General features: G+C 43.2%; 459 protein-coding genes, 1 tRNA gene, 1 other RNA gene, 19 pseudogenes, 1 riboswitch and 7 other annotated features (2 of these 488 running past the window's edge). Of the genes and pseudogenes, 373 read left to right on the top strand and 107 right to left on the bottom strand.

All coding sequences use genetic code 11. From position 1 onward, the window contains the following. Nucleotides 1-805, top strand: partial view of an extracellular solute-binding protein gene (locus P3L57_RS14840; RefSeq protein ID WP_069487042.1) — the 3' portion only. The gene continues 686 nt to the left of window position 1, outside the view; the window shows 805 of its 1491 coding nt (coding positions 687-1491); its start codon lies beyond the left edge, outside the window; the stop codon is at nt 803-805. Between the two features lie 39 nt (nt 806-844). Here the strand turns inward: P3L57_RS14840 and P3L57_RS14835 are convergent, their stop codons facing one another. Then, the gene (locus tag P3L57_RS14835) at nt 845-3160 is read right to left on the bottom strand and encodes a helix-turn-helix domain-containing protein (RefSeq protein WP_083244516.1); all 2316 of its coding nucleotides are present in this window, start codon (nt 3158-3160) and stop codon (nt 845-847) included. A 207-nt stretch (nt 3161-3367) separates the two neighbouring features. Between P3L57_RS14835 and rmgP the strand changes: the two genes are divergently transcribed. The 6 genes from rmgP (at nt 3368) to P3L57_RS14805 (ending at nt 8200) form a co-directional block, all read left to right on the top strand. Then, on the top strand, nt 3368-4333 hold the full coding sequence (gene rmgP, locus P3L57_RS14830) for a polygalacturonan/rhamnogalacturonan ABC transporter permease (RefSeq protein WP_069487043.1): 966 nt from the start codon (nt 3368-3370) through the stop codon (nt 4331-4333). Between the two features lie 7 nt (nt 4334-4340). Next, nucleotides 4341-5462, top strand: coding sequence for a glycoside hydrolase family 88/105 protein (locus tag P3L57_RS14825; RefSeq protein WP_139127446.1), 1122 nt, complete (start codon nt 4341-4343; stop codon nt 5460-5462). Then, a complete protein-coding gene (locus P3L57_RS14820) occupies nt 5459-5962 on the top strand; it encodes a lipoprotein YteS (RefSeq protein WP_082687877.1) in 504 nt (167 codons plus the stop codon). The genes P3L57_RS14825 and P3L57_RS14820 overlap by 4 nt, the downstream gene beginning before the upstream one ends. Nucleotides 5963-5974: 12 nt before the next feature. Next, nucleotides 5975-7264: a Gfo/Idh/MocA family protein gene (locus tag P3L57_RS14815; RefSeq protein WP_059291811.1), complete on the top strand. Its 1290-nt coding sequence runs from the start codon at nt 5975-5977 to the stop codon at nt 7262-7264. Nucleotides 7265-7285: 21 nt separating this feature from the next. Continuing rightward, entirely contained in the window at nt 7286-7954 is a 669-nt protein-coding gene (locus P3L57_RS14810) for a YesL family protein (RefSeq protein WP_069487045.1), read from the top strand. A gap of 63 nt (nt 7955-8017) precedes the next feature. Next, nucleotides 8018-8200, top strand: a complete 183-nt coding sequence (locus P3L57_RS14805) for a sporulation protein Cse60 (RefSeq protein WP_003325003.1) — start codon at nt 8018-8020, stop codon at nt 8198-8200. 43 nt (nt 8201-8243) lie between these two features. Here P3L57_RS14805 and opuD read toward each other — a convergent pair whose 3' ends face one another. Continuing rightward, nucleotides 8244-9776 carry a glycine betaine transporter OpuD gene (gene opuD / locus P3L57_RS14800; protein WP_069487046.1) on the bottom strand — a complete coding sequence of 511 codons (1533 nt, stop codon included), beginning with the start codon at nt 9774-9776 and terminating at the stop codon, nt 8244-8246. 193 nt (nt 9777-9969) lie between these two features. Then, nucleotides 9970-11232: a BaiN/RdsA family NAD(P)/FAD-dependent oxidoreductase gene (locus P3L57_RS14795; protein ID WP_069487402.1), complete on the bottom strand. Its 1263-nt coding sequence runs from the start codon at nt 11230-11232 to the stop codon at nt 9970-9972. Between the two features lie 204 nt (nt 11233-11436). Here P3L57_RS14795 and murJ point away from each other — a divergent pair, with 204 nt between their 5' ends. Together murJ and P3L57_RS14785 are read left to right on the top strand one after the other, a co-directional pair. Continuing rightward, on the top strand, nt 11437-13074 hold the full coding sequence (murJ, locus tag P3L57_RS14790) for a lipid II flippase MurJ (protein WP_024122540.1): 1638 nt from the start codon (nt 11437-11439) through the stop codon (nt 13072-13074). A gap of 65 nt (nt 13075-13139) precedes the next feature. Beyond that, the gene (locus P3L57_RS14785) at nt 13140-13859 is read left to right on the top strand and encodes a pseudouridine synthase (protein WP_069487047.1); all 720 of its coding nucleotides are present in this window, start codon (nt 13140-13142) and stop codon (nt 13857-13859) included. A 125-nt stretch (nt 13860-13984) separates the two neighbouring features. Here the strand turns inward: P3L57_RS14785 and P3L57_RS14780 are convergent, their stop codons facing one another. Next, entirely contained in the window at nt 13985-14206 is a 222-nt protein-coding gene (locus P3L57_RS14780; RefSeq protein WP_003152337.1) for a DeoR family transcriptional regulator, read from the bottom strand. A 287-nt stretch (nt 14207-14493) separates the two neighbouring features. Here P3L57_RS14780 and P3L57_RS14775 point away from each other — a divergent pair, with 287 nt between their 5' ends. Then, the gene (locus P3L57_RS14775) at nt 14494-15204 is read left to right on the top strand and encodes an ABC transporter ATP-binding protein (protein WP_095532967.1); all 711 of its coding nucleotides are present in this window, start codon (nt 14494-14496) and stop codon (nt 15202-15204) included. After that, nucleotides 15201-16358 carry an ABC transporter permease gene (locus P3L57_RS14770; RefSeq protein WP_069487048.1) on the top strand — a complete coding sequence of 386 codons (1158 nt, stop codon included), beginning with the start codon at nt 15201-15203 and terminating at the stop codon, nt 16356-16358. The genes P3L57_RS14775 and P3L57_RS14770 overlap by 4 nt, the downstream gene beginning before the upstream one ends. A 34-nt stretch (nt 16359-16392) precedes the next feature. Here P3L57_RS14770 and P3L57_RS14765 read toward each other — a convergent pair whose 3' ends face one another. Continuing rightward, nucleotides 16393-17691: an NCS2 family permease gene (locus P3L57_RS14765; RefSeq protein WP_069487049.1), complete on the bottom strand. Its 1299-nt coding sequence runs from the start codon at nt 17689-17691 to the stop codon at nt 16393-16395. Between the two features lie 96 nt (nt 17692-17787). On the opposite strand from P3L57_RS14765, the gene pepV reads away from it, so the two are divergent. Then, on the top strand, nt 17788-19179 hold the full coding sequence (gene pepV, locus P3L57_RS14760) for a dipeptidase PepV (RefSeq protein ID WP_069487050.1): 1392 nt from the start codon (nt 17788-17790) through the stop codon (nt 19177-19179). A gap of 32 nt (nt 19180-19211) precedes the next feature. Here pepV and cysK read toward each other — a convergent pair whose 3' ends face one another. Then, nucleotides 19212-20147, bottom strand: coding sequence for a cysteine synthase A (gene cysK, locus P3L57_RS14755; RefSeq protein WP_029441392.1), 936 nt, complete (start codon nt 20145-20147; stop codon nt 19212-19214). Between the two features lie 148 nt (nt 20148-20295). Between cysK and thpR the strand changes: the two genes are divergently transcribed. The 5 genes and pseudogenes from thpR (at nt 20296) to P3L57_RS14730 (ending at nt 25923) form a co-directional block, all read left to right on the top strand. Next, nucleotides 20296-20847 carry an RNA 2',3'-cyclic phosphodiesterase gene (gene thpR / locus P3L57_RS14750; RefSeq protein WP_059291818.1) on the top strand — a complete coding sequence of 184 codons (552 nt, stop codon included), beginning with the start codon at nt 20296-20298 and terminating at the stop codon, nt 20845-20847. Between the two features lie 23 nt (nt 20848-20870). Next, nucleotides 20871-21785 carry a hypothetical protein gene (locus P3L57_RS14745; protein ID WP_069487051.1) on the top strand — a complete coding sequence of 305 codons (915 nt, stop codon included), beginning with the start codon at nt 20871-20873 and terminating at the stop codon, nt 21783-21785. A gap of 48 nt (nt 21786-21833) precedes the next feature. Then, nucleotides 21834-22763 (top strand): YegS/Rv2252/BmrU family lipid kinase, encoded by a 930-nt coding sequence (locus P3L57_RS14740; protein WP_059352182.1) that lies wholly within the window; start codon nt 21834-21836, stop codon nt 22761-22763. Nucleotides 22764-22788: 25 nt separating this feature from the next. Further along, a pseudogene (gene pulA / locus P3L57_RS14735) lies at nt 22789-24944 on the top strand (type I pullulanase). A gap of 181 nt (nt 24945-25125) precedes the next feature. Beyond that, the gene (locus P3L57_RS14730; protein ID WP_044156691.1) at nt 25126-25923 is read left to right on the top strand and encodes a phosphotransferase family protein; all 798 of its coding nucleotides are present in this window, start codon (nt 25126-25128) and stop codon (nt 25921-25923) included. On the opposite strand, the gene P3L57_RS14725 is transcribed toward P3L57_RS14730, so the two are convergent. Beyond that, nucleotides 25924-26202 carry a YtzH-like family protein gene (locus P3L57_RS14725; protein WP_024122528.1) on the bottom strand — a complete coding sequence of 93 codons (279 nt, stop codon included), beginning with the start codon at nt 26200-26202 and terminating at the stop codon, nt 25924-25926. 196 nt (nt 26203-26398) lie between these two features. Between P3L57_RS14725 and trmB the strand changes: the two genes are divergently transcribed. From trmB to P3L57_RS14710, 3 genes are all read left to right on the top strand, one after another. Then, on the top strand, nt 26399-27040 hold the full coding sequence (gene trmB / locus P3L57_RS14720; RefSeq protein ID WP_044153822.1) for a tRNA (guanosine(46)-N7)-methyltransferase TrmB: 642 nt from the start codon (nt 26399-26401) through the stop codon (nt 27038-27040). A 70-nt stretch (nt 27041-27110) separates the two neighbouring features. Further along, on the top strand, nt 27111-27956 hold the full coding sequence (locus P3L57_RS14715; protein WP_059291822.1) for a YtnP family quorum-quenching lactonase: 846 nt from the start codon (nt 27111-27113) through the stop codon (nt 27954-27956). An 82-nt stretch (nt 27957-28038) separates the two neighbouring features. Beyond that, on the top strand, nt 28039-29739 hold the full coding sequence (locus tag P3L57_RS14710) for an NAD-dependent malic enzyme (protein WP_044153824.1): 1701 nt from the start codon (nt 28039-28041) through the stop codon (nt 29737-29739). A gap of 54 nt (nt 29740-29793) precedes the next feature. Here P3L57_RS14710 and P3L57_RS14705 read toward each other — a convergent pair whose 3' ends face one another. Beyond that, the gene (locus P3L57_RS14705) at nt 29794-30111 is read right to left on the bottom strand and encodes a PepSY domain-containing protein (RefSeq protein ID WP_010331516.1); all 318 of its coding nucleotides are present in this window, start codon (nt 30109-30111) and stop codon (nt 29794-29796) included. A 157-nt stretch (nt 30112-30268) separates the two neighbouring features. Between P3L57_RS14705 and P3L57_RS14700 the strand changes: the two genes are divergently transcribed. Beyond that, entirely contained in the window at nt 30269-31342 is a 1074-nt protein-coding gene (locus tag P3L57_RS14700; RefSeq protein ID WP_069487053.1) for a M42 family metallopeptidase, read from the top strand. Between the two features lie 58 nt (nt 31343-31400). On the opposite strand, the gene P3L57_RS14695 is transcribed toward P3L57_RS14700, so the two are convergent. Further along, nucleotides 31401-31847, bottom strand: a complete 447-nt coding sequence (locus P3L57_RS14695) for a YtoQ family protein (protein ID WP_024122523.1) — start codon at nt 31845-31847, stop codon at nt 31401-31403. Nucleotides 31848-31924: 77 nt separating this feature from the next. On the opposite strand from P3L57_RS14695, the gene P3L57_RS14690 reads away from it, so the two are divergent. From P3L57_RS14690 to motS, 13 genes are all read left to right on the top strand, one after another. After that, on the top strand, nt 31925-32041 hold the full coding sequence (locus P3L57_RS14690; protein WP_125825412.1) for a hypothetical protein: 117 nt from the start codon (nt 31925-31927) through the stop codon (nt 32039-32041). Nucleotides 32042-32080: 39 nt separating this feature from the next. Continuing rightward, nucleotides 32081-32404: a thioredoxin family protein gene (locus P3L57_RS14685; protein WP_010331513.1), complete on the top strand. Its 324-nt coding sequence runs from the start codon at nt 32081-32083 to the stop codon at nt 32402-32404. A 15-nt stretch (nt 32405-32419) separates the two neighbouring features. Next, nucleotides 32420-33229, top strand: a complete 810-nt coding sequence (locus tag P3L57_RS14680) for a DUF1444 domain-containing protein (RefSeq protein ID WP_024122522.1) — start codon at nt 32420-32422, stop codon at nt 33227-33229. A gap of 16 nt (nt 33230-33245) precedes the next feature. Then, nucleotides 33246-33851, top strand: a complete 606-nt coding sequence (gene ytpR / locus P3L57_RS14675; RefSeq protein WP_044153826.1) for a YtpR family tRNA-binding protein — start codon at nt 33246-33248, stop codon at nt 33849-33851. Between the two features lie 160 nt (nt 33852-34011). Next, a complete protein-coding gene (locus P3L57_RS14670) occupies nt 34012-36885 on the top strand; it encodes a DNA translocase FtsK (RefSeq protein ID WP_069487054.1) in 2874 nt (957 codons plus the stop codon). A gap of 246 nt (nt 36886-37131) precedes the next feature. Continuing rightward, nucleotides 37132-38430, top strand: coding sequence for a UDP-N-acetylmuramate--L-alanine ligase (murC, locus tag P3L57_RS14665; RefSeq protein ID WP_024122519.1), 1299 nt, complete (start codon nt 37132-37134; stop codon nt 38428-38430). Between the two features lie 162 nt (nt 38431-38592). Then, nucleotides 38593-39012: a DUF948 domain-containing protein gene (locus P3L57_RS14660; protein WP_024122518.1), complete on the top strand. Its 420-nt coding sequence runs from the start codon at nt 38593-38595 to the stop codon at nt 39010-39012. A 30-nt stretch (nt 39013-39042) separates the two neighbouring features. After that, nucleotides 39043-39498 (top strand): YtxH domain-containing protein, encoded by a 456-nt coding sequence (locus P3L57_RS14655; RefSeq protein ID WP_044153829.1) that lies wholly within the window; start codon nt 39043-39045, stop codon nt 39496-39498. 24 nt (nt 39499-39522) lie between these two features. Further along, nucleotides 39523-39849, top strand: a complete 327-nt coding sequence (gene ytxJ, locus P3L57_RS14650; RefSeq protein ID WP_069487055.1) for a bacillithiol system redox-active protein YtxJ — start codon at nt 39523-39525, stop codon at nt 39847-39849. Between the two features lie 234 nt (nt 39850-40083). Continuing rightward, nucleotides 40084-41160: a bifunctional 3-deoxy-7-phosphoheptulonate synthase/chorismate mutase gene (locus tag P3L57_RS14645; RefSeq protein ID WP_024122514.1), complete on the top strand. Its 1077-nt coding sequence runs from the start codon at nt 40084-40086 to the stop codon at nt 41158-41160. A gap of 283 nt (nt 41161-41443) precedes the next feature. Further along, complete coding sequence (gene ccpA / locus P3L57_RS14640) at nt 41444-42448, top strand: catabolite control protein A (RefSeq protein ID WP_024122513.1); 1005 nt, start codon at nt 41444-41446, stop codon at nt 42446-42448. 69 nt (nt 42449-42517) lie between these two features. Next, nucleotides 42518-43336, top strand: a complete 819-nt coding sequence (gene motP, locus P3L57_RS14635; RefSeq protein ID WP_044153831.1) for a flagellar motor protein MotP — start codon at nt 42518-42520, stop codon at nt 43334-43336. Beyond that, nucleotides 43326-44054 (top strand): flagellar motor protein MotS, encoded by a 729-nt coding sequence (gene motS, locus P3L57_RS14630; protein ID WP_069487056.1) that lies wholly within the window; start codon nt 43326-43328, stop codon nt 44052-44054. The genes motP and motS overlap by 11 nt, the downstream gene beginning before the upstream one ends. Nucleotides 44055-44065: 11 nt before the next feature. Here motS and P3L57_RS14625 read toward each other — a convergent pair whose 3' ends face one another. The 3 genes from P3L57_RS14625 to acuA are packed head-to-tail and all read right to left on the bottom strand — an operon-like array spanning nt 44066 to nt 46532. Continuing rightward, nucleotides 44066-45232: an acetoin utilization protein AcuC gene (locus P3L57_RS14625; protein WP_059335601.1), complete on the bottom strand. Its 1167-nt coding sequence runs from the start codon at nt 45230-45232 to the stop codon at nt 44066-44068. After that, entirely contained in the window at nt 45229-45873 is a 645-nt protein-coding gene (locus P3L57_RS14620) for an acetoin utilization AcuB family protein (protein ID WP_069487058.1), read from the bottom strand. Before P3L57_RS14620 ends, P3L57_RS14625 begins: the two co-directional genes overlap by 4 nt. Before the next feature lie 26 nt (nt 45874-45899). Then, a complete protein-coding gene (gene acuA / locus P3L57_RS14615; protein ID WP_069487059.1) occupies nt 45900-46532 on the bottom strand; it encodes an acetoin utilization protein acetyltransferase AcuA in 633 nt (210 codons plus the stop codon). Nucleotides 46533-46692: 160 nt separating this feature from the next. Between acuA and acsA the strand changes: the two genes are divergently transcribed. The 3 genes from acsA to sr7p all read left to right on the top strand — a co-directional run bounded on the left by acsA (nt 46693) and on the right by sr7p (nt 50288). Next, the gene (acsA, locus tag P3L57_RS14610; RefSeq protein WP_059291831.1) at nt 46693-48414 is read left to right on the top strand and encodes an acetate--CoA ligase; all 1722 of its coding nucleotides are present in this window, start codon (nt 46693-46695) and stop codon (nt 48412-48414) included. A 54-nt stretch (nt 48415-48468) separates the two neighbouring features. Continuing rightward, nucleotides 48469-48711 (top strand) — a binding site (T-box leader). Between the two features lie 48 nt (nt 48712-48759). After that, nucleotides 48760-50028 (top strand): tyrosine--tRNA ligase, encoded by a 1269-nt coding sequence (gene tyrS / locus P3L57_RS14605; RefSeq protein WP_069487060.1) that lies wholly within the window; start codon nt 48760-48762, stop codon nt 50026-50028. A gap of 131 nt (nt 50029-50159) precedes the next feature. Continuing rightward, nucleotides 50160-50288 (top strand): small protein SR7P, encoded by a 129-nt coding sequence (gene sr7p, locus P3L57_RS14600; RefSeq protein ID WP_024122505.1) that lies wholly within the window; start codon nt 50160-50162, stop codon nt 50286-50288. Between the two features lie 118 nt (nt 50289-50406). Here the strand turns inward: sr7p and P3L57_RS14595 are convergent. Together P3L57_RS14595 and P3L57_RS14590 are read right to left on the bottom strand one after the other, a co-directional pair. Next, a pseudogene (locus P3L57_RS14595) lies at nt 50407-51552 on the bottom strand (tyrosine-type recombinase/integrase). A gap of 83 nt (nt 51553-51635) precedes the next feature. Beyond that, the gene (locus tag P3L57_RS14590) at nt 51636-52181 is read right to left on the bottom strand and encodes a hypothetical protein (RefSeq protein WP_139127441.1); all 546 of its coding nucleotides are present in this window, start codon (nt 52179-52181) and stop codon (nt 51636-51638) included. 25 nt (nt 52182-52206) lie between these two features. On the opposite strand from P3L57_RS14590, the gene P3L57_RS14585 reads away from it, so the two are divergent. From P3L57_RS14585 to P3L57_RS14555, 7 genes and pseudogenes are all read left to right on the top strand, one after another. Beyond that, complete coding sequence (locus tag P3L57_RS14585; protein WP_232460774.1) at nt 52207-52434, top strand: hypothetical protein; 228 nt, start codon at nt 52207-52209, stop codon at nt 52432-52434. Continuing rightward, nucleotides 52434-52607, top strand: coding sequence for an XkdX family protein (locus P3L57_RS14580; RefSeq protein WP_082687874.1), 174 nt, complete (start codon nt 52434-52436; stop codon nt 52605-52607). The genes P3L57_RS14585 and P3L57_RS14580 overlap by 1 nt, the downstream gene beginning before the upstream one ends. A gap of 51 nt (nt 52608-52658) precedes the next feature. Further along, entirely contained in the window at nt 52659-52871 is a 213-nt protein-coding gene (locus tag P3L57_RS14575) for a BhlA/UviB family holin-like peptide (protein WP_031600555.1), read from the top strand. A gap of 14 nt (nt 52872-52885) precedes the next feature. Further along, complete coding sequence (locus P3L57_RS14570) at nt 52886-53149, top strand: phage holin (protein ID WP_059291834.1); 264 nt, start codon at nt 52886-52888, stop codon at nt 53147-53149. Nucleotides 53150-53204: 55 nt separating this feature from the next. Continuing rightward, nucleotides 53205-54149: pseudogene (locus tag P3L57_RS14565) on the top strand (N-acetylmuramoyl-L-alanine amidase). A gap of 205 nt (nt 54150-54354) precedes the next feature. Beyond that, entirely contained in the window at nt 54355-54855 is a 501-nt protein-coding gene (locus P3L57_RS14560; RefSeq protein ID WP_059291836.1) for a hypothetical protein, read from the top strand. Between the two features lie 71 nt (nt 54856-54926). Further along, on the top strand, nt 54927-55661 hold the full coding sequence (locus P3L57_RS14555) for a DUF6060 domain-containing protein (RefSeq protein WP_059291837.1): 735 nt from the start codon (nt 54927-54929) through the stop codon (nt 55659-55661). Nucleotides 55662-55741: 80 nt separating this feature from the next. On the opposite strand, the gene P3L57_RS14550 is transcribed toward P3L57_RS14555, so the two are convergent. The 4 genes from P3L57_RS14550 to P3L57_RS14535 all read right to left on the bottom strand — a co-directional run bounded on the left by P3L57_RS14550 (nt 55742) and on the right by P3L57_RS14535 (nt 58957). Beyond that, nucleotides 55742-55930: a hypothetical protein gene (locus tag P3L57_RS14550; RefSeq protein WP_059291838.1), complete on the bottom strand. Its 189-nt coding sequence runs from the start codon at nt 55928-55930 to the stop codon at nt 55742-55744. Nucleotides 55931-55979: 49 nt separating this feature from the next. After that, on the bottom strand, nt 55980-56525 hold the full coding sequence (locus P3L57_RS14545) for a hypothetical protein (RefSeq protein WP_069487061.1): 546 nt from the start codon (nt 56523-56525) through the stop codon (nt 55980-55982). Between the two features lie 191 nt (nt 56526-56716). Next, complete coding sequence (locus tag P3L57_RS14540) at nt 56717-57178, bottom strand: SMI1/KNR4 family protein (RefSeq protein WP_059291840.1); 462 nt, start codon at nt 57176-57178, stop codon at nt 56717-56719. A 15-nt stretch (nt 57179-57193) separates the two neighbouring features. Then, a complete protein-coding gene (locus P3L57_RS14535; protein ID WP_069487062.1) occupies nt 57194-58957 on the bottom strand; it encodes a T7SS effector LXG polymorphic toxin in 1764 nt (587 codons plus the stop codon). 347 nt (nt 58958-59304) lie between these two features. Between P3L57_RS14535 and P3L57_RS14530 the strand changes: the two are divergent. Then, nucleotides 59305-60419: pseudogene (locus tag P3L57_RS14530) on the top strand (response regulator aspartate phosphatase). Beyond that, complete coding sequence (locus P3L57_RS14525) at nt 60416-60568, top strand: PhrK family phosphatase-inhibitory pheromone (protein WP_014479495.1); 153 nt, start codon at nt 60416-60418, stop codon at nt 60566-60568. Before P3L57_RS14530 ends, P3L57_RS14525 begins: the two are co-directional and overlap by 4 nt. 618 nt (nt 60569-61186) lie before the next feature. Here the strand turns inward: P3L57_RS14525 and rpsD are convergent. Further along, nucleotides 61187-61789, bottom strand: a complete 603-nt coding sequence (rpsD, locus tag P3L57_RS14520) for a 30S ribosomal protein S4 (protein ID WP_024122504.1) — start codon at nt 61787-61789, stop codon at nt 61187-61189. Nucleotides 61790-62083: 294 nt separating this feature from the next. Here rpsD and P3L57_RS14515 point away from each other — a divergent pair, with 294 nt between their 5' ends. Next, the gene (locus tag P3L57_RS14515; protein ID WP_264798080.1) at nt 62084-63826 is read left to right on the top strand and encodes a diguanylate cyclase domain-containing protein; all 1743 of its coding nucleotides are present in this window, start codon (nt 62084-62086) and stop codon (nt 63824-63826) included. A gap of 45 nt (nt 63827-63871) precedes the next feature. Here the strand turns inward: P3L57_RS14515 and P3L57_RS14510 are convergent, their stop codons facing one another. Then, entirely contained in the window at nt 63872-64360 is a 489-nt protein-coding gene (locus P3L57_RS14510; RefSeq protein ID WP_059293414.1) for a GAF domain-containing protein, read from the bottom strand. 129 nt (nt 64361-64489) lie between these two features. Here P3L57_RS14510 and refZ point away from each other — a divergent pair, with 129 nt between their 5' ends. Beyond that, complete coding sequence (gene refZ / locus P3L57_RS14505; protein WP_010335311.1) at nt 64490-65125, top strand: transcriptional regulator RefZ; 636 nt, start codon at nt 64490-64492, stop codon at nt 65123-65125. Here the strand turns inward: refZ and hisJ are convergent. After that, complete coding sequence (gene hisJ / locus P3L57_RS14500; RefSeq protein ID WP_069487064.1) at nt 65109-65915, bottom strand: histidinol-phosphatase HisJ; 807 nt, start codon at nt 65913-65915, stop codon at nt 65109-65111. The two genes, refZ and hisJ, sit on opposite strands and share 17 nt — an antisense overlap. A 196-nt stretch (nt 65916-66111) precedes the next feature. Between hisJ and ezrA the strand changes: the two genes are divergently transcribed. Beyond that, a complete protein-coding gene (gene ezrA / locus P3L57_RS14495) occupies nt 66112-67800 on the top strand; it encodes a septation ring formation regulator EzrA (RefSeq protein WP_059335591.1) in 1689 nt (562 codons plus the stop codon). 89 nt (nt 67801-67889) lie between these two features. Here ezrA and brnQ read toward each other — a convergent pair whose 3' ends face one another. Beyond that, nucleotides 67890-69230: a branched-chain amino acid transport system II carrier protein gene (gene brnQ, locus P3L57_RS14490; protein ID WP_024122500.1), complete on the bottom strand. Its 1341-nt coding sequence runs from the start codon at nt 69228-69230 to the stop codon at nt 67890-67892. 195 nt (nt 69231-69425) lie between these two features. Between brnQ and P3L57_RS14485 the strand changes: the two genes are divergently transcribed. The 5 genes from P3L57_RS14485 to P3L57_RS14465 all read left to right on the top strand — a co-directional run bounded on the left by P3L57_RS14485 (nt 69426) and on the right by P3L57_RS14465 (nt 75480). After that, nucleotides 69426-70571, top strand: coding sequence for a cysteine desulfurase family protein (locus P3L57_RS14485; RefSeq protein WP_059293417.1), 1146 nt, complete (start codon nt 69426-69428; stop codon nt 70569-70571). 3 nt (nt 70572-70574) lie between these two features. Then, entirely contained in the window at nt 70575-71780 is a 1206-nt protein-coding gene (thiI, locus tag P3L57_RS14480; RefSeq protein WP_059335589.1) for a tRNA uracil 4-sulfurtransferase ThiI, read from the top strand. A gap of 92 nt (nt 71781-71872) precedes the next feature. Next, a complete protein-coding gene (sspA, locus tag P3L57_RS14475; protein ID WP_014114778.1) occupies nt 71873-72082 on the top strand; it encodes an alpha type acid-soluble spore protein SspA in 210 nt (69 codons plus the stop codon). 178 nt (nt 72083-72260) lie between these two features. After that, nucleotides 72261-73850 (top strand): acyl-CoA synthetase MbcS, encoded by a 1590-nt coding sequence (mbcS, locus tag P3L57_RS14470; protein ID WP_044153847.1) that lies wholly within the window; start codon nt 72261-72263, stop codon nt 73848-73850. A gap of 19 nt (nt 73851-73869) precedes the next feature. After that, the gene (locus P3L57_RS14465; protein ID WP_069487065.1) at nt 73870-75480 is read left to right on the top strand and encodes an amidohydrolase; all 1611 of its coding nucleotides are present in this window, start codon (nt 73870-73872) and stop codon (nt 75478-75480) included. Nucleotides 75481-75497: 17 nt separating this feature from the next. Here the strand turns inward: P3L57_RS14465 and P3L57_RS14460 are convergent, their stop codons facing one another. Next, the gene (locus P3L57_RS14460; protein WP_069487066.1) at nt 75498-76301 is read right to left on the bottom strand and encodes an NAD kinase; all 804 of its coding nucleotides are present in this window, start codon (nt 76299-76301) and stop codon (nt 75498-75500) included. A 183-nt stretch (nt 76302-76484) separates the two neighbouring features. Here P3L57_RS14460 and sppA point away from each other — a divergent pair, with 183 nt between their 5' ends. From sppA to P3L57_RS14390, 14 genes are all read left to right on the top strand, one after another. Further along, on the top strand, nt 76485-77492 hold the full coding sequence (gene sppA, locus P3L57_RS14455; protein ID WP_059293420.1) for a signal peptide peptidase SppA: 1008 nt from the start codon (nt 76485-76487) through the stop codon (nt 77490-77492). Between the two features lie 12 nt (nt 77493-77504). Next, nucleotides 77505-77999, top strand: coding sequence for an RDD family protein (locus P3L57_RS14450; RefSeq protein ID WP_044153850.1), 495 nt, complete (start codon nt 77505-77507; stop codon nt 77997-77999). Nucleotides 78000-78074: 75 nt separating this feature from the next. Beyond that, entirely contained in the window at nt 78075-78755 is a 681-nt protein-coding gene (locus tag P3L57_RS14445; RefSeq protein WP_059293422.1) for a DUF2953 domain-containing protein, read from the top strand. 13 nt (nt 78756-78768) lie between these two features. Further along, nucleotides 78769-79230, top strand: coding sequence for a GerW family sporulation protein (gene ytfJ, locus P3L57_RS14440; RefSeq protein WP_044153853.1), 462 nt, complete (start codon nt 78769-78771; stop codon nt 79228-79230). Between the two features lie 109 nt (nt 79231-79339). Then, on the top strand, nt 79340-79843 hold the full coding sequence (gene tpx / locus P3L57_RS14435) for a thiol peroxidase (RefSeq protein ID WP_059293423.1): 504 nt from the start codon (nt 79340-79342) through the stop codon (nt 79841-79843). Nucleotides 79844-79904: 61 nt separating this feature from the next. Further along, entirely contained in the window at nt 79905-80891 is a 987-nt protein-coding gene (locus P3L57_RS14430) for a class I SAM-dependent methyltransferase (protein ID WP_069487067.1), read from the top strand. A 346-nt stretch (nt 80892-81237) separates the two neighbouring features. Further along, a complete protein-coding gene (locus P3L57_RS14425) occupies nt 81238-82425 on the top strand; it encodes an acetate kinase (protein ID WP_024122488.1) in 1188 nt (395 codons plus the stop codon). Between the two features lie 79 nt (nt 82426-82504). After that, nucleotides 82505-83017, top strand: a complete 513-nt coding sequence (locus tag P3L57_RS14420) for a MogA/MoaB family molybdenum cofactor biosynthesis protein (protein ID WP_069487068.1) — start codon at nt 82505-82507, stop codon at nt 83015-83017. Between the two features lie 168 nt (nt 83018-83185). Further along, on the top strand, nt 83186-84397 hold the full coding sequence (locus P3L57_RS14415; protein ID WP_024122485.1) for an argininosuccinate synthase: 1212 nt from the start codon (nt 83186-83188) through the stop codon (nt 84395-84397). Then, entirely contained in the window at nt 84394-85779 is a 1386-nt protein-coding gene (gene argH, locus P3L57_RS14410; RefSeq protein ID WP_059293426.1) for an argininosuccinate lyase, read from the top strand. The genes P3L57_RS14415 and argH overlap by 4 nt, the downstream gene beginning before the upstream one ends. Before the next feature lie 64 nt (nt 85780-85843). Then, complete coding sequence (locus P3L57_RS14405) at nt 85844-85975, top strand: hypothetical protein (protein WP_010335290.1); 132 nt, start codon at nt 85844-85846, stop codon at nt 85973-85975. Nucleotides 85976-86103: 128 nt separating this feature from the next. After that, nucleotides 86104-86871, top strand: a complete 768-nt coding sequence (locus P3L57_RS14400) for an SDR family oxidoreductase (protein ID WP_044153857.1) — start codon at nt 86104-86106, stop codon at nt 86869-86871. A 62-nt stretch (nt 86872-86933) separates the two neighbouring features. Continuing rightward, nucleotides 86934-87617: a metal-dependent hydrolase gene (locus tag P3L57_RS14395; RefSeq protein ID WP_044156693.1), complete on the top strand. Its 684-nt coding sequence runs from the start codon at nt 86934-86936 to the stop codon at nt 87615-87617. A gap of 117 nt (nt 87618-87734) precedes the next feature. Further along, nucleotides 87735-89054 carry a CBS domain-containing protein gene (locus tag P3L57_RS14390; RefSeq protein WP_044153858.1) on the top strand — a complete coding sequence of 440 codons (1320 nt, stop codon included), beginning with the start codon at nt 87735-87737 and terminating at the stop codon, nt 89052-89054. Between the two features lie 19 nt (nt 89055-89073). On the opposite strand, the gene P3L57_RS14385 is transcribed toward P3L57_RS14390, so the two are convergent. Continuing rightward, nucleotides 89074-89376 carry a YtpI family protein gene (locus tag P3L57_RS14385; protein ID WP_024122467.1) on the bottom strand — a complete coding sequence of 101 codons (303 nt, stop codon included), beginning with the start codon at nt 89374-89376 and terminating at the stop codon, nt 89074-89076. Nucleotides 89377-89506: 130 nt separating this feature from the next. On the opposite strand from P3L57_RS14385, the gene nrnA reads away from it, so the two are divergent. Then, nucleotides 89507-90448, top strand: coding sequence for a bifunctional oligoribonuclease/PAP phosphatase NrnA (gene nrnA, locus P3L57_RS14380; protein ID WP_024122466.1), 942 nt, complete (start codon nt 89507-89509; stop codon nt 90446-90448). A gap of 17 nt (nt 90449-90465) precedes the next feature. On the opposite strand, the gene P3L57_RS14375 is transcribed toward nrnA, so the two are convergent. The 3 genes from P3L57_RS14375 to ytrH form a co-directional block, all read right to left on the bottom strand. Continuing rightward, nucleotides 90466-90657, bottom strand: a complete 192-nt coding sequence (locus tag P3L57_RS14375) for a YtzJ family protein (protein ID WP_010335284.1) — start codon at nt 90655-90657, stop codon at nt 90466-90468. 100 nt (nt 90658-90757) lie between these two features. Continuing rightward, a complete protein-coding gene (gene ytrI, locus P3L57_RS14370) occupies nt 90758-91261 on the bottom strand; it encodes a sporulation membrane protein YtrI (protein WP_024122465.1) in 504 nt (167 codons plus the stop codon). Continuing rightward, entirely contained in the window at nt 91258-91599 is a 342-nt protein-coding gene (ytrH, locus tag P3L57_RS14365; protein ID WP_024122464.1) for a sporulation membrane protein YtrH, read from the bottom strand. The genes ytrI and ytrH overlap by 4 nt, the downstream gene beginning before the upstream one ends. A 140-nt stretch (nt 91600-91739) precedes the next feature. Between ytrH and dnaE the strand changes: the two genes are divergently transcribed. The 7 genes from dnaE to P3L57_RS14330 all read left to right on the top strand — a co-directional run bounded on the left by dnaE (nt 91740) and on the right by P3L57_RS14330 (nt 102051). Further along, complete coding sequence (gene dnaE, locus P3L57_RS14360) at nt 91740-95087, top strand: DNA polymerase III subunit alpha (RefSeq protein WP_277617446.1); 3348 nt, start codon at nt 91740-91742, stop codon at nt 95085-95087. A gap of 136 nt (nt 95088-95223) precedes the next feature. Beyond that, a complete protein-coding gene (gene ystJ / locus P3L57_RS14355; protein WP_044153862.1) occupies nt 95224-96456 on the top strand; it encodes an NADP-dependent malic enzyme in 1233 nt (410 codons plus the stop codon). Between the two features lie 334 nt (nt 96457-96790). After that, on the top strand, nt 96791-97663 hold the full coding sequence (gene accD, locus P3L57_RS14350) for an acetyl-CoA carboxylase, carboxyltransferase subunit beta (RefSeq protein ID WP_044153863.1): 873 nt from the start codon (nt 96791-96793) through the stop codon (nt 97661-97663). After that, entirely contained in the window at nt 97648-98625 is a 978-nt protein-coding gene (gene accA, locus P3L57_RS14345) for an acetyl-CoA carboxylase carboxyl transferase subunit alpha (protein ID WP_024122460.1), read from the top strand. The genes accD and accA overlap by 16 nt, the downstream gene beginning before the upstream one ends. A 185-nt stretch (nt 98626-98810) precedes the next feature. Continuing rightward, entirely contained in the window at nt 98811-99770 is a 960-nt protein-coding gene (gene pfkA, locus P3L57_RS14340) for a 6-phosphofructokinase (RefSeq protein ID WP_044153864.1), read from the top strand. A 43-nt stretch (nt 99771-99813) separates the two neighbouring features. Further along, complete coding sequence (pyk, locus tag P3L57_RS14335; protein ID WP_044153869.1) at nt 99814-101571, top strand: pyruvate kinase; 1758 nt, start codon at nt 99814-99816, stop codon at nt 101569-101571. Between the two features lie 96 nt (nt 101572-101667). Beyond that, nucleotides 101668-102051: an FxsA family protein gene (locus P3L57_RS14330; RefSeq protein ID WP_024122457.1), complete on the top strand. Its 384-nt coding sequence runs from the start codon at nt 101668-101670 to the stop codon at nt 102049-102051. A 30-nt stretch (nt 102052-102081) separates the two neighbouring features. Here P3L57_RS14330 and ytvI read toward each other — a convergent pair whose 3' ends face one another. Beyond that, entirely contained in the window at nt 102082-103197 is a 1116-nt protein-coding gene (gene ytvI, locus P3L57_RS14325) for a sporulation integral membrane protein YtvI (RefSeq protein ID WP_069487071.1), read from the bottom strand. A 95-nt stretch (nt 103198-103292) separates the two neighbouring features. Here ytvI and P3L57_RS14320 point away from each other — a divergent pair, with 95 nt between their 5' ends. The 10 genes and pseudogenes from P3L57_RS14320 to coaE all read left to right on the top strand — a co-directional run bounded on the left by P3L57_RS14320 (nt 103293) and on the right by coaE (nt 115453). Further along, complete coding sequence (locus P3L57_RS14320; RefSeq protein WP_044153881.1) at nt 103293-103757, top strand: DUF441 domain-containing protein; 465 nt, start codon at nt 103293-103295, stop codon at nt 103755-103757. A 331-nt stretch (nt 103758-104088) separates the two neighbouring features. Beyond that, nucleotides 104089-105207 (top strand): citrate synthase, encoded by a 1119-nt coding sequence (gene citZ, locus P3L57_RS14315; RefSeq protein WP_010335272.1) that lies wholly within the window; start codon nt 104089-104091, stop codon nt 105205-105207. A 160-nt stretch (nt 105208-105367) separates the two neighbouring features. Further along, nucleotides 105368-106639 carry an NADP-dependent isocitrate dehydrogenase gene (gene icd / locus P3L57_RS14310; protein WP_024122455.1) on the top strand — a complete coding sequence of 424 codons (1272 nt, stop codon included), beginning with the start codon at nt 105368-105370 and terminating at the stop codon, nt 106637-106639. Between the two features lie 43 nt (nt 106640-106682). After that, nucleotides 106683-107621 carry a malate dehydrogenase gene (gene mdh, locus P3L57_RS14305; protein ID WP_010335270.1) on the top strand — a complete coding sequence of 313 codons (939 nt, stop codon included), beginning with the start codon at nt 106683-106685 and terminating at the stop codon, nt 107619-107621. 226 nt (nt 107622-107847) lie between these two features. Further along, entirely contained in the window at nt 107848-108570 is a 723-nt protein-coding gene (phoP, locus tag P3L57_RS14300; protein ID WP_010335269.1) for a two-component system response regulator PhoP, read from the top strand. Beyond that, nucleotides 108563-110302, top strand: coding sequence for a two-component system histidine kinase PnpS (pnpS, locus tag P3L57_RS14295; RefSeq protein ID WP_044153891.1), 1740 nt, complete (start codon nt 108563-108565; stop codon nt 110300-110302). The genes phoP and pnpS overlap by 8 nt, the downstream gene beginning before the upstream one ends. A gap of 243 nt (nt 110303-110545) precedes the next feature. Further along, nucleotides 110546-113188 carry a DNA polymerase I gene (gene polA, locus P3L57_RS14290; RefSeq protein ID WP_069487072.1) on the top strand — a complete coding sequence of 881 codons (2643 nt, stop codon included), beginning with the start codon at nt 110546-110548 and terminating at the stop codon, nt 113186-113188. A 24-nt stretch (nt 113189-113212) separates the two neighbouring features. Further along, nucleotides 113213-114040: a DNA-formamidopyrimidine glycosylase gene (mutM, locus tag P3L57_RS14285; RefSeq protein ID WP_059352206.1), complete on the top strand. Its 828-nt coding sequence runs from the start codon at nt 113213-113215 to the stop codon at nt 114038-114040. Between the two features lie 153 nt (nt 114041-114193). After that, a pseudogene (gene ytaF, locus P3L57_RS14280) lies at nt 114194-114844 on the top strand (sporulation membrane protein YtaF); the annotation flags it as partial. 15 nt (nt 114845-114859) lie between these two features. Beyond that, the gene (gene coaE, locus P3L57_RS14275; RefSeq protein WP_059293434.1) at nt 114860-115453 is read left to right on the top strand and encodes a dephospho-CoA kinase; all 594 of its coding nucleotides are present in this window, start codon (nt 114860-114862) and stop codon (nt 115451-115453) included. Nucleotides 115454-115488: 35 nt separating this feature from the next. On the opposite strand, the gene P3L57_RS14270 is transcribed toward coaE, so the two are convergent. Both P3L57_RS14270 and P3L57_RS14265 read right to left on the bottom strand, forming a co-directional pair. After that, the gene (locus tag P3L57_RS14270) at nt 115489-116331 is read right to left on the bottom strand and encodes an aldo/keto reductase (RefSeq protein WP_059293435.1); all 843 of its coding nucleotides are present in this window, start codon (nt 116329-116331) and stop codon (nt 115489-115491) included. A gap of 23 nt (nt 116332-116354) precedes the next feature. Then, the gene (locus P3L57_RS14265; protein WP_059293436.1) at nt 116355-117545 is read right to left on the bottom strand and encodes an MFS transporter; all 1191 of its coding nucleotides are present in this window, start codon (nt 117543-117545) and stop codon (nt 116355-116357) included. Nucleotides 117546-117728: 183 nt separating this feature from the next. Between P3L57_RS14265 and P3L57_RS14260 the strand changes: the two genes are divergently transcribed. The 9 genes from P3L57_RS14260 to thrS all read left to right on the top strand — a co-directional run bounded on the left by P3L57_RS14260 (nt 117729) and on the right by thrS (nt 127112). Then, nucleotides 117729-118109, top strand: a complete 381-nt coding sequence (locus P3L57_RS14260) for a winged helix-turn-helix transcriptional regulator (protein ID WP_044153912.1) — start codon at nt 117729-117731, stop codon at nt 118107-118109. Nucleotides 118110-118315: 206 nt separating this feature from the next. Then, nucleotides 118316-119338, top strand: a complete 1023-nt coding sequence (locus tag P3L57_RS14255) for a glyceraldehyde-3-phosphate dehydrogenase (RefSeq protein ID WP_059293437.1) — start codon at nt 118316-118318, stop codon at nt 119336-119338. A 237-nt stretch (nt 119339-119575) separates the two neighbouring features. Then, nucleotides 119576-119956, top strand: coding sequence for an adenosylmethionine decarboxylase (gene speD / locus P3L57_RS14250; protein ID WP_003223584.1), 381 nt, complete (start codon nt 119576-119578; stop codon nt 119954-119956). A 273-nt stretch (nt 119957-120229) separates the two neighbouring features. Then, entirely contained in the window at nt 120230-120688 is a 459-nt protein-coding gene (nrdR, locus tag P3L57_RS14245) for a transcriptional regulator NrdR (protein WP_010335260.1), read from the top strand. Nucleotides 120689-120801: 113 nt separating this feature from the next. Continuing rightward, entirely contained in the window at nt 120802-122223 is a 1422-nt protein-coding gene (gene dnaB, locus P3L57_RS14240; protein ID WP_059293438.1) for a replicative helicase loading/DNA remodeling protein DnaB, read from the top strand. A 27-nt stretch (nt 122224-122250) separates the two neighbouring features. Beyond that, nucleotides 122251-123183, top strand: a complete 933-nt coding sequence (dnaI, locus tag P3L57_RS14235; RefSeq protein ID WP_044153922.1) for a primosomal protein DnaI — start codon at nt 122251-122253, stop codon at nt 123181-123183. Between the two features lie 36 nt (nt 123184-123219). Beyond that, nucleotides 123220-123861, top strand: coding sequence for a TVP38/TMEM64 family protein (locus P3L57_RS14230; protein ID WP_044153927.1), 642 nt, complete (start codon nt 123220-123222; stop codon nt 123859-123861). Nucleotides 123862-123939: 78 nt separating this feature from the next. Continuing rightward, on the top strand, nt 123940-124785 hold the full coding sequence (ytxC, locus tag P3L57_RS14225) for a putative sporulation protein YtxC (protein ID WP_069487074.1): 846 nt from the start codon (nt 123940-123942) through the stop codon (nt 124783-124785). 395 nt (nt 124786-125180) lie between these two features. Continuing rightward, nucleotides 125181-127112 (top strand): threonine--tRNA ligase, encoded by a 1932-nt coding sequence (thrS, locus tag P3L57_RS14220; protein WP_044153931.1) that lies wholly within the window; start codon nt 125181-125183, stop codon nt 127110-127112. 40 nt (nt 127113-127152) lie between these two features. Here the strand turns inward: thrS and P3L57_RS14215 are convergent, their stop codons facing one another. Further along, complete coding sequence (locus tag P3L57_RS14215; protein WP_069487076.1) at nt 127153-127938, bottom strand: HAD family hydrolase; 786 nt, start codon at nt 127936-127938, stop codon at nt 127153-127155. A 173-nt stretch (nt 127939-128111) separates the two neighbouring features. Between P3L57_RS14215 and lytS the strand changes: the two genes are divergently transcribed. From lytS to lrgB, 4 genes are all read left to right on the top strand, one after another. Beyond that, nucleotides 128112-129893, top strand: coding sequence for a two-component system sensor histidine kinase LytS (gene lytS, locus P3L57_RS14210; protein ID WP_059352212.1), 1782 nt, complete (start codon nt 128112-128114; stop codon nt 129891-129893). Then, nucleotides 129871-130596 (top strand): LytR/AlgR family response regulator transcription factor, encoded by a 726-nt coding sequence (locus P3L57_RS14205; protein WP_044153936.1) that lies wholly within the window; start codon nt 129871-129873, stop codon nt 130594-130596. Before lytS ends, P3L57_RS14205 begins: the two co-directional genes overlap by 23 nt. 134 nt (nt 130597-130730) lie before the next feature. Further along, nucleotides 130731-131171 (top strand): antiholin-like murein hydrolase modulator LrgA, encoded by a 441-nt coding sequence (gene lrgA, locus P3L57_RS14200; RefSeq protein WP_059352213.1) that lies wholly within the window; start codon nt 130731-130733, stop codon nt 131169-131171. Nucleotides 131172-131192: 21 nt separating this feature from the next. Further along, nucleotides 131193-131888 carry an antiholin-like protein LrgB gene (gene lrgB, locus P3L57_RS14195; RefSeq protein WP_059352214.1) on the top strand — a complete coding sequence of 232 codons (696 nt, stop codon included), beginning with the start codon at nt 131193-131195 and terminating at the stop codon, nt 131886-131888. Between the two features lie 30 nt (nt 131889-131918). Here lrgB and P3L57_RS14190 read toward each other — a convergent pair whose 3' ends face one another. Beyond that, complete coding sequence (locus P3L57_RS14190; protein ID WP_069487077.1) at nt 131919-132575, bottom strand: hypothetical protein; 657 nt, start codon at nt 132573-132575, stop codon at nt 131919-131921. Nucleotides 132576-132793: 218 nt separating this feature from the next. Next, the gene (locus P3L57_RS14185) at nt 132794-133138 is read right to left on the bottom strand and encodes a hypothetical protein (RefSeq protein WP_069487078.1); all 345 of its coding nucleotides are present in this window, start codon (nt 133136-133138) and stop codon (nt 132794-132796) included. A 167-nt stretch (nt 133139-133305) separates the two neighbouring features. Further along, nucleotides 133306-133436: a sequence feature (ribosomal protein L20 leader region), on the top strand. A 57-nt stretch (nt 133437-133493) separates the two neighbouring features. On the opposite strand from P3L57_RS14185, the gene infC reads away from it, so the two are divergent. From infC to P3L57_RS14165, 4 genes are read left to right on the top strand one after another with little or no spacing between them, the layout of a single operon-like run. Then, a complete protein-coding gene (gene infC, locus P3L57_RS14180) occupies nt 133494-134015 on the top strand; it encodes a translation initiation factor IF-3 (RefSeq protein WP_071543361.1) in 522 nt (173 codons plus the stop codon). Between the two features lie 12 nt (nt 134016-134027). Further along, complete coding sequence (rpmI, locus tag P3L57_RS14175; RefSeq protein ID WP_003222418.1) at nt 134028-134228, top strand: 50S ribosomal protein L35; 201 nt, start codon at nt 134028-134030, stop codon at nt 134226-134228. Between the two features lie 31 nt (nt 134229-134259). Then, nucleotides 134260-134619: a 50S ribosomal protein L20 gene (rplT, locus tag P3L57_RS14170; protein WP_003222420.1), complete on the top strand. Its 360-nt coding sequence runs from the start codon at nt 134260-134262 to the stop codon at nt 134617-134619. Nucleotides 134620-134672: 53 nt separating this feature from the next. Continuing rightward, nucleotides 134673-134942: a DUF1294 domain-containing protein gene (locus P3L57_RS14165; RefSeq protein WP_059293445.1), complete on the top strand. Its 270-nt coding sequence runs from the start codon at nt 134673-134675 to the stop codon at nt 134940-134942. A gap of 16 nt (nt 134943-134958) precedes the next feature. Here the strand turns inward: P3L57_RS14165 and ysdB are convergent, their stop codons facing one another. Continuing rightward, entirely contained in the window at nt 134959-135351 is a 393-nt protein-coding gene (ysdB, locus tag P3L57_RS14160) for a sigma W pathway protein YsdB (protein WP_024122432.1), read from the bottom strand. Between the two features lie 187 nt (nt 135352-135538). On the opposite strand from ysdB, the gene P3L57_RS14155 reads away from it, so the two are divergent. From P3L57_RS14155 to P3L57_RS14080, 16 genes are all read left to right on the top strand, one after another. Further along, entirely contained in the window at nt 135539-136624 is a 1086-nt protein-coding gene (locus P3L57_RS14155; RefSeq protein ID WP_024122431.1) for a M42 family metallopeptidase, read from the top strand. A gap of 197 nt (nt 136625-136821) precedes the next feature. Next, nucleotides 136822-137793 (top strand): arabinan endo-1,5-alpha-L-arabinosidase AbnA, encoded by a 972-nt coding sequence (gene abnA / locus P3L57_RS14150; RefSeq protein ID WP_059335570.1) that lies wholly within the window; start codon nt 136822-136824, stop codon nt 137791-137793. 180 nt (nt 137794-137973) lie between these two features. Then, nucleotides 137974-139464 (top strand): L-arabinose isomerase, encoded by a 1491-nt coding sequence (gene araA, locus P3L57_RS14145; protein WP_069487080.1) that lies wholly within the window; start codon nt 137974-137976, stop codon nt 139462-139464. A gap of 15 nt (nt 139465-139479) precedes the next feature. Continuing rightward, nucleotides 139480-141165, top strand: coding sequence for a ribulokinase (gene araB / locus P3L57_RS14140; RefSeq protein ID WP_069487081.1), 1686 nt, complete (start codon nt 139480-139482; stop codon nt 141163-141165). 12 nt (nt 141166-141177) lie between these two features. Further along, a complete protein-coding gene (gene araD / locus P3L57_RS14135) occupies nt 141178-141867 on the top strand; it encodes an L-ribulose-5-phosphate 4-epimerase (RefSeq protein WP_059293449.1) in 690 nt (229 codons plus the stop codon). Further along, on the top strand, nt 141845-142663 hold the full coding sequence (locus P3L57_RS14130; protein WP_083244517.1) for a sugar-phosphatase AraL: 819 nt from the start codon (nt 141845-141847) through the stop codon (nt 142661-142663). The genes araD and P3L57_RS14130 overlap by 23 nt, the downstream gene beginning before the upstream one ends. Continuing rightward, on the top strand, nt 142660-143844 hold the full coding sequence (egsA, locus tag P3L57_RS14125) for a sn-glycerol-1-phosphate dehydrogenase (RefSeq protein WP_069487083.1): 1185 nt from the start codon (nt 142660-142662) through the stop codon (nt 143842-143844). Before P3L57_RS14130 ends, egsA begins: the two co-directional genes overlap by 4 nt. A 30-nt stretch (nt 143845-143874) precedes the next feature. Continuing rightward, a complete protein-coding gene (gene araN / locus P3L57_RS14120; RefSeq protein ID WP_069487084.1) occupies nt 143875-145176 on the top strand; it encodes an arabinooligosaccharides ABC transporter substrate-binding protein AraN in 1302 nt (433 codons plus the stop codon). Nucleotides 145177-145211: 35 nt separating this feature from the next. Continuing rightward, nucleotides 145212-146153, top strand: a complete 942-nt coding sequence (gene araP, locus P3L57_RS14115; RefSeq protein ID WP_010335239.1) for an arabinooligosaccharides ABC transporter permease AraP — start codon at nt 145212-145214, stop codon at nt 146151-146153. Then, nucleotides 146154-146999 carry an arabinooligosaccharides ABC transporter permease AraQ gene (gene araQ / locus P3L57_RS14110; RefSeq protein WP_044153972.1) on the top strand — a complete coding sequence of 282 codons (846 nt, stop codon included), beginning with the start codon at nt 146154-146156 and terminating at the stop codon, nt 146997-146999. Between the two features lie 18 nt (nt 147000-147017). After that, nucleotides 147018-148520 carry an alpha-L-arabinofuranosidase AbfA gene (gene abfA / locus P3L57_RS14105; RefSeq protein WP_059352225.1) on the top strand — a complete coding sequence of 501 codons (1503 nt, stop codon included), beginning with the start codon at nt 147018-147020 and terminating at the stop codon, nt 148518-148520. 150 nt (nt 148521-148670) lie between these two features. After that, nucleotides 148671-148997, top strand: coding sequence for a PadR family transcriptional regulator (locus P3L57_RS14100; protein ID WP_044153976.1), 327 nt, complete (start codon nt 148671-148673; stop codon nt 148995-148997). After that, entirely contained in the window at nt 148994-149548 is a 555-nt protein-coding gene (locus P3L57_RS14095; protein ID WP_059335565.1) for an HAAS signaling domain-containing protein, read from the top strand. The genes P3L57_RS14100 and P3L57_RS14095 overlap by 4 nt, the downstream gene beginning before the upstream one ends. Next, on the top strand, nt 149545-150438 hold the full coding sequence (locus tag P3L57_RS14090; RefSeq protein WP_059352227.1) for a DUF4097 family beta strand repeat-containing protein: 894 nt from the start codon (nt 149545-149547) through the stop codon (nt 150436-150438). Before P3L57_RS14095 ends, P3L57_RS14090 begins: the two co-directional genes overlap by 4 nt. Nucleotides 150439-150549: 111 nt before the next feature. Further along, a complete protein-coding gene (gene cstA / locus P3L57_RS14085) occupies nt 150550-152346 on the top strand; it encodes a carbon starvation protein CstA (RefSeq protein WP_044153985.1) in 1797 nt (598 codons plus the stop codon). 33 nt (nt 152347-152379) lie between these two features. Then, nucleotides 152380-152763 (top strand): VOC family protein, encoded by a 384-nt coding sequence (locus P3L57_RS14080; RefSeq protein WP_044153993.1) that lies wholly within the window; start codon nt 152380-152382, stop codon nt 152761-152763. Nucleotides 152764-152800: 37 nt separating this feature from the next. Here P3L57_RS14080 and P3L57_RS14075 read toward each other — a convergent pair whose 3' ends face one another. The 4 genes from P3L57_RS14075 to sspI all read right to left on the bottom strand — a co-directional run bounded on the left by P3L57_RS14075 (nt 152801) and on the right by sspI (nt 157039). Continuing rightward, the gene (locus P3L57_RS14075; protein ID WP_044153995.1) at nt 152801-154135 is read right to left on the bottom strand and encodes a (Fe-S)-binding protein; all 1335 of its coding nucleotides are present in this window, start codon (nt 154133-154135) and stop codon (nt 152801-152803) included. Then, nucleotides 154132-155544 (bottom strand): glycolate oxidase subunit GlcD, encoded by a 1413-nt coding sequence (glcD, locus tag P3L57_RS14070; RefSeq protein ID WP_059293457.1) that lies wholly within the window; start codon nt 155542-155544, stop codon nt 154132-154134. The genes P3L57_RS14075 and glcD overlap by 4 nt, the downstream gene beginning before the upstream one ends. A 103-nt stretch (nt 155545-155647) precedes the next feature. After that, nucleotides 155648-156754: a CdaR family transcriptional regulator gene (locus P3L57_RS14065; RefSeq protein WP_059293458.1), complete on the bottom strand. Its 1107-nt coding sequence runs from the start codon at nt 156752-156754 to the stop codon at nt 155648-155650. 69 nt (nt 156755-156823) lie between these two features. Continuing rightward, nucleotides 156824-157039, bottom strand: coding sequence for a small acid-soluble spore protein SspI (gene sspI / locus P3L57_RS14060; protein ID WP_010335228.1), 216 nt, complete (start codon nt 157037-157039; stop codon nt 156824-156826). 120 nt (nt 157040-157159) lie between these two features. Between sspI and P3L57_RS14055 the strand changes: the two genes are divergently transcribed. Then, on the top strand, nt 157160-157906 hold the full coding sequence (locus P3L57_RS14055; RefSeq protein ID WP_069487085.1) for a TrmH family RNA methyltransferase: 747 nt from the start codon (nt 157160-157162) through the stop codon (nt 157904-157906). A gap of 24 nt (nt 157907-157930) precedes the next feature. On the opposite strand, the gene P3L57_RS14050 is transcribed toward P3L57_RS14055, so the two are convergent. Next, on the bottom strand, nt 157931-158179 hold the full coding sequence (locus tag P3L57_RS14050) for a hypothetical protein (RefSeq protein ID WP_081638352.1): 249 nt from the start codon (nt 158177-158179) through the stop codon (nt 157931-157933). 83 nt (nt 158180-158262) lie between these two features. On the opposite strand from P3L57_RS14050, the gene pheS reads away from it, so the two are divergent. Next, nucleotides 158263-159297 carry a phenylalanine--tRNA ligase subunit alpha gene (gene pheS, locus P3L57_RS14045; RefSeq protein ID WP_059335559.1) on the top strand — a complete coding sequence of 345 codons (1035 nt, stop codon included), beginning with the start codon at nt 158263-158265 and terminating at the stop codon, nt 159295-159297. A 15-nt stretch (nt 159298-159312) separates the two neighbouring features. Continuing rightward, nucleotides 159313-161727: a phenylalanine--tRNA ligase subunit beta gene (gene pheT / locus P3L57_RS14040; RefSeq protein WP_202657557.1), complete on the top strand. Its 2415-nt coding sequence runs from the start codon at nt 159313-159315 to the stop codon at nt 161725-161727. A 36-nt stretch (nt 161728-161763) separates the two neighbouring features. On the opposite strand, the gene rnhC is transcribed toward pheT, so the two are convergent. Next, entirely contained in the window at nt 161764-162705 is a 942-nt protein-coding gene (rnhC, locus tag P3L57_RS14035) for a ribonuclease HIII (protein ID WP_069487087.1), read from the bottom strand. A gap of 133 nt (nt 162706-162838) precedes the next feature. Between rnhC and zapA the strand changes: the two genes are divergently transcribed. From zapA to P3L57_RS13965, 14 genes are all read left to right on the top strand, one after another. Further along, entirely contained in the window at nt 162839-163096 is a 258-nt protein-coding gene (gene zapA, locus P3L57_RS14030; RefSeq protein WP_024122410.1) for a cell division protein ZapA, read from the top strand. A 6-nt stretch (nt 163097-163102) separates the two neighbouring features. Next, the gene (locus tag P3L57_RS14025) at nt 163103-163636 is read left to right on the top strand and encodes a CvpA family protein (protein WP_024122409.1); all 534 of its coding nucleotides are present in this window, start codon (nt 163103-163105) and stop codon (nt 163634-163636) included. 72 nt (nt 163637-163708) lie between these two features. Continuing rightward, the gene (polX, locus tag P3L57_RS14020; RefSeq protein ID WP_069487088.1) at nt 163709-165421 is read left to right on the top strand and encodes a DNA polymerase/3'-5' exonuclease PolX; all 1713 of its coding nucleotides are present in this window, start codon (nt 163709-163711) and stop codon (nt 165419-165421) included. A 20-nt stretch (nt 165422-165441) separates the two neighbouring features. Continuing rightward, nucleotides 165442-167799 carry an endonuclease MutS2 gene (locus P3L57_RS14015; protein ID WP_044154012.1) on the top strand — a complete coding sequence of 786 codons (2358 nt, stop codon included), beginning with the start codon at nt 165442-165444 and terminating at the stop codon, nt 167797-167799. A gap of 14 nt (nt 167800-167813) precedes the next feature. Further along, nucleotides 167814-168218, top strand: coding sequence for a DUF350 domain-containing protein (locus tag P3L57_RS14010; RefSeq protein WP_010335217.1), 405 nt, complete (start codon nt 167814-167816; stop codon nt 168216-168218). Between the two features lie 186 nt (nt 168219-168404). Further along, on the top strand, nt 168405-170087 hold the full coding sequence (locus tag P3L57_RS14005) for an AMP-binding protein (RefSeq protein WP_059335554.1): 1683 nt from the start codon (nt 168405-168407) through the stop codon (nt 170085-170087). Nucleotides 170088-170204: 117 nt separating this feature from the next. Beyond that, a complete protein-coding gene (gene fadR / locus P3L57_RS14000) occupies nt 170205-170789 on the top strand; it encodes a fatty acid metabolism transcriptional regulator FadR (protein ID WP_014477593.1) in 585 nt (194 codons plus the stop codon). 14 nt (nt 170790-170803) lie between these two features. Beyond that, nucleotides 170804-171580, top strand: coding sequence for an enoyl-CoA hydratase (locus P3L57_RS13995; RefSeq protein WP_044154016.1), 777 nt, complete (start codon nt 170804-170806; stop codon nt 171578-171580). Nucleotides 171581-171594: 14 nt separating this feature from the next. Then, entirely contained in the window at nt 171595-172368 is a 774-nt protein-coding gene (gene etfB / locus P3L57_RS13990) for an electron transfer flavoprotein subunit beta (protein ID WP_024122404.1), read from the top strand. 35 nt (nt 172369-172403) lie between these two features. Continuing rightward, complete coding sequence (locus P3L57_RS13985; RefSeq protein ID WP_069487089.1) at nt 172404-173381, top strand: electron transfer flavoprotein subunit alpha/FixB family protein; 978 nt, start codon at nt 172404-172406, stop codon at nt 173379-173381. Nucleotides 173382-173585: 204 nt separating this feature from the next. Next, nucleotides 173586-175073, top strand: a complete 1488-nt coding sequence (locus tag P3L57_RS13980; protein WP_069487090.1) for an alpha-N-arabinofuranosidase — start codon at nt 173586-173588, stop codon at nt 175071-175073. A 305-nt stretch (nt 175074-175378) separates the two neighbouring features. Continuing rightward, nucleotides 175379-175693, top strand: coding sequence for a thioredoxin (gene trxA / locus P3L57_RS13975; RefSeq protein WP_003222500.1), 315 nt, complete (start codon nt 175379-175381; stop codon nt 175691-175693). Between the two features lie 135 nt (nt 175694-175828). Beyond that, nucleotides 175829-177601 (top strand): excinuclease ABC subunit UvrC, encoded by a 1773-nt coding sequence (uvrC, locus tag P3L57_RS13970; protein WP_024122401.1) that lies wholly within the window; start codon nt 175829-175831, stop codon nt 177599-177601. Between the two features lie 64 nt (nt 177602-177665). Next, a riboswitch (Lysine riboswitch) is annotated at nt 177666-177845 on the top strand. A gap of 125 nt (nt 177846-177970) precedes the next feature. Further along, nucleotides 177971-179200 carry an aspartate kinase gene (locus P3L57_RS13965; protein WP_044154028.1) on the top strand — a complete coding sequence of 410 codons (1230 nt, stop codon included), beginning with the start codon at nt 177971-177973 and terminating at the stop codon, nt 179198-179200. Between the two features lie 44 nt (nt 179201-179244). Here P3L57_RS13965 and P3L57_RS13960 read toward each other — a convergent pair whose 3' ends face one another. Beyond that, complete coding sequence (locus tag P3L57_RS13960) at nt 179245-179691, bottom strand: YslB family protein (protein WP_059293467.1); 447 nt, start codon at nt 179689-179691, stop codon at nt 179245-179247. A gap of 292 nt (nt 179692-179983) precedes the next feature. Between P3L57_RS13960 and sdhC the strand changes: the two genes are divergently transcribed. From sdhC to P3L57_RS13900, 12 genes are all read left to right on the top strand, one after another. Next, nucleotides 179984-180592, top strand: coding sequence for a succinate dehydrogenase cytochrome B558 (sdhC, locus tag P3L57_RS13955; RefSeq protein WP_059335548.1), 609 nt, complete (start codon nt 179984-179986; stop codon nt 180590-180592). A gap of 33 nt (nt 180593-180625) precedes the next feature. After that, entirely contained in the window at nt 180626-182386 is a 1761-nt protein-coding gene (gene sdhA / locus P3L57_RS13950; protein ID WP_044154038.1) for a succinate dehydrogenase flavoprotein subunit, read from the top strand. 2 nt (nt 182387-182388) lie between these two features. Beyond that, on the top strand, nt 182389-183150 hold the full coding sequence (gene sdhB / locus P3L57_RS13945) for a succinate dehydrogenase iron-sulfur subunit (protein ID WP_024122397.1): 762 nt from the start codon (nt 182389-182391) through the stop codon (nt 183148-183150). A 58-nt stretch (nt 183151-183208) separates the two neighbouring features. Beyond that, a complete protein-coding gene (locus P3L57_RS13940; protein ID WP_069487091.1) occupies nt 183209-183652 on the top strand; it encodes an acyl-CoA thioesterase in 444 nt (147 codons plus the stop codon). A gap of 115 nt (nt 183653-183767) precedes the next feature. Further along, nucleotides 183768-183992 carry a spore germination transcription factor GerE gene (gene gerE, locus P3L57_RS13935; RefSeq protein WP_003184172.1) on the top strand — a complete coding sequence of 75 codons (225 nt, stop codon included), beginning with the start codon at nt 183768-183770 and terminating at the stop codon, nt 183990-183992. A 238-nt stretch (nt 183993-184230) separates the two neighbouring features. Continuing rightward, nucleotides 184231-184671, top strand: a complete 441-nt coding sequence (locus P3L57_RS13930; RefSeq protein ID WP_003222521.1) for a MarR family winged helix-turn-helix transcriptional regulator — start codon at nt 184231-184233, stop codon at nt 184669-184671. 7 nt (nt 184672-184678) lie between these two features. Continuing rightward, nucleotides 184679-185497, top strand: a complete 819-nt coding sequence (gene racE / locus P3L57_RS13925) for a glutamate racemase (RefSeq protein WP_083244518.1) — start codon at nt 184679-184681, stop codon at nt 185495-185497. Between the two features lie 114 nt (nt 185498-185611). Next, nucleotides 185612-186712 (top strand): GerMN domain-containing protein, encoded by a 1101-nt coding sequence (locus tag P3L57_RS13920; RefSeq protein ID WP_044154047.1) that lies wholly within the window; start codon nt 185612-185614, stop codon nt 186710-186712. 110 nt (nt 186713-186822) lie between these two features. Next, on the top strand, nt 186823-187560 hold the full coding sequence (rph, locus tag P3L57_RS13915; RefSeq protein ID WP_044154054.1) for a ribonuclease PH: 738 nt from the start codon (nt 186823-186825) through the stop codon (nt 187558-187560). A 12-nt stretch (nt 187561-187572) separates the two neighbouring features. Next, nucleotides 187573-188169 (top strand): XTP/dITP diphosphatase, encoded by a 597-nt coding sequence (locus P3L57_RS13910; protein WP_083244519.1) that lies wholly within the window; start codon nt 187573-187575, stop codon nt 188167-188169. Nucleotides 188170-188183: 14 nt separating this feature from the next. After that, entirely contained in the window at nt 188184-188693 is a 510-nt protein-coding gene (locus tag P3L57_RS13905; protein WP_069487092.1) for a YfcE family phosphodiesterase, read from the top strand. 130 nt (nt 188694-188823) lie between these two features. Next, a tRNA-Arg gene (locus P3L57_RS13900) sits at nt 188824-188897 on the top strand. 57 nt (nt 188898-188954) lie between these two features. Here P3L57_RS13900 and P3L57_RS13895 read toward each other — a convergent pair. The 3 genes from P3L57_RS13895 to P3L57_RS13885 all read right to left on the bottom strand — a co-directional run bounded on the left by P3L57_RS13895 (nt 188955) and on the right by P3L57_RS13885 (nt 190916). Then, nucleotides 188955-189782, bottom strand: coding sequence for a YsnF/AvaK domain-containing protein (locus P3L57_RS13895; RefSeq protein WP_069487093.1), 828 nt, complete (start codon nt 189780-189782; stop codon nt 188955-188957). 184 nt (nt 189783-189966) lie between these two features. Next, nucleotides 189967-190422, bottom strand: a complete 456-nt coding sequence (locus tag P3L57_RS13890; protein WP_069487094.1) for a GNAT family N-acetyltransferase — start codon at nt 190420-190422, stop codon at nt 189967-189969. A 170-nt stretch (nt 190423-190592) separates the two neighbouring features. Beyond that, nucleotides 190593-190916 (bottom strand): hypothetical protein, encoded by a 324-nt coding sequence (locus P3L57_RS13885; protein WP_069487095.1) that lies wholly within the window; start codon nt 190914-190916, stop codon nt 190593-190595. 453 nt (nt 190917-191369) lie between these two features. Further along, nucleotides 191370-191619, top strand: a binding site (T-box leader). A 121-nt stretch (nt 191620-191740) separates the two neighbouring features. On the opposite strand from P3L57_RS13885, the gene ilvB reads away from it, so the two are divergent. The 13 genes from ilvB (at nt 191741) to yihA (ending at nt 208834) form a co-directional block, all read left to right on the top strand. After that, nucleotides 191741-193465 (top strand): acetolactate synthase large subunit, encoded by a 1725-nt coding sequence (gene ilvB, locus P3L57_RS13880; RefSeq protein ID WP_059335540.1) that lies wholly within the window; start codon nt 191741-191743, stop codon nt 193463-193465. Then, nucleotides 193462-193980, top strand: a complete 519-nt coding sequence (ilvN, locus tag P3L57_RS13875) for an acetolactate synthase small subunit (RefSeq protein WP_044154082.1) — start codon at nt 193462-193464, stop codon at nt 193978-193980. Before ilvB ends, ilvN begins: the two co-directional genes overlap by 4 nt. A gap of 23 nt (nt 193981-194003) precedes the next feature. Next, nucleotides 194004-195032, top strand: a complete 1029-nt coding sequence (ilvC, locus tag P3L57_RS13870; protein ID WP_069487096.1) for a ketol-acid reductoisomerase — start codon at nt 194004-194006, stop codon at nt 195030-195032. Then, nucleotides 195019-196575, top strand: coding sequence for a 2-isopropylmalate synthase (locus tag P3L57_RS13865; RefSeq protein ID WP_099043311.1), 1557 nt, complete (start codon nt 195019-195021; stop codon nt 196573-196575). The genes ilvC and P3L57_RS13865 overlap by 14 nt, the downstream gene beginning before the upstream one ends. 20 nt (nt 196576-196595) lie before the next feature. Beyond that, nucleotides 196596-197693: a 3-isopropylmalate dehydrogenase gene (gene leuB, locus P3L57_RS13860; protein WP_069487098.1), complete on the top strand. Its 1098-nt coding sequence runs from the start codon at nt 196596-196598 to the stop codon at nt 197691-197693. Between the two features lie 51 nt (nt 197694-197744). After that, nucleotides 197745-199163 (top strand): 3-isopropylmalate dehydratase large subunit, encoded by a 1419-nt coding sequence (leuC, locus tag P3L57_RS13855; RefSeq protein WP_044154095.1) that lies wholly within the window; start codon nt 197745-197747, stop codon nt 199161-199163. A gap of 12 nt (nt 199164-199175) precedes the next feature. Then, complete coding sequence (gene leuD, locus P3L57_RS13850; protein ID WP_010335187.1) at nt 199176-199775, top strand: 3-isopropylmalate dehydratase small subunit; 600 nt, start codon at nt 199176-199178, stop codon at nt 199773-199775. A gap of 119 nt (nt 199776-199894) precedes the next feature. Beyond that, nucleotides 199895-200899, top strand: coding sequence for a DNA damage checkpoint antagonist DdcA (gene ddcA, locus P3L57_RS13845; protein WP_024122379.1), 1005 nt, complete (start codon nt 199895-199897; stop codon nt 200897-200899). A gap of 227 nt (nt 200900-201126) precedes the next feature. Further along, the gene (gene tig / locus P3L57_RS13840; protein WP_044154100.1) at nt 201127-202401 is read left to right on the top strand and encodes a trigger factor; all 1275 of its coding nucleotides are present in this window, start codon (nt 201127-201129) and stop codon (nt 202399-202401) included. A gap of 271 nt (nt 202402-202672) precedes the next feature. After that, nucleotides 202673-203935, top strand: a complete 1263-nt coding sequence (gene clpX / locus P3L57_RS13835; RefSeq protein ID WP_044154108.1) for an ATP-dependent protease ATP-binding subunit ClpX — start codon at nt 202673-202675, stop codon at nt 203933-203935. Between the two features lie 152 nt (nt 203936-204087). After that, nucleotides 204088-205746 (top strand): ATP-dependent protease LonB, encoded by a 1659-nt coding sequence (lonB, locus tag P3L57_RS13830; RefSeq protein ID WP_069487099.1) that lies wholly within the window; start codon nt 204088-204090, stop codon nt 205744-205746. 179 nt (nt 205747-205925) lie between these two features. Then, nucleotides 205926-208250 carry an endopeptidase La gene (gene lon / locus P3L57_RS13825; protein WP_024122375.1) on the top strand — a complete coding sequence of 775 codons (2325 nt, stop codon included), beginning with the start codon at nt 205926-205928 and terminating at the stop codon, nt 208248-208250. Further along, nucleotides 208247-208834 (top strand): ribosome biogenesis GTP-binding protein YihA/YsxC, encoded by a 588-nt coding sequence (yihA, locus tag P3L57_RS13820; protein ID WP_024122374.1) that lies wholly within the window; start codon nt 208247-208249, stop codon nt 208832-208834. Before lon ends, yihA begins: the two co-directional genes overlap by 4 nt. Nucleotides 208835-208857: 23 nt before the next feature. Here yihA and P3L57_RS13815 read toward each other — a convergent pair whose 3' ends face one another. Further along, nucleotides 208858-209355: a hypothetical protein gene (locus tag P3L57_RS13815; protein ID WP_059293479.1), complete on the bottom strand. Its 498-nt coding sequence runs from the start codon at nt 209353-209355 to the stop codon at nt 208858-208860. 230 nt (nt 209356-209585) lie between these two features. On the opposite strand from P3L57_RS13815, the gene hemA reads away from it, so the two are divergent. The 8 genes from hemA (at nt 209586) to cotN (ending at nt 219375) form a co-directional block, all read left to right on the top strand. Then, nucleotides 209586-210953 carry a glutamyl-tRNA reductase gene (hemA, locus tag P3L57_RS13810; RefSeq protein WP_069487101.1) on the top strand — a complete coding sequence of 456 codons (1368 nt, stop codon included), beginning with the start codon at nt 209586-209588 and terminating at the stop codon, nt 210951-210953. A gap of 7 nt (nt 210954-210960) precedes the next feature. Continuing rightward, nucleotides 210961-211791 (top strand): cytochrome c biogenesis protein, encoded by an 831-nt coding sequence (locus tag P3L57_RS13805; protein WP_069487102.1) that lies wholly within the window; start codon nt 210961-210963, stop codon nt 211789-211791. A gap of 36 nt (nt 211792-211827) precedes the next feature. Continuing rightward, nucleotides 211828-212769 carry a hydroxymethylbilane synthase gene (gene hemC / locus P3L57_RS13800; protein WP_044154111.1) on the top strand — a complete coding sequence of 314 codons (942 nt, stop codon included), beginning with the start codon at nt 211828-211830 and terminating at the stop codon, nt 212767-212769. Then, nucleotides 212759-213547 (top strand): uroporphyrinogen-III synthase, encoded by a 789-nt coding sequence (hemD, locus tag P3L57_RS13795; RefSeq protein ID WP_069487103.1) that lies wholly within the window; start codon nt 212759-212761, stop codon nt 213545-213547. The genes hemC and hemD overlap by 11 nt, the downstream gene beginning before the upstream one ends. Continuing rightward, nucleotides 213544-214518: a porphobilinogen synthase gene (hemB, locus tag P3L57_RS13790; protein WP_024122369.1), complete on the top strand. Its 975-nt coding sequence runs from the start codon at nt 213544-213546 to the stop codon at nt 214516-214518. The genes hemD and hemB overlap by 4 nt, the downstream gene beginning before the upstream one ends. 29 nt (nt 214519-214547) lie before the next feature. Then, complete coding sequence (hemL, locus tag P3L57_RS13785; RefSeq protein WP_277617441.1) at nt 214548-215840, top strand: glutamate-1-semialdehyde 2,1-aminomutase; 1293 nt, start codon at nt 214548-214550, stop codon at nt 215838-215840. 134 nt (nt 215841-215974) lie between these two features. Beyond that, on the top strand, nt 215975-218317 hold the full coding sequence (locus P3L57_RS13780; RefSeq protein ID WP_069487104.1) for a LysM peptidoglycan-binding domain-containing protein: 2343 nt from the start codon (nt 215975-215977) through the stop codon (nt 218315-218317). 32 nt (nt 218318-218349) lie between these two features. Next, on the top strand, nt 218350-219375 hold the full coding sequence (gene cotN / locus P3L57_RS13775) for a spore coat protein CotN (protein WP_069487105.1): 1026 nt from the start codon (nt 218350-218352) through the stop codon (nt 219373-219375). A 19-nt stretch (nt 219376-219394) separates the two neighbouring features. Here the strand turns inward: cotN and P3L57_RS13770 are convergent, their stop codons facing one another. Further along, entirely contained in the window at nt 219395-219586 is a 192-nt protein-coding gene (locus P3L57_RS13770; RefSeq protein ID WP_024122364.1) for a hypothetical protein, read from the bottom strand. A gap of 166 nt (nt 219587-219752) precedes the next feature. Then, nucleotides 219753-219975, top strand: a binding site (T-box leader). A 59-nt stretch (nt 219976-220034) separates the two neighbouring features. On the opposite strand from P3L57_RS13770, the gene valS reads away from it, so the two are divergent. The 16 genes from valS to rpmA all read left to right on the top strand — a co-directional run bounded on the left by valS (nt 220035) and on the right by rpmA (nt 234466). Then, on the top strand, nt 220035-222677 hold the full coding sequence (gene valS / locus P3L57_RS13765; RefSeq protein ID WP_069487106.1) for a valine--tRNA ligase: 2643 nt from the start codon (nt 220035-220037) through the stop codon (nt 222675-222677). A 59-nt stretch (nt 222678-222736) separates the two neighbouring features. Then, on the top strand, nt 222737-224029 hold the full coding sequence (locus tag P3L57_RS13760) for a bifunctional folylpolyglutamate synthase/dihydrofolate synthase (RefSeq protein ID WP_069487107.1): 1293 nt from the start codon (nt 222737-222739) through the stop codon (nt 224027-224029). Between the two features lie 141 nt (nt 224030-224170). After that, nucleotides 224171-224917, top strand: coding sequence for a prepilin peptidase (locus P3L57_RS13755; RefSeq protein WP_069487108.1), 747 nt, complete (start codon nt 224171-224173; stop codon nt 224915-224917). A gap of 132 nt (nt 224918-225049) precedes the next feature. Further along, a complete protein-coding gene (locus P3L57_RS13750; protein WP_069487109.1) occupies nt 225050-226048 on the top strand; it encodes an SPOR domain-containing protein in 999 nt (332 codons plus the stop codon). 150 nt (nt 226049-226198) lie between these two features. Next, entirely contained in the window at nt 226199-226768 is a 570-nt protein-coding gene (locus P3L57_RS13745; RefSeq protein WP_044154168.1) for a Maf family nucleotide pyrophosphatase, read from the top strand. Nucleotides 226769-226805: 37 nt separating this feature from the next. After that, nucleotides 226806-227501, top strand: a complete 696-nt coding sequence (gene radC, locus P3L57_RS13740; protein ID WP_044154171.1) for a RadC family protein — start codon at nt 226806-226808, stop codon at nt 227499-227501. Between the two features lie 91 nt (nt 227502-227592). After that, entirely contained in the window at nt 227593-228606 is a 1014-nt protein-coding gene (mreB, locus tag P3L57_RS13735; RefSeq protein WP_010335164.1) for a cell shape-determining protein MreB, read from the top strand. A gap of 30 nt (nt 228607-228636) precedes the next feature. Then, entirely contained in the window at nt 228637-229509 is an 873-nt protein-coding gene (mreC, locus tag P3L57_RS13730; RefSeq protein WP_010335163.1) for a rod shape-determining protein MreC, read from the top strand. After that, nucleotides 229506-230024, top strand: a complete 519-nt coding sequence (mreD, locus tag P3L57_RS13725) for a rod shape-determining protein MreD (RefSeq protein WP_010335162.1) — start codon at nt 229506-229508, stop codon at nt 230022-230024. Before mreC ends, mreD begins: the two co-directional genes overlap by 4 nt. Nucleotides 230025-230076: 52 nt before the next feature. Further along, the gene (gene minC / locus P3L57_RS13720; RefSeq protein ID WP_044154173.1) at nt 230077-230757 is read left to right on the top strand and encodes a septum site-determining protein MinC; all 681 of its coding nucleotides are present in this window, start codon (nt 230077-230079) and stop codon (nt 230755-230757) included. Between the two features lies 1 nt (nt 230758). Continuing rightward, complete coding sequence (gene minD / locus P3L57_RS13715; RefSeq protein WP_024122353.1) at nt 230759-231565, top strand: septum site-determining protein MinD; 807 nt, start codon at nt 230759-230761, stop codon at nt 231563-231565. A gap of 149 nt (nt 231566-231714) precedes the next feature. Next, nucleotides 231715-232509, top strand: a complete 795-nt coding sequence (locus tag P3L57_RS13710) for a M23 family metallopeptidase (RefSeq protein ID WP_044154175.1) — start codon at nt 231715-231717, stop codon at nt 232507-232509. Beyond that, complete coding sequence (locus P3L57_RS13705) at nt 232502-233368, top strand: M50 family metallopeptidase (protein WP_044154177.1); 867 nt, start codon at nt 232502-232504, stop codon at nt 233366-233368. Before P3L57_RS13710 ends, P3L57_RS13705 begins: the two co-directional genes overlap by 8 nt. A 57-nt stretch (nt 233369-233425) precedes the next feature. Then, nucleotides 233426-233503: a sequence feature (ribosomal protein L21 leader region), on the top strand. Between the two features lie 13 nt (nt 233504-233516). After that, nucleotides 233517-233825 (top strand): 50S ribosomal protein L21, encoded by a 309-nt coding sequence (rplU, locus tag P3L57_RS13700; RefSeq protein ID WP_010330275.1) that lies wholly within the window; start codon nt 233517-233519, stop codon nt 233823-233825. A gap of 2 nt (nt 233826-233827) precedes the next feature. Continuing rightward, complete coding sequence (locus P3L57_RS13695; protein ID WP_069487111.1) at nt 233828-234169, top strand: ribosomal-processing cysteine protease Prp; 342 nt, start codon at nt 233828-233830, stop codon at nt 234167-234169. Nucleotides 234170-234181: 12 nt separating this feature from the next. After that, the gene (rpmA, locus tag P3L57_RS13690; RefSeq protein WP_003222623.1) at nt 234182-234466 is read left to right on the top strand and encodes a 50S ribosomal protein L27; all 285 of its coding nucleotides are present in this window, start codon (nt 234182-234184) and stop codon (nt 234464-234466) included. A 119-nt stretch (nt 234467-234585) separates the two neighbouring features. On the opposite strand, the gene P3L57_RS13685 is transcribed toward rpmA, so the two are convergent. After that, nucleotides 234586-234708, bottom strand: a complete 123-nt coding sequence (locus P3L57_RS13685; RefSeq protein WP_125825434.1) for a hypothetical protein — start codon at nt 234706-234708, stop codon at nt 234586-234588. Nucleotides 234709-234785: 77 nt separating this feature from the next. Between P3L57_RS13685 and P3L57_RS13680 the strand changes: the two genes are divergently transcribed. The 4 genes from P3L57_RS13680 to pheA are packed head-to-tail and all read left to right on the top strand — an operon-like array spanning nt 234786 to nt 238056. Continuing rightward, nucleotides 234786-235364 carry a sporulation initiation phosphotransferase B gene (locus tag P3L57_RS13680; RefSeq protein ID WP_044154182.1) on the top strand — a complete coding sequence of 193 codons (579 nt, stop codon included), beginning with the start codon at nt 234786-234788 and terminating at the stop codon, nt 235362-235364. A gap of 34 nt (nt 235365-235398) precedes the next feature. Then, a complete protein-coding gene (gene obgE, locus P3L57_RS13675) occupies nt 235399-236685 on the top strand; it encodes a GTPase ObgE (protein WP_044154184.1) in 1287 nt (428 codons plus the stop codon). 52 nt (nt 236686-236737) lie between these two features. Beyond that, nucleotides 236738-237181: a transcriptional regulator ThrR gene (thrR, locus tag P3L57_RS13670; protein ID WP_010335153.1), complete on the top strand. Its 444-nt coding sequence runs from the start codon at nt 236738-236740 to the stop codon at nt 237179-237181. A gap of 17 nt (nt 237182-237198) precedes the next feature. Beyond that, complete coding sequence (pheA, locus tag P3L57_RS13665) at nt 237199-238056, top strand: prephenate dehydratase (RefSeq protein WP_069487112.1); 858 nt, start codon at nt 237199-237201, stop codon at nt 238054-238056. A gap of 21 nt (nt 238057-238077) precedes the next feature. Here the strand turns inward: pheA and P3L57_RS13660 are convergent, their stop codons facing one another. Beyond that, on the bottom strand, nt 238078-238620 hold the full coding sequence (locus P3L57_RS13660) for a transcription repressor NadR (protein WP_044154192.1): 543 nt from the start codon (nt 238618-238620) through the stop codon (nt 238078-238080). Further along, nucleotides 238586-239767, bottom strand: a complete 1182-nt coding sequence (locus P3L57_RS13655; RefSeq protein WP_069487113.1) for an IscS subfamily cysteine desulfurase — start codon at nt 239765-239767, stop codon at nt 238586-238588. The genes P3L57_RS13660 and P3L57_RS13655 overlap by 35 nt, the downstream gene beginning before the upstream one ends. 103 nt (nt 239768-239870) lie before the next feature. Between P3L57_RS13655 and nadB the strand changes: the two genes are divergently transcribed. The 6 genes from nadB (at nt 239871) to P3L57_RS13625 (ending at nt 246239) form a co-directional block, all read left to right on the top strand. Further along, entirely contained in the window at nt 239871-241466 is a 1596-nt protein-coding gene (gene nadB, locus P3L57_RS13650; protein ID WP_069487114.1) for an L-aspartate oxidase, read from the top strand. Continuing rightward, on the top strand, nt 241420-242289 hold the full coding sequence (gene nadC, locus P3L57_RS13645; RefSeq protein WP_069487115.1) for a carboxylating nicotinate-nucleotide diphosphorylase: 870 nt from the start codon (nt 241420-241422) through the stop codon (nt 242287-242289). Before nadB ends, nadC begins: the two co-directional genes overlap by 47 nt. Then, nucleotides 242276-243379: a quinolinate synthase NadA gene (gene nadA, locus P3L57_RS13640; protein ID WP_069487116.1), complete on the top strand. Its 1104-nt coding sequence runs from the start codon at nt 242276-242278 to the stop codon at nt 243377-243379. The genes nadC and nadA overlap by 14 nt, the downstream gene beginning before the upstream one ends. Before the next feature lie 115 nt (nt 243380-243494). Further along, nucleotides 243495-244658, top strand: coding sequence for a spore coat assembly protein SafA (gene safA, locus P3L57_RS13635; protein ID WP_069487117.1), 1164 nt, complete (start codon nt 243495-243497; stop codon nt 244656-244658). A gap of 146 nt (nt 244659-244804) precedes the next feature. Continuing rightward, nucleotides 244805-245416 (top strand): YhcN/YlaJ family sporulation lipoprotein, encoded by a 612-nt coding sequence (locus P3L57_RS13630; RefSeq protein ID WP_069487118.1) that lies wholly within the window; start codon nt 244805-244807, stop codon nt 245414-245416. 103 nt (nt 245417-245519) lie between these two features. Then, nucleotides 245520-246239, top strand: coding sequence for a YebC/PmpR family DNA-binding transcriptional regulator (locus tag P3L57_RS13625; protein ID WP_069487119.1), 720 nt, complete (start codon nt 245520-245522; stop codon nt 246237-246239). A gap of 48 nt (nt 246240-246287) precedes the next feature. Here P3L57_RS13625 and P3L57_RS13620 read toward each other — a convergent pair whose 3' ends face one another. Beyond that, nucleotides 246288-247742, bottom strand: a complete 1455-nt coding sequence (locus tag P3L57_RS13620; RefSeq protein ID WP_069487120.1) for an alanine/glycine:cation symporter family protein — start codon at nt 247740-247742, stop codon at nt 246288-246290. A 266-nt stretch (nt 247743-248008) separates the two neighbouring features. Beyond that, complete coding sequence (locus P3L57_RS13615) at nt 248009-248362, bottom strand: DUF5412 family protein (protein ID WP_233403587.1); 354 nt, start codon at nt 248360-248362, stop codon at nt 248009-248011. Nucleotides 248363-248538: 176 nt separating this feature from the next. Here P3L57_RS13615 and P3L57_RS13610 point away from each other — a divergent pair, with 176 nt between their 5' ends. After that, nucleotides 248539-248661 carry a hypothetical protein gene (locus P3L57_RS13610; RefSeq protein ID WP_063623044.1) on the top strand — a complete coding sequence of 41 codons (123 nt, stop codon included), beginning with the start codon at nt 248539-248541 and terminating at the stop codon, nt 248659-248661. Nucleotides 248662-248702: 41 nt separating this feature from the next. On the opposite strand, the gene P3L57_RS13605 is transcribed toward P3L57_RS13610, so the two are convergent. Next, on the bottom strand, nt 248703-249353 hold the full coding sequence (locus tag P3L57_RS13605; RefSeq protein WP_024122334.1) for a phosphotransferase: 651 nt from the start codon (nt 249351-249353) through the stop codon (nt 248703-248705). Nucleotides 249354-249590: 237 nt separating this feature from the next. On the opposite strand from P3L57_RS13605, the gene iolG reads away from it, so the two are divergent. The 9 genes from iolG to yajC all read left to right on the top strand — a co-directional run bounded on the left by iolG (nt 249591) and on the right by yajC (nt 257057). Beyond that, a complete protein-coding gene (iolG, locus tag P3L57_RS13600) occupies nt 249591-250616 on the top strand; it encodes an inositol 2-dehydrogenase (RefSeq protein WP_069487121.1) in 1026 nt (341 codons plus the stop codon). A gap of 83 nt (nt 250617-250699) precedes the next feature. Further along, nucleotides 250700-252007 carry an MFS transporter gene (locus P3L57_RS13595; RefSeq protein WP_059335517.1) on the top strand — a complete coding sequence of 436 codons (1308 nt, stop codon included), beginning with the start codon at nt 250700-250702 and terminating at the stop codon, nt 252005-252007. Between the two features lie 47 nt (nt 252008-252054). Continuing rightward, on the top strand, nt 252055-252564 hold the full coding sequence (locus P3L57_RS13590; protein WP_044154215.1) for an intercompartmental signaling factor BofC: 510 nt from the start codon (nt 252055-252057) through the stop codon (nt 252562-252564). A 138-nt stretch (nt 252565-252702) separates the two neighbouring features. After that, nucleotides 252703-253308 carry a Holliday junction branch migration protein RuvA gene (ruvA, locus tag P3L57_RS13585; protein ID WP_044154216.1) on the top strand — a complete coding sequence of 202 codons (606 nt, stop codon included), beginning with the start codon at nt 252703-252705 and terminating at the stop codon, nt 253306-253308. A 10-nt stretch (nt 253309-253318) separates the two neighbouring features. Beyond that, nucleotides 253319-254323 (top strand): Holliday junction branch migration DNA helicase RuvB, encoded by a 1005-nt coding sequence (ruvB, locus tag P3L57_RS13580; RefSeq protein WP_024122329.1) that lies wholly within the window; start codon nt 253319-253321, stop codon nt 254321-254323. Next, nucleotides 254316-254516 carry a DUF2905 domain-containing protein gene (locus P3L57_RS13575; RefSeq protein ID WP_003222669.1) on the top strand — a complete coding sequence of 67 codons (201 nt, stop codon included), beginning with the start codon at nt 254316-254318 and terminating at the stop codon, nt 254514-254516. Before ruvB ends, P3L57_RS13575 begins: the two co-directional genes overlap by 8 nt. Before the next feature lie 26 nt (nt 254517-254542). Next, nucleotides 254543-255571 (top strand): tRNA preQ1(34) S-adenosylmethionine ribosyltransferase-isomerase QueA, encoded by a 1029-nt coding sequence (queA, locus tag P3L57_RS13570; protein WP_059335515.1) that lies wholly within the window; start codon nt 254543-254545, stop codon nt 255569-255571. A 26-nt stretch (nt 255572-255597) separates the two neighbouring features. Continuing rightward, on the top strand, nt 255598-256743 hold the full coding sequence (gene tgt / locus P3L57_RS13565) for a tRNA guanosine(34) transglycosylase Tgt (protein ID WP_024122326.1): 1146 nt from the start codon (nt 255598-255600) through the stop codon (nt 256741-256743). Between the two features lie 47 nt (nt 256744-256790). Continuing rightward, complete coding sequence (yajC, locus tag P3L57_RS13560) at nt 256791-257057, top strand: preprotein translocase subunit YajC (protein WP_024122325.1); 267 nt, start codon at nt 256791-256793, stop codon at nt 257055-257057. 58 nt (nt 257058-257115) lie between these two features. Here the strand turns inward: yajC and P3L57_RS13555 are convergent, their stop codons facing one another. Continuing rightward, entirely contained in the window at nt 257116-257502 is a 387-nt protein-coding gene (locus tag P3L57_RS13555; RefSeq protein ID WP_024122324.1) for a TIGR04086 family membrane protein, read from the bottom strand. A 196-nt stretch (nt 257503-257698) separates the two neighbouring features. Between P3L57_RS13555 and P3L57_RS13550 the strand changes: the two genes are divergently transcribed. Then, nucleotides 257699-258355 (top strand): DUF421 domain-containing protein, encoded by a 657-nt coding sequence (locus P3L57_RS13550; protein ID WP_024122323.1) that lies wholly within the window; start codon nt 257699-257701, stop codon nt 258353-258355. Between the two features lie 3 nt (nt 258356-258358). On the opposite strand, the gene spoVB is transcribed toward P3L57_RS13550, so the two are convergent. Next, on the bottom strand, nt 258359-259915 hold the full coding sequence (gene spoVB / locus P3L57_RS13545) for a stage V sporulation protein B (protein WP_069487122.1): 1557 nt from the start codon (nt 259913-259915) through the stop codon (nt 258359-258361). A gap of 115 nt (nt 259916-260030) precedes the next feature. On the opposite strand from spoVB, the gene P3L57_RS13540 reads away from it, so the two are divergent. The 8 genes from P3L57_RS13540 to dtd all read left to right on the top strand — a co-directional run bounded on the left by P3L57_RS13540 (nt 260031) and on the right by dtd (nt 269417). Further along, nucleotides 260031-260327 carry a post-transcriptional regulator gene (locus tag P3L57_RS13540; RefSeq protein ID WP_010335127.1) on the top strand — a complete coding sequence of 99 codons (297 nt, stop codon included), beginning with the start codon at nt 260031-260033 and terminating at the stop codon, nt 260325-260327. A 37-nt stretch (nt 260328-260364) separates the two neighbouring features. Then, nucleotides 260365-262578 carry a protein translocase subunit SecDF gene (secDF, locus tag P3L57_RS13535; RefSeq protein ID WP_069487123.1) on the top strand — a complete coding sequence of 738 codons (2214 nt, stop codon included), beginning with the start codon at nt 260365-260367 and terminating at the stop codon, nt 262576-262578. A gap of 159 nt (nt 262579-262737) precedes the next feature. Next, entirely contained in the window at nt 262738-263235 is a 498-nt protein-coding gene (locus P3L57_RS13530; protein ID WP_044154248.1) for a cation:proton antiporter regulatory subunit, read from the top strand. A 76-nt stretch (nt 263236-263311) separates the two neighbouring features. Further along, nucleotides 263312-263647 carry a LapA family protein gene (locus P3L57_RS13525; RefSeq protein WP_069487124.1) on the top strand — a complete coding sequence of 112 codons (336 nt, stop codon included), beginning with the start codon at nt 263312-263314 and terminating at the stop codon, nt 263645-263647. 66 nt (nt 263648-263713) lie between these two features. Beyond that, nucleotides 263714-266074, top strand: a complete 2361-nt coding sequence (gene recJ / locus P3L57_RS13520; RefSeq protein ID WP_069487125.1) for a single-stranded-DNA-specific exonuclease RecJ — start codon at nt 263714-263716, stop codon at nt 266072-266074. A 5-nt stretch (nt 266075-266079) separates the two neighbouring features. Continuing rightward, nucleotides 266080-266592 (top strand): adenine phosphoribosyltransferase, encoded by a 513-nt coding sequence (locus P3L57_RS13515; RefSeq protein ID WP_010335123.1) that lies wholly within the window; start codon nt 266080-266082, stop codon nt 266590-266592. Between the two features lie 167 nt (nt 266593-266759). Beyond that, entirely contained in the window at nt 266760-268964 is a 2205-nt protein-coding gene (gene relA, locus P3L57_RS13510; protein WP_069487126.1) for a GTP diphosphokinase, read from the top strand. 12 nt (nt 268965-268976) lie between these two features. After that, nucleotides 268977-269417 (top strand): D-aminoacyl-tRNA deacylase, encoded by a 441-nt coding sequence (gene dtd, locus P3L57_RS13505; protein ID WP_059293508.1) that lies wholly within the window; start codon nt 268977-268979, stop codon nt 269415-269417. A 25-nt stretch (nt 269418-269442) separates the two neighbouring features. Here dtd and P3L57_RS13500 read toward each other — a convergent pair whose 3' ends face one another. Beyond that, nucleotides 269443-270996, bottom strand: a complete 1554-nt coding sequence (locus P3L57_RS13500) for an N-acetylmuramoyl-L-alanine amidase family protein (protein WP_059293509.1) — start codon at nt 270994-270996, stop codon at nt 269443-269445. A 133-nt stretch (nt 270997-271129) separates the two neighbouring features. Here P3L57_RS13500 and P3L57_RS13495 point away from each other — a divergent pair, with 133 nt between their 5' ends. The 5 genes from P3L57_RS13495 to P3L57_RS13475 all read left to right on the top strand — a co-directional run bounded on the left by P3L57_RS13495 (nt 271130) and on the right by P3L57_RS13475 (nt 275848). Further along, the gene (locus P3L57_RS13495) at nt 271130-271300 is read left to right on the top strand and encodes a YrzK family protein (RefSeq protein WP_010335119.1); all 171 of its coding nucleotides are present in this window, start codon (nt 271130-271132) and stop codon (nt 271298-271300) included. Nucleotides 271301-271359: 59 nt separating this feature from the next. Continuing rightward, nucleotides 271360-271590: a binding site (T-box leader), on the top strand. Nucleotides 271591-271680: 90 nt separating this feature from the next. Then, on the top strand, nt 271681-272955 hold the full coding sequence (hisS, locus tag P3L57_RS13490) for a histidine--tRNA ligase (RefSeq protein ID WP_069487127.1): 1275 nt from the start codon (nt 271681-271683) through the stop codon (nt 272953-272955). Between the two features lie 13 nt (nt 272956-272968). Further along, the gene (gene aspS, locus P3L57_RS13485) at nt 272969-274747 is read left to right on the top strand and encodes an aspartate--tRNA ligase (RefSeq protein ID WP_059293511.1); all 1779 of its coding nucleotides are present in this window, start codon (nt 272969-272971) and stop codon (nt 274745-274747) included. A 60-nt stretch (nt 274748-274807) separates the two neighbouring features. Next, a non-coding RNA gene (gene ssrS, locus P3L57_RS13480) (6S RNA) lies at nt 274808-275000 on the top strand. An 83-nt stretch (nt 275001-275083) separates the two neighbouring features. Next, the gene (locus tag P3L57_RS13475) at nt 275084-275848 is read left to right on the top strand and encodes a tRNA threonylcarbamoyladenosine dehydratase (protein WP_059293512.1); all 765 of its coding nucleotides are present in this window, start codon (nt 275084-275086) and stop codon (nt 275846-275848) included. A gap of 38 nt (nt 275849-275886) precedes the next feature. Here the strand turns inward: P3L57_RS13475 and P3L57_RS13470 are convergent, their stop codons facing one another. Next, nucleotides 275887-277152 (bottom strand): replication-associated recombination protein A, encoded by a 1266-nt coding sequence (locus tag P3L57_RS13470; RefSeq protein ID WP_059293513.1) that lies wholly within the window; start codon nt 277150-277152, stop codon nt 275887-275889. 201 nt (nt 277153-277353) lie between these two features. Between P3L57_RS13470 and cymR the strand changes: the two genes are divergently transcribed. The 8 genes from cymR (at nt 277354) to P3L57_RS13430 (ending at nt 284139) form a co-directional block, all read left to right on the top strand. Then, the gene (gene cymR / locus P3L57_RS13465; RefSeq protein WP_003225879.1) at nt 277354-277770 is read left to right on the top strand and encodes a cysteine metabolism transcriptional regulator CymR; all 417 of its coding nucleotides are present in this window, start codon (nt 277354-277356) and stop codon (nt 277768-277770) included. A 19-nt stretch (nt 277771-277789) separates the two neighbouring features. After that, nucleotides 277790-278932, top strand: coding sequence for a cysteine desulfurase family protein (locus tag P3L57_RS13460; protein WP_059293514.1), 1143 nt, complete (start codon nt 277790-277792; stop codon nt 278930-278932). A 28-nt stretch (nt 278933-278960) separates the two neighbouring features. Beyond that, nucleotides 278961-280076: a tRNA 2-thiouridine(34) synthase MnmA gene (mnmA, locus tag P3L57_RS13455; RefSeq protein WP_059293515.1), complete on the top strand. Its 1116-nt coding sequence runs from the start codon at nt 278961-278963 to the stop codon at nt 280074-280076. A gap of 83 nt (nt 280077-280159) precedes the next feature. Then, nucleotides 280160-280780 carry a tetratricopeptide repeat protein gene (locus tag P3L57_RS13450; RefSeq protein WP_083244541.1) on the top strand — a complete coding sequence of 207 codons (621 nt, stop codon included), beginning with the start codon at nt 280160-280162 and terminating at the stop codon, nt 280778-280780. Between the two features lie 24 nt (nt 280781-280804). Further along, nucleotides 280805-283201, top strand: a complete 2397-nt coding sequence (gene recD2 / locus P3L57_RS13445) for an SF1B family DNA helicase RecD2 (RefSeq protein ID WP_059293517.1) — start codon at nt 280805-280807, stop codon at nt 283199-283201. A gap of 117 nt (nt 283202-283318) precedes the next feature. Further along, the gene (locus tag P3L57_RS13440; RefSeq protein ID WP_069487130.1) at nt 283319-283783 is read left to right on the top strand and encodes a PRC-barrel domain-containing protein; all 465 of its coding nucleotides are present in this window, start codon (nt 283319-283321) and stop codon (nt 283781-283783) included. An 11-nt stretch (nt 283784-283794) separates the two neighbouring features. After that, nucleotides 283795-283986: a hypothetical protein gene (locus P3L57_RS13435; RefSeq protein ID WP_010335110.1), complete on the top strand. Its 192-nt coding sequence runs from the start codon at nt 283795-283797 to the stop codon at nt 283984-283986. A 21-nt stretch (nt 283987-284007) separates the two neighbouring features. Beyond that, nucleotides 284008-284139 carry a YrzQ family protein gene (locus P3L57_RS13430; protein ID WP_024122308.1) on the top strand — a complete coding sequence of 44 codons (132 nt, stop codon included), beginning with the start codon at nt 284008-284010 and terminating at the stop codon, nt 284137-284139. Between the two features lie 33 nt (nt 284140-284172). Here P3L57_RS13430 and P3L57_RS13425 read toward each other — a convergent pair whose 3' ends face one another. From P3L57_RS13425 to P3L57_RS13410, 4 genes are all read right to left on the bottom strand, one after another. After that, nucleotides 284173-284829: an amino acid ABC transporter permease gene (locus tag P3L57_RS13425; protein WP_044154312.1), complete on the bottom strand. Its 657-nt coding sequence runs from the start codon at nt 284827-284829 to the stop codon at nt 284173-284175. A 16-nt stretch (nt 284830-284845) separates the two neighbouring features. Continuing rightward, nucleotides 284846-285496 (bottom strand): amino acid ABC transporter permease, encoded by a 651-nt coding sequence (locus tag P3L57_RS13420; protein ID WP_044154313.1) that lies wholly within the window; start codon nt 285494-285496, stop codon nt 284846-284848. Nucleotides 285497-285559: 63 nt separating this feature from the next. Next, the gene (locus P3L57_RS13415) at nt 285560-286381 is read right to left on the bottom strand and encodes a transporter substrate-binding domain-containing protein (RefSeq protein ID WP_069487131.1); all 822 of its coding nucleotides are present in this window, start codon (nt 286379-286381) and stop codon (nt 285560-285562) included. Between the two features lie 22 nt (nt 286382-286403). Beyond that, entirely contained in the window at nt 286404-287132 is a 729-nt protein-coding gene (locus P3L57_RS13410; protein WP_069487132.1) for an amino acid ABC transporter ATP-binding protein, read from the bottom strand. Between the two features lie 222 nt (nt 287133-287354). Between P3L57_RS13410 and P3L57_RS13405 the strand changes: the two genes are divergently transcribed. From P3L57_RS13405 to P3L57_RS13345, 13 genes are all read left to right on the top strand, one after another. Further along, the gene (locus P3L57_RS13405) at nt 287355-288416 is read left to right on the top strand and encodes an AI-2E family transporter (RefSeq protein ID WP_069487133.1); all 1062 of its coding nucleotides are present in this window, start codon (nt 287355-287357) and stop codon (nt 288414-288416) included. Between the two features lie 332 nt (nt 288417-288748). Next, nucleotides 288749-291385 carry an alanine--tRNA ligase gene (gene alaS / locus P3L57_RS13400; protein WP_069487134.1) on the top strand — a complete coding sequence of 879 codons (2637 nt, stop codon included), beginning with the start codon at nt 288749-288751 and terminating at the stop codon, nt 291383-291385. A gap of 84 nt (nt 291386-291469) precedes the next feature. Further along, complete coding sequence (locus tag P3L57_RS13395; protein WP_003225903.1) at nt 291470-291736, top strand: IreB family regulatory phosphoprotein; 267 nt, start codon at nt 291470-291472, stop codon at nt 291734-291736. 7 nt (nt 291737-291743) lie between these two features. Further along, nucleotides 291744-292160, top strand: a complete 417-nt coding sequence (gene ruvX, locus P3L57_RS13390) for a Holliday junction resolvase RuvX (protein WP_044154325.1) — start codon at nt 291744-291746, stop codon at nt 292158-292160. A gap of 17 nt (nt 292161-292177) precedes the next feature. Beyond that, the gene (locus P3L57_RS13385; RefSeq protein ID WP_010335105.1) at nt 292178-292459 is read left to right on the top strand and encodes a DUF1292 domain-containing protein; all 282 of its coding nucleotides are present in this window, start codon (nt 292178-292180) and stop codon (nt 292457-292459) included. A gap of 127 nt (nt 292460-292586) precedes the next feature. After that, nucleotides 292587-293669 carry an endolytic transglycosylase MltG gene (gene mltG, locus P3L57_RS13380; protein WP_059293523.1) on the top strand — a complete coding sequence of 361 codons (1083 nt, stop codon included), beginning with the start codon at nt 292587-292589 and terminating at the stop codon, nt 293667-293669. A gap of 151 nt (nt 293670-293820) precedes the next feature. Next, complete coding sequence (locus tag P3L57_RS13375) at nt 293821-294474, top strand: O-methyltransferase (RefSeq protein WP_069487135.1); 654 nt, start codon at nt 293821-293823, stop codon at nt 294472-294474. Between the two features lie 5 nt (nt 294475-294479). Next, complete coding sequence (locus P3L57_RS13370; protein WP_059335500.1) at nt 294480-295409, top strand: peptidase U32 family protein; 930 nt, start codon at nt 294480-294482, stop codon at nt 295407-295409. A gap of 18 nt (nt 295410-295427) precedes the next feature. Beyond that, nucleotides 295428-296696: a peptidase U32 family protein gene (locus P3L57_RS13365; protein ID WP_069487136.1), complete on the top strand. Its 1269-nt coding sequence runs from the start codon at nt 295428-295430 to the stop codon at nt 296694-296696. A gap of 6 nt (nt 296697-296702) precedes the next feature. Beyond that, entirely contained in the window at nt 296703-297338 is a 636-nt protein-coding gene (gene udk, locus P3L57_RS13360; RefSeq protein ID WP_010335100.1) for a uridine kinase, read from the top strand. Between the two features lie 248 nt (nt 297339-297586). Beyond that, nucleotides 297587-298060: a transcription elongation factor GreA gene (greA, locus tag P3L57_RS13355; RefSeq protein ID WP_010335099.1), complete on the top strand. Its 474-nt coding sequence runs from the start codon at nt 297587-297589 to the stop codon at nt 298058-298060. Between the two features lie 53 nt (nt 298061-298113). After that, nucleotides 298114-299868 (top strand): peptidoglycan D,D-transpeptidase FtsI family protein, encoded by a 1755-nt coding sequence (locus P3L57_RS13350; protein WP_059335498.1) that lies wholly within the window; start codon nt 298114-298116, stop codon nt 299866-299868. Between the two features lie 64 nt (nt 299869-299932). Beyond that, the gene (locus P3L57_RS13345) at nt 299933-300634 is read left to right on the top strand and encodes a YrrS family protein (protein WP_069487137.1); all 702 of its coding nucleotides are present in this window, start codon (nt 299933-299935) and stop codon (nt 300632-300634) included. Between the two features lie 33 nt (nt 300635-300667). On the opposite strand, the gene P3L57_RS13340 is transcribed toward P3L57_RS13345, so the two are convergent. Next, nucleotides 300668-300871 (bottom strand): YrzA family protein, encoded by a 204-nt coding sequence (locus P3L57_RS13340; RefSeq protein WP_024122294.1) that lies wholly within the window; start codon nt 300869-300871, stop codon nt 300668-300670. Nucleotides 300872-301063: 192 nt separating this feature from the next. Here P3L57_RS13340 and P3L57_RS13335 point away from each other — a divergent pair, with 192 nt between their 5' ends. The 5 genes from P3L57_RS13335 (at nt 301064) to P3L57_RS13315 (ending at nt 304863) form a co-directional block, all read left to right on the top strand. Next, nucleotides 301064-301705, top strand: coding sequence for a class I SAM-dependent methyltransferase (locus tag P3L57_RS13335; RefSeq protein WP_044154337.1), 642 nt, complete (start codon nt 301064-301066; stop codon nt 301703-301705). A gap of 20 nt (nt 301706-301725) precedes the next feature. Next, nucleotides 301726-302421, top strand: coding sequence for a 5'-methylthioadenosine/S-adenosylhomocysteine nucleosidase (gene mtnN / locus P3L57_RS13330; RefSeq protein ID WP_024122292.1), 696 nt, complete (start codon nt 301726-301728; stop codon nt 302419-302421). A gap of 62 nt (nt 302422-302483) precedes the next feature. Then, nucleotides 302484-303407, top strand: a complete 924-nt coding sequence (locus tag P3L57_RS13325) for an O-acetylserine dependent cystathionine beta-synthase (RefSeq protein WP_069487138.1) — start codon at nt 302484-302486, stop codon at nt 303405-303407. A 1-nt stretch (nt 303408) separates the two neighbouring features. Next, a complete protein-coding gene (locus tag P3L57_RS13320) occupies nt 303409-304548 on the top strand; it encodes a bifunctional cystathionine gamma-lyase/homocysteine desulfhydrase (RefSeq protein WP_069487139.1) in 1140 nt (379 codons plus the stop codon). Nucleotides 304549-304632: 84 nt separating this feature from the next. Then, entirely contained in the window at nt 304633-304863 is a 231-nt protein-coding gene (locus P3L57_RS13315; protein WP_010335091.1) for a YrhC family protein, read from the top strand. A 32-nt stretch (nt 304864-304895) separates the two neighbouring features. Here P3L57_RS13315 and P3L57_RS13310 read toward each other — a convergent pair whose 3' ends face one another. Beyond that, nucleotides 304896-305378, bottom strand: a complete 483-nt coding sequence (locus tag P3L57_RS13310; RefSeq protein ID WP_010335090.1) for a helical membrane plugin domain-containing protein — start codon at nt 305376-305378, stop codon at nt 304896-304898. Nucleotides 305379-305397: 19 nt separating this feature from the next. After that, the gene (gene fdhF / locus P3L57_RS13305) at nt 305398-308340 is read right to left on the bottom strand and encodes a formate dehydrogenase subunit alpha (RefSeq protein ID WP_264797995.1); all 2943 of its coding nucleotides are present in this window, start codon (nt 308338-308340) and stop codon (nt 305398-305400) included. A gap of 316 nt (nt 308341-308656) precedes the next feature. Here fdhF and P3L57_RS13300 point away from each other — a divergent pair, with 316 nt between their 5' ends. The 7 genes from P3L57_RS13300 (at nt 308657) to cypB (ending at nt 315692) form a co-directional block, all read left to right on the top strand. Beyond that, nucleotides 308657-309025, top strand: a complete 369-nt coding sequence (locus P3L57_RS13300; RefSeq protein ID WP_024122287.1) for a Na-translocating system protein MpsC family protein — start codon at nt 308657-308659, stop codon at nt 309023-309025. A 264-nt stretch (nt 309026-309289) separates the two neighbouring features. Then, the gene (locus P3L57_RS13295; protein WP_044154345.1) at nt 309290-310090 is read left to right on the top strand and encodes a formate/nitrite transporter family protein; all 801 of its coding nucleotides are present in this window, start codon (nt 309290-309292) and stop codon (nt 310088-310090) included. A gap of 396 nt (nt 310091-310486) precedes the next feature. Further along, nucleotides 310487-310636 (top strand): YrzI family small protein, encoded by a 150-nt coding sequence (locus P3L57_RS13290; RefSeq protein ID WP_024122284.1) that lies wholly within the window; start codon nt 310487-310489, stop codon nt 310634-310636. Nucleotides 310637-310801: 165 nt separating this feature from the next. Further along, complete coding sequence (locus P3L57_RS13285; protein WP_125825436.1) at nt 310802-310960, top strand: hypothetical protein; 159 nt, start codon at nt 310802-310804, stop codon at nt 310958-310960. A gap of 189 nt (nt 310961-311149) precedes the next feature. Beyond that, nucleotides 311150-311698 (top strand): class I SAM-dependent methyltransferase, encoded by a 549-nt coding sequence (locus P3L57_RS13280; RefSeq protein WP_277617435.1) that lies wholly within the window; start codon nt 311150-311152, stop codon nt 311696-311698. A gap of 222 nt (nt 311699-311920) precedes the next feature. Beyond that, nucleotides 311921-312511, top strand: a complete 591-nt coding sequence (gene fatR, locus P3L57_RS13275) for a transcriptional regulator FatR (protein WP_024122281.1) — start codon at nt 311921-311923, stop codon at nt 312509-312511. 16 nt (nt 312512-312527) lie between these two features. Further along, nucleotides 312528-315692 (top strand): bifunctional cytochrome P450/NADPH--P450 reductase CypB, encoded by a 3165-nt coding sequence (cypB, locus tag P3L57_RS13270; protein ID WP_069487141.1) that lies wholly within the window; start codon nt 312528-312530, stop codon nt 315690-315692. A gap of 330 nt (nt 315693-316022) precedes the next feature. Here cypB and P3L57_RS13265 read toward each other — a convergent pair whose 3' ends face one another. The 5 genes from P3L57_RS13265 to P3L57_RS13245 all read right to left on the bottom strand — a co-directional run bounded on the left by P3L57_RS13265 (nt 316023) and on the right by P3L57_RS13245 (nt 321204). Then, a complete protein-coding gene (locus P3L57_RS13265; RefSeq protein ID WP_207203690.1) occupies nt 316023-316286 on the bottom strand; it encodes a YrhK family protein in 264 nt (87 codons plus the stop codon). Nucleotides 316287-316739: 453 nt separating this feature from the next. Further along, nucleotides 316740-318638 carry an acyltransferase family protein gene (locus P3L57_RS13260; protein ID WP_059335491.1) on the bottom strand — a complete coding sequence of 633 codons (1899 nt, stop codon included), beginning with the start codon at nt 318636-318638 and terminating at the stop codon, nt 316740-316742. A gap of 128 nt (nt 318639-318766) precedes the next feature. After that, complete coding sequence (gene rsiV / locus P3L57_RS13255; RefSeq protein ID WP_044154362.1) at nt 318767-319624, bottom strand: anti-sigma-V factor RsiV; 858 nt, start codon at nt 319622-319624, stop codon at nt 318767-318769. Beyond that, on the bottom strand, nt 319624-320124 hold the full coding sequence (sigV, locus tag P3L57_RS13250; protein WP_044154367.1) for an RNA polymerase sigma factor SigV: 501 nt from the start codon (nt 320122-320124) through the stop codon (nt 319624-319626). The genes rsiV and sigV overlap by 1 nt, the downstream gene beginning before the upstream one ends. 252 nt (nt 320125-320376) lie before the next feature. Next, entirely contained in the window at nt 320377-321204 is an 828-nt protein-coding gene (locus tag P3L57_RS13245) for a TrmB family transcriptional regulator (RefSeq protein WP_059293538.1), read from the bottom strand. A 154-nt stretch (nt 321205-321358) separates the two neighbouring features. Between P3L57_RS13245 and P3L57_RS13240 the strand changes: the two genes are divergently transcribed. Further along, nucleotides 321359-321991, top strand: a complete 633-nt coding sequence (locus tag P3L57_RS13240; protein ID WP_044154377.1) for a LysE family transporter — start codon at nt 321359-321361, stop codon at nt 321989-321991. Between the two features lie 238 nt (nt 321992-322229). Here P3L57_RS13240 and P3L57_RS13235 read toward each other — a convergent pair whose 3' ends face one another. Further along, nucleotides 322230-323603 carry an amino acid permease gene (locus tag P3L57_RS13235; RefSeq protein WP_069487142.1) on the bottom strand — a complete coding sequence of 458 codons (1374 nt, stop codon included), beginning with the start codon at nt 323601-323603 and terminating at the stop codon, nt 322230-322232. Nucleotides 323604-324281: 678 nt separating this feature from the next. On the opposite strand from P3L57_RS13235, the gene P3L57_RS13230 reads away from it, so the two are divergent. The 6 genes from P3L57_RS13230 (at nt 324282) to P3L57_RS13205 (ending at nt 332058) form a co-directional block, all read left to right on the top strand. Next, a complete protein-coding gene (locus P3L57_RS13230) occupies nt 324282-327092 on the top strand; it encodes a sigma-54-dependent transcriptional regulator (protein ID WP_069487143.1) in 2811 nt (936 codons plus the stop codon). A 191-nt stretch (nt 327093-327283) separates the two neighbouring features. Then, nucleotides 327284-327724 carry a PTS fructose transporter subunit IIA gene (levD, locus tag P3L57_RS13225; protein WP_059335489.1) on the top strand — a complete coding sequence of 147 codons (441 nt, stop codon included), beginning with the start codon at nt 327284-327286 and terminating at the stop codon, nt 327722-327724. Continuing rightward, the gene (locus tag P3L57_RS13220) at nt 327724-328224 is read left to right on the top strand and encodes a PTS sugar transporter subunit IIB (protein WP_059293540.1); all 501 of its coding nucleotides are present in this window, start codon (nt 327724-327726) and stop codon (nt 328222-328224) included. Before levD ends, P3L57_RS13220 begins: the two co-directional genes overlap by 1 nt. Before the next feature lie 4 nt (nt 328225-328228). Continuing rightward, a complete protein-coding gene (gene levF, locus P3L57_RS13215) occupies nt 328229-329035 on the top strand; it encodes a PTS fructose transporter subunit IIC (RefSeq protein ID WP_044154405.1) in 807 nt (268 codons plus the stop codon). 19 nt (nt 329036-329054) lie between these two features. Further along, the gene (gene levG / locus P3L57_RS13210; protein WP_059293541.1) at nt 329055-329882 is read left to right on the top strand and encodes a PTS fructose transporter subunit IID; all 828 of its coding nucleotides are present in this window, start codon (nt 329055-329057) and stop codon (nt 329880-329882) included. A 139-nt stretch (nt 329883-330021) separates the two neighbouring features. Continuing rightward, on the top strand, nt 330022-332058 hold the full coding sequence (locus P3L57_RS13205) for a glycoside hydrolase family 32 protein (RefSeq protein ID WP_069487144.1): 2037 nt from the start codon (nt 330022-330024) through the stop codon (nt 332056-332058). Nucleotides 332059-332155: 97 nt separating this feature from the next. Here the strand turns inward: P3L57_RS13205 and yraA are convergent, their stop codons facing one another. Then, on the bottom strand, nt 332156-332665 hold the full coding sequence (yraA, locus tag P3L57_RS13200; protein WP_069487145.1) for a cysteine protease YraA: 510 nt from the start codon (nt 332663-332665) through the stop codon (nt 332156-332158). A gap of 294 nt (nt 332666-332959) precedes the next feature. After that, nucleotides 332960-333619, bottom strand: a pseudogene (locus P3L57_RS13195) (NAD(P)-dependent alcohol dehydrogenase); the annotation flags it as partial. A gap of 273 nt (nt 333620-333892) precedes the next feature. On the opposite strand from P3L57_RS13195, the gene P3L57_RS13190 reads away from it, so the two are divergent. Next, the gene (locus tag P3L57_RS13190) at nt 333893-334108 is read left to right on the top strand and encodes an HPr family phosphocarrier protein (RefSeq protein WP_406795203.1); all 216 of its coding nucleotides are present in this window, start codon (nt 333893-333895) and stop codon (nt 334106-334108) included. 201 nt (nt 334109-334309) lie between these two features. On the opposite strand, the gene P3L57_RS13185 is transcribed toward P3L57_RS13190, so the two are convergent. Then, nucleotides 334310-334669 (bottom strand): CotD family spore coat protein, encoded by a 360-nt coding sequence (locus P3L57_RS13185; RefSeq protein ID WP_199398335.1) that lies wholly within the window; start codon nt 334667-334669, stop codon nt 334310-334312. A 424-nt stretch (nt 334670-335093) separates the two neighbouring features. On the opposite strand from P3L57_RS13185, the gene P3L57_RS13180 reads away from it, so the two are divergent. The 5 genes from P3L57_RS13180 (at nt 335094) to P3L57_RS13160 (ending at nt 338784) form a co-directional block, all read left to right on the top strand. Beyond that, nucleotides 335094-335744, top strand: coding sequence for a VOC family protein (locus P3L57_RS13180; RefSeq protein WP_069487147.1), 651 nt, complete (start codon nt 335094-335096; stop codon nt 335742-335744). Nucleotides 335745-335998: 254 nt separating this feature from the next. Next, nucleotides 335999-336358 carry an SH3 domain-containing protein gene (locus P3L57_RS13175; RefSeq protein ID WP_069487148.1) on the top strand — a complete coding sequence of 120 codons (360 nt, stop codon included), beginning with the start codon at nt 335999-336001 and terminating at the stop codon, nt 336356-336358. Between the two features lie 57 nt (nt 336359-336415). Next, a complete protein-coding gene (locus P3L57_RS13170; protein ID WP_069487149.1) occupies nt 336416-336772 on the top strand; it encodes an SH3 domain-containing protein in 357 nt (118 codons plus the stop codon). Between the two features lie 262 nt (nt 336773-337034). Continuing rightward, nucleotides 337035-337595, top strand: coding sequence for a sugar O-acetyltransferase (locus P3L57_RS13165; RefSeq protein WP_059293547.1), 561 nt, complete (start codon nt 337035-337037; stop codon nt 337593-337595). A 310-nt stretch (nt 337596-337905) separates the two neighbouring features. Beyond that, nucleotides 337906-338784, top strand: coding sequence for a DMT family transporter (locus P3L57_RS13160; protein ID WP_059293548.1), 879 nt, complete (start codon nt 337906-337908; stop codon nt 338782-338784). Between the two features lie 116 nt (nt 338785-338900). On the opposite strand, the gene P3L57_RS13155 is transcribed toward P3L57_RS13160, so the two are convergent. Together P3L57_RS13155 and P3L57_RS13150 are read right to left on the bottom strand one after the other, a co-directional pair. Next, nucleotides 338901-339725 carry an alpha/beta fold hydrolase gene (locus P3L57_RS13155; RefSeq protein WP_044154428.1) on the bottom strand — a complete coding sequence of 275 codons (825 nt, stop codon included), beginning with the start codon at nt 339723-339725 and terminating at the stop codon, nt 338901-338903. 137 nt (nt 339726-339862) lie between these two features. Then, nucleotides 339863-340126, bottom strand: a complete 264-nt coding sequence (locus P3L57_RS13150; protein ID WP_044154430.1) for a CD3324 family protein — start codon at nt 340124-340126, stop codon at nt 339863-339865. A 447-nt stretch (nt 340127-340573) separates the two neighbouring features. Here P3L57_RS13150 and csn point away from each other — a divergent pair, with 447 nt between their 5' ends. After that, nucleotides 340574-341410 (top strand): chitosanase, encoded by an 837-nt coding sequence (gene csn, locus P3L57_RS13145; RefSeq protein ID WP_069487150.1) that lies wholly within the window; start codon nt 340574-340576, stop codon nt 341408-341410. A 274-nt stretch (nt 341411-341684) separates the two neighbouring features. Here the strand turns inward: csn and P3L57_RS13140 are convergent, their stop codons facing one another. Next, nucleotides 341685-342788, bottom strand: coding sequence for a 2-methylaconitate cis-trans isomerase PrpF family protein (locus tag P3L57_RS13140; protein ID WP_059293830.1), 1104 nt, complete (start codon nt 342786-342788; stop codon nt 341685-341687). A gap of 142 nt (nt 342789-342930) precedes the next feature. Between P3L57_RS13140 and P3L57_RS13135 the strand changes: the two genes are divergently transcribed. From P3L57_RS13135 to P3L57_RS13115, 5 genes and pseudogenes are all read left to right on the top strand, one after another. Further along, nucleotides 342931-343800: a LysR family transcriptional regulator gene (locus tag P3L57_RS13135; protein WP_059293550.1), complete on the top strand. Its 870-nt coding sequence runs from the start codon at nt 342931-342933 to the stop codon at nt 343798-343800. A 115-nt stretch (nt 343801-343915) separates the two neighbouring features. Beyond that, a complete protein-coding gene (locus tag P3L57_RS13130) occupies nt 343916-345232 on the top strand; it encodes a citrate:proton symporter (RefSeq protein WP_059293551.1) in 1317 nt (438 codons plus the stop codon). A 12-nt stretch (nt 345233-345244) separates the two neighbouring features. After that, a pseudogene (locus P3L57_RS13125) lies at nt 345245-345523 on the top strand (sigma-70 family RNA polymerase sigma factor); the annotation flags it as partial. Between the two features lie 145 nt (nt 345524-345668). Continuing rightward, the gene (locus tag P3L57_RS13120; RefSeq protein ID WP_069487152.1) at nt 345669-346424 is read left to right on the top strand and encodes a metal-binding protein ZinT; all 756 of its coding nucleotides are present in this window, start codon (nt 345669-345671) and stop codon (nt 346422-346424) included. Between the two features lie 273 nt (nt 346425-346697). After that, nucleotides 346698-347099: a hypothetical protein gene (locus P3L57_RS13115; RefSeq protein ID WP_227492911.1), complete on the top strand. Its 402-nt coding sequence runs from the start codon at nt 346698-346700 to the stop codon at nt 347097-347099. 75 nt (nt 347100-347174) lie between these two features. Here P3L57_RS13115 and P3L57_RS13110 read toward each other — a convergent pair whose 3' ends face one another. Beyond that, entirely contained in the window at nt 347175-347534 is a 360-nt protein-coding gene (locus P3L57_RS13110) for a hypothetical protein (protein WP_059293553.1), read from the bottom strand. 490 nt (nt 347535-348024) lie between these two features. Here P3L57_RS13110 and P3L57_RS13105 point away from each other — a divergent pair, with 490 nt between their 5' ends. Both P3L57_RS13105 and P3L57_RS13100 read left to right on the top strand, forming a co-directional pair. Next, nucleotides 348025-348180, top strand: a complete 156-nt coding sequence (locus tag P3L57_RS13105; protein ID WP_169793536.1) for a hypothetical protein — start codon at nt 348025-348027, stop codon at nt 348178-348180. A 66-nt stretch (nt 348181-348246) separates the two neighbouring features. After that, nucleotides 348247-348600, top strand: coding sequence for a YrdB family protein (locus tag P3L57_RS13100; protein ID WP_059352300.1), 354 nt, complete (start codon nt 348247-348249; stop codon nt 348598-348600). A gap of 200 nt (nt 348601-348800) precedes the next feature. Here P3L57_RS13100 and P3L57_RS13095 read toward each other — a convergent pair whose 3' ends face one another. Further along, nucleotides 348801-348890: a YjcZ family sporulation protein gene (locus P3L57_RS13095; RefSeq protein WP_024122253.1), complete on the bottom strand. Its 90-nt coding sequence runs from the start codon at nt 348888-348890 to the stop codon at nt 348801-348803. A 168-nt stretch (nt 348891-349058) separates the two neighbouring features. Further along, on the bottom strand, nt 349059-349175 hold the full coding sequence (locus P3L57_RS13090; protein ID WP_082687868.1) for a YjcZ family sporulation protein: 117 nt from the start codon (nt 349173-349175) through the stop codon (nt 349059-349061). A 772-nt stretch (nt 349176-349947) separates the two neighbouring features. Between P3L57_RS13090 and P3L57_RS13085 the strand changes: the two genes are divergently transcribed. The 3 genes from P3L57_RS13085 to P3L57_RS13075 are packed head-to-tail and all read left to right on the top strand — an operon-like array spanning nt 349948 to nt 351795. Next, a complete protein-coding gene (locus tag P3L57_RS13085; protein ID WP_059293556.1) occupies nt 349948-350325 on the top strand; it encodes a GntR family transcriptional regulator in 378 nt (125 codons plus the stop codon). Beyond that, a complete protein-coding gene (locus P3L57_RS13080) occupies nt 350325-351185 on the top strand; it encodes an ABC transporter ATP-binding protein (RefSeq protein ID WP_059293557.1) in 861 nt (286 codons plus the stop codon). The genes P3L57_RS13085 and P3L57_RS13080 overlap by 1 nt, the downstream gene beginning before the upstream one ends. 1 nt (nt 351186) lies before the next feature. After that, nucleotides 351187-351795: an ABC-2 transporter permease gene (locus P3L57_RS13075; protein WP_069487154.1), complete on the top strand. Its 609-nt coding sequence runs from the start codon at nt 351187-351189 to the stop codon at nt 351793-351795. A 368-nt stretch (nt 351796-352163) separates the two neighbouring features. Here the strand turns inward: P3L57_RS13075 and P3L57_RS20660 are convergent. Beyond that, nucleotides 352164-352256: pseudogene (locus P3L57_RS20660) on the bottom strand (ImmA/IrrE family metallo-endopeptidase); the annotation flags it as partial. A gap of 157 nt (nt 352257-352413) precedes the next feature. Continuing rightward, nucleotides 352414-352680 (bottom strand): hypothetical protein, encoded by a 267-nt coding sequence (locus P3L57_RS13070; protein WP_059335479.1) that lies wholly within the window; start codon nt 352678-352680, stop codon nt 352414-352416. Between the two features lie 176 nt (nt 352681-352856). On the opposite strand from P3L57_RS13070, the pseudogene P3L57_RS13065 reads away from it, so the two are divergent. Both P3L57_RS13065 and P3L57_RS13060 read left to right on the top strand, forming a co-directional pair. Continuing rightward, a pseudogene (locus P3L57_RS13065) lies at nt 352857-353096 on the top strand (ribonuclease domain-containing protein); the annotation flags it as partial. A gap of 16 nt (nt 353097-353112) precedes the next feature. Further along, entirely contained in the window at nt 353113-353388 is a 276-nt protein-coding gene (locus P3L57_RS13060; protein WP_069487155.1) for a barstar family protein, read from the top strand. Nucleotides 353389-353819: 431 nt separating this feature from the next. Here the strand turns inward: P3L57_RS13060 and P3L57_RS13055 are convergent, their stop codons facing one another. The 3 genes and pseudogenes from P3L57_RS13055 to P3L57_RS13050 form a co-directional block, all read right to left on the bottom strand. Continuing rightward, the gene (locus P3L57_RS13055) at nt 353820-354377 is read right to left on the bottom strand and encodes a GNAT family N-acetyltransferase (protein WP_069487156.1); all 558 of its coding nucleotides are present in this window, start codon (nt 354375-354377) and stop codon (nt 353820-353822) included. Between the two features lie 358 nt (nt 354378-354735). Beyond that, nucleotides 354736-354992 (bottom strand): annotated as a pseudogene (locus P3L57_RS20760) (hypothetical protein). Then, on the bottom strand, nt 354911-356110 hold the full coding sequence (locus P3L57_RS13050) for a DUF418 domain-containing protein (protein ID WP_069487157.1): 1200 nt from the start codon (nt 356108-356110) through the stop codon (nt 354911-354913). Before P3L57_RS13050 ends, P3L57_RS20760 begins: the two are co-directional and overlap by 82 nt. 264 nt (nt 356111-356374) lie before the next feature. Here P3L57_RS13050 and yrkP point away from each other — a divergent pair, with 264 nt between their 5' ends. The 4 genes and pseudogenes from yrkP to P3L57_RS20755 form a co-directional block, all read left to right on the top strand. Then, entirely contained in the window at nt 356375-357070 is a 696-nt protein-coding gene (yrkP, locus tag P3L57_RS13045; RefSeq protein WP_069487158.1) for a two-component response regulator YrkP, read from the top strand. Further along, nucleotides 357057-358355, top strand: a complete 1299-nt coding sequence (gene yrkQ, locus P3L57_RS13040; protein ID WP_069487159.1) for a two-component system sensor histidine kinase YrkQ — start codon at nt 357057-357059, stop codon at nt 358353-358355. Before yrkP ends, yrkQ begins: the two co-directional genes overlap by 14 nt. A gap of 45 nt (nt 358356-358400) precedes the next feature. Next, nucleotides 358401-358817 carry a phosphate-starvation-inducible protein PsiE gene (gene psiE, locus P3L57_RS13035; protein WP_083244523.1) on the top strand — a complete coding sequence of 139 codons (417 nt, stop codon included), beginning with the start codon at nt 358401-358403 and terminating at the stop codon, nt 358815-358817. Nucleotides 358818-359438: 621 nt separating this feature from the next. Beyond that, nucleotides 359439-359534: pseudogene (locus tag P3L57_RS20755) on the top strand (recombinase family protein); the annotation flags it as partial. A 189-nt stretch (nt 359535-359723) separates the two neighbouring features. Here P3L57_RS20755 and P3L57_RS13030 read toward each other — a convergent pair. Together P3L57_RS13030 and P3L57_RS13025 are read right to left on the bottom strand one after the other, a co-directional pair. After that, nucleotides 359724-360122 (bottom strand): annotated as a pseudogene (locus P3L57_RS13030) (sigma-70 family RNA polymerase sigma factor); the annotation flags it as partial. Beyond that, nucleotides 360122-360638 (bottom strand): annotated as a pseudogene (locus tag P3L57_RS13025) (ImmA/IrrE family metallo-endopeptidase). The pseudogenes P3L57_RS13030 and P3L57_RS13025, both read right to left, overlap by 1 nt. Before the next feature lie 268 nt (nt 360639-360906). Between P3L57_RS13025 and P3L57_RS13020 the strand changes: the two are divergent. After that, nucleotides 360907-361443 (top strand): ATP-binding protein, encoded by a 537-nt coding sequence (locus tag P3L57_RS13020; RefSeq protein WP_069487160.1) that lies wholly within the window; start codon nt 360907-360909, stop codon nt 361441-361443. Between the two features lie 712 nt (nt 361444-362155). On the opposite strand, the pseudogene P3L57_RS13015 reads toward P3L57_RS13020, so the two are convergent. Next, a pseudogene (locus tag P3L57_RS13015) lies at nt 362156-362275 on the bottom strand (transcriptional regulator); the annotation flags it as partial. Here P3L57_RS13015 and P3L57_RS13010 point away from each other — a divergent pair. The 6 genes and pseudogenes from P3L57_RS13010 to P3L57_RS12985 all read left to right on the top strand — a co-directional run. After that, nucleotides 362276-362530: pseudogene (locus tag P3L57_RS13010) on the top strand (DUF2577 family protein); the annotation flags it as partial. Nucleotides 362531-362565: 35 nt separating this feature from the next. Next, nucleotides 362566-363264 (top strand): aspartate/glutamate racemase family protein, encoded by a 699-nt coding sequence (locus tag P3L57_RS13005; protein WP_069487162.1) that lies wholly within the window; start codon nt 362566-362568, stop codon nt 363262-363264. 100 nt (nt 363265-363364) lie between these two features. Beyond that, nucleotides 363365-363555 (top strand): annotated as a pseudogene (locus P3L57_RS13000) (DUF2634 domain-containing protein); the annotation flags it as partial. Continuing rightward, nucleotides 363542-364176 (top strand): annotated as a pseudogene (locus P3L57_RS12995) (phage portal protein); the annotation flags it as partial. The pseudogenes P3L57_RS13000 and P3L57_RS12995, both read left to right, overlap by 14 nt. 45 nt (nt 364177-364221) lie before the next feature. After that, the gene (locus P3L57_RS12990; RefSeq protein ID WP_069487163.1) at nt 364222-364644 is read left to right on the top strand and encodes a phage holin family protein; all 423 of its coding nucleotides are present in this window, start codon (nt 364222-364224) and stop codon (nt 364642-364644) included. A gap of 44 nt (nt 364645-364688) precedes the next feature. Further along, on the top strand, nt 364689-365507 hold the full coding sequence (locus tag P3L57_RS12985; protein WP_069487164.1) for a peptidoglycan recognition protein family protein: 819 nt from the start codon (nt 364689-364691) through the stop codon (nt 365505-365507). Between the two features lie 36 nt (nt 365508-365543). On the opposite strand, the gene P3L57_RS12980 is transcribed toward P3L57_RS12985, so the two are convergent. Together P3L57_RS12980 and P3L57_RS20655 are read right to left on the bottom strand one after the other, a co-directional pair. Then, complete coding sequence (locus P3L57_RS12980; protein WP_014664698.1) at nt 365544-365831, bottom strand: hypothetical protein; 288 nt, start codon at nt 365829-365831, stop codon at nt 365544-365546. 13 nt (nt 365832-365844) lie between these two features. After that, complete coding sequence (locus tag P3L57_RS20655; RefSeq protein WP_069487165.1) at nt 365845-367770, bottom strand: ribonuclease YeeF family protein; 1926 nt, start codon at nt 367768-367770, stop codon at nt 365845-365847. A 582-nt stretch (nt 367771-368352) separates the two neighbouring features. On the opposite strand from P3L57_RS20655, the gene P3L57_RS12970 reads away from it, so the two are divergent. Then, nucleotides 368353-368502, top strand: a complete 150-nt coding sequence (locus tag P3L57_RS12970) for a helix-turn-helix domain-containing protein (RefSeq protein ID WP_237730345.1) — start codon at nt 368353-368355, stop codon at nt 368500-368502. A 200-nt stretch (nt 368503-368702) separates the two neighbouring features. Here the strand turns inward: P3L57_RS12970 and P3L57_RS12965 are convergent, their stop codons facing one another. Next, on the bottom strand, nt 368703-369146 hold the full coding sequence (locus tag P3L57_RS12965; protein ID WP_029318107.1) for a MerR family transcriptional regulator: 444 nt from the start codon (nt 369144-369146) through the stop codon (nt 368703-368705). A gap of 170 nt (nt 369147-369316) precedes the next feature. Between P3L57_RS12965 and P3L57_RS12960 the strand changes: the two genes are divergently transcribed. Further along, nucleotides 369317-370168 (top strand): aldo/keto reductase, encoded by an 852-nt coding sequence (locus P3L57_RS12960; protein ID WP_069487166.1) that lies wholly within the window; start codon nt 369317-369319, stop codon nt 370166-370168. Nucleotides 370169-370302: 134 nt separating this feature from the next. On the opposite strand, the gene P3L57_RS12955 is transcribed toward P3L57_RS12960, so the two are convergent. Further along, the gene (locus P3L57_RS12955; protein ID WP_069487167.1) at nt 370303-370437 is read right to left on the bottom strand and encodes a hypothetical protein; all 135 of its coding nucleotides are present in this window, start codon (nt 370435-370437) and stop codon (nt 370303-370305) included. Between the two features lie 409 nt (nt 370438-370846). On the opposite strand from P3L57_RS12955, the gene P3L57_RS12950 reads away from it, so the two are divergent. From P3L57_RS12950 to P3L57_RS12930, 5 genes and pseudogenes are all read left to right on the top strand, one after another. After that, a complete protein-coding gene (locus P3L57_RS12950; RefSeq protein WP_069487168.1) occupies nt 370847-371974 on the top strand; it encodes a Rap family tetratricopeptide repeat protein in 1128 nt (375 codons plus the stop codon). Nucleotides 371975-372461: 487 nt separating this feature from the next. After that, nucleotides 372462-373373, top strand: coding sequence for a hypothetical protein (locus tag P3L57_RS12945; protein ID WP_069487169.1), 912 nt, complete (start codon nt 372462-372464; stop codon nt 373371-373373). Next, entirely contained in the window at nt 373300-376920 is a 3621-nt protein-coding gene (locus tag P3L57_RS12940) for a DEAD/DEAH box helicase (RefSeq protein WP_264797978.1), read from the top strand. Before P3L57_RS12945 ends, P3L57_RS12940 begins: the two co-directional genes overlap by 74 nt. Nucleotides 376921-377386: 466 nt before the next feature. Continuing rightward, complete coding sequence (locus P3L57_RS12935) at nt 377387-379201, top strand: AAA family ATPase (protein WP_069487171.1); 1815 nt, start codon at nt 377387-377389, stop codon at nt 379199-379201. Nucleotides 379202-379556: 355 nt separating this feature from the next. Next, nucleotides 379557-379655: pseudogene (locus tag P3L57_RS12930) on the top strand (recombinase family protein); the annotation flags it as partial. Between the two features lie 185 nt (nt 379656-379840). On the opposite strand, the gene sigK reads toward P3L57_RS12930, so the two are convergent. Then, on the bottom strand, nt 379841-380569 hold the full coding sequence (gene sigK, locus P3L57_RS12925) for an RNA polymerase sporulation sigma factor SigK (protein ID WP_013308023.1): 729 nt from the start codon (nt 380567-380569) through the stop codon (nt 379841-379843). A 176-nt stretch (nt 380570-380745) separates the two neighbouring features. Here sigK and P3L57_RS12920 point away from each other — a divergent pair, with 176 nt between their 5' ends. Further along, nucleotides 380746-381171: a NucA/NucB deoxyribonuclease domain-containing protein gene (locus P3L57_RS12920; protein ID WP_044154477.1), complete on the top strand. Its 426-nt coding sequence runs from the start codon at nt 380746-380748 to the stop codon at nt 381169-381171. 33 nt (nt 381172-381204) lie between these two features. Here P3L57_RS12920 and P3L57_RS12915 read toward each other — a convergent pair whose 3' ends face one another. Continuing rightward, nucleotides 381205-381933 (bottom strand): YqeB family protein, encoded by a 729-nt coding sequence (locus tag P3L57_RS12915; RefSeq protein ID WP_044154478.1) that lies wholly within the window; start codon nt 381931-381933, stop codon nt 381205-381207. 320 nt (nt 381934-382253) lie between these two features. Here P3L57_RS12915 and gnd point away from each other — a divergent pair, with 320 nt between their 5' ends. Beyond that, entirely contained in the window at nt 382254-383147 is an 894-nt protein-coding gene (gene gnd / locus P3L57_RS12910) for a phosphogluconate dehydrogenase (NAD(+)-dependent, decarboxylating) (RefSeq protein WP_059335452.1), read from the top strand. Nucleotides 383148-383167: 20 nt separating this feature from the next. On the opposite strand, the gene P3L57_RS12905 is transcribed toward gnd, so the two are convergent. After that, complete coding sequence (locus tag P3L57_RS12905; RefSeq protein WP_059335451.1) at nt 383168-383794, bottom strand: TVP38/TMEM64 family protein; 627 nt, start codon at nt 383792-383794, stop codon at nt 383168-383170. A 194-nt stretch (nt 383795-383988) separates the two neighbouring features. Between P3L57_RS12905 and P3L57_RS12900 the strand changes: the two genes are divergently transcribed. From P3L57_RS12900 to P3L57_RS12890, 3 genes are all read left to right on the top strand, one after another. Beyond that, nucleotides 383989-384741, top strand: coding sequence for a peptidoglycan recognition protein family protein (locus tag P3L57_RS12900; RefSeq protein ID WP_069487172.1), 753 nt, complete (start codon nt 383989-383991; stop codon nt 384739-384741). Nucleotides 384742-384987: 246 nt separating this feature from the next. Beyond that, nucleotides 384988-385719, top strand: a complete 732-nt coding sequence (locus P3L57_RS12895; protein WP_044154481.1) for an SGNH/GDSL hydrolase family protein — start codon at nt 384988-384990, stop codon at nt 385717-385719. Between the two features lie 77 nt (nt 385720-385796). Further along, nucleotides 385797-385931: a hypothetical protein gene (locus P3L57_RS12890; RefSeq protein WP_010335019.1), complete on the top strand. Its 135-nt coding sequence runs from the start codon at nt 385797-385799 to the stop codon at nt 385929-385931. A gap of 137 nt (nt 385932-386068) precedes the next feature. Here the strand turns inward: P3L57_RS12890 and sda are convergent, their stop codons facing one another. Beyond that, entirely contained in the window at nt 386069-386209 is a 141-nt protein-coding gene (gene sda, locus P3L57_RS12885; RefSeq protein ID WP_003226124.1) for a sporulation histidine kinase inhibitor Sda, read from the bottom strand. 361 nt (nt 386210-386570) lie between these two features. Here sda and P3L57_RS12880 point away from each other — a divergent pair, with 361 nt between their 5' ends. The 8 genes from P3L57_RS12880 to P3L57_RS12845 are packed head-to-tail and all read left to right on the top strand — an operon-like array spanning nt 386571 to nt 391581. Then, on the top strand, nt 386571-387089 hold the full coding sequence (locus P3L57_RS12880; protein ID WP_003226126.1) for a YqeG family HAD IIIA-type phosphatase: 519 nt from the start codon (nt 386571-386573) through the stop codon (nt 387087-387089). A gap of 2 nt (nt 387090-387091) precedes the next feature. Beyond that, nucleotides 387092-388192 (top strand): ribosome biogenesis GTPase YqeH, encoded by a 1101-nt coding sequence (gene yqeH / locus P3L57_RS12875; RefSeq protein WP_059335448.1) that lies wholly within the window; start codon nt 387092-387094, stop codon nt 388190-388192. A gap of 18 nt (nt 388193-388210) precedes the next feature. After that, nucleotides 388211-389047 carry a shikimate dehydrogenase gene (gene aroE, locus P3L57_RS12870; protein ID WP_059335447.1) on the top strand — a complete coding sequence of 279 codons (837 nt, stop codon included), beginning with the start codon at nt 388211-388213 and terminating at the stop codon, nt 389045-389047. After that, nucleotides 389047-389337 (top strand): ribosome assembly RNA-binding protein YhbY, encoded by a 291-nt coding sequence (gene yhbY / locus P3L57_RS12865; protein WP_024122118.1) that lies wholly within the window; start codon nt 389047-389049, stop codon nt 389335-389337. The genes aroE and yhbY overlap by 1 nt, the downstream gene beginning before the upstream one ends. Before the next feature lie 10 nt (nt 389338-389347). Next, nucleotides 389348-389917 (top strand): nicotinate-nucleotide adenylyltransferase, encoded by a 570-nt coding sequence (locus P3L57_RS12860; RefSeq protein WP_069487173.1) that lies wholly within the window; start codon nt 389348-389350, stop codon nt 389915-389917. Further along, nucleotides 389907-390467 (top strand): bis(5'-nucleosyl)-tetraphosphatase (symmetrical) YqeK, encoded by a 561-nt coding sequence (gene yqeK / locus P3L57_RS12855; RefSeq protein WP_024122116.1) that lies wholly within the window; start codon nt 389907-389909, stop codon nt 390465-390467. The genes P3L57_RS12860 and yqeK overlap by 11 nt, the downstream gene beginning before the upstream one ends. Before the next feature lie 17 nt (nt 390468-390484). Next, a complete protein-coding gene (rsfS, locus tag P3L57_RS12850) occupies nt 390485-390841 on the top strand; it encodes a ribosome silencing factor (RefSeq protein WP_044154484.1) in 357 nt (118 codons plus the stop codon). Then, nucleotides 390838-391581, top strand: a complete 744-nt coding sequence (locus tag P3L57_RS12845) for a class I SAM-dependent DNA methyltransferase (RefSeq protein ID WP_277617434.1) — start codon at nt 390838-390840, stop codon at nt 391579-391581. Before rsfS ends, P3L57_RS12845 begins: the two co-directional genes overlap by 4 nt. Before the next feature lie 64 nt (nt 391582-391645). On the opposite strand, the gene comER is transcribed toward P3L57_RS12845, so the two are convergent. After that, complete coding sequence (gene comER, locus P3L57_RS12840) at nt 391646-392467, bottom strand: late competence protein ComER (RefSeq protein WP_059335445.1); 822 nt, start codon at nt 392465-392467, stop codon at nt 391646-391648. An 83-nt stretch (nt 392468-392550) separates the two neighbouring features. Between comER and P3L57_RS12835 the strand changes: the two genes are divergently transcribed. The 3 genes from P3L57_RS12835 to P3L57_RS12825 all read left to right on the top strand — a co-directional run bounded on the left by P3L57_RS12835 (nt 392551) and on the right by P3L57_RS12825 (nt 396137). Beyond that, complete coding sequence (locus P3L57_RS12835) at nt 392551-393168, top strand: helix-hairpin-helix domain-containing protein (protein WP_059293571.1); 618 nt, start codon at nt 392551-392553, stop codon at nt 393166-393168. A 65-nt stretch (nt 393169-393233) separates the two neighbouring features. Then, on the top strand, nt 393234-393803 hold the full coding sequence (locus P3L57_RS12830; protein ID WP_069487174.1) for a ComE operon protein 2: 570 nt from the start codon (nt 393234-393236) through the stop codon (nt 393801-393803). Nucleotides 393804-393806: 3 nt separating this feature from the next. Beyond that, nucleotides 393807-396137 carry a DNA internalization-related competence protein ComEC/Rec2 gene (locus tag P3L57_RS12825; RefSeq protein ID WP_069487175.1) on the top strand — a complete coding sequence of 777 codons (2331 nt, stop codon included), beginning with the start codon at nt 393807-393809 and terminating at the stop codon, nt 396135-396137. A gap of 38 nt (nt 396138-396175) precedes the next feature. Here the strand turns inward: P3L57_RS12825 and P3L57_RS12820 are convergent, their stop codons facing one another. Further along, complete coding sequence (locus P3L57_RS12820; protein WP_010335005.1) at nt 396176-396310, bottom strand: YqzM family protein; 135 nt, start codon at nt 396308-396310, stop codon at nt 396176-396178. A 40-nt stretch (nt 396311-396350) separates the two neighbouring features. Between P3L57_RS12820 and P3L57_RS12815 the strand changes: the two genes are divergently transcribed. Next, the gene (locus P3L57_RS12815; protein ID WP_125825438.1) at nt 396351-396500 is read left to right on the top strand and encodes a hypothetical protein; all 150 of its coding nucleotides are present in this window, start codon (nt 396351-396353) and stop codon (nt 396498-396500) included. Between the two features lie 39 nt (nt 396501-396539). Then, nucleotides 396540-397583, top strand: a complete 1044-nt coding sequence (holA, locus tag P3L57_RS12810) for a DNA polymerase III subunit delta (protein WP_044154489.1) — start codon at nt 396540-396542, stop codon at nt 397581-397583. Nucleotides 397584-397597: 14 nt separating this feature from the next. On the opposite strand, the gene rpsT is transcribed toward holA, so the two are convergent. After that, the gene (gene rpsT, locus P3L57_RS12805; RefSeq protein WP_010335003.1) at nt 397598-397864 is read right to left on the bottom strand and encodes a 30S ribosomal protein S20; all 267 of its coding nucleotides are present in this window, start codon (nt 397862-397864) and stop codon (nt 397598-397600) included. Between the two features lie 203 nt (nt 397865-398067). On the opposite strand from rpsT, the gene gpr reads away from it, so the two are divergent. The 12 genes from gpr (at nt 398068) to mtaB (ending at nt 412000) form a co-directional block, all read left to right on the top strand. Beyond that, nucleotides 398068-399174, top strand: a complete 1107-nt coding sequence (gene gpr / locus P3L57_RS12800; protein WP_044154490.1) for a GPR endopeptidase — start codon at nt 398068-398070, stop codon at nt 399172-399174. Between the two features lie 62 nt (nt 399175-399236). Further along, on the top strand, nt 399237-400442 hold the full coding sequence (gene spoIIP / locus P3L57_RS12795) for a spore autolysin SpoIIP (RefSeq protein WP_044154491.1): 1206 nt from the start codon (nt 399237-399239) through the stop codon (nt 400440-400442). A gap of 16 nt (nt 400443-400458) precedes the next feature. Beyond that, nucleotides 400459-400797, top strand: coding sequence for a YqxA family protein (locus tag P3L57_RS12790; protein WP_044154492.1), 339 nt, complete (start codon nt 400459-400461; stop codon nt 400795-400797). A 133-nt stretch (nt 400798-400930) separates the two neighbouring features. Continuing rightward, the gene (lepA, locus tag P3L57_RS12785) at nt 400931-402766 is read left to right on the top strand and encodes a translation elongation factor 4 (protein ID WP_044154493.1); all 1836 of its coding nucleotides are present in this window, start codon (nt 400931-400933) and stop codon (nt 402764-402766) included. A 55-nt stretch (nt 402767-402821) separates the two neighbouring features. Further along, nucleotides 402822-403961, top strand: coding sequence for a radical SAM family heme chaperone HemW (gene hemW / locus P3L57_RS12780; protein WP_044154494.1), 1140 nt, complete (start codon nt 402822-402824; stop codon nt 403959-403961). A gap of 80 nt (nt 403962-404041) precedes the next feature. Further along, nucleotides 404042-405073: a heat-inducible transcriptional repressor HrcA gene (gene hrcA / locus P3L57_RS12775; protein WP_024122104.1), complete on the top strand. Its 1032-nt coding sequence runs from the start codon at nt 404042-404044 to the stop codon at nt 405071-405073. A 72-nt stretch (nt 405074-405145) separates the two neighbouring features. Further along, nucleotides 405146-405709: a nucleotide exchange factor GrpE gene (gene grpE / locus P3L57_RS12770; protein ID WP_024122103.1), complete on the top strand. Its 564-nt coding sequence runs from the start codon at nt 405146-405148 to the stop codon at nt 405707-405709. A gap of 23 nt (nt 405710-405732) precedes the next feature. Beyond that, nucleotides 405733-407568 carry a molecular chaperone DnaK gene (gene dnaK / locus P3L57_RS12765; protein ID WP_024122102.1) on the top strand — a complete coding sequence of 612 codons (1836 nt, stop codon included), beginning with the start codon at nt 405733-405735 and terminating at the stop codon, nt 407566-407568. Between the two features lie 196 nt (nt 407569-407764). Further along, nucleotides 407765-408892: a molecular chaperone DnaJ gene (gene dnaJ, locus P3L57_RS12760; protein WP_024122101.1), complete on the top strand. Its 1128-nt coding sequence runs from the start codon at nt 407765-407767 to the stop codon at nt 408890-408892. A gap of 24 nt (nt 408893-408916) precedes the next feature. Next, the gene (gene prmA, locus P3L57_RS12755) at nt 408917-409852 is read left to right on the top strand and encodes a 50S ribosomal protein L11 methyltransferase (RefSeq protein WP_044154499.1); all 936 of its coding nucleotides are present in this window, start codon (nt 408917-408919) and stop codon (nt 409850-409852) included. Between the two features lie 22 nt (nt 409853-409874). Then, a complete protein-coding gene (locus tag P3L57_RS12750; protein WP_069487176.1) occupies nt 409875-410645 on the top strand; it encodes a 16S rRNA (uracil(1498)-N(3))-methyltransferase in 771 nt (256 codons plus the stop codon). Then, a complete protein-coding gene (gene mtaB / locus P3L57_RS12745) occupies nt 410645-412000 on the top strand; it encodes a tRNA (N(6)-L-threonylcarbamoyladenosine(37)-C(2))-methylthiotransferase MtaB (RefSeq protein WP_277617433.1) in 1356 nt (451 codons plus the stop codon). Before P3L57_RS12750 ends, mtaB begins: the two co-directional genes overlap by 1 nt. Nucleotides 412001-412040: 40 nt before the next feature. Here the strand turns inward: mtaB and P3L57_RS12740 are convergent, their stop codons facing one another. After that, nucleotides 412041-412967: a Na/Pi symporter gene (locus P3L57_RS12740; protein ID WP_059293574.1), complete on the bottom strand. Its 927-nt coding sequence runs from the start codon at nt 412965-412967 to the stop codon at nt 412041-412043. A 172-nt stretch (nt 412968-413139) separates the two neighbouring features. On the opposite strand from P3L57_RS12740, the gene rpsU reads away from it, so the two are divergent. From rpsU to P3L57_RS12615, 25 genes are all read left to right on the top strand, one after another. After that, the gene (gene rpsU / locus P3L57_RS12735) at nt 413140-413313 is read left to right on the top strand and encodes a 30S ribosomal protein S21 (protein ID WP_003152957.1); all 174 of its coding nucleotides are present in this window, start codon (nt 413140-413142) and stop codon (nt 413311-413313) included. A gap of 14 nt (nt 413314-413327) precedes the next feature. After that, entirely contained in the window at nt 413328-413774 is a 447-nt protein-coding gene (locus P3L57_RS12730) for a GatB/YqeY domain-containing protein (protein ID WP_010334989.1), read from the top strand. A 130-nt stretch (nt 413775-413904) separates the two neighbouring features. Continuing rightward, a complete protein-coding gene (locus tag P3L57_RS12725) occupies nt 413905-415218 on the top strand; it encodes an NfeD family protein (protein ID WP_059293575.1) in 1314 nt (437 codons plus the stop codon). Between the two features lie 21 nt (nt 415219-415239). After that, complete coding sequence (gene floA, locus P3L57_RS12720) at nt 415240-416235, top strand: flotillin-like protein FloA (RefSeq protein WP_069487177.1); 996 nt, start codon at nt 415240-415242, stop codon at nt 416233-416235. A 27-nt stretch (nt 416236-416262) separates the two neighbouring features. After that, nucleotides 416263-416688, top strand: a complete 426-nt coding sequence (locus tag P3L57_RS12715) for a hypothetical protein (protein ID WP_069487178.1) — start codon at nt 416263-416265, stop codon at nt 416686-416688. A gap of 55 nt (nt 416689-416743) precedes the next feature. Then, nucleotides 416744-417025 carry a sporulation protein YqfC gene (yqfC, locus tag P3L57_RS12710; RefSeq protein WP_024122093.1) on the top strand — a complete coding sequence of 94 codons (282 nt, stop codon included), beginning with the start codon at nt 416744-416746 and terminating at the stop codon, nt 417023-417025. A gap of 18 nt (nt 417026-417043) precedes the next feature. Then, nucleotides 417044-418240, top strand: coding sequence for a sporulation protein YqfD (gene yqfD / locus P3L57_RS12705; RefSeq protein WP_024122092.1), 1197 nt, complete (start codon nt 417044-417046; stop codon nt 418238-418240). After that, nucleotides 418237-419196, top strand: a complete 960-nt coding sequence (locus tag P3L57_RS12700) for a PhoH family protein (RefSeq protein ID WP_059293577.1) — start codon at nt 418237-418239, stop codon at nt 419194-419196. The genes yqfD and P3L57_RS12700 overlap by 4 nt, the downstream gene beginning before the upstream one ends. A gap of 71 nt (nt 419197-419267) precedes the next feature. Further along, the gene (pgpH, locus tag P3L57_RS12695; RefSeq protein WP_081638339.1) at nt 419268-421403 is read left to right on the top strand and encodes a cyclic-di-AMP phosphodiesterase PgpH; all 2136 of its coding nucleotides are present in this window, start codon (nt 419268-419270) and stop codon (nt 421401-421403) included. Next, nucleotides 421404-421877 (top strand): rRNA maturation RNase YbeY, encoded by a 474-nt coding sequence (gene ybeY / locus P3L57_RS12690; protein ID WP_010334982.1) that lies wholly within the window; start codon nt 421404-421406, stop codon nt 421875-421877. Further along, on the top strand, nt 421858-422235 hold the full coding sequence (locus P3L57_RS12685; RefSeq protein ID WP_059335436.1) for a diacylglycerol kinase family protein: 378 nt from the start codon (nt 421858-421860) through the stop codon (nt 422233-422235). Before ybeY ends, P3L57_RS12685 begins: the two co-directional genes overlap by 20 nt. Nucleotides 422236-422348: 113 nt before the next feature. Next, complete coding sequence (cdd, locus tag P3L57_RS12680) at nt 422349-422759, top strand: cytidine deaminase (protein WP_024122088.1); 411 nt, start codon at nt 422349-422351, stop codon at nt 422757-422759. Next, a complete protein-coding gene (gene era / locus P3L57_RS12675; protein WP_044154513.1) occupies nt 422740-423645 on the top strand; it encodes a GTPase Era in 906 nt (301 codons plus the stop codon). Before cdd ends, era begins: the two co-directional genes overlap by 20 nt. Nucleotides 423646-423788: 143 nt before the next feature. Beyond that, nucleotides 423789-423932, top strand: a complete 144-nt coding sequence (locus tag P3L57_RS12670) for a YqzL family protein (RefSeq protein WP_024122087.1) — start codon at nt 423789-423791, stop codon at nt 423930-423932. Between the two features lie 36 nt (nt 423933-423968). Next, a complete protein-coding gene (gene recO, locus P3L57_RS12665) occupies nt 423969-424736 on the top strand; it encodes a DNA repair protein RecO (protein WP_024122086.1) in 768 nt (255 codons plus the stop codon). Nucleotides 424737-424775: 39 nt separating this feature from the next. Further along, nucleotides 424776-424950, top strand: a binding site (T-box leader). 83 nt (nt 424951-425033) lie between these two features. Next, on the top strand, nt 425034-425921 hold the full coding sequence (glyQ, locus tag P3L57_RS12660) for a glycine--tRNA ligase subunit alpha (protein WP_010334976.1): 888 nt from the start codon (nt 425034-425036) through the stop codon (nt 425919-425921). Further along, the gene (gene glyS / locus P3L57_RS12655; RefSeq protein WP_069487179.1) at nt 425914-427953 is read left to right on the top strand and encodes a glycine--tRNA ligase subunit beta; all 2040 of its coding nucleotides are present in this window, start codon (nt 425914-425916) and stop codon (nt 427951-427953) included. The genes glyQ and glyS overlap by 8 nt, the downstream gene beginning before the upstream one ends. Nucleotides 427954-428086: 133 nt before the next feature. Next, nucleotides 428087-428725 carry a transcriptional regulator CcpN gene (gene ccpN / locus P3L57_RS12650; protein WP_024122084.1) on the top strand — a complete coding sequence of 213 codons (639 nt, stop codon included), beginning with the start codon at nt 428087-428089 and terminating at the stop codon, nt 428723-428725. A 25-nt stretch (nt 428726-428750) separates the two neighbouring features. After that, on the top strand, nt 428751-429563 hold the full coding sequence (locus P3L57_RS12645; RefSeq protein ID WP_044154519.1) for a pyruvate, water dikinase regulatory protein: 813 nt from the start codon (nt 428751-428753) through the stop codon (nt 429561-429563). A gap of 253 nt (nt 429564-429816) precedes the next feature. Further along, the gene (locus P3L57_RS12640; protein WP_024122083.1) at nt 429817-430311 is read left to right on the top strand and encodes a YaiI/YqxD family protein; all 495 of its coding nucleotides are present in this window, start codon (nt 429817-429819) and stop codon (nt 430309-430311) included. Between the two features lie 33 nt (nt 430312-430344). Then, nucleotides 430345-432156, top strand: a complete 1812-nt coding sequence (gene dnaG, locus P3L57_RS12635) for a DNA primase (RefSeq protein WP_044154521.1) — start codon at nt 430345-430347, stop codon at nt 432154-432156. 199 nt (nt 432157-432355) lie between these two features. Next, nucleotides 432356-433471 carry an RNA polymerase sigma factor RpoD gene (gene rpoD, locus P3L57_RS12630; RefSeq protein WP_003226225.1) on the top strand — a complete coding sequence of 372 codons (1116 nt, stop codon included), beginning with the start codon at nt 432356-432358 and terminating at the stop codon, nt 433469-433471. A 328-nt stretch (nt 433472-433799) separates the two neighbouring features. Continuing rightward, nucleotides 433800-434162 (top strand): cytochrome c550, encoded by a 363-nt coding sequence (gene cccA / locus P3L57_RS12625; protein ID WP_059335433.1) that lies wholly within the window; start codon nt 433800-433802, stop codon nt 434160-434162. A 244-nt stretch (nt 434163-434406) separates the two neighbouring features. Continuing rightward, nucleotides 434407-435075, top strand: a complete 669-nt coding sequence (trmK, locus tag P3L57_RS12620) for a tRNA (adenine(22)-N(1))-methyltransferase TrmK (protein ID WP_069487404.1) — start codon at nt 434407-434409, stop codon at nt 435073-435075. Next, a complete protein-coding gene (locus P3L57_RS12615; protein WP_059352363.1) occupies nt 435068-436189 on the top strand; it encodes a Nif3-like dinuclear metal center hexameric protein in 1122 nt (373 codons plus the stop codon). The genes trmK and P3L57_RS12615 overlap by 8 nt, the downstream gene beginning before the upstream one ends. Before the next feature lie 23 nt (nt 436190-436212). On the opposite strand, the gene P3L57_RS12610 is transcribed toward P3L57_RS12615, so the two are convergent. Together P3L57_RS12610 and vrrA are read right to left on the bottom strand one after the other, a co-directional pair. After that, the gene (locus tag P3L57_RS12610) at nt 436213-437157 is read right to left on the bottom strand and encodes a 4-hydroxy-3-methylbut-2-enyl diphosphate reductase (protein WP_044154526.1); all 945 of its coding nucleotides are present in this window, start codon (nt 437155-437157) and stop codon (nt 436213-436215) included. Between the two features lie 123 nt (nt 437158-437280). Further along, nucleotides 437281-437988 carry a VrrA/YqfQ family protein gene (gene vrrA / locus P3L57_RS12605; protein WP_059293585.1) on the bottom strand — a complete coding sequence of 236 codons (708 nt, stop codon included), beginning with the start codon at nt 437986-437988 and terminating at the stop codon, nt 437281-437283. Between the two features lie 168 nt (nt 437989-438156). On the opposite strand from vrrA, the gene cshB reads away from it, so the two are divergent. Together cshB and P3L57_RS12595 are read left to right on the top strand one after the other, a co-directional pair. After that, on the top strand, nt 438157-439473 hold the full coding sequence (cshB, locus tag P3L57_RS12600) for a DEAD-box ATP-dependent RNA helicase CshB (RefSeq protein WP_044154530.1): 1317 nt from the start codon (nt 438157-438159) through the stop codon (nt 439471-439473). Nucleotides 439474-439482: 9 nt separating this feature from the next. After that, entirely contained in the window at nt 439483-440376 is an 894-nt protein-coding gene (locus tag P3L57_RS12595; RefSeq protein ID WP_044154531.1) for a deoxyribonuclease IV, read from the top strand. Nucleotides 440377-440408: 32 nt separating this feature from the next. Here the strand turns inward: P3L57_RS12595 and P3L57_RS12590 are convergent, their stop codons facing one another. Beyond that, nucleotides 440409-440663, bottom strand: coding sequence for a DUF2624 domain-containing protein (locus P3L57_RS12590; RefSeq protein WP_024122076.1), 255 nt, complete (start codon nt 440661-440663; stop codon nt 440409-440411). A 116-nt stretch (nt 440664-440779) separates the two neighbouring features. On the opposite strand from P3L57_RS12590, the gene P3L57_RS12585 reads away from it, so the two are divergent. Beyond that, the gene (locus tag P3L57_RS12585; protein WP_010334965.1) at nt 440780-441661 is read left to right on the top strand and encodes a YitT family protein; all 882 of its coding nucleotides are present in this window, start codon (nt 440780-440782) and stop codon (nt 441659-441661) included. 141 nt (nt 441662-441802) lie between these two features. Then, nucleotides 441803-442240, top strand: coding sequence for a zinc uptake transcriptional repressor Zur (gene zur, locus P3L57_RS12580; protein ID WP_010334964.1), 438 nt, complete (start codon nt 441803-441805; stop codon nt 442238-442240). A gap of 42 nt (nt 442241-442282) precedes the next feature. Here the strand turns inward: zur and P3L57_RS12575 are convergent, their stop codons facing one another. Further along, nucleotides 442283-442864, bottom strand: a complete 582-nt coding sequence (locus tag P3L57_RS12575; protein WP_044154534.1) for a nucleotidase — start codon at nt 442862-442864, stop codon at nt 442283-442285. Between the two features lie 132 nt (nt 442865-442996). On the opposite strand from P3L57_RS12575, the gene P3L57_RS12570 reads away from it, so the two are divergent. Beyond that, on the top strand, nt 442997-443386 hold the full coding sequence (locus P3L57_RS12570; protein ID WP_082687864.1) for a DUF308 domain-containing protein: 390 nt from the start codon (nt 442997-442999) through the stop codon (nt 443384-443386). 25 nt (nt 443387-443411) lie between these two features. On the opposite strand, the gene ispG is transcribed toward P3L57_RS12570, so the two are convergent. The 3 genes from ispG to P3L57_RS12555 form a co-directional block, all read right to left on the bottom strand. After that, nucleotides 443412-444530, bottom strand: a complete 1119-nt coding sequence (gene ispG, locus P3L57_RS12565; protein ID WP_174754447.1) for a flavodoxin-dependent (E)-4-hydroxy-3-methylbut-2-enyl-diphosphate synthase — start codon at nt 444528-444530, stop codon at nt 443412-443414. A 137-nt stretch (nt 444531-444667) separates the two neighbouring features. After that, nucleotides 444668-444967: a LysM peptidoglycan-binding domain-containing protein gene (locus P3L57_RS12560; protein WP_044154536.1), complete on the bottom strand. Its 300-nt coding sequence runs from the start codon at nt 444965-444967 to the stop codon at nt 444668-444670. A gap of 96 nt (nt 444968-445063) precedes the next feature. After that, nucleotides 445064-445825 carry a DUF1189 domain-containing protein gene (locus tag P3L57_RS12555; protein WP_059293587.1) on the bottom strand — a complete coding sequence of 254 codons (762 nt, stop codon included), beginning with the start codon at nt 445823-445825 and terminating at the stop codon, nt 445064-445066. Between the two features lie 129 nt (nt 445826-445954). Between P3L57_RS12555 and P3L57_RS12550 the strand changes: the two genes are divergently transcribed. The 9 genes from P3L57_RS12550 to pstB (P3L57_RS12510) all read left to right on the top strand — a co-directional run bounded on the left by P3L57_RS12550 (nt 445955) and on the right by pstB (P3L57_RS12510) (nt 455452). Continuing rightward, complete coding sequence (locus tag P3L57_RS12550) at nt 445955-446437, top strand: DUF456 domain-containing protein (RefSeq protein WP_010334953.1); 483 nt, start codon at nt 445955-445957, stop codon at nt 446435-446437. A 177-nt stretch (nt 446438-446614) separates the two neighbouring features. Beyond that, complete coding sequence (gene sodA / locus P3L57_RS12545; RefSeq protein ID WP_044154540.1) at nt 446615-447223, top strand: superoxide dismutase SodA; 609 nt, start codon at nt 446615-446617, stop codon at nt 447221-447223. A 106-nt stretch (nt 447224-447329) separates the two neighbouring features. After that, nucleotides 447330-448622, top strand: coding sequence for an MFS transporter (locus P3L57_RS12540; protein WP_044154541.1), 1293 nt, complete (start codon nt 447330-447332; stop codon nt 448620-448622). A 113-nt stretch (nt 448623-448735) separates the two neighbouring features. Beyond that, nucleotides 448736-450889: a penicillin-binding protein 2A gene (gene pbpA, locus P3L57_RS12535; RefSeq protein WP_069487180.1), complete on the top strand. Its 2154-nt coding sequence runs from the start codon at nt 448736-448738 to the stop codon at nt 450887-450889. A 155-nt stretch (nt 450890-451044) separates the two neighbouring features. Then, entirely contained in the window at nt 451045-451947 is a 903-nt protein-coding gene (locus tag P3L57_RS12530; protein WP_044154545.1) for a phosphate ABC transporter substrate-binding protein, read from the top strand. Nucleotides 451948-452015: 68 nt separating this feature from the next. Beyond that, complete coding sequence (pstC, locus tag P3L57_RS12525; RefSeq protein WP_024122067.1) at nt 452016-452945, top strand: phosphate ABC transporter permease subunit PstC; 930 nt, start codon at nt 452016-452018, stop codon at nt 452943-452945. After that, entirely contained in the window at nt 452945-453829 is an 885-nt protein-coding gene (gene pstA, locus P3L57_RS12520; RefSeq protein ID WP_069487181.1) for a phosphate ABC transporter permease PstA, read from the top strand. The genes pstC and pstA overlap by 1 nt, the downstream gene beginning before the upstream one ends. A 20-nt stretch (nt 453830-453849) precedes the next feature. Then, complete coding sequence (gene pstB, locus P3L57_RS12515; RefSeq protein WP_044154549.1) at nt 453850-454659, top strand: phosphate ABC transporter ATP-binding protein PstB; 810 nt, start codon at nt 453850-453852, stop codon at nt 454657-454659. A 10-nt stretch (nt 454660-454669) separates the two neighbouring features. Then, the gene (pstB, locus tag P3L57_RS12510) at nt 454670-455452 is read left to right on the top strand and encodes a phosphate ABC transporter ATP-binding protein PstB (RefSeq protein ID WP_069487182.1); all 783 of its coding nucleotides are present in this window, start codon (nt 454670-454672) and stop codon (nt 455450-455452) included. A gap of 30 nt (nt 455453-455482) precedes the next feature. On the opposite strand, the gene P3L57_RS12505 is transcribed toward pstB (P3L57_RS12510), so the two are convergent. Together P3L57_RS12505 and P3L57_RS12500 are read right to left on the bottom strand one after the other, a co-directional pair. Further along, the gene (locus tag P3L57_RS12505; protein WP_024122063.1) at nt 455483-455944 is read right to left on the bottom strand and encodes an endolytic transglycosylase MltG; all 462 of its coding nucleotides are present in this window, start codon (nt 455942-455944) and stop codon (nt 455483-455485) included. Then, nucleotides 455941-456294 (bottom strand): hypothetical protein, encoded by a 354-nt coding sequence (locus P3L57_RS12500; RefSeq protein ID WP_010334943.1) that lies wholly within the window; start codon nt 456292-456294, stop codon nt 455941-455943. The genes P3L57_RS12505 and P3L57_RS12500 overlap by 4 nt, the downstream gene beginning before the upstream one ends. 179 nt (nt 456295-456473) lie before the next feature. Between P3L57_RS12500 and P3L57_RS12495 the strand changes: the two genes are divergently transcribed. The 8 genes and pseudogenes from P3L57_RS12495 to glcK form a co-directional block, all read left to right on the top strand. After that, complete coding sequence (locus P3L57_RS12495; RefSeq protein WP_069487183.1) at nt 456474-456944, top strand: hypothetical protein; 471 nt, start codon at nt 456474-456476, stop codon at nt 456942-456944. Further along, nucleotides 456941-458026, top strand: coding sequence for a glycosyltransferase family 4 protein (locus P3L57_RS12490; protein ID WP_069487184.1), 1086 nt, complete (start codon nt 456941-456943; stop codon nt 458024-458026). The genes P3L57_RS12495 and P3L57_RS12490 overlap by 4 nt, the downstream gene beginning before the upstream one ends. Before the next feature lie 84 nt (nt 458027-458110). Next, nucleotides 458111-458260 (top strand): 50S ribosomal protein L33, encoded by a 150-nt coding sequence (gene rpmG / locus P3L57_RS12485; RefSeq protein WP_003153056.1) that lies wholly within the window; start codon nt 458111-458113, stop codon nt 458258-458260. Nucleotides 458261-458342: 82 nt separating this feature from the next. Further along, the gene (locus P3L57_RS12480) at nt 458343-458906 is read left to right on the top strand and encodes a 5-formyltetrahydrofolate cyclo-ligase (protein WP_059293594.1); all 564 of its coding nucleotides are present in this window, start codon (nt 458343-458345) and stop codon (nt 458904-458906) included. A gap of 66 nt (nt 458907-458972) precedes the next feature. Continuing rightward, entirely contained in the window at nt 458973-459146 is a 174-nt protein-coding gene (locus P3L57_RS12475) for a hypothetical protein (RefSeq protein WP_024122059.1), read from the top strand. An 88-nt stretch (nt 459147-459234) separates the two neighbouring features. Next, the gene (yqgP, locus tag P3L57_RS12470; RefSeq protein ID WP_059293595.1) at nt 459235-460755 is read left to right on the top strand and encodes a rhomboid protease YqgP; all 1521 of its coding nucleotides are present in this window, start codon (nt 459235-459237) and stop codon (nt 460753-460755) included. Between the two features lie 130 nt (nt 460756-460885). Then, a pseudogene (locus tag P3L57_RS12465) lies at nt 460886-461102 on the top strand (YqgQ family protein). Between the two features lie 10 nt (nt 461103-461112). Then, nucleotides 461113-461373: the beginning of a glucose kinase GlcK gene (glcK, locus tag P3L57_RS12460; RefSeq protein WP_059293596.1), read on the top strand. It continues 705 nt past the right edge of the window; 261 of the gene's 966 nt are visible here — the first part of the coding sequence; the start codon lies at nt 461113-461115; its stop codon lies beyond the right edge, outside the window.

Here is a 461373-nt window from a genome sequence, read left to right as displayed (position 1 = left end):
ATCAAACGGCACATTTACGCCTGATTTCATGACGAAAGAATACAAAGACACGATGGATTACATGAAAAAACTGCGTGATAACGGCTACATGAATAAAGACTTTCCGGTCACAAGCAAAACCCAGCAGCAGGAGCTGTTTTCTCAAGGAAAAGCCGGCATCTATATCGGGAATATGGTGGACGCTGTCAATTTGCGTGACAATGCCTCCGATAAATCAATGGAGCTGGAGATCATCAACCGCATAAAAGGCCCTGACGGAAAAGAGCGTGTATGGGCGTCAGGAGGGCATAACGGTGTATTTGCTTTCCCGAAAACGAGTGTGAAATCAGAAAGCGAGCTGAAACGGATCTTGTCGTTCTTTGACCGAATAGCCGAAGAGGACGTCTACAGCCTGATGACATACGGCATTGACGGGGTTCATTATAATAAAGGCAAAGGCAAAACATTCACAAGAAAAGAAAGCCAGGTAAAAGATTGGCAGATGGATATTCAGCCGCTGTCCGCCTTAATCGCTATCGATAAAGCCTACTTAAAAAACACCGGTGATCCGCTGCGGACAGCGTACGAGGAGCTCACGGAAGACAATGAAAACATCATCGTCTCCAATCCGGCAGAGAGTTTGTATTCCGCCGCGGAGTCTGAACGCGGAGATGAACTGAAAAAAATGATAGACGATGCCACCTATAAATATATGATCGGAGAAATTACAGAAAGCCAGTTTGATAAAGAAGTTGAAAAATGGGAAACAAGCGGAGGAAAGCAGATTATTCAGGAATACGAGGAAGCGTTTAATAAAACAAAATAATATTGAAAAAACCCAAAACGTGCAGGCGGTTTTGGGTTTTTATATGCTTCTTTTTTGCTGGCGGTAGCTGCCCGGTGTGATGCCTTCTAGCTTTTTAAAGGATCTGATAAAGTTTTGCGAGTTTTTGTATTTGAGCTTTTCAGCTATGTCTTTCACTGCCATGTCGGATTCAGCCAGCCAGCTTTTTGCCATATGGTGGCGGTAATTTGAGACATACTCGCTGAATGAAATGCCCATTTCTTTTTTGAAAATACTGCTTAAGTAGTTCGGGTTGTAATGCAGCCTGCGGGCAATTTCGTCCAGCGTTAAATCGGATTCAAACTCATGGTGGATGATATGGATTATGTTGTCGGAAATATTTTTGTACTGTGCATCGGCCCGGGCATTTACTTTGTCTGTCATCGGATCAATGAATTCTTGCTTCAGCCAGTTTTCAGTATCCTCGAATGTCTTCAGCTCAAAAATTTGGTCATACAGCATTTTGTTTTCTTCAAGCTCAAATAGTTCTATTCCGAGTACATGCATCAGTTCAATGACATGATTCAGAAAACGGGCGATTGCGATCTGAAATTGGTACGGGTTGGTGTTGTGTGTAAACATCGACTGTAAAATCGCGTGCAGGCATTTGTCTGCTTTCTCCTTGTCACCGGCTTTTACAGCATCGAACAGTTCATGCTGAAGCTGCTTCGGAAAATGGGTTTTGAACGTTTTTTTCTGATCCAGATCTTCATAAAAGATAATCGATTTGTTTTCTGCTTTCAGCCGGTATTTTAACGCTTCTAAGCCTTCCGCATAGGCGTTTTTCGCCATTGCTAATGCATCAAACGGCTGGCTGACGCCGATGCTGACAGACAGGTGCAGCTCAGCTTCAACTGTATCCTGAATCATCCGGGCAGTATCATTCAGCTCGGCCATAAATGCCTCTTTTGTTCCGCTCTCATTCATCAATATGGTTGCCTGCTGTTTATCGACTACCGCTGGTGCGAGGCGTTTTTCCGCGGGGATGTTCCGCTCAATCAGGCTGTTGACGGCAAACAACAGCAGGTCCATATCTTTTTTCTCATACGGTGTCTGATTCAGTGTGTCAATTTGGAGCACCAGCAGGGCGAGATGCCGCCATTTTTGTTTTAAGCCGAGGCTTTCAAAGCGGTTATTGACCTCCTCATCCGTCAGCTTTCCAAGCATAAGCCTGACCATAAAATATTGCTGAAGATGAGTGGCCTGCTGCCTCATTGTTTCTTCAAGGTCGTCGTTTCTGTTTTTGAGCTGCTTGAAGCTTTGCTCAATTAATTCAAACTCGTTTTGATGAGGCTGTTTTTCTGGAAAGGCTCCGTGCCGCGCAAATGATTCATAAAGCAGCCGGATCGGCTTATAAAAATGGCGGGAACCCAGCCAAGAGAATAATAATGAAAGCGTTAACAAAACGAAGCATACCGTAAAGGCGATCCAGCCGATCGACTTGGCTTCTTTTTTTAGTTCGGGCAGGGAAACGAGAGAAAAATAAGTCCACGTGTTATAGTCTGATTTTTGATAGGTCACTTTATAATGAATGCGGTCAATGACTGTTTCAAACTGGCCGCTTTTGGAGCTTTGCGTCAGCATTTTTTTGACAAAATCGTCGTTCTGAAGAGAATCGCCTATATCAGACATGTTGTTGTGAAGGATGATACGGCCTTTTTCATCAATGATAAACACACTGTTTGCGCTTGAATAATCAGGCATATTTTTAACGAGTGAACAGCTTGGGATGCTTGCGGCTGCCAGTCCCTTCGTGTTTGTGCTGTTCAGCGGGAGCTGCTTAATCAAATTGATATTATACCGGCAGCTTTCTGAAGTGCCTTCCTTTGTGGAGATCATACGATTGTTTTTTTCCAGCGTCCAATAGGACCGGCTGGCTTGTTTTTTCGAATACGCCTCGGCTGCTTTATGAAGGGAGTCCGTATTCATGCGGTACAGACCGGAATTGTTCATGTACCAATTTTTCATATAGCTGACAAGTGTCATGTTGGACAAATCGGTATCAAAGCTTTGCAAATAGTTGAGCTCTTGGTTCACTTGGTCATAGATTTGAAATTGGTCAGAGTGCAAAGGCTCAGACAGTGTGCGGAGGAGAGGCGGCGAACTCACATAGTGGGTTAAAGAATGATCGACGGTTTTTAGGATGTGCTCGATGCTTAGCTGGGTCTGCTGGAGCGTGTCGAGTTTTTCCTCCGAAACGTTGGAGATGGCCGTTTTCTGAGAGTGCTCGTACGAAAACAAACCGACCAAAATGACGGGAATGGTGCTGAGTAAACAAAAAAACGTGATGAGTTTGTAATAAAACTTGTATTGGCTTCTTTTCATAAAACCCCCCATTTCATAACACCTTAATACAATTAATCCAAAGATTGATAGATATTGTCAATAATCATTTTCTAATATCGGTGTCTTTTTTTCAGATAGAGGCGCGAAATCCTTGATGACAAAGGGCTCAGGCAGAATGTGATCATATGATTGTAGACGGACTTTTGTACGCTGCGCTACAGTGAAAACAAGAACCCGTGAAAGGAGGCTTTGAAAAAGATGAAAACAGCAGAAGCGCAAGCGCCGGCTGTAGACGCAGTCATTTTAAAAAAAGAAAAAAGAAAGCGCTTACTAAGTAAGCTGCTGCAGCAAAAGTTTTTGTACTTTATGATTTTGCCGGGATGTATTTATTTTTTGCTTTTTAAATATGTTCCAATGTGGGGAATCGTGATTGCGTTTCAGGATTATCAGCCGTTTCTCGGTATTTGGGGCAGCGAGTGGGTCGGGCTGAAGCATTTTATCAGGCTGTTTACAGAGCCTACATTTTTTGTCCTGTTAAAAAATACGCTCGTGCTCTTTGCCTTGAATCTGGCCATTTTTTTTCCGGTGCCGATTTTATTAGCGCTTCTTCTAAACGAAGTGCGGATCGCACTCTTTAAAAAATTCGTTCAGACGCTGATTTATATTCCGCACTTTATGTCCTGGGTCATTGTTGTATCGCTGTCATTTGTGCTTTTGACAGTAGACGGGGGCCTGATTAATGAACTGATTACGTTTTTTGGCGGTGAAAAAATCAATTTTCTGCTGAATGAAGAATGGTTCCGTCCGCTGTATATTCTGCAGGTCATCTGGAGAGAAGCGGGCTGGTCAACGATCATCTACCTGGCCGCAATGACGGCGGTTGATCCTCAGCTTTATGAAGCGGCGAAAATGGACGGAGCGGGACGGCTGCGGCAAATGTGGCATATTACGCTGCCGGCTATCAAAAGCGTCATCGTCGTTTTGCTGATTTTAAAAATCGGGGACACGCTGGAGCTTGGCTTTGAGCATGTATATTTGCTGTTAAACGCCACAAACAGGGAAGTCGCGGAAATTTTTGATACGTACGTTTATACTGCAGGGCTGAAACAGGGCCAATTCAGCTACAGTACAGCGGTCGGCGTATTTAAAGCGGCGGTCGGGCTGATTTTGGTCATGCTTGCGAATCGTTTGGCGAAGAAATTTGGCGAGGAAGGAATCTATTAAGAAAGGGATGGTATCAATGGATCAATCAATCGCTGTAAAGTCGCCTCTTACGTATGCGGAGGCATTGGCAGAAACGATTATGAACACGTATACAGTTGAAGAGCTGCCGCCTGCAAACCGCTGGCACTATCATCAGGGCGTTTTCTTATGCGGGGTTTTGCGTCTTTGGGAAGCAACCGGACAGGAACGGTACTTTGATTATGCGAAAGCTTATGCGGATCTCCTAATTGATGATTATGGCAATCTATTATTTAAAAGAGACGAACTCGACGCGATTCAGGCGGGCCTTATTCTTTTTCCTTTATACGACAAGACGAAGGATGAACGCTATGTAAAAGCGGCAAAAAGGCTGCGGGGCTTATACGGAACGCTGAACCGAACGTCAGAGCGGGGGTTCTGGCATAAGGACGGCTATCCATATCAAATGTGGCTTGACGGTTTATATATGGGCGGGCCGTTTGCACTGAAATATGCCAATTTGAAGCACGAGCCGGAGCTGTTTGACATGGTTGTGCTTCAGGAAGGCCTGATGAGAAAGCATACGAAGGATCCAAAGACCGGGCTCTTCTATCATGCGTGGGATGAAGCGAAAAAAATGCCTTGGGCCAGTCAAGAGACAGGCTGCTCTCCGGAGTTTTGGGCGCGTTCAATCGGCTGGTACGTCATGTCACTCGCAGACATGATTGAAGAGCTGCCTGAGAAGCACCCAACCCGTCATGTCTGGAAAAAAACACTGCAGGACATGCTCGAAAGCATCTGCCGCTGCCAAGACAAGGAAACAGGATTATGGTATCAGATCGTTGACAAGGGCGGCAGATCTGACAACTGGCTGGAAAGCTCGGGATCGTGCTTGTATATGTATGCCATCGCTAAAGGAATCAATAAGGGATATCTCGACAGATCCTATAAAACGTCTTTGTTAAAAGCGTATCAAGGGCTGATTCAGCATAAAACTGAAACAACAAAAGACGGTGCGTTTCTCGTCAAAGATATATGTGTCGGAACGTCGGCAGGATTTTATGATTATTATGTCAGCCGCGAACGGAGCACAAACGACCTTCACGGGGCGGGAGCGTTTATTTTGGCGATGACAGAATTGGAAGCGCTTCTCGGGTCAGACGAAAAATGAAAAGATCTCTATGTGCGGCTGTATGTGTGATCGTCTCGGTGCTGTTTTTGGCTTCGTGCTCAAGCAGACCGGACGGCATTCATGTCATCCTGTTTTCAGATATGCAGGCAGGCGTACAGAATAACATAAAAGAGGCCGCTGAAAAGAAGGCAGGCAGGGCAGAAATCTTTCCCGCTTTGCCGGAAAAGCTGCTGACTGAAATTACGGCTCGCGAGGGAGACGTCTTTATCGTGCCTGAAGACCTGTTTGCAGCATACGATGATCCGGGGAATTTTCAGCCGTTAGACGGATTGTCACTGAAACATTCATCGCCTTATACAGCCGTAAATCAAAAAACGGGAGAAAAAACAGTCTATGCCGTTCTGATTGAGAAAGGGGATAAACAGCTGAACGGCTATTCTTTTCGGCTGAATCGAAATATGGCAGCGTTTATCCCTGTATACTCCGAAAAAACAGAGGAAGCGCTGCAGCTGATTTCCCAATTAACAGAAGTCCGATAGGGGTGGGGACCATTGAAAAGCATCGTCATTTGCGGATTAAGCAGCAGAGCCCTCAGCATGTTTATCAAACCGCTGCTCAAACAGTTTACATCCACTTATCAAATTACGGGATTGCTGGATGCCGATCCGAAACGATTCGCCGTCTGCAAAGAGGCATTTCCGGAGCTTGCACAAGTACCGGAGTATAAAGAAGAAGATTTTGATAATATGATGAGCGTTTCGAAGCCAGACATTGTGATTGTGACGGGAAGGGATGACACCCATATCACCTATATATTGAGAAGCCTTCAGTGGGATACGGATGTCATAACGGAAAAACCGATGGTGACGACGGTGCAGGATGCAAAGCGGGTGCTTGAGGCAGAAGCGAAAAGCAAAGGGAAGGTTACTGTTGCGTTTAATTACCGCTATAGCCCGTATCATCGGAAAATCAAAGAAATGATTTTAGAAGGAAAAATAGGAAGGGTCACCTCTGTTGATTTGAATTGGTATATTGATACCTATCACGGCGCCAGCTATTTTAAACGCTGGAACCGATCCAGGCAATTTTCCGGCGGCCTTTCTGTCCATAAATCCACACATCATTTCGATCTGGTGAATTGGTGGCTCGGCCAAAACCCGGCGGAGGTATTTGCTTACGGCGAGTTGAATTACTACGGGCCGGACAGTGAGTGGAATCCGCTGCCGGAAGAAGACGGGCGTTTTTGCGGCACATGCCGGGTCAAAGAGAAATGCCATTACTATGCGAGATGGCACCCCCGTGCCTCTAAAGCTTCTGTAAAGGATGATCATCTTAAGGCGGATGCAGACCAGTCAAGCTTATATACCGCATATCGCCCTGACGCGTGCATTTTTGACGAGGAGATTGACATTGAGGATACGTATGTGGCGGCTGTCAAATATGACGGCGGTGCGCTTTTAAGCTACTCGATCACATTTTCCGCTCCGTACGAAGGCTACCGCCTTACGATAAACGGCACAAAAGGACGCATTGAATCAAATGAATTCCATGAGCCTTCCAGAATTCCGTTTGCTTTTCCCGAGCAGACGATTGAGTATTATCCGCTTTTTGAATCGAAGCAAACCATTCAAGTCGTCAAAAACGAGGGAGGACACGGCGGAGGTGATCCGCTTTTGCTTGCTGATCTATTTATAGGCAAAGATCCGCTGCGCCAGTATGACATTTTGGCCGGAGCCGAAGCCGGAGCCTATTCTATCGCGGTCGGTGAGGGAATATGGCGCTCCGTTGTTGAAAAGAAACCAATTGATATTAAACAGCTTTTTCATATGCAAAATGTATAAAAGCGAAGAGGAGGGGCTTTCGTGGAACATGACGGATCAATGGGACGGGTGCTGCGTTTTTGCGAGTGGATCATGAGGTTTGCGTATACCAATTTGCTTTGGCTGCTTTTTACGATCATCGGTTTCGGAGTGCTCGGTGTCATGCCCGCGACTGCCGCTTTATTCGCTGTTATGCGAAAATGGATTCAGGGTCAGGATCACGTTCCGGTGCTGCCGACATTTTGGCGGGAATACAAAGCTGAATTTCTCCGTTCCAATCTGATCGGTGCTGTACTGGTGTTAATCGGTTTGATCATTTATATCGATTTGGCCTTTATTTACCCAAGCCACTTTTTATTGCATATCCTGCGCTTTGCTATTATGATATTTGGTTTTCTGTTTGTATCAATGCTTTTTTATGTGTTTCCGCTGCTCGTCCACTTTGATTGGAAAAAACGTCTGTATTTTAAGTTTTCCCTCTTGCTGAGTGTGGCGTACTTACAATATACCCTCGTCATGCTTGCGCTGACGGTCGCGCTCTTTTTCCTGCTGGCTTATCTGCCGGGAATTGTCCCTTTTTTCAGCGTCAGTCTCATCAGCTACTGCCACATGAGGATCGCTTATGCCGTCTTGGTGAAGCTGGAGCAGCAGGACCATGAACCGGCAAAGAAACATCCTGCACCAGAAGCTATTTATCCGGAGACGAGGTAAACATTTCTCTATCATATATTGATTCCAAACGGAATAGATTGATAGAGAAAGGAGAGCGGATAAATGCTGAAGGTAGCAGTGTTTGATGAAGAGCATGAAAAAGATTTGCAAACGGAGATCAATTCATTTTTAAAAGGAATATCGGAAGAGCAGCTGGTTGATATCAAATATACGGTTTCAGCGGCATGTGACCCTGAAGGCGAGCAGCTCTACTGTTTTTCCGCACTTATTCTATATCGAAAATAAAAAAAAGATCTTCCCGCGGACTGCGGAAAGATCTTTTTTATGGTTAAGCCTTTTTCACTCTTGGGCTTCTCGGTTTCTGGAATTTCTCTGCTGCTCTGATTTCTCTTCGTTCTCTTGCCAATGCTTTATAAAGAGCAGCAATCATGAGCAGGATAACAATTGAAAACGGCAGTGCCGCCAGAATCGCTGTATTTTGCAAAGCGGCAAGTCCGCCGGAATACAAGAGCGCAGCTGCCATAGCAGACTGAATGATACCCCAGCTGAGTTTGACTGAATTAGCCGGGTTTAATGAACCGTATGTCGTCTGCATACCAAGGACAAATGTCGCTGAATCAGCTGATGTGATAAAGAACACGGCGATCAGGATCAATGCCAGGATAGACGTGATCATCGTCAGCGGATAGTGATCCAGTGTTCCGAACAGCATCGTTTCGGAAGACTGCTTCGCCACATTAAAAATACCTTTTTGCTGAAGGTCCATTGCGGAAACACCGAAAATGGAGAACCATAGGAAAGCTAAAATACATGGTGCCACCAGGACGCCGATCAAAAATTCACGGATTGTCCGGCCTCGGGATACACGGGCGATGAAAATGCCGACAAATGGAGACCAGGAAATCCACCATGCCCAATAGAAAATCGTCCAGCCGTTGATCCATTCACGTTTGCCTGGATCGTTCGGCGCCAGTCTGAAGCTCATTTGAACAATGTTTTGAATATACTGCCCAATTGAATCTGTAAGTGAGTTCATGATCAAAACGGTAGGTCCGACAACCAGCATAAACAGCATCAGCAATCCGGCTAGCACCATATTGGTGTTGCTTAAATACTTAATGCCTTTTCCGAGTCCGCTCCAAGCCGATAGTAAAAAGAGCACTGTTACAATGACAATCAAAATCAATTGAACGATAAAATGATTCGGAATTCCGAATAGGTAATTCAGTCCGCCGTTAATTTGAGTTGCGCCGATCCCCAGACTCGTTGCAACGCCGACAACTGTTGCAAAAACAGCAATACAGTCAATCAGTTTACCGATCGGGCCGTTTACTTTATCGCCGAGAATCGGAGTCAGTGTGCTGCTGATTAATCCAGGCGCGTCTTTGCGGAATTGAAAATATGCGATACATAATGCAACGACGGCATAAATGGCCCAAGCGTGCAGTCCCCAGTGGAAAAACGTGTACCGGAGCGCATCTCTGAAGGCTTGGGGGGTTTCTGTTTCACCTGATGGAGAGCTAATTGCGTAATGGCTGATCGGTTCAGCCGCACCATAGAATACTAAGCCGATTCCCATGCCTGCACTGAACAGCATGGCAAACCAAGATAATAATCCGAATTCCGGTTTTTCATCCGGTTTCCCCAGTTTAATTTTTCCGATCGGGCTGACAATTAAAAAGAGACAGAACCCGACAAACAAAGAGACAACTAATAGATAATACCAACCAAATGAATCTGTTATAAACGATTGTGCCGATTGAGACACGTTTTGCAGGCTGTCAGGAGAAATAACGCCCCACAAAACGGCTGCGGCTGTGATGACAATCACAATCCAAAATACACTAGATATATTCTTCAAACATTCTCACCCTCTGATTTTTTTGTGTACGCCTATATCTTCCTCGCAGGCTTAGTATGGTCGTACGATGGCAGATCATTCCTTCCTGTAAATTACCCCGCAATCAGGTGAAACAAAACAAATCTCACCCTAACATTTTTGCGGGAATTTTTCAAATGCCCGGCATGCTGTAAGAATTTGAAAAGTCTAATGTTTACATACGGGAAAAGCGTCCGGCATTCAGTCCGGCGAGTCTGCCTGTGACGAGCGCAGATGTGATATTGTATCCGCCTGTATAACCGTGAATATCTAAGATTTCTCCGCAAAAATACAGGCCGTCCATTTTTTTAGACGCCATCTTTTTCGGGTCAACCTCCTTCACCGATACACCGCCTCCTGTGACAAACGCTTTGTCTAGAGACAGCGTGCCGTTTGCGAGAACGGTAAATTGCTTGCAGTCTTTGACAAATTGTCTGAAAGGCTCCTTCGGCAGCTCAGAAAATGACATGTTCGGTGAAATGCCGTTTTTTTCGAGCAGGAAAAGAAGGTAGCGCTCCTGCATCCAAGGCTTCAGCACATTTTTTAACGCTTTTTTCGGCGCGTCTTTCAGCTCCTTGTGCATCTTTTGGAATAGCGTTTCTTCATTGATATCCGGAAACAAATCAATTCTGACTGGCACTTCCGGCTGTTTTTTCAGCTCTTTCACGATAAACTGGCTGCACCTGAGTATGGCGGGGCCTGAGAGGCCGAAATGAGTAAACAGCATGTCCATCTTATGTGTGATAATGGCTTTGCCTTTTTTGTTTAATACACTGACGGCGACATCTCTGAGCGATAAACCCTGCAGTGTTTTTTTCTTAATAAACGGCTCGGCAGATGTGACGGGCACCTCTGTCGGGAACAGCTCTGTTATGGTGTGGCCAGCGGCTTCGGCCCATTCATAGCCATCACCCGTGCTGCCGGTATGGGGAACGCTTTTTCCGCCAACCGCGATAATGACTGCCTGACTATGAATCATTTCGCCATTATTCGTCACAATGCCTGCCGTATGACCATCTTCGTATGTAACAGATTTGATTTTTTCGTTCGTTCTGATCGTCACACGCAGCTGTTTCAGTCTGTTTAACAGTGCGTCGACAACACTTTGCGCTTTGTCTGTCACCGGAAACATCCGGCCGTGATCCTCTTCCTTCAATTTGATCCCGAGATTTTCAAAAAACTTGATAATATCTTCGTTATTAAATTCAGAAAACGCACTGTATAAAAAACGGCCGTTGCCGGGGATGTGCTTAATAATTTCTTCGACAGGAAGGCGGTTTGTCACATTGCAGCGGCCGCCTCCGGATATGGCAAGTTTACGGCCTAACTTAGTTCCTTTATCTATTAACAAAACATCAGCACCCTGTTCTCCGGCTGCAATGGCAGCCATCAGACCTGAAGGGCCTCCGCCGATTACAATTACGTCATACTGCTTCATTTTTATCATCAACTTTCTTTTTACATTTCGTGTGCGGAACGCTGTCCGCAGTACTATTATAGCGAAAGACAGGTTCTGCTTAAACGTATTTTGCCGCAAACTTGCATTGTTCCTGAGATTGCTTTTGTATTTATTACCGTCTATATGCCCAGTTGTGTTAAAATAGAAAAGTTGAATCTTCGTAGAAAATGGTGATGAAGAAACATGTCAAGCAAACTGTTAAGAGGCACGTTTGTGTTAACGCTCGGTACATATATTTCACGGATACTGGGAATGGTTTATTTAATTCCTTTCAGCATCATGGTCGGAGCGACAGGCGGTGCGTTATTTCAATACGGATACAATCAATATACTTTATTTTTGAACATTGCCACAATGGGCTTTCCGGCCGCCGTTTCTAAATTTGTTTCCAAATATAATTCCAAAGGGGATTATGAAACAAGCAGAAAAATGCTGAAGGCGGGCATGTCGGTTATGCTTGTAACGGGAATGATTGCCTTTTTTATACTATATTTATCTGCTCCGTTTTTTGCGGAAATATCGCTTGGGGGCAAAGATAATAACGGTTTGACGATTGATCATGTCGTATATGTCATCCGCATGGTCAGCTTAGCGCTTTTAGTCGTGCCGATTATGAGTCTTGTGCGCGGATTTTTCCAAGGTCATCAAATGATGGGGCCTACGGCTGTCTCTCAAGTTGTTGAGCAGATTGTCCGCATCATCTTTTTATTGAGTGCGACCTTCTTGATTTTGAAAGTCTTAAACGGCGGCCTTGTGATCGCTGTCGGTTATGCAACCTTTGCAGCGCTGATCGGTGCCTTCGGCGGGCTGATCGTATTGTATATTTATTGGAACAAACGAAAAGGCAATCTGCTGGCGATGATGCCTAATACGGGGCCGACAGCAGATTTAAGCTACAAGAAAATGTTTTTCGAGCTCTTCAGCTATGCCGCTCCCTACGTGTTTGTCGGACTAGCCATCCCTTTGTATAACTATATTGATACAAATACGTTTAACAAAGCCATGATTGAAGCGGGGCATCAAGCTATCAGTCAGGATATGATGGCCATTCTGACACTTTACGTGCAGAAGCTCGTAATGATCCCGGTTTCTCTTGCGACGGCATTCGGACTGACCTTAATTCCGACGATCACAGAATCGTTTACAAGCAGAAACTACAAGCTGTTAAATCAGCAGATCAACCAGTCGATGCAGACGATCCTGTTTTTAATTATTCCGGCTGTTGTCGGTATATCGGTATTAGCAGGCCCTGTGTATACGTTCTTTTACGGATCAGAGAGCCTTCATCCTGAATTGGGGAAAGACATCCTGTTTTGGTATTCGCCAGTTGCGATCTTGTTCTCTTTGTTTACTGTCAACGCCGCCATATTGCAGGGCATCAATAAGCAAAAATTTGCGGTTGCCAGTCTTGTGATCGGTGTCGTGATCAAACTTGTGCTGAATGTCCCGCTGATTAAGCTGATGCAGGCTGACGGCGCTATTTTAGCTACGGCACTCGGGTATACTGCTTCACTTATATACGGATTTATCATGATCAAACGGCATGCCGGCTATTCGTATAAAATATTAGTGAAACGGGGCGTTCTGATGCTGCTCTTGTCAGCAGTGATGGCGATAGCCGTTAAAATCGTCCAGTGGGTGTTAAGCTTTTTCATCTCCTACGAGGATGGCCAGCTGCATGCTGCGATCGTCGTGCTGATTGCTGCTGTGGTCGGCGGAGCTGTCTACCTGTATTGCGCTTATCGTTTAGGGTTTTTACAGAAAATATTCGGCCGCCGTTTACCGGGGTTCTTAAAGAAAGGCAGACATGCCGCTGATTAACAGAATATGTTGAAACAGAGGGCTCGCTTGATGCGGGCTTTCTTTTATAGGAAGGAGAGATTGGCATGAGACTTGATAAGCTGCTTGCCAACAGCGGGTATGGTTCGAGAAAAGAGGTCAAATCGATTGTGAAAGCGGGAGCCGTCATGGTCGACGGAAAGCCGGCAAAAGATGTCAAGGCGCACGTGGACCCTGATGCGCAGGAGGTGACCGTTTATGGCGAGCCGATTGATTACCGCGAGTTTATTTATATCATGATGAATAAGCCGCAGGGCGTGCTGTCAGCGACTGAGGACAGCCGGCAAAAGACAGTGGTCGATTTGCTGACGCCGGATGAACTTAGATTCGAGCCGTTTCCTGCCGGCCGGCTTGATAAGGATACAGAAGGATTTCTGCTGCTGACAAATGACGGTCAGCTCGCTCACCGGCTGCTATCGCCGAAAAAGCATGTTCCGAAAACGTATGAGGTCCACTTAAAGTCGCAAATTTCGCCAGAAGACATCACCAGCTTAGAGACTGGGGTATTTATTGAAGGCGGCTACAAAACAAAGCCGGCACAAGCAGAAATAAAGGCAAACGATAAAGGGCATACCGTGATATACCTGACGATAACAGAAGGAAAATATCATCAAGTCAAACAGATGGCAAATGCTGTCGGCAATGAAGTCATTTATCTGAAGCGGCTCTCAATGGGACGCGTATCCTTGGATCCTGCTCTGGAGCCGGGAGAATACCGTGAGCTTACAGAAGAAGAACTTGAAAGGCTGAACGAGCCGCAAGCATGAAAAAACCCCGCATTACACATGCGGGATTTTTTATTATATATAAGCACACAAAAACAAGGCTAAGAACGTTCCTCGCCCTGTATCTATCAGGCCGCTCACAGGGCGGCCCTATGTAATTTTTAATGTTATGAGGTAATCTTTACTTTTTTTCTCGTTGTCTCCCATTTGCCACGGCTTGGACTATGAACAAGATCATTATATGCTAACACATTTAAGTCTCTTTGAATCGTTCTAGGTGTAATGCCGAATTCGTCAACCAGTTCCTGTGTTGTCACAAGGCCTTTCTCTTGAATAAACATGTAAACTGATTTGATTCGAGTTAGCATACGGTTTGTTGAAGGTTTCAAAAAACCACTCCCTATCATAAGATCGGATGGACTTGACTAACCACAACTCACGACTATCAACTGCGTACGAAATAGCAACTAAGGCAGACATCTGTAATATTTAAATAATTCGCCTTCATTATACACGATTTCGCCGCGGTGAATCTAGGAATAAGTATTATAAATTTTTTCCAATTTGAGTTTGGCCGCCATCCTTGTTGGATTACTATGTATTTCAGCACAATATTATTATGGATAAAGAAACTTTTTTTATTCTGTTTCGTATGTGATTAAGGGGGTGAGTGAGATTGAGAATGTTGTTGGAAGCATCGATAGAGCAAGCAGGGTATACAAGCCGAAAAAAAGTGCTCACCGATGTTTTATTGGAAGTCAGAGAAGGGGAGCTTGTCGGTTTGATTGGAGCGAACGGCGCTGGAAAAAGTACAGCCATCAAGGCGATACTTGGCCTCTCGCAACACTTTAAAGGGACTATCGCTTGGAATGATTGCTCGTTTGCTTATATTCCGGAGCACCCGTCCTTTTATGAGGAATTAACGCTGTGGGAGCATCTTGATCTGATCAGCACTTTGCACGGCATTGATCAGAGTGAATTTGAATACCGTGCCCAAAGTCTTCTTGAAACATTTTCGCTTGATCATGTCATGCATGAGCTGCCGGTGACGTTTTCGAAGGGCATGCAGCAAAAGCTGATGCTGATTCAGGCTTTTCTTTCTAAGCCTGATATGTATGTGATTGATGAACCGTTTATCGGCCTTGACCCGATATCGACAAAACGCTTTGTGGACATGCTGAAGGCTGAGAAAGATAGAGGAGCCGGCATTCTCATGTGCACACACGTACTTGATACCGCGGAAAAAATCTGCGACCGGTTTTACATGATTGATAAAGGTTCTTTATTTCTTCAGGGAACGTTAAAGGATATTCAAGAGCAAACAGGGTTAGAAGGGCAGTCATTGCTTGACTGTTTTTATACGGCGATTCAAGGAGAAAAAGCATGAACGGACGGTCTCTCTTTTTTCGAAGGTGGCTGGATTTTTACCGATATCAGTTTAAGGTGCTGCATGCTGTCATTGATTGGACGGTTGCGCTCTACATTGTCCTGCCGGCGCTTGCTTTTGTGATTTATCAGTATGTGGAGTGGACAAACGGAAGCGGCCTTCTTTACGAGTGGTCTGAGAGGGTCGAATGGAGATGGTTATACGCTGTCGGTATACTGATTGTTTGCACAGGCTCCATACATACTTTTTTACTGGAAGCGGACCAGGTGTTTTTGCTGCAAAAGAAAGCGATCATTCGCCAGATGAAACAATACGCATTGGTGTATTCTATATTGTTCACGTTCGCCAAATGGCTGTTGTTCTTTTTTCTTTTTCTTCCCTTTATCATTGATTCTGTTCGCGTCACTATTCCAGAAAGCGCTGCTCTATTGATCTATGCATTCGGTCTTCATACGCTCTTTTTATCCTTGAAGCAGGACAGGGTCAGAAAACCAAGATCTATTTGGAGACAGATTGCGGACTTTTTTCTCAAGACTGTGCTTTTGGCGTGTTCTTTTCTCATGATTACCTTTACCGAGTGGCACTTGCTCTCGCTTGCCGGTGTTTTGTTTTTTATTTTTGCTTTCATACGCAGTTTGAAAAAGACGGCTTCATTTTCGGCTTTTGAGGCAGAGGTGCTTGAGGAGAAAAAAATCAGGCTCACTCTTGCAGGTCTTGTAATGATGATGAGCCAAGATGTGAGAATGCCGAGAGTAAAGGACAGGATGAGGAGAAAACCGCTATTATTCCGGAATTCTAAAAGGATATTTAAGAAACGGACAATGTATACAATTTATAAAGAATTGTTTTTTAAAGTCATGCTGAGGAATGGGGAGTATGCGAGGCACTTGTATATGCTTTTGTCGGCTTTTACGGTTTTAACAGTCGTTTCCCCGGTCTTTCTTAAGGTGATTGCGCTGCTGGTTTATACAGGTGTTTGCCGTTATGTGCTTTCGCTTATTTTTGACAAAGTGATGGATGCGCCGATCTTAATTGGGGCTGATAAGGAAAGTGATGAATACTACCGGGCCAGAAAAAGCTGTGTGAACACGCTGCACTATGCTTGTGTTGCCTGCTGCTTTTTGGCGGCCGCTATCTCTTTTTTGGTGAAATAAAACCCAAACGGATGCCGTTTGGGTTTTCTGTATGTTATAGAATAAATAGCTGGATGAAAAACAGAACGGCAAATACGAGGACGAGCGGATGAATGTCTCTCCATTTTCCCCGTGCTGCTTTCACAATCGGATACGAAATAAAGCCAAGCGCAATTCCTGTGGAAATGCTTGATGTAAGAGGCATGGTCAGAACAACGAGAAATGCCGGAAATGCCTCGTCCATCTCCTTCCAGTTAATATTCGACACCGAGCCCATCATCAGGCTGCCGACAATAATCAAAGCCGGAGAAGTGATGGCGGATATGCCGGATAAGGCGCTGACAAGCGGACTGAAAAACATCGAAGCTGCAAACAATACCGCGACAGTTAAAGACGTAAGACCTGTTCTTCCCCCGGCTGCGACGCCAGCTGAAGACTCGACAAACGCGGTTGTCGGACTTGTTCCGAATACAGCACCAACTGTGGTCGCTGTTGAATCAGCAAGCAGCGCTTTTCGCACGTTCGGGAGCTTGTTGTTTTTCATCAATCCGGCTTGCTCGGCCACACCGATCATCGTACCGGTCGTATCAAAAATCGTTACCAGCAGAAATGAAAAGACGACAGCGTACAGGCCGTGATGGATCACATCGCCAAAAGCGGAGAACGGATTTGAAATAATCAATCCCTCAGGCAAATGGGGAAAAGACATAAAGCCTTTAGGGAAATGCAGCTGGCCGGTAAAAAACGCGATCAAAGCGGTAGCTGCCATTCCGATAAATAACGCTCCGTTTACATTCAGCACCATCAGGATCACACTGATCAATAAGCCGATCAGCGTTAAAATAACCGCTGGCGAATGAAGGTTGCCGAGTGTGACCAGATTTGATTGATCAGCCGTAATCATTCCCGCCTGCCGTAAACCGATAAACGCAATAAAAAGCCCGATCCCTGTGGTGATCCCGTATTTTAAATTGTTTGGAATCGCTTCTATCAGTTGTTTTCTTAAAGGCGTTAACGATAGAATAATGAAGAGAACCCCTGCTGTGAATACTGCGCTGAAAGCTGTTGCGTACGTGATGCCGCCGCCGCTTGCGCCTACAACGTGATAGGCTAAGTAAGCGTTTAAGCCCATGCCGGGCGCAATGGCAATCGGATAATTTGCAGCCAGGGCCATCCACAGCGTTCCGACAATGGAGGCGATAATCGTTGCGGTAAAGACCTGGTCAAAAGGAATTCCGGCATTAGCTAAAATGACCGGATTCACCACTACAATATAGACCATTGTAAAAAAGGTCGTCAATCCAGCTATGATTTCTTGTTTAATCGATGTTTGCTGCTCTTTTAGATGAAACATAGTAACCTCCAATTACGAACGTTTTAACAAAACACCATTAATATTATTCGTTTTATTTAGTTTTTGCAAGTGATTTATTGCAGAAAGGGGATCATTATGAACTGGGAAGTCGAAGTGATCAGAAAAAAAGATGATTTGATTCGCGATACGCAGGAATTCTTGAGAATCAACAGTGTAATGGACGAAACCACAGCCGGGCCCGGCAAACCATTCGGAGAAGGGGTAAATGCCAGCTTGACCTCTTTGCTTGAGCTTGGAGAAAAAGAAGGATTTTCCGTAAAAAATCTTGACGGATTCGCCGGTCATATCGAATGGGGCGAGGGTGAAGACATTGTCGGCGTTCTTTGCCATGTTGATGTTGTACCGCCCGGAGACGGCTGGACAAGTGATCCGTTTTCAGCGGACATCCGAAACGGGCGGATTTATGCAAGGGGCGCCATTGACGACAAAGGCCCGACGATGGCGGCGTTCTACGCGCTGAAAATCGTCAAAGACATGAATCTGCCGCTTTCTAAGCGTGTCAGAATTATTATAGGAACAGATGAAGAAAGTGATTGGAGATGTGTGGAGCATTATTTCAAGCACGAAGAAATGCCGACTCTCGGTTTTGCGCCAGATGCTGATTTCCCGATTATTAACGCGGAAAAAGGAATTATTGATGCTTCACTGCTCATCCCGCACCGCGCAAACGAAGCCGCTTCAGAAACAGTTCTTGCTTCTTTTTCATCAGGTCTCCGCTTAAACATGGTGCCAGACGCTGCGGAAGCCGTTATCAAAGGATCAAATATAGAAGAGGTTCTTGCCTCATTTAAAGACATGCTCCGCGCGACAGATCAAAAAGGTGAAGCTGAGATTGAGAATGGGCAGCTGATCTTGCGCATGCACGGACTTTCCTGCCATGCGATGGAACCGAACAATGGAGTGAATGCCGGCATCAAACTGGCAGAATTTTTGTGCCAGACTGAGCTGGATGCAGCAGGACAGCGTTTTGTTCAAGTCGTGACAGACAAATTTTCAGATGATACGAGAGGAAAGAAACTGAATATTGACTGTGAGGATGACATTAGCGGAGAGCTGACATTAAATGTCGGAACACTGCGCTATACTGAAGGGCAAGGAGGAGAGCTCGGAATCAATATCCGCTATCCGGTAACGGCGGAAAGCAAAATGATCCGCGATGCGTTTGAAAGCGCCGCTGAATTTGAGCTTGGAGAATGTAAAGACAGCAAGCCGCATCATGTATCAGCAGACCATCCGCTAGTCAAAACACTGCAAAAGGTATATGAAGGCCAATTGGGCAAAAAAGCTGATTTAATTTCAATCGGCGGGGGAACGTACGCAAGATCTTTGAAGGCCGGCGTCGCATTCGGGCCGCTGTTCCCCGGACGTCCCGACAGTGCGCACCAAAAGGACGAATATATTGAAATTGATGATCTCCTCAGAGCGACTGCTTTATATGCGCAGGCCATCTACGAACTTGCAAAATAATAGGACCGGCTTCTTCTGAAGCCAGTCCTTTTTTACACAAATGACCATAAATCAGTTGATAAATAGCGTTCTCCGGTATCAGCTGTCATACAGACAACGACTTGATCAGGAGAGAGACGTTTGGCTGCTTCAATCGCCGCGAAGCAGGCAGCGCCTGAAGAAGGCCCGACGAGAATTCCTTCCTCCGCAGCAAGGCGTCTGGTTGTCGTATAAGCATCCTCATCAGTGATTTTGATAATTTCATCATATACATCTTGATTTAAAACTGGAGGAATGAAACCTGGGCTTGTTCCAACCAGCTTATGCGCACCCGGTTTTCCGCCTGATAATACCGGAGACCCCGCAGGCTCGACAACATGAACCAAAATATCCGGGAAAAGTTCTTTTAGCGCTTCACCGGTGCCTGTAATGGTCCCGCCAGTACCGGAAGAAGCGACAAAAGCGCCTAGCGGTTTTCCGATTTCTTTTATTGCCCGGGCAATTTCAAGAGCAGTTGTTTTTCGATGCGCGTCAGGATTTGCGGTATTATCAAACTGCATCGGAATGAAGCTGTTCGGAATTTGTTCGGCGAGCTCTTTTGCTTTTTTAATGCTGCCCGGCATTCTTTCCGATCCGGGAGTTAACACAACCTCTGCACCATAGGCTTTGAGGAGGTTGATCCGCTCCTTCGTCATTGTATCCGGCATGACTAAAATCGCTTTATAGCCGCGGGCCGCCGCATTCATAGCGAGTCCGATTCCGGTATTTCCGCTGGTCGGCTCAATGATAACTGAGCCAGGCTTGAGTAAGCCGTTTTGTTCTGCTTCTATGATCATATTGTAAGCGGCTCTGTCTTTCACACTGCCGCTTGGATTGAAAAATTCAAGTTTTAAATAGACTTGTGCTGCGTTTTCCGGCTGAAGCCGATTCAATCTCACAAGCGGTGTATCTCCTATAAGATCAGAAGTGTTTTCAACGATTTTCAACATTGTCATTCCTTTCTGAATAAAACAAGTGTCATATAATATCCTAACATAATAAACGTTTGCGCGAGAGTGTTTTCATATGCGGTTCCTCTATTCGCGCAGCGTCTTTATTGATAAAATAATAGCAGTCAAAGAAGGGAGTGTCAGACGGATGTCAGATATCCGGCCTCATTATTTCATCGGCGTGCCTATTCCGCCGGAAATTGCAAATCCGATTTACCAGGCTGCGAAAAGCGAGCCGGCGCTCACGTTTCAAAAATGGGTGCACCCGCTTGACTACCATATCACGTTAATTTTTCTCGGTGCGGCGGATGAAGCGCAAATCAAGCAGCTTGAAGGCTCGCTTGCCGAGATAGCTGTAGATGCCAATCCGTTTACAATTGAGTTTGACAAAATAGATGTGTTCGGAGACCGCAGGCAGCCGCGCGTGTTACATGTGGAGCCGAAGAAGAATACGGCGCTCGAAACACTGCGGGAGCATACAAAACAAGCTGTTCTTCAAGCAGGCTTTAAAGTGGAAAAGAGAGCGTATCATCCCCATATGACGCTGGCAAGAAAATGGACAGGCCAAAAGGGATTTCCGGCGCATGTCCCGTTTAAAAGCGGTGAGGTTTCAACGGCTATTGAACGATTTTCACTTTTTCAGACACACTTAAATCAATCACCAAAATATGAGGAAAAATACAAATTTCATTTAACTTAATTCATGCGGAGTGGAGAAACAAAATGGCACAAATCATCAAAATACATGATTATATATCGAGATATGAACTTGATCCGTACCATTATATGAATCAGTTTATACGGCTGAAAAAAGAGCGCTGGCTTTCACTATTAGAAGCAGCGGAGCGCCAGCATGAAGAAAGACAAGCCAGTGCTGAACAGCCGGAACCGGTGCAGAAACGGAAAAAATTTTCATTGAAAAGAAGAAAAAAAGAGATAGAAGCCGATATACAAGAAGAGAGACACCAATGGTTTGAGGAAGAAGACGATCTGAACGTAAGGCTGCCGAAGAGCAAGATGGCGCTTGCTTCCTTTTATAAAAGACATTTATATGAATTTCAGCTCAAATGGGCAAGCTCTACTCTTTCCGAGATGTCAAATCTGTCAAACCAGGTGAAGCAGGACCGCATTTTGCGTTTTCTGGCCCAGCAGCTTCCTGATTCTTATTTTATTATGTATAAGCCTGTGCTCAAAATTCAGCAGGCGGCAGTAGAGTTAAGCATAGTGATCATTTCACCTCTTGACATTTTTTGCGTTTCTTTTATAGAGGCAGAGGAAGACAGTGTGTACATAGGATCTAAACATCGTTTTTGGGAGAAGAAAACAGGCTCTCAGACTGAATCGGTATTAAATCCGGCGTTGAGTCTGTTTCGGACGGGATCTGTTGTGTCGAAGATCGTAAAGCAAAAAGGCGCTGATATTCCAGTATCGAAACTACTCCTGAGCAGAACGTCATACATCGATTACCCCGAGCCGCCGTACGGTCTGGAATTAGTGGACAAACGGGGCTTGGCGGAATGGATGGAGAGGCAGAAGAAAAACACTGCTCCGATAAAACATCATCAATTAAAGGCTGCAAAGGCTTTGTTGTCTTATTGCCTGTCAGACTCCTATCGCAGACAAGAGTGGCTGGAGTAAAGCAGAACGATTTGAGCGGTTTTCTCATAACATAAGCAGGTGAGAAAGATGAGCCAATGGTTTTTTATTATTAATCCGGCAGCAGGGCATCGAAAAGGCCTGCGTGTTTGGAAGTCGATACAAAAGGAATTACTGAAACGAAAGATTGAGCACCGCTCATTTTTAACTGAACATCCGGGACACGCCGAGGTTCTCGCCCGGCAGATTTCAACGATTCAGGAACATAAGCTGAAACGCCTGATCGTTATCGGCGGAGACGGAACGATGCACGAAGTCGTCAACGGGCTGAAAGATGTTGACGATATCGAACTGAGTTTTGTGCCGGCTGGCGCGTACAATGATTTTTCCAGAGGATTCTCCATTAAGAAAATAGATCTGATTCAGGAAATCAGAAAGCTGAAGCGTCCGTTAACGCGAACGTTTCATTTAGGAAGCGTTAATTTGCTTCAAGATAAATCGCAGGTTCTTTATTTTTTGAATCATATCGGAATCGGCTTTGACGCATATGTCAATAAGAAGGCGATGGAATTTCCATTAAAACGGGCGGTCCAGTTTCTGCGCCTCCGCTTTGTTGTCTATCCGCTTTCCCATTTGTACGCGTCGGCTACCTTTAAGCCGTTTTCGTTGGCTTGTACAATTGAAGGAGAGACACAGGAATTTCATCATGTCTGGTTTGCGGTCGTCTCCAATCATCCGTTTTACGGAGGCGGCATGAAGGCGGCCCCGCTTGCGAATCCGCGCGAACAGGCATTTGATATCATCATTGTTGAGAATCTGCCGTTTTTGAAAAAGTATTGGTTTTTATGCTTGATGACATTTGGAAAACACACCAAAATGGACGGCGTGACGATGTTTAAAGCGAAAGACATTACGTTTTACACGAAGGACAAAATTCCGTTCCATGCTGACGGAGAAATCATGGGTACAACCCCATTCCGTCTGGCATCGAGTCCCTCACCCTTACGGATCAAAACATAAACGTTTTTGGAGGAGAGAGATTCTGATGGTCAGTATCCAACGCAGCTTTGAAGCGTATGCCGATGAAATGAATATTATTACGGTTCTGATTCCTGCTGATCAAAAAGATACCTTTACGCCGCCTTTTCAGCTTGAGACAGATACAGCGGAAATTCCTCTGACAGTCAGTCAGGAATGGCAAATAGAAGGGAAATGCAAGTATGTATGTGTAGCTGAACAGCCGGTGACTTTCGGAAAAACGCATCATGTCAAAGCATCCGGCGGCGGAAAAACGGATCTCCAAATCGGGGCGGTTGTCAGGACGGATGCGTTTGATGCTGCATTTTATTATGACGGAGAGCTCGGAGCTGTTTACACTTCGGATTATACTGAATTTAAGGTATGGGCGCCTGCTGCGACGTCAGCTGCCGTCAAGCTGTCACATCCCGAGAAAAGCGGGCACACGCTTCAAATGACACGAATGGAAAATGGAGTATACGCTGTTACAGTGGCTGGAGATCTGCACGGTTATGAGTATGTGTACCGGATTTGCAACAATTTAGAATGGACAGAAACGGTTGATCCGTATGCAAAAGCTGTGACGGTCAACGGAGAGAAGGGTGTTGTGCTGCGCCCCGATCAAGCAAATTCGGCTCCTTCGCTTGCACCATTTTCAGATCCCGTTGATGCCATTATTTATGAGATGCACATCCGAGACTTCTCCATTCATGAAAACAGCGGTATGAAGAACAAGGGGAAATATTCTGCGCTTGCTGAAACGGACACCAAAACGAAAAATGGCAGTTCTACAGGACTTTCTTATTTAAAAGAGCTTGGCGTTACACATATAGAACTTTTGCCGTTAAACGATTATGCCGGAGTTGATGAAGAAAACCCACTTGCCGCCTACAATTGGGGCTATAATCCGCTTCATTTTTTCGCCCCGGAGGGAAGCTATGCCTCCAATCCTCACGACCCTCAGACAAGAAACACAGAAGTAAAACAAATGATTCACACCCTGCAGCAGCATGGCCTGCGTGTCATTCTGGATGTTGTTTATAACCATGTATACCAAAGAGAGCACTCGCCCTTTGAAAAAACGGTGCCCGGTTATTTCTTCCGGCATGATCAATTCGGGATGCCTTCAAATGGCACCGGCGTAGGGAATGACATCGCCTCAGAAAGGCGGATGGCAAGGAAATTCATTACGGATTGCGTCATGTATTGGCTGAAGGAATACGATGTCGACGGCTTCCGCTTTGATCTGCTCGGCATTTTAGATATTGAAACGGTTCTTCATATGAAAGAAAAAGCATCTGAGGTAAAGCCCGGAATCCTCCTCTTTGGAGAAGGCTGGGATTTGGCAACACCGCTGCCGCCTGAACAGAAAGCGACATTGGCGAATGCATCGAAAATGCCGGGCGTCGGTTTTTTTAATGATTCGTTTCGTGACGCTGTTAAAGGGAATACCTTTCATATCGCGGCGGCGGGTTTTGCCCTTGGGAACGGCGAACAAACGGAAACAGTCATGCGCGGGATTGCCGGATCTTCAGGATGGAAAGAGACAGCCCCGCTTGTGTCTGCGCCGAGCCAGTCCATCAATTATGTCGAGTCGCATGACAACCACACATTTTGGGATAAAATGAGCCTCGCGCTTCCTCAAGAAAGTGAGAGCCGAAAAAGAAGCAGGCAAAAGCTGGCGTCTGCAATCATTCTGCTGGCCCAGGGAGTGCCGTTTATTCACAGCGGACAGGAATTTTTCCGGACGAAGCAGGGGGTGGAAAACAGCTATCAATCCAGTGACAGCATCAACCAGCTGGACTGGTCGCGGCGTGAAACATTCAAGCAGGATGTTGACTATGTCCGCAGGCTGATTTCGCTCAGAAAAGCGCATCCGGCATTCCGTCTTACGTCATCAGCCGATATTCAGCGCTGCCTTGAATGTCTGGCTCTCAAAGAGCACCTTATTGTATACCGGCTGTTTAACCTCGGCGCAATCGACGAATGGGAAGAAATCATTGTCATCCATCATGCCAGCCCTGATTCTGTTACATGGCAGCTGCCGAAAGATAAGGCTTACCGCCTTCTATGTGATACTGACGGGTTTCGTGCTGATCCTGGAGAAATCAAGAAAGCGGTTGCTGTAAACGGCATCGGAACGGTTATCTTATTTTAGCACGAGATCTTACGAGTTTTGCTTGACGAAGTTTGTGCTATAGCGCTAAAATTTAAAAGACGGCTATTGATTAGCATATGAGACTCTCAATAGCTGTCTTTTTTATTTTTCATACGATTCGTACGAAAAAGGCATTCGCTGGATAGACTGAAGACGAATAGGCCTTTATTCTAAAATATTTTAAGAAATGATGGGTTGAACATTGATATGAACTGGTTGGGACAATTACTAGGTAGCGATTGGGAGATCTTCCCCGCCGGAGGAGCTACAGGAGATGCATATTATGCGAAACATAACGGGCAGCAGCTTTTTTTAAAACGTAATAGCTCACCTTTTTTAGCTGTTTTATCCGCCGAAGGCATTGTTCCTAAGCTGGTTTGGACAAAACGGATGGAGAATGGGGACGTCATAACGGCCCAGCACTGGATGACCGGCAGAGAGCTGAAGCCGAAAGACATGAGCGGACGGTCCGTTGCTGAATTGCTTCGTAAAATACACACATCAAAAGCCTTGCTGGACATGCTGAAGAGACTTGGAAAGGAACCGCTGAATCCAGGGACTCTGCTGTCTCAGCTTAAACAGGCTGTATTTGCTGTGCAGCAATCTTCGCCGCTGATTCAAGAAGGGATTAAGTATTTAGAAGATCATCTGCATGAGGTGCATTTCGGTGAGAAAGTCGTTTGCCATTGTGATGTCAATCATAATAACTGGTTATTGTCTGAAGACAACCAGCTGTATTTAATTGACTGGGACGGCGCCATGATCGCTGATCCGGCGATGGATTTGGGGCCATTGCTGTACCACTACGTCGAAAAGCCAGCTTGGGAGAGCTGGCTGGGCATGTACGGTATTGAGTTAACGGACGGCCTTCGGTTAAGAATGGCATGGTATGTGCTATCTGAAACAATCACTTTCATTGCCTGGCATAAATCCAAAGGAAACGATAAAGAATTCCATGATGCAATGGAAGAACTGCATATGCTGATGAAGCGGATTGTTCAATAATCAGGAATACGAATCCATTTCCTCTACCCATTGAGACAAGCTGCTCTGATGCTCTTGTATGTGTGAGTCGATGGATTTGGATGATATTCCTGATTGGCTGTATCGGTACACATCTTCCAGCACGTTTTTTAAGTGTGAATCGAGCTCGGTGTTTGCCATCAGCGATTTAATCACACGTTCAAGCTGTTCGTACTCTGCGACGGTTCCGCAGCAGTCCAATTGATGGTCAGTCAAAATGTCCTTCAATAGATCAACTTGATTCTCGTAATTTAAACCCATAAAACGGTACACATCCCTTCAGTATCTTACGGGTTAAATTGTTCAAAACAGGATGGTTTTATGCATGAGACACGAGTGTTCCGACAGACGGGAACCTCTTTTTTTATGTGAAGGCACACCTTTAAAAACAAGCTTGCGGGTCTTTTTAATTCATGGTATGTTGTTAGTCGAAATAATAGATAGAGGTGTCAATCATATGAGAATGCGCCACAAGCCTTGGGCAGATGACTTTTTGGCTGAAAACGCAGATATTGCCATCAGCAATCCTGCTGATTATAAAGGAAAATGGAATACAGTGTTTGGCAACAGCAATCCGATCCATATTGAGGTCGGTACAGGAAAAGGGCAATTTATTTCCGGGATGGCCAAACAAAATCCTGACATTAATTATATTGGTATTGAGTTATTTAAAAGCGTCATTGTGACAGCTGTCCAAAAAGTAAAAGATAGCGAAGTGCCGAATGTAAAGCTTTTGAATATAGACGCGGACACGCTGACAGACGTGTTTGAGCCGGGTGAAGTCAAACGGGTGTACTTGAACTTTTCTGATCCTTGGCCGAAAAACCGCCACGAAAAACGCCGTCTGACGTATTCCCATTTTCTTAAGAAATATGAAGAAGTAATGGGGAAAGACGGAGCAATTCATTTTAAAACAGACAACCGCGGCCTGTTTGAATACTCGCTGAAAAGCTTCTCGGAATACGGTCTGCTGCTGACATATGTCAGTCTTGATCTGCATAACAGCGATATGGAAGATAACATCATGACAGAATATGAAGAAAAATTTTCAGCACTCGGCCAGCCGATTTATCGGGCTGAAGTTGAATGGAGAGCGTAAAACAGACTCTGACACAGGAGTCTGTTTTTTTTATGCGCTGTTTGCTACGATGATGACAGGGGGGATGAAAATGGAAACGATGAAAATTGGAAACACGACGTTAACTTGGCTTGACGGAGGGGTGACTCACATGGACGGAGGAGCCATGTTCGGCGTTGTTCCAAAGCCGTTATGGTCAAAAAAATATCCAGTCAATGAAAAAAACCAGATTGAATTAAGGACAGATCCGATTCTTATTCAAAAGGACGGGCAAAACGTGATTGTCGATGCCGGTATCGGGTCCGGAAAGCTGACTGAGAAACAAAAAAGAAACTACGGTGTGACCCAAGAATCCAATGTGAAAACATCATTAGCAGCGCTCGGGTTAACAGTTGAAGATATCCACGTGATCGCCATGACACACCTTCATTTTGACCATGCGTGCGGATTGACGGAATACTCAGGAGATAAACTGGTGCCAGTTTTTCCAAATGCCGTTATTTATACTTCATCTGTGGAATGGAATGAAATGCGCCATCCGAATATCAGATCGAAAAATACCTACTGGAAAGAAAACTGGGAGGCGGTTGCCGGCCAAGTGAAAACCTTTGACGACACTTGCACGATAACAGAGGGGGTTACAATGCATCATACCGGGGGCCACAGTGACGGTCACTGTGTTCTTGTATGTGAGGATGCGGGTGAAACCGCGGTACATATGGCGGATTTGATGCCGACACACGCCCACCGCAATCCATTATGGGTGCTGGCTTATGATGATTATCCGATGACCTCTATACCGCAAAAGCAAAAGTGGCAGGCGTATGCAGCAGAAAAGGACGCATGGTTTATTTTTTATCATGATGCCGAATATCGCGCACTGAAATGGGACGGGGACGAAAGAATGATAGAATCACTCAAACGAAAGAAACAATAGCATATTTTCATGTTTACCCTGCATGATTTCCGGCTAATAAAGCAAACCTAGTACTAATTATGCTCAGAAAGGAAGAGGCAGGGTGAAACAATTTGAAGTAACGAACGAAGGAGACATTCAGACAACATTAAGAGGCCTTGAAGTACTCTCTGTTCCTTTTTTGAACAAAGGAGTGGCTTTTACAAACGAGGAAAGAAAAGCGCTCGGATTGAATGGCTTTTTGCCGCCGAAGGTCTTGACCATTGATGAACAGGCAAAAAGAGCGTACGAACAGTTTTCCTCACAGCCTGATGATTTAAGTAAAAACGTTTATTTGACAGCGCTGCACGATCGAAATGAAACGCTGTTTTACCGTTTGTTAAATGACCACTTAGGGGAAATGCTCCCGATTGTATACACGCCGACAGTAGGTACGGCCATTCAGAGATACAGCCATGAATACAGGAAGCCGAGAGGGCTCTATCTGTCCATCGATGACCCGGAAGGCATGAGAGAGGCATTTAAACAGTTTAAAGATAAAAGTGATGCCATCGATTTAATTGTCGCAACCGATGCTGAAGGAATTTTAGGAATCGGAGACTGGGGAGTCGGCGGTATCGCGATATCAATTGGCAAGCTTGCGGTATACACGGCCGCTGCGGGAATTGATCCGAGCAGAGTGCTGGCTGTCGTTTTGGATGCGGGCACAAATCAAGAGAGCCTCTTGAACGATCCGCTTTATGTCGGCAACCAGCATTCCAGAGTGCGGGGTGAACGCTATGACCAATTTATTGATGAATATGTCTCACTTGCGAGAGAGACATTCCCGAATGCATTGCTCCACTGGGAGGACTTCGGAGCGAAAAATGCGCGCAGCATCTTGAAACGCTATAAAGATAAAGTATGTACGTTTAATGATGATATCCAAGGTACAGGCGCTGTTTCACTGGCGGCAGTCTTATCCTGTGCAAAAGCATCAAAAGTCCCGCTGAAGGATCACAGAGTCGTGATATTCGGAGCGGGGACAGCCGGAATCGGAATTGCTGAACAGCTGCGGGAAGCATTGGTGCGCGAAGGGCTGAGTGAGGAAGAATCATACCAGCGATTCTGGTGCATAGACCGAAACGGGCTGTTAACAGATGATATGGATCAGCTTCTCGATTTCCAAAAGCCTTATGCCCGTTCGGCTGATGAAGTGAAGGATTATCAGCGTAACGGAGAAGGCGGGGGCATTGATCTCCTTGAAGTGGTCCGGCAGGCGAAACCGACGATCCTGATCGGGACATCTACGGTTTCCGGTGCCTTTACTGAAGAAATTGTCAAAGAAATGGCGTCACACGTAAAACGTCCGGCGATTTTGCCAATGTCGAATCCGACGACTCTTTCAGAAGCAAAGCCGCAAGATTTAATTGAATGGACGGAAGGCCGTGCGCTGATTACGACAGGAAGCCCGTTCCCGCCAGTGGAATATAACGGCGTAACATATCATATCGGACAGGCCAACAACGCACTTGTCTTCCCAGGGCTTGGGCTTGGAACGATTGTCACCAAATCAAAATTAATCACCGATGGCATGTTTGAAGCATGTGCCCGCGCGATCGCAAGTATGGTCAATGTCGGCATGCCTGGCGCGCCGATGCTTCCGAAGGTGGAGGATTTACGGACTGTATCGGCAACGGTTGCAGTTGAAGTCGCTAAAACCGCCATTAAGGAAGGCGTGGCCACTGAAGAGCCTGAGGACATCATTCAGGCTGTGCAGGACGCGATGTGGTATCCGGTATACAAACCAATTCGCGCGATATAATATAAAAAAGAGCCGCTGCATGGGCAGCGGCTCCTATTTTACGCTTGTCCGGTGTTAAGACGCGATTGTATCGATCACATCTACAATTCTCCCCGTTTTCGCATCCACCATCACTTCATATTGCTCTAGTTCTCCAAAAGCTGACCGTGTAACACCGGTCTTATACACCTGCACGGTTTCTCCATTCACATTGTAGGGCTCCGGCTGGGTGTAGATCCATGATCCATCAATCGGCCCCCGCTGTTTAAAAGCGGATTTTACGATACGAAGCGCTCTTTCTGAAGAAATATAAGGCTTCATCACATATTGCTTCACAACAACAGCCGTACAAATTCCAAGTCCTGCTCCTAAAAGAAGATGACGCAATTTCAAAATAAAGCACCTCCTGATTGATCGTACTTTCATTATACAGAAACCGCCAAATCCTGTTAAGTGATACGCGGCTCATTGAGCAGATTCAATCAGAGTGCTTGGAAAACAGAATTTTTTCTAATAAAATAAAAGAACTACATAGAAATGAGGGGAAAACATGAATCAAGAAACGAAAGCGCTTTTCCAAACACTGACGCAGCTTCCCGGAGCGCCGGGCAATGAGCATCAGGTCCGTGCGTTTATGAAGCAGGAGCTTGCCAAATATGCCGATGATATCGTTCAGGACAGACTGGGAAGTGTTTTCGGAGTCAGAAAAGGCGGAGAGGACGCGCCGAAAATTATGGTGGCTGGACATATGGATGAAGTCGGATTTATGGTGACATCCACTACAGATAACGGATTACTGAGGTTCCAAACGCTCGGCGGCTGGTGGAGTCAGGTGCTGCTGGCGCAAAGAGTGGAAATTCAAACAGATAACGGCCCGGTTCCGGGGGTTATTTCAAGCATACCGCCGCATCTGTTAACAGATGCTCAGCGAAACCGTCCGATGGATATCAAAAACATGATGATTGATATCGGAGCGGATGATAAGGAAGACGCCATCAAAATCGGCATTAAACCGGGCCAGCAAATTGTCCCTGTATGCCCGTTTACCGTTATGGCGAATGAAAAGAAAATATTATCAAAAGCGTGGGATAACCGGTATGGCTGCGGATTGAGCATTGAATTGCTGAAGGAATTGCAAGGAAAAGAACTGCCGAATACGCTTTACGCTGGCGCAACCGTTCAGGAAGAAGTTGGCTTAAGAGGCGCGCAGACAGCGTCTCATATGATCAAACCGGATTTGTTCTTCGCGCTTGACGCCAGTCCGGCTAACGATATGAGCGGTGACAAAAATGAATTTGGCCAGCTTGGAAAAGGCTTTTTGCTCCGCATTCTTGACAGAACGACAGTCATGCATCGAGGAATGAGAGAATTTGTTCTGGATATGGCTGAAAAGCATCAGATTCCATATCAATACTTTGTTTCCGGCGGCGGAACAGATGCAGGCAGAGTGCATATTTCAAACAGCGGCGTTCCGTCAGCAGTTATCGGAATCTGCTCCCGCTACATTCATACAAATGCGTCTATTATCCATATTGATGATTACGCTGCGGCTAAAGAAATGCTGATAAAGCTCGTAACTGCCTGTGACAAGCAGACAGTTGAAGCAATTAAAGAAAATATGTAAAATCTGGAGAAAAAGCTTGTTGAGCAAGGCTTGTAAGCCATGTCGACAAGCTTTTTTCTTATTTTGTTTCAAATACATAGGAAAGTGCTTTAATGGCTTGGTTCACCGTTTCAACAGTCATATTCGCTTTGTTTGAAAGCTCTTTTAATGGGTGGTGGAGCGATTCAGGACGAATGATGATCAGGGGTTTGCCTTTTGCGATGGCATAGGAAGCATCCATCGCTGTGTTCCATTGTTTATACTTTTCGCCAAACAAGGCGATTACAAAGTCGGCTTTATTCATCAAGACGGCAGTTCTGAAGTTATTGATATCAGAGGCCTTGTCGTCCTTATAAACTGCGTTTGGCTGAGCGCCCATGATTTCTTCTCCGATATTGTCTGAACGGTCGTGATGCTCCATCGGACCGACAAACGTAATCGGCAGCTTCAGTGACTTCGTTTTCTCCTTTATTTCCTCCCGCCAATTGCTGTGGATTTCTCCGGCTAAATAGACGATAAACTCCAAACTGGATCCCTCCTTATGTATGACCATTTGTCAATTTTACCTTCATGTAAAAGATGTTAAACGAAACGTGCTTGATAATGCAAATAAAATATGATAATGATAATGGGAAAGCTTATCTTACATATTCATTCGTTGCATATAAGTGGTTTTGCCGCAAGCAGTTTGGTATGATCCAAATGGACGAGTATCGATAAACTAACATGTAAGAACATAAACAACTGGAGGGATATCCGATGAAAAAAATCGAGACAACGCAAGAATTGGAAAAAGCGGTAAAGGATGATTGGGCAGTATTTATGTTTTCTGCCGACTGGTGCCCGGACTGCCGTTTTGTAGAGCCTTTTCTTCCGGAATTGGAAGCAGACTTTCCTGAATTCACTTACTACTATGTAGACCGCGACAAATTTATTGATACATGCGCAGAGTGGGAGATTTACGGCATTCCAAGCTTTGTTGTGTTTAATGAAGGAAAAGAAGTGAATCGTTTTGTGAGCAAAGACCGCAAAACAAAAGAAGAAATTGAACAGTTTTTAACTGACTCTCTCGCAAAAGCGTAAAGGAGGATATCCGGTTTGAAAATGACCTCAAGGAAGCTGTCAGACATATTGAAACAGCGCCTTCAGCACGAGAATCGCTCCTTTTTATTTGACAGAGAAAAAGACACCCTCCGTGTTGAGGATGAAACAACTAAAAAAGGAATTACGCTCGACCTGCCGCCGATTATTGCAAAATGGGAACTGAAAAAAGACGAAGCCATTGACGAGATCGTTTACTATGTATCAGAAGCCATGACAGCTATGGAAGGGAAGTCGCAGGAAATAACCGGGAAGGAAAGCCGCATTTATCCGGTCATCCGCTCAACCTCTTTTCCGGACAAGTCCAGCGAAGAGATTCCGCTTATTTATGACGATCATACCGCAGAAACAAGAATTTACTATGCGCTTGATCTGGGCAAAACCTATCGTTTAATTGATCAGCGCATGCTGGAGAAAGAAAACTGGACAAGGGAGCGGATCAGAGAAACGGCTGCGTTTAACCTCCGCTCTCTGCCGACGGTTGTCAAAGAGGATACAGTTGCCGGCAATCTCTTTTACTTCTTCAGAGCAAACGACGGTTACGACGCCAGCCGGATTCTGAACGAAGCGATTTTAAATGAGTATAAACAAAATGCTAAAGGTGAGCTTGCGATCTCTGTTCCGCATCAGGACGTTTTGATACTTGCTGACATTCGGAATGAATCAGGGTATGATATTTTAGGACAAATGTCGATGAGCTTCTTTGCAGGCGGCACCGTTCCGATTACGGCGCTTTCTTTCCTGTACAATGAAGGAAAGCTGGAGCCGGTGTTTATCTTGGCAAAAAGCCGTCCGAAAAAGGATTAGAAAGGATTTTTTACTTATGAACGCTTTTTATAATAAAGAAGGTGTGGGAGATACACTTCTGATCTCTCTAAAAGACGTAACGCGCGAGCAAGTAGGCTATGAAAAACACGGCGACGTCGTCAAAATTTTCAATAGCGAAACAAATGAAACGACGGGTTTTAACATCTTTAACGCGTCTTCATACTTAACCATTGATGAAAACGGCCCTGTTGCCCTTTCAGAAACATTCGTTCAAGATGTGAATGAAATGCTAAACAGAAACGGCATTGAAGAAACATTAGTCGTTGATTTATCGCCAAAGTTTGTTGTCGGATATGTTGAATCAAAAGAAAAACATCCGAATGCGGATAAATTAAGCGTATGTAAAGTCAACGTAGGAGATGAAACGCTTCAGATCGTTTGCGGCGCGCCTAATGTTGATCAAGGTCAAAACGTTGTCGTTGCCAAAGTCGGCGCTGTAATGCCGAGCGGACTCGTCATTAAGGATGCTGAGCTTCGGGGCGTACCGTCGAGCGGAATGATCTGCTCCGCAAAAGAGCTTGCATTGCCTGACGCTCCGGCTGAAAAAGGAATCCTTGTATTAGAAGGAGACCATGAGGCTGGAGACGCATTTCAGTTTTAGACTCCCATAAACGCGCCGAAAAAATCGAATCATGTAAAAAAAGCCGCTAAGCCCTTGTTTAGCGGCTTTGTTTTGCTGAAAGCTTAATCTTTTCTGGGCCGACAAGCAGTGGTATACTAAAAATCGTCCCAGAAAACTATAAGGGAGTTAGAGATGAATTATGAGTTGGCTTCATAAATTTTTTGATTTGTTTTTAGGAGAGAGTGAAGAGGACGCTGAACGGGAGACAAAACCTGCTCAAATTCCGAAACAGTCAGAATCGCATCACTCCGAAGGACAATTAAAACGAATGGAAGATCCTAAAATATATTACGAATATCCTAAAGGCAAGTTCCGTTTTCCGGTTGTGCCTGACGGATACCAAAAAAATGATTTGAGAAGGCGCCGCCCGCCATCGGAGGAACCGCAAGCGGAGCCTCGTTCGAGCGCTGCTCAGCACAGAGACCGTACAAATAATGAAAAAGAGCATCATACATATGAAAAATCAGAGCCGGCCAAGAAACCTTTTAAACCGACAAATATACCTTCGCCTGTATATGGATTTAATCAAAAACCATCTGTGAAAAAGGACGTGCCGAAACAATCTGCGGGAAAAAAAGGTGTGCAAAAAAAGCCGGAACCTGCAGAAGAGAAGGTAACGCTGCTTTCAGAAGAAATCGAACGCGAACGCAGCTATCCGATGCCGGACCGGCCGCCGCAGCAACAGAAGAAGGAGCCTCTCTTTTCATATGACCGATTCGAAGAACAGCCTTCTGGCGTCCTAAAAAGCACGAATGAAACAATGGCAAAGCACTCCGCAGAGGAGCTGTCAGACAAAATGGCACCAAAAGCTGCTGAGATGCGGTCAGAAGAAACAAAACAAATGAATATGCAGCAGGAAGAATCCTTCTTGCGCGAAGAAAAATCTTGGGAAGAGACTGTGACAGGTGCCGAAATGGAAGCAGAAAAGCTGTCAGGTAACGAAGGATATGCCCGCGAAGAAGCTGTTCCAGAAACTGCTGACACCGCCTCAACTCAAGCAGAACAAACGGAAAACCAAGAGCATTTCTTACCCGATGAGCGATATGGGGAAGAGGCTGTGACAGGTGCTGAAACTGAGGCAGAAGAGCCGTCAGCCAACGAAGGAAACGTTCGTGAAATTCCAGAAACTGCTGACACCATGTCAGCCCCAGCAGAAAAAATGGAATTCCATGAGCTTGAAAAGCCTTTTTTGCATAATGAACGATACGAGGAAGAGACTGTGGCAGATGCCGGGCAAGAAGCAGAGGAACTGTCAGACAGCCATACAGCTGCTCACGAAGAAATCATTCCGGAAGCTGCATCAGCTCAAGTGATAGAGGAAAACAGCCAGCCTGAAGCAACCGCGGCCCAGATAAATGACTATCCAGAACCAGAACATAGCACAGAAGAGGATTCTCAATCCCATTCTGCGGCGGATGAAAGCCGGGAGGAAGAAGTTTCTGCGGGTGAAAGACGCACGGCCCCAGCAGAACAGCAGAACAGAACCGAGAAGTCGGGTAACAATCCTGAACGAAGTCCAGCACTTCAGAAGGGACCGTCTGTTCCTTTTAATGTTATGATGCTGAAAAGCGATGCGCATAAACAGCAAAAAGCAGGGGAGCGCCGCGGAAGCTATGTGTTCCCAAATGTCGCACTGCTCGATGTGCCGCCAGCACAAGTTCAGGACGATTCTGCGTGGATAGAAAACCAGTGTCAGCTGCTTGATTTAACTTTGAAAAACTTTAACGTTCGGGCCAATGTGGTACATGTAACGCAAGGGCCGTCAGTCACAAGATTTGAAGTACACCCTGAACCGGGTGTAAAGGTGAATAAAATCACCAACCTGTCTGATGACATTAAACTCAGCCTGTCCGCCAGAGATATTCGAATAGAAGCGCCGATTCCGGGGAAAAACACGATCGGAATTGAAGTGCCGAACCGCACGAGCAAGGTGGTTGATTTGCGCCAAATGATTCGCAGCTCTGCTTTTAGGACGAGCAAGTCACCGCTTACGGCAGCACTTGGATTGGATATTTCGGGGAATCCTGTTGTCATTGATCTGAAGAAAATGCCGCACGGTCTTATTGCCGGAGCTACAGGATCGGGAAAAAGCGTGTGTATTAATACGATTTTAGTGAGTCTGCTTTATAAAGCTGATCCGAGTGAAGTGAAGGTGCTGCTGATTGATCCGAAAATGGTAGAGCTTGCGCCTTACAACAAAATTCCTCATCTCGTCAGCCCTGTCATTACCGACGCCAAAGCGGCTACAGCTGCTTTAAAATGGGTCGTTGAGGAAATGGAGCGCCGCTATGAACTGTTTGCCCATTCCGGTGTTCGCGATATTGACCGTTTTAATCAATTAACCTCAGATCACCAAACGGGCGAAAAATTGCCGTATTTAGTTGTGGTCATTGACGAGCTTGCCGACTTGATGATGGTAGCTCCAAATGATGTAGAAGAAAGCATTGCCCGGATTGCTCAAAAAGCAAGAGCCTGCGGAATCCATTTGCTAGTCGCGACTCAGCGTCCGTCAGTCGATGTCATTACCGGTCTGATTAAAGCGAATATCCCGACGAGAATTGCGTTTTCTGTCTCCAGCCAGGTTGATTCCCGAACAATCATTGACATGGCTGGTGCGGAAAAACTTCTCGGCAAAGGAGATATGCTCTTTTTAGAGAACGGTTCTGGAAAACCGGTGCGTCTTCAAGGCAACTTTGTATCGGACCGGGAAATTGACCGTGTCGTTTCCCATGTCAGAAACCAGCTGCCGCCAGCTTATTTATTCGAACAGGAAGAATTGGTCAGACAAGGCTCTGCCTTAAAGGAAGAGGATGAGCTGTTTTATGAGGCGTGCGAATTTGTTGTTGAGCAAAACAGTGCAAGCACGTCAAGCCTGCAAAGAAGATTCAGAATCGGATATAATCGGGCTGCAAGGCTGATTGATATGATGGAAGCGGAAGGTATGATCTCTGAGGCAAAAGGAAGCAAGCCTCGAGAGGTGCTGATCACTGCAAGTGATTTAATAAACGAATAATATAGGTTCATTTTCACAGCAAACATGGTATGATAATGGATAGAGCATTTAACAGCTATGCCGCTTTACAGCAAATGGGCATAGAAATCGTGATATTCAGGTTTAATCGGAAAGAAATAACCGGATACTGAACATAACAAAAAATATAAGGATACGCCGTCAGGCGGCTTTTCAGCCGCCGCGGTCGCAAATTGAAATGAACGTCATATACTGGGGAACAGATAGACGTTTGTTGGAGGTACAATTATGACTGTTTATCATTTTGTTGGAATAAAAGGGACGGGTATGAGTCCGCTTGCCCAAATACTTCATGATAATGGATATACTGTCCAAGGATCGGATATCGAAAAATTCATTTTTACACAAACGGCGCTTGAAAAAAGAAACATCACTGTTCTTCCTTTTAGCGCGGATAACATCAAACCCGGCATGACAGTTATCGCTGGAAACGCATTCCCAGACACGCACCCTGAGATTGAAAAAGCGATGTCTGACGGAATTCCGGTGATTCGTTATCATAAGTTTTTAGGTGACTACATGAAAAAATTCACCAGTGTCGCGGTTACTGGTGCGCACGGTAAAACGTCGACTACGGGGCTGCTGGCTCACGTCATCCAAAACGCAAAACCGACGTCTTTCTTAATCGGGGACGGAACAGGCCAAGGAAATGAAAACAGCGAATACTTCGTATTTGAAGCGTGCGAATACCGCCGCCATTTCTTAAGCTATCAGCCTGACTACGCGATTATGACGAATATTGATTTTGATCATCCTGATTACTTCTCAAATATTGACGATGTGTTTGACGCTTTTCAGGAAATGGCTCTTCAAGTTAACAAAGGCATTATTGCCTGCGGGGATGATGAGTATCTGCCGAAAATCCATGCAAATGTGCCTGTCGTTTATTACGGCACAGGAGAAGAAAATGATTTTCAAGCGAGAAACATCGTAAAAAGCACAGAAGGGACAACTTTCGATGTCTTTGTCCGCAATACATTCTATGACACATTTTATATTCCTGCGTACGGCCATCATAATGTATTGAACTCATTGGCGGTCATCGCGTTGTGCCATTATGAAGAAATTGACGCCAGCGTTATTAAACATGGCCTCAAATCATTCGGAGGCGTCAAACGCAGATTCAATGAGAAACAGCTCGGAAACCAAGTGTTAATTGATGATTACGCTCATCATCCGACAGAAATAAAAGTGACGATTGAGGCGGCAAGACAGAAATATCCTGATCGTGAAATCGTTGCGGTATTCCAGCCACATACATTTACGCGGACACAGCAATTCCTTGATGAATTTGCTGAAAGCCTGAGCGGGGCAGACTGTGTGTATTTATGCGACATCTTCGGGTCAGCCCGGGAAAACGCAGGAAAGCTGACGATCGGCGACCTGCAGGGAAAAATTAATAATGCCAAGCTGATTGCAGAAGATGATACATCTGTTTTAAAAGCTCATGATAAAGCCGTTCTCATCTTTATGGGAGCAGGAGATATCCAAAAATATATGAGAGCCTACGAAAACGTCATGGCATAATAAAAAGCAGTGATTTCACTGCTTTTTATTTATCTGAAGAGACATCCTCTTAAAGGATTTTTCAAATGTAATGGAGAATAATATGTATACAGCCCAACAGATATGTTTATGATTTTACAAATCGGGTAAACAGCAGTATATCCTGCAGCAAGGAGGTTTAAGATGATTATCATTCTTTATTTAAGCGTTGCACTTATCGCAGTAGCATTTCTCGTTTTAGTGATCTATTTGTCTAAAACACTAAAGTCACTGCAGCTGACATTAAAACATGTTGCATCCACGCTCGAAGGGCTGGAGGGACAAATGAAAGGCATTACCACTGAAACTGCCGAGCTTTTACATAAGACCAACCGCTTGGCTGAAGATATTCAGGAAAAATCAGAAAAGCTGAACACGGTCGTTCATGCTGTTCAAGGGGTGGGAACCTCTGTGCAGCAGTTCAATACATCAATGAAGCAGGCGGCAGGGTCTGTATCGGCATCAGTGAGAGAAAACCAAGATAAAATCAATCAGGTTGTCACCTGGAGCCAAGCAGCAATGGAAATTTGGGAGAAGTGGAAGCGAAAGAAATCAGCTCTTTAAGAGAGAAAAACACTTTGAGGAGGAATAATGATGAGCAAAGATGGAATTAATAGTAAAGATTTTTTAATCGGTACTTTAATCGGAGGAATCATCGGAGCCACCACTGCGCTTTTCCTAGCACCTAAATCTGGGAAAGAACTACGCGACGATCTCGGAAATCAAGCTGTTGCTCTGCGGGATAAAACAGATAAAATGACGGCAGACGCAAAAGAAAAAGGCACACAATATGTCAGCATTGCAAAAGACAAAACATCTAACATCACACAGCTTGTTGCCGATCAGTCAGGACAGATCATGAACAAGGTCAAAGATTTAAGAGACCGTTCAAAATCTGCAAATACCGAGTCATCATCTGCTATGCAAGATATGAAAAACGAAGCAATGCAGGCGGCTGACGAAGCAAAAGATCAAGTCCTCCAAACGAAAGAAGACGTAAAAGACGAGCTGAAAGATGCACAAAAACAGGCCGAGCACATCAACCGCTGAGCCCGGAAGGAGCAGACTTGACTAATGGCAAAACAGCTAATTCAATCTGAGGAAGAGTTTAAGCGTATTGCAGAAAAGGAAGGCACATTCTTGTTTTTTAAGCACAGCTTAACATGCCCGATCAGCCAAGCCGCATTTCAAGAATTTAATGCCTTTGCAAATCATCATGAAGAAGTGCCGGCTTACTATCTGCAAGTACAAGAGGCACGGCCCCTGTCAAATTTCATCGCAGAAACATACGGAGTCAAGCACGAAAGCCCTCAAGTTTTCGTGATCCAAAGCGGTGAAGTAAAGTGGCATACCTCACATTCACAAATTACAGAAGCGGCGATTGAGCAGCATCTGTCCTAAAAAAAAGCGTCCAGATATGATCTGGCGCTTTTTTTTTGAAAAAAACTATTGATCATTTTCTTCACATCATGTACGATAGCATCATACATTACTTTATCACTTAAAAGCGTTTGGGTAATAAAGTAGACTTTTTTAAAAATTTTGTATTTCAGTATTTCCATTTGGTTTTACTTATAGTAAGATGCATGTTAACTACAAAATAAAAAATGAATGTGCAGGGAAAGGATGAAAAAAATGAGCAACACAGAATTAGAGCTTCTAAGGCAGCAGGCAGACGAATTAAACTTGCAAATTTTAAAATTAATCAACCAGCGCGGAAATGTTGTGAAAGAGATCGGTAAAGCGAAAGAAGCGCAAGGTGTCAATCGCTTTGATCCTGTCAGAGAACGCACAATGTTAAATAAAATCATTGAAAACAATGACGGACCGTTCGAAAATTCTACTATCCAGCACATTTTTAAAGAAATCTTTAAAGCAGGTTTAGAGCTTCAGGAGGAAGATCACAGCAAAGCGCTGCTTGTTTCCCGTAAGAAAAAACCTGAAGATACAATCGTTGATATCAAAGGTGAAAAAGTCGGAGACGGCCAGCAAAGATTTATCGTCGGACCATGTGCGGTTGAGAGCTATGAGCAGGTGGCGGAAGTGGCTGCGGCTGCTAAAAAACAAGGGATTAAAATTCTCCGCGGAGGAGCCTTTAAGCCTCGTACGAGCCCATACGATTTCCAAGGCCTCGGTGTAGAAGGACTCCAAATCTTAAAACGTGTAGCGGACGAATTTGATCTGGCTGTTATCAGCGAAATCGTAACGCCGGCTCATATTGAAGAAGCGCTTGACTACATTGATGTAATTCAGATCGGTGCGCGTAATATGCAGAACTTTGAATTGCTGAAAGCTGCAGGTTCCGTGAAAAAGCCTGTCCTTCTGAAACGCGGACTTGCTGCAACGATCTCGGAATTCATCAATGCAGCTGAATACATTATGGCACAAGGCAATGATCAAATTATCCTTTGTGAGCGCGGTATCAGAACATACGAAACAGCAACGAGAAACACGCTCGATATTTCAGCTGTGCCAATTCTGAAACAGGAAACGCATTTGCCGGTCTTTGTTGATGTGACGCATTCAACAGGCCGCCGCGACCTCCTTCTTCCGACAGCTAAAGCCGCTTTAGCGATCGGTGCTGACGGCGTAATGGCAGAGGTTCATCCTGATCCATCAGTCGCACTTTCTGACTCTGCTCAGCAAATGGCGATCCCTGAATTCGAAAAATGGCTGAATGAACTGAAACCAATGGTGAAAGTCAACGCCTAATGGAATGAGATCAATACAAAAGGCCGCATATGCGGCCTTTTTTTTTGCGCTTTCTCGTTTATTTAATTATAAAACTCAAGTATACGTTTTCATCATCTATAAAAACGTGTATAATTTCATGAGAAGTATTTAAATTTGATGAATAATGAAAAATAATGTAGACTACTGACTTACGCTTACAAATCATAAACGACATAAATTCGGACATTATGACATTTCTCTACATAAAGTGTTTATGCTATAGATAAGGATAAGTGTATCCAGTAAAAGGAGTGGTTTTAGGATGAGCAATATTACGATCTACGACGTAGCGAGAGAAGCTAATGTAAGCATGGCAACCGTTTCCCGTGTCGTGAATGGAAACCCGAATGTAAAACCGACAACGAGAAAGAAAGTCTTGGAAGCCATTGACCGTCTCGGCTACCGTCCAAACGCGGTGGCAAGAGGGCTTGCAAGCAAAAAAACAACAACTGTTGGTGTCATCATTCCTGATATCTCAAGCATCTTCTATTCAGAGCTTGCGCGCGGAATTGAAGATATCGCGACAATGTATAAATATAACATCATTTTGAGCAACTCTGACCAAAACTTGGAGAAAGAGCTGCACTTATTAAACACAATGCTCGGCAAACAGGTCGACGGCATCGTATTTATGGGCGGAAACATTACGGACGAGCATGTAGCGGAATTTAAGCGTTCGCCAGTGCCGATCGTGCTTGCCGCTTCTGTTGAAGAGCAAGGTGAAACACCATCAGTCGCAATTGATTACGAGCAGGCGATTTATGACGCGGTGAAGCTTTTGGTTGATAAGGGGCATACTGATATCGCATTTGTTTCCGGCCCGATGACAGAACCGATCAACCGCTCAAAGAAACTGCAAGGCTACAAACGGGCGCTTGAAGAGGCGAATCTTCCGTTTAATGAACAATTTGTCGCTGAAGGTGATTACACGTATGATTCCGGACTTGAGGCGCTTCAGCATCTCATGAGCCTGGACAAAAAACCGACAGCGATTCTTTCCGCAACTGATGAAATGGCGCTCGGCATTATTCATGCCGCACAGGATCAAGGCCTGTCCATTCCTGAGGATCTCGACATTATCGGCTTTGATAATACGAGATTAAGCTTGATGGTTCGGCCGCAGCTTTCAACAGTAGTTCAGCCGACGTATGATATTGGCGCGGTTGCCATGAGACTGCTGACAAAGCTCATGAATAAAGAGCCGGTGGAAGAGCATATTGTCGAATTGCCGCATCGCATAGAGTTAAGACAGTCAACCAAGTCATAAGAAAAACAAGAAAGCAAGCTTCACCTCTAAGGTGGATTCTTGCTTTTTTCGTATGAGTGAGGAGAAATGATGAAACGTTTTGATTATCTTACACCTGTTGGTTTTGTGTTAGGAACGATTATTATTGTGATTGGAATTATTTCCGGATCGGGAATAAGTGGTTTCCGCTCTTTTCTAGATCTGACTTCTTTCTTTATCGTAACAGGAGGGCTTTGCGCCGCTGTTTTTATCAGTTTTCCGCCGAGAGAGCTGAAAAAAACGCCCACTGTGTTAAAACAGGCATTTATCCGCCAGGAAGACAATGTAAAAGATCTTGTGAAAACCTTCGTATCCCTTTCCGATCATGCGCGAAAACATGGGCTTTTATCACTGGATGACCAGGCCAGAGAAATCAGAGATCCATTCTTGAAAAAGGGGCTGCTTCTGGCGGTTGACGGCTGGGATGAAGAAACGATTCGGCTTGTCATGGATTCAGAAATTGCAGCAATGGAGGAACGGCACCGCAAAGGCCGGCGTGTTTTGGAGAAGGCGGGGGAATTTGCTCCGGCGTGGGGCATGATCGGGACACTGGTCGGGCTGGTGCTGATGCTCAAAAACTTAAATGATCCTGATATGCTCGGTCCGAATATGGCTGTTGCACTTTTGACGACCTTATACGGATCATTGCTGGCAAACATGGTATTTAACCCGATTGCGGCTAAGCTCGAAGAAAAAACAGAAAGTGAAATCTTCATCAAACAGGTGATGGTGGAAGGTATCATCGGGATACAATCCGGAAAAAATCCGCGCAATCTGGAAAGCCAGCTCGTCGTTTTCAGTTCTCGGGAAGAATGGCGGAAGCAGCATAGTCAAGTAAAGACAAAAAAGGGATCTGTACATGAAGCTTAGAAGAGACCGCTTTGAACGAAGGAATGGAAACGGGAAAAACAATCAATCATCCTCGGGCTGGATGGTCACCTTTACAGATCTGGTGACGCTGATCCTTGTGTTCTTTATTTTACTTTTTTCGATGTCGCAGATCGATCTGCAGAAATTTAAAGCAGCGGTGGACTCAATCCAAAAGGAAGGCAGCGGGCTTCAGCCAGACCAAACAGCCATCGATCAAAAAGACACGCCGTCAGCTGATGCAAAGAAGCAAGAGAATCAGCAGGATCAACTGTTGCAAAAAGTGAATACATACATTCAAGAGCACCAGCTGAATGCGAAAATGACAGCAAAGCGGGATGAACGCGGTGTCGTGCTCGTTCTTCAGGAAGCGGTGCTGTTTGATTCAGGCGAGACTAAAGTGTTGGAAAATGCCGAAACGCTTCTTCACCAAATTGCAGTGCTTCTTCAGACTATTCCAAATGATATTCAGGTGGAGGGCCATACAGACAGCCGAAATATTTCAACGTACAGGTATCCGTCCAACTGGGAGCTATCCGCAGCACGGGCAAGCGGAGTCATTCAATATTTCACAGCAAAAGAGAAACTCCCGTCGAAACGATTTATCGCTGTTGGCTATGCGGATACAAAGCCTGTAAAGGATAACAAAACAAATGAACACATGAAGGAAAACAGACGTGTAGAAATCGTTATCAAAAAATCAAAAACGACCTCTTCGTGAAGGTCGTTTTTTTATTTTGTTTTTTCCTGACGCTCTGAACGTATCGCATATAACGCTTTGCTGACGGTTTGGGCATTTTTTTCTGTAATTTCTGGCTTGCGTGGAATCGGCGGATATAAATCGGCGGGATCGCTCCAGCTGGACGGAAGGGTGACTGGGCATTGCTTTTGCCATTTTGCGATCCATTCAGATGGAATGTCATGTCCGGGATCGATCCCTTTCATTTCAAGCCATACTCGGGCCCAGGCACGGGGTACCACACGCCAAATATCATATCCGCCTCCTCCGACGGCGATCCATCTTCCGCCGCAATATTGATGCGCTAAAGCGTGAGCAAGCCGCGGAATCTGTTCGTAAATGGCAATCGTTGCCGACAAATGCGTCAGCGGATCGTAGTAATGGGCATCAGCTCCATTTTGGCTGATAATCACATCCGGCTGAAAATAAGCGGCGATTTCTGAAGCTGCTGTCTGGTAAGCCTCAATAAATGAATCATCCTCTGTAAAAGCATCAAGCGGGATATTAAAGGAATATCCGTAGCCTTTTCCGCTGCCTTTTTCCTGAATCTGACCGGTTCCGGGGAATAAATACCGTCCCGTTTCATGAATGGACAGGGTGCATACGTTGGGATTATCATAAAACGCAAATTGCACACCGTCTCCGTGATGGGCATCCGTATCAATATACAGCACCTTGGCTTGATATTTTTTCTGAATATATTGAATCGCTACAGCGCTGTCGTTGTATATGCAAAATCCAGAAGCCCTTCCTCGAAACCCGTGGTGCAGGCCTCCCCCAAGGTTGGCAGCATGCAGTGCTTGTCCAGACATGACATAATCCGCAGCTGTTAAGGTTCCGCCGACTAATAGTGAGGCCGCTTCATGCATGCCTGCAAAGACGGGTGTATCTTCAGTGCCGAGCCCGTAGCTTTCCCCTTCTTCGGGTGGAAGTTTTCCGGCGCCGGCAAGCTGTACTGCCTGAATATAATCGTCCGTATGCACAAGAGCCAGCTCATCTTCCGCAGCAAGCCGCGGACTGACGATATCCCCCTCGTCAAAGGCATCCATCGATTTGAGCAAATCATATGTCAGCAGAACACGCTGCTGATTAAAGGGGTGCTCCTGATGAAACATATAAGTCTGATAAGAGGGAGAATAAATAAACACACTGTCCCTCATAGCTGATCCCTGTGCTCTGACGGCCATACGATGAGATGCCCGTTTTTTTGCAATTCCTGCAAAAACGGCAGCGGATTCATCGTCTTGACACGGAATACAAGCACCTTTGCGCCGGAATCGTCATGGGGATAGACAAGAACGCTCAGTATTTTGACCTGAAGTCTTTGGCAGAGGCTGCTGATATCGGCGAGGCTTTTTGTGATGTCATTTACTTTTATCTCAACCTGCGATCCGGGCTGGTCAGCGCCTGTCAGCTTCACAAAAGTCCGCAGCAAATCGGTTTTTGTCAGAATGCCGATTAACTTTTGATGCTGCACGACTGGAAGGCAGCCGATGCCATGCTCATAGAAAACGGCTGATATTTCTTCAACAAAATCAAGCGGATGGGCGCACACGACGTCTTTTTTCATAATGGATTCAACGCTTCGTGTGAGAAAACGGCTGCGTTTGCTTTCTTCAAAAATGCTGGGGCTGGCCTGTTTCATATCTCTGTCTGTAATCATTCCAATCACATGACGGTCTTCATTAATAACAGGCAAATGCCTGATATGAAATTCCTTCAGCTTGTGTATTGCCGTTTCAAGCGTATCCGTTTTCGTTAATGTGATGACATCCTTTTTCATGATTTGCTCAACAATCATTATCTTTTCCCCTTTGTCAGTGTCAGTTAATACATATAACGATGATAAAAACGGAGCCTGTCAAATCGTTCAATTGATTCCTGGCTGACGTTTTTTCCGATGCGCGCCATCAGGCAGTTCGCAGGATGGGAGCTGATCTCTGGCTCATCGGTAGCAAACCAGACCAATCCGCCTGCGTTCATCATTTTTTCCATGATCTTTCTGTACTCCCACACATCCTTTTTCATCCCTTTTAAATCCCAATGCCAGTAATATTCTGTCGTCATCACAATGTAGTTCTCCATTTGTTCGTCCATCATGCTGACGGTCAGAAGTGTTTTTCCGACAGAACATCCCCGGTATTCCGGCGCCACCTCAATGGCTCCGAGCTCAAGCAAATCCTCCATATTTCCTTCTGACCATCTTTCGAGCGGGTCAGGGTATAGATACGTCACATAGCCGACAATGGCCTGGCCGTCTCTGGCAATGATAATGCGTCCCTCAGGAAGGCCGGCAATATCGACTAATGCTTCATGCTGTTCCCGGGGCGGCCGAAATGCGGTCAAATCCTTATGAAACTCATAACCTGCCAAGTCTTCTGGAGAGACAGGCCCTTCTATCAGTAAGGAGCCGGTTGCTGTTTTGATGTTTGCAGAGTGATATGTTTTATGATGTTCCACTGATTCACCGTCCCATCAATTTCTATAAAAAATACATGCCTCCTTTAAGAATAACAAATTATAAAGCGTTTTCAACATGGTTTATATTTTAAAAATTGAGAAGAATATGAATATATACTATAATAAATGTGACAACTTCAGCAAAGGGGGATGTTTGGACATGAATTTGAAAGCGTTGCCAGCGATAGAGGGGGATCATAACCTAGAAAACTACGATGAAACGTATCGGCAATTTGATTGGTCCGAAGCGGAGAAACATTTCTCTTGGCATAAGACAGGGAAATTGAACGCGGCTTATGAAACGATAGACCGCCACGCCGAATCTTTTCGGAAAAACAAAGTAGCACTTTATTATAAGGACGCAAAACGGGATGAAAAATACACATTTAAAGAAATGAAAGAAGAAACAAACAGAGCCGGGAATGTGCTGAGACGGTATGGAAATGTGGAAAAAGGGGACCGCGTTTTTATTTTTATGCCGAGATCACCCGAGCTTTATTTTATTATGCTAGGCGCTATCAAAATCGGCGCAATCGCCGGGCCGTTATTTGAAGCGTTTATGGAGGGGGCTGTTAAGGACCGGCTTCAAAACAGCGAGGCAAAGGTTGTTGTCACGACGCCTGAGCTTTTGGAAAGGATTCCGGTTGACAAGCTGCCTGATTTACAGCATATATTCATAGTCGGCGGCCAGGCTGAACAGAGCGGAACAAGCATCATTCATTATGATGAAGTGGCAAAGCATGAGAGCACAAGACTGGACATTGAATGGATGGACAAAAAAGACGGCTATTTGCTTCACTATACATCAGGATCTACGGGTACGCCAAAGGGTGTGCTTCATGTCCATGAGGCGATGGTTCAGCAGTATCAGACAGGAAAGTGGGTCCTTGATTTAAAGGAAGAGGACATTTACTGGTGTACGGCCGACCCAGGCTGGGTGACTGGAACGGTGTACGGGATTTTTGCGCCGTGGCTGAACGGAGCGACAAATGTTATTGTCGGCGGACGATTCAGCCCGGAAAGCTGGTATGGAACGATTGAGCAGCTTGGCGTAAACGTCTGGTACAGCGCGCCGACTGCCTTTCGAATGCTGATGGGAGCCGGAGATGAGATGGCTGCCAAATATGATCTGACTTCACTCCGCCATGTGCTGAGTGTCGGTGAACCTTTAAATCCGGAAGTGATCAGATGGGGGCATAAAGTTTTTCATAAACGGATTCATGATACATGGTGGATGACAGAGACGGGCGGCCAGCTGATCTGCAACTATCCTTGCATGGATATTAAACCAGGCTCGATGGGAAAACCGATTCCCGGTGTAGAAGCAGCAATCGTTGACAATCAGGGGAACGAGCTTCCGCCGTATCGAATGGGGAACCTCGCCATTAAAAAGGGCTGGCCTTCTATGATGCACACGATTTGGAACAACCCTGAAAAATACGAATCTTATTTTATGCCTGGCGGATGGTATGTGTCGGGTGATTCTGCCTACATGGATGATGAAGGGTATTTTTGGTTCCAAGGCAGAGTGGACGATGTCATCATGACCTCCGGTGAGCGTGTCGGGCCATTTGAAGTGGAAAGCAAGCTTGTCGAACATCCGGCAATTGCGGAGGCGGGGGTCATTGGAAAACCTGATCCCGTGCGCGGCGAAATCATCAAAGCCTTTATCGCTCTCAGAGAAGGGTTTGAGCCGTCTGATAAACTGAAAGAAGAAATCCGCCAATTTGTCAAACAAGGCCTTGCAGCTCATGCGGCTCCGCGTGAAATTGAATTTAAGGATAAGCTGCCAAAAACACGGAGCGGTAAAATTATGAGACGTGTGCTTAAGGCGTGGGAGCTGAATCTTCCGGCCGGAGACCTGTCAACGATGGAGGATTAAAAGGCGCCGTTGACACGGGATTTTATTTATGTTAAAAATGATATAGCTTCATATGAAAAGGTAAAGATTGAGACAAGTAGAATATCCTTACGTTCCAGAGAGCTGATGGCCGGTGAAAATCAGCACAGACGGATATATCGAATACACTCATGAACCGCTTTTGCAAACAAAGCCGCTCAGGCTTTCAGTAGTGAAAGAACGGACCTGATCCGTTATCAGGCAAAGTGATAAGAGCCGAAAAGCTGTATGTATGCTCTTATTAGTAGGGTGGTACCGCGATAATCAATCGTCCCTTCGTTTACACGAAGGGGCGTTTTTATTTTATTAAAAAAGGAGCTTTATCTCATGACAAACTTACTTGAAGATTTATCCTTCCGCGGATTGATTCAGCAAATGACGGATGAAGAAGGACTGAATAAACAGCTGAACGAAGAAAAAATCCGCCTGTACTCAGGCTTTGATCCGACAGCAGACAGCTTGCATATCGGGCACCTGCTGCCCATTTTAACACTCCGCCGTTTTCAGCTTGCGGGGCACCATCCGATTGCGCTTGTGGGCGGCGCGACGGGTTTAATCGGCGATCCGAGCGGAAAAAAAGCTGAGCGTACGTTAAATACGGCTGATATCGTTGTCGAATGGTCGCAAAAAATCAAAAATCAGCTTTCAAGATTTCTTGATTTTGAATCAGCAGAAAACCCGGCTGTTATGGCAAATAACTACGACTGGATCGGAAACCTGAATGTGATCGACTTCCTTCGTGACGTCGGCAAAAACTTCGGCATCAATTACATGCTGGCAAAAGATACAGTCAGCTCCAGAATCGAATCCGGCATTTCTTACACGGAATTCAGCTACATGATTCTTCAATCCTATGATTTCTTAAACCTGTACAGAGAGAAAAACTGTAAGCTGCAAATCGGCGGAAGCGATCAATGGGGCAACATTACAGCTGGCCTTGAACTGATCAGAAAATCTGAAGAAGAAGGAGCAAAAGCATTCGGTCTTACCATTCCGCTTGTAACGAAAGCGGACGGCACAAAATTCGGAAAAACCGAAGGGGGCGCAATTTGGCTTGATAAAGAAAAAACGTCTCCATATGAGTTCTATCAATTCTGGATCAATACAGACGACCGTGATGTAGTGAAATATTTAAAATACTTCACGTTCCTTTCAAAGGAAGAAATCGAAGAATATGCTGAAAAAACTGAAACAGCACCTGAAAAGCGTGAAGCGCAAAAACGCCTGGCAGAAGAAGTGACAGCGCTCGTTCACGGACGCGAGGCACTGGAGCAAGCGATCAATATTTCCCAAGCATTGTTCAGCGGCAATATTAAAGAGCTTTCTGCCCAAGACGTAAAAATCGGTTTTAAAGATGTGCCTTCTCTAGAAAAAGACAGCGCTGAAGAACTGTCACTCGTAGATGTGCTGGTTGAATCGAAACTGTCACCGTCTAAACGCCAAGCCCGTGAAGATATTAAAAACGGAGCCGTTTACATTAACGGTGAACGCCAGACAGAAATTGACTATATTTTATCTGCTGAAGACCGCATTGAAGATCAATTTACTGTTCTTCGCCGCGGGAAGAAAAAATACTTCCTTGTCACATATAAATAAGAAAAAAACATCCTTTGCTTAATTGGCAAAGGATGTTTTTGGTTTAGCGCATAGGAATTTGAGGGAAAGAGTATATTAGATAGGGCAAACACGACCATTCACCACCTTTTCAATAGGAGGGAGAGCTCACCGTGAATCTCATGTGTACGATCGCCAAAGAAAGATTACAGCGGGATTATTGGGAGCAGCAGACCAGAGAAAGTGTTGTCCAGCAGGAAACGGTAGAAGAATCAGACGAAAAAAAACCCCCGACCGCATAGCGGCAGGGGGTTTTTTAAACGATTAACGAGAGTAGAACTCAATAACGTTATAAACCCTAGTATTAATAGGTTTTAGAGGGCTCTTTTTAAAAACCTCCCCCAAAACCTCCCCCAATCTTTAAAAATTGAGTGCCTGGTCGAAAGCCAGTACAGATTGTTCTTCCAAGTCTTTGAAAGAATGTCCGTATATATCTAAAATCATTTGCGGAGTATTTCCAAGCCGATCCGCTATGACTTTTACAGGCGTTCGTTTACTAATTAATATTGTCGCGTGAGAATGTCTTAATCCATGCGGAGTTATCTTTTTTAAACCAGTTTTCTTTGAGAGACGTCGCATAGAATACATGATTGTGTTATCAGTTACAGGTAGCCCGCTTTGAAAAGAGATGAAAATAAAATCCTCATCTGATAAATATAACCCGTAAGTGAACTTTATCTCTTTACACCATTTGCGGTATAATTTTAGCTGTTCAATCAGTTCCTCAGCAATTAAAATAGTGCGGTAGCTACGTTTAGTTTTTGGGGAACGAACCCCTTTATTATCTCTGGTCCTGTTAACGGTGAGAGTCTTATTATCAAAATCTAAATCCTCCCACTTTAAGCCTAATGCTTCACCTTTTCTCATGCCGGTATATGACAGCAAGAAAATGAGTGTATAATTAGTTATATTTTCATATTGCTTTGCAGCAGATAGAAACTGTTTCAATTCCGCGGCTGTGTAAAAGTTATCACTAACCTCATCACTTTCGATTGTTATTTTATTAAAACGATTTCGCGTTAATATCTCATCATCTACTGCTGCATTTATTGCTACTTTAAAGAGCCGATGGAATAACAGGACCGTGCTGGGCTTATATCTTTTTAACAGCTCATTAATGTAAACTCTTTTGTAAGTGCTCTTATCTAAATCAGCAAGTTTGTATCTGCCTAACAAGGGTTTCATTTGATATTTAATTGCATTCTGTCTTTGTAGCTGCGTTGTGATTTTCCATTGGTTTTTATAGGAATCAAACCAAGTATCAAGCCATTCAGCTACAGTTAAATTCGAGTTTTCAACTTTTTTTGTTTCACCTGATATGATCCCTGTCTTAACTTCTAATAAAGCTCTGTATGCTTCATTTTCCGTTTTAAAACCTTGCCGCGACTTTTCCTTACGTTTATTATTTTTGTCATAATACCGGTGTCTATAACACCAACGTTTTTCTTACTTTGCATTAAAGTAATAAAATAATTCGTTATCTTTTTTTGACTTATATAATTTCATATAGCATCCCTTTCTAACGTGGACAGACGCAATAAAGGGGGCTTTTTAAATTTAGTATCACCTCCTTTCAATTAAAAGGAGAATTAATCTTTAAGAAATTTTGGGTTTGTTTGTCTTAAATGATTTATCTGGTTTTGGATCTTTCTTGAATCATCTTCAAATTTCTTGCTCGCCATTTTTTTAAAATCAAGTCCGTGTCTACCAAAAGCATCAACCATTGGCGAAAAAATTACATACACTACTTTTCCAAGTATTGAAATTTCTTCTTTTGTACAAATGAGCAAATTTTGGCTCCCCAATTGATCAGGAATCAAAATAAGTAATTCATCTATATTTTTTTGTTTAAGTATACTTTGTAATTTTTTATTTGTTTTTTCATCGTCTACACTTCTAATTATATCCATGAATAGATTCGAATCGAGAAATCTTCGTACATAGTAACGATCTTCTTGATGATTATAGATTAAATAAGTATCCAAAGTTCCTGGATCTTCGTCTGGAGCAACACCCTCACAATAAAGTAAATCCCCTATTTTTAATCTTTCTGGAGAATATTCGGCATCCTTATTTTCAAAGAAGAAAAATTCATTTCTATTGTAATCAATTTCACTATTATAGTTGTCAGCCAATTCCACCATCTCATAACCGAACCCTGTGTTTCACCCCGAAGAGCAAAAATGGTCAGAAGTAGCAACTCAAGCAGAAAAAGATGAGATTTTAAAACAAGTTGAAAAAGGAAGAGTTCCGTCACCTTTAGATGAATTAAAGTTTCAAAACGCTCAAATCATGGTGCAGCTGGCTGAAGCCCAGAACTTGATAGATTCTCAAGCGGAAATGATAGCGGACTTATTATTAATGCTGGCTGAAGGAGGGGAAGCGTGATGGATTGGTTCAAAAATATCCAAACCATTTATGGATGGGGAAGACAGTATTACACAAATGCTGACGTCGCCCGTTTTGTTGTCTTGAATAGAATCACAGAAGAACAAAATAAAGAAATCACCGGCCTGACCTATCCAGCCACAGAGCCGGTTGTCATAGATTTAGGAAGTTAACCAACACCCATTGAGGTGTTTTTATTTTGCCATGAGGGAGGTGAGGGCTTTATGGAAATGGATATTACACAATATTTAATCACTCAGGGGCCCTTTGCTGTGTTGTTTTGCTGGCTCCTATTCTATGTCATGAAAACGAGTAAAGAAAGGGAAGCAAAACTCTATAATCAAATTGATTCCCAAAATGAAGTCTTGGGGAAGTTCAGTGAAAAGTATGATGTTGTAATTGAAAAGCTAGACAAAATTGAAAGCAAAGTACAATAGGAGGCATAAATGATATGAAAAACTATGACAAAGGCACATTCATTCGGACGGTGCTTCTTTTGATTGCACTTATTAACCAAACAATGCTGATGCTTGGTAAGTCACCGTTGGATATTTCAGAAGATCAGGTTAATCAGCTTGCGGATGCTCTTTACACTGCTGGTTCTCTAATCTTTACTATCGGGACTACAGCTGCAGCATGGTTCAAAAATAACTATGTGACTACAAGAGGTCACCAGCAAAAAGCAGTTCTCAAACAAAATAATCTAACAAAATGAAGCTGCTGGATAACCCAGTGGCTTTTTTATATTAAAAATAAAGGAGAGAACACTCATGACAATCTCAGTGAAAAAGAATCTTGTATCAGAAGCAAAATACGCTTTGAAATGCCCAAACGCTATGACAGCAGAATACATCACCATCCACAATACAGCGAATGACGCGTCAGCTGCCAATGAAATCAGCTATATGATCGGGAATACAAGCTCGACAAGCTTTCACTTTGCAGTCGATGACAAAGAGGTTATTCAAGGGCTGCCGTTAAATCGTAACGCATGGCACACAGGAGACGGCACAAACGGCACCGGAAACCGTAAGTCTATAGGCGTTGAAATCTGTTACAGCAAGTCAGGAGGCCCTAGATACAAGGCGGCAGAAAAACTAGCAATCAAATTTGTGGCGCAGCTGCTCATAGAGCGCGGCTAGGGTATTGATCGTGTGCGCAAGCATCAAGACTGGAACGGCAAATATTGTCCGCACCGTATTTTGTCAGAGGGAAAATGGGACGAGGTTAAGACTGCCATTGATGCAGAATTGAAAACGCTAGGCGGGAAAACAACTTCTAAACCGTCATCATCGATGTCAAAAACTTCCGGGAGCACTTACACAGTCAAAAAAGGCGATACTCTTTCTGCGATTGCAAAAGAGCATGGGGTAAGTGTGGCAAACCTTCAGAAATGGAATAATATTAAGAATCCGAATGAAATCAAAGTCGGCCAAGTGCTAAAGCTGACGGGATCATCCGGCTCTTCTAAGACGTCATCCAGCGGTAAGAAATACGTTTACCTTCCAGCTTCGGCCGATTTATGGCGCATCTATCCGACAAACAAGGCGCCGGTCAAAGGGAACGAATGCGGCTTATTGCGTCCTAAGAAATTCGGCGGCCTGAAGTTCGGGGTTCTCGGTAATCCACAAACGGACGTTTACACGATCAAGACGGATCAGTTCGGAAAGGTAAACATCTATGCTGCGAAGCACACAGGCGCAACAGTAAAATAAACGAAAGCAAAACTTGAATCTTTATTGAAGTGAAAAAAGACCCTCTCTATGAGAGGGCCTTTTAATTAATGCTTTAATGAGTAACTTAATTAACGAGAGCTAATGACTGACTATTTCGAAACTAAATTAATAAGATCTTTATTTTATTACTCTAACATTGTTATACTAATAACTAACATATTTTCTAAATTGGAGGACTATTGTTATGAAAGGGAAAAAGATCATCATTTGTTTATTGGCCATCTCTATTATTTTCATAGTTGGCTTTTATTTTATTAAGAATAATGAAACTCCTGATTCAGCGAAAAAATTTAATAGTGAACAGGAAGCTTTACAGTACGCTAAACAAGAATCACCTTATATTACTGACTTTATAGATGAAACAAAGGAAATTGACAATGAAAAAGTTGTGATATATACATTTGAAAAAAATAAACAAATGGGTATAGGTACAGGAACATTGGCATGGAAAGATAAAAAAGTGACATGGGTAAAGAACGGGAATGATATAGTACTTGATAGTAAGAATAATAAGACTGATATTTCAGGTGATGTAAAGTCGTATTCAGGTAAAAAGTATAAATTATATGCTGGATTTAACAAAACAAAAAATCTAAAAATTGAAACCCAGACAGATAATAATGTAACTCCTCATGTGGATAAGAAATCAGGAATATATTATTTGTTAATTCCTAGTATAAATTAATCACATCTCATTTACAAAACTCTCCTCCTTTGGTAATATTTTAATGTGTCATAAAAATGAGGAGGGTGTATATGAAAAAGAAAGTTGCGTTTTTGATTACTGTTTGCGTGGTATGTTTGATGATTTTTGGAAATCCTACGAAAGGATTTGCAGCCGAGCAAAATACTATCAATCTATCTGATTCAAATGTTGAAAAATTTTATGATGAGGAACAAAATGCAGTAATTGCACCATTCAAAGCGACAGAAAATGGTCTTGTACCTGTTTCAAAAGATGAATATGAAAAAGCGACTAAAACGACAGAAAACGAAGATTTAGAGAATGAGTTTGTTGTTTCTGAGGAAAATAATGACGAGCCAGGATTTAATGCCTATGCTGACGTTGATATTAGAACTTGGCGTTATAAAGAAAAATCAGCCACTAAATATTATGGAAATCCTATTAAAGTTTCAGCATCAATTAAGTGTACTTCATCATCGTGTAGAGTAGATAAACAATGGCAAGCTACTGTATCTAAGTCTTACAGTGTTAATGCTTCATCAGAAATTAAAGCTATAAACTATGGTGCTAGTTTTAATTTTACGTCAGCAAAATCTAGTTCTAGTACATATTCCTTTACAATAAAAAAAGGTCAATCAGGATATATAGCTTTTAAACCATACAAAAGAAAGTCTACAGGTACCTTAACGCAGTATTCTACAATGCATGGTAAAATCAGTAGCAAATCAGCTTACGGAAGATCAGCAATTAAGCTGAGAACTGGAGAAGCTGATGGATACTATTCTTTTGTTTTTACTAAAAAATAGTATGATAGATCAGTTTAATAGAGGAAGGGTAAAAGTAATACCCTCGCTCAAAAAAGCCCTTCTCATATGAGTTGGGCTTTTTAAATAATCCATATTTTCTTTTCTTCATCCCATGAAAGAGTTCCTTTGCGGATTAGGCTTTTTGTGGCATCCCGTATTTCCTGTTCGCTTTTCCCAGTCTTTCTTTTCAGTTCGGGAAGAGTTGGATTCTTTCCGTATAGACGCATATTAACAAAGATTTGATATAACTTGTGCTCAAAATCAGTCACACAATATCAACTCCTAGAGCTAGGTACATCGAAAAAACAATTGTAAGTATTAGTTGGTTTTGTCATAAAATAGACCAGTTATTAGTGGTCCTCCATTTTCAGCTTTTTCCTTCTGAACTGATCCATAAAGAATAATGGTTTGGTTCTCCTTTAACTTTGTAGGGAATAGCGCAAAAACATTATAAACACCATACCCATTTTTCTCTTTAGATGAAATAATAAATTTTCCTCCAGCTTCGGCATTTTCGATTGCAGAAACTTCTCCTTTGATACGAACTATTTTATCTGGAGGGTCCTCAACATTGATTTTTTTGAAATCAGCATCTTCAGCTTCTTTTCTAATCTGTTGCTGCTTTTCCTCAGTTGAAATATCGCCCAGTCCATCTTGCTGAGAGGTGCTTGAGGTAACGGATTTTTTCTCAGTTGGCGAATTATCTGATTGAGCCATATAAGTAAATCCACAGATGGATAGTAATAAGCTTATTGGCAATATCCATATTCCTTTTTTTCTTGTTTTTTTGAAGAATAAAAAAATTACCCCAGTTACGATACCAATTGCAGATAATATCGAGAGAAATCCCATAAATAAAATCATAAAAACCTCCAGTTGTTTAAAGATCTAACATTTTCATTTTAAAACGAAATGAGTGTAATTTTCTATCCTAAACAGAGGATTAGTCAGGATAACATTTTGGAACCGAAAACAAAAGCGAAACTTGAAGCGAAATTGAAGTAATAAAAAAGCCTCTCATATAATGAGGGGCTCTAAATTGCAATTCTTTTGACTTAATTGTCCCATTCTTCATCTTCTTCCCAGTTGTCTTTCATTCGTTGAAGCTTATCGAAGAAAAATTCAATAAAATTATCCGCAACAACTTCTTGGTAACCAATTACTCTATCCCACGTAAATACAGGACATTCTTCATTATTCATCTTATTGGTATCTAGACAATATGCAAAGTAATCAACATCCTCTATTACAACAAGTCCTTTGGTTAACTTATAGTGTTCTTGATACTCGTTGGTATATTCAACAACTGATGGGCCTCCAAAATCATAGCCAAGAATATCAATTCCATAAACTCCACCAGAACCATAGTTCCTCAGAAACCATTTATAGCTCTCTGGAAGTTTCACTTTAAGATCTTGTTCTATTTTAGAGATTTTGTCCTCTCCAATTCCTCCTGTGAAATCTTTATCTTTTGCATTTTCATCTAAAAACTGTTCCACTTGCGTGTATAGTTCCATTTTTACCAACCTCTCTTACTCTGTATATTGAGTGGCTCTCCATTTCCAATATCTCGCTCTAAAATATTCATATTGAACTTTCAATTCTGGATCATTTCTAAAACTCTCTCCATCAGTTTTAAGTTTATGTATGACCTCACTATATTTTGTGTGTAAACTGTTTGGAATTTCAACAATATTTCCAGGTTCTTCCTGAATTAAATGGTGCAAATTGATTTTTGTACCGTCTTTGGCTAGAGGTGCCTTACCGTCTTTCATTAATTCAAGGTTTGTTCGACCTTTACGATCTTTTTGATTAATATCGATATCTTTCATTGTATAAACTCTTCGGCTTACATCTTTGATATTTCCTTTTACTTTTACCTTGCCCTTAACCTCATAAGCACCATACTTTTCTTTATTTAACCAAGGGACATTTACTTTCTGACCTGTAAATGGCTTTCTTGTTTCATCTAATTTTTTAGCAAGCTGAAGCAGCCTGTCTTTTGCGCTCACATCATTGATGACATTATAAGGCATGCCGCCTGCTACAACAACATCTTCTTGCATGACAAACGGTTTGATTGCTGTTAGTGGATCAGGAGTTTCATCCAGTTTTTTAGACGCTTTTTTAACTGCTGCTTTTCCGGCTGTTTTCACTCCAATTTTAGCAACTGAACCAGCACCTTTTAAACCAAAGATGTTTACTGCTGCATATGTAAACCAGTGAGCCTTTGATTCTGTGTCTCCGTTCTTTACATCTCTAACATAGGAGGTTATTATTGCATCTTTAATTGAATTAAACGTGGAATCATAGTGATAAACTGCAACTGCAGAATTAATAAACATGTCGACAGGATGATTATGTGCCATATAGTCTAATGTTTCAGCTGTCATATCATAAAGAGCTGTAACAGTACCTTTGGCTCCGGCCATCAACTCACGTGTGTTTTCAATCTGTGTGAAATATCTTTGCTGATCCTCTGTTAGGTTATCGTAACCAATAGTTTTAGCCATTGAATAGAATTCATCTGCATCAGCATAGTCGTAATTTTTCAGTCTTTCTTTCAGCTTTTCGATTTCTTGTTCTTTTTCTTCCTTCTTCTTAATTGTCAAATAAGCTTCAGTATGTTTTTCAATATCGCCTTTTTTCTTATGTATGTCACTTTCTCTGTACGCTTTGGCGTTATAGTGAATCGGTGTGGCGTTTTTCCCTTTGCCTGTTGATTCCTGCAGCTTTTTAAAATCTTGCTGAATGAATTGTTCGTTTGGTTCTGTTAGTGCATATTCAGTTGTTAAATCATCATCTACTTCCCCAATTTTATCAATTGTTTTTTTGCGTTTCTTATCTGCACTTGCAAGTTCATCTTTAAAGTTTTCTGTTGAAAATAAATCAAGTGGTAGGATATCGTCAATATCGTTCAGAATGTCCTTCATTGCTTTCTTCTGTTCAGACATAATAGCCTTTGATTTTTTATAAGCATTTGAAAGTTCATGCTCTAAAAAAGACTCCTCGACGTATGCATCTGACAAGCTGGCTTCCTCTATAACTCCAGAGATACTTGTAAGGAAAGCAATCTTCATGTCAATTAAATCAATCCATTGGTCTGTAACACCGACATGATCATGATAAAACGCTTTGATATTGTCTGCACCCTTGCCTGAAAACTCGCTGTCATCTAAGTCAGTTACTGCTTTAAATGCTTTTCTGAGCTTCACCATTTGTGACCTTAGTTCCTTATACTCTTTTGCACGTTTATCCGCTTCAGAAAGTAATGACTTTGCTTCAAATACCTTCATATCATTCTCCTTTTTCTGACACTCAATACTCAAAATTTTACCATAGTTTAGGAGAGTTAACGGCTTTAAGATCGGCCAAATGCCAGAAATACTCCAATGGAAATAGTCATTATTACTCAATAAATTGCTCAGAAAAGAACATTTCCTTATAATCGATATACAAGACCTAGGCAATCCATTCTTACACACCCTGAAAATTAGGTAAATTATCCCTTGAGTTTAATTGCGTCATCACGAAAGCAGAATTGCGCTATGTCGAAAATTTTTTCTATATATAACATTTAATGTTAAAGTTGTGTTAACATTTGTTTGATAATTTAGAATTTTGACAGAAAGAGGGGTTTATTATGAGTAAACTTGCTTCTGAATATGTTGCTAATTACTTAAATGAATGGTATATGGCTATTAAACAGCAAAATGTTGAGACTGCTGAAAAATATTTTAAAGAAGTCAGATCTTTATTTGATGACATGGAAGAAGATCAGGAAGTATTGATGTATTACTCTCTACTTGAAGAAAGACATAAAATGATGATGTATCAAGTAAAAGGAACAGACTTTCCTAAACATTCATACTTCAACAAAAGGCATGCGAGAGAAATTCAAAAAACAGATAACATGATAGAGTACTATTTCTTTTTGTTTGAAGCGTTATACGAATCCTATAATCGAAACTTCGAGAATGCCATAAGCTTATTTAAAATTGCTGAGAAAAAGTTATCCATTATTCCTGATGAAATTGAAGCTGCTGAATTTTATTCTAAAGTGGCATCAATGTACATGATGCTCCGACAAAGTATTGTTTCATTAAATTATATAAACAACGCACTCAACATTTATAAGGGAATGAAAATTACAAAAGGAAGTATGCAACTGCACTTATGGTTGTAGGAACTAACTATACAGATCTTGGCCAATTTGATAAAGCTGAAGAAGCTTATTTCCAAGCAATTAGAATTTCAAAAGAGCTTGATGATAAATTTTTCGAAGCGCAAATCCATCACAATTTAAGTATTACATACTCAGCAGCAAACAGATCCCAAGACTGTCTCAACGCACTGAGAAAATCCATAAGAAATAAAGAGTGGAGACAATCGGTTTATTACATTAACTCTCTTTACATGGCTACCAAAGAGTTATTCCTTATGGGTCAAAAAGATAAAGCTGTATATTATTACAAAAAAGGACAGGAAAATTTAACCCAGAAAGAGAATAAAGTGTATGAGGCTAAAATAAACATCATTTATGCACTTCTTCAAGATAATCAAAACGAAACCATTGAGCAATGTTGGAGTTACATTCATTTCCTTCAAGAAAAGAATGACTTAGACAGTGTTCTTGATCTTTCCTTGATTATCTCTCAGTACTGCGAGGAGAAAGAATGTTATAAGGATGCTCTTGAATTTTCTAAGCGAGCTATTTTAGCCGAAAAGAAAATGAGGCAGTTGGAGGGAATAGGATGAAAAGATTAATACTTCGTGTGTCTGTTACAGCTATTATCTTAAGTGGGTTAGCTGCTGGCGCTAGTTTGTTTACTCAGTCAGACATTCAATTTAGTGAAAAACCAGTCGGAACTGATATTCAAATCGCAGAGAGACCAGTTGGAACTTGATAAAAAGTGAGGGGCATAACATGACAAAAGGCGTTAAAATAACATTGTGGAGCATCCTAGCCGTATTCATCGTGTTAGCAATAATAGGAGTTGTATCTTATTATCAGACCCCGTCAGCGTAAAAAAGCAGATCTCTAAAAAGCAGCCCTATAATGGGCTTTTTTGTATTAGATAAGCATTTAGGCTATTAAGTGTGAGGTGAAAAAGATGAGCAAGGAGATAAATACAAAAGAACTTGATGAGGAACTAAAAAGAGTACTCAAAATGTTTGATGATGTATTAGAGGTTTATGAACAGCATGACGGCGAACCTAGCATTAAACCTGGTGTAACTTGCCCTTCATGTCAAAAAAAATCAACTAATTATGTTTGTAACTGGAATGGGAACAAGCATGTACACTTTATTTGTGAATGTGGCCATCGAGTATACCAATAAAAAAGTTATTATATGAAAGGGGAGAAGCGTCCGTCCAAAATTTTTTATGCCTCCAAACCTCCCCCAAATAATTATGGAAGAATACACAATTCTACATAGCAGAATATAAAAGAAAAACCCTAGAAACGTTGATTTATCAAGGTTTCTAGGGTTTAGGTGAATGCTCTTTAAAGAGCACTTCAATTAACGAGAGTAGAACTCAACGATAAGCGCTTCGTTAATTTCCGGAGCAAGTTCAGAACGCTCTGGAAGACGAGTGAATGTACCTTCAAGCTTTTCAGCGTCGAAAGTAAGGTATTCAGGAACGAAGTTGTTTACTTCAACAGATTCTTTGATGATAGAAAGGTTTCTTGATTTTTCGCGAACACCGATTGTTTGACCAGCTTTTACTTGGTAAGACGGGATGTCAACGCGGCTTCCGTCTACAGTAATGTGGCCATGGTTAACCAATTGGCGAGCTTGACGGCGAGTACGCGCTAAACCTAGCTTGTAAACAACGTTATCAAGACGAGAATCTAAAAGAATCATGAAGTTTTCGCCGTGTTTACCAGTCATTTTTGCAGCTTTGTCAAACAATGTGCGGAATTGACGTTCGTTTACACCGTACATGTGACGAAGCTTTTGCTTTTCTTGCAATTGCAAACCGTATTCTGATAATTTTTTACGTTGTCCTGGACCGTGTGGACCTGGAGCGTAAGGGCGTTTTTCTAATTCTTTTCCTGTTCCGCTAAGAGAGATTCCTAGACGGCGGGACAGTTTCCAAGATGGACCTGTATAGCGAGCCATAATGTGACTCCTCCTTTGGTTTTATTTTTGTGGAAAATAAAAACCGTCTGTTCTATTCGACCATGAACATTTTGTTTTCATGTATCCTCGCTCCAGCAGCAGAGAGTTACACGATACACCTTATTGATAAGGAACAAAATGAAAACATAGAAGCTGAACAAAAAGGCTGCAATATTTCACACAAAGGTCATTATATAATTTATTTGTTTTGAAGTCAACCATTCATCCATTATCGCTTTGCTGTTTATGATATAATAAACAAAAATTAGTGGTAAACTTTTTAGGTGATAAAACATGATAGAACAAACAAAAGATCAATTACCCGCCTTTCGTTATCATATGCTCGATTTTTTATTAACCAAATCTGTAAAGGTCTCATTCACCGACTCTCTTATATGGCTGACATCGGCTATTCAAACATATTTTCCATCACTTTGCGTATCCCTTATACCGTCTCCATCTGATCGCATGGCACAAATGACAGAGGATGAAGTGCATTTTTCTGCATCGAAAATAAATGCTTCATTTTATGTTATCGAGGATCATGTCTCCGGCAGGAGCTTTCATTTAACATGCAGGCAGGACGGAGTGTTTCCGGAAGAGCTTCCGGATTTGATTTCTTCTTTTTTGAATCAGTCAATGAAACAGGAAAGACTTTATATCAAAACAATCTATCAAAAAAAGATATACAAGATGACAGAACTGTTCCATTCGCTGCTCGATCAGACGGAAGTGTTAAAGAAGCTTCTTGAAAGCTTACACACCACGTTTCCCCTGTTTCAATTTTCTCTGTTTATTTCTCATGATCAGGACCAATGTATAGGTGTTCCTGCAAAGGAACTGTATATGGAAGAGGAAGATGCCGATTCCTTTGCGCTTAAAGTCTATCTATCCGGGGACATTTTGCGGAAAAATGAAACGGTCGCTTACATTCCAATTAAAGGGCAGCAGGGAACGTACGGCGTTCTGATGGCAGGTGGGGCGGGAGACAGTCCTCTTACCGACGTGTACCTTGATGAAATGTCACTGATAGCAAATGCCGCGGGAAAGGCGTTTGAAAATGCCCAGCTCTATGAACAATCCAAAACAAGTATTGCAAACTTGGAATTAATTAATGAAACATCGCGCCGTCTCAACCAGCGGCTGACGCTGACGGATACGATGAACGATCTTGCTGTGAGAATGGCTGAATCATTTCATGCTGAAGAAGTGGGCTTTTTCCATATTGACCATTTTGAACAGCAGACACTGCTTCCCGGGAGCACAGCATTTTTTAAAGAAACGAAGTCGTCTGATATATATAATGAAATAAAAGAAAAACTGTACGAAGGAGAGAATGGCGTTTTTATCGGAAATGGACAGTCTGTGTTTGGAAAAGCCGGATACGGTTCACTTATGGCTGTTCCGATGATGGAGAATGACCAGCTCCTGGGATTCGCCGTTTTGCTGAAAAAGGAAATGTACGCTTTTACATTTGAAATGTACAAGCTGTTCCAAGCGCTGATTCATCATGCAACGCTGGCTGTGACCAATTCGATGCTTCGCGACCGCCTTGAGCATCTGGTGAAAACGGATCAGCTGACAGAGCTGTATTCAAGAGTCTATTTAGATGAAAAAATCCAATACAGCATGAAAATTCATCAAAAAGGCGTTTTTATTCTTGTTGATATTGATAATTTTAAAAATGTAAATGATACGTACGGACATCAGACAGGGGACGAGATTTTAATACAAGTCGCTTCCGTTATCAAAAGCAATATCCGAAAGCATGATGTCGGTGCCCGCTGGGGGGGCGAGGAGCTGGCGGTTTACCTTCCGAATGTGACGGTAGCTGTCGGGAAACGGATTACCGAAAGGCTTGTTTGTGCGGTGAGAAAAAGCACGAAGCCTGAGGTGACGATTTCATGCGGAATCTCCTGCTGGGACTTAGAATCGAAAAAATCCTTGAAGGAGCTTGTTCACGAGGCCGACGAAGCGCTTTACACCGCGAAACGAAACGGGAAAAACCGTTTGATGATTCACGAGTCGATAAAATGAAAAAAGCCCAAAACGCTACATGTTTTGGGCTTTTGTTGTATGGCTCTACACTAAAGCTTTTTCAAGGATTTCTGCAAATTGCGTAAGATACTTTTCATCGATCTCATCAAAGCGGTTTTTGACAGGGCTGTCAATGTCCAAAACGCCGACTAGGTTTCCGTCTACATGAATCGGAAGCACAATTTCTGATTGAGATGCTGCATCACAGGCGATATGTCCCGGAAATGCGTTTACATCCGCAACTCGCTCCACTTTTCCGTTTGCATATGCTGTTCCGCAAACGCCTTTGCCGAAAGGAATACGGACACATGCCGGCAGACCTTGGAACGGCCCTAACACAAGCTGTTCTTCCCCTTCTTTAGCAAAATAGAAACCGGCCCAGTTGACCTCAGGCAATGAATGATAAAGCAGTGCTGACGCATTTGCGTAGTTTGCAATTTGATCTGTTTCATCTTCTGTTATGGCTTCAAGCTGTTTGAGCAGAAGCTGATAGTCTTTTTCTTTATCTCCAGATTGTTGTTCGACATGAAACATGGAAAACCCTCACTTTTTCTATAATATAAAACAAAATCCCGGCTTTTCTGCCGGCATTTGTCGATAAGTTCTTACAGGAACAGCCGGTCTCCGCCTTGAATTTGTAACAAGAGGAAGGAGTGAGCCGGTATGAAAGTAAGCACCAAAGACAAAATTATTGAATCTGCTGTCATGCTCTTTAACCAAAAAGGATTTTCTGGCACATCTGTCCGTGAAATTGCAAAGTCAGCTGATGTAAATGTTGCGCACATCTCCTACTATTTTAAAGGCAAAGGAGGTTTGATGGAACACTTAGTTTCAGAGTTCTACGAAGGCTACAATAAAACACTTGAAACAGCGGCAGGCAACATCTCTTTTCAAAGCACGCAGGAACAGCTTCTCCAATTGGTTTTCGATATTTTATCCTATCAGCATAACAATCGTCAATTAACTCGGTTTGTCTACCGGGAAGTCACCATTGATTCGACTTTAATAAGGGAAATTATGTCGACGTACCTGATGAAGGAAAAGTATATCTTCCAGCTGATTATTGAGGAAGGAGAAAAACAGCGAGAACATTTAACGCTGCCGCTGCCTCATTTTATTCTTCAATTAAAATCTCTCTTGATGATGCCCTATCTCCAGCCTCAATATATTTCAGAAGTGCTCTATATGCAGCCGCACGAGCCATACTTTTATAAAATGTATTTTGAAGAAATCAAGATTTGGATCAGAAGCGTATTCCGGACAGGAGACATGCGGTCACAAATTAGCGCAGTTCAGTAAATTTCTCATACGCGTATCCGACATCACCCGCTTGATGGGCATCAGACCCGAATACAAGCGGGATGTTTTTTTGCTTCGCCTCCTCAATCATCCAATCCTCCAGATAAATATTCCCCGCGTATGTTTTTCTCAGACCTGATGTATTAAAGTCGAGCTCCATTCCGTTTTCCTTAACAGCGTTCAGGCACTCAGAAGCAAGTCTGCGAATATGATCGGACATTTTATAAGGAAACAGCCTGATGAATTTTTTAACGAGTGTGATGTGGCCGACTCTTTTTGGCTTATAGGCGCCGAGAGATGCTACAATAGAAGAATAAATGCTGCGGTAATACAGTTCATATACAGCTTCGATGCTTCCGCACTCTGAGATCAGCTTTTTAAATGTATGCTCATCATAGTCGAGGCACAGATAAGATGAGCCCGTGCGCAAAAAATGAACGGATAAGATGCTGTCATCTAAAAATGGGCCGTATGTATTCAGGAACGATTTGATTTCATCTTCGTATTCAGCAATATAATCGACCTCAAGCCCGGTCCGTATGTCAAGCTGTCCGCGATATTCTTTTTTTAATCCGGAAATTTCATTAATGTAGCGTTCCAAAGAGGCTTGCGCCATCGCGCTGTCTTTTTGCGGTGTCGGATCGGTAAAAGAGGGAGGTAAAGGAGCGTGCTCTGTAAACGTAATTGATTGAAAGCCTTTTTTTATCGCTTCCTCCGCATATTGTCTGAGTGTATCTGTTGTTCCGTGAGGGCAAAATGGTGTGTGAATATGTCCGTCTCGCTTTAGCATTGGTGTCACCCCGTGAAAAAATAGTCAAATCCTGCCGATTTTGCACAAAAAGTTTTTGATTTCTGGTCAAAAAATGTTGGTTACATGGTATCATAATAACAATGAAAACGACAGTTTTTCTCAATACATATCCTGAAATCTTTCTGAATAAATAAAACACCCTGACAGATTAAGGTTAACAGCAAGGGGGCTCATTATGGAGTTTGTCATTGGATTATTAATTGTACTGCTCGCGCTGTTTGCGGCGGGCTACTTTTTCAGGAAAAAAATCTACACGGAAATTGATCGTTTGGAATCTTGGAAGATTGAAATTCTCAATCGATCGATAGTGGAAGAAATGTCCAAAATTAAACATCTGAAAATGACGGGGCAGACAGAAGAGTTCTTTGAGAAATGGCGTGAAGAATGGGATGAGATTGTCACTGCCCATATGCCGAAAGTTGAAGAGCTCCTTTATGATGCCGAAGAATGCGCGGACAAATACCGGTTTAAAAAAGCCAATCAAGTGCTCGTTCATATCGACGATCTCCTGACAGCGGCAGAATCGAACATTGAAAAGATACTCCGGGAAATCAGCAATCTCGTCACAAGTGAAGAAAAGAGCCGCGAAGAGATTGAACAGGTAAGAGAACGCTACTCAAAGTCCCGAAAAAACCTGCTGGCATACAGCCACCTTTACGGAGAGCTTTATGACAGCCTTGAAGCAGATCTTGACGAGATTTGGAGCGGGATCAAACAGTTTGAAGAAGAGACAGAGGGCGGGAACTATATTACTGCAAGAAAAGTTCTCCTTGAGCAGGACCGCAATCTAGAACGGCTTCAGTCGTACATAGATGATGTGCCGAAACTGTTAGCCGACTGCAAGCAGACGCTGCCGGGCCAGATTGCAAAGCTCAAAGACGGATATCGCGAAATGAAAGAGAAAGGGTATAAGCTTGAGCATATCCAGATTGATAAGGAACTGGAAAACCTGTCAAATCAGCTGAAACGGGCAGAACATGTATTGATGACTGAGCTGGATATTGATGAAGCGTCTGCCATACTGCAGCTCATAGACGAAAATATTCAATCTGTTTACCAGCAGCTCGAGGGTGAAGTTGAAGCAGGCCAATCTGTGTTAAGCAAAATGCCTGAGCTGATCATTGCTTACGATAAGCTGAAAGAAGAGAAGGAGCAGACAAAGGCGGAAACTGAACTGGTGAAGGAAAGCTACAGACTGACAGCTGGTGAGCTAGGCAAACAGCAGGCCTTTGAAAAGCGTATTGATGAAGTCGGCAAGCTGCTAGCGTCAGTAAAAGATAAGCTGGATGCAGAGCATGTCGCCTACTCTCTTTTAGTTGAAGAGGTCGAATCAATTGAGAAGCAGATTGAAAAAGTGAAAAAAGACCATACGGATTACCGTGAAAAGCTGCAGGCTCTTAGAAAAGAAGAACTGCAGGCGAGAGAGACACTTGGCAATCTGAAAAAAACAATTTCTGAAACAGCAAGACTGCTGAAGACAAGCAACATCCCGGGCATCCCGAGTCATATTCAAGAGATGCTGGAAAACGCACATCATCACATTCAAGAAACGGTCAATCAATTAAACGAAATTCCTTTAAATATGGAAGAGGCCGGAGCCCATCTGAAACAAGCAGAAGATATCGTGAACAGGGCAAGCCGGGAATCAGAGGAACTGGTAGAGCAGGTTATGCTGATTGAAAAAATCATTCAGTTCGGAAACCGATTCAGAAGCCAGAACCATATTTTATCTGAACAGCTGAAAGAAGCGGAAAGACGGTTTTACGCTTATGATTATGAAGAATCCTATGAAATTGCGGCTGCAGCTGTAGAGAAAGCTGCGCCAGGTGCTGTGAAAAAAATAAAAGCAGATTTATCCGCTTAAATTCAGATCGTAAAAAAGAGCCCGCAGTTTATGAGCGGGCTCTTTTTTATTAAAAAAACGCCTGCGCAGTAACGCAGGCGACCATAACATTAACTTATTTCTTTAAGCTGTTGTTTGGATGTACCGATGAAAAAGGTAAGAATATAGCCGATAATGGCGGCGATGATTCCAGGAATCACCCAGCCGATGCCAAGGCTGTATAGCGGCAGATTCTCATTTAAAAACGTATTTAGAGCTCCGAGCGAAAAGCCGGCTGCTTTTATTCCGTCTAAAATACTGAATAACCCTGTACCGATTAAGCATGCAATGTAAACTTCACGTCTTTCTTTAAAGAGCTTATCAATAAATGAAAGAACGATAATGACAATGGCAAGCGGATAAATAGCTGATAAAATAGGAACTGAAAAAGCGATAATTTGAGCAAGCCCGAAATTAGAAATCATCAGGCTGAATAAAGTGACGATGGTAACGACAACTTTATATGATAACGCAGGGATAAGCTTTGAAAAATATGTGCCGCAAGAAGTGACAAGCCCAACGCTTGTGGTTAAACACGCGACTGTGATAGCTGATCCGAGTACGATATTTCCTAATGAACCGAATAAATAATGGGACGATGCTGATAAAATTTTAGCTCCTTCACCAACAGGCCCGATTGCGTTTGTGCTTGTTGCACCCAGATAGGCAAGAGAAACATAAATGAATGTCAGCCCTAATGCAGCAATTATTCCGGCTTTAATACAAGCTGCCGCAAGAGCTTTTGATTGTGTAACGCCTCTGCTTTTCACAGCATTTACAACGACAACACCAAATACGATTGAAGCAAGCGCGTCCATTGTTTTGTAGCCTTCCAAAAATCCTTTAAATACCGGTGTTCCTTTATATGCTTCCGTTACTGCACCTAAACCGCCCATTGGCGTGATAATCGCTTTGAGAACAATCACTAAAATAATTGTGAATTTAATTGGAGTAAGAATTTTTCCGATTCGATCCACGACTTTAGTTGGGTTTAGCGCTAAATAGTAAGTAATGCCGAAAAAGATGAGTGTAAAAATTAATAAAGACAGTCTTTCAGGAACGCCAGCCAGAAACGGAACCGCACCAATTTCATAAGAAACGGTTCCTGTTCTCGGGATGGCGAATAATGGTCCGATTGATAAATAAAGCACAACAGTAAATACTGTACCGAATGCAGGGTGAGCTTTATCAGCAAGTCCTTTAGCATCCTTGCCGGTTAATGCGATAGCGATAATTCCGAGAAGCGGCAGGCCTACCCCGGTCAGTAAAAATCCGCCGATGGCTTTCCAGACATTGTGTCCGGCTGCTTGTCCAAGTTCCGGCGGATAAATCATATTTCCTGCTCCAAAGAATAGCGCAAATAGCATGAAACCAATAATAATGGTATCTTTGACAGGCAGTGAGTGTTTCATGAAAAAAATCCTCCTAATAATTATGTTAAAATATTCAGTCAATTAATTGTCAGATAATATGACGAAACGAACAAATCTTATTATATGGTAAAAAAATTAGAAGTCAATACTAGCTTTTTGTAATTTTCTATTAAATTTTGTTATGGTAACATAAATATCATACCTTGTACCGCTTTCATAAAGGAGTAAAAAAAGATGATATATTTAGATAATAGTTCAACGACCAAACCGCATAATGAAGTCTTGAACGTTTATGAACAGACTAGCAGCCGATATTTTGGCAATCCTTCATCTTTGCACCGATATGGAGCCGAAACGGAACAGCTGCTTCAGGCAGCCAAAAATCAAATAAAAAGAGCCTTGGGCCTAAAGAATTATGATATTGTATTTACGTCAGGTGCTACAGAAGCTAATAATGTGGCTTTAAAAGGTGCCGCTTTGTCAAAGATAAAAACAGGCAAACATATCATTGCCACTTCTATCGAACATCCGTCCGTTACTGAATCTTTGGAGCAGCTGACAGAGCTATTCGGGTTTGAAGTAACTTATCTTTCAGTAAATGAAGATGGATTTGTGTCCATTAAGGAACTGAAAGATGCGATTCGGCCGGATACCGTGCTTGTCAGCATGATGCATGTGAACAATGAAGTTGGCTCGGTGCAGCCGATTGAAGAGGCCGGGGAAGTGCTGAAGCAGTATCCGAACATTCTGTTTCACGTTGATTATGTGCAAGGCATCTTTAAAGTTCCCTTGGCGATCGAGAATGCCGGCATTGATCTTTGTTCCATATCCGGCCATAAATTCCACGGACTGAAGGGGACAGGTGCACTTTTAGTAAAGGAAGGAACGCGTCTTATCCCGCTGATAACAGGCGGCTCTCAGCAAAAAGGCATACGTGCAGGAACCGAGCATACAGCAGGTGCGGTTTCACTGGCCAAAGCCATCAATCTTGCGGCTGATGATTATCATCATCACCTTGAAAGAATGGAGGCCGCAAAGGAATTGTTTATGAAAAGGCTGAGTGATTCAGACGGTGTTGTCTTAAATACGCCTCAATTCAATAGCGCTCCGCATATCATTAATTTCTCTGTGCCGGGCATAAAAGCGGAGGTGCTTTTGCACATGCTGGAGGAAAAGGATATATTCGTTTCAACAACATCAGCCTGCTCGGCAAAGGAACATAAACCGAGCAAAGTTCTGTTACAGATGGGCAAGGGAGAGCAGATCGCCGGAAGCAGCATCAGAATCAGCTTAAACTACAGCCAGACAAGCGATGTGACAGAGCCATTTATGAACGCGCTTGTGCCTGGCATCAAAAAACTAAAAAAAATGATGAGGTAGAATATGAATTACGATCATATATTAATTCGTTTTGGGGAGATATCAACCAAAGGAAAAAACAGAAAAAGCTTTATTGAACGTTTAAAGCAAAACGTCAGGCTTGTCCTGAAAGACTATCCGACATTAAAATACTTTTCAAATCGGGATCGTATGACGATTACATTAAATGGAGTGGATCCTGAGGCTCTTTTTCCTCACTTGAAACAGGTGTTTGGCATTCAAAGCTTCAGTCTGGCCATTAAGTGTGAGAGCCGCCTTGATGATATTAAGACAACTGCCCTGCAGGCGATCAAGGATCAATATCAGCCTGGTGATACGTTTAAAGTCGAAACGAAGAGAGCGTATAAACAGTTTGAATTAGATACGAATGAAATGAACGCTGAAATCGGCGGCCATATTTTGCGAAATACAGAAGGGCTGACAGTTGATGTCCGCAATCCAGACATACCGCTCAGAATTGAAATCAGGGAGGAAGCAACCTTTTTGACGATTCGCAATGAAAAAGGCGCCGGCGGACTTCCTGTCGGTTCAGCAGGGAAAGCGATGCTGATGCTTTCCGGCGGTTTTGACAGCCCGGTAGCCGGTTTTTACGCAATGAAAAGAGGACTCTCAGTAGAAGCTGTCCATTTCTTCAGCCCGCCATACACAAGCGAACGTGCGAAACAAAAAGTGATGGACTTAGCGAAGTGTCTGTCTCGCTTCGGAGGAAGCATGACGCTTCATATCGTCCCCTTTACAAAGACGCAAGAGCTGATCCAAAAACAAATTCCTGAAAACTATACGATGACGGCAACCCGCCGCTTAATGCTTCAAATTGCCGACAGAATCAGAGAAAAAAGAAACGGGCTCGCGATTATTACGGGGGAAAGCCTCGGACAGGTAGCGAGCCAGACGCTTGAAAGCATGTACGCGATTAATGCGGTTACGTCTACACCTATTCTGCGTCCGTTAATCGCCATGGATAAAACAGAAATCATCGAAATATCACGGGAAATCGGCACATACGAAACAAGCATCCAGCCATTTGAAGATTGCTGCACGATCTTTACGCCGCCAAGCCCGAAAACACGCCCGAAAAAAGAAAAAATCGAACACTTTGAGAGCTTTGTGGATTTTGAACCGCTGATTCAAGAGGCGGTTGATCACATTGAAACAATGACATTATATAGCGAACAAGAAGCAAACGACAAATTCGCAGAACTCTTTTAACGAAGAGCCGGCTCCTGTATACAATTACCAAAGATTTTCTGTATGAAGCCATGTGTTTTAACACATTCTATACTCACAAGGAGGTGAGACACATGGCTAACAATAACTCAGGTAACAGCAACAACCTTTTAGTACCAGGAGCTGCTCAAGCGATCGACCAAATGAAATTGGAAATCGCTTCTGAATTCGGTGTAAACCTTGGAGCAGAAACAACTTCTCGCGCTAACGGTTCTGTTGGAGGAGAGATCACAAAACGTCTTGTATCTTTTGCTCAACAAAACATGGGCGGAGGACAATTCTAATTTACAATTTCACATAATGGCTTTGGAGTGGGGGAATCCCCACTCCTTTTCATTTTTTACATATAAAAAAGGACCAGCGGCCTATAAAATCTATGTTTACAGAGGTTGTTTTTAGGCATATCCTTACGGAAAGAGCCTGTATTTATGTATAATGGGTGGAGAAAGTGAGGAGTTGTTCGTGTTGAAACGAGAAGATTTAATCGCCCCTATGCAATATAATTTAGTGAATGAAATGGAAAAGTTCAGTGCCGCTGGACAAAAAACCGCTCTTCTATGGGAGGATGAGTCGGGCAAACAAGAATCATGGTCGTATGAAAAGCTGATGGAAGAAACAAATAAAATCGGAGCCGTCTTAGCTGATCTTGGATTTAAAAAGGGAGACAAGCTGATTGTAATGGTTCCGCGGGTGCTTGAAGCCTATGCCGTTTATTTGGCTATCCTGAAATCTGGAATGGTCGTCATTCCGTGCTCTGAAATGCTTCGCGCGAAGGATCTTGAATACCGAATTGAACATGCAGAGGTAAAAGGCGCCATCGTCTATTCCGAATTTATCGGCGCTTTCCGTGATGTCAGTACGGCTGACAAACTGATTACACTGTCTATTGGTGATAATGATGCCGGCTGGAAAAATCTCTTATCAATTGAAGCGGACGGAAGCCAATTTAAAACAGCTGACACAACAAGAGATGATATGGCTTTCTTATCTTATACTTCCGGGACAACAGGTCAGCCGAAAGGTGTTGTACATACACATGGATGGGCATTTGCTCATTTAAAAACTTCTGCCGGCGCTTGGCTTGATATTTCTGAAAAGGATATCGTCTGGGCAACTGCTGCCCCTGGCTGGCAAAAGTGGGTATGGAGTCCGTTTTTAGCGGTGCTTGGCAGCGGAGCAACCGGTTTTGTGTACCACGGCAGATTCAAAGCAGAAAAATATCTAGAGCTTTTAAATCGTTACAAAATCAATGTTTTCTGCTGTACGCCGACGGAATACCGCTTAATGGCGAAGGTCGAAGGCTTGGACCGCTTTGATCTTTCTGCACTTCACAGCGCTGTTTCTGCAGGCGAGCCGCTCAACCGTGAAGTCATTGATGTTTTCCAAAAGCACTTTGGCATTAAGGTACGAGACGGATACGGCCAAACAGAAAGCACGCTCTTAGTCGGTGTTTTGAAAGATACGGCTATTAAACCGGGAAGCATGGGAAAACCAACACCGGGAAATCAGGTAGAGATCATCAATGAAGACGGTGAAATCTGCAAAACTGGTGAGGTTGGCGATATCGCTGTTCACCTCAGCACCCCGGCGCTCTTTAAAGAATATTTTAAAGATCCGGAAAGAATGAAAACACAAATTCGCGGCGATTATTTCCTGACAGGAGACAGAGCAAGAAAAGATGAGGATGGTTACTTCTGGTTTGAAAGCCGAAATGACGATATCATTATCAGCTCCGGCTACACGATCGGGCCATTCGAAGTGGAAGACGCGCTCGTGAAGCACCCTGAAGTCAAAGAATGTGCTGTTGTCGCAAGCCCGGATGAAATAAGAGGTTCCATCGTTAAAGCATACGTTGTCCTGCAAGATCACGAAAAACGCAGTGATGAGCTTGTCAAAGTTCTGCAAAATCATGTGAAGACCATTACGGCTCCATACAAATATCCAAGAGAGATTGAATTTGTCGAAAGCCTGCCGAAAACGGCTTCTGCAAAAATCAGACGAGTGGAATTAAGAAAACGTGAAGAACAGCTCAAAGCCAATAAAAAGGCGTAAAGAAAGAGAGTGAACGTGAATGAAGGCGATATGGCACGGCGGTTTCATTTATACGATGCTCGAAGAAGGCCGCCAAACGGAGGCTGTTTATGTTGAGGATGGTGTCATAAAAGGCACCGGCAGCTATGAGAGTCTGAAGAAGAAATACAGTTCACCGGAAACTAAAGACATCAGTTTGAACGGAGCAGTCATGTTTCCAGGATTTGTGGACAGCCATTTGCATCTGATCGGGCACGGAGAAAAACAGCTCCAGCTTGATCTGTCTTCGTTTACATCTAAAGAAGCTGTGCTGCAGGCTGCGAAGGCAAGAGAAGAAAGCCTGTCTGAAGACGATTGGCTCATTGGAGAGGGCTGGAATGAAAATCAATTCGAGAAGCCGGCTTATTTGACGAAGCATGACCTTGATCCTTTATTCCCGGACAGGCCCGTCCTGCTCAAACGGGTATGCAGGCATGCAATAGCGGTCAATTCTGCGGCGCTGCAAGCCGCAGGAATTTCAAAAGCCACTCCTGATCCCGATGGCGGAGTCATTGGCAGAGATGCAGACGGCGAGCCGACGGGGCTTCTGTTTGATAAGGCGCAGGATCTGGTCCTTCAAGCCGTTCCGCCTGTATCTCAGCACTATGTTGATCAGGCGCTTACAGCGGCCATTCAGGATTGCTGGACAAAAGGCCTGACAGGCGGCCATTCGGAAGATTTGTCTTATTACGGCGATGTGTCCGTTCCGATGAAAGCTTATGAGACGGCTGCGGCAAGCGGAAAGTATCCGTTTCGCTGTCATTTGCTCGTTCATCATGAAGCGGTTGATCGGTGGGAGAAAATGAAGAAGCCGTCTGGTCCGTACGTTGAATTCGGTGCGATGAAACTATTTTCTGATGGAGCGCTTGGCGGGAGAACAGCTTTGTTAAAAGAACCGTATCATGACGATCCTTCCACAAACGGTGTTCAAGTCCATGATGATGAAACACTGAGCGGCCTCGTTCAAAAAGCGAGAGAGAAAGGAATGGAGGTCGCCGTCCATGCCATCGGCGACCTTGCCTTTGAAAAAGTGCTGCAGGCTGTCGAGCAGCATCCGCCAAAAAGCGGCCGGCATGATCGTCTGATCCATGCTCAGGTGCTGAATGAAGAGCTGATTGAAAAAGCAGCACGCATGCCGATTGCTCTTGATCTTCAGCCTCATTTTGTCGCCAGTGATTTTCCTTGGGTGATTGACCGTCTTGGAGAAGACCGTATGAAAACAGCTTTTGCTTGGAAAACACTGATCTCTAAAGGCATTTTATGTGCAGGGGGTTCTGATGCTCCGATTGAGCCTGTTGAGCCGCTTCTCGGCATTCAGTCTGCGGTGCTTCGGACAAGCAGCCGCGAACAGAACGGTCCGAGCTATAACGAAAGCGAGTGTTTAACAGTATATGAAGCTATCAGGCTTTATACAGCAGGAAGTGCAGAGATCATTTACAAAGAACAGACACGGGGAAAAATAGCTGAAGGGTATGACGCGGATTTTACCGTTCTCAGTGAAGATCCGTTTACAATTGACCCGAAACAGCTTCATCTTTTAAAGATAGAAAAAACCGTTATCAACGGTCAGATTGTATATGAGAATCAACAATTAAAAAGGACAGGCGAATAGCCTGTCCTTTTCTTTTTCTATAAAAATGTCCGTTTTACTTTTTCCCAAAATGAATTGTCCTTTAGTTTCACTGTTTTTATTTTTTTATCAGACAGCTTGATTTCAATCGTTTTCACGTTTCTTGTGCTGAGTGCTTCATTGTCCAAACCGATAATCGGGTGTTCATTTCCGGCTTGCACCACACGAAGCGTCAGCTTTCGTTCAGAGCTGAGGACAAACGGAGAGCCTAGAGTGCGGTAGGTATTATTGTTAAGCGAAGCAAGCTCCGTCACCTGCATGCAGGGAAGCAGCGGATCAACGACAGCTCCGGCCACAGACTTATTATAAGCTGTGCTGCCTGTAGGCGTGGAAATAATCATCCCGTCTCCTCTGAACGTTTCGAAGTGCAGATCGTCAATCAGCACATCCATCACAAAGGTTTTAATTATGCTCGAACGAATGGAAACTTCGTTTAAACAATGAAAAGGACTGGTCTGATCCACTGTCACTTCAATCAGCGGATATTTTCTGACCTCAATTTGTTCAAACGTCATCGCATCCACCATTTTTTCATGCTCATCACTATTAAAATCACAGTATAAATGAGCTTTCCCCTTTTTGGTGATGCCGACGTATAAGCAGTCGTCACGGAAATTCGTCTTTCTGACCGCCTGCAAAAATGTACCGTCTCCGCCTACACTGGCAATAATATTGGCGTCAGAAGGCTGATTGACAACAGTAAATCCGTTCTCTTCAGCCAATTGTGTTAAGGAGCTGACTTGTTTGTTTGTGTCCTGGTCCTGTTTGTGAAAAAAATAAACATTACGGCGATGATCGGTCATATCCCATTTCCCCTTTGCTGTCATATTTAAATTTTTCTGCCATCCAGTATTTGTGATAAAATACCTTTGGTCATAAGTGTACCACGTTTGCCGGCAGCCCGTTAAGCCGGAGCTTTCTCATCAATGAAACATTTTTTTATTTGAATCGTATAATGAGAGAGTTGGGAAAAAGGAGGAGAAAAAATGAATGCAAAAAGATGGATCGCATTAGTGATCGCCCTTGGAATTTTTGGCGTGTCCATCATCGTCAGTATCTCAATGAGTTTCTTTGAAAGTGTCAAGGGTGCTCAAACAGACCTTACGTCACTGACAGATGAATCCCAGGAAGTGACGCTTGAAAACGGAAGCCTTTCCAGCAAAATCGCCGTTTTGGAGGTCAGCGGCACTATTCAGGATAATGGTGATTCAAGCAGTCTGCTCGGTTCAGACGGATATAACCACCGAACATTCTTAAAAAATCTTGAGCAGGCAAAAGAGGATGATGCGGTTAAAGGGATCGTACTCAAGGTAAACTCTCCGGGAGGCGGAGTGTATGAAAGTGCCGAAATACATAAAAAACTGGAAGAAGTAAAAAAAGAAACAAAAAAACCAATTTATGTGTCAATGGGATCGATGGCAGCTTCCGGAGGTTATTATATCTCAACAGCTGCCGATAAAATTTTTGCGACACCGGAAACCCTGACAGGATCTCTTGGGGTTATCATGGAGAGCGTGAATTACTCAAAGCTGGCTGATAAGCTCGGCATCTCTTTTGAGACCATTAAAAGCGGGACTCACAAGGATATTATGTCTCCTTCCCGTGAGATGACAAAAGAAGAAAAAAATATTATGCAATCTATGGTTGATAACTCCTATGAAGGCTTTGTCGATGTCATTTCAGAAGGCCGCGGCATATCGAAAGCGGAAGTAAAGAAAATCGCGGACGGACGCGTGTATGACGGGCGGCAGGCGAAAAAACTGAATCTTGTGGATGAACTCGGATTTTATGATGATACAATTGCGGCCATGAAAAAAGATCATAAAAACTTGAAAAACGCTTCTGTCGTCTCTTACGAGGAAAGCTTCGGATTAGGCTCTCTGTTTACCATGGGAGCGAACAAAATGTTTAAAAGTGAAATTGATTTTCTGAATATGAGAGAAGTTCTTTCACAATCCGGTTCGCCGAGAATGATGTATCTCTATGCGAAGTAGGAGGGGTCAATAATGGATGCGACATATGAAGAGTTAGAGCGCAGCGACATCGCAGGCCCGGATCAAGCGGAACAGCTCACACACGCATATGCGGGCTTTTGGGTCCGTTTTTGGGCTTTCCTGCTTGATTGGCTCGTTGTGTGGGGGTTAAACCATTTAATCGTTTCTCCCATCTTTACTTTACTGGATCTGCCGAAAACATCCGGCATGTTCACCATCTCAGCGTACAGCATCACAACGCTTTTCGTTTATCTGGCATATTTTGCGCTGATGACCAAATACTTCAGGCAAACGCTCGGAAAAATGGTGTTCGGCCTCAAAGTAATTTCTGTCAAGCAGGGCCATAAGCTGACATGGAGCACTGTGATTTTCCGTGAAGTGGTCGGGCGGTATATTGATAAGATTTGGATTTTATATATCGTCATCGCTTTTTCTCCTAAAAAACAGGGGATTCATGATTACATTGCTGATACAACTGTGGTGCACGAAAAATTATATCGTAAATAACAAATAAACCCGGACCCCGTCCGGGTTTATTTTTTGCTGAATGGGCGATAATGCTTCCTAGAGGAAGTGAAGAATATGGTATATGTGCTGTCAGCCATTCTTATTCTTATAGGTATCGTGCTGCTTCTCAGAATGAAAATTCATGTTGCCGCGGAGTATCTTCATGCTGAGGATAATGACAAAATAACTTTGAAAATTACAACGCTGTTTGGCCTGGTTCGGATTAAAAAAACAATTCCGGCGATTAAGGTGAACAAAGATGACGGAACAGTCAATATCAGACAGAACACAAAATCGAAAGTGAAAAAAAGCAGCAGCAAGAAAAAAATTACGTTTGATGATGTGCAGCAAAGCATCAATAAAATTGAAATGCTTTTGCATCATGTCACCAAGTTAAGGAAAATCAGCGCCTCTTTTATAGCGCATTTGCATATCACAAAACTCGAATGGATCACAGTTGTCGGGATTCATGACGCAGCGGTGACAGGTGTGTTAACGGGTGCCGTATGGGGAGTCAAAGGCGCTATCGCAGCTATGCTTCATGACCATTTAGACTTTGTGAACAAGCCTGTTTATGAAGTGATTCCATCGTTTCAAGTCCCTGTTTCCAAGACCCATTTTCAGTGTATATTCTTTTTTCGCTTTGGACATGCTATGCTTGCAGCTTTCAAATTCGTCAAATACGGACGGGAGCTTTCTGTATTAAAGAAGAATCCGTCAGCTCGAATGACTTCAAAGAATGATTCATCAGTTTAAGGAGGAAGCGTATATGGCAGACCATCCCATCCAAGGTTTAATGAAAACCGCAATGGAAAACTTGAAGGAAATGATTGATGTTAACACAATCATCGGGGATCCGGTTGAAACACCGGATGGAAGCGTGATTTTAACCGTTTCTAAAGTCGGATTCGGATTCGCTGCAGGCGGCAGCGAGTTTGGCGGCAAGCCGGCTGAGAAAAAATCGGAAGACGATGAAACAAGAGAACAAAAACTGCCCTTCGGAGGCGGAAGCGGAGGCGGTGTGTCTATTACGCCGATCGCGTTTTTAATTGTCGGTTCGACTGGCATCAGAATGCTTCATTTAGATGAAAATACTCATTTGATTGAGAAAATTCTAGACGCAGCCCCTCAAACACTGGAACGCATACAGCAAATGTTTAAGAAAAATAACAAGAATCAAAACCAAGGCCAAAATCAAAACCAAAACCAAATGAACAATATGAATTATTAAAGAAGGGTTAACTGCGGCGGCCGCAGTTAACTTTTTTTTGGCATAAACTTTGCAGTTTGCAAGAAACTTTACTATGATAGAGACATACATACGAAAGGGAGGAATTATAATGGCTGAAATTACATTCAAAGGCGGTCCGGTTACGCTTGTCGGACAAGAAGTGAAAGTAGGGGATCAAGCTCCTGATTTCACAGTGCTGACAAACAGCCTTGAAGAAAAATCGTTAGCTGACATGAAAGGAAAAGTAACGATTATTTCTGTTATCCCTTCAATTGACACAGGCGTTTGCGATGCACAAACCCGCCGCTTTAACGAAGAGGCTGCAAAGCTTGGAGATGTCAACATTTACACAATCAGTGCGGACCTTCCATTTGCACAGGCGCGCTGGTGCGGAGCAAACGGAATTGACAAAGTGAAAACTCTGTCAGACCACAAAGACATGTCATTTGGCGAAGCGTTCGGTGTATACATAAAAGAACTTCGTCTGCTTGCGCGTTCCGTATTTGTGCTTGATGAGAACGGAAAAGTCGTTTACGCTGAATATGTAAGCGAAGCAACGAACCACCCGAATTATGAAGAGCCGATTGAGGCTGCCAAGGCATTATTGAAGTAAGCAGGTGAAAAAAGCTCCAGGCTGCCGCCGGAGCTTTTTTCATGGCAAGGAGGAACACATTATGCAAAACGATCATGTAGGTGCGGTATACGGGATGCTGGATGATGCCGCGATCATCATAAAAAATGAATTGCAGATTTCATATATAGAAGCGCTTGCCGAAGCGGGAGAAATGTATTTTCTTGAAAAAACGGATCAGCTGAAGCTGCCGAATGAGAAGGCTGAAAAGCTTCAAGCACTGCTTGAAAAAGCCGAATTTGACACATATGAGCACGAGTGGGTGCGCAAAGCATTCCAGCTAGCCGTCCTAAAGGGATTAAAGGATATATCCCATCCAAACAGACAAATGACGCCGGACACAATCGGGCTTTTTATCAGTTATCTGGTAAATAAGTTTATGGCGGGAAAAAAGGAGTTAACGCTTCTTGATCCGGCTGTCGGAACGGGAAATCTTCTGTTCACCGTGTTAAACCAGCTGTCTGAAAATACGGCGAAAAGCTATGGCATAGAGATAGATGACGTGCTCTTGAAAATTGCCTATGACCAGGCGAACCTTCTGAAAAAAGAGCTGGAACTGTTCCACCAGGACAGCCTCGAGCCGCTGTTTATCGATCCGGTTGACACAGTGATATGCGATCTGCCGGTTGGCTATTATCCGAATGACGAAGGGGCAAAAGCCTTTGAACTGAAAGCGGATGAAGGCCATTCCTTCTCTCATCATTTGTTTATTGAGCAAAGCGTCAAGCATACGAAACCGGGCGGCTACCTGTTCTTTATGATCCCGAATCATTTGTTTGAAAGCTCTCAAAGCGATAAGCTGAAGCAGTTTTTCGAGGACAAGGTTCATATCAATGCATTATTGCAGCTGCCGAAATCAATTTTTAAAGACGAAGCCCATGCCAAAAGTATCCTTGTGCTTCAGAAAACAGATGAAGAGACGAAAGCGCCGAACCAAATTCTGCTTGCGAATCTGCCTTCTTTCTCCAACCAGAAGGCGATGCTCGACATGATGGCGCAAATAGATGCGTGGTTTACTAAGGAAAAATAGAAATGAAAAAACAGTTTGAGCGTCCGTCATATGAGGAAGCTTAAGCTGTTTTTTTGTATGAATATCTGGGGGCAGATAAACGAATTGAATAGGGTTTCAAAACACAAAATACGAAAGGAGAAACTGCAGAATGTAAGCGTTAATCAATGTTAAGCGCATAGGTAATGTGTCTGAAAATAACGACTTCTTTTTGTAAGCGTTATCAATACGTAAGTTGACTTGAAAAGCCGACATGACAATGTTTAAATGGAAAAGTCAGATATTTTTCGGGAGAAAATGATGATTCACCCGGGAAAAAAGTACGAAAAACGAAGATGTTGATACAGAGTAAAAAGGAGCGTCAATCATGTCCAAAATTATTGCAATTAACGCAGGAAGCTCGTCTTTGAAATTTCAGCTTTTCGAAATGCCTTCAGAAACCGTTTTAACGAAGGGCTTAGTTGAACGAATCGGTATCGCCGACAGTGTGTTCACGATTTCTGTAAACGGCGAAAAAAATACAGAAGTAACTGATATACCTGATCATGCGGTAGCGGTTAAAATGCTGCTTAATAAGCTGACAGAATTCGGCATTATCAAAGATTTAAATGAAATTGACGGAATTGGACACCGCGTGGTACACGGCGGAGAAAAATTCAGCGATTCCGTTTTATTAACGGACGAAACAATTCAGGAGATTGAAGATATTTCTGAATTGGCGCCGCTGCACAACCCGGCAAATATCGTCGGAATTAAAGCCTTTAAAGAAGTGCTTCCAAATGTTCCTGCGGTTGCTGTTTTTGATACGGCATTCCACCAGACAATGCCTGAGCAGTCTTACCTGTACAGCCTGCCATACGAATATTATGAAAAATTCGGTATTCGTAAATACGGCTTCCACGGCACTTCACATAAATATGTGACTGAGCGTGCGGCAGAGCTTCTCGGCCGTCCGTTAAAAGATTTACGCCTGATTTCCTGCCACCTTGGTAACGGCGCAAGTATTGCAGCTGTTGAAGGCGGAAAATCAATTGATACATCTATGGGCTTCACGCCGCTTGCCGGTGTTGCAATGGGTACACGCTCTGGAAACATCGACCCTGCCCTGATCCCATACATTATGGAGAAAACAGGCCAGACAGCTGACGAAGTACTGAATACATTAAACAAAAAAAGCGGACTGCTTGGCATCTCCGGTTTCTCAAGCGATCTTCGTGACATCGTTGAAGCAACGAAACAAGGAAATGAGCGCGCGGAAACTGCGCTTGAAGTCTTCGCGAGCCGCATCCACAAATACATCGGTTCTTACGCTGCCAGAATGAGCGGTGTTGATGCGATTATCTTTACTGCCGGTATCGGTGAAAACAGCGTAGAAGTCAGAGAACGCGTTCTTCGCGGTCTGGAATTTATGGGTGTATACTGGGATCCTGCGCTTAATAACGTACGCGGTGAGGAAGCGTTCATCAGCTACCCTCATTCTCCAGTAAAAGTTATGATCATTCCGACTGATGAGGAAGTCATGATTGCACGAGACGTTGTTCGTTTAGCTAAATAATGCAAAAAGCACATTCACTTGAATGTGCTTTTTTGTTGAAGCATCATAAAGGTAGACAAAAATACAAAGAGGTGAGCCAATGAGCGTTCAAGAGCATAAACAAGAAGCACCCGATATTGTCCGGTGCAAAGTGATTACTGTCAGTGATACGAGAACAGAAGAAACGGATAAAAGCGGCAGGCTGATGATCTCATCTTTAGAAGAAGCCGGCCATCAGATTACTGCATATGAAATTGTGAAAGACGAAAAGGATGCCCTGCAGCAGTCTGTCTTAGCGGGATGCATGGATGATCAGACGGACGCGGTCCTCTTAAACGGCGGGACGGGTATTGCAAAGAGGGACGTCACCATTGAAGCCATTTCGCCGTTGTTTTCTAAAGAGCTGCCCGGCTTTGGAGAAATATTCAGGATGCTCAGTTATACAGAAGACATCGGCTCCAGTGCGATCATGTCGAGAGCCGCAGCCGGCGTTATCCAACATACAGCCGTTTTTTCAACGCCAGGCTCCAGCGGTGCGGTAAAGCTGGCGATGAATAAGCTGATTATTCCGGAGATCGCCCATGTGGTCAGAGAAATCAGAAAAGACAAGTAAATGAATAAATACTACGAAACTTCACCCGGAAAAATGGGTGAAGTTTTTTTAATAAAAGGCTTGAAAAAAAGGAACTTACTTGTTAAAGTGTATACATACAAAATGTATTTTTATTAAATATAATTTATTTTTATACAAAAGAAACAGGGTTGAGAGGAGATTTTTATCATGGCAGAACAGAAAAAAGTCGTATTAGCATACTCAGGGGGTCTCGATACTTCCGTCGCGATAAAATGGCTTCAAGAGCAAGGGTATAATGTCATCGCCTGCTGTCTGGATGTCGGCGAAGGCAAGGACTTGGCGTTTGTTCAGCAAAAAGCGCTTGAAGTCGGCGCAACAAATTCTTACGTGATCGATGCAAAAGAAGAATTCGCCCAGGATTACGCGCTGTTATCTTTGCAGGCTCACACGATGTATGAAGGGAAATATCCGCTCGTGTCCGCATTGTCTCGGCCGCTTATTGCAAAAAAATTAGTCGAGATCGCAGAAAAAGAAGAGGCGCAGGCAATTGCGCACGGATGCACAGGGAAAGGAAATGACCAGGTGCGTTTTGAGGTATCAATTAAATCATTGAATCCTGACCTTGAAGTCATCGCTCCGGTTCGGGAATGGCAATGGTCTCGTGAAGAAGAAATTGAATATGCGGCAAGCCGCGGCATTCCGATTCCGATTAATCTTGACAGCCCATATTCCATTGATCAAAACCTCTGGGGACGTGCAAATGAGTGCGGCATTTTAGAAGATCCGTGGGCGGCTCCGCCAGAAGGTGCATACGATTTAACAGCTCCGCTGGAAAAAACGCCGGACACGCCGGAAGTGATTGAAATCGCATTTGAACAAGGCGTGCCTGTATCCATCGACGGCGTCTCTTACTCACTTTCTGAATTAATTTTAAAACTGAACGAAATTGCAGGCGCGCATGGTGTCGGACGTATCGACCACGTGGAAAACCGCCTTGTCGGCATTAAATCCCGTGAAGTATACGAATGCCCGGGTGCGATGACGCTTATCAAAGCACACAAAGAACTGGAAGATTTAACATTAGTGAAAGAGGTCGCGCACTTTAAACCGGCCATCGAACAAAAGCTGTCAGAAATCATTTACAACGGCTTATGGTTCTCGCCTTTAAAAGACGCGCTGCACGCTTTCTTAAAAGAAACGCAAAAACACGTTACAGGCATCGTTCGCGTGAAGCTGTTTAAAGGCCATGCGATAGTTGAAGGCCGTAAATCAGAATACTCTCTATATGATGAAAAGCTTGCAACATATACAAAAGACGATGCGTTTGACCACCATGCGGCAATCGGATTTATCGAGCTTTGGGGACTTCCGACAAAAGTGAACAGCATCGTGAAAAAGAAGGAGCAGATTAAAGCATGAAGAAGCTTTGGGGAGGCCGATTCCAAAAAACACCGGAAAAATGGGTCGACGAATTCGGCGCGTCCATATCATTTGACCAACATTTAGTGACTGAAGACATTACAGGGTCTCTCGCACATGCTGCCATGCTGAAAAAATGCGGTATCCTGACAGAAGAAGAAGAGCTGAAAATCCGTGAGGGACTGAATGCCCTTTTGCAAAAAGCAGAAGACGGGACATTAGAGTTCTCAGTTGATTATGAAGATATTCATTTGAACATTGAGAAAATGCTCATTGACGAAATCGGCCCTCTCGGCGGCAAGCTGCATACCGGAAGAAGCCGGAATGACCAGGTGGCAACTGACATGCATTTGTACTTGAAAAACCATGTCACTCACATTATCGAGCTGATAGAGGCATTTCAAGGCGCGCTCATTGATAAGGCAGAAGCAAATGTTGAAACCATTCTGCCGGGCTACACTCATCTTCAGCGCGCCCAGCCGATTTCATTCGCGCACCATCTGCTTGCGTATTTCTGGATGCTGGAGCGCGACAAGGAACGTTTTCAGGATTCAATGAAGCGGATCAACAAATCTCCGCTCGGCTGCGGAGCGCTCGCGGGTACCACCTTCCCGATCGATCGTGAGTATTCAGCAGAGCTGCTCGGCTTTGATTCCATTTATGAAAACAGCCTCGACGGCGTCAGCGACAGAGACTTCATTCTGGAATTTTTAAGCAACAGCAGCATGCTGATGATGCACCTTTCCCGTTTCTCTGAAGAAATCATTCTGTGGTGCTCGCAGGAGTTTAAATTCATTGAGCTAGACGATACGTACGCAACGGGAAGCAGCATGATGCCGCAGAAGAAAAACCCGGATATGGCTGAGCTGATCCGCGGCAAAACAGGACGCGTGTACGGTGACATGATGGGGCTGTTTACGATCATGAAAGGCCTTCCGCTCGCTTATAACAAAGACCTGCAGGAAGACAAAGAAGGCATGTTTGACACGGTGAAAACGGTCGAAGGCAGCCTGCAAATCTTCACAGGCATGATTCAAACAATGACTGTTAACAAAGACGTCATGAAGCAAGCGACAAAACAAGACTTTTCAAATGCGACGGAACTGGCTGATTATTTAGCGAAGAAAGGAATGCCATTCAGAGAAGCGCACGAAGTGGTCGGAAAGCTTGTGTACACATGCATCGAAAAAGGAATTTATTTAAGCGACATGCCGTTTGACGATTTTCAGAAGGCGAGCGATCTTTTCGAAGAAGATATTTACACTGTTTTGGATCCTTATCATGCGGTCGAAAAAAGAATGAGCGCAGGAGGCACGGGCTTCAAACAGGTAGAGGAGGCGCTCGTAAAGGCGAAAGCTTGTGTGGCTGCCGGAGTTTGTTAAAATTTCCTTCATAAAATCCCGTCTTTATAGCCAACCTACCTCTATAATGATGGGAGGCAGAAGGATGAAAAAAGAACCGGAACGCTATATTTATGATGAACAAGAAAGCCAGGAGACAACAAGGCTCATTTCCGAAGCATATCAAAGCGGTTATGTGGATATCCCGGATCAAGAGCCTTCATCTTCTGCGGAATAAGCTGTCTATTATAGGCAGCTTTTTTTGTATGGCAAAGTGTAAAAAGTGATATTGACGGCCTTTTATAGTAAAGTAGAAGAAGAAACACTTTATTGAAAAGCGGCAACGTTGCTTTGGGAGGTATTCATGTGCGACATGCTTTAATTACTGCCGGTTCGAAGGGATTAGGCCGCAAAGTGACTGAAACATTGCTTGCAAAGGGGTATTCAGTAACAGTGAATTACAGGCAGGATGAAGAGGCAGTAAACCGCCTGAAGGATGCCTGTCCTGATTACCTTGACCGGCTGCAATTTGTAAAAGGTGATGTCACTAAAAAAGAAGATTTGCTGCGCATCGCAGACGCTGCCTTGGACCGCTTCGGGAGAATCGACTTTTTGATTAACAACGCGGGGCCATACATATTTGAACGAAAAAAGTTAGCCGATTATACCGATGACGAATGGTACGGTATGCTGGAAGGGAATTTAAGCGCCGTCTTTCACTTATTCAAAGCAGTTATTCCGGTCATGAGGAAACAGCAATTCGGGCGTATCATCACGTACGGATTTCAAGGCGCGGCACACGCACCCGGCTGGCTTCACCGCTCCGCTTTCGGCGCCGCAAAAGTGGGATTGGCTTCTTTAACAAAAACAATCGCGATAGAAGAAGCTGAATCGGGCATAACCGCTAATATGGTTTGCCCGGGCGACATTGTCGGCGACATGAAGGAAGCGTCAATTGAGGAAGCCAGACAGCGTATCGGCAAAGAAAAAACGCCGATAGGAAGATCCGGCACCGGTGAAGATATCGCCAGAATCATTGCCTTTTTGTGCGAAGAGAACTCAGACCTGGTAACAGGAACTGTAATTGAAGCAACCGGGGGCCTCAATGTGATTAACAAGAATCAATCCACATAAGTTTTTCAGCATCTTAAAGAGGGAAAATGAAACATCAAAAACAAAGTGACGAGGTGAAGGAAATGAAAGTAACGTATCACGGACATTCTGTAGTTGCAGTAGAAACGAATGACCACCATATTTTATTTGACCCGTTTTTGACAGGAAATTCGTTAACCGACTTGAAGCCGGAGGATGCAAAAGCGGACGCTATCTTATTGACTCACGGCCACAATGACCACGTGGGCGACACTGAGCAAATCGCAAAGCAAAATAACGCGCTGGTTGTGGCACCGAATGAGCTGGCTGTATATTTGGGATGGAAAGGGTTAAATGTTCACCCTATGCACATCGGCGGCTCCCATCAGTTTGATTTTGGGAAAGTGAAGCTTACACAGGCCTTTCATGGATCTGCCATATCTGACGAAGAAAATAAAACGATCACCTACACAGGCATGCCATCCGGTATTCTGCTGACTGTCGAAGGCAAAACAATCTTCCACGCCGGCGATACGGCTCTTTTCTCTGACATGAAGCTGATCGGGGAGCTGAACCATATTGATCTTGCCTTCCTGCCGATCGGCGACAATTTTACGATGGGGCCTGAAGACGCCAAGCTAGCTGCAGAATGGCTGCGGGCAAAACAAGTTGTGCCGGTTCATTACAATACATTCCCGGTCATCGAGCAAGACCCGGAAGCATTTGCAGACAGCCTGCCGGGCGGAGTCGGAAAAGTCATGGCCGTCGGTGAAACGATCGAGCTTTAAACGCTGAAAGCATCTCCTGACAATCAGGAGATGCTTTTTATTTTCCTGCCTCATTGCGAATCAATCATCCGAGCCCTTATAATAAAAGCAGAAGACTGTCCCTTAGAGGTGAAAGGTTTGGCAACTAAGCATGAACAAATTTTAACATATATTGATTCGCTGCCTGTCGGTGAAAAAATTTCTGTGCGGAGAATCGCAAAGGAAATGAAAGTAAGTGAAGGCACGGCGTACAGAGCCATCAAGGAAGCAGAGAATAAAGGCTTTGTCAGTACGATTGAACGTGTCGGAACAATCAGAATTGAACAAAAGAAAAAAGAAAATATCGAAAAGCTTACCTATGCAGAGGTTGTAAACGTCATAGACGGACAAGTGCTCGGAGGCCGGGCCGGACTCCATAAGACATTAAATAAATTTGTCATAGGCGCAATGGAGCTGGACGCGATGATGCGGTACACCGCAGCCGGGAATCTTTTGATTGTCGGAAATCGAATCAATGCACACAGACAGGCGCTTGAGGCAGGCGCCGCTGTACTTGTAACGGGCGGATTTAACACAGATGACAGCATCGTGCAGCTGGCAGACGAGCTTGAGCTGCCGATTTTATCCACGAGCTATGACACCTTTACAGTCGCCGCTATGATTAACCGGGCGATTTATGACCAGCTGATCAAAAAAGAAATCGTTCTGGTGGAGGACATTTTAACGCCCGCTGACCGTACGATATATCTTTCACCCAAGGATAAACTTGAAAAATGGTACGAGAAAAATTTTGAAACGGGCCATGGGCGTTTCCCGGTTGTCGACGAACAAATGAAAATCCACGGGATCTTGACCTCGAAAGATATCGCAGGTCACGACCGGAATGCACCCATTGAAAAAGTCATGACAAAAAATCCGGTTACGGTTATTGGAAAAACGTCTGTCGCCTCAGCGGCGCAAATGATGGTATGGGAAGGGATCGAAGTGCTTCCCGTCACTGACGGACACCAAAAGCTCATTGGCATGATCAGCCGCCAAGACGTGCTGAAAGCTCTTCAAATGATTCAAAAGCAGCCTCAAGTCGGGGAAAAGCTTGATGATATCGTCTCAAGAGGATTTAAAGATGAGGATGAGGATAAACAGGATCAGACGGTTTATCAGTATGAAGTAACACCGCAAATGACAAATCAGCTGGGGACGATTTCTTATGGCGTGTTTACGACCATTTTGACGCAAGCGGCCAATCGGTTTTTGCGCTCGAAAAAACGCGGCGAACTAGTGATAGAAAGCATCACCATTTTCTTTTTGAAGCCTGTGCAGATGGAGTCGGTCATCGAAGTCAAGCCGCGCATTTTAGAGGCTGGAAGAAAGTTCGGAAAAATGGAAGTTGAAGTGCACAGCCAAGGCCATATCGTATCTAAAGCAATGCTGATGGTTCAGCTGATGGAAAGAAGCTAAGGGACGTCTCAGGCGCCCCTTACGCGTGATCTCTTTCAGCTTCTTTGGCGTGAAGGGGATTGTAATGGCTGTAGGCTTTATAACCTGCCCATGCGCTTCCGGCTCCGATGACGATAAAGATGCCGCCGATTACTAGCGTTAATACTGAATGGAATAATATCATTTGATTGAGTCCGTAAAACAGCACCAGCGATCCTAATGCCATGCTAGATTTTGCTGAAAAGATTTCTTTTTCCAAAGATTGCTTTGCCCGTACGCCTTTTACTTTATAGTACACATAAAAGCAGGCTGAAAGCCCAATCAAAAAAACAAGAACCAGCATAAATGAAATCCTCCATCGTAAAAGTTTACAAACCCATTCTATACAAAAACGGGCTTGGTTTTGACGTTATTTTTCTTTTCCGTCGGCAGAGAATGTGATTTAATGAAAAAAAACAATAAAGGAGTATCAAATGAAAACAGAATTGATCAGAACCATATCATTATATGACACGATTATCTTACATAGACATGTGCGCCCTGACCCGGATGCCTACGGATCTCAGTGCGGACTTACGGAAATCCTGCGTGAAACGTATCCGGAAAAAAATATTTTTGCGGTCGGCACACCAGAACCGTCCCTTTCTTTCTTATATACCCTCGATGAGGTGGACGATGAAACATATAAAGGCGCCCTTGTGATCGTCTGCGATACAGCAAATCAGGAAAGAATCGACGATCAGCGTTATTTATCAGGCGCCAAACTAATGAAAATCGACCACCATCCGAACGAAGATCCTTACGGCGATCTTCTGTGGGTCGATACGAATGCAAGCTCAGTAAGTGAAATGATTTACGAGCTGTATTTAGAAGGGAAAGAGCACGGCTGGAAGCTGAATACAAAAGCCGCAAAGCTGATCTATGCCGGCATTGTCAGTGATACCGGACGCTTCTTATTTCCGAATACAACGGAAAAAACATTAAAATATGCAGGCGAGCTTATTAAGTATCCGTTCTCTTCTTCAGAGCTGTTTAATCAATTGTATGAAACAAAACTGAATGTGGTGAAGCTTAACGGCTATATCTTTCAAAATGTGTCTTTGTCTGAAAATGGCGCTGCTTCTGTTTTCATCAAAAAGGATACTCTTGAAAGGTTCGGCACAACGGCTTCTGAAGCGTCGCAGCTTGTCGGGACGCTTGGAAATATCTCAGGTATTCGCGCATGGGTGTTTTTCATAGAAGAAGACGATCAAATCAGAGTCAGATTCCGTTCAAAGGGGCCTGTTATTAACGGACTCGCCCGGAAATATAACGGCGGAGGGCATCCTCTGGCTTCAGGCGCCTCCATTTACAGCTGGGATAAAGCGGAACAGATTTTAGCTGATCTGGAGACGTTATGTAAAGAACACAAGTAGAGGGGAGACCCTCTCTCTTAGTGTTCATCTGTGACGGGGATGAACCAGCAGCCGAACTCAGTAAGGTCCTCGTAGACTTGGAGATTGTGAGATTGAAGTTCTTTTTTGATGAGGGAAGCGAGTGAGTTTGTTTCGGCATATGCAGAAAAACCTTGTCTGAGTCGGGCTGCTTGATCTTTTGCTAATTGACGGTCACTGTAAACCTCCATTTCCCTTCCTCCTCCTTTCGCTATTAAGCCTCATTTATAGTTTATAAAAAAGAATGGGAAAAAGCGACAGGAGTTTGAAAAATTTAAAAAAATTCCATATTTACGTCGCGAATGATATTTCGATTTCTACCGAAAGCCTTGTGTAAATAATTAATTCCTTGACGGCTGCCTCATATTTTTTTTCATTGATCGTATAGACTTTATTTTCAATTGTCCGTTTTAAAAGCTCCTTCGTTTTATAGACGCTTTCTATATCCTTTGTAATGACCTCTGAAATATCATCCTTCACATGCTCCTCGAATTTTGTTTTATCAGGCTGCGAGATTTTATATTTTTCTCCATTCAGCAATTTGACATCGACGCTTTGAATAAGCAGTTTTCTTTTATTGTCTTCATTTAGTTTGTGGAGGTCTTCCTGATAGATGGAAATTTGGTCGTTCAAGTCTTTGACGTGCTCTTTTTGTTTTTCGATGAGGGAAACCTGCTCCTCCTGGAATGTTCCGTATGTAAACAGGAAAAAAAACCAGCTGATCACGGCTCCGCACATCATACCAGCAAAAAAACGCTGCCATCCCGGTTTCTTGTAATGCTGCGGCACTCTCATGAAGAAATATGCTCCTGCGTCAGCCATGAAATAATAAGCCAGCCGCTTTGCGCACCGCCCATGGCCGAGATAATGAGAAGAATCTGCTTGAATAAATCTCTCGTATTGCCTTCAAGAATACCCCGTTCAAAGCTGTATACCGCATCGAATGTACCGCCGATAGCGGCGACCAGCGCCCATATTTTTAATCTGTTCGCAAGCTTTGTAATGACCGTAAGCGGGGCTTCGCCTGCCAAATATGCTCCAAGGCCTCCGATGAGTGCGCCTCCAATCAGCACCCCTAATGCAATAAAATAACTGTTGATAAAATTTACCATAAAACCAGCTTCCTGATCCATCTTGATCACCTCACCTTTTATATCATATTGAGCATTCGGGACAAGTATGATGACGACTCGAAAAAGAACATTTGTTTCTTTTGAAAACCCGACTTATAATGAAGAAAGAAATGGATCGTAATGGAGAAAGAGGTGATAGCATGTCTTTTGTTCACCTGCAAGTGCATAGCGGGTACAGCCTGCTAAACAGCGCCGCGGCTGTGGAAGAGCTCGTCAGTGAAGCTGACAGGCTCGGATATGCGTCTTTGGCGCTGACAGATGATCATGTCATGTACGGAGCTATACAATTTTATAAAGCATGCAAGGCGAGGGGGATCAACCCGATTATCGGCTTGACGGCTTCTGTTTTCACAGATGATGACGAGCTCGAAGCCTACCCGCTCGTCCTGCTGGCAAAATCAAATACAGGCTATCAAAACCTGCTGAAAATCAGCAGCGTCCTGCAATCGAAATCAAAAAACGGCCTGAAGCCAAAATGGCTTAACAGCTATCGCGAAGGCATTATTGCGATCACCCCCGGCGAGAAGGGTTATATTGAAATGCTGCTTGAAGGAGGGCTGTTTGACCAGGCCGCTCAAGCCGCACTTCATTTTCAGTCTATATTCGGAAAAGGTGCTTTTTATTTATCCTTTCAGCCGTTTAAAGAAAATAAATTCTTATCTGAGCAAATCCTCCGGCTGTCTGAAGAAACGGGAATTCCGGTCACGGCGACAGGCGATGTTCATTATATAAGGAAAGAAGATCAGGCTGCCTATCGCTGTTTGAAAGCGATAAAGTCAGGTGAAAAACTCACTGAGGCATCAAACGAAGAGATGCCGGATCTCGACTTGAAATCCATTGATGAAATGCGTGTTATATACCAAGAGCATCCTGAGGCATTGCAAGCATCTGTTGAGATTGCAGAACAATGCCGGGTTGACGTCAGTCTGGGACAGACCCGCCTGCCGTCATTTCCTACTCCAGACGGTACATCCGCGGATGATTATTTGACGGATGTTTGTATGACAGGGCTTCGCAGCCGCTTCGATACACCAGATGAACAGTATATTCGACGTCTTCAATATGAACTTGATGTCATCAAGCGGATGAAGTTCAGCGATTATTTTCTGATCGTATGGGATTTTATGAAACACGCCCATGAAAAAGGGATTGTGACAGGACCGGGAAGGGGTTCTGCGGCGGGATCGCTCGTGGCTTATGTCCTCTATATCACGGACGTTGATCCGATCAGGCATCACCTGCTGTTTGAGAGGTTTTTAAACCCGGAACGGATCAGTATGCCGGATATTGATATCGACTTTCCGGATACGAGAAGGGACGAGGTCATTCAATACGTTCAGCAGAAATACGGCGAAATGCACGTCGCGCAGATTATTACCTTCGGGACGCTGGCGGCAAAAGCGGCGCTTCGGGACGTCGGAAGGGTATTCGGTGTAAGCCCGAAGGAAGCGGATCAGCTTGCGAAGCTCATACCTTCAAGGTCGGGCATGACCTTGGATGATGCGAGAAAACAATCGCCGGAGCTGAATAAGCGACTCAGTGAGTCAAGTCTGCTTCAGCAAGTGTTTACGATTGCCAGAAAAATAGAAGGTCTTCCGAGACATACGTCAACCCACGCGGCCGGCGTTGTCTTAAGTGAGGAACCGTTAACTGATGTTGTCCCGCTTCAGGAAGGACATGAAGGGATCTATTTAACGCAATACGCGATGGATCACCTCGAAGATCTGGGCCTTTTGAAAATGGATTTCTTGGGCTTGCGCAACCTGACACTCATCGAGTCGATCACTTCAATGATTGAAAAAGAAAAAAATATTAAAATAGATCTTTCGAGTATTTCCTATCAAGACGAAAAAACATTCTCTCTGCTGTCAAAAGGGGATACGACAGGGATTTTCCAGCTTGAATCCTCAGGGATGAGAAGCGTTTTGAAAAGGCTTAAGCCTTCAGGATTAGAAGATATTGTCGCGGTAAACGCACTGTACCGGCCTGGTCCGATGGAAAATATTCCGTTATTTATTGACCGTAAACACGGGCGCGTGCCGGTTCATTATCCTCACGAAGATTTAAGAGGGATATTGGAAGATACGTATGGCGTCATCGTTTATCAGGAGCAAATTATGGTGATTGCATCGCGTATGGCAGGATTTTCTTTAGGTGAGGCGGACCTGCTCAGACGTGCAGTCAGCAAAAAAAAGAAAGATATTCTTGACCGAGAGCGAAGCCATTTTGTTGAAGGGTGCTTAAAAAAGGAGTATTCTGTAGACACTGCAAATGAAGTCTACGATTTAATCGTCAAATTCGCAAACTATGGCTTCAACAGAAGCCATGCGGTGGCATACAGCATGATCGGCTGCCAGCTTGCGTATTTGAAGGCTCATTATCCTTTATATTTTATGTGCGGATTGCTTACAAGCGTCATTGGCAATGAGGATAAAATAGCTCAATATCTTTACGAAGCGAAGGGGAGCGGGATTCGTATCCTTCCTCCGTCAGTGAACAAAAGCAGCTATCCGTTTACAGTTGAAGACGGAGCTGTCAGGTACAGCCTCCGTGCGATAAAAAGTGTAGGCGTCTCAGCAGTCAAAGATATATATAAAGCAAGAAAAGAGAAACCATTTGAAGATCTTTTCGATTTCTGCTTTCGCGTGCCGTCAAAAAGCGTAAATCGCAAAACGCTTGAAGCACTCATATTTTCCGGTGCAATGGACGAATTCGATCAAAACCGGGCTACGCTGCTTGCATCGATTGACGTTGCGTTAGAGCATGCCGAGCTATTCGCCGCGGATGATGACCAAATGGGATTGTTTTTAGATGAATCGTTTTCCATTAAACCGAAGTACGTGGAGACCGAGGAGCTTCCGCTTGTGGATATTCTTGCATTTGAAAAAGAAACGCTCGGTATTTATTTTTCAAATCATCCGCTCTCTGCCTTTCGAAACCAGCTGACAGCGCGCGGAGCGGTATCCATTCAGCAGGCTCAGCAGGCTGTTAAAAAGCAGGTTTCACTCGGTGTCCTGTTGTCGAAAATCAAAACGATTCGGACAAAAACAGGTCAAAACATGGCGTTTTTAACGTTAAGTGATGAGACCGGCGAAATGGAAGCCGTTGTGTTCCCTGAACAATTCAGACAGCTTTCCCCGGTTTTAAGAGAGGGCGCTCTATTGTTCTCAGCAGGGAAATGTGAAATCAGGCAGGAAAAAGTCCAGTTTATTATGTCCAGAGCGGAATTGCTGGAAAATATGAATGCTGAAAAAGCGCCATCGGTTTATATGAAGATAGAAAGCAGTCAGCACAGTCAGGAGATCCTGACAAAGATCAAGCGCATTTTGCTGGAGCATAAGGGGGAAACCGGCGTTTATCTCTATTATGAAAGGCAAAAACAGACGATAAAGCTTCCTGAGGCGTTCCATATCGATGCGGATCACCAGGTGTTATACCGCTTAAAAGAGCTGTTAGGTCAAAAAAACGTCGTTTTAAAACAGTGGTAACCATTCGCTTTTTGTTATACAATTGGAGCAATTATGTTACTCTGTTTAAATATTCTGATAGATCAACTCCGCAGAATGCAGCAATCAATGCAGCAGCATACGAATCAAAAAATTCCATTAAGGAGTGTTTAGGAGAATGTCATTAAGAGAAGAAGCATTACATCTGCATAAAGTGAACCAGGGGAAGCTCGAATCCAAATCTAAAGTAGAGGTTAAAAATGCGAAAGATTTAAGCCTTGCTTATTCCCCGGGTGTAGCAGAACCATGTAAGGATATTCATGAAGACATTAACAAAGTATATGATTATACAATGAAGGGGAACATGGTAGCAGTCGTGACAGACGGTACAGCTGTGCTCGGCCTTGGAAATATCGGCCCTGAAGCCGCACTTCCTGTTATGGAAGGTAAAGCCGTTCTTTTCAAAAGCTTTGCCGGCGTAGACGCGTTCCCGATTGCTTTAAACACAAACGATGTTGATAAAATCGTTGAAACTGTAAAATTGCTTGAACCGACATTTGGCGGCGTCAACCTTGAAGATATCGCGGCGCCAAACTGCTTCATCATTGAAGAGCGTCTGAAAAAAGAAACGAACATCCCTGTTTTCCATGACGATCAGCACGGTACTGCCATTGTAACCGTAGCAGGTCTTGTAAACGCGCTGAAACTGTCTGGAAAATCCATGTCATCCATTAAAGTTGTCGCAAACGGCGCGGGTGCGGCTGGCATTGCGATTATCAAGCTTCTTCATCATTATGGCGTTCGCGACATTGTGATGTGCGATTCCAAAGGGGCCATTTATGAAGGGCGCCCGAACGGCATGAACGATGTTAAAAACGAAGTGGCGAAGTTCACAAACCAAGACCGCAAAGACGGTTCTCTGAAAGATGTCATCGTTGATGCTGACGTATTTATCGGTGTCTCTGTAGCAGGCGCGTTAACAAAAGAAATGGTTCAAAGCATGGCAAAAGATCCAATTATCTTTGCAATGGCAAATCCAAATCCGGAAATTATGCCGGAAGATGCGCGTGAAGCTGGAGCGAGCGTTATCGGAACAGGCCGTTCAGATTTTCCGAACCAAGTAAACAATGTGCTTGCCTTCCCGGGAATTTTCCGCGGAGCTCTTGACGTGCGCGCTACTCACATTAACGAAGAAATGAAGATTGCAGCGGTTGAAGCCATTGCTTCACTAGTATCAGACGATGAGCTTAGCCCAGAGTACGTCATCCCTGCACCGTTTGATAAACGTGTTGCGCCTGCTGTGGCTAAGGCTGTGGCGAAAGCGGCGATGGAAACAGGTGTGGCAAGAATTACTGTAGATCCTGAAGAAGTTGCAGAAAAAACCAGAAAACTTACGATTATTGGCGAATAATTTTAATTCATTCCAAAAATGGCAGCGCGTTGGCGGAGACCGGCGCGCTGTTCTCAAGTTAAACTTGCGGCTGAAATTTTTTTGGGGCCAGGACTTAAAAAAATTTCAGCCGAGTTTAACATGATTTTTGAATACGTTACCAACCCTACTGGTTCAACGATTTATCAGGTTTATCATGAGTCTGTCCGCACGCGTATGCGGATAAAAAGTTGTCGAATTGAGGATGACAGCGTTTGACAAAAAAAGTACAATAGTTTCGGTAAAGTTATTAGCAAGTCTATCTGTCTGGATGGCATGCGGTGAAGAGAACCCTTCACAAAAGGGAGGTAATCATTTGTTAAAGGATATATTCACTAAAAAGAAAAAGTATGCTTCCGTACCGTCAGATCAAGCGAAGCACGATGTTCCGGAAGGCATTATGACAAAATGTCCTAAGTGTAAAAAAATCATGCTCACTAAAGAGTTGGATAAAAATATGCGAGTATGCATGAACTGCGATTATCATTTCCCAATGAATGCAAAACAGCGTATCGAAAGCTTGATGGATGAACAGTCCTTTGAGGAATTCAATCAGGGGATGTTATCGGAAAACCCGCTCGGTTTCCCGGGATATCTGGAAAAGCTTGAAAAAGATCGCGAGAAAACATCCTTAAACGAGGCTGTTGTCACAGGCAAGGGCACCATCGGGGGATTTCCTGCTGTTGTCGCGGTAATGGATTCTTCATTCCGTATGGGCAGCATGGGCTCTGTCGTCGGCGAAAAAATCACGCTTGCGATTGAAAAAGCAAAAGCGGATAAAGTTCCGTTTATTATCTTTACTGCTTCCGGCGGTGCAAGGATGCAGGAAGGCATATTAAGCCTTATGCAAATGGCAAAGACAAGCTCTGCCTTAAAATTATTCAGTGAGGAACAGGGTCTCATTATCTCAGTCATGACGCATCCGACTACCGGCGGGGTATCGGCAAGCTTTGCTTCTCTTGGCGATTATAATTTCGCGGAGCCCGGCGCGCTGATCGGTTTTGCCGGAAGAAGGATTATCGAACAGACAATAGGCGAAAAACTGCCGGAGGACTTCCAAACGGCGGAATTCTTATTAAAACATGGACAGCTTGATGCGGTTATTCACCGCGACGACATGAAAAAAACGTTAGAGAATCTGCTGGATATGCATCAAACAGGAGGTGACATTGAGTGGCTGCAAGATTAGAATTTGAAAAACCGGTGATTGAACTGCAAACCAAAATCGCCGAATTAAAAAAATTCACCCAGGATTCGGAAATGGATCTGAGTGCAGAAATCGAACGGCTTGAAGACCGTCTAGCTAAGCTTCAGGATGATATTTATAAAAATCTGAAGCCTTGGGACCGTGTTCAAATCGCACGTCTGCCGGACCGTCCGACAACACTTGATTATATTCATTACCTGTTTACAGACTTTTTTGAATGTCACGGCGACAGAGCGTACGGAGACGATGAAGCCATTGTCGGCGGTATTGCCAAGTTCCACGGCCTGCCTGTGACAGTTATCGGTCATCAGCGCGGAAAAGACACGAAGGAAAACCTGGTCCGCAACTTTGGAATGCCTCATCCTGAGGGCTATCGTAAAGCGCTTCGTCTGATGAAACAGGCTGATAAATTTAACAGACCGATTATCTGTTTTATTGACACGAAGGGGGCATACCCTGGACGAGCAGCTGAAGAGAGAGGACAAAGCGAAGCAATCGCCAAAAACCTGTTTGAAATGGCCGGTCTTAGAGTGCCTGTTGTTTGTATCGTCATCGGCGAAGGCGGAAGCGGCGGAGCTCTAGGTTTAGGTGTGGGCAACCACTTGCATATGCTGGAAAACTCTACTTATTCTGTTATTTCTCCGGAAGGTGCTGCGGCACTCTTATGGAAGGACTCCAGTCTTGCCAAAAAAGCGGCGGAAACAATGAAAATCACTGCCCCTGACTTAAAAGAATTAGGTATTATAGATCATATGATAAAAGAAGTAAAAGGCGGAGCGCACCACGATATTAAGCTGCAGGCAAGCTACATGGATGAAACCCTTAAACAATCGTTAAAGACTTTGCTGAAGCTGAATGAAGAAGAATTAATTCAGCAGCGCTATGAAAAATACAAAGCAATTGGGAAAGTATCGATTGAAGATCAATATATCGGGGTAAACTAAATAAACGTGAAGCCTTTGGCTCACGTTTATTTTTTGTGACATTCCTTAAATTTTATTTAAAAACAATTTATTTAATTGTATAATAGGTAAGGTTTCATAGGGAGGATGGAGATCCCTTTTCATTGTTTTTAGGGCAATGATCATGTTATGTTTTAATCATATATGTTTGCTGAGGTGAATGGAGAATGAAACGTATAGGGGTATTGACGAGCGGCGGGGATTCCCCGGGAATGAATGCAGCAGTTCGCGCAGTTGTCAGAAAAGCGATTTATCATGACGTTGAAGTTTACGGCATTTATAACGGATACTCAGGATTGATCAACGGAAAGATTGAAAAGCTAGAGCTCGGTTCTGTAGGTGATATTATTCATCGCGGAGGAACAAAGCTTTATACAGCAAGATGTCCTGAATTCAAAACGGTTGAAGGCCGTGAAAAAGGGATCGAAAACTTGAAGAAGCTGGGTATCGAAGGGCTTGTCGTTATCGGCGGAGACGGCTCATATATGGGTGCGAAGAAATTAACGGAGCACGGGTTTCCATGTGTAGGTGTACCGGGTACAATTGATAATGACATTCCGGGTACTGATTTTACAATCGGTTTCGACACAGCTTTAAATACAGTAATTGACGCAATTGATAAGATCCGCGATACAGCGACTTCTCATGAACGTACATATGTGATCGAAGTGATGGGCCGCCACGCCGGCGATATTGCATTATGGGCCGGACTTGCAGGCGGCGCGGAATCAATCTTGATCCCTGAGGCTGATTACGACATGCACGAAATCATTGCCCGGTTAAAACGCGGCCATGAGCGCGGGAAGAAACACAGTATTATTATCGTTGCCGAAGGTGTAGGCAGCGGTGTTGAATTCGGGAAACGCATTGAAGAAGAAACAAATCTTGAAACTAGGGTATCTGTATTAGGCCATATCCAGCGCGGCGGTTCCCCAAGTGCTGCTGACCGTGTTCTGGCAAGCCGACTTGGCGCGTATGCGGTTGAACTGCTGCTTGAAGGAAAAGGCGGACGCTGTGTAGGTATACAAAACAATAAGCTTGTAGACCATGATATTATAGAAATACTGGATCAAAAACACACAGTTGAGCAAAACATGTATCAGCTTTCAAAAGAACTGTCTATTTAAGAATGCAGCAGAAGGCTGAAGATTTCAGAAGGAAGTGAACGAATTGAGAAAAACAAAAATTGTTTGTACCATCGGTCCGGCAAGTGAAAGTATTGAAATGCTTACGAAATTAATGGAGTCAGGAATGAATGTGGCTCGTTTAAATTTTTCTCACGGAGATTTTGAGGAGCACGGAGCACGTATTAAAAATATCCGCGAAGCGAGCAAAAAGCTCGGCAAAAACGTCGGAATCCTGCTTGATACAAAAGGCCCTGAAATCCGTACACATACAATGGAAAACGGTGCTATTGAGCTTGAAACAGGCAAAGAGCTTATCGTTTCAATGGACGAGGTAGTTGGAACAACTGACAAGATTTCAGTAACGTATGAAGGTTTAGTAGAGGACGTTGAAAAAGGCTCAACGATTCTTTTAGATGACGGGCTTATCGGTCTTGAAGTACTTGAAGTGAATGCCGCTAAACGCGAAATCAAAACAAAAGTACTAAACAACGGAACACTGAAAAATAAAAAAGGCGTTAACGTGCCGGGTGTCAGCGTCAACCTTCCTGGTATTACTGAGAAAGACGCGAGAGATATCGTTTTCGGTATTGAGCAAGGCGTAGATTTCATCGCTGCGTCTTTTGTACGCCGTTCTACTGACGTGCTTGAAATCCGTGAACTTCTTGAGGAGCATAATGCTCAGGATATTCAAATTATCCCTAAAATTGAAAACCAAGAGGGCGTAGACAACATCGATTCTATTCTCGAAGTGTCTGACGGCTTAATGGTTGCGCGCGGAGACTTAGGTGTGGAAATCCCGGCTGAAGAAGTGCCGCTCGTGCAAAAAGACCTGATTAAAAAATGCAACGCACTGGGCAAACCGGTTATTACAGCGACACAAATGCTTGACAGCATGCAGCGCAACCCGCGTCCGACTCGTGCGGAAGCGAGTGACGTCGCAAACGCAATTTTCGACGGCACAGATGCGATCATGCTTTCTGGTGAAACAGCTGCCGGAAACTATCCGGTTGAAGCGGTTCAAACGATGCACAACATCGCATCCCGTTCTGAAGAGGCGCTGAATTACAAAGAGATTCTTTCAAAACGCAGAGACCAGGTAGGCATGACGATTACTGATGCAATCGGCCAATCGGTTGCACATACGGCCATTAACTTGAATGCTACTGCGATTGTGACTCCGACTGAAAGCGGCCATACAGCGCGTATGATTGCTAAATACCGCCCGCAGGCACCGATTGTCGCTGTGACTGTAAATGAGTCTGTTTCCAGAAAGCTCGCTCTTGTATCCGGCGTTTTCGCAGAAAGCGGTCAAAATGCAAGCTCAACTGATGAGATGCTGGAAGATGCTGTGCAAAAATCATTACACAGCGGAATTGTGAAAAATGGTGATCTGATCGTCATTACAGCAGGCACTGTCGGTGAGTCAGGAACAACGAATTTGATGAAAGTTCATACTGTCGGCGATATCATCGCTAAAGGCCAAGGTATCGGCCGCAAATCAGCTTACGGTCCGGTTGTCATTGCGCAAAACGCGAAAGAAGCCGAACAAAAAATGACTGACGGCGCGGTTTTGGTTACAACTAGCACTGACCGTGACATGATCGCGTCTCTTGAAAAAGCGTCTGCCCTTATTACAGAAGAAGGCGGCTTGACAAGCCATGCTGCAGTAGTCGGATTAAGCCTCGGCATTCCGGTTATTGTTGGTTTGGAAAATGCGACATCCATTTTGACAGAAGGCCAGGATATTACGGTTGACGCTTCTAGAGGGGCAGTCTACCAAGGCCGTGCAAGTGTACTTTAATTACATCTGAAAATGGGAAGGGAGCGTATTCCCTTCCTTTTCTCTATTTGTCACTATTTTTGAACTAAGGCGTTTTACACATGTGGGGGGCTGGAGATGAGGTTTTTATTTTTGCTTTTTATTGTGTTTCCGGCAATTGAAATCGGCATATTTCTATTTTCGGGCAAGCTGATCGGCATTCTTCCGACGGTCCTTTTAATGATTCTGACCGGAATCATTGGGGCAGCAGCTGCCAAAAAACAAGGAACTGAAGTCTACTTCAAGGTTCAGCGTGACCTTCAATACGGCAAGATGCCTGGTGAAGCGATTGCTGACGGCCTGTGCATCTTTATTGGCGGCCTTTTGCTGATGCTGCCAGGCTTTTTATCAGACCTGGCCGGCGCATGCCTGCTTATCCCGTTCACCCGCAGCTGGTGTAAGCCGATCCTGTTCAAATGGCTGAGAGGCATGTCGAAGAACAAGCGGATCATTATAAAATAAAAACGGCAGCCTGCATTATGGGCTGCTGTTTTATTTTTGCTGGACAGTGATGTAGGACCATATTTCCTTTAAGGCACCTGTTGTAATAAAAGCCTGGATGACGACGAGAACGGCAGGACCGGCAATCAGTCCTAAAAATCCGAACAATTTAAAGCCTGCAAAGAGGGCAATGAGTGTTGCCAGCGGATCGATTCCGATTGATTTACTTAATATTTTGGGCTCTGTCAGCTGCCGCTGAACGAGTACGACAAGGTACAGCACACCAATTCCAATTGCTTGAGGAAGCTGGCCTGTAATCGATAAATACAAAATCCACGGCACGAAGACGGATCCTGCTCCTAAATACGGGAGAAGGTCGACTAGCCCGATTAAAAAAGCAATCGTTGCTGCATGTTCAACCTTTAAGAGAGAAAGACCGATGAATACAATGACCATCGTAAGAAATACAAGAACAGCCTGTGCTTTAATGAAACCGGTCATTGCTTTTTTCAGCTCGCTGCTGATCGCCTTTCCGTTTGCTGTTATTCGATCCGGCAGCACTGAAACGAGCACCGCTTTCAGCTTGTGCCAATCCTTTGTCATGAAAAATGTAGCAAGAAGTGAAAATATCAAAACAGCCGCGGTATTCGGAAGCAGCGCGAAAAACTTCGGGATCATTTCAAGAATGTGAGACAGCAGCAGTCCTGCGTTTTTGGCAGCGGAATCTCCAAGTGTCTGAATGTGAGTGACGATGGAAGCCTGCTGGTTGGTCTCCAATTCATGAAATAAAACGGTCAGTTCGTGATAGAGCGGCTGGATATGAGTGGTAAACAGTTTTTCACAATAAGAGATAAATGTGCTGATATGCGGAGGAAGGGTTTTTGCAAGATATGCAGTCCCTGTTACGATTTCTGCTACCACAATGGTCAGCACACCGAACGCCGCGAGCAGAAAAAAGGCAAGCACGCCGATGACATTTAAAGTTCGCGGGAATCCCGTCACCTTGTCCAAGTAGTCTACAACAGGGTGAATCGCTGTTGAAAGAATAAGGGCAATGAGGAACGGATATGTTAACGGAAACGAATAATAAACAGCGGCTGCTGACCCGGCTGTAAGCGACACGACAAAGAGGGTTCGGAAAAAAATAGTGATATAGGATTGATTCACAAAAACGATCCTCCTCTCGTCAGCATGTCCTATTGTTATGTTTATTCACGGTACGGCTGTATATGAATACATTCATCTTAAAGGAGGGATGACGCGTGTTTACACAAGCGAATTTATTTTTAATATTACTCTTGGCTATTGCACTTATCGCAAAAAATCAATCGCTGCTTTTTGCTGTATCCGTCCTTTTGATCATAAAAATCGTGGGACTTGACCAAAAAATTTTTCCGACTATCCAGTCAAAAGGCATCAACTGGGGCGTGACCGTCATCACAATTGCTGTTCTTGTTCCAATCGCCACAGGAGAGATTGGATTTAAACAGCTTGGTGAGGCAATGCGTTCTTCTTACGCCTGGATTGCACTGGGGGCGGGAATTGCCGTTGCGCTGATTGCCAAAAATGGCCTGACTCTGCTGGAAAACGATCCTCACATCACCACTGCTCTTGTCATCGGTACCATTCTCGCCGTCGCGCTTTTCGGCGGAGTCGCAGTGGGTCCGCTGATCGGAGCGGGGATTGCTTATATTGCGATGCAGCTCGTAAAACTGTTCACTTCATGAAAAAAGCGGCTTGCTGCCGCTTTTTTTTAATGCCAAAAACCCGCAAATAAAGGCGTTTTTTAGGGAAAATCATAGAATGAAAAAAAAAAATTATAGGTAAACATTTAACAAATGTCTGATTATTGTTTATAATAGGAATAGGCACAAACTTAAAAAAGCTTATAAGAATTTGTTATGTTCTTTCATAAGCAAAGGGTTTCAGCACCAGCAGGCAGTAAAATGTAAGCATTTTCTTTTGGGGGGAGAAATACTTACAACATGCTTTTTAAGTTAGCCTCATGTTTTTACAACACTCTTAAAGGGGAAATTTATTGAAAAGGAGATGTTATATATGACAGCGACACGCGGTCTTGAAGGGGTTGTAGCAACAACATCATCTGTTAGTTCGATTATTGATGATACCCTTACATATGTGGGGTATGATATCGATGATTTGACAGAGAATGCGAGCTTTGAAGAAATCATTTACTTGCTTTGGCACTTAAGGCTGCCAAACAAAAAAGAGCTTGATGAGTTAAAACAGCAGTTAGCAAAAGAAGCTGCCGTTCCGCAAGAAATTATTGAGCACTTCAAATCTTATTCCCTCGAAAATGTTCATCCCATGGCTGCTCTTCGGACAGCGATTTCTTTACTAGGCCTGCTTGACAGCGAGGCTGATACCATGAACCCGGAAGCCAACTACAGAAAGGCGATCCGCCTTCAGGCAAAGGTGCCTGGTCTGGTTGCAGCGTTTTCCAGAATCCGCAAGGGTCTTGAACCCGTTGAGCCAAGAGAAGACTACGGCATTGCAGAGAATTTTCTCTACACATTAAATGGAGAAGAGCCTTCACCGATTGAGGTTGAAGCCTTCAACAAAGCACTGATTTTACATGCCGATCACGAGCTGAACGCGTCAACGTTTACAGCGAGGGTCTGTGTGGCAACACTTTCGGATATCTACTCAGGAATTACTGCAGCAATCGGCGCACTGAAGGGCCCGCTTCACGGCGGTGCAAACGAAGGCGTCATGAAAATGCTGACAGAGATCGGCGAAGTGGAGAATGTCGAGCCTTTCGTTCGCGCCAAGATGGAAAAGAAAGAAAAAATAATGGGATTCGGCCATCGCGTTTATAAGCATGGCGATCCGCGCGCCAAACATTTAAAAGAAATGAGCAAACGTCTGACCAACCTGACCGGCGAAAGCAAATGGTATGACATGTCGATTCGCATCGAAGAAATCGTGACATCAGAAAAAAAGCTTCCGCCTAACGTTGATTTCTATTCCGCTTCTGTTTATCACAGCCTCGGAATTGACCATGACCTGTTCACACCGATTTTTGCTGTGAGCAGAATGTCTGGCTGGCTCGCTCATATCCTTGAGCAGTATGACAATAACCGCCTGATCCGCCCGCGTGCAGATTACACAGGCCCTGACAAACAAACTTTTGTTCCGATTGAAGAAAGAGCCTAAAGAACCATGGGGGGCTGGCTTATGTTAATGAAGTTAGCCTCTTGTTCAGAACATCAAAGATGGTTTACACTTTAGAATGTTAAGAAAAATCATTTTGTTTTCTATATAAGAAAAATAAAATGTTTTCTAAATATGAATTACATACTGGGAGGTTTTTATTGTGGCACAAGGTGAAAAAATTACAGTCTCTAACGGAGTATTAAACGTACCAAACAACCCGATTATCCCGTTTATTGAAGGAGACGGAACCGGTCCTGATATTTGGAATGCGGCTTCAAAAGTTTTGGAAGCCGCAGTAGAAAAAGCATATAAAGGTGAAAAGAAAATTACGTGGAAAGAAGTTTATGCCGGAGAAAAGGCTTATAATAAAACAGGTGAGTGGCTTCCTGCTGAAACATTAGATGTCATCCGCGAATATTTCATCGCGATTAAAGGCCCGTTAACGACACCTGTCGGCGGCGGTATCCGTTCTTTGAACGTAGCGCTCAGACAAGAGCTTGACCTATTCGTTTGCTTGAGACCGGTAAGATATTTTACTGGAGTGCCGTCACCGGTAAAACGCCCTGAGGATACTGACATGGTCATCTTCCGTGAAAATACAGAAGATATTTACGCAGGCATCGAGTACGCAAAAGGCTCTGAAGAAGTGCAAAAGCTTATCAGCTTCCTGCAAAATGAATTGAATGTCAACAAAATCCGTTTCCCTGAAACATCAGGTATCGGCATTAAGCCTGTTTCTGAAGAAGGAACAAGCCGTCTGGTCAGAGCGGCAATTGAATATGCGATTGAGCACGGCCGCAAGTCTGTAACGCTTGTACACAAAGGAAACATCATGAAGTTCACGGAAGGCGCCTTCAAAAACTGGGGCTATGAGCTTGCGGAGAGAGAATACGGCGAAAAAGTCTTCACATGGGCTGAATATGACCGCATTGCTGAAAAAGACGGAAAAGACGCCGCTAATAAAGCGCAAAGCGAAGCAGAAGCAGCAGGCAAAATCATTATCAAAGACAGCATTGCTGATATTTTCCTTCAGCAGATTCTGACACGTCCAAGCGAATTTGATGTTGTTGCAACAATGAACCTTAACGGAGACTATATTTCTGACGCTCTTGCGGCGCAAGTAGGCGGAATCGGTATTGCTCCTGGGGCGAACATCAACTACGAAACAGGACATGCGATTTTCGAGGCGACACACGGAACGGCTCCTAAATACGCCGGACTTGATAAAGTAAACCCATCTTCAGTTATTCTTTCAGGTGTGCTGCTGCTTGAGCATTTAGGATGGAATGAAGCGGCTGATTTAATCATTAAATCTATGGAAAAAACAATCGCTTCTAAAGTCGTAACTTACGATTTTGCCAGATTAATGGACGGCGCGACTGAAGTTAAATGTTCAGAGTTCGGAGAAGAACTGATTAAAAACATGGACTAAGCAAGGAAACAGCCTAAAATTAGCCATAAAGGAGAAGAGAGACATGGGAAATACTCGTAAAAAAGTTTCTGTTATCGGAGCAGGTTTTACCGGAGCGACAACAGCTTTCTTAACCGCTCAAAAAGAGCTGGCGGACGTTGTTCTCGTTGATATCCCGCAATTGGAGAACCCGACGAAAGGAAAAGCCCTTGATATGCTGGAAGCCAGCCCGGTTCAAGGCTTTGACGCGAAAATTACGGGTACATCTAATTATGAGGATACGGCGGGCTCTGACATTGTTGTCATTACAGCCGGTATTGCAAGAAAACCTGGTATGAGCAGGGATGATCTAGTCTCTACAAACGAAAAAATTATGAGAAGCGTCACACGAGAAATCGTGAAATATTCTCCTGACTCTATCATTGTGGTTTTGACAAACCCTGTTGATGCAATGACATACGCAGTATATAAAGAGTCTGGCTTCCCGAAAGAGCGCGTGATCGGCCAATCAGGTGTGCTTGATACGGCAAGATTCAGAACGTTTGTGGCGGAGGAATTAAACTTGTCAGTGAAAGATGTGACTGGTTTTGTTCTCGGCGGGCACGGTGACGATATGGTGCCGCTTGTACGTTATTCTTATGCTGGCGGTATCCCGCTTGAAACTCTCATTCCAAAAGACCGGATTGACGCGATTGTGGAGCGCACAAGAAAAGGCGGCGGCGAGATCGTGAATCTTTTAGGAAATGGAAGCGCGTATTATGCGCCTGCGGCTTCATTGACAGAAATGATCGAAGCAATCTTAAAAGATCAGCGCCGCGTCCTTCCTACAATTGCTTATCTTGAGGGAGAATACGGCTATGAAGGCATCTACCTTGGTGTTCCTACAATTGTCGGAGGAAACGGGCTTGAACAAATCATTGAGCTTGAATTGACAGAATACGAGAAAGAACAGCTGAATAAATCAGTTGAATCTGTCAAAAATGTGATGAAAGTATTATCCTAAAATAAAAAGAGAAAGGCTGGTTTAATCGAAGCCTTTCTCTTTTTATTACAAAATGAAAGCGCTTCCTCCTATTCCTCAGCTGCCTCTTGTATTTTTCTTTTAAAATGATGTAAAAGGCGAATTGTCGGAATGTCCGGCTTTCGTTAAAATAAAATCATGAAACATGGTAAGATGACATAAAATAGAGAAATAGGATGTCGGGGAATTAAGATACTGGAGGCACAGCATGAACAAGAAAATTTTAGTTGTGGATGATGAAGAATCTATCGTTACACTTTTGCAGTACAATTTGGAGCGATCAGGCTATGAGGTTATTACTGCTTCGGATGGAGAAGAAGCACTCAAAAGAGCGGAAACAGAAAATCCTGATTTAATTGTGCTTGATGTGATGCTTCCAAAGCTGGATGGAATTGAAGTATGCAAGCAGCTGAGACAGCAAAAACTCATGTTTCCTATTTTGATGCTGACAGCGAAGGATGAAGAATTTGACAAAGTATTAGGGCTTGAGCTTGGTGCTGATGATTATATGACCAAGCCGTTCAGCCCTCGAGAAGTCAATGCAAGGGTAAAAGCTATTTTAAGGCGTTCTGAAATGGCTGCGCCCTCTAATGATATGAAAAACGAGGAAACAGAAGGACAAATTGTTATCGGCGATTTGAAGATTCTGCCCGATCATTATGAAGCTTATTTTAAAGAAAATCAGCTTGAGCTGACACCGAAAGAATTTGAGCTGCTTTTGTATTTAGGCAGACATAAAGGCAGAGTGCTGACGAGAGATTTGCTTTTAAGTGCTGTCTGGAATTACGATTTTGCCGGAGATACGAGAATTGTTGATGTGCATATCAGCCATCTTCGAGACAAAATTGAAACGAATACAAAAAAACCGATCTATATTAAAACCATTAGGGGATTGGGGTATAAATTGGAGGAGCCAAAAATGAATGATTAAATATCGTGTGCGCCTTTTTTCTGTGCTCGTTGTCTGTATGATTGTGGTGTTTAGTGTACTCGGGCTGTTTTTACAGCAGCTCTTTGAATCTTCTGATCAAAAAAAATCGGAGGAACACATTGAAAAGGAAGCCAAATACATGGCTTCGCTGCTTGATGCCGGCAATCTGAATGACCAGGCAAATGAGAAAGTCATTAAAGATGCAGGCAGTGCGCTTGATGTAGAAGCGTCCGTGATCGATACAGAAGGAAAGGTGCTGTACGGGTCTGACGGCAGCGCGGCGGATTCTTCACAGATTCAGGCGCTTGTCTCCGGTCATGAGGGAGTTCTCGAAAAAGAGGAGAACATGCTTTATTATGGGCTTTCGCTTAGGAGCAAAGGCGAAAAAACTGGGTATGTGCTGCTTACTTCCCGTGAAGAAAGCTCGGGTCTGAATGGCGAGATGTGGGGCATGCTGACGGCCAGTCTTTGTACCGCTTTTATTATTATTGTTTTCTTTTATTCTAATATGACCTCTCGCTACAAAAGATCTATTGAAGCAGCCACAAACATGGCAACAGAGCTGTCCAAGGGGAATTACGATGCCCGTACATACGGCGGTTATATCAGGCGTTCTGACAAGCTTGGCCGGGCCATGAACAGCCTTGCTGTTGATCTGATGGAAATGACGAGGACGCAGGAAATGCAGCGCGACCGCCTGCTGACTGTCATTGAAAACATCGGCTCCGGGCTGATTATGATTGATGGAAGAGGTTTTATCAATCTCGTCAACAGGTCTTACGCGAAGCAGTTTCATGTCAATCCGAATCAGATGCTGCGCCGTCTTTATCATGATGCATTTGAACATGAAGAAGTGATCCAGCTTGTCGAAGAGATTTTTATGACTGAGACGAAGAAATGCAAGCTATTAAGGCTTCCGATCAAAATTGAAAGGCGTTATTTTGAAGTGGACGGCGTTCCTATTATGGGGCCGGATGATGAATGGAAAGGGATCGTGCTCGTTTTTCATGACATGACGGAAACGAAAAAATTAGAGCAGATGAGAAAAGATTTTGTGGCCAATGTTTCCCACGAGCTGAAAACGCCGATTACATCGATCAAAGGGTTTACGGAAACGCTATTAGACGGGGCAATGGAGGACAAAGAGGCGCTTTCAGAATTTCTCTCGATTATTTTAAAGGAAAGCAAAAGGCTTCAGTCATTGGTGCAGGATTTGCTTGATCTTTCTAAGATTGAGCAGCAAAACTTTACGCTCAGCATCGAAACGTTCGATGCAGCGAAAATGCTGGCTGATATTGAAACGCTACTTAAGCATAAAGCGACGGAGAGAGGTATCTCTTTACAGCTGAACGTTCCGAAAGACCCTCTCTATGTAGCGGGCGACCCGTACCGGCTGAAACAGGTGTTTTTGAATCTCGTAAACAATGCATTAACCTATACACCGGAGAAGGGTTCGGTAGCTATCAATGTCAAACCGGGAGAAACAGAGATTCAAATCGAAGTTTCCGATACCGGGATTGGAATCCAGAAAGAAGAAATTCCCCGCATCTTTGAACGGTTTTACCGCGTTGATAAAGACAGAAGCAGAAACTCAGGCGGGACCGGTCTCGGTCTTGCGATTGTCAAGCATTTAATAGAGGCTCATGAAGGCAAAATCGATGTGACAAGCGAGCCGGGCAGAGGCACTGTGTTTACAGTGACGCTGAAGCGGGCTGCTGAAAAGCCTGTTTAATGTTTACAAAGCTTTAACAATATCTTCATGCACTGTTAAACCTATGCTGGTAGGATGTAGTAGAACCCCTTCATCCAAGGAGCCAATTTTGACGGCGGGAACCTTTTTGTGTTCCCGTCCTTTTTTGTGTGTTCTCATCGGTTCGCGTATTTTCCTTTCAAATTGAACTTTGTTAAAATAAGAGAAGCTAAAGACTATTATTATGAGATGAATGGAAGCTGCTGCTTCTTAGGAGGATATTGAATGACGGAACGAAAAAAATTAGTGCTTGTAGACGGAAACAGTCTCGCTTACCGGGCGTTTTTCGCATTGCCGCTGTTAAGCAATGATAAAGGAATTCATACAAATGCGGTTTACGGTTTTGCGATGATTTTGATGAAAATGCTTGAGGATGAAAAGCCGACGCATATGCTGGTTGCGTTTGATGCCGGGAAAACGACGTTTCGTCACGGCACATTTAAAGAGTATAAAGGCGGAAGACAGAAAACCCCGCCTGAGCTTTCAGAACAAATGCCGTTTATCCGCGAGCTGCTTGATGCCTATCAAATCAGCCGCTACGAACTGGAACAATACGAAGCTGACGACATTATCGGCACACTCGCCAAATTGGCTGAAAAAGACGGCTTTGAGGTAAAGGTTTTCTCGGGAGATAAGGATTTAACACAGCTGGCAACAGATCAGACGACGGTTGCCATTACGAGAAAAGGAATTACCGATGTTGAGTTTTACACACCAGAGCACGTCCGGGAGAAATACGGACTCACGCCTGACCAAATTATTGATATGAAGGGTTTAATGGGGGATTCTTCTGACAACATCCCGGGTGTGCCTGGTGTCGGGGAAAAAACCGCGATTAAGCTGTTAAAGCAATTCCATTCTGTTGAAAAGCTTCTCGAATCAATTGATGAGGTAAGCGGAAAAAAACTCAAGGAAAAGCTTGAAGAATTTAAGGATCAGGCCTTGATGAGCAAGGAATTGGCGACGATTATGACCGATGCGCCGATTGAGGTATCCGTTTCGGGTCTGGAATATCAAGGCTTTAATCGTGAACAGGTCATTGCCATCTTTAAGGACCTTGGGTTCAATACGCTTCTTGAACGGCTCGGGGAAGACGGTGTAGAGGCGGAGCAGGATCAGTTGTTAGAAGAAATTGATGTCAAAACAGTCACCGATGTGACTAGCGATATATTGGTTTCTCCATCTGCATTTGTCGTTGAACAGATTGGCGATAATTATCATGAAGTGCCGATTCTCGGTTTTTCAATAGTGAACGAAACGGGAGCCTACTTTATTCCAAAAGACGCTGCTGTCGAGTCTGATGTGTTTAAAGAATGGGTGGAAAATGACGATCAGAAAAAATGGGTCTTTGACAGCAAGCGGGCTGTCGTGGCTTTGCGCTGGCAGGGCATTGAGCTGAAAGGTGCGGAGTTTGATACGCTTCTTGCCGCTTATATCATTAATCCGGGCAATTCGTATGACGACGTTGCCAGTGTGGCTAAGGATTACGGCTTGCACATCGTTTCAAGCGATGAATCAGTTTACGGCAAGGGAGCAAAACGCGCAGTGCCGGCAGAAGGCGAACTGTCTGAGCATCTCGTCAGAAAGGCTTTAGCCATTCAAAGCCTCCGGGAAAAGCTCGTTCAGGAGCTGGAGAACAACGATCAGCTTGAATTGTTTGAGGAGCTGGAAATGCCGCTGGCGCTTATTCTCGGAGAAATGGAATCAACAGGCGTTAAGGTTGATGTTGACCGCTTAAAACGAATGGGAGAAGAACTGAGCGCCAAGCTGAAGGAATATGAAGAAAAAATTCATGACATTGCAGGAGAGTCGTTTAATATTAATTCTCCTAAACAGCTCGGCGTCATCCTGTTTGAAAAGATCGGCCTGCCAGTTGTGAAGAAAACGAAAACAGGCTATTCAACGTCTGCTGATGTGCTTGAAAAGCTGGCTGACAAACATGATATTGTTGACTATATTTTGCAGTACAGACAAATCGGCAAGCTGCAATCGACATACATCGAAGGACTTTTAAAGGTGACAAGAAAAGATACACACAAGGTGCATACACGCTTTAACCAAGCCTTAACGCAAACAGGGCGCCTCAGCTCGACCGATCCGAACCTGCAAAACATACCGATCAGGCTTGAGGAAGGGCGCAAGATCCGCCAGGCCTTTGTTCCGTCTGAAAAAGACTGGCTCATTTTTGCTGCTGATTACTCGCAAATCGAGCTGCGGGTGCTTGCCCACATTTCAAAGGATGAAAATTTGATCGAAGCCTTTACAAACGACATGGATATTCATACAAAAACAGCAATGGATGTGTTCCATGTTGCTGAGGATGAAGTGACATCGGCGATGAGACGCCAGGCGAAAGCGGTCAACTTCGGGATCGTATACGGCATCAGTGATTACGGGCTTTCACAGAATCTCGGCATTACGCGGAAAGAAGCCGGGGCATTCATCGACCGATATTTGGAAAGCTTCCAGGGCGTCAAATCGTATATGGAGGACTCGGTGCAGGACGCGAAGCAAAAAGGCTACGTAACCACGCTGCTGCATCGCCGCCGCTACATCCCTGAACTGACGAGCCGAAACTTTAATATCCGCAGCTTTGCGGAGCGGACGGCAATGAATACGCCGATTCAAGGAAGTGCCGCGGATATTATTAAAAAAGCCATGATTGATATGGCAGCCAAGCTGAAAGAAAAGCAGCTGAAGACAAGATTGCTGCTTCAAGTGCACGATGAATTGATTTTTGAAGCGCCGAAGGAAGAAATTGTAATACTTGAAAAGCTTGTTCCAGAAGTGATGGAGCATGCGCTTGCATTAGATGTGCCGTTAAAGGTGGACTTTGCTTCAGGCCCATCCTGGTACGATGCGAAATAAACAGAGATAAAGGAAGTGATGGATGTGCCGGAATTACCAGAGGTTGAAACCGTCCGGCGCACTCTGACCGGGCTTGTAAGAGGAAAAACAATCAAATCGGTAGAGATCAGATGGCCGAATATCATCAAACGGCCTGCCGAACCGGAGGAATTTGCGCGAAACTTAGCAGGAGAAACCATCCAGTCTATCGGAAGACGGGGAAAGTTTTTGCTGTTTTACTTGGATCATTATGTCATGGTTTCCCACCTTCGTATGGAAGGGAAGTACGGGCTTCACCAAGAGGAGGAGCCGGACGATAAACACGTGCATGTCATATTTACGATGACGGACGGAACCCAGCTGCGTTACAGGGACGTTCGGAAATTCGGAACCATGCATTTATTTAAACCGGGAGAGGAAGCAGGGGAGCTGCCGCTTTCTCAGCTCGGACCCGAACCGGATGCAGAAGAATTTACGAGTGCGTATTTGAAAGCACGGCTGGCGAAAACAAACCGAGCTGTCAAAACCGCTCTTCTGGATCAGAAAACGGTCGTCGGACTCGGGAACATTTATGTGGACGAGGCTCTGTTCAGAGCGGGCGTCCATCCTGAGACAAAAGCAAACCAGCTATCAGATCAAAAAATCAAAAAACTTCATGCTGAAATTAAAAATACCCTTCAGGAAGCGATTGATGCCGGTGGAAGCACTGTCCGGTCGTATATCAATTCCCAAGGAGAAATCGGAATGTTTCAGCTGCAGCATTTTGTGTACGGGAAAAAAGATGAGCCCTGCAAAAATTGCGGCACCATGATTACCAAAATTGTCGTCGGAGGCAGAGGCACACATTTTTGCGCCAAGTGCCAGAAAAAATAGAGGAATGCTTCATCGTCCAAGCTGTCGGTGCATATATCAGTAACTCTGTAATAGAGGAAGTGCCGTTTTTCGGAAACACGGATTTTTCACTTTTCCATATACATGATTGTGATGAATCTCCGGGCATTTAACATCTGATACAAGAGCACCAACAGAAAGGAAGAAACGGATATGCAAATGGTTTCTATACTGCTGCTGGCGTTAGCTGTCAGCTTGGACAGTTTTTCAGTCGGGTTTACGTATGGATTGCGAAAAATGAAGATACCGCTAAAAGCCATAATTGTCATTGCCTTCTGTTCCGGCACTGTTATGTTTATATCCATGCTGATCGGAAGCTTTCTCACCAAGTTTTTTCCCGTGTATGTGACTGAGAAGCTCGGCGGGTTAATATTGGTTGGAATCGGCGTGTGGGTTTTATATCAATTTTTCAGGCCGGCAAAAGACAAAGACTACTTATTGCATGAAAAAACGCTGCTTAATTTAGAGGTTCGGTCATTGGGCATTGTGATCCATATTTTGAGAAAACCGATGAGTGCGGATATCGACAAATCTGGTGTGATTAATGGAATTGAAGCGGTGTTATTGGGATTCGCCCTGTCGATTGATGCCTTCGGAGCAGGTATGGGAGCAGCCATTCTCGGTTTTTCCCCCATTGCGATGAGCATAACCGTCGCGATGATGAGTTCGCTGTTTGTGTCAGTCGGCATCAATGCCGGCCATATTCTGTCTAAATGGAGATGGATCGATAAAATGGCGTTTTTGCCGGGGCTTCTGCTGATCACGATCGGGCTCTGGAAATTGTAAAAAGGAGTGGATCTCTTGACCTTAGTCATTGGTTTAACGGGAGGAATAGCAAGCGGCAAAAGTACGGTTGCCAATATGCTGATAGATAAAGGAATCACTGTCATAGATGCGGATATCATTGCAAAACAAGCGGTAGAAATAGGGATGCCGGCCTACCGGCAGATCATTGACGAATTTGGTGAAGACATTCTGCTCGAAAATGGTGATATAGACAGAAGAAAGCTTGGGGCGCTGGTCTTTACAAATGAACAGAAGCGTCTTGCTTTGAATTCAATTGTTCATCCTGCGGTCAGAGAGGAAATGCTCAAGCGGCGTGATGAGTCCATTGCAAATCAGGAGACATTTGTAGTATTAGATATTCCGCTTTTGTTCGAAAGCAAATTGGAGTCTTTAGTTGATAAAATTATTGTGGTCAGTGTGACAAAAGAGCTTCAGCTTGAACGCCTGACCAAGCGCAACCAATTAACGGTGGAAGAAGCGCTTAGCCGGATCCGCTCCCAAATGCCATTAGAGGAAAAAGTGTCAAGAGCGGATAACGTTATAGATAATAGCGGCACACTGGAAGAGACAAAACAGCAGCTTGAGGAAATTCTCAGCTGCTGGGCATAACAAAACACCGTTCATTATGAACGGTGTTTTTGTGATTAAAAATCAAAATTGTCCGGATCAGGACCCACGCGCAGATTTTCATTTAACGCATCAATTCGGTTCATGTCATCCTGTGATAATTCAAAATCAAATATGTTCGCGTTCGCTTTAATTCGATGTTCCTTTGTAGATTTAGGAATGGTGATGACGCCGTGCTGTAAATCCCAGCGTAAAATGATTTGCGCGACGGATTTGTTATATGATTTTGCGATGTCTGTCAGCTCGGGATGATCAAGCAATTGTCCCTGCATTAAAGGTGACCATGCTTCCATTTGAATGCCTTGCTTCTTGCAATAATCCATCAGCTCTTTTTGCGTAAGGCGCGGGTGGAATTCCACTTGGTTGATCATAGGCTTCATTTCAGCACCCTTCAGCAGATCCTTCAGGTGGTGGATTTGGAAATTGCTCACTCCGATCGCTTTGACACGGCCTTCTTTATACAGTGTTTCAAGTGCTCTCCAAGCTTCTTTATATTTGCCTTCCACAGGCCAGTGAATGAGGTATAGATCTAAATATTCCAAACCGAGTTTTGACAGGCTTGTTTCAAATGCCGCCAATGTTTCCTCATACCCTAAATCCGCATTCCACACTTTTGATGTGACAAATAGATCCTCTCTGGAGATGCCGGCTTCTTCAATTCCTTGCCGCAAGCCTTCCCCGACTCCCGCTTCATTTCCGTAGATAGCGGCAGTATCAATACTGCGGTAACCGTGAACAATGGCGGTTTTCACCGCATTGACGAGTTCCGATCCTTCTTCCACTTGGAATACACCGAGGCCGAACCACGGCATTTTCACCCCGTTATGAAGTGTTGCTGCTGCTTGTAAATGTGTTGTCATGTTTGTTTCCTCCTATTGAAATGTTAGGCTGCCTGCCGATCCTGTTTTTCCAGAAGACGGCTCCAGCCTGTTAAGATGACGGCTCCTGCTACCATTAAAGCTCCAATCCACGCGGTATGAATCAGTCCGATGGAATCGGTAATCACGCCTCCCAAAAAAGATCCTAGGGCAATTCCTGCGTTAAATGCTGCAATATTAATCGCGGATGCTACGTCTACTGCGCTCGGTACAAAACGTTCAGCCAGCATGACGACATATACTTGCAGGCCGGGCACATTCATAAAGGCCAGCAAGCCCATAAAGAGAATCGTAATGAGGCCGGCAATTTTATAAGGAGCCGTAAATGTTAACGTAAACAGGACGAGGGCCTGTACGATAAACATATAAAACAGCGAGGCGATCGGATTTCGATTGGACAGTTTCCCGCCAATCATATTGCCGATGGCAATGGCAATTCCGTATACGAGCAGGATAATGGCTACAGTGCCGGCCTTAAAGCCCGTCACTTCCTGAAGCAGGGGAGACAGGTAAGTGAACACAACAAATGTTCCTCCGTACCCTAAAGCTGTTATGACAAATAAAAGCAGTAAACGGCCGTTTGTCACAAGCTTCAATTGGTCCCGCATCGTTGTTTTCGTCCCTTTTCGTAAATTGGAAGGGACAAGAATGCCATTTGCAATGACAGCGATAATGCCGACGGCGATAATAACCATAAAGGCAAACCGCCAGCCGAGCTGCTGGCCGATAAACGTGCCGAAAGGAACTCCGGTTACTGTTGCGACGGTGAGTCCTGTAAACATAATGGAAATCGCACTCGCCCTTTTATTTTCAGGGACAAGATCAGCTGCGATCGTCGAGCCGATCGACATAAACACACCGTGTGAAAAAGCGGATATCACACGTGCTGTTAAAAGAATCCCGATGCTTGTGGCCGACGCGGCCATCGTATTCCCGGCGATAAAAATGATCATGATCCAAAGCAATAGCGTCTTTCGTGACATGCTTGAGGTCAATGACGTTAAAATAGGCGCGCCGAACGTAACACCCAGTGCGTATAGCGAAACGGTCAATCCCGCTGTTGTTACAGGAATGTGTAAATCATCAGATATTAACGGCAAAAGGCCGACGCTGATAAATTCGGTTGTCCCTATCGCGAATGCACTAATGGCGAGTGCCAGAAGTGCAGGAATGCTGCTTTTATTGGCTGAAGTCATTCAAGATCCTCCTTTTCTGTTATGTGTTGTATGATTGAAATTCTGCCGAACAAGCTATATAAATAAAAGAGCAGATTCAATTCAGCCGGCAAATGTGATTATGAAAGATATCATCAAAAAAGAAAAGTACGTACTTTTAAGTGCTATAGTCACTTTTTGGTGCCTGTAAGGAGAGTGAACCGCATGGAGAAGAAAAAATATAACATTTCAGTTGAAGCGACTCTTGAAGTAATAGGCGGGAAATGGAAATGCGTGATTTTATGCCACCTGACACACGGAAAAAAACGAACAAGTGAGTTAAAGCGTTTAATGCCGAATATCACTCAAAAAATGCTGACCCAGCAGCTGCGCGAGCTGGAAGCTGACGGTGTCATTAACCGTATCGTGTACAATCAGGTTCCTCCTAAAGTGGAATACGAACTGAGTGAATACGGCCGCAGCTTAGAAGGCATTTTAAATATGCTCTGCGATTGGGGAGCGAATCATATCAACAAGGTATACGGCGATACTTTCTCTGTATTAGAAGAAAGTGTGCTCAATGATAAATTGAAACAGGAATCATAAGAAAATAAAGCAGGCAGTGCGCAGCGCTGTCTGCTTTTTTGATTCTTCATCCTCATATTGTGTGCAAGAAAACGTATGATACATCATAAATTAACGTTATAATCGTTGATTTTTATCAATATGTACTGGCGAATTCTTTTTAATGTGTTATACTAATTTCAGATGACAACAATTTAGAATGACATAATTGATGAGGGGTGACCAACGTGAAGGTAAAAGTAGCGATAAACGGGTTTGGAAGAATCGGAAGAATGGTCTTTAGAAAAGCAATGTTAGACGATCAAATTCAAGTAGTGGCTATTAATGCCAGCTATTCGGCTGAAACGCTGGCTCATTTAATAAAGTATGACACAAATCACGGACGGTACGACAAAGAGGTTGAGGCTGGAGAAGACAGTCTGATTGTGAATGGAAAAAAAGTACTCTTGTTAAACAGCCGTGATCCGCAACAGCTGCCTTGGCGGGAATATGATATTGACATTGTCGTTGAAGCAACAGGGAAGTTTAATTCAAAAGAAAAAGCGATGGGACATATTGAAGCGGGCGCGAAAAAAGTCATTCTGACCGCTCCGGGGAAAAATGAAGACGTTACCATTGTGATGGGTGTTAATGAAGACCAATTTGATGCTGAACGCCACGTGATTATTTCAAATGCGTCATGCACGACAAATTGTCTTGCACCGGTTGTGAAAGTGCTTGATGATGAATTTGGCATTGAGAGCGGTCTAATGACGACAGTGCACGCTTATACGAATGATCAAAAAAATATTGATAATCCGCACAAAGATTTGCGTCGCGCCCGGGCATGCGGTGAATCCATCATTCCGACGACAACAGGAGCGGCAAAGGCGCTTTCGCTTGTTCTGCCTCACCTGAAAGGAAAGCTTCACGGTCTCGCTTTGCGTGTGCCTGTTCCGAACGTCTCATTAGTTGATCTTGTTGTCGACTTGAAAACGGATGTAACGGCAGAAGAGGTAAACGAAGCATTCAAGCAGGCTGCCAAAACGTCAATGTACGGAGTGCTTGATTATTCGGATGAACCGCTCGTGTCGACAGATTATAATACGAATCCGCATTCGGCGGTTATTGACGGGCTTACGACAATGGTGATGGAAGACAGGAAAGTAAAGGTTCTCGCATGGTATGACAATGAATGGGGCTACTCATGCAGAGTAGTTGATCTCATCCGCCATGTGGCGGCACGAATGAAACATCCATCTGCTGTATAGAATAAGGTCATGGACACAATTTAAGAAAAAACCCTTAACAGCATATTTCTGAAAAAACGCTTCTTGCAAATTAGACTTAAACACAGTATACTATTTTTCGTGAACTTCTTGCTTGAGACTGTTTCGGGATTACTTAAAGGGTTAGGACCTCTCCGGACTAACTTTCCCCCGTGGTAAATAGCCGACCCAGTTGTTGGAACTTCACTTTTTAATTCTTGTTAAGGGGGGTCCATGACTATGGAAACAATGGGGCGTCACGTTATCTCCGAGCTATGGGGATGCGATTTTGATAAGCTGAATGACATGGATTTTATTGAAAAAACGTTTGTAAATGCTGCTTTAAAATCAGGAGCTGAGGTGCGCGAGGTTGCATTTCACAAATTTGCACCGCAGGGCGTAAGCGGAGTCGTTATTATTTCTGAATCACATTTAACGATTCACAGTTTTCCTGAGCACGGATATGCAAGCATTGATGTTTATACTTGTGGAGACTTAGATCCTAATGTCGCTGCTGACTACATTGCAGAGGCATTACATGCTGATACAAGAGAAAACATTGAAATACCAAGAGGAATGGGGCCTGTGCAGATTAAGCAGGCGCAAGCGAAAGTCCTATAAAGTAAACACGAACACAAAGGGAGCTGGAGCTAGAAAGCCGTTACGCGCTTTTTAGCTTATGCTCCTTTTATTTTTATGAACAAACAGGGGCGGCTAGCTTTTTCTTTTTCCGTTTTTTTTGTAAAATAAGAAAGAGATATGTCATAAACCGCCTGATGCTGTTAGACACAGCCTAAACAACGGCTCTCCCGACAGATGCCTGTCACATCATTTTATAGCCGGAGGCTGCCGAATATACATTGCAGGGAACGAAATAGTTGGGAGCTGATTTTATTGAAATGTCCTTCATGCCAGCATAACGGAACGCGAGTCCTCGATTCACGTCCTGTGGATGACGGAAAATCCATTCGCAGAAGACGGGAATGCGAAGCCTGCCATTACCGCTTTACTACCTTTGAGAAAGTGGAGGAAACCCCGCTCATCGTTGTAAAAAAAGAAGGCGTGCGAGAGGAATTCAGCAGGGAAAAAATGCTGCGCGGCCTTATTAAAGCGTGTGAAAAAAGGCCTGTTTCACTCAAAACGCTGGAAGATATGTGTTTTGACATTGAAAAAGAACTGCGCAATCAAGGCTGTTCCGAAGTGAAAAGCGAGTTCGTCGGAGAAATGGTCATGGACCGCCTGGCTAAGGTTGATGAAGTCGCATATGTGCGGTTCGCGTCCGTCTATAGGCAGTTTAAAGATATTAATGTCTTTATCGATGAATTAAAAGATTTAATAAAGAAAGAGCGTTAAAGAGCTAAAAGGATTCTTCTAGCTCTTTTCTCATGTGCAAAATTGGCATTTGATAGATATTCGAAACGGTGTAAAATGAGAGGTAGAAACATAATCGGAAGGTTTGAGAATGTATGGCTGACTATTGGAAAGATGTACTGCCTGTAGACCCTTATGTGGTGAAAAGCAAATCAATGCTGCAGGATATTGACAGACAAATTATTACACAACTGTACCAGCCCTTAATCGGCCCTGTTGCATTCTCTCTTTATATGACATTGTGGGGAGAACTTGAACAAAACCGTCTGTGGGGCGGAGAATCCACACATAGACAGCTGATGGGAATGACCCAGTCCAATTTGAAAACGATCCATCAGGAACAGGGAAAGCTCGAGGGCATCGGATTGCTAAAAGTATATATGAAAGAATCCGAGCGGCAGGAGCGTCTCTTTATATATGAACTGCTGCCGCCGCTGCGGCCGAATGAATTTTTCGAAGACGGCATGCTGAACGTTTTTCTGTATAACAGAGTCGGAAAAACAAAATATCAGCAGTTAAAACAATTTTTCACGCATCCGGCGATTTCAGAAGACGCCAAAGACATTACAAGGCCGTTTAATCATGCGTTTGAATCACTGCAGCCGAGTGAATGGAAGCTCACATCCGATATGGAGGAAACGGTGAGACTTGCGACGGGAAGGGAGTATACAACTGTCGGACAGGCTCCGTCCTATACTGTTACAGAGGATGTTTTCGATTTTGATTTGTTTTTAGCGGGGCTTTCGGAGACGATGATTCCAAGAAAAGCAATGACACAGCAGGTGCGGGAAACGATTAAAAAGCTTTCTTATTTGTACGGCATTGATCCTTTGCAGATGCAAAACGTTGTCATGAGCGCGATCGATGAGCATGAAGTGATTACCACCGAAGCTTTAAGAAAAGCGGCAAGCGACTGGTACCAAATCGAGAGGAACGGACAGCTGCCGGACTTAGTGGAGAAAACACAGCCGGTACATCTGCGTGAAGGCGGAAAAGCGGCAGAAGAGGATTCGCTGGATAGTGAGCTGATCGCATTGCTGGAGGTCATCTCACCGAAAAAGCTTCTTCAGGATATCGCGGACGGAACCGAACCGTCAAAAGCAGATCTAAAAATTATAGAAGAAATTATGTTTGAACAGAAGCTGGAGCCAGGGGTCACAAATGTATTGATTTATTACGTCATGCTGAAAACCGACATGAAGCTGTCGAAAAATTATATACAAAAAATTGCCTCCCATTGGGCGCGCAAAAAAGTCAAAACGGTCAGAGAAGCGATGAAGCTTGCCATAGAAGAAAACCGCCAGTATCTCGAATGGGCTGAAGGGAAAACGAGCCAATCTTCTAAACGAAATCAAAAAGTGATTCGCGAGGAAAAACTTCCTGACTGGATGAAAGAAAAGAAAACGGCTTCCGATTCTGAAACCGGACAGCAAATGCTGCAAGAACAGGACTTGGAAGAACAGAAGAAAAAGATGATGGAAGAAATGAAAAAACTGAAAAAATACTCTGCCTATTAAGAGCAGAGATGCGGGGTGAAGTAATACATGGAACCAATCAGCCGTTCCCTGCAGGGCGTAACCGGCAGACCGGATTTCCAAAAGCGTCTTGAACAAATGAAGGAAAAAGTGATGAAGGATCAAGACGTTCAGGCATTTTTAAAGGAAAATGAAAACGTCATCGATCAAAAAATGATTGAAAGAAGCTTAAATAAGCTTTATGAATATAGTGGACAGAGCAAGCACTGCTCTTATTGTTCAGAAGACGAAAACAGCAATAATCTGTTGGAGGGCTACCATCCGAAGCTTGTGATGACCGGCCGCTCTATTGATATCGCGTATTACGAATGTCCGGTCAAACGAAAGCTCGATCAGCAGAAAAAACAGAAGTCCCTCATGAAAAGCATGTATATTCAGCAGGATCTTCTCGGAGCGACGTTCCAGCAGGTCGATATTAATGATCCGAGCAGACTTGCAATGTTCCAGCATGTCACGGATTTTCTGAAAAGCTATAATGAGACGGGAAAAGGGAAAGGATTATATTTGTACGGCAAGTTCGGTGTAGGGAAAACCTTTATGCTCGCCGCTATTGCCAATGAGCTGGCGGAAAAAGAGTATTCCTCCATGATCGTCTATGTGCCCGAATTTGTCAGAGAGCTGAAAAATTCGCTTCAAGATCATTCGTTGGAAGAAAAGCTGAACATGGTAAAAACCACGCCTGTATTGATGCTCGACGACATCGGAGCAGAATCGATGACGAGCTGGGTCAGGGATGAAGTCATCGGGACAGTGCTTCAGCACCGAATGTCCCAGCAGCTGCCGACTTTCTTCTCTTCTAATTTCTCGCCTGATGAGCTGAAACATCATTTTACGTATTCTCAAAGGGGAGAAAAGGAAGAAGTGAAAGCGGCAAGATTAATGGAGCGGATATTATATCTGGCTGCTCCTATCCGTCTTGACGGAGAAAACCGCCGCCATTAATAACCGCTGCGGTTCAAAGGGGAAGGAACTGAGGGTATGAAACTAAAAACGGCTGTTAAATGGCTGGCAGTGCTTGCGGGAGCAGGCTTGATTTTTTGGGCAAATAAAAGGTATCTAAATCTGTCTCCGAAAGAAATCCGGATATGGGTTTTATCATTCGGCATCTTTGCGCCGCTTATCTTTATCGGGATATCGATCGTCAGGCCGCTTGTATTATTTCCGGTATCAGTTATTTCTATTGCGGGCGGTCTGGCCTTTGGCCCGATTCTCGGCACGCTCTACACACTATTTGGGTCGATGTGCGCTTCGGCTGTCTCATTTTTTGCAGCCGGTCTGTTTGCGGCAAAAACCAACAGCCATCACGAAAGGCTGGAAAACATCCAGAAGCAGATGGAGGAAAACGGTTTTTTCTATATCTTTCTTCTGCGGATCCTTCCGATTAATTTTGACTTCGTCAGCTATGCGGCAGGGCTTTCTAATGTCAAGCCGCTCCCATACTTTGCGGCGACGGCTGCGGGAATCATCCCTGGGACCGTTGCACTGAACGTGCTGGGAGCAAGCTTTTTCACGGGCAATTTGCCCGCCTTCTTTCTCGTCCTCGGATTTTATATCATTTTTATGGCACTGCCATTTATCTTCAGAAAGAAAATGCAAAGCTTGTTTCAAGAATCAAATTAAGATTTGCCGGTGACCTTTACGTCTATTTTAAAAACATCCCCCATATACTTGTAACAGATGCCGTAAGGGGGGACAAACATGCTTGAAATAATCTTTGAAGATGAACATGATACTGCCGCTTTTTTACATCTCATTCAGCATTCGGACGATCGGAAAAACATCATTGTCCGTGAAGGCATACGAAAAATCGGGATTGAAAAAGCTGAGCCGGCTTTCTCTATTCAGGGTTTTATGGAGCCGATTCTGGTCAAGTTTTTTTTAGATTGCAAAGAAGACGAGCATATGCTGTCGTTGATTGAAGAGACGTATTGTTTCACGGACCAGGATGAGCAGCAGCAAATCCTTCAGCTCGCACACAGTATTATAGAAGGAGAAGCTGATGTTCTTCCGTTTGAACCGATGAAGCCGCCGCGCAAGCAGTGTATTTCAGATGAGCTCCAAACGATTTGTTTAGAGGACGGGGTATTTTCAATTCGTTCCTTTCAAACCTTTCGCCTCGGACAGTACTACGAACAGCTTAGAGAAACTGTGGAAGCGGCAATAGACGAATATAAGATGGAGCAGGAGTACCAAAACTTTATTCAGACACTCAGAGACTATGTAATGGCTAAACCGCCGCGAATCAAAAGGGTGCACATTGTCCATGATGGTTCATTTACACTGTGGGAGATGCGCTATGTGCCGGAACGGGAAAAAATGAAATACATAGACAGGCGATTTGTCCGGGATCATCCCATGTACATTGACTCCCATTTGCTTGCGCCGCTGATCTCCATCGCGCCTGATGAGGTGATTCTCTATACAGACCAGCCCGAGCATATGATGGTAAGGACGATTCAAAACGTATTTCAAGAGCGTGTGCAAATACTTCCGCTTCAGGCGTTTTCAAACGCTGAAGCACCGGTCAAGCACTCAGAGGGATAAGTGCCGGCAGCCTGTAAACATAAGGCTGCCGCTTGAAAAAAAGGAAATACAATCGTGTTGATTTTTTGGAACGAACAATTTATAATACATAGGAGATTAAGATTGACACACGTACTGATAAGGACATGAAGGAATGATACCGGCTTAAAGAGAGGGAAGTCACGGCTGCAAGCTTCCCAGCTAAGGACCATTCGCTTTACCGCCTTTGAACTTCAGCTGTGAACCCCTTTATAAGGAACAGTAATAGCTGACGGGAACTCCCGTTACAGAGTTTAGAGCCGCAGGTGCCGGTGTATTGGCTTGCGGAAAAAAGGGTGGAACCACGATTCCGTTTATTCAACCTCGTCCCTTTCATAGGGGGCGGGGTTTTTATATGCAAAAAAGGAGTGACAATGATGTCAGATATGGTAAAAATCACATTTCCTGATGGAGCAGTCAAGGAGTTTGCGAAAGGGACAACAACAGAAGATATCGCGGCATCCATCAGTCCGGGATTAAAAAAGAAATCATTAGCCGGAAAACTGAACGGAAAAGAAATCGATTTGAAAACGCCGATCAACGAAGACGGCACTGTGGAAATCATTACTGAAGGATCAGAAGAGGGTCTTGAGATTATGCGCCACAGTACGGCTCACTTGCTGGCACAAGCGATTAAACGCATTTACAAAGACGTGAAATTCGGTGTCGGTCCTGTTATCGAAAACGGTTTTTACTATGATGTAGAAATGGAAGAAGCGATTACGCCGGAGGATCTGCCGAAAATCGAGAAAGAAATGAAAAAAATCGTCAATGCGAACCTTCCGATCGTTCGAAAAGAAGTCAGCCGTGAAGAAGCGAAAGCCCGCTTTGCGGAAATCGGCGATGACCTGAAGCTTGAACTGCTGGATGCGATTCCTGAGGGAGAAACCGTATCGATTTACGAGCAGGGCGAATTCTTTGACCTGTGCCGCGGCGTACACGTTCCTTCAACAGGAAAAATCAAAGAGTTTAAGCTGTTAAGCCTTGCTGGCGCATACTGGCGCGGTGACAGCAATAATCAAATGCTTCAGCGTGTATACGGAACAGCTTTCTTCAAAAAAGCTGATCTTGACGAGCATCTTCGCATGCTTGAAGAAGCAAAAGAGCGTGACCACAGAAAACTCGGCAAAGAATTAAAGCTGTTTGCGAATTCTCAAAAAGTCGGACAAGGTCTGCCGCTTTGGATGCCAAAAGGCGCGACAATCCGCCGCACGATCGAGCGCTACATTGTCGATAAAGAAATCAGCCTCGGCTATGAACACGTCTATACACCAGTGCTTGGAAGCAAAGAGCTGTATGAAACATCAGGACACTGGGATCATTATCAAGAAGGCATGTTCCCTCCGATGGAAATGGACAACGAAACACTTGTATTGCGTCCGATGAACTGCCCGCACCATATGATGATTTACAAACAAGACATTCACAGCTACCGCGAACTTCCAATCCGTATTGCGGAGTTGGGAACGATGCACCGCTATGAAATGTCAGGTGCGCTGTCAGGGCTTCAGCGCGTACGCGGAATGACGTTGAATGATGCACACATCTTTGTACGCCCGGATCAAATTAAGGATGAGTTTATCCGTACAGTCCGTTTAATCCAGGATGTATATGAAGATTTCGGTTTAAGTGATTACACATTCCGTCTGTCTTACCGTGATCCGGAAGACACAGAGAAATACTTTGATGATGATGAAATGTGGAACAAAGCGCAATCCATGCTGAAATCTGCAATGGACGAAATCGGCCACGACTATTACGAAGCAGAAGGTGAAGCGGCATTCTACGGCCCTAAACTTGATGTTCAGGTGAAAACAGCGATCGGCAAGGAAGAAACATTGTCTACTGTTCAGCTGGACTTCTTGCTGCCTGAACGCTTCGATCTGACATATATCGGTGAAGATGGCAAGCAGCATCGTCCGGTTGTTATTCACAGAGGTGTGGTATCAACAATGGAACGCTTTGTTGCATTCTTAATCGAAGAGCATAAAGGCGCACTTCCAACATGGCTTGCACCGGTTCAGTTCCAAGTCATCCCGGTTTCTCCGGCTGTGCATTTGGATTATGCGAAGCAAGTACAAGAGCGCCTCCAGCGTGAAGGCCTGCGTGTAGAAGTCGACAGCCGTGATGAAAAAATCGGCTACAAAATCCGCGAAGCGCAAATGCAAAAAATTCCGTACATGCTTGTGGTCGGTGACCAAGAAGCAGAAAACGGTGCGGTAAACGTCCGTAAATACGGAGAGCAGAAGTCTGAAACCATTTCACTTGATGATTTTGTGAAAAAGGCTGTAGCTGAAGCAAAGAAATAATACAAAAAAAGCATGATCTCATGAAGGAGATCATGCTTTTTTATTTATGTTCTAAAATAGGAAACAAATCATGAAGGCTGCTGATGATGTGATCAGGCGTCACTTCTGTTTCATTTTTCTTATCCGTCCGGTTGATCCAAACGGTTTTGATTCCGGCTCTGGAAGCGCCTAAAATATCAGTATTCAAATTATCGCCGACCATGATGGCATCCTCTTTCTGGATCTTCATTAGCTGCAGGCAATGCTCGAAAATAGAAGCATCGGGTTTCCCTTTGCCAAAAGAGCCTGAGATGACAATTTCATTGAAATAAGGGGCGAGCTCAGGCACGCCGGCGAGCTTCTCCTTTTGCAGACTCGGATCGCCGTTAGTCAAAAGCAGCAACTCATACTTTCCTTTTAATTGATCAAGCACATCAAATGTTTCATCGTAAACAAACGGGCGTTTTCGGCGTTCCGCTGCAAAAAACTCTCCCAAATATTCACCATATGCCGGATCGTCGACACCAAGCGCTTTTAGGCCGTTTGTCCATGCGTTTCGTCTGTACTCCGGCACAATCTTATTCAGCTTCTGAAATCCTTCACTGATCGGCTCGGAGAAATTTGACCACAGCCCTTCAAATGGGTTAATGCCGATCATCACCGTATAAGGGTATGTCTCGTAAGACATGTACAATTCTCTCGCCGCTTCCCGAACAGCTGCTTCGAATTCCTCAGGGTCAAGACCATATTTTTTCTCGGCCTGTAAACATGTTTCTGCAAATGTTGTTCTGACGCTTTTCTCATCCCAAAGTAGTGTATCGTCTAAATCAAAAAATACGGCTTTCATGATCTTCTCCTCTGCTTCAGATTCAATTCTTTCTGCCAAAAGGCTCATGTTTATTCTACAATAGATAAAAGCCTTGTGAAATATGTTTTCAGACGATTTTAAAAAAACAGTCAGCCATGAAACGGTTTACCGAAAAAATGATAAAATGAAATGGGAAAGAACAGGTGACACAGATGATTCAATTAATGATCATGATGCTGGAAAGGGTAGGGATTATTGTTATATTGGGATTTATTCTGGCCCACACTAAACTTTTCAGACAGGCTCTTCAAAATCCGGAGGGCTACAAAGGAAAAGGCGTATTGATTTCTATTTTTTCTCTTTTCAGCATCATCAGCAATTATACCGGCATCGAAATTCAAAAACATATGATTGTGAATAATGATTGGGTGTTTACAATAGATCCGTCGGGCTCTATTGCGAATACCCGTATTTTGGGCGTTGAAATAGGCGGGCTTTTAGGCGGGCCGTTTGTAGGAGCGGGAATCGGTTTATTAGCAGGCCTACATCGTTTTTCGCTCGGCGGCAGCACGGCTTTAAGCTGTGCGGTCTCATCCGTTTTAGCAGGGTTTCTAGCGGGATGGATCGGCAGGTATTTTACGAAGCGCTATCGAATGCCGACACCGCGTATCGCAGCCCTCGTCGGGATCGGTATGGAGACCTTGCAAATGGTCATTATTTTGCTGATGGCAAAGCCGTTCAATGACGCTTGGGAGCTTGTCAGCATGATCGGGATTCCGATGATCCTCATTAACGGAACAGGCAGCTTTATTTTCCTGTCGATTATTCAAGCCATTATTCGCAAAGAAGAACAGGCAAGGGCGCTTGAAACGCACAGGGTGCTGACCATTGCCGATCAGACGCTTCCTTTTTTCCGTCAAGGGTTAAATGAAAGCTCTTGTAAAAGTGTAGCGGTCATCATCCATAAGATGACCGGAACGGATGCGGTATCTCTGACGGACAATGAGAAAATACTTGCGCATGTCGGCGCGGGAATGGATCATCATATCCCATCTGAAAGCCTGATCACAGGCCTGTCTAAAAAGGTAATTAAAACTGGGCGCATCATGAAGGCTACTTCACAGGAAGAGATTGAATGCACCCATTCGGAATGCCCTTTGCACGCGGCGATTGTACTGCCTTTGACATCAAACGGCAACACAATCGGAACGTTAAAAATGTATTTTAAAAGCCCGGCCGGTCTCAGTCAGGTAGAGGAGGAGCTTGCCGAGGGGCTGGCCATGCTGTTTTCGACACAGCTTGAGCTCGGTGAAGCCGAGCTGCAAAGCAAGCTTCTGAAGGATGCGGAAATCAAAGCGCTTCAAGCACAGGTTAACCCGCATTTTTTATTTAATGCCATCAATACGATTTCTGCTTTATGCCGGACAGATGTTGAAAAAACCCGTAAGCTTTTGCTGCAGCTTAGCGTGTACTTTCGTTCTAATCTCCAGGGAGCAAGGCAGCTGCTGATTCCGCTTTCGAAGGAGCTGAATCATCTTCAAGCCTATCTGTCATTAGAACAGGCGCGTTTTCCCGGGAAATATAAGATTGAGCTTGATATTGACAGCAGGCTGGAGCAAATTGAGATTCCTCCGTTTGTCTTACAGGTGCTTGTTGAAAACGCATTACGGCACGCATTTCCAAAAAAACAAGACATGTGCAAAGTAACGGTTTGTGTCTTATCTGATGAGTCATCCGTCTATATGAAGGTCACGGACAATGGACGCGGAATTCCGCCGGACGTCTTGCCGGAACTGGGGAATAAACCGCTGCCTTCTAAGGAAGGAACAGGGACTGCGCTTTATAATCTGAATCAGCGGCTGATCGGTTTATTCGGCCAGCAGGCTGCATTACATATCAAGAGTGAGGTACATAAAGGGACAGAGGTTTCCTTTCAAGTACCTATGCAGCAAATGAAAGAGGGAGAAGAACATGCTCAGGGTGTTAATAGTTGATGATGAGATTCTGGCAAGAGATGAACTGGCTTATTTGCTCAAAAGGACAAATGAGGAATTAGAAATCAATGAAGCGGAAAATATTGAATCCGCATTTGACCAAATGATGGATCAAAAGCCTGATTTGCTGTTTTTAGACGTTGATTTATCCGGAGAGAATGGTTTTGATATCGCAAAACGATTGAAGAATATGAAGAATCCCCCGGTTATTGTGTTTGCGACGGCCTATGACCAGTATGCACTTAAAGCTTTTGAAGTGGACGCTCTTGATTACTTAACCAAACCTTTCGATGAAGAAAGGGTTCGGCAAACAATGAAAAAGTATAAAAAGGTAAAGCGGGAGATTGATGAACCAGAACAGATCAGCCATGCCAGCCAGCATAAACTAGCCTTATCTGTCGGCGAATCGATTGTGATTGTGGATACGAAGGATATAATCTTTGCGGGAACCGAAGACGGCCATGTCCATGTAAAAACCTTTGATGCATCTTATTCAGTCAATGATACGCTCGTTGTCATTGAAAAAAAACTGCCGGAAACTGATTTTCTCCGCGTCCATCGAAGCTTTGTCGTTAATACTGAGTACATCAAAGAGATACAGCCATGGTTTAATTCCACCTATAATCTGATCATGAAAGACGGATCGAAAATACCGGTCAGCCGGACATATGCCAAGGAATTAAAAAAGCTGCTCCATATTTGACGGGGCGGCTTTTTGTATTTCATCCTTTTTATGCTGCAACTCATCTTTAATATTCGGCAAGTTATCATGTAAGCGCTTAATAGAGAGTGGTTCTTATTTATAATGAGGGTACAAAAGAGAAAGAGGTGAAGAAAATGAGTGCTAAAAAAGTGTACGGATTTTTAACACAAGCATTTATTTTTGCCGTCATTATGCTGGTTTCCAATATGATTGCCGCTTTTGTCCCAATTCCTATACCAGCGTCGGTTGTAGGTTTGGTCTTATTATTTCTCCTATTATGTTTTAAAGTGATTAAACTGGACCAAGTAGAAACGCTCGGAGCGTCTTTAACCTCATTGATAGGATTTTTATTTGTTCCATCAGGTATATCTGTTATGAATTCTCTTGGTGTGATGCAGCAATACGGCCTGCAAATCGTCCTTGTCATTCTTCTCGCAACGATTATTTTATTGGGGGCAACAGGACTGTTTTCTCAGCTTATTCTTACACTGAGCGGAAAACGCAAGACTGCTGATGACATAAAAGCAAAAACGGTACAGCCCCCGCAGAAGAAAAACGAACTTGTTCATCATTAAGAGAAGCAGGAGGTTCATGAAATGGAAAGCACAATGAGTCCATATTTCGGAATTGTCGTATCACTGGCCGCTTTCGGCATCGGCACCTTTTTATTTAAAAAAACAAAAGGGTTCTTCCTTTTCACTCCATTGTTTGTTGCGATGGTGCTAGGGATTGCATTTTTGAAAATCGGCGGTTTCTCTTACGCTGACTATAATAACGGGGGAGAAATCATTAAGTTTTTCTTGGAACCCGCGACGATTGCCTTTGCCATTCCATTGTACAAACAAAGAGATAAACTGAAAAAATACTGGTGGCAAATTATGTCCTCCATTATCGCAGGCTCTATCTGCTCTGTCACGATTGTCTATTTGCTTGCAAAAGGGATTCACCTTGATTCGGCAGTGATGAAAAGTATGCTTCCGCAGGCGGCAACAACGGCGATTGCGCTTCCTTTATCAAAAGATATTGGCGGCATCAGCGATATCACAGCTTTTGCTGTTATCTTTAACGCCGTCATTGTGTATGCGCTCGGCGCTTTGTTCTTAAAAATATTTAAAGTGAAGAATCCCATTTCGAAAGGGTTGGCTCTCGGAACGTCCGGACACGCACTCGGTGTAGCTGTCGGGATCGAGATGGGTGAAGTCGAAGCCGCGATGGCAAGTATCGCTGTTGTCGTTGTCGGGGTCGTAACGGTTCTGGTCATTCCTGTGTTCGTGCAGCTGATCGGAGGATAAGCTAAGGTTGAACCCTTGGCTTTTTCTATTTTATGGTGCGTCTTCCGGATCGATATATCCTTGTTTAATGCCCCATTCCACTTGATCGTCATGCCACTTTTTTCGTTCTTCATAACCATAGCCGTCGTCATCAGGAAGCTCTGAAGCCGGCTGTTGAATGGCATCATCTGTCTGGCTCGGGGAAGATGGCGCATTTTGGCTGTTAGATGAGGATGCCTCATTCTGCTGACGCTGGGCCTGCGCTTGCCGTTCTTTTTCGGCGTCCGCTTCCTGTTGCTTTTGGAGTGCTGCCTGACGCTGCCTTTCAAGCTCAGCTTGTCTTTCTGCTTCCTCTAATCGCTGTCTCTCTGCTGCAGCCTGTGCCAATCGTTGCCGTTCCGCTTCTTCCTCCTGTTGTTTCTTTCGTTTCGCTCTCTGCTCTTTTTCACGTTTTTTCGCTGCAGCGATTTTCCTTTGTTTCTCGGCTTCTTCCTTCGCCCTCACCTTTCCTAATTCAGTTGCGAGGGGATTCACCATTTTCAATGAAACGGGTTTTAGGTTTTTCAGCTCTTTCTCCAGCTTGTTTTCATGAAACGCTACGGCTGTGATAACGGTCTCTTCTTTTGGCTCTGAAGATATGCTGTTGCTATTGGAGCAGCCGGTTACTATCAATGTTAAAAATAGAGTAAGCTGTATCAGTTTGTTCATATGTCAGACTCCCTTCTCGTTCTAATATCGGCTTTTTTAGTGTGAGATTCACTTTGTTTTGTATTTTTTCCTATATGTGGTTTTTGGTAAACTGCGAAATAAGGAGAAGGATGAGGTAGTATATTGATCTTCATATAACAGAATCTGGTGCAGAGCATCAGCAACTTCTGATTTTTATTCATGGCGTGGGTGTCAGCGGCTTGATGGGGAAGAGCAAATCAGCCATTTTCAACATTTGTGGCGCCGTTTTGATCTTTTCCAGGCTCAGACAAAAATGCTTTATCTTCATGCCAGCCAATTCGTCGAAACATACTATAAAGAAAGCAGTCAAATGAGTGCAGATACGCTTTATCAAATACTAATGTGACTTGCACGATACCCGATTCGCTCAGGCAAACCAGTACCAGCCTGCTGGTGACAGTCGGGGAAAAAGAAAGAAAAGTGATGAAAGCATCGGCAGCTGAAATCGCAAAGATGAATGAAAATTCAAGAACCGTTATGTTTCCAGTGATCGGCATGGAGCGCCGCTGGCTCAGCCGATGCTGTTTAACAAAATCCTTCATGATTGGCTGGAGGGTTCAGAACCTTGCATTCTGGATAAGAATAAAAGATTTTCTTTTTCTCTCTTGCACTCATAAATAACCCATGTTACAATGAGAAAGTTGTTCCGGATAAGTCATCCTTGACTAAACATCCGGCATTGTGTAGAATAGTTATTGAATTGAATATAAATCACAAGCAGAAGCACCCGCTTCTCACCTGATTGACACATTCATGTAGTTGGCAGGTTGACCGTACATTTTTATTGATACAGATGTTCGTAGTGTGGGTGTTTTATAATGCCCGCACTTTTTGTTTGCCTGCAGAATGCAGTCAAAAGAGTTGTGAATCAATTCGAAGAAACTATGGAGGTGGCTCATTATTAGCAAAGATCAATTGGTTAATGAGGGTATCCGTGCACGTGAGGTCCGCTTAATCGGACAAAATGGCGACCAGCTTGGAATCAAGTCCCGTCAGGAAGCACTTGAAATAGCCGGCCGCGCAAATCTTGACCTTGTGTTAGTTGCAGCAAATGCAAAACCGCCTGTCTGCCGCATCATGGACTACGGAAAGTTCAGATTCGAGCAGCAGAAAAAGGACAAAGAAGCACGCAAAAATCAAAAAATCATTAACTTAAAAGAAGTTAGATTAAGCCCGACAATCGATGAGCACGACTTTAACACGAAGTTGCGCAATGCGATTAAATTCCTTGAAAAAGGCGATAAAGTGAAAGCTTCTATCCGCTTTAAAGGACGCGCAATCACTCATAAAGAAATCGGCCAGCGTGTACTAGACCGTTTTTCTGAAGCTTGTGCTGAGGTTGCGACAGTCGAAACAAAACCAAAAATGGACGGCCGCAGCATGTTCTTAATGCTCGCGCCGAAAAACGAAAAGCAATAAGGAGGAAATCCCATGCCAAAAATGAAAACTCACCGCGGATCTGCTAAACGTTTTAAAAAGACAGGTTCTGGGAAGTTAAAACGTTCTCATGCATACACAAGTCACTTATTCGCCAACAAATCTCAAAAGCAAAAGCGTAAGCTTCGCAAGAGTGCTGTTGTAAGCGCAGGAGACTTCAAACGTATCAAACAAATGCTTGCTAACATCAAGTAATCGGACAAGGAACAATTAGGAGGGAAATTTAATGCCAAGAGTAAAAGGCGGAACTGTTACACGTAAGCGTCGTAAAAAGGTTCTTAAATTAGCAAAAGGTTATTTCGGTTCAAAACATACATTATACAAAGTAGCTAACCAGCAGGTCATGAAATCTGGAAACTATGCTTTCCGTGACCGTCGTCAGAAAAAACGTGATTTCCGTAAGCTTTGGATCACTCGTATCAACGCAGCTGCTCGCATGAACGGTCTTTCTTACAGCCGTTTAATGCACGGTCTTAAGCTTTCTGGTATCGAAGTAAACCGTAAAATGCTTGCTGATCTTGCTGTAAACGATCTTACTGCATTCAATCAGCTTGCTGATGCTGCTAAAGCTCAATTAAACAAATAATGATATAGAGCCGCTCTTAGAGAGCGGCTTTTTTATATAAAGGATGAGGCAACATGATAATTGCTGTATATCTAGTTCTGATCAATCTGTGCGGTTTTTGGGTGATGGGCGCAGATAAACGAAGAGCGCAGCGCCACAAGTGGAGAATTTCTGAAGACCGGCTGTGGCTGATCGCCATCGTGTTTGGAGCGCTTGGTGTCTGGCTCGGCATGCAGACCTTCAGACATAAAACGAAGCACGCATCCTTTCAATACGGTGTGCCGTTTCTTTTGGTGATTGAAGCGGTGCTGATCGGCATCTATTACAGTCCGTTTGATTTATAAAAAAGCAGAAAAGCGTTTACCGCTCTTCTGCTTTTTTTGCAAGTTTAATGGGCAGATCCCAGTCAATTTTACAATCCGGATATCGCTCCAGTACTTTTTCTTCAATATTCTCAAAATCTTTTGCGGAAAAGTTTTTTAGCTTCTCAGGAGACTCCGTCCATACAAAGATGGTGTGGATGAACAGCGGATGATCCTTGGAAGGAATATGCTTTTCTCCTTCAAAAAGCACGCCTTTATACGTCAATTGAAAGTTCTTTCGGGTATTGTTCTGTTCATCGATAATATAAAAAAGTTCTTTTGATTGGGCCAGTTTCAATCTTCTCTTTGGATTTGCGACATATTTGACCAAGGCGTAAATACAGTAAGCAAATAGAGCAAGCAATAAAATCCGGAGAACCATGATAAACATTGTGTGAAGGCACCTCCCTCATTGTGATGATCTGATGTAATACGTAGAGCATAGAAAAAGGTTTCACTTTTTCTAAAAGAAGTTTGTTAAAAAAGATATACCCGCTTTTTAAGTGAAATAGTCGTATGGTTACCGTCAGGTTTTGTATAATAATAATGCAGGACAGATGAAGGAGGTTTTTGGAATCATGGCAAAATTGGATGAAACGTTAACCATGCTGAAGGAATTAACTGATGCAAAAGGCATTCCGGGAAATGAAAGAGAAGTAAGGCAAGTGATGAAATCATACATAGAACCATTTGCTGATGAAGTGACAACTGACCGGCTTGGCAGTTTAATTGCGAAAAAAACAGGTGCGGAAAACGGCCCGAAAATTATGATTGCCGGGCATTTGGACGAAGTCGGCTTTATGGTGACACAAATCACCGATAAAGGCTTTATCCGTTTTCAAACTGTCGGCGGCTGGTGGTCTCAAGTCATGCTGGCTCAGCGTGTCACCATCGTGACGAAAAAGGGAGAGGTCACAGGTGTTATCGGATCTAAGCCGCCGCACATTTTATCTGCTGAAGCGAGAAAAAAACCGGTCGATATCAAAGAGATGTTCGTTGATATCGGAGCTTCAAGCCGTGAGGAAGCATTGGAATGGGGCGTACTCCCAGGTGATATGATCGTTCCGCATTTTGAATTCACGGTCATGAACAATGAAAAATTTCTTTTAGCAAAGGCGTGGGACAACCGTATCGGCTGTGCGATCGCCATTGATGTTTTGAGGAATTTAAAAGACACAGATCATCCAAACGTTGTGTATGGTGTTGGAACTGTACAGGAAGAGGTCGGCCTAAGAGGAGCGAAGACTTCTGCGCACACGATACAGCCTGATATTGCTTTCGGTGTGGATGTAGGAATAGCCGGAGATACACCAGGGATTTCTGAGAAGGAAGCGCAAAGCAAAATGGGAGAAGGGCCGCAGATTATTCTGTACGATGCATCTATGGTCTCCCACAAAGGACTTCGTGACTTAGTTGTCAATACAGCAGAAGAAGCAGGCATTCCATATCAATTTGATGCGATCGCCGGCGGAGGAACTGATTCCGGGTCCATTCATTTGACGGCAAACGGTGTTCCGGCGCTGTCCATTACCATTGCCACACGATACATTCATACGCATGCCGCCATGCTGCATCGTGACGATTATGAAAACGCGGTAAAATTAATCACGGAAGTCATTAAGAAGTTAGACCGGCAAACGGTTGACGATATTACGTACCAATAAAGATACGGAAGAATCCGCCTTGTGAGGCGGATTCTATTTTTTTGTCTGTACAAATTTTGGCGGAGTGACTACAATAAGGGAGAAACCGAAAATTTCCTGATTCTGACCATGTACGAGATGCAGCCCATTTGTAAGGAAAGGAGGCTTCAATTTCATATTTTGTAAGCGCTTTCTAAAATAAGGGAGGTTTGAAAAAAATGAAAAAGAAAAAAGCATGGAAACGGTTCTTTCACTTTTCGAGCGCTGCTCTGACGGCGGGTTTGTTATTGACATCCGCTTCTCCGGCATCCGCTGCATTTTGGGGAGCGTCTAATGAACTGCTTCATGATCCAACGATGATCAAAGAGGGAAGCTCGTGGTACGCGTTTGGAACAGGCCTTACGGAAGAAAGGGGGCTGCGGGTTCTCAAATCGTCGGATGCTAAAAATTGGACCGTGCAAAAATCGATTTTCAGCACACCTTTATCATGGTGGTCCACTTATGTGCCGAATTACGGCCAAAACCAGTGGGCACCGGACATTCAATATTATAACGGAAAGTACTGGCTGTATTATTCAGTTTCTTCTTTCGGAAAAAATGTCTCTGCCATAGGTCTTGCTTCTTCAACAAGCATCAGCTCGGGAAGCTGGAAAGACGAAGGCCTGGTGATCCGGTCGACGAGCTCCAATAATTATAATGCCATCGACCCGGAACTCACCTTTGACAAGGATGGCAACCCGTGGCTTGCGTTCGGCTCATTTTGGAGCGGAATCAAGCTGACCAAGCTGGATAAGAATACGATGAAGCCTACCGGATCGCTTTATTCCATTGCGTCGAGACCGAGTAATAGCGGAGCGCTGGAGGCTCCTACCCTCACGTATCAAAATGGTTACTACTATTTAATGGTTTCATTTGATAAATGCTGTGACGGGGTAAATAGTACGTACAAAATTGCTTATGGGAGATCTAAAAGCATAACAGGGCCTTATCTTGATAAAAACGGAAAAAGCATGCTGGAAGGAGGAGGCACCATCTTAGATTCCGGCAATGATCAATGGAAAGGGCCTGGAGGCCAGGATATTGTAAATGGAAACATACTTGTGCGCCATGCCTATGACGCGAAAGATAAAGGCATTCCCAAGCTACTAATCAATGATTTGAATTGGAGTTCGGGCTGGCCTTCCTATTAAACTGATAAGCCGGGTGAACACCTGGCTTTTTTAAAAGAAAAGATTGACAGTATCCTACTGAATTACTATAATGAAGTTGTTCGTACAAATTAATGATAATTAACTAGTTTTTGTTTATTAGTACGTATCTATCAATTTAGAATTGGAAGCGTTTTATTTTATAAGAAAGGGGCAGTTAACATGCTTCAGACAAGAGATTATGAATTCTGGTTTGTAACAGGAAGCCAGCATCTATACGGAGAAGAAACGCTGCAGCTGGTAGACCAGCATGCAAAAAGCATTTGTGAGGGGCTTAGCGGCATTTCTTCCAGATATAAAATTAAGCATAAACCTGTTGTAACTTCCTCGGAAACCATCAGACAGCTGTTAAGAGAAGCGGAGTATAGTGAAACATGCGCCGGAATCATTACATGGATGCACACATTTTCTCCCGCAAAAATGTGGATAGAAGGCCTTTCCTCTTACCAAAAACCGCTTATGCATCTGCACACTCAATACAATCGGGATATTCCGTGGAATACGATTGATATGGATTTTATGAACAGCAACCAATCCGCACATGGCGACCGCGAGTACGGGTACATCAATTCCCGTATGGGGCTGAGCCGTAAAGTTGTCGCGGGCTATTGGGATGATGAAGAGGTAAAGAAAGAAATGTCTCAGTGGATGAATACGGCGGCTGCGCTAAATGAAAGCAGACATATCAAGGTTGCCAGATTCGGAGATAACATGCGCCATGTTGCAGTAACGGACGGAGACAAGGTGGGAGCGCATATCCAGTTCGGCTGGCAGGTTGACGGCTATGGCATCGGGGATCTTGTCGAAGTAATGAATGGAATTACTGACGATGAGGTCGAAACACTCTATGCAGCGTATGACAAGCTTTATGTCATCAGCGAGGAAACGAAACGAGACGAAGCAAAGATAGCGTCCATTAAAGAACAGGCGAAAATTGAACTTGGCCTAACCGCTTTTCTTGAACAAGGCGGATACACGGCTTTTACGACTTCATTTGAAGTGCTGCACGGAATGAAACAGCTGCCTGGGCTGGCCGTTCAGAGGCTGATGGAAAAAGGCTACGGGTTCGCCGGAGAAGGTGATTGGAAGACGGCTGCTCTCGTCCGGATGATGAAAATCATGGCTGAAGGTAAAAGAACGTCCTTCATGGAAGACTATACGTACCATTTTGAACCTGGAAATGAAATGATTCTTGGCTCACACATGCTTGAGGTGTGCCCGACAGTTGCTTTGGATCAGCCGAAAATTGAAGTTCATCCGCTGTCTATCGGAGGCAAGGATGACCCGGCGCGGTTTGTATTCAATGGCATCAGCGGATCAGCCATTCAAGCGAGTCTGGTTGATATCGGAGGGCGTTTCCGTCTCGTGCTCAATGAGGTAAAAGGACAGGAAATTGAGAAAGATATGCCGAATCTGCCTGTCGCCCGCGTTCTCTGGAAGCCTGAGCCTTCATTAAAAACAGCGGCGGAGGCATGGATTTTAGCCGGCGGCGCACACCATACCTGCTTGTCTTACGAATTGACAGCGGAGCAATTGATGGATTGGGCGGAAATGGCGGGGGTTGAAAGTATCTTGATTTCTCGCGATACATCGATTCACAAGCTGAAACATGAATTGAAATGGAACGAGGCGCTTTACAGGCTTCAAAAGTAGAGAGGAGGATGTCACTTGGCTTACACAATAGGTGTTGATTTCGGAACATTATCAGGAAGAGCGGTGCTCGTTCACGTCAAAACTGGAGAAGAGCTGGCGGCGGCTGTCAAAGAATATCCACACGCCGTCATTGATACCGTCCTTCCCAAAACGGGTCAAAAGCTGCCGCGGGACTGGGCGCTTCAGCATCCGGCAGATTATCTGGAAGTCTTGGAAACAACGATTCCGTCATTACTTGAACAGACTGGTGTTGATCCAAAAGAGATCATCGGGATCGGAATTGATTTTACGGCATGTACGATCTTGCCTGTCGACAGTGAAGGACAGCCATTATGTATGCTGCCGGAATTTGAAGAGGAGCCGCACAGCTATGTGAAGCTTTGGAAGCATCACGCCGCCCAAAAGCATGCTGATCGGCTCAATCAAATCGCCGAAGAAGAAGGAGAAGCTTTTTTACAGCGCTACGGAGGAAAGATTTCATCAGAATGGATGATTCCGAAGGTGATGCAGATTGCCGAAGAAGCGCCGCACATTTATAAAGCAGCTGATCGGATAATCGAAGCAGCTGACTGGATCGTGTATCAGCTGTGCGGCTCGCTGAAGCGAAGCAACTGCACAGCCGGTTATAAAGCGATTTGGAGTGAAAAAGCGGGATATCCTTCAGAGAATTTCTTTGAAAAACTTCACCCTGTAATGAAAACGATTACAAAAGACAAGTTAGCGGGATCGATTCACTCAGTAGGGGAAAAAGCAGGCGGGCTGACGGAAAAAATGGCACAGCTGACCGGTCTCCTTCCGGGAACAGCGGTTGCTGTTGCGAATGTTGACGCTCATGTTTCTGTTCCTGCTGTCGGTATCACAGAACCAGGAAAAATGCTGATGATTATGGGAACCTCAACATGCCACGTTCTCTTAGGAGACGAGGTAAACATTGTGCCCGGCATGTGCGGGGTCGTGGACAACGGCATTCTTCCGGGATTTGCGGGGTATGAAGCCGGACAGTCCTGTGTGGGCGATCATTTTGAATGGTTCGTGAAAACGTGTGTCCCGCAAGCCTATAAAGAGGAAGCGGAGAAAAAAAACGTCAGCATTCACGAGCTGCTGAGCGAGAAGGCAAACATGCAAGCACCGGGTGAGAGTGGTCTCCTTGCCCTGGATTGGTGGAATGGAAACCGTTCAACCCTTGTTGATGCTGATCTAACGGGGATGCTGCTTGGCATGACGCTGCTGACGAAACCCGAAGAGCTTTACCGAGCGTTAGTTGAAGCAACAGCATACGGCACAAGGATGATTATTGAAACATTTAGAGAAAGCGGAGTGCCAATTGAAGAGCTTTACGCAGCTGGCGGTATTGCTGAGAAAAACCCGTTTGTCATGCAGATTTATGCGGATGTCACAAACATGGATATTAAAATCTCAGGTTCACCGCAAGCCCCTGCCTTAGGATCTGCCATTTTCGGCGCGCTTGCGGCCGGTAAAGAAAACGGCGGCTATGATGACGTCACAGAGGCAGCGGCGCACATGGGGAAACTGAAAGATATATCCTATACGCCAAACGCTGAACATGCTGCCGTATATGAAAAGCTATACGCTGAATATAAAGAGCTGGTTCAATATTTCGGAAAAGAGAATCATGTCATGAAGCGTCTGAAAACGATAAAAAATCTTCAATTTTCATCTGCCGCACAAAAGAATTCATAAAGGGTGATGAGCATGCTTGAAACGTTAAAAAAAGAGGTGCTGGCTGCCAACCTGAAGCTTCAAGAGCATCAGCTGGTGACCTTTACGTGGGGAAATGTGAGCGGTATTGACCGTGAAAAAGAGTTAATCGTCATTAAACCGAGCGGAGTCGAATACAGCGAGCTGACAGCCGATGACTTGGTTGTTTTGAATTTGGATGGTGAGATCGTAGAAGGTTCGCTCAAACCTTCTTCTGATACACCCACTCATGTTTATTTGTATAACGCGTTTCCAAATATCGGCGGGATTGTCCATACCCATTCTCAATGGGCGACAAGCTGGGCGCAAGCCGGAAGAGACATACCGCCTTTAGGCACGACACATGCCGATTATTTCGACAGTGCTATTCCGTGTACACGTGAAATGTACGATGAAGAAATCATTCATGACTACGAACTGAATACAGGCAAAGTGATCGCGGAGACCTTTCAGCATCATAAATACGAGCAGGTGCCGGGCGTGCTCGTTAATAACCACGGCCCGTTCTGCTGGGGCACAGATGCCTTAAACGCCATTCATAACGCGGTGGTGTTAGAAACAGTTGCGGAAATGGCGTATCACTCTATGATGCTGAACAAGAATGTCAACCCGATCAATACTGTTCTCCACGAAAAGCACTTTTATCGAAAACACGGAGCAAATGCGTATTATGGCCAGTCATAATCCCGCAGTATCACCGGCTGGTTTTCTGATTGACTTGGACGGTACCGTATTCAGAGGAAACGAACTGATCGATGGAGCAAGAGAAGCCATCAGTACACTTCGAAATATGGGAAAGAAAATCGTCTTTTTGAGCAACCGGGGAAATATCTCCCGTGCCATGTGCAGAAAAAAACTGCTTGGTGCCGGAATAGATGCAGAAGTAAACGAAATTGTCCTGTCATCAAGCGTGACAGCAGCCTTTTTAAAAAGGAACTATCGTTTTTCAAAGGTATGGGTGCTTGGTGAACAGGGCTTGATTGACGAACTGAGACTGGCGGGCGTCCAGACAGCAGATGAACCGAAGGAGGCGGATTGGCTTGTCATCTCGCTTCATGAGACACTCACCTACGAAGACTTGAATCAAGCCTTTAAAGCGGCCGCCGCAGGCGCTCGTATAATTGCCACGAACAGAGACCGCTATTTTCCTAATGAGGACGGGAATGCCATCGACGTCGCCGGAATGATTGGGGCGATAGAAGCTTCTGCTCAGGCGAAGACGGAGCTTGTCGTCGGAAAGCCGTCGTGGCTGATGGCGGAGGCTGCCTGTACTGCGCTGGGGCTTTCTGCACATGAATGTATGATTATAGGGGACAGCATTGAATCTGATATCGCAATGGGAAAGCTGTATGGCATGAAGAGCGCTTTAGTGCTGACCGGTTCAGCGAAACAGGGAGAACAGCGTTTGTATACGCCGGATTATGTACTGGAGTCCATTAAGGATGTAACCAAACTGGCTGAGGAGGGGATTCTGTTATGAATCATATCGCAGCTGACGTTCAGCGTGCTTTTGAACACGCAGGGGAGATGACATTTCCTGTAGAAGTAGAAGAAATTGTTCTAGAAAAACATGCAGCCGATCGGTTGTTGGATTATGTAAAAAGAAAGAATGATCAGCGTATCGTCCTTGTCTGTGATCGGAATACGCACCGTATAGCGGGGATCGAGTTAGAAGACCGCTTGATAAAGGAAGGGTTTCAGGCGGAGTGTCTGATCATTCCGGAAAATGAAGCGGGAGATGTGGCGGCAGATGAACGGTCACTCATTCATGTGCTGGTCCATACGAAAAAATCAACAGATATCATGATCGCAGTCGGTTCGGGGACTATCCATGATATCGTGCGTTTTGCCGCCTTCCAGAGGGGTCTGCCGTTTATTTCTTATCCGACCGCCCCATCCGTTGACGGATTTACATCAGCCGGTGCGCCCATTATTTTATACGGTACGAAAACCACCATCCAAACGAAGGCCCCGTCCGCGCTGTTCGCTGATCTTGACATCTTAAAATCGGCGCCGCAGCCTATGGTGGCGGCTGGATTTGGGGATATGCTAGGCAAAATGACGTCTCTGGCTGATTGGAACATTTCTCATCAGCTCGCTGGTGAGCCATATTCACCAACAGGCGCAAAGCTCGTACAATTAGCACTTGATGCCTGTATCGAACACGCTGAAGACATTGCGATGAAAACGGAAACCGGCATCCGGGTCCTGATGGAGTCCTTGATTGTATCAGGACTTGTCATGCTGGCTTTGGATCATTCCCGTCCTGCTTCAGGAGGGGAGCATCATATTTCCCATTGGATTGAGATGGAATTAATGGAGAAAAAACGGCCTCAGATTCTCCATGGGGCAAAAGTAGGCTGTGCGGCCGTTTTATTGACTGACACGTACAGAAAGCTCATCCAGGCTGTAGGGCTGAACGAGTTTTCTCCGCGTCAGCGGGAAGTCATTCAATCGGCTTATGAAACGCTGCCGGAAGGAAAAAAGCTGGCCGGCTGGTTGAAATCTGCCGGAGGTCCTGCGTATTTTGATGAAATCGGTGTCGGGCAGGATTCCGTCAAAAATGCCTTCAGACACGCACACACTTTAAGAGACCGCTGCACCGGATTAAGACTCATCAATGAAAACAAAACGCTTGTCAATCATGGTCTTTATGAATAGCCCGCACCTCGAATGGAAGGGGTAACATAGATGAAAAAGATGACTGTCTGTTTTCTTGCGCTCATGATGGTTTTGACATTATTTATCGCTGGGTGTTCAGTGGAACGGTCATCCGGTAAACCGGGTGAAACGGAGCTGACTTTTTGGACATTTAACGGACTTCATGAGCAGTTTTATGTGGAAATGGTGAAAGAGTGGAACAAGAAATATCCTGACCGTCAAATTAAACTGAATACGGTCGTCTATCCGTATGGCCAAATGCACGATAATCTGTCGATTTCCTTAATCGCCGGGGAAGGTGTGCCTGACATTGCAGATGTAGAATTGGCCCGGTTTTCAAACTTTCTGAAGGGCACCGATGTACCGCTTGCCGATTTGTCCCCGCTTATTGAAAAGGACCGGGATAAATTCGTAGAGGCGCGTCTTACGCTGTACAGCAAAAACGGCAAGCTATACGGACTGGATACTCATGTAGGAACGACAGTTATGTTCTATAACATGGATATTATGAAAAAAGCCGGCATCAACCCGGTTGATATTAACACATGGGATGATTACCGCAAAGCCGGACAGAAAGTGCGCAAAGCGACCGGAAAGCCAATGGGAACGGTGGAAACAAATGATTCAGCAACATTTTTATCAATGATTTCACAGCAAAACTCAGGGTATTTTGATAAAAACGGAAAGCTGATCTTGAATAATGACACCAACGTAAAAACGCTTCAGTATTTAAAAGACCTGATTAATGATAAAACCATGATCGCTGCACCAGGCGGCGGGCATCACAGTGAAGAATATTACGGTTTTATGAACCAAGGCGGAGCGGCTTCTGTTCTGATGCCGATTTGGTATATGGGAAGATTCATAGATTATATGCCTGATCTGAAAGGGGAGATTGCCATTCGGCCACTTCCGGCATGGAAAGAAGGAGGCGACCGTTCAGCAGGTTTGGGCGGCACAGCCACCGTTGTGCCAAAGCAGGCCAAACATGTCGAATTAGCGAAAGAGTTTCTCGCCTTTGCGAAGGGTTCTGAAGAAGGAAACAAAAAGCTTTGGAGTGTGCTCGGGTTCGATCCGCTTCGCTGGGATGTCTGGAGCTCCAAGGAATTGAAAGAGAAAAACAAATACACGGATTACTTCCAAAACGGAACAGGCATTTTTTCTGTGCTGCTCGATATCAAGGATGAAATCAATCCGATTTATTTACATGAGGATTTTGCCAAGGCTTCAGACCTTGTCAACAGAAGCGTATTATTCGACGCGCTCAAATCTCAGCAAAAGACGCCAAAACAAGCCTTGGACAGAGCGGCAGGTGAACTGAAACAGAAATAGAATCCCATTCAAAAAGTGAAAGCGGGGAGGTTCTCATGAAACCTGTGAAAACGGGAACGGCTCATCCCGTTCCTTCGGCTGCGAAAGAATCAGGCTGGCGAGGTATTTTTTATTCGAAAAAAGCGGCGCCTTATCTCTTTACAGCGCCATTTGTTTTATCCTTTCTTGTTTTTTTTCTATACCCCATAATTAGTGTCTTCATCATGAGCTTTCAAAGAATATTGCCTGGAGAGGTGACGTTTGTCGGATTGTCCAATTACACCGCTCTTAACAACCCGACGTTTTATACCGCCCTTTTTAATACGCTGGAATATACGTTTTGGACGCTGATTGTGCTGATTCCAGTTCCATTGCTGTTAGCCATATTCTTGAATTCGAAACTGGTCAAATTCAGAAACATTTTCAAATCAGCGTTATTTATACCTGCACTGACTTCTACCATTGTGGCTGGAATCATTTTCCGGCTGATTTTTGGAGAGATGGAAACATCTTTAGCCAATTCGATTTTATTGAAACTCGGCTTTTCACCGCAGAACTGGATGAACAATGAACATACCGGCATGTTTTTGATGGTGCTGCTTGCTTCGTGGAGATGGATGGGAATTAACATCCTTTACTTTTTGGCCGGACTGCAAAATGTGCCGAAAGAGCTGTACGAAGCCGCTGATATTGACGGAGCAAATACGATGAAAAAATTTATGCACATTACGCTGCCGTTTCTGAAGCCTGTATCCGTCTATGTTTTAACCATCAGCATCATTGGCGGGTTCAGGATGTTTGAGGAAAGCTACGTCCTTTGGCAAAATAATTCCCCGGGTAATATCGGCCTGACGCTTGTCGGATATTTGTATCAGCAGGGCCTTGCTTACAATGAAATGGGATACGGGGCGGCCATCGGCATTGTCCTTTTGATTGTCATACTTGTTGTCAGTCTGATTTCATTAAAACTGTCAGGCTCGTTTAAGGGGGAGGGGTAAATGTTGCAGCACAGTCCTCAGTTTCGGGTGTACAGAATCGCGCTTACTTTATTTTTTATCATGCTGAGCCTGTTGTATATTTTCCCGATTTTCTGTCTGCTTTTAGGATCATTAAAGCCGTCATCTGAGCTTTTGCGGGTGGGGCTGAATGTTGACATCGATCCAAAAGTGATGAGTCTTGATAACTATACATTTTTGTTTAACGGCGGCAGCATTTATTTTAAATGGTTTTTTAACAGTCTTGTGCTCGGTCTATTAACGACAGTGCTTACCCTGTTTTTCTCGTCGATGATCGGATACGGGCTAGCGGTTTATGAATTTAAAGGCAGAAATATCATTTTTGTTCTTGTGCTGATTATTATGATGGTTCCGCTGGAAGTGATGATGCTCCCGTTGTTTAAGCTAACAGTCGGACTGCATTTGATCGATTCGTATACGGGTGTCATTTTGCCGTTTATCGTTTCACCGGTAGCTGTTTTCTTTTTCCGGCAATATGCACTCGGCCTTCCGAAAGATCTGCTGGATTCAGCAAGGATGGACGGATGTACGGAATTCGGCATTTTTTTCAGGATTATGGCGCCTCTGATGAAACCGGCATTCGGAGCGATGATTATTCTCCAGTCTTTAAACAGCTGGAACAACTTCTTATGGCCCTTGATTGTGCTTCGGTCGAAAGAAATGTTTACGCTTCCAATCGGGCTGTCCAGCTTGCTTAGCCCTTACGGAAACAACTATGACATGCTCATATCCGGCTCAGTATTTGCCATTTTGCCGGTGATTATCATTTTCTTGTTTTTCCAAAAATACTTTATCTCCGGCCTGACAGTAGGCGGAGTCAAAGGATAATGAAGGAGGAAACGTGTAATGAAAAAAGCGAGAGTGATTGTGGACAAAGAATATAAAATTGGTGAAGTCGACAAACGGATTTACGGGTCGTTCATCGAGCACATGGGGCGTGCTGTATACGAAGGCATATATGAACCTGATCATCCTCAGGCTGATGAAAACGGGTTTCGCAAGGATGTTCAGGCGTTAATCAAGGAATTGCAGGTTCCGATCATCCGCTATCCGGGCGGAAACTTTTTATCAGGGTATAATTGGGAGGACGGCGTCGGACCTGTCGAGAACCGCCCGAGACGCCTTGACTTGGCGTGGCAAACGACAGAAACCAATGAAGTGGGAACGAATGAATTTTTAACTTGGGCAAAAAAGGTGAACACAGAAGTCAATATGGCTGTTAACCTGGGCACGAGAGGGATAGATGCTGCCCGCAATCTTGTAGAATACTGCAACCATCCGAAAGGCTCTTACTGGAGTGATTTGAGAAGATCGCATGGCTATGAGCAACCGTACGGCATCAAAACGTGGTGCCTGGGTAACGAAATGGATGGCCCGTGGCAGATCGGCCACAAAACAGCTGACGAATACGGACGGCTTGCCGCGGAGACGGCAAAGGTCATGAAATGGGTTGACCCATCAATTGAACTTGTTGCCTGCGGCAGCTCAAACAGCGGCATGCCGACGTTTATCGATTGGGAAGCAAAGGTGCTGGAGCATACGTACGAGCATGTCGACTATATTTCTCTCCATACGTATTACGGAAACCGGGATAACAATCTGCCAAACTACTTGGCCCGTTCCATGGATCTCGATCATTTTATTAAATCTGTTGCTGCAACCTGTGACTATGTAAAAGCAAAAACACGCAGCAAGAAAACAATCAATCTCTCTCTGGACGAATGGAACGTTTGGTATCACTCAAATGAAGCTGATAAAAAAGTAGAACCGTGGATTACTGCGCGGCCTATTTTAGAAGATATTTATAACTTTGAGGATGCCTTATTGGTCGGCTCTCTGCTCATTACGATGCTGCAGCACGCAGACCGTGTGAAAATCGCGTGTCTTGCACAGCTTGTAAATGTCATCGCGCCAATCATGACGGAAAAAGGCGGAGAAGCATGGAGACAGCCGATTTTCTATCCGTACATGCATGCTTCTGTCTACGGCCGAGGAGAGTCGCTGCAACCGCTTATTTCTTCACCGAAGTATGACTGCTCTGATTTTACTGATGTGCCGTATGTTGACGCCGCTGTCGTATATGCTGAAGAGGAAGAAACACTCACCATTTTTGCGGTAAACAAAGCTGAGGATCAGATGGAGACGGAGATTTCGCTCAGAGGCTTTGAATCGTATCAAATCGCAGAGCATATCGTACTTGAGCATCAGGATATTAAAGCGACAAACCAGCATAACAGAAAAAATGTCGTCCCGCATTCCGACGGAACATCGTCTGTCAGCGAAAACGGCTTAACCGCACATTTCACGCCGCTTTCATGGAATGTGATCCGTCTCCAAAAACAATCATAATAGCAACATGAGCCGGAGATCTGTCTCCGGTTTTTTATTTATTCTTAGTAAATATGATTCAGTACCTTGTAATGTTCAGTAGTGGATGTTACCATGTGAGGGATGGTGGAAAATATAAACAAAATTACGGGCCGCAGGGAGGATTTGATCATGAATGCTCAATTTAAAAAGGGAGCATTAGAGTTATGTGTGCTTGTATGTATTGCTGAAAAAGACCAATACGGATATGAGCTGTCTCAAAACATTTCCCGGTATATGGCTATTGCTGAAGGCACCTTATATCCTCTTCTAAGAAGACTGACGAAAGAGGAGTATTTAGAAACATATATGGCGCCGTCTTCCGAAGGGCCTGCCAGAAAATATTACACGATGTCAAAGCTTGGTTTCATGCGAATGAAACTGCTGCTGGCAGAATGGGATCAATTCACAGCATCTGTCAATCAAATCATTGATGCGGCAAGGGGAGGAGAACGATGAATCAAGAACAGTTTTTACAGGAGTTAAGTAAAGCGTTAGAGCCGCTTTCTGAAGAAGAGCGGAATGAGATCTTATTTGATTTTGAGGAACATATTACCGAAGGGATGAAAGAAGGCAGGCCGGAAGCGAACATTATCAGGGAACTCGGCTCCCCAAAACAAATTGCAAAGGAATTGGTGCCAGATGTGACGGAAACTGCTCCAGCAGTGCAGCGCCCTAAGAAGAACCTCTTCCAGATGGCATGTTCAGCAGCAGCGATAAGCATCTTGAATTTGATTTTTGTGCTGGGACCAGCTATTGGCATTTTTGGAGTGTACGTAGGTTTCTGCGGGGCAGCGCTTGCACTCTCTGTATCACCAATTATGTTTGTCGGCATGGTGATGTTTCAAATGAATACGCACATGATGCTGGAGTTCTTTTTATCACTCATGTTTGGCAGTCTGGGACTGCTATCTTGTATAGGGCTGTGGCATATAGGAAAGCTGCTGTATAGCGTGAGTTTACGATATATCAGATATAACTTAAAGCTGGTGACGGGGGCGCAGACATGAAAAAAATCATAATAGGATTGATCGCAGTATTTGCAGTCGGGGTAATCGGAGCTGTCATCTCTGCAGCTGCCTCGGATTTTACAAAAGAAGAGGTAAAAGCTGCCGAAACTTATGATCCTGCAGATATTAAAAAAATTGAGGTAGCAACGAGCTCGATGAATGCAGAGGTCAAAAGCGGGCAAACGGATGATATTCAGGTAGCTGCTGAAGGACAAGTCAGTGATAAAAGCAAAAAGCTGTTCGATGTGACCCAAAATGGCAAATCATTAACAATCAATCAAATCGCACGCGAGAATATCATCTCTTTTATACCGTGGGGCAGCGAAAAGGATATGAAAATCACAATCACGATTCCGAAAAAGAAGTATGATGAGATAACCGTAACGACAACCTCTGGCGATATTCTGATAGAAAATGCGCAAACGGATCAATCAGCTGCTGACTCTACATCAGGAAATATTGAGCTGAAGCATACACGCATCGAAAACGAGCTGACGCTAAAAACAACGAGCGGAGATGTTCAAGCTGATCAAAATTCATTCGGCCAAGGTGAGGTAAAGACAACAAGCGGATCAATAAAAAGCAGCCACACAACAGCTGAAAAGGTGAACTATAAGACAACTTCCGGGGATATTGATCTTCTTCAGGATCATCAGAACGAAGAGATCGACATCGTCACTACGAGCGGAAGTGTGTCAGTAGAGTATCAGAAAGAACCTGCATCTTTGGCGGTGGATTTTCAGGCTGACTCAGGTGATGCCGCGGCCAATCTCGATCACATCCTGTATAAAGAAAAATCAGAGCACCGTATTGTAGGTTATGTAGGTGATAGCGGGACCTCTAACCGTTTAAAAGTTCGTACCACCTCTGGAGACATTGAACTAAACTAACTGCCTCAAGCCGGCCCATTCCAGCCGGCTTTTTTGAATAGGAAAAAATGACCGCTTTTTGCTTTGAAATTATGATATATTTATGAAAAACGGCAAAGGGGTTGGGGAGAAATGAATGCGGTTACAATTGTGATAGCGTCAATGTGTATATTGGCTATCGCCTACCGTTTATACGGAACATTTATGATGGTGAAGGTTCTCAAAGTGAATGATGAAAAGCCAACGCCTGCACATGCGCTTGAGGATGGAAAAGACTATGTGCCTACGAATAAATGGGTCTCATTCGGTCATCATTTCGCGGCTATTGCGGCGGCCGGGCCGCTGGTCGGACCGATTCTCGCGGCGCAGTTCGGTTATTTGCCGGGACTATTATGGCTGTTAATCGGGGCGGTGATAGGGGGAGCTGTCCATGATATTGTTGTGCTGTTCGCGTCAATGCGTCAAAACGGAAAGTCGCTGTCGGAAGTGGCGAAGGATGAGCTCGGTCCTGTTGCCGGCTTTTGTACGGGACTGTCCATGCTGTTTATTATTACCATTACGATGGCGGGCCTGTCGATGGTTGTGCTGCACGCGCTTGAACGGAATCCGTGGGGGACATTTGCTGTAGGGATTACGATTCCGATTGCGATGGGCGTCGGCTTGTTTTATAAGAAAACAGGGAATTTAAAGCTGGCGTCTTCTATCGGTTTTCTATTTTTAATGGCCGGAGTGTTTATCGGCCCTTGGGTGCAGACTACCGCATTTGGTGATCTGTTAACCCTTGATACGAAAACGCTTGCAATCGCGTTGCCAATTTACGCTTTTTTTGCAGCGGCACTGCCGGTCTGGCTGCTTCTCGCACCGCGCGATTATTTAAGCAGTTTTATGAAAATCGGTGTGTTTATCGCTTTAATTGCGGGTGTGTTTGTCGTGAATCCGTCCATTCCATTTCCGGCTTTTACGGAGTTTGTAAAAGGCGGCGGGCCTGTGCTTGCGGGTCCTGTCTGGCCATTCATCTCGATTACGATAGCCTGCGGCGCGATCTCGGGGTTCCATGCCTTTGTCGGTTCCGGCACCACGCCGAAAATGCTTAATAAATGGAGTGATATGAAGCCGGTTGCTTTCGGTGCAATGCTTGTTGAGTGCCTTGTCGGCATTATGGCGCTGATTGCGGCGACTGCTTTGCAGCCTGCAGATTACTTTGCGATCAACAGCACACCTGAGGTTTTCCGTACGCTCGGCATGGATGTAGTGCATTTGCCTGAACTGAGCAGGGAAATCGGTTTGAACTTAGAAGGCAGAACAGGGGGAGCCGTCACGCTTGCGGTAGGAATGACTTATATTTTTACCGGAATTCCGTTTTTCAGCCATCTGGCCTCATACTTTTTCCAATTTGTCATTATGTTTGAAGCGGTGTTTATTTTAACGGCGATCGACGCCGGCACGCGTGTGGCACGCTATTTGATTCAGGACTTTTTCGGAGAGGCGTATAAGCCGCTGAAGAAAACGGACTGGATTCCCGGATCTGTATTTGCCAGTGCGCTTGCCTGCTTTATGTGGGGCTATTTGCTTTACTCAGGTGATATCGGATCCATTTGGGCGCTGTTTGGTGTTTCTAATCAGCTGATGGCTTCAGTGGGTCTGATTATCGGAGCAACCATTGTACTGAAAATCGCCGACAAACGCCGTTACATCCTCACCTGTCTCATTCCGCTCGCCTATTTATATGTGACTGTGAATTACGCGGGCTATTGGATGGTGCGCTATGTGTATCTCAATCCAGACGCTGCGGGTTACAGTGTCCTGAATGGTGTTTTATCTATCATCATGCTTCTGTTAGGATTCATCATTATCGTGGCGGCAGTGAAAAAATGGGCGCAGATGTGGAGAGATCCCAGCTTAAGAATGGAAGCCTCTATACCGGGATAAAAGGAAAAATGGAAACCTTAAGGAGGAAAAGAAATGAATTTATCAATGAAGTATATCATCCTGTATGTATCGGACAGCCAGCGCTCGATTCATTTTTATCAGCATATTTTGGGGCTGCCGATCCGCGCGGAACACGGCACATATGTAGAGTTTGATACCGGCTCCACCATTTTGGCGCTCAATACACGAGAAAGTGTCAAGGAAATGACGCCGTTAGATATACCGGAAACACCCGTTTCTTCACAAACATTTGAAATCGGGTTTGTCACTGAAAGTGTAGAAGCGGTCATCAAAAAAGTAAGAGAACACGGCATAACCATTATCGGGGAGCCTAAAGTGAAGCCATGGGGACAGACGGTCGCTTATATCGCCGATCCTGACGGACATTATATTGAAATTTGCAGTCCGATGGAATAAAGCACAAAGCCCAAAACAGAAATTGTTTTGGGCTTTCTTATGATGTTAGCGATCCAGCGGCTTCTAATAGTAAATCAGCAAGGTGAACAGCTCGCACCCTGCCGTTTAATCCCTCTCGTTCAATGCCGAGCTTCATCTGCAAAAGACATCCTGGATTGGCGGTTACAATGACCGCTGCTTCAGTTGCTTTGACAGCAGCCATTTTACTGTCCAGTATTTTCATTGACATGTCTGCTTCAACAATATTGTAAATTCCCGCGGACCCGCAGCAGCTGTCCGCTTTATCCATTTCTCTGAATTCAGCTCCCTTGATGCTTTGAAGAAGCTTTCGGGGCTCCGAAGATGTATGCATTACATTTCTCAGGTGGCATGAATCTTGATAGGTAATCAGCTTCGGTGTTTCAAGCTGCAAGTCTTTTTGGTGAAAATCAAGCTCAATCAAAACGGATGAAAAATCTTTTAGCTTCTGCACAAATGAAACAGCCCGCTCCGACCACTCGGGATCATCCTTCAGCAAATGGCCGTATTCAGTGAGAAAGGCTCCGCATCCGCCCGCGTTTGTAATGACAGCATCTGCGTCTAGCGCTTCAAACGCGGCGATGTTTTGTTTCGCAAGCTCTTTTCCTGCATTTTTTTCTCCGCTGTGTCCATGCAGTGCGCCGCAGCATGCCTGCTCAGGCGGAATGACAATTTCACAGCCTGCCAGCTGCAGCAGTTTCAGCGTGGCATTGTTTGTCGGCAAAAACATCGTATCCATTAAACAGCCTGAAAAAAAGGCAACCCTTTTTTTAGCTGGGCCGGCCGCCGGCAATAAACGCGGCCGATGCTTCATTTCTTCACGTTTAGGCACATCCGGAAGAACGGCTTCCATCGTGCGCAAATGCTCAGGCAGAATGCGGAGCATGCCGGTTTTTCGCACAGCCGTCTGCAGCCCTGACCGCTGGTACAAACCAATGAGACTCACAGCCGAACGCATGCGGTTTTGATGCGGAAAGAGCTCCTGAAAAGCCGCTTTTCTCATAACACGTGCGCTGAGCGAGTGCTTTTTATTTTGGTGGATAATATCTCTTGCTTCCTCCAGCAGCTGTCCGTATTTAACGCCTGATGGGCATACCGGTTCACACGCGCGGCAGCCGAGGCAAAGAGACAGTGAACGCTCGACATCTTCATCCGGTTCAATCACACCGTCGGCGACTGCTTTCATTAAGGCGATTCGCCCGCGCGGCGAATGAGATTCCTGAAAACCGGATTCGATATAGGTCGGACAAGAAGGCAGACAGAAACCGCAGCGCATACAATTCAAAAGTTCGCTTTCATCCATACGCTTTTTAAACTCATGTTGGATCTGTTTCATTTCTTTTTCTGTTGTCATCTTTCCGTCACCACACGTTTTCTGGCATCTTTCGCAAACACTTTGCCCGGGTTTAAGATATTTTTGGGATCAAATGCCGCTTTCATTGCTTTCATCGCGGCGATGCCTTCTTTTTTCAGCTTCATTTCCAAGTAAGGCGCTTTCATGACCCCGACTCCGTGCTCCCCGGTAATTGTGCCGCCAAGCTCAATCGCTTTTTCAAAAATCTCGGCAAAAGCCTGTTCGACTCGCTCCATTTCATCCTTATTTCTTATATCTGTCGTGCATGTCGGGTGAAGGTTTCCATCCCCGGCATGGCCAAAGGTGCAGATCGAAATATCGTATTTTGCGGCAATGTCATTAATGGCTTTTACCATATTCGCGATTTCTGACCGCGGTACAGTCGCATCCTCCAAAATGGTGGTCGGCTTTAAACGGGCAAGTGCAGAAAGCGCTGAACGTCGGGCTTCAGTAAGGGCGAATGCTTCCTCATCTGTTTGCGCAGTTTGAACGGAGACGGCAGCGCCTTTTTTGCAAATTGCCTCAATTTTTTCCATGTCACGAGCCACGGTCTCAGCTGTCCCGTCCTGTTCAATGAGAAGAACCGCTTTCGCATTTGTCGGAAGGCCGATCTTGGCATAATCCTCAATCACCAAAAGGGTAGGCTGATCGAGAAATTCAAGCGTAGCCGGTATAATTTTTTCGGCAATAATGGCTGACACTGTTTGAGCAGCGGCATCAATATTTTCATAAAGGGCGAGCAGCGTCTTCTTTGTTTCTGGCTTTGGCACGAGTTTGAGAATCGCTTCTGTCACAATGCCGAGTGTCCCTTCTGAGCCGACAAAAAGGCGCGTGAGATCATACCCGGCTACATCCTTTGCAAGTTTTCCACCAGTGCGGATCATATCTCCGTTTGCCAAAACAACCTCCAGCCCGATGACGTAGTCACGGGTGACGCCGTATTTTAAGCCGCGGAGACCGCCGGAATTTTCGTTGATGTTTCCTCCGATGGTTGATATTTTCATAGAACTCGGATCAGGCGGATAGAACAACCCCTTGCTTTCAACCGCACGGATTATATCCAAGGTAATAACGCCAGGCTGGACTGTGGCCGTCAAATTTTCTTCATCAATCTCAAGAACCTGATTCATATGCTTAAAGAGAAGAACAAGCCCGCCTTCAGTAGGGCACGTGCCCCCGCACAGGTTTGTCCCCGATCCTCTCGGAACAATCGGTACACGGTGCTCACTGCATATGTTTAAAATACGTGATACTTCATGTGTATCTCTCGGTGCAATCACTGCATCCGGCATAGACTGAAATTGCGGTGTCGCGTCGTATGAATACACGAGACGGCCGGCTTTCGAGTCATCGTAGTTTTCCGGTCCGACGATTTGGATCAGCTGTTCTTTTACGTCTTTGGTGATCATGTTCACCCATCCCCCTGTCAAAAAACGCTTTCAATCTATTGTAATAGAAAAAAAGCAAAGCTTTCCATGTAGGGACATACAAAAAATGAAACTAAAACTCTCTCTATTTTGTATCTTGATCTAAAAAGTAAAGCGCAACATACATCGTGACAATGTCCTCTGTACGCTGAAAACTTAAACCCGTCAGCTGTTCAGCCTTTGACAGGCGATAGCGGAGCGTATTGATATGAATATGCATCTCTTCAGCCGTTTTTTTCAGGGACAAATCGTAATGGAAGAGAGTTCGTATCGTATTCATAAGCTCTTCGTTTCGGAGCGCTTCTTGAAACACTCTTAGCGGAAATTCATGTCGTGTACCCGGGCTGATCTCAGTCAGGCACATGTCAAGCTTCAGGTCTTCCTCGCATACGGCGGTTTTGCGTTTAAGGCTGACGGCCAGCGCTTTTTCTGCCTGTTCGTATGACTGCGGCAGGCCGGAGCCGCTGACAGCCCTCCCAACGCCGGCAGCTGCGCGGCTGTTTCTGAGGCGTTCAGCCAATGAACAAATAAGCTGAACTTGCCGCAAAAGATGCTCCTTTTGTTCATGCTTCGGCACTTCGTGATTAATCAGAATACGTTCATTTCCCCATCTGATGAATAGATCGGATGGAAACGCTGATTTCCAGGCGCATGTCATTTGATCAATATCGCCGGGAGACCATTCGTGCCCTTGAATGAGGATCATCTGGCGGAGGGAGGTAAGGTCAACGCCAAGAAGCTGCGCTTTTTCGAGAAAACCCGGAGACCATTCTTTTAATTGCAGCCAGTCGATCATAAAGGATTCCAGCATTCTCTCGCGCCACTGGGTCTGCTCCAGATGCCACGATTCTTTAATGAACAGCTCTGTCATTTTTCTGAGCAGCTCCCCGTACGGCTGAATCTCAGCAGGTTCTCCCGTCAACCCGAACACAGCGATGACATCACGCTCAGAAAATACGGGGAGGTTTAACCCCGCCTTTACCCCTTTGAGTCTCTTTTCATCTTCTTTTGTAATGATCACATTGCGTTTCTCTTTCGCGCAGATAAGCGCTCCTTCATGAAATAGCCCGACTCGCTCATCATTTGTGCTTGCGATAATGAGGCCGTCTGTGCTGACAATAATGACTTCACGTTCGTACATTTTTTTCACTTCGGCAATGATTTTTTTTGCTAACAGCGGTTGTAAAAACATGGCGGCGATCCCCCTCATGTTTTTATTATATAAGAAAAAAACCGGGCGCTGTCACCCGGTTTTGATGTGCTATTGGGCGGGTTTTAATCCGCCTTCCAGCGTCTTTAACATTTCTTGTTTCTCACTCTCAGATGCGTGCTGCCAAATGACTTCAAACAAAACGCCGAGTCCCGGAAGCATTTTTTCTTCACCGCTTTGAATCGCGTCCACAATTGTGTGCTCAAGCTGCTCCTGATCATTGCCGGTTACATTGGCAATGACGGCATGACGTAAATTAAGATCCATATGAAGCGCTCCTTTTTTTCTAAAATGTAATACGTATATTCTAACCCTGCACCCGGTTTATTATGTGCTGTTCTTGCGATATAATAACATCATGTTAAAAAAAGGAGAGCCACACAGACAGTGAAACAAATAGAATCGGCAAAAAACCAAAAAGTGAAGGATTGGAAAAAACTTCACACAAAAAAAGAACGAACAAAAATGAATACCTATTTGATTGAAGGAGAACATCTTGTTGAAGAAGCCTTGAAGAGCCCGGGCGCGGTGAAAGAAATTCTTGTCAAGGATGAAGCGGACATCCCGCCGAATCTTGATATGGGCATCCAGTGCTACGTGCTGAGCGAAGACGCGTTTTCAGCTGTTACAGAAACGGAAACACCGCAGCGGATCGCCGCTGTTTGTCATATGCCGGAAGAACATCTCGCGTCGCCTAAACGTGTGCTGCTGATTGACGCTGTTCAAGATCCGGGGAATCTCGGCACGATGATTCGCACGGCGGACGCAGCCGGTTTGGATGCGGTTGTGCTCGGTGACGGCACGGCGGATGCGTTTAACGGAAAAACGCTGCGATCCGCGCAAGGCTCCCACTTTCACATTCCTGTTGTGAGAAGAAATTTACAATCATACGTGGATGAATTAAAAGCAGAGGGCGTAAAAGTGTACGGCACAGCACTGCAAAACGGGGCGCCTTACCAGGACATCTCACCATCCGGTTCATTTGCTTTAATCGTCGGCAATGAAGGGGCAGGGGTGGATGCCGGATTGCTGGAAAAAACAGATTTGAACCTGTACGTCCCGCTGTATGGGCAGGCTGAATCACTGAACGTTGCAATTGCGGCGGCTATCCTGATGTACCACTTGCGAGGATAGTGTTGCGCCGAGCGGAGTATTTCACTATAATAGAACATAATATTTGAAAAACCGTGACAGAGGATCTCGATTTCTGATCAACTGCCTTCCAGGGAGAAAATGCCGCAGACTGAGAGCATTTTTAAAGCAGCCGGAAATTGGTTTCACCTCTCGAGTTGTCACCGGGACCGCGCACCTTGCGCGTAAAGGTGAACCGGAATCTGATTCCGTTATGTCAATGAAGCTGACGACAGCATCAGTCTGTCTGAAATAAGGGTGGTACCGCGGCCACAACTCGTCCCTTGTCCTATAAGGGGCGGGTTTTTTTGTTTTCCAAAGACATATAACGGTTTGTTTACATAAAAGGAGGATGCAAAATGGAAGAAAAGCTAAAACAGCTGGAACAAGAAGCTTTAGATCAAGTAGAAGCGGCAAGCTCATTGAAGGTTGTCAATGATATTCGGGTTCAATATCTCGGAAAAAAAGGGCCGATCACAGAAGTGCTGCGCGGAATGGGCAAGCTTTCTGCGGAGGAGCGTCCGAAAATGGGCGCTCTTGCCAATGAGGTAAGAGAACGAATCGCCAATGCGATTGCAGCTAAAAACGAAAAGCTTGAGGAAGAAGAAATGAAACAGAAGCTTGCGGGACAGACAATTGACGTCACACTCCCGGGTAATCCTGTCGCAATCGGCGGACGCCATCCGCTCACTGTTGTCATTGAAGAAATTGAAGATCTATTTATCGGCATGGGTTATACGGTTGAAGAAGGCCCTGAGGTCGAGACGGACTACTACAACTTCGAAGCGCTTAATCTGCCGAAAGAACACCCTGCCCGCGATATGCAGGACAGCTTTTACATCACAGAGGAAATGCTGATGAGAACGCAAACCTCTCCTGTTCAGACGCGGACGATGGAAAAGCACAAAGGCAAAGGGCCTGTTAAAATCATTTGCCCTGGAAAAGTATACCGCCGCGATAATGATGACGCGACGCACTCTCACCAATTTATGCAGATTGAAGGGCTTGTTGTTGATAAAAACATCAGCATGAGTGATTTAAAAGGAACCCTTGAACTGGTTGCGAAAAAAATGTTCGGGCAAGACCGTGAAATCAGACTTCGCCCAAGCTTCTTCCCGTTTACCGAGCCTTCAGTGGAAGTAGACGTAACGTGCTTTAAGTGCGGAGGAAACGGCTGCTCTGTATGTAAAGGAACAGGCTGGATTGAAATCCTCGGCGCCGGCATGGTTCACCCGAATGTGCTGGAAATGGCCGGCTTTGATCCGAAGGAATATCAGGGCTTTGCGTTTGGAATGGGTGTTGAGCGCATCGCGATGCTGAAATACGGCATCGATGATATCCGCCACTTCTACACAAACGATGTCAGATTTATTTCGCAGTTTAAACAGGCGTAAGAGGAGGATGCTAGAATGTTTGTTTCTTATAAATGGTTAGAGGATTATGTTGATTTAAAAGGCATGGATCCGGCTGTTCTTGCTGAGAAAATAACAAGAGCCGGTATTGAAGTTGAAGGAATTGAGTATAAAGGAGAAGGCATTAAAGGCGTTGTCATCGGCCATGTGCTGGAGCGCGAACAGCATCCAAACGCCGATAAGCTGAATAAGTGCCTTGTAGATATCGGAGCTGAGGCACCCGTACAAATCATTTGCGGCGCGCCAAACGTGGATAAAGGGCAAAAAGTTGCAGTCGCTACAGTCGGAGCGGTGCTGCCGGGCAATTTCAAAATCAAAAAAGCCAAGCTTCGCGGTGAAGAATCAAACGGCATGATTTGTTCTTTACAAGAGCTCGGTATTGAGAGCAAGCTTGTGGCGAAGGAATATGCGGAAGGCATTTTCGTTTTCCCAAATGAGGTTGAAGCAGGAAGTGATGCGTTAGCTGCTTTACAGCTTGACGATGCTGTCTTAGAGCTCGGTTTAACACCGAACCGCGCCGATGCGATGAACATGCTTGGTGTTGCTTATGAGGTCGCAGCGATTTTAGACACAGAGGTAAAGCTTCCGCAAACGGATTACCCAGTCGCTTCAGAACAAGCGTCAGACTACATTTCTGTCAAAGTTGAAGACCGGGAAGCAAATCCGCTGTATGCGGCAAAAATCATTAAAAACGTAAAAATTGCTCCGTCACCGCTTTGGATGCAGACGAAACTGATGAACGCAGGCATTCGCCCGCACAACAACGTCGTGGATATTACAAACTTTGTTTTATTGGAGTATGGACAGCCGCTCCACGCGTTTGATTATGACAGATTCGGCTCTAAGGAAGTCGTAGTCAGAAAAGCTGTTGAAAATGAAACAATCTTAACACTTGACGATCAAGAACGAAAACTGTCTGCAGATCACCTTGTCATTACAAACGGGTCGAAAGCACAAGCCGTTGCTGGTGTTATGGGAGGAGCAGAATCAGAAGTCCGGGAAGACACAACTACGATTTTGCTTGAAGCTGCGTTCTTCAACGGGCAGACGGTTCGCAAGGCTTCAAAAGATCTTGGTTTGAGAAGTGAATCGAGTGCAAGATTCGAAAAAGGCATTGATCCTGCGCGTGTGCGTCTTGCGGCAGAACGCGCGGCACAGCTGATCCACCTGTATGCCGGCGGTGAAGTGCTTGCCGGAACTGTTGAAGAAGACCATCTCACAATCGAAGCGAACAACGTTCATGTATCGGCTGAAAAGGTGAACAGTGTTCTCGGCATGACGATCAGCAAAGAAGAACTGATCAGCATTTATAAGCGTCTTGGCTTTACTGTCGGAGAAGCAAATGACTTGCTCGTTGTGACTGTTCCGTCACGCCGCGGTGACATTCGAATCGAAGAGGATTTGGTTGAAGAAGCGGCAAGATTGTACGGCTACGACAACATTCCGTCCACACTTCCTAAAACAGCGGGAACAACAGGCGGATTGACGCCTTACCAGGCAAAACGCCGTAAAGTCAGACGTTTCCTTGAAGGAGCCGGCTTATCACAAGCGATTACCTACTCATTAACAAACGAGAAAAAAGCGGCGGCATTTGCGATTGAAAAATCGTTTAACACTGTCCTTGCGCTTCCGATGAGTGAAGAAAGAAGCATTCTCAGACACAGCCTTGTTCCGAATCTGCTCGAGTCCGTTTCTTACAATCTGGCAAGACAAACTGATTCGGTCGCATTGTACGAAGTCGGTTCCGTTTTCCTGACGAAGGAAGAGGATACAAAACCTGTTGAAACGGAGCGCGTGGCAGGTGCGGTAACCGGTTTATGGCGCAAGCATTTATGGCAGGGCGAGAAAAAGCCGGTCGATTTCTTTGTCGCAAAAGGAATTGTTGAAGGGCTGTTAGATAAACTGAACGTCCTGGACAGCATTGAATTTGTGCAATCAGAAAGAAAACAGCTGCACCCGGGCAGAACTGCGAACATTCTTTTAAACGGCTCTCTTATCGGCTTTATTGGCCAAGTCCATCCTTCACTGGAAAAAGAACTGGATATAAAAGAAACGTACGTGTTCGAACTTGATCTTCACACGCTGCTCACAGCAGACACGGCTCCGCTCGTGTACACGGCGATTCCGAAATATCCGTCTGTGACACGTGATATCGCGCTTGTGACAGATCAATCAGTGACAAGCGGCCAGCTCGAGAGCGTCATTAAAGAGGCGGGCGGCAAGCTTCTGAAAGAAGTAACCGTCTTTGACGTCTACGAAGGCGAGCATATGGAGGAAGGCAAAAAGTCAGTCGCTTTCTCACTCCAATATGTAAACCCGGAGCAAACGCTGACTGAAGAAGAAGTGGCAAAAGCGCACGACAAAGTGCTGAAAGCGTTAGAAAACACTTATCAGGCCGTATTGAGAGGCTAATAAAAAAGCTTGCAGATATTCTCTGCAAGCTTTTTTCTATGAACGTTTTTTATCCGCCAGGCGCTGTGCTTTCTGCGTATTGGCAAAATGGAGTTTTGTAAAGGTTCGGAGAGCGGATGCCCCTTTTTTGATGATCAGTTTAGCGGCCGCTTCATCTACATGAGGGCCGGCCCCTTTCGGCAGTGTCATTCCCGCTTCGCGCGAAAGTTTATCCATTTCCATTAAAAAGGAATATCTCGCAATAATCGATGCAGCAGCCACTGACAGGTGAATGCCTTCGGCTTTTGTGCTGAAATAGGCGCGCTCCTGCACAATGTCTCTTCCCTTTAAATGGTTGTAGTAGACGCCGGGCTCGGCGAATTGGTCGATCAGAATCGCCTCAGGCTTTACTCCGTCCATTTTTCGTAAAAGATGGGTTATGGCCTGATTATGCAAGAGAGCTTTCATTTTTCCCTGACTCATGCCTCGTTCCTGCATGCTGTTGTACTTTTCGTTTTTTAAAACGAGCAGGCTGTACGGAATGGTTTTGATCAGGCTTCGGGCGATCTCAATGATTTGCGGATCCTTTAGGTGCTTAGAATCCTTCACACCGAGTTCCTTCATTAAAAGAAGCTTTGTTTTGTCAACGTATGCGCACACAACCGTCATTGGGCCAAAGTAATCTCCGGTTCCGACCTCGTCAGAGCCGATGACAGACATGCCTGCGATGTCTGTTGGAGGGGCGTAGCGTGAATCAGCCGGCTTTTTTGCCGTTTTCTTCTTATCCTGCGGCTCAGCAGTTCCCCAGCGAGCAGATTCTGCCTCTGCGTTTTTGCCCTGAAACAATACCTTCCCTGACTTATAAGCTGTAATGGTACAGCCTGCCGGTTTTGCCTGGAAAATGGCACCCTGCGGTACAGATGCAGTAAGTGAACTGTTATACGCTGTTTTCATTTGGTCAATAGCAGACATTGGTACTTTTATCACAGAATGGGACACGTAATAATCTCCTTTTTTTACACGATTCGCTGTATCTACCAGTGTATCATAACAGCGGGAGGCTCGTCTTTCCATTCATTTAATAAACGTGTTATGATAGGAACTAGGATTCTCACGGAATGGAGGAGAAACGTTGTCTGACGGCAAAAAAACGAAAACAACCGTTGACATTTACGGCCAGCACTTCACTATGATCGGTGAAGAAAGCAGAGCCCATATGAGATATGTGGCCGGAATTGTTGATGATAAAATGAGAGAAATCAATCAAAAAAATCCATATCTTGATATAAATAAACTTGCAGTGCTGACAGCGGTAAATGTGGTGCACGACTATGTGAAATTAAAAGAGCAATATGAAAAACTGGAGCGTCAGCTTAAAGAAAAGGATTGAACAACTATGCTAGATATCATCATCTTAATCTTGCTCCTGATGGGGACTTTACTGGGATTAAAACGCGGTTTTATCCTCCAGTTTATCCGCTTGACGAGCTTTATTCTTTCGATCGCGTTTGCGTCTTTATTCTATAAAAATGTCGCACCGCATTTGAAGTGGATTCCCGCGCCCGATTTTTCAGCGGGACAGCCGGCGTTTTCTTTTTTCTCGGGAAATCTGGAAGCAGCCTACTATAATGCGATTGCGTTTGTCGTTCTATTTATTATCGCTAAAATCTTACTGAGAATCATCGGCTCATTCCTAAGTATTGTAGCGGGCATTCCTGTGATTAAACAAATCAACCAAATGCTTGGCGCCGTTCTCGGTTTTCTGGAAGTCTATTTATTTACATTTGTGCTGCTGTATGTTGCTTCCGTACTTCCGATAGACGGCTTACAGCAAATGATGGGGCAATCGTCTCTCGCAAATGTCATGATCAACCATACACCGTATTTATCAGGGCTTTTACAGGAGCTTTGGACGCAATACGGAGGATAAAAAACTTCTCTTGTCCGGAGAAGTTTTTTTCAAGTATGATGGAAACATATGTGAACGTCTGGGGGTTATTCTATGCATAAAAAAGATATTATCTGGCTGCTGGAAACCATTGCAGTCTACATGGAACTGAAAGGGGACAACCCGTTTAAAGTTTCCGCATTCCGAAAAGCAGCGGCAGCCCTTGAACAGGACGACCGCAGTTTATCAGAAATGGACGACATGATGTCACTGTCCGGTATCGGAAAAGGCACGTACAGCGTCATAAAAGAATATATAGATGAAGGAAAGTCAAGTACGCTCGAATCACTGCAGCAGGAGGTGCCGGAAGGGCTGGTGCCTTTATTGAAGCTCCCGGGGCTCGGCGGCAAAAAAATCGCAAAGCTGTATAAAGAGCTTGGCGTACATGATGCAGAATCATTGAAGGAAGCCTGCGAACAGCAGAAAGTCCAAGGGCTTGCGGGATTCGGCAAGAAATCAGAAGAAAAAATATTACAGGCGCTCGGAGAAGCCGGAAAACAGCCTGAACGTTTTCCGATCGGCTATGCACTCCGGGTCGCGCGGGAAATTGAAGAGCATCTTTCTCAATTGACAGACATCATCAAATATTCCCGTGCCGGAAGTCTCCGCAGAGCACGCGAAACCGTCAAAGATCTGGATTATATTATTGCGACGGATCATCCCGCTGAAGTAAGAGAGCAGCTGCTTGCGCTGCCAAACATCAAAAGCGTCATTGCCAGCGGGGACACGAAGGTATCGGTCATTCTTTCCTTTGAATATGAAACAAGTGTCGATTTCCGTCTCGTGACGGAAGAACAATTCCCGACAACTCTTCATCATTTTACGGGATCGAAGGACCACAATATCAAAATGCGGCAAATTGCAAAAGAACGCGGTGAACGGATCAGTGAGTACGGCGTCGAGACGGTTGAAACAGGAGAAATCAAAACCTTCCCGAGCGAACGGGAATTTTACGCACACTTCGGCTTGCCGCTGATCCCGCCGGAACTCCGTGAAAGCGGGCAAGAGGTGGAAACCTACAGCGACAGCATTGAACTCATAGAGCACGATCAAATCAAAGGTGATCTTCACATGCACTCCACATGGAGCGATGGCGCCTTTTCGATCAGGGAAATGGCTGAAGCATGCATGGAAAAAGGCTATCAGTACATGGCCATCACTGATCACTCGCAATATTTAAAGGTCGCCAACGGGCTGACTGCTGAAAGGCTCAAGCAGCAGGCGAAAGAAATTGACGCGCTGAATGCTGAGTTTGAGAACTTCCGTATTTTTAAAGGCGTTGAGATGGATATTCTTCCTGACGGCACACTTGATTATGATGACGATGTGCTGGCGGAAATGGATCTGGTCATTGCATCCATCCATTCAAGCTTTAATCAGCCGGAGCACGTCATTATGAAGCGGCTTGAGACGGCACTGACCAACAAGCATGTTGACATTATCGCCCATCCGACCGGACGCCTCATCGGCAGACGTGCCGGTTACGAAATCGATATCGACAAACTGATTGAGCTCGCGAAGAAAACAAATACGGCGCTTGAACTCAACTCTAACCCTGCGCGTCTCGATCTGCGGACAGAGCATTTAATCAAAGCAAATGAACAAGGGGTTACATTGGTCATTAATACCGATGCCCATAACATCGAGATGTTAAACGATATGAAAACCGGCGTCACTGCCGCGCGCAAAGGCTGGACGGAAACGAAAAACGTCCTGAATGCCCGGTCGCTTGAAGACGTACAGGCATTCCTGAAGCGCAACGATTAAGTAAGGAGGCTCACACAACCGTGCAGCAAAAAGTATTATCATCTCTTGAATTCCATAAAGTGAAAGAACAGGTAATCGAGCACGCCGCTTCATCGCTCGGAAAAGAAATGCTTCTCCAGCTAAAGCCTTCTGCTTCGATTGACGAAATCAAAAAACAGCTGGATGAGGTAGATGAAGCCTCTGCGATCATCCGGCTGCGAGGCCAGGCGCCGTTTGGCGGCCTTACCGATATCAGAGGGGCATTAAGACGGGCGGAAATCGGCAGCGTTCTCAGTCCCTCGGAATTCACTGAAATATCAGGGCTGCTTTACGCAGTCAAACAAATGAAACACTTTCTCGGACAAATGGCTGAAGACGGAGTCGACATTCCGCTGATGCAGCAATATACTGAACAGCTCATTACACTGCCCGATTTAGAACGGGAAATGAATTCCTGCATAGATGATCACGGCGAAGTGCTTGATCACGCGTCAGAAACGTTAAGAGGAATCCGCACGCAGCTCAGAACGCTCGAATCGAGAATCAGAGACCGGTTAGAGTCCATTCTGCGTTCCTCCTCTGCTTCGAAAATGCTGTCTGATACGATTGTTACAATCCGAAATGACCGCTTTGTTATCCCGGTCAAACAAGAGTACAGATCAAGCTACGGAGGCATTGTGCATGACACCTCCTCTTCTGGCGCAACCCTGTTCATTGAACCGCAGGCGATTGTAGATATGAACAACTCGCTTCAGCAGGCGAAAGTGAAAGAAAAGCAAGAAATTGAACGGATTTTACGCGTGCTGACAGAGCATACGGCGGAGCACACAGAGGAGCTTTTTCAAGATTTGCAAGTCCTGCAGACGCTTGACTTCATTTTTGCAAAAGCGAAATACGCAAAAGCGGTCAAAGCGACAAAACCGACCATGAATGACAGCGGCTTTGTCCGTCTGAAAAAAGCGCGCCATCCATTGCTTCCGTCTGATCAGGTGGTCGCCAATGACATCGAGCTGGGCGGCGATTTTTCAACCATCGTGATTACAGGACCGAATACCGGGGGGAAAACAGTTACTTTAAAAACACTGGGGCTGTTGACCTTAATGGCGCAATCGGGTCTTCATATTCCGGCAGATGAAGGATCGGAAGCCGCTGTATTTGAGCATGTGTTCGCTGATATCGGCGATGAACAGTCGATCGAGCAAAGCTTAAGTACATTTTCTTCCCATATGGTGAACATTGTCGGCATTTTAAAACAAGTCAACGAAAACAGCCTGGTGCTCTTTGATGAACTGGGCGCAGGTACAGACCCGCAAGAAGGCGCGGCACTCGCCATGAGCATCCTGGATGAAGTCCACCGTACCAATGCCAGAGTATTAGCGACGACGCATTATCCGGAGTTAAAGGCGTATGGCTATAACAGAGAAGGCGTCATGAACGCCAGTGTCGAATTTGACATTGAGACCCTTTCACCAACCTATAAGCTCTTAATCGGTGTGCCGGGACGAAGCAACGCCTTTGAAATTTCTAAACGGCTCGGGCTTCCTGACCATATTATCGGTCAGGCGAAATCAGAAATGACGGCCGAGCATAATGAGGTCGATACGATGATTGCGTCTCTTGAACGAAGCAAAAAACGGGCGGAAGAAGAGCTTTCTGAAACAGAGGCGTTCAGAAAAGAAGCCGAAAAGCTGCATAAAGAGCTGCAGCAGCAAATCATTGAACTCAACAGCAAAAAAGACAAATTGATGGAAGAGGCCGAACAGCAGGCGGCTGAAAAAGTTAAAGCGGCCACAAAAGAAGCTGAAGACATCATTCACGAATTACGCTCGATTAAAGAAGAACACAAATCCTTCAAGGATCACGAGCTGATCAACGCGAAGAAACGGTTAGAAGGCGCTATGCCGACCTTTGAAAAGTCCAATAAACCGGAAAAACCGAAAACGCAAAAACGCGTCTTGAAGCCGGGGGATGAAGTAAAAGTCCTTACTTTCGGGCAGAAAGGAACATTGCTTGAAAAAACCGGCGGCAATGAATGGAATGTTCAAATCGGCATTTTAAAAATGAAAGTGAAAGAAAAAGACTTGGAATTTATCAAGTCGGCTCCGGAACCAAAAAAAGAAAAACTCATTACAGCGGTTAAGGGCAAAGATTACCACGTATCGCTTGAACTTGATCTTCGCGGCGAGCGCTATGAAAATGCCCTCAGCCGTGTTGAAAAATACTTGGATGACGCGGTGTTAGCGGGATATCCAAGGGTATCCATTATCCACGGCAAAGGTACCGGCGCTCTAAGAAAAGGCGTGCAGGATCTCCTGAAAAATCACCGTAGCGTTAAAAACTCCCGTTTCGGTGAAGCTGGTGAGGGAGGATCAGGCGTTACAATTGTTGAATTAAAATAAAAGGGAGTATGGCCATGAGTGATTTTTGGGAAAACGAGCTTGTGGAAATCGCGGCGTATTACAGTGTCGCGGTTCTCTGCCTCGTCCTCTTTTTGACTGTGTTTGAGCTGGTGACAGCTTATAAAAACTGGGAAGAGATTCAAAATGGAAATCTCGCTGTGGCAATGGCAACCGGCGGGAAAATTTTAGGAATAGCAAATGTGTTCCAGCACTCCATCTCTCAGCACAATTCTCTGCTGCAAATGATCGGCTGGGGTGTGTACGGGTTTGTTATGCTTTTGATCAGCTACTTCATTTTTGAGTTTTTGACACCGCGGTTTAAAATTGATCAAGAAATTGAAAATGATAACCGGGCTGTCGGCTTTATTTCATTTGTCATTTCTGTCGGGCTCTCATTTGTTGTGGCAGCCGGAATATAAGGGGACGGAGAATAGATGGAAAAGCTTGCAAAAATACTGCTCGCCGCGGCGGGAATCTTTTTGTTGATTGGTCTTATATATCTGTTCGTATGATGAGAAAAAGAAAGATTTTCCTTTCTTTTTCTTTTTTTGCCGTCCATCTGCTATAATAATAGGGTGAACGCTAAAATCGAAAGGGGAGGTTTTATGCAGTCTCAAAAGCCGTGGCTTGCCGAGTATCCCGACGATATCCCGCATGAGCTTCCGTTGCCGAACCAAACCCTGCAATCCATCCTGACAGACTCCGCCGCACGATTCCCTGACAAAACAGCCGTATCTTTTTTCGGAAAAAAACTCACCTTTCATGACATGTTGACGGATGCTCTTAAACTCGCAGCTTTTCTGCAGGAAAATGGCCTGCAAAAAGGAGACAGAGTGGCTGTCATGCTGCCCAACTGTCCGCAATTCATCATTTCTTATTATGGGGTGCTGTTTGCCGGCGGTATCGTGGTGCAGACAAACCCGCTCTACACCGAGCATGAGCTCGAATATCAGCTGAGAGACGCAGAGGCCAGGATGATCATCACCTTAGATTTGCTTTTCCCGAAGGCAATAAAAATGAAAACGTTATCAATTGTAGACCAGATATTGGTGACGAGTATAAAAGACTATTTGCCGTTTCCGAAAAATATTCTCTATCCGCTTACGCAAAAACAAAAAGTGCACATTGACTATGATGAAAATGACAATATTCATACCTTTGCTTCGAGCATGAAGCGGGAAAAAACAGAGCTGATCACAATTCCGGACATTGACCCTGAGCATGATATCGCCGTTCTGCAATACACTGGAGGTACGACGGGAGCGCCCAAAGGAGTCATGCTCACGCACAGAAATATTTTAGCCAATACCGAAATGTGTGCGGCTTGGATGTACAACGTAAAGGAAGGCGATGAAAAAGTGCTTGGCATTGTCCCATTTTTTCACGTCTATGGGCTGACAGCAGTGATGAATTATTCGATTAAACTGGGATTTGAAATGATCCTGCTTCCCAAGTTCGATCCGCTGCACACGCTCAAAATCATCGATAAACAAAAACCGACACTGTTTCCCGGCGCGCCGACGATTTACATTGGCCTCTTGCATCATCCCCAATTACAGCAATACGATCTGTCATCTATTAAAAGCTGCCTCAGCGGATCAGCGGCTCTCCCTGTCGAGGTGAAGCAGCAATTTGAAAAGGTGACTGGCGGAAAGCTTGTGGAGGGATATGGTTTATCCGAGGCATCTCCGGTGACACACGCAAATTTTATCTGGGGAAAAAACAAACCCGGCAGTATTGGCTGTCCCTGGCCTAATACAGACGCTGCCATTTACTCTGACGAGACTGGCCATTTTGCCGCCCCGTATGAGCATGGTGAGATCGTCGTAAAAGGCCCGCAGGTCATGAAGGGATACTGGAACAAGCCGGAGGAAACGGCTGCTGTCTTAAAGGAAGGATGGCTCTTCACCGGAGACATGGGCTATATGGATGAAGATGGATTTTTCTATATTGCCGACAGGAAGAAGGACATCATTATCGCAGGCGGCTATAATATTTACCCGCGTGAAGTTGAAGAAGCGCTGTACGAACATGAAGCGATTCAGGAAATTGTCGTTGCAGGCGTGCCTGATTCGTACAGAGGGGAAACGGTAAAAGCGTTTGTCGTGTTAAAGAAAGGCGCACAAGCCGACGCAGCAGAACTGGACGCTTTCGCCAGAGCCCGTCTCGCACCCTATAAAGTGCCGAGAGCCTATGAATTCAGAAAAGAGCTTCCGAAAACAGCGGTTGGGAAAATTTTAAGAAGGCGTTTACTTGAGGAAGAAACCGAAAATCATCATATCAAGTAACAAATAGAGCCAGAAAAAGAGAACATTTATGAATAAACTTGACAAACCGGAAAATCCTTCTTATCATAAAATTATGAATGAATAGTCATTCATTTCTATAGGAAGGAACGATGAAAATTGAAGCAAAAACGGCCAAAGTATATGCAGATTATTGATGCAGCAGTTGAAGTCATTGCGGAAAACGGCTACCACCAGTCACAGGTATCTAAAATCGCCAAACAAGCCGGAGTAGCGGACGGCACCATCTATCTTTATTTTAAAAATAAAGAAGACATTTTAATTTCTCTGTTTAAAGAAAAAATGGGCCAATTCATTGAGCGGATGGAAGAGGACATAAAAGAAAAGGCAACAGCAAAAGAGAAATTGGCGCTTGTGATTTCAAAACATTTCTCACTTTTGGCGGGCGACCATAACCTCGCCATTGTCACTCAGCTTGAGCTCCGCCAATCCAATTTGGAGCTGCGGCAGAAAATTAATGAAATATTAAAAGGCTACTTAAATATTCTAGATGGCATTCTGACGGAAGGAATACAATCAGGCGAGTTAAAAGAAGGCCTCGATGTCCGCCTCGCCCGGCAAATGATTTTTGGAACGATTGACGAAACCGTGACGACCTGGGTGATGAATGATCAAAAGTATGATCTGGCAGCTTTGTCAGACAGTGTTTTAGAATTACTGGTATCCGGAATTCACAATAAGTAAAGGAGTTCTGTCCTATGAATGCAATATCACTCGCAGTTGATCAATTTGTTGCAGTTATGACGATTCACAATCCGCCGGCAAACGCGCTTTCCAGCCGGATATTAGAAGAGCTGTCCTCCTGTCTTGATCAGTGTGAGACAGATGCAGGCGTGCGGTGCATTATTATACATGGGGAAGGAAGGTTCTTCTCCGCAGGCGCTGATATCAAAGAATTTACATCACTGAGAAACAGTGAGGATTCCTCAATGCTGGCTGAACGCGGCCAGCAGCTGATGGAGAGAATGGAGAGCTTTCCAAAACCGATTATCGCAGCGATTCACGGAGCTGCCCTCGGCGGCGGGCTGGAGCTTGCAATGGCCTGCCATATCAGAATTGCGGCAGAAGATGCCAAGCTGGGGCTTCCTGAGCTTAACCTCGGCATTATTCCCGGTTTTGCAGGTACACAGCGGCTCCCGCGATACGTTGGTACAGCAAAAGCATTGGAGCTCATTGGATCAGGAGAACCGATATCGGGGAAAGAAGCGCTTGACCTCGGACTTGTGACAATCGGAGCAAAAGATGAAGCAGAAGTGCTTGAAAAAGCGAAAACGCTTGCTGGTAAATTTGCAGAAAAAAGTCCGCAAACGATGGCGTCTCTGCTTGAGCTTCTCTATACAAACAAGGTGTATTCCTATGAAGGCAGCTTAAAGCTTGAAGCAAAGCGTTTTGGAGAAGCGTTTGAGTCGGAGGACGCCAAGGAAGGCATTCAGGCATTTCTCGAAAAAAGAAAGCCTCAGTTCAAAGGCGAATAAAAGGGGATATGATCATGAATCTATTTGTACTGATGAAACGGACGTTTGACACAGAAGAAAAAATCGTCATTGACGCAGGGAAGATTCAGGATGACGGGGCTGAATGGATTATCAATCCGTACGATGAATACGCGATTGAAGAAGCCATTCAGCTGAAGGAAAAACACGGCGGCACCATCACCGTTGTTACAGTCGGCGGCGAAGAAGCGGAAAAGGAGCTGCGCACAGCGCTTGCCATGGGATGTGACCAAGCTGTTTTAATCAACATAGAAGATGATCTCGAAGAACCCGACCAGTATTCCATTTCTCAAGTTTTATACCACTATATGAAGGATCAGGAATTTGACCTTATTCTCGGCGGAAATGTCGCGATTGATGGAGGCTCAGGACAAGTGGCGCCTCGCCTGGCAGAGCTTTTGGACATTCCGTGCATCACGACGATCACCAAACTCGACATCAATGGAAGTGACGCAGAAGCGGAAAGGGACGTTGAAGGGGATGTTGAAAAAATCAAAACGACTCTTCCTTTGCTGGTCACAGCTCAGCAAGGCTTAAATGAACCGCGCTACCCATCGCTTCCGGGAATCATGAAAGCCAAGAAAAAACCGCTTGAAGAGCTTGAGCTGGATGATCTGGACTTGGATGAAGAAGATGCTGAACCAAAAATGAAAACAATTGAACGTTTTCTGCCGCCGAAAAAAGAAGCCGGGAAGCTTCTGCAGGGTGAGCCTGCCGAACAGGCAAAAGAGCTCGTATCATTGCTCCGCAGCGAGGCGAAAGTCATTTAGCGCTTGCACATTCAAAGAAACAGGGGGATGTTAGGATGGGAAAAAAAGTGATCGTACTCGGAGAAATTCGTGACGGAGAACTGCGAAATGTCACCTTTGAAGCAATCTCCGCTGGAAGAACCATTTCAGGTGATGGAGAAGTGATCGGTGTTCTTATAGGAGAAAACATATCACAGCATACAGAGGAGCTGATCCACTACGGTGCAGACAAAGTTTTCACAGCTGAGGACCCAAAGCTCAAGGCATATACGGCAGACGGATACAGCCAAGTGATGCGAACCATTATTGAAAAGGAAAAACCTGATGCGGTCGTATGCGGACACACTGCAATGGGGAAGGATCTGTCACCGAAGCTTGCAGCCCGGCTCCAAACGGGATTGATTTCTGACGCTACAGATGTAAGCGTTACCGGAGAGAACGTTGTTTTCACAAGACCGATTTACTCAGGGAAGGCATTTGAACGTGTCATTTCAACGGATCCGATGACGCTTGTGACGATTCGTCCAAACAACATTCAAGCGTTAGAAAAAGACGCCAGCCGGGCAGGCAGCATTGAAAGCATCGAAGTTTCCCATACGGATATACGTACCGTCATACAAGAGATCGTCAAAAAAACAGCGGACGGCGTTGATCTCTCTGAAGCGAAAATCATTGTTGCAGGCGGCCGCGGTGTAAAAAGCAAGGAAGGCTTTCAGCCGCTTCAGGAGCTTGCCGAGGTGCTGGGCGCAGCAGTCGGCGCTTCACGCGGGGCGTGTGACGCTGATTATTGTGACTATGCTCTTCAAATCGGACAGACCGGAAAAGTTGTCACTCCCGATTTGTATATCGCCTGCGGAATTTCCGGTGCCATTCAGCATTTGGCGGGTATGTCCAACAGCAAGGTCATTGTCGCCATCAATAAAGATCCTGAAGCCGATATTTTTAAAATAGCTGATTACGGTATTGTAGGCGATTTATTTGAAGTCGTCCCATTACTGACTGAAGAATTCAAACAGCTGAATATTCACTCATAAAGGGAACCCCGGACTGCAAAAGTTCGGGGTTTTTGAATACATACGTACAAATATTAACTAATAAAAAAAGTCGTTGACATGTACGGACATATATAATAAGGTTACTTTAAAAGCGCTTACATTCATGCTGGCTCCTCAGACAAAACACAGATCCTATATTTGACTGTGGTGCTTTTCATATTTGTATGAAAGGAATGATCAAGCATGTCTGAACATACAGCAGTGATTCAAACGGATATTGTAAAAGGAACGATCAACAAAAATATATACGGTCATTTTGCTGAGCATTTAGGAAGAGGGATTTATGAAGGGATTTGGGTCGGAACGGAATCAAGCATTCCTCATATAAACGGTATAAGAAAAGATGTGTTAGAAGCGCTGAAACAGCTGCGTATTCCTGTCCTCCGATGGCCGGGAGGCTGCTTTGCGGATGAATATCATTGGGCTAATGGTGTGGGTGACCGCAAGACGATGCTCAATACTCACTGGGGCGGCACAGTTGAATCGAATGAATTCGGGACACATGAATTTATGATGCTGTGCGAGCTGCTTGAGTGCGAACCTTACATTTGCGGCAATGTAGGAAGCGGAACAGTTCAGGAAATGGCCGAATGGATCGAATATATGACTTTTAAAGAAGGCACGCCCATGTCGGATTGGAGAAAACAAAACGGAAAAGAAGAGCCTTGGAAGCTGAAATATTTTGGAGTGGGAAATGAAAATTGGGGCTGCGGCGGCAACATGCACCCTGAGTACTATGCCGATCTATACCGCCGTTTTCAAACGTATGTCCGCAATTACAGCGGCAATGAAATTTATAAAATTGCCGGCGGTGCAAACGTCGATGATTTTCATTGGACGGACGTGCTCATGAAAAAAGCCGCTGGCCTGATGGATGGGCTAAGCCTTCATTACTACACGATTCCGGGAGATTTCTGGAAGGGCAAAGGATCGGCCACAGAATTTACAGAGGACGAATGGTTCATCACGATGAAAAAGGCCAAATACATTGATGAATTGATTGAAAAACACGGCACAATTATGGACCGATATGATCCGGAACAGCGGGTCGGACTGATTATTGACGAATGGGGCACATGGTTTGACCCTGAGCCAGGAACGAACCCAGGCTTTTTATATCAGCAAAACACGATTCGTGACGCGCTGGTCGCAGCTTCTCACTTTCACATTTTCCATCAGCATTGCCGCCGGGTGCAAATGACCAACATCGCACAGACGGTAAATGTTCTTCAAGCTATGATTCTGACTGAGGGAGAACGGATGCTATTAACGCCGACATACCATGTGTTTGATATGTTTAAGGTACATCAGGATGCCTCTCTTTTAGATACTGAAACAACGTCTGCTGACTATGAATGGAAGGGAGAAACGCTGCCTCAAATCAGTGTGTCAGCATCAAGAAATGCTGAGGGCGATATAAACGTCAGCATCTGTAACATTGATCATCAAAATAAAGCAGAGGTGGAGATCGAGCTGAGAGGTCTTGACAAGACTGTGGATCATTCCGGTGCTATCCTGACTGCTGAAAAGATGAACGCCCATAACACGTTTGATGATCCGGAGCACGTAAAACCTGAATCGTTCAGCCGTTATTCTGTAAATAAAAACAAATTGAAAGCAAAGCTGCCGCCAATGGCAGTTGTCTTACTCACATTACGGACTGATTTTTAACCAAAAAAAGGAGCGCCGATCCTCTAGAGGACAGCGCTCTTTTTTGTTTTGAAACAGCTCCAAAAGGGCATGGTAAAGTATATGACGGTTACAGAAGGGATGTTGTCCTATGCTTCGTACAATTTTAATGATCATCGGCGCAATCGTGGTGATCGGAGCGATTATCCGATTCGTGTTTTAATGACCCATTCTATGAGTAAACCGATTGTGATCAGGAAAAAATAATTTATAAGCATTTAAATAGCGTGAACGAATGGGAGATGCTATACTAAAAATCATCATTTCACAATTGGAGGAATTCAATAATGGCTATCGTAAAAGCAACTGATCAATCTTTCTCAGCTGAAACAAGCGAAGGCGTCGTACTTGCTGATTTCTGGGCTCCTTGGTGCGGACCTTGTAAAATGATTGCACCTGTTCTTGAAGAATTAGATCAAGAAATGGGCGACAAACTGAAAATCGTAAAAATCGATGTAGATGAGAACCAAGAAACAGCAGGCAAATACGGCGTTATGAGCATCCCGACACTTCTTGTTTTAAAAGATGGAGAAGTTGTTGAAACATCTGTAGGCTTCAAACCGAAAGAAGCGCTTCAAGAGCTTGTAAACAAACATCTTTAATTTTCGGCTGCTTACATGCCAGAGCGATTCCAATTGAGGGATCGCTTTTTTTATTCGCCAATCGTGAACCATGGAGAAAAACACCTGTTCGTGTTAAACTGGAAACAAAGGACTAAATATAAGGAAGGGTAACATATGAACAAACAACTGAAAGAAAAACTCGCCCTCCTTCCCGATCAGCCCGGGTGTTATTTAATGAAGGACCGTCAGCAGACAGTGATCTACGTAGGAAAAGCAAAAGTGCTGAAAAACAGAGTGCGCTCCTACTTTACCGGGTCCCATGACGCAAAAACACAGAGGCTTGTGACGGAAATCGAGGATTTTGAATATATCGTGACGTCCTCCAATCTTGAAGCGCTCATTTTAGAAATGAACTTGATCAAAAAGCATGATCCGAAATATAACGTCATGCTGAAAGATGATAAAACCTATCCTTTTATAAAACTCACTCATGAACGCCACCCAAGGCTGATTGTCACCCGCAATGTCAAAAAAGACAAAGGGCGCTATTTTGGACCCTATCCGAATGTGCAGGCCGCAAGGGAGACGAAAAAGCTGCTTGACCGTCTCTATCCTCTCAGAAAATGCTCAAAGCTCCCCGACAGAGTGTGTCTTTATTATCACCTCGGACAATGTCTTGCTCCGTGTGTAAAGGACATTTCTGAAGAGACAAACAGAGAGCTGGTTGAGAATATTACCCGTTTTTTAAAGGGCGGCTATAACGACGTTAAAAAAGAGCTTGAAGAGAAAATGCTTGAGGCGGCTGAGAACCTTGAATTTGAACGGGCAAAGGAGCTTCGTGACCAAATTGCTCATATCGAATCAACGATGGAAAAACAGAAAATGACGATGAACGACTTAGTCGACCGTGACGTATTCGCTTACGCTTATGATAAAGGCTGGATGTGCGTACAAGTCTTTTTCGTACGGCAAGGAAAGCTCATCGAACGTGACGTCAGTATGTTTCCGCTTTATCAGGAAGCAGATGAAGAGTTCCTTACCTTCATCGGGCAGTTTTATTCAAAAAACAACCATTTTCTGCCGAAGGAGATTTTAGTGCCGGACAGCGTCGATCAATCGATGATTGAGCAGCTGCTGGAAACAAACGTCCATCAGCCGAAAAAAGGGTCGAAGAAAGAATTGCTTATGCTGGCACATAAAAACGCAAAAATCGCGCTTAAAGAAAAATTCTCTTTAATCGAACGTGACGAGGAGCGTTCAATCGGTGCTGTGCAGAAACTCGGAGACGCCTTAAATATTTATACCCCGCACAGAATCGAAGCGTTCGATAACTCGAATATACAAGGGACAAACCCGGTTTCGGCGATGATTGTGTTCATCGACGGCAAACCATACAAAAAGGAATACCGCAAATACAAAATCAAAACTGTCACAGGGCCTGATGATTACGGCTCAATGAGGGAGGTTGTCAGACGAAGATATACGAGAGTGCTTCGTGAAAACCTGCCGCTGCCTGATCTGATCATTATAGACGGAGGGAAAGGCCAGATCAATGCGGCCCGTGACGTCATAGAAAACGAACTGGGCTTGGATATCCCGATCGCCGGCTTGGCGAAGGATGATAAACACAGAACCTCCAATTTATTAATCGGCGATCCGCTGGAGACGGTTTATCTTGAACGTAACAGCCAGGAATTTTACCTGCTTCAGCGCATTCAGGATGAGGTGCACCGGTTTGCGATCAGCTTCCACAGGCAAATCCGCGGGAAAAGCGCGTTCCAGTCTGTGCTAGACGATATACCCGGAATCGGAGAAAAAAGAAAGAAAATGCTGTTAAAGCATTTCGGTTCAGTCAAAAAAATGAAGGAAGCAAGCCTCGAGGACATCAAAAAAGCGGGTGTACCCGCAGCGGCGGCACAGCTGCTTTATGATAAATTGCAAAAATAATGTTGTCCTTTTGAAAAAGTTCTGATAAAATGTGAACTAATTTCATAATTAGATCGTGTAATATGGTGAAGATAGAGGTGCGAACTTCAAGAGTAAGCCTTTGGAGAAAGATGGATTCTGAGAAAAAGGCTGAAAGGGGAGCGTCGCCGAAGTAAATAAAACCCCATCGGTATTATTTGCTGGCCGTGCATTGAATAAATGTAAGGCTGTCAAGAAATCATTTTCTTGGAGGGCTATCTCGTTGTTCATAATCATCGTGATGATTAATTGATAAGCAATGAGAGCAATTCCTCTCATTGCTTTTTTTATTGTGGACAAAGCACTCTTTCTCCTCACCCGCACGAACCAAAATGTAAAGGGTGGTTATACATGGGTCTCATTGTACAAAAATTCGGAGGTACTTCCGTCGGCTCAGTCGAAAAAATTCAAAATGCAGCAAATCGCGTCATTGCGGAAAAACAGAAAGGCCATCAAGTCGTTGTTGTCGTATCAGCTATGGGGAAATCCACTGACGCATTGGTCAGCCTTGCAAAAGACATCACTGATCAGCCGAGCAAACGTGAAATGGATATGCTGCTGGCAACAGGCGAGCAGGTCACCATTTCCTTGCTTTCCATGGCGCTGCAGGAAAAAGGCTATGACGCCGTTTCCTATACAGGATGGCAGGCGGGGATCCGCACGGAGGCCGTCCATGGCAACGCCAGAATTACGGAGATGAACACAGCCGTGTTAGAAGGCCAGCTTCAGGAAGGAAAAGTCGTTGTTGTGGCAGGGTTTCAAGGCATGACAGACGACAGTGAAATCACAACATTGGGCAGAGGCGGTTCAGACACAACAGCAGTGGCTTTGGCTGCCGCATTAAAAGCGGATAAATGTGATATTTATACGGACGTGCCCGGCGTGTTTACAACCGATCCGCGCTACGTGAAATCAGCGAGAAAGCTTGCCGGCATCTCTTACGATGAAATGCTGGAGCTTGCCAATTTAGGCGCCGGCGTTCTTCATCCGAGAGCGGTTGAATTTGCGAAAAATTACCAAGTGCCGTTAGAAGTGCGTTCAAGTACAGAAACAGAAGCGGGAACATTAATTGAGGAGGAATCATCCATGGAGCAGAATCTTATCGTCAGAGGCATCGCGTTCGAAGATCAAATCACAAGGGTAACCATCTACGGGCTGACAAGCGGCCTGACCACTTTGTCTACTATTTTTACAACTCTTGCAAAAAGAAACATTAACGTGGATATCATTATCCAAACGCAGGCGGGAGACCATGAGACCGGGATTTCCTTCTCAGTTAAATCCGAAGACGCGGACCAGGCTGTTGCCGTACTTGAAGAGTACAAAGATGCGCTGGAATTCGAAAAAATCGAGACAGAAAGCAAATTGGCCAAAGTATCCATTGTCGGATCAGGCATGGTATCAAACCCTGGTGTAGCGGCTGAAATGTTTGCTGTACTGGCGGAAAAAAACATATTAATCAAAATGGTCAGCACATCTGAAATCAAAGTTTCAACAGTAGTGAGCGAAAATGACATGGTAAAAGCGGTGGAAGCACTGCACGATGCATTCGAGCTCTCGAAACACCCTTCAGCTGTGTAATGACAACCAAAAAGGCGGGACTCATGCAGTCACCGCCTTTTTCATTACACCGGGTCTTTCATATCCCATTTGACAGTCAGAACCACTTTATCGGCTCTCTTTTTTACTTGTTCGTATGATTCGGCAATCTGATCATTCATCAATTGAATTTGCTCGGCGATGAAGCCAGCTTCCAGCTGAAAGCACGGTTCTTTCTGATATTTAAGCCGATTGGAAATAACCTGCCCTTCAAGCTCGAATTCCAGTTCCTGTTTTTTTGCGCTAACGTTTGTGAGGGTTCCCCAGCCTGCTTCTTCAAAGAAAGCCGGAAATTCCTCCCATGATTCAAGAGGAAACTTACGGGCGAGATGTTTCCCTGCCCAATACATCATGGAAGAGTAATCTTGGCCAAGCATGTCTGGGAGAACAATCTCTCGTATCAGTTCATAGGCATAGGCGTTCATTTCAATTTCTTTTAAATTGTGTATAGATGCTTCATATTTAGACTTCATATCTGTCTCCCCTCTCTCCTGCGTATATTATAGCTCAAACAGGGGGGAGGATTACAGAATGATCCTGTATTTCTCATGAAAAATTAAGAAAGAATTATATATTGATAAAATAAAATTTTTGAATCAACTAATCAATTCGGAAAATTAGAATTTATGTACGCGTTTTCTTGACGCCCTTTTGTGGTAGGAGTAAAATGAAATTGTCAATAAATCTTAATAAAGTGCTTACAATTGAAAGAAGTGGGGGAAGAGATTTAGCACATTTCGCACTTATCAAACAGGGGGTAAAGTAATGTCTGGGAACAGAGAGTTTTATTTTCGAAGATTGCATTCCTTGCTTGGCGTCATACCGGTCGGCATCTTTTTGATTCAGCATTTAGTCGTCAACCAGTTTGCCGCAAGGGGCGCGGAAGCATTCAATAATGCTGCTCATTTTATGGATAGTCTGCCTTTCAGGTATGCTCTGGAAATCTTTATTATCTTCTTACCTTTAATTTATCATGCAGTTTATGGTGTGTACATAGCGTTTACTGCGAAAAATAACGCAGGACAATATAGCTATATGCGAAACTGGCTCTTCGTCCTGCAGCGTGTAACCGGTATCATCACCCTCATTTTTGTGAGCTGGCATGTGTGGCAAACCCGCATTGCTGCACAGATGGGCGCTGAGGTCAATTTCGACATGATGGCGAATATCTTGAGCTCGCCGGCTATGCTGGGCTTTTACATTGTAGGTGTTTTATCGACAATTTTTCACTTCTCGAACGGTTTATGGTCTTTTGCTGTCACGTGGGGCATCACTGTAACGCCACGTTCTCAAAGAATTTCGACGTACGTTACGCTGATTATCTTTGTTGCACTGTCATACGTAGGCTTAAAAGCGATTTTTGCATTTGTATAAGAGTACTAGATTACTAGAGGGAGAGGGGCTATCATGAGTCAAACAAGCATTATTGTAGTCGGCGGGGGTCTTGCCGGCCTCATGGCGACAATCAAAGCAGCGGAATCAGGAATGGCGGTTAAGCTGTTTTCCATCGTTCCTGTGAAACGTTCTCATTCGGTTTGTGCCCAAGGCGGCATCAACGGAGCAGTCAATACAAAAGGAGAAGGCGACTCTCCGTGGGAACATTTTGACGATACTGTATACGGGGGAGACTTTCTTGCCAATCAGCCGCCGGTTAAGGCGATGTGTGAAGCGGCGCCATCAATCATCCACTTATTAGACCGGATGGGCGTCATGTTTAACCGGACGCCCGAGGGGCTGCTAGATTTCCGCCGATTTGGGGGTACACAGCACCACAGAACAGCTTATGCAGGTGCGACGACTGGCCAGCAGCTGCTTTACGCTTTGGACGAGCAAGTGCGAAGATACGAGGTTGCCGGTCTGGTCACAAAATACGAAGGCTGGGAATTCCTTGGCGCTATATTAGATGATGACAGAACCTGCCGCGGAATTGTCGCGCAAAACCTGACAAACATGCAAATTGAATCCTTCCGTTCTGACGCTGTCATTATGGCGACAGGCGGACCGGGAATCATTTTCGGTAAATCCACAAACTCCATGATTAATACAGGGTCTGCTGCATCGATCGTTTATCAGCAGGGAGCGTATTATGCAAATGGAGAATTTATTCAAATCCACCCGACAGCTATACCGGGGGATGATAAATTAAGGCTGATGAGTGAATCGGCGCGCGGTGAAGGCGGACGTGTGTGGACATACAAAGACGGTAAGCCGTGGTATTTCCTTGAGGAAAAATATCCTGCATATGGAAACCTGGTGCCGCGTGATATTGCGACACGCGAAATATTTGATGTGTGTGTGAACCAGAAACTCGGCATCAACGGCGAGAACATGGTGTATCTCGATCTGTCTCATAAAGATCCAAAAGAGCTTGATATTAAGCTTGGCGGCATCATTGAAATTTATGAGAAGTTTATGGGGGACGACCCGCGCAAACTTCCGATGAAAATCTTCCCTGCGGTTCATTATTCAATGGGCGGCTTATGGGTAGATTACGATCAAATGACAAATATCCCGGGACTGTTTGCAGCCGGGGAATGTGATTACTCCATGCACGGCGGCAACCGCTTGGGAGCAAACTCCCTGCTCTCTGCGATTTACGGAGGAATGGTAGCCGGACCGAATGCTGTGAAATATGTAAACGGCTTAGAATCTTCCGCAGAGGATCTGTCTTCATCGATATTCGATGCCCACGTGAAAAAAGAAGAAGAAAAATGGGCTGAGATTATGAATATGGACGGAAACGAAAATGCGTACGTCCTCCATAGAGAGCTCGGGGAATGGATGACGGCGAATGTGACGGTTGTCCGCCATAACGACAAGCTGTTGAAAACAGATGACAAAATTCAGGAGTTAATGGAGCGGTATAAAAAGATTAACATCAATGACACGACAAAATGGAGCAACCAGGGAGCTATGTTTACACGCCAGCTTTCAAACATGCTTCAGCTTGCCAGGGTGATTACACTGGGTGCTTACAACCGTAATGAAAGCAGGGGCGCCCATTATAAACCGGATTTCCCTGAGCGTAATGATGATGAATGGCTCAAAACAACAATGGCTAAACATGTAAGCCCGTATGAAGCGCCTGAGTTTGAGTATCAGGATGTCGATGTATCACTGATAACGCCTCGGAAACGGGATTACTCGAAGAAGAAGGTGGCGAAATAATCATGAGTGAGAAAAAGACCATACGATTTATTATCACACGTCAAGATACACCTGACAGCACGCCTTACGATGAAGAATTTGAAATACCATACCGCCCGAACCTGAACGTCATTTCCGCTTTAATGGAAATCCGCCGGAATCCGGTTAACGTGAAAGGTGAAAAGACAACTCCTGTCACATGGGATATGAACTGTCTTGAAGAAGTATGCGGCGCATGTTCAATGGTTATAAACGGAAAGCCCCGCCAGTCTTGTACGGCGCTTGTTGACCAGCTTGAACAGCCGATCCGCTTAAAACCGATGAAAACATTCCCGGTCGTGCGTGATCTGCAGGTTGACCGCAGCAGAATGTTTAATTCTCTGAAAAAAGTAAAAGCGTGGATACCGATCGACGGCACGTACGATTTAGGACCGGGACCGAGAATGCCGGAAAAACGCCGCCAGTGGGCATATGAATTATCAAAATGCATGACGTGCGGTGTCTGCCTGGAAGCCTGCCCGAATGTAAACAGCAAATCGAAATTCATGGGGCCTGCTCCGATGTCTCAGGTCCGTCTGTTTAACGCCCATCCGACAGGAGCCATGAACAAATCCGACCGGCTGGAAGCGCTGATGGATGAAGGAGGCCTTGCAGATTGCGGCAACTCGCAAAACTGCGTTCAATCCTGTCCGAAAGGCATTCCGCTTACCACTTCTATCGCTGCCTTAAACAGGGATACAAACTTACAAGCATTCCGCAATTTCTTCGGAAGCGACAGAGTATAAGATGAAAAAACCTCTTCCGCATGGGAGAGGTTTTTTTAACAATAAGGAGATGAGTGAAATGAAGCTTCCTGCTTACATTGACATGCCGTTTCAAAAATGGAAAGAATCCTTTTCTTTTTTTTATGAAGTATCTGTACGATTTTCTGAGACAGATATGTTTGGGCATATGAATAATGTAATCCCTTTCATGTATTTTGAAGAAGCGAGGATATCTTATTTTAAAAATCTGAATATGATGAAACAACATAAGCAAACCATGACAGTTGTCGCCAGTCAGCAATGTGATTATCTGCGCCAAGTTATGCCTTATGAAGACTTGCGTATTTATGTAAAAACAAGCACTGTCGGCAGTTCATCCCTCACCTTGCATTACCTCGGAGAAAATAGCGCAGGGGAGCCTTGCTTCACCGGAGCTGTTGTCATGGTTCAAGTGTCAAAGGGAAGCGGAAAGGCTGTCAGCTGGACGAATGAGGAGAAAGAAAAGCTTCTCCATACACCATAAACTAATTCTTCTGTAAACGTCACCTCCTGCGCCCTCCTGACATATGATATCTTGACTATATCAAAACCCATTCGTTTCAGATTCGCTCTCACCTTAGCAAGGAGGGTTACAATACTTGAAGGAGAAAGAATTTCAATCGAAGCCGCTGCTAACGAAAAGAGAAAGAGAAGTGTTCGAATTGCTCGTTCAAGATAAGACAACAAAGGAGATTGCAAGCGAGCTATTTATCAGTGAGAAAACCGTTCGAAACCATATTTCAAATGCCATGCAGAAATTAGGTGTGAAAGGGCGTTCGCAAGCCGTTGTTGAGCTTCTTAGAATGGGTGAGCTAGAGCTTTAATCCTTGCCGGTATTCCTTCTTTTCAGGAGGAGCCGGTTATTGCTGTTTGTTTGAAAAGTTCCAAATTCTTATATTAAACTTTAATGATACGATATAAAACGAGATTTTCAATTTGCTTTCATTTGCCTAATGTTCCTCTATTTCTCGTCCCGCGAGTCTTGCATTTTCTTTAAAAAAGAAGGAAAATAGACACGGAACGCTTTTGTGCGTAAGAGATCCTTGAGTGAGGGATGGACAAATGACATCAAAACCTTTGGAGCATGTTGCGGACATTGAAAAGTCGCTCCGCCACATCGCCGCGATCATTAAACAAAAAGGAAGAGAAATCCTAAACCAATACGCGATCACGCCGCCGCAATTTGTCGGTCTGCAATGGCTTTATGAATTAGGAGACATGACAATCGGCGAACTATCGGGGAAAATGTATCTGGCATGCAGCACGACGACGGATCTCATCGACCGTATGCAAAAAAATGAGCTTGTCGAGCGGGTAAAGGATCCGGCGGACAGACGTGTCGTCAGGATACACCTTCTGCCGGAAGGTGAACGCATTATCCAAGAGGTCATTACAAAAAGGCAGGAATACCTGCGTGATATGTTCGAAACGTTTACAGATGAAGAAATAGCCATCTTCGAAAAATCATTGATGAAACTGCAGCATGAAATGAAGAGAAAATGAGGCGATTTTGTTGGAACAACCAATAGGAGTCATTGATTCCGGGGTTGGCGGGTTAACCGTTGCAAAGGAAATCATGAGACAGCTACCAAAAGAAAATATAATCTACGTAGGGGATACAAAACGGTGTCCGTACGGGCCGCGTCCTGAAGAAGAAGTGCTTCAATACACGCGGGAGCTGACACATTATCTGCTGAAAAACCACCACATTAAGATGCTGGTGATCGCCTGCAACACCGCGACAGCAATTGCACTGGAAGACATCCAGCGCGACGTTGATATTCCGGTGGTCGGGGTGATCCAGCCTGGTGCTCGGGCCGCGATAAAAGTGACGGAAAATCAGCATATCGGTGTCATCGGCACAGAAAACACCATTAAGAGCAATGCTTATGAAGAAGCCCTTCTGGCATTAAATGCCGAACTGAAGGTCGAAAATCTTGCCTGTCCGCTGCTTGTGCCGTTTGTGGAAAGCGGAAAGTTTCTGGACAAAACAGCAGACGAGATTGTCAAAACATCATTATCTCCGTTAAAAGATACATCGATTGACTCACTGATTTTAGGCTGCACCCATTATCCTATTTTAAAAGACGCGATTCAAAGATATATGGGAGAGCATGTGAATATTATTTCGTCAGGTGATGAAACAGCCCGGGAAGTGAGTACGATTCTATCGTATAAAGGACTGCTGAATCAATCTCCGTTTACTCCAGATCATCAATTCCTGACTACAGGAGAACGGGAGCAGTTTGCGAAAATAGCAGATGACTGGTTTGGCCATGAAGTAGGTCAGGTAGAGTGCATCTCTTTGCGAGAACCAATTAGAAGATAGTTTTGCCCCGCAACGGCTGTTGCGGGTTTTTTCTGTTTTTAATGGAATTCATCGGTCTATTTCCCGCAAAGGCTCGTATACATAGTAGTACAAACAGCCTTAGGAGGGAAAAGTATGCTGAAAAAAGGACCTGCAGTCATTGGTGCCACTTGTCTCACCTCTGCCTTGCTTTTATCCGGGTGCGGTTTATTTCAATCCGATAAGACAGCTGAGGAAATCGATCCGCCTCAAGACGTTACATACGTAAATGATGAAGCGGGGACCGATTCAAATACAACAGCAGCCGAAAAAACAAAAAATGAAAAAAGTGATACCGAAAAAGCGAATCAGGACTCTTCTACAGTGATGAGGGAGCTTTATCTCATTGATAAAAACGGTTATGTCGTTGCGCAAACGATGCCTCTTCCGAAAAGTGAAGGAACGGCTAAGCAGGCGCTTGAATACCTTGTGCAGGGCGGGCCTGTGTCAGAGATTCTGCCGAATGGCTTCAGAGCTGTTTTGCCGGCTGACACAACTGTTAACGTAGACATCAAAAAAGATGGCACTGCTATAGCGGACTTCTCAAAGGAATTTAAAAACTATAAGAAGGAAGATGAACAGAAAATCGTTCAATCGGTGACGTGGACGCTGACTCAATTCAGTTCAATAGACAAAGTGAAGCTGAGAATCAACGGGCACGAGCTTAAGGAGATGCCTGTAGGCGGCACGCCGATCTCGGACGATTTAAGCCGTAAGGACGGGATTAATTTGGAAACAGCAGGCGTCAATGATCTCACTGCTACACATCCGCTGACAGTCTACTATTTGGCGGAAACCGATGACAGTGAGTATTACGTGCCGGTAACGAAACGAATTGACAATTCCAAAACAGACGACATTACAGCGGCTATTAATGAACTGGCTGAGGGCCCGAGCAAGGCGAGCGGCCTGTTAACGGATTTCAGCGAAGATGTGAAGCTGGTCAGTAAACCAAAAATCAAAGATGGACGTGTAACGTTAGATTTTAATCAATCCATTTTCGGAAGCGCCGATGAAAAGACGAAAATGATTTCTTCAGAAGTGCTCAACAGCATTGTGCTGACGTTAACAGAGCAGCCGGATGTAAAAAGCGTATCCGTTAAAGTGAACGGAAAAGCCGAGCTTGTGAACGAAAAAGGCGAAAAACTTTCAGAATCGGTATCTAGACCGTCTCAAGTGAATACAGGTAGTTTTTAAATTGGGATTTTTGATATACTAGAAAGAAAGAGGTTAGCGTTCCGGCTGCCTCTTTCTTTATTCAATTCCGGGACAAAAATGGTTTATGTACATACAATCGGAGGTAAAACATGAGACATGACGGAAGACAACATGATGAGCTGCGTCCAATTACATTTGATTTGGACTTTATCAGCCATCCGGAAGGGTCTGTTCTAATAACAGCGGGAAATACAAAAGTAATCTGCAACGCATCTGTAGAGGATCGCGTACCGCCGTTTTTGCGGGGCGGAGGCAAAGGGTGGATTACAGCTGAATACAGCATGCTGCCGCGGGCTACAAATCAAAGAACGATCAGAGAATCTTCCAAAGGAAAAATTTCCGGCAGAACGATGGAAATTCAGCGTTTGATCGGCCGCGCGCTTCGGGCAGTCGTTGATTTAGAGAAGCTGGGCGAACGGACGATTTGGATTGACTGTGATGTCATTCAGGCTGACGGAGGAACGAGAACGGCTTCCATTACCGGAGCATTTCTTGCCATGGCGATTGCGGTTGGCAAGCTTCTTAAAGCAGGAACGATTAAAACAAACCCGCTCACTGATTACCTGGCAGCGATCTCTGTTGGAATTGATAAAGAGCAGGGAATTTTGTTAGATTTAAATTATGAAGAAGATTCTGCTGCTGAAGTTGATATGAATGTCATCATGACAGGCAGCGGCCGCTTTGTGGAGCTTCAGGGAACAGGGGAAGAGGCAACCTTTTCACGTGAGGATCTGAATGGGCTTCTCGGTCTTGCAGAAAAAGGCATTCAGGAACTGATTGACAAGCAAAAAGAAGTACTGGGCGATTCTCTTCCAGAGCTGAAATAATGACAGAAAGGCTTGATCATCATGAAAGAAGCAATTATTGCAACTCACAATCCGGGAAAAGTGAAGGAATTTAAAGAAATCCTTGAGCCGAGAGGGTACGAGGTAAAATCATTAGCTGAAATCGGATTTACAGATGAAATTGAAGAGACAGGCCATACGTTTGAAGAAAATGCGATTCTAAAAGCGGAAGCGGTGGCGAAAGCAGTGAACAAAATGGTCATTGCAGACGACTCGGGTTTGTCCGTTGATAATTTAGGAGGCCGCCCCGGCGTTTATTCAGCACGATATGCAGGGGAACAGAAAGATGACCAGGCGAATATCGATAAAGTGCTGAGCGAGCTGAGAGGCATCGAAAAAGAGCAGCGTACGGCCCGTTTTCGCTGCGCGCTTGCCGTAAGTATTCCGGGAGAGGAAACAAAAACAGTCGAAGGTCATGTTGAAGGGTATATTGCCGAAGAGCCGAGAGGAGAATACGGATTTGGCTATGACCCGATCTTTATCGTCAAAGATAAAGATAAAACTATGGCTGAGCTGACAAGTGATGAAAAAAATAAAATCAGCCACAGGGCTGACGCGCTTAAAAAGCTGTCAAAGCTGTTGGAGGCATAAGGGGGAGCTTATATATGAACGTGCTGATTATCAGTGACAGCCATGGGCTTGAAGAGGAGCTTCAAACTATAGCGAAACGTCATGAAGCGGATGTTGATCTCATGATTCATTGCGGAGACTCTGAGCTTGAAACCGGCCATCCGGCGTTAGAGCCTTATTCCGTTGTAAAAGGCAATTGTGATTTTATCGGCGATTTTAAGGACGAGCTCCTGCTGGCGGCCGGTTCCAAAAAAATATTGGTTACGCACGGACACCTTCATGGTATTAAACAGACCTTACTAAACGTATACTATCGTGCAGAGGAGCTCGGAGCGGAAATCATTTGCTTCGGGCATTCACACATCGCAGGAAGCGAAATGCTGCGCGGAAAACTGCTGATTAATCCCGGAAGCATCCGCCTTCCAAGAGTGCGCAGCACAGAAAGCTATGCTATACTGTCTTTAGAAAATGATACAGCAACAGTGCGTTTTTATAACCAAGCAGGCGATGAAATCATTGATTTGCAACACCGGGTAACCCTATGAAATATCACATGAGGAAGAAAATTTTCTTCCTCATGAAAAAAATTCTAAAAAACCGTTGACTTATCATTGCATCCCATATATAATAAATCTTGTCGCTGATACTTAAAGCAAAAACAAAAAAACAAAACGTGTCCCAGTAGCTCAGCTGGATAGAGCAACGGCCTTCTAAGCCGTCGGTCGGGAGTTCGAATCTCTCCTGGGACGTACCAAGAAAAAACCTCAAATCCTTTAAGGATTTGAGGTTTTTGTTTATGATAATTATTATTTGTTATTTAACGCATCATCATCCAGGTCGCGGACATTTCCTTCTTTATTCAGACGAGGCTCTTCTTTTTTCACAGTTTCGGAAATATGCTCATTTTCTTCGACAGTCCGTTTCCCGATAACCACTTCATCCGTAACAACGGGTTTTTTGGTCACTTCAAGCTTTTCCTCAACGATAGGAACTCTGACCGTTTCTGAGTCATTTACGGGAGCAGCGTCTGCCGTGTTTTCATCCACCGGACGGCGTTCAACGTAAATTTCATCATGTCTTACCGGAACGTCTATATCTCTTTGTTCTGTTTTGACTTCTTTTCCGATTTCCACTTCACCGGTTTGAATATCTTCTTTATCCACTTTCAGCTGTTCTTCTCGAAGCGGCATGGTCTTTTCTTCTTTTGTTGTATAATCCACTGTCTCATTTGGATTTGCAAAGCCGCCTGAAAGGGCATTGCCGTTATCAATAGGCGTATCTAAGTCTGCGTCTGTATCGACGGCTACGAGAAGTTTTCCGTCATCCAGATCCTCTTGATACTTGTCTATTTCATCATTTGAGATATCCAGGTCTGATAATGCTTTGCTGTGCGCGCCAGTATCATCCATTGTGAAATAATCTTTCAGTTTATCGAAAAAGGATTCAGAATCGCTATCATTTGCTTCGAGGGCTTGATTTACTTCTGTCCCTGTACGGGATTCGAGATAATCGGTATCCCGGCGATTTGTGACAACAGAAATATCGTCAGAATCATACCCCTTTGTTAGTAAGCCTTCAATCACTGCAATGGTCTCTTGCGGAGTTTCGTATACACCAACTACACTTTTTGTCATATTAATCTCCTCCTCTGTAAAAATAAAATTTTATCGTTCTTGTCGTCTTTAATTCCCGTTACGTTTTAAAATAAACAAAATCGAAAACACTTGGTGCTGCCAACAGCATTCAGGCGAAAGACAGGAGGAAATAAAAAAGATAGATAAGACAGAAACATAGTCCCGCTTATCTATCTTTCATATTTCACAATTCCTTTGTCATAAACACGCTGTTCGGATCTTCCATATAGTCTGCAAACGGCTGGCAATACCGGAAACCGAAGCTTTCATAAAGTTTTCTTGCCGGTTCGAAAGAAGTCATTGACCCCGTTTCCAAACTCAATCGCTGATAGCCGCGCCGCTTGGCTTCTACTATAATGTGCTGAAGAACCTTGCTGGCAACGCCCTTTCTTAAATGGGAAGAAGAGGTTCGCATCGACTTAATTTCTCCATGCCGGCTGTCCAGTTCCTTAAGTGCTCCGCAGCCGGCTAATTCATTGCCGTCCCAAGCGCTCCAAAATGTAATCTCAGGTTTTTTCAGCCTTTCTATGTCCAGGGCATGAATACTTTCAGCCGGAGACATGAGAGTCATGCTATGTAAATGCTCACTCACTAATTCGATCACTTGATGTCCGGTCAAATCATCTACTTTAATATGCAAAATGAATTCCTCCTCAAAAACCGTAAATCTGAACAGACTTATCATTTATCTTAAAATATATCCTTTCTGCTTCCAAATAGTAAGATAGGAAACCTCACAGTCTATTAACTATATTAAAGCTGAATAAATTAACAAGTGCCGAACATAGATGTTCGGCACCTCATGATATTTTAATATCGAAATCCTCCGTGTACTCCAGATGCTCCGCTGAATCCTCCGGCGTGCGTTGCGGGAATACTGAAACCGCCGCCATGGCCGCTATAGCCGGCACCTGAAAATTGCTGCCCGTAAAATCCTGAAGCGTATGGAAATGAGGAGTACATAGCAGAGGGGGTGCTTAGCGGACTGTATGCCTGGCTGTGCGGCTGTCCGTATCCAAAACCTCCAAATGGCTGATGGCCTTGCTGATAAAAACCAGGGGCTGCCGGATAAAATGGCTGGGGAAAGCTTGGAAAACCCCCGGGGAATTGGATGTCTGCTAATGATTTATTCATCTCGTATCACCTTTTCTTTGCAAGATAACACCAGTGTATGACGAAAAATAATGAAAGAGCCTATCCGAACTGAAATTGTTTTTTTTTGCCAGAAGATCTTCCATATATACGTCTCATCGAAACAAAAACACGTCATATTATGTGACATGTTTATATGAAATTGAAAAATTCGAGTGTAAACTTGATAGATTAATAAAAAAATTACAAAAACTTTTATCTTTTGAAATTCCTTATATACCAATAATGAAAGCGTATACAGTATAGTTTGATTAATCTAAATTGTCTAATAATTTTAAAAAAGGCTGTTGACACTGCGTCCAAAGCGGCGTAATATGAGTTCAACAAAAGATAAACGCAAGTTTCACAAGCACAAATGATTGCAATAGGATTCTAAAAAAATGAAAAACAACCAATCTTCTTGGACGGCAGAAAAGCTGTTCAAGAGACTGAATATGAAAAGCGCAGATGAGGATAAGTAGCCTTGAAAAAGCTTTCCACAGAGAACCGGATTAGCTGAGAACCGGCGAAGCTTTACAAGGTGAACTCGCCTCAGAGTGCCAGTCTGAAATCACAGTAGGACTTGGCCGGGTGAACGATGATGTTTACTCGTTATTAAAACGGATAGGAATATCCATGAGACGGCCGTATCAAAGGCCGTAAACAAGGGTGGTACCGCGGAAAGAAGAGCCTTTTCGCCCCTTTTGGCTATCGCATTCACTGCGCGGCTGATTGTGGGCGGAAGGGCTTTTTTTATTGAATAATCAGCTATAAAGCTAATAATTGATGATCTTTAGAGGATGAAAATCCAAAAGGAGGAACTAAAAATGGGGACTAATGTACAGGTGGATTCAGCATCTGCCAAATGTACACAGACGATGAGCGGAGCGTTAATGCTGATTGAATCATTAAAGAAAGAAAAAGTAGAAATGATATTCGGTTATCCGGGCGGGGCTGTACTTCCGATCTACGATAAACTGTACAATTCAGGAATGGTACATATCCTTCCCCGACACGAGCAAGGCGCCATTCATGCAGCAGAAGGATACGCGAGAGTTTCTGGAAAACCAGGGGTCGTTATTGCGACATCAGGCCCGGGAGCGACAAACCTTGTTACTGGACTTGCGGATGCCATGATTGATTCACTGCCTTTAGTCGTCTTTACAGGGCAGGTGGCAACCTCCGTTATCGGCAGCGACGCTTTTCAGGAAGCGGACATTTTAGGAATTACAATGCCGATTACAAAACACAGCTATCAGGTCCGCCAGCCGGAAGATCTGCCGCGCATCATTAAAGAAGCATTCCATATTGCGACAACGGGAAGACCGGGACCTGTACTAATCGATATTCCGAAAGATGTTGCAACAATTGAAGGGGAATTCAGCTATGATCACGAGATGAATCTCCCGGGATATCAGCCGACAACGGAGCCAAATTATTTGCAGATCCGCAAGCTTGTGGAAGCCGTAAGCAGCGCAAAGAAACCGGTTATCCTAGCGGGTGCGGGCGTATTGCACGGAAAAGCGTCAGAAGAATTAAAAAATTATGCCGAGCAGCAGCAAATTCCAGTTGTACACACGCTTTTAGGACTTGGGGGTTTCCCGGCAGACCATCCGCTTTTCTTGGGGATGGCGGGTATGCACGGCACTTATACAGCGAACATGGCCCTTCATGACTGTGATCTTTTAATCAGTATCGGCGCCCGTTTTGATGACCGCGTCACAGGAAACCTGAAACATTTTGCGAGAAACGCAAAGATTGCCCACATTGATATTGATCCGGCTGAAATCGGAAAAATCATGAAAACACAGATTCCGGTTGTCGGCGATAGCAAAGTTGTCCTGCAAGAGCTGATCAAACAAAACGGCAAACAAGGCGATTCAAGCGAATGGAAAAAACAGCTTGCCGAGTGGAAAGAAGAGTATCCGCTCTGGTACGTAGACAATGAAGAAGAAGGCTTTAAACCTCAAAAACTGATTGAATACATTCATCAATTTACAAAGGGGGAAGCCATTGTCGCAACGGATGTCGGCCAGCATCAAATGTGGTCAGCGCAATTTTATCCGTTCCAAAAGGCAGATAAATGGGTAACATCAGGCGGTCTTGGAACAATGGGTTTCGGCCTTCCAGCAGCGATCGGCGCACAGCTGGCCGATAAAGATGCAACCGTGGTGGCGGTGCTTGGAGACGGCGGTTTTCAAATGACGCTCCAAGAACTTGATGTTATTCGCGAATTGAATCTGCCGGTTAAAGTTGTGATCTTGAATAACGCTTGTCTTGGAATGGTAAGACAGTGGCAGGAAATTTTCTATGAAGAGCGTTATTCAGAGTCTAAATTCGCTTCACAGCCGGACTTTGTCAAATTATCAGAAGCATACGGCATTAAAGGCATCAGAATCTCCTCTGATGCAGAAGCGGAGGAAAAGCTGGAAGAGGCATTGACATCAAAAGAACCGGTTGTCATTGACGTTCGGGTCGACAGCGAAGAAAAAGTATTCCCGATGGTGGCTCCGGGGAAAGGGCTGCATGAAATGGTGGGGGTGAAACCTTGAAAAGAATTATCACATTGACTGTGGTGAACCGCTCCGGCGTGTTAAACCGGATCACCGGTCTATTTACAAAAAGACACTACAACATTGAAAGCATTACAGTTGGACACACAGAAACAAGCGGCGTTTCCAGAATTACCTTTGTCGTTCACGTTGAAGGAGAAAATGATGTTGAACAGCTGACAAAACAGCTTAACAAACAAATTGATGTGCTGAAAGTCACTGACATCACAAATCAATCAATTGTCCAAAGGGAGCTGGCCTTAATCAAGGTCGTTTCCGCACCGTCAACGAGGACAGAGATTCACGGAATGATAGAGCCGTTCAGAGCTTCTGTCGTTGATGTCAGCAGAGACAGCATCGTTGTACAGGTGACTGGCGAATCTAACAAAATTGAAGCGCTGATTGAATTGCTAAAACCGTATGGAATCAAAGAAATTGCGAGAACAGGTACAACGGCTTTTGCGAGGGGCACTCAGCAAAAGACGTCATCCAATAAAACAATATCTATTGTATAAAACAAAACAAGGGAGAGATTAAAATGGTAAAAGTATATTATAACGGTGATATCAAAGAGAACGTATTGGCTGGGAAAACAGTAGCGATTATCGGTTATGGCTCACAAGGGCATGCCCACGCGCTGAACCTGAAAGAAAGCGGAATTGACGTGATTGTCGGTGTCAGACAAGGGAAATCTTTCACTCAGGCGCAAGAAGACGGACATCGAGTATTTTCAGTAAAAGAAGCAGCGGCTCAGGCTGAGATCATTATGGTTCTTCTTCCGGATGAACAGCAGCAAAAAGTATATGAAGCTGAAATCAAAGCTGAGCTGACTGCAGGCAAATCATTGGTCTTCGCTCACGGATTTAACGTTCATTTCCACCAAATTGTTCCACCGGCAGATGTTGACGTATTCTTGGTAGCGCCTAAAGGTCCTGGACATTTGGTCAGAAGAACTTATGAGCAAGGAGCAGGCGTACCGGCGCTGTTCGCGATCTATCAGGATGTGACAGGTGAAGCGAAAGATAAAGCTTTGGCATACGCAAAAGGAATCGGCGGAGCAAGAGCAGGCGTTTTGGAAACGACATTTAAAGAAGAAACAGAAACGGATCTGTTCGGTGAGCAAGCTGTACTTTGCGGAGGATTAACTTCCCTGGTAAAAGCTGGATTCGAAACATTAACTGAAGCTGGTTATCAGCCGGAACTTGCATACTTTGAATGTCTTCATGAGCTGAAATTGATCGTTGACCTTATGTATGAAGAAGGCTTGGAAGGCATGAGATACTCTATTTCTGATACTGCTCAATGGGGAGATTTCGTATCCGGGCCGCGTGTTGTAGACGCAAAAGTAAAAGAATCAATGAAAGAAGTCTTAAAAGACATCCAAGACGGAACATTTGCTAAAGAATGGATCGTAGAAAACCAGGTAAACCGTCCTCGTTTCAACGCAATCAATGGGAGCGAAAACGAACATCAAATCGAAGTGGTGGGAAGAAAGCTTCGTGAAATGATGCCGTTTGTCAAACAAGGCAAGAAGAAGGAAGCGGTGGTCTCCGTTGCGCAAAATTAATTTTTTCGATACGACGCTTCGTGATGGTGAACAATCCCCTGGAGTAAACTTAAATACGCAGGAGAAACTTGCCATAGCAAAGCAGCTCGAAAGACTCGGGGCAGATATCATTGAAGCGGGATTTCCCGCTTCGTCCCGAGGTGACTTTTTAGCTGTGCAGGAAATCGCAAGAACCATAAAAAATTGTTCTGTGACAGGTCTTGCCCGCTGTGTAAAAGGTGATATTGATGCTGCATGGGAAGCGTTAAAAGACGGTGCTCAGCCAAGAATTCACGTATTCATTGCCACATCGGACATTCATTTAAAACACAAGCTGAAAATGACGCGTGAACAGGTCATTGAAAGAGCGGTTGAAATGGTGAAATACGCAAAAGAGCGTTTCCCGATTGTTCAATGGTCTGCTGAAGATGCCTGCCGAACTGAACTGCCGTTTTTAGCGGAAATCGTAGAAAAAGTGATTGACGCAGGGGCTAGTGTCATCAACCTTCCGGATACAGTCGGCTATTTGGCTCCGGCAGAATACGGGAATATCTTTAAATATATGAAAGAGAACGTTCCAAACATTCATCAAGCGAAGCTGTCAGCCCATTGCCACGATGATTTGGGAATGGCAGTCGCCAATTCTCTCTCAGCGATCGAAAATGGCGCCGATCAAATTGAATGTACGATTAACGGAATTGGTGAAAGAGCCGGAAATGCTGCATTAGAGGAAATTGCAGTTGCCCTTCATACCAGAAAAGATTTCTATCAAGTCGAAACAGGCATTACGCTAAATGAAATAAAACGCACTAGTGATGTAGTAAGTAAGTTCACAGGTATGGCTGTTCCGCGAAATAAAGCGGTAGTGGGCGACAATGCATTTGCTCATGAATCAGGCATCCACCAGGACGGCTTCTTAAAAGAAAAATCAACATACGAAATTATTTCACCAGAGCTTGTCGGTGTAACGGCAGATGCACTTGTCCTAGGCAAGCATTCAGGACGCCATGCATTTAAAGACCGGCTGACTGCATTGGGATTCCAATTTGATAGTGAAGAGATTAATAAGTTCTTTACGATGTTTAAAGAGTTGACTGAGAAGAAAAAAGAAATCACTGATGAGGATCTTGTCTCTCTTATTTTAGAAGAAAAAGTAACAGACCGCAAGATTGGGTATGAATTTCTTTCTCTGCAAGTCCATTATGGAACATCTCAGGTCCCTACGGCTACGGTTTCTTTGAAAAATCAAGAAAACGCCCAGCTTATTCAGGAAGCGGCAACAGGAGCCGGAAGCGTGGAAGCGATATACAATACCCTTGAACGCTGTATCGATAAAGATGTGGAGCTCTTAGACTACCGCATTCAGTCCAATAGAAAAGGCGAAGACGCATTTGCCCAGGTTTATGTAAGAGTAGTAGTTAACGGAAAAGAATCAGCAGGGCGGGGCATAGCGCAAGACGTATTAGAAGCTTCGGCGAAAGCCTATCTGAACGCAGTCAACCGTCAATTGGTTTTCCAGTCTAATATGAACGGACTGCAAAACCATACAGCTGTCGGATCATAAAAGAAAGGAGAACGGTTAATTTGAAGAAACGGATTGCTCTATTGCCCGGAGACGGGATCGGCCCTGAAGTATTAGAATCAGCGACAGACGTGCTGAAAAGTGTTGCCGAACGCTTCAGCCCTGAATTTGAATTTGAATACGCCCTTATTGGAGGAGCGGCAATTGACGAACACAACGACCCTCTCCCAGAGGAAACCATTGCGATTTGTAAAAAGGCTGATGCTATTTTGCTTGGTGCTGTCGGCGGCCCGAAATGGGATCAAAACCCTTCGGAGCTTAGACCCGAAAAAGGTCTGCTCAGCATTAGAAAACAGCTTGACCTGTTTGCGAATTTACGGCCTGTGAAAGTGTTTGAAAGCCTTTCTGACGCTTCGCCTTTGAAAAAAGAATATATTGATAACGTTGATTTCGTTATCGTTCGTGAACTGACAGGCGGTTTGTATTTCGGCCAGCCGAGCAAACGCTATGTAAACAGTGAAGGTGAGCAAGAAGCGGTAGACACACTGTTTTATAAGAGGGAAGAAATTGAACGCGTGATCAGAGAGGGCTTTAAAATGGCGGCTGCCAGAAAAGGCAAGGTTACCTCTGTTGATAAAGCGAACGTTCTTGAATCAAGCAGGCTCTGGCGGGAAGTGGCTGAAGACGTCGCAAAAGACTATCCTGATGTGAAACTTGAGCATATGCTCGTTGATAACGCGGCTATGCAGCTGATTTATGCACCGAATCAATTTGATGTCGTGGTGACTGAAAATATGTTTGGTGACATTTTAAGTGACGAAGCGTCCATGCTAACAGGTTCTCTCGGAATGCTTCCGTCAGCCAGCTTATCAAGCTCAGGACTCCATCTGTTCGAGCCTGTACACGGCTCAGCACCTGACATAGCAGGGAAAGGGATGGCAAATCCATTCGCGGCGATATTATCAGCGGCAATGCTTTTGAGAACATCTTTCGGGCTTGAAGAAGAAGCGAAAGCTGTAGAAGCTGCAGTCAATCAGGTTCTTACTTCCGGAAAAAGAACAAGAGACTTGGCAAGAGGCGAAGAATACAGCAGCACTCAGGCCATTACAGAGGAAGTAAAGACGGCATTGATGAGTGAAAATACAATTTCTAACGTGTGACAGCTTAAGGTGTAAGCGATCTTAGTTCATAGGTAGAGGGAGGAAATAAAGATGATGCCTCGAACGATCATCGAAAAGATTTGGGATCAGCATATTGTAAAACATGGTGAGGGAAAACCGGATCTTCTCTATATTGATTTGCATCTCATCCATGAGGTGACATCCCCTCAGGCATTTGAAGGGTTGAGACAAAAGGGAAGAAAGGTCAGAAGACCGCAAAATACATTCGCAACGATGGATCACAACATTCCAACCGTCAATCGCTTTGAGATAACGGATGAAGTTGCGAAACGCCAAGTGACAGCGCTTGAGCGGAACTGCGAAGAGTTTGGCGTACGCCTTGCCGATCTTCACAGCGTAGATCAGGGGATTGTCCATGTAGTCGGGCCCGAGCTTGGCTTAACGCTTCCGGGAAAAACGATCGTATGCGGCGACAGCCATACTTCAACTCACGGTGCATTCGGCGCCTTGGCATTCGGAATCGGAACGAGTGAGGTTGAGCATGTTCTTTCTACACAGACACTCTGGCAGCAGCGTCCGAAAACGCTTGAGGTGCGTGTAGACGGGACACTGCAAAAAGGGGTAACGGCAAAGGATGTCATTCTTGCTGTTATCGGTAAATACGGCGTGAAATTCGGCACCGGTTACGTTATTGAATACACTGGGGAAGTATTCAGAAACATGACGATGGATGAGCGGATGACCGTTTGCAACATGTCAATTGAAGCCGGAGCAAGAGCAGGTTTGATTGCGCCTGACGAAGTGACATTTGAATATTGCAAAAACCGCAAGTATACGCCGAAAGGAGAAGAATTTGATAAAGCCGTAGCAGAATGGAAAGCGCTGCGCACTGATCCAGGCGCTGTTTACGATAAATCAATTGTGCTTGACGGCAATGAAATTTCTCCTATGGTGACATGGGGTATCAACCCGGGGATGGTTCTTCCTGTCGATTCTGAAGTTCCGGCGCCGGAAAGCTTTTCAGCGGAAGACGACAAAAAAGAAGCGATACGCGCTTATGAATATATGGGGCTGACTCCTCATCAGAAAATTGAAGACATTAAAGTGGAGCACGTATTTATCGGTTCCTGTACAAATTCACGCATGACTGACCTCCGCCAGGCTGCCGATATGATCAAAGGGAAAAAGGTGGCTGAAAGTGTTAGAGCAATCGTCGTGCCTGGATCTCAGAGCGTAAAACTTCAGGCTGAAAAGGAAGGGCTTCATCAGATCTTCTTAGACGCTGGATTTGAATGGAGAGAATCAGGATGCAGCATGTGTTTGAGCATGAATAATGACGTTGTTCCTGAAGGAGAGCGCTGTGCGTCAACCTCTAACCGTAACTTTGAGGGCAGACAAGGAAAAGGCGCGAAAACACATCTCGTCAGCCCTGCGATGGCTGCGATGGCCGCCATTCACGGCCATTTCGTGGATGTCAGAAAGTTTTATCAGGAAAAAACAGTTGTGTAAGGAGTGCACGAGATGGAACCTTTGAAAACACATACGGGGAAAGCGGCCGTATTAAATCGTATTAATGTTGATACAGACCAGATCATTCCGAAACAATTTCTGAAGAGAATTGAAAGAACGGGCTACGGCCGTTTTGCATTCTTTGACTGGAGATACGATGCGAATGGTGAACCGAACCCGGAATTTGAACTGAACCAGCCGGCTTATGAAGGGGCGTCCATTTTAATAGCGGGAGAAAACTTCGGGTGCGGGTCATCGCGTGAACACGCTCCGTGGGCGCTTGATGATTACGGCTTTAAAATCATTATCGCACCGTCATTTGCTGATATTTTCCACCAAAACTGCTTTAAAAACGGTATGCTGCCGATTCGCATGCCGTATGACAATTGGAAAAAGCTTGTCGGACAATACGAAAATCAGTCACTGCAAATGACAGTCGATCTTGAAAATCAGCTTATTCACGACAGCGAAGGCAATCAGATCTCATTCGAAGTCGATCCGCATTGGAAAGAAATGCTGATCAACGGCTATGATGAAATTTCATTAACGCTTTTACTTGAAGATGAAATCAAGCAATTTGAGTCGCAGAGAAGCTCTTGGCTTCAAGCTTAAAAAAAGCTGCCCGGCAATTTGTCGGCAGCTTTTTTGCCTGGCAGAACCTTTCCTTTCTTGTTTTTGTGTACGGGTGTTGATACACTTGAACAAAATAAATGCCTGAAAGGAATATAGGTATGACGCATGACAAGAAAAACGCAAAAATTATTCCTTTTCCTCATCTGAAAGACCGTCTGGTGGAAAAAGGAATGTCCTCGCTGAAGGAGAAAAAGTATCAAGAGGCGCTGGAATTGTTTTCAGAAGCAATGAAATATGATGATACTGAATCAGATCTTCACTTGGGCATGGCCATTTGCTTTTTGGAGCTGGGCGAATTGGAAGAGGCAAAACGTGTATGCGAAAAGATGCTGAAAGAAGGATACGGTCAGTATTTTACGGTTTTACAAGTATACATGACGATCTTAATTCAGCTTAAGAAATATGAAGAAGTAAAAAGCACGATTGAAGCCGTCCTGGAGGAAAATCAGCTGCCTGCGGAAAGTGCCGAGCAATTTTATAAGCTGCTTGATTTCAGCCGCAAAATGACCGATCCAGAGCGAGAAGACGAGGCTTGGGCCGAAGAGTATGAAGATGTGATCGACACGGAGAAAGTGTTAGCCAGCCCAGAGGAACAAATGAATTTAATCCATTCATTGAAAGACCGCAATGTAGCGAAGTATACGGGGCTGTTAAAAACAATTCTTGAAGATCCCGCTGCTCACCCGATTATCAAGACGATGATCGTGATGTTAATGGCGGAACACGACTACAGCAAACCGGTCCACATTACAAAATTCGGCGACTCCATGACAATCGAGCCTAGCGAGACTGTCCCGCCTGACGCCTCCCCGATTTTGCACCGCGTTCTCCGTGTGCTGGATGAAACGCTGGGGAATGAAAATCCAACCCTGTATGCAGCGGTAGAAGAACTGTGGAGAAGACATTTGTATGTTTTATATCCATTTCAGCCAAAATTGCTGTCTGCAGATCTTTGGGCGGCGGCCCTGCATAAAGTCGGTTATGAAATGCATGGGATTGAGATTGAAAGAGAAGAGCTGCATATGATGTATGAGTTTACCGACAGAGAACTTGATGAAGCGTGCACAATGATTAAAGATATTGAAGAAATTTCTTATTTGTAAATCACGCCATATAGTTGAAAGCGTTATGTGTTATGTTATAATATAATGGTTGTATTTGTGTATAACGGGTTATAAGAAATACGGTTGGACAGGCTTTGCAGTTCATTATTAAAATGGATACATAATGATTCTGATCTTTGGCAGCTTCGTTTTTGATGGACGAAGCCGAATGATTGCTTTAGAATGGAAGACCGACACAACCTGAATAGATTTTTGGAGGGAAACACATGTCTGTAAAATGGGAAAAACAAGAAGGCAACGAAGGCGTTTTAACGGTTGAAGTTGATGCTGAAACATTTAAAACGGCACTTGATGATGCATTTAAAAAAGTAGTTAAGCAAGTTTCAATTCCTGGATTCCGTAAAGGGAAAATTCCTCGCGGTTTATTCGAACAGCGCTTTGGCGTAGAAGCTCTTTACCAAGATGCTTTGGATATTCTTCTTCCTGTAGAATATCCTAAAGCAGTTGAAGAAGCTGGAATCGAGCCTGTAGACCGTCCTGAAATCGATGTTGAAAAAATCGAAAAAGGCGAAAGCTTAATCTTCACTGCAAAAGTAACAGTGAAACCTGAAGTGAAGCTTGGCGAATACAAAGGCTTAGGCGTCGAAAAAGACGACACAGCTGTAACTGACGAAGATGTTCAAAACGAACTAAAAGCGCTTCAAGAGCGTCAAGCTGAGCTTGTTGTAAAAGAAGAAGGCGCTGTTGAAGAAGGAAACACAGTTGTTCTTGACTTCGAAGGATTCGTTGACGGCGAAGCATTTGAAGGCGGAAAAGCTGAAAACTATTCACTTGAAGTGGGTTCAGGTTCATTCATCCCTGGCTTCGAAGATCAGTTAGTTGGCCTTGAAGCAGGTGCTGAGAAGGATGTTGAAGTAACATTCCCTGAGGAGTACCACGCTGAAGATCTTGCCGGCAAACCAGCTGTCTTCAAAGTGAAAATTCACGAAATCAAAGCGAAAGAGCTTCCTGAGCTTGATGATGAATTCGCAAAAGATATCGATGAAGAAGTGGAAACACTTGCTGAATTGACTGAAAAAACGAAGAAACGTTTAGAAGAAGCAAAAGAAAACGAAGCTGACGCTAAATTGCGTGAAGAGCTTGTTCTGAAAGCTTCTGAAAACGCTGAAATCGATGTTCCACAAGCGATGATCGACACTGAGCTTGACCGCATGCTGAAAGAATTCGAACAGCGTCTTCAAATGCAAGGCATGAACCTTGAGCTTTACACTCAATTCTCAGGCCAAGACGAAGCTGCGTTAAAAGAGCAAATGAAAGAAGATGCTGCAAAACGCGTAAAATCTAACCTGACTCTTGAGGCGATTGCGAAAGCGGAAAACCTTGAAGTAACAGATGAGGAAGTTGATGCTGAGCTTGCTAAAATGGCTGAAGCATACAACATGCCTGTTGAAAATATCAAACAAGCCATCGGTTCTACTGACGCGATGAAAGAAGATTTAAAAGTTCGCAAAGCAATTGATTTTCTTGTAGAAAACCGTTAATATGGTGCATAATAATAGTAATAATAAAACAGGGCGCGAATCATTCGTGCCTTGTTTTGTACAATTATGATATATCTCTTTTTCTTGGGGCAATATAGTTAATGCAGGCTGTTTTTTGTCATACATATAGAATGTGCAAGTCAGAAACACAATGTTACCGTCTTTTTGGAAAGTATGGTAAAATGCAATACATACTCGTTTCGTTTCAAGAATCATTTTCTTTTGCTCTGCCGGTAAAAGAAAAAGTGAGACAAGATTAAGGGGTGAAAGAATGTTTAAATTCAACGAGGAAAAAGGACAATTAAAATGCTCGTTCTGTGGAAAAACACAAGATCAGGTTCGTAAGCTTGTAGCTGGACCTGGTGTATATATATGTGACGAATGTATCGAACTCTGCACTGAAATTGTGGAGGAAGAACTCGGAACAGAAGAAGAAGTAGAATTTAAAGATGTGCCGAAGCCGCAGGAAATTCGTGAAATTCTGAATGAATATGTAATCGGTCAGGATCAGGCGAAGAAATCACTTGCTGTTGCGGTATATAACCACTACAAACGCATCAACTCCAACAGCAAAGTGGACGATGTCGAGCTTTCGAAAAGTAACATTTCATTAATCGGCCCGACAGGAAGCGGTAAAACCCTTCTTGCGCAAACTTTAGCCCGTATTTTAAATGTGCCGTTTGCGATTGCTGACGCTACGTCCCTGACAGAAGCTGGATATGTAGGTGAAGATGTAGAGAATATTCTCTTGAAACTCATCCAAGCTGCTGACTATGACGTGGAAAAAGCGGAAAAAGGCATTATTTATATTGATGAAATCGATAAAGTGGCAAGAAAGTCTGAAAACCCGTCTATTACACGTGATGTGTCAGGTGAAGGCGTGCAGCAGGCATTGCTGAAAATTCTTGAAGGAACTGTGGCGAGCGTGCCGCCTCAAGGCGGACGTAAGCACCCTCATCAAGAGTTTATTCAAATTGATACAACAAACATTTTGTTCATTTGCGGCGGTGCCTTCGATGGTATCGAATCGATCATCAAACGCCGTTTAGGACAAAAAGTGATTGGCTTCGGTTCAGATAATAAGGCTGCAGATCTGGAGAAAGAAGACCTTCTTTCAAAAGTGCTTCCAGAAGACTTGCTCCGTTTCGGATTAATTCCGGAATTTATCGGACGTCTTCCGGTTATTGCAAGTCTTGAAAAGCTTGACGAAGAAGCGTTGGTTGCGATCTTAACGAAACCGAAAAACGCTCTTGTGAAGCAATTCAAAAAAATGCTTGAGCTTGATAATGTTGAGCTTGAGTTTGAAGAAGAAGCGCTGTCTGAAATTGCTAAAAAAGCAATTGAGCGTAAGACAGGAGCACGCGGACTCCGTTCCATCATTGAAGGCATTATGCTTGATGTGATGTTTGACCTGCCTTCCCGTGATGACATTGAAAAATGTGTGATTACTGGAGCGACTGTAACGCATGGAGAACCGCCTCGCCTTTTGTTAAAGGACGGTACTGAGGTTAGCCAAGACAAAACGTCTGCTTAAAAATGAAAATGAACCTCCTGAGTGGTAACATTCAGGAGGTTTTTTTGTTGTGTAAACTCTTCCGGAAAACGTTTATTCCCCTCTTTTGTGGGAGATACTAGCAATCAGAGGAATGAATTGGATACATAAATTGTTTTTCAGGAGGGACCACCATGAGTTGGACAGGGATCGCTTTATTTATTCAGCTGTTTTTTGGGATTATCATTGGTTTGTATTTTTGGAATTTGCTTAAAAATCAAAGGACACAAAAAGTCACGATAGATAAGGAATCAAAGAAGGAAATGGAGCAGCTTCGCAAAATGCGGGCTATCAGCCTGTCCGAACCGTTATCTGAAAAGGTGCGCCCTAAAAGCTTTCAAGATATCGTCGGTCAGGAAGATGGGATTAAAGCGTTAAAAGCGGCGTTGTGCGGACCGAATCCCCAGCACGTCATTGTCTATGGACCGCCGGGAGTCGGAAAAACAGCTGCTGCAAGGCTTGTGTTAGAGGAAGCCAAAAAACATACGCAATCACCTTTTAAAGAGCAGGCTGTTTTTGTGGAACTCGATGCGACAACGGCTCGATTTGATGAAAGAGGAATTGCCGATCCGCTCATTGGATCTGTACATGATCCGATATACCAAGGGGCCGGAGCGATGGGACAGGCGGGTATTCCGCAGCCGAAGCAGGGGGCTGTCACGCATGCCCATGGCGGTGTATTGTTTATTGATGAAATTGGGGAGCTGCATCCTATTCAAATGAATAAAATGCTGAAGGTGCTTGAGGACCGGAAAGTCTTTTTAGACAGCGCTTATTACAGCGAAGAAAATACACAAATACCGAACCATATTCACGATATTTTTCAAAATGGCCTTCCGGCTGATTTTCGTCTGATCGGTGCGACAACAAGAATGCCCAATGAAATCCCTCCTGCAATCCGATCCCGCTGTTTAGAGGTATTTTTCCGCGAGCTTGAGAAAGATGAGCTGAAATCAGTTGCCAAAACAGCAGTGGATAAGATTGAAAAGAATATTTCTGAAGAGGGGCTTGATTTACTGACCAGCTATACGCGGAACGGCCGTGAAGCAGTTAATATGATTCAAATCGCGGCGGGAATGGCGGTGACTGAAGATCGGAAGGACATCACCATTGAGGATATAGAATGGGTGATTCATTCCAGCCAGCTTACCCCTAAGCACGAGCAGAAAATTGGCACTGCACCGCAAATCGGCATCGTAAACGGGCTCGCAGTGTATGGCCCTAACAGCGGTTCGCTGCTGGAAATCGAAGTGAACGTAACACCGGCTCAGGATAAAGGGTCAATTAACATTACCGGAATAGCAGAAGAAGAAAGCATCGGCAGCCAATCAAAATCAATTCGCCGGAAAAGCATGGCAAAGGGCTCGGTTGAGAATGTGCTAACCGTACTGCGTACAATGGGAATGAAGCCTTCAGACTATGATATCCACATTAATTTTCCCGGCGGCATTCCGATTGACGGGCCGTCGGCAGGTATTGCCATGGCGGCGGGAATTTTTTCAGCCGTTCATAAAATTCCGATTGACAACACGGTTGCCATGACAGGCGAGATCAGTCTAAACGGACTTGTAAAACCGATTGGAGGCGTGATTCCGAAAATTAAAGCGGCAAAACAGTCCGGTGCCAAAAAAGTTATTATCCCGCATGAAAATCAGCAATCGATCTTAAAACAGATTGAAGGAATCAAAATTGTGGCGGTGAAAACGTTCCAGGAAGTGCTTGATGAAATTTTAGTGAACCCGCCTACTGAACAAAAACCGTTTAACATGCAAATGAATAAAGAATCGGTCTGACCCTATTTTAAAAATAGGGTTTTTTTCATGAAGGACATCTTTTCCTTTTTCAGATCAGAAAGAAAGGGTATACTACGAGGAGACTGTGTTATAGAAAATGAAACCATGCCGTTTATTGTACAAGGATGAAAAAGTTGTATTATAATGGTTCATACTAAAGTCACGGAGGTGTCAGTCACATGGCAGAAGAATTAAAACGCAGCATCCCGCTCCTCCCTTTAAGAGGTTTATTAGTGTACCCGACAATGGTTTTGCACTTAGATGTAGGACGTGACAAGTCGGTTCAGGCCCTTGAACAGGCAATGATGCATGATCATATGATATTTTTAGCCACTCAGCAGGATATTTCGATAGACGAACCGGGTGAAGACGAAATTTTTACTGTCGGCACCTATACGAAAATTAAACAAATGCTGAAGCTTCCGAACGGTACGATTCGTGTGCTGGTGGAGGGCATACAGCGCGCTCAGATTATTGAATACAATGAGCATGAAGATTATACATCAGTAGACATTCAGCTGATCCATGAAGATGATTCAAAAGATACAGAAGACGAAGCGCTGATGCGGACTTTGTTGGACCACTTTGATCAGTACATAAAAATTTCTAAAAAAATCTCAGCCGAAACGTACGCCGCGGTTACTGATATCGAAGAGCCGGGCAGAATGGCAGACATTGTTGCTTCTCACCTGCCTCTTAAACTAAAGGATAAGCAGGATATATTAGAAACGGCTGATGTCAAAGACAGACTGAACAAGGTCATTGATTTTATCAACAATGAAAAAGAAGTGCTTGAGATCGAGAAAAAAATCGGCCAGCGCGTCAAACGTTCAATGGAGCGTACACAAAAGGAATACTATTTGCGCGAACAGATGAAGGCGATCCAAAAAGAGCTTGGTGATAAAGAAGGCAAAACAGGTGAAGTTCAAACGCTGACCGAAAAAATCGAAGAAGCGGGCATGCCTGACCATGTGAAGGAAACGGCTCTTAAGGAATTAAACAGATATGAAAAAATTCCATCCAGTTCTGCCGAAAGTTCTGTTATCCGAAATTATATTGACTGGCTGGTCGCTCTCCCATGGACGGATGAGACAGAAGATAAGCTTGATTTAAAAGAGGCTGAACATCTTTTGGACAAAGAACATCACGGACTTGAAAAAGTGAAAGAGCGTATTTTAGAGTATTTGGCTGTTCAGAAGCTGACAAAATCCTTAAAAGGTCCGATTCTCTGTTTGGCTGGACCTCCAGGGGTCGGAAAAACGTCCTTGGCCAAATCGATTGCTAAAAGTATGGATCGGAAATTTGTCAGAATTTCACTTGGCGGGGTGCGTGACGAATCAGAAATTCGCGGGCACAGACGGACATATGTCGGGGCAATGCCGGGACGTATTATTCAAGGCATGAAAAAAGCCGGCAAGCTGAATCCGGTCTTCTTACTAGACGAAATTGACAAAATGTCTTCTGATTTCAGAGGCGATCCGTCATCCGCAATGCTTGAAGTGCTTGATCCGGAGCAAAACAGCACCTTCAGCGACCACTACATTGAGGAGACCTTTGATCTGTCAAAAGTGCTCTTTATCGCTACGGCTAACAATTTAGCGACAATCCCGGGACCGCTTAGAGACAGAATGGAAATCATTAATATTGCGGGCTACACGGAAGTGGAAAAACTTGAAATTGTGAAAGATCACCTTCTTCCGAAGCAGATCAAGGAGCATGGGCTCAAAAAGAGCAACCTGCAGCTGCGTGATCAGGCCATTCTTGATATTATTCGCTATTATACGAGAGAAGCAGGTGTGAGAAACCTCGAACGCCAGCTTGCTGCCATCTGCCGCAAGGCCGCAAAAGCCATTGTTTCTGAAGATAGAAAACGGATTACAGTTACGGAGAAAAATCTTCATGACTTTATCGGAAAACGAATTTTCAGATACGGACAAGCAGAAACGGAAGATCAGGTGGGCGTCGTCACGGGGCTGGCTTATACAACTGTCGGCGGAGATACGCTGTCGATCGAAGTATCGCTTTCTCCAGGGAAAGGAAAATTGATCCTGACGGGTAAGCTTGGAGATGTCATGAGAGAGTCTGCTCAGGCGGCTTTCAGCTACGTGCGTTCAAAAACAGAAGAACTTGGCATTGAACCTGACTTTCATGAGAAGTATGATATTCATATACATGTTCCTGAGGGTGCGGTGCCTAAAGATGGTCCGTCTGCCGGTATCACAATGGCGACTGCGCTTGTTTCTGCTTTAACAGGACGGGCTGTATCGCGTAAAGTCGGAATGACTGGCGAAATTACGCTTCGCGGACGCGTGCTTCCGATCGGCGGACTGAAAGAAAAAGCACTCGGGGCACATAGAGCGGGATTGACGACCATTATTGCGCCTAAAGATAATGAAAAAGATATAGAGGATATTCCAGAAAGCGTCAGAGAGGGGCTCACCTTTATATTGGCATCCCACTTAGACGAAGTTTTGGAACATGCCTTAGTAGGAGAGAAGAAATGAAAGTCACAAAGTCAGAAATCGTAATCAGTGCAGTTAAACCTGAACAGTACCCTGAAGGGGGGCTTCCGGAGATTGCACTGGCCGGAAGATCGAACGTAGGAAAGTCATCTTTTATCAATTCATTGATTAATCGTAAAAATCTTGCGAGAACATCATCAAAACCGGGAAAAACACAAACATTAAATTTCTACATTATTAATGACGAATTGCATTTTGTTGATGTACCGGGTTACGGTTTTGCCAAAGTGTCAAAATCCGAGCGTGAAGCTTGGGGCAGAATGATTGAAACCTACATTACAACACGCGAGGAATTGAAAGCGGTGGTGCAGATCGTTGATTTGCGGCATGCACCGTCTAATGATGATGTGCAGATGTATGAATTCTTAAAGTATTACGGCATTCCTGTTATTATTATCGCTACAAAAGCGGATAAGATCCCGAAAGGAAAATGGGACAAACACGCGAAGGTTGTCCGACAGACATTAAATATTGATCCGGAAGACGAGCTGATTCTCTTCTCCTCAGAAACGAAAAAGGGGAAAGACGAAGCTTGGGGAGTGATCAAAAAAATGATAAACCGGTAGAGAATACTCTCTGCCGGTTTTATTTATCGTATAGATTTTTTTCGTTTTATCAATAATAACAATAAACTGATTCCGATAAATACAAACGGCCAATACTCTTTCAGCAGGGCCGTGGGAATATGCGCAGACTCGAGCCATGCCATAATCTGTTTGAAAAAGTAAAGAAACAGGGAAAAACAAATCATCGAAACAGCTTCATATACATATTCTTTTTTCTGAATGGTTGAAACGAGCAGTGAGAAGCCGACCATGAAGAGTAGCATTTCAAAATCATCCGGCCACCATGTCCACTTTGGCTTAGCGAAAAAGTGCAAACCGATTCCGAAGAGAAGCAACCCGATAAAGAAATGGGGGGAGACAGCTTCTTTTTTTCCTTGGTATATAAAGGCTGCACCTAACAGCATAAGAAGAACAGGCCATTGATCCTGTCCTGAAAACAGTTCGGCTTGGCTGCTTTCAAGCCATGCGTAAACGGATGCAGCGAGCAGCAGACAAGGGAATAAAATTGATTTTTGTTTCATGCATATCACCTTCTTGTTTTTTAGAGCTGATGTGTAGTAAATTTCTGCTGTTTTTGGTATTGTCAATAGGAATGCTTCTTTTCCGTGAAGCTTTTTCTAATATAGCATAAGAATTTTAAAATCTGTTCACATTTTATGAAAGAAACTATGTTATAATTATTATAAATAATGAGTTCTATGTTAGAATGATTATAAATAAAAGATTGGGTGTTGGGGGTGTAATTAAAGCGATGCATATACTTGTTGTGGGAGTAGATTATAAATCCGCCCCTATTGAGATACGTGAAAAAGTAAGTTTTCAGCCGAATGAGCTTGCAGAAGCGATGGTGCAGCTAAAAGCAGAGAAAAGCATTCTCGAAAATATCATCGTATCTACCTGCAACCGCACTGAAATTTATGCGGTAGTGGACCAGCTCCATACCGGCCGTTATTATATAAAGAAATTTTTAGCTGACTGGTTTCACTTAAGCAAAGAAGACCTGTCGCCGTTTTTAAGATTTTACGAAAGCGATGCGGCTGTTGAGCATTTGTTCCGTGTAGCCTGCGGATTGGATTCTATGGTGATCGGTGAAACGCAAATTCTTGGCCAGGTACGCGACAGCTTCAAAACAGCTCAGCAAGAAAAAACGATCGGCACGATTTTTAATGAGTTGTTTAAGCAGGCGGTTACAGTGGGTAAACGGACTCACGCCGAAACAGACATTGGCTCTAATGCAGTGTCTGTTAGCTATGCGGCCGTTGAGCTTGCGAAAAAAATCTTCGGAAACCTTTCAAGCAAGCATATATTGATCCTTGGTGCAGGAAAGATGGGCGAGCTTGCAGCCGAAAATCTGCACGGACAGGGAATCGGAAAAGTGACCGTCATTAACAGAACATACTTGAAAGCGAAAGAACTTGCAGACCGTTTCTCCGGTGAAGCGCGAAGCTTAAATCAGCTTGAAAGCGCGCTTGCAGAAGCCGATATTTTAATCAGCTCTACCGGTGCGAGTGATTTTGTTGTGTCTAAAGAAATGATGGAAAACGCGAATAAGCTTCGCAAGGGCCGCCCTTTATTTATGGTGGACATCGCCGTGCCAAGAGACTTGGATCCCGCTTTGAACGATTTAGAAGGCGTCTTCCTTTATGATATAGACGATCTTGAAGGGATCGTAGAAGCGAACCTGAAAGAGCGGAGAGAAACCGCTGAGAAGGTTGAACTGTTAATCGAAGAAACTATTGTGGAATTTAAACAATGGCTGAATACACTCGGTGTAGTGCCCGTCATTTCCGCATTGCGTGAAAAGGCGCTGGCAATCCAGTCTGAAACGATGGACAGCATCGAACGGAAGCTGCCTCATTTGACGACAAGAGAGAAAAAACTTTTGAATAAACATACGAAAAGTATCATTAATCAAATGCTCCGCGACCCGATATTAAAGGTGAAAGAACTTGCGGCAGAGGCTGATTCTGAAGAAAAGCTGGCTTTGTTTAAGCAGATTTTTGATATAGAAGAAGCTGCGGGCCGGCAAATGATCAAAAGCATTGAAGGCAGCCAAAAGGTCCATTCTTATAAGAAGGCTGAATCAAGAGCGGGGTTTGCCCCACTTGTAAGTGAGTGAAAGCTGAATGATTGATACTGCAATGGCAAGACTTAATGAAGGGACAATCGTCATTTACGCATTAAGTGTACTCTTTTATTTTATAGATTTTCATCAACACAACCGGAAGGCTGGGAAAATGGCCTTCTGGTTGCTTTCTATTGTCTGGACTCTGCAAACCGTGTATTTAGCCTACTTTATGTGGGTGACGGGGCGGTTTCCGGTATTAAATGTGACGGAGGCGCTTTATTTTTATGCTTGGGTGCTTGTCACACTGTCACTTGTACTGACAAAGCTGCTGCGTGTTGATTTTATTGTGTTTTTTACAAATGTAATAGGGTTTGCTATGATCGCCATTCATACATTTTCACCGACGGAGCAGCAGTCAGCGGCTTTTTCGGGTCAGCTCGTATCGGAGCTGTTAGTGATTCATATTACAATGGCGATTCTTTCTTACGGCGCTTTTTCCCTTTCTTTTGTATTCTCTGTGCTCTACTTGTTTCAATATCATCTGTTAAAAAAGAAAAAATGGGGAAAGTGGCTGTTGAGAATAGAAGATTTGTCTAAGCTTGATTATATGGCGTATGTTCTGAATGTCATCGGAGTTCCGATGCTTTTGCTGAGTTTGATTCTTGGCGTCATTTGGGCGTATGTGTCTCTAGAAACGCTGTATTGGTTCGACGCCAAAGTGCTTGGTTCGTTTGTCGTCCTGCTTCTGTACAGCTATTATCTTTATATCAGGCTGATTAAAGAGCTTCAGGGGAAGGTCGCCGCACTGTGGAATACGGCTTGTTTTCTCGTGCTGATGATCAATTATTTCCTGCTCGGAAGCCTGTCTCAATTCCATTGGTTCAGTTAAATAATGTGCCCAAGCAGATTCGGGAGGAAAGAAAAAATGAGAACGATAAAAGTAGGTTCCAGACGGAGCAAACTCGCTATGACCCAAACAAAATGGGTGATTCGCAAACTGAAGGAGATCAATCCTTCTTTTGCTTTTGACATAAAAGAAATCGTCACAAAGGGTGACCGGATTGTCGATGTTACCCTGTCAAAAGTGGGAGGGAAAGGGCTGTTTGTCAAAGAAATCGAACAAGCGCTTTTAAACGAAGACATTGATATGGCGGTTCACAGCATGAAGGATATGCCTGCCGTTTTGCCTGAGGGCCTTGTGATCGGCTGTATTCCTGAACGGGAAGATCCTCGTGACGCTCTTATTTCAAAGAATCGTGTAAAGCTTTCTGAATTGAAGGAAGGTGCTGTAATCGGCACAAGCAGTTTAAGAAGAAGCGCGCAGCTTTTGATTGAGCGCCCTGACATTACAATTAAATGGATTAGAGGTAATATAGATACGAGACTTCAAAAGCTGGAAAACGAAGATTATGACGCAATTATTTTAGCTGCGGCAGGGCTTTCCAGAATGGGCTGGAAGCAGGAAGTCGTAACTGAATTTCTTGAGCCTGAGCGCTGTCTTCCGGCTGTTGGCCAAGGCGCTCTTGCAATTGAGTGCCGCGAATCCGATCGAGAGCTTTTAACGTTATTTTCTCAGTTTACGGATGAGTATACAAAACGGACTGTATTGGCAGAACGTGCCTACTTAAACGCGATGGAGGGCGGCTGTCAGGTGCCGATCGCCGGCTACTCGGTGATAAACGGCCAGGATGAAATTGAACTGACAGGGCTTGTGGCTTCGCCTGATGGAAAAATCATTTTCAAAGAAACCGTCACCGGAAACGATCCGGAGGAAGTCGGTAAGCGCTGTGCGGCTCTCATGACTGATAAAGGCGCTAAAGATTTAATTGATCGCGTAAAACGGGAGCTTGATGAGGATGGTAAATGATTTTCCTTTGAAAGGAAAAACAGTGCTTGTCACCCGAAATAAGACGCAGGCAAAATCGTTTCGGCAGAAAGTGGAGCAGCTTGGCGGAAAAGCGGTATTGGCCTCATTGATCACGTTTCGCCGAGTTCTGCCGAATGATCTGGCAGAACAGGTGCGAATAGAACTTGCCATACCCGGGTGGCTTGTGTTTACGAGTGTAAATGGAGCAGATTTCTTTTTTTCTTATCTGAAAGAAAATCAGCTTCTTGTTCCCGGTCATAAAAAAATTGCAGCTGTTGGTGAAAAAACCGCACGCCGTTTAGAATCGTACAACGTATCGGTTGATGTAATGCCTCATGACTATATTGCAGAACAATTGGCGGACGCTCTTAAGCAGCATGCCGAACCGTCAGAACGGATTTCAGTCATAAAAGGCAATTTATCTCGCGATGTGATAAAAAAAGAGCTTACGCCTCTTGGCTTTGAAGTGAAGGAATGGGTCGTATATGAAACTGTTCCTGATGAAGACGGCATTGAGGAATTAAAAAATGCCGCGAATCAGTATTCATTTGATTATGTGACATTTACAAGCTCATCAACCGTACATACATTTATGCATGTTCTGGGAGAAGGAATAAAAAAATGGCCGGCGCACCAGACGGCCTGCATCAGCATCGGACCGCTAACGAGGGACGCTCTGCTGTCGTACGGAATCACGTCGTATATGCCTGATACATTTACAATTGACGGCATGCTTGATTTAATGTGCCGCATGTCTAGAAAGGAAGATAGAATATGAGTCAATCATTTAACAGACACCGCCGTTTGCGGTCATCAAAAGCAATGAGAGAGATGGTGAAAGAAACTCGTCTGCATCCATCTGATTTTATTTATCCGATCTTTGTTGTTGAAGGTTTAGAAGGAAAAAAAGCTGTTCCTTCAATGCCTGATGTTTATCATGTATCTTTAGATCTATTAAAGGATGAAGTGGCTGAGCTGGTCAGTCTCGGAATTCAATCCGTCATTGTTTTCGGCATACCTGAAGAAAAAGATGATTGCGGAACGCAAGCTTACCATGACCACGGGATTGTGCAAGAAGCAATTGCCGAAATTAAAAAACACTTCCCTGAGATGGTTGTCGTCGCTGATACATGCCTATGTGAATATACAGATCACGGACATTGCGGTCTGGTCAAAGACGGACAGATCCTGAATGATGAATCCTTGGAGCTATTGGCACAGACAGCTGTCAGCCAAGCAAAAGCCGGAGCGGATATCATTGCGCCTTCTAACATGATGGACGGATTTGTGACGGTTATCAGAGAAGCGTTAGATAAAGAAGGCTTCATCAATATTCCGATCATGTCTTACGCCGTGAAATATTCAAGTGAGTTTTACGGTCCGTTCCGGGATGCAGCAAACAGCACGCCTCAATTTGGCGACCGCAAAACGTATCAAATGGACCCTGCCAACCGCCTGGAAGCACTCCGTGAAGCCCAATCAGATGTTGAAGAAGGCGCGGACTTCCTGATTGTGAAACCTTCACTTTCTTATATGGATATCATGCGGGATGTAAAAAATGAGTTTACATTGCCGCTTGTGGCTTATAATGTAAGCGGAGAGTATTCTATGGTGAAGGCTGCAGCTCAGAACGGCTGGATCAAGGAAAAAGAGATTGTCTTAGAAATTTTGACAAGCATGAAGCGTGCGGGTGCCGACCTGATTATTACGTATCATGCAAAAGACGCAGCAAAATGGCTTGCGGAGTAATTTTATTCAGTTGACAGGAGTTGAGGCAGATGAGAAGCTATGAAAAATCAAAAGCGGCTTTTAAAGAAGCGCAAAAACTCATGCCGGGCGGTGTAAACAGCCCCGTTCGCGCCTTTAAATCGGTAGACATGGACCCGATTTTTATGGAGCGAGGAAAAGGCTCTAAAATCTATGATATTGATGGAAATGAGTATATTGATTACGTCTTGTCATGGGGGCCTTTAATTTTAGGACACACAAATGACCGCGTTGTAGAGAGCCTCAAAAAAGTGGCTGAATACGGGACAAGCTTCGGGGCTCCGACTGAGGTGGAAAATGAATTGGCGAAGCTCGTCATTGACCGAGTGCCGTCAGTAGAAATTGTACGGATGGTCAGCTCGGGAACCGAGGCGACCATGAGTGCGCTTCGTTTGGCAAGAGGATATACAGGCCGCAATAAGATTTTAAAATTTGAGGGCTGCTACCATGGACACGGAGATTCTCTGCTGATTAAAGCGGGTTCAGGAGTGGCAACACTCGGTCTGCCTGACAGCCCGGGCGTACCTGAAGGAATAGCGAAAAACACCATCACTGTTCCGTACAATGAGTTAGAAAGTGTAAAGCTTGCATTCCAACAGTTCGGTGAAGACATTGCAGGCGTCATCGTAGAACCGGTTGCCGGAAACATGGGAGTAGTTCCGCCGCAAGAAGGCTTCCTGCAAGGATTGCGTGATATTACTGAACAGTACGGCACGCTACTGATTTTTGATGAAGTCATGACTGGCTTCCGGGTCGATTACAAATGCGCTCAAGGCTATTTCGGCGTAACGCCTGATCTGACTTGCTTAGGAAAAGTGATCGGGGGCGGACTGCCTGTCGGCGCTTATGGCGGTAAAGCCGAAATTATGGAGCGGATCGCTCCGAGCGGTCCGATTTATCAGGCAGGTACGCTGTCAGGCAACCCGCTTGCGATGACGGCTGGACTCGAAACATTAAAGCAGCTCACGCCTGAATCATACAAGACCTTTATGAAAAAAGGCGACAGGCTGGAAGAAGGCATTTCAAAAGCGGCAGAGGCGCACGGTATTCCGCATACCTTTAACCGCGCAGGTTCAATGATCGGTTTCTTCTTTACAAATGAACCTGTCATCAATTATGAAACAGCCAAAGCATCGGATTTGAAGCTGTTTGCCAAGTATTATAAAGGAATGGCAAACGAAGGTGTGTTCCTTCCGCCGTCTCAATTTGAAGGGCTTTTCCTCTCGACGGCTCATACTGATGAAGATATTGAAAAAACAATTCAGGCAGCTGAGAACGTATTCGCAGAGATCAGCCGCGGATAAGTACGATAAAAACCGGTATCAAGGACATCCTTGTACCGGTTTTTCTATGCTTCCCCATTCATATTTTCTCCATTTCATACATACACCTTTAGTGACATCTAATTTTAAGGATTAGATGAAAGGAGGATATGAACTTGCCGCAAAATCATCGATTGCAATTTTCTGTAGAAGAATCGATCTGTTTCCAAAAAGGACAGGAAGTTTCTGAACTGCTTTCCATTTCATTAGATCCTGATATTAGGGTTCAGGAAGTAAATGATTACGTTTCAATCAGAGGATCGCTTGAACTTACAGGTGAGTACAACATAGATCAGAGCAAAAATACTGAAGAGTTTTATACCGATAAGCGGTTTGTCGAAGAGGTCAGAACGAGAGAGGATGGAACTGCGGAACTGACTCATTGTTTCCCTGTCGATATTACCATCCCGAAAAATAAAGTCAGTCATCTACATGAAGTTTTTGTGTTTATTGATGCATTTGACTATCAACTAACAGACTCGCGCATCCTAACGATCCAGGCTGATTTAGCAATAGAAGGCCTTCTTGATGACACAGCAGACAGGGAGCAAGACATTCCTCTCTATGAAGCTCCTGATGAAGGTTTTTCTGAGCCGCCAGAGCTATTTGCTTTAGAAGCAGAGGACAGCGTAGAAGAAGCGCCAGCCGAGCCGCCGGAGCTTGTTGTCTCGGAAACGAGGCTTCGTGAAGAGCAGGAAAATGAAGAGGAAGAAGCTGAGCGGTCAGAGCCATTGGCTTTGAAATCAGAGGACAGCGAAGATATAAAGGCGGAAGAAGCGCCAGCTGAGCCGCCGGAGCTTCTAGTCTCGGAAACGAGGCTTCGTGAAGAGCAGGAAAATGAAGAGGAAGAAGCTGAGCGGTCAGAGCCATTGGCTTTGAAACCAGAGGACAGCGAAGATATAAAGGCGGAAGAAGCGCCAGCTGAGCCGCCAGAGCTAGTTGTCTCGGAAGCGAGGCTTCGTGAAGAACAGGAAAATGAAAAGAAAGAAGCTGAGCGGTCAGAGCCATTGGCTTTAAAAGCGGAGGAAAGCGGCGGTATTAAAGCAGAAGAAGCGTCAGTTGAGCCGCCAGAGCTTGTTGTCTCGGAAGCGAGGCTTCGTGAAGAGCAGGAAAATGAAGAGGAAGAAGCTGAGCGGTCAGCGCCATTGGATTTAAAAGCAGAGGAAAGCGAAGATATAAAGGCGGAAGAAGCGCCAGCTGAGCCGCCAGGGCTTGTTGTCTCGGAAGCGAGGCTTCGTGAAGAGCAAGCAGATGAAAAGGAAGAAGCTGAGCGGTCAGCGCCATTGGATTTAAAAGCGGAGGAAAGCGGCGGTATTAAAGCAGAAGAAGCGCGAGCCGAGCCGTCAGAGCTTGTTGTCTCGGAAGCGAGGCTTCGTGAAGAGCAGGCGAATGAAGAGAAAGAAACTGTACGATCAGAATCAGCTGCTTTAGAACCAGAGGGCAGCAAAGATATAAATGCGAAAGAAGCGAAGCCGCCGGAGCTCATTCTATCAGAGACAAGGCTTCGTGAGGAAGCGGAAACAATAGAAGCAGATTCCCCAAAGGCTGCTTCAGGAATAGAGATCCGCGAAAAAACAGAGACGGAAGAAGAGCAGGCTGAACTGTCAGAACCGCGTGTTTCAGCGGCGAAAATATCACCTGCTGTAGAAGCTGAGCTTCAGCAAGAGGCTGAGCGTGGTGACGAAAAAACAGAAAAGCCAGATTCTCCTATTCTTGAGCATGCTCTGCGTCAAGAATCCCAAAAAACAGAATCGGAGCTATCGGATCACATAGAGCCTGCACCTCGACAGGATGCAGAACAACCGGAGGAAGTCCAGGAAACTATACGTGAAGACGTTGTTTCTTTAGAAGGAAGCAGAGAGCAGGAAGTAGCGCCAGCTGCACTTTTAAAGGAAGAATCAGCAGTTCCAACCCTGCATTTTAATCAAAAGATAAGTGCTGAAGAGGAATCTCAGGAAGAAGAGCTTACGCCGGCCTACCGTACCTTCCTGCCGGAACAAGATTCAGAAGAGCATTCCTTTTATTCAGCGCCTAAGCTGCTGGAGGAAGAAGAGCAGAAGAAAGAAAGCTTTGAAATTGAAGTGAGAAAAACACCTTCACCTGAAGAACCTGAGGAAGAGGCGTCTTTTCATTCTTACCAGCTGCCAGACACTTCCGAACCTGAAAGGAAGGAAACAGATGCTGTTGCTGGGGCTGTTCCTGCTGCTCAAACAAAGGGAACTGAAACAAAGGAAAATCATAATTCTCTTTATTTAACAAAACTCTTTACAAGAGAAGAAGATGAGTTTTCTAGAATGAAAATCTGTATTGTTCAGCAGGAAGATACCATTGAACGTTTATGCGAACGGTACGACATTACCTCCCAGCAGCTGATCAGGATGAATTCTTTGGCGCTGGATGATGAATTGAAAGCAGGGCAGATTCTTTATATCCCTCAATACAACAGCAGCCATGCGTAAGTCGTAAGCGATCGGAAAATGTGGTGAATGGAATGGAAGATGTCCAATCGGTTCTTCAGGAATACGGACTGACGGCTCAATTTATTGAGCCAGTCAGTTCTCGTGTGTGGAAAGTGTATTCAGATTATGGGGTATTTGCGCTGAAAAAAATGAAATCGGTTCGCGGCAAACATTTTACAGATCAAATGGTGGCAATTGAGGAAAAAGGCTTTCATTCCTTTGTTCCCATTTACAGAACAAATGGGGGAGAGTTTTTCTCCGGGGGCGTACAAACTGGAGACTCCTATTACTTAATGCCGTGGCTCCAATTTGACCAAGAGGAAGAGCGGGATCAGAAACATGCCTATCTATTTAGAGAAACAGCCCGCCTTCACGAGCGAACTGCGCAGGAAATCAAGGTCAGGCGTGAAGACATTGAACGCCACTATGAACAAACGAGAAAAAAGTGGGAAAATGAAAAGATCATTTATGAACAGTTTGTAGACAGAGCTGAGAAAGAATGGTACCTGTCCCCCTTTGAATTGCAGGCTGTAACCTATTATTCAGAAACCATTTCCGCCGTAAACTTTGCGCTTGAGCGGATTAAGGACTGGTATGAAGCGGCAAAAGAAAAAGGCTCCTCAAGGGTTGTCATTACCCATGGCAGCCTGTCTATTCACCATTTTCTGTATAATGATGCAGGGACCGGATACTTTACGAATTTTGAGAGAGCGTCTGTGGGGCCGCCGCATAACGACTTGCTCGGCTTTTACACACGAATGTTCAGCGGTTTTCCAAAAGCTTGTCCGGAGTGTGTCGATTGGTTTTATGCATATACGAAAGCATTTCCTCTGCATGATGCTGAAATCAGTCTTTTTCTCAGTTACATGGCTTATCCGGCAGCGGTGTACAAAGTGCTGAACCGCTATCAGACTGGGAAAAGACGGCGTGAAAAAGATGAATGTACACACTTATTAAAGGCATACTGGCAAATGAAAAATATTGAGCCGTTTGTGATGAAAATCCATCAAATTGAACAAGAGAAAAAATTTCAGGCGGAAAACGAGTCCACGTCTTAATTGGCGCGGACTTGTTTGTTTATATCCATTCCAAATGAAGCGCACAGGCTAGCAGAATCAATATTGCGAGCAGTAAGACATCAAAGGTTGTCGGAAAGAAAATAGTTCTGATACCTTGGAAAATCGTAATCGGGATAATCACTTGCGCGGATACAAGCCGAATTTGCCTGACCCACGGCGGCAGGGAATAAGAGCTGAAACGTTTCTTCACGGTGCATCCTCCTCAACGCATTTACAAGCATCATATGTATACTTGGTCAATAGGTGCCTGCCCATCTTGTATAGGACGCAGTATTTTTGGAAAAGATGATTGACGAATCAAAAACACTTTTACTATAATAAAGAACATAAATAAAGTATATAATGAGCTGATAGATACACCTGCTTAGAACGGGAAGAGTACAAGAAAGACGCATGCAGAGAGAGAAGCCGCTTGCTGAAAGGCTTCTTATGTTGTCTGATTGGAAGGTCGCCCGGGAGCATAATTTCTTGAAAGAAGAGTAGAGAAATTCGGGAAACCCCCGTTATCCGTTGAAGCGCATGAACTGACAAGGTTCATGAAAAAAGGTGGTACCGCGAAAGAGCTTTTTCGTCCTTTTCCCAAGGATGAAGGGCTCTTTTTTCGTTCTCAGCCATTTTAAACATGCTGGAGGGTTATGATGGAAACGAATGAACAAACAATGCCGACGAAATACGATCCGGCTGCGGTTGAAAAAGACCGATATGATTTTTGGCTAAAAGGTAAGTTTTTTGAAGCAGGCAGCGATCGGACAAAGGAGCCGTACTCTGTCGTTATTCCGCCGCCAAACGTAACAGGAAGGCTTCACCTTGGCCACGCTTGGGATACAACGCTGCAAGACATTGTAACAAGAATGAAACGCATGCAGGGTTATGATGTACTGTGGCTTCCGGGTATGGACCATGCCGGCATCGCGACACAGGCTAAAGTTGAAGCGAAACTTCGTGAAGAAGGCACAAGCCGTTACGATTTAGGCCGTGAGAAATTCCTTGAAGAAACGTGGAAGTGGAAGGAAGAGTATGCTGACTTCATCCGCAGCCAGTGGGCGAAATTAGGGCTTGGCCTTGATTATTCCCGTGAACGCTTTACGCTTGATGAAGGCTTAAACAGAGCGGTTCGCGAAGTGTTCGTCAAACTTTATGAAAAAGGCTTGATCTACAGAGGCGAATACATCATAAATTGGGACCCTGCAACAAAAACAGCTTTATCAGACATTGAGGTCATTTACAAGGATGTTCAAGGCGCGTTTTATCACATGAGCTATCCGCTTGCTGACGGATCAGGTTCAATTGAAATCGCGACGACACGTCCAGAAACGATGCTTGGTGATTCAGCTGTTGCGGTTCACCCTGAAGATGAGCGCTACAAGCACCTTATCGGAAAAACGGTTATTCTGCCTATCACAAATCGTGAAATACCGATTGTCGGCGATGACTATGTTGATATGGAATTTGGTTCAGGTGCGGTGAAAATTACGCCTGCCCATGATCCGAACGACTTCGAGCTTGGCAACCGCCATAACTTAGAGCGCATTCTTGTCATGAATGAAGACGGCACGATGAATGAAAATGCGCTGCAATATCAAGGCATGGATCGCTTTGAATGCCGCAAAAAGCTCGTTAAAGATTTACAGGAGGCAGGCGTTCTCTTCAAAATCGAGGACCATCTGCACTCTGTCGGACATAGTGAACGAAGCGGAGCGGTTGTTGAGCCTTATCTTTCTACCCAATGGTTTGTGCGTATGCAGCCGCTTGCTGATGCAGCGATAGAATTGCAAGAGAAAGAAGAAAAAGTCAACTTTGTTCCTGACCGCTTCGAAAAAACGTATTTGCATTGGATGGAAAATATCCGCGACTGGTGTATTTCCCGTCAATTATGGTGGGGCCACCGCATTCCTGCCTGGTATCATAAAGAAACAGGCGAGTTATATGTCGGTCTTGAAGCGCCGGAGGACAGCGAAAATTGGGAGCAGGATACAGACGTGCTGGATACATGGTTTAGTTCTGCGCTCTGGCCTTTCTCCACTATGGGCTGGCCTGATTTGACAGCTGAAGACTTTAAACGCTATTATCCGACTGACGTTCTCGTTACAGGCTACGACATCATTTTCTTCTGGGTGTCACGCATGATTTTCCAAGGGATTGAATTTACTGGCGAACGTCCGTTTAAAGATGTTTTAATCCATGGCTTAATCCGTGATGAGCAAGGCAGAAAAATGAGTAAATCTCTTGGCAACGGTGTCGATCCGATGGACGTGATTGACAAGTACGGAGCCGATTCTCTTCGCTATTTCCTGGCGACTGGAAGCTCTCCTGGCCAAGATCTTCGCTTCAGCTATGAAAAAGTGGAATCGACTTGGAATTTTGCCAATAAAATTTGGAACGCTTCTCGTTTCGCATTAATGAACATGGACGGCATGACATATGAAGAGCTTGATCTTTCAGGTGAGAAATCAGTAGCTGACAAGTGGATTTTAACGCGTTTAAACGAAACGATCGAAAGTGTGACACAGCTAGCTGATAAATATGAGTTCGGTGAAGTCGGCCGCCATTTATATAACTTTATTTGGGACGATTTCTGTGATTGGTATATTGAAATGGCAAAGCTTCCTCTATACGGAGAAGACGAAGCGGCTAAGAAAACAACCCGTTCCATCCTTGCTTATGTTCTGGATCAAACGATGCGCCTGCTCCATCCGTTTATGCCATTCTTAACGGAGGAAATTTGGCAGCACCTGCCGCACCAAGGAGAATCCATTACTGTAAGCACATGGCCTGTTGTTGTGCCTGAGCATACAGACACTGAAGCTGCTGCTGACATGAAGCTTCTCGTTGAGCTGATCCGTTCTGTGCGTAATATCCGCAGCGAAGTAAACACACCGATGAGCAAGCAAGTTGAATTGTACATTAAAGCGAGCACGGACGAGGTCGCAGCCCGTCTCGAAGCAAACCGTTCTTATGTGGAACGCTTTACAAATCCGAGCGTGCTGAGAATCGGTACAGATATCGAAGCTGTTGATAAAGCAATGACGGCAGTTGTCACAGGAGCAGAGGTCATACTTCCGCTTGAAGGTTTAATTAATATCGATGAAGAAATCGCCCGTCTGCAAAAAGAATTCGATAAGCTGACGAAAGAAGTCGAGCGTGTCCAAAAGAAACTTGGAAACGAAGGATTTATAAAAAAAGCGCCTGCGCACGTAATTGATGAAGAACGTGAGAAAGAGAAAGATTATGTGGCAAAGCGTGACGCTGTTCAAAAACGAATGGCTGAGCTGAAGGGCTAATGAAAAGCCGAGGCGGTTTCTTGAGAAACCGCCTTGTCTTATAAAAGAGGGGATTATCATTGTTTACTGCATATGAAGAAGCGCGCAGCTGGATTCACAGCCGTCTGAAATTCGGAGTGAAGCCCGGTCTTGATCGAATGAAGCAGCTGATGGCGCGATTGGACCATCCTGAAAAGAAAATCCGCGCGCTCCACGTGGCGGGAACAAACGGCAAAGGATCAACTGTCGCTTTTATCCGTTCTATGCTGCAAGAAGCGGGATACACTGTCGGTACGTTTACATCGCCTTATATCATCACATTTAATGAGCGCATCAGCGTAAACGGCACACCTATTACAGATGAGGAGTGGGTCACACTCGTTAATCAGGTGAAACCGATCGTGGAAGAGCTTGATCAAACTGAACACGGTCAGCCGACAGAATTTGAAATTATGACGGCTTGTGCATTTTTATATTTTGCTGCGTATCATCAGGTCGATTTTGTTATTTTTGAAACAGGTCTGGGCGGAAGGTACGACTCTACCAATGTTGTCGAGCCGCTTTTAACTGTCATCACAAGCATCGGACACGACCATATGAACATTTTAGGAAACACCATTGAAGAAATCGCAGGCGAAAAAGCCGGGATTATAAAAGAAGGCATTCCGATCGTGACAGCCGTTACCCAGCCGGAAGCCTTACAGGTAATCCGGCATGAAGCTGAACGAAAGTCTGCTCCTTTTCAGTCATTGCATGATACAAGCAGGATTTATAATGAAAAGGCTCTCCCTGCAGGAGAACAGTTTTCTTTAAAAACCGGAGAAACGTGTTATGAAGATATTCGAACATCTCTCATCGGTACGCATCAAAGACAAAATGCGGCATTGTCCATTTTGGCTGCCGAGTGGCTTAACAGGGAAAACATTGCTGAATTGAGTGATGCTGCGTTAAGAAGCGGGCTCATAAAGGCTGCTTGGCCGGGCAGATTAGAGTTGGTTCAGGAACATCCGCCGGTATATTTAGACGGCGCCCATAATGAAGAAGGGATCGATAAGCTGACTGAAACGATGAAGCAGCGTTTCCCAGATTCCGATATTTGTGTGGTGTTTAGTGCGTTAAAGGATAAGCCGTATCATGACATGATTAAGAAACTGGAAACGATCGCGCACTCGATTCATTTTGCTTCTTTTGATTTTCCGCGTGCTTCTCTTGCGAAAGATCTGTATGATGCTAGTGAAATCAGCAGCAAAAGCTGGAATGAAGATCCGGAGCATGTGATCAAATTAATAGATAGCAAAAAAGGCTCAAATGATATCGTGCTCATTACGGGATCACTTTATTTTATTTCTGACATTCGAAAAAGAATGCTGTAATGACTTTGGCCCGGCAGAATCAATAATGATATTCTGCCGGGATTTTTTCTGTCAAAATCTAAAATTGCTTATTATAGATCAATATGCTTGCTGTGCTACAATTCATAGCATAATCCTAAAGAGAGTAAAGGTGTGTTGTCTATGATTCCGATTCTTTTTGTCCTCGGCCTTATCCTCGGTTCATTTTATTATACGGTTGGATGCCGTATACCCTTGCACATATCCATCATAAGTCCGCGTTCGGCATGTTCCTTTTGCCGTCGAACCCTAACCCCGACGGAATTAATCCCTGTTTTATCTTTTATTCTGCAAAAAGGCAATTGCAAAAGCTGCGGCCAAAAGCTCTCTCTTATGTACCCGGCGGCAGAGCTCTCGACAGCGAGTTTATTTGCAGCCGCGGGATTTCGTTTCGGTTTGTCTTGGGAACTGATTGTTGCGTTGCTGTTTCTTTCTCTTCTTATTATTGTTTCTGTGACAGATATTCACTTTATGCTGATTCCAAATCGCATATTGCTATTCTTTCTTCCCTTTCTGGCGGCTGGCAGAATCATTTCTCCGCTTCTTTCTTGGTATGAAGGCTTTATAGGCGCGGCTGCCGGTTTTCTTTTACTGGCCTTTATTGCCGTCATCACTCATGGAGGAATAGGGGGAGGGGATATTAAATTATTTGCCGTTATCGGCCTTGTGCTTGGTGTGAAAATGCTTGCTGCCGCCTTTTTCTTTTCTGTTCTTATAGGCGCATTGTATGGAGCTGCCGCTGTACTGTTCGGAAGGCTGGCCAGAAAACAGCCGCTTCCCTTTGCCCCGGCAATTGCAGCAGGAAGCATTTTCGCTTATTTATACGGTGACTCTATCATATCCTTTTATGTCAAAACGGCGTTAGGCTGACTGATGAAAAATTTGACGAACGTTTTTTGGACAAGACGACAAAAGTCTTGTTCTTTTTTTTTTCGCCTGTGCTAAAGTGTGTAGCATGAAAAGCCACAAGAACGGTCACACAAATGAAGGGAGGAAGCAGAATTGAAAAAAAGGAAGCAAAAAAAAATCAGTAAAGCGGAAGAAAAAGCCCTTAAGGTGACGATTAATGGAAAAGAAGAAACAGTTTACGAACAAGAGACACCGAAGACAGAGCAAGAAAAAGACATGACGTTTTCAAATTGGGAGGAAAAGAGAAAGGCGGAGCAGGAGGTTGCGGCATCCCATGAACATCCTGATGAAGATGAATTCAACTGGGATTCAGACGAGGATAAGGTGTTTAAAGATGACCCCAAAGTTGTTCCGCCTTATCAAAAGAAGAAATCGAAGCTCTATTCAAAAGGAAAGTCAGGGGCGACCAAGCCGGTAAAAAGAGTGGCGGCGACAATTGCCTTTGCGGCGGTTTTAGGCACAGGCTTAGGGCTATTCGCATTGAATATATCAGGCAATAAAGAAGCGTCGGCGCCATCCTCCTTAGATGATTCTTTAGGCAGCCAGACGGCAAAAGCAGGAGATACATCTGCGGAGAAACAAAGCACCGGCGGAGAAAAACAAGCGGCACAAACGGAAGGTACATATAAAACATATGCAGTTCAAGCAGGAAAGTTTTCAAATGAAAAGGGTGCTGAGACGTTAACTGAACAGCTGATTGAAAAAGGATATTCCGCCGTCTCCCTGTCAAAGGATGACGGGTACACGTATGTCATTGCGGGCCTGGCAAATGATAAGGCTGTATCACAGCAGTTAGGGCAGCTTTTGATCGACAGCGATTTTGAAGCTTGGGGAGGCAAGGAATTATCCTTATCAATAGAGTCGGATATGACAGATTCTTTCAAGAAAACAGCAGCGCTCTCTGCGAAGGCGATTCTCGGAGAAGATATCACAAAAGCAAGTGTTAAAAAAATAGAAAATTCGCTCGGTGAATCAGAAGCGGCTGAAACGGGAGAGAAAAAAGCAGTTTTGCAGGCGTTAAAGGAATTAGAGGACCCAAGTGCTGAAGCCGGATGGAAGGCCCAGCAGCAGCTTTTAGCCGTAATTAAATAATAGAAAGTGCCTGAGCCTTCGTCCTTAGTGACAGGCTTTTTTTATTTTGTCATGAAAAAGTTATTTTTCTGAAATTGTGGCGAGCCTCATGATTTGGTAGGATAAATGAGTATCTTTTTTTCTTAAGCAAACCCTGAAAGGATGACGAACATGGCTAAGCCGCTTATACTTGCATCACAATCTCCGCGAAGAAAAGAACTCCTCGATCTGCTTCAGATTCCCTACACCATTATTGTCAGTGAAGTAGAGGAAAAATTAAATCGAAACTTTTCACCTGAAGAAAACGTCCAATGGTTGGCAAAACAAAAAGCTAAGGCTGTGGCCGATCTCAATCCGGGCGCAATCGTAATCGGTGCTGATACAATGGTATGTCTTGACGGTGAGTGCCTTGGCAAACCGCAAGATCAAGAAGAAGCTGCTGCAATGCTTCGCAGGCTTTCCGGCCGTAGTCATTCAGTGATAACCGCTGTCAGTATTCAAGCCGCAAATCATAGCGAAACGTTCTATGATAAGACAGAGGTTGTGTTTTGGCCCCTCAGTGAAGAAGAGATTTGGACTTATATTGAAACGAAAGAGCCGATGGATAAAGCAGGTGCTTACGGCATCCAAGGAAAAGGCGCACTTTTTGTAAAAAAAATAGACGGAGATTATTATTCAGTCGTAGGGCTCCCTATATCAAAAACAATGAGAGTTCTGAAGGATTTTGATGTAGAAGCCTGACGATTTTTATAAACGGGAAGGGAAAGAAAAGGAGGGCTTGATCATACACGATCTGCCATTAAAACTCAGAGATTTCCCAAAGAAAGAAAAACCTAGAGAACGGCTGCTGAAAGTCGGAGCCGAGAACTTAGCAAACAACGAACTTTTGGCTATTTTATTGCGGACAGGCACAAAGAACGAATCTGTTATGAACCTTTCAAACAGGCTTCTGCGCTCGTTTGACGGGCTGCGTCTGCTGAAAGAAGCTTCCGTTGAGGAGCTGTCCAGCATCCCGGGAATCGGTCTGGTGAAGGCTGTGCAAATACTGGCAGCAGTTGAACTGGGAAGCCGTATTCATAAACTAGCCAATGAAGAACATGTTGTAATCCGCTCCCCGGAAGACGGCGCAAACCTGGTCATGGAGGATATGCGCTTTTTAACCCAGGAGCATTTTGTCTGTTTATATTTAAATACAAAAAACCAAGTCATCCATAAACGCACTGTTTTTATCGGAAGTCTGAATTCATCCATTGTCCACCCCCGGGAGGTATTTAAAGAAGCGTTCAAACGATCTGCCGCTTCCTTTATTTGTATCCACAATCATCCTTCGGGGGATCCGACGCCGAGCAGGGAAGATATTGAAGTGACAAGACGGCTGTTTGAATGCGGAAACCTGATTGGCATCGAGCTGCTTGACCATTTGGTGATTGGCGACAAAAAATTTGTGAGTTTAAAGGAAAAAGGATATTTGTAACACTTTTTTTTTCGTCGAATTAAGCTATAATAGAGTTTATGAGTTTTTCCCTTTAGGGTATTTTTGCTTTAAGAAAGGAAGATACATACATATGTTTGGAATTGGTACAAGAGACCTTGGTATAGATCTTGGAACTGCGAATACGCTTGTTTTTGTGAAAGGTAAAGGAATTGTTGTGAGAGAGCCGTCAGTCGTTGCTCTGCAAACGGATACGAAATCGATTGTTGCTGTCGGAAATGATGCGAAAAATATGATCGGACGGACTCCTGGAAACGTAGTGGCTCTTCGCCCGATGAAAGACGGCGTTATCGCTGATTATGAAACAACGGCTACCATGATGAAATATTACATCAATCAAGCCATTAAAAATAAAGGCATGTTTGCCAGAAAACCTTATGTGATGGTTTGTGTGCCATCCGGCATTACTGCGGTTGAAGAGCGTGCTGTTATCGATGCGACAAGACAAGCAGGAGCGCGTGACGCGTATCCGATCGAAGAACCGTTTGCTGCGGCTATCGGCGCCAATCTGCCGGTTTGGGAACCGACTGGAAGCATGGTTGTTGATATCGGTGGCGGAACGACAGAAGTTGCGATTATTTCCCTCGGAGGTATTGTAACATCTCAATCCATCCGCGTTGCCGGTGATGAAATGGACGATGCGATTATCAACTACATCAGAAAAACATACAACCTGATGATCGGGGACCGCACTGCTGAAGCGATTAAAATGGATATCGGCTCTGCTGAATCCGCAGAAGAATCCGATAAAATGGAAATCCGCGGACGTGACTTGCTGACTGGTCTGCCGAAAACGATCGAAATTACTGGAAAAGAAATTTCTAATGCTTTGCGTGACACTGTGTCAACCATTGTAGAGGCAGTGAAAAGCACACTTGAAAAAACACCGCCTGAGCTTGCCGCAGATATCATGGACAGAGGTATTGTGTTAACCGGCGGCGGAGCGCTTCTTCGTAATTTGGACAAAGTCATCAGCGAAGAAACAAAAATGCCGGTCCTTATCGCTGAAGACCCGCTTGATTGTGTAGCGATCGGTACAGGAAAAGCACTGGAGCACATTCATCTTTTCAAAGGAAAAACAAGATAATCGGGAGTTCAATAGAAGAGGTGTAACACGATGCCGAATAAACGGTTAATGCTATTACTTCTGTGTATTATCATATTGGTGGCTATGATTGGATTTTCGCTGAAGGACGGCCGTAATACCACCTGGCCTGAGAAACTGATCGGTGATACGACGGGAGTATTTCAAAACATTTTTCATACGCCTGCCGAATTTTTTGCAGGGATATTTGAGAACATTAGTGATTTAAAAAACACATACGAAGAAAACGAGCGTCTGAGAGAAAAGCTTGACGGACAGACAAAATATGAAGCCAAGCTCCAAGAACTTGAAGACGAAAACAAATCCTTGCGTGACGAACTCGGCCATGTGAAATCAATAAAAGATTACAAGCCGATTTTGGCGACAGTCATTGCCAGAAGCCCTGATAACTGGGCGAAGCAGGTGACCATTAACAAAGGGACTCAGCAAAACGTAGCGAAAGATATGGCTGTAACGAACGAAAAAGGCGCATTAATCGGGAAGATTAAAAGCTCCGGCCTTAATAACTTTACGTCTACGGTCCAGCTTTTAAGCGATACTGACCGGAATAACAGAGTCGCAACAACCATTTCCGGGAAAAAAGGCAGCAAAGGCTACGGTTTAATCGAAGGATATGATAAAGACAAAAAACGGCTGAAGATGACCATAATCGAACGCAAGGATAAACAAGACGTGAAAAAAGGCGATCTGATTGAAACGTCGGGCACAGGAGGCGTATTTCCAGAAGGGCTGACAATCGGTGAAGTGACTGAGATCGAGTCTGACTCTTATGGATTAACGAAAGTTGCCTATGTAAAACCTGCGGCTGATCTTTCTGATTTAAATAATGTGATCGTTGTTAATCGTGATGTGCCGACTGTCGATACAGAGGAGGAAGGATCGTGAAACGTTTCCTTCTCCCTTTCGTTATGATGTTGGTTTTTTCGGCGGAAAGCATCTTTACTGATCTGGTGCATTTCCCGTTCGTCACGGATGACCAGGTGCTCGTCCCGCGTTTTCTGATGCTTGTGCTGATTTTTATGTCGGCTTTTATCAATCAAAAACACGCGGTGATCTACGGTTTTATTTTCGGCTTTCTATATGATATGAATTATACAAGTCTATTAGGTGTTTATATGTTTGGCTTTGCGGGGCTAAGCTATTTGGCGTCAAAAGCGTTTAAAGTGCTGCACACAAACGCTTTTGTCGTCATCCTGATTGCTGTTCTCGCAGTTTGCCTGCTTGAATTTTATGTATTCGGCATTCAGTCGCTGATTCACAAAGACATTATGACGTTTAATGGCTTTGTGCTAGACCGGTTTATACCGACAGTTTTATTAAATATGATAAGCGCACTCATCCTGGTTCTCCCATTTAGATTATTTTTTATGAGTCTAAAGAAAGAATTGAGAGATGAGTAAAAAGGATTTTATCTTTTTTTGACGAAATGAGTATGTTGTTGAGGTGAATATTGTGAAGACCAAAAAGCAGCAATATGTAACGATAAAAGGAACAAAGAATGGTTTGACATTGCATCTTGATGATGCATGTTCTTTTGATGAGCTTCTAGATGGTCTTCAGAATATGCTGTCAATTGAACAATATACAGATGGAAAAGGCCAGAAAATCAGCGTTCACATTAAGCTGGGCAATCGCTGCTTATATCAGGAGCAAGAGGAACAGCTGACCGAATTAATTGCGTCAAAGAAAGATTTGTTTGTTCATTCTATTGAGAGTGAAGTCATTACTAAAAAAGAAGCACAGCGTATGAAAGAGGAAGCTGAAATTATTTCTGTTTCAAAAATTATCCGTTCAGGCCAAGTGCTCGAGGTGAAGGGCGATTTGCTTCTCATCGGGGATGTGAACCCGGGCGGGACAGTCAGAGCCGGCGGAAACATTTTTGTTCTGGGTTCGCTGAAAGGCATTGCCCACGCCGGATTTAACGGAAATAATCATGCGGTCATTGCTGCCTCTGAAATGCTGCCGACACAGTTAAGAATCAATCACGTGTTAAATCGCTCCCCAGACCACATTCAAAAAGGGAACGAAATGGAATGTGCTTATTTAGATACAGACGGAAATATGGTCATTGAACGCCTTCAACATTTGGCTCATTTAAGACCTGATCTAACAAGGCTTGAGGGAGGAATGTGAATTGGGTGAGGCTATCGTAATAACTTCGGGAAAAGGCGGAGTAGGTAAAACAACAACATCTGCTAACCTCGGTACCGCCTTAGCCATTTTAGGGAAGCGTGTATGTTTAGTAGATACTGATATAGGACTGCGCAACCTGGATGTAGTAATGGGTCTTGAAAATAGAATTATTTATGATCTCGTAGACGTTGTAGAGGGCAGATGTAAAATGCATCAGGCGCTCGTAAAGGATAAACGTTTTGATGATTTGCTCTATTTAATGCCCGCTGCTCAAACGAGCGATAAAACGGCTGTTGCTCCTGAACAAATTAAAACTATGGTCCAAGAGCTCAAGCAGGAATTTGATTATGTCATCATAGACTGCCCCGCAGGAATTGAGCAAGGATACAAAAACGCCGTTTCCGGGGCTGACAAGGCGGTAGTGGTCACAACGCCTGAAATTTCAGCTGTGCGAGATGCTGATCGCATTATAGGGCTTTTGGAGCAAGAAGAAAATATTGAACCGCCGCGGCTCGTTGTAAACAGAATCAGAAATCACCTGATGAAAAACGGTGACACGATGGATATCGATGAAATCGTTCAGCATTTGTCGATTGATTTGCTCGGTATCGTTGCCGATGATGATGAAGTGATTAAGGCATCTAACCATGGCGAACCGATTGCAATGGACCCGAAAAACCGCGCTTCCATCGCATATCGCAATATTGCCCGCCGCATTTTAGGCGAATCTGTTCCTTTGCAGGTGCTTGAAGAGCAAAACAAGGGAATGATGGCTAAGATTAAGTCATTTTTCGGAGTAAGATCATAATTTCATAGAATAAAAGAGAAGAATCTGACAAAGCAAATGCTGTGTCAGGTTTTTTTGTTTCTGACTGCTCTGTGCTGAAGGTAAATCGAATAATTGCCATGGACAAGACATATGATGTACAAACCCAACGAATGCAAAGGATGATGGCAATGAGTCACAGAGCAGATGAAATCAGAAAACGATTAGAGAAAAGAAGGAAACAGGTTTCCGGCTCAAAACATTTCCCTACTCAGGCAGGTTCCGAAAAGCAAAAACCGCCGTCTTGGGTCATGATGTCTGATCAGGAAAAACATGGAACCCTCCCGGTATATGAAGATGGCAATTCTAATTTCAGCGGAAGACACCCTTTGGTGAAAACAGACTCAATTATTCTGAAATGTCTTCTATCGGCCTGCCTTGTTCTTGTTTCTGCCATAGCCTATAAAACAAATATTGGACCCGTCAGCCAGATCAAGCCGGTCGTTGCACAAACCTTCGAAACAGAATTTCAATTTGCTTCAGCAAGCCATTGGTTTGAAACGAAATTTGGCAGCCCGCTTGCATTTCTCGCTCCTGAAAAGAAAAATAAGGAACAGCAGGTTGAAGTGGGTCAGGATCTCGTCGCACCCGCATCTGGTAAAGTTCAGCAGGATTTTCAGGACAACGGGGAAGGCATTAAAGTCGAAACAAGCAGCGATACAATCGATTGTATAAAAGAAGGCTATGTTGTTGAAGTCAGTAAAGACGGTGAGACGGGGCTGACAGTGAAAGTGCAGCATGCTGACAATACCTACAGCATTTATGGCGAACTGAAAGACGTGGATGTCGCTTTATATGATTTTGTAGATAAAGGCAAAAAGCTCGGTTCGATTAAACTCGATGATCATAACAAAGGGCTCTATTATTTTGCCATGAAAGACGGCGATAAATTTATTGATCCGATTCAGGTGATCTCATTTGAATAAATGGCTTGACCTCATCTTGAAAATTCATGTTCATCCTTTTCTTTGGATTATCATGGCGCTGGGGCTGATTACAGGGCATATGAAAGCATTGCTGTGTTTGCTTGTGATTGTTCTGATCCATGAGCTGGGGCATGCCGCTCTGGCCGTGTTTTTTTCTTGGAGAATCAAGCGTGTTTTTTTGCTGCCATTTGGAGGAACAGTTGAAGTGGAAGAGCACGGAAATCGGCCGTTAAAGGAAGAGTTTGCGGTGATTATTGCCGGACCTCTTCAGCACATTTGGCTCCAGCTTGCGGCTTGGATGATTGCAGGCCTCTCAATAATTGATCAGCAGACCTTTGAACTGTTTACATTTTATAATCTATCTATTTTATTTGTGAATCTGCTGCCGATTTGGCCGCTTGATGGCGGCAAGCTGTTATTTTTAATTTTTTCAAAGCATCTGTCTTTTCAAAAAGCGCACCGGCTGAATCTAAAGACTTCACTTGTGTGCTGCCTGCTTCTCGCATGCTGGGTTTTATTTGCGGTTCCTCTGCAAATCAGCGCATGGGTTTTGTTTGTCTTTCTGGCTGTTTCTCTGTTTGAGGAGTACAGGCAAAGACACTACATCCATGTGAGGTTTCTCTTGGAAAGATATTATGGGAAAAACCGCGAGCTTGAAAAATTGCTTCCGCTTACCGTTAATGCTGAGGACAAAGTCTATCATGTCATGGCGGAATTCAAACGAGGCTGCAAGCATCCCATTATTATAGAAAAATCCGGCGAGAAGCTAAGCCAGCTGGATGAGAATGAAGTGCTGCATGCCTACTTTGCTGATAAACGGACAAATTCCTCCATGGAAGAACTGCTGCTCCCTTATTAAAATCGATTGACAAACGCCTTGTATTCTGATATATTTTTTAATGTTATGGATGTAGCACCAATGCTACAACCGCTCAGTACAGGTGTTAAGAGTTGTTATACAGCCCCCTGGTATCTGGCGAGTCTTAGTCTAATAGGAGGTGCAGAGAATGTACGCAATCATTAAAACAGGCGGTAAACAAATTAAAGTTGAAGAAGGCCAAACTGTTTACATCGAGAAACTTGCTGCTGAAGCAGGTGAAACAGTTACTTTTGAAGACGTTTTGTTTGTTGGCGGAGACAACGTGAAAGTCGGCAACCCTACAGTTGAAGGCGCAACAGTAACGGCTAAAGTTGAAAAACAAGGCCGCGCGAAAAAAATCACTGTTTTCAGATACAAAGCAAAGAAAAACGTTCATAAAAAACAAGGTCATCGTCAGCCTTACACTAAATTGACGATCGAAAAAATCAACGCGTAAGCATGATTCAGGCAACAATCAGACGGTCCCGTACTGACAAAAGCTTATTGTCTTTTGAAATGACGGGTCACGCCAACTTTGCTGAACATGGACAAGATCTCGTATGTGCCGGAGTAACAGCCGTTGTGTTTGGATCCGTTAACGCGGTCATCGCGCTGGCGGGCTTCGAGCCGCTTCTTGATATAGGAGAAGATGGGGGTTATTTCTATTTTGAATTCCCTGAATCTCTTGATCCGGAGGCGCGCCAAAAAGCTCAGTTGCTGATTGAAGGCATGATTGTTTCGTTAGAGACAATTGAGCGGGATTATAAAGATCACTTGCGTGTGACCACAAACATAATATAGGAGGTGAGCTACATGCTTAGATTAGATCTTCAGTTTTTCGCTTCTAAAAAAGGAGTAGGTTCTACAAAGAACGGACGTGACTCTGAGGCTAAACGTTTAGGTGCTAAACGTGCTGACGGTCAATTCGTAACAGGCGGTTCTATCCTTTACCGTCAACGCGGAACAAAAATTTACCCAGGTGAAAACGTGGGCCGCGGCGGAGATGACACTCTTTTTGCGAAAATCGACGGAACTGTTAAATTCGAACGTTTCGGCCGTGACCGCAAAAAAGTGAGCGTATATCCTGTAGCTCAATAATGATTCAAAAACTCCGGTCGATGATGACTGGAGTTTTTTTTGCAATATGCGGAGTAAGCATCAAGAATGTTATGCAGAGTATGTGCGAGCAGACCCCGCCAAGAATGAGAACGAATGTCTCAAACCCACTGGATATGTTCCCCAAGCAGTAATACATAAAATGTTCTGCCTGGCTGAAAATCAACCGAAGCCAGAAAAAAGGAACATGATATTTCTGGGAAAAACAATTGTTTTTCTATCAAAGCCTTCTCTGTTATAATTCATAATACACACTTATACAGACTCCTAAATAAGAAATCAAATGATTGGGAGTGCGAAAATGAAGGATGTTTCAAAAAATCAAGAAGAAAATATAAGCGATACGGCTTTAACAAATGAACTGATTCATCTTCTTGGCCATTCCCGGCATGATTGGATGAATAAGCTGCAGCTAATTAAAGGAAACTTAAGCTTGCAGAAGTATGACCGCGTCTTTGAAATCATTGAAGAAATGGTGATAGACGCTAAGCACGAATCAAAGCTCTCAAACCTGAAAACACCGCATTTAGCGTTTGATTTTCTTACGTTTAATTGGAAAGCCCAATGTATGACACTTGAATATGAAGTTCTCGGGGAAATTAAGGATTTGTCAGCTTTTGATCAAAAATTGGCGAAACTGATGAGAAAGCTGTTTGATCTGTTTGAACAAGCAGTCACTAGAGGCAGTGAAAATCATTTAACCGTTTCGCTTCAAACCGATCATCCTGACAGACAGCTGATTCTTTACCTTGATTTTCACGGCACTTTTGCCGATATATCTGCCTTTGACGATTTTCGGCAAAATGGATATGAGGACTTTGATATCATGCGTTTTGAGATCACAAGTCACGAATGTCTGATTGAAATTGGGTTGAACTAGCGGAGTTTTTTAACGGTTTAGAACGGAGGACATTATGTTTGTAGATCAGGTGAAAGTGTATGTAAAAGGCGGCGACGGAGGCAACGGGATGGTTGCGTTTCGCCGTGAAAAATATGTGCCGAAAGGCGGCCCTGCCGGCGGCGACGGCGGAAAAGGAGGAGACGTCGTTTTTGAAGTGGACGAAGGTCTCCGTACTCTTATGGATTTTAGATATAAAAAACACTTTAAAGCGATTCGCGGCGAGCATGGCATGTCAAAAAACCAGCATGGACGAAATGCTGATGATATGGTCATTAAAGTTCCGCCTGGCACTGTTGTGACAGACGATGATACAAAACAGGTCATTGCCGATTTAACCGAACATGGACAGCAGGCTGTCATCGCAAGAGGCGGAAGAGGCGGAAGAGGGAACTCACGCTTTGCCACACCGGCGAACCCGGCACCTCAGCTCTCAGAAAACGGTGAACCGGGAAAAGAACGCTATGTTGTTCTTGAATTAAAAGTGCTTGCAGACGTCGGGCTTGTCGGGTTCCCAAGTGTAGGTAAATCGACTTTGTTGTCCGTCGTTTCATCTGCAAAACCGAAAATTGCGGATTATCATTTTACGACACTTGTTCCGAATCTTGGCATGGTCGAAACAGATGATGGACGGAGCTTCGTTATAGCCGATTTGCCTGGACTGATTGAAGGGGCTCATCAAGGCGTCGGGCTTGGCCACCAATTTTTGCGCCATATTGAGCGGACCCGTGTTATCGTTCATGTCATTGATATGTCCGGCTTGGAAGGCCGCGATCCGTATGAGGATTATGTGACGATTAATCAGGAATTGAGCGAGTACAATTTGCGTCTCACTGAGCGCCCGCAAATTATTGTCGCAAATAAAATGGACATGCCGCAGGCGGCGGAAAATCTTGAAGGGTTTAAAGAAAAGCTGACGGATGATTATCCGGTGTTCCCGGTCAGTGCAGTGACAAGAGAAGGTCTTCGCGAGCTTCTGTATGAAGTCGCCAATCAGCTGGAAAACACTCCGGAATTCCCGCTGTATGACGAGGAAGAGCTTACGCAAAACCGCGTCATGTACACGATAGAGAATGAAGAAGTGCCATTCAGCATTACGCGAGATCCTGACGGAGTCTTTGTGCTTTCAGGAGACAGTCTTGAGCGGTTATTCAAGATGACTGATTTCTCACGTGATGAATCTGTTAAACGATTTGCAAGACAGATGCGGGGAATGGGTGTTGATGAAGCACTCAGAGAACGCGGGGCCAAAGACGGAGACATTATCAGACTTCTTGAATTCGAATTTGAATTTATTGATTAATGATGGGTGAGCCTGGATATCAGGCTCTCTATTTTCAAAAGGGGGGATGCAAGTGAAAGAGGAGACGTTTTATCTTGTCCGTGAAGATGTGTTGCCTGATGCGATGAGAAAAACATTGGAAGTCAAAAAACTGCTGGATCGAAAAAAAGCAGAATCAGTGGCAGATGCCGTTCAAAAGGTGGATTTAAGCAGAAGTGCATTTTATAAATACAGAGATGCCGTTTTTCCTTTTTATACAATGGTTAAAGAACAAATTATCACACTTTTCTTTCATTTAGAGGATCGCTCAGGCGCGTTATCTCAGCTCCTTCAGGCGGTGGCTGACTCTGGAAGCAACGTTCTTTCCATTCACCAGACTATCCCGCTTCAAGGGAGAGCAAACGTAACGCTGTCTATCAGTACATCTGCAATGGAAGAGGATATTCATACATTAATGAACAAGATGAGAAAGTTTGATTTTGTAGAAAAGGTTGAAATATTAGGTTCAGGAGCGTAAGGGGAGAGAATATCGTCATGAAAGTCGGTTATTTAGGTCCAAAAGCTACATTCACACATCTAGCAGTCAGTTCTTGTTTCCAAAATGGCGCCGAGCATGTTGCTTACCGCACGATACCGGAATGTATAGATGCGGCAGTTGCAGGTGAGGTTGATTTTGCTTTTGTTCCTTTAGAGAACGCATTAGAAGGATCAGTAAACTTAACAATAGACTATTTAATACATGAACAGCCTCTGCCCATCGTAGGTGAAATGACATTGCCGATTCATCAGCACTTACTCGTTCATCCTTCCAGAGAAAATGCATGGAAGGACCTAGACAAAATTTATTCTCACTCACATGCGATTGCGCAGTGCCATAAATTTCTCCATCGGCATTTTTCTTCCGTGCCGTATGAATACGCCAATTCAACCGGAGCGGCGGCAAAGTTTGTCAGTGACCATCCCGAGCTGAATATCGGGGTGATTGCCAATGAAATGGCGGCTTCTACATACGAATTAAAAATCGTAAAACGGGATATACAGGATTATAGAGACAATCATACGCGATTTGTCATTCTGTCTCCTGATGAAAATATAACTTTTGAAGTGAATTCAAAATTGAATTCACGACCAAAAACAACACTGATGGTGACGCTTCCGCAGGATGATCAGTCCGGAGCGCTGCATAGAGTGCTGTCTGCTTTTTCTTGGAGAAACTTAAACCTGTCAAAAATCGAATCCCGTCCGACCAAAACCGGGTTAGGGAATTATTTCTTTATTATTGATATTGAACAGGCGTTTGATGAAATATTAATCCCTGGGGCTATGCAGGAGCTTGAAGCGCTCGGATGCAAAGTAAAGCTGCTTGGTACATATCAATCTTATCAATTATAAAAAGCCCTATTAGGGCTTTTTTTAGTCTTCAATCAAAATACCGGCTTCTTCGAGTGCTTGACAGGCTTGATCGATACGATGTTCATCGGGTGCTGTCAGTGTATGAAGATGCACACCATCTGTCAGCTGTGATAAATAGGCGGCATTTGTGGAATTGATCTTTTTGATGAAATGTTTGACTTCTTTTCGCGTGCCGACTTGGATCGCTGCAGTTAAATCTCCGTATACAGGGTGCTCGATTTTTACGTCTTTTACAGTTACCCCTTCATCTACGATGAGCTGCAATTCTTCTTCTGTCCGTTCAGGTCCGTGCAGACACGCTATGATTCTTTCTGCCTGCTGATGCTTCTGAGCGGCGGCGTCCAGATAGACATAGCCTTGGCTTGTGGCGATAATCGGCTCGTTTCTCGCTTTTAACAGCGAGATATCCTGAACGATCACCTGTCTCGAAACATTTGCTTTTTTGGCGAGCTCTCCTCCTGTCAGCGGCGATGTGGATTCCTTCAGCCACAAAAGAAGCTGCTCACGCCTATTGGCGCCCAAGAGCTTTAATTCTTCGGTCAATATGATATTCTCCTTTCCTTTGTTCCAAAAGCGCTGTAAACGTATGTAATAACATATCCAGCTGTTCAGTTGTTGTGTTTTTTCCGAAAGAGATGCGGATAAATTGCAGGGCTTCCTGTTCTGTTTTTCTTAACGCTTTCATCGTTTCAGACGGTCCATGATAGCCTGCAGAACAAGCGCTGCCCGTTGAAATGCAAATATTATTCCGATTACATTCTAACATAACATATTGTCCTTCAAATGAGCCAAAAAAACACCCGATAATATGGGGCAGACATTCTGTGTTTGCACCATCTGCCGCAAGGATTACAGGGAGAGACCGAATACGGATTTGTTCTAAAAAGTATTGTCTTAACATTTGATTGTGGGATATCTGACTTTCCATTTCACTTACGATCAGCTCCGCAGCCGCTGTAAAGGCTCCGATACCCGGTACGTTTACCGTGCCTGCTCGAAACCCATTCTCATGAACGGTGTCAGGGTACACCGGTTTCCAATTGACGTCCGGCCGAATATAGACAGCTCCGACTCCTTTAGGGCCGTGAATTTTGTGACTGGAAACAGAGAGAGCATCCACCCCCATTTCTTCAGTATGGATGGGCAGTTTGCCGAATGTTTGTACCGCATCACAATGAAGAAGAATTTGCCTGTTGTGAAGATACGATGACAGGTGTTTAATGGGCTGAATAATTCCTGTTTCTGAATTGGCATGCTGAATAGAAACCAGGCCTGTGTCCGGGCGAATATGAGCTCCCAATATTTCCTCGGTAATAAGTCCGTACTCATTAGGCTTAATGATTGTCACGTCAAAGCCATGATTCCGCAGTAAAGCAGCACAGTTATGGATTGATTGATGTTCCATGGCAGTCGTAATAAAATGTCTTTTTGTTTTTGGCAAGCCGTTTAACAATGATTGAATGGCAAGAAAATTGGATTCTGTGCCGCCGCTTGTAAAATATATACCGTTTGTTTCTCCGCCGATTATGTCAGCTATTTTCCCCCGGCAGTACTCCAGTATATGCTTTGCTTTTCCCCCAGCGTCATGCAAGCTGCTGGCATTCCCGTACATATCAATGCTGAGCTTCTGAAATACGTCCAGAGCTTCCTCGCAAATTGGCGTGGTTGCTGCATAATCTAAATAAATCATCCGGTCTTTCCTCCATATGTTCTTCATAAAAAAACTCTTGAGTTTATTTTACCGTTGTGTAAATATAGGTGTCAAGACAGGTATAAACAACAGGAGGTGGCATATGTCTATAAAGACGATTGCGGTCATTGGTTCAGGAGCGGCGGCACTTGCCCTGGCTTCTGCACTTCCGCCATCATACCAGGTGACTGTCATCACGAAAAAAAGCACAAAAAACAGCAATTCAAGACATGCACAGGGCGGAATTGCGGCGGCTTATGCAAAAGATGACTCGATTGCGTCTCATATGGAGGATACGTTATATGCAGGCTGCGGACATAACGATCAAAACATCGTATCAGACGTTTTACTTGATGGAAAAACCATCATTGAGAATTTTTTGGAGAATGACTTTCCATTTGACCGGGATAAACAAGGCAAAGTCAGCCTCAGCAGGGAAGGAGCCCACACGCACAACCGCATTTTTCATGCGGGCGGAGACGCTACAGGCAGCATGCTCATTGATTACTTGCTGAAACAAATTAATAGCCAAATCGAAGTCATCGAGAATGAAACAGCGGTTGATTTGCTGATGAAGAATGGGCGCTGTGCCGGTGTAGTGACGAAAGACAGCTGCGGCCGGATCAATTTGCGGCATGCGGATGAGGTTGTGCTTGCAGCTGGCGGATGCGGAAGCTTGTTTCAACACCATACGAACGATCCATCTGTCACTGGTGATGGTCTTTCACTTGCTTACCGGGCCGGAGCGGAATTAACTGATTTAGAGTTTACCCAATTTCATCCTACACTTCTTGTCAAAAATGGCGTCTCGTGTGGGCTTGTTTCAGAGGCAGTCAGAGGTGAGGGCGGTTTTATAACAGACCAAAATGGCCGCCGTATTATGGCCGGACGGCATCCGCTGGGGGATTTAGCACCACGGGACGTCGTCTCGCGGGTGATTCATGAAGAAATGGCAAAAGGAAAACGTGTGTATATCGATTGCAGCGCTATTTCTGACTTCGAAGTGCGTTTTCCCACAATTACCTCTATTTGCCAAAAGGCAGGGGTTGATATTCGTAAAAGAAAAATACCTGTTGCGCCGGGAATGCATTTCTTAATGGGAGGCGTTTCAGTCAATCGGTGGGGAGAAACAACTGTACCCGGGCTTTACGCGATAGGGGAAACAGCATGCACCGGCTTACACGGAGCCAATCGTCTTGCGAGCAATTCTTTGCTGGAGGCACTAGTGTTTGGTAAAAGAGCAGCAGAACATATCATGAGAAAACCGGTTGATAACAGGTATAGTCAATTCAAAGGTGAAACCAGCGGATTTTATGAGGTGCCGAATATCGAGCTTTCTGAACTGCAAAACAGAATGACAAGCGACATGTCCATAGTAAGAGAAAAAGACAGACTGATTGAGATGAGCAATTGGCTTTATGGGCTCCCATCTCAGAAGATAAATGTGAAAGATATCACAATTTCGCAGCTGGAGCTTTCTCACTTGTGGCAGGTTGCAAAGCTGATGACTTCGTCTGCTCTCTTGCGGGAAGAAAGCAGGGGGGCGCATTTTCGAATAGATATTCCTCAGGCTGATGAAGGCTGGCAAGGAAAACAAATTGTCCATACAAAAAAGGGAACCAAAATGAGAAAAAATGAAGGGGTTTGGAGAAATGAATCATTTACAGCTGAAAAAATTGCTAAATCACTTTTTTCATGAGGATATAGGGACGGGAGATCTTACATCACAGTCCATCTTTGAAGGACAGAACTGTGAGGCCTCAATTGTTGCAAAGTCAGACGGCATTTTCGCCGGAACTGCGGTGATTAAGGAAGGCTTTGCATTATTAGATGAAAAGGTTCAGGTGTTTTTATACAAAAAAGATGGAGATCATTTGCGAAAGGGTGATGTGGTTGCCGTCTTACGCGGGCCGGCCGCTGCTCTTCTTTCTGGAGAGAGGGTCGTATTAAATCTTATTCAAAGGCTGTCGGGTATTGCGACGATGACAAGGCAGGCTGTTGAACGGCTTGATGATGAACAGATTAAGATTTGTGACACAAGGAAAACGACGCCGGGGTTAAGAATGCTCGAAAAATATGCGGTCAGGGTCGGAGGGGGATATAACCATCGATTCGGCCTGTACGACGGAATCATGATCAAAGATAATCACATTGCAGCTTGCGGTTCCATTGTAAAGGCGTGTGAAAAAGCGCGGCAGGCGACAGGGCACATGGTGAATATTGAAGTGGAAATTGAATCTGAGGAGCAGCTCAGAGAAGCCATTCTTGCTGAAGCTGATGTCATTATGTTTGACAATTGCCCGCCTGACTCTGTCCGCCATTTTGCAAATATCACACCGGATCACATTAAAACAGAAGCTTCCGGAGGAATTACATTAGAATCACTTCCCGCTTTTAGAGGGACGGGTGTGAATTATATTTCCTTAGGATTTCTGACTCATTCGGTCAAAAGCTTAGATATCAGCATGGATGTGGCTTTAACAAATCAGTCAGTGGAGGAATGCGGTTATGTCAATTCTTGATGCAATCAAACAATTTGAAATGATGCCTGACCATTATAAAGGGCTGTCAATGAAAGAGATGGAAAGACGTGTTGCGGCCATTAAGGAAAAGTTCGGGAGCAGGTTGTTTATTCCAGGCCATCATTACCAAAAGGATGAAGTGATTCAATTTGCTGACCAAACGGGCGATTCACTCCAGCTTGCCCAAATGGCGGAAAAAAATAAGGATGCGGAATATATTGTGTTTTGCGGCGTGCATTTTATGGCAGAGACCGCTGATATGCTGACAGGTACGGACCAAACGGTCATCCTGCCAGATATGAGAGCGGGCTGTTCTATGGCTGATATGGCTGACATGCAGCAGACGAACAGGGCGTGGGAGAAACTTCAGCATATATTCGGCGACACGATCATACCATTAACCTATGTGAATTCTACAGCGGAGATCAAGGCATTTGTCGGAAAGCATGGCGGAGCGACTGTAACCTCCTCCAATGCCAAAAAAGTGCTTGAATGGGCGTTTACACAGAAAAAACGCATTTTATTTCTGCCTGATCAGCATTTAGGAAGGAACACCGCTTATGAACTGGGTATCCCGCTTGAGGACATGGCTGTCTGGGACCCGATTCAAGATCAATTAGAGAACGAGGCAGAACAAAACGATATCAAGGTTATTCTTTGGAAAGGCCACTGCTCTGTTCATGAAAAATTCACCGTGAAAAATATAAATGATTTGAGAGAACGAGATTCTGACATCCGGATCATTGTTCATCCTGAATGCTCCCATGAAGTCGTAATGCAAAGTGACGACAGCGGATCAACGAAATATATTATTGATGCAATCAGCCACGCTCAGCCGGGTAGCAAATGGGCAATCGGTACAGAAATGAATCTTGTTCAGCGACTGATTCAAGAGCATTCCGACAAACAAATTGAATCACTCAATCCGGATATGTGTCCATGTCTGACGATGAATCGAATTGACCTCCCGCATTTACTCTGGTCTTTAGAACAAATAGAAAAAGGAGAACCAGCAGGCGTGATCAAAGTGCCGAAAGTCATTCAGGACGATGCCCTTCTAGCGCTGAATCGGATGCTTTCCATCACGTAAATCAGAAATATTTCCCCTCCTGTACTCATAATTTCTTTTGATCAGGCATATGTTGTGAAGAAACATATTGTAATCACAACTGAACTGTTCACGTTTTGCATAGGAGGGGAAAACGTTGAAAATCCATATCGTTCAAAAAGGCGATTCACTCTGGAAAATAGCTGAAAAATACGGAGTTGATGTTGAGGAAGTAAAAAAACTCAATACGCAGCTCAGCAATCCAGATTTAATCATGCCTGGAATGAAAATAAAAGTGCCGTCTGGAGGTGTTCCAGTCAGAAAAGAGATAAAAGCGGGCAAAAGTCCGGCGGCAGTCGGGGATGAGAAGCAAGAACACCCATTTTCCAAGGAGAAGCCTAAATCCGTTGTCGACGTAGAAGACACAAAACCGAAAGAAAAGCAGTCTGTTCCTTTTGTCCCGCCGATGCCGAATTTGCATGATAATGTGTATCCTGAAGCTGATGTGAACGATTATTATGATATGAATCAGCTTTTTCAGCCTTGGTCACCTCCTAAACCGGAGGAGCCTAAAAAGCATCATGACGGAAATATAGATCATATGTATGACATGCAAGATCAATTTCCACAACAGGAGGCAATGAGTAATATGGAGAATGCAAATTATCCGAATATGCCTAATACGCCTAAGGCGCCAGATGTAGGCGGTATGGAAGAAGAAAACATCCACCACACTGTTCCGAATATGCCGGCAGTTCAGCCATACTATCCGTATCCAGCCCATTTTGTGCCATGTCCGGTTCCTATCTCACCGGTTCTGCCTGGATCCGGCCTGTGCTACCCATACTTTCCTGCACATGCATTTCCGATGCATCAGCCTTATGGCTTCCAGCCAAGTTTTGTATCACCTTCGCAATATGATCCGGGTGAATATGATAACCAGCATCATGAAAACAGCCATCACGGACATTACGGATATCAGCCTTCGCACGGCGCGCCTCAATATGCATCGCCGGCTTATGGATCTCCTTATGGGCATATGCCATACGGTCCTTATTATGGCGCTCCTCAAGTGATGGGTGCTTATCAGCCAAATGTGGCACATGGTTATATGCCGCCATTTAAGGATCATGATGATTGCGGGTGTGACGATGATCAGCAGCCATACTTCTCAGCACCTGGTTATCAGGGAGGAGCATATGGAACTCCTTATATGCCTTACGGAGGAGCAAATCCGAATCCGTATGCAGGCGGAACTTCCATGCCGAATCAGCCTTCAACAAACCAGATGTTTGGACGGCCGGAAGAAGAAGGTGAATGATTGTTCGGGACGATGTAAATCGTTCCCTTTTTTGTATTTCCTTACAATCGTCGAATGGTCATAACTGACACGCTTAACATATCTCCCTGATGCACATGATAAAAACGAGCACAACATGCTCAATCAGTCCTCGGGGGGTTTTTCCATTGGGTAGAAAGTTAACAATTGCAGGCCTCATTTTGATGACAGCCGGATTAACAGCATGCGGCGCAAATAATGATGCCCTTAATGATACTCGTAATAACGGTAATAACGGCAATACCCGTCCAATCGGATATTATACAAATGAGAATGACGCTGACAGACAGGGAGACGGGATGGATCACGACGGCCCGGTCTCTGAATTGATGGAGGACCAGAACGGCCAGAACGGCCGTGACCGAAACACAACCAATGTAAACGACCGTGTTACTGCAGATGATCGCGTCCCATTGGCAACTGACGGAACATTTAACAACACAAATAACAGAAACATGAACCGAAATGGGACGAACAACAACGGGTATGACAACCAAGAGAACAGAAGACTTGCCGCAAAAATCGCCAATCGTGTAAAACAAGTCAAAAACGTCAACGACACACAAGTGATGGTAACGGATGACAAAGTAGTCATCGCAGTCAGAAGCCACGCTGATTTCACACAGTCTGACAGGCAAAATGTCAAAAAAGCCGCACGAAACTATGCGGATGGCCGTGACGTTCAAGTATCTACAGATAAAGGACTGTTCACAAGACTTCATAAAATGAACAGACGCTAGGACTAAGAAGGCCGCCGGAGAGTGATTCCCGGCGGTCTTTTTCTTTACAACGGCTTGCAATACCCATTAAAGTGTACATAGAAATATCAAGGAAGGTGAAAGCATGGCTGGCCATTCTAAGTGGAAAAACATCCAAAAAAGAAAAAATGCGCAAGACGCAAAGCGCGGAAAAGTGTTTATGAAGCTTGCTAAAGAAATCTATGTGGCAGCAAAGCAAGGCGGAGCCGATCCTGAAGCAAACTCAGCATTGCGGCTTGTGATTGAAAAAGCAAAAGGCGCCAATATGCCAAACGATAATATAGACCGTGCCCTAAAAAAAGCCGCAGGAAGCCAGGACGGCAGCAGCTACGAGGAAATCACCTATGAAGGCTACGGCCCCTCAGGGGTTGCCGTCATGGTGGAGTGCTTAACTGATAATAAAAACCGTACGTCGACAAATGTGCGGACAGCTTTCAATAAAAACGGCGGAAGTCTCGGAGAAAGCGGGTGTGTAGCATTTTTATTTGAGCGGAAGGGGTACATTGCAATTGACCGTACACATCGGCAAATAGAAGAGGATGATCTGATGCTTGATGTCATAGAAGCGGGCGGCGAAGAGCTGCAGACAGAGGATGAATACTTTGAGGTATTAACAGCGCCTGAACGTTTTGAAGAGGTAAAAACAGCACTTGAAGCAAATTATCCAGTCGATTCAGCTGAAGTAACTATGATTCCGAAAACATATGCAGATGCTGATGATGAGGCTGTTGAAAAACTGGATAAATTGATTGATGCGCTTGAAGACGATGATGATGTTCAGGCAGTGTATACAAATTACCAGTAATATAAAAATGACCGGCGCGAAGTGATCTCAGGCCGGTCTTTTTTCGTCTTAAGAGACGCGCTCATTTTCGTGTGTGTATTCTTTCTCCCAGAAATCAGCGTTTTTGATGCCGAGAGCTTTAGGATCAAAGACTGGGTCTAAGCCTTGTTTCTTCTGTTGCTCATAATCCTTTAACGCAATAAGCGCCGGCTTGGCGAGCAAAACAATGGCAATGACGTTCAGCCAAACCATAATGCCAAGTCCCGCGTCACCTAATGCCCAAGCAAGTGTAGCGGTTTTGACAGCACCGTAGAATGTCGCGGCTAAAATGACCAGTTTTAAGCCGAGCGTTGCCCACTTGCTTTCTCTGTCTCTCGCTAAATATGCGATATTTGTTTCAGCGATGTAGTAATAAGCCATAATGGTTGTAAAAGCGAAGAAGAACAAAGCAATAGCGACAAAGCCTGCACCAAAGCCGGGCAGCACACTGTCAATGGCGGCCTGAGTGAAGCCCGGTCCAGCTTCTACACCTTTCAGGTGATTGACAATAAATGAACCGTCGGCAGCCTGTGTATTGTACATACCGGTAAATAAAATCATGAATGCTGTAGCGGAACATACAAATAAAGTGTCGATATAAACAGAAAATGCCTGAACCAATCCTTGCTTTACCGGATGAGATACCTCTGCGGCGGCAGCGGGATGAGGGCCTGTTCCTTGTCCGGCTTCGTTTGAATAAATGCCTCGTTTGACGCCCCATGAAATGGCCATGCCGATGAGACCGCCGAATGCAGAATCTAACGCGAAAGCGCTTCTGAAAATCAAAGAAATGACAGCAGGCAGTTCAGAAATATTCATCACAATGATGATCAGAGAGAGCAGAATGTATCCGACTGCCATAAACGGGACAATCATTTGTGCGGCACTGGCGATGCGTTTTACACCTCCGAAAATGATAAAACCTAATAAGAGAACAAGAAAACAGCCAGTAATGGCAGGAGAGATGCCGAATGCATTTTGGACGCCCGTCGCAATGGAGTTGGACTGGACCCCTGGCATAAGGAGAGCCATTGCAATAAGGGCCGCAGCCGCAAATAAAACAGCAAACCACTTAATGCCTAATCCTTTTTCTATATAATAAGCGGGTCCGCCTCGATATTGGCCGCCTTGTTTCACTTTATAAATTTGGGCAAGAGTAGATTCAACAAAGGCGCTTGAAGCACCGATAAAAGCAATGGCCCACATCCAAAACACCGCGCCGGGTCCGCCGAACGCAATTGCTGTTGCAACACCTGCAATGTTTCCGGTCCCCACCCTGCCGGACAGCGCGATTGATAATGCTTGAAACGAAGATACCCCTGCCTCTGAGCTCTTGCCTTGAAACATCAGCACAATCATTTCCTTGATGTGTCTGACTTGTAAAAAACGGGTCACAATAGAAAAGATCAATCCAATTCCTAATAAAATATAAATGACGGGTGTACTCCATAAGACCGCGTTTAAACCAGCAACAAAATCTGCCATCAAGCTTCCTCCTCACGTCGTTTCGATTGCATTTATAAAGAGGATTTTGGGTTAATTGAACTATTTTTACAATCAATCTGTCACATTATATAACGTGTAATGATCATGAGAGGGGAGAATGTGGTGAAAAAAGCGCAGCGTATGAAGTACGCCGCGCTTCTGTTTATAAAGGCATGTGGAAAGCAATTGTGAAACAGTCCTTGAGAAATAAATAGCCAAGCTCATTGCGTATATAAAAGGCAAAGCGAGAAGGATCTTTCATTATCTCATCTCACTGATGCTTGCGGCGGTTCCTCACGAATCCAATGATCATCCTTCCGCCAATCATAAGTTTCATCGATATCGAGATGTAAAGTCTGGCTGCCGATTTTTACTGTATTGTTGTTCAACCATTTTATAGATGGTCTGCTGTCAGGATAATTCCAATAGATTGTTTTTTTGACAAGTGTTTTTTCATTCACGAGTTCGCCTCTGGCGGCATCTGAGCTTAAGGTATTTTTGGATACATAAGTGTTTAGCGTATAGCTTCCGTCAGGCGATTCCACTGATTGTACGAGGCTGCCTTTCGGAACATTTTTCAGTGAAAAAAACATCCAATAGACGGCACCGCCGAAGAACAGAAGACATGAAAATATTATAAGAAGGACTTTACTGCGTGTTTTAATGTGACTATCTCCCTTTTTTCTCTCATTTTACCACATCACGGATTTTATACGATCTTTACATTTCTTTAAAATTTCCTCAATAAAGCGCAGGTATGATAAAAGAAAATAGATAAAGGGTGGAGGAGACAGAAATGGAAAACACATATTGTCATTCCAGCGAAAAGAACTCAGAAGCGGTTTATTTGAGTGTGAGAGGGTATCGCATCAAGCTGTCGCCTGAACAAATGAAATTAATTTCTGCTGTCAGAAAGTAAAAATAAAATGATAAAGGCAGCCGCTTATGCGGCTGCCTTTTTTATGAAGAATATTTTCTTTTCCGTTGTGCAAAGTGCTTCTGAAACCAATCTTTTTTATATAAAAAAGCAATAACCTCAAGCCAAAAGCCCGGGATTTTTTTCGGGAAAATCGGCTTTTTATAAAGCGTATGATACGCCGTTTTTAAATCGTCCCACTGCGTGCACGTTTTCGTTTGTTCAAATCTCGCAACATCAATAACCCGCACTGCTCCGGATTCTGTCAGAATCAGATTGCGCAAATGAATGTCTGACGGGTTGAGGCCGGCTGCACGGGCGTCAGAAAGTGCGTCCTCTACCTGCTGAATCATATCGTCGCTGATCGCGATGCCTTTTTTCAGGCAGTTGTAAAAGGTATCGCCTTTAATATATTCCATTAAAATAAATGAATCACCAGTTTCATAAATGTCAGGGTAGAATGCGGATCCGGCTAATTTTTCATAAATCGCTGCTTCTTTGACGGCTGTCGCTTGATACTCCGGAAAAAATACCTTCAGCGCCATTTTTCGGTCACCTTCTGTTATGGCAAACACATAGGCGCTTCGTCCCTTGCCGATCAATGTTAATTCCTCGGGTTTCTCTTTGACTTTATCAAATCTGCTGTTTTGGCGGTATATGACTGAATGGGCCAGTGCCTCTGCTTTTGTCAGCATTTCATTCACCTTCTTTGCTCTATTTTATGCAGTTGTTTATAGGAAAATCCAAAACTGTTCAGGAAAAAGAGCCTAAATATAGTGTATCTGGTCTTGGGAAAGAAGGCTACCTATAAGCTTTGATTGTGATAAAAGAGACATGAAAACGTTTATTCCACTCCTTGAAAAGCGCTTACAAATGGGATACTATTAATTTTAAATAAAGCGCTTTCGTAAACTATCAAGGGGGAACACGCTATGACGAAACAGATGGTGACAGGAATGATCGGTGCAGGGCGCATCGGCAAACTTCATGTTCAAAATATACATCGGATTCCTCATATGAAAATAAAAGCGGTTTCTTATATTTCTGCAAGCTGTTTACAGGATTGGGCCGCCAGTCACCACATTGAATACATAACCGCTGACTATAGAGATATATTACTTGATCCTGATATTGACGCTGTATTTATCTGTTCGCCAACAAACACACATGCGCAAATCATCAGAGAAGCGGCTGAGGCGAAAAAACATATTTTTTGTGAAAAACCAATCAGTTTTTCTCCCGATGAAACGAAGGAGGCACTTGCGGCCGTGCGGAAACATGGGGTTAAGCTGCAAGTCGGATTTAACCGCCGTTTCGACCCTCATTTCAAGAAAATCAAAACCATTGTCTCAAATGGTGAAATCGGCACGCCTCATTTATTAAAAATTACGTCACGGGACCCTGAACCCCCAAATGTTGATTATGTCCGCACATCAGGCGGCTTATTTATCGATATGTCGATTCACGATTTTGATATGGCGAGATACATCATGGGAAGTGAAGTGACGGAAGTGTATGCAAAAGGAGCGGCTTTGGTGAATCCGTCCTTTGCAGAGCTGGGGGACATTGATACGGCTGTCATTACCTTGACATTTGCAAACGGTGCCATGGGTGTGATAGACAACAGCCGTCAAGCTGTGTACGGATATGACCAGCGGGTCGAGGTTTTCGGCACGAAAGGCTCGGCAGCAGCGGACAACAGCAGGCCGACGACGGTAGAAGTGTCAACGGCTGACTTTGTCATGAAGGATAAACCGCATTTCTTTTTTCTTGAACGCTATAAGGAAGCCTACACAGAAGAGATTCTTCAGTTTGCAGATGCGATCAAAACCGATCGGGAGACTGCCTGCACCGGCGATGACGGCTTTCAGGCGGAACGAATAGCAAGGGCGGCTCAGCAGTCGCTCGCTTTAGGCATGCCTGTCAGCATTGAACATACTGATAAAATTGTTTTTTAATATTCAGATAAAGGGATTACAATACAGCAAGCTTGGGTATATACATTCCATTGATACTTTATAAAAAGTAGGCGGTGGAAATCATGAATACAGCACATGCTAAAGGAAATGGTTTAAACAAAATCGGAATTCCTTCTCACATGCTTTGGGGTTATATTGGTGTGGTCATCTTTATGGTTGGAGACGGACTTGAGCAAGGATGGCTGTCTCCTTTTCTTGTTGATCACGGTCTCAGTATGCAGCAATCTGCTTCGCTGTTTACGGTGTATGGCATTGCTGTCACGATTTCGGCTTGGCTATCAGGAACCTTTGTCCAGACTTGGGGGCCAAGAAAGACGATGACGGTCGGTTTACTTGCTTTTATCCTCGGTTCGGTTGCTTTTATCGGCTGGGCGATTCCTCATATGTACTATCCGGCTCTCTTGGGCAGCTACGCGCTCAGGGGCTTGGGGTACCCGCTGTTTGCATACTCGTTTCTTGTATGGGTATCATACAGCACCTCTCAGCAAATCCTTGGTAAAGCCGTCGGCTGGTTTTGGTTTATGTTTACGTGCGGCCTGAACGTGCTTGGACCGTTTTATTCGAGCTATGCGGTTCCGGCGATTGGAGAAATTAATACGCTTTGGAGCGCTTTACTATTTGTGGCAGCAGGCGGAGTTCTCGCACTGTTTTTTAATAAAGATAAATTTATGCCTGCACATAAACAAGATCAGCCGAAATGGAAAGAGCTGTCGAAGGCGTTTACAATTATGTTTGAAAATCCTAAAGTCGGCATCGGCGGCGTAGTCAAGACAATTAATGCTCTCGGACAATTCGGATTTGCCATATTTCTTCCGACCTATTTGGCGCGTTACGGCTATTCTGTTTCAGAATGGCTGCAAATCTGGGGGACGCTGTTTTTTGTCAACATTGTATTTAACATCATTTTCGGCGCGGTCGGAGATAAACTGGGCTGGCGCAATACTGTCATGTGGTTTGGCGGAGTCGGCTGCGGCATTTTCACACTGGCGCTCTATTACACGCCGCAATTGATTGGGCATCAGTACTGGGTGCTGATGATCATTGCCTGCTGCTACGGTGCGGCACTGGCCGGATATGTTCCATTAAGCGCGCTTTTGCCGACGCTTGCGCCTGATAACAAAGGTGCTGCCATGTCTGTGTTAAATCTGGGATCGGGTCTGTGCGCTTTTATTGCTCCCGGCATAGTGAGCCTTTTTATCGGCCCGCTCGGCGCAGGCGGCGTGATATGGATTTTTGCGGCATTATATTTTCTCAGTGCTTTCATGACACAATTTCTGACGATTTCAGAACGGCACGCCGATATGTATCCAGAGGAACAGCTTGTCAGGAAAAATGTGCAAACAAATTTTGAGGAAACGGTTAAGCAGTAGCCTCTTTGGTCAGACTAGTCATAAACGTGTGCAAAGAGGTGTAAAGGGTGAAACGATTTAGCACTGCGTATCTGTTGCTGGGGATTTTATGCTCAGCCGCAGCTTTTCTAATGGGCGCTCCCCGCGCGTCAGGGTCGGAAGTGGAGCACTATGAACCGCTGCAGGTGCATGTGCAGCTGGAAAAAGTGTATTTGGATGGAGAGGTCAGCATCGAGCATAAGCGTGAAAAGGTGCTGTCCATGGATGACTTTTGGGCGGATTATGCGGGATGGACGCTTGTCGAACATAAAAATGGGTACGTTCTATTTCGGAAGCAGGTGGACGATATTTCTCCCCTCAGCAAGGTGAATGGTTATATCGGCGTTTCTGACAGCGGAGTAATTTCCACCTTTCATGGACGGCCGGAGTCGGATTCTGAACCGATTCAATCTTTTTTTCAAATTGACTTAGAAAGACTGGAGAGCCATATGCAAAAAAATCTCGAAAAAGGCATTCCGTTTCGGACGAAAGCGGAGTTTGAAGATGTCATAGAACATATCAAGACGTACAGCGGGTGACCACTGCTGATTGAAGACATGTGCTCATGTCTTTTTTTTCGTGGAACAATGAATGAGAAGCGAACATATGTTAACTTTTCTTTAAGCCTTTGGCTGTTTTTATGGTACAATGAAGAACAGTCAAAGAGGTGAATTTTCGTGATCGAATTTGTTAAAGGGACGATTGATTATGTATCTCCCCAATATATTGTGATAGAAAACGGCGGCATCGGCTATCAGATTTTTACGCCAAATCCGTTTATATATAAGGAGAGAAGTCAAGAAACCATTTTTACGTACCATCATGTAAGAGAAGATGCGTTTTTACTATACGGCTTTTCAACAAGGGAGGAAAAAGCGCTCTTTACAAAGCTGTTAAATGTGACCGGAATCGGTCCAAAAGGGGCACTCGCCATTTTGGGATCAGGTGACCCGGGAGCGGTCATTCAAGCAATTGAAAATGAAGATGAAGCCTTTTTAGTCAAGTTTCCGGGTGTCGGCAAAAAAACTGCCCGCCAGATTATCCTTGATTTAAAAGGAAAGCTGGCTGACGTCGTGCCTGAAATGATTGAAACTCTGTTCAATCATGAAGAAAGACTTGAAAAACAAACGGCAGAAACTGCGCTTGAAGAAGCACTTGAGGCTCTAAGGGTACTTGGTTATGCCGAAAAAGAAATCAAAAAGGTACTTCCTCACTTAAAAGAGGATATTGGTCTGACAACAGACCAGTACGTAAAAAAAGCATTACAAAAACTATTGAAGTAAGGTGATGTTCATGGATGAACGGCTCGTCTCAAGTGAAGCAGACAACCATGAATCAGTGATAGAGCAAAGCCTGAGGCCTCAGCGCCTGGTTCAATACATCGGGCAGCATAAGGTAAAAGAGAATTTGCGTGTTTTTATAGATGCCGCAAAAATGAGACAGGAAACGCTTGATCATGTTCTTTTATACGGTCCGCCAGGGCTTGGAAAAACGACGCTTGCTTCCATTGTTGCCAACGAAATGGGAGTGGAGTTGCGGACGACTTCGGGACCTGCGATTGAAAGGCCGGGTGATTTGGCTGCGATCTTAACGGCGCTCGAGCCGGGGGATGTATTATTTATCGATGAGATACATAGGCTGCACAGATCGATTGAAGAGGTGCTATATCCGGCAATGGAAGATTTTTGTCTTGATATTGTCATTGGAAAAGGGCCTTCTGCCCGTTCAGTCCGTCTTGATCTTCCGCCTTTTACACTGGTCGGCGCCACGACAAGAGTAGGGCTTTTGACGGCGCCGTTAAGAGATCGATTCGGGGTCATGTCGCGGCTTGAATATTATACACAAGAAGAGCTTGCTGATATTGTTACGAGAACGGCTGATGTGTTTGAGGTTGAAATTGATCAGCCGTCAGCGCTTGAGATTGCCAGAAGATCAAGAGGAACGCCGCGGGTGGCCAACCGGCTGCTGAGAAGGGTCCGGGATTTTGCACAGGTGTTAGGTGACAGCCGGATTACAGAAGAGATTTCTCAGGACGCTTTGGAGCGGCTTCAAGTCGACCGTCTTGGCTTGGATCACATTGATCACAAGCTGCTGATGGGAATGATCGAAAAATTTAACGGCGGTCCGGTGGGGCTTGATACGATTTCAGCCACGATCGGCGAAGAACCGCATACGATTGAAGATGTGTACGAACCGTATCTTCTGCAAATCGGTTTTATCCAGAGAACGCCGCGGGGAAGGATCGTCACACCGGCCGTTTATCATCATTTTCAAATGGAGGCTCCCCGATATGACTGAATTTCCTAAGATCATTATGATTCTTGGTGCTGTTTTGCTTATTATCGGAGCGGTTTTGCATTTTGTCGGCAAGATGCCGGGAGATATTTTTGTGAAAAAAGGAAATGTGACGTTTTTCTTCCCGGTTGTCACTTGTATTATCATAAGTGTGGTATTATCAATCTTGCTTAATCTTTTCGGCAGAATGAAATAACAAAAGACTAGAATAAAGGTGAAATTATGAAAGTTGATTTATTTGATTTTGAACTTCCGGAACGTTTAATTGCACAGGTGCCATTGGAACAGCGTGACGCTTCAAGGCTGATGGTGCTTGATAAACATACAGGAGAGCTGACAGACAGCTCGTTTAAACAGATTATCAGTTTCTTTAAAGAAGGGGATTGTCTCGTGCTGAACAATACCCGTGTTTTGCCTGCCCGGTTATTCGGAACAAAAGAGGATACGGGGGCAAAAGTAGAACTGCTTTTGCTGAAACAAGAAGCCGGTGACAGGTGGGAAACACTCGTCAAACCGGCAAAACGGGTAAAAAAAGGAACCGTTGTAACTTTTGGAGACGGCAGATTAAAAGCTGTCTGCACGGAAGAGCTGGAGCATGGCGGCAGAAAAGTTGAGTTCCAATATGACGGTATTTTTTACGAGGTGCTGGAATCACTCGGAGAAATGCCGCTTCCGCCATATATTAAGGAACAGCTTGATGACAGAGAGCGCTACCAAACGGTGTTTTCAAAAGAAATCGGATCTGCCGCTGCGCCTACAGCCGGACTTCATTTCACGGAAGACATTTTAGAGCAGCTGAAGGACAAAGGTGTTCAGATTGAGTTCATCACACTGCATGTCGGTCTCGGAACGTTTCGTCCGGTCAGTGCCGATGAAGTGGAAGAGCATAATATGCATGCAGAGTTTTATCAAATGTCAGAAGAAACGGCCGCGGCTTTAAACAGCGTAAGGGAAAAGGGAGGACGGATTGTTTCTGTCGGCACGACCTCAACCCGCACGCTTGAAACGATTGCCGGTGAACATGATGGACGATTTAAAGCATCAAGCGGATGGACATCTATTTTTATTTATCCGGGCTATGAATTCAAAGCCATTGACGGAATGATTACAAACTTTCATTTGCCGAAATCATCATTGATTATGTTGGTCAGTGCGCTTGCAGGCAGAGAAAATGTCCTGCGTGCGTATAACCATGCGGTTGAAGAAGAATACCGTTTCTTCAGCTTCGGCGACGCAATGCTGATTATATAAATTGAGAACAGGAGGCCTCATAAAAAGTGGCTGAACAACCAATACGCTATGAATTTATAAAAGAATGCAAACAAACAGGGGCGCGCCTGGGCAGAGTGCATACTCCCCACGGCTCCTTTGAAACGCCTGTTTTTATGCCGGTCGGCACACTGGCGACAGTCAAAACAATGGCGCCTGAAGAGCTGAAGGCAATGGACGCGGGCATCATATTAAGCAACACATATCACCTATGGCTTCGCCCGGGACAGGATATTGTAAAAGAAGCGGGCGGACTCCATAAATTTATGAACTGGGACCGCGCAATTTTAACAGATTCAGGCGGTTTTCAGGTCTTTTCATTAAGCAAGTTTCGTAATATAGAGGAAGAGGGCGTACACTTCCGCAATCACTTAAATGGAGATAAGCTGTTTTTATCTCCGGAAAAAGCGATGGAGATCCAAAACGCACTCGGCTCTGATATTATGATGGCATTTGACGAATGCCCGCCATATCCGGCAGAATACGATTACATGAAACGGTCAGTTGAGCGGACAAGCCGCTGGGCTGAACGCTGCCTGAATGCCCATGCCCGGCAGGACGAGCAAGGCCTGTTTGGTATTGTTCAGGGGGGAGAATACGAAGATTTGCGTACACAAAGCGCGAAAGACTTGATTTCCCTTGATTTTCCGGGATATGCTATAGGTGGATTGTCCGTTGGTGAACCGAAAGACGTTATGAACCGGGTGCTTGAATTTACGACACCGCTTTTACCGAAGGATAAGCCGAGGTATCTGATGGGAGTTGGTTCTCCGGATGCTCTGATTGACGGAGCGATCCGCGGAGTAGACATGTTTGACTGTGTGCTGCCTACCCGTATTGCACGGAACGGCACGGTGTTTACTGCTGAAGGCCGGCTCAATATGAAGAACGCAAAATTTGAGAGAGACTTCCGTCCAATTGATGAAGAGTGTGATTGCTACACATGTAAAAATTACACACGGGCGTATATCAGACATTTGATTCGCTGCAATGAAACGTTTGGACTCCGATTAACAACTTACCATAACCTTCATTTTCTGTTACACTTAATGGAGCAGGTAAGACAGGCTATTCGCGAGGATCGTCTGGGTGATTTCAGAGAAGAGTTCTTTGAGCGTTACGGCTATAACAAGCCAAATGCGAAAAGCTTCTAATATAAAAAGCCATAATGGCAAGTTTGTTTCAGAAAGGGGGGAAAAAGATGACAGGTACTTTAGGTACATTAGTTCCTATTATTTTAATGTTTGCGGTTCTTTATTTCTTGCTGATCCGTCCGCAGCAGAAGCAGCAAAAAGCTGTGCGTCGAATGCAGGAGGAACTGAAAAAAGGCGATTCAGTCGTGACAATCGGTGGATTGCACGGTACAGTTGACTCTATCGACGAAAGCAAAGTCGTCATAAAGACTGGTGATAACACACGTCTTACTTTCGACCGCCGCGCGATCAGAGAAACTTCTGCTGCTGAATAACAGCAGGAGTTCATACATAGCAAACAAAAAAGAGCGGGTAACCCCCGCTCTTTTTTTATTAGGAAGATCTGCTTCCTCTCAAATTCACTCCGAAAATGCCGCCAAGCATACATACGCCTAAAAAGCCAAGATGGAAGAGCAGCTGTTCTGCTGTAAATGTTTTTCCGAATCCCAGATATTGAAACAGTAAAATAATCAAGGAAAAGCTTAAAGCAGTCAATGCCCCAATCAGCCATCCTCTTTCCTTCCCTTTCCCGCCAGATATGAATCCGCCGATAAATAAAGAAAGAAATGATACGGCGGTGATCAGCCAGTTGAATGATGATTCTTCAAGCGAGGTTGCTGTCAGTAAAAGTGAAACGGCTAAACTCGTTAGGAGCATGGCTGAAAAAATAGCGATTAAGCCGTAGAGTATGCCTTTTCCAACTTGTTTCGTTTCCTCCATGAATTTCTCCTCCCTGCCTATCTATAAAGGCTTCTGTTCTTTTTAAACAAAGCCTCAGACATGCTGATGGCTCGTCTTTGTAAAAATGTATTCCCTCGTTCCGTGAATTAGACGTAAAAGCTTTATGAAATACGATCACTTTTTCTTACATAAATCGTATGTTTTGTTGCATGCTATGATGAGTTGGAGGTGCATGATGGAAGAGCTTCTTACTATAACGTTTCGCACAGTCGTATTATATTTTGTGATCCTGATTATTTTTCGTTTCATGGGTAAGCGGGAGATCGGAGAGCTTAGTATATTAGATCTCGTTGTCTTTATCATGATGGCAGAAATTGCTGTCCTGGCCATAGAAAACGTAGAGGACCATCTGTTTCATACCATTTTGCCAATGCTTGTGCTAATGATGATCCAAGTGACGTTTGCATACATATCCTTAAAAAACCGGAACGTACGTCAGCTTCTTGACGGCAAGCCCACCATTATCATTAAATACGGAAAAATTGACGAAAACGCCATGAAATCACAGCGTTATAATTTTGATGATTTGATGGTTCAGCTAAGAGAAAATAATATCGACAGAGTGGCTGATGTGTCATTTGCTATATTAGAGCCGTCAGGCAAACTGACTGTCGTAAAAAAACAAAACAATGATGAACATAGACAGCTGGAGATGCCGCTTATCATTGACGGTGACATTCAAACTGAGAACCTGGCTCGGATCGGCAAAGATAACCAGTGGCTTGAGGAGAATTTATTAAAACAGGGATATACGAATCCTTCAGCTATATCATTTTGTTCGTTTACTGACGGCGAATTTTTTATTGATGAAAAAGATGGGCACCGCACCTGATTTTCATCGGACGATCAGGTGTCCGATAATAGGGATGCGGCGAAGCTCATCTTTTTTGATTAAACGGAAAACGAGCAGCAAGATGATATAGAAAACAGCGCTTATCGCAATCCATCCGGCAACATTCACAGCCTCCGACTCTCCAAAGGTCACATATTGTTTGACAGCAGAGCTGAGGAACCCGCATATAAAAATAACCGCAAAGCAGAGCACGTACTCTTTTATTTTGATGCTGATCGGCAGCACTTTGCTCACTGTCGCTGCATGCAAAAGGGTGACGAGCACCATGCCCGTTACAATCGCTAATGCAGCACCCATGATGCCGAGAGACGGTCTCGTGGCAAGGACGAAAATAAGGCCTGTTTTTACAAGGGCTCCGATCAAGCTGTTCATCATTGCAGCACCTGCCAAATTGAGCGCTTGCAGCACAGCCTGAAGCGGACCCTGGAAATAATAAAGCAGAAAAAACGGAGCCATGACTTTTATAAACACAGCTGCGCCTGAGGACCCATACATCACGCTCATCAGCTCATCCGCAAACACATATAAAATCACTACTGAAATGCCCCCGCTAAGCAGGCACAGCCGCATGGCCTGCTCCAATCGGTATTCAACCACCTGAAGTTTTTTCTGTTCCATTCCTTCACTTATCGCAGGAACAAGCGCGGTCGACAAAGAATATGTAATAAAGCTGGGCAGAGTCAGCAGCGTCATGGCAAAGCCGGTCAGTTCCCCGTATTGCTTTGTAGCCGCAACTGTCGCCACTCCGGCAATTGCAAGGCTTTGCGCGACAACAATGGGTTCAAAAAACCAAGACAGGTTGCCGATAAAACGGCTGCCGGTTGTAGGAAGTGAGACGCTCATTAATTGAGAAAAAGTTTCTTTTCCATTTTTAATTGATTGAAAAAAATGTTTTCTGATTTTCATTGTCTTTTTGAATTTGAAACAAATGAATAAATAAACGAGTGATGCCAGCTCTCCTGCAACTGAAGAAAGCATGGCTCCCGCTGCGGCATATTCAATTCCGTAAGGGAGAAAAATCGTCGTACATACAGCCACGAGAGAAATGCGGACGACCTGTTCTAGGACTTGTGAAACGGCAAGCGGGTTCATATTTTGTTTTCCTTGAAAATACCCTCTCAGCACACTGGATATGGCGATAATCGGCACGACCGGAGTAATGGCCAAGAGGGGGTACAGCGTCCTCTGATCTGTCAGCATGGTTTCCGCCATTATCGGGGCGAAAAATAAAAACAGCGGTGTGAAAATCAGGCTGAGAATCCCAGTGATGGTAAGAGACATGACTAAAATATTTTTCGTTTTTTGATGATCTCCGCGTGCGCTGGCTTCAGCGACAAGCTTACTGATCGCGACGGGAAGACCGAATTGAGTTAATGTAGTGGCTAAGAAAAAGGTAGGAGCCGCCATCATATAGAGCCCGACCCCTTCTTCGCCGATAAAACGGGCGATGACCACCCGGTTGACAAAGCCGAGCATTCTTGTGACCATCCCTGCTGCGATAAGGATAAGAGTGCCCTTTAAAAACGTCTGTTTCGCCATTTTTACCCCCTGCCTTCTCAAACTACCTGGAATCATATACAATAAAGATATGCGTATATATCGTCCAAGCATGACAAGTCTTCTTGAAAAACAATAAAAAAGGAGCGTGGAATTCGTGGATAAGCATCCAGCCGATCTGTATAAAGACCACGTAAGGCCGTTTCTTTACAGCAAACTGGAAGAGTTTAAGATTCTGGGATATGATGATGTTGAGCTCGATAGTTTGTGGTCATACTTAAAAAACAAGAAGTGGAAAAAGAAATCGGAGCTGCACATCTATGAACTGACAAGGGATATTTTATCAGTGAAAATTGGAGAATTTATGAACTATGCAACTGTTGAGTCATTTAAAACGTCTAATTGGCTGGGCAGTGAAGAAGGTCAGGAAGCATTGGAAGAACTACTGAGGTAGCAGTTGATCTGCATAGGTTTAAGGGAGGATATACATAATGAAAAAAGGACGCTTGATTGCGTTTTTCCTTTTCGTTCTATTGATTGGCACGGGGCTGGGCTACTTTACAAAGCCTGCTGCAAACAATATTACGTTAGGATTGGATTTGCAAGGCGGATTTGAGGTGCTGTATGACGTACAGCCCGTAAAAAAAGGTGACAAAATCACAAAAGACGTTCTGGTCAGCACAGTAGAGGCTTTGAACCGCAGGGCGAATGTCCTCGGTGTAAGTGAACCGAACATCCAAATTGAAGGAAATAACCGGATTCGTGTTCAGCTCGCTGGTGTGACAAACCAAAACAGAGCGCGGGAAATTTTGGCGACTGAGGCTCAGCTTTCTTTCAGAGATACAAATGACAAGGAATTGCTGAACGGTTCTGATCTCGTTGAAAACGGGGCAAAACAAACATACGACGCCAAAACAAATGAACCGATTGTCAGTATTAAACTGAAAGATGCTGATAAATTCGGTGAAGTGACGAAAAAGGTCATGAAAATGGCGCCAAACAACCAGCTTGTCATTTGGATGGATTACGAAAAAGGAGACTCTTTTAAGAAAGAAGTTCAAAAAGAGCACCCTAAGTATGTTTCCGCTCCGAATGTAAGCCAGGAATTAAACACAAAAGACGTTACAATTGAAGGGCGTTTCAAAGTCCAGGAAGCGAAAGATTTAGCCAGCATTTTAAATGCCGGGGCGCTGCCTGTTAAACTGACTGAAAAATACTCAACATCAGTAGGCGCACAATTTGGACAGCAGGCGCTGCACGATACGGTGTTTGCAGGTATTGTCGGAATAGCTATTATTTTCCTATTCATGCTTTTCTATTACCGCCTGCCAGGATTGATTGCGGTGATTACGCTATCAGTTTATGTATACATTACGCTCCAGATTTTTGACTGGATGAACGCTGTTCTCACTCTTCCGGGAATAGCCGCACTCATTTTAGGGGTCGGGATGGCTGTAGATGCCAATATCATCACCTATGAGCGGATTAAGGAAGAGCTTAAGCTAGGAAAATCCGTCCGTTCTGCCTTCCGCTCAGGAAACAGACGGTCATTTGCGACGATTTTTGACGCGAATATTACAACCATTATTGCAGCGGTTGTGCTCTTTGTCTTTGGGACAAGCTCTGTTAAAGGGTTTGCGACAATGCTGATTCTGTCGATTCTGACAAGCTTTATTACCGCAGTCTTCTTATCAAGATTTCTGCTCTCGCTTCTTGTGGAAAGCAGATGGTTAGACCGGAAAAAAGGCTGGTTTGGCGTCAAAAAGAAACACATTGTGGACATCCAGAACACAGATGAAAATACAGAACCGTATACGCCGTTCCAAAAATGGGATTTTACGAGCAAACGAAAATTTTTCTTTATTTTCTCAAGTGCAGTTACCATTGCCGGGATTATTATTCTGCTTGTATTTAAGCTGAATTTGGGCATTGACTTTGCGAGCGGCGCACGGATTGAAGTGCAAAGCGACCATAAGCTCACGACAGAGCAGGTGGAGAAGGACTTTGCATCACTTGGCATGGAACCTGACACGGTTGTCTTGTCAGGCGAAAAGAGCAATATTGGTGTTGCCCGCTTTGTAGGAGTGCCTGATAAAGAAACCATTGCAAAAGTGAAAGATTACTTTAAAGACAAGTACGGATCCGAGCCGAATGTCAGCACGGTGTCACCTACTGTTGGTAAAGAACTGGCGAGAAATGCATTGTACGCAGTAGCCATTGCTTCAATCGGAATCATTATTTACGTTTCCATCCGATTCGAGTACAAAATGGCGATTGCTGCGATTGTTTCACTGCTTTATGATGCTTTCTTTATCGTCACATTTTTCAGCATTACAAGGCTGGAGGTAGATGTTACCTTTATTGCGGCCGTCCTGACGATTGTCGGTTATTCGATTAACGATACAATCGTTACATTTGACAGGGTTCGCGAGCATATGAAAAAACGCAAGCCGAAAACGTTTGCCGATTTGAGCCATATTGTAAACCTAAGCTTGCAGCAAACCTTTACTAGATCCATTAATACTGTATTAACTGTAGTGATTGTTGTCATAACACTGCTGATCTTTGGGGCATCTTCTATTACAAACTTCTCAATCGCTCTATTGGTTGGGCTGTTAACAGGTGTTTATTCATCCCTCTACATTGCCGCGCAAATTTGGCTTGTTTGGAAAGGGAAAGAACTAAAAAAAGGTACGGAACAATAGAGTAACTGTCAGGCTGTCCATTATGGACAGCCTGATTTTTTGGCGTTTGATTGATCTTAAAATAGACATTTGCTATAATGACATGCGCTTACAATTAAACATATAAATGGTGTGAATAGGATTTGTGACAGGTTTTCATATATGTGGGAGGGTTTGGGTATGAAGGTTCGCGAGTCGGAGCTGCCGGGTATCGGGCAAAAAGTTGAGATTGTCACCAGAAACCAAGATAAAATATCAATTATCATCCATGACGATGGCAGAAGAGAGCTGTATTATTTTGACGAAAATGATCATGAAGAATGTGTGACATCCGTACAGTTTGATGATGCGGAAGCGAGGCAGATTTCTGCGATTCTGGGCGGGATGGCATATAAACCGAAAGCATTAGAAACCGTGGAAGTGGCTCTTGACGATTTGATTATAGAATGGTTTAAAGCAGAAGCAGGAGCACCAGCCGTTCACAAGACCATCGGTGATTTGGACGTGCGGCAGGAATATCAAGCGACAGTCATCGCTATATTAAAGAAGAATCAGCAAAAGCAATTGAATCCAGGATCTGAAACAGTGATAGAAGAAGGAGATACACTCGTCATCTCTGGAGAGAGAGACGGACTGAAGAGGCTGATCCGAGAAAAATTAACCGCACTGGGGGCTTGACCTCGCGTCAAGCCATGTTTAAAACCAATGTGAATAGGGAAACTAACCTCAATAAATGAAGTTTGGGGGTAATCGAATGAACAAACAATGGACGATCATATTTGCACTTATTTTTACGTTGCTTGTCGCTGTTTTCGCAGTAATTAATGTAAGATCCGTAGAAGTTGATTACCTGTTTGGCAGATCAGAGTGGCCGCTTATTCTAGTCATTTTAGGTTCAGTACTGATGGGGGCGCTGATCGTTTTTTCTGCCGGAATTTTTCAAGTCATGAAATTAAAGAGAGAAATAAAAGCGTTGCGGAAAGAAACCAAAACCGCACAGGATGTGATACATAACCAAGAGGATGCTCATTTGAATGATGTTCAAGCCGACACACAGGATGCATCCGCCATGATTGAGAAAAAAGACTAGTTTTCGAATTATATTTGAAACCCCTCAGCATGCTCTAGTATAATAGGGTGGTTGAGGGGTGAATTTATGTTAGCGTCAAAAATGCGATGGGAAATCCAGCGACCAGATCAGGAAAAGGTCAAATCACTCACAGAACAATTGGACATAACACCTCTTGTTGCGTCGCTGCTTGTAAAAAGAGGCTTTGATACGGCAGAAAACGCGAGGCTGTTTTTACATACAAAGGATGCCGAATTCTATGATCCCTATGAGATGAAGGGGATGAAAGAAGCGGTAGAACGAATAAAACAGGCGATTTCACAACAAGAACAGATTATGATATATGGCGATTATGACGCCGATGGAGTTACCAGTACGTCAGTGATGCTGCACACTTTGCAAAAGCTGTCGGCGCAAGTTGATTTTTATATACCTGACCGGTTTAAAGAAGGCTACGGCCCTAATGAACAGGCGTTTCGTTCAATTAAAGAACGAGGCTTCTCACTCATTATTACGGTTGATACGGGGATTGCCGCTGTCCATGAAGCGAAGGTAGCAAAGGAACTTGGCTTAGATGTCATCATTACCGACCACCATGAGCCTGGACCAGAGCTTCCGGATGTTCATGCGATCGTTCACCCGAAGCAGCCTGGCTGCACCTATCCTTTTAAGGAGCTTGCAGGAGTGGGCGTGGCGTTTAAGCTTGCCCACGCATTATTGGGCGAATTGCCAGATGAACTTCTTGACCTGGCGGCAATCGGAACCATTGCCGATCTAGTTCCGCTGCATGATGAAAACAGATTAATTGCAACATTAGGTCTCGAAAAGCTCCGGCGGACGAACCGGCTTGGCTTAAAAGAACTGATTAAGCTCTCAGGCGGAGAAATCGGAGAAGCGAACGAAGAAACCGTCGGATTTCAGCTCGCACCGAGACTGAATGCAGTCGGAAGAATTGAACAGGCCGATCCTGCTGTTCATTTGCTTATGTCAGAGGACCCGTTTGAAGCGGAAGAGCTTGCCGCTGAAATCGATCAGCTTAATAAAGAACGGCAAAAGATGGTCAGCAAAATGACGGATGAAGCGATTGAAATGGTTGAACAAGAAGGGCTTAATCAAACTGCGATTGTCGTGGCAAAAGCAGGGTGGAATCCCGGAGTCGTCGGAATTGTAGCTTCAAAGCTTGTAGACCGTTTCTACCGCCCGGCCATTGTCCTTGGAATTGATGAAGAAAAAGGGATCGCCAAAGGTTCGGCACGAAGCATCAGGGGATTTAATTTGTTTGAAAGCCTTTCTGAATGCAGAGATATTCTTCCGCACTTTGGAGGCCATCCAATGGCGGCTGGCATGACGCTGAATGCCGAAGATGTGCCGGAATTGCGGAACAGGCTGAATGAGATAGCTGACAATACGCTTACAGAAGAAGATTTTATTCCTGTACAGGAAGTAGACCTCGTATGCAGCGTGGAGGACATTACGGTTGAAAGCATCACAGAGATGAATCTGCTTTCTCCCTTCGGCATGCTGAATCCGAAACCGCATGTGATGGTAGAAAACGCAGTGCTGGAAGATGTCCGCAAAATCGGGGCGAATAAAAATCATGTCAAAATGACGATTAGAAACGATTCATCCCAGCTTGACTGCGTCGGTTTTAATAAAGGCGAGCTTGAGGAAAGTATTGTACCCGGTTCAAAAATTTCGATTGTTGGTGAAATGTCGATCAATGAATGGAATAACAGAAAAAAACCGCAGCTGATGATCAAGGATGCGGCTGTGGCTGAATGGCAGCTGTTTGACTTAAGAGGAAAACGCACGTGGAAAGATACGGTTTCCGCCCTTCCGTCTGATAAACGAGTCATTGTCTCCTTCAAAGAAGAAACCAAAACGCTTCTTCAGTCTGAAGATCTTCGCCATGACGTGCATGTTATCAGTTCTGAAGACCAAGCGAAGGCATATGAACTTGACGGTGCATATATTGTATTACTGGATTCTCCGCCTTCGCTGGACATCCTCGCACGTTTGCTGGAAGGCAAAGCGCCTGAGCGGATTTACTTCATCTTTCTCAATCATGAGGAACACTTTTTATCATCTTTTCCGGCAAGAGACCACTTTAAATGGTATTATGCATTCTTGCTGAAAAGAGGCGCTTTTGACTTGAAAAAACACGGTTCAGAGCTTGCTAAGCATAAAGGCTGGTCCGTTGAAACAATCAATTTCATGACAAAGGTGTTTTTTGATCTCGGTTTTGTTAAAATAGAGAATGGTGTGCTGTCTGTGATAAGCGGAGCGAAAAAACGCGATTTAACGGACTCACAAACATATCAAGCAAAACAGCAGCTGATGGAGCTGGATCAAAAGCTGAATTATTCTGCGGCTGAAGAGCTGAAGGAATGGCTGAATAAGCTGATGAAACAAGATTCAGAGGCTTATGAAAGTACGAGGAGGACATAAAACAGATGGATTTAAAACAATACGTAACAATTGTACCCGATTACCCGAAAGAGGGCGTGCAATTTAAAGATATTACGACACTGATGGATAAAGGCGATGTCTATCGCTATGCAACAGATCAAATTGTTGAATATGCGAAAGAAAAACAAATTGATTTGGTTGTCGGCCCGGAGGCGCGCGGCTTTATTATCGGCTGCCCGGTTGCCTACGCGCTCGGCGTCGGTTTTGCACCGGTTCGCAAAGAAGGCAAATTGCCGCGCGAGGTCATCAAAGTGGATTACGGTTTGGAGTATGGCAAAGACGTATTAACGATCCACAAAGATGCGATTTTGCCAGGCCAGCGTGTGCTTATTACAGATGACCTGCTTGCGACAGGCGGCACCATTGAAGCTACAATCAAACTAGTTGAGGAGCTTGGCGGCATTGTAGCTGGTATCGCTTTCTTAATCGAGCTTTCTTACCTTGACGGCAGAAATAAACTTGATAATTATGACATCTTAACACTAATGAAATACTAAAGATAACCTCATAAAGGAAAAAGCACTCGATACAGGGTGCTTTTTTCCTATTGTTTTGCATTTATTTGATATATTATTTGGTGATTTGAACTTCTGCTCTTTACATCTATCGTTTTTTTCTTGATAATAAACTACAATACAGTTTACATTTTAAAAAAGGTGATTCCATGGCGAACGAACAAGTATTGACTGCCGAGCAAGTTATTGATAAAGCGCGCAGTTATCTATCCGATGAGCATATCGCATTTGTCGAAAAAGCATACCTGTACGCTGAAGATGCTCATCGCGAGCAATACCGCAAATCAGGTGAGCCTTACATTATTCATCCGATTCAGGTTGCGGGAATTCTCGTTGATCTTGAAATGGATCCATCCACAATCGCGGGCGGATTTCTGCATGATGTAGTGGAGGATACTGATGTGACGCTTGATGACCTGAAGGAAGCATTCTCCGAGGAAGTGGCAATGCTTGTGGACGGTGTAACGAAGCTCGGTAAAATTAAATATAAATCTCAAGAGGAACAGCAGGCGGAAAATCATCGCAAAATGTTTGTCGCTATGGCTCAAGATATCCGGGTCATACTGATCAAGCTGGCGGATCGTCTTCACAATATGCGGACGCTGAAACATCTTCCCCAAGAAAAACAGCGCAGAATTTCTAATGAAACGCTGGAAATTTTTGCTCCTTTGGCTCATCGCCTCGGGATTTCAAAGATTAAATGGGAACTGGAAGATACGGCGCTCCGTTATTTGAATCCTCAGCAATATTACAGAATTGTCAACCTCATGAAGAAAAAACGCGCAGAACGCGAGCTTTATGTCGACGAGGTTGTCAATGAGGTGAAAAAACGTGTCGAAGAAGTCAACATCAAGGCTGACTTCTCAGGCCGGCCGAAACATATTTACAGTATCTATAGAAAAATGGTGCTGCAAAATAAGCAATTCAATGAAATCTATGATCTGCTTGCTGTCCGGATTCTCGTGAACAGCATAAAGGACTGCTACGCGGTGCTCGGCATTATTCATACCTGCTGGAAGCCGATGCCCGGCAGGTTCAAAGATTATATCGCAATGCCGAAGCCGAACATGTATCAATCGCTTCATACAACAGTTATAGGGCCTAAAGGCGACCCGCTGGAAGTGCAGATCCGCACCTTCGAAATGCATGAAATCGCGGAATACGGGGTTGCGGCTCACTGGGCTTATAAAGAAGGAAAAGCAGCGAGTGAAAGTGCAACATTTGAGAAAAAACTTTCATGGTTCCGCGAAATTTTGGAATTCCAAAATGAATCAACAGATGCCGAAGAATTTATGGAATCGCTCAAAATCGATTTGTTCTCGGATATGGTGTACGTCTTTACGCCAAAAGGAGATGTCATCGAGCTTCCGTCCGGTTCTGTCCCGATTGATTTCTCTTACCGGATTCACTCTGAAATCGGCAATAAAACAATCGGTGCGAAGGTCAACGGAAAAATGGTGACCCTTGACCATAAGCTCCGGACAGGTGATATCGTTGAAATTCTTACGTCCAAGCATTCCTATGGACCGAGTCAGGATTGGGTGAAGCTTGCTCAAACTTCACAGGCGAAGCATAAGATCCGTCAATTCTTTAAGAAACAGCGGCGTGAAGAAAATGTCGAAAAAGGCCGTGAATTGGTAGAAAAAGAAATTAAAAATCTGGACTTTGAAGTGAAGGACGTTCTGACACCGGAGAACATCCAAAAAGTTGCTGATAAATTTAATTTCTCAAATGAAGAAGACATGTACGCAGCGGTCGGCTACAATGGCATCACAGCCCTGCAGGTGGCGAACCGGCTGACGGAAAAAGAAAGAAAACAGCGCGATCAGGAAGAACAAGAAAAAATTGTCCAGGATGTCGCTTCGGAGCCTAAACCGTATCCGCAAGGAAGAAAGCGGGAAGCTGGCGTTCGCGTCAAGGGGATCGACAATCTTCTTGTGCGTTTATCGAAATGCTGCAATCCTGTGCCTGGTGACCATATTGTCGGTTTCATTACAAAAGGCAGAGGGGTTTCCGTCCATCGCGACGACTGTCCGAATGTCAAAACGAATGAAGCACAGGAGCGGCTGATCCCTGTAGAGTGGGAACATGAGTCACAGGTGCAAAAACGCAAGGAATACAATGTTGAGATCGAGATTCTTGGGTATGACCGCCGCGGATTGCTTAACGAGGTGCTTCAGGCAGTGAATGAAACGAAAACAAATATTTCTTCTGTCTCTGGCAAATCGGATCGCAACAAAGTGGCAACCATTCATATGGCCATTTTTATCCAGAATATCAATCATCTGCATAAAGTCGTCGAGCGCATTAAGCAAATAAGGGATATATATTCTGTGCGCCGCGTCATGAATTAAAGGAGTCACAAAATGAAAATAGTCGTTCAGCGAGTAACAGAAGCAAGCGTAACCGTTGATGGAGATGTGATCGGCCAAATTGGACAAGGCATTATGGTCCTGGTCGGCATCACTCACGATGATACAGAAGAGGACGCCGCTTACTTAGCGGATAAAATGGTGAATCTTCGCATTTTCGATGACAGCGATGGAAAAATGAATTTGTCGCTTCTGGATACAGGCGGGGAGATTTTGTCTGTTTCACAGTTTACGCTTTACGGAGATACGAGAAAAGGACGACGCCCGAACTACATGAACGCCGCAAAACCTGATAAGGCTTTGGGCCTTTATGAAAAATGGAATGACCTGCTTCGTGAAAAAGGAATCAAAGTAGAAACAGGTAAATTCGGCGCCATGATGGATGTAAAGCTCACTAACTCCGGACCGGTTACTTTGATTATGGATTCAAAATAAAAAAGCTGCCAAAAGGCAGCTTTTTTTATTGGAAATATTTCTCCAATCCGCTCTCAATTCCGTCTGTTACTTTTTCTTGATATGAATTGCTATGTACTATGGCTTCTTCCTGCGGATGGCTTACATAACCTAGCTCGTACAGCATAGCGGGCTGTTTGTTTTCACGGAGCACATAATAATCTCCGAACAGTACGCCGCGGTCAGGAATTGAAGATCGCTTAACCACTTCAGAGTGTACATCTGATGCCAGTTCCTGATCCTTTGCAGGACTGTAGTAATAAGCTGTGCTTCCCCTTGTAGAAGTATCCGCAAAGCTGTCGTAATGAATGCTGATGAAGGCATCTGCGTTGCGGTAGTGAGACGTCGAGACTCGTGACTGTAAGCTGACAAATGTATCATCCTGCCGTGTCACATACACGTCTGCTCCTGCTGATCTAAGTTTGCTAGCCAGCAGTTTCGCCGTTTTGATCGTCAGTTTTTTCTCGAATTGGCCTGAATAGCCGATCGTTCCGCTGTCTTTTCCTCCATGCCCCGGATCGACAACAATCGCTTTGTTTTTCAGCGACCCGCTTCCGGAAGCGGAATCAGCGACAGGCGGCTCTCCGGATTCTTCAGCGCTTTTAGACGTCTGTACCACCCAGTTGGCGACATAAGCGGTCTGCCCATTGTCAAGTTTTACTTCATACCAGCTGCCCTTTGCTCCGGTAATGGAGTACGCATCGCCTTTGGCTGCGCGTTTAACGATTGAAGCTGACGTTGAGGCATCGCTTCTTAAATTCGTTCCTCCGTATACGATATAGGCTTTTTTTGTACTGTCTGAACTGCTGACATCAGCTGAATCTCCAGCTGGGTCAGAACTGGTCACAATGTAATGGCTTGCGACCCAGCCTTTTAGCCCATTCACTTTAATATGGAGCCAGCCGTTTTTCTCTTCGAGGATTGTAAGCTTCGTTCCTCGTGAAAGTTTTGTTATAATCGCTGCATCATGTGAGGCGGACCCTCTGACATTCAGTGAAGAAACGCCAACCGTGCCCGTTGTTGAACCAGATGATTCTGTCTGATCACTTTCCTCAGACGCTGAACTGCCGCTGCCTGAAGTGACGTATTCGGAAGATACCCATCCGGTGGAATTTCGATATGATATCTTGATCCAGCCGGAATCCTTGTCAATCACTGCGGCTTGGCTGCCCTGCGGGAATTTGCCGATGACTTCGTATGAAGTACCAGGGCCTGTTCTCATCCGTAAATCGGGATCTGTTGATGTAACAGTTTCACTGCTGTCTGTAGAGCTTGTGCCTGACTGTTTTTCCTTAGTAATAAGCCAGGAGACAACCCACCCTTTATCTCCGGAACCAAGCTGTATTTGCACCCAGTCTCCGTCTTCCTTCAAGATGGGGTAGCGTTCTCCTTTTTTCACCTCCGCCATGATGCCGTAGCTAAGCCCCGGACCGCTTCTGACGTTCATTTCATCTGTTGCGATGACCGCTTCTCCCTGAGCGGCTGTAACGGCAGAAAAAGGCGGGAAAAGCGCCCCGGCGACGATAATACATACAATAAGGACAAAGTGTTTCTTGCTCATTGTGTCCTCCTTTCTAATGATCGTAAAAAAAAGCATTCTTTCTTAATATCGTAAAGTCCTTTCTGATTTTTAAATAAAAATAAAATGATTTGTTTATACTAGGCATAAATACAATCAAAAAGGTGTGCAAATCATGAAATATCATCCAAAAATGGGGCGTGCATTTCACGACGGCGAAGGAAACCTGCATTTCAGTGATCATGCCGATCCTGATACAATCGGTTATCTCACTGAAACGGCAACGGAATTTGGTCTTATGTCCAAAGAAGCATCACAGCAGAAAAACAACCGGAATAAAGCTTGACAGAGTACGGCAATGCCATTATTATAATAGAAATCGAGTACATAATAAATAAAAATTAAACTGAACCAATAATGGAGAAGAGTAGGTCAGATTGCATGGCTAGAGAGGAACCGCCCCAGGCTGAAAGCGGCTCCCATTGCGTCTTTCTCGAAACAACACTCCGGAGGTTTCCTGCTGAACGCGTGATACCGTCATTAGGCAGTGAACGTGAACCTGCGTTAAAGGATCGAGCGGGAATACGAAAATATTCCAACTAGGGTGGCACCACGGGTATAACTCTCGTCCCTACTATATGTGTATAGTAGGGGCGGGAGTTTTTTTATTTTTCATCATTGACGATAAATGTATATTTTATAAGGGATACATAAGGAGGTCTACACATGGGATATAACATTCCAAGAGGAACACAAGATATTCTGCCCGGAGAATCAGAGCGCTGGCAGTATGTTGAACAAATCATGAGAGACACTTGCCGAACTTATCAATATAAAGAAATCCGCACGCCGATTTTTGAGCATACAGAACTGTTCGCCAGAGGCGTCGGGGAGTCTACGGATATTGTACAAAAAGAAATGTACACCTTCCAAGACCGCAAAGGCAGAAGCCTGACGCTTCGCCCCGAGGGAACTGCTGCAGCAGTTCGCGCTTTTAATGAAAATAAATTATTCGCGAACCCTGTTCAGCCGACAAAGCTGTATTATGTCGGGCCGATGTTCCGTTACGAACGTCCGCAGACAGGCCGTTACCGCCAGTTTTATCAGTTTGGAATCGAAGCGATCGGTTCGAAAGACCCTGCAATAGATGCTGAAGTAATGGCGCTGGCGATGGGGATTTATCAGAAGGCCGGCTTAAAAAACGTCAAGCTTGTGATAAACAGTCTTGGCGATCGGGACAGCCGCAAAAGCTACAGAGAAGCGCTCGTGAAACACTTTGAGCCACGTATCGAGGAATTTTGTTCAGACTGTCAGTCACGTCTGCACACCAATCCGCTCAGAATTTTGGATTGCAAAAAGGACCGGGATCATGAGCTGATGAAATCGGCACCTTCTATTCTTACTTACTTAAATGAAGAATCAGCCGCTTATTTTGACAAAGTGAAGCAATATTTAAACGATCTAGGCATTTCTTATGAAATTGATCCTAACCTTGTGAGAGGGCTGGATTATTATAACCATACCGCATTCGAAATCATGAGCAATGCGGAAGGCTTTGGCGCTATTACAACGCTTGCCGGCGGCGGCCGCTATGACGGATTGGTCGAGCAAATCGGCGGACCAGAAGCGCCCGGCATCGGATTTGCGATGAGCATTGAACGCCTGCTTGCCGCAATTGATGCTGAAAAAAGAGAACTGCCTGTTGGTCAGGGGATTGACTGCTATATCGTGACGCTTGGCGAAAAAGCGAAGGATTATTCCGTTTCGTTGGTGTACAAACTGAGAGAAGCAGGCATTTCCAGTGAAATTGATTACGAAAATAAGAAAATGAAAGGCCAGTTTAAAACAGCTGACCGCCTCAACGCCAGATTTATTGCGATTTTGGGAGAGGATGAGCTTGCTCAAAACAAAATCAATGTAAAGGATGCAAAAACAGGCGAACAGATTGAAGTGGCTCTTGATGAATTTATACATGTGATGAAAGCAAACCAAAAGGGATAAGGAGTGGAACGCATTGTTTGGAAGAACATATTATTGCGGCGAAATGACTGAAAAAGCAATTGGCGAATCTGTAACGCTGAAAGGCTGGGTCCAAAAAAGACGGGACCTCGGCGGATTGATTTTTATTGACTTGCGTGACCGTACGGGAATTGTTCAAGTCGTTTTTAACCCTGATGTATCAAAAGAAGCGCTTGCTATTGCGGAAGGCATCAGAAACGAATACGTACTTGATATTCAAGGAAAAGTGGTTGCGCGCGAAGAAGGCACAGTGAATAAGAATTTGAAAACAGGCGCGATTGAAATTCACGCTGATGCAGTGACTGTATTGAGTGCTGCGAAGACGCCTCCGTTTGCCATTTCTGATCAAGCGGATGATGTATCAGAGGACGTGCGTTTAAAATACCGTTACTTAGATTTGCGCAGACCGGCTATGTTTCAAACGATCCAGCTGCGCCATAACGTGACGAGAGCTGCTCGGGGCTTTTTAGATGAAAAAGGGTTTCTTGATATTGAAACGCCGATTTTAACAGGAAGCACACCTGAGGGCGCACGTGACTACTTGGTGCCAAGCCGTGTGCACGAAGGTGAATTCTATGCGCTCCCTCAATCTCCGCAGCTATTTAAACAGCTTCTGATGGTCTCAGGCGTTGAACGCTATTATCAGATTGCCCGCTGTTTCCGCGATGAGGACTTGCGTGCGGACCGCCAGCCTGAGTTTACGCAAATCGATATTGAAATGTCCTTTATGAGCCAGGAAGACATTATGTCATTGGCTGAGGATATGATGGCAAAGATTATGCGTGAAACGAAAGGTGTGGAACTCAAGCTTCCTCTGCCTCGAATGACGTATGACGAGGCGATGAACAAATACGGTTCTGATAAACCGGATACTCGCTTTGACATGCTTTTGACAGATGTATCTGACATTGTAAAAGATACTGAATTTAAGGTGTTCTCATCAGCTGTGGCAAACGGCGGAGTAGTCAAAGCCATCAACGTAAAAGGCGGGGCAGGCGATTACTCAAGAAAAGACATCGATGCTCTGGGCGCGTTTGCCGCAAATTACGGAGCGAAAGGACTTGCTTGGGTGAAGGTCGAAGCGGACGGAGTGAAAGGCCCGATCGCCAAATTCTTTGACGATGAAAAGCAGTCTAAGCTGATTGAAGCACTTAATGCCGCTGAGGGTGACTTGCTGCTGTTCGGAGCGGATAAATTCGAAGTTGTTGCCGCATCACTCGGCGCCCTGCGCTTAAAGCTTGGGAAAGAACGGGGACTCATTGACGAAAACCTCTTCAATTTCTTATGGGTTATTGACTGGCCGCTCTTAGAGCATGATGCGGAGGAAGGCCGTTTTTACGCAGCGCACCATCCGTTTACAATGCCTGTCCGTGAAGACCTTGAGCTGATTGAAACAGCGCCTGAGGACATGAAAGCGCAAGCCTATGACCTCGTCTTAAACGGCTATGAGCTTGGCGGCGGTTCGATCCGTATTTTCGAAAAGGATATTCAGGAAAAAATGTTTGCACTGCTTGGTTTCACAAAAGAAGAAGCAGCAGAACAGTTTGGATTCCTTCTTGAGGCATTTGAATACGGCGCTCCTCCGCACGGCGGAATCGCGCTTGGTTTAGACCGTCTCGTGATGCTTCTTGCCGGCCGGACGAATCTGAGAGATACGATCGCTTTCCCGAAAACGGCAAGTGCAAGCTGTCTGATGACAGATGCGCCGGGAGAAGTAAGCGATGCGCAGCTTGATGAACTTCATCTTTCTATTAAAACAAAAGTAAAGAACTGAATGTGCAGTTCGATTCTTGAAAATCAAAATCGTCTATGATATGATTTTGACAAGTTAAATAAAGTCCTGATGTGTTAGTTGTACACCTAGTTTTGACCGAACATTTTTTTGATTTGGGAGCCCGCATTTTTAAATGGCGTACATGCCTCTTTTCATTCGGTAAAGAGGACTTACAAGATTTAAAAGAGGGCACCCACCTGCTGAGAGCGGGTTCAAAACAAAGGAAAGCTGCAACGGCACAATTGGGACTTTATTTTTTATGCGCAGAAAAAACGGCTGTTTCTGTAATAGCCATTTATCATATGAAAACCAGATTACGAATGTGGAGTGAGGTTCTTGTTACACCAGTTTTCACGCAATGAATTAGCTATCGGAAAAGAAGGCCTTGAAACGCTGAAAAACAGCACGGTTGCTGTGCTTGGAGTTGGAGGCGTCGGATCGTTCGCAGCGGAGGCGCTTGCACGTTCAGGCGTTGGACGCATCCTGCTTGTCGATAAGGATGATGTAGACATCACAAACGTAAACCGTCAGCTTCACGCTCTTCTTTCAACTGTCGGTCAGCCGAAAGTGGATTTAATGAAAGCGCGTATTGCAGACATTAACCCTGAGTGTGAAGTGATTTCGTTAAAAATGTTCTATACGGAAGAAACGTATGAGCAATTCTTTGAGTATAACCTTGACTACGTAATTGATGCGTCAGACACCATTCATTATAAAATCCATTTAATGAAAGAATGTCTGAAACGGGATATTCCGCTGATCTCCAGCATGGGTGCGGCGAACAAGACAGACCCGACACGTTTCCAAATCGCAGATATTTCTAAAACACATACTGACCCGATTGCAAAGGTAGTTCGTACGAGACTCCGTAAAGAAGGCATCAAAAAGGGTGTTCAAGTGATTTTCTCCGATGAAAGCCCAATTGTGATCCGGGAAGACGTCAGAAAAGAAGTCGGAAATGACGATGCGAAAATCCGCAAAGCCAAAATGCCGCCGTCCTCTAATGCTTTTGTGCCGTCTGTTGCGGGATTGATTATGGGCGGTCATGTTGTCATGGATCTTTTGAAAGATATTGAAATCAAACGCGTGAAGGATAAATAATGAAAAAACAGCCTTGAAGCATATTCAAGGCTGTTTTTTTATTTTCTTTTTATTAATTTATCGTACACTTGCTTTAACGCAGATTCAAATTTACCAGTTTGCTTCGGTTTGTAATATTGCTTGTTCTTTAAAGGATCAGGGAGGTACTGCTGTTCAACCCATCCATTTTCGTAATGATGAGGGTATTTATAGTTGATTCCTCTTCCAAGTTCCTGTGCTCCTTTATAATGCGCGTCTTTTAAATGTTTTGGGACATCGCCGATTTTTCCTGCTCTGATGTCCGCGAGCGCTTCATCGATTGCTAAAATAGCTGAATTGGATTTCGGCGAGAGACAGAGCTCAATTACCGCATTGGCCAGCGGTATGCGCGCTTCAGGGAAGCCAATACGTTCGGCGGTCTGAACTGCATGCAGCACTCTAGGTCCGGCCTGCGGGCTGGCTAAGCCGATATCCTCATAGGCGATAACCAAGAGTCTTCTCGCGATGCTTTCCAAGTCACCCGCTTCAATTAATCTGGCCAAATAGTGAAGAGCGGCGTTGGCATCAGAGCCGCGGATCGATTTTTGAAAAGCGGACAAGACGTCATAATGCGCATCACCGTCTTTATCGTGAGAAAAACTCTTCTTTTGCAGGCATTCTTCCGCAGTCTCTAATGTGATGTGAATCACGCCGTCCGCAGACTCCTTCGTTGATAATACGGCAAGCTCAAGCGCATTTAAAGCGGAACGGACATCTCCTCCGCATCCGTGGGCAAAGTGCTCCATCGCCTGGTCATCAATTGTAACAGAATACGTGCCAAGCCCCCGGTGCTCATCATGAAGAGCTCGCTCTAAAGCCTGTTTAATCAATTGAGGTGTTAAGGGCTCTAGCTCAAAAATCTGCGTTCGGCTTCTGATGGCCGGGTTTATGGCGTGATATGGGTTAGCTGTAGTGGCGCCGATTAAAATAATCATGCCATTTTCTAAATAAGGCAAAAGAAAATCCTGTTTTCCTTTATCGAGTCTGTGGACTTCATCCAAAATCAAAATGACCTGGCCGGACATTTTGGCTTCTTGGGCTACGATCTCCATATCTTTTTTATTGTTAATAACGGCATTCAGCTTGCGGAAAGCAATACTTGTTGAACCGGCGATTGCTGTTGCGATTGAGGTTTTTCCAATTCCGGGAGGCCCGTACAAAATCATGGATGACAAATGTTTTGCCTGAACCATTCTGCCGATAATTTTATCTTCAGCCACCAGATGCTGCTGGCCGATAATATCCTCTATTTTCGTCGGACGCATCCGATATGCCAATGGCTTCATCATCATCTCTCCTTACTTAATTACAGGGTAACGGAAAACCGGAAATTAGAAAAGGGGGAAGCCCTGTTTCCGCCGGCTTCCATGAAAATTCGCAGAAGGTATGCTATAATAGCAGTTGGTCTATTATTTAATAAACGGACGAATTATATAGAAATTACCATTATATATATGGAAAATCATGAAATAACAGAGGTGTTCATGTTGAAAATATCAACTAAAGGAAGATACGGTCTCACCATTATGATCGAGCTCGCGAAAAAGCATGGTGAAGGCCCGACTTCATTAAAAAGCATCGCACAGACAAATAATTTGTCAGAGCATTATTTAGAGCAGCTGGTATCACCGCTTAGAAATGCCGGCTTAGTCAAAAGCATCAGAGGCGCATACGGCGGATACGTATTAGGCAGTGAGCCGGATGCCATTACAGCTGGAGACATCATCCGCGTGCTTGAAGGTCCGATCAGCCCTGTGGAAGTGCTCGAAGACGAGGAGCCTGCCAAGCGGGAGCTGTGGATCCGCATACGGGATGCCGTCAAAGAAGTGTTAGACAGCACAACATTAGAGGACCTTGCCAGCTACACAGATGGAGAGCAAGAAGCTTATATGTTCTATATTTAGATCAGAGGTGTAAAACAAAATGGAACGGATTTATTTGGATCACGCCGCAACGTCTCCGATGGATGATCGCGTGCTGGAGAAAATGATACCGCATTTCTCCGGAAATTTCGGCAATCCATCCAGCATTCATTCATTTGGAAGGGAATCACGGAAATGGGTGGACGAAGCAAGAGCGCAGATTGCAGCTGAAATTGGTGCGGCAGAACAGGAAATTATTTTCACTAGCGGGGGAACGGAAGCCGATAATTTAGCGATAATGGGAACTGCGCTTGCCAGAAAAGATCAGGGAAAACATATCATCACGACAAAAATTGAGCATCACGCCGTGCTTCACACATGTGAAAAACTGGAGGAAGACGGATTTGAAGTGACGTATCTGGATGTTGATGAAAACGGCAGAGTCAGTGCAAATCAGGTGAAAGAAGCACTCCGTGATGATACAATCCTTGTGACAGTGATGTATGGAAATAACGAAGTCGGAACTGTGCAGCCGATCGATGAAATCGGCCAGCTGCTGAAGGAACATAAGGCTTATTTTCATACCGATGCTGTTCAGGCATTCGGATTTTTTCCAATTGATGTGAAAAGCAGCCATATTGACCTTCTGTCTGTTTCTGGGCACAAGCTCAACGGGCCAAAAGGGACAGGCTTTTTATATGCAAGTAAGGATGTAAAGCTTTCTCCGCTGTTATTCGGAGGAGAGCAAGAAAGAAAACGCCGTGCCGGAACAGAAAATGTTCCGGGAATTGTCGGGCTGAAAGAAGCGGTCAAGCTGTCGGGCGAAGAACGGGACGAAAAAAACGAGAAGTATCAATCGTTTAAAACAATCATTGCCGGCACGCTTAAGGATGCCGGTGTGGCATTCGAGATCAATGGAGATCAAGAGCATAGCCTTCCGCATGTTATGAACCTTTATTTTCCGGGTGTATCTGTGGAGGCACTGCTGGTAAATCTTGATATGGCGGGAGTCGCGGTCTCCAGCGGATCAGCGTGCACCGCTGGTTCAGTCCTGCCGTCACACGTTCTGACTGCCATGTTCGGTGAAGAGAGCGACCGGCTGACGTCCTCAATTCGAATCAGCTTCGGTCTCGGCAATACGGCTGAGCAAGTGAAAACCGCTGCCGAACATGTGGCTGCCGTTGTAAAGCGGCTGACACAATAAGGCGGACTTAATTATTGGAGTGAATGAAATGGAAAAACGGCCGGAGGATACAAGAGTCGTTGTCGGCATGTCCGGCGGAGTAGACTCATCTGTGGCGGCTCTGCTGTTAAAAGAACAGGGCTATGACGTGATCGGAATCTTTATGAAAAACTGGGATGATACGGACGAAAACGGTTTTTGCACGGCGACAGAGGATTATGAAGATGTCATCCGCGTCTGCAATCAAATCGGAATTCCGTACTATGCCGTTAATTTTGAAAAGCAATATTACGAGAAGGTATTTCAATACTTCCTCGATGAATATAAAGCAGGCAGAACACCAAACCCGGATGTGCTGTGCAACAAAGAAATTAAATTCAAGGCATTTTTGGAGCATGCCCTGTCACTTGGCGCCGACTATTTAGCGACTGGCCACTATGCAAGGGTCGACAGAAGCGGCGGCAAAGTCAGAATGCTGCGCGGCATTGATGAAAACAAAGATCAAACGTACTTCTTGAATCAGCTGACAGAAGATACGCTAAGCAAAGTCATGTTCCCGATCGGCGAGCTTCAAAAAAGCCGTGTGCGTGAAATTGCCAAAGAAGCAGAACTTGCAACGGCAACGAAAAAAGACAGCACAGGCATCTGTTTTATCGGCGAACGCAACTTCAAAACGTTTCTCAGCCAATATCTCCCTGCACAGCCGGGCGATATGATGACGATGGACGGCGAAGTAAAAGGACGCCATGACGGGTTAATGTACTACACAATCGGACAGCGTCACGGCCTTGGCATCGGCGGAAGCGGCGAGCCGTGGTTTGCGGTCGGTAAAGATCTTGAAAAGAACATCCTTTACGTGGATCAAGGGTTCCACAACCCGCTCCTTTACTCCGATAAAATCACAGCAACCAATATCAGCTGGGTTCGTTCGGATATAATGGACGGCAAAGAAATTACCTGCACAGCCAAATTCCGTTACCGTCAAGAAGACCATAAAGTCACGGTTCGAATGACTGGGGAAGGCGAAGCGGAGGTTATCTTCGACGAACAGGTCCGTGCTGTCACACCGGGACAAGCCGTTGTCTTTTATGATGGCGAAGAATGCCTTGGCGGCGGAACCATCGATGACGTATATAAAGACGGTACAAAATTGTGGTATGTATAAAATGAAAAAACCTCAACAGCGAGTTGGGGTTTTTTAATGAAAGGAAGATGTCTGTGGACTACAATCAAGCCGGTATAGAGGCAATGCAGGAAGGCGATTACGAAAAAGCGGCAGAGGCTTTTACAAAAGCGATTGAAGAGAACAAAGAAGACGCAATTCCGTATATTAACTTTGCTAACCTGCTTTCATCAGTAAATGAAATGGAACGGGCGCTTGCGTTTTATGAAAAAGCGCTTGACTTAGACAGCGGGGCAGCCACTGCTTATTATGGAGCAGGAAATGTCTATGTTGTAAAAGAAATGTACAAAGAAGCGAAAGACATGTTTGAAAAAGCGCTGCGTGCCGGAATGGAGAACGGTGATCTTTTCTACATGCTTGGAACCGTTCTCGTAAAGCTGGAGCAGCCTAAGCTCGCTCTGCCATATTTACAAAGAGCCGTCGAGCTGAATGAAAACGATGCAGAAGCGCGTTTCCAATTCGGGATGTGCTTAGCGAACGAAGGCATGCTGGACGAAGCACTCAGCCAATTTGAAGCTGTAACAGAGCAAGACCCGGGGCACGCGGATGCGTTTTATAATTCCGGTGTCGCTTATGCTTATAAAGAAAATCGTGAAAAAGCGCTTGAAATGCTGGATAAGGCTATCGAAATCCAGCCGGATCATATGCTGGCGCTTCATGCAAAACAACTGATCGACCCATCATAAAAAGCTCAGGAGGAGGGACGGCTCGTGCAGCAGCACCCGGATCAGCTGAAAATGGAGGAGGAGCCCTTTTTAAAAGGGACAGTAAACACCGTCATTTATCACAATGACGCCAATTTATATACGGTTCTGAAAGTGAAAGTCACAGAGACCTCCGAAGCTATTGAAGATAAAGTCGTATCCGTGACGGGCTACTTCCCTGCGCTTCAAGAAGAAGAGACCTACACGTTTTACGGAAAAACCGTTACTCACCCAAAGTTCGGACTGCAATTTCAAGCTGAGCATTTCAAAAAGGAGATCCCGACAACAAAAGAAGGTGTCATTCAGTATTTGTCGAGCGATCTGTTTGAAGGAATCGGTAAAAAAACCGCTGAAGAGATTGTGAAAAAACTGGGTGACAGTGCGATTAATAAAATTTTGGCTGATTCTTCAGTCCTTTATGATGTTCCCAGACTGTCAAAAAAGAAAGCTGACACCCTTGCCGGTGCTTTGCAGCGGCATCAGGGACTGGAGCAAATTATGATTTCGCTGAATCAATTTGGGTTCGGCCCTCAGCTGTCTATGAAAATCTATCAGGCCTATGAATCCGAGACGCTGGAGAAAATTCAGGAAAACCCTTATCAGCTTGTGAGAGACGTGGAAGGCATAGGCTTTGGAAAAGCAGATGAGCTTGGCGGAAGAATGGGGCTCTCAGGGAATCATCCTGAGCGGATAAAAGCGGCTATTTTGTACACGCTTGAAACGACATGCCTTTCAGAAGGGCATACGTACATAGAAACGAAGCAGCTGATTATCGAAACCCAAACGCTGTTAAATCAGTCAGCGGCAGATGGACAGCGCATTACAGAAATGGATGCCGCTAATGCAATGATTGCGCTTGGAGAAAATAAGGATATTGTCATTGAAGATGAACGATGTTACTTTCCGTCGCTGTTTTTCGCTGAACAAAATGTTGCAAAGCGTGTGAAACAGATCGCAAGCCAAACCGAATATGACGACCAGTTTCCTGAATCAGAATTCCTTCTGGCTTTAGGAGAATTGGAAGAGCGTATGAATGTTCAGTACGCGCCGAGTCAGAAGGAAGCGATACAAAAAGCGCTGTCGTCACCGATGCTTCTTTTAACGGGAGGGCCGGGTACCGGTAAAACAACGGTCATCAGAGGCATTGTAGAATTGTATGGAGAACTCCACGGTGCTTCACTCGATCCGTCGGATTATAAAAAAGATGAAGCTTTTCCGATTGTGCTGGCCGCGCCTACAGGTAGAGCGGCGAAACGAATGAGTGAGTCAACGGGTCTTCCGGCGGTTACGATACACCGGCTGCTCGGGTGGAATGGCGCGGAAGGATTTACTCATACAGAGGACCAGCCGATTGAAGGGAAGCTTTTAATTATCGATGAAGCGAGTATGCTTGATATATGGCTTGCGAATCATTTGTTCAAAGCGATCCCTGACCATATTCAAATCATCATTGTCGGAGACGAAGACCAGCTGCCTTCCGTCGGACCCGGTCAAGTGCTCAGAGACCTTTTGGCATCCCAGGTGATTCCGACCGTAAGACTGACCGACATCTACCGGCAAGCGGAAGGATCGTCGATTGTCGAGCTTGCCCACGAGATGAAAAATGGGCTGCTTCCAAACAACCTGACGGCCCCGACAAAGGATCGTTCCTTTATTCGCTGCGGTGGTTCGCAAATTAAAGAAGTGGTTGAGAAGGTTGTCGCGAATGCATTGAAAAAAGGATATACGGCAAAAGATATACAGGTCCTCGCCCCAATGTACAGAGGGAAAGCCGGAATCAATGAGCTGAATGTGATGCTGCAGGATATTTTAAACCCTCCAAAAGAAAAGCGGAGGGAAATTAAGTTCGGTGACGTTGTCTATAGAACCGGGGATAAAATTTTGCAGCTTGTCAATCAGCCGGAAAACAATGTGTTTAACGGCGATATTGGAGAAATCACTTCAATTTTCTATGCGAAGGAAAATACAGAAAAAGAAGACATGGCTGTTGTCTCTTTTGACGGCAATGAAATGACATTTACGAAAAAAGACTTCAGTCAGTTTACTCATGCGTATTGCTGCTCTATTCATAAATCGCAGGGCAGTGAATTTCCGATCGTGGTTCTTCCTGTAGTGAAGGGCTACTATAGAATGCTCAGAAGAAACCTTCTATATACCGCCATCACGAGGGCGAAGAAATTTCTCATTTTATGCGGGGAAGAGGAAGCGCTGGAGTGGGGCGTGAAAAATAATGACGCGACTGTCAGACAGACCTCATTAAAAAACAGGCTGTCAGCGCAGGCGGCTGAAATGGATGCTGAGCTTGCGGCTTTGCAAAAAGAGCTCCCGTTCAGCGTGCACGACGCAAATATCGGAATGGAAGGCATTACGCCATTCGATTTTATGAAAGAAGAACAGCTGTAAAAAGGGCTCCCGTGTTTGCGGGAGCTTTTTTCAGTGGGGTGGAAGTGATTTCATCGTATGTGTCAAAGGTGAAAAGCAAAACCTAAGCCTGTTCAACAAAAGGTGGTTGATCACACTTTGAGAACATGCCATGAGGTAGAAGGATTTCCTGTATATTCAGAACAAACTTCTTATTATCTTGGGACGATTTCTGATATTTGTTTTTCTCTTGAAGGAAATTGTCTCGGATTTATTCTTGAACAAAAACGTCTTTTTCATAACCATCATGCGCTTTTACGTGCATGTGATATCAGTTGCATTCTTCATGACCGGATATTGGCCGCAGTCAATTCAGAACAGCTTTTGCCTCTTCCGAAATCATGCTTCACATATGAGCAGATGAAAATGAAGCTTGTGAAATCGCAAGAGGGTGATATTTTGGGGATGCTGGAAGATGTATACTTTTGTTTGGACAAGGGCATAATCGTAGCATATGAACTCTCGGACGGTTTCTTTTCTGACTTAGCGGGGTGCAAACGCCAGATCCAAAGAGCGGATTCGCTTGTAGAGGTGCGGAAAGACGAGATCGTTCTGAACGGATAGAGGTGTGAGATATGCTTATATGCCCGAACTGCAAAAGTAAGGATATCGGGAAAATCGGCGTGAACCAATATTATTGCTGGGGCTGTTTCATTGAGCTGACAGTGGTCAAAGGGAAGATTGAAACTCATCAAGTGGAAGAAGACGGAACGCTAAGCAGCCTGGATGATTTGTTTTCTGAGGATGAACGCAGCATCAATTTTTAATAACGAAAGGAGATGCGCAGGATGAATCGGACAATGACTTCTCTTTTGGCGCTGGGAGCCGGGGCTCTCGTGTACCGAATGGCGACTCAATCTGACATGCTGAATAATCGAAGCATGAAGCGGATGAGAAAAAGAATGATGAAGATGTTTTAAGGAATGAAGGATACTCTCTTTAGAGTATCCTTTTTATGTCTGGCGTGCCTCTAGGCGTCTGGCTGCAAGTGAAAGACTGTAATTGACTGCAAAATACATCAATGCCGCCAGCAGAAAAATCGGGAAAAAATAACTGCCGTCAGCGCTTTGCCCGTTTAAAATCTGCGCGTTATGAATAAGCTCAGGCAGGGCAATGACAACAGCTAGCGATGTATCCTTTAATAAAGAAATAAACTGGCTTACGATCGGCGGAACCATCCGGCGAAGCGCCTGAGGCATCACAATAGAGAAAAGTGACTGTGTATAGCTAAGACCGGAGGAACGCGCTGCCTCAATTTGCCCTTTGTCAACTGAATTCAGGCCGCTCCGTATGATTTCAGAAAGCATGGCGGATTCAAAGATTGTTAAGGCTGTAATAGCGGCAGCTGTAATTTCAAGTTTGATCCCGATTTCCGGCAGGGCGAAAAACGTAAAGAAAATAATTAATAATAATGGAAGATTTCTGATCGTTTCAACGAGAACGGCAATCAGTTGAGAAAGAATAGGGATTTTCGCATAACGGAGAGTACCTGCGATCAACCCGAAAATAAAGCTCAGAATGATAGAAATAAATGCAACGTACAGTGTGACGAGAAAGCCGTCCCATAAAAAAGCTAAATGTTCAGATGAATAAGCTCCGATGAAATCCAATGTTTTTCACTCCTTATCAATAGCTTCTTTCCAGCCGTTTTTCCAAATAGTTAACACCGATACTAAGCGGTATCGTCAGCACTAAGTAAAAGAGTGCCACAAAGATATAGACATCAAAAACGACGAGCGTGCTTGATGACACCAAATCTGCCTGATACATGAGATCCAATCCGGCAACAACCCCGAGAATAGACGAGTTTTTGACCAAGTTTAAAAATTGATTGCCCAAGGGGGGGATCACAATTTTGATCGCCTGGGGCAAAATGATATATACCATTGCCTGGCTGTAGGTAAAGCCTGACGATCTTGCTGCTTCCATTTGCCCTTTTGAAACAGACTGGATGCCGGCTCTGATGGCTTCTGCGATAAAAGCAGACGTATAAATTGTGAGCGCAACGGTTCCCGCTTGGAATCCATCCAGCCTCAGACCCGCATTTGGAAGTCCAAAGTAAAAGACAAATGTGATCAAAAGCAAAGGGATATTGCGGATAAATTCGACATAAGCCGTCCCGAGCCATTGCAAGGGCTTAAATACTGTTATTCTCATCACCGCGACAAGAACGCCAAGCGCAAAGCTGCCGGCCAGCGCGATCAGGCTTGCGAGCAGCGTGTGGTAAAAACCGTCCATATACATGTCGAAGTTATCGAATAGAATAGACACATTCATATGCTTTATTCACTCTCCTTATAAAATCGGGATGAGCATCGCCTGCTCACCCCGGGATGTTCGTTATTCAGCTGGTTTTTCTTTTATCCATTTTTTATAAATCTCGTCATATCTACCGTCCGATTTCATCTTTTCGAGAGAAGCGTTAATTTCTTTTGCGAGAGCCAATTGTCCTTTTTTTACGGCAATTCCATATGGCTCATCCGTGAATGGTTCTCCTGTTAATTGATAATTTTTATTCTCGTCAGCCATTCCGTATAAAATAGCATTATCCGTTGTGAGAGCATCGCCTTGACCGGATTTCAGCGCTGTAAAGGCTTCGGTGTAGTTTTCGAACTCTAATACACTCGCATCAGGCGCCTTTTCGCGTATGTTTTGAGAGGAAGTGGAGCCTTTTACAGCGAGAACTTTCGAGCCTTTGCCAAGGTCCTCAATACTTTTGATCTTGCTGCCTTTTTTCACGAGAAGTGATTGGCCTGCTTCAAAATAGACATCGGAAAAGTCAACTTCCTTTTTTCGTTCATCAGTGATCGTCATCGTTGCGACAATGGCGTCGATATCTCCGTTTTGAAGCATCGGAATCCTTGTTTTTGATGTGACTTCTTTAAATTCAGCTTTGTTTTCGTCGCCTAAAATATCTTTAGCGATTTGTTTGGCAATGTCGATGTCAAATCCCTCGATATCACCTGAGCTTGGGTTTTTCAGGCCGAACAGCCTGGTGTCGGTTTTAACACCGAAAACCATTTTGTCTTGATCTTTAATGACAGCTAATGTATCTTTTTTGCTATCCTTTGCGCTTTCTCCGTTTGACCCCTTGCTTCCGCATGCAGCAAGCATGACAACAGCGATTAAAGAAATCAATGCTAACGATAAAATCTTTTTCATACAAACGCCCCCATTTCTCTTTTTAATGATTTAAAATACGGCTCAAGAATAGGCGTGCCCGTTCTTCCTTCGGGTTTGCGTAAAACTCAGCCGGTGCTGATTCCTCCAGAATGTTACCTTCATCAATAAAGACAATACGATCCGCCACTTCTCTCGCAAACCCCATTTCATGCGTCACGACAACCATTGTCATGCCTTCTTTGGCGAGGTTCTTCATCACATCAAGCACTTCACCGATCATTTCCGGATCGAGCGCCGATGTCGGCTCGTCAAACAGCATGACCTCCGGCTTCATCGCCAGTCCCCGGGCAATAGCCACACGCTGCTGCTGCCCGCCGGAAAGCTGGGAAGGATAGGCGTTTGCTTTCTCAGGGATGCCGACTTTTTCAAGGTAATACAGTGCAGTTTCCTTCGCTTGTTCAGCGGATTGTCCGAGTACTTTTACGGGCGCCAGCATAATATTTTGCAGCACGGTTTTATGAGGATATAAATGAAAGTGCTGAAACACCATTCCGATATTTCGCCGTACGTGATTAATGGCAGTTTTTCTGTCATTAATAACTGTGCCGTTTACGGTAAGTGTTCCTTCGTTAATCGTCTCCAGCCTGTTGATGCATCTGAGTAAAGTGCTTTTTCCGGAACCGGATGGGCCGATAATGACGACGACTTCACCTTTTTCGATTTGCAGGTTAATCTGCTTTAGCACATGAAAATCTCCGTAATGCTTGTTTACATTTTGAAATGAGATCATCGCAATCCTCCTAACAGAAACTTTAATAATTGTGTGTAAATGTAACTAACTTACAAGGTTGAGGAAAGTAACAACACGATATGATGCATACCTTAGTGCAGAAGGGTCAAACTTTTCTGAAAATTTAGCGTGGGAAAATATCCATTCTATTTGCCTGTGTAAAGAAAACATAAGAGAATAATTCCCTATAATCCTCAAAAGATATAGAAGAGGTGAAAGCAGATGCTCCAGAAACCGGTGCAGCTTTTGTTATGGGTGGCCATTTGTTTATTGGTCCTGTTAACAGTCTATGTCTTTTGTATGCTAGATATGTTATGGTCTCCCCTGTGGCTCGTCATAAAATCGATCTTTATTCCCTTGATCATTTCTATTTTTATTTCTTATTTATTACTTCCGGTCACTGAGTGGCTTCATGACAAAGGTCTGCCGAGGACTTTAAGCATTTTGGTGATTTACGTTCTTTTTTTTGGCGGACTGGGCTGGGCATTATATAAAGGTGTGCCTGTTCTAATCGTGCAGCTGACGGATTTGTCAGAAAATATACCTATGTTTGCCGAGACGTACAATGGGCTCCTTCTTCACGTGCATAACCATACAGATGACTGGCCGGACGGCATGCATCATCGCATAGACAAAATGATTAGGCAGACAGAGGCGTTTTTCGCCGGCACAATCGAAGGGGCAATCAGCGGAATCCGTAAAGTGCTCGACTATTTCTTAATTGCGGCAACGATTCCTTTTCTCGTGTTTTATATGGTCAAGGACATCGAATTGATGAAAAAAACGGTGTGGTATTTGACGCCGAAGTCGTGGAGGAAGCGGGGCAGCGATTTTTTGCTTGATGTAGATGATTCTCTCGGTGATTACATTCGCGGCCAGCTGCTCGTCTGCTTGATTCTCGGAGCCGTAGCCGGTATTACATTTTGGATATTTGGCCTTCCGTATCCGCTGATACTGGGTCTTATCTCGGGTATTACGAATGTCATCCCGTACTTCGGTCCCTTTATCGGCGCTGTTCCTGCGCTTTTGATTGCGATGACGATTTCTGTGAAGGCCGTTCTTGTCGTTGTCATTACGGTGTTTGTACTTCAATTTTTGGAAGGAAATGTCCTCAGTCCGTTTATTGTCGGCAGAAGCCTCAAGATGCACCCGGTAGTGATCATGCTTGCGCTTCTTGCCGGAGGTGAGCTGGCGGGGATTGTCGGCATGATACTGGCAGTGCCTGCTGCGGCTGTTTTAAAAGTAATGATGATCCATTTTCTGCGGATGCGGACGGAGCATTGACATTGGCGTGCCGCTTGTCTATAATTTCTCGTAGAATACATACGAATCTCGAGTGACGGATCTGAGTACGCCGAAGCCCTGTTAAAGAGAGAAGCTCCGTAAGCTGAAAGGAGCTTTATCAGAAGATCGGAGGAAGCTAATCCTGAGTGCAGTTAATCGCTGCCGCACATCCTGCGTTATTGGATGAAAGGTGACGGGCGAATCATAAGGCCCGTAATCAGGGTGGTACCGCGAGACAGCTCTCGTCCCTGTGTAAACGTGTGTTTGCATAGGGGGAGGGCTTTTTTGCTGTCACTGAAGAGAATTTCGATTTTTATAGAGGAGGAAATACAATGAAACACTTAACTTCTGCTGAAGTGCGTCAAATGTTTTTGGATTTCTTTAAAGAAAAAGGACATGCTGTAGAGCCGAGCGCGTCATTAGTGCCTCATGAAGATCCTTCACTGCTTTGGATCAACAGCGGTGTTGCGACGCTGAAAAAATATTTTGACGGCCGCGTTGTGCCGGAAAATCCAAGAATCGTAAACGCTCAAAAAGCAATCAGAACAAACGATATTGAAAATGTGGGTAAAACCGCGCGCCATCACACATTCTTTGAAATGCTCGGAAACTTTTCCATCGGCGATTATTTTAAAGAAGAAGCGATCACATGGGCTTGGGAATTTTTAACGAGTGACAAGTGGATTGGTTTTGACGAAGAGCTTCTTTCTGTTACAGTTCATCCGGAAGATGAAGAAGCGTATGAGTTTTGGGCGAAAAAAATCGGTGTTCCGGAAGAAAGAATTATTCGCCTGGAAGGGAACTTCTGGGACATCGGCGAAGGGCCGAGCGGACCGAACACAGAAATTTTCTACGACCGCGGTGAAGCGTACGGGAACGATCCTGACGATCCGGAGCTTTATCCTGGGGGAGAAAATGACCGCTATCTTGAAGTATGGAACCTTGTATTCTCTGAGTTCAACCATAATCCGGATGGCACGTATACGCCGCTTCCGAAGAAAAACATCGATACAGGGATGGGGCTTGAAAGAATGGTATCTGTCATTCAAAATGTCCCGACAAACTTTGATACTGATTTGTTTGTCCCAATCATTAAAGCGACAGAAACGATTTCCGGTGAAGCTTACGGCCAAGATCATGTAAAAGACACTGCATTTAAAGTCATCGCCGACCACATCAGAACGGTTGCTTTTGCTGTCAGTGACGGGGCGCTTCCGTCAAATGAAGGACGCGGCTATGTATTAAGACGTTTATTGCGCCGCGCTGTTCGTTATGCCAAAACGATCAACATCAACCGTCCGTTCATGTACGATCTTGTGCCGGTTGTTGCTGAGATCATGGCTGCTTTCTACCCTGAAGTAAAAGAGAAGGAAGAATTCATCTCAAAGGTCATTAAAACGGAGGAAGAACGCTTCCACGAAACATTGAATGAAGGACTTGCCATCTTGTCTGAAATGATCAAAAAGGAAAAAGATAAGGGCAGCAGCGTCATTTCAGGTGCGGATGTCTTTAAACTTTACGACACGTATGGATTCCCGGTTGAACTGACTGAAGAATATGCGGAAGACGAGAACATGACAGTTGACCATAAAGGCTTTGAAGAAGAAATGAACCAGCAGCGCGAGCGGGCCAGAAATGCACGTCAGGATGTCGGCAGCATGCAGGTGCAGGGCGGCGCATTACGCGACGTAACAGAAGAAAGCACATTTGTCGGCTACTCCCAAACAAAGGCTGATGCCAATGTGATTGTGCTTCTGCAGGACGGCCAGTTAATTGAAGAAGCGCATGAAGGCGAAACTGTACAGATCATTCTTGACGAAACACCTTTCTATGCGGAAAGCGGCGGTCAAATCGGCGACAAAGGCTTTTTGCGCAGCGAGCAGGCAGTGGTAAAAGTGAAAGATGTGCAAAAAGCGCCGAACGGCCAGCATGTGCATGAAGGTGTTGTCGAGAGCGGAAGCGTTCAAAAAGGCATGCATGTAACAGCTGAGGTTGAAGATCATATGAGAAGCGGCGTGATTAAAAACCATACGGCAACGCACTTATTGCACCAGGCCTTGAAGGATGTTCTTGGAACGCACGTCAATCAGGCGGGCTCTCTTGTGAATGAAAACCGCCTTCGTTTTGACTTCTCACACTTCGGACAAGTGACAAAAGAAGAGCTCGAACGAATTGAAGTCATTGTAAACGAAAAGATTTGGGCAAGCATCCCGGTCAGCATTGATCTGAAACCGATCGCTGAAGCAAAAGAAATGGGAGCTATGGCTCTGTTCGGAGAAAAATACGGTGATATTGTAAGGGTTGTTCAAGTCGGAGATTACAGCCTTGAGCTTTGCGGCGGATGCCATGTCAGCAACACAGCGGAAATCGGCTTGTTTAAAATTGTATCTGAGTCTGGAATCGGAGCGGGCACTAGACGGATTGAAGCTGTAACAGGACAAGGCGCTTACGTGGAAATGAACAGTCAGATCTCAGTTTTGAAGCAGACTGCCGACGAACTGAAAACAAATATCAAAGAGGTGCCGAAGCGCGTTGCTGCGCTGCAGGCTGAGCTGAAGGAAGCGCAAAGAGAAAATGAATCTCTTCTGGCGAAACTAGGCAACGTTGAAGCAGGCGCCATTCTATCAAAAGTAAAAGAAGTTGATGGTGTCAGCGTGCTTGCGGAAAAGGTAAACGCCAAAGACATGAACCATCTCCGCACAATGGTTGATGAACTGAAAGCAAAAATCGGCTCTGCGGTCATCGTGCTTGGCGCTGTACAAAATGATAAAGTCAATATTTCTGCCGGTGTTACAAAGGATCTGATTGAGAAAGGCCTTCATGCCGGCAAGCTTGTCAAACAAGCCGCGGAAGTTTGCGGCGGAGGCGGCGGAGGCCGTCCGGACATGGCACAGGCGGGCGGCAAGCAGCCGGAAAAATTAGAAGAAGCATTGGCTTCTGTAGAAGATTGGGTGAAATCCGTTTTATAATTTGCCCATGTAGTGTAGAATGATGGTAAGATTAGGACCCCAGGCTGAACTTTGCCTGCGAATTTGGGAAAGAGGTGCAAAACGGTGAGCTCGTTTGATAAAACGATGAAATTTAATTTCTCCGATGATTCTGCCGAGACTAACGTAAATGAGGTGCTGATTACTGTGTATGACGCGCTTCAGGAAAAGGGCTACAATCCAATCAATCAGATTGTCGGATACTTGCTGTCAGGTGATCCCGCTTATATTCCTAGGCATCGTGACGCTCGCAATTTAATTCGCAAACTTGAAAGAGACGAATTAATCGAGGAATTGGTGAAGTCTTATTTAGAACAGCATAAAGAGGCGTAAATAAACAATGAGAATATTAGGGCTCGATTTAGGAACCAAAACACTCGGTGTTGCTCTGAGCGATGAAATGGGCTGGACTGCTCAAGGCATTGAGACCATAAAGATAAATGAAGCAGAGGGCGATTACGGATTACCCCGTTTATCTGAACTGACAAAAGACTATACTATAGATAAGATCGTGCTTGGCTTTCCTAAAAACATGAATGGAACAGTCGGCCCGAGAGGTGAAGCCAGCCAAACATTTGCGAAAGTGCTTGAAAACACGTACAATGTTCCTGTTGTGTTGTGGGACGAGCGTCTTACCACAATGGCGGCTGAAAAAATGCTGATTGCCGCTGATGTCAGCAGGCAGAAACGAAAAAAAGTCATTGATAAAATGGCGGCTGTTATGATTCTGCAAGGATATCTTGACAGCTTAAATTAAAGCCAGAGGTGAATATAATGGAACACGGCGAAAAAAATATTACAATTGTTGACGATCAAGGAAATGAACAGCTTTGCGAAGTACTGTTTACATTTGAAAACGAAGAGTTTGGCAAATCTTATGTGTTGTACTACCCAATTGAAACAAAGAATGACGAAGAAGTAGAAATTCTTGCTTCCAGCTTTACGCCAAACGAAGATGGTGAAGACGGTGAACTATTCCCGATCGAAACCGATGAAGAATGGGATATGATCGAAGAGACATTAAACACGTTTTTAGCGGAAGAAGACGAAGAGTAAAAACCGCGCCAAAAGCCGGAGCCTATACTGCTCCGGCTTTTTTTCTGCTTATAAAGAGACTTTTTTTGTAATAAATTGCCGAAACAGCATGAATCATGTAGTATAAAAGCTGATGGGAGGAGACCTTATGTATATTAATCAGCAAAAAAAATCATTTTTAAATAAAAAAAGAATTGTACTGTCTTCCATTATTGTGCTGCTTCTCATCATAGGCGGAGCATTTTTATATGGGAAATCACTGCTGGAACCTGTTGAAAAAAACAATAAAACGACAGTTAATATTAACATTCCGAGCGGATCGTCTGTATCTGCGATCGCATCGATTTTGAAGGAAAACAATGTCATAAAAAGTGAAAAGGCATTTCAGTACTATGTGAAATATAAAAAAGCTTCCGGATTCCAAGCCGGGTACTACCATCTGAACAAAGGAATGGATCTGGATGCCATTATCAAGAAGCTGACAAGCGGAGCAACAAACTACGCCTTTCAAATCACCGTGCCTGAGGGGAAACAGCTGACACAGATCGCCGACGCCATTGCGGAGGAAACGAAATACTCAAAAAAACAGGTCATGGCAAAGCTGGACGATAAAACGTTTATCAATCAGCTGAAAAAGGAATTTCCGGACACCGTTACAAACGATGTTTTTCAGAAGAATATAAAGCATCCGCTGGAAGGATACCTATTCCCGGCTACATATCCATTCAACGATCCGGATACGTCGCTTGAGAACATCATAACTGAGATGATGAAACAGACAGATTCTTATGTGAAAACATACAAAACAGAAATGAAGAAAGAAAAGCTTTCTGTGCATAAGCTGCTGACGGTGGCTTCTTTGATCGAAGAGGAAGCGACTGAAAAAGCCGATCGCCATAAAATTTCCAGCGTCTTTTATAACAGGCTGAAAAAGAAGATGCCGCTTCAGACCGATCCGACCGTCTTGTACGCGGCTGGAAAACATAAAGACCGGGTGCTTTATAAAGACCTTGAAATCGATTCGCCGTACAATACGTATAAAAACACCGGCCTGCCGCCAGGACCGATTGCCAATGCCGGAATGTCGTCATGGGAAGCGGCGCTTCATCCGGATAAAACGGACTATCTGTACTTTTTAGCAAAATCAAACGGTGATGTCGTATTTACGAAAACATTAAAAGAACATAATAAAGCAAAAGAAAAATATATTTCGGCAAAAAATCAGAAATAAAAGGAGAGCAAAAGCTCTCCTTTTATTCGCATTCCGCAAGGTTTTATGATAAAATATATCGGGTTGTTTACTAACGTATACAAGTTGTGCTCAGAGAGTGTCCTGTGTCAAAGACTGGGGCACTCCTTTTTAGAACGGGAGGCTGTTTGTTGTGACAGACCGCTATGAACAAATAAATAACTATATAGAAGCTTTATTGAAGCCTCAGCCGGATAACGTGAGGAAACTGGAAGCATATGCGGAAGAACATCATGTTCCGATTATGGAAAAAGCGGGCATAGAAGTGCTGCTTCAAATTTTGTCTGTCAAACAGGCGAAGAAAATACTGGAGATCGGAACGGCTATCGGTTACTCGGCCATTCGAATGGCGCTGGCACTGCCGTCTGCAGAAATATATACGATTGAACGCAATGAGACACGCCATGAGGAAGCTGTTAAAAACATAAAGGATTTTCAGCTGAATGACCGAATCCATGTGTTTTACGGGGACGCGCTCGAATTAGCAGAAGCCGTTCATGTCACAGCGCCATATGATGTGATTTTCATTGATGCTGCTAAAGGTCAATATCAAAACTTTTTTCACTTATATGAACCGATGCTTTCGCCAGACGGGGTGATTTTAACAGACAACGTGCTGTTTAAAGGTTTGGTGGCAGAGGATTACAGCAAAATAGAACCAAAAAGAAGACGCAGGCTGGTATCAAAAATCGATGAGTATAATCATTGGCTGATGAATCATCCGGATTATCAAACTGCGATTATCCCTGTTGGGGACGGGCTTGCGATCAGTAAAAAGAAGAGGTGAACGTCATGAAAAAACCAGAGCTCTTAGTCACACCGACAAGTACGGCAGACATTTTGCCGCTGATTCAGGCGGGAGCAACTGCGTTTTTAGTTGGGGAACAGAGATACGGTCTTAGATTAGCGGGGGAATTTTCCCGTGAGGATGTAACGAAAGCCGTAGACATTGCCCACAACGAAGGAGCAAAAGTATACGTTGCCGTAAACGGAATTTTTCATAATGATAAAGTGGGAGAACTTGGCGATTATCTCGCTTTCTTAGCGGAAACGGGCGTTGATGCGGCTGTATTCGGCGATCCTGCCGTTCTTATGGCTGCACGTGAATCAGCGCCGGATCTGAAGCTTCATTGGAGCACAGAAACGACAGGAACCAACTATTATACATGCAACTACTGGGGACGTAAAGGCGCAACTCGATCTGTGCTTGCCAGAGAATTAAATATGGACAGCATTGTCGAGATCAAAGAAAACGCAGAAGTTGAAATTGAAGTTCAGGTGCATGGAATGACCTGCATGTTCCAGTCGAAACGTTCCTTGATCGGAAACTATTTCGAATACCAAGGCAAAGTCATGGACATTGAAAGAAAGAAAAAAGAATCGGGCATGTTCCTGCATGATAAGGAACGCCATAATAAATATCCGATTTTCGAAGATGAAAACGGCACACATATCATGAGCCCAAACGATGTGTGCATCATTGATGAACTTGAAGAGCTGATAGATGCGGGAGTCGATTCTTTCAAAATCGACGGTGTTCTGAAATCATCTGAATACTTAGTGGAAGTCACCAGCATGTACAGAGAAGCGATTGATCTGTGTGCGGAAAACCGTGACGATTACGAAGCGAAAAAAGAAGACTGGATCGAACGTATTGAAAACATTCAGCCAGTAAACAGAAAAATAGATACTGGCTTCTTCTTTAAAGAAACGGTTTATTAATGAAAAGGAGGTTACGCTATGACTGCCGTAAATGATAAGATTTCTAAAATAGTGGATGGTAAGCGTGTGATTATGAAAAAGCCAGAGCTTCTCGCGCCTGCGGGGAATCTTGAAAAGCTGAAAATTGCTGTGCATTACGGAGCGGATGCCGTCTTTATCGGAGGGCAGGAATACGGGCTTCGTTCGAATGCGGATAACTTTACGATTGAAGAAATCGCAGAGGGCGTGGAATTTGCGAAAAAATACGGCGCGAAAATTTACGTCACGACAAACATTTTTGCCCATAATGAGAATATTGACGGGCTTGAAGATTATTTAAAAGCTCTTGGTGACGCCAATGTTGCCGGCATCATTGTGGCAGATCCGCTTATTATCGAAACATGCCGCAGAGTAGCGCCTCATGTTGAGGTTCACTTGAGCACGCAGCAATCTCTCTCCAACTGGAAGGCTGTTCAGTTCTGGAAGGAAGAAGGGCTTGACCGTGTGGTGTTAGCCCGTGAGACAAGCGCGCTCGAAATCAGAGAAATGAAAGAAAAAGTAGATATCGAAATCGAATCCTTTATTCACGGTGCGATGTGTATTGCATACTCCGGCCGCTGTGTCCTGAGCAATCACATGACAGCCCGCGATTCCAACCGCGGAGGCTGCTGCCAGTCATGCCGCTGGGATTATGATTTATATCAAACCGACGGTGCCAATGCCGTTGCTTTATACAGTGAAGAAGACGCTCCGTTTGCAATGAGTCCGAAAGACTTGAAGCTGATTGAGTCGATTCCGAAAATGATTGAAATGGGCATCGACAGCTTAAAGATTGAAGGACGGATGAAATCCATTCACTACGTAGCGACAGTTGTCAGCGTATATCGTAAAGTGATTGACGCTTATTGCGCTGATCCCGATAACTTTGTGATTCAAAAAGAATGGCTGGAAGAGCTTGATAAATGCGCCAACCGTGACACTGCGACAGCTTTCTTCGAAGGAACACCAGGCTATGAAGAGCAAATGTTTGGCGAACACGGCAAAAAAACAACATTTGATTTTGTCGGCTTAGTGCTGAATTATGATGAGGATACACAAATGGTCACTCTTCAGCAGCGCAATTTCTTCAAAAAAGGCGACGAAGTAGAATTTTTCGGTCCGGAAATCGAAAACTTTACACATACGATTGAAACCATTTGGGACGAAGACGGAAATGAGCTAGACGCTGCCCGCCATCCCCTGCAAATTGTCAAATTCAAATTAGACAAAAAGATTTATCCGAGCAACATGATGAGAAAGGGGAAGTAATCACCCATGGGTAAGAGTCCAGTAGTCATTGGAATCGCAGGAGGTTCCGGATCAGGAAAAACGAGTGTAACACGTTCAATTTATGAACAATTCAAAGGGCACTCGATTTTAATGATCCAGCAAGACCTCTATTATAAAGACCAAAGCCATCTTCCATTTGAAGAAAGGCTGAATACAAACTATGATCATCCGCTTGCGTTTGATAATGACTATTTAATCGAGCATATTCAAGACCTTTTGAATTACCGTCCGATTGAAAAGCCGATTTACGATTATAAGCTTCACACACGGTCAGAAGAAACGGTTCACGTAGAGCCGAAAGACGTGATTATTCTTGAAGGCATTCTTGTTCTTGAAGATAAAAGGCTGCGCGACCTGATGGATATCAAGCTTTACGTTGACACAGACGCAGACTTGCGCATCATCAGACGGATTATGAGAGATATTAATGAGCGCGGACGCTCTATTGATTCTGTCATTGAACAATATGTGTCTGTTGTCCGCCCGATGCACAATCAATTCGTTGAGCCGACAAAGCGATACGCTGATATTATTATCCCGGAAGGCGGACAAAATCACGTTGCAATTGATCTGATGGTCACAAAAATTCAAACCATTCTTGAACAAAACGCGATTTTGTAATACCATAGCATAGACATAAATAACTCTGACCATATTATGTATAGGCAGGAAGGGGATGTGTAAATTCCCTTCTTTCCCTGTTTATAAACGCGAAATATTTGCAGAACCACAAGATTCAGTTTAAGATAAACAGTACCAATATGGGAGAGAAGAACGAGGACTGCCCTGTGTTCTCATTCTTGTATTTTAGTTTATGCTCTCATACATAATCGAAGATGTTGAGGGACAACCAGAAGGAGTGAAGGGACATGGCACAAGAGAAAGTTTTTCCTATGACTGTAGAAGGAAAACAAAAACTTGAACAAGAATTAGAATATTTGAAAACGGTTAAACGAAAAGAAGTAGTAGAGCGCATCAAAATCGCGAGAAGTTTCGGGGATCTTTCCGAAAACTCTGAATACGACTCAGCGAAAGAAGAGCAGGCATTCGTAGAGGGCCGTGTAACGACTCTTGAGAATATGATCCGCAATGCGAAAATCATTGAAGATGACGGCGGCTCTAACGTTGTCGGTTTAGGTAAAACCGTCACTTTCGTCGAACTGCCTGATGGTGATGAAGAATCTTATACAATCGTCGGAAGCGCTGAAGCTGATCCGTTTGAAGGGAAAATTTCAAACGACTCGCCGATCGCTAAAAGCCTGCTTGGCAAAAAAGTAGATGATGAAGTCACAGTTCAGACACCGGGCGGAGAAATGCTCGTGAAAATTGTGAAAATTTCATAATATCCGTTTAGCAAAGAAACACCTCGTCCACAATGTGGGTGAGGTGTTTTTTTATGAAGTTATCGAAACGAATGAAGCTGGCTGTTCTGGCTTTTTTAATCGTGTTTTTTCTGCTTTTGCTGAGGCTCGCGGAAATCCAGTTGTTTTTCACAGAATCATTTTCAAAAAAGAAAATTAATTTAATACAGGAAAGTGTTAATCAGCGAACGGAGGAAGTGCTCATTTCTGATGGCAGAGGATCGTTTTTAGATCGAAACGGCCAAGCGCTGACGGGTACAAGCGAGCCTGCGGTTGTTTTGTTCCCTTTTCTGTTAACGCAGGACTGGCCGATTAAAAAAGTCGCAGAGATTCTCGGCATGTCTGAAGATGATTTGCATCAGACTCTTGCAAAATCGAAAAAACCAGTTATTTTACATCAAAAGAAAATCAAAACACTTTCGAAGGAATCTATCACAAAAATCAATTCTTTGAAATATCCTGGCATTTACGGCGTATATATGGAGAATGAAGACAAGCCCAGTCTTGCCTCGCATACGATAGGCACAACCAATCAAGATCCAGCGCTTCTCCGCAATAAGTATCCTGAAAAGGAAAACCTGCCGATTAAAACGAAAATCGGCACAACTGGTTTAGAACGGACATTTGATGAGTTTTTGCTTCCGGAACAGGACACGAAGCTTTTGTATCATGTGGACGGAAAAGGAAACCCTTTGTTCGGCATGGACGTCAAATATACAGCTGAGGCCAACTCATTTTATCCGCTCCAAGTCAAAACAACGATTGATCAAAGCATTCAAAAAGCGATAGAAGGCATACTAGATGATCAGGGGCTGAAAAAAGGAGGAGCGGTGCTGCTGGACATCGAAAAGAGCAGTGTGTTGGGCATCGTAAGCAAACCGGATGCCGATGTGTCCAGACAAAACACGCTTCAAAATTATATGTTGACGCCAATCTATCCCGGCTCCGTTTTTAAAACTGTGATTGCGGCAGCTGCGATTGAGCATAACGCGGTAAAGCCGAGCCAAACCTTTAATTGTAATTTAAACCTGTACGGCGAACCGGGAGACGACAAAGGAACCCTGTCCTTTGAAGAAAGTTTCGCGCAAAGCTGCAATTACACGTTTACAAGTCTTGCCGAACAATTAATGAAGAAAGACCATTCCGTCATTGAAGACATGTCAGAAAAGCTGTCCCTTACAGATCGGGCAGGCTGGGAAGGAAAACTGTACCACGAGTCAGATTTCCGCCAATTCTATAATGAAAAAAGCGGCGTGATTTGGGGGGATGAAAAAGACAAATCAGTCAAAAAAGCAATTGCGCAAACAGCGATCGGGCAGAAAAATGTAAAGGTAACGCCGCTTGAGGTAGCTAATATGATGGCGACAATCGCCCGCGGCGGTGAAAAGCGTCAGGTGAAAATCGCAGAGCAGATTGAATACAAAAACGGCACAACGCTCGTCAAGTTTAAAGATCAGAAGCTTAAAGGAGAAACAATAGACAAATATACGGCACAGCAGCTTCAAAAAATGCTGCGTCGGGTGGTGGAATCTCCTTTCGGAACGGGCAGAAGGTTTCAGGATCTTTCGTATACTGTAGCAGGGAAGTCAGGCACGGCCCAGACAGGCAAGCTTTCAAAAGATAAAGAAACGCTTTATGAAAAATGGTTTGCCGGGTATTTTCCCGCGGATAAGCCGAAATACGCGCTTGTCGTATTGCACATGGATACGCCGGGGGATAAGGCTCTGACAAATTCGGTGTTTTATGATATTGTTAAAAAAGTACACGAAATTGAAATCAATCAGAAATAGAACAACTTCTCAGCACATGGTAAAATATATGCTGAGCCAAGAGGGATAAAGGAGTGCAGAATTATTGAGCAATAATCAATCTCGTTATGAAAACCGTGATAAGCGCAGGAAAGCTAATTTAGTGCTTAACATCTTAATCGCAATCGTATCTATTCTAATTGTTGTAGTAGCAGCCAATCTCTTCATTAACAGTCCTTCTAGCAAAGATGTCAGCAAGGATTCTGAAACGGCGCAAAAACAGGAATCTCCGGCTTCAGGAAAGACGGAAAAGAAATCCGATGAGGATATAAAAGACAGTAAGAAAGATACATCTGACAGCGAAAAGGATTCTGAGAAATCTTCTGACTCAGATTCAGATTCCAAAAAAGATGATTCTTCTAAAAGTGATGACTCTGATTCAGACTCAAACTCAAATTCGGATGACCCGCTTAAAGACGCAATAGTCACAGAAGGCGGCTCATCAAGTGATGTGGAAAAAACGTATGAAAATCCTGACTGGAAAGCAGTCGGAACTGAGCAGAAGGGCGAGCATGCCGCCACTTATGACTCAAGCTCACAAGACTGGGCTGAGATGCTGAAAGCCATATCATATGCAACCGGTGTTTCAACAGATAACATGACCGTGCTCTGGCTCGGAAATAACGGCAGTCCTCAGGATGCCAAAGGTAAGATTTTAGATAAAACGAGCGGAGAGAAATATCAAGTAACGATTACATGGGTTGATGAAAAAGGCTGGAAGCCGATAAAAGTAGAAAAATTAAAATAAACAAAAGCAGCCGAATTTTCGGCTGCTTTTGTTTTACACCTCAGCTGCAAAATGAACAACGGCGCTGTAAAAAAATTTTCCGTCTGCCACAGCAGTTTGATGCGAGACAGATTTCACACGCAGCATGATCGCTTTATTGTTTTCGATTTGTGTGTTGATTTTCTTTTCAAGCTCCTGCAATGATGCCGCTTCGAAAAATTCTACTTTGTCTTTAATCAGATCCAATTGAAAATTCATCTTTCGACCCCTCCGCCTTTACAAGTCATATGAAGTATAAGCCTTTTTACGCTGTACGCGCAATATATGACTGGATAAAAAACACAAAGTGTTTTAGTACCTACTTTCAAGAAGATATGGTAAGATAGGAACTGTTCCATCATTAATTCATAGTATGCTTATAGGAATTATAAAATATGGAGTGTGACAACTATGGGACGTGAATTTATCCCTCTTTTTGAGGATTGGGCCGCAACTTACGATCAAACAGTTCAAGGTTTTGATATTCAGTATAAAGAGGCGTTCAGAGGCTATGATGATATTTTGAATGCCATTGTCAGCCGGTCAGGGATTCGTGTATTAGAATTTGGGCCAGGGACCGGCAACTTGACAGCGAAACTGCTTGAAGCGGGGAAATCTGTATTTGGAGTCGAGCCGTCTCCGGCGATGCGCAAGTTAGCATCTGACAAGCTCCGCGGCAGGGCAGAAATTGTTGACGGAGACTTCCTGACATTCCCTGAACCGCCATTTCAGGCTGACACGATTGTCAGTTCATATGCTTTTCATCATTTGACTGACGAAGAAAAACGAGCCGCAATAAAGCAATATGGCAAATACCTTCACATGCATGATAAAATAGTGTTTGCCGATACTGTCTTTGAACACGAGGAAGCGTATAATCAAGCCATTGATAAAGCACGTTCTCAGGGCTTTTATCAGCTGGCGAATGATTTAAAGACAGAGCATTATCCCACATTGGAAACGATGAAAGAGATGTTTACAGCTGAAGGTTTTGCAGTCCGATTCATTCAGCAAAACGACTTCGTGTGGATAATGGAGGCGATCAAACGGTAAAGTGAAGGGAATGTGTATAGATGAAACTAGCAGTCATCGGAGCAATGGAAGAGGAAGTAACCATCCTAAGAAACAAACTGGAAAATGCAAAAACAGAAACGATCGCGCACTGTGAATTTACAACAGGCCAATATGAAGGAACTGAAGTCATTCTTTTAAAATCAGGAATCGGAAAAGTGAATGCTGCGATCAGCACGACACTTCTGCTTGATCGCTACAAGCCTGATTATGTGATTAACACAGGCTCAGCGGGCGGATTTCATCATACACTGAATGTGGGAGACGTCGTCATTTCTACTGACGTTCGCCATCATGATGTAGATGTAACGGCCTTTGATTATGAATACGGACAGGTGCCAGGCCTTCCGGCTGCTTACGCCGCAGATGAAAAGCTGATCAGCATTACTGAAGAAGCGATTTCTGAACTTGACGGCATTCAAGTTGCAAAAGGAACAATCGCAACAGGCGATTCCTTTATGAATGATCCGAAGCGAGTAGAAGAGGTGCGTGCGAGATTTTCTGATCTGTATGCGGTTGAAATGGAGGCAGCGGCAGTCGCTCAAGTGTGCCACCAGTTTAAAACGCCGTTTGTTGTGATCAGAGCATTATCTGATATCGCAGGAAAAGAATCACATGTATCATTTGACCAATTTTTAGAGCAGGCCGCTGTTCACTCAACAGAGCTTGTGTTAAAAGTGATCAAACGAATTCATTAAAACGGGGGGAGTGTTCTCCTCCGTTTTCCCTAAAACAACCTCTATCAAGGAGGAGGACATATATGACAGTTATTACGGACATTACCGAGCTGATTGGGAATACACCGCTTCTCCGCTTGAAGAATTTTGATATTCCTGAAGGTGTGGCTGTATATGCCAAGCTGGAAATGATGAACCCTGGCGGAAGCATAAAAGACAGACTGGGAGATATGCTGATTCGTGACGCCTTGGATTCAGGCAAAGTGAAGCCCGGGGGAGTCATTATAGAGGCAACGGCCGGAAATACAGGTATCGGGCTTGCCCTTAACGCCAGAAAACATGGTTTAAAAGCCATTTTCTGTGTTCCGGAACATTTCAGCAAAGAAAAGCAGCAAATTATGCAGGCGCTAGGAGCGTCAATCGTGCATACGCCGCGTAAAGACGGAATGCAGGGAGCCATTCAAAAAGCGATACAGCTGGAGAAGGAAATTGAAAATTCCTATTGTGTTTTGCAATTTAAAAACCAAGTAAATCCATCGACTTACTATAAGACTCTTGGACCTGAAATATGGAAAGCGCTTGACTGCAATATTCATACATTTGTCGCAGGGGCAGGATCAGGAGGCACATTCGCGGGAACAGCATCCTTCTTAAAAGAAAAACATCCCGCAGTCAAAACAGTAATTGTCGAACCCGAAGGCTCCATATTAAACGGCGGAGAGCCTCATGCTCATAAAACAGAAGGGATCGGCATGGAGTTTATCCCTGACTATATGGATGAAAGCCATTTTGATGCAATATATACGGTAACAGATGAGAATGCTTTTAGACTTGTTAAAGAAGCGGCTGAAAAAGAGGGCCTGCTGATCGGAAGCTCTTCAGGTGCAGCGCTTTATGCGGCATTGGAGGAAGCGAAAAAATCGTCTGCCGGCACAAATATTGTCACAGTATTCCCAGACAGCAGTGATCGGTATATCAGCAAACATATATACGAAGGAGGCATCTGATATGAAGAAAAAAACATTGATGGTACATGGCGGGATCACAGGTGATGAGAAAACAGGAGCTGTTTCCGTTCCGATATATCAAGTGAGCACGTACAAGCAGCCGAAAGCAGGCCAGCATACCGGCTATGAATATTCAAGAACGGCCAACCCGACAAGAACTGCACTGGAAACGCTTGTGACAGAGCTCGAAGCCGGGGAAGCAGGTTATGCGTTCAGCTCAGGAATGGCTGCAATTACAGCTGTTATGATGCTGTTTAACAGCGGAGACCATGTGGTTTTGACTGATGACGTGTACGGCGGGACATATCGAGTGATGACAAAGGTGCTTAACCGTCTCGGCATTGAATCAACTTTTGTGGACACAAGCAGCAGAGAAGAAGTCGAAAAAGCGATTCGTCCCAATACAAAGGCAATTTATATTGAGACACCGACAAATCCGCTTCTCAAAATCACCGATTTATCACTGATGGCAGATATTGCGAAAAAAGCGGGTGTTCTTCTAATCGTAGACAACACCTTTAATACACCATATTTTCAGCAGCCGCTTACTTTAGGCGCTGATATCGTACTTCACAGTGCGACTAAATATCTCGGCGGACACAGTGATGTTGTCGGCGGTTTAGTTATTACAGCTTCGAAAGAGCTTGGAGAAGAGCTGCATTTTGTGCAAAATTCAACAGGCGGCGTGCTCGGCCCTCAGGATTCATGGCTGTTAATGAGAGGGATCAAAACACTTGGGCTCAGAATGGAAGCAATCGATCAAAACGCGCGGAAAATCGCAATCTTTCTTGAGCAACATCCTGCTGTTCAAACGTTATATTACCCTGGTTCTCCAGACCATCCGGGACATGCGCTTGCGAAATCTCAAGGATCAGGCTTTGGAGGCATGATCTCCTTTGATATTGGCAGTGAAGAGCGAGTGGATGCCTTTTTAGGCAAACTTAAGCTGTTTACAATTGCAGAAAGCCTGGGTGCTGTAGAAAGCTTAATTTCTGTTCCGGCTAGAATGACACATGCCTCTATTCCGAGAGAGCGCCGGCTTGAACTCGGCATTACAGACGGCTTGATCAGAATCTCTGTGGGAATAGAAGATGGAGAGGATTTGCTGGAAGATATCGAGCAGGCTCTTCACATTTTATAACAAATGGATAGATTTACTTTCTCTGTAAGCTGCCAGATTATATTATAATAGTCGTATACTATGAATCTGGCAGGTGATTCTTTTATGAAGAAGAATAGAATGAAATCATTAAAAGAAGACTACAAGCATTTCGCTTTTACCTTGCTTGCAGTCAGCACTTTTTTATATATAGGCGCGGTTCTTCCTGATCAGGGCTTAACGCTAGGCCAGAAATCAGTTATGTTTATGACGGATTGCGTATTTTTAGCCGGCGCTTTCTTTTGCGCCGACCGTTCACTTGTATATAAGAAGCGCTTGGAAGAAGCCGACGAATAAAAAACAGCCATCAACTGATGACTGTTTTTTTGTTATTCTTCCCGCAGCTCTTTTCCCATGCCTTTTAAAAACTGAAGGCCGAAGCCGACTGCTCTGTTAATATCAGGGTCGTTCATCGCTTTTAAGAGATCGAGAATGCCGACTTTCTTGTCTTCTTTTAAAAAGCTTTGCGCCTGTTCGGTTCCCGCCATTACGCTTTCTAAAAGCTTGCCTGTAAACGCAGGATCAGCCTTTGTCAAAGCGCCTCCAGCCGCCATCATCGTGTTGATGAGGTTTGTGACAGGCTCGCGAGATACCTGGCCAAGCGCGATTTTGGCGATGTCTTCTTTCGCCCTCAGCATGCTTGCTGCTGCATCAAAGATGCCAAGCTCATTAAGTTCACTCATTAACGTCATCGTTTTCGAGACGGCATCCTCATTTTCCGTCAGCAGCTCCTTCAGCTCCTCGATTTTCTCAAGCTTGATTTGCTCCGCTGTTTTTGTTTCTTTTTTGATCGTTGTAATCGGAGTGGCCATTTTCATTTCCCCCTTTCATTTAATCAGTCAAATGGACATAACCCGGACGGTTCCATTTTCTTTCTGCCTCGACGCCGTTTTGCGGATTCCGTTTCTTATTACGCGGATTTGTTTTAGGAAGCGGTGCGCTTTCGCAGCCTCCAAGCACCTCCATGCGAACCTTCGTCTGTTTGTAAGCAGGCGTGTTCGTGCGTTTATCAGCCGCAGGCCCTGTCAGGAAGTTAATCGCTGAATCCTTGTCTGTCGAGTTCATCGGCAGGTAGAGTTCATTTTTTCGCACACGGTCAGTAATGAGCGCATTTAATTTAACAGCTCCGAACGGAGAAACGAGGCGAACCAGTGAACCGTCACAAATGCCGCGCTCCTGTGCAAGCTCCGGCGATACTTCGACGAATACATTCGGCACTTTGGATTGAATGCCTTTCGATTTATTTGTCATATTTCCTTCATGGAAATGCTCAAGCATCCGGCCGTTATTGATATGAAGATCATATTCTTCAGGGAAAGCGGCAGGTTCAGTCCAATCAGACAGTGCAAAACGGGCTTTCTTGTCTGGGAAATTAAATCCGTCTTCATACAGAAGCGGCGTGCTTTCACCTGTGAAGCTGCCCCATAGGAAGGTGTTCCAGCCTTCAAGCACCTCATAGCTGGCTTTTCCAAACAGAGGAGAAAGACTCGCCATTTCAGAGAAAATGTCGCTTGGATGGCTGTAGTTCCAGCCGGCTCCTAAGCGGTTTGCTACCTCTTGAATAATCCACCAGTCCGGTTTCGCGTCTCCAAGTGTCGGAAGCGCTTGATACAATCGCTGCACACGGCGCTCTGTATTGGTAAACGTTCCATCTTTCTCAAGAGATGGAGTGGCAGGCAAGACGACATCGGCATATTGAGCCGTTCTCGACAGGAAGATGTCCTGAACCACGAAGAAATCAAGGCTTGATAAAATATCATGCACATGGTTCGCATTTGAATCAACCAGTGCCATATCTTCACCAACAAGGTACATGGCCTTCATCTTGCCTTCTTCAATGGAATGAAGCATTTGAATATTGTCTAAACCTGGTTTTCCTTCAATCTCCACACCATAAGCCTTTTCAAATTTTGCGCGTGCTTCGTCATCTGTAATATGCTGATATCCCGGAAGCCAGCCTGGCAATGTCCCCATGTCGCAAGCGCCTTGAACGTTATTGTGTCCGCGCAGTGGATAAGCGCCGGCACCCGGACGGCGGTAGTTGCCTGTTGCCAGAAGTAGGTTCGAAATCGCTGCTGACGTATCAGAGCCGCCCGTATTTTGAGTAACACCCATTCCCCAAAGAACACAAGTGCCGTCAGCATCACGAATCATCTCGGCAATTCGAATGATGCTTTCTTTAGAAAGGCCTGTGATGCGTTCTGCATAATCAAGCGTATAGGTTTTAAGCGTTTCTTTATAATCTTCAAAGTAATTCACGTTCTCATCAATAAACGCTTGATCATGCCAGCCTTGGTCGATCATATATTTCGTAACGGCCATCAGCCAAACCTGGTCTGTGCCTTGTTTAGGGCTGATGAATAGATCAGACCGCTCAGCCATCTCATTTTTCCGCAGGTCGGCAACGATTAATTTTTGTCCATGGAGCTTGTGTGCACGTTTGACCCGTGTTGCAAGCACTGGATGTCCTTCAGCCGGATTGGCGCCGACGATGATGACGAGTCCGGCCTTGGCAATATCTTTAATCGTGCCGGCGTCACCGCCCATGCCGACCGTACGGAACAACCCGTCTGTAGCAGGAGACTGACAGTAGCGAGAGCAGTTATCGACGTTATTTGTTTCAAATACCTGACGCGCTAATTTTTGGATGACATAGTTTTCTTCATTCGTAATTTTAGAAGAAGAAATGAATCCGACAGAGCCTTTGCCGTATGTCTCTTTAATTTCACCTAATCTGCTTGCGACTAGATCGAGGGCTTCTTCCCAAGATGATTCAACAAAAGCCCCGTTTTTACGGATTAAAGGCTTTGTGAGCCGCTCTTCAGAATTAACGAAATCCCAGCCGAATTTCCCTTTGACACATGTAGAAATTGCGTTAACCGGAGCGTCGGAAACAGGCTGGATCTTTAAGATATCCCGGCCTTTTGTCCATACTTCAAAGGAACAGCCAACGCCGCAGAACGTACATACCGTTTTGGTTTTTTTCGTTCTCGTTTCACGCATTGCCGCTTCGACTTCAGAAATGGCAAAAATGCTGCCGTACCCAGGTTCAACGTTTTTCACGAGGTCAATCATAGGATCCATGACATCCTCTTTGATGCCTGTCATAAAGCCAGCCTGCCCGAGCATTGATTTTTCCATCAGTGCATTACACGGACAAACCGTGACACATTGGCCGCAGCTGACACAAGAAGATTCGTTGATTGAAACTCCTTCATCCCAAATAACCCGCGGACGTTCGCGTTCCCAGTCGATAGAGAGTGTTTCATTGACTTGAAGGTTCTGACACACCTCAACACACTGGCCGCAGGCGATGCATTGGTTTGGATCATATCTGTAAAACGGGTGAGACATATCAACCGCACAAGACGGATCTTCTTTTGGCGTATAAGGGTATTTTTGATGCTCGATTCCCATCATTTCCGCTGTATTATGCAGTGTACAGTTCCCATTGTTATTATCGCAAACCGTGCAATACAGCAAATGATTTTCAAGAAGGCGGTCCATTGCTTCGGTTTGTGCCTCTTTCACCCGATTTCCCGAAAGATCAATTGACATTCCGTTTTCAGCGACCGTAGAGCATGAACGAACCAGCTTGCCGTCTGCCTCTACAATGCATGTATCGCATGTTTGAATCGGATCAACCTCTGGGACGTGGCAGATTTGCGGATACTCAATCCCATTTTCATTTAAAATATCTAAAATTGTGGCCCCTGCTTGTGCTTGAATTTCTGTTCCGTCAACGCGGACACTGATCGACTTATCGTCCATCATATTCATATTCCCCTCCATCTTTCTTTCAAGAAGTCAAAAAAGCCATGTATAGATACACCTGTCTTTCATTCACAGAAGGTGTAAACACACATGGCGGAATAGTTCACTAGCAAGTCTTACTAACAGACCAATCCTTGATTTTTATAAACCGATAGACTCATAACAAGATCCTATTACAAATCCATCAACACTGCTTTTATTATAAAGTGATATTTATTATAATACAATATGACAGGAAAATTTTAACCAAGTGAAATGTCCTGAGGGGAACCGGGAACGGCCTTTTTTTAAGGCAAAATCGGAAGGGGTAATCAGCATGTCAAAGAAAATTCATGAGTTCAATGATATTATTCGAAAACTTCGCAAGGAATTGTTCGGCAAAGGACCTGAACGGATTCACACGGTATTTGTAGATAATATGGCTGTGTCTACGCTCTACGGCAACCTGAGCGCGAGCGAGCAGTTTATCGCCCGCACGCCTGAGGGAAGAGAAATGGTGCATGCGGCCCGGACAAGCCTGATTCAAGACCTTTACTCTAAAAAAACGCCGGAAGGAATGGAGGAGCTGATCGGGGCTAAGCTTGTTCATTTGTTTTCTGATATCAAAATTGAAGAAAATATCGCCGTATCTGTTTTTGTCTTTGACCGAAAAATTGACGACCAAAAAGAAGTCCTTTTTAACTAGCATATTTGCCATTGACACAAAATTGTCACATTTGATATGATGTTTTTACTGCAGTTATAGAAGGGCAAAAGCAATGGAATGTATGCACGAACTGTATATATTCTCTATCAATATCTTAATTCTGCTTGATGTTGTTGTATGGGTATGCACACAAGTTAGGCAGCATTCAAACACCTGATGGATACAGGTTATTTGAGTGCTGCCTTTTTTGATGCTTTTCTTTTATAACTGTAAAAATGGAGAAACAATGGAGGCGTATGTAGTATGGGTTTTCGGAAACCGGATGAAATAGCAGAAGCAGCAATTGAAGCAGGGATGAAAAAGGTAAAGCTTCCGCTGCTGTCTCTCTTGGTGCTGGGTTTTTTAGGCGGTGCTTTTATCGCACTCGGTTATTTGCTTGATATCAGGGTGATCGGCGATCTTCCGAAAGAATGGGGAAGCCTGTCCAGTTTTATTGGGGCTGCGGTATTTCCTGTAGGACTGATCCTTGTGGTTCTTGCAGGGGCTGAACTGATTACAGGAAATATGATGTCAATGGCAATGGCGTTATTTTCAAGAAAAATATCACTAAAGGAATTGGCGGTTAATTGGGTGATCGTTACCATTATGAATCTGATCGGCGCTTTGTTTGTTGCTTACTTTTTCGGACATCTTGTCGGCTTAACCGAAACGGGGCCATATTTGGAAAAGACGATCGCTGTCGCGCAAGGCAAGCTTGATATGAGCTTTGGCAAGGTGCTCGTTTCCGGCATCGGCTGTAACTGGCTGGTGTGTCTTGCAGTTTGGCTTTCCTTCGGTGCTCAAGATGGCGCAGGGAAAATTGTTGGCATATGGTTCCCTGTTATGGCCTTTGTGGCAATCGGATTTCAGCACGTTGTCGCCAACATGTTTGTGATTCCGGCTGCCATTTTTGCAGGCTCGTTTACGTGGGGGCAGTTTATCGGAAACCTCATTCCGGCTTTTATCGGCAATGTTATTGGAGGAGCAGTGTTTGTCGGATTCATCTATTTTATCGCATATCATAAGAAAGACCGCTCCAGAAAAGAAATGAAACAGGTATCATAAACAAGGGACAAAGACAGTCGATGAATCACACAATTTACGTCCATTTTTAGAAAAAGATGTTTACAAAATGGAATTTGGTGGATATACTTACAAAGTAAGAAAAAAAGCAAAGGAGGCTGAATCAAAATGACAATGCGACAACGACGCAGACCAGTTAGTGGCTCAAGCAATGTACAAGGAATTTATAATGGTTTATTCAGCCTGTGGAAGAGTCCGTGTCCTTCCTTAACCGATGCTTATCGCACGCATTAAATTCGGAATCGTCGGACATACGCAACTCCCCGCAGGCAGTAGAGACATGGGTGTCTTCTTTTGTCTGCGGTTTTTATGTGCCCGCGGCAGGGAGATGCCGCGGGTTATTTCGCTTGGAGCGGACTTTGAAAGGGGGTGAGCGATATGACGATTAACCTATTCTTTTTGACATTAACGATTAACAAGCGGTTTAAAAGCCCGGAAGAGTTCGAACAAGAACAGCAGATCGAGCAGATTTATGATGAAATGAAAGAATCTCAGCTGAAACATCTTTATTTGACAAACTGGCGCTAAAAAAGGAAACAAAATACAGAAGGGAGAGATGACAAATGTTTAAAATGGAACTATTGATGCATTATACGATGGAGAAGGACCAAGTGTAGCGAATGAAGCTGTCAAGGAAATGCCGTCCTGCATATCATATAAAAAGCAGCACTTTATGTAAGGGCAGGTGATGGCATGATGAACTTTCAACAAAAAAGGCTGCCGTCGATAGGTCATGGTTATGCATCCATGCCGCATTCCTTCAAACACGGCTATGGTAATCCATTCCGTCAGCAGAGGCTGGCGGCGATGCAGCAGCAAAGGCTGTATATGTTCCCATATCATTGGCATTAAAAAGCGGGCGGAAAACATTTTGTTTTCTGCCTTTTTTTGCGGGAAAAAATGAAAATGTTCAGTTCTGTTGAAACATTTCTAAACACATTGCCGTCTAGTTGATATCTTCATTCTGTATAAGAAATGAAGCGATGTTTATTTTTTCAATATAATAAATAAGCTACAGGAAACCAAAAGCAGGTGTTTAAAATGCTAGAAAACAAACTTTATAAACGAGCGAACCTATTGAAATTATTTTCTGGGAAATATAAGCAAACTAAAATCATTGAGCATATGATGATTGATTCTATAGACATACAAGAAAATGACAGAATTTTAGAAATTGGAACCGGAAACGGCTCTGTCTTTAAGACAATAACGGGAAAACTTGAAAAGGGAAGCATAAAAAGCATCGACTCTTCTAAGCGAAAAGTAAGACAGGTATCTCGTGCAATCCAAAAGAAAAAGAAAACAGATCAAGGGGGCATTTTCCATGGTCATCCGGAAAGGATCCCCTTTGAAGACCGTACCTTCAATAAAGTATTTTCTTTACATACGGTTCAGGCTTATACTGATGTCAGGCTCGCATTAAGAGAGATTTATCGAGTGCTCCAAATTGACGGCCGATTTTACATCAGTATTGATAATAATGCAGAAAGAAACGAGAAAAAATATATTCAATTGCTGCAAGATCAGCATTTTAGAGACATTTCTGTCATCAGACGCGATTCGTGCCTTTGTATTGTCGCTGTTAAATAAAAAATTTCTCGGGAAATATATCCAGACCTCTGACATTCAGGGATTTGGGTATATTTTCTTAATTTTATATTTTTTGCATAGCATTTATATTAAAAAAAGTTTTTTTCATATAAACTATAAACATAAGAATGGGTAAGAGGTGATTCGAGACAGAGTGGATATCATTTATGAACAAACGGAATGAATGTTCATTCCTAAATGAATCGGAGGTTTTAAGTTTACATGGCATCCGCACTTATCAGTAAATACGATTTGATCATGAAGGCATCGCTCTCGCTTTTTACGGAAAGAGGATTTGATGCCACCACCATCCCAATGATAGCAAAAAGAGCTGAAGTGGGTACAGGCACGATTTATCGCTACTTTGACAGCAAAGAAACACTCGTCAATGTTTTGTTTCAAGAAAGCATTCAGCGCTTTTCAGAAAAGGTAAAGCGAAATTATTCTGAAATGCCTGTCAGAGAGGGCTTTCGCCACATATTTTGCTGTCTCGTTCAATTTACGAAGGAGAGCGACTACGCTCTTTTTTTCCTTGAAACGAAAAAGGATGCTCACTATTTAAATGAAACAAGCAAAAAAATGATAGAAAACCTGACTCAAATGCTTGACGATTTTTTTAACAAGGGAAAAACAGAAGGAGTGATCCGCTCCTTGCCCTCCAATGTATTAATTGCGATTGTATTAGGCGCATTTCTCAAGTTGTATCAGCTTGTGCAACAAGGTGATATAGAGATGAATGCTGATTTGATTTCTGAATTGGAGCAATGCTGCTGGGACGCGATTAAACTTCATTCATTGACTTCAGAAGAATAAAGAAAGGAAGATGTTTATGAAACAGGCAAGTGCAATACCTCAGCCGAAAACATACGGACCTTTAAAAAACCTCCCGCATTTGGAAAAGGAACAGCTTTCCCAATCCTTATGGCGGATTGCTGATGAGTTAGGGCCGATTTTCCGTTTCGATTTTCCTGGTGTATCCGGCGTTTTCGTATCAGGCCATGAACTCGTTGCTGAAGTGTGTGACGAGAGCCGATTTGACAAAAACCTTGGAAAAGGCTTGCTGAAAGTGCGTGAGTTCGGAGGAGACGGGTTGTTTACTAGCTGGACGCACGAGCCGAATTGGCAGAAAGCCCATCGTATTCTGCTGCCGAGCTTCAGTCAAAAAGCAATGAAAGGCTATCATTCTATGATGCTGGATATCGCGACACAGCTGATTCAAAAATGGAGCCGGCTGAATCCGAATGAAGAAATTGACGTGGCGGACGATATGACCCGCCTGACGCTTGATACCATCGGGTTATGCGGATTTAACTACCGGTTTAACAGCTTTTACCGTGATACGCAGCATCCGTTTATCACCAGCATGCTCCGGGCTTTAAAAGAGGGAATGAACCAAACAAAAAGACTGGGCCTGCAGGATAAGATGATGGTCAAAACGAGACAGCAGTTCCAAAAGGATATCGAAGTGATGAATTCGCTGGTTGACAGAATTATAGCAGAGCGAAAAGCAAACCCGGACCAAAACATTAAGGATCTGTTATCCCTCATGCTTTATGCGAAAGATCCTGTAACGGGTGAGACACTGGATGATGAAAACATCAGATATCAAATCATCACGTTTTTAATCGCAGGCCATGAAACAACGAGCGGCTTGCTTTCCTTTGCGATTTACTGTCTGCTTAAACATCCGGAAAAACTTAAAAAAGCTCAAGAGGAAGCCGATCGCGTGTTAACGGAAGACACGCCTGAATATAAACACATTCAGCAGCTGAAATATGTTCGGATGGTTCTCAATGAAACGCTTAGGCTGTATCCGACAGCGCCCGCTTTTTCTCTTTATGCCAAGGAGGATACAGTTTTAGACGGCGAATACCCTATCAGTAAAGGACAGCCCGTCTCCGTCTTGATCCCAAAACTTCACAGAGATCAAAACGCTTGGGGTGAAGATGCAGAAGATTTTCGTCCGGAACGGTTTGAGAACCCTGAAAATATTCCTCACCATGCGTATAAACCGTTTGGAAACGGCCAGCGCGCGTGTATCGGGATGCAGTTTGCGCTTCAAGAAGCGACAATGGTTCTCGGACTTGTATTAAAGCACTTTGAATTGATGAATCACACTGGTTACGAGCTCAAAATCAAAGAGGCATTAACAATTAAACCGGATGATTTTAAAATTACAGTGAAACCAAGGAAAACGGTCCAAATGAATGTTCAGAAAAAAGAACATACTGGCACCGCGCACGAAACGAAGGAAAACGAGACAAAACCTAAACACGGCACACCTTTACTCGTTCTTTACGGTTCAAATCTCGGCACCGCAGAAGGCATGGCAGGTGAATTGGCAGCTTACGGGCGCCGGCTCGGCTTTACAGCGGAAACTGCACCTCTTGATGATTACATTGGAAAACTCCCCGACCAAGGCGCTGTTGTCATTGTGACTGCCTCATATAACGGAGCGCCGCCTGATAATGCTGCTGGCTTTGTTGAGTGGCTGGGAGAGTTGGAGGAAGGTCAATTAAAGGATGTTTCCTATGCGGTATTCGGCTGCGGAAACCGGAGCTGGGCCAGCACGTATCAGCGAATTCCTCGGCTTATCGATGACATGATGGCATCAAAAGGAGCATCACGATTGACATCCATTGGGGAAGGCGATGCGGCCGATGACTTTGAAAGCCATCGCGAGTCTTGGGAGAACCGCTTTTGGAAGGAAACAATGGAAGCCTTTCACGTGAATGAAATAACCGAGAAAGAAACGAAGCCGTCATTATCCATTTCATTCCTCAGTGAAGCAACAGAGACACCGCTTGCTAAAGCGTATGGCGCGTTTGAAGGTATCGTTCTTGAAAACCGTGAGCTTCAGGCAGCAAGCAGTTTGCGTTCGACGCGTCATATAGAATTGGAGCTCCCTGACTCAAAAACGTATAAAGAAGGCGACCACATCGGAATATTGCCAAAAAACAGCCAAGAGCTGGTTCAACGGGTTCTCAACCGATTCGATTTGCAGCCGAAGGCTGTGATAAAAATGAACGGGAGTCCGCATATGGCTCACCTTCCGCTGGATCGGCCAATCAGAGTGACGGAGTTATTATCATCCTACGTAGAGCTGCAGGATTCCGCTTCAAGGCTTCAGCTTCGTGAGCTGGCTTCATATACAGTATGCCCGCCTCATAAAAAAGAGCTGGAATTGCTTGTATCGAGTGATGAAATGTACAAGGAACAGGTTCTGACAAAACGTGTGACAATGCTGGATCTGTTAGAGGACTATCCGGCCTGCGAAATGCCGTTTGAACGGTTTTTAGAGCTTTTGCCATCACTAAAGCCAAGATATTATTCAATTTCCAGCTCACCGAAGGTCAAAGCAAATAGGGTCAGTATGACGGTGGGAGTTGTCAAGGACTCAGCTTGGAGCGGACGCGGGGAATACAAGGGCGTTGCATCCAATTACTTAGCCGGACTCCGTCAAGGTGATACGGTTGCCTGTTTCATTCGGACGCCGCAATCTGGATTCCAGCTGCCTAATGATCCCGAAACCCCGCTGATTATGGTGGGACCGGGTACAGGAATTGCGCCATTCAGAGGTTTCATCCAGGCCAGATCCGTTCTGAAGAAGGAAGGAAGTGCGCTTGGCGAAGCTCATTTATACTTCGGATGCCGGCGTCCTGATCATGACGATCTTTATAAAGAAGAGCTTGATCAGGCGGAAAAAGCCGGTTTGGTAACAGTCCATCGATGCTATTCACGAATGGAAGACGAACCAAAAGTATATGTTCAGCACTTGCTAAATCAAGATGCACAGAAATTAATTTCACTGATCGAAAAAGGTGCGCACGTTTATATATGCGGCGATGGTGCGCAAATGGCTCCTGAAGTAGAGAACACACTGCGTGCGGCTTATGAAGCTGGCAAAGGAGCAAGTCAGGAAGCGTCAGCAGAATGGCTGAAGAAGCTGCAAGATCAAAAACGTTATGTAAAAGATGTATGGACTGGAATGTAAGCAAAAATAAATCCCGCCAGAGATGGCGGGATTGCTTTAGCATGTGAAAAAAACCGGCACGATATTGAAATCTACTGAAAAGGATGTTATAGGGAGTATCGCGCCGGCCTTGTTATTATTATCGTCCGAAAGATATAAAACTTTAGGTTTTTTTCTGGTTTTTTATAAATAAATAGTTATAAAGTTATATATTTGTATCTTGGAGTTTAATTTTCCAGAAACTTAATCAAGCGTTTTTTCCTTTTTATTCTTGCATCTCATCCTGCCGTTTGAGTTAGACTGTCCGATTTGAGACTATGCATTCATCTGTTCGCTTCCTCACACTTCAAGCTAGTCAGAGGATGTTCCATGATGATATAGACGCTCAAGATGTTTTCTGTAATGAAAATCATGAACCAAACGAATCGTCGGTCTGATTAAAAGCAGGAAGCTGCCAACCGCAAACAGCCATATCCCTGCAGACATTAATTCATCGTAAAAGAAGAAAAAGCTGCCGATTAAAAATAAAGCGCCAATGATAAAATCGTTTACTGTATAGAGAACTTTATATCGTTTTTTGAAAAAAAGCTCGTATCGATTTATTTGCTTTTTCATCTCTTTTTCTGCATTAGCTTCCACGATGATCCCTCCATTCTATATTTGCTTACCCTCACGTAAACGATAGGTAAACATAAGGGCTTCACAGCTAGAAATAAAAATGATGAGGACCATATACAGGTCAGCCATTTCTCAAGTTAGGAAGGGCGGGGGATTGTGAGTTTTCTTACGCCTATTCATTAACAAAAATTGAAAAACATTGTAATATAAATAGATCATAAACGAAGGGGGTGGCAATATGAATAAAGAATCGAAGGTTATTATCGTATTAGGTGAATTTGAGAACGAAGCGGAAGGAATAATTTTAGAATGCAGAATATAAATTTCCAATAGATTAGGTTTTATGCCTGGTCCATGTCATCTATGTGACAGGCAATCCTTTTTTAAAAGCGGTTTTCAACCTGCAGGATAGCAAAAAAGAGGTCTAAGCAGGACCTCTTTTTTGCTAATCTATTTTATTGCCCGAACGATAAGAGCGGTTAAAGCTTCAGCCCCTTGGGGAATCAAGTGTACGCCGTCAGGGGTGAAATACTCCGGATGCTGGAGAGCTTCTGTATGCCAGTCAACCAACGTAATATTGTTATGCGTGTTAGCCTGCTGCCGCAAAGCTTCATTCACCTTGCTTTCCCATTGCCGGGGAACCCGCGTATTGACAAGATAGATATGAGCTTTTGAGAAAGATGTAAGCAATTGATCGATTTGGCTGTTTGTAAAGTAGCCATTGGTTCCCAGTTCAATGATGACAGATTTATTCGGCTGATTAAAAGACTTGTATTCCTGTGTCAGTTCTAAAGCTTGAGACATTTGTCTTCCCACCTTCCCATCAATTATGACATGTGAAAGAGACTGACGGAGGCTGGAGGCGATATCAAGCATGACGGAATCCCCTATTGCTAATACTTCTTTATCAGCAGCTGCCGGTTCTTTCTGAGATTTTACGTCCTTTTTTTTCTTAGTCTCCTGTCCGTTTGCCTTCGATTCCTCTTGATCTTTAGTTGAGGCTGTTGTTTTTTGTTTGGATTTGTTTTCTCCGTCTTTATCGGATGCTGCCATCTTTCTATGCTCTGACGTCTGGTTTGTGTCAGCGCTTGTTTCTTGTGTACTATACGTCCATTGCGGATGTTTTTTCTCTCCGGCTATCCCTGACAGTCCCCCTGCAAAAATAAGCATAGCGAGAATGACGAAGCCAATTGACATTTTGCTGATGACAGATGTCGTTTTCCATTCCCGAATTCTATGAATAAAAGCCCGGCGGAAAAATGACTTAACCCCTTCTGTCCGTATCGGCTTCTCAATAAAATGATAGGATAGCTCGGCGAGTATAAATGTAGCGATGATCTTTAGCGCAATATGCCAAAAAACAGGGTTTCCGATTTCTTGAACCGGCGTGCTTAACACAATAATAGGGTAGTGCCAAAGATAAATACCGTAAGACCTCGTTCCAAGCCAACGAAGAGGCCTCCATGACAGCAGAATGCCCAAAAAGCTGCTCGGATGGGATACACATGCAATAAGGACCGCGGCTGTAATGCTTATTAAAAACATTCCGCCTCTGTAAAGAAAAGGTTCGTATTCATCTGTAAAATAGACACACAAAACTAAAATACAAAACGCCGAAAGTTCTGTGACATGCAAAAGGCGCTTCAGTTTGTATGGCAGCCTGTTGGAAGACAGCCTTTTCATCGGCCATATCAGAGCCAGAGCACATCCTATCAGAAGTTCAAACGAACGAGTATCTGTGCCGTAGTACACGCGACTCGGATCTCCGCCGGGTTCATACAGTACGCTCATCATCACGGCTGAACAGAGCGCAAGCAACGACACCGCTGCCGCCAGTTTCGCACGGTTTTTAAATATGTACATTCCAGCAACCAAAAACATCGGCCATACAATATAAAATTGCTCTTCAATTGCCAATGACCAAAGATTTTTAAGCGGTGACGGGGATCCAAAGCTATCAAAATACGAGAGTTTATGAAAAATAAACCACCAATTACTCATGTAAAAGAGAGAAGAGATGGCATCTCCGCGCACAGTGTGCAAAAGTTCCCGGTTGCACACGACGACCCAAATAACAGCGGAAATGATCATAAGGTAAGCCGCTGGCAGAAGCCGCCGAATTCGGCGCACCCAAAAGTCCCGAAAATCAAGGCTGATATCATTTCCATGTGCCGGCAATATAATAGATGTAATTAAGTAGCCTGATAATACAAAAAAGATATCAACTCCGATGAAGCCTCCGTTAGCCCAATTGAAGTTTAGGTGATAAGCGATAACTGCCAGGACGGCAAAAGCCCGAAGGCCATCGAGTCCAGTGATGTAGCGGTGATGCTGTGTCTTGTGATACATGGTATTCCTCCAATCATGTGCAGATATTCTCGTTGTTTTGGCTGCAAGGTTACGCCTTCTTGATATTTGTCAGGTCCTTTGCGAAAGGGTAAACACCCATGACAGATGATGACATGGATGTTTTTCTGTTATCGAACATAACGTTCTCCCATGAGCAGATTTGAGATGACGCTGGTCGGAATTTTAAACTCTGTAACGCCCATATAGCCGGGGGCAACTTCATATTCATCAAATGAAATCACAAGTTTATGGTCTTCTGTAATATAAAACGTTTGATCAGGCTGAATGTGTTTGAATGGTTCTGCATCCTCGTCAGTGACCCAATAGATTTTATTTGGATCTTCCTTCATTTGCTGTTTCATTTGTTCTTTGATGTTTTGGCTGATGACTTTGATATAGCGGTCATCTTTAAATAAGCTTTTTAATGTAAGTAAGATATCATTCTTTTTGTCAATTGTGATATAACGGCTTTGTGTGTAAGATGATGCTTGTGTTTTTTCAATATTACGCCGAATAGAAATTAAATCTGGCGTGTCTGTTACTGTCTCGTAATCACTGTAGATGCTGAGATGTCCTTTTTTGTTTTTGGATGTGGACTGTATAAATTCTTTATACATCTGCTTGCTTTCTTTCAAATATTTCTGGTTGATGCTGTTTTCAAGCTCTTTATTAGAAAGTCCCGACAGAGCAGGCGTTTTGACATCGATGCTTGATTCATCTTTCTCTTCTTTGATCTCAATAAAAGTGATGGCTTTGACGATCTTGCCGATGACAGGGATTTTTGACATCGCTTGAGCTGCATCTGGGTTGATGTTAACAAGTGCAGTGAATAAAATAGCTGCCGCGACAGCTGCTGATGTCGGCCACATGACGATTCTTTTCTTTTTTGGTTTTTGCTGAAGGGCTGTTTCGACAACGATATCCAGTTCTTTAGGAATCTGGACATTTTTATATTCTTCTCTTAATTGCTGTAATCTCTTATCCATTAAGAAAGATCCTCCTTCGTCAACTGAATGCGCATCAGCTTCAATGCTCTGTAAAGGCGCGTTTTGACGGTATTCATGTTTTCCCCTGTAATTTCCGCAATTTCTTCTAGTTTGAGGTCTTCAAAAAAACGCAAAATAATAATTGTTTTATAGTGGGACGGCAATTCGTCGAGCGCTTCATGAAGATCAGTGTCCTTATAGTGATCTTCCTTTCCGGAGCTTAAAAACTCAATCGTTTCGTCATCCATCACCTTTACCTTTTTTTGTTTTCGTAAAAAATCGATAGCTGTACGTACTAAGATTTTATAAAACCAGCTTTTTATCGTCTCAGGGTTTCTGACCGTTTCAACTGAGCTGAGCGCTTTTTTTATAGATTCCTGAATAATATCTAATGCGTCATCTTGATTTTTCACATAACTGAAGGCTAACCTGTAGAAATCTTGCTTATGGTCAGTTATACACGTGACAAGCAACGCTTTTATTGTTTGTTTTTTCTTCATTGCAATAAAGGGCTCCTTTTTGAATATACGTATATCGTAGGATGTTACCTAGGATAGACGGGGCAGTTTGAAAAATAGTTTGCGCAGATATTATTTTTTTAAAAAAAAGTGATCAGGAGCGGGAGAGGAGGATCAATTGCTTAAAAATAAACGGAAAAGACCCTATTAATGGGGGAGTTGCATAAAAAAACATGACTTGTTGATACAAGCCATGTTTTTTGGTTACATGGTATACAGGAAATATCATGTGTTCTATTCCAAGTAATGTTTTTTAAAATCTGAGTGGATTGAAAATTTGCGTCGTAACTGGATGAGGTTTTTTCCAAAACTATCTTCTAAAAGCCCTCTATGCTTCTTCATAATTTCCATGAGATACAGATCATGAATGATCACTTCTGTAATAGGCATGACTAAACCTACATGCATCGTCCATGCAGCACGGCTATCGTTGCCAAGAGAGACAATACCTGCTACTACTTCTGAATCATCTCCGCTATATACAAGCCACCGTCCGTCATACTCTTCTGTAATTTCACTGCTCATATCATGAAGGTACACATTAGCAAAATCAGATGCGATATCTCCGTAGGCAATAATGGTGACTATGACACCTTTATTTGCCGCCTGTCTCAGCTCTGATTCCACCTCTTTGAAATCCTCTTTCCAGATCTCCAAGAGGATTCTTTTTTTTGCTGACAATATACAAGCCTTCACCTTTTCAAGAATTTCACTGCGGCCGGTAATATTCCAGATATTTTCCCGGTCATTTGCGGTCTGTTCGAATTTTTCAAAGTATTTTTCAGCCTGGTCAAAATTCTCTTCCGCTTTGAGCCGTCGGTTTTTAATCAGTTCTTTAGCGGGTACAGGGACATACTGAGGTGTGTTTCCGTGGCTTACAAAAACATCTCCTCTTAAGACAAGGCTTTCCAAGACTTCATATATTTTTGAACGAGGCACGCCGGAATTTTTGGCTACCGCATAGCCGGTTAAAGGCGATTCTTGCAATAATGCCAGATAAGCTTTTGATTCATATTCGGTAAAATTGAGGTTTTTTAAAATGTCTAACATATTTTCCTTCATACATCCTCCAATATAAAGAGCAGTCGCTGCCTTTGTAATCGCTATTTTAACAAACCAGATTGATTTTTTCCAAACGTATTGATACACTTTTTTGTAGGGAGTTACTTTAGTAGTCACTATATGTTAAGGGGATTCATTTAAAGGGGGAAAGAACATGCACAGCTTACTCGCATACATACCGATCGCTGCCATGATGGTTATCATTCCAGGAGCAGATACGATGCTTGTTATGAAAAATACCCTTAGGTATGGCGCAAAGGCTGGCCGATATAATATTCTCGGATTGGCAACGGGACTTTCTTTTTGGACGGTTATTGCCATTCTAGGTTTATCAATGGTCATTGCCAAGTCGGTGATTCTTTTTACAACAATCAAATATTTGGGAGCAGCATACTTAATTTATTTAGGGATAAAAAGTTTTTTTGCAAAAAATATGTTTTCTTTAGACGACATGCAAGCTCAGGCAAAAACCGCAGCAATTTCTCCGAAACGACACTATAAATCTTCCTTTATGCAAGGTTCACTCAGTAACATTCTCAATCCCAAAACGGTTTTGGTCTATGTCACGATCATGCCCCAATTCATCAATCTGAAGGGAAATGTAAACCAGCAGCTTATTATTTTAGCTTCAATTCTCACCCTGTTAGCGGTGTTATGGTTTCTCTTTCTCGTTTATATCATTGATTACGCAAAAAAATGGATGAAAAACCCAAAGTTCCAGAAAGCTTTTCAAAAAATAACGGGAATCATGTTAGTGGGCTTTGGTATTAAAACTGGTTTAAATTGATGTCACGGCCACTTATCAAAAGACTCCGTTCATATTTTGAACGGAGTCTTTTGATAAGTATGGAGATTAAATCACGGAGGCATGTATGTTTTGATCTTCAGCATACGTTTATTTGGAGACATTTGTACGGGAAAAGATCATGACACTCAATGAGCGGGATCGTAAAACATGGAATATCCAGTGCCTCGCAGCACACTAAAAAGACAAGGGATAAAGCTCCCTTGTCTTTTTTATGATTTCACTTAGTATAACGAACTTTATAAGCAATCATCAATAAGAGAAACCAAACAGGAGTGACAAATAGGGAAACACGCGTATCTTTCGCGAGTGCCAGCACAACCAGTATGAACACTAGGAAAGCCAGTGTTACGTAATTGGATAATGGAAAAAGCGGCATTTTAAATGTATTCACCTTTGCTGCATCCGGTCTTGTTTTCCGATATTTCAAATGGCAAATCACAATAATGCCCCAAATAAAGATGAAGCATATAGTAGAAACACTTGTGATAAGCGTAAAGACTTGCTCTGGCATTGCATAGTTCAGAATAACACCAATAAGAATGGCAATGGCTGAAAAGAACAATGCATTGCTTGGTACATTTGAGGCAGTCAGCTTTTGCAATGGGTCAGGTGCATGATGATCCTTGGCAAGCGAGTATATCATCCGGCTTGTACTAAATAAAGCACTATTGCCAGCTGAAGCAGCAGACGTCAGTACAACAAAATTAATTATGCTGGCGGCTGCTGTGATACCGACCGCTGAGAATACTTGAACAAATGGACTTTCAGCAGGATTGATGATATTCCATGGATAAATACTCATAATCACAAGAAGAGCGCCAATATAAAAAATCAAAATTCGAATAGGGATATTGTTAATTGCTTTAGGGATTACTTTTTCTGGGTTTTCTGCTTCGCCTGCAGTAAGCCCCACAAGTTCAATGCCCGTAAATGCAAACACGACCATCTGGAATGAGAGGATAAATCCATGTAAACCATTTGGAAACATGCCGCCGTGACTCCAAAGATTCGTGAAGGAGGCTATGCTTGACTGTGTGGAAAATCCTTTTATGATCAAGACAATACCGATAACAATCAGTGCCAGTATTGCGATGATTTTGATTAATGCGAACCAGAACTCCAATTCACCAAAAAGTTTTACAGTCGCTAGATTCATGATGAGCAACATCATAAGCGCAATGAACCCTGGCATCCATTGGGGTACACCAGGAAACCAATATTGTGTATAAAGGCCTACAGCTGTTAAATCAGCCATAGCAAGTGAGATCCAGCAAAACCAGTACGTCCAGCCGGTAATAAATGCTGCCATATTTCCTAAATAATCACTTACAAAATCAACAAAAGAGTGATATCCCGCGTTTGATAAGAGCAGCTCTCCCAGTGAACGCATAATGAAAAAGAGAAATACGCCCGTGATCATGTAAGCAAATAAAATAGAGGGTCCTGAAAAATGTATTGATTTCCCTGATCCTAGGAATAAACCAGTTCCGATTGCCCCCCCAATCGCTATGAGTTGTATGTGCCTGTTTTTAAGGCCTCTGGACAATTTCCGTTTGTGCAGAGAATTGTCCATAGTGGAATCGTCCGTCACTTTATGTTTTCCTCCAATAAAAAATATAGTTATCTTGGTTGTTTAGGAATCATAGCTTCCTAAATTTTTTATCTATCATTATAACAGGAAACTTATATTATATTAAATTTTATTGATTTTTTTAATTAAATGTAACTAATGTATCTATTTTTATAAAGTGTCATATCCATCAGGATGTGTAAAGGATTTCTTTTCTGCCGCTCTAATAATATATCCCACTATTTTTTATTAAAATAATAATGTTATAAAAAGAATAGAGAGTTTACATTCAGTCATATTTATAATGACAAGAGATTAAGTTTTGGGTTGTTTGCCCTGATCTTTAAGATGTATTTTCCGAAGTATCAGAACTTTGTCACCAATATGTTCACGGAGAGTGGTAAACTGTTTACGAATTATTACTTTTGAAGGGGGACAACCTGAGTGAATCATAGATCAAAAACACCAAAAAAGGGCGTCTGTTTAGACAAATAACGAAATTATTTTTTAATCGGTGCAAGCTTTTGTGTTGAGATACGTGCTATTGTTCCTGCATATAAAAACATTTCACAGAATATTGAAAAAGAAAATCCAAGTGCGGACGCAAGGCCATAGAATGAGATGAGATCCTCAGTACAAGGCATAAAAACTGATGTCCGTTTTTTCAATTTTGACGAATAAGGACAAAGGATGATATAGATGAAAAGAATTGATAAAATATACCATCAGCTCATGCATAATTTTCATGACTCCAGCTTAGATCATCTTTTAAAGGTACAGGGAAATTCAGCAAAGGAAATTGCTCAGCAATTGAAGATAGAGCGGTCCAATGTCAGTTTTGAATTGAATAATCTCGTGCGGTCCAAAAAGGTGATAAAAATTAAAACGTTTCCCGTGCGCTACATTCCAGTGGAAGTAGTGGAAAGAGCATTCAACAAAAAATGGAATACAGAGATAATGGAAGTTAAAGAACTGAAGGGGCTTTCTGAAAATCAAAAAAAGAACGATCAAAATATTTCTACGAATCCTCTTGAACTTATGATTGGAGCAAAAGGCAGTTTGAAGAAAGCAATTTCTCAAGCAAAAGCAGCTGTTTTTTATCCTCCGCACGGTCTGCACATGCTTCTCTTAGGACCAACAGGCTCCGGTAAATCCCTTTTTGCGAACCGGATTTACCAGTTTGCGATTTACTCTGACATTTTGAAGCCTGGTTCTCCGTTCATCACATTTAACTGTGCAGATTATTATAACAATCCTCAATTATTACTATCTCAATTATTTGGTCATAAGAAAGGAGCATTTACCGGCGCCAGCGAAGATAAAGCCGGTTTAGTTGAGCAGGCCGACGGGGGCATTCTGTTTATGGATGAAATCCATCGTCTTCCGCCTGAGGGACAAGAAATGCTGTTTTATTTTATCGACAGCGGATCTTATAACCGTCTTGGAGAAACTGAACATAAAAGAACATCGAAAGTATTATTTATTTGCGCAACTACCGAAAACCCTAATTCTGCTCTATTAAAAACATTTTTGCGAAGAATTCCAATGACGATTCATATTCCATCGCTGGAAGAACGATCTCTTAAAGAGAGAGTTGATCTCACAACGTTTTTATTAGGAAAAGAAGCAGAGCGTATTAAGAAGAATCTAAGTGTGCATATCGATGTATATAATGCATTGATTCATTCTGCGAAGTTTGGGAATGTGGGACAGCTGAAATCAAATGTGCAGTTAGTTTGTGCACATGGATTTTTACATAATCTTGACAGAGATGACGTTGTTGAACTGACCGTTCGGGATCTCCCAGATGAAATCAAGCAAGATTGGATGTCAAGCAGCAAAAACATGAAAAGAAGCAAAACGATTTCTGAATATGTCAATATCACAACCATCATATCCCCGATAGTAGAAGATGAAACAACAAAAATTGATGATGATCTATCATTTAATTTGTATCATTTGATAGAAGAAAAGGTCGAAGTGCTAAACAAAGAAGGCTTGTCCAAAAAGGAAATAAATCAATATATTTTAACGGATATTCATTTGCATGTCAGAAGCTTTTTTAATCAAAGCGCGTTCCGAAATGACAACCTGCTGACATTTGTTGAGGACGGCGTGATTCAAATGACGAAGCAATTAAAAGAAGTTGCTGAACAAGAATTGAATTGCACATTTGACCGTAAATTTATCTATTTTTTAAGTATGCATATTGATTCATTTTTAAAACGCGGTAAGCAAATTGATGTTTTAAATGCGCAGGAAACGGATGAAATCCGTGATACCCATGTGAAAGAGTATCAGGTGGCGCTCATATTTAAAGACAAAATTCAGGAACACTTCAGAGTAACCGTTCCGGAAATAGAAGTCATCTACTTAACGATGCTGATTCATTCCATCAAAACGTTAAAAGAAAACAAAAGAGTTGGGATTGTGGTTGCCGCACATGGAAATAGCATGGCGAGTTCCATGGTTGAAGTAGCGACGGAGCTTTTAGGAAGCACCCCAATTGTGGCCGTCGATATGCCCCTTTCTGTTTCACCTGCGGAAATTATGGAGCGCTTAGCGGGAAAAATACAGCAAGTAGATGAAGGTGAAGGTGTTTTAATGCTTGTTGACATGGGGTCACTTGCAATGCTGGAAAGCAAGCTTGAAGAAAAAACAGGCATCAAAATCAAAACAATCAGCAATGTCACGACCTCAATGGTGCTGGACGCCGTCAGAAAGGTGAACTATCTGAATTTACATTTACATGCCATATATGATTCGGTCACAAAGGATTTTATTGAGTTATGGGATCGGCAGCCTGCCGCCTCACCAGGCAAAAAGAGGGCGTTGGTTTCGATTTGCACAACAGGCAGCGGAACGGCAAAAAAGCTGGAAGACATCTTAACAACGATCGTAAACAAGGCCTCTGATGTGCCCATCCACATATTGACCGTATCATCGATTAAATTGGCAAACAGCATCAAAGAAATCGAAAAAGAGTATGAGATTCTTGCGACAGTAGGAACAAAAGATCCTAAAATCAATGCTCCGCATGTATCTTTGGAGGTATTAATTGAAGGTGAAGGAGAGAAGATGATCCAACAGGCGATCACAAAAGGCAGCATTCCGATGAGTAATGGATTATCGGGCGCAAACATCATTGTACGGGAGCTTTGCGAGGATAGTTTGAAAAAGTATCTGGTTTTTTTGAACCCCCATCACATTATAGAAATCTTATTAGAGTGGCTTCAGACCATTCAAGATGAGTTAGGCATCATTTTCAATAACACAGTGATGATCAAAGTGATTATGCATACGGCTTTTGCCTTTGAAAGGGTGATTAAACAGAATCCGATTGCTTTTTCCGAAGAAGACGAAATAACCGATCAGCTGAAAGAGATTTTTGAGGTGACAGAGCGAACATTAATCCCTTATGAACAAAAATTGGGACTGAACATAAGCGATGATGAAAAATTATTTATAGCCGCCATTTTTGCTGAAGAAGTACATGGCCACATGTGTTAAAAGCGGTTTTTTTACGTAAACCTGTATTAAATGGAACGCCATTTTAATACAGGTTTATTTTTATATTCACATGTGTTTCAATCAGCTTTCTTCATGTGCTGCAAAATAAATGAAAACGCTTAACACAGATTCTTTGGCACGATACTTGCATTATAAATGGATGTACGAAAAAGGAAAGGAGCAAACGTGTTATGATTTCAGTCATTATTAGCGGACATGGGGACTTTCCCATAGCATTAAAAGAATCTTCAGGCATGATATTCGGTGAAGAAAATCATCTGATAGCGGTGCCGTTTTTTAAAGGAGAGGGCATCCAAACGCTGCAAGAAAAATATCATCAGACGCTTCAGGATATTCCGAAAGAAAATGAGGTGCTTTTTTTAGTTGATATTTTTGGAGGCACACCATATAACGCAGCGGCTTCCTTCATCGCTAAGGATCAAAGAATGGATATGGCTGCCGGCATAAACCTGCCGATATTACTGGAGGTATTAAGCCTGAGAGAACACATGAAACTCAAAGAAATGCTGAATCACTTAAAAAAAATGAGCCAGCAAAGCTTTCAAGTTTGCAGCGAACATTTAGAAAAAGCAAAAACAGTTTGTGAAGAAAAAAGAGAGGATGAACTATGATGAACATTACATTGGCAAGAATTGATGACCGCTTTATTCACGGCCAAATCCTGACAAGATGGATTAAAGTCCATGCAGCAGACCGAATCATCGTTGTGTCAGATGACGTTGCGCAGGATGAAATGAGAAAAACCCTGATCCTTTCTGTTGCTCCTTCCAATGTAAAGGCGAGTGCCGTATCAATTTCTAAAATGGCAAAGGCGTTTCATAGTCCGCGCTACGAAGGGGTAACGGCGATGCTGCTGTTTGAAAACCCATCCGATATTGTATCTCTCATAGAAGCAGGCGTCCCTATCAAAACCGTAAATGTCGGAGGGATGCGTTTTGAGAATAATCGCCGGCAAATCACCAAATCAGTCAGCGTAACTGAAGAGGATATAGAGGCGTTTGAGACATTAAATGAATTAGGCGTCACACTGGAATTGAGGCAGCTGCCTTCTGATGCCAGTGAAGACTTTATGGAGATTTTGAGAAATGTGACAAAATCATCAAGGGGATGAGATGATGACTTCAATACAAATTATTTTGTTGTTAATCATTGCAGCCATTACAGGTATTGCAAGTGTATTGGATGAAGGACAAACACACCGTCCGCTGATTGCCTGCACTTTGGTTGGCCTTGTGCTTGGCGATCTAAAAACAGGAATCATTTTAGGAGGAACGCTGGAGCTGATGGCGCTGGGCTGGATGAATGTCGGCCTCGCCATGGCGCCTGATACAGCCATTGCCTCTGTGATTTCAACCATTTTAGTGATTACCGCTGATCAAGGCATTGGTGAAGGCATTGCCGTCGCTGTTGCTTTGGCAGCTGCAGGTCAAGCGCTTACTATTTTTGTCCGAACGATTACTGTCTTTTTCATTCACCGTGCTGATAAATATGCCAGGGAGGGGAATATCAAAGGAATTGAAATTATGCATATTACCGCCATGGTGTTTCAAGCGCTGCGTGTCATGATACCGACTTTGATTGTGGCCTTAATCAGTGTGAGCGCTGTTCAGGCGTTCTTGGGAAATATTCCGGAAGTCATTACCAAAGGTTTGCAAATAGGAGGAGGCATCATTGTTGTTGTGGGGTATGCAATGGTGATCAATATGATGAATATCCCTTATCTTAAGCCATTTTTCTATATTGGTTTTTTGTTGGCAGCGTTTACCGATTTCAATTTAGTAGGATTTGGCGCTCTTGGTCTCTGTCTGGCGCTTTTATACCAGCAGGTTATGCAAAAAAATAGCGCCCACGGGGCAGTCGCCGCAGCCGCGGACGGCAGCAATGCAGCTGTCTATGATGATGATGACGATCTTGATGCATAAGAACGAGGGGGGATGAAAATTGGAGAAAGAAAAAAGATTAACAAAGAAAGTCATTTTCAGTATGTTTATCCGTTCGAATTTCTTGCTCGGCTCATTTAACTTTGAACGTGTGCAGGCAATGGGATATTGTTATGTGATGATACCGGCGATAAAAAAATTGTACGGTCCGGGAGCGAAAAGAAACGCAGCTTTGCAGCGCCACTTGGAATGGTTTAATACACATCCGTGGCTGTCCGCACCCATATTTGGGGTGACAGCTGCCATGGAAGAAGAAATGGCGAACAATAAAGGAATAGACGGGAAAGCAATAAGCGGGATGAAAATCGGTTTAATGGGTCCGATAGCGGGTGTGGGCGACCCTATTTTCTGGGGAACCGTACGTCCCGTATTGGCTGCTTTAGGGGCTTCTCTTGCTTTAGGCGGAAACATTGCCGGTCCTCTGCTGTTCTTTTTCCTGCTGAATGCCATCAGATTAACCACAAAATATTACGGTTTAAAGTATGGCTATGTAAAAGGGATGGAGATTTTGCAGGATCTAGCAGGGAATCGTATTCAAAAACTGACAGAAGGCGCTTCCATCCTCGGGTTATTTGTGATGGGGGCTTTGGTCTCCAAGTGGACCACCATCAACATCCCGATCGTTGTCTCAAGAATTAAAGATGATAACGGAAAAGTTGACGTTCAAACTGTGCAAAATATTTTAGACAGCATTATGCCGGGGGTGCTGCCTTTAGGATTGACTTTATTAGTGGCATGGATGCTGAGAAAAGGAGTAAATCCGCTCCTTATTATCGTTGGCATATTTGTGATCGGTATTCTTGGCTATTGGGCTGGATTTCTGGCATAAGCGCTTAACAGTTAAAAGGGGAGAACCTGCAGAAGTCTTTCTCATAACCTCTTTATCATTCGATACAGCTTTTATCACGGATCACTCGTGCAGATGTCTCTCTTGAATGTTTTTATATGTTAGAGAGGAGAGAATCAGAATGAAAAAGAAGCTTATTCAAGTCGTGATCCTATTCACCATGCTGTTTACTATGGCGCTGCCAGTAAGTGCAGCCGATTCAAGCTACTATGATGAGGATTACCGTCCTCAATATCATTTCACACCAGAGGCAAACTGGATGAATGATCCAAACGGAATGGTTTATTATGCAGGGGAGTATCATTTGTTTTATCAGCATCATCCATACGGTCTGCAATGGGGGCCGATGCATTGGGGCCATGCAGTAAGCAAGGATTTAGTTCACTGGAAGCACCTTCCCATAGCGCTGTCACCTGATGAAAAAGGCACAATTTTTTCCGGGAGCGCAGTGGTCGATTGGAATAATACAAGCGGTTTTCAAACCGGCAAGGAGAAGCCGCTTGTCTCTATATATACGCAGGATCATGAAGACGGCCAAGTGCAAAGCGTCGCCTATAGTAATGATAAAGGCAGAACATGGACGAAATACTCAGGTAATCCGGTCATTCCAAACCCGGAAAAAAAAGATTTCCGCGATCCGAAAGTGTTTTGGTATGAAAAAGATAAAAAGTGGGTGATGGTCGTGGCAGCTGGTGACCGAATTCTCATTTATACATCGAAAAATTTGAAGCAGTGGACATATGCAAGTGAGTTTGGACAAGGACAAGGAAGTCATGGAGGCGTATGGGAATGTCCGGATTTATTTGAGCTTCCTGTAGACGGCAATCCGAAACAAAAGAAATGGGTGATGCAAGTCAGTGTCGGAAATGGTGCGGTTTCAGGAGGATCAGGCATGCAATATTTTGTAGGAAGTTTTGATGGAACAACTTTCAAGAACGAAAACCCGTCAGACAAAGTATTATGGACCGACTACGGTAAAGATTTTTATGCGGCTGTTTCTTGGTCCGATGTCCCTTCTTCAGATGGACGGCGGCTTTGGCTAGGGTGGATGAGCAATTGGCAATATGCTAACGATGTTCCTACATCTCCATGGAGAAGTGCAATGACTATTCCAAGAGAAGTAAAATTGAAAGCGTTTTCTGAAGGGATCAGAGTGATTCAAACACCAGTAACAGAGCTGCAATCGATCAGGGGAGCCGCGCAGAAGTGGAAAAATAAGATGATATCGCCAGAGAGCAGTAATGTATTGGCGGGTATATCTGGAGATGCTTATGAAATGAATGCAGAGTTTCAAGTGAATCCAGGTTCGGCTTCTGAATTCGGTTTTAAGGTTCGAACAGGGAGAAATCAATATACAAAAGTCGGTTATCATCAAAAGAGCGGCAAACTGTTCGTTGACCGAAGCCAATCCGGAAATGTCAACTTTAATCCAACCTTTAACACTGGGAAGCAAGCAGCTCCGCTGAAGCCGGTAAATGGAAAGATAAAAATGCGTATTTTTGTTGACCGCTCTTCAGTCGAAGTATTTGGTAATGACGGGCAGCAGGTGTTGACTGACATCATTCTCCCGGATAGATCAAGCAAAGGTCTTGAATTATATGCTGTTAATGGCCGTGCTAAGGTAAACTCCCTAACGATTCATCCTTTAAAAAAAGCATGGGGAGCGTCACCGTTTATATCCAATTTGACTGGCTGGACAACTGTAAACGGTACGTGGGCCGACACAATTGATGGAAAACAAGGACGATCAGACGGCGATTCCTTCATGATGTCTTCAGCATCAGGAGCTGACTTCACTTATGAATCCGATATAATCATTAAGGATGGGAACGGAAAAGGGGCAGGGGCTCTTGTGTTTCGTTCTGATAAAGACGCACAAAACGGTTATGTAGCCAATGTGGATGTGAAACATGATCTTGTGAAATTTTTCAAATTTGAGGACGGGATTGCCTCTGTTATTGCTGAACACCAAACACCAATAGATATAAATAAAAAATATCATTTGAAAACTGTGGCTCATGGCGCTCACTTTAAAATATATTTGGATGACCGTCTAGTCATAGATGCTGAAGATTCTGCATTCTCAGAAGGTCAATTTGGCTTGAACGTTTGGGATGCTACAGCAGCCTTTCAGAATGTCAACGCAAAGACTGATTAGAAAAGGCAAAAGAGGCATTTTAAATGAAGGGGGAATAGAGATTCTTACGCTTTCTCTATAAAAAAGGGCACAGACTCAAACAGTCTGTGCCTTTTTCTTATTTCAACAGGTTCAATGATTCGCGGTTAAATGCTTCCAAATCATCAGGTGTTCTGCTTGTTACAATGTTATGGCTGACGACTACTTCTTCATCTTTGTAATTTGCACCAGCGTTGATCAAGTCTTTGCGAATGCTGCGGTAGCCAGTGATGTCTTTGCCTTTCAGAAGATCCGTATCAATGAGTACCTGCGGGCCATGGCAAATAGCGAAAACAGGTTTCTCATTTTCTACAAATGCTTTCGCAAATTCACCCGGCCGATCATCTCCGCGAAGCAAATCTGGGGAAAATCCTCCAGGAATCAATAGGGCATCGAATTCACTCGCATCTACGTCGGAGATCGCTTTGTCGATCTTCACTTTCTCGCCATGTTTACCGGTAACTTCCTTGCCTGCTTCCAAATCAATGGCAACGACGCTATGACCAGCTTCTTCGTATGCCTTTACCGGACTTGTATATTCGATATCTTCGAATTGGTCTGTAACGAGAACAGCGATTTTTTTGCTCATATTTATACCTCCTATGAATTCTATATACCATAGAATAACAGGCACGTTCATCGTCCTTCAAAATATTTGCTTGAGATGTTTTTCGCAAGAGTCCTGCGAAAGGGTTGTTTATAGGTTTTATGGTTTTTATAGGGTAAAAGCGCAGCCAAAACGGCGCAGAAGGATAGCGCTCTTCTCAACTTGTTTCTTTTTTTAAAAATAGACTTTTTAAATGATTTTCCACGTCCTGTGGAGCGGGGTGCAGTAAATAAAAGGGTGGGGCAGCCAATAGTATGGCTACCCCACCTTTTACAACTATAATGTAGAGATATCAATAACGAATCGGTAGCGTACATCACTGCGAAGAACACGCTCATATGCTTCATCCACTTGATCGGCACGAATCACCTCAATTTTAGGTGCAATGCCATGCTGAGCAGCGAAATCAAGCATCTCCTGTGTTTCTGGAATTCCGCCGACAAGAGTACCTGCTAGGCTGCGGCGGCCCATGATTAAGGAGAATACACTATATTTGTCCGGCTCGGCCGGTGCCCCTACATTCACAAGTGTTCCGTCTATCCGAAGCATTGATAAATAGGCATCTACATCAAGGTTCGCGGATACTGTATTTAAGATTACGTCAAAACGCCCGGCCAATTCAATAAATGCAGCTTGATTACTGGTTGCATAGTAATGGTCAGCCCCTAGTTCAAGGGCTTCCTCTTTCTTATTCATAGAGCGGCTCAGGACGGTTACCTCTGCACCCAAAGCATGCGCAAATTGAATCGCCAAATGACCAAGCCCGCCTACTCCTACAATTGCAACCTTTTTGCCTGGGCCGACGTTCCAGTGTTTTAGAGGGGAATAGGTTGTAATCCCTGCACACAGTAGAGGGCTGGCAACATCCATCTCCAAACTGTCCGGTATCCGAACAACGAACCTGTCAGTGACAACGATTTTTTGGCTGTACCCGCCATTAAATTGACGCCTGCAGAAGTTAGGTTTCTAGAAGGACCATATGTACCTCACCGAATAGTTGGTCATCATTAATTGTGCCCGAAAACGATATTGCTGGAAATCAACAAGATACTATGTTTCGGATTGAGAGAAAGAATAGAGGGCTTATGAATAAAAACTGGCCTATTCCAATTCTTTAAGGAATTTTCAGGCCTAAGGAGCAGGGAGAATGATAGAAAAACAGTATACAATTATCGGAGTACAGGCTTCGCCCGTGCAGCGGCCTTGTTAGTGCGTGCGGCTTGTCAATTCAGCTCCAGTATATATCTTGAATATCTAGGGGAATCTGTCGATCTGAAAAATACACCCAAGTCCCTCATTGATGTGATGTCACTAGGAATTAAACCTAATACCCACATGAAGATAAGAGCTAATGGCGTTGACGAGTATCAGGCTTTACAAGCGATAGAATATCATTTGCAAAAAAACAAATTCATAAAGAAATGAGGAAGAAAACCTTCCCTTTTTTTATTGTCATTTTCAGGGGCTAGATCCAAGGTCTCCCGTTTTTATACGAGCGTTTTGTTAACTGCTTATCTTCAAAAGAAACCAACTCATTTCTCTCCACTTTAAAGCCGAAAATCTGAAAGGGTAGGGTAATAAAAAAGGCATCCATAAGGATGCCTAAAATGAATCTTTACTGAATGATTACCTATTCCATCTTTTTACTGGTTTACAGCATGGATTTCTTAAGTCACTTCCACAATCATATTCCTCAACGATATTTTCATTCTCTGCAGATTGTGTCACTGGATAGTAATTTTCTACTCTTGTAACATTTCTATTAACATTAACAATGTGAGTCGGCTGAACACGTCTAACAGTACGTTCATTGGTTGTCGTATTTACAACATTTCTTGTGGGAGAAACAATTGTTTCTACATTGTTGCCTCCATTGCCCCCATTAAAACCATTGAAGCCATTGAAGCTATTGGTACCGTTGTTCCCGCGACGAGAGCCGAACATGAATTCGTCCACACTTCTAAACCCACCGTTGCTGCAGCTCATCAAAATCACCCTCTCAAAAAATCTTGTCTTACTATATAAGTTATGATGAAGAAAAAAGGTTGTCCTAGACAAGAAACTCATATTATAAAAAATCCGCTATTATTTTAGGATGTCGATACACATGACAAGAAAGGGGGCAAAGTTCTCTGTTATTTTGATTTAAAAAACTAGAACGAGTAAGTCATGAAATTGATGACGAGTTCAGAAAGTGGTTTCAGATAACAATGTGACTGAAGCTATAAAATTGGAGATCCTACGGCTGCTGGCTGATAGAAGAGGCATATCCTTAAAGTTACGAAATGCGGATGAAAAACAAGTGCAGGTGGTTCTTTATTTTTCAGTCTAATGATGTAGCTTAAATAAGCTAAATGTAGAAAGAATTTGTTTCTCATTTTAGATATATTAAGAGAGGGGGGTGAAAATAGTGAAAATAAAAAATCTTGAAATATTTGTTTCTCGTTTTAATCAAACTGTAAGCTTTTATAAAGATATCCTTCAATTTAAAAGGCTGGCGTTAACTGATACATTAGCCATATTTCAAGTGGGAGAAAGCATTTTAACCTTGCACCAAGACGAAGCGAATCGCTATTACTATCATTTTGCGTTTAATATCCATTCGAATATTTTCGCACAAGCTAAAGAATGGCTGAAAAAGAAGGTTGATTTACTTGAAGAAGATGGTGACGATGAAGCGTATTTTGCAAATGCAAAGGCAAGATCGATATATTTTGAAGACCCTGCAGGTAATATTGTTGAGTTTATTTCTCGATTAGAAACCTCTCCGGAAACGAAGTCAAAAGTATTCACGCCCGACAATGTAATAGGTATAAGCGAGGTTGGTTTATCTACAAATCATGTTAAAGAATGTTTTGATTACCTTTTAAAGCTGGGAATTCGGCAAAGAAATGCTGAACCTTTCTCAAAAAATCATTTACTGTTCATGGGGGAGTATAAAATAGGAGTCTATATTTTATTAGGTCCCGTCGGGAGAAGATGGATATTCTCGAATAAATACAGTATAGATGCACCACTCATGATAGAAACTGACCGAGGGATCATCAAAAATTTTGATTAGAAATCGCTTTTAATTGGTGTGTGACATATCTTTCATGCATTATTTCGGATTACATTGCAATTCCTATATTCCCAAATTTTATCCTCTATCCTGTCTGAAAATTCAGTAATAATGGCACTTCTCATATACCTGTTTGATGGTAATATGATATCAATATATGTAAACGAAAGGGGAGAAGGTGGTCTGCCGAATCATTCCTGAACTGAATGTAAGAAAGCCAGACGCATGACATTTATGATGAGGAGGAGTATAAGTTGAGAAAGCTAAAAATAGCAAGTTTGTTAACCGTTATGGTATCGTCATTCTTCATTTTTTCTAGTCATGCACAAGCAGTTCAGTATTACACTGTCTCAACAAGCAGCGGTGCTCCTGTCAATATGCGCAGCGGCCCAGGTACAAGCTGGGGGATTGTAACGACCATTCCGAGCGGAACCCGCATCCCGATCTATTGCTACAAAACCGGTACAACTGTAACTGGGAAGTATGGAACGAGTAATATTTGGAATTACACAGAGCGGACGCTTGCCAGCGGGGAGATCGTTCCTGGATTTGTCTCTGATACATATATGTATACAGGCTCAGACGGTCCGGTTGTTCCTAAATGCAGCTGGTAGTCTTAGCTGCAATCAAAAAACTAATACAGTGATATTTTCATAGAAAGAGGGATTCAATTGACTAAACGGAAAACGTTGAGTATGTTAACCGTTATGATTGCATCATTGTTCATTTTTTCCAGTCAGGCACTTGCAGTTCAGTACTTTACTGTCTCAACAAGCAGCGGTGCGCCTGTCAATATGCGCAGCGGTCCAGGTACAAATTATCCTATTATGCTTTCCATTCCTAGCGGCTCACGTGTTCCTTACTATTGCTATGCTTATGGAACGACTGTTACCGGGAAGTATGGAACGAGTAATATTTGGGATCAAATCCAGTGGAAAGATTCCCGGGGGATCGTGAATATTGGATATGTTTCTGACACATATGTATACACAGGTTCAGACGGCCCTGTCGGTTACAAATGCAATTAGCTTCGGATCAAAAGTAATATTGAGATAACCGGCCCTCTCTTAGGTGGCCTACTTAAAAGAAACCATACCAAGTATTATCGGTATGGTTTTTTATGTTTATATATTTGGATTTGCCAGAACAGCTGAGACGTTTAATAAGCAGATCGAGGAGAGGCTTGAGCATAAAAAACATGTTATCGGTACTCTGAAAACTTGAATTAACTTGTATATACAAGTTAGAATATAGCAGTATGAATAGTGAAAAGGCTAAGGAGATTACATCATGAAAACTGAAAAGCAAAAAATGTTAGATGGCGAACTTTACAACGCAGACGACCCTGAATTAAGAATTGAAAGAATGAATGCTAGAAGATTAACTAGAATGTTTAATGATTCACTTGAAACGGATAGCAAGAAAAGAACCCGTTTATTAAAAGAATTGTTTGGTTCTACTGGGGAACATGTTTACGTAGAGCCGACATTTCGTTGTGATTATGGCTACAACATACACGTTGGAGAAAATTTCTTTGCTAATTTTGATTGTGTGTTTCTTGACGTTCATGAGATTCGAATAGGGGATAACTGTTTTATTGCACCAGGAGTTCATATTTATACTGCGACTCACCCGCTCCATGCACATACAAGAATATCGGGAGCGGAATACGGAATTCCAGTCATAATCGGTCATAATGTCTGGATTGGCGGGAGAGCTGTTATTAACCCAGGGGTAAAAATCGGCAATAATGTTGTAATCGCTTCGGTTGCAGTTGTCACAAAGGATGTACCAGATAACGTCGTGGCGGGTGGAAATCCTGCGAAGATACTGAAGCGGATTGTAGAATAGCTGATAGGGTATATCCTCAAAAAACTCATCATGTTTTAATGACAAAAAAACGTATAGAAGGTAATACATAAATACGAAGAAATTATGATTTAACTGGCAAGCAGATTAGATTCTCTCATTTACTTCATTACGTTTTTCTTTTAAACTATCAATACCTTCATTTTTTGACAGAGGTGAATAAACATGTTCTGGGCTCCATTATTTGAAAATGATGTACCAGTAGCACTTCTCCGCCCTTAGTGGAGTAAGGTGACTACTTCTCTCCGTTAGGGGCATTTATTGACCTAAATGAAAAACGGAGGGTGCAAAAATGAAAAACACTTTGTTAGGTTCTATATATTTGGCTTTAGCCGCCAGCATTTGGGGTGGTATGTACGTTGTCGTAAAGGTTGTCGTATCGGTTATACCCCCATTAGAGCTGGTATGGATGCGGTATGCAGTAGCAATTCTCGCATTGCTCATTATCGGTTTGGTAAAAAAGCTATCCTGGCGAATTCACAAACGTGACCTTTTATTAATCATAGCCATTGGGATCATCGGGAATACAATTTCAATCGTTACACAGGAAGTCGGCACTAACCTATCTTCGGCACAAATGGGAGCCATTATTACTTCTTCCACACCTGCATTTATGGTGATCTTTGCTAGGCTTTTGCTAAAAGAACGGTTGAATGTAAAAAAGGGAATATCTGTGGCTTTGGCGACTATCGGCGTTTTCATGATTGTCGGGAACGGTCACATTGACATGACGAATCAAATGGGCGGAATTTCGCTGCTAATTGCTGCTTTAACATGGGCGCTGATGTCTGTTCTTTTAAAACGTGTTCCAAATCATTATTCTCCCATTGTGGTGACAACTTACTCAATCTTGGTTGCCATGATTATTTTGACTCCTTTTGTATGGATGAACGTAAATGAAGTTCATTTCTCGCAGCTGGCCCATCCGACAATATGGGGCGGGCTATTATACTTGGGGATTGTTTCAACAGCTTGTGCATTTATACTTTGGAATCGCGGAATACAAATGCTGAATGCATCAAGCGGAGGTTTATTTTTCTTTTTTCAGCCTCTCGTTGGAACATTGCTCGGATGGCTTTTGTTAGGAGAACGTATAGGCGGAACCTTCTGGGCAGGTTCAACTTTGATTCTAGTTGGTGTGCTATTAGTTATCCGGGAAAAAAGTAGATGAATAAAAAAAGAAACCTGCAGATTCACAAAATCCAAAGGTTTCTTTTTTTATTTTAAGATCATATAACAAAAATAGCTAAAGAGTAAAAAACGCTCTTGCGAATTCCTCCGATAAAGTTAGTTGTACATGGTCCTATGTTTATTTTCTAACATATCGTGTAACCTCTCAGCGAATTCTTTATGATGCATTGTGTTATAACCTGCGTGGTTTCCAGGAAATTCAACAATTTCCGTTTCCAATTGTTCCGCTAAGGCGTTTGCGCAACGATAAGGAAAAAAATCCCGTGAAGCATTTCCGCCAGCTGGGAGTACCTTCATCGGAGCAGATGTAAACACCATCTTTAATGCTTCGATATCTAATGTATAGTTGAGAATTCCCTGAATTTCATATTCAGTGAAATACGTTGAATTACCGAGAAGCCGCTCTGTCAGCACATCCTTTGATTGTTCGTCTGTTTCTAAACTTGACAATAATGTAATGACCTCATTCCGGTGATTTTTCTTAAGGTCTTCCATGAATTGCTTGGCTTGTTTCAGCTCATTTCCATTTAAAAACTGCAATAAGACTGGTTCGTGAGGGATCATGACACTTACCTGTTCGGGATGGCGTATGCACAGATCAAGCCCGATAACAGCGCCGGAGCTGCTTCCAAATACGTATGCCGGCTTGTCGGTGAGTTTGGCGAGAAGACGGTGGGCGTCATCACTGTGTGTTTCCACACGGTAATCCTCAGTCTGATTGGCGAGATTGCTGCGGGAATGGCCTCGGCGATCGTAAGTAACAACCGTGTACCAGTTGGCCAGATGGTCTGCAACATGATGGAACTTGTCGGCATCACCGCCTCCGCCATGGATCAAAAGAATGATTGGACCTGTGCCACGCACTTTATAGTGGATGTTCGCTCCAGGTACTTGCAATGTTCCATTGTTTACTATATTCATTTGTAAATCCTTCCTTTCTTCTCATCTCCCTTAACTTTACACAATTGGCCAATGGTATCATATGCAGAAAATAACTAAGAAATAAACTCGCCATATCAAAAAGCACTGATTACATTTCATCAGTGCTTTCGTTTTGTTTAATTAGAGTAGACAATTTTTTTTATTGTTTCAGTAGAGAGGTGATATTCATCAGATAATTGATTAATTGTTTTGCCGTTTTTAAATGCTTTTTTAATAGAAGTGTTTCTGTCATCGATTAGTTTTCTTGTTCCTGAACACGCACCCCATTTTTGATGAGAGGTTTCAGGCTTAGGGATATATATTGTTTTTCCTTGAACGTACTTTTGAATTTCTGATATCAGCTTTTCAGGTAAAATAGCGGTTGCTTTTACATATGCCATATCTGCCAGCTCCTTATTTTTTTATAGCCAAATAAGGTGCAAAGCCACTATATCAGAAAAGCTTACTTGGGCGATCTTTTAGAAAGTCTACCCCATGCAAAGTATCGCCTTTCCAATAATAGGCTTTGCATGGGACGTTGCGGAATCTAGCATTCTTATCTTACTTGCCATTTTCATCACCTCCCAACTATTCGATGATCATTTCCATTATAAAATAGATTAAAGTCTTATTGCATTTTGTTAAATAAAGTTGCAGCAAAAGGGATTCTCCCAGAGAGAGAGGGGCTAAGGCTGATTGGCAATAAAAAAAGAGTAAGATTTAAGCTGCCAGCCTTTTATTATTACTTTAGATTCAAAATATTGACAAAACGATGTATTTTCAACAATAGAGCAGCCCCTTGCTGTATACTGTGTCTGCATTTACAATATTTAGTAGGAGGTAATCGAATGAAAATCAGTTTGAAGAAAAAAACGGGTTTCTGGAAGAAAGCAGCGATTTCATCACTTGTTTTCACCCTGTTTTTAACCTTGATGATGAGTGAAACGGTTTTTGCGGCGGGACTGAATAAGGATCAAAAGCGCCGGGCGGAACAGCTGACCAGTATCTTTGAAAACGGCACGACGGAAATCCAATACGGATATGTGGAACCCTTGGGTGATGGAAGAGGCTATACATGCGGACGGGCAGGCTTTACAACGGCTACCGGGGATGCATTGGAAGTAGTGGAAGTATACACAAAGGCGGTACCGAATAACAAACTGAAAAAGTACTTGCCTGAATTGCGCCGTCTGGCCAAAGAAGAAAGCGATGACATCAGCAATCTCAAGGGATTCGCTTCCGTCTGGGAGTCGCTTGGAAATGATAAGGAATTCCGCGCTGCTCAAGACGCAGTAAATGACAGCTTGTATTATCAGCCTGCCATGAAACGATCCGATCATGCCCGACTGAAAACGGCACTGGCAAAAGCTGTGATGTACGATACAGTTATTCAGCATGGTGATGGTGATGACCCCGACTCCTTTTATGCCTTGATCAAACGCACGAACAAAAAAGCGGGGGGCTCACCTAAAGACGGAATAGATGAGAAGAAATGGTTAAATAAATTTCTGGACGTGCGCTATGACGACCTGATGAATCCAGCAGATCCGGATACCCGTGATGAGTGGAGAGAATCGGTTGCCCGTGTGGACGTGCTTCGCTCTGTCGCCAAGGAGAACAACTATAATTTAAACGGACCGATTCATGTTCGTTCAAAGGAATACGGTAATTTTGTAATCAATTAAGCAGAGAGTGAAAAGAAACCGCTACAGATGAACTAAATCTAAAAGATACCAAAGATGTTGGTATCTTTTTTTATTTGCAGTAAAAAAGTATTCAATTTTCTCTATAACGATTAGGTTTTGGTATCCTCTGGGGTAATTATCCAGATGGATCAGGTTTAGTGTCCGGTTCGGTTTTTGGGTAGACTGCTGGGTCCAAATCCTCAAAATTTTTGAAGCAGACAGTTTAGGAAAGAAGCTGCAATATGTAAAGGGGAGCTTATTACAGAGCCCACCTTTACATCATTTGATAGTCACCATGTGTATAAACTGCTCCGTCCATAATACGTCGTGCGGTACGGACGATTTTTATACCAGAGGGCTCCAACATTGTTTCGATGATACCAGAAGAATGAGCCAGTCGCACCTTTGTAGAATGGATTTTTGCTATTCTTGCAGGGATTGTACCTTCCACTGAAAGTGCTGTCGTTGTACATACCGCCCCAGTGACAGCTAGTGCTTGATGAGGCTTTTGCATGGACATCATCCTAATGTGTAAGTCCATCTCAACGTTTGAATGCCAAGCACCTGTACTATCCTTATATTTCTCTGGTTTTGATACTATAGCTAGTTTGGGGACAGCTGGTGATAACTTTGTAGCAGAAAATCGATTGGCAAAGCCGCATTTCTCTGCAGCAATGGATCTTAATTCTTCAAATTGAGCCAGCTGTAGATCAGTAAATTCTTCTGCAAGTTCTGTTCCATCCAGGCCGATACTGCTCGCTTCCACAAAAACTAATGGATTTGCATAGTCGATAATAGACACCTCTATTTGACCTTGACTTGTATCTAAAATCTCCGAACTATTTCCAGTAGGCAATAAATGACCAGTGACTGAACCAGCAGCATCATGAAAGTTTAAATAGATTGGAGATCCAGATCCAGGTACTCCAGATATAGTAACATCTCCGTCATATTTGACCTTACCGTCTTCCACTTCCACTTCCGCAATGATCATTTTATTCGTATTGGTATTCAGTATCCTTACCGTAGTCATTGGTTCTGTCGCTTTTACAAGTCCTTCTTCGATAGCAAATGGACCAACAGCAGCGGAGATATTTCCGCAGTTCCCCTTAAAGTCCACTTTTTTTTCCGAAATACTGACTTGACCAAACGTGTAGTGAACATCAATATCCGATGTATATGCTTTCTTTATTATTGCCACTTTACTAGTAAGGGAATTACCGCCACCCAAACCATCTATTTGTCTTTTATCAGGACTTCCCATGACATCAAGCAAAAAGGGCTCCCATTCGTTTTTATTGTTAGGCATAGCTGATTCATGGAAAAAAACGCCTTTGCTTGTTCCGCCTCTCATGATTGTTACGTTCGTCTTAACCATCTTCATCATCCTCATCCTAAAGGTAGTATTTTATGTTTTTTAGTGTAGAAGGTAAAAAGATGAAAATAAAATATAAATTTTCTTAATATTCAATAAAAAAACTTTTATAATTGTGAAAGAATGACTAGAAAGGAAGATGAAAATGGATGAAAAAGATTGGATTTTATTGAAAATTCTTTACGAAGAACAAAGTGTAACAAAAACAGCAGAGCGATTATTTACGTCACAGCCTTCCATCACTTATCGGTTGAATAAGATTGAGGAGAATTTCGGAATTGAATTATTCACCAAAAGGCATAAAGGAATTACCTTTACTGCGGAAGGAGAACACTTAGTTTCTTATGCAAGAAGAATGTTACAGGAACTCCAAGATACCAAAGATAATATCTCTAATCTAAGCAAAGAGGTGCAAGGACATCTAAGACTGGGGGTTTCAAGCAATTTCGCTCAATATAAGCTCCCTAAGTTATTAAGGGAATTTTCCATTATGTATCCTAATGTCCAATATAGTGTACAAACAGGCTGGAGTACAGATGTCATGAAATTATTAGATGCTGGTATTGTACAAGTCGGTATACTGAGAGGAAGCCATCGTTGGAAAGGGGAGAAGGAACGGCTGACACGGGAAAAATTACATATCATCTCAAAAAAACCAATAACGATAGATCAACTTCCTTTTTTACCTTTTATCAAATATAAAACGGATGCTTCTTTAAAAACGATAATAGATGATTGGGTGCATACTAATCTAAAACAAGCACCCATCATTGCAATGGAAGTGGATCGACAAGAGACTTGCAAAGAGATGGTAAAGCATGGTCTTGGTTACTCCATAGCACCAGAAATTTGCCTGCGGGAATCTGATCATTTGTACACAATGGAACTATATAATGCTAAGGGTAAGCCATTAATGAGAGATACTTGGCTAATGTACGATCAAAAATCATTAGGAATCAAAATCGTTAAAGCATTCATTGATTTCTTAAAGGGTGAACAAATGGTAACCATTTAATATGATCATAGAATTTTTTTTGCAACACAGTAAAAAAATATTTATTTAACTTATTACACCGTATAGGATATGTTAATCAAAAAGTCATTTGAGAGCGCATTCATGGAGGTGTAATATGCTTACTATTTTAGGTTTTTTGATGGTAACTGTTTTTACAATATTAATAATGACAAAGAAAGTCTCGCCTATTGTTGCCTTAACCATCACTCCTATTGTTTTTGCTCTTATTGGAGGTTTTGGTAAGGATATTGGTGATATGATTTTAGAAGGAATACAAACAGTTGCAAGTTCAGCGGCATTGCTGTTGTTTGCAATTCTTTTTTTCGGAATTTTAATCGATGCAGGTTTATTTGATCCACTAATAAAAAAAATCTTATCTATAGTAAAGGGAGACCCTGTGAAAATAGCGATAGGGTCTGCCGTATTGGCAATGCTTATCGCTTTAGATGGAGACGGTACAACTACCTATATGATAACAGTCTCAGCAATGTTACCTTTGTATAAAAGAATTGGTATGAATCCCATGGTTATGGCGACATTAGCAATGCTGTCGTTGAGTATCATTAGCGGAATGACTCCATGGGGTGGACCAGCTACAAGAGCTATTTCAGTGCTAGGTTTAGATCCTTCAGATTTCTTTGTGCCATTACTTCCGACCATGATTGGAGGAATTGCATGTGTAATATTTCTGGCCTTTCTAATGGGCAGGAAAGAAAGGAATCGAATAGGCATCGTTAAATTAGAGCCTAGAAATATAACAAAAGACAGCTCTCAATCTTATATGGCAGCTACGTTGGATGGCGAGCAATTGAAAAGACCACGCTTAATATATCTCAATTTATTCCTTGTTGTAAGTATCATGGTGTTGATTGTGCTTGGAACTAAGCATCCATCCGTTTTATTTTTAATTGGTTTTGTTCTTGCCCTTACTATAAATTATCCGAATTTAAAGATGCAGAAGGAGCGAATCGCCGAGCATTCTGGTAATGCAATTACTGTAGTATTATTGGTATTCTCAGCTGGAGTATTTGCTGGTATATTATCCGGGACAAAGATGGTGGATGCCATAGCAGGATCATTAGTATCCATCATCCCCTCATCAATGGGGCAGTTATTCCCAGGTATTGTAGCACTCACTAGTATTCCGTTTACTTTTGTTTTATCAAATGATGCATATTACTTTGGAATGGTACCTATCTTTGCAAAAGCTGCCTCAGCATATGGTATAGAACCAGTAGAAATTGCAAGGGCTTCTATAATGGGGCAGCCAGTTCATCTGATGAGTCCATTAGTTGCATCAACACTACTGTTAGTAAGTATGCTTAAAATTGACTTAGGATCCTTTCAAAGGTTTGCCGTTAAGTGGGCTGTAATTACATCTTTAGTTATTACTTTGTTAGCAATAATTACAGGGGCTATCACTATTTTGTAAAGAGACACTCCTCTGCATTTTGATGACAATGCAGAGGAAGCAGCGGTTTGTATTCGCTCGACCATCAAAAGGTTGCCGGAAAAGTATCGAGAGGCGCTCGAACTGACTGAATTTCAAGGGTTATCACAAAAAGAGTTAAGTGAAAAGCTCGGCATTTCTTACTCGGGCGCAAAATCAAGGGTACAACGCGGACGGGGAAAATTAAAACAGCTGCTTGAAGGTTGCTGTCATATTGAAGCGGATCGATATGGAAATATCGTAGACTTTTGTATTGTAAAGGAAACTGACTGACAAAGTCAGTTTTTTAATGAAATTGGCCATCAGCTGCCAGATACGATTCAGTCATATGAGGAGCATTTTCCCTTTGATGTTTGCAAGGGATATATGTATAATATAAATCGTAACGTTTTCGATTTAATGAAAAAGGAGTGTTGGAATGAAGATTTTATTTGCAAAGAGGTTAGGTATATTAACTATTGGTTCATTACTCGTATTGGCAGGATGTCAGACTTCCGGTTCATCTAAAGGTGAGTCTCATAAAACAACATCATCCTCAGCAGTTGAAGAAGACTCTTCTAAAACGCAAGAGCAAACATCTGAAAGTCATACACACGAACATTCTCACGATCATAGTCATGCACATGATGAAGAAACAGAAAAAATTTATGAAGGCTATTTTAAAAACAGCCAAGTAAAGGATCGCTCACTTTCTGATTGGAAAGGAGATTGGCAATCTGTATATCCATACCTGCAAGATGGTACTCTTGACGAAGTGTTTTCATATAAATCGGAACACGAAGGCGACAAGACAGCTGAAGAATATAAAGAGTATTATAAAAAAGGGTATAAAACAGATGTTGAGCGTATTGTAATTCAGAAAGATACTGTAACGTTCTTCAAAAATGGAAAAGAATATTCTGGTAAGTATACGTATGACGGGTACGAAATTTTAACATATGATGCGGGCAATAGAGGGGTAAGATACATATTCAAACTTGCTAAAGAAGCTGAAGGACTTCCTCGGTATATTCAGTTTAGTGATCATAGTATCTATCCGACTAAATCCAGCCATTACCATCTGTATTGGGGTGACGACCGTGAAGCTTTACTTGATGAAGTCAAAAACTGGCCTACCTATTACCCGTCAAAAATGGATGGACACGATATTGCCCATGAGATGATGGCGCATTAAAAACGGCCCTTGGCCTTGAGCGTTTCCTCATCAATTGGAAATAACGGACTTGATATTGAATATATTATTATTGATAAGGACTTCTACAGATAGATGCATGTATAGCTGCTGACTCCTCGTCAGCAGCTTTTTGCCCTCTTTACATTTCTCACGTTTTACCCTATCCCTGCCTTATAATACGAAATGAAACGCTTTATTTTTTTGCCTATGCCTGAGTACGTTCAAAAGATAGGGGTGTATCCCAAATGAAATGGATTGTTAAACGGAGTTTTCTTGCTGGAGGGGTTTAATATCAATAAAAAATTATTAAAAAGGTTAATGATTGTTCCAATTTTATTCATCTGTTATGTTTTATTTTTAAATCCTGAAATTATACTTGAAGAGCAATGTCCTAACAAGCCTTATAGTTTAACAATCGTAAAGCACGGGACAGGTATATTTGATAAGAAAATTGTTTTAATATATTACAAAATCAACGGAAAAACAGTAGCTGTTGGGGATTTGGTGTTTTTTGAGAATTTTAACAGAGATATAGATGTTACTTGGGATACAAATACTGATGATGGAACTTGGTGGATAGATAAAAGCGTACATTTAACCATGACCTATGCTAAAAATGTTAAGGGGGATTTAGACAAGAAAGATATTGATTTTGACTATGGTACTGTTCAATAATAACAATTAGGTTATTTGAAATATGACTATACACTAACAGAACCGCCAGTTGGTTCGGTCGAATTATACTCTGCTCTAAATTGCTTTAGGAGCAGTTTTTCCTTTCCTTACAAACACCATGATTCCAGGGATCATCATAAGTATAGCTGGTATTAAGTAAAACCAATCAATACATATAAGTCCTCCAATCCCTGAGATAAAAAGTAAAACACTGCTCAACTTTGGTTTGAATAAGACAACAATTGAAGCGGTAAACCCAATGCATGAAAAGATCAAAGATCCCCATGCCCCAACAAGGAGGTCGCTTGTCATATCAAAGTATCTGATCAAGTGAAAAAATAAATCAAGGTAAGCGATACCTAAAGCTAGGATAGATGCTACAACACCCAATCTGCTCCCTATTAAACTTAAAACAAACTCAATGGTTCTCTTCACAATAAACGCTCCTTATGTAATTTTCATTTTTATATATGATAATGTAAAAGAGACCTACATGAAAATATAAATGAGAAAAACAACAAAAACCTATGCCCTGTAAGGGTTTCTAAGTTGTTCAAAAATCACTTTATAAATGAGAATCTAAATCTTATTAGTAAACAGAATTAAATAAACAGAAATCAATAATAATAAACTAGCTGCGTTTATTTATCTAATTTCCGTCTTTTCTGCAAGGAACGTTTCAGGATCGTTCAGTCCTTTTTTTGCTTCATGCTTGAACACTTTTTCAAGTTTTCGGAGAACATTTTAATCATCTGACTCCAACTCAGCTGGGAGGAATTATTAGGAATTCGGTGATGTAAGCGGAATGTTGAATTCATTTTCACAACAAAATCGTGTATTATTCAACAATTTCGTTCGACAAATTTTGCGAATTGTAGACAACTTCCTGATTATTTGGATAATTATCTGGATAGGAGGAGAAAAGTTGTCATATGTCACTATACTTATAATTGTTGCATTAATCGGAGCATTAGTAACAGCAGTAGTCGGTATCATATCTTCAAAAGTGGAGGTGAACTCTCCAAAAACTCAAAGAGAACCAAAAGGAGAAGAACAGAAAAGTTTTTATATGCTGAAATAAAGTGCAGAAAGAGCATCTCCTGCGGGGTGCTTTTTAATACAGAGGAGTTGAAAAAAACTGAGTCAAATGAATTTACTTCTAAGATTTTCACTTGAAGTTGCGGCATTGATTTTCATAGGTGTGTTTGCTTGGACTCACTTCAATGGTTTTTTAAAATATGTTTTAACTTTAGTTTTACCAATTGCAGTTATGATTATCTGGTCCGTGTTTGCAGTGCCCAATGATCCTAGCCGAAGCGGTCAAACTGTAATAGCCGTGAACGGGGTTATAAGATTATTTATTGAATTATTGATCTTTACAATGGCTGTTGCAGCGCTTTATTTTAGTAATTTAAAAACAGTTTGTATCATCTTTTTTTGTCTTATATTGCTACACTATATAACTTCAGCTGGGCGTATAAAATGGCTTCTAAATCAATAAATTATATTAAGCTAAAACTGTGGACAATTTAAAAAAAGCTCATAGAGCTTCAGAAAGATGAAGATTGGTATTTTATAGTTCCTTGGTTCAGAAACTTTGTCAGCATATGGTGAGTTAATCACATAACAAAACGCCATATAGGTTTCTTATGGCGTTTTGCCGAACAGGGAGGTGCGCTGCGGAGGAGTTAGTCTATTAACTTAATATCTAAAGAAAGCTGCTCCAACAATGATTAACAAGATGAATAGCACCACAATTAACGCGAAGGAACTACCGTAACCATTAGACATATGTCCACCTCCTTTAGTGAGGATAGTATAAGATATGCTAAACGATAGTTTTCGACATAGATTGACGTCTAAATAAGAAAAAATGAATTTTTTGTCTAAAAAATAAACGGAAACGCCATAAAGGTTTCTTATGGCGTCAAACAACATGGAGGTACTCCTACATATCAATTAAATAGGAACGCCTTCTGGATAGCCTCCGAAGAAAGCTGCTCCCACAATGATTAATAAGATAAATAGCACCACGATTAATGCAAAGGAGTTACCATAACCATATGAGTATCCCATATGTCCACCTCCCTTAAAAAGAGATAGTACATGATATGCGGGTCGAATTACTTCGATAGGGATGCTAGTTGAATGAAATTTAAAATGATTTTTTAGTCTAAGTTGAAATAGAGGCGATAGGGACGGCAAGTATGTCCACATCGCATCTTGTCAGTGGCACGGGGGAGAAAGGTTAAAACCGCTATTGAAGCAGAATGGAAGGCGCCGGGCGGGAAATCAGGCTCATCTCATGCAAAACAAGTGCCGCCAAGAAAAAAACATTATGCCCACGCAGCAAAAAAACGAGAAAATACATTGGCACAAAATTATATACCTGCTCATTTTTATATGCACCTCTGCTTGGATGTTATGTAGGGGGTGCTTATTTTTGTTTGTATATCCCAGGCTGTTACACTCCTTAAAGAAAATTTTTGATCATGAGAACTACATGACCGAACCACTATTATCTCTATAAATGGATGTGTACATTATTAAAAATTTTATCCTAATTCTTATAATATGTGTTTCTTTCTGATTTGGAGTGTATACATAATTAACTATCTATACATCATTAGCAATTTAAATATAAATTGTGAAGAAATAAACCTTCTCAACTATCCCTCTGTCGTCTTGGCAACGATTAAATGCACCTTACAAGTGAATGAAGCATTATAGCCCAACACTTAACCAAACGATAAACTCGAAGGATTGGATTAAAAAAGAGTTGTATTCTGATATTCATTTGGATATATTGTATATAAAGTATATATACAATATGATAGTGGGGTTTTATATGCAAATTATCATTTCAAATCATTCAAAAGAACCTATTTATGAGCAAATTTATGCTCAAATTAAAAAACATATTTTGACCAATGAATTACACGCAGGGCAATCCTTACCTTCAATGCGACAGTTAGCGAAGGATTTGGATATAAGTGTTATTACAACAAAACGTGCCTATGAGGAACTTGAGAAGAACGGATTCATATATTCGGTTGTTGGGAAAGGTTCTTTTGTATCGGAGCAGGATAGTGAGATGATTAAAGAAAGAAAAATGAAGGTAATTGAAGAGCAATTGTTGACGGCAATTCAAAACAGTAAAGAAATTGGCATCTCACTTACAGAATTAAAGGGCATACTTACACTGTTATATAGGGAGGAAGAATAGTGGAAAATGTTATTGAATTCAAACATGTTTATAAATCATTTGGTGATTTTCAGCTAAAAGATATTTCAATGACAGTTAAAAAAGGATTTATAACGGGTTTTATCGGTGGTAATGGTGTTGGTAAATCTACAACGATTAAACTTATGATGAACTTATTGCAGCCAGATAGCGGATCGATTTCAATATTTGGGTTAGATCATAAAGAACATGAAAAAGAAATAAAGCAACGGATTGGTTTTGTATTTGATGAAAATATTTTCTACGCACATTTAACATTAGCAGAAATGAAGGAGATTATAAGGCCCTGCTATATGAAATGGGATGATCGCCTATTTAATTCCTATGTTGAAAAATTTGAACTGCCGTTAAATAAAAAAATCAAATCATTTTCTAAAGGAATGATGATGAAAGCTTCTTTATCAATAGCCTTATCACATCATGCAGAGTTAATTATTATGGATGAACCTACATCGGGGTTAGACCCAATATTTCGCAGGGAGTTTCTAGATATACTACATAATATAATGCAAGATGGAAAGAAAACGATCTTCTTTTCTACTCATATTACAACAGATTTAGACCGTATTGCAGATTATATTACTTTTATTCATAATGGCGAGCATATTTTCACAAAGAAATCGTATCAAATTCAAGAAGAGTACGCCATTGTAAAAGGAGGCAAGGAGCTATTAGATCGAGATACAGAACAGGAGTTCATCTCCATTCGGAAATCTAATGCTGGTTTTGAGGCATTAGCAGCCAATAAAGCACGTATAGAAGATGTGTTTGGTGACTTAGTTTTGATCGAAAAACCAACGATTGAAGAGCTGATGTTCTATACAAAGAAAGGGGCTAAGTAAGGTGTTTCACTTAATAAGAAAAGATATCATTTTACAAAAGAAATCGCTTATGATATTACTGCCGGTTTTATTTGTTTATTTAACGTTAAATATATCATATATCTGGTCAGGTTTTGTATTTAGTATTGTCATAATAATGAACGTTTTTTCAATGGATGAAAAAGCCCGAATAAATACTCTGCTGAATTCACTTCCTTATACACGCAGGGAAATTGTTAGTTCAAAGTATATAGGGGTGCTTATTTTTACTTTAATTGTAGTTCTTACAATTTTTATAGGAAATTTGATCATTCATAGAGAACTAACATTCTGGATAGATCTAATATTTATCGTATGCCTTGTGATGGTATCTGCTTCATTTATCTTTCCATTTAGTTATCAGTTTAAAAGCCAATATTTGTTCAAAGGCTCACTTATCTTATTTGGTATTTATATGGTATTAGTTAATACCTTGTTCCGAAATGTGAATGATATAATCAGAGAAAATATTAGAATATTACTATCAGTACAAAATCTTAATGTTTATTTGTTTATTCTGTTTTCGGTTATAATTCTATATGTTTGTTCTTGGCTTCTATCGATACGTATTTATAGAAATAAAGAATTTTAAAGGAAGGGTGTAGAAATTCTGCAGAAAGAGATTTTTACTGAGTGGTTTAATCATCCCTATTCTCATATGTTGCAAAAGGAACGGTATCTTAAATCAATGTTTGTGATGTATTTTGAAGTTAGATGTTACTCATGGTCCAAAAAAGCGAAATTCAAACAATATTGAAGTGAAAAAGAGCCCATCTCCTTTTATGAGAAGGGCTATCCACATATTTAACATTGGTTTCTAAGTGATACATAGCTTTTTCGAATGCAGCTATTCATTTTTATTTTCGTAATCAATATCCTGCCCGATCGGATCATGAAGGGACACATCTTTTTTTGTATTTTTCAATACGCGTAAATGCATGATGAGGATAGCTTTATTCATTACAAAAGGGGGGGAGCATAGTTTCCTGTCACTGATTGATTAAATAAATGTTGGGTTAGCTTCCTGTAATACATGTTCAAACGGGGCACTGCGCATGTCTTAGAAGCTCCTGAGAATGGCAGAACAGTGATTCAAATTAGGGCAGCCTTGCGCAGGTTTAATCATGAGATAGATTTTAAGGTTATGTAAATGAATAATTTAAAAAAACCACTAAAATGTGGTTCTTTGTATGCGCTAACGTGGTATTCACTATTCTTCATCTTCAAAGAAACCGAATAGTTTTTCTTCATCATATTCATATTTACGTCCTAAATTATCTGTATCTCTTTCGTGTTGTAAAAGAACTTTATAGTTTTTTCCCTTTGAAGATTCATTTTCAGTAACACTTAGGACGGTTACTTTATCGTTCTCATATGTCTTTGCAAAAAGTCTAATCTCCTCAATTGTATCCTTTAAATCAGTTTCATCACCATTAAAAAAGTCTAAAGAAACTTCAGTTGTGTATTTTTCAGTCATGGCTAGCTCCCCGCTAAAAAATGTATTAGTTCTTAAAGGATAACGGAAAATCTAATCACCAGCTATCACTGGATGGTGAAAGAGGTTCAACAGTGGCAGAAAGTACTCTATGGTTCAGCAACTCTAATGTCAAATTGGGATGTTGCTCAGTATGGATGAGATGGCGATCAATGGCGGTGCCGGATAATTACATAAATAAAGGAAGCAAGAAAATTAGGATGGGAAAGCAAAAAAGGTAAGTAGCACCGGGTAAAAGTATCGGGGGAGATATATACAAAAACAGTGAAAAACGTCTTCCTGAAGCTGATATAAACTATACCACAGGTTACAGAGGGAATGGCAGATTACTCTATTCGAATGATGGATTAATATATAAAACAACAGATCATTATATAACGTTTGTTAAGTTAAAATAATGGAGGACAGTTTTTAATGAAAAAAATAGTTGTAGATGGAAAAGACTTTGAAAATAAAGAAGGGTTACATGATGCATTAAAAGATAAATTAGATTTCCCAGACTACTATGGGAAAAATTTAGCCGCTTTATGGGATTGCCTTACAGGGTGGATAGAGTTGCCGTTAACTTTAGTCTGGAGAAATTTTGAGTTAAGTAAAAAGTTTTTAGGTTCATATGCTGATGATGTATTAGATGTTTTACAAGAGGCTCAACAGGAATTAGAGGATGAGTTTAAAATAATAGTAGAATAGACTTTCTTTTTTGGTTTTGTGAATTTGAAAAGTGAATCTTAGCGGCTTACTTAGGTTCAAGAATACTGCTGAGGTATTTTATTTTTATTAATAATGTTTATTCAGACTTTAAAAGTCAAAAACTAAAGCGAAACTTGAAGAGTTCTTGAAATAAAAAAGGCCCTCTTGAAAGGGGACTGACCCCTGTTTTTGAGACAGGGATCAAAACCCCTTTTAAACAGCATTATTACCTTCCTCTGATAATGAAATATAGATTGTATAAACATGGACAATTTGCATTAATTGGTTAAAACGAGCATTGTTAGGAGTATATTTATGTCTGTGAAAATAATTATTGACACTAATATATTTTTAGGATTTTTTGGATCCAAACAAACATCTTTAAAAAAGTTACCAGCAACTCTCTGCGGCATCTCGCCGTGTTCAATTGTTTAGTCCTTTTTTTTCATAACCTTTACAAATCTGAAAAAGTCATCATCATCCGGCAGGGGCTTGTCATCTTCGCGTCCATTGCGATGCATATGCGGATCAGAGTGATGTTCATTGTAGAACTCTACGATATGGAATCCACACTTATTCACATAGAAGTTGATATTTCGCTTTTCGAAATAAGGTGTCACGGTTTCCCAAAGCACAGTATCCGGATACTGTGCTTCAATGGCTTTCCAAGCAGAAAGACCAATCCCTTGGCTGTGATATACTGGAGATACATAGAATAAATCTAGCGAATTATGATGTGTTTGGCTGTTGATACGTACTACTGCACCACCGACCTTCTTACCATCCTGAAGAATATGGTATACCACTGCTCCGGGAGCATTGAAAGACTCCTGAACATCATTGTCCGATGGAATCGGTCCATCTTCACAATCACCGAACGTTTCAATCACGGCAATCGCAAAGGCTTCTTGTAATTTTTTTTGGAATTCTGGCAGATCAGACTCATTTGCTAGTTCCAGAATAACTTTTGGTTCCTTTTTTGTTTTCATGATTGCTCACTCCTTCATTTGCTATAATATCGAGTCCAGTCGTTCAGTAGAAACATTCCAGCTGTTCTACGAGCCCTTTTCACAAAAAGTGATTCCGTCGCTTTTTCTTCCGCAGTAAATTTGGCGTTAAAATACTTGCTGCAAAAGCTCTTTCCTGTCTTTTTGCACAATTTTTTTCTTTGTTTCCTTGGAAAACAAGCTGCAAGTAACCCTTATTTACTATCGTTCACTAGCGTATTAAGTGTCTTACGTGGGATTAGTTATTCTTCTCAAATTTTTTCTATCACAAATCACATAAAATAGTTGAATGTGTTGCCATTGACTATAGGCATGCGCAATAGATTCATTTTAAATTCGATCACGATTCACGAGCTATACACATTGAGTAAACTCTGGTGAATTTTCTGTCAGAGTTAGCCCAAAGAAGCACTAAATAATATAAAAATAACCAGTCCATACTAATCAAATCTGTCCGTTTAATACCTACTTCCGTCAACAACTAACTTGAAGTCCGTGCAATCTGGGAAAAGGGGTTATTTCTGAATTGATTTTTCCGAATGCAGCGGAGTTGCTTTGGAGCGCTCGTTTACTTTGCCGTACGTCAGCTTGCGCCATATCAATTCCATCGGACCGTACTTAAACCGTCTCAACCACAATGTACTAAAGATCATTAGCACGAAATACACGGCCAGGCTGAACATGAACGTGCCGGCAGATTGAATATGACCCGCAAGCCCGAATCCGTACCTGAGGAACAGAACTGTTCCAATGATAGAGTGAAGCAGATAACAGGTCAATGACATCCGTCCGACTTTAGTGAATATCATCATAGGGCCTCGCAGCTGAGGAACGTACAGAAACAGCATTGCAAAAGTGCTCATATAAAACATACTTCCGGTTAAGCCGCCATTTTGACCCAAGACAGAGGAAATGTTCGAAAAATTAAACATGTCTAGCAATATACTGCTTTGTGTTATTAGAAAAGCGATTGTGCTAATGATCCAGATACGCTTCCATATAGGTCTTTTCGCTTCCATATCTTTGAAAAATTCCATCTTAACAAAGTACACGCCCAGCAGAAACATGAGAAACATGGAATAGATCATATGGAAAGAGCTAGCAGCCATCGCGACCATATCTGTCCACCGAGCGCTGATGGATTCTATGTAGGTAAGGCTGCTGTGGCTAAACAAAGTAAACTCTGAAAAATTCGGGTTTTTTTGCCCTGCAGTATTGATGACATTGTACAACATTGTGAAAACAGGAGTCAGGAATTGAAACACGATAAGTGCGATAATCCATCTAAGCACCGTTTTGGCCGTGCGTTTATAGAAGGCGAGTAACAGGAAGCCGCTTATGGCGTAAAAGGACAATATGTCACCGACCCAAACAAATGTGATGTGCAAAATGCCAAATCCCAACAGGATAGATAACCTGCGGGCAAACAGCTTGTTGGGACTATCTACCTTCTGCGCGGCTCGATCCATAAAGATCATAAACCCGACTCCGAACAGGAAGGAGAATAACGTAACGAATTTCCCTTCGGCAAACCAGGAAACCAGATTGTGCAGTACGTCATCGGAAGTCATTTCGAATCCCTTTACTGAATCTACGATCAGAAAATAATTGACAATAATAATGCCCAGCAAGGCGAATCCGCGTACGATGTCCAGAAAATGAACCCGTTCCCGCAGACTCACCGGTTGCCCGTATCCTTCTTTTTGTACAGTCATATCAATGCTCCTTTTCCATTTATCATTGCAATGTGTGGTTCGGATCTGAAAAACCTGAGCCTTACAATGGATAAATATAAAGCCCGAATCTTAACAATTTATGAAGAGTCATCATTTTTTTAGAAAATGTGACAAGTTTGTGGCGGGCATCAGCTTTCATAAATTGTTAAGATTTACGTAGTATCTTATAACGTACTTAACTATGAACGATATATAGTAAGGACACACGAGAAATAACATCAAGAATCATGAGGTGAGAGAGACATGACCCATCGAATATTAGTCGTAGAGGATGATCAGGATATTGGTGATCTTTTGGAGGAATCCCTTATGCGTGCAGGCTACGAGGTGCTAAGAGCCAAGGATGGCAAGCGAGCATTGCAACTTGTGAATGACTCGCTTGATTTGGTTATTTTGGATATTATGATGCCAGGCATTTCGGGAATTGAAACATGTCAGCACATCAGGAAATCCTCTAACGTCCCGATTCTGTTTCTGACGGCCAGATCGAGTACACTCGATAAAACTGAGGGATTACTCGCCGGCGGCGATGATTATATGACTAAACCATTCTCGGAAGAGGAACTTCATGCTAGAGTGATTGCTCAATTACGCAGATATACTATCTATCAGGAAAAGAAGGAACAGGAAGAAAGATTTCTTATCGGGGGCAAACTAAGAGTGAGCGAAGAATTTAATGAGGTCTGGAAAGAGGAGCAGCAAATCAAGCTGTCAGATCTGGAATATCGTATCCTGAAACTTCTGATGAGCAAACGCAACAAAATATTTACTGCCCAAAATATATATGAGAGTGTCTGGGAACAACCTTACTTTTACTGTTCCAACAATACGGTGATGGTGCATATTCGGAAGCTGCGCTCCAAAATTGAGGATGATCCGGCACGTCCGGTTTATATAAGAACTGAATGGGGAAGAGGATATCGATTTGGCGCATCGTAAATTTACGCTAACCAAAAAACTGGCTTTGCTGATCATGGTTGCTTCGATTGTGAGTGGTGTGATCTTTCTGACGTTGCAAAAGATCACAGATGATCTGATCGAGGGATATCTGAGTTCGGATGAATATTATCACGAGGAGTCAGCAAGATACATTCAAAAATTCAGCAAGTTCGTTTCAGAAAATGAGTTGTCTACATCAGATAGAAAAGCGTTTGGCGAGTGGGTCAAAAAAGAAAATTACATTAACCTCACCATATTCAAGGATCAGGAGCTGCAATATGATTCCATTTATTCCGAATCGGATTATGGAAAGGAAAAGCTGACTCAGTACGCTCAAAATCATTCACATCCTGTCAAGTTTAGAGATGGTGAAGGGCGAGTCATTATCGACGGTTTCTACTCTTCCCGATATTATAATCTGGCCTTTACATTGGATTTGCTCGGGGCAACCGTCATCTTTTTAATCATTGTTCTCTTTGGCATTCGCCAAAGTCTTCGCTACCTTAAAACGATACACCAAGAGATTCATATTCTTGAAGGGGGCGAACTGGACTACGAGATGACGATAAAAGGGCATGATGAATTAGCGATGATTGCAAAGAGCATTGAGGATCTGCGGAAAGCTTTCTTGGACAAACTTAAAGCGATCGAGGAATTGCAAGCTGAGAGCCGCAGCCTGGTTACCGAAATGTCGCACGATATGCGTACACCGCTGACGTCGCTGATCATGAATCTGGAGTTTGCCAAAAAAGAGGGAGGCGAAGCGGGTACCAGCAAAGATCGGTATGTAGCCAATGCTTATGATAAAGCACTGCAATTAAAAAGCTTGTCTGACAATCTGTTTGCGTATTTCCTGCTGGAAAGGGAATATGAGGCCGATCTGGAGACCATTGCAGTGAAAGAAGTGATCTACGATCTAATCTCAGATCAGATTGCTATCCTTCATCAGGAGCATTTCCGGGTCCATATTTCAGGCGAGCTGCCGGAAACCTATATTAACGTGAATTTGGAGGAGCTTGGTCGTGTATTTGATAATGTGATGTCAAACTTATTTAAATACGCAGATCCGGAAGAAGAAATCAGCATCACGTTTGTATCGGATCAAGATATATTTGAGATCCATGTTAGCAATACGATTAAACTTGCGGATATAACACCGGAAAGCAACGGACTCGGTGAAAGAAGCATTGCGCGAATGATGTCCCGCATGCAGGGACAGTTTCACAGTATACAAAAGAATTCTAAGTACTACATTGTGCTGCGATTTTGGAACACCAAGATGTAGGCTGAGAATAAAAACCACGAATATATTGAAATAGGAGACAACATGATGAGATTTTCCAACAAATTCAAAAAGGTGCCTTACCTGTTACAAGCGCTGCTCAATGTCTGTCTGTTCTTCCTGGCGATAGCCTTAAGCGCACTTCTGATCAGCGAGACATGGTACATTGTGCAATTCGTATACAAGTCACTGTTCAACAAAGTGGACAGCTATTATGAGATGCTTGGAGAACTGCTTATATTCTTCATGTACTTTGAGTTCATTGCTTTGATTATCAAATACTTCAAATCAGACTTTCATTTCCCGCTTCGCTACTTCATTTATATTGGCATCACAGCTGTCATTCGTTTAATTATCATCGATCATGATCAGGCGATCTCAACGTTCTGGTGGGCGATGGCTATTCTTGCAATGATTTGTGGATTCTTTATTGCCACTAGACGAAATTCTGTTGTTGAACATTAATAAATATTAGTTCACTTTATGCCGATACACCGCCGAAATGTCCTAATTGGTGAATGGGAACTGGAACAGAATAAAAAAATTGATAATCGGTATTTATAAGTCTAGCTGTCTAATGTCAGTTCAGAAATCTGTAGTGGATCAAAGTGGATTGTGGTTGTAAGTGGATATCTGAATGTTTTTGGCTACTTTAACAGACATGTCCCGATGCCAAAGCATTAACTGTCTTGAAATGAAAATCGCTTCTTTATTTTACAAGGAAGAGGTTAACATTCATAATAAATAAGATGAAAAAGTTAGGATGTACGTTTATTGTTTTTTTATCTCTATTTTTTACCATAATTGATGTAAACGTATAGAAATGATAACAAATGAATATAAAGTGTGTAATGAAAATAAGCTTTCTAATAAGATAGATTTACTATATTGAGGGCCCAGTGATATAGAAAACAGATCGATGGTTCAAACCATCGGTTTTTTATTTGGACAAACAGTTATTACATAGCATTCCCCAAGGGGTGATGCATTTTATGAAGGTGATAATCTTCGAGGGACCGCAAGCTGACAAATGCATGAACGATTCCTCTCATTATTTAATAAAACTTGATAGGAAGAAGATCTAGAGTGATGGCAATGTATATAAGGGTATCGACCGAGAAACAAGCGATCAAGGGATCGAGCAACTGCACTCAGATCGTGGCCTGTATAAAGAAAGCAGGGATGATGCGATTAAAGAATTCATAATCAAGTTATCTGCTATGATCCAGATTGTCTTTCTCATAGAGCAGCTTATTAGTATGCAAAAAATGCTTCTCATAACTCTTTCATCTATTCTTTCTCTATATCTTTTAAAAGAAACTTTAGTGAAAATATAGAAAAGCCGGCATGTTCGATCCCGCTTCTTCTGCATTATTTCCCCTTCGCTTTCTTCCGCTTTTCCTTCTCCGCCCGGTAGAACTCATGGAACATCTTCATCAGCGCCCGTTTCTCAATCCGCGACACATAGCTGCGCGAAATACCGAGTTCTTTGGCAATCTCACGCTGCGTTTTTTCCTTCTTTAAATCAAGCCCAAACCGCCCAACAATCACTTCTTTCTCACGGTCATCTAAAATGTCAATGTATTGCTTCACTTTTTCAAGCTCCATATTGAGCTGGATCGTATCAATCACGTCTTCATTTTCTGATTTCAGGACATCGATCAGGCTTATTTCATTCCCTTCTTTATCCTGCCCGATCGGATCATGAAGGGAGACGTCTTTTTTTGTTTTTTTTAGTGCGCGCAAATGCATGAGGATTTCATTATTCATTACAAAAGGGGGGGGCACAGATTTCCCGTAACTGTTTGATTAAATAAATGTTGAGCCAGTTTTCTGTAATAAATGCTCAAACGTTTCTTCGTAAACGAAGGGGATACCTTAAAAAGCCAAGCCACATTTTCAATTGCATGTGATTGTATGTACGAAAGATTAATATTACGCAACATGAAAGTTGGAATGCAAAAGTGATATGTAAAATAATTCGACTGCCACTCTAAATAATCAGTCCAAGTTGCAGGCATTGTTTTTTTATCGCCTTCATGTCTATATATGGCAAAATTCATGAGCGAAATCATACCATTGTTCAATTCGACTTTTTCGGCTGTCCAAGCATATGTTATAAATTCCGCTGTGTTTAAGTGCGAAGCTTGTAACAGGTTTAAACGACAGTCTGATGTCTAAAGCTTCGGCAATCCGTTCAAAATTAATTTGTTCAGGCTCTGTAATATCAATCTTCCTGTATAAGTTTTCAATCCAATCCTCTAAGTGACTGTTTGTATACTTCAAGATGAAAAACCTCCTTAAAGACGACAATCTAAAAATTGGATTCGTTTAAATATTATAGGAAAATCAAGACTTTTTTCATAGGAAAATGCGTCTAAGGAGATGGAATATGAATCCGTTTAATAATGGCTGTTTTCGTAAGTATGATGATTTTAACACGCATCTGGATTTCCCTCGAAAAGTAAAGGTCTTTAGGGAATTATGTCAAAATAATAGTAAGTACCTTATGCAACAAACAGGGAGTTTGGTTGATTAATAAGGAGGGGGAAGTATGAAAAAAAATATTCACATATTGGGAGCCTCTGGTGTCGGAACTTCAACATTGGGTGTTGCATTATCAAAGCGTTTGCCTCATACGCATCTTGATACTGATAATTACTATTGGTTAGATAAATTCACTAAAAAAAGAGAAATTCCTGAAAGAAGAAAGTTGCTTGAAAAAGACTTAACAATAAATGAGAAATGGATTCTTTCTGGTGCAGTGTGTGGCTGGGGCGATAATCTAAAAAGCTACTTTGACCTTGTCGTCTTCTTATGGATTCCACAAGATATACGGCTTGAGAGATTAAGGCATAGGGAATTTCAGCGTTATGGAAATGAAGTGTTAGCCGGTGGCAGTAAATATGAACAATCAAAAGCATTTTTAGAGTGGGCTTCTTTATATGATACTGGTGGAATGGAAGTTAGAAGTAAAGCATTACACGAACATTGGATGGCAGATTTATCTTGTCCAGTGTTAAAAATTGAAGACGATTGCTCAGTCAATGAAAGAGTTGACCGTGTCTTGGATTATCTGAATTCTAATTAAACTAACGGATAGCGATTATGGTACTGTCCAATAATAATGAAGCAGTTTATTTAAAAAAAGAATATACACTAAAAGAACCGCAACTGGCGGTTCTTTTCTGTTATACTCTGCTCTTAATTGCTTTAGTAGCTGTTTTTTCTTTCCTTACAAATACCATGATTCCAGGGATGATCATAAGTATGGCTGGTATTAAGTAAAACCAGTCAATGCATATAAGTCCTCCAATCCCTGAAATAAAAAGTAGAACATTGCTCAACTTTGGTTTGAATAAGACAACAATTGAAGCCGTAAACCCAATACATGAAAAGATCAAAGACCCCCATGCCCCAACAAGAAGGTCACTTGTCATATCAAAATATTGATCAAATGAAAAAATAAATCTAAGTAGGCGATACCTAAAGCTAGAATAGATGCTACAACACCCAATAGGCTCCCTGTCAAACTTTAAAAAAACTCAATGGTTCTCTTCACAATAAACGCTCCTTATGTAATCAGGCCACTTCATTTTTATATATGAAAATGTAAAAGAAACATAAATGAAAATATAAATGAGAAAAACAACAAAAACCCTTGTCATGTAAGGGTTTCTAAAGGGTTCAAAAATCACTTTATAAATGAGGATTTGATTGAGATATAAATGAGAATCTAAATCTTATTAGTAAACAGAATTAAACATAATAAACAGAAATAAATAATAATAAACTAACGGCGTTTATTTATCTGATTTCCGTCTTTCCTTTAATTGCTCCGTTATAATCTCCAAAGCAGCCTGTAAAATTTCATCAGTTACTTCACCGTTTTTTGTTGCAAGGAACGTTTCAGGATCGTTTAAGCAGTTGATTCTGAGTCACCGGTGGATATTATGCCGGCTGAAGTGGTTTCCGTTTCACCTATTGAAATAAAGCTTAATGAAAATGACAAATTAATAATACCTGCTGATTTGATTATTGTTCCAAAGCGGCTGCGGACCGGTGAAGAAGAAGCGTTGAATACTGGTGAAAGTGTGATGGTTGTCTCCTTAAAATTTAATAATAGTAATCCTGAAAAAATAAATAATTGTGAAGACCTAATCTATGCTTTAGAATAACTATAATATTTTGAAAACTTCATCGGAGGTGGGTTATGAAAACTATTGGTCTTATTGGTGGAATGAGTTGGGAATCTTCAGCTGAGTATTATCGAATTATCAATGAAGAAATAAAAAAGAAGTTAGGAGGGCTTCACTCGGCAAAATGTCTTTTATACAGTGTTGATTTTAAGGAAATTGAACATTATCAATCTGTAGGGGCTTGGGAGAAAGCAGGTGAAGCTTTAGGGGAAGTTGCAAGATCATTAGAAAAAGCGGGTGCAGATTTTATTGTAATATGTACAAACACTATGCATAAAGTTCTTGGATATATACAAGAAATGATCACTATACCTATTTTGCATATTGCCGACGCGACTGCAGAACAAATTATTAGACAAGACATTCGTTCAGTAGGATTGCTTGGTACTAAATATACGATGGAACAAGATTTTTATAAATCACGTATTGCGTCTCATGATATTAATGTCATTGTTCCTGATGATGATGAAAGAGAATTAATAAATAATATTATTTATCAAGAACTATGTCTAGGTGAAATTAAACAGTCTTCCAAAAACGTTTATAAGAAGATCATAAATAATTTGGTGGATAGAGGAGCAGAAGGAATCATTCTTGGATGCACTGAAATTGGACTATTAGTAAAGGTAGAGGATTCAAAAGTGCCATTATTTGATACGACTTTAATCCATGCTCAAAAAGCAGTAAATAAATCTCTTTCGATTTCTTCTTAGAATGATTACTTCTTATATTTTAAAACCGCTCTTTAGGAGCGGTTTTTATTATGGTTCATTCAATCAATAAATGGAAAAACGTTATAGGAGTGTTTATTTCATGACCCTTTCCCCAGAAATTGAATTTGATGATATTGAAGATGACAGCGAAGTCATAGAGACCTCACCTATAAAATAGATTTTGAAAATGGCCGTATCACAAATGAAATCATCACAGGCCTTGAAGCGATCAAGCAGTTTGTATATTTATCCCTTCATACTGAGCGATATGCATATTGGTACCTTATTCATTGAAGAAAGTAACAATATGAATTCATGGACCACAGTCTCTTCATTGGTTGTTAAAGCAAATACGTTTTAACTAAACGCTATTTCCGTTTCAGATACGCAAATAGTAACCTACAGCAATCAGAATTCTTACTTTACCAGTCATTGGGCGCAGGTGAAGAGGATATAAACATTAACCACACTGTTCCTATTACAGCAGTTGCTCCGTTCTCAGTCCAATTAGATAAGAGCGGCTTAACCGATGATGGGCGCTTAAAAGTTCAGACTGAAGGCTTGGATCTTAGCTCATTAGACACTCAAGCAAAAACAATGGATATTGTATTTCACGATAAAACAGAAACCATAGGTGAGGGTAACCCATTCACCGTTGGATCATTTAAAACGTTACTCATTGAGGTTTATGGAACGGCTGAGACAAGTGAATTGAAGTTCTGGGGTAAATCCTTATCGGGAACAAAAAGAGCCCTTAGAGGGCAGAAAGTAGAAGACGGAACATTTGCCACTAGCACCAAAGGGAAATCAGAAGCTTGGTCTTTTAACATTACTGGCTTTAAAGAAATTGTTATGGAGCTTACAGCTTTAACAAATGGAAACTTTTCAGTTAGAGGGACGGCCGTCTCATAAGATCCGGCTGTCCTTTTTTATTTGCCTCGGAGGAGGTGATTAGAAATGGAGGAGACAAGTTTGTTTATCAATTTTGAAACATTAGATTTAGCAAGAGTATATTTATTTGGAGAGGTGAAGTACCTTGATTTACTTCTAGTTCTTAGTATAATAGACGTTTTAACAGGATTAATTAAGGCATGGAAATTCAAGAAACTGCGAAGCCGGAGCGCATGGTTTGGCTATGTCCGCAAGCTACTCAATTTCTTTGCGGTCATTTTAGCAAACGTTATTGATACAGTCCTCAATTTAAACGGTGTCCTAACCTTTGGTACCGTTCTTTTTTATATCGCTAATGAAGGCTTGTCAATAACTGAAAACTTAGCACAGATCGGTGTTAAAATCCCTTCAACAATAACAGAACGATTACAAACAATTGAGAACGAAAAAGAACAGAGTAAGGATAACGCAGACAGAGCTGCTGGCTAAGCCAGTGGCTTTTTTTATTACACAGACAGAAGGAGAGAGGATATATGGCCATTAAAGTTGTAAAGAATTTAGTCTCTAAATCAAAGTATGGATTGAAATGTCCTAATCCAATGAAAGCTGAATATATCACTATTCACAACACTGCGAATGATGCTTCAGCAGCCAATGAAATCTCTTACATGAAGAATAACTCTAGCTCAACGAGTTTTCACTTTGCAGTAGACGATAAACAAGTCTTTCAAGGGATTCCAACAAATCGGAACGCTTGGCACACAGGAGATGGAACAAACGGTACGGGTAATCGTAAGTCGATTGGTGTCGAAATTTGTTATAGCAAGTCAGGAGGGGCACGATATAAGGCAGCGGAAAAGCTTGCTATTAAGTTTGTGGCGCAGCTGCTTAAAGAACGGGGATGGGGTATTGATCGTGTCCGCAAGCACCAAGACTGGAACGGTAAGTATTGCCCGCACCGTATTTTGTCAGAGGGAAGATGGAATCAAGTTAAGGCTGCCATTGAAAAAGAATTAAAAGTGCTAGGTGGGAAAACAAGCTCAAGCAAAGTAAGTGTAGCTAAAAAGAAAACAACAAACTCAAGCAGCAAAAAGACATCATATGCGCTGCCTTCCGGTATTTTCAAAGTGAAGAGCCCAATGATGAGAGGCGCGTCTGTCACGCAGATTCAGAAAGCTCTAGCGGCTCTTTATTTCTACCCGGATAAAGGAGCTAAAAATAACGGTATAGACGGCATTTATGGCCCGAAAACTGCAGATGCAGTTAGACGATTCCAGTTAATGCATGGCCTTTCTGCTGATGGAATTTATGGACCTAAGACTAGAGAGAAAATTGAAGCGTTAATAAAATAAAAAAGGCTCTCTTTTCAAGAGGCCTTTTTTATAATATTAATCCTCAATATTTTCGATTACCTGTCTAACCATCTCATGTATTTGGTCAAACTGCCATTCTATATCACCTATTACTAAATGTAACTGTAGTAATTCAGAAGTTAGTTTTTCTTTATCTTCAATTTGACTTAAATTAGCTAAAATTTTATTCATTCTTTCATCTATTTGCGGAAGTTCTTTAATATTTTCCTCTTCCTCTAAAAGTTCTTCTGTTGAAATTAATGTACTATTATATTTTTCATTTAATTCTTTTAAAGCACTAAAGATTTTATCAATATTTTTCATCTATCTTAACCACCTATTTTAATTTTCTTCCAATGGCATTCTTAGTCTTAACTTCGTTCAATGTTCCATCCAAATTCAACACTACTCTTAAATTTCCTCTTTTATCGAAAACTTCTAAATGATCCTTGTGCAAATTATCTAAATAAAATCTATCGCCTTTTTTCAGATACGGATTATCCAATTTTTTATTAACTTCATAGATTGATTGGCCTTGGAATTGATTTTTTGTTTTTGTAACATTGTTTTTTATAGTCTTTCCAAATCCATCATTAAAAAATTCTTTCATATTCGATACGGATTTAGCTTCACTGGTTATCTTACTACTATTAGCATTCCCCTTAGAACCATGATCAACATCAAAAGACTTTTTAATTTGTTGAATTGTATCTTGTCCAGATTTTTGTAAGTTTAGCACATTTATAGGAACATCACTAGCTAACAGAAGTTCTTTAGCAAAAGGATTTGGTATTGACTCTAAACCTTTTTTAAAAAGTTTCCCAAAGTCTTTGGTGTCTTTTGCTACTTTTTTTAATGCAGATTTACCAACATTTCCGGCACTGTTTACCCCTTTTTTACCCGACTTGCTGATTCCCTTCTCTGCGACTTTCCCGACCTTTGAAACGACGGATCCACTCTTTGTAACAGCACCACCGCCGCCTGATATGAATAGGCTGGCTACATTCAAAGTGAAATATGTGGTGTAGTGCGATTGTGAATACATATCTCCGTGTACAAAGTTTTTGTCCCAGCTTTCTTTTACCTCATCCCAAGTAGAATCCCAGGCTTTTTTATAGTCGAATTCAAAAACGGACTTTATCGTTCCTTTTGGATCTAAACCGAGATCGATCCCGAATTTTGCAATTCCTAAAAGTCCTTTACCAGTTTCCTTCGAAAAATCATAATATGCCATTTGTTTGCCTTTATAGTATTCATATACTGGACCTAGATATTTTTTACCCGCTGCATCTATAGGGGCTAAATATTCTTTAACCGTCTTCTCTGTATCATCTATACCGGCTAATAAACCTTCATATACACCGTCAATCTGTTCTTTCAAAATATCCTTGGTCGCTCGAAGAGGATTATCCCAAAACTCGAGGGATTTAACATACTCCTGTTGTTCAGTGGTGAGGTTGTCGTATCCAATCTCTTTAGCAACTTTTAGATACTCGTCAGGATCATCAACCAACGTATTGAGCTTTTTCTGTAATTCTTTGATTTCCCGTTCTTTTTCTTCTTTCTTCTTAATCGTCAAATAAGCTTCCGTTCGCTTCTCAATATCGCCTTTTTTCTTATGTATGTCACTCTCACGGTACGCCTTGGCGTTGTAGTGGATGGGCGTAGCGTTTTTGCCTTTGCCCGTTGCTTCTTGGAGCTTTTGGAAATCTGACTTGATGAATTGTTCATTAGGTTCTGACAGGGCATATTCTGTAAGTAAATCTTCGTCAAGATCACCTAGTTTTTCAATTGTTTTTTTGCGTTTGTCATTGGCATCCGCAAGCTCATCCTTGAAGGTTTCTGTTGAAAACAGGTCGAGCGGAAGGATGTCGTCTATGTCATTTAGGATATCTTTCATGGCTTTTTTCTGTTCAGACATGATGGACTTTGATTTTTTATGAGCGTTAGCCAGTTCATGTTCTAAAAAAGATTCTTCCACGTACGCGTCAGAGAGACCTTTATCCTCGATAGCTCCAGCAATGCTGTTAAAGAATGCAATTTTCATGTCAATGTAATCGATCCATTGATCAGTCACACCAACATGATCGTGATAGAATGCTTTAATGTTATTAGCGCCTTTACCTGAGAATTCGCTGTCGTCCAGTTCAGCGACGCTTTGTAAAGCCTTTCTCAAGTTGACCATTTGCGTCCTTAGTTCTTTATATTCTTTGGCGCGGTCTGTAGCTTCAAACATAAGTGTTTTGGCTTCAAATACTTTCATGATCATATCCTTTCAATTTAATCATATAACAAAATATTACCATGGAAGAAAGAAGAAACGAACTTAAAATTAACTTGATTGATCGTATCAAGGATACCAAAGAAAAAGTTTAAGGTTTTTTTGCTGTTCAAACACTTTTGAAAATATCAAAATACATAATAAGGAATAAGGAGGGGGTCCTGTAAATCCGTTTTACCATTTGCATATGCTATAATCGATCAAAACACAAAAGGGAGGTAACGGGTGGTACTCTTCTTCGCTATACTCGCAGCAGTCATCATACCGCCCTCCTAATTAATCGAAACACAAGGTATTCCACTAACATAAATCCCTAATCTAAAAGTCCGAGTTCAATTTCTCGGCCCCACCTAACTCAGTTGTTGCCCAAGGGGAGTAAATTATCCGAAGTGGCTGCTGCTATGGATTATTTAAGAAAAAATTTTTCTCATGAAATAAAGTTAGACGGACTAGCTAAAAAAGTAAACCTTAGCCAGCAGCTTTATATCATCATTTTTAAACAAGTGACAACCATAAACTCCGATCCAATACCAAAGAGTTTTACGTCTTCATGAAGCAAGGCGGTTGATTATCGGAAAAGGTATGAGGGTTGCTGACGCTGCCTTTCAAGTTGGCCATGAAAGTCCTTCTTATTTTAATAGAGAGTATAGAAAGATGTTCGGAAAGCCCTCAGGGAAAAATCGTAAAGAGAATCTGAATTTATATAATATATAGTCCAGATCAAGAAGCCGCATAGAGATGCGACTCCTATCAATTTATATTTAATAGAAAGTAACCTTAAGGACTTTCAGCCCTATCGCCGTATATAAACAAATTTAATCCCTCATAATCTGTCATAAAACTTAGCATATTCAATATGGATTCCAATTTAGAAGTTTAAAAGCGATTGATGGGCTCATGAATATCTCTCAAATCTACCGGACAGTGGGTGAGTAAAATACGTCACTATGCATATGCTGTATTTTTTCCCAGTTGGCGGGATTAGTTGTATCAGGAGAGCCGTGCTCCATAATTGCCTGATATAGGGCAGTTTTTTGTTCCAAATGGGCAATGTGCTGTTTGGCTTCTTCGAGCTGAGAGAGTGCTTCTTCTTTATGCTCCATCATGAGTGTGTACCGTTGTGGAATGGTCGAATCTCCTTCAAGACAGAGATTCACGTACGTTTTAATGACTTCAATCGGCATCCCGGATTGCCTGAGGCATTTGACGCCAAACAGCCAGTTGATTGATTCTTCGTCGAACAAACGAATATTGTTTTTATTGCGCTGCACGCTCGGCACCAGGCCTTTATCCGTGTAAAAGCGCACCGCATGCTCGGTGAGTCCGGTTATCATCGCTGCTTCTTTGACTGTATGCATGTGTAATCCTCCTTTAAAAATTTTTTTAAAAAAGTGCTAGCCTTCGTGTTACACGAAGGTAATAAGCTTATTATAACGCAAACTACCCGTAGCGGAATTCATTCTGTGTGCCCGATTTTCGCGCTGCGTGCTGTTTGTCGTTCTACATTTGAACAATAGGAGGAATTACAATGCAAACCGTAACATTAAACAATGGAGTGAAAATGCCAATTATCGGCTTCGGTGTTTACCAAGTCCCCGATGCTCAAGAATGTGAAAACGCAGTATATGAAGCACTGATGGCCGGTTATCGTCTGATTGACACCGCTTCCGGTTACCTAAACGAGGAAGCAGTTGGACGTGCAATCAAGCGGAGCGGCGTACCGCGTGAGGAGCTATTCATTACGACCAAGCTCTGGATTCAGGATGCCGGCTATGAAAGGGCCAAGATAGCATTTTCCAAATCATTGAGTAAGCTACAGCTGGATTATCTTGATTTATACCTTATTCACCAACCATACGGCGATTACTACGGTGCTTGGCGTGCGATGGAGGACCTGTACCGTGAAGGCAAAATCAGGGCAATCGGAGTCAGCAACTTCCACCCCGACCGTCTAATGGATCTCATCATGCATAATGAAATCGTGCCAGCCGTCAATCAAATCGAAACGCATCCATTCTACCAGCAAAAAGAAAGTGCTGCTTTTATGAAAGAGCAGGGAGTACAACACGAGTCGTGGGCACCGTTCGCTGAAGGACGCAATAACATGTTCAGCAACGAAGTGTTGACTTCCATTGCGGAAAAACACAATAAATCTGTCGCCCAGGTCGTGCTGCGTTGGCTTGTTCATCGTGAAGTCGTTACAATCCCAAAATCGGTGCGCAAAGAACGGATTGTCGAAAACTTTGACATTTTCGATTTTGAGTTGAGCTTAGAGGATATCGAACAAATTTCAACTCTTGATAAAGGAGAAAGCCTTTTCGGGTCGCACCGAGATCCACAAATTGTAAAATCAATAAGTGCTATGAAATTTGATCTGTAACTGCCAGAGGAGATAATAGTGAAATATTTATTACCATTGTATGTAGGTGAACAAGATTCGCTTATCTTTCTTAGAAATAAGAAAAAGCCGTTATGAACGGCTAAAGGGAATGAGAACTAATGTTGTTTATCGAATCAAACAAGGAATTCAAGAGTAGGTGCTAGAGTTACATTCCGGGATGCTTCCTTCATTTCACTATTAGACATAGATCCGAAAAAGGCAAGTCCAATTAAAACGGCGGATAAACTGATAAACAATTTAGATTTCATACATGCATTCCCCTTTCGATATTTGCTTTTGAGTATATACACTATTTTTGGGAATGGATAGTCTATTGCTGTTCGTCCTGCGCATATCATGCTACACCTTTTATGATGAAAATAATTTCAGAATGTTTGTGAAAAGTATTATACTATAAATAATTCTTTAATGAAGATTATCATAGTAAGGTGCAATGGATAAAATACGTAAGAAGCCCATTTCATAAAAATACTTGAATAACTTTCTTTACCGTTATACAGGAGAAAGAACGGATAGAGTCCTTACAAAAAAGCAGGCATAATGCCTGCTTTTTTATTATGAACAAACCGAATAAAAAAGTTTGCGGTTTTTTTGCGGTCCAAACACTTTTTGGAAATGTTAGAATATTACATAAAAAGACATAAAAGGAGGGGTCCTGTGAATCCGGTTTTAAGTTCGTCAGAAGTTGGCGTAAAGATCAATGAATGGTATAAAATGATACGTCAATTTAGTGTCCCGGATGCAGAGATTTTAAAGGCAGAGGTGGAGCAAGAGATCAATCAGATGGAGGAAGATGAGTATTTACTCATTTACTTCTCCCTAATGAAATTCCGTCATCAGCTCATGTTAGATTATTTGGAACCAGTAACAACACGTATAAGACCAACTATTGACGAACTTCTTGAAAAAATTGAGACTTCAAATAAAGGCATATCTGGTCTTTTGTCGTATTACTCTCTGTTTTTCAGAGGGATGTACGAGTTTGATAAGAAGCATTACATGAAAGCTATCTACTATTATAGAGAAGCCGAAAAGCAGCTTATACATGTCCCTGATGAGATCGAAAGGGCAGAGTTTCATTTTAAGTTAGCTGAAGCATATTATGGTATGAAGCAAAGTCATGTGTCTATGCATCACGTTAAACAAGCATTGGATATTTATAATCAATATGAACTTTATAAGGTGCGGAAAGTTCAATGTATGTTTGTTATTTCAGGGAATTATATAGATTTTAAACGTTATGAAAAAAGTCAGCCGCATCTTGAAAAAGCATTAGAGTTATCGAGGGAATTGAATAACAAGAGGTTGATTAGTTCTGCGTTATATAATTTAGGCACAAATTTTGCTGACAGTGGCGATTACGAGCAAGCGGAAGTATTCATGAAGCAAGCTGTGGAGATAACAGAAAAAGAAAAGCTCACAAACTTGCCACATTCTTTATTTTCTTATGCAAAAATCCTTTTTAAACAAGGAAAAATGAATGAAGCTATCCAAGTAAGTAAGAAAGGTTTGTCAGCAGCTCTTTATCAAGGTGATGAGCTTTTCGCTAAATTACAGGGTTATTTAAAAGCTCTTTACGTTGATGCGGTGGATCAACATGGAGTTAATCAAACCATAGAATACTTAGAGAAGAATAAGAACTATTCTTATGTTGAAGACATTGCCTGTGAGACCGCAGCTGCTTATGCAAACTCAAAAGAATTTGAAACATCTTATGTTTATCATCAGAAAATGGTTGAAACTCAAACACAAATTCAAAGGGGAGAATGCCTGTATGACTTTTAAAAAGAGGTTAAGCATTATCCTGGGTTTGTCATTTGTTTTAGTATGTGGTTTTGGTACCGACTTCACAGAGAACCAAACTCAAAACACATTTCATATTGCTTCAGATCGTCTTCAAACTTGATGATACTACCCTAAACCTCCTTCATAAATGGAGGTTTTTTTATTTGATATCAACAGAAACAATTGAATCAAATGCTACATAAATAGTATCCCCTTTTAAATCTTTGAGGCATAACCTAATTTTTTGAGGGGGAGAAAAAGGCAATAGGGCACCGCAATTTAAATTTTCGGTGAGACCGCAATGATTTTTTCTTTATCAAAGAATAGGAGTTATTCTACGAAATAACCAAGTAAATATTGTAGTTATATTTATCTGTAGGGTTAATAAAGCTGCTTTTGTTTTTAATCCTCTCAAATTAGTATATAATTGTAATTTCTAGTATAATTGTTGCAAACGAATTTCTAGGTTTAAAGGAGTGCTTACAACATGTTGAAATCTGATATGCTTTCTCAGTGGTTAGTTCACTCTTTATCAGAGTCAAATAATCACCAATATAGACACTCATTATTAAAAGAAAATAAAATATTTCGTATGGAAGCGGTTCCTGAATTAAAAAGTATTATTAACCTGGCCCATGAAGATGCTCGTTCTCATTTGAGAAGGTTAGCTGGAGTCTCATTAGATCCTTTAGAGGAATATAATGAGGGGATTGATCCGGCTAATGGATATCCTGATAGATTAAATCTTACAACATTGAAAGGATATTTTGGCGAAATTTTTGCAGGAATCATTGCTCAAAACTTTTCACCAAATGGAGAATCAGATTGGGAGATACCAGCTTTTCCTTTTAGATTTCATGATACTGCTTTTGATGAATTGGAACGGATTCGTCAAAATAATTTAGAAGAAGCCAAAACAATACCAGGACGTTCAGGAGATGATTTTCTTGCATTTAAAAAAGAGGGCGATAGAATTACTAAGACATTAGCTTGTGAATCAAAATGTTCTGCTAAACATGACTCAAGCTTAATTTCAAAGGCTCATACACAAATTAGTGAGCCTGGAATCGAGAAGCCGGTTAGTATAAGACAAATCATTCAGATATTATCGGAAAAAAGTGATGATTCAGAGGTTGAAAAATGGATATTAGCACTTAGAGAGTTATTATTCCGACAAGAGAAACCTGAAAATTATGAAAGGTGCGATCTTATTGTTTATGTTTGTGGGGAGAAGCCTAAAAGAAAATTGACTTGGATGTCCCTGGATGTTCCCCATATAAACTATAAAGGTAAACGTCGACTAGAGTCCGTAGAAGTGCACCTTAATGATGTTGAAGATCTTATATATACAATTTATAACAAACAAAAGGGTGAAAAAAGTGTCTCTAACATCGGATGAAATTATAACTATGGCAAAAGATTTAACTGAACGTCTGGCAGGTACAAAGTTACCTCCTGAATTAGCCAAACTTTATAGTCAGTTTACAAGAGTTAGAGACGGGCAACCGAGTTTAGAAGGTTGGAGAGAATGTGAAATAACTAATAGATTATATGATGTTATTAGGCTAATAGAAGCTGGAAAAGTAACTCGAGAAGCAGGCTATTTAGACATTGCCCAAAAAAGTTTAAAACGAGCAGCCGAAATATTAGAGTGGATATCCCACCCGGAGTTAAAACCTAATGGTGTTCCAGTAAATTTACTTGCTGCAGCTTCTTATCAATTAGCAGGTTTCCCTGCTAGATCTACTGGATTACTTAATCAGAGCAATAATGAACAGAATGACTCGAGAATCTTAAAGTTGTTATTACAATCTAATTACAGGCAGCTTCTTTTTTTAGTTGCGGATTATTGGAAGATTAAATATCAAGATGAAAGATTAACCGAACGCACCAAAAAAGAAGAATATGTTGAACATATTAAAGATTGGATTGTTAAAGAAACAATTAGTTCGATTGGTTTATTAATTGCTTATATGCGATGGGGAATGGAATCTCGCTTAAATAAAGCTCTCCTAAAACTGAAAGAAGTAAGTAATTTATTGATATACAATGATAAGTCTTATTCTTGGTTATTAGCTGAAATCTTTTCTGAAGTTGCTAAATCGTATATTAATAACTCGTTAAGAAAAAATGTTCAAACTCTAATAGATCAAGCTAATGAGCCGGGTCAAATTGCATTAGAAAGATATATTAGGAAAAGTTATAATAACGGAAAAACATTGGTTTGGCCGTCTCAAATAAGAGGAATCGACCGATTAAATGTAGGAGATTCTTTTGCTCTTTGTACTCCAACAGGTTCAGGTAAAACAAGTATAGCGGAATTATCTATTATTCAGAGTATATTTTCAAATATAGAGAATGGTTTTGAATCATTACTTCTCCCTAAACCAATTGTTATGTATCTTGTACCTTCGAAATCTTTAGCCTCTGAAGTTGAGGCTAAATTATCAGAAGTCTTGGATAGCATAGGGCAAAATAAGGTTCAAGTAACTGGTCTTTACGGTGGAATTGACTGGGGACCAACAGATGCATGGTTAACTTCTGCTGATAGCACCGTTTTGGTCTGCACTTATGAAAAAGCAGATGCTTTGGTTAGATTTTTAGGACCTCTCTTTATTAACAGGGTATCCCTCATTATTATTGATGAAGCACATTCTATAAAATTCGATGGTGATTTTAACGCATTGCATAAATCGGAAAACCGTTCATTAAGGCTAGAATCTTTGGGAACAAGATTATTTTCCCATTTAAAGAGAGATCAATGTAGGATTATTGCTTTATCTGCAGTAGCCGATGACATAGAAGAACCCTTAGCCTCATGGATAACTAAAAAGGAAAATACACAAGCAGTAAAAACTTCTTATCGGAGTACTAGACAATTAATAGGTCGTTTAGAATGTTTAAAACATGGTCGGTTTTTTATAGAATATGACCTCATGGATGGCTCTGCTTTGAGATTGGATAATAAAGAAAGAAGTAGTAGTAAACCGTTTATTCCTCAACCTTTTCCAAAGATACCTGCTGAATTTTTATGGGATGATAGAGGGCCAGAAAAGAAGTTGCAACCTTACTTGTTATGGTTTGCGATGCATTTTGTTTTACCAAATGATAAGGGGCATAAGCGATCAGTCTTAATCTCAGTAACGGAAGGAATAAATAGTTTTACCAATGGTTTTTTAGAATTGCTTGATATGTATGTCGATAATAATCTAGATCTGAAATTTTTTCAACAACCAACCTCTCCGAAAAAGAGCGATACCTGGAATAAATGTTTAAATGTTTGCGAAGATTATTTTGGTAAAGAGTCGAGGGAATATAAATTATTGTCGAGAGGTATAGCGGTTCATCATGGAAGTTTGCCTCCATTATTATCAAGAATGATTATACAGTTAATTCAGGAACGCACTGTAAATATTGTATTAGCAACGTCTACTTTGTCTGAAGGAGTTAATTTGCCATTTGAATTAGTCCTGATACCAAAACTGCTGCGAGGAAATAACAGTATAAAATTAAATGAATTTGGAAATCTAGTAGGGCGGGCAGGGAGACCGGGAGTAAGTACTGAAGGACAAAGCTTAATATTGTTATCTAAACAATCATATGATAGGAATCGTGTACCTTATGAAAACTTAGTTAAAGAGTATGAAGAAGAAAATAAAGAAAATACAAAAAGTTTTAATTATAGTCCCCTAGCTCAATTAATGATTGTTTTAAAAGAAAAATGGAGTCTAATAACTAAATCTGATTCTAATACTGAATTCTTAGAATGGCTTGAAGTAACCGCCCCACTTACTTTTTCCTGTAACACGGAAGATGAGCTTATAATGATTGAATCGCTTGATACTATGGATAGTTTTCTTTTAACGTCTATTGTAGAAATTGAACAAAGAGATAACATAGAAGATATTAGTGAGTTGGAACTCGAATTGAAATCAATATGGAATAACAGTTTTGCGCGTTGGGCAGTCAATCAAGAAGATAACTTAGATATTTGGTTTATAAAGCGAGGTATAGCTTTAAAAGAAGTGATTTATCCACATACAAAGGAGCGCAAAAAACTTTACAGTACCAGTTTACCTCCAAGGAAAGGTATAAAGCTAATAGACTTATATCCAACTATACGACAGCATCTAGAAAATGGAGAAGAATATGCACTATGGGATCCTAAAAGACAATTTGAATATATTTATAATACAGTAGATTTACTTTCAGGTATTGAGGCATTTGAAGTCAAAGAAAATGTGGGAAGAAGTAATAAGGTAAAATGGTTTGATGTATTAGAGTGGTGGCTTAATCCTAAAGAAGCTTCAAAACAGCCTACAATAAAACAAATTAGTGATTGGCATAAATTCATTAACAATAACTTTATTTATCGTTTTAATTGGGGGTTAGGAAGTGTAATTGCTTTGTCAATAGACGAAATAGATGATTGTGATTTTATGCCAACTACTTTAGAGGACTGGCCGAAGTTAGGCCTACCTTGGATAGTGTTTTGGTTAAAAGAACTAATAGTATGGGGGACATTAGATCCCGTGGCTTCTTATTTATTGTCCAACGGATTACATATAACACGTGTTGACGCTGAAAGAAATGCAGAATTATATTATTTAGAACATTCTAACTTAAACTCAAATGAAATATTAAATCCCTTAATTATTCGGGAGTGGACAAATACATTAATGAGTAAGAATAGTAAAGAAAATATTCTTACACCACCAAAAATTATAGAAGCTGATCTTCTTCGAGACTTTCCCTCTAATTTTAAGGGAGAATGGGTTGTGATACCTATAGAGGTTGATGCGGAAATCATATGGATAGATCCGGCGGGTTATCCTTTAGCTATATCAAAAAAACCAATCTACTGGGAGGAGAATTTTATTAACAATTATGATTTCATTCTGGATGTACAACATAAATTGGTCAAATCAAATAAGTATTTAAATTGAATTTATTTAGAAGAAAAATGAAATAATAAATTACATAAGTAATGTGAAAAAAAAGGGTTGAACTTTCAGTTTTTTCATATAATAAATTATCAGGACAAACATTAGAGGCAAAGGGGAAAGTCTTACTTAATTGCTGCGCTTTTGACTTTTAGTCCAAATAGATGTAATGAAGGACTTAATTGCTAGAAATAGGCGTTGTAACTGACTATATACTTCCATATTAATGAGGACCTAGTGGGTGAGTCAATTCCTTACACGGTCTGATCCCCTGCATTATATCGCATCGTCTTGTTCTCTGCGATTAACTAGATAAAGTATCTATAGACGTAAAGGCATATTAATGAGTGATTCTATCGAATCACTCATTTTTTGTAAGAAAAATAAACCTAATTAACTGTTTTTGTGAAGGGAAATGACATTTTTTGCAGAAATTTATAATGGATGTGTAAAAAAATGGGGATAGGGGTTGGCGATTATAAATCTTTCATATTTAAGCGTCAGTAATTTTAGAAGTATAGATAAAATAGAAGTTGATTTATTTGACTTTACAAGTTTAATAGGGCCTAACAACTGTGGAAAATCTTCTATAATACGAGCAATCGAAATTCTTCTAAACCAATCTAAACCTAGTATTGATGACTGGCGAAAAGGTTTTGAAAATGAAGATATAATAATAGAAGGTGTTTTTGATAATGTTTTAGACTGGGAAAGGGATACTCCTGGTGTTGCAGGGTTGGTGAATGATGGTAAAATAAAACTTCGGCTAAGGGCTAGTTTAAAAGATGGCAAGGTGGAAATTTTCTATGAAGCATACATCAAACAATACGAAATTAATGGATTTCAGGAGAAGTGGAACGATAATTCGGATAAAGTCAAACAAATAGCTACTTTATTAGGAATCAATGGGAAAACATGGAAAACAAAAGCGAATAAAGAGAGAGTTAAAGAGGAAATAAAACAAGCAAATCCAGAATTAGTGACTCTCTCTAAAGAGGATTGGACTTCTGAAAATATTAGTATTGCCCCAGCTTTAAAGCAGGCTTTGCCTAATGCAGTAGTAATTCCAGCTGTAAAAGATGCTTCAGATGAACTAAAACCAACCAATACTACGGTTTTTGGTACACTTTTAAAACAAATAATCTTACCTGCTATTCAAAATATGGACGAATATAAAAACCTGATGGAAAATGTTGAACTTCTTTCTAAAAAATTATCCGGTGAATTAGAAGAAGAGATACCGATTATCAGTCAATTGACCAACGATATTTCAAATAGAATGTCTTCAATCATTGAATCTAAGATAAAGTTTGCAATGTCCACACCAGATACAAATAAATTCGTAGGGAATTATACAACCCTATTAATGGATGATGGTGTGGAGACTACGATTGAAAGACAGGGACATGGCTCTCAGAGGGCTTTAATATTTGCATTAATTGAAGTTCTTGCTAATCATTCTTCGAAAAATACTTCAGAAGAAATGATTAGGTCAACAATTTTACTCTTTGAAGAACCGGAATTATACCTTCATCCTCATTTAATGATTAGATTGAAAAATGCATTAAAAAATATATCAAAGCAAGCTCAGTGGCAAGTATTAATCAGCACTCATTCTCCTTTTTTGATTGATGTCGTAGAAAATCCAATGTCACTAGCTATTTTAAATAGAAAAAGTTCTAGTGAAGCCCCATATATCAATCAGTTAAAACAAGATCCTTTTGAAAAGGGTATCAATATAGAAAGTGAAAAAAATGCTCTAAGAGCTTCTTTAGATTTTCACCCTACAGTTAATCAAGCTTTCTTTGCAAAAAGAGTTGTTTTAGTTGAGGGCGATACTGAAAAAAGTTTATTTAATCATAGATTAAGGGTTCATGAACATTATGAAATATCTGAGGAAGTATTTAATACTACAACAATTGTTTCTTGTGGAGGAAAATGGACTATTGTACCTTTTGCAAAATTGCTAAAAGCATTTAAAATTCCATTTAGGATCGTACATGATTGTGACAGAAAGGATAGGACAGATGAAGCATTGGAGTCTGTTAGGGGCATAGACCCTTATAAGGCTAATGAACAGATTAGAATTGCAGCAGATGGAGAACAAATTTTCTTAGTTGAAGATACCCTAGAAAATCTTCTTTGGGAGAAGGGGACTAAGATTCCTTCAAAAGATAAACCCTTTCGAACTTGGAAAAGGATAAATGATCTTATGGAAAACCGAGAAGAATTAGAGAAATTTCCTAGGTTGAAGGATTTATTTGATTTTGTATATAAATGGTGAAATTATCTGCAGGTTCATGAAAGGTTTAACCAAACACCAATTGTCATCCATAGTAATTAGTGTAGTAGAAAGGATTGTTTATATTAAAGGATTAAGGTTATCCAGTGTGAATATCTATATTGAGTATATAAACATAACACCGATTATTTCATCTTCGGTGTTATTTCTTATTGGCTCTCATATTTACTGTAGTTTAATCTAAAATCACCTCATTAGGACAAACACTTGCTACATAGCATTACCCAAGGGGTGATGCATTTTATGAAGGTAATAATCATCGAGGGACCGCAAGCTGACAAATGCATGAACGATTCCTCTCATTATTTAATAAAACTTGATAGGAAGAAGATCCAGAGTGATGGCAATGTATATAAGGGTATCGACCGAGAAACAAGCGATCAAGGGATCGAGCAACTGCACCCAGATCGAGGCCTGTATAAAGAAAGCAGGGACGATGCGATTAAAGAATTCATAATCAAGTTATCTGTATGATCCAGATTGTCTTTCTCATATAGCTTATTAGTATGCAAAAAATGCTTTTCATAACTCTTCTTTCATCTATTCTTTCTCTATTTCTTTTAAAAGAAACTTTAGTGAAAATATAGAAAAGCCGGAATGTCCGATCCGGCCTTTGCTAAATTATTTCCCCTTCGCTTTCTTCCGCTTTTCCTTCTCCGCCCGGTAGAACTCATGGAACATCTTCATCAGCGCCCGTTTCTCAATTCGCGATACATAGCTGCGCGAAATACCGAGTTCTTTGGCAATCTCACGCTGCGTTTTTTCCTTCTTTAAATCAAGCCCAAACCGCCCGACAATCACTTCTTTCTCACGGTCATCTAAAATGTCAATGTATTGCTTCACTTTTTCAAGCTCCATATTGAGCTGGATCGTATCAATCACGTCTTCATTTTCTGATTTCAGGACGTCGATCAGGCTTATTTCATTCCCTTCTTTATCCTGTCCGATCGGATCATGAAGGGAGACGTCTTTTTTTGTTTTTTTTAGTGCGCGCAAATGCATGAGGATTTCATTTTCAATACACCGCGCAGCATACGTCGCCAGTTTTGTCCCTTTTCCGGCGGAATAGCTTTCAATTCCTTTGATTAGCCCGATTGTTCCGATGGAGATTAAGTCCTCTGCGTCTTCACCTGTATTTTCAAACTTTTTTACAATATGGGCGACCAAGCGAAGATTATGCTCAATCAGCATGTTTCTGGCATGTTCATCCCCTTTAGCCATGAGCTCTAAGTATTTTTTTTCCTCGCTGCTTGAGAGCGGTTGTGGAAAGGCATTGTTTTTCACGTAAGATACTAAAAAGACAAGCTCTTTAACTACAAAACCGAGCGCTGCGAAAACACCTGTCACCATCGTCACCTCCACATGATTATGTAGGCAAAAGCCTATATGTCAATGTATGTGATCGGAAGGCTGTCTGTGTCTGTACCGGGAAATTTCTCAATGGAGAGCTTAGGTTTTGTTTTTTAAAATAATCTTTATGCTGCCCCCATACATTTAAATGAACGAAACCGTATGGGGGGATGAGGATGAAAAGATGGATGGCAATGCTTCTTCTGGCGGCAGCGGTTTTTCTTTGTTTGTTGGGAAAGGATATGACGGCTCCGCAACAGGTCAAGGGGGCTGCTTTATATGACAAAATTTTATACTTTCCGTTGTCTCGTTATCCGGAAACCGGGGATCATATAAGAGATGCGATTGCCGAAGGACATTCTGATATATGTACAATTGATCGTGATGGAGCGGACAAAAGGCGGGAGGAGTCATTAAAAGGAATTCCGACGAAGCCTGGCTACGATCGGGATGAATGGCCGATGGCAGTTTGTGAAGAAGGAGGCGCCGGAGCCGATGTCCGATATGTAACGCCTTCTGATAATCGCGGCGCCGGTTCATGGGTAGGAAATCAAATGAGCAGTTATCCGGATGGCACCAAAGTGTTGTTTATTGTTCAGTAATAAAAGAAGAGGCTCAATTCTGAGCCTCTTTTGCTATGATCCTATTTTGCCGCTAGGCTGATTCTCCTGAGGAGGATACGATTCTGCTTTTCGCCAATACTGGCGTGTTCCTTCTTCACGTACAACAATTCCGATCTTTGCGAGTTCAAGACGGAAATCTTCAATGTCGTCTGTTTCCTCTTCTTTCAGTGCTTTCTGACGAGCCTTCAATATAGCATGAGCGCTTGGAGAGAGATCGGGTGATTCAGGTACCCATCGCCGAAATTTATCTTTAAACGGGTCACCTTCAGCCGACCACACGTAATGATGCTTTTTAAAGGCCTGCTCAATGTTTTTAGGTTTTTCATCTATTTCTTCACGGGCCAGTTCATATCCGTCTGTTCCTAAGAGGACAAGCCGTTTGTGATCAATAAATACCAGAGCAATGTCTTCGGAGTGGATCGTTTGCACATGCTTGCCTTTCATTAATGCTACGGAGTCGTTTGTAATCTGTACAGTTAATAGCAATTTCATGATTGAATGAGCGAACCATATACCGGCAATCAGGCCAAGCAGCGCGGTGATAAACTTAACCGGTGATCCGTAAAAAGAGGTAACAAGCCGAAGAGGGCCTTCTAATGGAATCCACGGCAGGGATAATGCCCATTTCGCAAGCTGATGAAAAAAATAACCAATGAGAAGACCGATGATTGCAAGTGTACCGTATAATAAACATTTCGCGGTTTTCGTCATTCCAATGATCGTTTGTGTTTGATCCTGCAAGTTGTCACCTTCTTAGCTAGAAATAAGTTGAATTCCCTTCCCATATTTTAACTTAAATAGAGAGGAAATCAAGCATGTTGCCGCGATTTTTGCTGTCATACATGAAGCCGCCAAATGATTATCAAGCCTTCTTTATGATAAAGCTCATACAGAAACGATATGACACGGAGCAGTAAGTTACTGGGGATAAAAGGAATGACTCTTGCTGATCGCGGCCTGCTTTTGTTTTTTATTTGAGAAAACAGGACGTATCACATAGCAGTTCACAGGGAACATAAAGAGTAATGGCTTTAGAGTTTAGACAACCAGGAGGAACTCACATGAAAATAGGATTGATCGGCTTAGGGAAAATGGGCATAAACATAGGAAAGCAATTGATCGACCGCAATCATCAAGCAATCGGTTATGACGTGAATCAAGCGGCTGTTGATGAACTGATATCATATGGAGCTGAGGGGACAACAAATATAAAAGAATTGATTTCTTTATTAGATACGCCGCGAATTTTGTGGGTGATGGTGCCGCATGGCGTTGTAGATGCTGTACTGAGTGATGTGGCACCGTTATTAAACGAAGGGGATATTATCATTGAGGCTGGAAATTCTCATTATAAAGAATCGATACGGCGCTACAATCAATTGAAAGAAACCGGTCTTCATTATCTCGACGCCGGAACTTCGGGCGGAATGGAAGGAGCGCGTCACGGGGCTTGTTATATGGTTGGAGGAGACCCGGAAGCATGGCGTATCGCGGAGCCGCTGTTTCGGGATACTGCTGTTGAAAATGGATATTTATATGCCGGAGAAGCGGGCAGCGGCCACTTTTTGAAAATGATTCATAATGGCATTGAGTACGGAATGATGGCTGCCATTGGTGAAGGATTTGAAGTGCTGGAAAACAGTCCGTTTGAATTTGACTATGAGAAAGTTGCAAGGGTATGGAATCATGGCTCTGTCATAAGGTCGTGGCTTATGGGGCTGACTGAGCGCGCTTTTTCTAAAGACGCGAGGCTGGATCAGATCAAAGGCGTCATGCATTCCTCCGGGGAAGGGAAATGGACAGTGGAAACGGCACTAGATCTGCAGACAGCAGCTCCGGTGATCGCGATGTCGCTCTTGATGAGATACCGTTCGTTAACAGACGATACGTTTACAGGAAAGGTTGTTGCTGCGCTCCGTAATGAATTTGGAGGACATGCAACAGAAAAAAAGTAAGGGGGCGAAGCGGGCCGCCCTTATTTTTTTGACGCTTTTACCAGATGAGGAAACTTTATATATATGATTAGCATCAAGATCAGAACGTAGGCCCCGTAAATACTGAAAGACAGCAATTTGTTGCTGGAGAAATTGGCGCCGGCAATGGTAACAACTAAAATGTTTGGAATTTTTCCTATTAAAGAGGCGAAGAAAAAAACATGCCACCGAACACTGCTTAGTCCGCATACAACGTTCATGACTAGAGAAGGGATAACAGGGATCAGCCTTCCCAATAAAACAGCGGTAAACGCATTTTTATCGAATGAAGCCTCGTATCCTTGTATAGCAGGATAAGCTTTTATTTTTTTTCTGGCCCAATCTCGAAAGCTGTACCTCGCGAGAAAAAACAGCAATATTGTACCGAGCATTGAACCGGACAGTGTAATCCAAACACCATTTGCAATTCCGAACACAGCGCCATTTAAAGCTGCAATGATTGCAAACGGCACAATCGGGAAAAAGACGTCGGCGGCTATCAGCAGCATACTACATAAAACGGAGATCAATCCGCCTGCTTTTATAGCATCAAGCCAAGCTTCTTTCTGATAAAACCCGACTGCAATAACGGCGATGATCAAGATTATACCTAAAGTCTTTTTTAACATTTCAATTATCCACTCCCAACACTTGCGGCGATGTCATGAGGCAGAATCTCCGGCATCTACGTTAGTATAACTTGTACCGTTTCGGTGGTTCAACTGTAATACGAGTGGGGAGAAATACAATTCTTTTTTATCTAGTAAAATAGGCTGTCCATTTCTCTTGTTGCTGCATTCTTTAATAGTAGGGAGGGATAGAAATGGTAGCGATAAAAAAGGATTTTATACCAGAATCAAACGATAACCGTCCCGGCTATGCGATGACACCTGCATATATTACGGTGCACAATACAGCAAATACCGCCAAAGGTGCCGATGCGAAAATGCACGCTGATTATGTGAAAAACCCAAGTACATCTGTCAGCTGGCATTTTACAGTAGACGATTCAGACATCTATCAGCATCTTCCTCTTACTGAAAACGGGTGGCATGCTGGCGACGGCATCAATGGGACAGGGAATCGCAAATCAATCGGGATTGAAATCTGTGAAAATGCAGACGGCGATTTTGACAAAGCAGTAGCTAATGCGCAGTGGCTGATCAAAAAATTAATGAAGGATCATAATATTTCGCTGGATCGTGTTGTTCCCCACAAAAAATGGTCTGGAAAAGAATGTCCCCGCAAACTCTTACATCAATGGAGTGCTTTCAAAAACGGAATTTCTTCCTCTGATACGCCATCTAAAGAATCACCCAAATCTTATCCTCTGCCATCAGGAGTAATAAAACTCACTGTGCCTTATAGAAAAGGCACTAAAGTTCTTCAGCTGCAAAAGGCTTTAGCCGCCCTTCATTTTTACCCCGATAAAGGCGCGAAGAATAACGGTATTGACGGCATTTATGGACCGAAAACAGCAAATGCCGTGAAACGTTTTCAGCTGATGAATGGATTAAAAGCTGATGGTATTTACGGACCAAAAACAAAGGCCAAGCTTAAAGCGAAATTAAAATAAATGCAGAGATAATCAGTAGCCTGTTTCCTCTGGCGGAAGCAGGTTATTGCATTCAACTCTCTGAAGTGTTTTTTCGCAGAAAAAGATGGGAACTGAAATAGATATCTCACCCCTTACTGGAAACAGAATGATTTTAGTTGAGAGGGACACGTTAACAATAGAGAGAACGCTATAACGAAAAAACTCTGCGTTGAATGAAACAGAACAGAGGTATAACATAAAGATGAAGCTTTTGGGGGTGTAAAGATGAAGTATATGTTCATCCTTTTCCTTCTGCTGTTCGTTACAGCAGGATGTGAAGGAAAAGGATACGAAGACGTGGTAGCGTTTGGTGACAGCAATACACGCGGCTCTAATTGGGATTATCGTGACTATCCAAAAGCGCAGCAGTGGGTCAATGTATTAAAAACGGCTGAACGCGGGAATCTTGATATTCTCAACGCAGGAATTGGAGGACAAACGACTGAAGATGCCCGTTTACGGTTTCAAACAGATGTACTCGATCAAAAACCTAAGCATCTTTTTATTATGTTTGGCACTAATGACGCTGGGATTCTGGCTGAAGGAAAGCCAAGAGTGTCAAAGCTGCGTTTCAGAGAGAATCTGGTTTACTTTATAAAAGAAAGCAGAAAACACGGCATCAAGCCTGTTTTAATGACGTGTATCCCTATTATTGAAGGAAACGGGAAGCATCACCTCTTTTACTATTCCAGGTATAAAGCGGCTGCTTTTGAATCAAAAGGCGGGGCGAGAAAGTGGCATAACTCATACAATGATATTACAAGAGATGTCGCGAAACATATGAATGTGCCTCTCGTAGACAACTGGAAGCACTTTATAGAAGCAGACGGCGGAAAAGCTACTGATGAAGCACTTATCCAATCCGGCTTGATAGATCCTTCTGGCAATCATATGACACCTAAAGGGGCAAGGGTAGTTTATGAAGGAATACAAGATGGGCAGGTCCTGAAGCGCTGATCCGGACAAAGGCCTAAGCCGTTTTATTTCTCCTACATAGGCTGTTATAGAAACATTTTTAAGGAGGCGCGCTTCACATGTACAGCGGTTATTTATACACGTATCCTTTCGGCGGCTGGCCATATGGCGCAAGCAGAGCATACGGATACGCTTTTATCGTTGTTTTGATTGTTGTTCTCCTGATTGTGGGCGGAGTGTATTGGTTCACATGAAATCCAGCCCTGAAAACACCTCTTTTTAGGGGTGTTTTTTGCTGAAAACAGTAGTAAAGCGCGTAACTGAAGTGATATAATATCAGTCATCTGAGTAAAAAAAGGAAATACGCCCGGAAAAAATAGACAAATTCCTATTAAGAAGATACGGAAATAATATGTCCGAGCGATCTTCTTTTTATTTCGTTTTCGATTAACTCGATAAAGTCACGGTTTAAATTCATTTCGGTGGCTTTGAAATAAGATTCTATTAATAATTCATCAGACAATTTTCTCATGCTAGGAACCCAATTAATGGGAGAGACACCTCCTTCATAGTTGGAATCATTCATGACTTTGTGACATACATTTATAGGTTGCGTTCATCTGAAGCTGAAGATTATCTTTAATCTACCATGAATTGCATATAAGAACAATCGTTCTGTTATCCACACCAAAAAGTGGATAACTTGTGAGTATCGTGTTTATAATTTGTCAAAAGAGTGATGTAATAAGAGTGGATAGTGTGTGTAAATTTATCCACACCTGGTGAAGAAACCCAATTTTTGTCGAAATTTTTTTGCTCAGTTTTTCTTTAAGCGCAAGTTCGATTTTTTTCGACATGAATTTTAAGAGAAAGAAAAGGGAAGGGTGCGGGTTTTGTTAAAAAAGTTTTTTTTACCTGACGAGTTTGTTAAAAATATTTTTCATATTACACCTGAAAAATTAAAGGAACGAAATGTAAAAGGAATTATCACTGACCTGGATAATACACTTGTTGAATGGGACAGACCAAACGCGACGCCGCGATTGATCGAGTGGTTTGAAGAAATGAAAGAGCACGGCATTAAAGTGACGATTGTCTCTAATAATAATGAGCGAAGAGTAAAACTTTTCTCGGAACCGCTCGGCATACCATTCATCTATAAAGCAAGAAAACCGATGGGCAAAGCCTTTAATAGAGCAGTGCGCAATATGGAGCTGAAAAAAGAGGACTGTGTTGTCATCGGAGACCAGCTGCTGACTGATGTACTCGGCGGGAACCGTAACGGCTACCATACGATCCTGGTCGTGCCTGTCGCTTCCTCGGATGGCTTTATTACGCGCTTTAACCGCCAGGTCGAACGCAGAATACTGAGTGCTCTCAAACGAAAAGGGCACATTCAGTGGGAGGAGTAAGAATGGAAAAGGTTGTTTGTATCGGCTGCGGAGTCACAATCCAAACCGAAGACAAAAATGGTCTGGGATACGCGCCGCCGGCTTCGCTTTCTAAAGAAAGTGTAATTTGCCAGCGCTGCTTCAGACTGAAAAACTACAATGAAATACAAGACGTTTCCTTAACGGATGATGACTTTTTAAACATCCTCCATGGAATTGGAGAAACGGATTCTCTCGTTGTTAAAATTGTTGATATTTTTGATTTTAACGGCAGCTGGATTAATGGATTGCAGCGCTTAGTCGGAGGCAATCCTATATTGTTAGTCGGAAACAAGGCGGATATTCTGCCTAAATCGCTCAAAAGAGAACGGCTGATCCAGTGGATGAAGCGCGAGGCGAAAGAGCTTGGCTTAAAACCGATTGACGTATTTTTGGTCAGTGCGGGACGCGGCCAGGGAATCAGAGAAGTCATTGATGCGATTGAGCATTACCGTAACGGCAAGGATGTTTACGTTGTCGGCTGTACCAATGTAGGAAAATCAACGTTCATTAACCGGATTATTAAAGAAGTGTCAGGTGAAGACAACATTATCACGACATCCCAATTCCCGGGCACAACTCTTGATGCTATTGAAATTCCGTTAGATGACGGCTCTGCGCTTTATGATACACCGGGAATCATCAATCACCATCAAATGGCGCACTATGTAAACAAAAAGGATTTAAAAGTACTCTCGCCCAAAAAGGAACTGAAGCCGCGCACATTCCAGCTAAACGATCAGCAAACGCTGTATTTCGGCGGACTGGCAAGGTTTGATTATGTTTCAGGTGAAAGAGCTGCCTTTGTCTGCTATATGCCGAATGAATTAATGATTCACAGAACGAAACTGGAAAATGCAGACGCGCTTTATGAAAAGCACGCAGGAGAATTGCTCACACCGCCGGAAAAAGATGATATGGATGAGTTTCCGGAGCTGGTTGCCCATACGTTTACGATGAAAGAGCAAAAGACAGATATCGTTTTCTCTGGGTTAGGCTGGGTAACGGTGCATGACGCGAATAAAAAAATAACGGCTTATGCGCCAAAAGGCGTTCACGTATTTGTTCGGCGCTCATTAATTTAACAAAAAGGGGAGAGGAGTATGAAGAAGCTGTACGGGGTTATCGGAAATCCGATTGCGCATTCCATGTCACCGGATATCCATAACGCGGCTTTGAAGGATCTTGGTTTGGACGGACACTACCATGCATTTAAGGTGGAAGAGAATAGTCTGGAAGATGCGGTAAAAGGGATAAGAGCTCTTGGTGTACAAGGCATCAATGTGACTGTTCCGCACAAGGTTTCCATCATGGATCATCTCGATCATATTGATGAGAGCGCAAAAGTGCTTGGTGCCGTTAACACTGTCAGAAGAGAAGGAGACAAGCTTGTCGGATATAATACAGATGGAGAAGGCTTTGTGAAATCTTTAATGAGAATTTTGGACAAACCAATCTCCGAACTGTCTTTCTTAATGATCGGCGCGGGCGGGGCAGCCAGAGCGATTTTTACAACGATCGTCCGCGACAATCCGGAAAAGTTTGATATTTGCAACCGAACGATAGAAAAAGCCAAACAGCTCGCAGAATCTGCTCCCTCGTTCCGCAATGCAGAAGTGTTAAGCATAAAAGAAGCAGAAGAACGGCTTGAGCAGTATGATGTAATGATCCATACAACATCTGTAGGCATGTATCCAAACGTGGAAGATATTCCGCTTTCATTGCAGCGTGCTGCAAGCAGTGCGGTTGTTTGCGATATCGTGTATAATCCGATTCAGACTTCACTATTAAAAGAAGCGAAGCAAAAAGGTTTGAAAACACTGGATGGAGTCGGCATGTTTGTTGAGCAGGCGGCATTGTCTTTCCGCTTGTGGACGGGACATGAGCCTGATGTTGAAAAAATGAGATCTATTGTAGTAGGGAAATTAGGAGGAAAATAATGTTAACAGGAAAACAAAAACGTTTCTTGCGTTCAAAAGCGCACCATTTAAGCCCGATTTTTCAAGTAGGAAAGGGCGGAGTCAATGACAACATGATTAAACAAATTTCTGAAGCGCTTGAAGCGAGAGAGCTGATTAAAATCAGCGTTCTTCAAAACTGCGAAGACGATAAAAATGATGTTGCGGAAGCTCTTGTAAAAGGAAGCCGCGCACAGTTGGTTCAGACGATCGGCAATACGATTGTTTTATATAAGGAATCAAAGGAAAATAAACAAATCGAGCTTCCCTAAGGTGGTTGAAATGAAGAAAATCGGAATTTTCGGAGGCACGTTTGATCCTCCGCATAACGGTCACCTTTTAATGGCGAATGAGGTGCTGTATCAGGCGGAGCTCGACGAAATGTGGTTTATGCCCAATCAAATTCCTCCGCATAAACAGGATGAAGACTATACAGACAGCACTCATCGGGTGGAAATGCTGAAGCTTGCTATTCAGTCTAATCCATCCTTTAAGCTGCAGCTGGCTGAAATGGAAAGAGAAGGGCCGTCATATACCTTTGATACCGTTTCTTTACTAAAGCAGCGATATCCGAATGATCAGCTTTTCTTTATTATCGGTGCTGACATGATTGAATACCTGCCGAAATGGTATAAGCTGGACGAGCTGCTGAACCTTATTCAATTTATCGGAGTAAAGCGCCCCGGTTTTCATGTTGAAACCCCTTATCCGCTTCTCTTTGCAGACGTTCCGGAGTTTGAGGTATCATCGACTATGATAAGGGAACGGTTTAAAAGCAAGAAGCCCACTGACTACTTAATCCCTGATAAAGTGAAGAAGTATGTAGAGGAGAATGGTTTATATGAATCGTGAGGAGGCACTTGCCTGTGTCAAGCAGCAATTGACCGAGCATCGATATATCCATACAATTGGCGTAATGAACACGGCGATTGAACTTGCGGAGCGCTTTGGCGCCGACTCCAAAAAAGCGGAAACGGCGGCTATCTTTCATGATTACGCCAAATTCCGCCCGAAAGAAGAAATGAAACAAATTATAGCCAGAGAAAAAATGCCCGCGCATCTGTTGGATCACAACCCGGAGCTGTGGCATGCTCCGGTCGGCGCTTACCTAGTCCAGAGAGAAGCGGGAATTCATGACGAAGATATTCTTGACGCGATCAGATATCATACCTCTGGGCGTCCGGGCATGACGCTTTTGGAAAAAGTCATTTACGTTGCTGATTATATTGAACCAGGCCGTAAATTTCCCGGTGTCGATGAGGTGCGTGAACTTGCAGAAACGGATTTGAATCAAGCATTGATTCAGTCGATCAAAAATACAATGATTTTTCTAATGAAAAAAAATCAACAGGTTTTCCCAGATACATGTTTAACTTATAACTGGCTTGTGTCTGGCAAATGAACAGGAGGAATATGTGAATGAATCAAACGTCCATTTTAAAGATTGCAGCTGCGGCTTGCGACGATAAGCGGGCAGAGGATATTTTAGCACTGGATATGGAAGGAATTTCTCTGGTTGCGGATTATTTTCTGATCTGCCACGGTAATTCAGACAAACAAGTGCAGGCCATTGCGCGTGAAATCAAGGACCAGGCTGAAGAAAACGGCATTGAAGTCAAAAAGATGGAAGGCTTCGATGAAGCAAGATGGGTATTAGTTGACCTTGGGGATGTCATTGCCCATGTGTTTCATAAGGACGAAAGAAGCTATTACAACCTGGAAAAACTGTGGGGAGACGCTCCGCTCGCAGACCTGGAACTTGGATTGAATCAATGATTTACCAAGGCTTTGCAAGCGTGTATGACGAGTTAATGTCTCACGCACCTTACGACAAATGGACAAAATGGATTGAAGCATCTCTACCGGAAAAAGGCCGTATTCTCGATTTGGCATGCGGCACCGGAGAGATTTCAATCCGGCTTGCCGAAAAAGGCTTTGAAGTCACCGGGATTGATCTCAGTGAAGAAATGCTCTCTTACGCCCAGCAAAAAGTACCTGCTAAACAGCCGATTCTTTTCCTTCAGCAGGACATGAGAGAGATAACCGGATTTGAAGGCCAGTTTGACGCGGTTGTGATCTGCTGTGACTCCTTGAATTATTTAAAAACGAAAAATGACGTAATGAATACCTTTAAAAGTGTATTTCAGGTGCTGAAGCCGGACGGCATATTGCTGTTTGATGTTCATTCACCGTATAAAATAACCGAGGTTTTTCCTGGGTGCACGTTTGCTGATCAGGACGAAGATATCAGCTATATTTGGCAAAGCTTTGCCGGAAGTGAAGAGCTTTCCGCCATTCATGATATGTCATTTTTTGTTTGGAACGGAGAGGCGTACGACCGCTTCGACGAAACACATGAGCAAAGAACGTTCCGAGTGGATGAATACGAAGAAATGCTGGCAAGCTGCGGCTTTCAGCTTCATAAGGTTACCGCTGATTTTACCGATTCAGCGCCGTCACCACAATCTGAACGCCTGTTCTTTAAAGCGCAGAAATCAAAAACCATCGTTTACTAAGACGATGGTTTTTAAAATGCCTTTTTACCCTTTTGCATACAACAAACGGCTATGACATACTCGTTTACACATGAAACTGCTTCTTCACCGCGGAAATATCCTCTTCGTACTTCAAATGCGTATTTTGAAACACCCGATGAAACATATCCTGTACACCGCTTTCGAGTGCTTTAATGCCTTCTCCTGTCACGCCGCCTTTTACGCAAACTTTTTCCTGTAATGCAGGAAGGGTATACAATTCTGTTTCTAACAGTTTTCCCAGCCCGACAAGCATTTCTTTACACATGAGAACAGCGTCCTCTTTAGACACTGACGTTTCCGTAACGGCTGCATCTATAAATCGTTGAATCAGATAGCTCATAAAAGCGGGTCCGCAGCTTACGATATCTGACGCTACTCTTGTGATGTCACTTTCAATTTGCAGCGGATTAGAAATGTGCTTCATCAGCTCGATGATTTTTGTTTTTGCTGCCTCTCCGCAGCTTTTACCGTAGGTGACAAGAGAAACGCCAGCAAGCGCCCGGTTTGTAATACTCGGGATAACTCGTGCCACCTGACATGGCACATACTGTTCCAGCTGATCAGTCTGAAGCGGGCTTGTAATTGAAATGAGAATGTGATCCTTTGTTAAATAAGGGACTGCCCTTGACAATAATGGATATATATCAAGCGGCTTTACACAGATAAAAATGATCTCATTTTCTGCAACAAGCTTTTCAAGGCTCTCAGTTACGTTTAAGCTGTTGTAGCGGTTTTTTATCTTCAACGCTTTTTCAATTGTGCGGTTTGTGATTGTGATGTTTGAGGGATCGGCTGCTCGTGATTCAATGAATGATTCTATAAGGATCGTACCCATATTTCCAGTGCCGATAAAGCCAATCTTCAATGATTTCCCCTCCTTTGAGCTATTATCCTCTAAACCATATGTGATAAAGAAACAAAATATGACGAAAGCGGGGCGTATGCAAGTTGAATTGGTTGAACCAACATAAAACGATAATCATGTCAGCGGGCTCTGCTGCTGTTCTCATTGCAGTTCTATGCCTCTTTTTTTTCAGCGGACATAACAAAGAGCCTGTAAAACAAGTTGTATCTAGTGAAAAGGAAAATGCTGAGGTCAAGCAGGAAGCAACAAAAGACAAAGCGGAAGAAAATATTGTAATTGATATAAAAGGCGCTGTTAAGCATCCCGGCGTTTATGAAATGCATACGGGAGACAGAGTGTCGCAGGCTATTGAGAAAGCAGGCGGCATTGGTGAAAAAGCAGATGAAACGCAAGTGAATTTGGCGGAACTTTTACAGGACGGTACAGTGGTGTATATACCGAGTAAGGGAGAAGAGGCGGCACAGCAAGCGGCCGGCGGCGCTGTACAAAGCAGTAAGGGGAAGGAGACATTGGTCAATATCAATACAGCAACATTAGAGGATTTACAAAACATTTCGGGAGTAGGGCCTTCAAAAGCTGAAGCGATTATTGCATATCGGGAAGAGAACGGGCGTTTCCAAACAATTGAAGATATCACAAAGGTTTCGGGAATTGGCGAAAAATCTTTTGAAAAAATAAAGTCTTCCATTACAGTAAAGTGAATTGACGGTCATGCATGATGATAGGTAAACTAAAGAACAGGCAACACACATTTGGAGGGAACAACGTGGAACGAATTTCATGGAATCAATATTTTATGGCTCAAAGCCATTTACTGGCACTGCGCAGCACCTGCCCGAGATTGTCTGTCGGCGCTACCATTGTCAGAGATAAACGCATGATTGCAGGAGGCTATAACGGATCAATCGCAGGCGGCGTACATTGCGCGGACGAAGGATGCTTAATGATAGACGATCATTGCGCGAGAACGATTCACGCGGAAATGAATGCGATACTTCAATGCGCTAAATTTGGAGTGCCGACAGATGGAGCGGAGATATATGTCACGCACTATCCGTGTATTCAATGCTGTAAGTCTATCATTCAAGCCGGTATCAAAACAGTATATTACGCTGAGGATTATAAAACACATCCGTATGCCCAGGAGCTATTTGAGCAATCAGGCGTTACGGTTGAACAGGTTGAACTCGATGAAATGATCGTTGATCTGAAAAACAGAGAAAAGCTTTCATTTGTAGCGGGGCTTTTAGAAAAATTAGCGGATGCCGGTCTTGCAGAGGAAGATTTGAAGAAAATACATGAACAGGCTAATAAACTTTTTACGAGTTATGTGTGATTGATGCGGAATTCGTGTCTATTATTGCCTTTGGCGGCAGCTTCAGCAACGGCTGGAATTGCTGCCGCCTCTTATTTCTCCGCTGTCTTTCTCTTCTTCCTCTTTCTTCTTATTGTGTCAATCAAAACAAGGCACGCTCCACTCATTTTTGTTTGTTTATTCTCTTTTGTACTCAATTTTGCCCTGTTTAAGATCACAGATTCTCAAAATACTTCTTCGTATCAGCAGGGCAGCTATCACTTCAAGGCGGTCATTCATAGTATTCCTAAAATTGACGGGGATCGGATGTCTATGCTGATCAAGACGCCCGATGGCGAAAAATGGGCTGCCTCTTATCGGATTCAGTCTTTAGCTGAAAAAGACAAACTGTCACATCTAGAGCCGGGTATGGCATGCGAATTGACTGGTGCTTTGGAGAAGTCAAAACAAGCAACAGTGCCGGGAACATTTGATTATCAACAGTATCTTTACCGGCAGCATATTCATTGGAGCTATTCTGTCACATCTATTGGAAATTGCAGCGAGCCTTCAGATGTCCGGTATAAGCTTCTCAGTTTGAGAAAATACATCGTATCATTCACGAACACACAGCTTCCGCCAGATTCAGCAGGAATCGTACAGGCGCTTACAGTAGGTGAAAGATCTTATTTGGATGACGATGTGCTTAATGCTTACCAAAGTCTAGGTGTTGTCCATCTGTTAGCCATCTCAGGACTCCATATCGGGATTTTGACAGCAGGCCTATTTTACGCAATGATCCGTCTGGGCATAACAAGAGAAAATGCGTCAATCCTATTGCTATTGTTTCTGCCGATCTATGTTATTTTGACAGGCGCAGCGCCCTCTGTTCTCCGAGCCGCTCTGATGTCGGGCATCTACTTAGCGGGAAGCCTTTTTCAGCAGCGGGTAAATTCTGCCGGGGTAATCTGTCTTTCGTATATTGTCCTCTTGCTTTTTAATCCCTACTACCTTTTTGAAGCTGGATTTCAGCTTTCATTTGCGGTCAGTTTTTCTTTAATTCTCTCATCATCTATTTTTCAGCATATCAAAACGAGTCTGGGACAGCTGACGATTGTATCTGTTATCGCCCAGCTAGGCTCACTGCCCATTCTTCTGTATCATTTTCAGCAGTTTTCTATCATTAGCATTCCAATGAATATGGTGTTGGTGCCTTTTTATACATTCTGTATTTTACCGGCTGCTATTATAGGAGTTATTCTATTATTTTTTTCAGCATCCGTCGGTCAATTTCTGTTCTATTGGTTTGATGTAATGATGACCTGGACCAACAGACTGATCACTAAAATCGCTGATATAGATATATTCACAATCATCATCTCACGTCCTGCACCTGCTCTTCTTCTCTTATTCACGCTCACTGTCATCATATTGCTTATGAGTATTGAGAAACCCTCATTTCTCCGGCTGACAGTGTCCACAAGCCTTTTTTGTGCAACACTTATCCTGCTCTTTGTTTTCCCTTATGTTAGTTCCGACGGAGAAGTAGATATGATTGATATCGGTCAAGGTGACAGTATGTTTGTCAGTGCACCGTATCAGAAAGGCCGCGTTTTAATTGATACGGGAGGCACTTTGTCTTATTCGTCAGAGCCTTGGCGCGAAAAACAGCATCCTTTTTCACTGGGGGAAAAGGTGCTGATCCCTTTTTTAACGGCAAAGGGCATCAAGCAGCTTGATGCGCTGATACTGACGCACGCAGATCAAGATCATATCGGAGAGGCAGAGGTTTTGCTGAAGCATCATAAAGTGCAGCGTCTCATCATTCCGAAAGGATTTGTTTCTGAATCGCATGATGAGAAGGTGCTGCGGACTGCCAGACAGGAGGGGGTGGCAATTGAAGAGGTGAAGCGGGGGGATGTATTGCAAATAAAGGACTTACAGTTTCATGTGCTGTCACCGGAAACGCCTGATCCGGCAAGTAAAAATAATTCTTCTCTCGTTCTATGGATGAAAACAGGCAGGCTCAGCTGGCTCCTGACGGGTGATCTGGAAAAAGAGGGGGAACAGGAGGTTATCAATGTGTTCCCGAATATAAAAGCGGATGTGTTAAAGGTAGGGCATCATGGAAGCAAGGGCTCGACCGGTGAAGAATTCATCAAACAGCTTCAGCCCAAAACGGCGGTCATCTCAGCGGGTGAAAACAATAGGTACCATCATCCGCATCAAGAGGTTCTTCAATTGTTAAAGAGCCGATCCATCCGTGTGCTGCGCACGGATCAAAGCGGCACGATCCAATACACGTACAAAAACGGATCTGGAACCTTTTCTGTTTATCCTCCATATGATACATCAGATATGACAGAGACGAATTAAAAAAGACTGCCGAGAAATCAGCAGCCCGGGCAGTCGTGTTATGAACCAACCAGGTGAATAACCGTTGCCATGACAAACAATAAGGCGAAAAATCCGAAGGACACAACAAAACCAACCGCTGAATCTACAGCATCATTTCGTTTGCTTTGAACGTTTTTTTCAAAATCATTCAATTTCATCCCCCCTGACTGACTTAAGTATAATGGAATCGTTTTGAAAAATCTAGAAGCTAAGGTAACGTTTTCTGTTCTGGTGATTATCGCCTTTTTACAAGCTGTCCCGGGGGCTTGCGAACAGGCGTTTAATATAAATGGGGAAGCAGCTGTCAGGCTTCCTCTTTACTATTTTGCAAACACAATTTAGGATAGAAGGGGATGATGAAAGAGAGGAAGTCGTACAACAATGGTATTTGATGTGTGGAAAAGCCTGAAAAAAGGAGAAGTCCATCCGGTTTATTGTTTATACGGAAAAGAGACGTATCTGCTCCAAGAAACCGTCAGCAGGATCAGACAGACTGTGATTGATCAAGAGACAAAAGATTTCAACCTGTCTGTTTTTGATTTGGAAGAAGACCCGCTGGATCAGGCGATTGCCGACGCTGAAACGTTCCCGTTTATGGGGGAGCGGCGCCTTGTCATTGTGAAAAATCCATATTTTTTAACGGGTGAGAAAAAGAAAGAAAAAGTTGAGCACAACGTCACCGCGCTTGAATCGTATATACAATCACCAGCACCATATACGGTCTTTGTTCTGCTTGCGCCTTATGAAAAACTGGATGAGCGGAAAAAACTGACCAAAGCGCTAAAAAAACAGGCGTTCATGATGGAGGCAAAGGAATTAAACGCGAAGGAAACGACAGACTTTACGATCAATCTGGCGAGAACCGAGCAGAAAACGATCGGTACCGAGGCGGCAGAGCATTTGGTTTTGCTTGTAAACGGGCATCTGTCATCTCTTTTTCAGGAGATTCAGAAACTGTGCACGTTTATTGGAGACCGTGAAGAAATTATGCTGGATGATGTGAAAATGCTTGTGGCGAGAAGCCTGGAACAAAATATCTTTGAACTGATTAATAAAATTGTCAATCGGAAACGAACTGAGAGTCTGCAAATTTTTTATGATCTGCTCAAACAAAATGAAGAACCGATCAAAATTATGGCTCTTATATCGAACCAGTTCCGGCTGATTCTGCAGACGAAATATTTCGCGGAACAAGGGTACGGCCAAAAACAGATTGCTTCTAATTTAAAGGTGCATCCATTCCGGGTAAAGCTGGCGATGGATCAAGCGAGACTTTTTTCAGAAGCCGAGCTCCGGTCCATTATTGAACAGCTTGCCGTTATGGACTATGAGATGAAAACCGGGAAAAAGGACAAGCAGCTTTTACTAGAGCTTTTTCTCTTGCAGCTGTTAAAAAGAAATGAAAAAAACGATCCTCAATTATGAGGATCGTTTTTGTTTTATGCAGAAAGTCCGTTCACTTTTTTCGCTAGTCTTGATTTGTATCGAGCTGCGGCATTTTTGTGTACAAGACCTGTTTTCACTGCTTTATCAATACGTTTAGCTGCTTCAGTAAGAGCAGTTTTCGCTTTGTCAGCTTCGTTGTTTGCAACAGAAGCTTCAACTTGTTTGATTGCAGTACGCATAGCAGATTTGATTGTCGCGTTATGAGCGCGGCGTTCGTTATTAGTTTTTGTACGTTTAATCGCTGATTTAATGTTTGGCATGTGTTTCACCTCCTAAGATACAACCTGTAGCACAGTGTCTTAAGGTTAAATCTTCTTCACAATAGAACAAATTGTATTCTATCAAACACACCTTTAGATTGCAATATAAATGTAAAGTATTTTTCATTGAAGGAATGCTTTTAAGCATGATTCATTTTATAAATGGAAACAATATGGATACTGAATATCGAAGGAGGCCCTGTATGAAAAAGAGTGAGCTGGATGTAAATCAGTATTTGGTACGTACGGATTTAGCGGTTGAAACGAAGGAAGCCATGGCTAATCAGCAGGCTGTGCCTGCAAAAGAGATAAAAGGTTTTATCGAAAAAGAACGCGATCACGGCGGAATAAAAATCCGCACTGTTGACATCACGAAGGAAGGCGCTGAGCTTTCAGGAAAAAAAGAAGGACGTTATTTAACGATTGAGGCCCAAGGGATCAGAGAAAATGACTCGGAAATGCAAGAGAAAGTCTCTGCTGTATTTGCGGAAGAATTTTCAGCCTTTCTGGAAAGCCTTAAGATCTCAAAGGATGCAAGCTGTTTAATTGTCGGCCTCGGCAACTGGAATGTGACACCTGATGCGCTCGGTCCGATGGCTGTAGAAAATCTATTGGTGACAAGACATTTATTTAAACTCCAGCCTGAAAATGTGCAGGAGGGCTACAGGCCTGTCAGCGCATTTGCTCCTGGTGTCATGGGAATTACAGGCATCGAAACAAGCGACATTATTAAAGGGGTAATCGAACAGTCAAAACCTGATTTTGTGATTGCTATTGATGCACTTGCGGCACGTGCGGTAGAAAGGGTCAACACAACCATTCAAATATCAGATACAGGAATTCACCCGGGGTCAGGCGTCGGAAATAAACGTAAAGACTTGAGCAAGGACACCCTAGGCGTACCTGTCATTGCAATCGGTGTACCGACGGTCGTTGACGCGGTAACAATTGCCAGCGATACGGTTGACTACATATTAAAGCATTTTGGCAGAGAAATGAGAGATGACAGTCCGTCGAGATCGCTTGTTCCGGCGGGGATGACGTTTGGGAAAAAGAAAGTGCTTACTGAAGAGGATCTTCCCGACCCAAAACAGCGTCAATCGTTTCTCGGCATTGTCGGGACTCTTGAAGAAAACGAAAAGCGGCAGCTCATTCATGAGGTGCTGGCGCCTCTGGGCCATAATTTGATGGTCACGCCGAAGGAAGTCGATTCATTTATTGACGATATGGCAAATGTGCTGGCAAACGGATTAAATACAGCGCTTCATGAAAAGGTGTCTCAAGAAAACAAAGGCTCCTATAATCACTAAACGGTTCTACTTCCTCTAGCTTGTTCATAGAGTAATTACTAGACAAGCGCTGGAGGGATTCAATGAGAAATAAACGCAGAAACAGACAAATTGTTGTTGCGGTGAATGGCGGGAAAGCGATAAAGGCGATCTTTCTATTTATCGCAAGCCTAGTAGTGATTTTTGTTTTATCTGGTGTGCTGACGTCTCTCCGGCCGGAACTCAGGCCTTCGTCTGACTCTTTTTACGGGATTGCCGACGAACTGCCGGGTGACGTATTTGCACACTTGCTGCGGATGGAAAACCATTATTTCGCTTCTGACCTTTCTCAAACCGACAGCTCATTTCATCTATCACGTCTTTCTTTAAAGCTGGCGACAAGTATTAATCTCGAAGATCCGCGAAGTTTTCTTGGACGCGAGCTGCCTGGGTTTGCGCAATTTGACACAGAAATTCTTTTAGCGGGACAAGGCACCGATTATACAAACATGCCGTCGGAATCCCCGCCGCCTTCAAAGGTGATGCAGGAAGAAAGAGAAGCGAATTTGGCGGAGATTGAAAAACAGCAGACGCAAACAGACAATACGCAAAAAGACCCGCCAAAACAAACAACCGGCGATAAGAAGGTTGTCTTTATCTATCACACGCATAATACGGAATCTTATCTCCCGCTATTAAAAGGTGAAACCGACCCCGATATGGCGCGTCATTCTAAAGCTAACGTCACCCTCGTGGGGGACATGTTCGGAAAAGCGCTGCAATCTCAAGGTATCGGAGCCACAGTTAACAAAACGGATATACAGGCAAAACTGAGCAAAAAAGGTTTGAATTATGCCAGATCCTACGATGAATCAAGGCCGGTCGTACAGGAAGCCCTTGCGTCAAACAAAAATCTGCAATATATCATTGACATCCATAGAGACTCCAGGCGCAAGAAAAATACGACGGCAACCATTAAAGGGAAAAGCTATGCCCGGGTGGCGTTTGTGGTCGGCAAAAAAAGCAAGAATTTTGAAGAAAACTACAAAATTGCAAGTGAGCTTCACAAGCTGATGGAGAAAAAATACCCGGGACTCAGCACAGGGGTCTTTTCTAAAGGCTCACCAGGCGATAACGGAGTTTACAACCAAGACTTAAACGACAGAGCGCTTTTGCTTGAATTCGGCGGAGTGGATAACAATCTCGAAGAGCTGCAGCGGGCGGCTGACGCAACCGCTGACGTATTCAGTGAAATGTACTGGGATGCTGAAAAGGTTAATGCTGAAAGCGGCGAGACGAAAAAACAATAAGAAATAGGTGGTCGAGTTGATTGCATATCTTGGCAAATGCTTGCTTCTTGTGACGATGATGTTTATAGGCGTCCTGTTCGGCATGCAGCAGGCGAATAACGGCATGCTGAGCATGAAAGGCTATCATGATCCTTCACTGAAAGGCGCGTTTACGCTCACAGACGGAGAAAATAATGAAAAAGAAGCGACCGTTTTAGGGGAAACAGTAACCTCGAAAGATTTAGAAGAGAAACAAAAAGAGCTGGAACAGGTGGAAACCTTTAACGTTTTCTCTAAAGCGGGAAAAACGCTTTCTGACACAGTGACCAACACAGCCCAATCGATGTATGAATGGGTACGGGATATGAGAAAATAAGTGCTTGATAGAGAAAAGCAGCCCCAGTATGAGAGGGAACTTTTCTCTTTCTTGTTTTACATTGAATCTTTACAATCCTATTGATATAATCTAAGCTAGTGTATTTTGCGTTTAATAGTAGGAGTGATAGATTGTGACAGATAAAGAAAAGCGTTTAGAGAGGCAGTCGAGAATTCGGAATTTCTCCATCATCGCCCATATTGACCACGGAAAATCGACCTTAGCGGATCGTATTTTAGAAAAAACGTCGGCAATCACTCAACGAGAAATGAAAGAACAATTGCTTGATTCTATGGATCTTGAACGCGAACGGGGCATCACCATTAAATTAAACTCTGTTCAGCTTAAATACAAAGCGAAAGACGGAGAGGAATATATTTTCCACCTGATTGACACACCGGGACACGTCGATTTCACATATGAAGTATCCCGAAGCCTTGCTGCCTGCGAAGGAGCGATACTTGTCGTGGATGCGGCGCAAGGAATTGAAGCGCAGACGCTTGCGAACGTTTACTTGGCGCTTGATAATGACCTTGAAATTCTTCCAGTTATTAATAAAATCGATCTGCCAAGCGCAGAGCCGGAACGTGTTCGCCAAGAGGTGGAGGACGTCATCGGCCTTGACGCATCGGAAGCCGTGCTCGCTTCAGCAAAAGCCGGGATTGGGATTGAGGAGATATTAGAGCAGATCGTGGAAAAGGTGCCTGCTCCGACCGGAGATCCAGAAGCGCCGCTTAAAGCGCTGATCTTCGACTCGCTTTATGACGCTTACCGCGGTGTCGTGGCTTATATAAGAGTTGTTGAAGGAACGGTAAAGCCGGGGCAAAAAATCAAAATGATGGCAACCGGCAAAGAGTTTGAAGTGACAGAAGTCGGTGTGTTCACGCCGAAAGCAACTCCGACAGATGAACTGACCGTCGGTGATGTAGGCTTTTTAACTGCTGCGATCAAAAATGTCGGTGACACACGCGTCGGTGACACGATAACAAGCGCGGCCAATCAGGCTGCCGAAGCTTTGCCTGGGTATCGCAAGCTGAACCCGATGGTGTATTGCGGTTTGTATCCGATCGATACGGCCAAATACAATGATTTAAGGGAAGCTCTTGAAAAGCTTGAGCTGAATGACTCATCGCTTCAATATGAAGCAGAGACATCCCAAGCGCTCGGATTCGGTTTCCGCTGCGGATTTTTAGGTATGCTTCACATGGAAATCATCCAGGAGCGGATTGAGCGTGAGTTTAAAATCGACCTGATTACAACAGCACCGAGTGTTATCTACGATGTGTATATGACAGACGGCGAAAAGGTTGTTGTCGACAACCCGTCCAACATGCCTGACCCACAAAAGATCGAAAGAATCGAGGAGCCGTATGTTAAAGCGACAATGATGGTGCCGAACGATTATGTCGGTGCGGTGATGGAGCTTTGCCAAGGAAAACGCGGCAATTTTATCGACATGCAATATTTAGACGCAAATCGTGTCAGCATTGTCTATGACATGCCATTAGCGGAAATCGTCTATGAGTTTTTTGATCAGCTGAAATCAAGCACAAAAGGCTACGCGTCCTTTGATTACGAACTGATCGGCTACAAACCGTCTAAACTTGTCAAGATGGACATTATGCTGAACGGAGAAAAAATCGACGCCCTTTCATTTATCGTGCATCGCGATTACGCGTACGAACGAGGAAAAGTAATTGTGGAAAAACTGAAAGAGCTTATTCCGCGCCAGCACTTTGAAGTACCGATTCAAGCGGCGATCGGCCAGAAAATCGTGGCCCGCTCTACCATTAAAGCGATGCGTAAAAACGTATTGGCTAAATGTTACGGCGGAGACATCTCGCGGAAACGGAAGCTTCTTGAAAAACAAAAAGAAGGAAAACGCCGAATGAAGCAGGTCGGCTCAGTTGAAGTGCCGCAAGAAGCATTTATGGCGGTCCTGAAAATGGACGACAGTCCGAAAAAATAATAGAAGCTGCCGCAGTCCTGTACTGCGGCTTCTTTCTTTAAAGAAGGTGAATACATTGAAATCAGCTTATATCCATATTCCATTTTGTGAGCATATTTGCCACTACTGCGATTTCAATAAATATTTTATTCAAAGCCAGCCCGTCGGCGAGTATTTAAACGCACTCGAGAAGGAAATGATAAATACGATAGAAAAAACGGGGCAGCCTGATTTGGATACGATTTTTATCGGAGGAGGCACGCCGACATCCCTCTCAGAGGACCAGCTCAAAAAATTGATGGACATGGTCAGCCGTGTGCTGAAGCCTTCAGACACTTTAAAGGAATTCGCTGTTGAGGCGAACCCGGACGACCTATCGGCAGAAAAACTGAAAATACTCAAGGAAGCGGGCGTTAATCGTTTAAGCTTCGGTGTGCAAACATTCGAAGACGACCTTCTAGAAAAAATCGGACGGGTGCATAAACAAAAAGACGTATTTGCCTCTTTTGAACGTGCAAGGGAAATTGGTTTTGAAAATATCAGTCTCGATTTGATGTTCGGTCTTCCCGGACAAACGCTTAAACATCTGGATCATTCTTTAAAAACTGCTTTATCCCTGAACGCAGAGCATTATTCCGTTTACTCTCTCATTGTAGAACCGAAAACGGTATTTTATAATTTGATGCAAAAAGGGCGGCTTCATCTGCCGGCGCAGGAACAGGAAGCCGAAATGTACGAAACGGTGATGAGCCGGATGGAAGCTGCCGGTATTCATCAATATGAAATCAGCAATTTTGCAAAGCAAGGCATGGAATCTAAGCACAATCTGACGTACTGGAGCAACGAGGAATATTTCGGTTTCGGAGCAGGAGCCCACGGGTATATCGGCGGAATTCGAACGGTAAACGTCGGACCTGTTAAACATTACATTGACCTGATAGCTGAAAAAGGTTTTCCTTACCGGGATACACATGAAGTGACGATGGAAGAACAAATTGAAGAAGAGATGTTTTTAGGATTAAGAAAAACATCCGGCGTCAGCAAAAAACGGTTTGAAGAGAAATACGGTCGTTCTCTTGATAAACTTTTTCCCGGCGTTTTAAAAGAGCTTTCTGAAAAGGGACTGATTCTTAACACAGAATCTGACGTTTGTTTGACTCATCAGGGAAAATTATTGGGTAATGAAGTTTTCGGCGCTTTTTTGGGTGAGTTATAATTGACATTTTTCTTGTGGTTTGATACTTTTGTTATAGATTTAGCACTCGCTTGTTGAGAGTGCTAACAGAGGTGATGATGATGTTAACAAATCGTCAGCTGCTGATCCTTCAGGTCATAATCAACGATTTTATTAAATCGGCGCAGCCGGTCGGATCTAGAACTCTTTCGAAAAAAGATGAAATCACATTTAGCTCTGCAACAATAAGAAACGAGATGGCTGACTTGGAGGAACTGGGCTTTATTGAGAAAACCCACTCTTCCTCAGGGCGTGTTCCGTCGGAAAAAGGGTACCGGTATTATGTTGATCATTTGCTGTCGCCCGTCAAACTGACAAAAACCGACCTAGACCAAATCCACTCGATCTTCAAAGAAAAAATATTCGAGCTGGAAAAGACAGTTCAAAAATCAGCAAAAATTTTGTCCGATCTTACGAATTATACGTCTATCGTACTCGGGCCGAAGTTGAGCGAGAATTATCTTAAACAGATTCAAATCATACCGATTCAGCCCGATAAAGCGGTAGCCATTCTCGTTACCAATACGGGGCATGTGGAAAACAAAACGATTAATTTTCCAACCAAAATGGATCTGTCTGATATTGAAAAGCTGGTAAATATACTGAACGACCGTTTAACCGGTGTTCCGATGGATGAATTGAATGAACGCATTTTTAAAGAAGTTGTCATGTACTTAAGGCAGCACATTAAGAACTACGACAACATACTTGAAGCGCTGCGGTCAACATTTCATTCGACAAGTCACGTTGAAAAATTGTTTTTCGGCGGGAAAATCAATATGCTGAACCAGCCCGAGTTCCATGATATCGGCAGAGTGCGGTCGCTGCTTTCTCTAATCGAAAAGGAGCAGGACGTCTTGAAGCTCGTCCAATCTTCAGATACAGGCATTTCGATTAAAATCGGAAAAGAAAACGACTATGAAGAGATGGAAAACTGCAGCCTGATTACAGCCTCTTATTCAGTAGATAAGAAGCAAATAGGCTCAATTGCGATCATCGGACCAACCCGCATGAATTATTCACGGGTCGTCAGTCTGCTTCAGCATGTGACTTCAGACTTGTCAAAAGCATTAACAAGTTTGTATGATGAGTAAGGGAAATTTGGCAAATTTTATCGAAGGGCATCACCCGCCCTTCTCCTTACACTTTTGAGGGAGGTGAACACAATGTCAGAAGAAAAACAAACCGCGGAACAAAACGAAACAGAAGAGCAAGAAGTAATCGAAGAACAAGCTGCTGCTGAAGAACAGCAGGAAGAAACAAACGAAAGCGAACTTCTTCAAAATCAAATTAACGAATTGCAAGGTTTGCTTGAGGAAAAGGAAAACAAACTTTTGCGTGTTCAAGCAGACTTTGAAAACTATAAACGACGCAGCCGCTTAGAAATGGAAGCGTCCCAGAAATACCGTTCTCAAAACATCGTTACTGAATTGCTGCCGGCTCTTGACAGCTTTGAAAGAGCGCTTCAGGTTGAAGCCGACAATGAACAGACGAAAAGTTTGCTCCAGGGAATGGAAATGGTCCACCGCCAGCTCGTAGAAGCCTTGAATAAAGAAGGCGTAGAAGCAATCGAAGCTGTAGGACAGGAATTTGATCCGAACCTTCACCAAGCCGTTATGCAGGCTGAAGATGAAAACTACGGCTCCAACATTGTCGTTGAGGAAATGCAAAAAGGCTACAAGCTGAAGGATCGCGTCATTCGCCCTTCCATGGTAAAAGTGAATCAATAATTACATAGCAGGAGGTTATTCAAGTGAGTAAAGTTATCGGAATCGACTTAGGTACAACAAACTCATGTGTGGCAGTGCTTGAAGGCGGCGAGCCTAAAGTTATTGCTAACGCTGAAGGAAACCGCACAACTCCATCAGTTGTCGCATTCAAAAACGGCGAACGCCAAGTAGGGGAAGTGGCTAAACGCCAATCTATCACAAACCCTAACACAATTATGTCTGTCAAACGCCATATGGGTACAGATTACAAAGTTGAAATTGAAGGAAAAGATTACACTCCTCAAGAAGTGTCTGCTATCATCCTTCAACACCTTAAATCATACGCTGAAAGCTATCTTGGCGAAACAGTATCAAAAGCAGTTATCACAGTTCCTGCATACTTTAACGATGCTGAGCGCCAAGCGACAAAAGACGCTGGTAAAATCGCAGGTCTTGAAGTAGAACGTATCATCAACGAGCCGACTGCAGCAGCGCTTGCATACGGACTTGATAAAACAGATGAAGATCAAACGATCCTAGTATACGACCTTGGCGGCGGTACATTCGACGTTTCCATCCTTGAACTTGGCGACGGTGTATTCGAAGTTCGTTCAACTGCCGGTGACAACCGTCTGGGCGGAGACGATTTTGACCAAGTCATCATTGACCATCTTGTGTCTGAATTCAAAAAAGAAAACGGCATTGATCTGTCAAAAGACAAAATGGCGCTTCAGCGTTTGAAAGACGCAGCTGAGAAAGCGAAAAAAGATCTTTCCGGCGTATCTTCTACGCAAATTTCTTTACCGTTTATCACAGCTGGAGAAGCAGGACCGCTTCACCTTGAACTTACATTAACTCGCGCTAAATTCGAAGAGCTTTCTTCTCATTTAGTAGAGCGCACAATGGGCCCTGTCCGTCAAGCGCTTCAAGATGCAGGACTTTCTGCAAGCGAAATCGACAAAGTCATCCTTGTCGGCGGATCAACTCGTATTCCTGCCGTACAAGAAGCAATCAAAAAAGAAACTGGAAAAGAAGCGCATAAAGGCGTAAACCCGGATGAAGTTGTAGCCCTTGGTGCAGCGATTCAGGGCGGCGTTATCACTGGTGACGTAAAAGACGTTGTTCTTCTTGACGTTACACCGCTTTCTCTCGGTATTGAAACAATGGGCGGCGTGTTTACAAAACTGATCGACCGCAACACAACAATTCCGACAAGCAAATCACAAGTGTTCTCAACTGCTGCTGATAACCAAACAGCTGTTGATATCCATGTTCTTCAAGGTGAGCGCCCAATGTCTGCCGACAACAAAACACTCGGCCGCTTCCAGCTTACTGATATCCCGCCAGCACCGCGCGGCGTGCCTCAAATCGAAGTTTCTTTCGATATTGACAAAAACGGTATCGTAAACGTAAGAGCAAAAGACTTAGGCACAGGAAAAGAACAAAACATCACAATCAAATCTTCTTCAGGTCTTTCTGATGATGAGATCGAACGCATGGTAAAAGAAGCGGAAGAAAATGCTGACGCTGATGCGAAGAAAAAAGAAGAAATCGAAGTCCGCAACGAAGCAGATCAGCTTGTTTTCCAAACTGAGAAAACATTAAAAGATCTTGAAGGCAAAGTGGACGAAGAACAAGTGAAAAAAGCCAACGATGCCAAAGACGCTTTAAAAGCAGCGATTGAGAAAAACGAATTTGAAGAGATCAAAGCGAAAAAAGATGAGCTTCAAGCAATCGTTCAAGAGCTTTCTATGAAGCTTTACGAAGAAGCTGCTAAAGCACAGCAAGCTCAAGACGGAGCAAACGCTGAAGGCAAAGCTGATGACAACGTTGTTGACGCTGAATACGAAGAAGTAAACGACGACCAAAACAAAAAATAAGTTTCTTTCTGAGTCAGCCCGCTTTTGGGCTGGTCGAAAAGAACATATTTCATAATCTGATTCAATGGTTAGAAAGTCAAAGTCAGGCATCTCTTGGCTTTGACTTTTTTTCTTGCCCGGGATAAAAGGAATTGAAAAATCATAATTCAAAATGATACAATCTAATTTATGTGAGAAATTCGGGAGAGTGAAGTAGATGAGTAAGCGTGATTACTATGAAGTGCTGGGTGTAAGTAAGAGCGCTTCAAAGGATGAAATAAAAAAGGCTTATCGAAAGCTGTCAAAAAAATATCATCCTGACATTAACAAAGAAGCCGGATCAGATGAAAAGTTTAAAGAAGTCAAAGAAGCATATGAAACGCTGTCTGATGACCAAAAACGGTCTCATTACGACCAATTTGGCCATACTGATCCTAACCAAGGCTTCGGCGGCGGCGGTTTTGGCGGCGGTGACTTCGGCGGTTTTGGTTTCGATGATATTTTCTCAAGTATTTTTGGCGGCGGCACTAGACGAAGAGATCCGAATGCACCGCGTCAAGGGGCGGATCTGCAATATACGATGACTTTGTCATTTGAGGATGCCGTTTTCGGAAAAGAAACGACCATCGAGATTCCGCGTGAGGAAACATGCGATACATGTAAAGGCTCAGGGGCGAAACCTGGTACAAATCCGGAAACGTGCTCACACTGCGGAGGCTCCGGTCAGCTAAATGTGGAGCAAAACACGCCGTTTGGTAAAGTTGTCAACAGACGAGTCTGCCACCACTGCGAAGGTACAGGTAAAATCATTAAAAACAAATGTGCGGATTGCGGCGGCAAAGGAAAAATCAAAAAACGCAAAAAAATCAACGTCACAATTCCTGCCGGTGTAGATGACGGGCAGCAGCTGCGACTCTCAGGACAGGGTGAACCAGGCGTAAATGGCGGCCCAGCCGGGGATTTATTTGTCGTATTCCACGTGCGCGCCCACGAATTCTTTGAGCGCGACGGAGATGATATTTACTGTGAAATGCCGTTAACGTTTGCTCAAGCCGCGCTTGGAGATGAAGTGGAAGTTCCGACGCTTCACGGGAAAGTGAAATTGAAAATCCCTGCCGGTACACAAACAGGAACAAAATTCAGATTAAGAGGCAAAGGCGTTCAAAATGTCAGGGGCTATGGACAGGGTGACCAGCATATCGTCGTCCGCGTTGTCACTCCGACAAACTTGACAGATAAACAAAAAGATATTATCCGCGAATTTGCCGAAGTCAGCGGAAACCTGCCTGATGAACAGGAAATGAGTTTCTTTGATAAGGTAAAACGCGCGTTTAAAGGCGATTAATTATTGGATGAGGAGTTGGTAGTTTTGAAATGGTCCGAATTAAGCATTCACACAACACATGAAGCGGTCGAACCTATCTCAAATATTTTGCATGAAGCTGGTGCGAGTGGGGTTGTGATAGAGGACCCGCTTGATTTAATTAAAGAACGTGAGAATGTGTACGGGGAAATCTACCAGCTCGACCCCAATGATTATCCGAACGAGGGTGTCATTGTCAAAGCGTATCTGCCGGTCAACAGCTTTCTTGGAGAAACGGTAGAGGGCATTAAAGAAACAATTAATAATCTGCTTCTTTATGATATTGATTTGGGCAGGAACCATATCACCATTTCCGAAGTGAACGAAGAGGAATGGGCGACTGCTTGGAAAAAGTATTACCACCCTGTGAAAATTTCTGAAAAGTTTACGATTGTACCAACGTGGGAGGAATATACGCCGGTACATACTGATGAGCTGATTATTGAAATGGACCCGGGAATGGCATTCGGAACAGGCACACACCCGACAACCGTACTTTGTATTCAGGCGCTTGAACGCTTTGTGCGAAAGGGTGATAAGGTGATTGATGTAGGTACAGGTTCCGGAATTTTAAGTATTGCGGCTGCAATGCTTGAGGCTGAATCGGTTCATGCCTATGATCTTGATCCCGTTGCTGTAGAAAGCGCACGTCTCAATTTGAAGTTAAACAAGGTTAGCGATATAGCTCAAGTCAAACAAAATAATTTGTTAGACGGGATTTCAGGAGAACATGATGTGATCGTTGCCAACATTTTGGCTGAAGTCATCCTTCGTTTTACTTCACAGGCATACCATCTGCTGAAAGACGGCGGGCATTTTATTACTTCAGGAATTATCAGCCATAAAAAGCAAGAGGTAAAAGAAGCATTGGAACAGGCTGGCTTTACCATTGTGGAAATTCTCTCAATGGAAGATTGGGTCAGCATTATTGCGAAAAAATAACAGTTAGTAGGTGTCACAGCGTATGCAACGATATTTTATCGAGCTCACGAAGCAGCAAATGGAGGAAGCGCCGGCTATTTCAATTACCGGAGAAGATGTTCATCATATTGTAAATGTCATGAGAATGAACGAGGGAGACGAGATTATCTGCTGCTCTCAGGACGGCTTCGAAGCAAAATGTGAACTTCAATCTGTTTCCAAAGAAAAAGTGTCCTGTCTTATGATAGAATGGACGAATGAAAACAGAGAGCTTCCGATAAAGGTTTATATTGCAAGCGGCCTCCCGAAAGGGGATAAACTTGAATGGATTATCCAAAAGGGGACTGAGCTGGGAGCTCATGCTTTTATTCCTCTGCAAGCCGCACGCTCTGTTGTCAAGCTGGATGACAAAAAAGCTAAGAAGAAGCGGGAAAGATGGACGAAAATTGCGAAGGAAGCGGCGGAGCAATCGTACCGAAACAAAGTGCCGCAAGTGCTGGATATCCATTCCTTTCAGCAGCTTCTTGAAAAGGTGCAGAATGTCGATAAATGTGTCGTTGCATACGAAGAGTCATCGAAGCAAGGAGAAACAAGCTCGTTCAGCGCAGTTGTAAGCAGCCTTCCGAAAGGATCATCCCTTTTGATCGTATTCGGTCCCGAAGGCGGTTTAACAGAAGCGGAGGTTGAGCGGCTCACGGCGAAAAACGCTGTTCCGTGCGGCCTCGGACCGAGAATTTTAAGGACAGAAACCGCTCCGCTATACGCGCTGAGCGCAATTTCTTATCATACAGAGTTATTAAGAGGTGATCAATAATGGCAACTGTTGCGTTCCATACGCTTGGCTGCAAAGTCAATCATTATGAAACAGAAGCAATCTGGCAGCTTTTCAAAGATGCGGGCTATGAAAGAAGAGACTTTGAACAAACAGCTGACGTATATGTCATTAATACATGTACGGTAACAAATACGGGAGATAAAAAAAGCCGCCAAGTGATCAGACGCGCCATTCGTCAAAATCCTGACGGCGTCATCTGCGTCACAGGCTGTTATGCGCAAACCTCGCCAGCTGAGATTATGGCAATCCCGGGTGTTGACATTGTAGTCGGAACTCAGGATCGTGAAAAAATGCTCGGCTACATCGATCAATATCGTGAAGAGCGTCAGCCGATCAATGGCGTCAGCAACATTATGAAAGCTAGAGTATATGAAGAGCTTGATGTACCGGCTTTTACAGACCGGACAAGAGCGTCATTAAAAATACAGGAAGGCTGCAATAACTTCTGCACGTTCTGTATCATTCCGTGGGCGCGCGGACTTCTCCGTTCACGTGACCCGGAGGAAGTTATTAAACAAGCACAGCAGCTTGTTGATGCGGGTTATAAAGAAATCGTACTTACTGGTATTCATACAGGCGGCTACGGTGAAGATATGAAAGATTACAACTTTGCCAAGCTTTTGAGAGAACTTGACGCCCGTGTTCAAGGCGTGAAACGAATTAGAATTTCGTCCATCGAGGCAAGCCAGATCACAGACGAAGTGATTGAAGTTTTAGACCGTTCAGATAAGATTGTGCGCCATTTGCACATTCCGATTCAATCCGGATCAAACACAGTGCTTAAACGGATGAGACGCAAATACACTATGGAATTTTTCGCTGACCGTTTAAATAAGCTGAAAAAAGCACTTTCGGGCTTAGCCGTAACCTCCGATGTCATTGTAGGCTTTCCTGGCGAAACAGAAGAAGAATTTATGGAAACCTATAACTTTATTAAAGAAAACAGATTCTCTGAACTGCATGTTTTTCCTTACAGCAAACGTACGGGAACGCCAGCTGCGCGGATGGAAGACCAAGTGGATGAAAACGTCAAAAACGAACGTGTACACCGCCTGATTGCACTTTCTGACCAGCTTGCGAAGGAATATGCCTCTGATTATGAAAATGAAGTCCTTGAAATTATCCCTGAGGAAGCATTTAAAGAATCAGATGAAGAAAACATGTATGTCGGTTACACAGACAACTATATGAAAGTTGTTTTCAAAGGTACGGAAGACATGATCGGCAAAATCGTGAAAGTAAAAATACTAAAAGCAGGCTATCCATACAATGAAGGACAGTTTGTCCGTATTGTTGAGGATGACATAACAGAACAAATGCGTATGTCTTCTTAATCTAAAAAACCGGTGCATCTGAATGTGCCGGTTTTTATGTTCAGTTTTTAGCTGGGATAAGCAGGTTAATAAAGCTGTAGAACAAGTTGGTAAGCGGTAAAAACAAAAGAGCTGATACGACATTAAATAGCAGACTGAAATGAGCGATTCTTTGGGCAGGGTCTGCCGAGAGCTGTTCAACAAAGCCGGTCGCTGCCGCCAAAAACGGGAATACAATTGCTACGCCGATTATGTTAAACAAGACATGGGCGCACGCTGTCTGTTTTGCCGCATATCCGCCGGATACAGCAGCCATGACAGCTGTAATGCATGTCCCGATGTTTGACCCAAGCACAACGCTCATTGCCTGTGTCAGTCCAATAACGCCTTCATTCATAAAGCTCATTAAAATGCCGATGCAGACAGAACTTGAGTGAATGATTGCAGTTAACACCATGCCGATAAGCAAAGCAGACCAGTTTGAGTCGTTTACATGATGAAGAATCCCTGCACCTGTTTTCAGCTGAGTAAGCGGTTCTGCAAGACGGCTGAAGCCGCTGATGCAAAAAAAGATAATTCCGAGTCCGAGGAAGCTTGTTCCCAGCTGTTTGAACGGATACCTGCCCGTCAGAAAAAACAGCAAACCGCCAATCAATAGAATCCAAATCAACACATCCATTTTGATTGCAAGAAATTCGGTTGTAAAGGTCGATCCGACATTTGTTCCAAGGATCATCGGTATTGTCCGTTTGAAAGATAGGGCCCCCGCACTTACAAATCCGATGACAATTACCATAAAGGCGGAGCTGCTTTGGAGAAATCCTGTAAAAACAATACTGATGAGGAATGCTTTTAATGGATGATCCGTAAAAATCAGCAGCTGCTCTTCAATTTTTGAATACGTCAGCGAAATTAAACCTTTCCGAAGCATGTTCATTCCTGCGAGAAAGAATAATATAAGAGCAGTAAAACTAATCAGAAGCAACATTTTATTCACCAACCCCTTTCTATCATTATATAGACAGGCAGTCCCGCTCATGACGGAAAAGTGAACTCACTTAGTTGACCTGACTGAAGGCTTATATTATAATGTCAAAGTACATGTTTATATGTGTAACTTAAAGGTAGTCGATTGGTGTATTCGGAGGGAGGGAAAGAGAATGTCAAAAACGGTCGTTAGAAAAAACGAATCGCTTGAAGATGCTCTTCGTCGCTTCAAACGCAGTGTATCAAAGACAGGTACTTTGCAAGAAGCAAGAAAGCGCGAATTTTATGAAAAACCTAGCGTAAAGCGCAAGAAAAAGTCTGAAGCTGCTAGAAAACGCAAATTCTAAAAGAGGGTGGATTTATGAGTCTTCTTGAGCGACTTAACCAAGATATGAAGCTATATATGAAAAGCCGTGAGAAAGACAAACTGACTGTCGTTCGAATGGTTAAGGCTTCACTTCAAAACGAAGCAATTAAGCTTAAGAAAGACAGTTTGACCGAGGATGAGGAACTCACTGTCCTTTCTCGTGAACTTAAGCAACGTAAAGACTCCCTCCAGGAATTTTCAAACGCTAATCGTTTAGATTTAGTAGATAAAGTTCAAAAAGAGCTGGACATTTTAGAAGTTTATTTACCACAGCAGCTATCAGAAGAAGAGCTGCGTACAATCGTAAATGAAACCATTGCGGAGGTCGGTGCGAGCTCAAAAGCGGACATGGGCAAAGTGATGGGGGCAATTATGCCTAAAGTAAAAGGTAAAGCTGACGGAAGTTTAATTAATAAGCTTGTGAGCAGTCAACTGTCTTAAATGGCGAAGAAAAGGACATCTTTCTAAGAGAGATGTCTTTTTTTATACATAAAAAAATGAAACCTTTGATACATTTGTTACGTATGAAGAGAAGGCACTTAATATACGAGGAAGGAGGGATACATCGCCCTTGCTTCAAACAAAAGGATTCCGAGCGGCTCTTTTGAGCATATTTCTACTATCATTATTAGGAGTTCAGCTGCACACAAAAGCAGAAAAACAAACCGTCTACGTCATTCCCGTTGAAAAAAATGTCGAACAGGGTCTCGCCTCGTTTTTGTCGCGTTCGCTACAAGATGCAGAGGCTCAGCATGCAAACCATATTATTCTTGATATTAACACACCGGGAGGACTGGTAAAATCAGCTATTGATATAGCGGACACGATCAACGAAACGGATATCCCGATAACTGCTTATGTAAACAAACGGGCATTGTCTGCTGGTGCATATATCGCGTTACAGGCTGACGCCATTTATATGGCGCCCGGAGGAAAGATGGGAGCCGCGGCGATCATAGACGGTAAAGGCAATGCTGCTGACAAAAAAGCTGAATCATTCTGGCTTGCGGAGCTGGAAGATGCTGCAGCAAAAAACAACCGTGATCCAAAATATGCGCGTGCCATGGCAGACCCTGATGTAGATGCAAGAGAAGCGGGCGCGCCGAAGGGAGATCTGCTTACGCTGAATGCGGAAAAAGCTGTTGACGTAGGCTATTCAGAAGGAACTGTTAACAATCTTTCCGCGCTTGTGAAGAAGCTTGGATACGAAGATGCACATATCAGCTATGCTGAGGAAAGCTTTGCAGAAAAGGCAGCAAGGTGGCTGACCAGTCCGATTGTTGTTCCTATTTTATTGACAATTGCCTTTTTAGGTCTTACTGTTGAGCTTTTTTCTCCTGGTGTCGGTCTGCCTGGAACAGCAGGATTTATCGCATTGATCCTGTTTTTTTACGGACATCTTGCAACGGGTCTTGCCGGATATGAAACGGTTCTCCTCTTTATAGCAGGGGTGATTCTGATCCTGATGGAGATATTCCTCCCCGGAGGAATCATTGGTTTACTTGGCTTGGGAGCAATTGTTGCGAGCTTATTTTTGGCCGCGGGAAGCTTCACAGTCATGGCGGTTTCTCTCTTGATCGCCTCAGCTGTTTCCATTACAGCTTTCATTTTACTGACAAGGGTGTTGGGAAAGCGTATGAAATTCTTTAAGAAATTTATATTAAATGATTCGACAAATACAGAGAGCGGTTATGTATCAAACCAAACGCGAACGGACTTAATCGGCAAGGAGGGCGTGACCTTTACGCCGCTGCGTCCTGCGGGAACCGTCATTATCGATGACGAACGTCTTGATGTGGTATCTGAAGGATTATTTACAGAGAAAGATAAAAAAGTAAAAGTAATCAAAGTGGAAGGCTCGCGCATTGTCGTGAGAGAAATCTAAACAGAAACGAGGAGAAGTAGCATGGACACATCAACATTAATGATACTGGCTATTGTCGTAGTAGGGATCATTGTCTTAGCTGTATTTTTTACATTTGTACCTGTTATGCTCTGGATTTCAGCTTTAGCAGCCGGAGTTAAAATCAGCATTTTCACTCTAATAGGGATGAGGCTACGCCGCGTCATACCGAGCCGGGTGGTTAATCCGCTGATTAAAGCGCATAAAGCGGGACTCGACGTTGGAACAAACCAGCTTGAAAGCCACTATCTTGCCGGAGGGAATGTAGATAGAGTCGTTAACGCACTTATCGCAGCTCAGCGTGCTAATATTGAGCTTACATTTGAACGCTGTGCAGCCATCGACCTTGCCGGCCGTGATGTATTGGAAGCCGTGCAAATGAGCGTTAATCCGAAGGTCATTGAAACACCGTTTATTGCAGGTGTTGCCATGGACGGTATTGAAGTGAAGGCGAAAGCGAGAATTACAGTAAGAGCCAATATCGACCGCCTCGTCGGGGGTGCGGGTGAGGAAACGATTGTAGCCCGTGTAGGCGAAGGGATCGTCTCTACAATAGGTTCATCCGAAAATCACAAAAAAGTGCTGGAGAACCCTGATATGATTTCTCAAACGGTTCTCGGTAAAGGCCTGGATTCAGGAACCGCCTTTGAAATTCTTTCGATTGATATTGCTGATGTTGACATTGGTAAAAACATCGGGGCGATCTTGCAGACGGATCAGGCAGAGGCCGACAAAAATATTGCGCAGGCCAAAGCCGAAGAACGCCGTGCAATGGCTGTTGCTCAAGAACAGGAAATGCGCGCACGTGTAGAAGAAATGCGAGCTAAAGTGGTTGAAGCCGAAGCGGAAGTGCCGCTTGCGATGGCCGAAGCCCTGCGCGAAGGAAATATCGGCGTCATGGACTACATGAATATTAAAAACATTGATGCAGACACAGATATGCGTGATTCATTCGGTAAATTAACGAAAGACCAATCGGATGAAGACCGCAAATCATAATCTCTCTATGCAGAAGGGAGAATAGTGATGGAAGATATACTGACGAATCCGCTTGTTATTGCAGCGATTATCGGAATTATTTCCACGATTTTCGGCAAAGTGAAAAAAGAAGAAGAAAAAAACAATCAAAATCAAAAAAGAAAAAAGCCGCAGACAATGAAACCTGCTTCTGTTCAAAATAAACAATCAGCTGAAGAAACGCCAGCTCCTATTCCAAACCGCTTGGAACAGATGAGACAAGAAGCTGAAGACAGACGGAAGGAAACGGAAAGAAACCTGAAAGGGCTTGAGCGGGATCTTACTGCCGCTAAACATAAAGCTGTGTATACCAAGCAAAAACTGCTTCAGGTCAATAAAGACACTGTTGTGCAAGGCATTGTCTTAGGCGAGGTATTCGGTCCGCCAAGGGCAAAAAAACCTCATCACACAATGCGTGCAACCCGCAAAAATTAAGTGTTAGAACCCTCTTTCAAATCATACATATGAGATGAAAGGGGGTTCTTTTTGTATGGGGCAAAGAAAGAATCGTTTAAAAGCTTGGCTGACAAGAGCATTGGAAATTCCCCCGGACGTTATGATGGATCTGCCGCGGATCACAATGGTCGGCAGACTTCATATCTACATAGAAAACCACAGAGGCCTTCTGCTGTTCAGTGAGAATGAAGTGAGGCTGATGCTGAAGCAGGGCCAGTGCATCATATCAGGAAAAAACTTTGTGATCAAAGCGATTCTTCCGGAAGAAATACTTTTGGAGGGTACGATTGATGTCGTTCGATATGTTGAGTCATAAAGCCGAGGGGGAAATGTTGTGAAAAATAAATGGCTGTCTTTTTTTGGTGGTAAGGTCCAGCTTGAAGTGACGGGACGAGGCATTGAACGGCTCCTTAATGAATGCACAAGAAGAGGGATTCCGATCTTTCATCTGAAAAAAAAGAAAGAAGCCGTCTTGTTATATATACAGCTTCAGGATGTACATGCCTTTCGGCGTGTCAGAAGAGAATTTGACTGTAAAGCCCGTTTTATCAATCGAAAAGGGTTCCCGTTCTTATTGCTGAAATCCAAACTGAATTTAGGTTTTACCATTGGTTTTGCGCTTTTTTTTATCCTATTGTTTTTGCTCTCCAATATGGTATGGAAAATTGAAGTGACTGGTGCAAAGCCTGAAACGGAGCACCAAATGATGCAGCATTTGAAGGAAATCGGCGTCAAGAAAGGGCGATTGCAATTTTTAATGCAGTCTCCCGAAAAAATACAAAAATCGTTAACAAACGGAATAGACAATATCACTTGGGTCGGAGTCGATTTGAAAGGCACGACCATCCACATGAAAGTTGTAGAGAAAAATGAGCCTGAAAAAGAAAAGTATGTCAGTCCGCGCCACATTGTCGCCAAAAAGAAAGCAACCATTACAAGAATGTTTGTCCAGAAAGGACAGCCCATGGCCGCAATCCATGATCATGTGGAAAAGGGGCAAATGCTTGTCTCCGGCTTAATCGGAAGCGAAGATGAGCAGCAGGAAGTCGCCTCTAAAGCTGAAATTTACGGCGAGACCTGGTACAGATCTGAAGTAACGGTACCCCTTGAAACATTATTTAACGTCTATACGGGCAAAGTAAGGACAAAGCACAAGCTTTCTTTTGGCTCATGGGCTTTCCCAATCTGGGGGATAACGCTTAAAAAAGAAGAATTAAAACATCCAAAAACAGAACAAGAGAAGCATTCGCTTCATTTTCTCGGTTTGGAGCTCCCTGTTTCTTATATCAAAGAGCAAACGAGAGAAAGTGAAGAGGCTTTGCGAAAATATACGAAAGAAGAAGCAGTTCAAGAAGGAATCAAAATGGGTAAACGGGATGTAGAGAGTAAAATAGGCGAGGACGGCGAGGTGAAAAGTGAAAAAGTTTTGCACCAGACAGTCGAGAATGGTAAAGTAAAGTTGATTATTCTCTACCAAGTTATAGAAGATATCGTTCAAACCACACCTATTGTCAGGGAGACTGAAGAATGACAGAACATTTACTTGCGATGAATCAAAAACTGAAAAGCCCGGACGAGGCGCTTTCACTGTTCGGGAATCAAGATTCTTTTTTGACACTGATGGAGAAAGATCTGGATGTAAATATCATTACGCGAGGCGAAACGATTTATATTTCAGGCGATGAAGAATCGTTTCAGATTGCCGAAAGGCTGCTGGGATCACTTCTCGCATTAATTCGCAAGGGGATAGAGATCTCTGAACGTGATGTGATTTCCGCCATCAAGATGGCAAAAAAGAATGAACTTGAATATTTTGAAAGCATGTACGAAGAAGAAATTACAAAAAACGCAAAAGGCAAACCGATCCGTGTGAAAACCATGGGACAGCGGGAATACGTGGCCGCCATGAAACGAGATGATCTTGTATTTGGCATCGGCCCGGCGGGAACCGGAAAAACGTACCTTGCTGTCGTAAAAGCAGTCCACGCATTGAAAAACGGACATATTAAAAAAATCATTTTAACAAGACCTGCGGTAGAAGCCGGTGAAAGCCTCGGTTTTTTACCAGGTGACCTCAAAGAGAAAGTAGATCCTTATTTGCGCCCGCTGTATGACGCTCTTCATGATGTGCTTGGAACAGATCATACAGAACGGCTGCTGGAAAGAGGAGTCATTGAAATCGCTCCGCTCGCTTATATGAGAGGCCGGACGCTTGATGATGCCTATGTTATACTTGATGAAGCACAGAACACTACGCCTGCCCAAATGAAAATGTTTTTGACGAGACTGGGTTTTGGCTCTAAAATGATCATTACAGGTGACGTTAGCCAAATTGATCTGCCGAAAGGCGTCAAATCGGGACTTGCAGTAGCGAGAGAGATGCTGAAAGAAATCGACGGCATTTCTGTGATTGAACTGGACCAGACAGACGTGGTCAGACATCCGCTGGTTGCGAAAATTATTGAAGCATACGATAAGCAAAATTAATCCTGAATGACCCGATCGCGCGTTATCGGGTCATTTTTGCTTATGAGCTTGATTTTCTAGAGGAGGTTCTTGTGTTGAAAAAGAAGGGGAAGACCAAAAGCGGCTCAAAAAAGTGGCGCGGCTTTAAAAATGCCCGCTCCATGCATGTACTGCTGTATCTTCTGCTGGCTGCGATTATGTTCGCATTGCTTTTTGTACATGTGAAGCCGGAAACGCTTGATTTAGACCTGTTTTCAGTCAGCGACAAGACCATTTATGCTCCGGCAACTGTGGAAGATCAAAAAGCGACAGAGGAAAAAAAGCAAGCTGCTGAAGATGCGGTCGAAGATCAGTATACCTTAAAGAAAGATTATACAGACAATCGAATTGATCTTGTGTCATCGATATTCGACAGTATCAGTGAAGTGAAAAAATCAGCAGAAGAAGACAGCAGTTCACCATCAGAAAAAACAATGATTAAGTCGGTGAAAAATAAGCTGACGTCAGATGTGAATGATTCTATATCAGAGGATGCCATCAAGACTTTGCTGAAGGCGGACCATGAAGATTTTTCATTTGTCAGAGATACTGTCATAACAGCAGTAAACTCAGTGATGAGCAGTGAAATCCCGTCGGATAAATTATCTGAAGCAAAAGATAAAGTGCAAAAAGAACTGAAGAGTAATTCTATCCCGTCTAAATATTTGGGCGCCGCCACGGAAATCGGGCGTTACGCCATTATTCCGAATTACGTCTTCGATCCAAAAGCAACAGAGGCAAAACGCCAGGAAGCGTCAGACAATGTTCAGCAGGTTCAGATCAAACAGGGGCAGGTGCTCGTGGAAGAAAATGACCTCATTGATCGCGAGGTGTACAGAAAACTTGAGCTGACCGGATTATTAAATAACTCCAATTTGTTCAAGCCGATTAGCGGCCTATTGATTATGATCGGGCTTTTCATCGCTACGCTCGTTTACTATTTCGAAAAACAGAATCAAAATCTGAAATTCAAAAACAAGTCGATCCTATTATTCTCCATTATTACAACGCTTTTGCTTGTTATTATGGAGGTTGTCAGTTTATTTCAAAAGATGGAGTATAACAATATTGGCTATCTTGTCCCCATTGCGGCCGGTGCAATCTTAATCAAGCTGCTGATGAATGAACGAATCGCTATTTTAGGAAGTATCATTCTTGCGATTTGCGGAAGTATGATGTTTAATCAAGGTGTGACAGGAACATTTAATTATGTCATTGGTATTTATTATTTGATCAGCGGTATTTCCGGTGTTTTGTTTTTAGGAAAACACAATGGCAGATCAAAAATTTTGCAGACCGGGCTTTTTGTGGCGTTTATCAATATGATTGTGGTTCTATCTCTATTATTGATCCAAAACACCGCGCTGTCAGGCTTGGAAATCGGGACGCTAATGCTGATGGGGGTTGTGTCGGGTTTTGCTTCCTCCGTATTAATTATCGGACTTATGCCGTTTTTTGAGACAGGTTTCGGCATTTTGTCCACAATGAGGCTGATCGAGCTGTCTAACCCTAACCATCCGCTGCTTCGAAAAATACTGACAGAAACACCAGGTACATATCACCACAGCGTCATGGTCGCCAATTTGTCAGAGGCCGCCTGCGAGGCGGTAGGGGCAAATGGTTTGCTTGCAAGAGTCGGTGCGTATTATCACGACCTCGGAAAAACAAAGCGTCCGCAGTATTTTATTGAAAATCAAATGAATATTGACAATCCGCATGATAAGCTTTCTCCGCAGCTCAGTAAAAATATCATTATTTCGCATACCACTGACGGGGCGAATATGCTGAGAAGCTATAAATTTCCAAAGGAGCTTGTGGATATTGCTGAGCAGCACCACGGGACCTCTCTTTTGAAATTCTTTTATTATAAAGCGAAGGAAAAAGGCGATCAGATTACAGAGGAAGAATTCCGTTATCCGGGGCCGAAGCCGCAGTCAAAAGAAGCCGCGATTATATCAGTGGCAGACAGTGTCGAAGCGGCTGTCAGATCGATGCATAATCCAAATCCTGAACGAATTGAAAAGCTCGTCCGGGGCATTATATCCGATAAGCTTCAGGACGGACAGTTTAGTGAATGCGATTTGACATTTAAAGAGCTTGATACAATCGCAAAAACGCTTTGTGCAACATTAAAAGGAATTTTCCACTCCCGGATTGAATATCCGGAGGCTACTAAGAAGGTGAAATAGATGAGTTTATTGATTGATATCGTAGATGAAACCGGAAGTGTCTCTGAAGAGATGCTTAAAGAAGTAGAAAATCTGCTTCAATTTGCCGCTGAGCGCGAAGGAGTTCAGGATCAGGCTGAGGTTTCTGTCACGATCGTTACCAATGAAGACATTCAGCAGATCAATAAAGAGTATCGGGGAAAGGATACGCCGACAGACGTCATCTCTTTTGCTCTTGAAGAAGAGGGAGAAGACGAAGTTGAAATTGTCGGTGCTGAAATGCCGCCGGTTTTAGGTGATATTATCATCAGTGCAGATCGTACAAGAGAGCAGGCTGAAGAATATAACCATTCTTTCAAGAGAGAGCTTGGCTTTCTAGCGGTACATGGATTCCTGCATCTTTTAGGATATGACCATATGACGAAAGAGGAAGAAGAGGAGATGTTTACTAAGCAAAAGGATTTGCTGGACGCCTATGGACTCAAGAGATCATAGAAATGAGCTGATGCGATTCCTAATGAGCTTCGTGCACGCAGGGCGGGGCATATGGAGAACGGCGCGGACGGAGCGGAATTTTCAATTTCATGCCGCGGCTGCCTGCGCCGTTATCATTTGCGGTTTTCTCGTTAATCTCAGCCTGACAGAGTGGGCTATTATTTTTCTTTTGATTGGCGGAATGCTTTCACTGGAGCTTTTAAATACAGCTATTGAACACACGGTTGATTTAGTAACAGATAAACATCACCCGCTTGCTAAGGCGGCTAAGGACGCTGCTGCCGGGGCTGTTTGCGTTTTTGCCGTGATTTCGTGTATTATTGGTTTACTTATTTTTTTGCCAAAGCTGTATGGCTGAAAATTCTTACATTTATTTTACATTTTTAGAAATGGGCGTGAAAAAAGGAGCGCCATTATGTAAAATATAAAGTGATAGCGGTACCATTATAGGTAAGAGAGGAACATGTACACATGAACAGACAGAAATTGATAACAGAAGCTTTAAAAGCGCGTGACATGGCATATGCACCGTATTCCAAGTTTAAAGTAGGAGCCGCTCTTCTTACCAAAGATGGAAAAGTGTACAGAGGCTGCAATATAGAGAATGCGGCATACAGCATGTGCAACTGCGCTGAGCGTACCGCTTTATTTAAAGCTGTTTCTGAAGGCGATACTGAGTTTCAGATGCTGGCAGTAGCTGCTGACACCCCGGGACCAGTATCACCGTGCGGAGCCTGCCGGCAGGTGATTTCTGAGCTCTGCACAAAGGACGTTATTATCGTGCTGACCAATTTACAAGGACAAATACAAGAAATGACTGCAGAAGAATTATTGCCAGGCGCATTTTCATCGGAGGATTTACATGACGAACGAAAGCTTTAAATCAGGATTTGTATCCATTATCGGAAGACCAAACGTAGGAAAGTCTACTTTTTTGAACAGAGTGATCGGCCAAAAAATCGCGATCATGAGTGATAAACCCCAAACAACAAGAAATAAGGTGCAAGGGGTATTAACGACAGGCACATCACAAACGATTTTTATTGACACACCAGGAATTCATAAGCCTAAGCATAAGCTTGGGGACTTTATGATGAAAGTGGCGCAAAATACATTAAAAGAAGTCGATTTGATCTTATTCATGATCAACGCTGAGGAAGGCTATGGTAAGGGCGACGAGTTCATTATTGAGAAATTGCAGAATACCTCGACACCTGTTTTCTTAATCGTAAACAAAATTGACAAGATCCATCCTGATCAATTGCTTCTGCTAATTGACGAATACCGCAAGCGATATCCTTTTAAGGAAATTGTTCCGATCTCTGCATTAGAGGGAAATAACATTGAAACATTGCTGGCGCAGATTGAAGCATATTTGCCTGAAGGTCCGCAGTTTTATCCGAGTGATCAGGTGACCGATCATCCGGAGCGCTTTATTATTTCTGAGCTGATCAGGGAAAAGGTGCTGCATCTGACAAGGGAAGAGATCCCGCACAGCATTGCGGTAAGCATCGAATCGATTAAAGGGCAGGACAACGGATCCGTGCACGTGGCGGCAACAATTGTGGTCGAACGGGATTCTCAAAAAGGCATCGTCATCGGGAAAAAAGGCAGCCTGCTGAAAGAAGTCGGAAAAAGAGCGAGAGCGGATATCGAGGCCCTCTTAGGTTCCCGCGTCTATCTAGAATTGTGGGTAAAAGTGCAGAAAGACTGGCGTAACAAAATGTCCCAGCTTCGTGACTTCGGCTTTAAAGAGGATGAATATTAATCACTTGCTGTGTCATTATCTCACATGAACAGGGATACATTAGCAAATTTTGTTTAACATGAAATGGAGGACATCTGGTCAAGATAAAGGTAAGAATTTGGAGTTTAGGTAAGCTAGTTTAACTACAGAAAGGTGGGTTTCTTGTGTTGAATTTTACCTGGAACGTATTTTCTCAAACAGGAAATGTTGATACGTATCTTCTTTTTAAAGAACTGGAAAAAGAGAACATGGAAAGACCCGAAGAACTAGAAGATGAGCTAGCCCGATTTGATTTTCCAATTTTATAGACCTCTTGACCGCTCCTGTTTTAGGAAGGTGCGGAAATGCTGACAAAATGTGAAGGAATCGTTCTTCGTACCAATGATTACGGAGAGACGAATAAAATTGTTACTTTACTGACAAGAGAACACGGAAAAATAGGTGTTATGGCCAGAGGAGCCAAAAAACCGAACAGCCGTTTATCAGCAGTCAGCCAGCCCTTTTTGTATGGTTCATTCCTAATGCAGAAAACAACAGGCCTCGGAACCCTTCAGCAGGGTGAAATGATCCTCAGCATGAGAGGCATCAGAGAGGATTTGTTTTTAACTGCATATGCAGCTTTTATTGCTGAGCTCGTTGACAAAGGCACAGAAGAAAAAAAACCAAATCCCTATTTGTTTGAATTTATTTTAGAATCCTTTAAACAGCTTGACGAAGGAACAGACCCGGATGTTATTACCTTTATTGTTCAAATGAAGATGCTTGCTGTAATGGGACTGTATCCTGAGCTTAATCACTGTGTGCATTGTAAAAGCCAGGATGGGACATTCCATTTTTCTGTTCGCGATAACGGTTTTATTTGCCATCGCTGCTTTGACAAAGACCCTTACAAGGTGCCGATTAAGCCGCAAACGGCAAGGCTTTTGAGACTGTTTTATTACTTCGACCTTTCAAGGATTGGCAATGTGTCTTTAAAGCAGGAAACGAAAAATGAATTAAAGCAAGTTATTGACTTGTACTACGAAGAATATTCAGGGGTTTATCTGAAATCGAAGCGTTTTTTAGATCAAATGGAGAGCATGAAACATCTTATGGGTGAAAACAAAAGTTGACATATGGCCCATCTTTTTATATGATCATTTATTATAAAATATGTTGCAGTGAGAGAAAGAAGTACTTGCGTTTACCTCATAAAAGCGACCTTAGGACGGTGTAAGCTAAGGATGAGCGCGCAACGAAAGGCATTCTTGAGCAATTTTAAAAAAGAGGCTGGGATTTTGTTCTCAGCAACTAGGGTGGAACCGCGGGAGAACTCTCGTCCCTATGTTTGCGGCTGGCAAGCATAGAGACGGGAGTTTTTTGGTTGCTGCCGCAGCAATTTTTATGAAGGAAAAGTGGAGGTGCTTGAAATGAATATTCAAGACATGATTCTAACCCTGCAGAAGCATTGGTCTAACGAAGGCTGTGTGCTCATGCAGGCATACGATGTAGAAAAAGGGGCCGGCACGATGAGCCCGTATACATTTTTGCGCAGTATCGGTCCTGAGCCGTGGAAAGTGGCTTACGTTGAGCCGTCAAGACGCCCAGCTGACGGCCGATACGGAGAAAACCCGAACAGACTCTATCAGCATCATCAATTTCAGGTCATCATTAAACCATCACCTGATAACATTCAAGAGCTGTATTTAGACTCTTTGCGCGCTCTCGGAATTGATCCGCTTGAGCATGACATCCGTTTTGTTGAGGACAACTGGGAGAATCCGTCTTTAGGCTGTGCGGGTCTTGGCTGGGAAGTCTGGCTTGACGGAATGGAAATTACACAATTCACGTATTTCCAGCAGGTTGGGGGACTTGAGTGTAAGCCTGTTTCCGTGGAAATTACATACGGAATTGAGCGTCTGGCCTCTTATATACAGGATAAAGAAAATGTATTTGATCTTGAGTGGACATCAGGCTTTACTGTGAAAGATTTATTCATGATGGCTGAGTACGAGCATTCCGTTTATACATTTGAAACATCTGATGTTGATATGCTGTTCCAATTGTTCAGCACGTATGAAAAAGAAGCGATCAAGCAAATGGATAACGGTCTTGTGCATCCCGCATATGACTACGTGCTTAAATGCTCGCACACATTCAACCTTCTTGACGCCAAAGGGGCAATCTCTGTTACAGAGCGGACAGGCTATATCGGAAGAGTGCGGAATTTAGCAAGAAAAGTCGCAAAAACCTATTATGAGGAACGAGAAAAACTAGGGTTCCCAATGCTTAAAGGGGAGGGTTCTTCTCATGAGTAAACAGGATTTACTTTTAGAGATCGGATTAGAGGAAATGCCGGCGCGCTTTTTGAATGAAAGCATGGTTCAGCTGGGCGAAAAGCTGACAGGCTGGCTTGCAGAAAAAAATATTGCACACGGTGAAGTGAAGCTTTTTAATACACCGAGACGCCTCGCTGTTTTAGTAAAGGGTGTAGCAGAAAAGCAGGATGATATAAAAGAAGAAGCAAAAGGGCCTGCAAAAAAAATCGCCCTTGATGCTGACGGCAACTGGACAAAAGCGGCGATTGGGTTTTCAAAAGGCCAAGGTGCCAGTGTGGAAGACTTGTACATGAAAGAAATAAAAGGCACGGAATATGTTTTTGTGCAAAAATTCCAAGCAGGACAAGAAACCAAAACGCTTCTGCCTGAACTGAACAGCTTAATCACAAGCCTCCATTTCCCGAAAAATATGAGATGGGGAAATGAAGATCTGCGTTATATCCGTCCGATTAAATGGATTGTCGCTTTATTTGGCCAGGATGTCATTCCGTTTGCAATTACAAATGCTGAGTCAGGCCGGACGACACAGGGGCACCGGTTCCTGGGGCATGAAGTGTCTATTGAATCACCTTCAAGTTATGAAGAACAGCTGAAAGAGCAGCATGTGATTGCTGATCCAAATGTTCGCAAACAGATGATTCAATCGCAGCTGGAAGCAATGGCCGAAGAAAACAATTGGAGTATTCCGGTTGACGAGGATCTCCTTGATGAAGTCAATCATTTAGTAGAATATCCGACGGCTCTTTACGGCTCATTTGAATCTGAGTTTCTGTCCATTCCTGAGGAAGTGCTTGTAACGACAATGAAAGAGCATCAGCGCTATTTCCCTGTTAAAGACAAAAACGGAGATTTGCTGCCTTACTTTATCACAGTCCGTAACGGAAACAGCCACGCGATCGAAAATGTCGCGCGAGGCAATGAAAAAGTGCTGCGTGCTCGTTTGTCAGATGCTTCTTTCTTCTACAAGGAAGACCAGAAACTGAACATTGATGAAAATGTGAAGAAGCTTGAAAACATTGTGTTCCATGAAGAGCTTGGCTCTCTCGCTGATAAAGTAAGAAGAGTAACAGCGATCGCAGAGAAGCTTGCTGTCCGTCTTCAAGCTGATGAAGATACATTAAAACATGTAAAACGTGCTGCTGAAATTTCTAAATTCGACCTTGTGACACATATGATATATGAGTTCCCTGAGCTTCAAGGAATTATGGGTGAAAAGTATGCGAGAATGCTTGGCGAACATGATGCTGTAGCCGCAGCTGTCAACGAACACTATATGCCTAGATCTGCAGGCGGAGAAACGCCTTCCACTTTCACTGGGGCGGTAGTTGCCATGGCGGATAAGCTGGATACAATCGCATCCTTCTTCTCTATTGGCGTCATTCCGACTGGTTCACAGGATCCTTACGGCTTGCGCCGCCAAGCGAGCGGTATTGTCGCTATTCTGCTTGACCGGAATTGGGGCATTTCGTTTGAAGAGCTGCTGACTTTCGTACAAACCGAAAAAGAAACCGAACTGTTAGATTTCTTCACTCAGCGTCTAAAATACGTCTTAAATGCGGAGCAGATCAGACATGATGTAATAGATGCCGTGCTGGAAAGCTCTGAGCTTGAGCCATATTCGGCGCTCCACAAAGCGCAAGTGCTGGAACAAAAATTGGGTGCGTCAGGCTTTAAGGAAACAGCAGAAGCTTTAGGCCGAGTGATCTCTATCAGCAAAAAAGGAGTTCGCGCGGAAATTCAGCCTGATTTGTTTGAAAATGAATACGAAGCGAAGCTGTACGAAGCTTATCAAACTGCTAAACAAAATCTGCAGGAAAGCTTCAGCAAAAAGGATTATGAGGCGGCACTTTCTTCCCTTGCGGCCTTGAAGGAACCGATTGATGCTTATTTCGACCATACGATGGTTATTGCTGATAACGAGACATTAAAGGCAAACCGATTAGCGCAAATGGTAAGCTTGGCGGATCAGATCAAGTCCTTTGCTAATATGAATGCCCTTATTGTAAAATAAAGAAAGAAAAGGCGGTTGCTGTGTGATCGGTAATCGTCTTTTCCCCATTTGAACGTTTTTTTGTTTGATTACAAAGCATTTACGTTATAATATGGTTTATTATTTCTTTACATAGATACGAAGTGAAAAGGTGGTGAGTACGATCGAACTAAATAAACGGCAAGAACATATTTTGCAGATTGTAAAAGAAAACGGACCGATTACAGGGGAGCATATTGCCGAACAGCTGAATTTAACGAGAGCAACACTGCGTCCGGATTTAGCCATACTCACCATGTCAGGTTTCCTTGAGGCGCGCCCGAGAGTCGGTTATTTCTATACTGGAAAAACCGGCACGCAGCTTTTGGCAGATAAACTGAAAAAGCTTCAGGTGAAAGACTTTCAATCTATCCCCGTCGTTATTCACGAGAACGTTTCTGTATATGATGCGATTTGCACCATGTTTTTAGAAGATGTAGGTACTCTGTTTGTAGTGGACCGTGATGCTGTTTTAGTCGGAGTGCTTTCACGAAAGGATTTACTACGAGCCAGCATCGGCCAGCAGGAGCTTACTTCTGTCCCTGTGCACATTATTATGACTAGAATGCCGAATATTACAGTGTGCAGACGCGAGGATTATGTGATGGACATTGCAAAGCACTTAATTGAAAAACAAATCGATGCGCTGCCTGTCATCAAAGATACCGATAAAGGATATGAAGTGATCGGCAGAGTGACGAAAACGAATATGACCAAAATACTTGTCAGTTTATCAGAAAATGAAATCCTATAAGAGCGCAGACTAACGGGGGGATAATATGAATAACCGCATCATCTATGTTGTATCGGATTCCGTCGGTGAAACGGCCGAATTGGTAGTCAAAGCTGCATTAAGCCAATTTAACGGCTCAGCGGATGATACACATGTAAGAAGAATTCCTTATGTTGAAGACATTGGCACTATCAATGAAGTGATTTCACTTGCAAAAGCAGATGGAGGCATTATCTGTTTTACACTTGTGGTGCCGGAAATAAGAGAATATTTGATTGCCGAAGCGGAAAAAGCAAATGTTTTATATTATGATATTATCGGCCCGTTAATTGATAAAATGGAAACAGCCTACGGTTTAACGGCCAAATATGAACCGGGACGGGTCCGCCAGCTTGATGAAGATTATTTCAAAAAGGTCGAAGCGATTGAATTTGCTGTTAAATACGATGATGGGCGTGACCCACGAGGTATTTTAAAAGCTGATATCGTTTTGATCGGTGTATCGAGAACCTCTAAAACACCTTTATCTCAATATCTTGCCCACAAGCGGCTGAAGGTTGCCAATGTTCCGATTGTTCCGGAGGTTGACCCGCCGGAAGAGCTCTTTCATGTTGACCCGAAAAAATGCATCGGCCTGAAGATCAGTCCCGACAAACTGAATCATATCAGAAAAGAACGGTTAAAATCGCTTGGCCTCAATGACAAGGCCATCTATGCAAATATCAACAGAATTAAAGAGGAACTGGAATATTTCGAAAAGATCGTGGATCGAATCGGCTGCCAGGTTGTAGATGTTTCAAATAAAGCAGTAGAAGAAACAGCAAATATTATCCATCATCTCAAAACGAAAAACATGTAACTCAGGACGCTCTATCCTGGGTTTTTGACTTTGCCAAAAGGGAATAATGAAAAACAATAGCATCTTTGTGAAGTTTGTATTATAATAAAAAATTGTGATAAAATGATTAATTTTAGGTTTAAGGTTAGTGTGATACGAATAAACTATTATGGGTAAGATGTCAAGAATTTCTCCCGGAAATTTTTCGACAAATTCATATACACCCGCATTTTTGCAGGGTGTGCGATTTTGCTTGCTTTTATGCAGGAGTTTAATGGAGGGATGGAGAATTACTCTTCTTAATGAAAAAGAAAAGACGATTTTTGTCGATGCTGATGCTTGTCCCGTAAAAGACGAAATTTTACAAACAGCATCCGATTATGAAGTTCAAGTTCTTTTTGTCGCTTCATTTGAACATTACCAGCTTTCCAGAAGTCAGGAAGAAAAATGGAAGTATGTTGATCCTCATAAAGAAGCTGCTGATTTATATATCGCAAATCATGTAAAACCGGGAGATGTCGTGGTGACGCAGGATATTGGTTTAGCATCCCTGCTTGTGAACAGGAATGTCACCGTCATGTCGGAGAGAGGGCGTCTTTACAAGGAAGATACGATTGATTTTGCCCTTGAAGGCCGTCATGTTTCCGGCAAACAAAGGAGAAAAGGCATATATGCCAAAGGGCCTAAAAAATTGAATCATGAAGATCGAGAACGATTTGTTACACTGCTGCAAAAAATCCTGTCGAACGATGAAGGGATTTTGCACTAAAACATCGAATAATGTACGACGGAGTGTTATAAGATGGGAAATCGGATACCAGATGAAATTGTAGACAAGGTGCAAAAGTCGGCAGATATCGTTGAAGTCATAGGTGATTATGTTCAATTAAAGAAGCAAGGCCGAAACTACTTTGGACTCTGTCCTTTTCACGGAGAAAGCACACCTTCGTTTTCCGTATCGCCAGACAAACAGATTTTTCATTGCTTCGGCTGCGGAGCGGGCGGCAATGTTTTCTCCTTTTTGAGGCAGATGGAGGGCTATTCGTTTGCTGAGTCGGTTTCCCACCTTGCGGACAAATACCACATTGATTTTCCAGATGATATAACGGTTCACACCGCAGTCCGGCCAGAATCCTCCGGAGAACAAAAAATGGCGGAGGCTCATGAGCTTCTGAAGAAATTTTACCATCATTTGTTAATAAATACAAAAGAAGGCCAAGAAGCGCTGGATTATTTGCTTGCAAGAGGGTTTACAAAAGAGCTGATTGATGAATTTCAAATCGGCTATGCTCTTGATTCTTGGGATTTCATAACAAAATTTCTCGTCAAGCGGGGCTTCAGTGAAACACAAATGGAAAAAGCGGGTCTGCTAATCAGACGCGAAGACGGAAGCGGATATTTTGACCGTTTCAGAAACCGGATCATGTTTCCGATCCATGACCATCATGGAGCTGTTGTGGCTTTCTCAGGCCGAGCGCTTGGCAGCCAGCAGCCAAAATATATGAACAGTCCGGAAACGCCGCTTTTTCATAAAAGCAAGCTGCTTTATCATTTTCACAAGGCCCGGCTTCATATCAGAAAGCAGGAAAGAGCTGTCTTATTCGAGGGATTTGCTGATGTCATATCAGCGGTAAACTCAGGCGTAAAAGAGAGTATAGCGACGATGGGCACGTCTCTGACAGATGATCATGTAAAGATTCTGAGAAGAAACGTGGAGGAGATTATTCTTTGCTATGACTCTGATAAAGCCGGATATGAAGCCACCTTGAAAGCTGCAGAGCTTCTTCAGAAAAAAGATTGTAAAGTCAGAGTCGCAATGATCCCTGACGGATTGGATCCTGACGATTACATTAAACAGTACGGCGGAGAAAAATTCAAAAACGACATTGTCGATGCAAGCGTTACGGTAATGGCGTTTAAAATGCAATATTTCCGGAAAGGAAAGAACCTGGCAGATGAAGGCGATCGATTAGCCTACATTAAAGAAGTGCTTAAAGAAATCAGTGCGCTGTCAGGATCACTTGAACAGGAAGTCTATGTGAAACAGCTTGCTTCCGAATTTTCGATTTCCCAGGAGTCATTAACTGAGCAGCTGACTGTATTCGGCAGGCAAAACAAGCCTGCTGACAGCAGCGGTGAAACGAAAACAAGAAGAGCGCATCTGACAACTAAGGCAAGGCAAAAACGGCTGCGCCCGGCGTATGAAAATGCAGAAAGGCTTTTACTGGCGCATATGCTTCGTGACAGGGGCGTCATAAAAAAAGTCATTGACCGGGTCGGGTTTGAATTTAATATTGATGAACACCGCGCTTTGGCCGCCTATCTGTACGCTTTTTATGAAGAGGGTGCCGAGCTGACGCCTCAGCATCTTATGGCCAGGGTGACGGATGATCATATAAGCCAGATACTGTCTGATATTTTAATGCTCCAGGTTAATCAAGAACTCAGCGAGGCCGAGTTATCAGATTATGTGAAAAAAGTGTTGAATCACAGAAAATGGTCAATGATAAAAGAAAAAGAGGCGGAAAGAGCCGAAGCCGAAAGGCAAAAAGATTTTTTGAGAGCGGCATCTCTGGCTCAAGAAATCGTTACTTTAAACCGATCTTTAAAATAACCGGGACAACTGATGAGGAGCTTTCATTGGCAATGATTCCTTGCGGAGGAGCAAATAGATCGCTTGACCTCATCATGAATTGTCATTTCATTATTCGCACATTGTTAAAGGCAGTTCACATAGAAAACGCCTGAATGGACCGAATAAGAATCATACCGCTTTTAGAATTCGTTGCAAGCTTTGGAAGGAGGGATCCATAATGGCTGATAAACAAACCCACGAAACTGAATTAACATTCGACCAAGTGAAAGAACAATTAACCGAGTCTGGTAAAAAACGTGGCGTTTTGACATATGAAGAAATTGCTGAGCGTATGTCCAGCTTTGAGATTGAATCAGACCAAATGGATGAGTATTATGAATTTTTAGGTGAACAAGGTGTTGAATTAATTAGTGAGAATGAAGAAACAGAAGATCCTAATATTCAGCAGCTTGCCAAAGCCGAAGAAGAATTTGACCTTAATGACCTAAGTGTACCGCCTGGTGTCAAAATCAATGACCCAGTTCGTATGTATTTAAAGGAAATCGGCCGGGTTAACCTTCTTTCTGCAAAGGAAGAAATCGCCTATGCGCAAAAAATTGAAGAAGGTGATGAAGAATCCAAACGCAGATTGGCTGAAGCGAACCTGCGGCTTGTTGTCAGCATCGCCAAACGGTACGTCGGACGCGGAATGCTGTTCCTTGACCTGATCCAAGAAGGTAACATGGGTCTGATGAAAGCCGTTGAGAAATTTGATTACCGTAAGGGTTATAAATTCAGTACGTATGCTACGTGGTGGATCAGACAGGCGATTACACGCGCCATTGCCGATCAGGCGAGAACGATCCGGATCCCCGTTCATATGGTTGAAACCATTAATAAATTAATCCGCGTACAGCGTCAGCTATTGCAAGACTTAGGCAGAGAGCCAACACCTGAAGAAATTGCGGAAGACATGGATTTAACACCTGAAAAAGTACGTGAAATCTTAAAAATAGCACAAGAGCCAGTGTCCCTTGAAACACCGATCGGTGAAGAAGATGATTCCCATCTTGGTGATTTCATCGAAGATCAAGAGGCTACTTCACCTTCAGATCACGCGGCATACGAGCTATTGAAAGAGCAGCTTGAAGACGTGCTTGATACGTTAACAGATCGTGAAGAAAATGTATTGCGGCTTCGATTCGGTCTTGATGACGGACGTACAAGAACATTGGAAGAGGTCGGCAAGGTATTTGGAGTTACGAGAGAGCGTATTCGACAAATCGAAGCGAAAGCGCTGCGGAAACTAAGACATCCTAGCAGAAGTAAACGTTTGAAAGATTTTCTAGAATAAGATGGAACGGGTCTTGCAGATCCGTTCTTCTTTTTTTAAAAAGATATATGGATAATATGTCTTTATTTTACTGAAAAATGATGTCATTTGCAAATGAACATTGTGATGAAAAATTTCAATATACCAATCCATATTTTCTATTGTAAGCGTATACAATACATTATACAATAGAATAAAAGGAATGTTAGAGAAATAGGCATGATTTGATTCAATTTTGTATAAAGTGTGAATAAAAAACTTTTGTATGCCAATCCATTTACTTTTTGTAAAAATAAGTTAGAATTAGAAGTGTTTACATAGGGGGAAGGATCATAAAGGGGGAAGGGAAATGAAATGGAATCCGCTTATTCCATTTTTACTGATCGCTGTTTTAGGAATTGGTCTGACTTTCTTTTTATCAGTAAAGGGGCTTGATGACTCTCGCGAGATTGCGAGCGGTGGAGAAAGCAAGTCTGCTGAAAAAGATGATGCAAACGCTTCACCGGAAGATATTTACAAGGCGAATTGTATCTCGTGTCACGGGGAAAATTATGAAGGAGTTTCGGGTCCGAGTTTAAAAGGTGTAGGGAATAAAAAGGATGTCGCTGAAATCAAAACAAAGATTGAAAAAGGCGGTAATGGAATGCCTTCCGGTCTTGTTCCGGCTGATAAGCTTGATGACATGGCAGAATGGGTGTCTAAAATTAAATAATGGATGTATCTTTCTCCTTATACGTTCTCAGGCCGCCGAGATGTTCTCGACAGCCTTTTATTTTTGTCCGTCATCACATACTTGATGTTGTTCCTGCAAAGAAATAAACTGAAAATCATTCTCTCAGCTTGGATTTCGGGCTGATTTTTTATATGATAGAAAAGGAAAAAATGATTGAGAAAAGTTGTGATGACTAGTGAACGAATTAAGATTATCAAAACGATTACAAACAGTAGCGGAGTACATACCGGATGGAGCAGTAGTAGCGGATATTGGCTCTGACCATGCTTACCTTCCCTGTTATGCGGTGCTGAATCATAAAGCCAGCAAAGCTATTGCTGGAGAAATAACAGACGGTCCATTCTTGTCTGCCAAACGGCAGGTCGAAAAATCGGGCTTAAGCGCACACATAACGGTAAGGCAAGGAGACGGCCTGGAAGTGCTTCAGAAAGGTGAGGCTGACGCCATAACAATTGCCGGAATGGGCGGGTCACTGATCGCTCATATCTTAGAAGCAGGCAAAGAAAAACTGACAGGTAAAGAACGGCTTATTTTACAGCCGAATATTCATGCCGTTCATATTAGAGAGTGGCTGTATAAAGAAGGATACGCACTTATTGATGAAGTGATTCTTGAGGAAGACGGAAAGTGCTATGAGGTGCTTGTGGCCGAAGCCGGAGACAGAGATGCAGCTTATGCAGGAATTTCTTTGCCGGCCGGAATGCTCGTAGGCCCATTTTTGGCAAAAGAAAAGAATGCTGTATTTTTGAAAAAATGGACACAAGAGCTTCACCATACTCAAAACATATATGAGCAGATCAGCCGTGCTGCAACATCTGAAGATAACAAACAGAAATTGAAGGAACTAACCGATCGAATGAAGATATTAAAGGAGGTTATCGATCATGGCTAAAACGGTAAACGGACAGCAAGTCATCCAGCTGTTTGAACAATTTTCTCCGAAAGCCTATGCAGTTGAGGGCGATAAAATCGGTCTGCAAATCGGCAGTTTAAATAAACCGGTTAAAAATGTGATGGTTACGCTGGATGTATTGGAAAGCGTTGTCGATGAAGCGATTGAAAAAGATGTTGATTTAATCATTGCGCACCATCCTCCTATTTTCCGGCCGCTAAAGCATATTTCAACTGATCAGCCCGGCGGAAGGCTGATTGAAAAGTGTTTGAAGCATGATATCGCTGTCTATGCGGCTCATACTAACTTAGATGTTGCTGACGGCGGCGTAAATGATCTGCTTGCTGAGGCCTTGGAGCTGAGTGAAACTGAAGTATTGGCTCCTACTTATACCGATCCTCTTAAAAAGCTGGCCGTATACGTGCCGAAAGAATATGAGGAGCAGGTCAGAGGAGCGCTGGGAAATGCGGGGGCAGGCCATATCGGTGACTACAGCCATTGTGCGTTTTCATCTGAGGGCATTGGCAGCTTTAAGCCACTGGACGGCGCACAGCCTTTTATCGGAGAGGTAGGAGAGCTTGAGCTCGTTCATGAAGTCAGACTGGAGACTGTGTTTCCTAAAAGCATAGAAAAAGCCGTTATAAACGCAATGATAAAAAGCCATCCATATGAAGAAGTGGCTTATGATGTTTATCCTGTCGAACAGTCACCAGCTGAAAAAGGGCTAGGCCGTGTCGGAACACTTAAAAATGAAATGACGCTTCAGGAATTCGCTTTGTTTGTGAAAGACAAGCTTCAAGTGAACGGCGTCAGAATGGTGGGACAGGCTGACAGCATGGTGAAGAAAGTAGCTGTTCTCGGAGGAGATGGGAACAAGTATATCCACCAGGCAAAACGAAAAGGCGCAGATGTTTACGTTACAGGTGATCTATATTTCCATGTTGCCCATGATGCGATGATGCTTGGTCTGAATGTCATTGATCCAGGCCATTACGCTGAAAAAATCATGAAAGAAGGCGTCACAAAAAAACTGACGTCAATGTGTAAGGATAAAAAAGCAGACGTCAATATCTTTATTTCTGAAACGGATACAAATCCATTTACTTTTCTATAAAAAAAACTGAGGCTGTGAGGGCCTCAGTTTTTTGCTTTCACTTTCGGAAGGATTTTTTTAAGCGGGACATTGTGTTCGATTGTCCAAGTTGATGGGTTTTCATGATCAAACTGTTCTAAAAAGCGAATCACTTCTTTGGTGATCGGTGTCGGTGTTGAAGCTCCGGCAGTAACGGCAACGGTATTTACGCCTTTAAGCCATTCCAATTTTAATTCGCTTAGATCGCCGATTCGGTACGCTTTTGTTCCGGCTATTTCCTCTGACACTTGAGCGAGCCGGTTTGAATTGTTGCTTTTCGGGTCGCCGACAACGATCGTTAAGTCGGCCTTTTTCGCCTGTTCCGATACAGCTTCCTGCCGCACCTGAGTAGCCAGGCAAATCTCTTGGTGATATTCAACGTGAGGATATTTTTCCTTCACAAACTCCATAATATCGTGAACATCCCATTGAGACATTGTCGTTTGGTTTGTTACGATCAATTTTTCAGCTTGGATATCGAGATTTTTGACATCTTCCGGCGTTTCAACCAAGTGAACGATATCAGGCGCAACGCCAACCGCTCCTTCCGGCTCCGGATGGCCTTTTTTGCCGATATAGATTACGTGGTATCCTTTTTCTTTCATTTCTAAGATTAAATTGTGTGTTTTCGTTACATCCGGACATGTAGCATCTATTGCGACTAAACCTTTTTCTTCGGCGATTCGTCTAACCTCGGGAGAAACGCCGTGCGCTGTGAAAATGACAGTTCCTTTGTCAACCTGCTTCAGGATGTCCAGTCGATTAGCGCCGTCCAATGTATAAATGCCATCTTCCTCAAACGCATCAGTGACGTGTTTATTATGAACAATCATCCCGAGTATATAAATGGGTCTTGGCAAGCTTTTATCCAGTGCCGCGTTTTTAGCGATTACCATAGCGTCAACAACACCATAGCAATAGCCGCGCGGCGAAATTTTAATTACGTCCATTTTCGGTTGTCCTCCAATACAGAAGTGAGTAAAGGCAATATAAAAAGCCGTAATCAAACGGCTCTAATCTTGCATTCTTCTGATCTCCATTATAGCCAAACTCACTCCAGATATCAAAGAATGTTAAATATATAATCTCGGCTTTGAACTACCTGATGTTTTTTTCGAGGAAGGAGAGGGCGTTTCATTTTTCTTTGAGACAGATGTTTTTGATTCTTGTTCCTTCAAGTCCGGTGCTTCTGTTTTTTTTGCAGGTGATGAACTGCTTGCTTTTGATTTTTTCTTTTCGGCAGAGTCGCTGGACGCAGTTTTCTTTTCTGTTTCTGCACTTTCATCCGATTCTGTCTTCGTTTCTTCTTCAGTGCCCTCTGTATCATCGTTTTTGCTTAATTGACTGTAAAGCTTTATCATTGCCGGCAGATTGCGGACTAAGGGTCCGTACTGCTGGATCATAGGGGTGACTTGCTGCGCCATGCCGAGCACTTTTTGCACATTGTTGAGCATACTGGATAACGATGCCGGATTAGCGAGATTTTGAATGCCTTGCAGACCTGCTCCTCCGCCTGCGGCTGCTCCGGGGGCCCCTGTGCCTCCTGCGCCGGGCAAAAATTTGGACAGCATCCCTTTTAAGCCTGTGCCCGCCCCATTTCTTGCTCCGGCGTTTGGCTGAGGAAGAAATTGCTGCCCTGATTGCTGGAAACTTTGCTGCGGCGGACCAAATGAAGGCCTTCGCATTTCAGGCGCTGCTCTTCCCATCATGCGCTGGTTTTGCATAGGGCGGGGCGGACCCGGCTGCGGATAGTTTCTCATTGGCTGCTGCTGTGAAAACATACTTGTACCTCCTTTCAGTTCTCTCTGCTATTACAATATGCATGGGTTTCGGTATTTGCTTTCCTTATCTGAATAAAACAAACGCCTTCCAAACGTGGTGTTTTTAAGGTAAATCGGGTATAATGTGATGATGGACACATAATGTGCCGCTTTAAGGAGCTGGGAAAAATGAAAGAAACTAAATTTGATGTGTATGAATTGAAACCGTTTATTATAGATGCAGTACATCGCCTTGGTTTTTATGAACCGACTGATATTCAAAAAAGGCTGATTCCTGCTGTATTAAAAAAAGAAAGCGTCATCGGACAGTCTCAGACGGGAACCGGAAAGACTCACGCTTACTTACTGCCTTTGTTAAATAAAATTGATCCTGCTAAGGATGTCGTTCAGGTGGTCATCACGGCTCCGACGCGCGAGCTTGCCAACCAGATTTATCAGGAAGCGCTGAAAATCACGCAGGGTGCAGAAGGCGATTCGATCCGTTCGAAATGTTTTATCGGAGGCACAGATAAGCAGAAAGCCATTGATAAACTGAAAACGCAGCCGCATCTAGTCGTCGGAACGCCGGGACGGATTGCGGATTTAATCAAAGAACAGGCACTAAGTGTTCATAAAGCTGAGTCTCTTGTTATTGATGAAGCAGATTTAATGCTGGATATGGGGTTCCTTGCAGATGTTGATTACATTGGTTCACGCATGCCAGAGAATCTGCAGATGCTTGTGTTCTCTGCAACGATCCCGGAAAAGCTGAAACCGTTTTTGAAAAAATACATGGAAAACCCGAAATATGCCCACGTGGAGCCGAAACAGGTCACTGCTGCAAAAATCGAGCATATCCTTATTCCTTCAAAGCACCGTGATAAGGAAAAGCTCCTTTTCGATATCATGTCTAATCTGAACCCATACTTAGGCATTGTGTTTGCCAATACGAAAAACACTGCCGACCATATTGCCAAATATTTGATGGGCAAAGGTATGAAAATCGGACTTCTGCACGGCGGCTTAACGCCTCGTGAGCGGAAAAAAGTCATGAAGCAGATTAATGATTTGGAATTCACTTATGTAATTGCAACTGACCTCGCCGCAAGAGGTATTGATATTAAAGGTGTCAGCCATGTCATCAACTATGAGCTGCCTGATGATCTTGATTTCTATGTTCACCGTGTGGGCAGAACAGCGCGCGCGGGTTCTTCAGGACAGGCCATGACAATTTATGAGCTTTCTGATGAGGATGCATTGGTGAAGCTTGAGAAAATGGGTATTGAGTTTGATTACCTGGAGATTGAAAAAGGCGAATGGAAAAAAGGCGATGACCGCCAGCGCCGCCAAAAGCGTAAAAAGACGCCGAACGAAGCAGATGAAATCGCCCATCGTCTCGTGAAAAAGCCGAAGAAGGTTAAGCCGGGATATAAAAAGAAAATGAGCTACGAGATGGAGAAAATTAAGAAAAAACAGCGAAGAAATCAATCTAAAAAAAGAAAGTAGGGGAACCGGTTGTTGAGAATAGGTTCACACGTCTCTATGAGCGGAAAACATATGCTTCTGGCTGCGAGTCAGGAAGCAGTCTCTTACGGGGCGAACACGTTTATGATTTATACAGGTGCGCCGCAAAATACGCGCCGAAAAAAAATTGAAGACTTAAATATAGAAGCCGGCCGCGCTCACATGCAGGAAAACGGGATCGACGAGATTATCGTACACGCGCCTTATATTATTAATATTGGCAATACGGTCAATCCGGCTACGTTTGAGCTTGGTGTTGATTTTCTCCGCTCTGAAATTGAGCGGACAGCTGCTATCGGCGCGAAGCAAATCGTCCTTCACCCGGGTGCTCATGTTGGCGCAGGAGCCGAAGAAGGCATTAAAAAAATCATTGAAGGCTTAAATGAAGTCATTGATCCGAATCAAAATGTGCAGATTGCATTAGAGACAATGGCAGGCAAAGGATCTGAATGCGGCAGAAGCTTTGAAGAGCTTGCGCAAATTATTGATGGCGTGACACACAATGAGCAGTTGTCTGTATGTTTTGACACATGCCATACACATGATGCCGGCTATAATATTGTCGAAGATTTTGACGGAGTGCTGAATGAATTCGATAAAATTGTCGGTATTGACAGAATCAAAGTGCTCCATATCAATGACAGCAAAAATATCAAAGGTGCGAGAAAAGACCGTCATGAAAATATTGGCTTCGGGGAAATCGGGTTTGACGCATTGCAATATGTCGTTCATCATGAGCAATTAAAAGACATCCCGAAAATTCTTGAAACGCCGTATGTCGGTGAAGATAAAAAGAACAAAAAACCGCCGTACCGTTTTGAGATTCAGATGCTGAAAGAAAAGCAATTTGACAACACATTACTCGAAAAGATTTTACAGCAATAAAAAAAGGGGGGGTGATTGGATCCCCCCTTTTTTTAGCTTGTGAACTGTTTGAAAAGTTCATGAACGGTTTGGGCTGTTTCTTTTGAAGTAATGGATTCTACTTGTTTCAGCAGCCGCGTACGTTCCTGCTCATTAAAAATATTCACATTTTTCCCGTATAACAGGTTTGCTACTTCAACTGCCTGCGGTTTTGACAGACTGATTCCGTATTGCTTAGAGTACTTCAATAAATCTTCAGCAGTGGCTTGATTGAGCCTCTGCAAGATAATTCTTTGAAATAATATCATCGAACATTCCACCTCTCAGACATAATGTATGGGCAAATCAGTAAAATGTGTCAGCATTTCATGGTAAAATAGAGTCATAGTCTATTTAAAATAGTTATTGCAGGAAAGGAGATTTTATGACCCCAACAAAACAACACAAAAGAGAATCATTTACCCACTTTATATTCAGGGTCATCATGATTCTGATTGGAGCTGCGTCTGCGGCGGTAAGTATTGAATTATTTTTAGTCCCCAATGATTTTATTGATGGAGGCATTATCGGTGTATCACTTATTTTAGACCACCTCTTTATGTCAAACCCCTTTCTGAATTTCGCTGTATTCGTTGTCATTTTAAACATTCCTTTTATGATCTTCGGATATAAATATATCGGTAAGACCTTCCTCGTTTCTACTGTTATCGGGATTGTCGGCCTTGCCTTAATCGAATCCTCGCTTCACCACGTAGAAGCCATTACGACACAGCCTATATTGGCTACAGTATTCGGAGGTCTTTTGCTCGGCTTTGGTGTCGGGCTGGTGATTCGAAACGGTGGTTCAATGGACGGCACAGAAATTCTCGGTATCCTTCTAACGAAAAAACTGCCGTTTTCAGTTGGTGAGTTTGTGATGCTCATCAATGTATTTATCTTTATTTGGGCCGGTTTTGTGTTCGGTCCTGAGCAAGCTATGTATTCTTTCATGACTTACTACATTGCCATGAAAACCATTGATGCGGTCATCCAAGGGCTGGATGAAACAAAAGCTGTGATTATTGTCTCGGACCAGTATGATGAGATTTCCGACGCAATATTACACCGTCTCGGACGCGGAACAACAAAGCTGAAGGGAAAAGGCGGCTATACAGACGAGGAAAAAGATGTGATTTATGCAGTTGTCACAAGGCTGGAAGTGACCAAGCTCAAATCCATTGTGTTTGAAGTCGACGATAATGCATTTATTACAATTATGAATACTCATGAAACAAGAGGCGGTAAATTCAAAACCGCAATCCACTAGGCTTTCATTTACTTTTATTCATTTTATGGGTATAATTTTATCAGTAGTAAAGAAAATGGCTTGCTGGTCAGACAGCTGCCATTTTCTTTTTGATATATAAGATACGTTCGTTCATAAGCAAAGCGAAAAGGGGGGCCCTTCATGAACGTACAAGAAGCGCTGAACTTACTGAAAGAAAACGGATATAAATATACAAGCAAACGGGAAGATATGCTTCAGCTTTTTGCTGATTCGGACAGGTATCTGACCGCTAAAAATGTACTGTCTGCACTAAATGATGATTATCCCGGTTTAAGCTTTGATACGATTTACAGAAACCTTTCTTTATATGAAGAGCTAGGTATTTTGGAAACGACTGAGCTCTCCGGTGAAAAGCTGTTCCGATTTAAATGCTCATTTACTCATCATCACCATCACTTTATTTGCCTGGCTTGCGGCAAAACAAAGGAAATTGAGTCTTGTCCAATGGATAAGCTCTATGATGACTTAGATGGCTATCAGATCAGCGGGCATAAATTTGAGATTTACGGCACATGTCCAAGCTGTGAACAGGAAAAGCAAGATCAACCTTCTGCGTAAAAGTTAAGGATAGAGAAAAAGGAGCCTGATCAGGCTCCTTTTTTAATTTTTCACACGTATGAAATAATGTTTATTTTCATTTATCCATTGAACCGCTTCGAGCCAGTTGTTAACTCTAATGATATTTGAATCGGTCGGAAGCTGGTTATAAGGCGAATTGAATAAAATCACCGGTATACCGGCTTCTTTTGCAATCATCATTGCGTTTCCGTGATGATCCTCAAAAAACAAGTCGATGTCATGTTTTTTGACCGCTTCAACTTTATGATGCCCGCCCACGAGCTCTATGTGGTCATAATGGATGTTTTGTCTGTCAAACCATTCGAACGTAACATCGCTTAAATGAGTCCTTCTCGCCGTAATATAAATCAGCCGGTGCTCCTCTTTGAGGAGGTCAAGGGACTGTTTTGCATGCTGCGCAAGAAGTGCTTCTTTATATATGATTGCTTCATTTTGATTCATCCAATCCCAAAATTCTTCCTGTGTAATATGTAACAGTTTTGTTAAATCATAATCCGTCATATCGTTTAATGAAATGGAAAGATTAAACGAGCGGTTTAAATAAGGGACGAATGTATCCTGAGCCGTGATTGTGCCGTCAATATCTATTCCTAAGCGTAACATGCCCACACTCCTTCAGTTTCATCCTTTCAAGTGTAACATAAACAATTAACATTTCCAGAAAAGTTTAGCAAACATGAATCAGCAAAAATGGATCAAACTATAAAAGCTCCTTTAATAAAACAGAAGGGGGAATTGAAGGTGGCAAACGATTACGAAAAACGTGATAACAACAGTTACTATGTAGATCATGGTTCTGAAGGAACAAATATTACCCGCGACAATGATGGTTTTTTTGAGGAAACGGCTGCTGAAATTGCAGAGCCTTTCCGTGCTTCTGACCGAAGCGGTGACCAAGAGAATGACCGCAGCGGCGGAAATGTCAATGAAGGACGGGGGATAGGGTATATCGCTTTAGCCTTGTCCATTATTTCATTGTTTGTTCTTCCTGTTTTGTTGGGAGCTGCCGGTATTATTGTCGGCTATATCGCAAGAAGAAGAGGAGCCCAAAGCCTGGGTGCATGGGCTATGGGAATTGGTGTTGTCTCATTAGTGCTTGGAATATTTATTATTCCATTTTTCTAATACAAAAAAGCTTGACGGGTTCCCGTCAAGCTTTTTGTGTTTCTTCAGCTAATTTCGCTTTTTCAGCCTCAAGCTTTGCGTAGTGCTCTTCAGCAAGTATGTCGATTTCTTTTTTCAGTTCTTCAACCATTGTTTCTTCTGGAACCTTACGGACAATTTTACCTTTTCGGAACAGAAGACCTTCGCCGCGTGCTCCAGCGATGCCGATATCAGCTTCTCTCGCTTCACCCGGGCCGTTTACCGCACATCCGAGAACGGCGACTTTAATCGGCGCTTTCACTTTAGAGATGTATTCTTCCACTTCGTTGGCGATACTGATCAAATCAATCTCGATACGGCCGCAAGTCGGGCATGAGATGAGGGTTGCAGCGTTAGAGGCCAAACCAAAGGATTTCAACAGCTCTCTCGCTACTTTAACCTCTTCAACCGGGTCTGCGCTTAATGAGATACGCAGGGTGTTACCGATGCCCTTGCTTAAAATCGCGCCAAGTCCTGCTGCGCTTTTTACTGTACCGGCAAACAGCGTTCCTGACTCGGTGATTCCGAGGTGAAGCGGGTAATCAAATGCCTTTGACGCTTTTTCGTAAGCCTCGATGGCAAGGTTTACGTCAGAAGCCTTCATGCTGACGATAATATCGTGAAAATCTAGATCCTCAAGAATCTTAATGTGATGAAGAGCACTTTCTACCATGCCGTCTGCTGTCGGATATCCGTATTTTTCTAAAATCCGTTTTTCCAATGAACCTGCATTTACACCAATTCGGATTGGAATCCCTTTTTCTTTCGCCGCTTTAACGACCGCTTCGACTTTTTCACGGCGGCCGATGTTGCCTGGGTTGATTCGTATTTTATCTGCGCCGCCTTCAATGGCTTTTAACGCAAGCTTATAATCAAAATGAATGTCAACAACGAGCGGAATGGAGATGCGTTTTTTAATATCCGCAATGGCGTTTGCCGCCCGTTCATCCGGACAAGCCACCCGCACGATTTGGCATCCGGCTTCAGCCAGCCGGTTAATTTCCGCAACCGTTGCTTCTACATCATGTGTTTTGGTTGTTGTCATGCTTTGGATAACGACTTCATTGTTACCGCCTATTGTTAAAGGTCCCACTTTAACGGGACGCGTTTTTGTACGATGGGTGATTTCACTCACTTGTCAATCGCTCCTTCATTGTAGTTGCCGCTTCTAGATAGAATAAACCTAGTATGGTGTATGTCAATGTATTTTACAAATTATATTGTAACAGTGTATTCGCCGAACTGACAAGAAATTAACGTTAATTATGGGTAGACCGGGAATTTGTATGCTGTTCCTGCTTGAATTGTATTGGCTTTTACATTTGGATTAAGCGTTTCAAAATCCTTTACAATATCGTCAGGGGAACTTGCAGACCCGACAATTGACATGACCGTGTCACCCGGTTTTACCGTCACCGTTTTATACGCTGTTTCCTGTACAGCTGTTTTTGCCGATGCTTTATAGACAGGGAGGTTCTGAATGGGGATCGTTCCAATTTTAAGATCATAAAAAATAATAAAAAGGATAAAGAGAATGCTGAATACAAAAGTGAGACGTTTCATTGATTTTGCCTCCCGCATACAAAATTTTATAACATTGTATGCTTGTCCGTGTTGATTCATGACAAAAGAAAAGAGACTGCGAAGGCAGTCTCAGAATTAAGCAACAGCTTTTTTGGACGGGAGCTCTTTTAATACGAGAAACAGGATGACAAAGTTAACAAACCAGTTGACTAAAAATTCACTTGGCACCGTTGTTTCTAACGCACGCATAATCGTAAAAAATATTGTTGAAAGGGTAATGGAGTAAGCAGAAAGCTTCCATAGCTGCTGGTAGGACAGCTGCTTTTGCTGACCGTTCTTTATGATTAGCCCGATAAGCGCCAAGAATGATACCTCAATAAATTTTCCCGCCGCTGTCACGAGAAATATGAGTACTGAGAGAACAGTCACGATCATTGTTTTATTTTGGTTTAACCCTGCAGTGACATCTTTTTTTGTTAAATCTGACGGCATCATTGAGTAAGCCATCTCTTGGGCCTGTCCGTCAATGGCCAAAACAAACTTATCCTGTAGTATACCTATTGCGTTTTGCTTTGCTTCGATTTGTTCCGTGCCATATGCATCCGTCGGATCAAACACGATGACAAAGCCGTTTGCCTTTGATTCTGTGGCTTTTTTTTCATCCGTCTGAAGTTTGCCGTTTGAAATTGTGAAATCAGGGAAATCTTTGTTTAAAACGGATTTAAAGCCGTTCATAGATTGGACGGTCCCTGAGCTTACATAATAAGCAGTGGGAATCGCAAAAAGGACAGAAAGCAAAAATACATAAAGAATCGCTTTTCCGATTCCTTGAAATCTTGTTTTTGCAATATCCCGTGGAGAGTATGTACTTTTGATGAAAAGCTGAAATACATTCACTGTCTTCACTTCCTAGCTATACAATATATGTTGCTTATTGTATCGTTGCCTGCGTATGAATACAAGGAAGACCTGCATTGGCAGAAGTGTAAGATCAGAGATGTAAGCATAATGAGGAGGATGGATTCTATGGATATTTTGTATTGGCTGTTGATCGCGGCACTATTTATCATCGCTTTTATCGGGCTTGTGTATCCTGTTATTCCAAGTGTTGTATTTATCGTTGCCGGTTTTGTATTATACGGATTTTTGTTTTCTTTCAGTCCGTATTCCTATATGTTCTGGCTGGTTGAAGCTGTATTCGCCGCAGTATTATTCGCCGCAGATTATGTTTCCAATCTGCTTGGTGTAAAGAGGTTCGGCGGAAGCAAAGCTGCTATTTGGGGGAGTACGATCGGTTTGTTGATCGGTCCCTTTGTGATTCCGGTTGCGGGGATTATTTTAGGGCCGTTTATCGGAGCTGTTTGCGCAGAGCTTATCGTACATCAAAAAGATGTAAAATCAGCGTTTAAAATTGGGCTAGGCTCGTTGATCGGCTTTTTAACGGGGGTCATTGCAAAGGGAATTATTCAGCTTTTAATGATCGGATATTTTTTATGGACTGTCCTGTAAGAATTGCTCTCAGGAGGTTTAAGGGGGCGAAGTAACGGTTAAAGTGAAATATGTCTGCTGAAATAGCCAAATTGTGAGCTTTTTCATTGATTACACGGCGTTCTTTTGTTACATTGAATGAAGAAAGGCTCGCTGTGAAGCGGCATTTCAGTACATATATATTAAGGAGGAATTATCATGGCTTACGAACTTCCAGAATTACCTTATGCGTACGATGCTTTAGAACCGCATATCGACAAGGAAACTATGAATATTCACCATACGAAGCACCATAACACATACGTTACAAATTTAAACAAAGCGGTTGAAGGAAACACTGCTCTTGCAAACAAATCAGTTGAAGAGCTTGTTGCAGATCTAGATTCTGTTCCTGAAAACATCCGCACAGCAGTCCGCAACAATGGCGGCGGACACGCGAACCACAAATTATTCTGGACACTTTTATCTCCAAACGGCGGTGGCGAGCCAACTGGCGAGCTTGCTGAAGAGATCAACAGTGTATTTGGAAGCTTTGACAAATTCAAAGAACAATTCGCTGCAGCAGCAGCTGGACGTTTCGGTTCAGGCTGGGCATGGCTTGTTGTAAACAACGGCAAACTTGAAATCACAAGCACGCCAAACCAAGATTCTCCGCTTTCTGAAGGCAAAACGCCTATCCTAGGTCTTGATGTTTGGGAGCATGCTTACTACCTTAACTATCAAAACCGCCGTCCTGATTACATTTCAGCTTTCTGGAATGTGGTAAACTGGGACGAAGTTGCTCGTCTTTACAGCGCAGCAAAATAATAACGCAAACAAGGCCCTCATAAAAGGGCCTTGTTTTTTTATGTCTTCTCTTTACATATCTCGGTTTCAGTGAGACAGACTAAGGGGTAGTAAAGGGGAGTCAGTAATGAGCAAACTAAAAAAGGTAATTGGAGATGTAGATGTAAATAAAGGATTACTTCTTCTGCTGACCGTTGGCGGTCTTTACTCGTTAGGAATTGCGCTTTCCAATACATTTGTGAATGTGTATCTCTGGAAGCAGTCAGGGAAATTTATTGATTTGGCGATATACAACTTATCAATTGTGACGATGCAGCCGATAACATTTTATTTAGCTGGCCGATTAGCCAAAAAAATAGACCGGGTTTTCATTCTTAGATTTGGAGTGATTTTTTTAGCGGCATTTTATTTAAGTGTGCTGCTGGCTGGAGAAACTGCTGCATCACGTCTTGTTCTCATCGGAGCGGTGCTCGGAGTAGGCTATGGATTTTACTGGCTCGCGTTTAATGTGCTCACCTTTGAAATAACAGAGCCTGATACGCGGGATTTTTTCAACGGCTTTATGGGCATCCTGTCCTCATCCGCAGGAATGATTGGTCCGATTGTTGCAGGATTTGTCATCTCAAGGCTTGAAAATAATACGGGTTACACTGTCATTTTCAGTCTCTCCCTCAGTTTATTTGCACTGGCTGTCGTGATGAGCTTCTTCCTAAAACGGAGAGAATCAAAGGGCCATTTTATGCTGAGTAAGGTATTTGGAGAACGCCACACTAATATGAACTGGCGGCGAATTACAAATGCGCATTTTTTTCAGGGCTTGAGAGAAGGGATTTTCGTCTTTTTAATCAGTGTTTTTGTGTTTATTGAGACAAACAGCGAACTGGCCCTCGGAACCTTTGGCCTCGTCAACTCTGCTGTTTCCTTTTTTGCCTATTATTTTGCATCAAGGCTGATTAAGAAAAAGGCCCGTAAAAAATCAATTTTGCTGGGCGGCCTTATTCTCTATGGTGCGCTGTTTTTGATACTCTTTCATATGAGCTTTACGACATTATTGACGTACGGCGTGTTTATTGCGATCGGCTATCCTCTTTTGCTCGTGCCTTATGTATCGCTTACATATGATGTCATAGGACGGGCCAGACATGCCAGAAAAGCGAGAATTGAATATATCGTGCTGAGAGAAATGTTTTTAAACGCCGGCAGAATTGTTTCGATTTTATGCTTTCTCCTTATCGTGGCCCTTTTTAAAGAAGATATGGGTATACCGTTGTCGCTTGCCATCTTGGGCATCGGACATCCGCTCATTTATTACTTTGTCAAGGATATTCGTTTTAAAGAGAAAGAAGAGGAAAATGAAACTATGGAAGAAGACGGCCACAAACGGGTGACTGAACCGAACCTTTTAAAAGGAGAAAGATAATTTTTTGGCAATAAGGGGTTATCTGTAGAAAAAAGTCGAAAAAACCTTTAAAATGAAAAATGGCACTCTTACTTGAGTGTCTTTTCTTTCTGTAAATAGAAAAAGGTGATGTTATGAGGAGAAATAAACAAAAAAAGCAAAATCATAAAGAGAAAAAGAAGTCGCTTCCGATCCGGCTGAATATTTTATTTTTGGCCGCTTTTGTTATATTCACCTGGATTATTGTGGAGCTTGGCATTAAGCAGATCGTTCAAGGCGATGATTACAAAAATCAAGCCAATCAGCAGGAACAAAGTGAAGTCAGCTCGGCGGTGCCGCGCGGGAAAATTTATGATCGGAATTTTAATGCCATTGTAACAAATAAGGCTTTAAATGCGATTACATACACCAGATCTAAATCTACAACGCAAGAACAGCGTTTGAAAATCGCAAAAAAGCTGGCAGATATGATTAAAGTCGACACAAAAAAAGTAACAGAACGGGATAAAAAAGATTATTGGATTTTGACTAGACCAAAAGAAGCGAAAAAGCTGATTACTTCTAAGGAAAGACAGCAGGTAGAAAATAAAAAATTATCAGATGATGATTTATATCAGCTCCAGCTAAAACGGATTACCGATAAGCAGCTGAATGAATTGACTGATAAAGACATGCAGATTCTCGCCATTAAAAGACAGATGGACTCCGGATATGCGTTAACACCGCAATACATCAAAAATGAAGATGTATCAGCGAAAGAAATGGCAGTTGTAAGTGAACATTTAGATGAACTGCCGGGTGTTGATGTCACGTCAGACTGGGAACGTGAATATCCATATAAAAATCTTCTCCGCTCAGTGCTCGGAAGTGTTTCCAGCTCTGATGAAGGATTACCGTCAAATCTGCTCGACCATTATTTATCGCTCGGCTACAGCAGAAACGACAGGGTTGGTAAAAGTTATCTGGAATATCAATACGAAAGCCTTTTGCAGGGACAAAAAGCTAAGGTGGAAAATATCACAGATTCAAACGGCAATGTAACAGGAACAAAGACCGTTTCTGAAGGGAAAGCCGGTAAAGATCTCGTGCTTACAATTGACATTGACTTGCAAAAATCAGTTGAAAAAATCATTGAGAAAAACCTCAAGTCTGCTAAAGCAAGACCAAGTACTGAATTGTTAGACCGGGCATTTGTCGTCATGATGGATCCGAGAAACGGTGAAGTGCTGACGATGGCGGGTAAGCAAATTAAAACAGAAAACGGGAAATATAAAATTGATGATTACGCACTAGGAAATATGACATCATCTTACGCCATGGGTTCGGCTGTCAAAGGTGCAACCGTACTGACAGGCTTGCAAACTGGTGCCATTAACCTAAATACAGTGTTTCAGGATGAACCATTGTATATTGGTAGTCAGGATAAAAATGGTAAAAAATCATGGACGAACTTAGGTCCGGTTAATATTCAAAGAGCCTTAGAGCAGTCTTCAAACGTATTCATGTTTAAAACTGCAATCGCACTTGGAAAAGGTGAATATAAACCGCATCAAGCTTTACCGATTGATACTACGGCATTTGATACGTTCCGGAATTATTTCAGTCAATTTGGACTTGGTGTAAAAACAGGGATTGACCTTCCAAATGAAATGACAGGCTATAAAGGTACAAGCAGATTGACGGGATTCTTGCTTGATTATGCGATCGGCCAATATGATACGTATACACCGCTGGAACTAGCACAATATGTATCAACAATCGCAAATGGTGGCTACCGCTTGAAACCTCAGCTTGTAAAAGAAGTCAGACAGTCAGATGCGAAAAAAGGAATCGGGGCTGTCGTTGAATCTGTTCAGCCTGAAGTATTGAATAAAGTGGATATGAAGAGTAGCTATATTGAAGAGGTCCAAGCCGGGTTTAGACGAGTCGCGACTAAAGGAACTGCGGCAAGTCAATTTGCTTCCGCATCTTATAAACCTGCTGCTAAAACAGGAACAGCACAATCGTTCTATGACGGACCAAATAAATCAAAAACAGGTGAAAGTACTTATAATACAACACTCGTTGCTTATGCGCCTGCTGATAACCCTGAGGTTGCCATCTCTGTTGTAGTTCCTTGGGCTTATGTAGATTACAGCGCTAAATATACCATTACGAACGAAATCGGCAGAGAAGTATTGGATAAATATTTTGAGCTGAAATCGAAGCAGGACAAAGAAGATACTCAGCAAAAAAATAAAGACAAAATTGAAGAAAAAGCAGAAAACACAACGTCTTCTGATAACTAAACAGAAACGCCCACATCATGTGGGCGTTTTTTTTTATACAAAAAAATGCACGGATTTACAAAACCTTAACATTCGATTTAAACCTATTTTACATAGAACCTTTACTCTATACGTGTAGGACAAATTACACATTATACGCAGGGGGAATTCAGGAAATGAAAAAAAACAAATTGGTGCTTATGCTTCTGATGGCTGCTTTTATGATAATTGCAGCTGCATGCGGAAACGCAGGAGAAAGTGAAAAAACAAATAGCGGCTCTGCAAAAGGAGAAGAAAAGGCATCAGGTTCTTTAACCATTTCTGGTTCATCGGCCATGCAGCCATTAGTACTTGCAGCTGCAGAAAAATTTATGGAAGAAAACCCTGATGCTGATATACAGGTACAAGCAGGGGGGTCTGGAACAGGGCTTTCTCAAGTCTCTGAAGGAGCTGTTCAAATCGGAAATTCAGATGTTTTCGCTGAAGAAAAAGAAGGTATCGACGCAAAAGCGCTTGTAGACCATCAAGTTGCAGTAGTCGGTATGGCAGCGGCTGTAAACCCTGACACAGGTGTAAAAGATATCTCAAAAGATGAATTGAAAAAAATCTTCACTGGCAAAATCAAAAACTGGAAAGAGCTTGGCGGAAAGGATCAAAAAATTACGCTTGTAAACCGTCCTGATTCTTCAGGTACACGTGCTACATTTGTAAAATACGCGCTTGACGGAGAAGAACCGGCAGAAGGCATTACTGAGGATTCTTCCAACACTGTGAAAAAAATCATTGCTGATACTCCGGGAGCGATTGGATATCTTGCATTCTCATATTTAACAGATGACAAAGTAACAGCTTTATCTATTGACGGTGTGAAGCCGGAAGCGAAAAACGTTACAACTGGAGAATATCCAATCTGGGCTTATCAGCATTCTTATACAAAAGGCGAAGCGAAAGATCTAGCGAAAGAATTTCTTGATTATCTAAAGAGTGAAGACATTCAAAAAAGCATTGTAACTGACCAAGGGTACATTCCGGTGACTGATATGAAAGTGACTCGCGATGCCAAAGGGAAGCAAAGCTGATCTAAATAAAAAGAGGAGTGCGGAGACTTCCGTTTCTCCTCTTAACACATTCATAGGAGTGTAAAACAATGATAAACAATAGAGAAAATATGTCTGTGAGCGAACGTTTAATCAGCTCAAGGCAAAATAGGCAATTGGATGAAGTTCGGGGAAGAATGATCGTGACAGCCTGCGCGCTTATAATGATAGCGGCATCTGTGGCGATCACCATTTTCCTCGGCATTAAGGGGCTGCAATCTTTTCTTGTAAATGGTGTAAGCCCAATTGAATTCTTAACGAGTCTGAATTGGAACCCTACAGATTCTGATCCGAAATACGGAGTGCTGCCTTTTATCTTTGGCTCATTTGCAGTAACGATTCTCTCCGCTCTCATTGCTGCGCCGCTCGGCATAGCAGGTGCGATCTTTATGACAGAAATTGCGCCGAATTGGGGGAAGAAAGTGCTGCAGCCGGTGATCGAATTATTGGTCGGCATCCCATCTGTTGTTTATGGATTCATAGGTCTTACAGTATTGGTGCCTTTTATTGCTCAGTTCAAAACGAGCGGAACAGGACACAGTTTATTGGCGGGAACGATTGTGCTTTCTATTATGATTCTGCCGACGATTACATCTATCTCAGCCGATGCGATGGCATCACTTCCGAAAAGCTTAAGAGAAGGTTCTTACGCTCTCGGTGCGACAAGATGGCAGACCATTAGAAAAGTGCTCATTCCTGCAGCTTTTCCGACATTAATGACTGCCGTTGTCCTAGGTATGGCGCGTGCGTTTGGTGAGGCTCTGGCTGTCCAAATGGTCATTGGAAATACAAGAGTATTGCCTGAAAGTCTGTTTGACACCGCAGGAACATTGACAACCATTATTACGCTGAATATGGGCCATACCACATACGGAAGCGTTGAAAATAATACGCTGTGGTCAATGGGGCTTGTGTTGCTGGTGATGTCGTTCTTGTTCATCCTGCTTATTCGCTACTTGTCATCTAGGAGGAAAGTGTAATGAACCGCAAATTAACAGATAAACTGGCGACTGGAATGTTCGGTTTATGCGCAGCCATTATCGCCGCGATTCTAGTCGGTCTGTTTTCCTATATTATTATTAACGGTGTTTCTCAGCTCAGCTTTGATTTTATTACGACAAAATCAAGCGCCATTGCCGCAGGAGGCGGGATACGAGACCAGCTGTTTAACTCCTTTTATATTCTGTTTATCACGATGCTGATTACCATCCCGCTCGGAGTGGGCGGCGGAGTGTTCATGGCGGAATACGCGCCTAACAACAAAGTGACAGATTTTATCAGAACGTGTATTGAGGTCCTTTCATCTCTTCCATCTATTGTCATTGGAATGTTCGGCTTACTGATGTTTGTTAACCTGACAGGCTGGGGATATACGATCATAGGTGGGGCGCTGGCATTAACGGTCTTTAATCTTCCTGTTATGGTGCGTGTGACAGAAGACGCGGTCCGTTCAGTCCCTAAAGATTTGAAGGAAGCATCGCTCGCTTTAGGTGTTTCTCGCTGGCATACCGTAAAAACCGTTTTAATACCAAGTGCGATCCCTTCCATCATCACAGGTGCCATTTTAGCGTCAGGAAGGGTGTTCGGGGAAGCGGCGGCTTTATTATTTACAGCAGGGCTTACAACGCCGCGTCTCAATTTTGCAGAGTGGAATCCGTTTTCTGAAACATCGCCGCTTAATATTTTCAGACCCGCTGAAACACTTGCGGTCCACATTTGGAACGTAAATACGCAAGGGATGATACCGGATGCTGAAGCGATTGCCAACGGAGGTTCTGCAGTGCTGGTGATTTCAGTCCTAATTTTCAATCTCGCGGCGAGATGGCTTGGAACAATCATCTATAAAAAGCTTACGGCAAATTAGACCGGAAAGAGGCGAAAACAATGTCTGAACAAATGGTAAAAGAAAAGCCTGAGAGAGCGGTTATGATTCCTCAGCAGCAAAATGTGCTCGAGGTGAAGGATCTGTCTATTTTCTACGGAAACAAACAGGCTGTTCGTCACGTGAATATGGAGATTGAAAAAAATGCGGTGACCGCTTTGATCGGGCCGTCAGGATGCGGCAAATCTACTTTTCTTAGAAATATTAACCGCATGAATGACTTAATTCCTTCTGCAAGAAGCGAAGGTGAAATTTTGTATGAAGGATTAAATATACTGGGAAGCAATATTAACGTTGTCAGCTTAAGAAGAGAAATCGGCATGGTCTTCCAAAAGCCGAATCCATTTCCAAAATCGATCTACCATAATATCACGCATGCATTAAAATATGCCGGAGAGCGGAACAAATCAGTGCTCGACGACATCGTGGAAGAAAGCTTAACAAAAGCGGCGCTCTGGGATGAAGTAAAGGACCGTTTGCATTCATCCGCACTTTCGTTATCAGGCGGTCAGCAGCAGCGTTTATGTATTGCCAGAACGCTCGCGATGAAGCCGGCCGTTCTTCTTCTTGATGAACCTGCTTCAGCGCTAGATCCGATTTCAAATGCGAAAATAGAAGAATTGATTACGGAATTGAAAAGCGAATACTCAATTATTATTGTTACTCACAATATGCAGCAGGCTCTGCGGGTGTCTGACCGGACGGCTTTCTTTTTAAACGGCGAGATCGTTGAATACGGACAGACCGAACAAATTTTCACAAGTCCGAAGCAGCAAAAAACAGAGGATTACATTAACGGGAAATTCGGATAGGAGGCTGGCAATGAGTATTGCTACCGAAGCTGTAAAGAAACAGGAAGTATATCAAATCAACGGAATGAATTTATGGTATGGGGAAAACCATGCCTTGAAAAATATCAATTTGAGCATTAATCAAAACGAAGTCACGGCGATTATCGGGCCGTCTGGATGCGGCAAATCAACATTTATTAAAACATTGAATTTAATGATTCAGATGACGCCGAATGTAAAGCTTGCGGGTGAGCTGAACTATAATGGCAGCAATATTTTAAAGGATAAAGTCGATATCGTAGATTTGAGAAAAAATATCGGCATGGTATTTCAGAAAGGAAACCCGTTTCCGCAATCAATTTTTGATAATGTCGCTTACGGACCGAGAGTTCACGGCATCAAAAATAAAAAGAAGCTGCAAGACATTGCAGAAAAGTCATTAAAAGACGTGGCGCTGTGGGATGAGGTGAAGGATCGTTTGCATTCATCTGCACTCTCATTATCAGGCGGCCAGCAGCAGCGGCTCTGTATCGCCAGAGCTCTTGCGACAAATCCTGATATTTTGCTGATGGATGAGCCAACATCTGCGCTAGATCCAATTTCGACGAGAAAAATTGAAGAGCTCATTCTGCAGCTGAAAAATAAATACACCATCGTTATCGTGACGCACAACATGCAGCAGGCAGCGAGGGTTTCTGATCAAACTGCATTTTTCTACATGGGTGAGCTTGTTGAATGCGACAATACAAATAAAATGTTCTCTCAGCCGAGAGATCAAAGAACACTCGATTATATTACAGGGAAATTCGGATAAAAAAAACAGGCTGTTACATAGCCTGTTTTTTTATCGTGTTAATGTTTTAACGATCTTTTTGAAGCTCATATCTGATTTTACTTTAAATTCTCCGGCACGGATCTCTTTGTGGTACCCAGCGTCTATCACGTAGTCATTAAAGTCCTTAGCTGAAGAAATAATGCCTTCTTTTTCAAGAATAGCTGATACATCTGCGGTGCTCATGCCGTCTTTAATGATGAGCTTGTACGTTTTTACTTTGTTTTTCGAGTCTGAGCTACTGTCATCGCTCAGAGATTTCTCTTTTGAGTCGAGAAGCTTTTGATATTCATCACGGTTAACAGAAACCATTTTTTTAGAATCGAGATAATTGTTCACGTCCTGCTCGGTTACTGTTTTTTGTTCTTTTACAGCAGCGGCTTGATCTTCATCTGTCAGATAAAAAACACTTGCGAGAACGGCTGTCGCTAATATGATACCGCCGGCAAATGCCTGAATGCCTCGTTTTGTCATACGAGCACCTTCTCATTATCTTTTATAATCGTATTCACGTCTTCTACTGATACATGCTCAGCTTTAGCGATTGCTTCAGCTGACATACCGTTATTATATTTAGAAAGTATTTGTTTGGCGATCTTTTGATTGATACCGCTGTTCTTTGCTTTGCGGATCACAAGGTTTGTTTCAAGTAATTCTTCCTCAAGCACTGTCATTTTCTTTTTGAGCTTATAAATTTCCTGCATAGCAGAAAGCTGCAATGTTTCAAGCTCCTGCTCGACATCTTTCATCGGATCTCGTTGAGAATATGAGAATGCAATTAGCGCTATACTGACGATAAACAACGCAATAATAGCAATTTCCACGTTTCATCACCTTCTATTCTTTTTTTATCCTTCTTTTTTATACCATAAAACAAGTGGATTCTAAAGGAATTCGCGAAAAAAACGAGTTTTTGTCGAGAAATCTTTCTTTTCTTCCTTTATGGGTAATGGTTTAATAGGATCACCGAGCCAATGGAAGGAAAGGAGAATGTGAGAAGTCTATGGACAAACACTCATTTCCTCATAACATTCGAAGCGGGATTCCTTTTTTTAGGGACATATTCGACATGAACATCCAAAACTCTCACACATTGACAGTCCGATGGAATCTTTCAGTTGAGACGATGAAACTGGCGGAAACCGTGCTTTTCGAAAAAGCGCCGGACATGATAAAAGAAATCCATATTTTCGTGAAAAGAAACGGTATAGAAGCTGTCAGGACGAAACGCATAAAACGGGACAAAGGGAAATGGATCATTGTTCAGGTGCCTGGTCATGCTTTATATCGCGCTGAATGCAGAATACTGAATTCAATGAATGTTTCTCTCAAACTAGCTGAAACAGAGGACATCTTTCTTACAGAAAACGGTGTCAGCGACATAAACAGTTTCCGCAATGCAGAAATACATACCAGGTGGGAGGAGCAATTTTCTGCTTATACCTGCTATCGCAGTGAGGGAAGAGGGAAATGAACATCCTTATGCTTTCATTCGAGCATCCTAATAAACCGAAAAGCGGGCTTGGTGTTCATTTGAGCCGTCTAATTTCCTATTTAAGCCCGCATATCAAAATAACGGTCTTCGTTCCAAGCGGTAAGCTATCTTCCTATGCGAATGTTGAAGACTTTATAGCTGATGTCAATGTTAGAATGGTTCAACAAGTGTTGTCATGCAATGAACGGTTTGATCTGATTCATGCCCATGATGACATGACGGCCCCTGCCGCTCATTATTTGAAAAAGCAGCTTGGCATTCCGCTTGCTGCAACGATCCACGGGCTTGAAAGCAGAAGGAAGCGTGCATGCAAAGAAACGCCTCATCCGTACAGGCTGCTGACGGAGAGGCTCCTCCTCGACATTTCCGACGAACTGATTGTGTTAAGCACTTTTATGAAGAGATCGATGAATAAGGCGTATCCGTATCGTGAAAAAATAACCGTCATCCCAAGCCCTCTGTCTCTGCAGGCAAAAAGCGGCCTAGCTGAAAGGGTCATTCATAAAAGATACTTGTTTTCGTTTGGAAGGTTTGTTCCGGAAAAAGGGTTTTCACAGCTGTTGAAGGTATTTTCTATACTGAACAAATGCCGGCCTGACCTTCAGTTGGTGCTAGCTGGACAAGGGCCGTTTCTGGCTGCCTATAAGAAACTGGCTGAGCAATTGAGCATAAAGGAAAGTGTAATGTTTTATCCTTTTTTAAATAGAAGAGAGATCGTGACGTTACTGTCTCAATGTGAAATGGCTGTTTTCCCAAGCTTTTATGAACCCTTTGGGCTCGCTGCACAAGAAAGCATGGAACAAGGCGTGCTGACAGCTGTTTCACAGTCGGGCGGTTTTTGTGACTTTGCCGTTCATGACAAAACTGCAATTGCTGCTGATTTTTCGCAAGAACGGGAGGCAGCCGATAGGCTTCACAACATATTAATAGATGAAGAAAAGGCCCGCCGGATAAAAGAAGCGGGCAGAGAACAGGTGATGAAACTGCATCATCCACGGATCATCACAGCATCATATTTGCAGCTTTATCAGCGTCTATTCAATAATTCATCATTTCATTGAAAAACATCCTAGCATTCCGTGCATTATAGTGGTATTATATATAAGTCTGAATAAGTAAATGATATTTAGTTTGGAGGGAAAACAATGCGCGTTAATATTACTTTGGCTTGCACAGAATGTGGTGAGCGTAACTATATTTCTAAAAAGAACAAACGCAACAATCCAGACCGCGTTGAATTTAAAAAATATTGCCCACGTGATAAAAAATCTACGTTACACCGTGAAACAAAATAACAGCATAGCTGTTTGAGGTGTAAGAAAAAAGCCAGAGCTTTGAAAAAGGTTCTGGCTTTTTTCTATTCCGAGGGGGATGGAAATGAAATCACAATTAAGAAAAAAAACAATAGAAACGTTATCAGCGATATCGAATGAAGAACTGTCTAAGAAAACGGCGCGTATCAACGAGCATTTATTTTCTCTCCAAGAGTGGCAAAATGCCAGCATCATAGCCGTCACCATTTCAAGGGGGCTGGAGGTACCGACACGGCCGATCATCGAAAAAGCCTGGGGCGAAGGGAAAGAAGTTTGTATTCCAAAGTGTGATCCCGACACGAAAAGAATGCAGTTCCGCACATTCCAAGGGGATGATCAGCTTGAAACGGTTTACGCCGGACTTCAGGAGCCGATGATTGAGAAAACGAATGAAGTGATCCAATCACAGATTGATTTGATGATCGTGCCTGGCGTATGTTTCGATGCTGACGGCTATAGGATTGGCTTTGGCGGCGGTTATTATGATCGGTATTTAAGTGATTATAAAGGGAACACGGTTTCTTTGCTTTTAGAATGCCAGCTGTATGATCATGTGCCGCATCTGTCACATGATATCCCGGTTCAAATGCTGGTTACTGAGGATCGAATTATTTCTTGCTTTTCATAGCTTTCTCGTCCCTCCGTCAAGAATAAATAAGAAAGAATAACAAACCCTAATGGCAGGAGGGATATAATGAAAAAATTTATGATCTATGCCATTTGTGCTGTTTCTGCCGTGATGTTTTATCAAAACCGTTACCGTCTCATGAATACCGTGCTCAGCCAGCCGGGAATCAGACGGTCCTTTATTCATCTTTTTTTAAGAATTCCGTTTATCCGCAATAAGTTTATACAGCAAGCTTTTTAAAAATCCCGTTTTCACGGGATTTTTTGCTTTTAGTAGGCGTCAAGAGCACCAGCTGTTATAATGAAAAAAAACCATTGGAGCGGTAAACATGTATTTGTTGGAGTATACATATTGGAAGGTCGCGGCGCATTTAGTAAGAAGAGGGTATGGCGTCATACAATCCGGTGAATCTGATGAAATATGGCTGGAAGCACCGGACAAATCCTCTCATGATCTGATTCGCCTCTTTAAACAGAATATTGATTTTCGCCAAGAAATTGCAAGGGACATAGAAGTGCAGGCGGAGCGAGTAGAGCATGTCAGGAAGTCTATCGGCAAGCGGCATTTGAAGCTGCTGAATGTGCTGATTTCAGCGGAAGCCCCTGTCGATGACTGGGAGGAAATCACTGAAAAGCCTTTTGAAAAAGGACAGGTATCCGTTGAAACGGCACTTGTGACTGGCACTTCGCTTCATGAAGATCTGCAGGCAGTTTTTCCCTCACTTGATGCTGTTGAATGGACGGAAGACCGAGACTCATTGGAACATGTCCAAATGGCGAAAGAACACTTTTTTTCACTAGTGCAGAAACAAGAAGAACAGCGAAAAAAAGAAGCGGCGTTTTTCCAGAACGGAAAACCGATCTTTACATATTTGTTCATCGCGCTGCAGCTCGTGATGTTTTTTCTGCTCGAAATAAACGGAGGCAGCACCAATACGGAGACGCTTGTTGCTTTCGGTGCTAAGGAAAACGGCCTGATTGCAGCCGGAGAATGGTGGCGCCTGCTGACGCCGATTGTGCTTCACATCGGCCTTGCGCATTTAGCTTTTAACACGCTGGCTTTATGGTCGGTTGGAACCGCTGTTGAGCGCATGTATGGATCAGGCAGATTTTTGCTGATTTATTTGGCGGCGGGTATCACGGGATCGATCGCCAGCTTCGTGTTCAGTCCGTATCCTTCAGCCGGTGCTTCAGGCGCCATATTCGGATGCTTAGGCGCATTGCTTTATGTAGCTGTGTCAAACCGAAAAATGTTTCTAAAAACGATAGGCACAAATATTATTGTTATTATCCTGATAAACCTGGGTTTTGGCTTTGCGGTCTCAAATATTGATAATTCGGGACATATTGGCGGTTTGGCCGGCGGTTTTCTTGCTGCGGCAGCACTTGGTTTGCCAAAAGCAAAAGACTGGGGCAAAAAACTGGTGTCAGCGATTCTGCTGGCTGCCCTGGCCGGCGGGTTTCTCTATTACGGATTGCATTCACCGTTCCATCAGGAGACAGCGCTGATCCGGCAGGCAAATGAGCTTTACCAGGAAGGGAAATATAAAGAAGTAACCGAATTGCTGAACGGTGAAGCAGAGCAGAAAGACGCTTCAGCTGATCTTCTGAAAATCCTGGCAGTTTCTGATATTCAAATCGGCGAATATGATCAGGCGATTTCTCTTTTGGAAAGAGCAGTGCAAAAAGAGCCTAAAGACCATGCGTCCTATTACAATTTGGCATTGCTGTATGCGGAAAAAAATGAACTTGGTCAAGCTGACAAGGCAATCAGGACCGCTGCAAAGCTGAAGCCGAAGGAGGAGCGTTACATAGAACTGCAGCAGCAAATTGAAAATAATAAAGAATAAATGGCTGGATGAGAAAACGTTGAATTTGCCAAGGAATGAAACCCGGGTATTTTTGTCAGCGTTTTCTTCTTGACTGGCCGCTTCTTTATGACTACGCTATTTATAGTTAAGATCAAGAATGGTGAGGAATATGAATACATTTTATGATGTACAGCAGCTGTTAAAAACATTTGGACACATTGTTTACTTTGGTGACAGAGAGCTTGAAATTGAGTTTATGCTTGATGAATTAAAGGAACTTTATATAAATCATATGATTGAGAAGGAGCAGTGGGCTAAAGCGGCAGCTGTCCTTCATAAAGAGCTGGAACAAACAAAAAAACGAAAGAGATTTACGTAAAGGTTAAGGTGATAAAAATGGACGAGATATGGTTTGCGGGAATCGATCTTGGAGGAACGACGATAAAACTCGCATTTATTAATCAATATGGAGAGATTCAGCATAAATGGGAAGTGCCGACCGATAAGTCCGGTGACACCATTACCGTGACAATAGCAAAAGCGATTGACAGCAAGCTGGATGAGCTTCATAAACCGAAGCACATCGTCAAATATATAGGAATGGGCGCACCGGGGCCAGTAGATATGGCAACTGGGGTCGTTTATGAAACGGTAAAT

Origin of the sequence: Bacillus sp. B28, from assembly GCF_029536185.1 — a bacterium.
In the GTDB taxonomy this organism is placed as follows: Bacteria; Bacillota; Bacilli; order Bacillales; family Bacillaceae; genus Bacillus; species Bacillus halotolerans.
This window is presented reverse-complemented; position numbering and strand designations above follow the sequence as displayed.

What these genes read in the sequence shown, in the direction of transcription:
- P3L57_RS14835 (WP_083244516.1), bottom strand. Translation starts at nt 3,160, where the DNA reads ATGGGGGGTTTTATGAAAAGAAGCCAATACAAGTTTTATTACAAACTC.
- rmgP (WP_069487043.1), top strand. Translation starts at nt 3,368, where the DNA reads ATGAAAACAGCAGAAGCGCAAGCGCCGGCTGTAGACGCAGTCATTTTA.
- P3L57_RS14825 (WP_139127446.1), top strand. Translation starts at nt 4,341, where the DNA reads ATGGTATCAATGGATCAATCAATCGCTGTAAAGTCGCCTCTTACGTAT.
- P3L57_RS14820 (WP_082687877.1), top strand. Translation starts at nt 5,459, where the DNA reads ATGAAAAGATCTCTATGTGCGGCTGTATGTGTGATCGTCTCGGTGCTG.
- P3L57_RS14805 (WP_003325003.1), top strand. Translation starts at nt 8,018, where the DNA reads ATGCTGAAGGTAGCAGTGTTTGATGAAGAGCATGAAAAAGATTTGCAA.
- P3L57_RS14795 (WP_069487402.1), bottom strand. Translation starts at nt 11,232, where the DNA reads ATGAAGCAGTATGACGTAATTGTAATCGGCGGAGGCCCTTCAGGTCTG.
- murJ (WP_024122540.1), top strand. Translation starts at nt 11,437, where the DNA reads ATGTCAAGCAAACTGTTAAGAGGCACGTTTGTGTTAACGCTCGGTACA.
- P3L57_RS14785 (WP_069487047.1), top strand. Translation starts at nt 13,140, where the DNA reads ATGAGACTTGATAAGCTGCTTGCCAACAGCGGGTATGGTTCGAGAAAA.
- P3L57_RS14770 (WP_069487048.1), top strand. Translation starts at nt 15,201, where the DNA reads ATGAACGGACGGTCTCTCTTTTTTCGAAGGTGGCTGGATTTTTACCGA.
- P3L57_RS14765 (WP_069487049.1), bottom strand. Translation starts at nt 17,691, where the DNA reads ATGTTTCATCTAAAAGAGCAGCAAACATCGATTAAACAAGAAATCATA.
- pepV (WP_069487050.1), top strand. Translation starts at nt 17,788, where the DNA reads ATGAACTGGGAAGTCGAAGTGATCAGAAAAAAAGATGATTTGATTCGC.
- cysK (WP_029441392.1), bottom strand. Translation starts at nt 20,147, where the DNA reads ATGTTGAAAATCGTTGAAAACACTTCTGATCTTATAGGAGATACACCG.
- thpR (WP_059291818.1), top strand. Translation starts at nt 20,296, where the DNA reads ATGTCAGATATCCGGCCTCATTATTTCATCGGCGTGCCTATTCCGCCG.
- P3L57_RS14745 (WP_069487051.1), top strand. Translation starts at nt 20,871, where the DNA reads ATGGCACAAATCATCAAAATACATGATTATATATCGAGATATGAACTT.
- P3L57_RS14740 (WP_059352182.1), top strand. Translation starts at nt 21,834, where the DNA reads ATGAGCCAATGGTTTTTTATTATTAATCCGGCAGCAGGGCATCGAAAA.
- P3L57_RS14730 (WP_044156691.1), top strand. Translation starts at nt 25,126, where the DNA reads ATGAACTGGTTGGGACAATTACTAGGTAGCGATTGGGAGATCTTCCCC.
- P3L57_RS14725 (WP_024122528.1), bottom strand. Translation starts at nt 26,202, where the DNA reads ATGGGTTTAAATTACGAGAATCAAGTTGATCTATTGAAGGACATTTTG.
- trmB (WP_044153822.1), top strand. Translation starts at nt 26,399, where the DNA reads ATGAGAATGCGCCACAAGCCTTGGGCAGATGACTTTTTGGCTGAAAAC.
- P3L57_RS14715 (WP_059291822.1), top strand. Translation starts at nt 27,111, where the DNA reads ATGGAAACGATGAAAATTGGAAACACGACGTTAACTTGGCTTGACGGA.
- P3L57_RS14700 (WP_069487053.1), top strand. Translation starts at nt 30,269, where the DNA reads ATGAATCAAGAAACGAAAGCGCTTTTCCAAACACTGACGCAGCTTCCC.
- P3L57_RS14690 (WP_125825412.1), top strand. Translation starts at nt 31,925, where the DNA reads ATGCAAATAAAATATGATAATGATAATGGGAAAGCTTATCTTACATAT.
- P3L57_RS14685 (WP_010331513.1), top strand. Translation starts at nt 32,081, where the DNA reads ATGAAAAAAATCGAGACAACGCAAGAATTGGAAAAAGCGGTAAAGGAT.
- ytpR (WP_044153826.1), top strand. Translation starts at nt 33,246, where the DNA reads ATGAACGCTTTTTATAATAAAGAAGGTGTGGGAGATACACTTCTGATC.
- P3L57_RS14670 (WP_069487054.1), top strand. Translation starts at nt 34,012, where the DNA reads ATGAGTTGGCTTCATAAATTTTTTGATTTGTTTTTAGGAGAGAGTGAA.
- murC (WP_024122519.1), top strand. Translation starts at nt 37,132, where the DNA reads ATGACTGTTTATCATTTTGTTGGAATAAAAGGGACGGGTATGAGTCCG.
- P3L57_RS14660 (WP_024122518.1), top strand. Translation starts at nt 38,593, where the DNA reads ATGATTATCATTCTTTATTTAAGCGTTGCACTTATCGCAGTAGCATTT.
- P3L57_RS14655 (WP_044153829.1), top strand. Translation starts at nt 39,043, where the DNA reads ATGAGCAAAGATGGAATTAATAGTAAAGATTTTTTAATCGGTACTTTA.
- ytxJ (WP_069487055.1), top strand. Translation starts at nt 39,523, where the DNA reads ATGGCAAAACAGCTAATTCAATCTGAGGAAGAGTTTAAGCGTATTGCA.
- P3L57_RS14645 (WP_024122514.1), top strand. Translation starts at nt 40,084, where the DNA reads ATGAGCAACACAGAATTAGAGCTTCTAAGGCAGCAGGCAGACGAATTA.
- ccpA (WP_024122513.1), top strand. Translation starts at nt 41,444, where the DNA reads ATGAGCAATATTACGATCTACGACGTAGCGAGAGAAGCTAATGTAAGC.
- motP (WP_044153831.1), top strand. Translation starts at nt 42,518, where the DNA reads ATGAAACGTTTTGATTATCTTACACCTGTTGGTTTTGTGTTAGGAACG.
- motS (WP_069487056.1), top strand. Translation starts at nt 43,326, where the DNA reads ATGAAGCTTAGAAGAGACCGCTTTGAACGAAGGAATGGAAACGGGAAA.
- P3L57_RS14625 (WP_059335601.1), bottom strand. Translation starts at nt 45,232, where the DNA reads ATGAGGGACAGTGTGTTTATTTATTCTCCCTCTTATCAGACTTATATG.
- P3L57_RS14620 (WP_069487058.1), bottom strand. Translation starts at nt 45,873, where the DNA reads ATGATTGTTGAGCAAATCATGAAAAAGGATGTCATCACATTAACGAAA.
- acsA (WP_059291831.1), top strand. Translation starts at nt 46,693, where the DNA reads ATGAATTTGAAAGCGTTGCCAGCGATAGAGGGGGATCATAACCTAGAA.
- tyrS (WP_069487060.1), top strand. Translation starts at nt 48,760, where the DNA reads ATGACAAACTTACTTGAAGATTTATCCTTCCGCGGATTGATTCAGCAA.
- P3L57_RS14580 (WP_082687874.1), top strand. Translation starts at nt 52,434, where the DNA reads ATGGATTGGTTCAAAAATATCCAAACCATTTATGGATGGGGAAGACAG.
- P3L57_RS14575 (WP_031600555.1), top strand. Translation starts at nt 52,659, where the DNA reads ATGGAAATGGATATTACACAATATTTAATCACTCAGGGGCCCTTTGCT.
- P3L57_RS14570 (WP_059291834.1), top strand. Translation starts at nt 52,886, where the DNA reads ATGAAAAACTATGACAAAGGCACATTCATTCGGACGGTGCTTCTTTTG.
- P3L57_RS14560 (WP_059291836.1), top strand. Translation starts at nt 54,355, where the DNA reads ATGAAAGGGAAAAAGATCATCATTTGTTTATTGGCCATCTCTATTATT.
- P3L57_RS14555 (WP_059291837.1), top strand. Translation starts at nt 54,927, where the DNA reads ATGAAAAAGAAAGTTGCGTTTTTGATTACTGTTTGCGTGGTATGTTTG.
- P3L57_RS14545 (WP_069487061.1), bottom strand. Translation starts at nt 56,525, where the DNA reads ATGATTTTATTTATGGGATTTCTCTCGATATTATCTGCAATTGGTATC.
- P3L57_RS14540 (WP_059291840.1), bottom strand. Translation starts at nt 57,178, where the DNA reads ATGGAACTATACACGCAAGTGGAACAGTTTTTAGATGAAAATGCAAAA.
- P3L57_RS14535 (WP_069487062.1), bottom strand. Translation starts at nt 58,957, where the DNA reads ATGAAGGTATTTGAAGCAAAGTCATTACTTTCTGAAGCGGATAAACGT.
- P3L57_RS14525 (WP_014479495.1), top strand. Translation starts at nt 60,416, where the DNA reads ATGAAAAGATTAATACTTCGTGTGTCTGTTACAGCTATTATCTTAAGT.
- rpsD (WP_024122504.1), bottom strand. Translation starts at nt 61,789, where the DNA reads ATGGCTCGCTATACAGGTCCATCTTGGAAACTGTCCCGCCGTCTAGGA.
- P3L57_RS14515 (WP_264798080.1), top strand. Translation starts at nt 62,084, where the DNA reads ATGATAGAACAAACAAAAGATCAATTACCCGCCTTTCGTTATCATATG.
- P3L57_RS14510 (WP_059293414.1), bottom strand. Translation starts at nt 64,360, where the DNA reads ATGTTTCATGTCGAACAACAATCTGGAGATAAAGAAAAAGACTATCAG.
- refZ (WP_010335311.1), top strand. Translation starts at nt 64,490, where the DNA reads ATGAAAGTAAGCACCAAAGACAAAATTATTGAATCTGCTGTCATGCTC.
- hisJ (WP_069487064.1), bottom strand. Translation starts at nt 65,915, where the DNA reads ATGCTAAAGCGAGACGGACATATTCACACACCATTTTGCCCTCACGGA.
- ezrA (WP_059335591.1), top strand. Translation starts at nt 66,112, where the DNA reads ATGGAGTTTGTCATTGGATTATTAATTGTACTGCTCGCGCTGTTTGCG.
- brnQ (WP_024122500.1), bottom strand. Translation starts at nt 69,230, where the DNA reads ATGAAACACTCACTGCCTGTCAAAGATACCATTATTATTGGTTTCATG.
- P3L57_RS14485 (WP_059293417.1), top strand. Translation starts at nt 69,426, where the DNA reads ATGATATATTTAGATAATAGTTCAACGACCAAACCGCATAATGAAGTC.
- thiI (WP_059335589.1), top strand. Translation starts at nt 70,575, where the DNA reads ATGAATTACGATCATATATTAATTCGTTTTGGGGAGATATCAACCAAA.
- sspA (WP_014114778.1), top strand. Translation starts at nt 71,873, where the DNA reads ATGGCTAACAATAACTCAGGTAACAGCAACAACCTTTTAGTACCAGGA.
- P3L57_RS14465 (WP_069487065.1), top strand. Translation starts at nt 73,870, where the DNA reads ATGAAGGCGATATGGCACGGCGGTTTCATTTATACGATGCTCGAAGAA.
- P3L57_RS14460 (WP_069487066.1), bottom strand. Translation starts at nt 76,301, where the DNA reads ATGACCGATCATCGCCGTAATGTTTATTTTTTTCACAAACAGGACCAG.
- sppA (WP_059293420.1), top strand. Translation starts at nt 76,485, where the DNA reads ATGAATGCAAAAAGATGGATCGCATTAGTGATCGCCCTTGGAATTTTT.
- P3L57_RS14450 (WP_044153850.1), top strand. Translation starts at nt 77,505, where the DNA reads ATGGATGCGACATATGAAGAGTTAGAGCGCAGCGACATCGCAGGCCCG.
- P3L57_RS14445 (WP_059293422.1), top strand. Translation starts at nt 78,075, where the DNA reads ATGGTATATGTGCTGTCAGCCATTCTTATTCTTATAGGTATCGTGCTG.
- ytfJ (WP_044153853.1), top strand. Translation starts at nt 78,769, where the DNA reads ATGGCAGACCATCCCATCCAAGGTTTAATGAAAACCGCAATGGAAAAC.
- tpx (WP_059293423.1), top strand. Translation starts at nt 79,340, where the DNA reads ATGGCTGAAATTACATTCAAAGGCGGTCCGGTTACGCTTGTCGGACAA.
- P3L57_RS14430 (WP_069487067.1), top strand. Translation starts at nt 79,905, where the DNA reads ATGCAAAACGATCATGTAGGTGCGGTATACGGGATGCTGGATGATGCC.
- P3L57_RS14425 (WP_024122488.1), top strand. Translation starts at nt 81,238, where the DNA reads ATGTCCAAAATTATTGCAATTAACGCAGGAAGCTCGTCTTTGAAATTT.
- P3L57_RS14420 (WP_069487068.1), top strand. Translation starts at nt 82,505, where the DNA reads ATGAGCGTTCAAGAGCATAAACAAGAAGCACCCGATATTGTCCGGTGC.
- P3L57_RS14415 (WP_024122485.1), top strand. Translation starts at nt 83,186, where the DNA reads ATGGCAGAACAGAAAAAAGTCGTATTAGCATACTCAGGGGGTCTCGAT.
- argH (WP_059293426.1), top strand. Translation starts at nt 84,394, where the DNA reads ATGAAGAAGCTTTGGGGAGGCCGATTCCAAAAAACACCGGAAAAATGG.
- P3L57_RS14405 (WP_010335290.1), top strand. Translation starts at nt 85,844, where the DNA reads ATGAAAAAAGAACCGGAACGCTATATTTATGATGAACAAGAAAGCCAG.
- P3L57_RS14395 (WP_044156693.1), top strand. Translation starts at nt 86,934, where the DNA reads ATGAAAGTAACGTATCACGGACATTCTGTAGTTGCAGTAGAAACGAAT.
- P3L57_RS14385 (WP_024122467.1), bottom strand. Translation starts at nt 89,376, where the DNA reads ATGCTGGTTCTTGTTTTTTTGATTGGGCTTTCAGCCTGCTTTTATGTG.
- nrnA (WP_024122466.1), top strand. Translation starts at nt 89,507, where the DNA reads ATGAAAACAGAATTGATCAGAACCATATCATTATATGACACGATTATC.
- P3L57_RS14375 (WP_010335284.1), bottom strand. Translation starts at nt 90,657, where the DNA reads ATGGAGGTTTACAGTGACCGTCAATTAGCAAAAGATCAAGCAGCCCGA.
- ytrI (WP_024122465.1), bottom strand. Translation starts at nt 91,261, where the DNA reads ATGAGAGTGCCGCAGCATTACAAGAAACCGGGATGGCAGCGTTTTTTT.
- ytrH (WP_024122464.1), bottom strand. Translation starts at nt 91,599, where the DNA reads ATGGATCAGGAAGCTGGTTTTATGGTAAATTTTATCAACAGTTATTTT.
- dnaE (WP_277617446.1), top strand. Translation starts at nt 91,740, where the DNA reads ATGTCTTTTGTTCACCTGCAAGTGCATAGCGGGTACAGCCTGCTAAAC.
- ystJ (WP_044153862.1), top strand. Translation starts at nt 95,224, where the DNA reads ATGTCATTAAGAGAAGAAGCATTACATCTGCATAAAGTGAACCAGGGG.
- pfkA (WP_044153864.1), top strand. Translation starts at nt 98,811, where the DNA reads ATGAAACGTATAGGGGTATTGACGAGCGGCGGGGATTCCCCGGGAATG.
- P3L57_RS14330 (WP_024122457.1), top strand. Translation starts at nt 101,668, where the DNA reads ATGAGGTTTTTATTTTTGCTTTTTATTGTGTTTCCGGCAATTGAAATC.
- citZ (WP_010335272.1), top strand. Translation starts at nt 104,089, where the DNA reads ATGACAGCGACACGCGGTCTTGAAGGGGTTGTAGCAACAACATCATCT.
- mdh (WP_010335270.1), top strand. Translation starts at nt 106,683, where the DNA reads ATGGGAAATACTCGTAAAAAAGTTTCTGTTATCGGAGCAGGTTTTACC.
- phoP (WP_010335269.1), top strand. Translation starts at nt 107,848, where the DNA reads ATGAACAAGAAAATTTTAGTTGTGGATGATGAAGAATCTATCGTTACA.
- pnpS (WP_044153891.1), top strand. Translation starts at nt 108,563, where the DNA reads ATGATTAAATATCGTGTGCGCCTTTTTTCTGTGCTCGTTGTCTGTATG.
- polA (WP_069487072.1), top strand. Translation starts at nt 110,546, where the DNA reads ATGACGGAACGAAAAAAATTAGTGCTTGTAGACGGAAACAGTCTCGCT.
- P3L57_RS14270 (WP_059293435.1), bottom strand. Translation starts at nt 116,331, where the DNA reads ATGACAACACATTTACAAGCAGCAGCAACACTTCATAACGGGGTGAAA.
- P3L57_RS14265 (WP_059293436.1), bottom strand. Translation starts at nt 117,545, where the DNA reads ATGACTTCAGCCAATAAAAGCAGCATTCCTGCACTTCTGGCACTCGCC.
- P3L57_RS14260 (WP_044153912.1), top strand. Translation starts at nt 117,729, where the DNA reads ATGGAGAAGAAAAAATATAACATTTCAGTTGAAGCGACTCTTGAAGTA.
- speD (WP_003223584.1), top strand. Translation starts at nt 119,576, where the DNA reads ATGGAAACAATGGGGCGTCACGTTATCTCCGAGCTATGGGGATGCGAT.
- dnaB (WP_059293438.1), top strand. Translation starts at nt 120,802, where the DNA reads ATGGCTGACTATTGGAAAGATGTACTGCCTGTAGACCCTTATGTGGTG.
- dnaI (WP_044153922.1), top strand. Translation starts at nt 122,251, where the DNA reads ATGGAACCAATCAGCCGTTCCCTGCAGGGCGTAACCGGCAGACCGGAT.
- P3L57_RS14230 (WP_044153927.1), top strand. Translation starts at nt 123,220, where the DNA reads ATGAAACTAAAAACGGCTGTTAAATGGCTGGCAGTGCTTGCGGGAGCA.
- ytxC (WP_069487074.1), top strand. Translation starts at nt 123,940, where the DNA reads ATGCTTGAAATAATCTTTGAAGATGAACATGATACTGCCGCTTTTTTA.
- thrS (WP_044153931.1), top strand. Translation starts at nt 125,181, where the DNA reads ATGTCAGATATGGTAAAAATCACATTTCCTGATGGAGCAGTCAAGGAG.
- P3L57_RS14215 (WP_069487076.1), bottom strand. Translation starts at nt 127,938, where the DNA reads ATGAAAGCCGTATTTTTTGATTTAGACGATACACTACTTTGGGATGAG.
- lytS (WP_059352212.1), top strand. Translation starts at nt 128,112, where the DNA reads ATGATTCAATTAATGATCATGATGCTGGAAAGGGTAGGGATTATTGTT.
- P3L57_RS14205 (WP_044153936.1), top strand. Translation starts at nt 129,871, where the DNA reads ATGCTCAGGGTGTTAATAGTTGATGATGAGATTCTGGCAAGAGATGAA.
- lrgA (WP_059352213.1), top strand. Translation starts at nt 130,731, where the DNA reads ATGAGTGCTAAAAAAGTGTACGGATTTTTAACACAAGCATTTATTTTT.
- lrgB (WP_059352214.1), top strand. Translation starts at nt 131,193, where the DNA reads ATGGAAAGCACAATGAGTCCATATTTCGGAATTGTCGTATCACTGGCC.
- P3L57_RS14190 (WP_069487077.1), bottom strand. Translation starts at nt 132,575, where the DNA reads ATGAACAAACTGATACAGCTTACTCTATTTTTAACATTGATAGTAACC.
- P3L57_RS14185 (WP_069487078.1), bottom strand. Translation starts at nt 133,138, where the DNA reads ATGAAGGATTTTGTTAAACAGCATCGGCTGAGCCAGCGGCGCTCCATG.
- rpmI (WP_003222418.1), top strand. Translation starts at nt 134,028, where the DNA reads ATGCCAAAAATGAAAACTCACCGCGGATCTGCTAAACGTTTTAAAAAG.
- rplT (WP_003222420.1), top strand. Translation starts at nt 134,260, where the DNA reads ATGCCAAGAGTAAAAGGCGGAACTGTTACACGTAAGCGTCGTAAAAAG.
- P3L57_RS14165 (WP_059293445.1), top strand. Translation starts at nt 134,673, where the DNA reads ATGATAATTGCTGTATATCTAGTTCTGATCAATCTGTGCGGTTTTTGG.
- ysdB (WP_024122432.1), bottom strand. Translation starts at nt 135,351, where the DNA reads ATGTTTATCATGGTTCTCCGGATTTTATTGCTTGCTCTATTTGCTTAC.
- P3L57_RS14155 (WP_024122431.1), top strand. Translation starts at nt 135,539, where the DNA reads ATGGCAAAATTGGATGAAACGTTAACCATGCTGAAGGAATTAACTGAT.
- abnA (WP_059335570.1), top strand. Translation starts at nt 136,822, where the DNA reads ATGAAAAAGAAAAAAGCATGGAAACGGTTCTTTCACTTTTCGAGCGCT.
- araA (WP_069487080.1), top strand. Translation starts at nt 137,974, where the DNA reads ATGCTTCAGACAAGAGATTATGAATTCTGGTTTGTAACAGGAAGCCAG.
- araD (WP_059293449.1), top strand. Translation starts at nt 141,178, where the DNA reads ATGCTTGAAACGTTAAAAAAAGAGGTGCTGGCTGCCAACCTGAAGCTT.
- P3L57_RS14130 (WP_083244517.1), top strand. Translation starts at nt 141,845, where the DNA reads ATGCGTATTATGGCCAGTCATAATCCCGCAGTATCACCGGCTGGTTTT.
- egsA (WP_069487083.1), top strand. Translation starts at nt 142,660, where the DNA reads ATGAATCATATCGCAGCTGACGTTCAGCGTGCTTTTGAACACGCAGGG.
- araN (WP_069487084.1), top strand. Translation starts at nt 143,875, where the DNA reads ATGAAAAAGATGACTGTCTGTTTTCTTGCGCTCATGATGGTTTTGACA.
- araP (WP_010335239.1), top strand. Translation starts at nt 145,212, where the DNA reads ATGAAACCTGTGAAAACGGGAACGGCTCATCCCGTTCCTTCGGCTGCG.
- araQ (WP_044153972.1), top strand. Translation starts at nt 146,154, where the DNA reads ATGTTGCAGCACAGTCCTCAGTTTCGGGTGTACAGAATCGCGCTTACT.
- abfA (WP_059352225.1), top strand. Translation starts at nt 147,018, where the DNA reads ATGAAAAAAGCGAGAGTGATTGTGGACAAAGAATATAAAATTGGTGAA.
- P3L57_RS14100 (WP_044153976.1), top strand. Translation starts at nt 148,671, where the DNA reads ATGAATGCTCAATTTAAAAAGGGAGCATTAGAGTTATGTGTGCTTGTA.
- P3L57_RS14095 (WP_059335565.1), top strand. Translation starts at nt 148,994, where the DNA reads ATGAATCAAGAACAGTTTTTACAGGAGTTAAGTAAAGCGTTAGAGCCG.
- P3L57_RS14090 (WP_059352227.1), top strand. Translation starts at nt 149,545, where the DNA reads ATGAAAAAAATCATAATAGGATTGATCGCAGTATTTGCAGTCGGGGTA.
- cstA (WP_044153985.1), top strand. Translation starts at nt 150,550, where the DNA reads ATGAATGCGGTTACAATTGTGATAGCGTCAATGTGTATATTGGCTATC.
- P3L57_RS14080 (WP_044153993.1), top strand. Translation starts at nt 152,380, where the DNA reads ATGAATTTATCAATGAAGTATATCATCCTGTATGTATCGGACAGCCAG.
- P3L57_RS14075 (WP_044153995.1), bottom strand. Translation starts at nt 154,135, where the DNA reads ATGACAACAGAAAAAGAAATGAAACAGATCCAACATGAGTTTAAAAAG.
- glcD (WP_059293457.1), bottom strand. Translation starts at nt 155,544, where the DNA reads ATGATCACCAAAGACGTAAAAGAACAGCTGATCCAAATCGTCGGACCG.
- P3L57_RS14065 (WP_059293458.1), bottom strand. Translation starts at nt 156,754, where the DNA reads ATGTTTTTACAACCGCTGTTAGCAAAAAAAATCATTGCCGAAGTGAAA.
- sspI (WP_010335228.1), bottom strand. Translation starts at nt 157,039, where the DNA reads ATGGATCTTAATTTACGTCATGCCGTCATTGCCAATGTAACCGGCAAT.
- pheS (WP_059335559.1), top strand. Translation starts at nt 158,263, where the DNA reads ATGGAAGAAAAGCTAAAACAGCTGGAACAAGAAGCTTTAGATCAAGTA.
- pheT (WP_202657557.1), top strand. Translation starts at nt 159,313, where the DNA reads ATGTTTGTTTCTTATAAATGGTTAGAGGATTATGTTGATTTAAAAGGC.
- P3L57_RS14025 (WP_024122409.1), top strand. Translation starts at nt 163,103, where the DNA reads ATGCTAGATATCATCATCTTAATCTTGCTCCTGATGGGGACTTTACTG.
- polX (WP_069487088.1), top strand. Translation starts at nt 163,709, where the DNA reads ATGCATAAAAAAGATATTATCTGGCTGCTGGAAACCATTGCAGTCTAC.
- P3L57_RS14010 (WP_010335217.1), top strand. Translation starts at nt 167,814, where the DNA reads ATGAGTGATTTTTGGGAAAACGAGCTTGTGGAAATCGCGGCGTATTAC.
- P3L57_RS14005 (WP_059335554.1), top strand. Translation starts at nt 168,405, where the DNA reads ATGCAGTCTCAAAAGCCGTGGCTTGCCGAGTATCCCGACGATATCCCG.
- P3L57_RS13995 (WP_044154016.1), top strand. Translation starts at nt 170,804, where the DNA reads ATGAATGCAATATCACTCGCAGTTGATCAATTTGTTGCAGTTATGACG.
- etfB (WP_024122404.1), top strand. Translation starts at nt 171,595, where the DNA reads ATGAATCTATTTGTACTGATGAAACGGACGTTTGACACAGAAGAAAAA.
- P3L57_RS13985 (WP_069487089.1), top strand. Translation starts at nt 172,404, where the DNA reads ATGGGAAAAAAAGTGATCGTACTCGGAGAAATTCGTGACGGAGAACTG.
- P3L57_RS13980 (WP_069487090.1), top strand. Translation starts at nt 173,586, where the DNA reads ATGTCTGAACATACAGCAGTGATTCAAACGGATATTGTAAAAGGAACG.
- trxA (WP_003222500.1), top strand. Translation starts at nt 175,379, where the DNA reads ATGGCTATCGTAAAAGCAACTGATCAATCTTTCTCAGCTGAAACAAGC.
- uvrC (WP_024122401.1), top strand. Translation starts at nt 175,829, where the DNA reads ATGAACAAACAACTGAAAGAAAAACTCGCCCTCCTTCCCGATCAGCCC.
- P3L57_RS13965 (WP_044154028.1), top strand. Translation starts at nt 177,971, where the DNA reads ATGGGTCTCATTGTACAAAAATTCGGAGGTACTTCCGTCGGCTCAGTC.
- P3L57_RS13960 (WP_059293467.1), bottom strand. Translation starts at nt 179,691, where the DNA reads ATGAAGTCTAAATATGAAGCATCTATACACAATTTAAAAGAAATTGAA.
- sdhC (WP_059335548.1), top strand. Translation starts at nt 179,984, where the DNA reads ATGTCTGGGAACAGAGAGTTTTATTTTCGAAGATTGCATTCCTTGCTT.
- sdhA (WP_044154038.1), top strand. Translation starts at nt 180,626, where the DNA reads ATGAGTCAAACAAGCATTATTGTAGTCGGCGGGGGTCTTGCCGGCCTC.
- sdhB (WP_024122397.1), top strand. Translation starts at nt 182,389, where the DNA reads ATGAGTGAGAAAAAGACCATACGATTTATTATCACACGTCAAGATACA.
- P3L57_RS13940 (WP_069487091.1), top strand. Translation starts at nt 183,209, where the DNA reads ATGAAGCTTCCTGCTTACATTGACATGCCGTTTCAAAAATGGAAAGAA.
- P3L57_RS13930 (WP_003222521.1), top strand. Translation starts at nt 184,231, where the DNA reads ATGACATCAAAACCTTTGGAGCATGTTGCGGACATTGAAAAGTCGCTC.
- P3L57_RS13920 (WP_044154047.1), top strand. Translation starts at nt 185,612, where the DNA reads ATGCTGAAAAAAGGACCTGCAGTCATTGGTGCCACTTGTCTCACCTCT.
- rph (WP_044154054.1), top strand. Translation starts at nt 186,823, where the DNA reads ATGAGACATGACGGAAGACAACATGATGAGCTGCGTCCAATTACATTT.
- P3L57_RS13905 (WP_069487092.1), top strand. Translation starts at nt 188,184, where the DNA reads ATGAACGTGCTGATTATCAGTGACAGCCATGGGCTTGAAGAGGAGCTT.
- P3L57_RS13895 (WP_069487093.1), bottom strand. Translation starts at nt 189,782, where the DNA reads ATGACAAAAAGTGTAGTTGGTGTATACGAAACTCCGCAAGAGACCATT.
- P3L57_RS13885 (WP_069487095.1), bottom strand. Translation starts at nt 190,916, where the DNA reads ATGAATAAATCATTAGCAGACATCCAATTCCCCGGGGGTTTTCCAAGC.
- ilvB (WP_059335540.1), top strand. Translation starts at nt 191,741, where the DNA reads ATGGGGACTAATGTACAGGTGGATTCAGCATCTGCCAAATGTACACAG.
- ilvC (WP_069487096.1), top strand. Translation starts at nt 194,004, where the DNA reads ATGGTAAAAGTATATTATAACGGTGATATCAAAGAGAACGTATTGGCT.
- leuC (WP_044154095.1), top strand. Translation starts at nt 197,745, where the DNA reads ATGATGCCTCGAACGATCATCGAAAAGATTTGGGATCAGCATATTGTA.
- leuD (WP_010335187.1), top strand. Translation starts at nt 199,176, where the DNA reads ATGGAACCTTTGAAAACACATACGGGGAAAGCGGCCGTATTAAATCGT.
- ddcA (WP_024122379.1), top strand. Translation starts at nt 199,895, where the DNA reads ATGACGCATGACAAGAAAAACGCAAAAATTATTCCTTTTCCTCATCTG.
- tig (WP_044154100.1), top strand. Translation starts at nt 201,127, where the DNA reads ATGTCTGTAAAATGGGAAAAACAAGAAGGCAACGAAGGCGTTTTAACG.
- clpX (WP_044154108.1), top strand. Translation starts at nt 202,673, where the DNA reads ATGTTTAAATTCAACGAGGAAAAAGGACAATTAAAATGCTCGTTCTGT.
- lonB (WP_069487099.1), top strand. Translation starts at nt 204,088, where the DNA reads ATGAGTTGGACAGGGATCGCTTTATTTATTCAGCTGTTTTTTGGGATT.
- lon (WP_024122375.1), top strand. Translation starts at nt 205,926, where the DNA reads ATGGCAGAAGAATTAAAACGCAGCATCCCGCTCCTCCCTTTAAGAGGT.
- yihA (WP_024122374.1), top strand. Translation starts at nt 208,247, where the DNA reads ATGAAAGTCACAAAGTCAGAAATCGTAATCAGTGCAGTTAAACCTGAA.
- P3L57_RS13815 (WP_059293479.1), bottom strand. Translation starts at nt 209,355, where the DNA reads ATGAAACAAAAATCAATTTTATTCCCTTGTCTGCTGCTCGCTGCATCC.
- hemA (WP_069487101.1), top strand. Translation starts at nt 209,586, where the DNA reads ATGCATATACTTGTTGTGGGAGTAGATTATAAATCCGCCCCTATTGAG.
- P3L57_RS13805 (WP_069487102.1), top strand. Translation starts at nt 210,961, where the DNA reads ATGATTGATACTGCAATGGCAAGACTTAATGAAGGGACAATCGTCATT.
- hemC (WP_044154111.1), top strand. Translation starts at nt 211,828, where the DNA reads ATGAGAACGATAAAAGTAGGTTCCAGACGGAGCAAACTCGCTATGACC.
- hemD (WP_069487103.1), top strand. Translation starts at nt 212,759, where the DNA reads ATGGTAAATGATTTTCCTTTGAAAGGAAAAACAGTGCTTGTCACCCGA.
- hemB (WP_024122369.1), top strand. Translation starts at nt 213,544, where the DNA reads ATGAGTCAATCATTTAACAGACACCGCCGTTTGCGGTCATCAAAAGCA.
- hemL (WP_277617441.1), top strand. Translation starts at nt 214,548, where the DNA reads ATGAGAAGCTATGAAAAATCAAAAGCGGCTTTTAAAGAAGCGCAAAAA.
- cotN (WP_069487105.1), top strand. Translation starts at nt 218,350, where the DNA reads ATGGAAGATGTCCAATCGGTTCTTCAGGAATACGGACTGACGGCTCAA.
- valS (WP_069487106.1), top strand. Translation starts at nt 220,035, where the DNA reads ATGGAAACGAATGAACAAACAATGCCGACGAAATACGATCCGGCTGCG.
- P3L57_RS13755 (WP_069487108.1), top strand. Translation starts at nt 224,171, where the DNA reads ATGATTCCGATTCTTTTTGTCCTCGGCCTTATCCTCGGTTCATTTTAT.
- P3L57_RS13745 (WP_044154168.1), top strand. Translation starts at nt 226,199, where the DNA reads ATGGCTAAGCCGCTTATACTTGCATCACAATCTCCGCGAAGAAAAGAA.
- mreB (WP_010335164.1), top strand. Translation starts at nt 227,593, where the DNA reads ATGTTTGGAATTGGTACAAGAGACCTTGGTATAGATCTTGGAACTGCG.
- mreC (WP_010335163.1), top strand. Translation starts at nt 228,637, where the DNA reads ATGCCGAATAAACGGTTAATGCTATTACTTCTGTGTATTATCATATTG.
- P3L57_RS13710 (WP_044154175.1), top strand. Translation starts at nt 231,715, where the DNA reads ATGAGTCACAGAGCAGATGAAATCAGAAAACGATTAGAGAAAAGAAGG.
- rplU (WP_010330275.1), top strand. Translation starts at nt 233,517, where the DNA reads ATGTACGCAATCATTAAAACAGGCGGTAAACAAATTAAAGTTGAAGAA.
- P3L57_RS13695 (WP_069487111.1), top strand. Translation starts at nt 233,828, where the DNA reads ATGATTCAGGCAACAATCAGACGGTCCCGTACTGACAAAAGCTTATTG.
- rpmA (WP_003222623.1), top strand. Translation starts at nt 234,182, where the DNA reads ATGCTTAGATTAGATCTTCAGTTTTTCGCTTCTAAAAAAGGAGTAGGT.
- P3L57_RS13680 (WP_044154182.1), top strand. Translation starts at nt 234,786, where the DNA reads ATGAAGGATGTTTCAAAAAATCAAGAAGAAAATATAAGCGATACGGCT.
- obgE (WP_044154184.1), top strand. Translation starts at nt 235,399, where the DNA reads ATGTTTGTAGATCAGGTGAAAGTGTATGTAAAAGGCGGCGACGGAGGC.
- pheA (WP_069487112.1), top strand. Translation starts at nt 237,199, where the DNA reads ATGAAAGTCGGTTATTTAGGTCCAAAAGCTACATTCACACATCTAGCA.
- P3L57_RS13655 (WP_069487113.1), bottom strand. Translation starts at nt 239,767, where the DNA reads ATGATTTATTTAGATTATGCAGCAACCACGCCAATTTGCGAGGAAGCT.
- nadB (WP_069487114.1), top strand. Translation starts at nt 239,871, where the DNA reads ATGTCTATAAAGACGATTGCGGTCATTGGTTCAGGAGCGGCGGCACTT.
- nadC (WP_069487115.1), top strand. Translation starts at nt 241,420, where the DNA reads ATGAATCATTTACAGCTGAAAAAATTGCTAAATCACTTTTTTCATGAG.
- nadA (WP_069487116.1), top strand. Translation starts at nt 242,276, where the DNA reads ATGTCAATTCTTGATGCAATCAAACAATTTGAAATGATGCCTGACCAT.
- P3L57_RS13625 (WP_069487119.1), top strand. Translation starts at nt 245,520, where the DNA reads ATGGCTGGCCATTCTAAGTGGAAAAACATCCAAAAAAGAAAAAATGCG.
- P3L57_RS13620 (WP_069487120.1), bottom strand. Translation starts at nt 247,742, where the DNA reads ATGGCAGATTTTGTTGCTGGTTTAAACGCGGTCTTATGGAGTACACCC.
- P3L57_RS13610 (WP_063623044.1), top strand. Translation starts at nt 248,539, where the DNA reads ATGGAAAACACATATTGTCATTCCAGCGAAAAGAACTCAGAAGCGGTT.
- P3L57_RS13605 (WP_024122334.1), bottom strand. Translation starts at nt 249,353, where the DNA reads ATGCTGACAAAAGCAGAGGCACTGGCCCATTCAGTCATATACCGCCAA.
- iolG (WP_069487121.1), top strand. Translation starts at nt 249,591, where the DNA reads ATGACGAAACAGATGGTGACAGGAATGATCGGTGCAGGGCGCATCGGC.
- P3L57_RS13595 (WP_059335517.1), top strand. Translation starts at nt 250,700, where the DNA reads ATGAATACAGCACATGCTAAAGGAAATGGTTTAAACAAAATCGGAATT.
- ruvB (WP_024122329.1), top strand. Translation starts at nt 253,319, where the DNA reads ATGGATGAACGGCTCGTCTCAAGTGAAGCAGACAACCATGAATCAGTG.
- P3L57_RS13575 (WP_003222669.1), top strand. Translation starts at nt 254,316, where the DNA reads ATGACTGAATTTCCTAAGATCATTATGATTCTTGGTGCTGTTTTGCTT.
- queA (WP_059335515.1), top strand. Translation starts at nt 254,543, where the DNA reads ATGAAAGTTGATTTATTTGATTTTGAACTTCCGGAACGTTTAATTGCA.
- yajC (WP_024122325.1), top strand. Translation starts at nt 256,791, where the DNA reads ATGACAGGTACTTTAGGTACATTAGTTCCTATTATTTTAATGTTTGCG.
- P3L57_RS13555 (WP_024122324.1), bottom strand. Translation starts at nt 257,502, where the DNA reads ATGGAGGAAACGAAACAAGTTGGAAAAGGCATACTCTACGGCTTAATC.
- P3L57_RS13550 (WP_024122323.1), top strand. Translation starts at nt 257,699, where the DNA reads ATGGAAGAGCTTCTTACTATAACGTTTCGCACAGTCGTATTATATTTT.
- spoVB (WP_069487122.1), bottom strand. Translation starts at nt 259,915, where the DNA reads ATGGCGAAACAGACGTTTTTAAAGGGCACTCTTATCCTTATCGCAGCA.
- secDF (WP_069487123.1), top strand. Translation starts at nt 260,365, where the DNA reads ATGAAAAAAGGACGCTTGATTGCGTTTTTCCTTTTCGTTCTATTGATT.
- P3L57_RS13530 (WP_044154248.1), top strand. Translation starts at nt 262,738, where the DNA reads ATGAAGGTTCGCGAGTCGGAGCTGCCGGGTATCGGGCAAAAAGTTGAG.
- P3L57_RS13525 (WP_069487124.1), top strand. Translation starts at nt 263,312, where the DNA reads ATGAACAAACAATGGACGATCATATTTGCACTTATTTTTACGTTGCTT.
- recJ (WP_069487125.1), top strand. Translation starts at nt 263,714, where the DNA reads ATGTTAGCGTCAAAAATGCGATGGGAAATCCAGCGACCAGATCAGGAA.
- P3L57_RS13515 (WP_010335123.1), top strand. Translation starts at nt 266,080, where the DNA reads ATGGATTTAAAACAATACGTAACAATTGTACCCGATTACCCGAAAGAG.
- relA (WP_069487126.1), top strand. Translation starts at nt 266,760, where the DNA reads ATGGCGAACGAACAAGTATTGACTGCCGAGCAAGTTATTGATAAAGCG.
- dtd (WP_059293508.1), top strand. Translation starts at nt 268,977, where the DNA reads ATGAAAATAGTCGTTCAGCGAGTAACAGAAGCAAGCGTAACCGTTGAT.
- P3L57_RS13500 (WP_059293509.1), bottom strand. Translation starts at nt 270,996, where the DNA reads ATGAGCAAGAAACACTTTGTCCTTATTGTATGTATTATCGTCGCCGGG.
- P3L57_RS13495 (WP_010335119.1), top strand. Translation starts at nt 271,130, where the DNA reads ATGAAATATCATCCAAAAATGGGGCGTGCATTTCACGACGGCGAAGGA.
- hisS (WP_069487127.1), top strand. Translation starts at nt 271,681, where the DNA reads ATGGGATATAACATTCCAAGAGGAACACAAGATATTCTGCCCGGAGAA.
- P3L57_RS13470 (WP_059293513.1), bottom strand. Translation starts at nt 277,152, where the DNA reads ATGAAGCCATTGGCATATCGGATGCGTCCGACGAAAATAGAGGATATT.
- P3L57_RS13460 (WP_059293514.1), top strand. Translation starts at nt 277,790, where the DNA reads ATGGAACGGATTTATTTGGATCACGCCGCAACGTCTCCGATGGATGAT.
- mnmA (WP_059293515.1), top strand. Translation starts at nt 278,961, where the DNA reads ATGGAAAAACGGCCGGAGGATACAAGAGTCGTTGTCGGCATGTCCGGC.
- P3L57_RS13450 (WP_083244541.1), top strand. Translation starts at nt 280,160, where the DNA reads ATGCAGGAAGGCGATTACGAAAAAGCGGCAGAGGCTTTTACAAAAGCG.
- P3L57_RS13435 (WP_010335110.1), top strand. Translation starts at nt 283,795, where the DNA reads ATGCTTATATGCCCGAACTGCAAAAGTAAGGATATCGGGAAAATCGGC.
- P3L57_RS13430 (WP_024122308.1), top strand. Translation starts at nt 284,008, where the DNA reads ATGAATCGGACAATGACTTCTCTTTTGGCGCTGGGAGCCGGGGCTCTC.
- P3L57_RS13420 (WP_044154313.1), bottom strand. Translation starts at nt 285,496, where the DNA reads ATGAATGTGTCTATTCTATTCGATAACTTCGACATGTATATGGACGGT.
- P3L57_RS13415 (WP_069487131.1), bottom strand. Translation starts at nt 286,381, where the DNA reads ATGAAAAAGATTTTATCGTTAGCATTGATTTCTTTAATCGCTGTTGTC.
- P3L57_RS13410 (WP_069487132.1), bottom strand. Translation starts at nt 287,132, where the DNA reads ATGATCTCATTTCAAAATGTAAACAAGCATTACGGAGATTTTCATGTG.
- P3L57_RS13405 (WP_069487133.1), top strand. Translation starts at nt 287,355, where the DNA reads ATGCTCCAGAAACCGGTGCAGCTTTTGTTATGGGTGGCCATTTGTTTA.
- alaS (WP_069487134.1), top strand. Translation starts at nt 288,749, where the DNA reads ATGAAACACTTAACTTCTGCTGAAGTGCGTCAAATGTTTTTGGATTTC.
- ruvX (WP_044154325.1), top strand. Translation starts at nt 291,744, where the DNA reads ATGAGAATATTAGGGCTCGATTTAGGAACCAAAACACTCGGTGTTGCT.
- P3L57_RS13385 (WP_010335105.1), top strand. Translation starts at nt 292,178, where the DNA reads ATGGAACACGGCGAAAAAAATATTACAATTGTTGACGATCAAGGAAAT.
- mltG (WP_059293523.1), top strand. Translation starts at nt 292,587, where the DNA reads ATGTATATTAATCAGCAAAAAAAATCATTTTTAAATAAAAAAAGAATT.
- P3L57_RS13370 (WP_059335500.1), top strand. Translation starts at nt 294,480, where the DNA reads ATGAAAAAACCAGAGCTCTTAGTCACACCGACAAGTACGGCAGACATT.
- P3L57_RS13365 (WP_069487136.1), top strand. Translation starts at nt 295,428, where the DNA reads ATGACTGCCGTAAATGATAAGATTTCTAAAATAGTGGATGGTAAGCGT.
- udk (WP_010335100.1), top strand. Translation starts at nt 296,703, where the DNA reads ATGGGTAAGAGTCCAGTAGTCATTGGAATCGCAGGAGGTTCCGGATCA.
- greA (WP_010335099.1), top strand. Translation starts at nt 297,587, where the DNA reads ATGGCACAAGAGAAAGTTTTTCCTATGACTGTAGAAGGAAAACAAAAA.
- P3L57_RS13350 (WP_059335498.1), top strand. Translation starts at nt 298,114, where the DNA reads ATGAAGTTATCGAAACGAATGAAGCTGGCTGTTCTGGCTTTTTTAATC.
- P3L57_RS13340 (WP_024122294.1), bottom strand. Translation starts at nt 300,871, where the DNA reads ATGAATTTTCAATTGGATCTGATTAAAGACAAAGTAGAATTTTTCGAA.
- P3L57_RS13335 (WP_044154337.1), top strand. Translation starts at nt 301,064, where the DNA reads ATGGGACGTGAATTTATCCCTCTTTTTGAGGATTGGGCCGCAACTTAC.
- mtnN (WP_024122292.1), top strand. Translation starts at nt 301,726, where the DNA reads ATGAAACTAGCAGTCATCGGAGCAATGGAAGAGGAAGTAACCATCCTA.
- P3L57_RS13325 (WP_069487138.1), top strand. Translation starts at nt 302,484, where the DNA reads ATGACAGTTATTACGGACATTACCGAGCTGATTGGGAATACACCGCTT.
- P3L57_RS13320 (WP_069487139.1), top strand. Translation starts at nt 303,409, where the DNA reads ATGAAGAAAAAAACATTGATGGTACATGGCGGGATCACAGGTGATGAG.
- P3L57_RS13315 (WP_010335091.1), top strand. Translation starts at nt 304,633, where the DNA reads ATGAAGAAGAATAGAATGAAATCATTAAAAGAAGACTACAAGCATTTC.
- P3L57_RS13310 (WP_010335090.1), bottom strand. Translation starts at nt 305,378, where the DNA reads ATGGCCACTCCGATTACAACGATCAAAAAAGAAACAAAAACAGCGGAG.
- fdhF (WP_264797995.1), bottom strand. Translation starts at nt 308,340, where the DNA reads ATGATGGACGATAAGTCGATCAGTGTCCGCGTTGACGGAACAGAAATT.
- P3L57_RS13300 (WP_024122287.1), top strand. Translation starts at nt 308,657, where the DNA reads ATGTCAAAGAAAATTCATGAGTTCAATGATATTATTCGAAAACTTCGC.
- P3L57_RS13295 (WP_044154345.1), top strand. Translation starts at nt 309,290, where the DNA reads ATGGGTTTTCGGAAACCGGATGAAATAGCAGAAGCAGCAATTGAAGCA.
- P3L57_RS13290 (WP_024122284.1), top strand. Translation starts at nt 310,487, where the DNA reads ATGACGATTAACCTATTCTTTTTGACATTAACGATTAACAAGCGGTTT.
- P3L57_RS13285 (WP_125825436.1), top strand. Translation starts at nt 310,802, where the DNA reads ATGATGAACTTTCAACAAAAAAGGCTGCCGTCGATAGGTCATGGTTAT.
- P3L57_RS13280 (WP_277617435.1), top strand. Translation starts at nt 311,150, where the DNA reads ATGCTAGAAAACAAACTTTATAAACGAGCGAACCTATTGAAATTATTT.
- fatR (WP_024122281.1), top strand. Translation starts at nt 311,921, where the DNA reads ATGGCATCCGCACTTATCAGTAAATACGATTTGATCATGAAGGCATCG.
- cypB (WP_069487141.1), top strand. Translation starts at nt 312,528, where the DNA reads ATGAAACAGGCAAGTGCAATACCTCAGCCGAAAACATACGGACCTTTA.
- P3L57_RS13265 (WP_207203690.1), bottom strand. Translation starts at nt 316,286, where the DNA reads ATGAAAAAGCAAATAAATCGATACGAGCTTTTTTTCAAAAAACGATAT.
- P3L57_RS13260 (WP_059335491.1), bottom strand. Translation starts at nt 318,638, where the DNA reads ATGTATCACAAGACACAGCATCACCGCTACATCACTGGACTCGATGGC.
- rsiV (WP_044154362.1), bottom strand. Translation starts at nt 319,624, where the DNA reads ATGGATAAGAGATTACAGCAATTAAGAGAAGAATATAAAAATGTCCAG.
- sigV (WP_044154367.1), bottom strand. Translation starts at nt 320,124, where the DNA reads ATGAAGAAAAAACAAACAATAAAAGCGTTGCTTGTCACGTGTATAACT.
- P3L57_RS13245 (WP_059293538.1), bottom strand. Translation starts at nt 321,204, where the DNA reads ATGAAGGAAAATATGTTAGACATTTTAAAAAACCTCAATTTTACCGAA.
- P3L57_RS13240 (WP_044154377.1), top strand. Translation starts at nt 321,359, where the DNA reads ATGCACAGCTTACTCGCATACATACCGATCGCTGCCATGATGGTTATC.
- P3L57_RS13230 (WP_069487143.1), top strand. Translation starts at nt 324,282, where the DNA reads ATGAAAAGAATTGATAAAATATACCATCAGCTCATGCATAATTTTCAT.
- levD (WP_059335489.1), top strand. Translation starts at nt 327,284, where the DNA reads ATGATTTCAGTCATTATTAGCGGACATGGGGACTTTCCCATAGCATTA.
- P3L57_RS13220 (WP_059293540.1), top strand. Translation starts at nt 327,724, where the DNA reads ATGAACATTACATTGGCAAGAATTGATGACCGCTTTATTCACGGCCAA.
- levF (WP_044154405.1), top strand. Translation starts at nt 328,229, where the DNA reads ATGACTTCAATACAAATTATTTTGTTGTTAATCATTGCAGCCATTACA.
- P3L57_RS13205 (WP_069487144.1), top strand. Translation starts at nt 330,022, where the DNA reads ATGAAAAAGAAGCTTATTCAAGTCGTGATCCTATTCACCATGCTGTTT.
- yraA (WP_069487145.1), bottom strand. Translation starts at nt 332,665, where the DNA reads ATGAGCAAAAAAATCGCTGTTCTCGTTACAGACCAATTCGAAGATATC.
- P3L57_RS13185 (WP_199398335.1), bottom strand. Translation starts at nt 334,669, where the DNA reads ATGAGCTGCAGCAACGGTGGGTTTAGAAGTGTGGACGAATTCATGTTC.
- P3L57_RS13165 (WP_059293547.1), top strand. Translation starts at nt 337,035, where the DNA reads ATGAAAACTGAAAAGCAAAAAATGTTAGATGGCGAACTTTACAACGCA.
- P3L57_RS13160 (WP_059293548.1), top strand. Translation starts at nt 337,906, where the DNA reads ATGAAAAACACTTTGTTAGGTTCTATATATTTGGCTTTAGCCGCCAGC.
- P3L57_RS13155 (WP_044154428.1), bottom strand. Translation starts at nt 339,725, where the DNA reads ATGAATATAGTAAACAATGGAACATTGCAAGTACCTGGAGCGAACATC.
- P3L57_RS13150 (WP_044154430.1), bottom strand. Translation starts at nt 340,126, where the DNA reads ATGGCATATGTAAAAGCAACCGCTATTTTACCTGAAAAGCTGATATCA.
- csn (WP_069487150.1), top strand. Translation starts at nt 340,574, where the DNA reads ATGAAAATCAGTTTGAAGAAAAAAACGGGTTTCTGGAAGAAAGCAGCG.
- P3L57_RS13140 (WP_059293830.1), bottom strand. Translation starts at nt 342,788, where the DNA reads ATGGTTAAGACGAACGTAACAATCATGAGAGGCGGAACAAGCAAAGGC.
- P3L57_RS13135 (WP_059293550.1), top strand. Translation starts at nt 342,931, where the DNA reads ATGGATGAAAAAGATTGGATTTTATTGAAAATTCTTTACGAAGAACAA.
- P3L57_RS13130 (WP_059293551.1), top strand. Translation starts at nt 343,916, where the DNA reads ATGCTTACTATTTTAGGTTTTTTGATGGTAACTGTTTTTACAATATTA.
- P3L57_RS13120 (WP_069487152.1), top strand. Translation starts at nt 345,669, where the DNA reads ATGAAGATTTTATTTGCAAAGAGGTTAGGTATATTAACTATTGGTTCA.
- P3L57_RS13100 (WP_059352300.1), top strand. Translation starts at nt 348,247, where the DNA reads ATGAATTTACTTCTAAGATTTTCACTTGAAGTTGCGGCATTGATTTTC.
- P3L57_RS13095 (WP_024122253.1), bottom strand. Translation starts at nt 348,890, where the DNA reads ATGTCTAATGGTTACGGTAGTTCCTTCGCGTTAATTGTGGTGCTATTC.
- P3L57_RS13090 (WP_082687868.1), bottom strand. Translation starts at nt 349,175, where the DNA reads ATGGGATACTCATATGGTTATGGTAACTCCTTTGCATTAATCGTGGTG.
- P3L57_RS13085 (WP_059293556.1), top strand. Translation starts at nt 349,948, where the DNA reads ATGCAAATTATCATTTCAAATCATTCAAAAGAACCTATTTATGAGCAA.
- P3L57_RS13070 (WP_059335479.1), bottom strand. Translation starts at nt 352,680, where the DNA reads ATGACTGAAAAATACACAACTGAAGTTTCTTTAGACTTTTTTAATGGT.
- P3L57_RS13060 (WP_069487155.1), top strand. Translation starts at nt 353,113, where the DNA reads ATGAAAAAAATAGTTGTAGATGGAAAAGACTTTGAAAATAAAGAAGGG.
- P3L57_RS13055 (WP_069487156.1), bottom strand. Translation starts at nt 354,377, where the DNA reads ATGAAAACAAAAAAGGAACCAAAAGTTATTCTGGAACTAGCAAATGAG.
- P3L57_RS13050 (WP_069487157.1), bottom strand. Translation starts at nt 356,110, where the DNA reads ATGACTGTACAAAAAGAAGGATACGGGCAACCGGTGAGTCTGCGGGAA.
- yrkP (WP_069487158.1), top strand. Translation starts at nt 356,375, where the DNA reads ATGACCCATCGAATATTAGTCGTAGAGGATGATCAGGATATTGGTGAT.
- psiE (WP_083244523.1), top strand. Translation starts at nt 358,401, where the DNA reads ATGAGATTTTCCAACAAATTCAAAAAGGTGCCTTACCTGTTACAAGCG.
- P3L57_RS13020 (WP_069487160.1), top strand. Translation starts at nt 360,907, where the DNA reads ATGAAAAAAAATATTCACATATTGGGAGCCTCTGGTGTCGGAACTTCA.
- P3L57_RS13005 (WP_069487162.1), top strand. Translation starts at nt 362,566, where the DNA reads ATGAAAACTATTGGTCTTATTGGTGGAATGAGTTGGGAATCTTCAGCT.
- P3L57_RS12990 (WP_069487163.1), top strand. Translation starts at nt 364,222, where the DNA reads ATGGAGGAGACAAGTTTGTTTATCAATTTTGAAACATTAGATTTAGCA.
- P3L57_RS12985 (WP_069487164.1), top strand. Translation starts at nt 364,689, where the DNA reads ATGGCCATTAAAGTTGTAAAGAATTTAGTCTCTAAATCAAAGTATGGA.
- P3L57_RS12980 (WP_014664698.1), bottom strand. Translation starts at nt 365,831, where the DNA reads ATGAAAAATATTGATAAAATCTTTAGTGCTTTAAAAGAATTAAATGAA.
- P3L57_RS20655 (WP_069487165.1), bottom strand. Translation starts at nt 367,770, where the DNA reads ATGAAAGTATTTGAAGCCAAAACACTTATGTTTGAAGCTACAGACCGC.
- P3L57_RS12965 (WP_029318107.1), bottom strand. Translation starts at nt 369,146, where the DNA reads ATGCATACAGTCAAAGAAGCAGCGATGATAACCGGACTCACCGAGCAT.
- P3L57_RS12960 (WP_069487166.1), top strand. Translation starts at nt 369,317, where the DNA reads ATGCAAACCGTAACATTAAACAATGGAGTGAAAATGCCAATTATCGGC.
- P3L57_RS12955 (WP_069487167.1), bottom strand. Translation starts at nt 370,437, where the DNA reads ATGAAATCTAAATTGTTTATCAGTTTATCCGCCGTTTTAATTGGACTT.
- P3L57_RS12945 (WP_069487169.1), top strand. Translation starts at nt 372,462, where the DNA reads ATGTTGAAATCTGATATGCTTTCTCAGTGGTTAGTTCACTCTTTATCA.
- P3L57_RS12940 (WP_264797978.1), top strand. Translation starts at nt 373,300, where the DNA reads ATGATGTTGAAGATCTTATATATACAATTTATAACAAACAAAAGGGTG.
- sigK (WP_013308023.1), bottom strand. Translation starts at nt 380,569, where the DNA reads ATGGTGACAGGTGTTTTCGCAGCGCTCGGTTTTGTAGTTAAAGAGCTT.
- P3L57_RS12920 (WP_044154477.1), top strand. Translation starts at nt 380,746, where the DNA reads ATGAAAAGATGGATGGCAATGCTTCTTCTGGCGGCAGCGGTTTTTCTT.
- gnd (WP_059335452.1), top strand. Translation starts at nt 382,254, where the DNA reads ATGAAAATAGGATTGATCGGCTTAGGGAAAATGGGCATAAACATAGGA.
- P3L57_RS12905 (WP_059335451.1), bottom strand. Translation starts at nt 383,794, where the DNA reads ATGTTAAAAAAGACTTTAGGTATAATCTTGATCATCGCCGTTATTGCA.
- P3L57_RS12900 (WP_069487172.1), top strand. Translation starts at nt 383,989, where the DNA reads ATGGTAGCGATAAAAAAGGATTTTATACCAGAATCAAACGATAACCGT.
- P3L57_RS12895 (WP_044154481.1), top strand. Translation starts at nt 384,988, where the DNA reads ATGAAGTATATGTTCATCCTTTTCCTTCTGCTGTTCGTTACAGCAGGA.
- P3L57_RS12890 (WP_010335019.1), top strand. Translation starts at nt 385,797, where the DNA reads ATGTACAGCGGTTATTTATACACGTATCCTTTCGGCGGCTGGCCATAT.
- sda (WP_003226124.1), bottom strand. Translation starts at nt 386,209, where the DNA reads ATGAGAAAATTGTCTGATGAATTATTAATAGAATCTTATTTCAAAGCC.
- yqeH (WP_059335448.1), top strand. Translation starts at nt 387,092, where the DNA reads ATGGAAAAGGTTGTTTGTATCGGCTGCGGAGTCACAATCCAAACCGAA.
- aroE (WP_059335447.1), top strand. Translation starts at nt 388,211, where the DNA reads ATGAAGAAGCTGTACGGGGTTATCGGAAATCCGATTGCGCATTCCATG.
- yhbY (WP_024122118.1), top strand. Translation starts at nt 389,047, where the DNA reads ATGTTAACAGGAAAACAAAAACGTTTCTTGCGTTCAAAAGCGCACCAT.
- P3L57_RS12860 (WP_069487173.1), top strand. Translation starts at nt 389,348, where the DNA reads ATGAAGAAAATCGGAATTTTCGGAGGCACGTTTGATCCTCCGCATAAC.
- yqeK (WP_024122116.1), top strand. Translation starts at nt 389,907, where the DNA reads ATGAATCGTGAGGAGGCACTTGCCTGTGTCAAGCAGCAATTGACCGAG.
- rsfS (WP_044154484.1), top strand. Translation starts at nt 390,485, where the DNA reads ATGAATCAAACGTCCATTTTAAAGATTGCAGCTGCGGCTTGCGACGAT.
- P3L57_RS12845 (WP_277617434.1), top strand. Translation starts at nt 390,838, where the DNA reads ATGATTTACCAAGGCTTTGCAAGCGTGTATGACGAGTTAATGTCTCAC.
- P3L57_RS12825 (WP_069487175.1), top strand. Translation starts at nt 393,807, where the DNA reads ATGCGGAATTCGTGTCTATTATTGCCTTTGGCGGCAGCTTCAGCAACG.
- holA (WP_044154489.1), top strand. Translation starts at nt 396,540, where the DNA reads ATGGTATTTGATGTGTGGAAAAGCCTGAAAAAAGGAGAAGTCCATCCG.
- rpsT (WP_010335003.1), bottom strand. Translation starts at nt 397,864, where the DNA reads ATGCCAAACATTAAATCAGCGATTAAACGTACAAAAACTAATAACGAA.
- gpr (WP_044154490.1), top strand. Translation starts at nt 398,068, where the DNA reads ATGAAAAAGAGTGAGCTGGATGTAAATCAGTATTTGGTACGTACGGAT.
- spoIIP (WP_044154491.1), top strand. Translation starts at nt 399,237, where the DNA reads ATGAGAAATAAACGCAGAAACAGACAAATTGTTGTTGCGGTGAATGGC.
- hrcA (WP_024122104.1), top strand. Translation starts at nt 404,042, where the DNA reads ATGTTAACAAATCGTCAGCTGCTGATCCTTCAGGTCATAATCAACGAT.
- grpE (WP_024122103.1), top strand. Translation starts at nt 405,146, where the DNA reads ATGTCAGAAGAAAAACAAACCGCGGAACAAAACGAAACAGAAGAGCAA.
- dnaJ (WP_024122101.1), top strand. Translation starts at nt 407,765, where the DNA reads ATGAGTAAGCGTGATTACTATGAAGTGCTGGGTGTAAGTAAGAGCGCT.
- P3L57_RS12750 (WP_069487176.1), top strand. Translation starts at nt 409,875, where the DNA reads ATGCAACGATATTTTATCGAGCTCACGAAGCAGCAAATGGAGGAAGCG.
- mtaB (WP_277617433.1), top strand. Translation starts at nt 410,645, where the DNA reads ATGGCAACTGTTGCGTTCCATACGCTTGGCTGCAAAGTCAATCATTAT.
- P3L57_RS12740 (WP_059293574.1), bottom strand. Translation starts at nt 412,967, where the DNA reads ATGTTGCTTCTGATTAGTTTTACTGCTCTTATATTATTCTTTCTCGCA.
- rpsU (WP_003152957.1), top strand. Translation starts at nt 413,140, where the DNA reads ATGTCAAAAACGGTCGTTAGAAAAAACGAATCGCTTGAAGATGCTCTT.
- P3L57_RS12730 (WP_010334989.1), top strand. Translation starts at nt 413,328, where the DNA reads ATGAGTCTTCTTGAGCGACTTAACCAAGATATGAAGCTATATATGAAA.
- floA (WP_069487177.1), top strand. Translation starts at nt 415,240, where the DNA reads ATGGACACATCAACATTAATGATACTGGCTATTGTCGTAGTAGGGATC.
- P3L57_RS12715 (WP_069487178.1), top strand. Translation starts at nt 416,263, where the DNA reads ATGGAAGATATACTGACGAATCCGCTTGTTATTGCAGCGATTATCGGA.
- yqfC (WP_024122093.1), top strand. Translation starts at nt 416,744, where the DNA reads ATGGGGCAAAGAAAGAATCGTTTAAAAGCTTGGCTGACAAGAGCATTG.
- P3L57_RS12700 (WP_059293577.1), top strand. Translation starts at nt 418,237, where the DNA reads ATGACAGAACATTTACTTGCGATGAATCAAAAACTGAAAAGCCCGGAC.
- ybeY (WP_010334982.1), top strand. Translation starts at nt 421,404, where the DNA reads ATGAGTTTATTGATTGATATCGTAGATGAAACCGGAAGTGTCTCTGAA.
- P3L57_RS12685 (WP_059335436.1), top strand. Translation starts at nt 421,858, where the DNA reads ATGGACTCAAGAGATCATAGAAATGAGCTGATGCGATTCCTAATGAGC.
- cdd (WP_024122088.1), top strand. Translation starts at nt 422,349, where the DNA reads ATGAACAGACAGAAATTGATAACAGAAGCTTTAAAAGCGCGTGACATG.
- era (WP_044154513.1), top strand. Translation starts at nt 422,740, where the DNA reads ATGACGAACGAAAGCTTTAAATCAGGATTTGTATCCATTATCGGAAGA.
- recO (WP_024122086.1), top strand. Translation starts at nt 423,969, where the DNA reads ATGCTGACAAAATGTGAAGGAATCGTTCTTCGTACCAATGATTACGGA.
- glyQ (WP_010334976.1), top strand. Translation starts at nt 425,034, where the DNA reads ATGAATATTCAAGACATGATTCTAACCCTGCAGAAGCATTGGTCTAAC.
- glyS (WP_069487179.1), top strand. Translation starts at nt 425,914, where the DNA reads ATGAGTAAACAGGATTTACTTTTAGAGATCGGATTAGAGGAAATGCCG.
- P3L57_RS12645 (WP_044154519.1), top strand. Translation starts at nt 428,751, where the DNA reads ATGAATAACCGCATCATCTATGTTGTATCGGATTCCGTCGGTGAAACG.
- P3L57_RS12640 (WP_024122083.1), top strand. Translation starts at nt 429,817, where the DNA reads ATGGAGGGATGGAGAATTACTCTTCTTAATGAAAAAGAAAAGACGATT.
- dnaG (WP_044154521.1), top strand. Translation starts at nt 430,345, where the DNA reads ATGGGAAATCGGATACCAGATGAAATTGTAGACAAGGTGCAAAAGTCG.
- rpoD (WP_003226225.1), top strand. Translation starts at nt 432,356, where the DNA reads ATGGCTGATAAACAAACCCACGAAACTGAATTAACATTCGACCAAGTG.
- cccA (WP_059335433.1), top strand. Translation starts at nt 433,800, where the DNA reads ATGAAATGGAATCCGCTTATTCCATTTTTACTGATCGCTGTTTTAGGA.
- P3L57_RS12615 (WP_059352363.1), top strand. Translation starts at nt 435,068, where the DNA reads ATGGCTAAAACGGTAAACGGACAGCAAGTCATCCAGCTGTTTGAACAA.
- P3L57_RS12610 (WP_044154526.1), bottom strand. Translation starts at nt 437,157, where the DNA reads ATGGACGTAATTAAAATTTCGCCGCGCGGCTATTGCTATGGTGTTGTT.
- vrrA (WP_059293585.1), bottom strand. Translation starts at nt 437,988, where the DNA reads ATGTTTTCACAGCAGCAGCCAATGAGAAACTATCCGCAGCCGGGTCCG.
- cshB (WP_044154530.1), top strand. Translation starts at nt 438,157, where the DNA reads ATGAAAGAAACTAAATTTGATGTGTATGAATTGAAACCGTTTATTATA.
- P3L57_RS12590 (WP_024122076.1), bottom strand. Translation starts at nt 440,663, where the DNA reads ATGATATTATTTCAAAGAATTATCTTGCAGAGGCTCAATCAAGCCACT.
- P3L57_RS12585 (WP_010334965.1), top strand. Translation starts at nt 440,780, where the DNA reads ATGACCCCAACAAAACAACACAAAAGAGAATCATTTACCCACTTTATA.
- zur (WP_010334964.1), top strand. Translation starts at nt 441,803, where the DNA reads ATGAACGTACAAGAAGCGCTGAACTTACTGAAAGAAAACGGATATAAA.
- P3L57_RS12575 (WP_044154534.1), bottom strand. Translation starts at nt 442,864, where the DNA reads ATGTTACGCTTAGGAATAGATATTGACGGCACAATCACGGCTCAGGAT.
- P3L57_RS12560 (WP_044154536.1), bottom strand. Translation starts at nt 444,967, where the DNA reads ATGAAACGTCTCACTTTTGTATTCAGCATTCTCTTTATCCTTTTTATT.
- P3L57_RS12550 (WP_010334953.1), top strand. Translation starts at nt 445,955, where the DNA reads ATGGATATTTTGTATTGGCTGTTGATCGCGGCACTATTTATCATCGCT.
- sodA (WP_044154540.1), top strand. Translation starts at nt 446,615, where the DNA reads ATGGCTTACGAACTTCCAGAATTACCTTATGCGTACGATGCTTTAGAA.
- P3L57_RS12540 (WP_044154541.1), top strand. Translation starts at nt 447,330, where the DNA reads ATGAGCAAACTAAAAAAGGTAATTGGAGATGTAGATGTAAATAAAGGA.
- pbpA (WP_069487180.1), top strand. Translation starts at nt 448,736, where the DNA reads ATGAGGAGAAATAAACAAAAAAAGCAAAATCATAAAGAGAAAAAGAAG.
- P3L57_RS12530 (WP_044154545.1), top strand. Translation starts at nt 451,045, where the DNA reads ATGAAAAAAAACAAATTGGTGCTTATGCTTCTGATGGCTGCTTTTATG.
- pstC (WP_024122067.1), top strand. Translation starts at nt 452,016, where the DNA reads ATGATAAACAATAGAGAAAATATGTCTGTGAGCGAACGTTTAATCAGC.
- pstA (WP_069487181.1), top strand. Translation starts at nt 452,945, where the DNA reads ATGAACCGCAAATTAACAGATAAACTGGCGACTGGAATGTTCGGTTTA.
- pstB (WP_044154549.1), top strand. Translation starts at nt 453,850, where the DNA reads ATGTCTGAACAAATGGTAAAAGAAAAGCCTGAGAGAGCGGTTATGATT.
- pstB (WP_069487182.1), top strand. Translation starts at nt 454,670, where the DNA reads ATGAGTATTGCTACCGAAGCTGTAAAGAAACAGGAAGTATATCAAATC.
- P3L57_RS12505 (WP_024122063.1), bottom strand. Translation starts at nt 455,944, where the DNA reads ATGACAAAACGAGGCATTCAGGCATTTGCCGGCGGTATCATATTAGCG.
- P3L57_RS12495 (WP_069487183.1), top strand. Translation starts at nt 456,474, where the DNA reads ATGGACAAACACTCATTTCCTCATAACATTCGAAGCGGGATTCCTTTT.
- P3L57_RS12490 (WP_069487184.1), top strand. Translation starts at nt 456,941, where the DNA reads ATGAACATCCTTATGCTTTCATTCGAGCATCCTAATAAACCGAAAAGC.
- rpmG (WP_003153056.1), top strand. Translation starts at nt 458,111, where the DNA reads ATGCGCGTTAATATTACTTTGGCTTGCACAGAATGTGGTGAGCGTAAC.
- P3L57_RS12480 (WP_059293594.1), top strand. Translation starts at nt 458,343, where the DNA reads ATGAAATCACAATTAAGAAAAAAAACAATAGAAACGTTATCAGCGATA.
- P3L57_RS12475 (WP_024122059.1), top strand. Translation starts at nt 458,973, where the DNA reads ATGAAAAAATTTATGATCTATGCCATTTGTGCTGTTTCTGCCGTGATG.
- yqgP (WP_059293595.1), top strand. Translation starts at nt 459,235, where the DNA reads ATGTATTTGTTGGAGTATACATATTGGAAGGTCGCGGCGCATTTAGTA.